We start from the raw sequence: 461,373 nt of genomic DNA on the forward strand, positions 1-461,373 counted from the left end.
ACCCGCTGACCGAGAAGACCTTCGCCTCGATGGTGGGTGACGTCGCGGCCCGCCGCGCCGCGCGCACCGCCGAGGCCGAGCAGACCCCCGCGCAGGAGGCGTGAGCATGACGACGGAGCAGACCCCGGGCACGACGGGGACGGCGGAGATCGGCGTGACCGGTCTGGCGGTGATGGGCCGCAATCTGGCTCGGAATTTCGCCCGGAACGGGTTCACCGTCGCGATCCACAACCGGTCGTTCGCGAAGACGCAGTCGTTGCTGGCCGATCACGGGGACGAGGGCGCGTTCGTCGCGTCGGAGAGCACGGCGGAGTTCGTGGCGTCGTTGGCGCGGCCGCGCAAGATCGTGGTGATGGTCAAGGCCGGTGCGGCCACGGATGCGGTGATCGATGAGCTGGTGCCGTTGCTGGACGAGGGCGACATCGTGGTCGACGCCGGGAACGCGCACTTCCCGGACACGATCCGCCGTGAGCGTGCGCTGCGGGAGAAGGGTCTGCACTTCGTCGGGTCGGGTGTTTCCGGTGGTGAGGAGGGTGCGCTGCTGGGGCCGTCGATCATGCCGGGCGGGACCGCCGAGTCGTATGAGTGGTTGGGTCCGATCCTGGAGAAGATCTCGGCGAAGGTCGACGGGGTGCCGTGCTGCACGTATGTGGGTCCCGATGGTGCGGGGCACTTCGTGAAGATGGTGCACAACGGCATCGAGTACGCCGACATGCAGCTGATCGCCGAGGCGTACGACCTGCTCAAGCAGGGCCTGGGTGCGTCGGCGGCGGAGATCGGGGGCATCTTCGCGGAGTGGAACACCGGGGACTTGGAGTCGTTCCTGATCGAGATCACCGCCGAGGTGCTGCAGCACGTGGACGCCGCCACCGGGTCGGCGTTCGTGGACGTGGTGCTGGACCAGGCCGAGCAGAAGGGCACCGGCCGCTGGACCGTGCAGAACGCCCTGGACCTGGGGGTGCCGATCACCGGGATCGCGGAGGCCACGTTCGCCCGGGCGCTGTCGGGGTCGGTCCCGCAGCGCACCGCCGCGGTGGGCACGCTGCCCGCGCACACGACCCCGTGGGCCGTGCAGGACCGGGAGGCGTTCATCGAGGACGTGCGCCTGGCCCTGTACGCCTCGAAGGTCGTCGCCTACTCCCAGGGGTTCGACCAGATCGCCGCGGCCTCCGCGCAGTTCGGGTGGGACATCGACCGGGGGGCGATGGCGCGGATCTGGCGTGGTGGGTGCATCATCCGGGCGCGGTTCCTGAACCGGATCACCGAGGCCTACGAGCGCGACCGGGACCTGCCGCTGCTGCTGGCCGACGAGTACTTCACCGGCGCCGTGGCCAACGGCGTGCAGGCCTGGCGGCGCGTGGTGTCCGGCGCGGCGCTGCACGGGGTGCCGACCCCGGCGTTCTCCTCCTCGCTGGCCTATTACGACGGGGTCCGCGCCGAGCGGCTGCCCGCGGCGCTGATCCAGGCCCAGCGCGACTTCTTCGGCGCCCACACCTACCGCCGCACCGACAAGGACGGCACCTTCCACACCACCTGGTCGGGCGGTCGCACCGAGGAGGTGGCCTGAGTGACGACCACGGCCACCGTCGCCGACGACCGCCTGTTGCCCGCCGACCCGGGCGTCCGCGCGCTCGCCCGCGAGCTGTACGCGCTCGTCCGCGACCTGCCGATCCTGTCCCCGCACGGGCACGTCCCGGCCGGCCTGCTGCTCGACGACCAGCCGTTCGCCGACCCGACGTCGCTGCTGATCACGCCCGACCACTACGTGACGCGGCTGCTGCACGCGTCGGGCGTCCCGCTCGACGAGCTCGGCGTCGGGCGCGGGCCGCTCGACGAGCGTGCCGCCCGCGCCGCGTGGCGCGCGTTCTGCACGCGGTGGCACGTCTTCCGCGGCACGTCGGTCCGGTACTGGTTCGACTCGACGCTGCGCGACGTGTTCGGGACCGACGTGCGCCCGTCCGCCGACACCGCCGACGCGCTGTACGACCTGCTCGCCGACCGCCTGCGGCAGCCCGAGTACCGGCCGCGCGCGCTGTTCGACCGGTTCCGCATCGACGTCCTCGCGACGACGGACGACCCGGTCGACGACCTCGCGGCGCACGCTGCGCTGCGCGACGACCCGACGTTCGGCGGGCGCGTGCTGCCGACGTTCCGGCCGGACCGCTACCTGGAGGCCGCCGACCCCGGCTGGCGCGACGCGGTCGCGGCGCTGGGCGTCGCCGCCGGGACGGACACGTCGACGTACCGCGGCTGGGTCGCCGCGATGGAGGACCGTCGCGCGCACTTCCGCCGGCACGGCGCCGTCTCCGCCGACCACAGCCACGAGGACGTCGGCACCGAGCCGCTCGACCCCGCGGACGCCGAGCGCCTGTACGCGCGCGGGCTCCTCGGCGCGATCACCACGGACGAGGCCGCCGCGCTGCGCCGCCACATGCTCCTGGAGATGGCGCGCATGTCGACCGAGGACGGCCTCACCATGACGCTCCACCCGGGCGTCCGGCGCGGGCACCACCGCCCGACGCTCGGCCGCTACGGGCCCGACACGGGCCACGACATCCCGCTGGCAGGCTCGTTCACCGACCCGCTGCGCCCGCTGCTGGAGCGGTACGGCACGCACCCGAACCTGCGGCTCGTGCTGTTCACGCTCGACGAGTCGGTGTTCTCGCGCGAGCTCGCACCGCTCGCGGGCTTCTACCCGTCGGTCTACGTCGGGGCACCGTGGTGGTTCCTCGACGCGCCGTCGTCGATCCTGCGCTGGCGCGAGGCGGTCACCGAGATCGCGGGCCTGAGCCGGACCAGCGGGTTCATCGACGACACGCGCGCGCTGCTGTCGATCCCGGCGCGGCACGACATGGCCCGCCGCCTCGACGCGTCGTTCCTCGCGGGGCTCGTCGCGGGCCACCGGCTCGACGAGGACGAGGCGGCCGACGCCGTCGTCGACCTCGTCGTGGGGCGCCCGACGGAGGTCTTCGGCCTCGGGCCCCGCTGAGCCGTCGACCGGGGCGCGTCCCGTGCCGCGCGCCCCGGTCGACGACCTTCGCGAAGAAAGTTGCGTCCGCATGCATCCGAACGTGTCCTGACGACGGAAGAGAGGTCGAGAGTCCCGCCACCGGGCGGGCCGCACGGAAGGACGACCACGATGCGCGCACGACCTCTTGCCGCGACCGGAGCCGCCGGTCTCGCCCTCGCCGCCGTCATGCTGACCTCCGCCCCCGCCGGCGCCGCTCCCGGCGACGCGACCCTGTACGTCCTGCACGGCGTGCCGGGCCTCACGGTGGACGTGTGGGTCAACGGGCAGCGGACGCTCGACGACTTCACGCCCGGCACGCTCGCAGGGCCGCTCGAGCTCGCGCCCGGCACCTACACGGTCGCGATCACGGCCGCGGACGCCGCGGACGCGTCGTCGCCCGCGATCGGCCCGGTCGACCTCCAGCTCGCCGGGAACACGTCGTACACCGCGGTCGCCCACCTCGACGCGTCCGCCAACCCGACGGCCACGCTCTTCACCAACGACACGTCGACCACCGCCGCGGGTCAGGGCCGCCTCACGGTCCGGCACGTGGCCGCCGCACCCGCGGTCGACGTGCTCGCCGGCGGCTCCGCCGTGATCTCGGGGCTGACCAACCCGAACGAGAAGGTCCTGAACCTTCCCGCCGGCACGGTCAGCGCGAGCGTCGTCGCCGCCGGCACGACCGAGCCCGCGCTGCTGGGCCCGGCCGACGTCAACGTCGCCGAGGGCACCAACACCATCGTGTACGCCTGGGGCAACGGGACGGCGACCCCGTCGACGCTCGCGCTCGCGACGCAGGTCATCGACGGCCTGCACGGCACGCCGAGCGGGGTGCCGGCGGGGGAGCTGGGCCTCGCGGCCGACCGTGACGTCCCGGCCGGGACGTGGGCCGTCGCCGGCCTGGTCGTCGCGGGACTCGTCGCGGCGTCCGCCACCGCCGTCCGCCGCCGCGCGGTGACGGTCCGCCGATGAGGACTCCCGACCGCCACGCCTGGCAGCGCCTGGCGTCCCGGGCCGTGGCGCTCGGCGTGGCGGTCGGGGCCGTCGCAGGCTGCACCGCGGGCCCGGGACCCGACCCGGTGCCGACCCTCGGCACCACGGTGGCCGCGTCGCCCTCGGGCGGCGCGGCCACGCCGGCGCCCACCGGCACGCTGCCGCCCGTCCCCGTCCAGGCTGCCGTCGCCCCGCCTCCCGAGGCCGTCGTCGCCCCGGTGCGGCTGCAGGTCCCCGACCTCGCGCTCGACATGCCCGTCGACGCCGTCGGGGTCGCCGCGGACGGGTCGATGGAGGTGCCGCCGGACGCCGACCGGGCGGGCTGGTACCGGTTCGGTCCCGGCCCCGCCTCGACGGAGGGCACGACGCTGCTGGCCGGGCACGTCGACTCGCGCCTCACGGGGATCGGACCCTTCGCCGACCTGCGCCGCCTGACCCCGGGCGCGCAGGTCCAGGTGACGACGAGCGACGGCACCGTGCGCCCCTACGTCGTCGTCGACGTCACGAAGGTCCCCAAGGAGACCGCCCCGCTCGCCGACTGGTTCTCGCGCGACGGAGCGCCCCGCCTCGTCCTCGTGACGTGCGGCGGCGCGTGGCGCGAGGACGTCGGGCACTACACGGACAACGTCGTGGTCACAGCCGAGCCCGGGTGATCCCTATGCTGGTCGCACTGTCGCCGACGACGACACCCCGCCGTGAGGAGCCGCCCGTGAGTGCACGCGAGCCGTCGGTGGCCCGCGCGTCGGGCGACGACACCGAGGCCGTGGACCGGCTGGGACGCGAGTTCGCCGCCGGTGACGAGCGCGCGATCCGGGAGGCCTACGACCGCTGGTCGACGCTCGTGCACACGCTCGCCCTGCGCTCGCTGGGCACGACCGCGGAGGCCGAGGAGGTCACGCAGCAGGTGTTCGTGGACGCGTGGCGCGGCCGGCACCGCTTCGACCCGACGCGGGCGCGCCTGCCCGCGTGGCTCGTCGGGATCACGCGGCACGCGATCGCCGACGCGCACGAGCGCCGCACGCGCGACCGCAAGCTGACCGACGCCGCGACCCCGCCACCCGCGAGCGTCGCGGCCGCCGACGACCGGGTCGTCGACCGTCTGGTGATCGCCGACGAGCTCGACCGGCTGGGCGACCCGCAGCGCACGATCCTGCGGCTCGCCTTCTACGACGACCTCACGCACGACCAGATCGCGACGAGACTGGACCTGCCGCTCGGCACGGTGAAGAGCCACCTGCGGCGCAGCCTGGCACGGCTCCGGACCCGATGGGAGGTGGACGGTGCGCTTCGATGACGAGCACGTGGACGACGACGTGCTGACGCTCCTCGCCCTCGGGGAGGACGGTGCGACCGACGCCGAGCACGCCCACGTCGACGCCTGCGAGCGGTGCGCCGCGGAGGTGCGGACGCTCGCCGACGTCGCGGGCCTCGCCCGGACCGCGGGCGAGCTCGTGCCGCCCACGCCCCGGGTGTGGGACGCGATCGCGACCGAGCTGGGCCTGGGGGCCCGGCCGGACGACGTCGCCGCGCCGCGACCGGTGCTCGCACCGGTCCCTCCGCAGGCCGTGTCGTCGGGCCCCGCTCCGGTCGAGCAGCCGGTCGCGGACGTCGTGCCAATGGCCCGCCGCTCGAGCCGCTGGCAGTGGGTCGCCGCGGCGGCCGCGGTGGGCGTGGTCGCCGGCGCGGGCGTGACGTGGTGGGCGGGCCGTGAGCCGGCGCCGCAGGTCGTCGCGTCCGCGACGCTCGAGCCGCTCCCGGGCTGGGACGCGTCGGGGTCGGCCGAGGTCGAGACGCGTGCGGACGGGTCGCGCCAGCTCGTCGTGGACCTCACGGGCCAGGTCGGCGCCGACGGCTTCCGTGAGGTGTGGCTGCTCAAGCCCGACGTGTCGGGCCTCGTGAGCCTCGGGACGCTCGACGGCCCGACCGGGCGGTTCGACCTGCCCGCGGGCCTCGACCTCGACGAGTTCTCGGTCGTCGACGTCTCCGAGGAGCAGTTCGACGGCGACCCGGCGCACTCGGGCGACTCGATCGTGCGCGGACCGCTGCGCGCCTGAGGCATCCCGAGGCTGGTGCATCCGCAGAGGGCGGTCGGCCGGAAGTACCGGTGACACCCTCTCCGGGGCGTCCGGCCCGCGCGGGCCGACCTCGACGACGCAGGAGTCGACGATGAAGATCCGACGCACCCTCTCCGCCCTGTGCGCTGCCGCTGTCGCGGCGGGCGCCGGCCTCGCGCTCGCACCCGCCGCGAACGCCGCCGGCACGACGTCGCTCGCGAGCGTGCTCGCGTCCGACGGCGACACGTTCGACCGCAACTGGTACGACTTCGACATCGTCGACCAGGCCGTCGCCACGGTCCTGGCGGCCAAGCCCGGGAGCCCGGTGGCGGTCCTCGCCGACGGCACGGTCCCGCTCACCGCGTTCATCCCGAACGACCGCGCGTTCCAGGTGCTCGCGAAGGACCTGACGCACCGGTGGTACGGGAGCGAGCAGGAGGTCCTCACGGCGATCGCCGGGGCGGTCGGCGTCGACGCCGTCGAGCAGGTGCTGCTGTACCACGTCGTGCCCGGCGCGACGATCGACTCGGCGACCGCCCTCGCGTCGAGCGGCGCGAGCCTGACGACCGCGCAGGGCGGCGCGATCAAGGTCAAGGTGTGGTCGAAGCGCTACGCGCTCGTGCAGCTCAAGGACCAGGACCGCAGCGACCTCGACCCGTTCCTGGTCCGGTCGAAGCTCGACCTCAACGCGGGCAACGCCCAGATCGCGCACGGCATCTCGCTCGTCCTGCGTCCGATCGACCTCTGACGCCGCGCCGAGGGACGCCGCGTCCTCGTCACAGCGGATGAGGCAGGAGCCCGGCTCCAGAGGAGGGGCCGGGCTCCTGCGTGCAGCACGGGGGAGGGCCCGTGCGGGTCACGTCACGGCACGGCGACCTCCGCCGGGACGTAGGCGTACGGCAGCTCGCCGACCAGCCGCGACGTCGCGCCGTCGAGCTCGAGCTCGAGCGTCGGGGCGAGCGTCCCGCCGTAGACGACGTCCGAGGGCCCGGGCCCGGTGGGCACGGTGTCGATGAAGCTCTCGACGAGCAGGTTCGGCATCACGTAGTGCGAGTACTGCTGCAGGGGCTGCTCGGGCGGGTTGCCCAGGACGAGCGCGCTGCCGTTCATCGGCCGGTAGTTGCTGCGCAGGCCGGGGCCGACGAAGCCGTAGACGCCGTCCGGTCCGGCCGCGATCTCGCCGGGGTCGGTCAGCCCGGGGGCGAACGTGAACATGTGGCTGATGGTCCACAGGTAGTACTGGCCGTCCTGGACGACGAGGTGCGGTCGTTCGGTCTGCTGGTTGGTGCACTCGGCGGACAGCAGCGGCGGGAGGAGCTTCCACTGCGTGAAGTCGGCGGACCTCAGCTCCATGAGCCCGATGTTGCCGGTGTAGTACCGGGCGTCGGCCGGCGTGACGTGGCCCGGTGGGACGCGCCCGATCTCCGAGCGGTCGCACCTGTGGCTCCCGGCGACGCCGCCGTTGTTGCCCTCGAACAGCGCGTAGATGCGGTGGTCGGTCGGGTCGCGGAACACGAACGGGTCGCGGAACGCGTAGATGATCGGGCCCGCCTGCGACTGCTCGAGCGTCTGGTAGAGCGTCCCGTCGGCCTGAGCGATGATGTGGTGGTTCTCGAACCCGGTGAACCAGACGCCGTCGGCGTCGGTGTGGATCTGGCCCTGGGAGTGCGCGAGGCGCTGGAGCGCGTCGGTCGGGTCGATGCCGCCGTCGTCCCGACCGGACGCGGTGTAGAACGCGTGGACGGTGCCGTCGTCGGCGAGCACCGTCGACCCGGCCCACTCGCGCGAGCCGAGTGACGAGTCTGCGGGGAACAGGTCGCCGCCGTAGGTCCAGTGCTGGGCGTCCTGGGAGTAGAAGAAGCCGATCTTCGCCTGCCAGTGCCGGTCGCCGAAGAAGATGTCCCGCGGCGCGGTGAGCGAGAAGATGATGTTCCAGCCCTCGTACGCGACGGGCTGCATGTTCAGGTCGGTCAGCGGCCAGGTGTCCCAGATCCAGACCTGGTCGGTCATGACCGGGAAGTCGGACGGGATCAGCGGCGCGGTGTTGGTGGCGTCCTGCTCGATCTTCAGCGCGTCGGCGCGCGTCCAGTTGGCGTGGTAGGTCGACCGCGGGCTGAAGACCGCGTCGATGCGCTGACCGCCGCCGATCGACGGGCCGGGGATCCGGTCCGGGTCGGTGGTGGCGGTGGACGGTGTCATGAGCGCGGCGGTCGTCGCGGCCGCGAAGGCGAGCGCGAGCACACCGCGGATGGTGCGGTTCATGGGAGTTCCCCTCGTGCGGGTCCCGTCGGGCGTCGTCGCCCGTCGGGCCGGACGGACCGGCGTCCGAGGTGTCGGACGGTGCCGGTGGTGCGGCGCGGAGTCTGAGGGCGCGCCGGGGACACGGTGCGCCCGTCGTTCGGACGCACCGGTGCGGTGGGTCGTCGGGCGACCGACCGGTGGAGCGGCGTGCGCTGTCCTCACACGCCTGAGCGCTGCGTCGGCGTGCATGGCTGAGGGCACGCCGCAGGTGCGTCGGGCGCACCTGGGGTCCAGGAGGTCACACCTGCGTGACTCCCGTTCATTCCGGCGATGACTGCCGGACCGGACCAAGGGAAGCACGGTCCCGGAGCGGTCGCAAGGGTCCGGGTCGAAGTCGTGCCGAACCCGTCCCCGTGCCCTTGACAACGTTGTCAGGAGCGGGTCAGGCTGGCGCGGACGGCTCGAGGGGGAGCCGCCCGGACTCGACGAGGAGTGCCGCGTGCGCGCACGGACGTTAGCCGCAGTCGCCGGAGGGGTCGTGGTGTCGATGGTCCTGGCGTGCCCTGTGCCCGAGGACCCCGGGGGCGACGACCCGTACCGACCGGTCGCGCACTTCGCGCCCGCCCGGCACTGGGTCAACGACCCCAACGGCCCGGCCTGGTACGAGGGGCGCTACCACCTGTTCTTCCAGCACAACCCCGCCGGTGACGTGTGGGGCTCCATCTCGTGGGGCCACGCCGTGAGCGACGACCTCGTGCACTGGGAGGAGCTGCCCGTCGCGATCCCCGCGACCGAGGACGAGCTCGTCTTCTCCGGCACGGTCGTCGTGGACCACGGCAACACGAGCGGGCTCGGTGTCGACGGACGCGACCCGCTCGTCGCGGTCTACACGAGCTACGACCCGACGACGCACGTGCAGGCCCAGTCGCTCGCGTCGAGCACCGACGGCGGGACGACGTGGACCCGGTACCCGGGCAACCCCGTGCTCGACATCGGCTCACGCGAGTTCCGCGACCCCAAGGTGCTCTGGTACGCCGACGGCGGGTACTGGGTGATGCTCGTCGTTCTTGCGACCGAGCACGTCGTGCAGCTCTACCGCTCCGACGACCTGCGCTCGTGGACCCACCTGAGCGACTTCGGCCCGGCGCACGCGGTCGGCGGCGTGTGGGAGATGCCCGACCTCGTCGAGCTGCCGGTCGACGGCGACCCCGACCGGACGCGCTGGGTCCTCGTCGTGAGCCTCAACCCCGGTTCGCCGACCGGAGGGTCGGGGACGCAGTACTTCGTCGGCGACTTCGACGGCACGACGTTCACGCCCGACGACCTGCGGGACGGCGACGACGTTCCCGCCGGTGACGTCGTCGCGACGTTCGAGGCGCCGACCTACGGCGACGGGTGGGAGACGACGGGCACGGCGTTCGGGTCGGGGTCGGTGGGCGGCGCGCTGCCGGGGCAGAACCCGGTCTCGGGGTACGTCGGCGACCGCGTCGTGAACAGCTTCCTGGGCGGCGACCGGGCCGTGGGCACCCTGACCTCGCCGCCCTTCCGGCTGACGCGCGACCACCTCGCGCTCCTCGTCGGCGGCGGCGACGCCCCCCGCGCTCCGGGGAGCGGTGACGGCACCGCGCCGCCCGGCACGGTGCTGGGTGACTTCGAGGGCGACGGCTTCGCGGGGTGGACCGCGACCGGCACCGCGTTCGGCGGCGGCCCGACGCCCGGCGACGCGCCGTGCCAGGACGGCGTGTCCGGCTACCTCGGCACGGGGCTCGCGAGCTCCTACCGCAACGGCACGGCGGGCGATCCGTGCGTGCCGGTGCCCGACACCGGCACCGGCACGCTCACGTCGCCGCCGTTCACGGTCACGGCCGACCACGTGAGCTTCCTCGTCGGCGGCGGCCCGCACCCCGACACGGCTGTCCGGCTGCTCGTCGACGGGCAGGTCGTCCGGTCGACGTCGGGTCCGCAGAGCGGTGTCCTCGACTGGGCGTCGTGGGACGTGAGCGACCTGCGCGGCCGCGAGGCGCGGGTCGAGGTCGTTGACGGCTCCACCGCGGGCTGGGGGCACGTGCTGGCGGACCACGTCGTGCTGGGCGACGTCCCGGCGCGGCCGCGCGGCGCGGCCACGTCGGTCGACCTGCTCGTGGACGGCGAGGTCGTCCGCAGCGCGACCGGTGCGGACGCGGAGGCGCTCGACTGGGTGTCGTGGGACGTGCGCGACCTCGTCGGCCGCGACGCGCGGCTCCGCGTGGTCGACGCGTCGACCGGCCCGTGGGGGCACGTGCTGGTGGACCACGTCGTCGCGACCGACGCGGCCGTCCCGCGACGCCTCGAGCGGTACGACTGGATGGACCACGGGAGCGACTTCTACGCGCCGCTGACGTTCGCCGAGCACCCCGACGGCGAGGCCGTCGCGATCGGCTGGATGAGCAGCTGGACGTACGCCGCCTCGACGCCGACGACCGGCTGGCGCGGGGTCATGACCCTCCCGCGGCGCCTGTCGCTGCGGACCGTCGACGGCAGGGTGCGGCTCGTCCAGGTGGCCGCCCCCGACGCGTCGGCCCTCGCGAGCGAGCCGCGGTGGACCACGCGCGACGTGCCGCTCGACGACGCGGTCGTGCCGCTCCCGCGCGCGGCGGGGGACGCGCTGCTGCTCACGGCCGAGCTCGACGTCGGCACCGCCGACGAGGTGGGCCTGCACGTGCGCAGCAAGGACGGGCAGCGGACCGTCGTCGGGTACGACGCGCGCACCGGGCGCCTGTTCGTCGACCGGCGGGCGTCGGGTGTGGTCGACCTGCACCCGGCCTTCCCCGCGGTGCACTCGGCGCCCGTCGAGGTCGCGGGCGGGCGCGTACGGCTCACGGTCGTGGTCGACCGGTCGTCGGTCGAGGTGTTCGCGCAGGACGGCCTCGTCACGATCACCGACCTCGTCTTCCCGGACGCCGACGCGCAGGGCGTCGCCGCCTATGCCGAGGGCGGTCGCGCGGTCCTGCGGTCGCTGGAGGTGCGTCGCCTGGGTTGACGCGATGTCGCGCGCACCCGGCCCGCGTCACGCGGGTCGCGCCCGCCGGACCCAGGGCCGGGGGGCTGCACCCACCCGCCCGGTGGGTCGTGCGCTACGCGCCGCCTTGGCGCCGGGGGGCGATCTCGCCCGAGCCGCGCACCACGAGCCGCGTCGCGAGCACGGTGTGCGTCGACGCGAGCGAGCGGTCCTCCAGACGCGCGAACACACGCTCGGCCGCCGCGCGCCCGATGGCGACCGGGTCCTGCGCCACGACCGTGACGGCGGGGTCGAGCAGGTCCGCGAGGGCGAAGTCGTCGAAGCCGACCACGGCGACGTCGTGCTGCATCCCGAGGGACCGCAGCGCGCGGATCGCGCCGATCGTCACGAGGTTCTGGCTCGTGAACAGCGCCGTGGGCGGGTCGTCGGAGCGGAGCAGGCGGAACGTCGCGTCGAACGCGAGCTCGACCGTGTGCAGGTCCTGGACGACGAGCTGGTCGTCCGCGGGGACGCCCGCCTCGGCCGCGGCCTGGCGGAACCCGTCGAGTCGCTGGGCGGCGGTCGCGATCGTCGACAGGTCGCCCAGGTGGGCGATCCGGCGGTGGCCGCGGCGCAGCAGGTGCGCGGTCGCGCCGCGGGCTCCCGCGACGTTGTCGACGACGACGCTGTCGACGTCGATCCCGACGGGGGCCCGGTCGACCGCCACGACGGGCGTGCCGGCGTCCATCTCGGGCCGCAGGTACGACTGGTCGCCCCCGGTCGCCGACAGGATCAGCCCGTCCACGCGTCGCGACACGAAGGTGCCGACGAGTGCGCGCTCGCGCTGGGGGTCCTCGTCGCTGCTCGCCGACAGGACGGACACCCCGCGGGACTCCGCGACGTCCTCGACGGCCCGGTGCATCGCCGCGCAGAACGGGTTGTCGACGCTCGACAGCAGCAGGCCGATGCTCTGCGTCCGTCGCACGCTGCGGCGCAGGTTGCCCGCGAAGGGGTCGGGCTGGAAGTGCAGCTCGCGTGCGGCGCGGTTGACCCGCTCGGCCGTCGCGGCGGCCACCCCGGGCTCGCCGTTGACGACGCGCGAGACGGTCTTGATGCCCACGCCGGCGCGCTCGGCGACGTCGCGCATGGTCGCTCGGGCGCGTCGGGGGGACCCGTTGGTGTCCGCCGGTTGAGACATCGTTGTCACCGGCCAACCGTAGCGTGGCCGCGAACGCTTGACGGTCCTCGGAAGCGCTGTGTAGACAGTCCGATGACAACGGTGTCAGCGGCCAGTCGGCCGCACGGTTGGAGGGGGCTCCATGACCACCACACGCAGACGTCCTTCCTCGGTCCTCGTCCCGGCAGGGCGCCGGACCCGGACCCGTATCGCGCTCGCGACCAGCACGTTCGTCGTCGCGGGGATCCTATCGACCGCCTGCTCGTCCGACTCCGGCTCCGGCTCGGGCGCGACGGAAGGCGGCACGGACGGCGACGACACCGTCGCCGTCTCGCTCATCGTCAAGACCACGACCAACCCGTTCTTCGTCGCCATGCAGGAGGGAGCCCAGGAGGCCGCCGACGCCGAGGGCGTCGACCTCACGCTCGCCGCGGGCCGCGAGGACGGCGACGAGGACACCCAGATCCAGGCGATCGAGAACGCGATCTCGCAGGGCCAGGACGGCATCCTCATCACGCCCAACGGCCCCGCGGTCGTCGACGCCGTCGAGCGGGCGCGCGAGGCCGGCCTGTACGTCATCGCGCTCGACACGCCGCCCGAGCCCGCCGACGCGGTCGACATCACGTTCGCGACCGACAACGTGGACGCGGGCCGCCGCATCGGCGAGTGGACCGCCGCGACGCTCGGGGGCGAGGACGCCGTGATCGCGCTCCTCGACCTGTTCGACGACCGCATCGTCAGCGTCGACCACTCCCGCGACCAGGGCTTCCTCGAGGGCATGGGCATCGACACCGCCGACGACCAGGCGAACGGCGACGAGGCGAAGACCGGCGACTACTCGGGCGGTAGCTACACGATCGTCTGCAACGAGGCGACCGGTGGCGCGGAGGACGGCGGCGCGACCGCGATGGAGAACTGCCTCTCGCAGAACCCCGACGTCAACGTCGTCTACACGATCAACGAGCCCGCCGCGTACGGCGCCTCGCAGGTGCTCGAGAGCGCGGGGAAGTCGCCCGACGACGTGCTCCTCGTCTCGGTCGACGGCGGCTGCGCCGGGGTCGGGTACGTCGAGAACGGCATCCTCGACGCGACCTCGCAGCAGTACCCCGTGCGCATGGCCGAGGAGGGCGTGAAGGCCATCGCGCAGCTCGCGCGCACCGGCGAGAAGCCCGAGACCACCGACGGGCTCGACTTCTTCGACACCGGCGTCGCGCTCGTCACGGACGAGCCCGCCGACGGCGTCGAGAGCATCACGTCCGCCGACGCGAAGGAGATCTGCTGGGGCTGAGCGCCCCGGACGGCGACCGGGCCCCCGCACCCGGTCGCCGTCGCCCGCCGATCCCGCACCCGAGGAGGAGACGTGACCTCACGTACCGTCCCGCCGGCGTCCGCACCCGCGCCCGCCGCGCCCCAGCCGCACGTCGCCGACGAGTTCCTGCGCAAGCAGTCCACCGCCGGCCGCATCCAGTCGGTCCTGCACCGGCACCCCGCCCTGAGCCCGGCCCTCGTGCTCGTGCTCTCCGTCGTCGTCTTCGGGCTGCTCAACGACCGCTTCCTGCGGCCCGAGAACCTCTCGCTCGTCACCCAGCAGGTCGCCGTCGTCGGCGCGCTCGCCGTCGGCCAGACGCTCATCATCCTGACCGCCGGGATCGACCTGTCGGTCGGCGCGATCATGGTCCTGTCCTCGATGGTCATGGCCCAGACCGCCGTCACGAACGGCCTGCCCGGCCCTGTCGCGCTCGCGCTCGGCCTGGCCGTCGGGCTCGTCGCGGGTGCCGTCAACGGCCTGCTCGTGACCCGGCTCAAGCTGCCGCCCTTCATCGTCACGCTCGGCACGCTCAACGTGTTCCTCGCGCTCACGCTGCTCTACTCCAAGGGCGCGACGGTCCGCGGCGGCGAGCTGCCGTCGCTGCTCACCTGGACCGGCGAGGCCTTCACCGTCGGAGGCGTGCGCGTCACGGTCGGCGTGCTCGTCATGCTCGCGATGTACGCGGTCGTCGCGTACGCGCTCGGCCGCACCGCGTGGGGCCGGCACGTGTACGCCGTCGGCGACGACAAGGAGTCCGCCGCGCTCGCGGGCATCCGCGTGCCACGCGTGCTGCTCAGCGTCTACGTCACCGCGGGCGGGCTGTTCGCGCTCGCGGGCTGGATCCTCGTCGGCCGCATCAACGCCGCGAGCCCCAACGCCGCGGCCGAGGCGAACCTCGACTCGATCACCGCGGTCGTCATCGGCGGCACGAGCCTGTTCGGCGGGCGCGGCGCGGTGTGGGGGAGCCTGCTCGGCGCACTCATCGTCGGCGTGTTCCGCAACGGGCTGTCGCTCGCGGGTGTCGACGTGCTCTACCAGACGCTCGCCGTCGGCGTGCTCGTCATCGTCGCGGTCGCGGTCGACCAGTGGATCCGGAAGGAGCGTGCGTGATGACGCAGGACAGCGCACGGACGCCCGTGCTGCAGGCGAAGGGCCTCGTCAAGACGTTCGGGCGGGTCGTCGGCCTCGACGGCGTCGACCTCGAGCTCTACCCGGGCGAGGTGCTCGCGATCATCGGCGACAACGGCGCCGGCAAGTCCACCCTGGTCAAGTGCCTCTCCGGCGCGTACACGCCCGACCAGGGGCAGCTGCTCCTCGAAGGCCGGCCTGTGACGTTCCACGGGCCGCAGGAGGCGCGTGCCGCGGGCATCGAGACCGTCTACCAGAACCTCGCCGTGTCCCCGGCGCTCGACATCGCGAGCAACCTCTACCTGGGGCGTGAGCAGCGGCGCAGCGGCGTGCTCGGCTCGGTGTTCCGGATGCTCGACACCGCCGGGATGCGCGAGAGGTCCGAGCAGCAGCTCAAGGCGCTCGGCATCAGCACGCTCCAGGACGTCACGCAGGCCGTCGAGACGCTGTCCGGCGGGCAGCGTCAGGCGGTCGCCGTGGCACGCGCGGCCGCGTTCGGGTCGAAGGTCGTCATCCTCGACGAGCCCACGGCGGCGCTCGGCGTCCGGGAGTCCGGCCAGGTCCTCCAGCTCGTGCGCGACCTGCGCGAGCGCGGGCTGCCGGTGATCCTCATCAGCCACAACATGCCGCACGTCTTCGAGGTGGCCGACCGCATCCACGTCCAGCGGCTCGGCCGCCGGGCGGCGGTCATCACCCCGCAGACGCACTCGCCGAGCGAAGCCGTCGCCCTCATGACGGGCGCGCTCGCCGCCTGACCCGCCGCCGGGCCCGGCGTGCGCCGTCCGCTCGTGCGTCGGGCCCGCGCGTGCTGCACTGTGGCATGCCGCTGACCGTCGAGCCCTGGGTGCTGCGCGAACCCACCCTCCACGTCGACGACCTGCCGTGGGCGGCCGCGCTGCTCACGGTCGCCAACGGGTACCTGGGCGTGCGGGGCACGCTCGAGGAGCAGCGCCCCGAGGTCCCCGACGGCACGCTGCTCGCACGCGTCTACGAGCGGTACCCGCACGCGTACGCCGAGCGCTCCTACGGGCTGCCCGACGACGACGAGCGCCTCGTGCCGGTCGTCGACGCGTGCGCGGTGGATCTCGAGGTCGACGGCGAGCCGTTCGACGTGCGTGCGGGGACGCTCGAGCACCACGAGCGCCTGCTCGACCTGCGGACCGCGGTGCTGCACCGCGAGGCCGTCTGGACGTCGCCCGCGGGCACGACGGTCGAGGTCCGCACGCGCCGGTGGGTGTCGCTCGTGCGGCCCGAGCTCGTCGTGGCGTCGTACGAGGTCCGCGCCCCGCGCGGCGCGCGTGTCCGCGTGCGTCCGGTCCCGGGCTGCCCGGGACCGTCAGGTGACTGGTCCGGTCCGGGCCTCGTGACCGAGGCGTGCGGGCACGAGGCCGGCGCGACGTGGACCGCCCAGCGCACCGTGCGCTCGGGCGTCGGCGTCGTGCTCGCGACGCGGCACGACGCGGCGTCGTCGTCCGGCGTCGAGCCGCGCTGGCAGGACGGGCCGCACGGGCGTTGGCTCGACGCCGACCTCGACGCCGACGGCTGGGTCCGGGTCACGACGCACGCCGCGTACGTGTGCGGCCGCCGCCCCGTCGAGGAGCTGCTCGCGGACGCCCGGTCCGTGCTCGACGCCGCGGCGGACGTGGGCGACGCGGCGCTCGAGTCCGAGCAGCGCGCGTACCTCGACGAGGTGTGGGAGCGGGGCGACGTGGTCGTCGAGGGCGACGACGAGCTCCAGCAGGCCGTCCGGCTCGCCGTGCTGCACACCGTCCAGGCCGCCGCGTGCATCGAGGGCACGGGCCTGCGCGCGAAAGGGCTGACCGGCACGGGCTACCACGGGCACACGTTCTGGGACGCCGAGGGCTTCGTCATGCCCGTGCTCGACCACCTGGTCCCGTCGGCGGCGGCCGCGCACCTCCGCTGGCGGCACGCGACCCTGCCGGAGGCCCGCGAGCGGGCGCGCGTGCTCGGGCTGCCGGGCGCCGCGTTCCCGTGGCGGACCATCTCGGGCGCCGAGTGCTCGGGGTACTGGCCCGCGAGCACCGCGGCCGTGCACGTCACGGCCGACATCGCGGAGGCCGCCGTGCGGCACGTCGCGGCGACCGGCGACGACGCGCTCGAGCGCGAGGTCGTCGTCGACCTGCTCGTGCACGGCGCACGGTTCTGGATGGCGCGCGGTCACGTCGCCGACGACGGCCGCTTCCACCTGCACGGCGTGACGGGGCCCGACGAGTACACCGCGGTCGTCGACGACAACACGTTCACCAACGTCATGGTCGCGCGCGCGCTCACCGCGGCGGCCCGCGTCACCGGCCGGATGCCCGAGGAGGCGCGCCGGCTGGGCGTCGACGACGACGAGCGCACGCGCTGGTCGGCCGCCGCGGAGTCCGTCGTCATCCCGTACGCCGAGGACCTGGGCGTCACCGAGCAGTCCGCCGGGTTCACGCGCCACCCGCGCTGGGACTGGTCGCGCAGCCCTGACGGGTGGGCGCCGTTCGAGTCGCACGTGCACTACACCGAGCTGTACCGGCACCAGCTCGTCAAGCAGGCCGACCTGGTCGTCGCGCTCGCGGTCGACCACGAGCGGTTCACGCCCGAGCAGAAGCGCCGCGACTTCGCGTACTACGAGCCGCTCACCGTGCGGGACTCGTCGCTGTCCGCGAGCGTCCAGGCGGTCGTCGCCGCCGAGCTGGGGCACCTCACGCTCGCGCACGCCTTCACGCGCGAGTGCGCCCTCATCGACGTGCGCGACCTGCGGCGCGAGACCCAGGAGGGCGTGCACGTCGCGTCGATGGCCGGCGCGTGGAACGCGCTCGTGCACGGCTTCGGCGGCCTGCGGCTCGACCACGACCGCGTCCGTGTCGCACCGCGCCTCCCGCCACACCTGTCCCGGCTGCGGTTCCGCGTCCAGGTCGACGGCTCGCGGCTCGAGGTCGACGCACGACGCGACGAGGTGACCTACCGCCTGGTCGACGGGGCGCGCGTGACGCTGCGGCACGTCACCGGCGACGACGACGAGGAGGTCACGGTCACGGTCGACGCGCCGACCGCGACGCGTCCCCTCGTGCCGGTCGCCGAGCCCACCCCGCCGAGCCAGCCTCCGGGTCGCGAGCCCCAGGTCTGACCGACCGACCCCGGACGACCGGGGACGGACGGCGCGCGGCTCGCCCGTGCCTCGGCGCCCGACGCGTCAGGCGCCGACGTACGTCGCCAGGTGCTGTCCCGTGAGCGTCGACCGGTCCGCGACGAGGTCGGCCGGGGTGCCCTCGAAGACGACCCGCCCGCCGTCGTGGCCCGCGCCGGGCCCGAGGTCGATGATCCAGTCGGCGTGCGCCATCACGGCCTGATGGTGCTCGATCACGATGACGGACTTGCCGGAGTCGACGAGCCGGTCGAGCAGGCCGAGGAGCTGCGCGACGTCCGCGAGGTGCAGGCCGGTCGTCGGCTCGTCGAGCACGTAGATGCCGCCCTTCTCGCCCATCTGGGTCGCGAGCTTGAGCCGCTGCCGCTCGCCGCCCGACAGCGTCGTCAGCGGCTGGCCGAGCGTGAGGTAGCCGAGCCCGACGTCGGTCAGCCGGTCGAGGATCGCGTGCGCGGCGGGCGTGCGCGCGTCGCCGGTACCGAAGAACTCCTCCGCCTCGGTCACGGGCATCGCGAGCACCTCGGCGATGTTCTTGCCGCCCAGCGTGTACTCCAGCACGCTCGCCTGGAACCGGCGGCCCTCGCACTCCTCGCACGTCGACTCGACGGTCGCCATGACCCCGAGGTCGGTGTAGATCACGCCCGCGCCGTTGCACGTCGGGCACGCACCCTCGGAGTTCGAGCTGAACAGCGCGGGCTTGACGCCGTTGGCCTTCGCGAACGCCTTGCGGATCGGGTCGAGCAGGCCGGTGTAGGTCGCGGGGTTGCTGCGCCGCGACCCGCGGATCGCACCCTGGTCGATCACGACGACGCCGTCGCGCTTCGCGACCGAGCCGTGGATGAGCGAGCTCTTGCCGGACCCGGCCACGCCCGTCACGACGCACAGCACGCCGAGCGGCACGTCGACGTCGACGTCGCGGAGGTTGTGCGTCGACGCGCCGCGGATCTCGAGCGCACCGCGCGCCGCACGGACGTCGGCCTTGAGGGTCGCGCGGTCGTCGAGGTGCCGGCCCGTGATCGTGCCGCTCGCGCGCAGGCCCTCGACGGTCCCCTCGTAGCAGAGGGTGCCGCCGCCGGTGCCCGCGCCCGGACCGAGGTCGACGACGTGGTCGGCGATCGCGATGGACTCGGGCTTGTGCTCGACGACGAGCACCGTGTTGCCCTTGTCGCGCAGCTGGAGCAGCAGCTCGTTCATGCGCTGGATGTCGTGCGGGTGCAGGCCGATCGTCGGCTCGTCGAACACGTACGTGACGTCGGTGAGCGACGACCCGAGGTGCCGGATCATCTTGGTGCGCTGCGCCTCGCCGCCCGACAGCGTCCCCGCGGGCCGGTCGAGCGAGAGGTAGCCGAGGCCGATCTCGGTGAACGAGTCGAGCAGGTGCTGCAGGCCGGCGATCAGGGGCGCGACGGTCGGCTCGTCGAGCCCGCGGACCCACTGGGCGAGGTCGCTGATCTGCATCGCGCACACGTCGGCGATGTTCTTGCCCGCGATCCGCGACGAGCGCGCCTCCGCCGCCAGTCGCGTGCCCTCGCACTCCGGGCACGTCTGGAACGTCACGGCCTTCTCGACGAACGCGCGGATGTGCGGCTGCATCGCGTCGACGTCCTTCGACAGGATCGACTTCTGGATCTTGGGGATCAGGCCCTCGTACGTGATGTTGATGCCCTCGACCTTGATCTTGGTCGGCTCCTTGTAGAGCAGGTCGTCGAGCTCGCGCTTGCCGTAGTCCTTGATCGGCTTGTCGGGGTCGAAGAAGCCGCTGCCACGGAAGATGCGTCCGTACCAGCCGTCCATCGTGTAGCCGGGGACGGTGAGCGCGCCCTCGTTGAGCGACTTGGTGTCGTCGTACAGCGCGGTCCGGTCGAAGTCGGTGACCGCGCCCATGCCCTCGCACCGCGGGCACATCCCGCCGAGCATCGAGAACTCGGCCTTCTCCGCCTTGGTGCGGTCGCCGCGCTGCACCGTGATCGCGCCCGCGCCCTTGACGGACGGCACGTTGAACGAGAACGCGTTGGGCGACCCGATGTGCGGCTGCCCGAGGCGGCTGAACAGGATCCGGAGCATCGCGTTCGCGTCGGTCGCGGTGCCGACCGTCGAGCGCGGGTTCGAGCCCATGCGCTCCTGGTCGACGATGATCGCGGTCGTCAGGCCCTCGAGCCGGTCGACCTCCGGGCGCGCGAGCGACGGCATGAAGCCCTGCACGAACGCGCTGTACGTCTCGTTGATCATCCGCTGCGACTCGGCGGCGATCGTCGCGAACACCAGCGACGACTTGCCCGACCCGGACACCCCGGTGAAGACCGTGAGCCGCCGCTTCGGGATCTCGAGGCTGACGTCCTTGAGGTTGTTCTCGCGCGCACCCTGCACGCGGATCAGGTCGTGGCTGTCCGCGACGTGCGACGCGGCCGGTGCGGTGCTCGTGGCGGTGCTCATGCGGGTCTCCCGGGGGACGAGACGGGGGTCGGGACCGATTCAACCAGCCGGGTCCGACGCGCACGGGCGACCCGCTCGCAGGGCCGCTGCGGGCGGGTCGCGGGACGGGCAGGGGAGCGGTGCGGTGCCGGGAGCCGGCGCGTGCGCGCGGTCAGCCGACCTGGTTGAGACGCAGCTGGTTGCCGGCCGGGTCGCGGAACGCGGCGTCGCGGATGCCGTACGGCTGGTCCGTCGGCTCCTGCACGACCTCGGCGCCCGCGGCCTGGAGCTTGTCGAACGTCGCGTCGAGGTCGGCGGTCGCGAAGACGAGCGTCGCGTACGTGCCCTTCGCCATCATCTCGGTGATGGTGCGCTTCTCGTCGTCGGTGACGCCCGGGTCGGCCGCCGGCGGGTAGAGGACGATCGACGTGCCCGGCTGGCCGGCGGGACCGACGGTGATCCACCGCATGTCGCCGTAGCCGACGTCGTTGCGGACCTCGAAGCCCAGCACGTCGCGGTAGAACGCGAGCGCGGCGTCGGGGTCGTCGTGGGGGAGGAACGTGTTGGCGATGGTGATGTCCATGCCGTTCACGCTAGGCGCGGCTCCGAGGGCGTCGCTTCTCGATTCCTGACCGGTCGCGTCACCTGCTTGGCGACGCACGACGGCATGCCCGCGGTGCTGTGCTCGGCGGACCCGCGGTACACGCTCGGCGGCACGCCGACGAGCTCGGTGAACCGCGTCGAGAACGTCCCGAGCGACTGGCAGCCGACCGCGAAGCAGACCTCGGTCACCGTCATGTCGCCGCGCTGGAGCAGCGCCATCGCCCGCTCGATCCGCCGCGTCATGAGGTACGCGTAGACCGACTCGCCGTACGCGGCCTTGAACTGGCGCGACAGGTGTCCCGCCGACATGTGCGCACCCCGCGCGAGCGCCTCGACGTCGAGCGGCTGCGCGTACTCCCGGTCGATCCGGTCGCGCACGCGACGCAGCCGCGCGAGGTCGCTGCGGCGCTGCTCGGCGTCGGCCCTGCTGGTCACGAGGTCGATGCTGCCACGGTCGGGCACCCCGCGTCCGCCCCCGCGCGACGGTCGTGAGCACGACCCGGCGCGGGCACGGGCGCTGCCCAGCGCCTGGACCGCGGGCGACCGCAGCGCCAGTCGGGGCCTATCTTGGCCCGGTGACTGCACCGCTTCCCCCGCGCGACGTGCGTCGCGGCCTCGCCCGGCACGACGTCCCCGAGCCGCTGCGCAACGACGTCCGCGTCCTCGGCGAGTTCCTCGGCCGGGTGCTGCGCGAGTCCGTCGGCCAGGACCTGCTCGACGACGTCGAGCGCCTCCGCGAGCTGGCGATCCGCGCGCACGACGAGCCGGACAGCGACGCGCTCGAGCAGGCCGAGGCCCTCGTCGCCGGCCTGTCCCTCGAACGTGCCGAGCAGGTCGCCCGCGCGTTCACCTGCTACTTCCACCTGGCGAACACGGCCGAGGAGTACCACCGCGTCCGCGTGCTGCGCGAGCGCGAGGCGAGTCTCGAGCCGCACGACCTCACCCCCGACGACTCGCTGCCGGCCGCCGTCGAGCGCGCGCGCGAGGAGCTCGGCGCCGACGAGGTCCGCGCGCTCGTCCAGCGGCTCGAGTTCCGTCCCGTCCTCACGGCCCACCCCACCGAGGCCCGGCGCCGCGCGGTGTCGAACTCGATCCGCCGCATCGCCGAGCTCGTCGGCGAGCGCGACGTCCGCAGCCGCGGCGGCATGTCGATCGCCGAGAACGACCGCCGTCTGCTCGCGGAGATCGAGACGCTGTGGCGCACCGCCCCGCTGCGGCAGGCCAAGCCCACGGTCCTCGACGAGGTCCGCACGGTCCTCAACGTCTTCGACTCGACGCTCGCCGACGTCCTGCCCGCGGTGTACCGCCGGCTCGACGACTGGCTGCTGGGCGACGACGCCGGCACCCAGGCGCCGGAGGTCCGGCCGTTCGCGCGGCTCGGCTCCTGGATCGGCGGCGACCGCGACGGCAACCCGAACGTCACCGCCGAGGTCACGCGCGCGGCCGCGACGCTCGCCTCCGAGCACGCGCTGACGGCCCTGGAGGCGTCCGCGCAGCGCACCGCCGCCGGCCTCACGCTCGGCACCGACATGACCCCGCCGTCGGCCGAGCTCGCCGCGCTGTGGCAGCGGCAGCGGCTGCTGTCCGAGGAGGTCACCGCGCGCGTCGCGGGCGAGGCGCCGAACGAGCCGCACCGCCGCGTCGTGCTCGTCCTCGCCGAGCGGATCGCCGCGACCCGCCGCCGCGACGCCGACCTCGCGTACGGGTCGCCCGAGGAGCTCGAGGCCGACCTGCTCGTCGTCCAGCGCTCGCTCGTCGAGGCCGGCGCGTCGCGCTCGGCGTACGGCGACCTGCAGCGCCTGCTGTGGCAGGTGCAGACGTTCGGCTTCCACCTGGCCGAGCTCGAGGTCCGGCAGCACTCGCAGGTGCACGAGTCCGCGCTCGCGGACATCGAGGCGAACGGCGTCGACGGCACGCTCGAGCCGCGCACGCTCGAGGTGCTCGACACGTTCCGCGCGCTCGGCACGGTCCAGCGCCGGTTCGGCATCGCCGCCGCGCGCCGCTACATCGTGTCGTTCACGCAGTCCGCCGAGCACCTCGGCGCCGTGTACCGCCTCGCGGAGCTCGCCTACGGCGGCCCCGACGACGTGCCGGTCATCGACGCGATCCCGCTGTTCGAGACCTTCGCCGACCTCGAGGCGAGCGTCGACATCCTCGAGGGCGCCCTGCAGATCCCGCAGGTCCAGAAGCGCCTCGCGGAGAACGGGCGCCGCGTCGAGGTCATGCTCGGCTACTCGGACTCCTCGAAGGACGTAGGCCCGGTCTCCGCGACGCTCGCGCTCGACACCGCGCAGCAGCGGATCACCGAGTGGGCGCGCCGGCACGACATCGTGCTCACGCTGTTCCACGGTCGTGGCGGCGCCCTCGGGCGCGGCGGCGGCCCCGCCAACCGTGCCGTCCTGGCCCAGCCCCCGGGCTCGGTCGACGGCCGGTTCAAGCTCACCGAGCAGGGCGAGGTCATCTTCGCCCGCTACGGCGACCCGGTCATCGCCGCGCGGCACATCGAGCAGGTCGTCGCCGCGACGCTGCTCGCGAGCACGCCGTCGGTCGAGCAGCGCAACGCCGCCGCGTCCGAGCGGTTCGCGGACCTCGCGAAGCAGCTCGACGTCGCGTCCCGCACCCGGTTCCACGACCTCGTGCGCGCCGAGGGCTTCCCGCAGTGGTTCGCCGAGGTGACGCCGCTCGAGGAGGTCGGCCTGCTGCCGATCGGCTCGCGCCCGGCGCGTCGCGGGCTGTCGGTGTCGTCGCTCGACGACCTGCGCGCGATCCCGTGGGTGTTCTCGTGGTCGCAGGCGCGGATCAACCTCGCGGGCTGGTACGGGCTCGGCACGGCGCTCGACGCCGTCGGCGACCTGGACGAGCTGCGCGCCGCGTACGCGCAGTGGCCGCTGTTCACGACGATGATCGACAACGTCGAGATGTCGCTCGCCAAGACCGACGAGCGGATCGCCGCCCGCTACCTGGCGCTCGGCGACCGTCCCGACCTGGCGGAGAAGATCCTCGCCGAGATGGCGCTCACGCGCCGGTCGGTCCTCGCGATCACCGACAGCGACGCCGTGCTGTCCCGGCGGCGCATCCTGGGCCGCGCCGTCCAGCTCCGCAGCCCGTACGTCGACGCGCTGTCGCTGCTCCAGCTCCGCGCGCTGCGGGGCCTGCGCACGGGCGACGCGACCGAGCAGGCCGACGACCTGCGCCGCCTGCTGCTGCTCACCGTGAACGGCGTCGCCGCGGGCGTGCAGAACACCGGCTGACGCACCACGTCCGGGCCGGCGCCCGGCTGCGCGACGCCCCGTGGCCCGACGGCCGCGGGGCGTCGCCGCGTCCGGGGATCGCTCAGCCCGGGAGCGACACGACTCGCGGCGGGTCCTCGCCGCGGGCCAGCGCGTCCAGGACGAGCCGCTCGTGCGGGACGACGGGCTCGGGCAGGCCGTCGAGCGGGAACCACCCGAGGTGCTCCGCCTTGTCCTCCTCCCGCCGCACCGGGTCGCCCGTCCACGCGCGCGCCTCGAAGAACACGTCGACGCGCTGCTCGACCGCCGGGCCGCCGCGCTCGAAGCGGTGCAGCGTCGTCAGCGGCCGCAGGTCCTCGACGCGCACGGTGACGCCCGCCTCCTCGGCGGCCTCGCGCACCGCGGCCTCGTGCACCGACTCGCCCGGGTCGACGTGGCCCGCGAGCACGGCCCAGTGCCCGTCGCGGTAGCCCGTCCCTCGGCGCAGCTGCAGCAGCACCTCGTCACCCCGCCGCAGGACGACGTACGCGGCGGCGACCAGCAGCGTGCGGTGCCCGAGGTGGTCGTCGGCGGCGTAGTGCTCGGCCGGGGCCGTCGGCGCCGTCGGGCCGGTCGTCGGTCCGGCGTCCGGCGTCGGGTCCGGGTCGGTGGGGGTGCGCGGCATGCGGGGCAGTCTGGCATCCGGGGGTCGCGGGCTGTCGGTGGTGCTCGCTACCGTCGAGACGTGACGCTGACCACCACCGAGCAGGACTTCGAGACGCTCGTCGAGCCGCTGCGACGCGAGCTCCTGGCGCACTGCTACCGCATGACGGGCTCGCTGCACGACGCGGAGGACGTGCTCCAGGACGCCTACCTGCGGGCCTGGCGGGCGTTCGACCGGTTCGAGGGGCGCTCGTCGGTGCGGACGTGGATGTACCGCATCACGACGAACACCTGCCTCACCCACCTGGAGGGCCGGTCCCGCCGCCCGCTGCCGACCGGGCTCGGCGCACCCGCGGCCGACCCGGCGGTCGAGCCGCGCGAGGAGCACGCCGTGTCGTGGCTGGAGCCGCTGCCGGACTCCGTCGTGTGGTCGACGGCCCCGGACGACCCCGCCGCGGACGTCGTGACGCGTGACAGCGTGCGGCTGGCGTTCGTCGCCGCGCTCCAGCACCTCACCGCGCAGCAGCGGGCGGTGCTCGTGCTGCGGGACGTGCTGCAGTGGAGCGCCGCTGAGGTCGCCGACGCGCTGGACCTGACCGTCGCGGGCGTGAACTCGACGCTCCAGCGCGCACGCGCGCACGTCGCGAAGCTCGACCCGGACGACGCCGGCACGCTCGACGACGAGCGCCGCCGCCGACTGCTCGACGCGTACGTCGAGGCGTTCGAGTCGTACGACATCGGCGGGATCGTCGCGCTCATGACCGAGGACGTGGTGTGGGAGATGCCGCCGTACCCGGAGTGGTACCGCGGCCGGGCCGACGTCGCCGCGCTCATCGGCACGTGGTGCCCCGCGAAGGGCCCGGGGGCGCTGCGGCTCGTGCCCGCGGCGGTCAACGGCCAGCCCGCGTTCGGCGTGTACCTGCTCGACCCCGACGGCGTGCACCGGGCGTTCCAGCTCGCGGTGCTCGACGTCGGTGCGGCGGGTGTGCAGCGCGTCGTCGTGTGGTTCGGCGTCGAGCGTCTCACCGCGTGCGGGCTCCCCGCCGAGCTCCCGCCCGAGTCGGCGCCGGCGTAGCCGCGGTCGGCCCGGGGTCAGGTGCCGGTCGGCCCGAACCGCTCGGTCCGGATGCGCTCCGGGTCGTGCCCGAGGTCGACGAGCAGGTCCGCGACCGTCTCGACGAACGGCGTCGGGCCGCACACGAAGACGTGCGGGCGCTCGTCGGGCGGGAAGCACGCCTGCGCGAGCAGGTCGGCGTCGACGCGCCCGACCCGCCCGGTCCAGCCGTGCGGGCCGCGGCGCGTCCACACGCGCGTGACGTCGACGTCGTCGAACGTGTCGAGCTCGTCGGCGTAGATCGCGTCGAGCGGCGTGCGGACGGACACGAGCAGCCGGAACGGTGAGCGCGACCGCGCCCGGCGCCGGGTCCGCAGCATCGACATGAGCGGCACGAGCCCGGAGCCGCCCGCGACGAGCTGCACCGGGTGCGGGTCGGTCGCGTGCCAGACGAACCAGTTGCCGATCGGCCCGCGCAGCTCGATCTCGTCGCCCACGACGAGGTCCTGCGTGAGGTAGGGCGACACCTCGCCGTCCTCGACGACCTGCACGGTGAGCGCGATGCGCTCGGGGGAGCCGTCGACGTCGGCGCCGGTGGGCAGCCCGAGCGTGCCGGGGGACGCGAGCGAGTACGAGCGCTGCGTCGAGTAACCGTCCTCGGCGGTCAGCCGCACGTCGACGTGCTGACCCGCCATCGCGCCGCGCCAGCCGGGCACGTCGAGCTCGAGGGTCGTCGCGGTGGGCGTCTCACGGCGCGTGGCGACGAGGGTCGCGACGCGCCACGGCAGGCGGTACGGGGCGTCGTCGGGGGAGACCGGGGCGGCCTCGTCGTCCGGCTCGGCGGTCAGTCGCCCCAATACCGCTGCTCCTTCCACGGGTCCCCGTACTGGTGGTAGCCGAGCTTCTCCCAGAAGCCCCACTGGTCGTCGGTCAGCAGGTCGATGCGGCGGACCCACTTCGCGGACTTCCAGAAGTACAGGTGCGGGATCAGCAGGCGCGCGGGGCCGCCGTGCTCGGGCGGCAGCGGCGCACCGTCGTACCGGTACGCGATCCACGCCTGCCCGCCGCGGAGGTCGGCGAGCGGCACGTTGGTCGTGTAGCCGCCGTCGCAGTGCGCGAGCGCGTATTGCTCGTCGTCCGCGACCTCGACCGCGTCGAGGAGGCGGTCGAGCGAGACCCCGCGCCAGGACGTGTCGAGCTTGGTCCACTTGGTGACGCAGTGGATGTCGACGACGACGTCGTCGGCGGGCAGCGCCGTGAGCTCCGCCCAGGACCATGTGGCGCGCGGCCCGGAGGCGCCACCGAGCGAGAAGGTCCACGTCGACAGGTCGGTGCGCGGGGTGGGCCCGGCCGACAGCACCGGGAAGCCGCGTTCGAGGTACTGGCCCGGTGGCAGGCGCGGGTCGGCCTCGCGTCGTCCGCGGAAGCCGCGGGAGACGATCGCCATCAGCGGTCGGTCGCGGCCGTGGCCGCGCAGGTCGGGACGTGCACGGGTGCGGGTGCCATCGTCGCTCCGGTCGGCTCGGGGGGCGTTCGTGGCCATCATGGGCCGCGCCCGGTGCCGTCCGCCAGAGCCGGACGCGACGTGACGGACGTCGCGGTGCGTCGCGCCGACCGAGGTCCGCGCGACGCACCGGTCGGCTCAGCCGCCCGAGGGTGCGCCCGCGGGGCGACCCGCACGGCCGCGGCCACCGCGACGGCCGCGCCGTCCCGCGCCCGCACCGGCGGAGGTGTCGGCCGGGGCGGTCGACGGCGTCGGGCCACCGGAGCTGTACCGCAGGGTGCTGGACGTGCCGCTCGTCGCGGAGCGCGTGCCGCTCGCGCGGCCGCCGCCGGTGGGGCGTCCGCCGTCGACCGGACGACCGGTGCCTCCGGCTCGCGCGCCGCCCGCGGCGCGCGAGCCGCCGCCGCTGCGAGCGCCGTTCGACGGGCCGGAGGTCGAGCCGCCACGGGCCGACGACCCGGCGCCTCGCCCGGCACCGCCGCGCCCACCGGACCCGCGCGAGCCGCCGCCCTGCGACGGGCGCGAGGAGGTGGGCCGCGCGGCCGGAGCAGCGGGGGCGGGTGCGACCGGGGCCGCGACCTCCCCGACGAGCGCGTCGAGGTGCGCGTCGCCGAGGGCGACGGGTCGCGGCTGCGCCGTGATCTTGGCGGCCCGCGTGAGGGCGCGGACGTCGGCGCGCTGCTCGGGGAGCACGAGGGTCACGACGTCGCCGCCGGCGCCGGCGCGGGCCGTGCGGCCGGAGCGGTGCAGGTACGCCTTGTGCTCGGCGGGCGGGTCGACGTGCACGACCAGGCCGACGTCGTCGACGTGGATGCCGCGCGCGGCGATGTCCGTCGCGACGAGGACGCGGACGGCGCCCGTCGAGAACGCCTCGAGGTTGCGCTCGCGCGCGCCCTGGCCGAGGTTGCCGTGCAGGTCGACCGACGGGATGCCGTCGGCGGTGAGCTGCTTGGCGAGCTTCTTCGCCTGGTGCTTGGTGCGCGTGAACAGCACGCGGCGACCGGTACCCGACGCGAGCGCGCGGACGACGGCCTTCTTGGAGTCGGCGTCGGCGACCTCGAGCAGGTGGTGCGTCATCGCGGCGACGGGGGACTGCGCGGTGTCGACGGCGTGCTCGACGGGCGTCGTGAGGTAGCGCTTGACGAGCACGTCCACGCCGTTGTCGAGCGTCGCGGAGAACAGCAGGCGCTGGCCCGTGCGCGGGGTGCGGTCGAGCAGTCGCTTGACGACGGGCAGGAAGCCGAGGTCAGCCATGTGGTCGGCCTCGTCGAGGACGGTGATCGCGACGTCGTCGAGCGACACGAGCCCCTGCCGGAGCAGGTCCTCGAGCCGGCCGGGGCACGCGACGAGGATGTCGGCGCCGCGCTGGAGCGCGGTGACCTGGCGGGACTGCGCGACGCCGCCGAACACGACGGTCGTGCTCAGGCCCGCGGCGGCGGCGAGCGGGGCGATCGTCGCGTCGATCTGGCTCGCGAGCTCGCGGGTCGGCGCGAGGACGAGCGCGCGCGGTCGGGACGGCGCCGTGCGGCGCCCGGCGGCGGCGGTGCGCGCGACGACCGGGATGGCGAACGCGAGCGTCTTGCCGGAGCCGGTGCGGCCGCGGCCGAGGACGTCGGTGCCGGCGAGCGAGTCGCGCAGCGTCGCGGTCTGGATGGGGAACGGGCTGGTGATGCCGTCGTCCGCGAGGGCGCGGACGAGCACGGCGGGCACGCCGAGATCGGCGAAGGTGGTCACAGGTGGGGGCCTCTCGGGGAGGGTCGTCGGAGCCGCCGCAGGTAAGACCGGGGGTCTCCACGACGCGGGGCGCGCGGGTGTCGCGCTGCCCGGGGATGCCACCAGGGTCTCACACCACGCCGCCGGCGTGCCTGTGACGTCCACCGCCGCGCCGGACCGCGGGCGCGGCGCGACCGGGTCGTCACGACCGCGGGCCACCTCCCGGGCGGGCGCGTCCCCGCTGGCTACGCTCGGGGGATGCACACCACGGGGTCCCGCGCGGGGCGGTCGGGCCGATGAGCGACACGGGCTACGGCGACTTCGAGTTCGAGCGGCGGTTCTACGTGGACCGACTGCCCACGGAGCTCCTGGAGGAGACACCGACGCTGATCGTGCAGAGCTACCTGCTCGCGCAGGACGGGTTCGCGGTGCGGGTGCGCGCACAGGCGTCGGGGATCGAGGGCATCGACCCGCACGCGGACGAGCTCGCGGTGCTGGAGGCGCACGTCGACGCGGTCGACTTCTGCGCGATCACGGTGAAGGGGCCCATGATCGAGGGCACCCGGTACGAGGCGGAGCGCGAGCTCGACCCGCTGGTCGCGGTCGAGATCGTCCGCCGGGCTCCGGCGCGCGTCGCGAAGCTGCGGCACTCGGCGTGGCTGGGCACCGACGGCTGGGTGATCGACGTCTTCGCGGGCGGCAACGCGCCGCTCGTCGTGGCCGAGGTCGAGCGGGGCGGGCCGGTCACGGACCTCGTGGTGCCGGAGTTCTGCACGACCGAGGTGACGGTCGACCCGCGCTTCGCGAACGACGGCCTGGCGCGGCGACCGTTCCGGGAGTGGGCGTCGGCGTGGCGCTCGGAGCTGCTCGCGACGGGCCCGCGGTTCCTGTCCGGCCTTGGCCACAACCACCTCCCGGGCGAGCCCGACTGACCCCGCGCGCGACCGTTCACGGGGCTGCTGCGGGAACAAAGTTGAAGGATCAACTATTGTAGGGAGAAGAGCCCACCCAGGAGGTCCACATGTCCACCGCTCCCGTCCCCGGCCAGGGGGCCGCCGTCCGCAGCGTCGCCCGTGCGCCGCACGACTCGATCGCCGCCGGCACCGGCATGGACGCCGTGACGCTCCTCGTCGGCGACCTCGACCGCCAGCTGCGGTTCTACCGCGACGCGATCGGCCTCGACGTGCTGCCCGACCCCGGCGAGCGCTTCGGCGACGCACGCCCCGACGTCGTGACCCTCGGCCGCGGCTCGACGCCCCTCGTGGTCCTGCGGCACACGCCCGACCTCCCGCCCGCGCAGCGCGGCGCGGCTGGCCTGTTCCACACCGCGCTCCTCTTCGACGACCGCGCCGGGCTCGCCGCGACGCTCGCCTCGGTCGCGCAGCGCGCCCCCGAGACCTACGTCGGCTCCGCCGACCACCTCGTGTCGCTCGCGTTCTACCTGACGGACCCCGAGGGCAACGGCGTCGAGCTCTACTGGGACCGCAGCCGCGACCAGTGGCAGCACGACGCCGACGGCCGCGTCGTCATGGACTCCCTGCGGCTCGACCCCAACGGCTTCGTGCGCGACCACCTCGCACAGGACCTCGACCAGCGGCCCGAGGGCGACGCCGTCGTCGGGCACGTCCACCTGCAGGTCGGCGACGTGCCGTCCGCCCGCGCCTTCTACGTCGACGCGCTCGGGTTCGACGTCACGGCCGAGTGGCACGGCGCGCTCTTCGTGTCGGCCGGCGGCTACCACCACCACCTCGCGATGAACACGTGGAACAGCGCGGGCGCCGGCCCGCGCGCGTCCGCCCTGGGCCTCGGCGAGGTGCGCATCGTCGTGCCCAGCGCGGACGACCTCGGCGCGCTCGCGGACCGCGTGGCGTTCACCGGCACGCGTCCCGTCGACGACGGCGCGACGCTGCTGTTCGAGGACCCGTGGCGCAACGTCGTCCGGGTCAGCGCGGCGGCCTGACCCGACCGGCACCGCCGCGGAGGAGCGGCCGCCGCCTCCCGCGGGACGACCGCTCGACCGCGGCGGTTCGCTCAGGCCGTCCAGGCACGGTGCTTCGGGGCGAGGGCGCGACGGACCGCCCGCGCGGCCTCGCGCTCGGCCGACTCCGCGGCCGCCTGCTCGAGCGCGTGCAGCCGCCCGAAGGTGAACGCGTTCTCGCCGTCCAGGTGCGCCTGCACGCCGAGCCGCCGCAGCGTCGCCCGGCGCACGACCGTGTCCTGCTGACGGCCGAGGACGTCCTGCACCGCGTGCGCCCTCGACGCGCTGCGCCGCGCGGGGCGACCGACGACCGGCGCCGCCGTCGTCGCCGCGTACCGCGCCCGGCGGGCGGCCTTGCGCAGCGCGTGCCGTGCGACGTCCCGCGCCTCGCCCGTCGCGTCGTCGGCCTCCCGGGCCCGGCGCTCGAGCCGACGCCACGCGCGCGCCACGCGGCGAGGGAGGACGTCCACGGCGTCGTCGTCCGCGCGCGGACCGCGCGGCAGCGCCGTCGACCACGCGTCGAGCGTCGTGAGCAGCCGCAGGTGCTCGGGCGCGTCGAGCAGCGCGACGGCACGCACGAGGGCCTCGTCGCGGGCCGCCGACCGGTCGTCGACGACCCGGCGCTCGACGGGACCGAGCACGAGCTCCACCGGCTCGGCGGCGAGCCGCTCGAGCAGGGCAGCCTGCTCCACGAACGGGTCCCGCGCGGCGCCCAGCGTGCGTCCGACCTCCCGCAGGTCGTCGCGCACCGGGTCCGTCACGCCGCGGTCCACGACCGGGCGGAAGACGCCCAGCGTCGTGCGGAGCCGGCGCACCGCGACGCGCGCGTCGTGCACGGCCTCGTCGTCGCCGAGTCGCACGCCCGTCTCCGCGGCCAGCAGCCGCTCGACGTCGCGCGCGACCCGCGCACGCACCGCCTCCGCGGCCGTGCCGTCCGCCGGCTCGGGCGACGGCGGCGCCGGGACCGCCGCACCGAGCGCTCGCCGGAGCTTCGACGTCGCCCGCGGCACCCCGCCCGCCGCCGCCAGCGCCGCACCGGCGGCCGCGAGCAGCGCGTCGTCGCCCGCGACGAGCTCGACCTCCCACTCGCGCCAGCGCGCCAGCGCCCCGGCGTCCGCCGACGCCCGCGTGCCGTCGCCGGCCGGAGCATCGCCACCGCCGGGACCGTCGCCACGGCCCGGATCGTCGCCACCGCGCGGACCGCCGTCGCCCGGACCCTCGTCGCCCGGACCCTCGTCGCCGGGACCGTCGCCGCCGGGACCGTCGCCACCGCCCGGACCGCCCTCGCCGTCCGGTCCGGCGTGCCGGGGCGTGCGCGCCTCGACGACGTCGTCGGCGACCTCGGCGAGCACCGCGCCGTCCTCGTCGAGCAGCAGCGTGACCGTGCGGGTCGTCACGAGCTCGACGACCGGCTCGGGCGCCGCGTCGCGCAGCCGTGACCGGACCAGCGCGACGAGCTCGTCGGGCGGCGTCGCGGACGTCAGGTCGGCGCCGTGCTCGGCGCGCCGCCGCCCCTCGTCGCCACCGCCCAGCGGCACCTTGAGGTGCCAGCCCGCGTCGTGGCCGCCCGTGCGCCGCCGCATCGAGACCCCGGCGCGGGCGAGGTCGAGCCGGGGCGAGTCCCAGTACACGGCGACCAGCCGGTCCGGGTCACGGTGCTCGACGCGCGCGACGCCCGGCACGCCCGCGAGGTCGGGCAGCGGGGCGTCCGGCGGGACCTCGAACGCGGTCTCGACCTCGTGGTGCGCCATGCGTCGAGCCTCGCACCCCGCCCGCGGCGCCGCCCGGCGACGGGCGTGCGCGAGCGGCGGCGTCGCGCGGCTCACCCGACCGTCGCCCACGTCTGCAGCACGCCGGCCCGCCACGACGCGAGCAGCACGAGCCCGACGGTCCCGAGCACGACGGCGGCGAGCACCGCGTCGCGGCGGTCCAGGGGCACGGGGTGCGCCACGGTGCGCGGCCCGGTCCCGAGACCCCGCTGCTCGAGCGCGATCGCGAGCCGCTCACCCTGGCGCAGGGACACCACGAGGACGGTGAACGCGGCGCGGGCGAGCGACCCGGGGTCGCGGGGGAGCGGCGCCCCGGGACGACGGCCCGGCTCCCGCACCGCCTGCGCCCGGCGCACCGTCTCCCACCGCTCGGGGAGCTGCTCGAGCACGCGGTAGCCGGCGAGCACCGCGAACGTGACCCGCGGCCCGAGCCGCGCGTGCTGGTGCAGGCTGGTCATGAGGCGTCCCGCGTCGGTCGTGAGCGTGAACGCGACGGAGAGCAGCCCCACCAGCAGCGTGCGCAGCGCGAGCGCGGTCCCGACCGACAGGCCCGTCGTCGTCACCTCGAGAGCGCCGACGCGCGCGAGGACGTCGCCCGGGCGCGTGACCGCGTTGACGGCCAGCACCGAGACGGCGAACGGCGCGAACAGCGCGAGCGCCCGCAGGACGGTCCGCGGGTCGACGCGCCCGCCGATCGCCGCGGCGGGGAGTGCGAGGAGCAGCAGGACGCCCGGCGTCCACGGGTCGACCGGCACGAGCAGCACGAGCGACACGACGGACGACACGGCGAGCTTCACGGTCGGGTTGCGGCGGTGCAGCGGCGAGTCGTGCGGGAGCGCCCGGCCGAGCGCGGGGCCGTTCATCGCGCGACCGCAGCCGTCGACAGGGGCGGGACCGACAGCCGCGGGCCGGCCGGGGCGACCGCCTCGCGCAGCGCGGCGAGCACGGTGCGGACCGGCCGGCCGGTCGTCCGGGCGGCGACGACGACGGGCGGCAGGACGAGCCCCGCGTCCGCGAGCAGGCGGTCGTCCGTGAGGACGTGCTGCGTCGGGCCGCCGCCGAGGACGCGGCCGTCACGCAGGACGACGACGTCGTCGGCGAGCTCCGCGACGAGGCGCAGGTCGTGCGTGACGACGACGACCCCGCGCCCCTCGTCGGCGAGCGCGCGCAACGCGTCCGTGCACGCCTGCGTCGTGCGGCGGTCCTGCCCGAACGTCGGCTCGTCGGCGAGCAGCACGTCGTGCCCGCACGCCGCCGCGGCGGCCAGCGACAGGCGCCGCTGCTGCCCGCCGGACAGCCGGAACGGGTCGTGCTCGGCGAGCCCGTCGAGCGCGTACCGCCCGAGCGCCGCGGCGACCACGGCCGCGACGTCGGCGCGGCGCGCGCGGCGCGGCCCCCACGCGATCTCGTCGTGCACGGTCCGCGCGAGCAGCTGGTGCTCGGGCCGCTGGAACACCGCGCCGACCGTGCCGCCGCGCACCGTGCCCGCGGCGCGCAGCAGCCCGGCGAGCGCGAGCAGCAGCGTGCTCTTGCCCGCCCCGTTGGGACCGACGACGGCGGTCACCCGGCCCGCGCGGACGTCGAGGTCGACCCCGTGCAGGACGTCGCACCCGTCGCGCCGGACGCGTACGTCACGCGCCCGGAGCACGACCGGTGCCGGGCGTCCGCCGTCGCCGTCCGGCCGCCCACCGGCCACGAGCGCGTCGAGCGACCCGACTCCCGCCGCCCGCAGCTCGACGGGCAACGGCAGGGCCAGACCGAGCCCGGCGAGCCGCGCCGCCTGCCCGGCGAGGACGTGCGTCGTCGGCCCGTCCGCCACGACGCGGCCGCCGTCGTCGAGCACGACCGTGCGGCCCGGCAGGTCGGGCAGCTCGCCGAGGCGGTGCTCGACGAGGACGCTCGACCGGTCCGGGGTCCGGGTGGCCGCGACGACCCCGGCCACGGCCCGGGCCGCGACGGGGTCGAGGAGCGCGGTGGGCTCGTCCAGGAGGAGCACGTCGGGCGCGGTCACGAGGGTCGCGGCGATCGCGACGCGCTGGGCCTCGCCGCCCGACAGGTCGGCCGTGCGACGGCCGACGAGGTGCGCGGCGCCGACGGCCCGCAGCACGGCCTCGACGCGCGCGGGGATCTCGCCGGGCGGCACCGCGCGGTTCTCGAGGCCGAACGCGACCTCGTCCCGCACGGTCGGCAGGACGAGCTGGTCGGCGGGGTCCTGCGTGAGGTACCCGGTCGACGGGTCCGCGTCGTCGGCCGGGAGCGACCGCCCGGCGACCTCGACGGTGCCTGTCACGTCGGCGTCGACGACGCGCGGCACGACGCCCGCGAGCACGCGCAGCAGCGTGCTCTTGCCCCCGCCGGACCCGCCGAGCAGCAGGACGTGCTCGCCGGGCCCGACGTCGAGGTCGACGCGGTCGAGGACCGGTCGGGCGGCTCCCGGGTAGCGGACGGTCGTGCCGCGCGTGGAGATCACCGCACGCCCGGGCTCTCGTCGACGCGCTCGTGCGCGGTGCCCGCTCCGGCGGCCGGCGCCGCGGTGGTCACCTCGTCGGCGGGGGAGCCGGTCGGCGCGACGGCCGGCACCGCCGCCGCCCGCCCGCGCCGCTCGCGGCCGAGAGCGGTGTTGTCGAGCACTCCGGTCCGCGCGAGCGCGTCGCCGACGACCCGCGCGAGCAGACCGCACAGCACGAGCCCGCTCAGGACCTGCAGCCCCAGCCGCCACGCGAACCAGTCCTGCGTGAGCCACCCGAACCGCACCGCGCCGAGCGCCGTGCTCGCGAGCCCGGCGAGCACGCCGGACAGCGCGAAGACGCCCCAGCCGTACCGGCGGTACCGGGTGAGCGCGAAGGCCGCCTCGGCACCGGCGCCCTGCACGAGCCCCACGACGAGGAGCATCGGCCCGACGGGCGACGCGAGGAACGCGACCTCGACGAACGCCGCGACGAGCTCCACGACGATCCCGACCCCGGGCTTGCGGACGATGTACGTCGCGAGCGGCGCCGCGACCATCCAGCCGCCGATGAGCACGTGCTGCGCGAGGTCGCCGAACGGCCCCATCGCGAGCTGGAGCGCGCCCCACGCCTGCACGAGCGCCCAGTACAGGAACCCGAAGACGACGGCGAGGACCGCGAGCAGGACGAGCTCCGCGAGCGTGACGCGGGCGCGTGCGGCGCTCACCGGTCGGCCCCGGCGGCGTCGGTCGTCCCGGTCGCGGCGCCGGCGGCGGGGCCGGTCGGGTCGCCGGTCGACGCCCCGGTCGGGACGCCGCTCGTGGCCGGTGTCGACGGCCCGTCGCTCCACGACGGCGAGTGCAGCGTGACCGTCACGTGCGCGACGACGTGCCGCACGTGCCGGGCCGCCGCGAGCCACGCGTCGGCGACGGCCCCGAGGACGTCGGCGAGGTCCCCGTCGAGCCGGGTGACGAAGTGCGACGCGGAGACCGTGGCGCGCGCCCGCGCGACCGCGACCGCCTGCTCGATCGCGCGCATGTGGTCGCCCGGCTGCCCGGGCGTGCCGTCGTCGAGCGGGTACAGGGCCCAGTGCGCGGCGGCCCGCAGGCCCGTGCGCGGCAGCTCGGGCGCCGCGACCGCGGACAGCACGACGTCGTCGGCGACCGTGCACGCGACCTCACCCGGGCAGCCGCGCGAGAGCTGCACGTGCGCCGCGAGGTGCGTGCCGTGCCGGCCTGCGGCGGCGAGGACGTCGTGCACGTAGCGGACGACGTCCGCCTCGGAGCCGCGCACGAGCGTCGACACGTCGTCCGTCGTGACCGTGACGCCGGTGCGGTCGGCGTGCGCGAGGGCGTCGAGGATCAGGCGCACCGCGTCGTCGGACGCGGGGTGCAGGGAGAAGCGGGCGCCGACGCCGAGGTCGGCGGCGGTCGCGGCCGGGCGTGCGGCGGCCGCGGTGAGGGGAGTGCTCATGGTGGTCCTCCGGTGGTGGCGGACCCCCGGCGAGCAGCACGAGGCCGCACGACGGCGCCCACGACCGAGGACCGGCGGGTGGCGCGACGAGGCGTCGCGTCGAGCCCGACGGACGCCGGTCGCCGACGGACGCGTCGGCGACGAGTGCCCTGCTCCCTACGCTGGTGCGAACCAGGTCAGGTTCCACGGGTCTGCGGGTGGGACGTGGTGTCCGGCCGCACTCTCAGCGCTCCTGCGCTCCCCGGGGGCTTCTGTCGCCGCCGACCGTAGCGCCCGACCGGCGTGGTCGGAACCCCGGTCCGCCCGCTGGTCGCCGGCGCGCGGGCACGCGTCCAGGGCCTCGTCCCCGGAGGGCGGGCCGACAGGGTGCCCCCGTACAGTGGGGCGCCGACCGCCGAGGGAGGACCGTGACGATCCGGAACCGCGCGCCGATCCGGCGCACGACGACCGCCGCCGCCGTCGCGGCCGTGTGCCTGGGGCTCGGTGCCGCGTGCACCGCCGACGACGGGCGGCCGGAGCCCACGACGAGCGTCTCGCCCACGCCGAGCCCGTCGGCCACGCCCGTCTCCGCGGAGGCGGTCCAGCTCACGGTGCCGGCGACGGTGCTGCCCGCCGCCACCGCCGAGACCGCGGCGCTCGAGGTCGTCCGGACGCTGGTCGCGAGCGCGCCCGTGGTCGTCCTCGCCGACGCCGCCGACGGGCCCGCGCAGGAGGCCGCGATCCGGGAGGGGGCGCGTCTCGGTGCTCCCGTGCTGCTCGCCGGACCGGGCGTGCCGCCGGACGTGCTGGCCGGTGAGCTCGACCGCCTCGGGACGCGCTGGGCGCTCACGGTCGGCGCCACGGCCCCGGTGCCGGACGGCGTCTCCGTCGTGCCCGGCGAGGCCGGCATCGCGACACCCACGGCGACAGCGGCCCCCGCCCCGACCGCCTCGACCCGCGCGGCGAGCCCGTCGGCGACCCGCTCCGCGCGCCCCGGTGCGTCGCCCGACGCGACCGGCACGGCGACGCTGCCCCGCACGAGCCCACCCGCACCCGTCGAGTCCACCGTCCTCCTGACGGGCGTGACGGCGCCGTACCCCGTCGCGGTCGCCAACGCGGCGCTCCTGGGCGTCGACGCGGTCGACGTGCCCGCGGGCGACCCCCGTGCGCTCGCGGCGACGGTCCAGGCGCTGGGGGAGCGCCGCCCGGCGCACGTCGTCGCGCTCGGGGACGGGTTCGGACCGCCCGAGCGCGTCGCCGCGCGGGTCGCGTCGGCGTCGACGGGCGTCCAGCTGCCCGGCGGGGGCCAGCTCGTCTTCCCCGGCGTGCCGGGGCAGCCCGGCAAGCGGTACGTCGCGCTGTACGGCACGCCCGGCACCGCGGCGCTCGGCGTGCTGGGCGAGCAGGACGTGCCGGCGACGGTGGCGCGCGCGCAGGGGCAGGCCGACGCGTACCGCCCGCTCACGGGTGACACGGTCGTCCCGGCGGTCGAGATCATCGCGTCGATCGCCTCGGCCGGTCCGGGCCCCGACGGGAACTACTCGCAGGAGCGGTCGGTCGACGAGCTGCGGCCGCTGGTCGACGCGGCGGGCGCCGCGGGCCAGCTCGTGATCCTCGACCTGCAGCCGGGCCGGACGGACTTCCTCACCCAGGCGCAGCTCTACACGGACCTGCTGGCGCAGCCGCACGTCGGCCTCGCGCTCGACCCCGAGTGGCGGCTGGCCCCGGACCAGGTGCACCTGCGCCAGATCGGGTCCGTCGGGGTCGACGAGGTGAACGCCGTGAGCGCGTGGCTCGCGGGCCTGACCCGCGAGCGGGCGCTGCCGCAGAAGATGTTCGTCCTGCACCAGTTCAGCCTGCGCATGATCGCCGGGCGCGAGCGTCTCGACACGTCGCACGACGAGCTCGCGACCGTCATCCACGTCGACGGCCAGGGCTCCCAGCCCGCGAAGGCGGGCACGTGGGCGACGCTGCGCAACGGCGCGCCCGCCGTGCGCTGGGGCTGGAAGAACTTCGTCGACGAGGACGTGCCGATGCTCGACCCGGTGCAGACCTACGGCGTGCAGCCCGTGCCGGACCTCGTCACGTACCAGTGACGTCGGTCACCGGGGCCGCGGCGGGGTCGGTGCCCGGGGTGCGCGCGCCGGATCCGGCGAGGTACCGGTCGAGGCCGCGCTCGCCGAGCCGCATGACGCGCGCGTGCGACGCGACGAACGCGGGGGCGAGCAGGGGCGCGCTCGCGTTCATCCACGCCCGCGTCGTGCGCACGTCCCAGACCACGTTGATGCGCGTGAGCGCGGGTCCGAGCGCGGTGAGGACGACGTCGCCGCGCCCCTCGAGGTCGCCCGACGCGCGCACCAGCACTCGCTGCCGGGCCTGCGCGGACTCGACGACGAGACCGACCCGCAGCGCGTAGCCGAGCGGGGTGCGGAACAGGAGCGTCGCCGAGCTGCCGACGAGCCCGTCGATGGGGCGCACGTCGTGCGTGCGCAGGTGCGGCCACCACCGCGGCCAGGTGAGCGCGGGGTCGGCGAGCACGTCCCAGCACCGCGCGAGCGGTGCGCCCACGCGCCAGTCGGACGTCAGGACGTAGCCGCGACGGCGCACGCGGCCGAGTCTAGGCTCGGACGCGATGAGCACCGCACCCGACGAGACGCCGGAGGGCACGGGTGCGCGCGACGACGGCGAGCGCCGCCGCGGGGGACCGTCCCCGCGCACGTGGCGCCGGGTCGCGGTCGTCGTCGCGGGGGTGCTCGTCGCCCTTGTCGTCGGGGTGACGACGGCGTCGGTCGAGCTCAGCCTCGGGCCGCACGAGGCGCGTTACGACGTGACCACCGACGACGCGGTGACCATCGACCTCGGCCCGGTCGGGACGCTGCAGATCGACTCGCCGCTTCCCCTCACGCTCGGCCTGCGCGTCACGGTGCAGGAGATCCCCGCCGCCGTCACGGAGCTCGACCAGGCGACGACGCTCCAGGCGCTCAACGGCGACCTGCGCAGCTACCTCGCGTTCTTCTCGGCCCCGCAGGCGGCCGTCGAGGACGTCGCACGGGCGCTCGTCGCCGACGCGCTCGGGCGGGCGGCGGTCACGTTCGCCCTGCTCACGGCCGCCTGGTGGCTGGGCCGGTGGGTGCTCGGCCCGGCACGCCGCGGCGAGCTCGCGGCGACCCTGCGGCCGCACGGGCGGGCGATCGCGGGCGGGACGGTCGCCGTCGTCGTGCTCGGCACGGTCCTCACCGCCAGCGTGAGCGAGCGGGACCAGCCCGACGCGTCGCGGCCCGCGTCGGCGGTCTTCGACGACACGCCGCTGGAGGGCGCCCGTGTCACGGGGCGGCTCGGCGGCGTCATCGACACGTACGGCGGGTACGTCGTCGACGCCTACCGGGAGAACCAGGCGTTCTACGCGCGGGCGCGGACGGCGCTCGACGACGCGTGGGACGCGACGCAGCCGGTGCTCGACGCACAGGACGCGCGCGCGCCCCTCACGGCGAGCCCGACGCCGTCGGGGGACGCGGACGGGGCCGACGAGGCGGAGGAGCCCGTGGTGCTCGTCGTCGTCTCCGACCTGCACTGCAACGTCGGGATGGCGCCGCTGATCGCGACGGTCGTGGAGCGTTCCGGGGCGGACGTCCTGCTCGACGCGGGCGACACGACCATGAACGGGACGGGGGTCGAGCAGTACTGCGTCACGACGTTCGCGCGCGCGGTCCCGGACGGCGTCGAGCTCGTGACCTCACCCGGCAACCACGACTCTGCGGAGACGTCGGCGGTGTACGCGCGCAGCGGCGCGCGCGTGCTCGACGGCTCGGTGGTCGAGGTCGACGGCGTGCGGATCCTGGGCGACCACGACCCGGCGCAGACACGGGTCGGGACGGGGACGACGGCGGGCGAGGAGTCGGCGCAGGACGTCGCGGAGCGGCTCACGCAGACGGCGTGCGACGACGAGGACGGCGTGGACCTGCTGCTGATCCACACGCCGCGCGTGGGCACCCCGGTGCTGACCAGCGGCTGCGTGCCCGCGCAGGTCTCGGGTCACATGCACCAGCGCATGGGCCCGGCGGTGGTCGGCCAGGGCGTCCAGTACGTGAGCTCGAGCACGGCGGGCGCGACGCTCGGCCAGCCGACGGTCGGACCGCTCAACGGCACGGCGGAGATGACGGTCCTGCGGTGGGACCCGGGCACGCGCCGCGTCGTCGACTACCAGCTCGTGCAGGTCCGGCCCGACGGTTCCGCGTCGGTGAGCCCGTGGTTGCAGTGGCCGACGCCCGCGCCCACGCCGATGCCGCGCGGCGGCGCGAATCACCCTTCACCGATGTGACCGACGTCACTTAGGGTGGGGATCGCGAGTGGGGCCATGGTCGTGGCACACCGCCTCCCCTCGCACCAGCCGAACGTGCGCTGAGGGGGGAAGGCGTGGGAGAGCAGGTGGGTGCCGCACCGGCGCGGACCCGAGGCCGTCGGGCGGCGGCCGTCGTCGCCGCCGTGCTCGCGGTCGTCGCGTCGGTGCTGCTCGGCGCGGTGCCGGCGGACGCCGCGTCCGGCCAGGACAGGCTCCTCGCGGGCGAGACGCTCGAGCCCGGCCACGGGCTCGTGTCGGCCGACGGGACGCAGACGCTCGTGGTCCAGCCCGACGGCGACCTCGGCCTGTACGACGCCGAGGGCGTGCCCCGCTGGACGGCCGGCGCGACGGTGCCGGGCGCGCGGCTGACGGTCACCGCGGAGGGCGACGTCGTCCTCGTGGCACCCGACGGCGCGACCGCGTGGAGCACCGGGACGGCCGGTGCGGCGGGCGCGGCGCTCGTCGTGCGCGACGACGGGGACCTCGTCGTCGAGGCGCCCGACGGCTCCGTCGTCTGGGAGTCCGGCACGGCCGCGCTGCCGTCGATCCTCACGCCCGGCGGCGAGCTCGGACCCGGCGAGGCGCTCACGTCGCCCGACGGCCGGCACACGCTCCAGGTCCTCGACGACGGCGACGTCGTGCTGCTCGGGCCCGACGCGTCGACGCGGTGGTCCGCCGGCACGCACGAGCCGGGCTCGTCGCTCGTGCTGCGCGAGGACGGCAACCTCGTCGTCGCCGACCCGGACGGCCGCCGGTGGTGGCGCAGCCGCACCGCGGGGCACCCGGGCGCGACGCTCGTCGTGCAGGACGACGGCGACGTCGTGCTGTGGGACCCGGACGGCACGCCGCTGTGGTCGTCGCAGACGGCGATCGGGCCGGCGCGGCTCGACGCCGGGGCGCCGCTCGCGACCGGCCAGGACCTCGGGTCGCCGGACGGGCGGCTGCGGCTGCGGCTCGACGAGTCGGCGCTCGCGCTCACCTACGACGGGCGCGTGGTGTGGTCGGCGCCCACGGCGACCGGGCCGGGCGCGCGGCTGCTCGTCCAGGACGACGGGAACCTCGTGCTGTCCGGCGCGGACGGGACGCCGCTGTGGTCGACGGCCACCGCGGGCGGTCCGGGGTCGTCCCTGCGTCTCGAGGACGGGGCGGTCCTGCTGCTCGCGGCGACGGGCCAGGAGCTGTGGCGCGTCGACGTCCCCGCCGAGCTGCTCGTGCGCCGCGCGGAGCTGGCCACCGACTGCACCACGGTCGACGCGCCGGTCGCGGAGACGGACACGGTCGTCACGACGACCGGCGTGCGCGTGCACCCGTGCCTCGCGGCCGCGGTCGACGAGCTGATCCTCGCGGCGCGGGCCGACGGCATCGACCTGCACGCGTGGGGCTGGCGCAGCGGGGAGCAGCAGATCGCGCTGCGGGCGAAGAACTGCGGGGCGTCGGGCGTGTGCTACCCGCCGACCGCGCCGCCGGGGACGTCGCGGCACGAGCGCGGGCTCGCGCTCGACTTCACGGTCGGCGGCGGCGTCGTGCAGCGCGGGTCCGCCGCGCACCTGTGGCTGATCGAGCACGCGCCGGCGGCCGGGCTGGAGAACCTGCCGAGCGAGGCGTGGCACTGGAGCGTCGACGGGTGGTGACGGCGCGGGCGCGCGCGCCGCGCGCCCTACGCTGGTCGCCGTGAGCAGCCAGCCGACGCCCCCGTTGACCGCGGTGACGCAGGACTACCTCAAGGTGGTGTGGTCGGCGCAGGAGTGGTCGACGCAGCCGGTCACGACCAAGATGCTCGCCGCGCGCCTGGGCGTCGGGGCGTCCACCGTGTCGGAGACCGTGCGCCGCCTCGCCGACACGGGGTACCTGACGCACCAGCCCTACGGCGCCGTCGAGCTCACGGCCGAGGGTCGGCGGCACGCGCTCGCGATGGTGCGCCGGCACCGGCTCGTCGAGACGTTCCTCGTCGAGGTGCTGGGCTACGGCTGGGACGAGGTCCACGACGAGGCCGAGGTGCTCGAGCACGCGGTGTCCGACCTGTTCGTCGAGCGCATCGACGCGCAGCTCGGCCACCCGCGCCGCGACCCGCACGGCGACCCGATCCCCGGTCCCGACGGGTCGCTCGACACGCCCGAGGCGCGCGTGCTGTGGGAGGCCGAGCCCGGCCGGTGGGCCGTGGCGCGCATCTCCGACGCCGACCCCGAGCTGTTGCGCTACGTCGAGTCCGTCGGGCTCGTGCTCGACGCGCCCGTCGAGGTCGTCGAGCGGCGGACGGTCGCGGGCGTCGTCTCCGTCCGGGCGGGCGAGGGGCCCGACGCGGGCGGCGTCGACCTCGGGGAGGTCGCGGCCCGGGCGATCTGGCTGGTCGCGCAGTCCTGACCCGCCGGCGGTCCACCGCCGTGGCGCGCGGACGGTGACGCGCCGCACGGGTGTGCGGGCGGCGCCGTCGGCCGGCGGTGACGTAGGCTCGGAGCACATCCCGGAGCTGACGACGGCGTGACTCCGCCCCTGTGTCGAATCGATTCGTTCGGAGGACCGCCGTGGTTCTGACGCCCGCGCGCACCCGCGCCGCGCTGCTCGCGCTCGCGCTCGGCGGCTTCGGCATCGGGACCACCGAGTTCGCGACGATGGGGCTGCTGCCCGAGATCGCCGCGGACCTCGGCGTCTCCATCCCGACCGCGGGCCACGCGATCACCGCCTACGCGCTCGGGGTCGTCGCGGGCGCGCCCGTCCTCGCCGCGCTCGGCGCACGTGCGGACCGGCGCCGCCTGCTGCTCGTCCTCATGGTCGCGTTCACGGTCGGCAACGTGCTGTCCGCGTTCGCGCCGACCGCCGAGACGCTCGTCCTCGCCCGGTTCGTCGCGGGCCTGCCGCACGGCGCGTTCTTCGGCGTCGGCGCCGTGATGGGGACGGCCGTGGTCGGGCCAGAGCGCCGCGGTCGCGCGGTCGCGTCGATGATGGCCGGACTCACCGTCGCGTGCGCGGTCGGCGTCCCGCTGAGCGCGGTCGTCGGCACCGCCGTCGGCTGGCGCTGGGCGTTCGTCGGCGTGGGCGTCCTCGGGATCCTCACGCTCGCGGCGCTGCGGGCCTGGACGCCGACGCTGCCGCCGCTGCCCGGCGCGACCGTCCGCACCGAGCTCGCCGCACTCCGCAACCGGCGGCTCTGGATCGCGTTCGGTGCCGGTGCCGTGGGCTTCGGCGGCATGTTCGCCGTGTACTCCTACGTCAAGCCGCTGCTCACCGAGGTGACGGGTCTCGACGTCGGCGCGGTGCCCCTGGTCCTCGCGCTGTACGGCGTCGGCATGACCGCGGGCACGCTGCTCGGCGGACGGCTCGCCGACCGGTCGGTCCTCGGGACGGTCGTCGGAGGCATGGTCGCGACGATCGTCGTGCTCGTCGCGATCGCGCTCGTCGGCGCGTACCCGGTGCCGGCCGTCGCCGCGATCGTCATGCTCGGTGTCACGTCGCAGGTGCTCGGGCTGTCGCTGCAGACGCGGCTCATGGACGTGTCGCCCGCGGCGCCGTCGCTCGGGGCCGCGCTCTGCCACTCGGCGCTCAACCTCGGCAACGCCGCCGGCGCGTTCTTCGGCGGTCTCGTGATCGCCGCCGGGCTGGGCTACCTCGCGCCCGCGTGGGTGGGCGCAGGGCTCACCGCGCTCGGCCTGCTCGTCGTGCTCACGGTCGGTCGGTCGGCACCCCCGGCCGCGCCCGCCGAGGCCGTCGCCCGCGGGACGTCAGCGCCGGCGGCGCGTGCCGAAGAGGGTGCGCGTGATCTCGCGCCCGAGCTGAGTGCCCGCTGACCGCAGGAACGAGTCGAGCGGGTCCGACGACGACCGCGACGACCGTCTCGGCGCCGGCCGCTCGCGCGCGGCCTCCCGCTCGCGGCGCGCCGCCTCCTTCTCCGCGGCGGCCCGCTCCTTCTCCGCCGCGGCCTGCTCGCGCGCGGCCGCCCGGTCGGCCTCCGCGCGCTCCAGCCGCGCGGTCAGCAGCTCGGCCGCCGACTCCCGGTCGACCGTGACCCCGTACCGGGTCGCCGCGGGAGACGCCGCGACGAGGCTCGCGACCGTCGACCCGGGGGCCGCGTCCATCGACGCGCGCGGTGCGAGCAGCCGCGTCCACGCCACGGGTGTCGGCGCGCCGCGCTCGCCCAGCACGGTGACGACCGCCTCGCCCGTCGCGAGGTCCTGCAGGACGCGCTCCAGGTCGTACGTCGACGTCGGGTAGGTGCGCGCGGCGGCCCGCAACGCCTTCGCGTCGTCCGGGGTGAACGCGCGCAGCGCGTGCTGCACGCGGCTGCCGAGCTGGCCGAGCACGTCGGGCGGGACGTCCTTCGGGCTCTGCGTCACGAAGACGATCCCCACGCCCTTGGACCGGATGAGCCGCACCGTCCGCACGACCTGCGCGAGGAAGTCGTCGGACGCGTCGGCGAACAGCAGGTGCGCCTCGTCGAAGAAGAACACCAGGCGCGGCTTCTCGGGGTCGCCCACCTCCGGCAGCACCTCGAACAGCTCCGCCAGCAGCCACATGAGGAACGTCGAGAATAGCGCCGGGCGGTCCTGCACGCCCGGCAGCTCGAGCGCCGACACCACGCCCCGCCCGTCGGCGGCGGTCCGCAGCAGGTCCTCGACCTCGAACGCGGGCTCGCCGAAGAACGCGTCGGCGCCCTGCCCCTGCAGCGCGACGATCTCCCGCAGGATCACGCCGGCCGTCGCCTTCGACAGCCCGCCGATGCCCTCGAGCTCCGCCTTCCCGTCCTCCGACGTCAGCCACTGCAGCGCGGCGCGCAGGTCCGCCAGGTCGAGCAGCGCGAGCCCCTGCTGGTCCGCCCAGTGGAAGACGAGCCCCAGGCTCGACTCCTGCGTCGCGTTGAGCCCGAGCACCTTCGCCAGCAGCAGCGGCCCGAAGTCCGTCACGGTCGTCCGGACCGGGACCCCCTGCCCGAGGCCGCCCAGCGCGTACAGCTCGACCGGGAACGACGCCGGCGACCAGTCCTGGCCCAGCGCGCGCGTCCGCTCCGTCAGCCGGTCGGACGCCGCGCCCGCGACCGCGAGGCCCGTCAGGTCGCCCTTGACGTCGGCGACGAACGTCGGGACGCCCGCCGACGACAGCTGCTCGGCCATGAGCTGCAGCGTGCGCGTCTTGCCCGTGCCCGTGGCACCCGCGACGAGCGCGTGCCGGTTCAGCAGCCCCAGGGGCACGCCGACGCGCGCCGACGGCACCGGGGTGCCGTTCTCGACGAGCACGCCGAGGTCGAGCGTCGGCCCCGTGAACGTGTAGCCCTCGCGGACCGCGCGCACGCGTTCCGGCTCCGTGTCCGGCTCGACGTCCGGCGGTGCGGCGGGACCGGGACCGGCCGCGGGGGTCGCGTCCGCCGTGTCGACGCCCACCGGTGACGCGTCCGGTGGGCGAGCGTCCGTGGGCGCCGCGGCCGTCGCGGTCGGAGGGGCGGCCGGTGGGGTCGTCGTCGTCCCGGGGCCCTGACCGGCCGCGGCGCGCAGCGCGGCGACCTCGGCCTCCAACGCCTGCGCCTCGGCGCGTGCGGCCGCCGCCTCGAGCCGTGCCGCCTCCGCGGCCGCGCGGGCGGCCTCCGCCTCGACCGCGGCGAGCCGCGCGACGTCCGGGGTGTCGCCCATGGCGCGATCGTAGGAGCGGCACCGTCGCGCCGCAGGCGGAGGAAGGTCGCGGCAGGCGCCCTCGGGGCCGGTCGGCACGCGCCGGGCACCCGGGTGACCGGTGTGTGCGGGGCCGACGGGCGCGTCGGTAAACTCCTCGGGTGACGTCGCAGGACACCTCCGCCCCCGCCCCGACCAGCCCGTCGGGCGAGGTCCCGTTCCGCTACACCGCCGCCCTCGCGCAGGAGATCGAGCTCCGCTGGCAGGACGAGTGGCAGCGCCGCGGGACGTTCTTCGCCGCGAACCCGGTGGGCGAGCTCACCGACGGGGAGGGGCGCCTCGCGCAGGCGGGGAGCCGGCCGTTCTTCGTCATGGACATGTTCCCGTACCCGTCGGGTGCGGGACTGCACGTCGGGCACCCCCTCGGGTACATCGCCACCGACGTCGTCGCGCGCTTCCGTCGCATGCAGGGCGACAACGTCCTGCACGCGCTGGGCTTCGACGCGTTCGGCCTGCCCGCCGAGCAGTACGCCGTCGAGACGGGACAGCACCCCCGCACCACGACCGAGGCGAACATCGAGATCATGCAGCGCCAGCTGCGCCGTCTGGGTCTCGCGCACGACGCGCGCCGCTCGTTCGCGACGATCGACCCGGACTACGTGCGCTGGACGCAGTGGATCTTCCTGCAGATCTTCGAGTCCTGGTACGACGAGGACGCCGTGCGTCCCGACGGCGGCCGCGGCGCGGCCCGTCCGGTCGCGGACCTGGTCGCGGCGTACGAGGCGGGGCGTGCGCTGCCCGAGGGCGTCGACGGCGTCGCCGAGGGTGCGACGTGGGCGGACCTCGACGCCGTGACGCGTCGCCGCGTCGTCGACTCCCAGCGCCTCGCGTACGTCTCCGAGACGCCCGTCAACTGGTGCCCCGGCCTGGGCACGGTGCTCGCGAACGAGGAGGTCACCGCCGACGGGCGCTCCGAGCGCGGCAACTTCCCGGTGTTCCAGCGGAACCTGCGGCAGTGGAACATGCGGATCACCGCGTACGCCGACCGGCTGGCGGACGACCTCGAGCACATCGACTGGCCCGACAAGGTCCGCTCGATGCAGCGCAACTGGATCGGCCGCTCGCAGGGCGCACAGGTCCGGTTCGCCGTCCAGGGCGGCAGCGAGGTCGAGGTCTTCACGACGCGTCCCGACACGCTCTTCGGTGCGACGTTCGTCGTCGTGGCGCCCGAGCACCCGCTGCTCGACGAGGTCCCGTCGACGTGGCCCGACGGCACGCACGCGGCGTGGACCGGCGGGCACCGCACGCCCGTCGACGCCGTCGCGGCGTACCGCGCGGAGTCCGCCGCCAAGACGGCCGTCGAGCGCCAGGCCGACGCGGGCCGCAAGACAGGCGTGTTCACCGGCCACCTGGCCGCGAACCCGGTCAACGGCGAGCTGCTGCCGGTCTTCACCGCCGACTACGTCCTCATGGGCTACGGCACGGGCGCGATCATGGCGGTCCCCGGCGGCGACGAGCGCGACTTCGCGTTCGCGCAGGCGTTCGAGCTGCCGGTCGTCTACACCGTCGACGCCCCCGACGGCACGCCGGAGGGCGCGCGCACGGGGGACGGCTCGATCATCAACTCGTCGAACGACGAGATCTCGCTCGACGGCCTGGCGGTCCCCGAGGCGAAGGCCGCGATCATCGCCTGGCTCGAGCAGCACGGCATCGGCGAGGGCACGGTCACCTACCGCCTGCGCGACTGGCTGTTCAGCCGGCAGCGCTACTGGGGCGAGCCGTTCCCGATCGTCTACGACGAGCACGACCTGCCCGTCGCCCTGCCCGCCGACGCGCTGCCCGTCACGCTGCCCGACGTCCCCGACTACGCGCCCCGCACGTTCGCGCCCGACGACGCGCAGTCGTCGCCCGAGGCGCCGCTGGGCCGCAACGACGAGTGGGTCACGCTCACGCTCGACCTGGGCGACGGCCCGAAGCAGTACCGCCGCGACACCAACACCATGCCCAACTGGGCCGGGTCGTGCTGGTACTACCTGCGCTACCTCGACCCGACGAACGACCAGCAGCTCGTCGACCCCGCGCTCGAGCGGTACTGGATGGGCCCCGGTCACGGCGCGCAGCCGGCGGACTCGGTCGGCGGCGTCGACCTGTACGTCGGCGGTGTCGAGCACGCCGTCCTGCACCTGCTGTACGCCCGCTTCTGGCACAAGGTGCTGTTCGACCTCGGCCACGTGTCGAGCGCCGAGCCGTTCCACCGGCTCTTCAACCAGGGCTACATCCAGGCCGACGCGTTCCGCGACGAGCGGCTCATCCCCGTGCCCGTGGTCGAGGTCGTCGAGGACGCGGCGTCGCCGACGGGGTACACCTGGAACGGCAGCCCCGTCACGCGCGAGTACGGGAAGATGGGCAAGTCCCTGAAGAACGCCGTCACGCCCGACGAGATGTACGCCGAGTACGGCGCCGACACGCTGCGCGTGTACGAGATGTCGATGGGCCCGCTCGACCAGTCCCGCCCGTGGGAGACCCGTGCGGTCGTCGGGTCGCAGCGGTACCTGCAGCGGCTGTGGCGCAACGTCGTCGACGAGACGACCGGTGCGCTCGTCGTGACGGACGACGCGCCGTCGACCGAGACCCTGCGCGTCCTGCACCGCACGATCGCCGACGTCACCGCGGACATGGAGGCCCTGCGCCTCAACACCGCGATCGCCAAGCTCATCGTGCTGAACAACCATCTCACGACGCTCGACGCGGCCCCGCGCGCGGCCGTCGAGGCGCTCGTCCTCATGACCGCGCCCGTCGCGCCGCACGTCGCCGAGGAGCTGTGGCAGCGGCTCGGTCACGACCGGTCCCTCGCGCACGAGCCGTTCCCGGTCGCCGACCCGGCCTACCTCGTCGAGGAGACCGTCACCTGCGTCCTGCAGGTGCAGGGCAAGGTGCGCGGCCGCGTCGAGGTCGGCGTGGACGTGTCCGACGACGAGCTCACCGCGCTCGCGCTCGCCGACCCGGGCGTGCAGCGCGCGCTCGCCGGCCGCGACGTGCGCACCGTCGTCGTGCGCGCCCCGCGCCTCGTCAACGTGGTGCCGGCCTGACCGCGTCCACCGGGCGACGTGCGGGCCCGCGCCCGCACGTCGCCGTGGTCACCGACTCGACGGCGGCCCTGAGCCCCGCGGACGCCGCGGCGTGGGGGATCGAGGTCGTCCCGCTCGACGTCGTGGTCGACGGGGAGCGGCACGCCGAGGGCGTCGACCTCGGCCCTGCCGAGCTCCTCGCCGCCCTCGGTCGCGGCGCCCGCGTGACGACCTCGCAGCCGCCGCCCGCCGCGTTCGCCGCGGCCTACGAGCGCACCGTCGCCGGGGGTGCCCGCGAGATCGTCTCCGTGCACCTCGCGGGCGGCCTGTCCGGGACCGTGCAGGCGGCCCGTGTGGCCGCCGCGACCGTGCCCGTGCCGGTGCACGTCGTGGACTCCGGCACCGCCGGGATGGCCCTCGGCTTCGCGGTGCTGGCCGCCGCCCGCGCTGCGCAAGGTCCGTCCACGTCCGTGACCCCCGCGCCGCGCGGGGTACGTGGCTGGTGGCACGAGCGCTTCGCGCGACCGGCGACCGCCGGCGGCGTGGAGGTCGCCGAGGTCGCCCGAACGGTCGCCGCGTCGAGCCGGGTGTGGTTCCTGGTCGACTCGCTCGACCACCTCCGTCGCGGCGGCCGGCTCGGCGCGACCGCCGCGGCGCTCGGCACCGTCCTCGGTCTGCGCCCGATCCTCACCGTGCGCGACGGGTCCGTCGTCGTCGTCGAGAAGGTCCGCACGCGTCGCGCCGCCCGGGACCGGCTCGAGGCGCTCGCGGTCGCCGACGTCGCCCGCCGCACGTCCGCCCGCGTCGCGGTCCACCACCTCCAGCAGCCGGAGCTCGCCGCCGCGGTGGCGGAGCAGGTCCGCGTCTGGGGCGCGCAGCGTGTCGTCGAGGCCGTCACGTGCGACGCGGGGGCGGTGCTGGCCGCACACGTCGGACCAGGTCTGCTCGCGATCGTGGTCGCCGACGCCTGACGCGTCCCCGGGAGGGCCGCCCCGCACCCGCCGTCGTCCGGCCCGTGCGTGTCCGCTCGCTCCCGTGAGCCGTCCACAGCACGCCCGGACGACCGAGCGTCCACGCGCGCCGCTCGGTACGGCCCGTGCCCCCCACGGGGCTGCCTAGCGTCGCGACGTGCCCCGCCATCCCGAGGATGCACCACGCCGCCGCCTGGACGACCTGACGCGTCGACCCGCCGGCGGCTGGACGCCGACACGTCCGCGGACGTCCCTAGCCCCGCCGCCGGCGGCGACGCCGCCGCGTGACGGCCTCCCGCCGTCGACGCCGCCGCGCGACGGCGTTCCGGCGGTGGTGCCGGCGCGAGACGGCGTGACGGCGCGAAACGGCGTTCCGGCGGTCACGCCGACGCGTGACGGCCTTGCGGCATCACCGCCGCCGCGTGACGACCTCCCGACCGAACGGCTCCCGGCGGACCCGATGGGCGAGGACTGGGCACCGGAAGGTCCGGCGCGCCGCACCGGCGCCACGGACCCGACCCGGCCCGCGGGCGCCGCCTCGTGGGACGTCGGCGACGCGCTCGAGACGGTGCGGGACGGCTACGTCGCGTCGCACGGGCGCCCGCCGCTCGACGCGCTCGGCGACACCGGCACGGACCTCCCCACGGCACGACGCCGCCGCGACACCCCGCGCGTGCGCTGGCTCGTGTCGTGGCGGGTCGCGGCGACCGCGGCCGTCGTCGTCGTGCTCGCTGCGGGGACCGTCGCCGCCCGCACCTCGGGGCACGCGTCCGGGCCGGTCGTCGAGATCCCCGCCCCGGGAGGCGCGTCCGCGCCGACCGGGCGCGACGCGGCGGCAGGGGACGGCGGCAGTCTTCCGAGCGGATCGTCCGCGGGTGTCACGGCCGCGGCTGCCGTGCCCGACCCCGGACCCGTCGTGGTGCACGTCGTCGGTGCGGTCGCCGTCCCGGGAGTCGTGCGTCTTCCCGACGGGGCGCGCGTCGGCGACGCGCTCACCGCGGCGGGCGGGCCGACCGCCGACGCCGACCTGTCGACGGTCAACCTCGCTCGGGTCGTCGTGGACGGCGAGCAGGTCCTCGTGCGGCGCGTGGGGGAACAGGCCGCGCCCGGTGCCTCTGGCCCGCCGTCGACGGGACCGGCCACGGGCGCCGGCACCGACCCCGCGGCTCCCGTCGACCTCAACACGGCCGACGTGGCCGCGCTCGACGCCCTGCCCGGCATCGGCCCCGTGCTCGCGCAGCGGATCGTCGACCACCGGACCGCCCGCCCGTTCGGCACGGTGGACGAGCTCGCCGACGTCCGCGGGATCGGCCCCGCGCTCCTCGAGAACCTCCGGCCGCTGGTGCGCGTGTGAGCCGCGGGCCGGGACGACCACCGCTCGCCGCAGCGGACGGCCGGCACGCCGCCGACCGCGTGACCGACGCGGTCGCGCCACGCCCCGTGCTCGACCTCCGGATGGTCGGCGCGGCGGTCGGCGCATGGCTCACGGCGTGCGTCGTCGTCAGGACCGACCCGACGGCGGCCCACGGCGCGGCCGTCGCGAGCGCGGCCGGGGCGGTGGCGCTGCTCCTCGCCGACCGCCGACGTGGTCCAGGGACTCGCGGGCGCGCGGCTGGCTCGTCGCGCACGGGCTCGATCCAGGCGTCGGTGGCGCTCGTCCTCGCGGTCGTCTCCGCCGTGCTCGTGGCCGGCGCCGCGCACGTCGCGGTGCGCGAGGCGGTGGCCCCGACGGCGGTCGCCCACCCGTCGGCCACGCGGTCGGCGGTCGTCGACCCCTCGGTCGCGCGGTCGGCGGTCGTCGACCCCTCGGCCGGACGCCCGACGCCCACGGCCGGGAGCGACCCCGCGACCGCGGCCACGTCACCGACGACGACGGCTCCGTCTGACAGGCACGAGGCCGCGCGCGTCGCTCCGGGACCCGCGCGCGCGGTCGTGACGGGGACGGTGCAGGGGATCGCGCGACCCCTGCCGCCGCCGTGGCCGGGTGCCCCCGCCCGCGCGCGCGTCGAGCTCCGGGTCGAGCGCGTCGAGCGCGACGGTGCCGTGACCGCGGCCGCAGGCACCGTCGCCGTGCTGGGGCCCACGGGGTGGGGCGCCGCGCAGCCGGGGGAGCGGGTCCGGGTCGTCGGGCGGTGGACCGCGCTCGCGGCGGGCGAGCGCGCGGCGGCGGTCCTCGTCACCGACGACGACCCGGTGGTCGTCGCGTCGGCCCCCGGGGTGCATCGCGCCGCCGCCGCGGTCCGGACGACCGTCGCACGTCAGGCCGACGCTCTGGGGGGCGACGCCGGAGCGCTTCTCCCGGGCGTCACGGTCGGGGACACGAGGGCGGTGCCGGAGGACCTCCGTGACGCCCTGCGCGTCTCGGGCCTGACGCACCTGACGGCGGTCTCGGGCGCGCACTTCTCGCTCGTCGGTGCCCTCGCGATCGCGTGCGTCGGCGCGGTCGGCGCACCACGGGTCCTGCGTGCGGCGGCCGTCGCGCTGGTCGGTGCGGGGCTCGTCGTGCTCGTCGGCCCGTCCCCGAGCGTCCTGAGAGCGGCCGTGATGGCGTGCGTCGCGTGCGCCGGGTTGCTGCTCGGACGACGTTCCGCGTCACCGGCGGCGCTGTCGACGGCCGTCGTCGTGCTGCTCGTCGTCGACCCGTGGCTCGCGACGGAGCTGGGGTTCGCGCTGTCCGTGCTCGCGACCGGAGGGCTCGTGCTGCTCGGTGGACCGCTCGCCGACCGGTGGGCCGCGCACCTGCCCCGGCCGGTCGCGGTCGGACTCGCGGCACCGGTCGCCGCCCAGGTCGCGTGCGGGCCGGTGGTGCTGGCCGTCGCTCCTGCGGTCCCGGTGCTCGCGGTCGTCGCCAACCTGCTCGCCGCGCCGGCGGTCGCCCCCGCGACCGTGCTGGGGCTCGCCGGCGCTCTCGTCGGGACCTGGTGGCCCGCCGGCGGCGACCTGCTCGCCGCGCCGGCGGGAGCGGCGTGCTGGTGGATCGGCGCGGTCGCCCGCGGCGTCGCGGCGACCCCGGGCGCGGCCGTCACCTGGGTCCCGGGCGTCCCCGGCATGGTGCTCCTCGCGGTCGCCGGTGCCGCCGCCGTCCGCCTGTGCTGGCCCCGCGAGCCCGCGCGGTGACCTCCCCGGCACTCCCGTCCCGGTCGGCGTCCGCCGCGGGTCGACACGGCGCGCGGCGCCGCAGACCGGTCATGGTCCGTCCGGCCGGCGGCCCCGGCCCGAGATGTGCGGGAGGCGTCGGTGGTGTCTGGCAGGCTGTGCGCGTGCCTCCCGCCAGCCGCCGCAGCTCCGCCCGTACCGCCGCGCCGGCCGGTCCGACCTGGCAGGACGTCGAGCCGGCGCCGGTCGTGCTGGTGAGCGGTCCGGAGGACCTCCTCGCGGACCGCGCCGTCGACCGCCTCGTCGAGCTGGGACGGGCCACCGACCCCGGTCTCGAGGTGACCCGGCTGGACGCCGCGGACTACACGAGCGGCTCGCTCTCGGTCGTCACGAGCCCGTCGCTCTTCGCGGAGGACAGGCTCGTCGTCGTGTCCGGCCTGGAGCGCGCGGGGGACGACCTCCTCGCCGACGTGACGGCTTACCTCGGCGCCCCGGCGTCCGACGTCGTCGTGGTGCTGCGGCACGCGGGCGGCCAGCGCGGCAAGAAGCTGCTCGACACGCTCAAGGCGCAGCGCGTCCCGATCGTCGCGTGCGACGCCGTCAAGACCGACGGCGACAAGACGGCCTTCGTCAGCGCGGAGCTGCGGCGAGCGGGCCGACGCGCGGACGGGCAGGCGGTCCGGGCGCTCGTCGACGCGGTCGGCAGCGACCTGCGGGAGCTCGCCGCGGCCTGTGCGCAGCTGGTCGCCGACACGACAGGACTCATCGGCGCCGACGTCGTCGAGCGGTACTACGGCGGGCGGATCGAGGCGACGGGCTTCCGGGTCGCCGACGCGGCGGTCGCGGGCGACGCCGGCCAGGCGGTCGCGCTGCTGCGGCACGCGCTCGCGACGGGGGTCGACCCGGTGCCCATCGTGGCGGCGCTCGCCGCGAAGCTCCGGGTGCTCGCGAAGGTGGCGGCCGTGCGCGGCCGTGGCGCCGGCGCCGTCCGGGAGCTCGGCCTCGCGCCCTGGCAGACGGATCGTGCGCTCGCGGACCTGCGGCGCTGGACCCCGGAGGGCCTGGCCGCGGCGATCTCGTCGGTGGCCCAAGCGGACGCCGAGGTGAAGGGCGAGGGCCGCGACCCGCGGTTCGCGGTCGAGCGCGCGGTGCTGCGCGTGGCTGCGGCCTCCGGCACGGTCTGACGTCGGTCAGAGGGTGAGCGTCACGGCCCGTCCGAGCGCGTCGCCCTGCAGGAGGCCGAACCCGAGGTCCAGGCAGCGTGCCCGCAGCGCGCTGCTCGAGACACGTTCGGCGACGAGTCGCGCACCGTGCCGACGGGCGACGGCGACGAGCTCCTCGCCCCCGGCCTCGAGGTCGCGACAGTCGATCTTCACGTAGTCGGCGTACCGGAGCATCGCGCGCTGGTCGCGTGAGGCGACGAAGTCGTCGAGGGCGATGCGGTACCCGGCCGCGCGCAGCCGGCCGAGCCCGTCGAGCACGCGGGGGTCGGCGGCGACGCTCTCGACGACCTCGAGCACGAGGCGCCCGGCCGACGCCGGCAGGGGCAGCTCGCGCACGAGGAACGACCGCGTCACGTTGACGAACGCGAGCGCGTCGCCCGGCGGCTGCCGGTCGTGGAAGAGCGCGGTGAGCACCGCGCTGGTGGCTCCGTCCTGCAGTCGCGCGCTCCACCTGTCCACGCCGGCGGGCAGTCCCGCCGAGGAGCGGTAGAGGTACTCGTGACCGTGCAGTCGTCCGGACGCGGTCCAGATCGGCTGCCGGGCGACCGGCAGGTGCGGCGGTGCGCTGGGTGACGGCGCGGGCATGGTCACGCCTCATGAGAGGGCGGCCTGTCGAGGTCATGACGCGACTTCGCGGACGCTGTGACAAGTCTCACGCCGCCGTCTCACTGCGCGCGGTCGGACGGCCGCGACGTGGGCGGGGCGTGTGGAGGACTGCCGGGTGCGGTGGGCCGCCGCGCAGCGGGCGAGCGCCGCTTTCTCCGAGGGTGACCGGGGGCGGGCAGCGACGGACTCCCGCAGCGCGGGACGCAGGCGTCAGTGGCTGACGGGCCGGGCGCCCGCGCGGTCGAGCACGCCGGCCCGCTCGAGCAGGTTGCCCTGGAACAGCGAGAAGCCGAGGTCGCGCGCGTAGCGCAGCGTGTCGGCGTTCTCGACGTACTCGGCGACGAGCAGCGCGCCGTACGACCGGGCGAGGTCGACGACCGGGTGGCCCTCGACGTCGAGGTCCCGCACGTCGATCTTGACGAAGTCGGCGTGGGGGAGGAGGCGGCGCTGGTCGGCGTTGCTGACGAACCCGGGGACGGCGATCCGGAAACCCTCTTCCCGCAGGCGGCGGACGCCCGCGAGGACGGCGGAGTCGACGTTGACCGTGTCGGTGATCTCGATGACGAGCCGGTCGGGCCGGCGCGGCACGGCGAGGTCGCCGATGAGGTACGCGCGGGGGCAGCGGACGAAGAGCAGGCGCCCGTGGGCGACGTGCTCGAGGTCGGCGCGCCCGAACGTGGCGCCGAGGACGTGGGCCGTCGCGCGCTCGTGCTGGTAGGTGCTCCACGAGTGCGCGGTCTGGGTGTGCTGCCCGGGGGCGCGGTACGACAGCTGGTAGGCGAAGGGGCGACCGTGCGTCGAGAAGATGCCCTGCCGCGCGACCAGGACGGGCTCGCGACCGACCCGCCGCTCCCACTCGTCACGGAGCGAGTCGGGGATCGCAGCCTCGACGGCTGCGGCGAGCCGCGCGATCCGCCCGTCGACGTCGTCCGGTGTCATGGCATCTATGACACCACAACTCCCGGACTGTGAACCGCTCGAACGCGGGTGGATTTCGCCGGAGGTCGGGCGAAGTCGCGCGAACCCGCCGCTCGCGCGGAGAACTTCACCCGCTGTGCTGAATCGAGGTGAACGGGAGACAGCACACCGCCCGGGCCGTCATCATTACGGTGACCACGTCCGTGCATTGCTTGACAGGAGCATCACCATGCCTCGTCCTCTCTCCTCCGCCCTCGCGACCGTCGTCGTGCTGGCCACGCTCGGTTTCGGCACCGGTCCGGCCTTCGCCGAGGACACCGTCATCTCGCCGTTCTCGGGTGGCGCGACCGGCTGCTGCCGGCAGATCGTCTGACCTCTCCCGGTCCCGACGCCTGCCCGGGTGTCGACACCGCGCACCGCGCCCCGGTGACGTGGTGGGACGACACCCGGGCACTCGCGGGGCGGAGGGTGATGCGCTCGGCGGTCGTCACACATACAATGACTTCCCATGACGACCATTGCTGACCGGGTACGCGAGGCCCGGCTCGCCGCTGGGCTCTCGCAGACGGCGCTCGCCGGGTCGGCCTTCTCGCCCAGCTACATCTCGCTGATCGAGGCCGGGCACCGGGAACCGACCGACTCCGCGCTCGCTGTGCTGGCCTCCAGGCTCGGGACGACCCTCGAGTACCTGCGCCACGGCGAGGACGGACCCAACGAGGCGCGGACCCGCCTCGAGATCGACTACGCACGTCTGGACCTCACCCAGGGCGACGCCGCAGGGGCGCTGCGTCGGCTCAAGGCGCTGGACCTCGACGTCGTCACCCCGTCGCTGCGCGTCATGGCGCTCAGCGAGATGGCCCGGGCGCACGAGGCGGTCGGTGAGCTCGAGGAGTCCGTCGCGATCCTCGAGCCGCTCGTCGCCGACGCCCGCGCGCGCCACCACCACGTCGAGGCGGCGACGCTCGCCACGGCGCTCGTGGCGTCGTACCTCGAGGCCGGCGACCTGCACCGCAGCGTCGAGGTCGGCGAGCGCGTGCTCGTGGACCTCGAGGAGGCCGACCTCCTCGGCACCGACGAGCAGCTGCGTCTCGCGTCCACCGTGCTGTGGGCGTACGTCGAGCGCGGCGACCTCCTCTACTCGACGCACCGCGCCGCGGAGCTCATCGCGCTCGCCGAGTCGCAGGGCTCGCCGCGCGGCCGCGGCAGCGTCTACTGGAACGCCGCGCTCGTGGCCGAGCAGCGCCGCGACTACGAACTCGCCCAGCGGTACACGGAGCGCGCGCTCGCGCTGCTCTCCGAGGGGGAGCCCGACCGCGACCTTCCCCGGCTGCGGCTCAACTACGCGTGGCTGCTGCTGCGGTCGGAGCCGGCGCAGCCCCGTGAGGCGCTCGAGCACATCGAGCGGGCCGCACCCGACCTGGCGGTCCTCGGCTCGGAGATCGAGCTCGCGCGTCTCGACGTCGAGCGGTCCCGTGCGCACCTGCTGCTCGGTGACCTCGCGACGGCGGAGACGTTCGTCAAGGCGGCCCTCGACCGGCTGGGCGACCCGCCGCGCATCGAGACGGCCATCGCCCAGCTCTCGTACGGCGACGTGCTCTACGCGCGCGGCGACGACGAGGGCGCCGCGAAGGCGTACCGCTGGGCCGCGGACATGCTCGGCATGATGCAGGCGTCGCGACAGTCCGCGGCGGCCTGGCGTGACCTCGGCGACCGCTTCCTGCGCCAGGGCGACGCCGCGGCGGCCGCCCAGGCGTTCGACCGCGCTCTGCGCGAGGCAGGCTTCCGGCCGTCCGTCCCTCTCAGCAGCTGGGAGACCTGGTCGCTGACCTGACGGAGCCGGAGACAGGTGAAGGCGTCACCCCGCAGGGGGGGTGACGCCTTCACTTTTTGTCACGCGCACGACGCTCCGGCGCCGCCGACAGGCTTGCGCGGGCAGGCTGCGCGACGGGCCGCGCGGACCGGCCGCGCGGCACGCGTGTGACACGACGTCGCAGGCCGTGCCCGGAGACGACGAAGGCGCCACCCGAGGGTGACGCCTGTCGTGGTGCGAGGGCAGGTGCCCCCGCGAGGTGCCTCAGAGCGCGGCGACGGTCTTGGCGAGCGCCGACTTCTTGTTGGCGGCCTGGTTGGCGTGGATGACGCCCTTCGAGACGGCCTTGTCGAGCTTGCGCGACGCGGTCGCGAGCGCGGTCGCTGCGGCCTCCTTGTCGCCACCGGCGACGGCCTCGCGGACGCGACGGACGTGCGTCTTGAGCTCCGACTTGACCGCCTTGTTGCGCAGGCGAGCCTTCTCGTTCGTCTTGATGCGCTTGATCTGGGACTTGATGTTGGCCACGTGAAGTAACTCTCTGGTGTGTTCGCCGAAGCGAGCTGACAGGTCGTAGAGGGCGCGCACAGCTCCGGGACTGGGGCGTGGGGACACCCGCGGAGAGGAGCTGGGCTTGTGCCCGCCGACCCGGGCGGACACGCAACTCACAATGCTAGCAGGTCGGCCGGAAGCCCCCGAGTCGTCGGTGCTGGCCCGACCGGCGGAGGGCGCCCGGCTCGGGGCCCGGGAGGCGGGCCGTCAGCGCCCGCGCCGGACGTCGGCGGCGGCCCGGGTCACCGCGTCGAACACGGCGCGGTCCAGGATCGCACCCTCCCGGCGCACCGCCGACCGCTCCAGCCGGAGCACGCGGTCCAGCCGGACCTCGCTGGGTCGCCGGCGGGAGTCCCACGGGCCGGTCCCGACGTCCATCCAGACGCGGCCCCAGCGCGCCTCGTCGGCCGCGTCGCGGTCGTGGTCCTTGCTCGTCATGGTGAGTGCGAGCAGGGCGGCGCCGTCGCGCCCGATCACGAGCACCGGGCGGTCCTTGCCACGGGACGGGTCGTCCTCGTACGGCACCCAGGCCCACACGACCTCGCCCGGGTCGGGCTCGCCGTCGAGCCGCGGCGCGTACTCGACGCGTGGGCCGGACGGTGCCGGGGACGAGGGGCGGGACGCCGGCCGCGGTGCGGGTCCACCAGTGGCGGGGGCGGCGTCGCGCGACGTGCGCCGGCTCGTCCCGGGCAGGAGCGACCCGAGGCGGCGGAGCACGGATCCCAGGCGTCGGGAGGTCGTCACGCGCCCGACGGTACCGGGTCGGCCGGTCGCCGTCCGGCGAGCCGCGGGCGGACGTGGACCCCGTCGTCGGCGACCCGTCGGAGGGCTCGGCCGGGCCGGTCCGGCCGTAACGCGACGTTGACACGGGAGGGCTACTGTCGCGCCCATGGCGGACCTCTTCGACGACTACCCGACGGGGGCGGCCTGGGACGAGATGATCGACCCGGAGACCGGTGGCTCCCGGGCGGCCTACCGGCACCTGCACGCGGCGCTCGCGCAGCTGTCGGCCGGTGAGCTGCGCGGACGCGCGGACACGCTGGCCCGGTCGTACCTGGCGCAGGGCGTGACGTTCGACTTCGCGGGCGAGGAGCGGCCGTTCCCGCTCGACGTGGTGCCGCGCGTGGTCGCGGGCGAGGAGTGGGAGCACGTCGCGCCGGGCGTCGCGCAGCGCGTGCGGGCGCTCGAGGCGTTCCTGGCGGACGTGTACGGGCCGCAGCGCGCGATCGCCGACGGCGTCGTGCCACGGTCGGTCGTCGTGTCGTCGGAGCACTTCCACCGGGCGGCCCGCGGGATCCAGCCGCCCAACGGCGTGCGGGTGCACGTGTCGGGCATCGACCTGGTCCGCGACGGGCAGGGCGACTGGCGCGTGCTCGAGGACAACGTGCGCGTCCCGAGCGGCGTGAGCTACGTGCTGTCGAACCGGCGCGCGATGGCGCAGACGTTCCCCGAGCTGTTCGCGGCGCTGCGGATCCGGCCGGTCGCGGACTACCCGCGCCGGCTGCTCGCGGCGCTCACGGCGGCGGCCCCGGCGGGCGTCGACGAGCCGACCGTGGTGGTCCTCACGCCCGGCGTCTTCAACTCGGCGTACTTCGAGCACGCGCTGCTCGCGCGGTCGATGGGTGTCGAGCTCGTCGAGGGTCGTGACCTGTTCTGCGCCGCCGGTCGCGTCTGGATGCGCACGACGCAGGGCCGCCGGCGGGTCGACGTCATCTACCGCCGCGTGGACGACGAGTTCCTCGACCCGGTGTCGTTCCGGTCCGACTCGCTGCTCGGCAGCCCGGGCCTCATGACGTGTGCGCGCAACGGCACGGTCACCCTCGCGAACGCGGTCGGCAACGGCGTCGCCGACGACAAGCTCGTCTACACCTACGTGCCCGACCTCATCCGCTACTACCTGGGTGAGGAGCCGGTGCTGCCGAACGTCGACACATGGCGGCTCGAGGACCCGGGGGCGCTGGAGGAGGTGCTGGACCGGCTGGACGAGCTCGTCGTGAAGCCCGTCGCGGGCTCGGGCGGCAAGGGGCTCGTGGTCGGCCCGGCGGCGAGCCGTGCCGAGCTCGCGGAGCTGCGGACGCGGCTCGTCGAGGACCCGCGCGGGTGGATCGCGCAGCCCGTCGTGCAGCTCTCGACGATCCCGACGCTCGTCGACGACGGCCTGCGTCCCCGGCACACCGACCTGCGCCCGTTCGCGGTCAACGACGGTGACGCCGTCTGGGTGCTCCCGGGCGGTCTGACCCGGGTGGCGCTGCCGGAGGGGCAGCTCGTCGTGAACTCGTCGCAGGGCGGCGGGTCGAAGGACACGTGGGTGCTCGGCGGTGCCGTCCCGCGACGTGCGCCGCAGCCGTCGGCGGGCCTTCCCCAGCCCGTGCCGCTGGACGCCGCGGTGCCGATCGAGGCGAACCCGAACGACGTCCGCGTGCAGGTCATGCAGCAGCAGCAGGCGCGGACGGTCGACGGGGGTGCGCCGTGCTGAGCCGCATCGCCGAGTCGCTGTTCTGGATCGGCCGGTACGTCGAGCGGGCCGACGACACCGCGCGCCTGCTCGACGTGCACGTGCAGATCCTGCTGGAGGATCCGTGGGCGGAGGAGGACCTCGCCTGCCGGTCGCTGCTGTCGGTCATGGACCGTCCCGCGCCGCCGCCGCACGTCGAGGTGGGACGTGAGCACGTGCTCGACCAGCTCGCCTACGACCGGTTCGCGCCGTCGGCCATCGCGGGCTCGCTCGTCGCGGCCCGGGAGAACGCGCGCCGCGCCCGCGAGATCATCTCGACCGAGCTGTGGGAGTGCCTCAACACGACCTGGAACCAGCTGCCGTCGCACATGCGGCCCGCGCGCCCGCACGACTACTTCACGTGGGTGCGGGAGCGGGCGGCGATCGTCGCCGGGATCATGGACTCGGCGACGTCACGCGACGAGACGTGGGCGTTCATGGTGCTCGGCCGCTCGATCGAGCGCGCCGACATGACGGCCCGGCTGCTCACGACGCGCGCGCTCGCGGGGTCCGCGGGACCGAGCTGGACGACGCTGCTGCGGTCCTGCGGTGCGCACGAGGCGTTCCTGCGGACGTACCGCGGCACGGCGTCCGACGAGCGCGCCGCGGGCTTCCTGCTGCTCGACCGGCTGTTCCCGCGGTCGATCGTCTTCGCGCTCAACCAGGCGGAGGAGTGCCTCGCGGCGCTCGAGCCCGTGACCGACCGCGCGACGGTCGACGAGGCGCGGCGGCACATCGGGTTCGTCCGCACGAACCTCGAGTACCGGCCGCTGGTCGACGTGCTCGACGCGCTCCCGAAGGAGATGGAGCAGGTGCAGCGGGCGTGCTCCGCCGCGTCCGACGTGATCCGCGGCCGCTACTTCCCGTCGGCGGCCGCGACGACCTGGGTCGGGGAGGCTCTCTAGTGGCGCGGCTCCGGGTGGTCCACACGTCGACGTTCCGGTACGCCGGGCCGGTGGCGGCGTCGTACAACGAGGCACGCATGACGCCGCTGTCGCAGGTGGGGCAGACGGTGCTGGAGTCGCGGGTCGAGGTCAAGCCGCACACGTGGTGGCACGAGTACCGCGACTACTGGGGCAGCGCGGTGACGGCGTTCGAGGTGCTCGCGCCGCACGAGTCGCTCGTCATCACGGCGGAGCACGTGGTCGACGTCGCGGAGCGGGTGCCCGGCCGGGCGCCGGTCGGGTGGGACGTCCTGCGCGGTGCGGACCTGCGGGACCGGCTCGCGGAGTTCCTCGCGGACACGCCCACGACCGAGCCGCCCGAGGAGGTCGTCGCGCTCGCGCGCGAGGCGGCCGACGGGCTCGAGCCGGCGCAGGCCGCCGAGGCGGTGTGCCGCGTGCTGCGCGACCGCGTCGACTACATCCCGGGCGCGACGACGGTGCACACCCCGGCGACGGAGGCGTGGGCCGCGGGCGCGGGCGTGTGCCAGGACATCGCGCACCTCGCGGTCGGGGCGCTGCGCAGCATCGGCATCCCGGCGCGCTACGTGTCCGGGTACCTGCACCCGCGGTTCGACGCGCCCGTGGGCGAGACGGTGAGCGGCGAGTCGCACGCGTGGGTCGAGTGGTGGACGGGCGAGTGGACGGCGTACGACCCGACGAACCGCGTCCCGGTGGGGGAGCACCACGTCGTGCTGGCGCGCGGGCGGTCGTACGACGACGTGCCGCCGCTGCGCGGGATCTACGCGGGCGCGGGGACGCAGGAGCTCGCGGTCGAGGTGCGGATCACGCGCGAGGCGTGACTCGCGGTCCTCGCGAGAGGTCCCGGCGCACGGCCGGGCGTGACCTGCTCGTCCGGCGGGCCTCACGGCGTGAGCCGGCGGGCGAGCGCGTCGTCGAGCGCAGCACGGTCGCCGTCGACCCCGAGCCCGTCGTCGTCGGGCGTCCGACGCCCCCACACGAGCAGCGCGAGGTCCTGCGCGGCCCCGCGGACGGTCACCGCGGGCGCGCCGTCGCCGCCGAGCGACCAGGTCGCGCGCGCGGCCGGGCGCAGGTCCGTCGCGACGAGCGCGACCGGTGCGGGCAGCGGCTCCATGCGGCCGAGGTGCTCCTGGCGCGGCTGCATGACGGTCACGACCTCGTCGACGGTGTCGGCCCAGACGGCGGGGTCGACGTCGAGCGGCAGGCCGCCCGCGGTGCGCAGGTCCCACAGGTGCACGAGGGTCTCGTGGAGCTGGCGGCGGTGCCAGAACGACGCCGGCCCGGGCCCGACGAGGGTGCTCGCGGGCGCGTCGGGGCCGAGCGCCGTGAGGGTGTCCCGCAGCTCGGCCGCGCACGTCGCGTAGAGGTCGACGAGGTCGAACGGCCCGCGGCCGAGCGGCGTCTCGCGGCGACGGCTCGCCTGCCCGGACGCCCAGTGGTGGACCCGTGCGAGGTGCACGACGAGGTCGCGCACACGCCAGCGGCCGCACCACGGCACCCGCGTCGTCGGGTCGACCAGCGGGATCGTCGCGAGGAACTCGTCCTGCAGGGCCCCGAGGAGCCGCAGGTGGTCGAGCGAGGCGGTCACGTCCGTCGTCATGGGACCATGGTGGCGTCGACCGCCCACGCGCCGTCAGGTGCAGGGCCGTCACCGACCGTCCGTCGGGCGCCACGCCGGCGCCCCACCACCGAAACCGGGAGCCGTCCGCGTTGTCCCCGATCCCGAGCGCCGCCGCCACGTCGCGCATCCGCCCCGCGGCCACCGCGCCCGAGCTGCTGCGCAACTTCTGCATCATCGCGCACATCGACCACGGCAAGTCGACGCTGGCCGACCGGATGCTGCAGCTCACGGGCGTCGTCGACGCGCGCGCGATGCGGGCGCAGTACCTGGACCGCATGGACATCGAGCGCGAGCGCGGCATCACGATCAAGTCGCAGGCCGTGCGCATGCCGTGGGGCGTCGGCGACCAGGCGTACGCGCTCAACATGATCGACACGCCGGGGCACGTCGACTTCACGTACGAGGTGTCGCGGTCGCTGGCCGCGTGCGAGGGCGCGGTGCTGCTGGTCGACGCGGCGCAGGGCATCGAGGCGCAGACGCTCGCCAACCTGTACCTGGCGCTCGAGAACGACCTGCAGATCATCCCGGTGCTCAACAAGATCGACCTGCCGGCGGCGCAGCCGGAGAAGTACGCGGAGGAGCTCGCGGGCCTCATCGGCGGCGACCCCGCGGACTGCCTCAAGGTGTCGGGCAAGACGGGCGAGGGCGTCGAGGCGCTGCTCGACCGCATCGTCGAGCTCGTGCCCGCACCCGTGGGCGACGCCGACAAGCCGGCGCGCGCGATGATCTTCGACTCCGTGTACGACACGTACCGCGGCGTCGTCACGTACGTCCGCGTCGTCGACGGCAACCTCAACCCGCGCGAACGCATCGCGATGATGTCGACCAAGGCGACGCACGAGCTCCTGGAGATCGGCGTCATCTCGCCCGAGCCCGTCCCGACGCAGGGCCTGGGCGTCGGCGAGGTCGGCTACCTCATCACGGGCGTGAAGGACGTGCGCCAGTCGAAGGTCGGCGACACCGTCACGAACGCGAGCAAGCCGGCCGCCGAGGCGCTGGGCGGCTACTCCGACCCCAAGCCGATGGTGTTCTCGGGGCTCTACCCGATCGACGGGTCGGACTACCCGGCGCTGCGCGACGCGCTCGACAAGCTCAAGCTCAACGACGCCGCGCTCAACTACGAGCCGGAGACGTCGGTCGCGCTGGGCTTCGGGTTCCGCGTCGGCTTCCTCGGCCTGCTCCACCTGGAGATCGTGCGCGAGCGGCTCGAGCGCGAGTTCGACCTCGACCTCATCTCGACCGCGCCGAACGTCGTCTACGACGTCGACCTGGAGGACCGCACGACGGTCCGCGTGACCAACCCGAGCGAGTTCCCGGGCGGCAAGATCGGCGCGGTGCACGAGCCGATCGTCAAGGCGACGATCCTCGCGCCCAGCGAGTTCATCGGCGCGATCATGGAGCTCTGCCAGGGCAAGCGCGGCGACCTGCAGGGCATGGACTACCTGTCCGAGGACCGCGTCGAGATGCGCTACATCCTCCCCATGGCCGAGATCGTCTTCGACTTCTTCGACCAGCTGAAGTCGCGCACGCGCGGCTACGCGAGTCTCGACTACGAGCCCATCGGCGAGCAGACGGCCGACCTCGTCAAGGTCGACATCCTGCTGCAGGGCGAGACGGTCGACGCGTTCAGCGCGATCGTGCACAAGGACAAGGCCTACGCGTACGGCGTCATGATGGCGACCAAGCTCAAGGACCTCATCCCGCGCCAGCAGTTCGAGGTGCCGATCCAGGCCGCCATCGGCTCGCGGATCATCGCGCGCGAGACGATCCGCGCGATCCGCAAGGACGTCCTCGCGAAGTGCTACGGCGGCGACATCACCCGGAAGCGCAAGCTGCTCGAGAAGCAGAAGGAGGGCAAGAAGCGCATGAAGACCATCGGCCGGGTCGACGTGCCGCAGGAGGCCTTCATCGCCGCGCTGTCGTCCGACGCCGGCGGCGGCAAGGACGCGAAGGACGCGAAGAAGAAGTGACCGACGCCGCCCGTCGTCGCCGCCGGTTCGCCGAGCTGCACGCCGGCCCGGCGACGTTCCTGCTGCCGAACCCGTGGGACGTCGGTTCCGCGCGGCTGCTCGTGCACGAGGGCTTCGAGGCGCTCGCGACGACGAGCAGCGGACTCGCGTGGTCGCTCGGCACCGAGGACCAGCACGTCACGCGCGACCAGCTGCTCGCGCACGTCCGCACGCTGGTCGCGGCCGTGGACGTGCCCGTGCACGTCGACGCCGAGCGGGGCTACGCGGACGATCTCGACGGTGTCGGCGAGACCGTCGCGCTGCTCCACGACGCGGGCGCCGCGGGCTGCTCGATCGAGGACTACGACCCGGTGACCGGTGCGGTCGAGCCGCTCGACGCGGCCGTCGCGCGCGTCGCCGCCGCCGCGGAGGCGGCGCACCGGGACGGGGACCCGCTGCTCCTGACGGCGCGCTGCGAGAACCACCTCTACGGGGTCGACGACCTCGACGACACCGTGACGCGGCTGCGCGCCTACGCCGCGGCGGGGGCCGACTGCGTCTACGCGCCCGGCCTCACGACCGTCGAGCAGATCGCGACCGTCGTGCGCGCGGTCGACGTGCCCGTCAACGTGCTCGCATGGCCCGACGGCCCCACGGTCGCCGAGATCGCCGCCACCGGCGCCCGGCGGGTGTCGACCGGAGGTGCCCTCGCGTCCGCCGCGTACGGCGCGCTCGTGTCCGCCGCGCGCGAGCTGCGCACCGACGGCACGACGACGTTCCGGCGGCGCGGGCTGACGCCCGCCGACCGTGAGGCGTTCCGCTGATGGCCCCCGCGCTGCCCGACGGCGACGCCGCCCCCGACGACGGCGCGCTGCCCGCCTCCGTCGTCGCCGGGGCCGAGGGGCGCGCGTTCGGCGTGTACCTGCACGTGCCGTTCTGCACCGTGCGCTGCGGGTACTGCGACTTCAACACCTACACCGCGACCGAGCTCGGCGGCGGCGCGAGCCAGTCGTCGTACGCGGCGACGGCCCTCGCGGAGATCGCCCTCGCGGGGCGCGTGCTCGACGCGGCCGGCCTGCCCCCACGGCCCGTCTCGACGGTCTTCGTCGGCGGCGGCACGCCGACCGTCCTCCCGGTCGACGACCTCGCCCGCCTGCTGGGCGACGTCCGCGACACGTGGGGCCTTGCCCCGGATGTCGAGGTGACGACCGAGGCCAACCCCGACTCCGTGACACCCGAGTCGCTGGCCGGGCTCGCGGCGGCCGGATTCACGCGCGTGTCGTTCGGCATGCAGTCCGCGGTGCCGCACGTCCTCGCGACGCTCGACCGCACGCACGACCCGCGTCGCATCCCCGACGTCGTGCGGTGGGCGCGCGACGCCGGGCTCGCGGTGTCCCTGGACCTCATCTACGGCACGCCGGGGGAGTCGCTCGACGACTGGCGCACGAGCGTCGAGACCGCGCTCGCGACCGGGGTCGATCACGTCTCGGCGTACGCCCTCGTCGTCGAGGAGGGCACGCGCATGGCCGTGCAGGTCCGCCGCGGCGACCTCCCGCCGACCGACCCGGACGACCAGGCGGCGAAGTACGAGCTCGCCGACGACCTGCTCGCCGCCGCGGGACTGGGCTGGTACGAGGTCAGCAACTGGGCACGCACGCCCGCCGACGCGTGTCGCCACAACCTCGCGTACTGGCGCGGCGACGACTGGTGGGGGATCGGCCCCGGCGCGCACAGCCACGTCGGCGGCGTGCGCTGGTGGAACGTCAAGCACCCCCGCGCCTACGCCGACCGTCTGGCCCGAGGGCTGAGCCCCGCCGCAGGACGCGAGACCGTCGACGGTGAGTCGGCGGCGCTCGAGCGCCTCATGCTCGGCGTCCGCATGGCCGAGGGCCTGCCCATCGCGGAGCTCCCGACCGACGCACGCCGCGAGGTCGCCGGGCTGGTCGCCGACGGGCTCGTCGACGGCCGCGCCGCCCTCGCACGCCCCGCGCCGGGCGACCCGTCACCCGGCGGCCGCCTCGTGCTCACGCGGCGCGGCCGGCTGCTCGCCGACGCCGTGGTCCGCACCCTCGCAGCCTGACCACGACGTCCGGACGCGACGAGGGCGCCACCCGCGGAACGGGTGGCGCCCTCGTCGTGAGGTGCTGCGGTGTCAGCTGACCATGCGGATGTTCAGCGGGTAGCGGTACCACTCCCACCGGCTGGTGGCCACGGCGGCGAGGATGCCGAAGACGACCTGCACGACCCAGACGGCGAGCACGATCAGCAGGCCGATCCCGATGATGCTGAGGATGCCGCCGACGACGTAGGCGATGAGCAGCGTGAGCTGGAAGTTCAGCGACTCCTTGGCGTGGTGCTCGAGGAACGGGCCGCGGCCGCGGAACACGAGCCAGATGACGAGCGGCGCGAGGAAGCCGACGCCCACGATCGGCAGGACGTGCCCCACGATCGCCCACGTCTTCTCGTCGTCGGGGCGCAGCGGCGCGGCGGGCTGCGCGTAGCCGCCGGGTGCGCCGGCGTAGGGCTGCTGGGCGCCGTACTGCGCGCCGTAGGGCTGCTGAGCGTACGGCTGGCCGGCGGGGTCACCCGCGGGCTGGCCGGGGGTGGCGTTCGGGTCGGGCTGCTTGGCGAACGGGTCGGGCTGCGGGGTGGTCATCGCACGAGCTCCAGCGAGAAGGGGTAACGGTACGAGCCGCCCTTGTTGACGGCTACGGCTGCGAGGATCGACAGGACGAGGCTGATGATGCCGATGCCGATGATCGCGATCCAGCCGATCACTCCGATGGCGGGCAGGTTCTCGACGATCTTGGCGACGACGAGACCCACCAGCAGCGTGAGCTGGAAGTTGAGGGCGACGCGGGCCTGCTCGGCCGCCTGGCCGCCGCGCTCGCGGTGCACGAGCCAGATGACGAGCGCCGGCACCCACCCGATGAAGAAGTAGGCCAGGATCCCGCCCAGGTGCGCGAGGGTGGCCCACGTGCGGGCCTGGTCCGCGCCGGACGGGTGGTGGACCGGCTGCTGCTCGTACGACATCGCGCTCCTCGTGCAGGGGCCGGCCGGCGCGGGGCCGGCCGGGACGTGGCGGGCCGTTCGGCCGCGTGCCTCCCCACGTCGGAGCGGGCGAGGCAGCGCGAGCCTACCGACCCGGGGGGACGCGCGCCCAGGGTTCACCCGGAGGTGAGATGTCCGGTCTGCGTGGTTCCTTGACACGCCGTGCGCCGCGCCGATTCGATCCGACTGGGCGACTCGGCCCGCGACAGGAGGCGACGCATGAGCGAGAACCCCGGCGGAGAGCGCCGCGACGACGACCAGCGGCCCGACGTGCCGCTCGACAAGCCCGCCGCAGGCGGCTACCCGCCGCCGCCCGCGGCGCAGGGCTCGTACCCGCCGGTGCCTCCCGGTGGTGCGGGATACGGCCAGACGCCTCCCGCCGGCGGGTACCCGCCGCCGTCGGGCGCTCCGGCACCGGCGGGCTACGGGGCGCCGTCGGCCACCGCGCCGATCGGCGAGTCGCTGCAGTACGGCTGGCAGAAGTTCACGACGAACGGCGGCGTCTTCGTCGCGGCGACGCTGATCTGGCTGGCGATCGCGGCGGTCGTCGTCTTCCTGGTGACCCTGGTGTTCGGTGGGCTGACGGCGCTCGCCGACCCCGACGGCGACGGCGTCCCGAACGGGATGGGGCTGGGCTTCTCGTTCGGCTTCGTCGTCATCTACACCGTCGCGTGGCTGGTGGCGTACCTCGTCCAGGCGGCGTTCGTGCGCGTGTCGCTCAACCTCACGTACGGCCGCCCGGTCACGCTCGGCGACTTCTTCCGCTTCGAGAGCTCGGGTCCGGTGATCCTCACGGCGCTGCTGCTGGCCGCGGTCAACCTCGTCGTGGGCCTCGTCGCGTGGATCCCGCTGATCGGCTGGCTCGTGAGCGTCGCAGCGAACCTGCTCGTGCTGTTCACGCTGTGGTTCGTCATCGACAAGCAGCTCAGCCCGGTCGACGCGCTGCGGTCCAGCGTCCAGCTCGTCACCTCGAACCTCGCGACGACGATCCTGTTCTACCTGGTGGGCGGCGCGATCATCTGGGCGGGCGCGATCCTGTGCGGCGTCGGCCTGCTGGTCGCCGTGCCGGTCGTGCTCGTCGCGACGTCGTACCTGTACCGCCGGCTGCTCGGTGAGCCGATCGCGCCCTGAGGGCGGCCCCGACGGACGACCGACGCCCCGCCCGGGACCGCACCGGGCGGGGGTCAGGCCGTGACGAAGTCGATGAGCTCCTCGACGCGGCCGAGGAGACTCGGCTCCAGGTCGGCGTAGGTGCGGACGCTGCCGAGGATCCGCTTCCAGGCGTGCGCGACGTCGGCCTGGTCGGCGGCGGGCCAGCCGAGCTCGCGCAGGATGCCGTGCTTCCACTCGGTGCCGCGCTCGATCGTCGGCCAGCGGTCGAGACCGAGCCGCTGCGGGCGGACCGCCTGCCACACGTCGACGTAGGGGTGACCGAGCACGAGCACCGTCCCGGCGGGGGCGGAGCGGGTGACCTCGGCGGCGATCCGGCTCTCCTTGGAGCCGGGCACGAGGTGGTCGACGAGCACGCCCAGCCGCCGGCCCGGCCCGGGCGCGAACGTGCGCACCGCGTCGGGCAGGTGGTCGACGCCGTCGAGCAGCTCGACGACGACGCCCTCGAGCCGCAGGTCGTCGCCCCACACCTTCTCGACGAGTTCGGCGTCGTGCTTGCCCTCGACCCAGATGCGGCTGCCGCGCGCGACGCGCGCCTGCGCACCCTGGACCGCGCGCGAGCCGGACGCGGTGCGCGTCGGGGCCGCGGGCGCCGTGGCGCGCACGGGGGCGGTGAGTTCGACCGGCTCGCCGTCGACCCAGAACCCCGGTCCGAGCGGGAACGTCCGCGTGCGGCCGCGCCGGTCCTCCAGCACGACGACGTGCATGCCGCCCGACTTCTCGACGCGGACGACGGCGCCGACCCACCCGGTCGTCACCTCCTCGACGACGAGCCCCGCATCGGCGGCCTGGGGCCGTGACGTGCGGGCCGGGCGGTGGTGGGCGGAGCCGGAGCCCCCGAGCACGTCCGAGCCGTAGCGGTCCTGAGTCACGCGCGGCACTCTAGGGCGCCGGTGCACCGGCCGGTGGAACGTCCGGGGCGCGGCGTAGGATTGGCACTCGGGCACGGCGAGTGCTACCCGCGGCGACCCGGTCGCGGCGGGTCCGGAGGACGTCGGGGAGGCGAGAGTGAGCGAGGACCGTCGGCTGGACGTGCTGCGCGCGATCGTCGAGGACTACGTCGCGACGCGTGAGCCCGTCGGGTCGCGTGCGCTCGTCGAGCGGCACGCGCTCGGGGTGTCGCCCGCGACGATCCGGAACGACATGGCGGCTCTCGAGGACGCCGGGTACATCGCGCAGCCCCACACGTCGGCGGGCCGCGTCCCGACGGACAAGGGCTACCGGCTGTTCGTCGACCGGCTCACGACGGTCAAGCCGATGTCGGCGGCCGAGCGCCGCGCGATCGGCGAGTTCCTCGACCACGCCGTCGACCTCGACGACGTGGTCGACCGTGCCGTGCGGCTCATCGCGCAGCTCACCGGGCAGGTCGCGGTCGTGCAGTACCCGTCGCTGCGCCGCTCGGCTCTGCGGCACGTCGAGCTCGTGACGGTGGGAGCACGCCACCTGCTCGTCGTGCTCATCACGGACACGGGACGCGTCGAGCAGCGCACCCTGGAGCAGGACCGTGACGTCGACGAGTCCGTCGTCGCGCAGCTGCGAGCGCGCCTCAACGTCGCCGCGACCGGCCGGCGGCTGTCGGAGCTGCCGGACGCGTTCCGCGAGCTGCACGACGCGTTCGCGCCCGAGGACGCGCCGCTGGTCCGACAGGTCGTCGCCGTCGTCGAGGAGACGCTCGCGCAGGAGAGCGAGGAGCGGGTCGTGCTGGCCGGCACGGCGAACCTCGCCCGTGGCGGCGGCGTCGACTTCGCGCACTCGATCGGCCCGGTCCTGGAGGCGCTCGAGGAGCAGGTCGTCCTGCTCCGCCTGCTGTCCGAGATGGCCGAGGACCAGGCCGCCGTCAGCGTGCGGATCGGCCGCGAGACGCAGCACGAGGGCCTGCTGGAGACGAGCTTCGTCACGACTGGCTACGGCGACGAGAGCGGCGCGGTCGTCGCGCGCGTCGGCTCGCTCGGCCCGCTGCGCATGGACTACCCCGGGACGATGACCGCCGTGCGCGCCGTCGCCCGCTACCTGACCCGCATCCTCGCCGGATGAGCCCGCTGCGGCGTCCCCGGCCCGTCCCCACCGCCTGCCTGAGCACAGGAAGCGAGCGCACCCGAACGTGACCGACTACTACGAGATCCTCGGCGTCCCGCGAGACGCGTCCCCGGAGCAGATCAAGAAGGCGTACCGCAAGCTCGCGCGCGAGCACCACCCCGACGTCGCCGGCAGCGACTCGGCGTCCGAGGAGCGGTTCAAGGACGTCTCGCGCGCGTACGACGTGCTCTCCAACCCCGAGAAGCGCCGCGCGTACGACCTGGGTGCGGACCCGGCGTCGCCGGGCGGCGGCATGGGCGGGGGCTTCGGCTTCCAGGACATCTTCGAGACGTTCTTCGGCGCGGCCGCGGGTGCGGGCGCGCAGCGTGGGCCGATCCCGCGCGCGCGTCGCGGCCAGGACGCGCTCGTGCGGCTGGACCTCGACCTCACCGAGGTGACGTTCGGCGCCCACAAGGAGGTGCCGGTCGACACGGCCGTGCTGTGCCCGACGTGCGGCGGCTCGTGCTGCCGTCCGGGCACGTCACCCCGCACGTGCGAGGTGTGCCACGGCCGCGGGTCGGTGCAGCGGGTCGCGCGCTCGTTCCTCGGTCAGGTCATGACGACGCAGCCGTGCGCCGCGTGCCACGGCTTCGGCACGGTCATCCCGGAGCCGTGCCCCGAGTGCTCGGGCGAGGGCCGGGTGCGCTCGCGCCGCACGCTCGGCGTGGACGTGCCCGCGGGCGTCGACACCGGCACGCGCATCAAGCTCACGGGCCAGGGCGAGGTCGGCCCGGGCGGCGGCCCTGCCGGCGACGTCTACCTCGAGGTGCACGAGCGCAAGCACGACACGTTCGTGCGCCGCGGCGACGACCTGCACGCGACGCTCCAGGTCCCGATGACCGCGGCCGCGCTCGGGACGACGCTGCAGCTCGACACCCTGGACGGCGAGCGCGAGGTCGACCTGCGCCCGGGCACGCAGCCCGCCCAGGTCGTGACGCTCAAGGGCCTCGGAGTCGGCCACCTGCACACCGGCGGCCGCGGCGACCTGCACGTGCACGTCGAGGTGCAGGTCCCCACGGCGCTCGACGACGAGCAGGTCGAGCTGCTCCGCCGCCTCTCGGTCCTGCGCGGCGAGGAGCGCCCGGAGTCGCGGCTCGCGAGCGCGAGCAGCGGCGTCTTCGCGAAGCTGCGCGACAAGCTCTCGGGCCGCTGACGTGAGCGCACCCGTCTTCCTCGCGGAGCCGGGGACGCTCGCCGGTGTGGCCGCGGGGGGCACGTACCTGCTCGACGGGTCCGAGGGCCGCCACGCCGGTGTCGTGCAGCGGCGCGGGCCGGGGGAGCGGGTCGACGTGGTCGACGGCGCCGGGGTCCGCCTGGTCGGGGTCGTCGAGTCCGTCGGTGGCGAGGGCGTGCACCTGCGCGTCGAGGACGTGGTCGTCGAGCCCGCGCCCGGCGTCGCGCTCGTGCTGGTGCAGGCGCTCGCGAAGGGCGACCGCGACGAGATGGCGATCGAGGCCGCGACCGAGGTCGGCGCCGACGGCGTCCTGCCCTGGCAGGCGGACCGGTCGATCGTCGTGTGGCGCGGTGAGCGGGCCGCGAAGAGCCGCGCACGGTGGCTCGGCACGGTCCGGGCGGCCGCGAAGCAGGCGCGTCGTGCCCGCGTGCCCGACGTCGGCACGGCCGTCGACTCCCGTGCGCTCGCGCAGCGCGTGCGTGCGGCCGTCGACGCCGGGGGAGCCGCGCTCGTGCTGCACGAGGAGGCCACGCTCCCGATCGCGGACGTCCCGCTCCCGGACGCCGCGACGGCCGCGCGCGAGTGCCTGGTCGTCGTCGGTCCCGAGGGCGGCATCGGCGACGACGAGCTCGCCCGCCTCGTCGACGCGGGCGCGGTCGCCGTCCGCCTCGGCCCGCACGTGCTGCGCACGTCGACCGCGGGCCCGGTCGCCCTCGCGATCCTCGCGCAGCGCCTCGGCCGCTGGTTCTAGGCGCTCGTCAGCGCACGTCCACCCCCGCCTCGGCGACCGCCGCGCGGCCCGCCTCGAGGCGGGCGACCGGGACACGGAACGGGGAGCACGAGACGTAGTCGAGGCCCGCGTCGTGGAAGAAGCGGATCGACTCGGGGTCGCCGCCGTGCTCGCCGCACACGCCGAGCGTGAGGTCCGGCTTGGCGGCGCGGCCCTGCTCGACGGCGATCTGGACGAGCCGCCCGACGCCGAGCGCGTCGATCGTCTCGAACGGCGACACGGTGAGGACGCCGTTGTCGGTGTACTGCGCGAAGAACGCGCCCTCGACGTCGTCGCGTGAGAAGCCCCACGTGGTCTGCGTGAGGTCGTTGGTGCCGAACGAGAAGAACGCGGCCTCCTGGGCGATGCGGTCGGCGGTGAGCGCGGCGCGGGGGAGCTCGATCATGACGCCGACGGGCAGGTCGAGGTCGACGCCCCGCTCGGCGCCGACCTCGGCCATGATCGTCTGCGCCTCGTCCTTGACGAGCCGCAGCTCCTGCACCGACCCGACGAGCGGCACCATGATCTCGGCGCGCGGGTCGCCGCCCGCGTTCCGGCGCTCGACGACGGCCTCGCAGATCGCGCGGATCTGGAGTGCGAACAGGCCGGGCACGACGAGGCCGAGCCGGACGCCGCGCAGGCCGAGCATCGGGTTCGCCTCGTGCATGCGGCGCACGGCGGCGAGGAGCCGTTCGTCCGCCTCCGCGGACTCGCCGCGCTCGTGCGCGAGCGCGACGCGCACCGACAGGTCGGTGAGGTCGGGCAGGAACTCGTGCAGCGGCGGGTCGAGCAGGCGGATCGTCGTGGGCAGCCCGTCCATCTCGCGCAGCAGGCCGACGAAGTCCTCGCGCTGGAGGGGCAGCAGGGCGTCGAGGGCGGCCTGCCGTTCGTCGTCGTCGGCGGCGAGGACGACGCGCTCGACGAGCACCCGGCGCTCGCCGAGGAACTGGTGCTCGGTGCGGCACAGCCCGACGCCCTGCGCGCCGAGCCGCCGGGCGCGCGCCGCGTCGGCGGCGGTGTCGGCGTTGGCGTGGACGTGCAGGCGGCGGACCGCGTCGGCGTGCGTGAGGAGCCGGTCGACGGACCGGACGAGCTCGCGCGTGTCGTCGTCGGGCGCGTGGTCGAGCGCCGCGCCGAGGCCCTCCTCGAGGTAGCGGCTCACGGGCGACGGCTCGACGGGCACCTGGCCGAGGAACACCTCGCCCGTGCCGCCGTCGATCGCGACCGTGTCGCCCTCGTGCACGACGTGCCCGTCGACACGGAACGAGCGCGCCACGAGGTCGATGTCGACGGCCTCGGCACCGACCACGCACGTGCGGCCCATGCCGCGCGCGACGACCGCCGCGTGCGACGTCTTGCCGCCGCGCGCGGTGAGCACGCCGACGGCCGCGATCATGCCGCCGAGGTCGTCGGGGTTGGTCTCGCGCCGCACGAGCACGACGTCCTCGCCCGCGGCCGCACGCTGCTGCGCGGTCGCCGAGTCGAAGACCGCCGCGCCGACGGCCGCGCCCGGCGACGCGGCCATCCCGCGCGCGAGCAGCGTCCGGTCGGACGACGCCGCGAACTGCGGGAACAGCAGCTGCGACAGCTGCGCCCCCGAGACGCGCGCGAGGGCCTCGTCGAGCGTGATGAGGTGCTCGTCGACGAGCTGCGTCGCGATCCGGAACGCCGCGGGCGCGGTCCGCTTGCCGACACGGGTCTGGAGCATCCAGAGCTTCCCGCGCTCGATCGTGAACTCGATGTCGCACAGGTCGCGGTAGTGCGTCTCGAGCTGGCGCATCGCCCGGCGGAGCTGCGCGTACGCGTCGGGGTCGCGCTCGGCGAGGTCGTCGAGCGAGAGGGTGTTGCGGATGCCCGCGACGACGTCCTCGCCCTGCGCGTTCGCGAGGTAGTCGCCGTAGTTGCCCGTCTTGCCGGTCGCGGGGTCGCGCGTGAAGGCGACGCCCGTGCCCGACGTCGGGCCGAGGTTGCCGAACACCATCGGCACGACGTTGACGGCCGTGCCGAGGTCGTCGGGGATGCGCTCCTTGCGGCGGTACAGCCGCGCGCGCTCGGTGTTCCACGAGCCGAGCACCGCGACGATCGCGAGGTCGAGCTGCTCGCGCGGGTCCTGCGGGAACGGCTTCCCGGTCTGCGCGCGCACGATCTCCTGGAACGTGCCGACGAGCTCGTGCAGCGCGTCGGCGTCGAGGTCGACGTCCGACGTCACACCGCGCGCGGCCTTCGCCGCGTCGAGCGCGTCGGAGAACAGGGCGCCGTCGATGTCGAGCACCGTGCGGCCGAACATCTGCACGAGCCGGCGGTAGGAGTCCCACGCGAAGCGCTCGTCGCCGCTGAACCGCGCGAGGCCGTGCACCGTCGTGTCGTTGAGGCCGACGTCGAGGACCGTCTCCATCATCCCGGGCATCGAGAACTTGGCCCCCGACCGCACCGACACCAGCAGCGGGTCGTCCGGGTCGCCGAACCGGCGCCCGAGCGTGTCCTCCATCTGCCGCAGCGCCGTCGTCACCTCGACCGCGAGCTCGCGCGGCACGGCGCCCGTGCGCATGTACGCGCGGCACGCCTCGGTGGTGATCGTGAAGCCGGGCGGCACCGGGAGCCCCAGCCGGGTCATCTCGGCGAGGTTCGCGCCCTTGCCGCCCAGGAGGTCCTTCTGGTCCTTGTCGCCCTGCGTGAAGTCCCACACGTACGTCGCCACGGCGCACCTCCGCGTGCGGCCGGGCGCCCTCACCCGGCCTCCCACCGGCCAGTCTGTCCCCGTCCACGGGCTCCGCGCAGTACCAAGGTCCCGGGCGGCTGTCGGGATTGCGCTCGGCAGACGTGTCGGGGGCGTCGGTAGACTGGGACGACCATCGACACGCGTGCGACGCGCCCGACGCGCCCCGCGACCGCCACCGAAGGAGCGCACGGCGCACGCCGACCCATGACGCAGCCCCACACTGATCCCCGCCCGGCCGGTGCGCACGCCCGTGTCGAGCACCGCATCACCGTCCCGGCGGACGTCTCGATGGTCGAGCTGCTGGGCCTGCGCGACGAGGTCCTGCGCGCGATCGAGTCCGGCTTCACCACCGTCGACGTGCACGTGCGCGGCAACGAGGTCACGCTCACCGGTCCCGCGGGTGACGTCGCCCTCGTCGCCCGGCTCGTCGACGAGCTCGTCGAGATGGCCGCCGCCGGCACGCCGCTCACGCCCGACGTCGTCTCGCGGTCGGTGACGATGCTCGCCGCGGGCTCGACGGCCCGGCCCGCCGACGTCCTGACGTTCAACATCCTCACCGCGCGCGGCCGCACCATCCGGCCGAAGACCGCGGGCCAGAAGGAGTACGTCGACGCGATCGACCGGCACACCGTCACGTTCGGGATCGGTCCCGCCGGCACCGGCAAGACGTACCTCGCGATGGCCAAGGCCGTGCAGGCGCTGCAGGCCCGCCAGGTCAACCGGATCGTGCTCACGCGCCCCGCGGTCGAGGCGGGGGAGCGGCTCGGGTTCCTGCCCGGCACGCTGTCCGAGAAGATCGACCCCTACCTGCGCCCGCTGTACGACGCGCTGCACGACATGGTCGACCCCGAGTCGATCCCGCGGCTCATGGAGGCCGGCACGGTCGAGGTCGCGCCGCTCGCCTACATGCGCGGCCGCACCCTCAACGACTCGTTCATCATCCTCGACGAGGCGCAGAACACCTCCGTCGAGCAGATGAAGATGTTCCTCACGCGGCTCGGGTTCGGCTCGCGCGTCGTCGTCACCGGCGACGTCACGCAGGTCGACCTGCCGTCGAACACCACGTCGGGTCTGCGCGTCGTCGAGAACATCCTCGACGGCGTCGACGACGTCGCGTTCTGCCGCCTGTCGTCCGCCGACGTGGTCCGGCACCGGCTCGTGAGCGACATCATCGACGCGTACGCGCGCTGGGACAGGAGCGGCACCCGATGAGCATCGAGGTCAACAACGAGTCCGGCTTCGACGTCGACGAGGCCGAGTTCGCCGCGCTCGCGCGGTTCGTGCTCGACGCGATGCACGTGCACCCCCAGACCGAGATGTCGATCATGCTCGTCGGCACCGACGTCATGACGGACCTGCACGTCAAGTGGATGGACGAGCCCGGCCCGACCGACGTGCTGTCCTTCCCGATGGACGAGCTGCGCCCCGGGCGCGAGGGCGAGCCGACCCCGGCCGGCCTGCTCGGTGACGTCGTGCTGTGCCCCGAGGTCGCCGCGCAGCAGGCGCGCGCCGCGGGCCACTCCACGGCCGAGGAGCTGCTGCTGCTCACGACGCACGGCATCCTCCACCTGCTGGGCTACGACCACGTCGAGCCGGAGGAGGAGAAGGAGATGTTCGCGCTCCAGCGACGCCTCCTGCTCACGTTCCTGGCCGGTCGATGACCGACGTCCCCGTCGGGCTGCTCGTCGCGCTCGCGGTGCTCGGCATCGCGTTCGCGGCGGCGATGTCGGCGGGCGAGGTCGCCGTCACGCGCGTCTCGCGCGCCACGGTGACAGACCTCGTCGCCGAGCAGCACCCCGCCGCCGCCCGCGTCATGCGGCTCGAGGAGCACGCGCTGCGCGTCGCCGCCGCCGCGTCGTTCGTCAGGCTGCTCGCGGAGATGACCGCGACCGTCTGCCTCACGCTCGTCGTGTCGTCGGGCTCGCTGCCGTGGTGGGCCGTCCTGCTGATCACGGTCGGCCTGGTCGCCGTCGTCGCGTTCCTGCTCGTGCGCGTCAGCCCCCGCAGCATCGGCCGCTCGCACCCCGTGCGCACCCTCACCGTCCTGTCCCGCCCGCTGCTCGGCGTCACGACCGCGTTCGGCGGGCTCGGCCGTGCCGCGTCGTACGCGGGGCCCGCGCAGGACGAGGAGGAGCTGCGCGAGATGGTGCAGCGCGTGAGCGAGTCCGAGGCGATCGAGGACGAGGAGCGCGAGATGTTCCGCTCCGTGCTCGAGCTCGGCGACACGCTGACCCGCGAGGTCATGGTCCCGCGCACCGACATGGTGACGACCCACGCGGACACGCCCGTGTTCAAGGTCCTCGCGCTGCTGCGCCGGTCCGGCTACTCGCGCGTGCCCGTCGTCGGCGAGTCGGTGGACGACCTGCGCGGCGTGCTGTACCTCAAGGACGTGGTCCGACGGCTGAGGCTCGCTCCCGGGGTCGACGACCCCGACGCCGACGCGCTCCTCGCCGCGCCCGCGCACTCGCTCGCCCGGCCCGCGGTGTTCGTGCCCGAGTCGAAGCCCGTCGACGAGCTGCTGCGCGAGCTGCAGGACGGCTCGTCGCACATGGCCATGGTCGTCGACGAGTACGGCGGCATCGCCGGGCTCGTCACCATCGAGGACGCGCTCGAGGAGATCGTCGGCGAGCTCACGGACGAGCACGACCCGACCGCGCCCGAGGTCGAGGACCTCGGCGACGGCGTCTACCGGGTGCCCGCACGGCTCGGCCGCGACGAGGTCGGCGAGCTGTTCGGCCTCGACGTCGAGGACGAGGACGTCGACACCGTCGGAGGGCTGCTCGCGAAGGCCCTCGGCAAGGTCCCGCTCCCCGGCTCCACCGGGGACATCCACGGCCTGCACCTCGTCGCCGAGCACGCTCAGGGGAGGCGACGCACGCTCTCCACCGTGCTCGTGAGCCTCGCGACCCCCGACGACCCACCGACGACCACGCCCGCCGAGGGCGTCCCGACCGACCAGCACGGAGCCGCACGATGACCTTCCGCTCAGGATTCGCCTGCTTCGTCGGCCGGCCCAACGCCGGGAAGTCGACGCTCACCAACGCGCTCGTCGGGCAGAAGGTCGCGATCACGTCCGGACGCCCGCAGACCACCCGGCACGCCGTGCGGGGCATCGTGCACCGGCCCGACGCGCAGCTCGTCCTCGTCGACACCCCTGGCCTGCACCGGCCGCGCACGCTGCTCGGCGAGCGGCTCAACGACCTCGTCAAGGACACGCTCACCGAGGTCGACGTCGTCGGCTTCTGCCTGCCCGCGGACCAGCGCGTCGGTCCCGGCGACCGGTTCATCGCCGACCAGCTCGCCGAGCTCGCGCGCGACGGCCGCGGCACGCCCGTCGTCGCGATCGTCACGAAGGCGGACACCGTCGGCAAGGGCCGGCTCGCGGAGCACCTGCTCGCGGTGCAGAACCTCGGCGAGTGGGCCGACATCGTGCCCGTCTCCGCGGTGTCCGGCTACCAGGTGAAGGTCCTCGAGGACGTGCTCGTCGGTCACCTGCACGAGGGGCCGGCGCTCTACCCCGAGGGCGAGCTCACCGACGAGCCCGACAACGTCATGGTCGCCGAGCTCGTCCGCGAGGCCGCGCTCGAGGGCGTGCGCGACGAGCTGCCGCACTCGCTCGCGGTCGTCGTCGACGAGATCGTGCCGCGCGAGACCACGTCGCCCGACGCCACGCCCATGCTCGACGTGCGCGTGCACCTGTTCGTCGAGCGCGACAGCCAGAAGGCCATCGTCATCGGCAAGGGCGGTGCGCGCCTGCGCGACGTCGGCAGCCAGGCACGCCGCGGCATCGAGGCGCTGCTCGGCGCGCGCGTGTTCCTCGACCTGCACGTCAAGGTCGCGAAGGACTGGCAGCGCGACCCCAAGCAGCTCGGGCGGCTGGGGTTCTGATGCTCCGTCCCGGGTTCCGCGACCGGCGCACCCTGCCGCACGAACGGCGGGGCGGGTCGCCGTACCGCGTCGTCGCGAGCACGGCGCTCGGGATCGTCGTGCTCGCGGTGCTCGGCGCCGTCATGGGCCCGCAGTGGGACCCCGTCCCGCTCGCCGACCCGATCGCCGTCGAGACCACCGACACCGCGATCGGCGGTGCGCCCGCGCTGCGGACCTACGACGTCGCGACCAGCACGGTCACCGTGCGGCTCGACGGCGCGGCCGTCCAGGCGCAGATCAGCGTGCCCGTCGGGCTCGACGAGCCCGCGCCCGGCGTGGTGTTCGTGCACGGCGCGGGCACCGGGAAGTTCGCGCGCGCGTTCGTCGAGCAGGCGCACGCGCTCGCGGCGTCCGGCATCGTCGCGATGGTCCCCGACAAGCGGCTCGACACCTACACGACCCGGCACCGCGACTACGTGCAGATGGCGGCCGACTACGACGCGTCGGTCGAGGTGCTGCGGCGGCATGCCGACGTCGACCCCGACCGGGTCGGCGTGTACGCCGAGAGCGAGGGTGGCTGGATCGCCCCGGTCATGGCCGCCGAGGACCCGCGGCTCGCGTTCGTCGTGCTCGTGTCGTCGCCCGTCGTGCCGCCGCGTGAGCAGGCCGCGTTCGCGGTCGACTCCTACCTGCGCAACACCGGCGTGCCGCACGGCGTGTTCCGCGCGATCCCGCGCGCGGTGGGCATGTCCCTGCCCGGCGGCGGCTTCGAGTACGCCGACTTCGACGTCACGCCGTTCCAGCGCCAGATGCGCCAGCCCGTGCTCGTCGTGTACGGCACCGGCGACGCGTCCATGCCCACCGTGCAGGGCGCCGAGCAGATCATCCGCGACACCGCGATCGCCGGGAACGGCGACGTGACGGTCCGGTACTACGAGGGCGCCAACCACGGGATCCGGGTGCACGGCGACGTGTCGCAGCAGTTCCTCGGCGACCTGTCGGGATGGGTGCTCGGGCTGCCCGCGACGGCCAGCAGCGAGCCGCGGATCGCGGGCGCGCAGCCCGTGCAGACGTACGTGGCGGCGCCGGTGCCGGAGCCGTGGTGGCTGCGCGACGGCGACGTCGTGCTCGGCACCGTCGCGGTCGCGGCCGGCCTGATCGTGCTCGCGCCGCTCGCGGTCGGGGGAGCGCGCACCGTCGAGGCCGTCCGTGCGCGCACGCACCGCCGGCGCGCGGTGCCGGCCGACGACGCGCCGCCCGCGGTGGTCCGACGCCCCGCGCGGTTCGGCCCCGGTGTGGCACCGCGGCTCGCGGTGCTCGGCGGCGGGACGGTGCTCACCGTCGTCGCGCTCGTCGTCTACCTCGTGGCGGTCGCACGGCTCGCGCTCGACTACGAGCGCAACGACTGGGTCGTGCAGGGCGGGTGGCTGCTCGTGCGGCTGCTCGGGGTCGGCGTCGTCGTCGCCGCCGTGCTGCTCGCGCGTCGCGTGCACCGGCTCGGCGTCGCGCACGCGCCCGTCGTCGGCGGGGTCGTGCGCGTCGTGGCGGGCTGGGCGGTCGTCGTCGGGTCGGCCGTGCTGCTCGTCGTCCTGGCGTACTGGGGCGTGTTCCAGCTGGGCATCTGACCGCCGGTCGGTCCCCGTTTGTGTGGGACCGGCCCTGGTGAGGCACCATATGCGCGGCGCCCCAAGGCGTCGTCCGGACCGAGGAGGGGGCTGCGTGCGCACGTCCTGGGGATCGGCGACCGACCGAGGCCTCGTCCGCGAGGTCAACGAGGACGCGCTGCTCGCGTACCCGCCCGTGTTCCTCGTCGCCGACGGCATGGGCGGGCACGACGCGGGCGACCTCGCGAGCCGGATCGCGGTCGAGGAGTTCGCGCAGCTCGCGGGCCAGCTCGCCGCGACCGCCGACGACGTGCACGCGTGCTTCACGCGCACGGCGGCCCGCATCCGCGGCGAGTTCACGGGCGGCCGGCGCGGCGGCACGACCGTCGCCGGGGTCGCCGTCACCGAGCACGAGGGCGGGTCGTACTGGCTCGTCTTCAACGTCGGCGACTCGCGCGTCTACCGCTGGTCCGACGGCGTGCTCGAGCAGGTGAGCGTCGACCACTCCGTCGTGCAGGAGCTCATCGACCTCGGCGAGATCACCGTCGCCGACGCGGAGCGCCACCCCGAGCGGCACGTCCTCACGCGCGCGCTCGGCACCGGCGAGCCGCCCGAGCCCGACTACTGGCTGCTCCCCGCGGGACTCACCGACCGCCTGCTCATCTGCACCGACGGCCTCACGCGCGAGCTCCACGACGACGACCTCGCCGCCGTGCTCGCGGCCGTGGGCGACCCGCAGGACGTCGCGACGCAGCTCGTCCAGGCCGCGCTCGACCGCGGCGCGCGCGACAACGTCAGCGCCGTCGTCGTCGACGTCGCGACCGCCGCGGGTGCGCTCGACGACGTCCACATCACCGTGCCGCGCATCGGCGCGGACCTCGCCCCGACCCAGTGGGACGAGATGCTCAACGGGGCGACCGTGCCACGTTCGCCCGCGCGGCCCTCGTCAACCTCCCCCGGGACGTCGGACCATGGAGGCACACTCTCGTCCGAATCCCCGACCGCTCGCGACCAGGAGACCCCGACATGAGCGTGCCCCAGTACAGCGCCGGCGAGTGGACCGCGGTCGTCCGGCCGGGGTTCGTCGCGCTCGTCGGACCGCAGGCCGACGCCGACGTCGCCCGCGCGCTCTGGGACGCCGCGCCGCAGGGCGTGCTCGCCGCGCTCGACGTGCTCGCGCGCGACGGGCTGGCCGCGCTCCCGCCGTTCGCCGTCGCGTCCGTCGACGGCACCCGGGTGCACGTCGCCGTCCGTGGCGACGTCGACGTCGAGGTGACCGCGACCGACGGCGCCGTGCAGGTGCTGCGCGCCGGCGCCGTCCGGACGTGGTCGGAGCAGGTGCTCGATTCCGTGGGCGTGCTCGTCGCGCGCGCGGACGGCGCGCCCGATGCCCCCGCGCTGCCGCTCGTCGAGGGTGTCGCACCCGCCGGGTCCGTGCGCGTGGACGTCGCCGAGGTCGTCGTGCCCGACGTCCCCGCGGTCGAGCCGCAGGCCGAGGAGCCCGCGGAGGCGGTCGAGGTGGCCGACGACGCCGCTGCTGCGACGCCGTCCGTCGCGGACGAGCCCGTGCCGGCGCCCGCGGAGCCGGCCGCCGAGCCCGCCCCGGTTGCGGCGGAGCCCGTCGCCGACGAGGCCGTGGAGCCGGTCGCCGTCGAGCCGTCCGTCGTCGAGCCGGTCGAGGTCGAGCCCGTCGCGGAGCCCGTCGACCTCACCAAGGAGGCCCCGCGGGCGGAGGTCGCCGACGTCGTCGAGGAGCCCGCCACACCCGTCGACGACGCGTGGGAGCACACCGTCCGCGCGCCCGTGTCGGCGTCGTACCCGCTCGAGCCGCCGACGACGGAACCGCGCTACGACGTGGTCGCCGCCGCCGAGCAGTTCCTCGAGCAGCACTCGCAGCGGCCCGGGCTGGTCGACCTCACGCCGGCGCGGCCCCTCGACCAGCCGGCCGTCCCGCCCGCGTCGCCCGACGACCACGACGGCCTGACGATCCTGTCCTCGGACCTCGCCGCGATCCGTGACCAGCTCCCGAGCTGGGCGTCCGACGAGGTGCCCGGGCCGTTCGCCGTGCCCGCGGCCGCGGAGCCCGCGCGGCTCGTGCTGTCGACCGGCCTGGTCGTCACGCTGGACCGCGCGGTGCTGCTCGGGCGCGCGCCGCAGGTCGCGCGCGTCACCAACCGCGAGCTCCCGCGCCTCGTCACGGTGCCGAGCCCGCAGCAGGACATCTCGCGCACGCACGCCGAGGTGCGCGTCGAGGGCGACCACGTCCTCGTCACGGACCTCGACTCCACGAACGGCGTGCACGTCTCCCGGCCGGGCGAGGGCGCGCGCCGCCTGCACCCCGGCGAGCCCAGCGTCGTCGCGACCGACGAGGTCGTCGACCTGGGCGACGGGGTGACGTTCACCGTGGAGCGGGGGTCGTGACCGCACGCCGCGAAGCCTCCGCCCCGCCGCGACTGCCCGGCTACGAGTTCCTCAGGGTCCTCGGGCTGGGCGGTTTCGCGGACGTGTTCCTGTACCAGCAGGAGCTCCCGCGACGTGAGGTCGCGGTCAAGGTGCTGCTCGCGGGCAGCCTCGACGACGAGGTCCGGACCCGGTTCCAGTCCGAGGCCAACCTCATGGCCCAGCTGTCGCACCACCCGTCGATCGTCACGATCTACCAGGCAGCCATCGCCGCCGACGGCCGCCCGTACCTCGTCATGGAGTACTGCTCGCGACCCGGCCTCGCCGAGCGGTACCGGCACGAGCGGATCTCCGTGGCCGAGTCGCTGCGGATCGGCGTCCGCCTCGCGTCGGCCATCGAGACCGCGCACCGCGCGGGCATCCTGCACCGCGACATCAAGCCCGCGAACGTCCTGACGACGGACTTCGGCTGGCCCGCGCTCACCGACTTCGGCATCGCCGCGACGACCGGCCACGGCGCCGGCGCGACGGTCGGCATGTCGATCCCGTGGTCGCCGCCCGAGCTGCTCGGCGAGCACCCGACGGGCGACCAGCGCTCCGACGTGTACTCGCTCGGCGCGACGGTGTACTCGCTGCTCGCGGGCCGGACCCCGTTCGAGATCCCCGGCGGGCAGAACAGCGCGCAGCAGCTCGTCGCGCGCATCGAGCGGTCGCCGCTGCCGCCGACGGGCCGCGACGACGTGCCCGTCGGCCTGCAGCACGTGCTCGAGCGCGCGATGGCGAAGGACCCGGACCGCCGGTTCACGTCCGCGGCCGCGATGGGCCGCGCGCTCCAGGCGGTCGAGTCCGGGCTGCGGCTGCCCGTCACGCCGCTCGACCTGCCCGACGGCGACGAGCCCGCGGAGCCGCCGCTCGTCCTGCCCTCGGCCGAGCCCGAGGACGCGACGCGCGTCCGGTCGGTCGTGACGCTCGACCCGCACGGCGGTCGTGCCGCGCCGGTCACCCCGGTCGCGCCCGACGCCGACGAGCCGACGCGGCTCAGCGGCGTCCACGTCCTGCGCCCGGACGACGCCGCCCCGCGCCCGTCCGCGTTCGTCGTGCCCGACGAGCCCGCGCGCGGGACCGAGGAGGAGCGTCCGACCGCGTCCCGGCGCACGCGCGTGCTGGCGGGCGCCGCGGCCGCCGTCGTGCTGCTCGGCACGGTGTCCGTCGTCGCGTACGCGAACCTCACGGGCGAGCCGCCCCCGCGCACCAGCCCGTCGCAGGACGACCTGACCGGCGACGCCCCTCAGGTGACCGGTCAGGTCGTGCCCGCGCCGCACTCGCTCAAGGGTGTCGCGCAGGCCGACGGCTCCGTGGTGTTCACGTGGGTCAACCCGCTGCCCGCGGAGGGCGACCGCTACCTGTGGGCGGTCCGCACGGCGACGGGCGAGCCGACGCCGCAGCTCGCGGACGCGCCGACCGTGACCGTCCCCGCCGACCAGGCACCGGGCGGGCAGGTCTGCATCGAGGTGTCGATCGTGCGTGCCGACCGGTCGTCGTCGACGCAGCCCGCGCAGGGGTGCACGTCGTGAGCTGGCAGACCGTCCGCAGCCGCGCGACCAAGACGATGGCCGTGGTCACGCTGCCCGCGCTCGTCGCGGTGCTCGCGCTCGTCGACCAGGGCTTCCCGCTCGCGCGCGTCGACCTCAACGACGGCGGCGTGTGGCTGACCAACACGAGCCAGCTCAAGCTCGGCCGGTTCAACGCCCAGGTCGAGGAGCTCGACGCGGGCGTCGTCACCAGCGGCAGCACGTTCGACGTCCAGCAGGACGGCGGCGACGTGCTGCTGCTCGAGCCCTCCGGTTTCTCGGTCGTCGACCCCGCGTCGGTCACGCAGACGACCGCGGTGGCCGCCCCCGGTGCCGACGTGTCGATGGCCGCCGGCACGGTCGCCGTCGCGTCCGGCGGCGACGCGTGGGTGCGTCCCGTCGACCAGCTCGACCGGCTCAACGTCCCGCAGGACCCGGCCGACGTGGAGGTGGGCGAGGGCGGCACGGTCGTCGTGGCGCGCACCGGTGTCGCGCTGGCGGTCGCCGAGGACGGCACCGTCACGCGCGTCGACCTGTCGACGGTCCCCGGCACGACCCCGGCGGGCACGCTGCGCGGCGAGGGCGAGGTCGACGCCGTGACCGCCGTCGGGGACGAGCCCGTCGTCCTGTCGGGGAGCACGGTGCGCACGCTGCACGGGACGGTCGAGCTCGACGGCGAGGACCTCGCGCTGCAGCAGCCCGGCCCGCAGTCGTCGCGCGTGCTGGTGTCCAGCCGCGACGCGCTGCTCGAGGTGCCGCTGGACGGCGGGGACGTCGTCGAGCACCCCACGACGGGCGAGGGCCGGCCGGCCCGGCCGGTCCAGGTCGGGTCGTGTGCGCACGCCGCGTGGGCGACGCCGCTCGGCTCGTACCTCGAGCTCTGCGACGGCGCGAAGCCGCAGGTCCGGGACCTGGAGGACATGTCCGCGCAGGACGTGCTCGTGTTCCGCGTCAACCACGGCATCGTCGTGCTCAACGACACGCTGCGGGGCCGCGTCTGGATGCCTACCCAGGACACCGACCTGCGGACGCCGGACTGGCAGGACGTCGTGCCCGAGGAGGAGCCCGAGGAGTCCGAGGACGAGTCGCAGACCCCGCAGACCACGCAGGAGCTCGTGACCGAGTGCAGCGACTCGTCGGCGTCGCCGGTCGCCGCGGACGACGAGTTCGGCGTGCGACCCGGGCGCACGACGATCCTGCCGGTCGTCGACAACGACTCGTCGTCGGACTGCGGGATCCTCGTCATCTCGTCGGTCGACCCGCTGCCGCCCGAGTTCGGCACGGTCGAGCCGATCTTCGGCGGCCGGTCGCTGCAGGTCGCGGTCGCGCCGGACGCGTCGGGCACCGCCGAGTTCACCTACACCGTCGACGACGGGCGGGGCACGTCGTCGCCCACGACCGCGCGCGTGCGGCTCACCGCGCGCGACGGCTCGCTCGACGACCCGCCGGTGCAGCTGCGGACCGGCTCGCTGCGCGTCGAGGCGGGCGGTGAGGCCGAGCACCAGGTGCTCGCCGACTTCCGCGACCCCGACGGCGACGACCTCGTCCTCGTCGGTGCGACCGCGGACCCGGCGTCGGGCACGGTCCGGTTCCGGCAGGACGGCTCGCTCACGTTCCGGGCCGACGGCGGGCGGCTGGGCCGCACCCCCGTGACGGTGCTGGTGTCGGACGGGAACCACACCGTCGAGGGCACGCTCGAGGTCGACGTGCGGCCCGCCGGGTCGCTCGCGCCGCAGATCGACCCCGTGCACGCCGTGACGTACGTCGGGCAGCCCGTGACGCTGCGGCCGCTCGACGCGGTGCGCAGCTCGTCGCAGGAGGCGCCCCGCCTGGCGAGCGTCGACCAGGTGGTCGGCGCGACCGTCGAGGCCGACCTCACCGCGGGCACGTTCACGTTCTCCGCGCCGCGGGCGCAGACCTACTACGTGCCGTTCGTCGTCACGGCCGCCCCCCAGCAGGCGACCGGGCTCGCCCGCGTCGACGTCCTGGAGTGGCCCGAGCAGGCGCGTCCCCCGGTCGCGGTGCGCGACGTCGCGTACCTGCCCGCGGGCGGCGAGGTGACGGTCGACCCGCTCGAGAACGACTCCGACCCCGCCGGCGGCGTGCTCGTGCTGCAGGACGTCGAGGTGCCCGCGGGGTACGGCCTGCACGCGGCCGTGCTGGAGCACCGGTACGTCCAGATCACCGCGGACCGCACGCTCACCGAGCCGGTGTCGATGCGGTACGTGGTGTCGAACGGCGGCGAGCAGGCCGTCGGCGAGATCGTCGTGCGGCCCGTGGCGGCGACGGGGACGTCGCAGCCACCCGTCGTGCGCAACGTCGAGGCGTCCGTGCGCACCGGGGGTGTGGTGACGATCCCGGTGCTGGACACCGCGTACGACCCCGACGGCGACCGCCTCACGGTCCAGCCGACGTTCGCCGAGCCGCTCGGCGACGGCGAGGGGCTGCTGTTCGTGTCGGGCGACGTCTTGCGGTACCAGGCGCCGTCGTCCCCGATGACGGCGCGCGCGACGTTCGTGGTCCGCGACGAGACGGGCAACGAGACCGCGGCGACGCTCACCGTGCGGGTGCACGCGTCGGACGCCGCCACCAAGGCGCCGCCGCGGCCCCGCGACCTCGAGGCCCGCGTCTTCGCGGGCGACAAGGTCCGCATCGACGTCCCGCTCGTCGGGATCGACGACGACGGCGACGGCGTGACGCTGCTCGGCTTCGCCAAGCCGCCGGAGCGCGGGCGCATCGTCGAGGTCGGCGCGGACTACCTGGTCTACGAGGCCGCGCAGGACGATCTCGGCACGGTGACGTTCAGCTACGCCGTCGAGGACTGGACCGGTCAGCGCGCGGTCGCCGACATCCGCGTCGGCATCGCGAAGCGCCCCACGACCGCGGCCACCGTCGTCGCGCGCGACGACGCCGTGACGGTCGCGCCGGGCCGGACGGTCGAGGTGCGCGTGCTCGCGAACGACGTCGACTCCAGCGGCGGCGACCTGCGGCTGTCGGACGAGCTCGTGACGTCGCCCGCCGACGTCGCCGCCGAGGTCGAGGGGCGGCGCATCATCGTGCGCGCGCCCGAGCGCGACGGGATCCTGCAGATCTCGTACACCGCGACCAACACGCGCGGCGGCAGCGACACCGCCGTGCTCACCGTGACCGTCACGCGCGACGCACCCGTGCTCGCCCCGATCGCCGCGGACGTCGTGGTCCCGCCCGCCGACACGTTCGAGCTGACCGAGGTCGCCGTCAACGTCCTGACCCTCGCGCAGAACCCGAGCGGGCCGCTCAGCGACCTCGAGGTCTCCGTGCCGCGGTCCGTCGCCGACGTCGCGCGCGTCGCCGACGACGGTCGCGTGGTCGTCACCCTCGTCGACCACGCGCAGACGCTCCCGTACCGGCTGACCAACACGACCGACCCCACCGGCCAGGCGGCGTCGTGGGCGTTCATCACCGTGCCGGCCCTCGGGTTCTTCCCGCCGACCCTGCGGCGCGGCGCGCCCGACCTGCGGGTCGCGTCGGGCGAGCTCCTGGAGATCTCCCTCGACGAGCAGATCAAGGTCGCCCCCGGGCGCACCGCTCAGGTCGCCGACCCGCTGGGCGTCACCGCGACCAGGTCCGACGGCAGCGGGCTGGTCAAGGACGAGACGACGCTGCAGTTCCGGTCCGCGCCCGGCTACGCCGGCCCCGCGTCGGTCACGCTCGTCGTCACCGACGCGACGGGTGCGGGCGACTCGTCCGCGCACACCGCGCCGATCACCCTGCTGATCGACGTGTACGCGGTCGACGACCACCCGCCCACGTTCACCCCCTCGATGATCGACGTCGCGCCCGGCGAGGCCGCGTCCGTCGTCGACCTGCGGGCGTTCACGACCGGGCCGTCCGGGCAGGCGGGCACCGCGGAGAAGTACAGCTACCAGCTCACGGGCGCGAGCCCGGTCGGGTTCACCGCGACGGTCGAGAGCGGCATCCTCTACGTCGCCGCGGCCCGCGACACCCCGAAGGGCAAGACCGCGCAGCTGCCGATCCGCATCGGCTACGGCCGGTCGGGCGCGCTCGACCAGACGGTCGACGTGCGCGTGGTCGCGAGCAAGCGTCCGTTCGCGGCGGTGGTCGACCGCACGATCCCCGACGGCAAGGAGGGCGAGGAGCGCCGCGTCGACGTGCTCGACGGCGCGTACAACCCGTTCCCCGGCGAGCCGCTCACTGTGGTCGGCGCGCGCGTCGAGGCGGGCCAGGGGACCGTCGCCGTCGGCGAGGGGTCCGTCGCGCTGCGCCCCGCACAGGGCTTCATCGGCCAGATGGTCGCCGTGGTGCGCGTGCGCGACGCGACCGGTGACCCGGACCGGGAGGTCGAGGGTCGGGTCGTGCTCGTCGTGCGCGGCCGGCCGGCCGTGCCCGTCGCGCCGCGCGTCGGCGAGGTGCGGGACCGGACGGTCGTGCTGTCGTGGGACGCCCCCGACAACCGTGGCGCCGCGATCGAGGAGTACCGCGTCGTCGCCTCCCCGGGCGGGATCACGCGGTCGTGCACGAGCACCACGTGCACGCTCGACAACCTGACGAACGACGTCGAGTACACGTTCACGGTCGCGGCCCGCAACGCCGTCGGCTGGTCCGACCCGAGCGCGCCGTCGGCGCCCGCGCGCCCCGACGCCGTGCCCGACGCGCCGGCCGCGCCGACGCTCGAGTTCGGCGACGGTTCCGTGACGGCCCGGTGGACGCCGCCCGCGTCGCACGGATCACCCGTGTCGAGCTACACCGTGCAGATCTCGCCGTCCCCGCAGAGCGGGCCCGCGAGCGTCTCGACGAGCTCGACGAGCTTCACGTTCGCCGGTCTGCGGAACGGCACCGCGTACACGGTCCAGGTCCGGGCGCACAACCGCGCGCCCGAGCCGGGCCCGTGGTCCCCGTGGTCGACGCCGATGGTGCCCGCGCGCGTCCCGGACGCACCGGTCGTGCAGGCGTTGCCGACGGATACGCGAGCGGGAAGCGTTCTGGACATCTCGTGGACCGCCCCAGCAGACAACGGGGATACGGTCGCGGCCTATGAGGTCACGGTGAAGGGGCCAAACGGCGTGAGCGCGGAGGTCCCCGCTGGGCAACTCCGCTGGACGTTCGACAAGGCGACTACCGGCCATCCATACGAGGTTTCGGTAAGGGCGCGCAACAAGGCCGGATGGGGCGCCGCGGGGTCCACCACTGCCTCCACCTTTGGTCTTCCGAAGGCCCCGGCGTCACTAACCGCGACGTCTCTCGCTGGGCAGGGTGCAGTCCATCTCGCGTGGTCCAGGGCGGACGGCAACGGCGCTCAGATCACCGAGTACGTCGTGATGGTGGATGGCTCCGAGCGCTCGGTCGGAAGTGCCGAGCAGTGGGTCGCCGAAGGGTTGTCGGTCGGAGAGCACTCCTTCCAGGTGCGGGCCGTCAACCAGGCCGGGTCGAGCGGCTGGAGTCCTGGAGCGACGGCGAGAGCAACGACTCCGCCCGGCCAGCCATCCGTGTCCGCGGCTGCGGTCAGCGCGACCGCGGCAGGTGGGCGACCGACGCAACTCACGATCAATTGGAGCGCTGTCTCGGCCAACGGCGGCAGCGAACTTGAGTACCAGTACACGATCGAGGCAGACGGCGGACGTAAGTCCGGAACGGTCACGTCGACAAGCGAGACGATTGACGTCTCCGGGTGGAACTGGCGCTGGCAAGGGAGCCGCGTGACCGTGGCGGTCGTTGCAGTCACGAGGATCGACGGTCGTTCGTTCGCCGGTACGCCGGGTCAGAGCACCACGATCGTCACCTGGGGCGCGGTCCCCGGCAAGGTCGGCGGACTCACGCTCACCCCGAACGACGTCGACGCGCCCACCCAGCTCACCGCGGCGTGGTCGGCGCCCGACTCGGGCGGCCTGTCGGTGACGTACCAGGTCTGCTGGTTCGTCGACGGCAACCCGGTCGGGTGCGACGACGAGAGCGGCACGACCCGCACCCGGCGGATGCGTGACCTCGGCAACCCGCCGAAGGCGGCCGTCGTGGCCGTCGAGGTCACCGCCCGCAACGAGAAGGGCGCCGGCCCGACGTCCAACCGCGTCGAGTACACGGTCCCCTGACCCCTGACCCCCGCACGTCCCTGGAGGAGAACACGATGACCCCCGAGCAGAGCGCCTGGTTCGCCGAGACGTTCGACACGCTCGTGTCCAACGTCGGGCAGGCCCTGCTGGGCAAGGACCGGACGATCCGCCTCGCGCTCACCGCGATGCTGGCCGAGGGCCACCTGCTGCTCGAGGACGCGCCCGGCACGGGCAAGACGTCGCTCGCGAAGGCGCTGGCCGCGACGGTGCAGGGCACGCACCACCGCATCCAGTTCACGCCGGACCTCCTGCCGTCGGACGTCACGGGCGTGACGATCTACGACCAGGGCACGCACAAGTTCGAGTTCCACCAGGGGCCCGTGTTCGCGTCGGTGGTGCTCGCGGACGAGATCAACCGTGCCTCGCCGAAGACGCAGGCCGCGCTGCTCGAGGTCATGGAGGAGGGGCACGTCACGGTCGACGGCGTGACCCACTCGGTCGGCCGTCCGTTCATGGTCATCGCGACGCAGAACCCGATCGAGCAGGCGGGCACGTACCGCCTGCCGGAGGCGCAGCTCGACCGCTTCCTCATCAAGACGTCGCTCGGGTACCCGGACCGCGCGTCGACCATCGAGATCCTCGCGGGCGCGCGCGACCGCACCACCAACCTCGCGCCGCGCATCACGACCCAGGCGGTCGGCACGATGGCGGACCTCGCCCGCACGGTGCACATCGACGACGCGGTGCTCGACTACGTCGCCCGGCTCACCGAGGCGACCCGCGCCGACGCGCAGACCGCGCTCGGGGCGAGCGTCCGCGGCGGCCTCGCGCTCGTGCGCTGCGCCAAGGTGTGGGCCGCGGCCGCGGGCCGTGAGTACGTGCTGCCGGACGACGTGAAGGACCTCGCCCAGCCCGTGCTCACGCACCGGCTCGTGCTCGACACCGAGGCGGAGTTCGCGGGCGTGCGCGCGGACGACGTGCTCGAGCGCATCCTCGAGACGACGGCGCCGCCGGTCCTGCGAGCCGTGTGACGGTGTCGGTGCGCATCTCGCCCCTCGGCTGGGGGACGGCGGTCGTCGCCGTCCTCGGCCTCGTCGTGGGCCGGTGGCTCGGCTGGCTGGAGGCCGCCGCCGTGGGCGCCGCGCTCACGGCCGTGCTCGTCGTCTCCGGGCTCATGGTGCTGGGACGGTCGCGGTTCGGCGTCGTGCTGGACCTCGCGGACCGGCGCGTCCGCGTGGGGGAGCGGGCGGTCGGACGCGTCGAGGTGCGCAACGCCGGGCGGCGCCGGTCGCTGCCCGCGCGGATCGAGCTGCCCGTCGGGACGTCCGTCGCGGAGCTCGCGGTGCCGGGCCTCGCGGCGGGGGCGTCGCACGACGAGCTGTTCGCCGTCCCGACGTCGCGCCGCGCGGTCGTGGTCGTCGGGCCGGTCCGCTCGGTCCGCGGCGACCCGTTCGGGCTCGTCCGCCGCGCCGTCCGGTGGACGTCACCCGTGGAGCTGTTCGTCCACCCGCTGACGGTGGGTCTCACCGGGTCGGGCTCGGGCGTGCTGCGCGACCTCGAGGGGCAGTCGACGCGCGACCTGTCGGACTCCGACCTGTCCTTCCACGCGCTGCGGGACTACGTGGCGGGCGACGACCGCCGGTACATCCACTGGCGCACGACGGCGCGCCGGGGCGCGCTCATGGTCAAGCAGTTCGAGGACACGCGCCGGACGCAGACGGTGATCGCGCTCGCGACGGACCCGCGCGACTACGCGGACGACGACGAGTTCGAGCTCGCGGTGTCGGTCGTCGCGTCGCTCGCCGTCCACACGATCCGCGAGCAGCGGGACATCGCGGTGCTCGCCGGCCCGGGGTCGCTGCGCGTGCAGACGCCCCCGCTGCTGCTCGACGACTGCGCGCGGCTCGCGACGGCGGACGGCGGGGCGGGTGCCGCGCTGCTCGGGCGGCGGGTCGCGCGCGAGACGCCCGACGTGTCCGTGGCGATCCTGGTCACCGGGTCGGAGGTCGACGACGCGACGCTGCGGCTCGGTGCGCGGCACGTGCCCACGGGCACGCGCACCGTCGTGGTGCGCTGCCGCCGCGGCGCGGAGGTCGCTGTCCGCACGCAGGGCACGCTCAGCATGGCGACGGTGGGCGCGTTGTCGGACCTGCCCCGCATGCTGCGGCGGGTGGTCGCGTGAGCGGGCGGCCCGCGATCGGGGTGCGCGGCACGCGGGCGGCGACGGTCGACGTCGCCGTGCTGGTCGCCGCGCTCGCGCTGGTGCTCGTGCCGCTGCTGCCGGTCTACGGCGACCTGGCCGCGCTGCCGGCGATCGCCGGCGGCCTCGTGCTCGGGGCGGGCGTCGCCGTGTGGGCGGCCGCCCGGCGCTGGTCCGCCGCGGTGACCGTCGCCGCCGTCACCCTGACCTACCTCCTCGCGGGCGGGCCGCTGGCCGCGCCGTCGACGACGGTCGCCGGCGTCGTGCCGACGGCGCGGACCGCGGTCGAGCTCGCGCGCGGCGCGGCGTCGACGTGGAAGCAGGTGCTCACCCTGCAGCCGCCGGTCGGCACGAGCGGGTCGCTGCTCGTCGCCGCCTACCTGCTGGCGCTCGTCGGGTCGGCGACCGCCGTGACCCTGGCGCTGCGGGTGCGCCGCCCGGCGGTCGCGGCGCTCGCCGCGGTCGTGCCGCTCGTCGCCATGGTGGCCGTGATCGTGCTCGGCACGCGGGACCCGGTCCCGCCGCCCGCGCTCACCGGGACCGTCGCGGTGCTCGTGCTGCTGCCCTGGGCGGCCGCGCGCACCGGGCTGCTGCGGCCGCGGCGGGTCGTCGCGCTCGGGTCGCTCGCCGCGGTCGCGCTCGGGGCGGGTGTCGTCGGTGCGCCCGCGGTCGTCGGGGACACGTCCCGGTACGTCGTGCGGGACGAGATCGTGCCGCCGTTCGACCCGCGCGACTACCCGAGCCCGCTGTCGGCGTTCCGGCACTTCGTCAAGCTCGGCGAGGACACCACCCTGCTCACGGTGTCGGGCCTGCCCGACGGCGCACGCGTGCGTCTCGCGACGATGGACCGCTACGACGGCGTCGTCTGGAACGTCTCGGGCGACGGCTCGGCCGACGCGTCCGGGGAGTTCCGTCGCGTGGGCGACGTGCTCGAGCCGTCCGACACCGGCGACCGCGCGCGCGTGCAGGTCGAGGTCGGTGCGCTCACGGGCGTCTGGCTGCCGACGGTCGGGATGGCGACGTCGTTCGACCTCGGCGCGTCGTCGGGTGCGCTGCGGTACAACGACGCGACGGGTGCCGCGGTGCTCGTGGGCGGTGTGCGCAGTGGCATGACGTACGACGTGGACGTCGTCGTCCCGCCGGTCCCGGAACCCTCCGACATCGGCGCCGCACCGGTCGCCGCCGTGACGCTGCCGGACGTCGTCGGTGCGCCCGACGTCGTCGCGGTCACCGCGCCCGACGTCGCGCGCGACGCCGGCGACCCGTCCGAGGTCGCGACGGCGCTCACCGCGTGGCTCTCCGAGGAGGGGTACTTCAGCCACGGCGTCGCACCCGAGGACTACCCGTCGCTGTCGGGGCACGGGGCGTACCGCATGACGGAGCTGCTCGGCGGTGACCTCATGGTCGGAGACGGCGAGCAGTACGCGTCGGCGCTCGCTCTGCTGGCGCGCGAGATGGGGCTGCCGGCACGCGTCGTGCTCGGCTTCCAGCCCGAGCCGTCGGGCGGGGAGCCCGTGGACCTCACGGGCGACGACATCCGCGCGTGGGTGGAGATCGCGTTCACCGGGTACGGCTGGGTGCCGTTCGACCCGACGCCCCCGCCGACGCAGACGCCGCAGGAGGACCAGCAGCAGGCGCCCACGCAGCCGGACCCCCAGGTCGTCCAGCCGCCCCCGCCGCCGCCGGACGCGGTGACCCCGCCCGACGAGGACACCGAGCAGCCCACGACCGACGACCCGCAGGACGACACCGACGGGAGCGCCGTGTGGCGTCTGGTCGCGCGGATCGCGGGCGTCGCGGCGATCCCGGTGGTCCTGGTCCTGCTGCCGTTCGTCGTCGTCGGGGTGCTCAAGGCGCGCCGTCGTCGCCGGCGGCGGCGCCGTCCCGACACCGTGGGGCGGATGGCCGGCGGCTGGGAGGAGGTCGTCGACCACGCGCACGACCTGCGCCGCCCCGTCCCCGACCTGGCGACGCGGCAGGAGGGCGCGCGCGCCCTGGCCCGCGCGTTCGCGGACGCGCCCGGCCCGCAGGGGGCGGCGGTCGCGGCGTCGGTGCACGAGCTCGCCGGCCACGCGGACCGCGCGGTGTTCGCCGCGGGGGAGCCGACGGACGCCGACGTCGCCGCGTACTGGCAGCGCGTCGAGGCGGCCGTGCAGGCCATGACCCGTACCGTGGGCTGGCGGCGGCGCGTGCGCGCCCGCCTGTCGACCGCGTCGCTGCGGGCCGGCCGGCGGCGTGCCCGGGCCGTCGGTGCGTCGGTGGCGTCGGGACCGCCGGGCCGCCGCGGACGACGGGGCGCGGGCCCCGGGCCGCGGGCGACCTGACCGCCGCCGAGCAGTCCGCACCGCCGTCCCGCCGCTCGACCGTCCGACCCGAGGAAGTGCCCGTGCAGCCCGTCGCCCCGCCCCACCTGCCGTTCCGGTCCGCGGTGCCCGCCGACGAGCCGCCGGCCGGTCTGGGCCGCCGGTTCCTCGCCGGTGCGGTCGACGTCGCGGTGGCCGTCGCGCTCGGTGGGTGGCTCGTGCTGCCGTGGTGGCTGGCCACGGCCCGTGCGGCCGCGACGGGGGAGCAGCCGCCTGCGGCGGGGGCCGGCGTCGTCGTCGGGATCGCGGTCATGGCGATCGTCGGCGCGGTGCAGTGGGTCGTGCACGGACGGACCGGCGCGACCCTCGGCCGGTACGCGCTCGGCATCCGTACGCTCGACGTCGAGACCCGTCGGCCCATCGGGGTCGGGCGGGTGCTGGTGCGCTCGCTCGTCGTCGCGGCGGGTGCGCTCGTCCTGGGGGTGGGCCAGCTCGTGGTCCTGCTGTCGCCGCTCCTCGACCGGACGGGGCGACGCCGGGGGTGGCACGACCTCGTGGCGCGTGACGAGGTGCTCGTCGTGCGCGGCACGCAGCCCGTGCGCCCGCGCGGGGTGCGTGCGTGGGAGGGGGCGGCGCCCGTGCCGCCGGGACGGCCCGCGGCCGCGGACCTGCCCGAGCCGCCGACGGTCACCGCGCCCGTGCGGGTGCCGCGCTGGGCGGGCGCGCAGGCGGGCGGCACGGAGCAGCTCGCGCAGTGGCTGGACGACGCGCCCTCGCTGGTGCTCGCGCCGCTCACCCCCACCCGCAGCGCCCCCGACCTCGACACGCGCGCGCTCCCGATCCTGCGCGCACCGGCCGCCGGCGCGGTCGCACCGAGCGCGCCCGCGACGGCCGTCGGGGGCCTCGACCCGGAGCTCGAGCTCACCCGCCCGGCCCCGCGCCGGCCCGACGTCCGCGTCGTGACCCCGCACGCGCGTCCCGTCCCGATGGCGGCGGAGTTCGAGCTGAGCGACGGGCGCCGGCTCACGGTCGAGCGGACCGCCCTCGTGGGCCGCAACCCGGCCACCGTCGCCGACGTCCAGCTCGTGCGCGTCGTCGACCCCGCGCGGTCCGTCTCGAAGACGCACCTGCAGGTCGGCGTCGAGCCGGGAGGCGTGTGGGTGGCCGACCGGGGGTCGACGAACGGCACGGTCGTGACGCTGCCCGGCGGGGGTCAGGTCGTGTGCCAGGTCGACCACCAGGTGCGCCTGCGCGTGGGCGCGACGGTCGTGTTCGGCGACTGCTGGATGCGCCTCGTTCGGGCGCCGGGGTCGCCGCCCGTGTCCTAGAGTCGGGCTCATGGCCGGGAGGCGAACGGCTGCACGGATGCAGCTCGTCGAGGTGGACGAGCCGACCGTCGCGTCCCGCCCCACGCGCCACGAGCACAACCCCGCGACCGCGCTCGTCGAGCCGTCGGTCGTGCCTGCCGCGCGGCCGTCGTTCGCGCGGCTCGCGCGGCGGTGGTGGCCCGTCGCGGCCGTCGTCGTGGTCGCGGTCGTCGCGACGGTCCTCGTCGGCGTCGCGCGCGACCGGGCGTTCGTCGACCGCATCGCCGCGGTGCCGGGGCTCGTGCGGCCGCTCGACGGCGTCCCGGAGGTCCGCTGGGACGCGCCCGCGACCCCGCACCCCGGTGCCGTGCTCTCCGCCGGCGGGGCGCTCGTGCTGGTCTCGGCGCAGGACGGCCGGTGGCTCGTCACGGCGCACGACGCGCAGGACGGCACGGCGCTGTGGTCGCAGGACCTCGCCCCGGTGGAGCGGTCCGGCTTCGAGAGCAGCCTCGTCGCGTGCCCGTCGCGCGGTGAGGACGTCGGTGCCCTCGTCGTGTGCCTCGTGACGGAGCCGCGGGTCGTGTACTCCGACGACGCGTCGATCGACGAGCCGGCGCACACCCGCATCGTCGCGCTCGACGCGACCGACGGCGAGGAGCTCGGCACGTGGGAGGTCGACGACGCGATGGTCCGGGCCGGCCGGGTCGGTGACGACCTCGTGCTCGTGACGCTCGACGACGCGGGGCACGCCGTGGCGGAGCGTCGCTCGGCGGTGGACGGGGACGTGCGCTGGACGTACACGACGCCGGACGTGCTGGAGTCCGTCACCCTGAGCCGCGTGGCCGCCGCGAAGATCGCGCGCGACGTGGTCGTGGTCGAGGGCGTCGTCACCACGGTCCTCGACATGGACGACGGCGCCGTCCTCACCGTCGGTGCGCCGTACCGCAACCTCCAGGTCGTCGCGCTGCAGGACGGCTTCGCGACGTGGGCGACCGTCGGCGGCGGCGAGGTGCACGAGGCCGACGGCTCGCAGCGGTTCGAGGTCGACGGCCTGCCGGTGCCGTTCACGCTCGACGACGGTTCCGCCGCGGACACGCTCGTCGTGGACGACGGCTCACGGCTGCGTGGTGTGGACGCGGCGACGGGGCGGGTGCGCTGGTCGACGGACACGATGCTCGACGTCCACGCGCGCGTCTCGGACCGCCTGCTGGTGTCGGGGCTGACGCGGTTCGGGGTCGTGGACGCGACGGACGGCCGGGTCCGGTGGGTGTCCGACGCGGGCGACCCGATGCCGTGGACGCCGCTCACGGACGGTGCGCTGGTGCTCGCGCCGGGCCTGGCGCCGGACGGGTCGGTGCAGCTGCTGGGCCTGGGGCTCGACGACGGGGTCCGGTACTGGGCGCTGGACCTGCCGGAGCGGGTGCAGCGGATCGACGGCTTCGGCGGGGTGCTGGTCGCCCGGACGGCCGACCGGGCGCTCGTCCTGGGCTGACCCCTCCGGCCGCGACCGCGTCTCCCGGCGGGTCGGTGTGCGGGGTTACCGTGAACGCATGGGGGCGGCCGGGCCGAGCCCTGCGCTGCAGCGCGTCCCTCTCGACGAGGTCGACGAGGCCGACGGCGGGACGGGCGCGCGCCCACCGTCGGCGTTCCAGCGGGCGTCCCGCGTGGCTGGCGCGTGGTCGGGATGGCGGGCGCGCCGGCCGTGGCGGGCGATCGGCGTCCTCGTGGGGTCGTTGGGCCTGGCGGTGACGCTCGCGGTGACGACGCCCAGCCTGGTGACGGCGCACGAGCGGAGCACGGTCCTGCGTCCGGGGGCGTTCGCGGGCGCGATCCGCACGTCGTCGCCACCGGCGGCCCGCTGGACCGTGGCCGTCGACGACCGGGTGCTCCCGGTGCTCGTCGGCGACACGGTCGTGGTCGCGACGGGCCCCGGCCCGGACGACCGCGCGCTGGCAGGTCTGGACGTCGTGACCGGTGCCCTGCGCTGGCAGCGACCGCTCGGCGTGGACCCGCGCCCCGCGGAGGTGCGGTGCCTGGAGGTCGAGGCGCGCGTGGCGTGCACGCTCGGGCCGGACCAGGTCGACGAGCGCGTCGCGACGCGGTCGGGCCAGGCGCCCGCGCCGGACGTGGCCGCCCTCGTGCTGCTCGACCCGTCGACGGGCGAGGTCCTGCGCCGCGCGTCGACGCCCGGCCGCGTGGTGTCCGTGGCGACGCACGACGCGCTCGCGGGCGACGTGGTGCTCGCGGCGATCGCCGACGGGGTCCTCACGATCCGCCGGCTCGACCCGGAGACGGGAGCGGTGCGCTGGGTCGCGACCCGGCCGTCGGCATTCCCGGCGGCGTCGACGTCGCGCGTGCACCTGACGGTGGGCGGCGGCCTCGTGGTGGCGACCGCGGAGGGGAGCACGCTCGTCGTGCACGTGGACGACGGCGCGCCCGTGCCGCCGCCGGCCGACGCGACGGGGACGGACGAGACGGCGCTGCTCTCGGACGGCACGCTCGTCCGCACGCGGTACCGGGTGCACGCCGTGGGGGTCGACGTCGTCTCCGAGCTGTCGCAGGGCGACGGCGAGCCGTGGCTGACGACGCGGGGCGTGCCGGTCGAGCCGGGCGTGAGCGACGGGTCGTCGGCGCTGGTGTTCACGTCGAGCGTGCTGGCGGGCGGGCCGATGGGCGGACGCGTGCGCGCGTACGCCCCGGGCCGGTCGGACCCGGCGTGGCACGCGCTGACGCCGGCGCGGGAGATCGCGGTGGACGCGGCCGGGCGCGTGGTGCTCCGGGCCGCCGGGGCGCTGGTCGGGCTGGACGCGGCGACGGGCCGGACGGTGTGGCGGCGCACGTTCGGCCTCGGCATGGGGCCGGTGTTCTCGGACGGCCGTCTGGTGGTCGTGCAGCGCACGTCCCCGGGGGACGGGTCGGCGCTCGTGGCGCTCGACCTGCGCACGGGCGCGCCCGAGTGGGTCGCGCCGCTGCCCGCGGGGGCGCGCACCGTGGTGCAGCTGGGGGCGCACCTGTACGCGGTGTCGGACGACGCGCTGACGGCGCTGCGGTGACGCGTCCGCGGTCCGGGCCCGTTTGCCCGCGGGCCGGGACGTGGGGGTAGTGTGACGACGTGCTCGCACGCACCCTCCTCCTTCGTCGCCGCGGCGAGGCCCTGTAGAGGCCGCACCCTCGTCGCGGTGTTCCCTGTGCGCCGGCCGCCCCAGCCGCACCGCCACGAAGGAGCGTCACCCCCATGAGCTATCTCGAGACGAGCCCCCAGCAGCCGTCGCCGATGCCGGTCCACAAGTACCGGCCGTTCCACGAGCAGATCCGCGTCGACCTGCCCGACCGCACCTGGCCCGGCAAGCGCATGACCCAGGCGCCCCGCTGGTGCGCGGTGGACCTGCGGGACGGCAACCAGGCCCTCATCGAGCCGATGAACGCCGCCCGCAAGCTCGAGATGTTCGAGCTGCTGGTGCAGATGGGCTTCAAGGAGATCGAGGTCGGCTTCCCGTCCGCGTCGCAGACCGACTTCGACTTCGTCCGGATGCTCATCGAGGAGGGGCGGATCCCGGACGACGTCGTCATCCAGGTCCTGACCCAGTCGCGTGAGCACCTGATCGAGCGGACGTACGAGGCGATCGCGGGCGCGAAGCAGGCGATCGTGCACCTGTACAACTCGACGTCGACGCTCCAGCGAGAGGTCGTGTTCCGCTCCGACGAGGACGGCATCGTCGACATCGCCGTCTCCGGGGCGCGGTTCTGCAAGAAGTACGAGGAGCTGATCCCGGACACCGAGGTGTTCTACGAGTACAGCCCGGAGTCGTACACGGGCACGGAGCTCGAGTTCGCGGTGCGGATCTGCAACGCGGTGCTGGAGGAGCTCAAGCCGACGCCTGACAAGAAGGTCATCGTCAACCTGCCGGCGACGGTCGAGATGGCGACGCCGAACGTCTACGCGGACTCGATCGAGTGGATGAGCCGCAACCTGCGGTACCGCGAGAACGTCGTCCTGTCGCTGCACCCGCACAACGACCGCGGCACGGCCGTCGCGGCCGCGGAGCTGGGCTACCTGGCCGGCGCCGACCGCATCGAGGGCTGCCTGTTCGGCAACGGCGAGCGCACCGGCAACGTGTGCCTGGTGACGCTCGGCATGAACCTCTTCAGCCAGGGCATCGACCCGCAGCTCGACTTCTCCGACATCGACCACATCCGCCGGACGGTCGAGCGCTGCAACCAGCTGCCCGTGCCCGAGCGGCACCCGTACGGCGGCGACCTCGTCTTCACGGCGTTCTCCGGCTCGCACCAGGACGCCATCAAGAAGGGCCTCACGGCCATGGAGGCGACCGCCGCGCGCGAGCACAAGACCGTCGACGAGCTCGTCTGGGCGGTGCCGTACCTGCCGATCGACCCGAAGGACGTCGGCCGCTCGTACGAGGCGATCATCCGCGTGAACTCGCAGTCCGGGAAGGGCGGCATCAGCTACCTGATGAAGTCCGAGAAGGACCTCGACCTGCCGCGCCGCCTGCAGATCGAGTTCTCGCAGGTCGTGCAGAGGCACACCGACGAGCACGGCACCGAGGTCACCGCCGACGAGCTGTGGCGGATCTTCGAGGACGAGTACCTGCCGGTCGAGCCGGGCTCGGCGACGCCGCCGTGGGGCCGCCTCAAGCTGCGCGGCACGCGCGCCACGAGCTCCGAGGACGGGCCCGACTCCCTCGTCGTGGACCTCGTCGACCGCGGCGAGGTCCGCACGCACGAGGGCTCCGGCAACGGCCCGGTCGCGGCGTTCGTCGACGTGCTGCGCGGGATCGGGATCGACGTCGCGGTCCTCGACTACGCCGAGCACGCGCTGTCCGCGGGCGGCGACGCGTCGGCCGCGGCCTACGTCGAGTGCGCGATCGGCGACCAGATCCTGTGGGGCGTCGGCATCGACCCGTCGATCACGACGGCGTCGCTCAAGGCGATCATCTCCGCGGTCAACCGGTACGAGCGCTGATCGGCGCTCTGCCGCAGCACGAGCAGCAGGGCCGTCCGGCGCGTCCGGGCGGCCCTGCGCGCGTCGTGTCGGACCCGCGGGGGAGAATGACCCGGTGAGCCTCTACCGCGACGAGGCGATCGTGCTGCGCACCCACAAGCTCGGTGAGGCCGACCGCATCGTGACCCTGCTGACGCGCAGCCACGGCAAGGTGCGCGCCGTCGGCAAGGGCGTGCGCCGCACGTCGTCGCGCTTCGGCTCGCGGCTCGAGCCGTTCATGCACGTCGACGTGCAGCTCTCCACGGGCCGCTCGCTCGACATCGTCACGCAGGCCGAGACGCTCGGCGCGTACGGCCGCCCGGTCTGCGAGGACTACACGCTCTACACGGCCGGGACTGTGATGCTCGAGACCGCCGAGCGGCTCGTCGAGGCCGAGCACGAGCCCGCGCTGCAGCAGTACTGGCTGCTCGTCGGCGCGGTCCGCGCGCTCGCGACCCGTGAGCACACGCCCGGCCTCGTCCTCGACTCCTACCTGCTCCGGGCCCTCGCGGTCGCCGGGTGGGCGCCGTCGTTCACCGACTGCGCGCGCTGCGGCGAGCCCGGCCCGCACCACGCGTTCGCGGTCGCGTCCGGCGGGGCTGTGTGCGGCGCGTGTCGCCCGCCCGGCGCCGCCGCCCCCGCGCCCGAGACGTTCGCGCTGCTCGCCGCGCTGCTCGCGGGGGACTGGTCGGTGGCCGACGCGAGCGCCGAGCGGCACCGCGGCGAGGGCAACGGCCTCGTCGCGGCGTTCTGCCAGTTCCACCTGGAACGCCAGCTCCGCTCCCTGCCTCTGGTCGAGCGCGTCTGACGACCGGGCCGGCCGACGGTTCCGGCACTCCGGCCGACGTGTGCCGGACCTGTGCTCCCGCTGGTCGGGGCCGGTGACGCCGCGTCGACGTGACCCCGGCAGCGGGCAGAATGACCGTCGTGCCGACTCCTGTGCCCCCGTACCCGCACCCGTCCGGGGAGCGTGCCCCGGCGATCCCGAAGCAGTTCGTGCCGAAGCACGTGGCCGTCGTCATGGACGGCAACGGGCGGTGGGCGAACGCGCGCGGGCTGCCGCGGACCGAGGGGCACCGGGCCGGGGAGGCGTCGCTGCTCGACGTCGTCGCGGGCGCGATCGAGATCGGCGTCGAGTACGTGAGCGCGTACGCGTTCTCGACGGAGAACTGGTCGCGCTCGCCCGACGAGGTGCGGTTCCTCATGGGGTTCAACCGCGACGTGCTGCGGCGACGCCGGGACCTCATGAACTCGTGGGGCGTGCGCGTGCGGTGGGCGGGCCGGCGCCCGCGGCTGTGGCGGTCGGTCATCTCCGAGCTCGAGGAGGCCGAGCAGCTCACGAAGGACAACACGACGTGCACGCTCACGATGTGCGTCAACTACGGCGGGCGCGCCGAGATCGCCGACGCCGCGCAGGCGATCGCGCGCGAGGTCGCCGCGGGGCGGCTCAAGCCGGACCGGATCAACGAGAAGACGTTCGCGCGCTACCTCGACGAGCCGGACCTGCCCGACGTGGACCTGTTCCTGCGGTCGTCCGGGGAGCAGCGCACGTCGAACTTCATGCTCTGGCAGGCCGCGTACGCCGAGCTCGTGTTCCTCGACGAGCCGTGGCCCGACGTGGACCGGCGGCACCTGTGGCGCGCGGTCGAGACCTACGCCCGACGCGACCGCCGGTACGGGGGAGCGGTCGACAAGCCCGGGGGCACGCCCGCCTGATCCCGCGGCACCGTCGGCAGCGTGAGGCCTGGGACTGCGCCCGAGACGCCCCTCACCTGCGTCGATGTCGGAGGGAGCCGCTACGGTTCCGGCCATGACGCTGCGACCCGCGATGGTGACCTTCGACACGCTCGACGCGACGACGCTCGCGGACTGGTGGGCCCGGCAGACGGGCGGCACCGTGCGCGACGACAGTGACGGCTGGTACGTCATGGTCATGCCGTCCGCCGCGGGCGGGCCGGTGCTCGCGTTCCAGAAGGTGCCCGACCCGACGCCCGGCAAGAACCGCCTGCACGTCGACCTCGCGGCGGCGGACCGCGACGCCGAGGTCGAGCGGCTGCTCGGCGACGGCGCGACGCTGGTCGGCCGGCACGAGCACGAGGGCTTCCAGTGGGTCGTGCTCGCGGACCCGGACGGTAACCAGTTCTGCGTCTCGCAGGAGCACACGGCGTCCTGACGGCCACGGCCGGGGTCGGGTCAGGCGTCGCTCTCGGCCGCGTGCCGACCGGGGTGGGCGGGGTGCTCGTCGGCGGTCGCGGCGTTGCGCTGGAGGCGGCGGCGGACGACCCACCCGATCGCGACCGCGAGCAGCAGCACGACGGCGACGCCCGCGACGGGTGAGGCGACGAACAGCCGCACGCCCGCCCAGACGGCACCAAAGCCGACGGTCGCCCAGATCATCGCCCAGGCGATCGACCCGGGGATGGACGCGATGGTGAACCGCAGGTAGCGCATGCGGATCAGGCCCGCCGACGCGAACACCGCCGTCTGCAGGCCGACGGTCAGGTAGGCGAGCGTGACCGCGACGGCGCCCCAGCGGCGCACGAGGTCGAGCCCGCGCTGCGCGGCGCGCGTGCTGGTCCAGCGCTCGAGGTGCTGGATCGTCGAGCGCCACCAGGCGAACCCGCGGTCGGACTCGTGCACGTACTGGGCGCCGCGCGTGACGCCACGCCCGGCCCAGTAGGTCGCGTGCGAGCGGGCGAGCACGATGAAGAACAGCAGGACGACGGCGATGCCGACGGGCACGGTCGCGAGCCCGAATGCCGCGATGGGGTCGTCGTCCACGCGCCCGATCCTAGGTCGCGCGGGGTCCGCCGGCCGGGTCGTCGGTCCCGGCGGCGGGCCCGGCGGTGGGCGCGGCGTGCGTCGGCGCGGCGGCCGTCGCAGGTCCGGCGGGCGCCGGGACCGGGTCGTCGCACACGTCGTCGACGATGAGCACGTCGTCGACCATGTCGGGGTGCGGGTCGTCGTCGTGCGGGTGTCGACGCTGGAGCGCGGGTCGCAGTGCCGCGGCGACGGTGTAGACGGCGATGGCGAGGACGACGATCGTCGCGCCCGGCGGGATGTCCTGCCAGTACGTGAGGCCGAGGCCGACGACGCTGACGACCACGCCGATGACGCTCGCGAGCGTCATGGTGCGGCCGAACGACCGCGCGTAGAGCTGGGCGATCGCGACGGGCACGATCATGAGCGCGCTGACCAGCAGCAGGCCGACGACGCGCATCGCGATCGTCACGGTGAGGGCGGCGATCGTCGCGACGAGCATCGACAGGAGCCGCACGGGCATGCCGCTCGCGCGCGCGAACTCCTCGTCGTGGCTCACGGCGAACAGCGCGGTGCGCAGCCCGAGGCCGACGCCGAGCACGAGCGCGGCGAGCGCGACGGTCCACCACAGGTCGGTGGTCGAGACGGTCGAGATCGACCCGAACAGGTAGCTGATGAGGTTGGCGTTGGTGCCGCCGGCGACCTTGATGAGCAGCACGCCGCCCGCGATGCCGCCGTAGAACATGAGCGCGAGCGCGAGGTCGCCGCTGGTGCGGCCCCGCTCGCGCACGAGCTCGATGACGATCGACCCGACGACGGCCGCGACGACGGCTCCCGGGACGGCCAGCGCGTCCTGTGGCACGAGCCCGGCCCACGACCCGACGAGCCAGCCGAGCGCGACACCGGTGAGCGCGACGTGCCCGATGCCGTCGCCCATGAGGGCCATGCGCCGCTGCACGAGGAACGTCCCGACCACGGGTGCGGCGGCGCCGACGAGCACCGCGGCGAGCAGCGCGCGCTGCATGAGCGGCGACGTGAGCATCTCGACGACCAGGTCCCAGGTCACGGGGTCACCTCCACGGTGATCGTGGGGCCGGTCGGCGGCGGCTCGGGGTCGGGGTGCGCGTGCGTGTGGTCGTGATCGGCGTGCGCGTGCTCGGGTCGCGCCGCGGGCGGTGGCCCGTCGTGCGCGACGCGGCCGTGCCGCAGGACGACGGCCCGCTGGATGAGCCCGGCGAACGGCCCGAGCTCGTGGAGGATCACGACGACGGTCGTGCCGGCCGCGTGCAGCCGCGCGACGGTGTCGACGAACGTCGCCTGGGTGGGGATGTCGATGCCGGACGTCGGCTCGTCGAGCACGAGCAGGTCGGGGTCGCGGACGAGCGCGCGGGCGATGAGGACGCGCTGCTGCTGGCCGCCCGACATCTCCTGGACCCGCTGGTGCGCACGGTCGGCGAGCCCGACGGACTCGAGCGCGGCGAGCGCGCGGCGGCGGCCTCCGTGCGCCGGGCGCAGCCGGCGCCCGTGCAGCAGGCCGGACGTGACGACCTCGAGCGCGGTCGCGGGCATGCCGGACGCGGCGGGCATGCGCTGCGGGACGTAGCCGACGCGGTGCCACGGGGCGGACGGGCCGAGCGGTGCGCCGAACAGCCGCACGCTGCCCGCGCTCGTCGGGACGACGCCCAGCAGCGCGCGGACGAGCGTGGACTTGCCGGACCCGTTGGCGCCGAGCAGCGCGAGCACCTGGCCCGGCTCGACCGCGAGGTCGACGCCGGCGAGGATGCGGCGCCCGCCGAGCGTGACGTCGAGGCCCGTCGCCTCGACGGCGAGCGGGGTGGTGGTGCGGGGGGTCACGAGCAGGACAATGCCACGCGCAGCGCCTCGAGGTTGTCCTCGGCGACGGAGAAGTAGTCCGCGTCCTCGTCGGCGAGGCCCTCGATCGGGTCGAGCACGGCGGTGTCGACCCCGAGGTCCGCGGCGAGCGTCTCGGCGACCTTGGGGCTGACGAGCGTCTCGAAGAAGATCGTCGTGACGCCCTCCTGCTCGACGACGTCGGACACCTCGGCCAGGCGCGCGGGCGACGGCTCCGCCTCGGGGTCGATGCCGGAGATCCCGACCTCGTGCAGGTCGTACCGGTCGGCGAGGTAGCCGAACGCGGTGTGCGACGTGACGAACGTGCGGATCGAGCACTCCGCGAGGCCCGCCTGGTACGCCTCGTCGAGCGCGGCGAACCGCTCGGCCAGCGCGGCCGCGTTGGCGGCGAACTCGTCGGCGCCGTCGGGGTCGAGCGCGGTGAGCTGCTCGGCGACCGCGTCGGCGACGGCGGGCATGCGGCTCGGGTCGAGCCAGAAGTGCGGGTCGAGCCCGCCGTGGTCGTGGTCGTCGCCCTCCTCGTGCTCGTGCTCGTGGCCCTCGTCCGAGAGGAGCGGCGTGACGTCGGCGGCGTCGAGCACGTGCTGCGGGGCGGTCTGGGCGACGGCGTCGTCGACCGCGGCCTGGAAGCCGGACAGGTAGACGACCAGGTCGGCGGTGTCGAGGTGCGACACCTGCGCGGGGGAGAGCTCGACGTCGTGCGGCTCGGCGCCGGGAGGGGTGAGCGACTCGACGTTCACGCGGTCGCCGCCGACCTCCTGGGCGACCATCTGCAGCGGGTAGAACGACGCGAGCACCTGGACGGTGTCACCGTCCGCCGCGGCGGTGGACCCGCACCCGGCGAGCAGCGCGGGCAGCGCGAGGGCGGGCACGACGAGGAGGGGGCGCCGGGGGCGGGCGAAGAGCATGACGATCATTCTCAGTTGAACGAGAACCGTTGTCAAAAACGCGGTGCGGCGCGGTGGCCCGGGGCCGGTAGCCTGGGGACTCGCCTGCCGTGGCACCCGCCACGGCCCCCACCGCCCGCGACACCCAGCCGTGGGCGCCTCACGCACTGGAGTGATCGCTCGTGGCCGCACCTTCCCGTCTGGACGCCGTCGTCTCCCTGGCCAAGCGCCGGGGCTTCGTGTTCCCCAGCGGTGAGATCTACGGAGGCACGCGCTCCGCGTGGGACTACGGCCCGCTCGGCGTCGAGCTCAAGGAGAACATCAAGCGCCAGTGGTGGCGTGCGATGGTCACCCGCCGTGACGACATCGTCGGCCTCGACTCGTCCGTGATCCTGCCCCGCCAGGTGTGGGTCGCGTCGGGCCACGTCGGCGTCTTCACCGACCCGCTCACCGAGTGCCTCTCGTGCCACAAGCGGTTCCGCGAGGACCAGATGATCGAGGAGTTCGAGGAGCGCAAGGGCCGCGCGCCCGAGGGTGGCCTCGCCGAGATCGCGTGCCCCAACTGCGGCACCCGCGGCCAGTGGACCGAGCCGCGCGACTTCAACATGATGCTCAAGACCTACCTCGGCCCCGTCGAGGACGAGTCCGGCCTGCACTACCTGCGGCCCGAGACCGCGCAGGGCATCTTCGTGAACTTCCAGAACGTGCTCACCGCGTCGCGCAAGAAGCCGCCGTTCGGCATCGGCCAGATCGGCAAGTCGTTCCGCAACGAGATCACGCCCGGCAACTTCATCTTCCGCACGCGCGAGTTCGAGCAGATGGAGATGGAGTTCTTCGTCGAGCCCGGCACCGACGAGACGTGGCACCAGTACTGGATCGACACGCGCACCGACTGGTACGTCGACCTCGGCATCAGCCGCGACAACCTGCGCCTCTACGAGCACCCCGCCGAGAAGCTCTCGCACTACTCGAAGCGCACGGTCGACATCGAGTACCGGTTCGGCTTCCAGGGCAGCGAGTGGGGCGAGCTCGAGGGCATCGCGAACCGCACCGACTTCGACCTGACGACGCACACGCAGCACTCCGGCCAGGACCTGTCGTACTTCGACCAGGCCAAGAACGAGCGCTACGTGCCGTACGTCATCGAGCCCGCCGCGGGCCTCACGCGCTCGCTCATGGCGTTCCTCGTGGAGTCCTACACGGTCGACCAGGCGCCCAACACCAAGGGCGGCGTCGACGAGCGCGTCGTGCTCAAGCTCGACCACCGCCTCGCGCCCGTCAAGGCGGCGGTCCTGCCGCTGTCCCGCAACGAGCAGCTCTCGCCGAAGGCGCGCGACCTCGCCGCCGAGCTCCGTCAGCACTGGAACGTCGACTTCGACGACGCCCAGGCGATCGGCCGCCGGTACCGCCGCCAGGACGAGATCGGCACGCCGTTCTGCATCACGGTCGACTTCGACACGCTCGAGGACCAGGCCGTGACGATCCGGCACCGCGACGACATGACGCAGGAGCGCGTCGCGCTCGACAAGGTCGCCGGCTACCTCGCGCAGCACCTCATCGGCGCCTGACCCCACGAGCACGGTCGCCGGGGTGGTCGTCGCGAGCCGACGACCACCCCGGCCGCCTGTCAGGCCGGGGTTCGCGCCATCAGCTCCTCGACGTCCGCGAGCTCCGCGTCGCCGATGACGCACTCCCGCGGCGAGTCGGCGCTCGCGCAGCCGACAGCGCCGTCCGCGGCCGCGAAAGCGACGCCGCTCGTCGTGTCGGCGAGTCCAGACCCGCGCAGGTCGGGGATCACCAGCACGTACCAGGAACGGTCGTCGTCCGGCAGACGGAACGTCGGCACCTCGAACGCGTGCGTCCCGCGACCGAACCCGCTCAGGACGGTGTAGAAGACGCGGGCGTCCGCGAATCTCGTGGGCACCGACCCGATCTCGACGAACGCCTCGCCGCCGATGACGCCCGTCGCGCCCGCGACGTCCGGCGCGTCCTCGCGGAGCGCCGTCGGGCCGACGACGACGGCGCCCGAGTCGGCGACGACCTCCGCCCCGTCGGCCGTCGGCCGCAAGGTCAGGTGCACGCCGCGCACGACTCCGAGGTCGAGCGACCCGACCACCGCCTCGCCCGGTGCGCGTCCGGCGACGAGCCCCGGTCCGACGACGTCGGTGTCGCCGGGCTCCGTCGAGGCGGTCGAGCCGCCCTGGTCATGGACGACGGGAGATGTCGGTGACGGGTCGGCGGCGCGGATGCCCGGCGCGATCTCCCGCGTCTGACCGTGCGGGGCGCACGCGGCGAGCAGTGCGACGGCCAGGACGGCGGCGGCGACGCGGCGGCAGACGGAGTGCACGCGCGACACCGTAGCGACGCGTCCTGCCGCAGGTGGGTCGAACGGTCCCCCTACCTGCGGCAGGACGCGAGCGATGTCGGCGTGGGACCGGCCGGTCGGCGCGACATCCGTCACGTCGGGAACGGTGACGGCCGGCCGTGGTCCGCCGACCCGCGCGGCGGAAGACCGACGTCGTCATGACCGCCATCGCCGCCGAGCAGCTCGCGGACGCGATGCTCCGCGTGCACCGTGGCCTGCGCGTGTTCGGCCTCGCCCTCGCGGTCGAGTCGCTCGCGGTGGGCAGCAGCCCGCGACCGGCGTGGGGTCCCGGGCCGGCCGGTGCGACAATGGCCCGATGACCACGACGACACCCGCGGCTCCCGCGCGCCTCCGCGCCGGCGCGGTGCTGCCGCCGCTGCGCATCGGGCCGATCACCGTCGACACCCCCGTGGTGCTGGCCCCGATGGCCGGCGTGACGAACGCCGCGTTCCGGCGGCTGTGCCGCGAGTCCGGCGCGGGCCTGTACGTCGCCGAGATGGTGACGAGCCGCGCGCTGGTCGAGCGCAGTCCGGAGTCGTTCCGGATCATCTCGTTCGAGCCCGACGAGGTGCCGCGGTCCGTGCAGGTCTACGGCGTCGACCCGGCGACCGTCTCCGCGGCGGTCCGGATGCTCGTCGAGGAGGACCTGGCCGACCACGTCGACCTCAACTTCGGCTGCCCCGTGCCCAAGGTGACGCGGCGCGGCGGGGGAGCGGTGCTGCCCTGGAAGCGGGACCTGTTCTCGGCGATCGTGCACGCCGCCGTCGACGCCGCGCGCCCCGCGGGCGTGCCGGTCACGGTGAAGATGCGCAAGGGCATCGACGCCGACCACCTGACCTACGTCGAGGCGGGGCTGACCGCACAGGACGCGGGCGTCGCCGCGGTCTCGCTGCACGGCCGCACCGCCGCCGACTATTACTCCGGCACGGCCGACTGGGACGCGATCGCGACGCTCAAGGCGGCCGTGACCGACATCCCGGTGCTCGGCAACGGCGACATCTGGTCCGCGGAGGACGCGCTCGCGATGGTCGCGCACACCGGCTGCGACGGGGTCGTCGTCGGGCGGGGCTGCCAGGGCCGGCCGTGGCTGTTCGCGGACCTCGCGGCGGCGTTCGCGGGGTCCGACGAGCGCATCCGGCCCGGGCTGGGCCAGGTCGCGCACGTGGTCCGGCGGCACGCGGAGCTCATGGTCGAGCACTTCGGCGACGAGGGCAAGGCGCTGCGCGAGATGCGCAAGCACATGGCCTGGTACTTCAAGGGCTACGTCGTCGGCGGCGAGGCGCGCGCCGGGCTGGGGCTGGTCACGTCGATGGCCGACCTCGACGACAAGCTCGCCGCCCTGGACCTCGACCAGCCGTACCCGGGCGAGGCCGCCGAGGGGCAGCGCGGGCGCGCCGGGTCGCCGAAGCGCCCGATCCTGCCGTACGGGTGGCTCGACTCGCGCGAGCTGTCGGAGGACTTCCGTCGCGACCTGCACGAGGCCGAGCTCAGCGTCTCAGGCGGCTGACCGCGAGGCGCGCGCCGACGCACGAGGTTTCCGTGTGACGTGCCCGCATGCCGCGGAGCACGCTGGGACGCATGGCTCCCTGGACCGTGCACCGGGCGACGGCGCCCGCGACACCCGACGACGCCGCGACGTGGGCGGTGACCGGCGCGTGCCGGGCGCACGCGGCGATGCACCGCGAGCTGTTCGGCCACGCCGACGCCGCCTGGCAGGTGCCCGAGGTCGCGTCGCTGCTGCGCGACCGGCCGTACGAGCGCTCGACGCTGCTGGTCGTCACGGAGGACGGTGCCGCTCCCGAGGCCCCCGCGGTCGTCGGCGCCGCGCTCGTCAGCGTGCCGACGCAGGACAACCCGCACCTCGCGGTCGCCGAGACCTGGGTCCGGCCCGACGCGCGCGGTCGCGGGGTGGGCCGCGCGCTCCTCGACGCGACCGAGGCGGCCGGCCGTGCGGAGGACCGCCGGACGCTGATCGTCATGAGCACGCACCGCGCACCGGCGGGCGACGAGGCGACGGTGGCGGCGCGCAGCGGGACGGGCGCGGTGCCGGCGCTGGACCGAGCGGCGAGGCTCGCGGACGCGCGCGGGTACGCGCTGGAGCAGGTCGAGCGGTTCAGCACGTTCGCGTTCCCGCTGGGCGGTGAGCGCGCGGCGGCCGTCCGGCGGGCGTACGACGACGCGGCGCGCGCCGCCGGTGACGCGTACCGGCTCGTCGCGTGGACGGGTCCGACGCCCGACGAGCACCTCGACGAGATGGCGGTGCTGCGGACGCGGATGAGCACCGACGTGCCGACCGCGGACCTGGCGCTCGACGAGGAGCCGTGGGACGCCGAGCGCGTGCGCGCGCACGACCGCGAGGTCGTCGAGCAGGGGCGGGTCGCGGCCGTCGTCGCGGCGCAGCACGTGCCGACGGGCAAGCTCGTCGCGTTCACCGTCGTCGAGTGGCCGCCGGCGCTCCCCGAGGCGGCCTACCAGCAGGACACGCTCGTGGTCGCGGGGCACCGTGGGCACCGCCTGGGGATGCTCGTGAAGACCGCGCAGCTGTTGCGGCTCGAGGACCTGTGGCCGGAGCTGCGGCGACTGCACACGTGGAACGCGCAGGAGAACGACCACATGCTCGCGATCAACGTCGCGCTCGGCTTCGCCCCGACGGGGGTGCTGGGGATGTGGCAGCGGGACCTCGACGGTGCGCCGCCGGTGTCCGCGCAGGGGTGAGCGCCGGCGCGCGTGGAGCCGACGGTCCGTCGGGGTGGACCCGGACCGGCCGTGCCTCAGCGCGCGCGCACGTCGACGCGTGCGGCCAGCGCCGCGACCGCGTCGGGCGTCGCCGAGGTCGCGCCGACGCCGGGCGACCCGACGGCGAGCGCGCCGCACGCGGACGCGCGCGCGAGGGCGTCGGGGTGCGGCAGGCCGTCGAGAACGCCGTGCAGCAGTCCGGCGAGGAACGCGTCGCCCGCGCCGTCGGTGTCCACGACGCGGTCGACGGGTGCGACGGGCACGTCCCACCACCCGTCGGCGTCGCGCGCCACCGCGCCGCGCGGTCCGGCCGTGCAGACCGCGAGCCGGGCGCCGCCGCGGACGGCCTGGTCGAGGTAGGCGGCGGGGTCGTCGAGGCGGTCGGCACTGACGAGCAGCACGTCGGCCGCGTCGGCGAACGGGCGGGCGTAGCCGGCGGTGCCGTCGTCGTCGTGCACGTCGCACCAGACGGGGACGCCGGCCGCGCGGGCCGCGGCGAGCACCGGCCGGCTGTGGTCGGCGAGGTCGACGACGGCCGCGGCGGCGCCGTCGAGCAGGGCGCGGACGTCGTGGGGGATCGGCTCGACGGGCCGGTCGGGGGACGGCAGCGCGAGGTACACGGACAGGCGTGAGCCGTCGTCGGCGAGGACGTTGACGTGCCGCTCGGTGCGGCCGTCGGCGGCGTGCTCGGCGTGCAGGGTGACGCGCGGGCGGTCGAGCGCGGCGCGGACGCGGGCGGCGTGCTCGTCGTCGCCGAGGACCGTGCGCAGCGAGACGTCGAGGCCGAGCGCGGCGAGCGTGAGCGCCTTGCCGGCCGAGGTCCCGCCGAGCCCGTCGTGGGCGGCCGACGCGAAGACCGTCGCGCTGCGGGGCTCGGGGAGTGCGGGCAGGCGGATCGTGGTGTTCCACGAGGCAGGACCGGTGACGAGGACGCGCGGCACGTGGTCAGCGTAGGTGGTCCGCAACGCTAGGGTGAGCCGTTCCCGAAACTTGCTGCAACGCGTTGCAGCCCGTTCGACGGTGGTGACGATGACGCACCCGACCTCCCGGCGCGCCCGCGCGCTGGCCCTGGTCGCCCTCGCCGCGACCCCGCTCGCCGCGTGCGGCCCGGGCGCCCCGCCGGCCCCCGAGCGCACCGACGTCGGCGTCCAGCTCTTCCAGTGGTCGTGGGACGCGATCGCCGCCGAGTGCACCGACGTGCTCGGCCCCGCCGGGTACGGGTGGGTGCTGACGTCGCCGCCGCAGGAGCACGTCCGCGGGACGCCGTGGTGGACGTCCTACCAGCCCGTGAGCCACCGCATCGACTCCCGGCTCGGCACGCGGGACGAGTTCGCGGCGATGGTCGGCGCGTGCCACGACGCGGGCGTCGAGGTCTGGGCGGACGCCGTCCTCAACCACATGACCGGCCAGGACGAGCCCGGCACGGGCTGGGCGGGCACGCCGTACACGCACGACTCCGCCGGTCCGTTCGGCCCGGCCGACTTCCACCGGTGCGGCCTCACCCCGACCGACGACGTGCAGGACTACCAGGACGTCGCGCAGGTGCAGACGTGCGAGCTCGTCAACCTCGCCGACCTCGACACCGGCTCGCCGCGCGTGCGCGCCCTGCTCACGGCCTACCTCGAGGACCTGCTGTCGCTCGGCGTCGACGGCTTCCGGGTCGACGCCGCCAAGCACATGGCGCCGCAGGACGTCGCCGCGATCCTCGACCCGCTCCCCGACGGGACGGGCGTCGTGCAGGAGGTCATCCGCGGCGCGGGCGAGCCGATCAGCCCCGAGGAGTACCTCGGCAACGGCCCCGTCCTCGAGTTCGCGTACGCCGACGGCCTCGCGGGCGCGCTCGGCGGCGGGTCGCCGTCCGTCGCGCTCGACCTCGGCTCGGGCCCGGGCTTCGTGCCGTCCGCCGACGCGGTCGTCTTCGTCGCCAACCACGACACCGAGCGCAACGGGTCGACGCTCTCGGCGGCCGACGGCGCGCCGTACGCGCTCGCGCACGTGCTCATGCTCGCCGGCGCCTACGGCACGCCCGTCGTGCACTCGGGCTACGCCTTCACCGACCGGGACGCCGGCCCCCTCCAGGACGCCGACGGGCGCGTGCTCGACGCGAGATGCGGTCCCGCGCCCGGTCCGGACGTCACGCGCGTCGACGGCGACTGGGTCTGCCAGCACCGCTGGCCGCAGGTCGAGGCGATGGTCCGGTGGCGCGCCGTCGTCGGCGACGCACCCGTGGTCGACGTCTGGTCGCGCGGCGACGCGGTCGCCGTCGGACGCGGCGACCGCGGGCTCGTCGTCGTCAACGCGGGCGACGAGCCGCTGACGACGGTGCTGGTCACGCGCCTGCCCGACGGCGACTACTGTGACGTGCTGACGGACACCCCCGACGACTGCGCGGCGACGCGTGTCGAGGACGGGCGGGTGTCCGTCGACGTCCCGGCGCAGACCGCGCGGGCCTGGCACGTCGGCCGCACCGGCTGACCGGCCGGACCCCTGCGGTCGGCCGACCGGGCGACACCACCCACCCGTCGGGTGGGCACGCGACGGGCGCTGTAGAGTCACGGCGCCGCCCCCTCGCGCCTCTCGTCGTGCGCGCGTGAACACGTCCCCGATCGGAGCACCCATGCCCGCAGCCGACGCCGCCCGCCTCGCCGCGATCCTCCAGGACCGGCGCTCCGAGATCGGGACGGCCTGGCTCGACCGCGTCGTCACCGAGCTGCAGGGACGCATCACACGCGCCGAGGCCGAGCGCGAGCAGTCGGAGATCTTCGACGCGCTCGTCGACGGCCTGCTCGCGGGCGGCGAGACCATCCAGCACCCGGCGTTCGACTCGCTGCGCAGCGTGCTGAGCGAGCTGTCGGCGGCCCGCGCGCGTCTCGGCTTCACGCCGCGCGAGACGGCGGTCGGCGTGTTCGCCCTCAAGGAGGGGCTCTACGCGGTCGCGGGCACGGGCGACGCCGAGCGCGTCGACGACGTGACCGGCCTGCTGCGCCTCGTCGACGACCTGGGACTGTTCACGTTCGAGTCGTTCGCCGCCGCGCGCGAGGCCATCATCAGCGAGCAGGCCGAGCAGCTCCTCGAGCTGTCGACGCCCGTCGTGAAGCTGTGGGAGGGCATCGTCGCGGTCCCGCTCGTCGGCACGCTGGACTCCGCGCGCACGCAGGTCGTCATGGAGAAGCTGCTCCAGACGCTCGTCGACACCGGCTCGGAGCACGCGATCATCGACATCACCGGCGTTCCCGCGGTCGACACGCAGGTCGCGCAGCACCTCCTCAAGACGGTCGTCGCGGCACGCCTCATGGGCGCGGAGTGCACGATCAGCGGCATCCGCCCGCAGATCGCGCAGACGATCGTCGCGCTCGGCATCGAGTTCGGCGACATCCGCACCAAGGCGACCCTCGCCGACGCGCTCGTCGCCGCGCTCCGTGCGAACGGGGCCGCGCGCACGGCGACCGCCGGGGCGACGGGCGCCTGATGGACAACGTCCCGATCCTCAAGCTCGGTTCGACGCTGCTCGTCTCCATCCAGGTCGACCTGCAGGACCAGTCCGCGCTGCAGCTGCAGGAGGACCTCGCCGAGCGGATCACGCAGACCGGTGCGCGCGGCGTCCTCATCGACATCTCCGGGCTGGAGATCGTCGACAGCTTCATCGGACGGATGCTCTCGTCGATCGCGGGCATCTCGCGCGTGCTGGACGCCACGACGGTCGTCGTGGGCATGCGGCCGGCGGTCGCGATCACGATGGTCGAGCTCGGGCTGTCGTTCGACGGTGTGCGGACCGCGCTCGACGTCGAGAAGGGCCTGCGCCTCCTGCAGCCCGCGGACGAGGACGCCCCCGAGTCGCTGCTCCTCGCGCTCGCGCCCGACGAGCCCGCGTGACAGCCGACCCGGCGACGTCCGAGCGGCTCGCCATCACGTCCGACGGCGACGTCGTGCGCGTGCGGCAGGCCGTGCGCGGGCTCGCCCAGGGGGCGCGGCTGTCGCTCGTCGACCAGACGAAGCTCGTCACCGCGGCGAGCGAGCTCGCGCGCAACACGCTGATCTACGGCGGCGGGGGCGAGGCGCTGCTGTCCGTCGAGACGAACGGCCGTCGCACCGGCGTCCGCGTCGAGTTCCGCGACGACGGCCCCGGCATCCCGGACCTCGACCTCGCGATGACCGACGGCTGGACGAGCGGCAGCGGCCTCGGCCTCGGGCTCTCGGGTGCGCGGCGGCTCGTCGAGCACTTCGAGATCGACACCGCCCCGGGCCGTGGCACGCGCGTGGTGATCGCCTCGTGGTCGCGGTGAGCGCGGACGGCACCGTCGAGGACGTCGCCTGGGTCACCGTCGACCACGTGAGCGCGACGGGGACCGCGCGACGCGCCGCCGCGGCGCTCGCCCGGCGCGTCGGGATGGCCGAGCAGCGTGCCGGCGAGGTCGCGCTCGTCGTCGCGGAGCTGACCGCGAACCAGATCAACCACGCCGGCTCGGGGTCGCTGCTGCTGCGGGTGCGGCACGCCACCGCCGGGCCGGTCGTCGAGGCCGTCGCCGTCGACTCCGGCCCGGGCATGGTGAACGTCGCCGCGTCACTCACCGACGGCGTGTCGTCGACGGGGACGCTCGGCATCGGGCTCGGCACGCTCTCACGGCTCGCGTCGTCGTGGGACATCTGGTCCCGACCGGGCTCGGGGACCGTCATCGCGGCGGCCTTCGCCGACGAGGGCGCCGAGCCGCCCGGCGTGCCCGCGGCCGTCGGGTTGACCCGCCCGATGACCGGCCAGGACGTGTGCGGGGACGCGTACGCCATCCGCAACGACGACGGCGTCCTCACCGTCATGCTCGCCGACGGGCTCGGGCACGGACCGCTCGCGGCCGCCGCGAGCAACGAGGCCGTCCGGGCGTTCCGTGGGGCGGCACCCGGCGGACCGCTCGCACTGCTCACGACCGTGCACCGCGCGCTGTCCGGCACGCGGGGCGCGGCCGTCGCCGTCGCCCGGCTCGACGTCGGCGAGGTCCGGTACGCCGGGGTCGGGAACATCGCCGGGGTCGTCCTCGACGGCGCCGCGCGGCGCGGCATGATCAGCCACCCCGGGATCGCCGGCGCCCAGGCCCGGACGCTCCGGGAGACCGTCTACCCGCTGGCTCCCGGCGCCGTGGTCGTCCTGCACAGCGACGGCGTGACGGACCGCCACGACCTCGGCACGTACCCGGGCCTGCTCGCCCGGTCGTCGCTGGTCACGGCGTCGGTCCTGCTCCGCGACTTCGGCGTGCGACGCGACGACGCGAGCGTGGTGGTCGCGCGCGCCGCCGGGGCGGTGCCCGCGTGACGCCCGGGTCGGCGGTGCGCCGCCTCGGCGCGGTCGACCTGCTCACGGACGGCGACGTCGTCCTGCTCCGCCAGGTCGGCCGGGAGGCCGCGGGACTGCTGGGTCTCGACGGTCAGGACCAGGTACGCCTGGCCACGGCGCTGTCGGAGGTCGGGCGCGAGGTGGCCGGCGGTGCGGACGGGCGTGCGGTGCTGGAGGTCGACGTCGCCGCGGGCGCGCCCGAGCTCGTCGTGCGGGTCCTCGGCCGGCCGGCGCCCGCCGGTGGCGGTCGCGCCGACGTCGCGGGCGTGGCCGCGGCGCAGCGGCTCGTCGACCGGGTGGACGTCGTGACCGAGCCCGACGGCACGCGCGTGGTCGTGCTGCGCAAGGCGCTGGCCGACGCCCGGTCGCTCTCGCCCGCCCGGCTCGACGCGGTCCGCGCGGCGCTGTCCCGTCCGCGGTCCGCGGACGCGCTCGACGAGCTGCGCGTGCAGAACACGGAGCTCGTCCGGGCGCTGGAGGCGCTCGCGGCCCGCGAGCAGGACCTCGTGCGCGCCAACGAGGAGCTCGAGGAGACCAACCGCGGTGTCCTCGCGATGTACACGCAGCTCTCCGACGAGCTCGAGGAGACGAACAGCGGCGTCGTCGCGCTCTACGCGGAGCTCGACGAGCGGGGCCGGCAGCTCGCGGCCGCGAACGACGCGAAGACGCGCTTCCTGCGCAGCGTGAGCCACGAGCTGCGCGCGCCCGTGAACTCGATCCTCGGCCTCGCGTCCCTGCTCGCCGAGGGCGTGCTGGACGCGGACCAGCGCATCCAGGTCGGCTACCTCGACTCGAGCGCGCGGGCCCTGCTCGGCATGGTCAACGAGCTGCTCGACCTCGCGCGGGCCGAGTCCGGACGCCAGCACGTCCGCCGGGTGCGCGTCGACCTGGGGGCGCTGCTCGGCGACCTCGAGGGCACGGTGCGCCCGCTGCTGCGGCCGGGCGTCGCGCTGCGCGTGGACGTCCCGGCGGGTGTCGACCTGCACACGGACGCCGAGCTGCTCGGCCGGGTGCTGCGCAACCTGCTGACCAACGCCGCGAAGTTCACCGACGCCGGCACGGTCGACGTCCGTGTCACGGTGCCCGAGCAGGGCGTCGTCGCGGTCGCCGTGCGGGACACCGGCCTCGGGATCCCCTCGGAGCACCTCGACACGGTGTTCGAGGAGTTCTTCCAGGTGCCGAACCGCCTGCAGCCGTCCGCGAAGGGCACGGGTCTCGGGCTCCCGTACGCGCGGCGGGTCGCCGAGGCGCTGGGCGGGTCGCTGCGCGTCGAGAGCGTGCTGGGGGAGGGCAGCACGTTCACGCTGACGCTCGAGCGGACCGCGCCGCCGTCGCTCGGGCGTGTGCTGGTCGTCGACGACGACGACGCGGCGCGCGCCGTCGTGCGTGGGCTGCTCGCGTCGTCCGCGGCGGAGGTCGTCGAGGCGCGCGACGGCGCCGAGGCGCTCGACGTGCTCGCTGCCGGCTCCGCCGACGTGGTGCTCATGGACGTGCGCATGCCCGGCGTCGACGGGGTCGCCGCGCTGCACGCCATCCGCGCGGACGACCGCTGGTCGGCGCTGCCCGTCGTCCTCATGTCGACGCTCGACGAGCCGCCCGTGACGGGGGTGCCGTTCGTCGCCAAGACCGCGCTCGACGCGGACGGCCTCACGGACGTGCTCCGCGGTGCGACGGGGGAGGCGCCGTGAGCGACGCGACCGCCCGCGTCCTGGTCGTCGACGACACCGAGGCGCACCGCTACGTCATGGCGAGCTGGCTGCGCCGCGCCGGCTACCAGGTGACCGAGGCCGCGACGGGCCGCGACTCGCTCGACGCGGTCGCCGGGCACGACGCGGTCGTGCTCGACGTGAACCTCCCCGACATGTCGGGGTTCGACGTCTGCCAGGTGATCAAGGCCGACACGACCACGGCGGTCCCTGTCGTGCACGTCTCCGCGACCAGCATCGACGCCCGCGCCCGCACCTCCGGCCTGGAGCGCGGCGCCGACGCCTACCTGATCGAGCCGCTGGACCGCGACGAGTTCCTCGCGACCGTGGCCGGCCTGTGCCGGTCGCACGCGGCACGGCGCGGCATCACCGAGCACGCGCGGCGGCTCGCCGACCTCACGGCCGCGGTCGTGCCCCTCGGTGCGGCGCGCTCGCTCGACGACCTCGTGGCCGCAGCGGCGCAGGGTGCGGCGACGGTCTTCGGCGCGGCGGTCGTGGTGGTCGCGTCGGCGTCCGACGGCATGGCGACGCGGGTCGTGAGCCCGGGACCGGGCCGGGCCGTCGTCCGCGGCCGGCTGCTCGCCCCGGCGGCCGAGCCCGAGGCGACGTCGCCCTACACCTGGAGGGTGCAGGACACCCCCGGCGTCTGGCGCGAGATGCTGGACCGCGCCGGCGTCGCGGCGACCGGGTGGCACGTCACGCCCCTGCACGACGCGTCGGGACGGCACCTCGGCGGGTTCGCGGTCGCGACGCCGGACGGGTCGCTCGGGCCGGAGGACGCGGACCTGGCCCAGCAGCTCGGCGAGGCGCTGACCGGCGCGATCGGCACGCTGCGGTCGTACGCGCAGGAGCACCACATCGCCCTGACGCTCCAGCGCTCGATGCTGCCGCACAGCCTCCCGACACCGCCGGGGGTCCGGATGGCGGCGCGGTACAGCGCGTCCGACGCGCAGCTCAGCGTCGGGGGTGACTTCTACGACGCGCTCGAGCTGCCCGACGGCAAGGTCGCGGTCGTGATCGGCGACGTGCAGGGCCACTCGTTGCGTGCCGCGACGGTCATGGCGCAGCTCCGGTTCGCGCTGCACGCGTACCTCGTCGAGGGCCACCCGCCCGCACGCGCGCTCGACCTGCTCAACGAGCTCCTCATCCGCAGCCACCCCGAGCTCGTGACGGTGTGCGTCGCGGTCGTCGACCTGGGCGACGGGAGCCTCGACCTCGTCAACGCGGGACACCTGCCGCCCCTGCTCGTGACCGCCGACGGCGCGCGGTTCGTGACGGGGTCGTCGCCCCTGCTCGGTGTCCGGCTGCCGACCGAGCGCCGGACGACGACGGTGCCGTCGTCCGGTCCGGCGACGCTCGTCCTCGTGACCGACGGCCTGCTGGAGCGCCGCTCGGGCCACATGGCCGACTCGCTCGCGCGCATGGCGGAGGTCGTGACGCAGGCCGGCACCCTCGACCCCGGCGAGCTGTGCGACGTGCTCCTCGGCCAGTTCGACTCCGCCGAGCGCAGCGACGACGTCGCGGTCCTCGCCGTGCACCTCACGGGCGAGCGGAACCCCACGACCGAGGCCTGACGGCCGCCGCCGGACCACCGCCGGGGCGACCGCCCGGCCGCCGCCCGGACGCACGACCGCCCCGGGAGGCGCACCGTGGTCGGCGCGCCGCCCGGGGCGGCGATGGGCTCACGCGGTCGCGCGGGCCCAGACGGTCGTGTCGGACGGGACGAGCACGGCGCCGTCGGCGTCGGTCGCGGTGTCGCCCGACGCCAGCAGCACCTCGGTGCCCGGCGGCAGGACGACGGCCTCGGCGCCCAGGTTCGCGACGACCAGCACCTCGCGGTTGACGAACGCGATCACGTCGTCGCCGAAGCCCGCGACCCAGGCGAGCCCGCCGGAGCCGAGCAGCTCGGTGCGGCGTGTCGCGAGCGCGGCGCGGTACGTCTCGTAGGTCGAGCCGGCCACGCCGCGCTGCGCGTCGAGCGCGTAGGCGGCCCACGACGCGGGCTGGGGCAGCCACGTGACGCCGGTGGGGGAGAAGCCGAAGCCCTCCTCGCCGGCCGCCCACGGCAGCGGCACGCGGCAGCCGTCGCGGCCACGCTCGGCGCCGCGCGTACGGAAGAACGCCGGGTCCTGACGCAGGCCGTCGTCGAGCGCCGTGTGGTCGGGCAGGCCGAGCTCCTCGCCCTGGTACAGGTACGCCGACCCCGGCAGGCCGAGCATGAGCAGCGTCGCCGCGCGCGCCCGGCGCAGGCCGAGCGCCTCGTCGGGCTGCTCGTCGCCGACGCCGATGCCGTTCGGGCGCGAGCCGGGGACCGACAGGCCGAGCCGCGACGCGTGCCGTACGACGTCGTGGTTCGACAGCACCCACGTGGTCGGCGCGCCGACGCCGTCGGACGTGACGTACGACGCCTCGATCACGTCACGCAGCTGCGGCGCGTCCCACGGGGTCGCGAGGAACGCGAAGTTGAACGCCTGCTGCATCTCGTCGGGGCGCACGTACAGCGCGAGTCGCGACAGCGGCTCGACCCACGCCTCGGCGACCAGCGCACGGTCGCCCGTGTACTCGGCGAGGACGCGGTTCCACGCGCGGTAGATCTCGTGCACGCCGTCCTGGTCGAACATCGGGCCGCGGTTGCCCGACCCGGTGACCTCGTCCGCCCGCGACGGGTCGTCCGCCTCGGCCGGCACGGCCTCGTGGCCGTCGACCTCGTCGACGCCCTCGATCATCGACACGTGCCCGTCCCAGTCGGGCAGGCCCGGCTCCTTGACCATGCCGTGCGCGACGTCGATCCGGAAGCCGTCGACGCCCCGGTCGAGCCAGAACCGCAGGACGTCCTCGAACTCGGCGCGGACCTCGGGGTGCTCCCAGTTGAGGTCGGGCTGCCGCGAGTCGAACAGGTGCAGGTACCACTGGCCGGGCGTGCCGTCGGCGTTCGTCGTGCGGGTCCACGCGGGGCCGCCGAAGATCGACTGCCAGTTGTTCGGCGGCTCCTCGCCGTGCTCGCCGCGGCCCTCGCGGAACAGGTAGCGCTCGCGCGCGGCGGAGCCGGGGCCGGCGGCCATGGCCTCGACGAACCACGCGTGCTCGTCGGACGTGTGGTTGGGGACGAGGTCGACGATCACGCGCAGGCCGAGCTCGTGGGCGCGCGACAGCAGCGCGTCGAAGTCGGCGAGCGTGCCGAACAGGGGGTCGACGTCGCGGTAGTCGGCGACGTCGTAGCCCGCGTCGGCCTGCGGGGAGCGGTAGAACGGCGACAGCCAGACCGCGTCGACGCCGAGCTCGGCGAGGTGCGGGAGGCGCGAGGTGATGCCGGGGAGGTCGCCCACGCCGTCGCCCGACGCGTCGGCGAACGACCGCGGGTAGACCTGGTAGATCACCGCGGTGCGCCACCACTCGGCGTCGGGGGTGCCGGGGGCGTGCACGAGGGTGTGCAGGGGCCGGGAGTCGAGCGTCGTCATGCGGGCATGCCTCTTTCGGGTGGTTCTCGGGAGGGGAGGCGTCGTCGCCGGAGGAGCGGTGCGGGTGGATGGCCGGTGGGGCGGGCCAGGCAGGGCTCCGGGTCGGACCAGGGTAGGCAGCGGCTGCCGGGGTGCGGCAAGCCGGCCGGTCAGGCGGGTGCCGGACCGGCCGCCGGGGACCCGTTCGTGGGTGCGGCGCCCGTCGAGCCGCGCACGATGAGCTCGGGGTGGAACATGAGCTCGGTGCGGGACGCGGGGGTTCCGCTGATCTCCGCGACGAGCGCGGACACGGCGGCGTGACCCATGGCCTGGACCGGCTGGCGCACGGTCGTCAGGGGCGGGTCGGTGAAGGCGATGAGCGGCGAGTCGTCGAACCCGACGACGGAGACGTCGCCCGGCACGGAGAGCCCACGTGACCGGGCCGCCCGGATGGCGCCGAGCGCCATGAGGTCGGAGCCGCAGATGATCGCGGTGTGCCCGGAGTCGATGAGGTCGAGCGCCGCGGCCTGGCCGCCCTCGACCGTGAACAGCGTCGACACGACGTGCCCGGTGGGGTCGTCGACGCCGAGGTGGCGCTGCAGGTTGACCGCGAACTCCTCGCGCTTGCGGCGCGCGGGCACGAACCGGTCGGGGCCGATCGCGAGGCCGATGCTGCGGTGGCCGAGCGACGTGAGGTGCCGGAACGCGAGGTCGAGCGCGGCGGCGTCGTCGGTCGACACGGTCGGGGCGTCGACGCCCTCGGCCCAGCCGTTGACGAGCACGACGGGCAGCCCGCGGCTGCGCAGCCGGTGGTACCGGTCCTTGCTCGCGGTCGTGTCGGCGTGCAGGCCCGAGACGAAGACGATCCCGTCGACGCCGTGCTCGAGGAGCATCTCGACGTACTGGTCCTCGGTCGTGCCGCCGGGTGACTGCGTGCACAGCACCGCGGTGTAGCCGCGCTCGGTGAGCATCGTCTCGATGACCTGCGCGAACGCGGGGAAGACGGGGTTGGAGAGCTCGGGGACGACGAGCCCCACGAGGCCGGCGGAGCGGGTGCGCAGCTTCTCGGGTCGCTCGTACCCGAGCACGTCGAGGGCCGCCAGCACGGCCTGTCGCGCCTGGGCCGACACGCCGTGCTTGCCGTTGAGGACCCGTGACACGGTCGCCGTGCTGACTCCGGCCTGCTCGGCCAGGTCCGTCAGACGGGTGCGCACGGGTGGCAGCGTAAGGGACACGGGACCTCCTCGTCCTGGGCTGTTCGTGGTCGAGGCGAGCCCGCTGGGGAAGCCGCTGTAACCGTTGCCTGAAAGTTACCGTAACGACTTGCAACGCGCGTTGCAACGACGTAGTTTTCCGTCGCACCAGGCCAGCGTCGGTGGAGTTCCCGCCGGAGCGGGCACTCCCTCTGCACCCCCTTGGAGAGACACGATGCGACGGAGCATCCCTGTCGTCGCAGCGACCCTCGGCCTCGCGCTGACGCTCGCTGCGTGCTCGGGCTCGTCCGGCGAGACGACGGACGACGCGTCCGAGTCGTCCGCGGCGAACGCGGGCACCCTCACCGTCTGGGTCGACGACACCCGGTCCGGCCCGGTCAAGGAGGTGGCGACCACCTTCGAGAAGGAGAAGGGCGTCACCGTCAAGCTGGTCCAGAAGGACTTCGGCGACATCCGCGACGACTTCATCTCGCAGGCGCCGACCGGCCAGGGCCCCGACGTCATCGTCGGCGCGCACGACTGGCTCGGCAAGCTCGTCCAGAACGGCGTCGTCGCGCCGATCGAGCTCGGCGACAAGGCGGAGGACTTCCTCCCTGTCTCGACGCAGGCCATGAGCTACGAGGGCACGCTGTACGGCCTGCCGTACTCCGTCGAGAACATCGCGCTCGTCAAGAACAAGGACCTCGTCCCCGACGCGACGCCCGCCACGTTCGACGAGCTCGTGACGCAGGCCAAGGCGGCCGGCACGCAGTACTCGGTCCTCATCCAGCAGGACGAGAAGACCGGCGACCCGTACCACATGTACCCGCTGCAGACGTCGTTCGGCGCCCCCGTCTTCGGCACCGACGCGGACGGCGCGTACGACGCGTCGCAGCTCGCGATGGACTCCGACGGCGGCCGCGCGTTCGCCGCGTACGTCGCCAAGCTCGGCGCCGAGGGCGTCCTCAACACGTCGCTCTCCGGTGACGTCGCCAAGGAGGCGTTCATCAACGGCCAGGCGCCGTACATGATCACCGGCCCGTGGAACGTCGGCGACTTCGTCAGCGCCGGCATCAACGTCGGCATCGAGAAGGTGCCGTCCGCCGGTGGCCAGCCGTCGCAGCCGTTCGTCGGCGTGCAGGGCTTCTTCATCTCCGCCAAGTCGAAGAACGCGCTCCTCGCGAACGAGTTCGTCGTCAACTACCTCGGCACCAAGGACGTCCAGCTCGCCATGTACGAGGTGGGCGGCCGCGCCCCGGCGCTGCAGTCGGCGCTCGACGAGATCGGCGACGACCCGATCGTCGGCGGGTTCGCCGAGGTCGGCAAGGACGGCGTCCCGATGCCGTCGATCCCCGCGATGGACACCGTCTGGGCCGACTGGGGCGCCACCGAGGTCGCGCTCGTCAACCAGCAGGGCGACCCGACGGCGCTCTGGAACCAGATGACCGCCTCGATCGCCGGCAAGATCGCCGCGAGCTGAGCACCCGTCCGGCGACCCGGCCCACCGCGGCCGGGTCGCCGGACCCGCGCGCACCAGCGCGCCCCCTGCGCCGCACGCCCCGCGCGCGCTCCCGCCCGGCCCGACCGCGCCGAGCAGCCCCCGCGCGCCGTGCGCGCCGATCACCGCCGATCTCCGGAGCACCCCATGACGGACACGTCGACCCGCCCTGCCCGCACGGACTCACCCGCACCGCCGGCACCGCCGGGGCCGTCGCCGCGGCCCACGGGGAACTGGTGGAGCCGGCAGGACCTGACCCGCGGGTTCTGGGTCAAGACCGTCCTCGTGGCCCTCGTCGACGCGCTCGGCGTCTACGGCATCCTCGCCGCGGGCGCGCTCGGCCAGTGGGGCATCGTCGCGTTCCTCGTCGTCGCGCTCGTCGCGGTGAACGTCGTCTACTTCTCCAAGAAGATGCTCCCGGCGAAGTACCTCGTGCCCGGGCTGATCTTCCTGCTCGTGTACCAGGTGTTCGTCGTCCTCTACACGGGCTTCACGGCCTTCACGAACTACGGCGACGGCCACAACTCGACGCAGGCGGACGCGGTCGAGGCGATCCTCGTGCAGAACGAGGCGCGCCTCCCGGACTCGCCGACCTACCCGCTGACCGTCGTCGTGAACGGCGACGAGCTCGGCTTCGCGGTCGTCGACGGCGAGGGCGACGCGGAGCTCGGCACGGCCGAGGACCCGCTGCACCCCGTCGACGCGACGCTCGAGAACGGGCGCGTCGCGTCGGTCGACGGCTGGGAGACGCTGCAGTTCGACCAGGTGCTCGAGCGGCAGGACGAGATCTTCGCGCTGCGGGTCCCGATCTCCGACGACCCGAACGACGGCAGCGTGCGCACGCCCGACGGTTCCACCGGCTACGTCTACGTCTCGACGATGGAGTGGGACGAGGCCGCGGGCACGATCACGAACACGGCGACCGGCGACGTCTACACCGCCGACGAGGACCAGGGCGCGTTCGTCGCCGAGGACGGCTCGCAGCTCGGCACGGGCTGGAAGGTCTTCGTCGGCTTCGAGAACTTCAGCCGCGTCTTCACGGACTCCAAGCTCGCAGGGCCGTTCGTCGGCGTGCTGCTGTGGACGTTCGCGTTCGCGATTCTGTCGGTCGTCCTGACGTTCGGGCTCGGCCTGTTCATGGCGATCGTGCTCAACCACCCGAAGGTCCGCGGCCGCAAGATCTACCGCTCGCTGCTGATCGTGCCCTACGCCTTCCCGGCGTTCCTCACGGCGCTCGTGTGGCAGGGCATGCTCAACCGTGACTTCGGCTTCGTGAACGCGACGCTGCTGGGCGGCGCGAGCATCCCGTGGCTCACCGACCCGTGGCTCGCGAAGGTCTCGGTCCTCGTCGTCAACCTGTGGCTCGGGTTCCCGTACATGTTCCTCATCTGCACGGGCGCCCTGCAGTCGATCCCGAACGAGATCTACGAGGCCGGGAAGATCGACGGCGCCAAGCCGCTGCGCCTGTTCCGGTCGCTCACCATGCCGCTGCTGCTGGTCTCGACCGCGCCGCTGCTCATCTCGTCGTTCGCGTTCAACTTCAACAACTTCAACGTCGTCTACCTGCTCACCGAGGGCGGGCCCGACGACCTGTCGGCACCGGTCGACGTCGGCGCCACCGACATCCTCATCACGTTCGTCTACCGGCTCGCGTTCGGCGGCGTGAACCGCCAGTACGGGCTCGCGTGCGCGGTGTCGATCCTCATCTTCCTCATCGTCGCCTCGATCTCGGCGGCCACCTTCAGCAAGACCCGCGCCCTGGAGGACCTGAACTGATGGCTGCCACGACGCTCCCCGCCGGCGGGACCACCGACACCGGCCTGCGCCCCGACGGCAACGAGACGACCCCGCGCGGCGCGCGCTGGTGGCGCGAGCTCGGCTGGCGTCACGTCGTCACCTGGGCCGTGCTCGTCTTCTGCTTCATCCCGATCCTGTACGTGCTGTCGTCGTCGCTGAACCCGACCGGCTCGCTCACGGGCTCCAACAAGCTGTTCTCGAGCATCTCGTTCCAGAACTACGTCGACCTGCTGAGCGACCCGGTGCACCCGTACCTGCGCTGGTTCGCGAACACGATCGTCATCGCGACGACCACGTCGATCGGCACGGTCCTGCTCGGTGCGGCGGCCGCGTACGCGTTCTCGCGGTTCCGCTTCCGCGGCCGACGCGGCGGGCTGCTGTCGCTCCTGCTGCTGCAGATGTTCCCGCAGGTGCTCGCGTACGTCGCGATCTTCCTGCTGCTCGTGACGCTGCGCGAGGTCTTCCCGGCGATCGGCCTCGGCTCGCCGCTCGGCCTGATCCTCGTGTACCTCGGCGGCGCGCTCGGCGTGAACACGTACCTCATGTACGGCTTCTTCAACACGGTCCCGAAGGAGCTCGACGAGGCCGCCAAGATCGACGGCGCGAGCCACGCGCAGATCTTCTTCGCGATCATCCTGCGGCTCGTCGCGCCGATCCTCGCGGTCGTCGGCCTGCTGTCGTTCGTCGGGGTGTTCTCCGACTTCCTCATCGCGTCGATCGTGCTGGTCGACCCCGAGTCGCAGACGCTCGCCGTCGGCCTCTACCAGTACGTGAGCCAGCGGTTCTCCGAGTACTGGGGCGTGTTCGCGGCCGGTGCCGTGCTCGCCGCGATCCCCGTCGTGCTCCTGTTCCAGTTCCTCCAGCGCTACATCGTCTCCGGCCTGACCCAGGGCGCGGTGAAGGGATGACCGTGACGCACCTGCTCGACCAGCCCCACCACGACGGCTCCGAGATCTACGTCGCGCAGGGCACCCCCGCCCTCGGCGACGTCGTGCCCGTCCGGTTCCGCGTGCCGGCGTCCGCCACCGAGCGGGCGCTGTGGGTGCGGACCGTGCGCGACGCCGAGCCGCGCATGGTGCAGGCGCGGCTCGACCGCGCCGACGCGCACGAGCGCTGGTACGTCGCGGACGTCCCGGTGCACAACCCGGTGACGACGTACCGCGCGCTGCTCGACGAGCCCGGCGGCTACCGCTGGCTCAACGGGCGCGGGCTGTTCTCCCGCGACGTGCCCGACGCGGCCGACTTCCGGCTCACCGTGCACGAGCCCGCGCCCGCGTGGACGTCGTCGGCGGTCGTCTACCAGATCTTCCCGGACCGGTTCGCGCGGTCGGGCGTCGAGCGGGCGTTCCCCGACTGGGCCGAGCCCGCGGACTGGGACGACGAGCCGATCGGCCGGGGGCCGTCGACGCCCGTGCAGCTGTACGGCGGCGACCTGCTCGGCATCGAGCAGCGGATCGACCACCTGCAGCGGCTCGGCGTCGACACCGTCTACCTGACGCCCGTCTTCCCCTCGCAGTCGAACCACCGGTACGACGCGCGGACGTTCGACCACGTCGACCCGCTGCTCGGCGGTGACGAGGCGCTCGTCTCGCTGCGGCGCGCGCTGCACGGCCGCGGCATGCGTCTGGTGGGCGACTTCACGACGAACCACACGGGCGTCGCGCACGAGTGGTTCGAGCACGCGCTTAGGGACCGGTCCTCGGAGGAGGCCGAGTTCTACTACTGGGACAAGGAGTCCGACCTCGGCTACGTCGCCTGGCTCGACGTCCCGTCGCTGCCCAAGCTCAACTACGGCTCGTCGGCGCTCGCCCGGCGGATGGTCGACGGCCCCGGCTCGGTGATCGGCCGCTGGCTCGGCGAGCCGTTCGCGCTCGACGGCTGGCGCATCGACGTCGCCAACATGACCGGCCGGTACGCGTCCGACGACTTCACGCACCAGGTCGCCCGGACCGTGCGCGCGACCATGACCGAGCTCAACCCCGACGCGGTGCTCGTGAGCGAGCACTTCCACGACGCCGCGGGCGACCTGACCGGCGAGGGCTGGCAGGTCAACATGAACTACTCGGCGTTCACCAAGCCGCTGTGGACGTGGCTCGTCGACCCTGCGACGACGCTCGACTTCCTCGGCGTCCCGACGACGATCCCGCGCCGCGGCGGCGTGTCCGTCGTCGAGACCATGCGCGAGTTCGACGCGACCGTGCCGTGGAAGGTCACCGCGCGGCAGTGGAACATGCTCGGCTCGCACGACACCCCGCGCCTGCGGACGGTCGTCGGCGACCCGCGCCTCGTCGAGGTCGCCGCCGGGCTGCTGTTCACCTACCCGGGCACGCCCGCGCTGTTCGCGGGCGACGAGGGCGGTGCGACCGGCACGAACGGCGAGCACGCGCGCGTGCCGATGCCGTGGGACCAGATCGAGGCCGGCGGCGGTGACCGCTGGGACGCCCGCACGTTCGAGACCTACCGGTCGCTCATCGCGCTGCGGCGCTCGTCTCGCGCGCTGCGCGAGGGCGGCCTGCGCTGGGCCGTCGTCGCCGACGACGCGCTCGCGTACCTGCGGGAGACGGCCGACGAGCGCGTGCTCGTCGTCGCGGCCCGGGCGCCGTGGGCGGGCACCGACCTGCCGCCGCACCTCGTGCCGCCGGGTGCGACCGTCGAGCGGCTGTACGGCGACGGGACGCTCGACGTCGCACCCGACGCGCTGCGCGTCGGCGGGGACGGGCCCGGCGTGTCCGTGTGGCGCCTGGCGTGACCCGCCCGCTCGTCCTGGGCGCCGACCTCGAGCGCGACCTGCGCGCGCTCGGGGTCGAGCCCGGGGGAGTGCTGATCGCGCACGCGTCGCTGTCGCGGCTCGGCGTGGTCGTCGGCGGCGAGCAGGCGGTCGTGCGCGCGCTGCTCGACGCGCTCGGACCGGACGGCACGCTCGTCATGCCCTCGCAGTCCTGGCAGCTCTGCGACCCGGCCTACCTCGGCGACCCGTCGGTGCCGCCGTCGCGGTACGACGAGGTGCGCGCTGCGCTGCCCGTCTACGACCCGGCGTGGACGCCGACCCGCACGATGGGGCTGGTCGTCGAGGCGCTGCGCACCCTGCCGGGGACTCAGCGCTCTGCTCACCCGCACCGCTCGTTCGTCGCGCACGGCCCCCGCGCGACCGAGGTGCTCGCGCGGCACGACCTCGACGACCCCGTGGGCGAGGGCTCGCCGCTCGCCGCGCTGTACGCGCTCGACGCGCAGGTCCTGCTGCTGGGCGTCGGCTACGACAAGTGCACGTCGCTGCACCTTGCCGAGGCCCGCTCCGGCGTCCCGCTGCCGACCGTCCGCAACGGCGCCCCGCTCCTCGTCGACGGCGGTCGGGAGTGGGTGTCGTTCGACGAGCCCGTCGTCGAGGACGCCGACTTCGAGACCGTCGGTGCGGTGTTCGCCGCGACCGGCCACGAGACCGTCGGCACCGTGGGCGCGGCGACCGCGCGCCTCGCCCGCGTCCGCCGCCTCGTCGACCTCGCCGCCGACTGGTTCGCCCGCACCCGCACGTAGCGGCGTCGGAGCGATCCCGATATCATCCCTTCGATATCGGGAGGTGAGGGGTGGAGCAGATCCTCATCCGCAACATGCCGGGCGGCACCAAGGCGAGGCTGGCGGCGCGGGCGGCGGCGCACCGACGGTCGATGGAGGCCGAGGCGCGCGCCATCCTCCAGGACGCCCTGGACCGGGACCCGACGTCGCTCGTCGACCTGCTGGCGATGCCCGAGAGCGCCGAGATCGACTTCGAGCCTGAGCGCCTCGGCTCGACCGCGCGCGTCGCCGACCTCTGATGTACCTGCTCGACACGAACGTCGTCTCGGCGCTGCGGGTGCCCGCACGCAACCCCCGGGTCGCGACGTGGGCCGGCACGGTCGCGCTCGCCGACCAGTTCGTGGCGGCGTTCACGATCGCCGAGATCGAGCGCGGCGTCCTGCGCAAGGAGCGCACCGACCACGCCCAGGGCGACGTGCTCCGACGGTGGTTCCGCGAGCACGTGCTCCCCGCGTTCGCCGATCGGGTGCTTCCCTTCGACCTCGCGGCGGCGCGCATCCTCGCCCGGTACCCCGTGCCCGAGGCCGCGCCGGTGGACGACGCGCAGATCGCCGCGGTCGCGGAGGCGAACGGGCTCACGCTCGTCACGCGCAACGTGCGTCACGTCAGCCCGCTGGGTCTCCGGACGCTGGACCCGTGGCACGCGGACGAGGCGGTCCGGCCGGCCGGCGTCGACTGAGCCGACCGCGGGGATCCCGACGCTGACGCGGTCAGGCCCGGGCGTCGCTCGCGAGGTCGAGGAGCGCGGTCCGCGCGTCGGTCGGCGTGCCCGCGTCGGGCCGGGGGAGCGGGCGGTCGTCGAGGCAGCGGCGGAGCAGGGCCTCGACGAGGGCGGCGTCGCGGACGATCGCGCGCTCGTCGACCGAGCCCGGAAGGATCCGGACCTCGAGCGTGTCCCGCAGCGGGTGCGCCGCGACGACCTGCGTGAGGTTGGCGTCCGCGAACTTCGTCAGTCCCGTCGACCGCGCGTCGACCGCGAGCGTCTCCCACTGCGCCGGCCCGTCGGCGGGCGCGCGCTCGACCAGGTCCAGCAGGTCCGCGGGCAGCGGCCCCAGACGGCGGCACGCGGGATTGGTGCCGAGCGCGGCCCCCAGGTGCTCGCGCCACCACCCGAACAGCCGGACCACGTTCGCGAACGCCGCGGGGCGTCGGAACGGCGCGGCGTCGACGTGCACGTGCACCGCGGCCTCGTGGGGCACGGTGAAGCCCAGCGCACGTGCGGGCGCCAGGAGGCGGCGCAGCGCCTCCTCGTGCCGGGCGACGAGCGGCGGCGTGACGACCTCGCACGGTCGCTCGCGCCCGGGCGGCAGCGGCAGCGCCACCGCGACCGTCGCCCCCGACGCGTCGTTCACCCGCGCCGAGTCGGCACGCACCTCGGCCTCGACGCCGAAGAGCGCCGCCACCGGCGCCAGGACGGACGCGAGGGACGCCGACGGGTCGGTGTGCCGCTCGACGAGCCGCAGCAGACGCCCGTCGTCGCTGAGCACGCGGTACCAGCCGCGGTGCCCCCGGACCGTCGCGCCGGCCAGGTCGGCGCGGATCGTCACGTCGTCGACCAGGCGTGCGACGGTTGCCCCCGACACGTCGCGGACGTCGAACGCGGGGGACAGGTGCCGGAACGTGTCGACACCTGCGACCGGGGACGGCTCGGTGTCGGTGTGGAACGACCGGACGACGTGGCCGCCGTGGTCGGCGGCGATGCGTTCCGCGAGCACCTGACGGTCGGAACCGACCGGGGCGAGGAGCTCGACCTCGAAGCCGGTCCGCCAGGCGAGGCCGGTCGACCCGGTCGCGCCGGCGTCGCGGCCCGTCGTGGCCGTCAGGAGACCGGCGTCCCGCTCGGCGGGATCGGCAGCGCCTGCCCGTCGAGCAGCATCTGCCCGGCGGTCGCCTTCGCGTCGTAGACGTCGACCGACCAGAGCGCCGCGAGCGCCGCGCCGTCCTCCGCGGTGTACCCGGCGTCCCAGAACGCGACCGCGGCGAGCGCCGCGACGGTCGCCGGGTCGGTCATGTCGAGCGAGGAGCCCGGGGCGACCGGCACCGGCTGCCCGTCGAGGAGCATCTGCCCGGCGCGGCCCTTCGCCTCGAGGACCGGGACCTGCCACAGGTCGGCCAGCGCGTTCGCGTCCTCCAGGTGGTACCCCGCCGCCCAGAACGCGTCGGCCCGCTCCTGGGTGTACTCCTCCTCGCCCGGGACGGGTGTCGGCGTGCGGTCGACGACGACCGGCGCGGCCACCTCGTCGGCCTCGACCGGGCCGCCCGCGGACACCACCGCGGTGTCGGGCGCGCCGGCGTTCTGCGCGAGCGCGTACGCGGCCCCGGTCGCGCCGACGGTGAGGGTGGCCGCGACGACGCCGATCGCGGCGGTGCGGCGGGGGGAACGGGTGGTGCTCGCGAGGGGCTTCATCGGACCTCCGGAAGAGCGCGTGGGACGATCGCGCCTGCCCGACGCGACCGACGCCCGGCCGCGTCCGTCCCGCGTGCGACGTGCGTCACCGTCGGGTGGGGCCGCCCTGGCGGTCGATACCCTAGACCCGTGACCGCCCCTGACGTGCTCGAACTCGACGGCTATGTCGACGCCGACCGTGAGCGGTGGGTGCCCGAGGCCCCGAAGTCGCGCGAGCGCACCGCGTTCGAGCGGGACCGTGCGCGGATCGTGCACTCGTCGGCGCTGCGCCGGCTGGGTGCGAAGACGCAGGTGCTCGGGCCGTCCTCGGACGACTTCGTGCGCACGCGGCTGACCCACACGCTCGAGGTCGCGCAGGTCGGCCGGGAGATCGGCAAGGCGCTCGGCTGCGCCCCGGACATCGTCGACACCGCGTGCCTCGCGCACGACCTGGGCCACCCGCCGTTCGGGCACAACGGGGAGCGCGCGCTCGCCGACATCGCGCGCGGGATCGGCGGCTTCGAGGGCAACGCCCAGACGCTGCGCCTGCTGACGCGCCTGGAGCCGAAGGTCGTCGGGCCCGACGGTCGGACGGTCGGCCTCAACCTCACGCGCGCGAGCCTCGACGCGTCGGTCAAGTACCCGTGGCGGTTCGGCCAGGGGCCGGTGAGCGCCGCGAGCGGCCGGCCGACGCACAAGTTCGGCGTGTACGAGGACGACCTGCCGGTGTTCGCGTGGCTGCGCGAGGACGCGCCCGCCGGCCGCAAGTGCCTCGAGGCGCAGGTCATGGACCTGGCGGACGACATCTCCTACTCGGTGCACGACGTCGAGGACGCGGTCGTCGGCGGGCGCCTCGACCTCGGCGTGCTGACCCGCCCGGACGAGCGGGCGCGCGTCGTCGAGGCCGTGCAGACCTGGTACGGCGACGCGGTCGACGAGAACGGCCTGCACGACGCGATGGACCGCCTCGTCGCCGCGCACCTGTGGGCGACGCCCGCGTTCGACGGGTCCCGCGGCGCGCTCGCGATGCTCAAGGACGCCACGAGCCAGCTCATCGGCCGGTTCGCGAAGGCCGCGCAGACCGCGACGCGCGCCGAGTACGGCGACGGTCCGCTGACCCGCTACGCCGCGAACCTCGTGGTGCCGATCGGCACGACGGCCGAGATCCTCGTGCTCAAGGGGCTCGCGGTCGCCTACGTCATGGCGCCGCGTGAGCTCGAGCCGCTCTACCACCGGCAGCGCGAGGTGCTCACCGACCTCGTGCGCGTCATGTCGGACCGCGCGCCGCTGGCCCTGGAGCCGCCGTTCGCGGCCGACTGGGCGCAGGCCCCCGACGACGCCGCACGGCTGCGGGTCGTGGTCGACCAGGTGGCGTCGCTCACGGACGTGTCGGCCGCGGAGATGCACGCGCGGCTCGTCCACCCGCCGCGGCACTGAGCCCGGGCCGCGCGCCCGGGCGAACGGCGTCGCGGGCGGGCCGGACGACCTCGCGCGACGCCTAGACTCACCGGCGTGGCGGGACGCATCCGACGGGAGGACGTGGAGGCGGTCCGCGAGCGTGCGCGCATCGAGGAGATCGTCGGCGCCCACGTCAGCCTGAAGCCCGCGGGCGTCGGGTCGATGAAGGGCCTGTGCCCGTTCCACGACGAGCGCTCGCCGTCGTTCCACGTCCGCCCGCAGGTCGGGCGCTACCACTGCTTCGGCTGCGGCGAGGGCGGCGACGTCATCGCGTTCGTCATGAAGGTCGACGGGCTGGGCTTCGCGGAGGCCGTCGAGTACCTCGCGGGCCGCGTCGGCATCCAGCTCCGGTACGAGGAGGGCGGTGCCCCGCGCCCGGGCGACGAGCCGGGCCGGCGTCGTCGCCTGCTCGACGCGCACCGCGTCGCCGAGGAGTTCTACCGCGAGCAGCTCACGACGCCCGCCGCGGCCGCGGGACGCGCCTTCCTCGCCGAGCGCGGGTTCGACCGCTCGGCCGCCGAGCAGTTCGGCGTCGGGTTCGCGCCGCAGGGTTGGGACGGCCTGCTGCGGCACCTGCGCGGCCGCAGCTTCACCGAGGCGGAGCTTGTGGCGTCAGGGCTGGTCAGCCAGGGGCAGCGCGGCGTCTACGACCGGTTCCGCGGCCGGCTCGTCTGGCCGATCCGCGAGGTCACGGGGGAGACCGTCGGGTTCGGCGCGCGGCGCCTGTTCGACGAGGACCAGGGGCCGAAGTACCTCAACACCCCGGAGACGCCGCTCTACCGCAAGTCGCAGGTGCTGTACGGCATCGACCTGGCGAAGCGCGACATGCAGCGCGACAAGCGGGTCGTGGTCGTCGAGGGCTACACCGACGTCATGGCGATGCACCTGTCGGGCGTCGGCTCGGCGGTCGCGACGTGCGGGACGGCGTTCGGGTCGGACCACGCGCGCATCGTGCGCCGGCTCGTCGGCGACGCCGGCTCGACGGGCGGGGTGCAGCTCGCGTCGGGCACGTCGGTCGGCGGCGAGATCATCTTCACGTTCGACGGCGACGCCGCCGGGCAGAAGGCCGCGCTCCGCGCGTTCGGCGAGGACCAGTCGTTCTCGGCGCAGACGTTCGTGGCCGTCGAGCGGTCGGGCATGGACCCGTGCGAGCTGCGCCAGGCGAAGGGCCCGGACGCCGTGCGCGCGCTCGTCGCCGGGCGCACGCCGCTGTTCGAGTTCGTCATCCGGTCGACGCTCGACTCGCACGACCTGCGCACCGCCGAGGGTCGCGTCGCCGCGCTGCGGGCCGCCGCACCGGTCGTGGCGGGCATCAGGGACGCGGCGCTGCGCCCGGAGTACACGCGCCTGCTCGCGGGGTGGCTCGGCATCGACGACCAGGAGACCGTGCGGCGTGCGGTCGCGGCGGCCGGTCCGGGCCGGGGCGGTGCCGCGCGGTCCGGCGAGCAGCGGCCCGACGAGCGTCGCGCGCGACCCGACGGCGGCCGCGCGGACGGCCGTGGCGGGCGTCCCGAGTGGCGCGGTGGCGACGGTGCGCGCGGGCGCGGCGACGGCGGACGGCGCGACGGGCAGTGGTCGCGGTCGGACGACCGCCGCCCCGGTCCGGACGGACGCGGTCGGCCGGACGACCGGTGGGCCCGTGACGAGCGCGCCGACGGCCCGTTCGCCGAGGCACCCGTCGCGCGGATGCCCGCGCCGGACCGCCGCGACCCGGTCGTGCAGATCGAGCGGACGGCGCTCGAGGTCGTCCTCCAGCAGCCCGAGCACGTGCCCGCGCAGTTCGACGACCTCGGCGCCGACGCGTTCGCGGCCCCCGCCCACCGCGCGGTGCACGAGGCAGTGCGGGCCGCCGGCGGCCTCGCGGCCGCACGCGCGGCGGCCGCGGCGGCGGGCGGGGCGTCGACGGGGTGGGTCGACGCGGTCGTCGAGCAGGCGGCGGAGGCCGTGCGGCCGCTCGTGACCGAGCTGGCCGTCGCACCGTTGCCCGAGGACCGGCCCGAGTCGATGCCCGGCTACGTGCGCGACGTGGTGCTGCGGCTGGTCGAGATCGGCTTCACCCGGAACATCGCGGACCTGCGCGGCCGTCTGCAGCGGATGGACCCCGCGGAGGACGCCGCCGCGTACCAGGCCGCGTTCGCGGAGCTCGTCGCGCTCGAGGGTCGCCGCCGCACGCTGCGCGAGAGCGCCTGACGCGACCGGCACCGGTCCGCTCACCGCGCACGACAGGGCGGCGGGCAGGACAATCGCGTCCGTGACCAACACCGCCGCCACCCCGACCGAGCCGGCCCCGCAGCAGCGCGACGGCGACGAGCCGCTGCGCACCGCGGTGGTCGTCAACCCGAACCGGGTGGAGGGCACGGACGAGCTCCGCAAGGCCATCACCGACCAGCTCGCCGAGGCCGGCTGGCCCGCGCCCGCGTGGCTCGAGACGACGGCCGAGGACCCGGGTACGGGCCAGGCCCGCCAGGCCGTCGAGGACGGCGCCGACGTGGTCCTGGTGTGCGGCGGCGACGGCACCGTCCGCGCGGTCATCGAAGGGCTCGTCGGGACGGAGACCGCGCTCGCGGTGCTGCCGGGCGGCACCGGGAACCTGCTCGCCGCGAACCTCGACGTGCCGACGAACGTGCCCGACGGCGTCGACACCGTGCTGAAGCGTGGGCGCCGGCAGATCGACGTCGGCCGTGCCGACGGGCAGGTGTTCGCCGTCATGGCGGGGATGGGCCTGGACGCCGCGACCATGGACGACGCGCCGACGAAGCTCAAGAACACGGCCGGCTCGATCGCCTACGTCTTCTCCGCGATCAAGCACCTCGCCGACGACGAGATGCACGTCGAGATCGAGGTCGACGGCGGCGCGCCCCGACGTCGCCGCGCGCGCTCCGTGCTCGTCGGCAACGTCGGACGCCTCCAGGGCGGTATCACGCTGCTCCCGGACGCCCAGCCGGACACGGGCACGATGGAGGTGGCCGTCCTCGCGCCCAAGAACGTCGGGCACTGGGTGCAGCTGCTCGTCGGCATCGCGCTGCGCCACAAGCGCGTGCCTGCCCGCGAGATCGTGCGCGGCTCGCACGTCGTGATCCGGTGCGACCGCCCGCAGCCCCGTCAGCTCGACGGCGACGTGCTCGACCCGGGCCGCACGCTCGAGGTGACCGTCGAGCCGCGCAGCCTGTGGGTGTGCGTGCACCAGCCCGACGAGTCGCCCGACCTCGCCGAGGGCGGGCCGCACGACCGGTGACGCCCACCGCGGACCCGCGACGGGACCGCCGAGCAGCCGGCGGGACCTCAGCGCAGCGTGACGAGACCCGTGCCGTCGTCGACGGGGAGCGTGCCGTGCACGGTCGCGGTCACGGTCATCGACCGCAGCGTCAGCGCACCGCCGTAGTACGACATGAACGCGGTGTCGGTCGCGTCGCGGCCCGTCGCGATCCGCACGAACGACTCGCGCGGCGCGAGGCGGGTCGCGTCGACGACGTGCCAGCCGCCGTCGACGTACGCCTCCGCGACCGCGTGGAAGTCCATGGGCTTGAGCCCCGGCGCGTAGACCGACACCAGCCGCGCGGGGACGTCGGTCGCGCGCAGCAGCGCGACGACGAGGTGCGCGAAGTCCCGGCACACGCCCCGTCGCTTGAGCAGCGTGTCGGTCGCGCCGTCCGTCGGCAGGCTCGACCCCGACAGGTAGGTGACGTGTCCCGCGACCCACGCGACCACCGCGTCGAGCAGCTCGGCACCGGCGAGCCCGCGGAACTGGTCGCGCGCGAACGCGAGCAGGCGGTCGGACTCGGCGTACCGGCTGGGCCGGCGGTACTCGACGAGGTCGACGTCCTCGACGGGCGGGGCGTCGGCCTGACCGATGACCGTGGCGCTGTAGTCGACCACCAGCCGACCGGCCGGCGCGAGGACGCGGTGGGTGCGGCCGCCGTGCGGCCCCTTGATCTCGACGACGTCGAGCGGGCCGTCCTCGTGGCGGACGGTGAGCTGTTCGGAGCGGTCGTGGGCGCCGTCCGCGACGGCCACGGCGAGCAGCAGCTCGAGCGGCTGCCGCACGTCGATCGACAGGTGGGAGGTCACGGTGCGCAGCACGACCGCACGGGTCCTTTCCCGGCACTCTGCGGCCGGAACATCGAGGGGGCGACGGCAAGTGTGAGGCTCGCCGGGCGTTCCGTCCAGCGGGCGGAGGAGGGCTCGTGGCGACACGACGGGTGAGCGGCGCACGGGTCGCCGCGTCGAGCACGTGGGTGGACCCCGACGGGGTCCACCGACCGGCCGGCGACGTGCACGCGTGGCTGCCCGGCACCAACCAGACGGTGTGCGGGCTGCCGCTCGCGCGGGCCGACCTCGCGCGGTTCCCGCACGTGTCGTGGGCGGACGCGGACCCCGCCACCGGTGCGCACGCCGACGCGGTCGCGCACCGCTGCCACCGCTGCGCCGCCGGGACCGGCGAACGTCGCGACGAGCGCTCGTGGCGGCGCGTGGACCCGCGACCGTGAGCGTGCCGCGGGGTGAGCGCGTGCGCGTCGTCGCGATGGCCGACACCCACGTGCCGGGCCGCGCGCGGGACCTGCCCGCCGCGCTGTGGGAGGCGGTGGACGATGCCGACCTCGTGGTGCACGCCGGCGACTGGGTGAGCGCGCCGCTCGTCGACGCCCTCGCCGCCCGGTCCCGTCGCCTGCTGGCCTGCCACGGCAACAACGACGGCGCCGACGTGCGGGCGCGCGTTCCCGAGCTGGCCCGCACGACGGTCGCCGGGGTGCGCGTCGGCGTGGTGCACGAGACCGGTGCGGCGGCGGGGCGTGAGCGGCGGTGCGACGACGCGTACCCCGACCTGGACCTGCTCGTGTTCGGCCACTCGCACATCCCGTGGGACACCACGACGCCGGGCGGCCTGCGCCTGCTCAACCCGGGGTCGCCCACGGACCGCCGCCGCCAGCCGGCGTGCACCTACCTGACGTTCACGCTCGCGGACGGCGCCCTGCACGACCTGGCGCTGCACGCGCTGCCGCCACGCGTCCGCTAGGCACCCGCGTGGCGACCGGGGCGCGCGCACGGGCCGCGCCAGACTGTCGCCGTGCTCCAGCTGCGCGTCACGGTCCCGGCCGACGTCACGGACGCCGTGCTCGGCGTGCTCCGGGACGACCCAGCGGTGTCGGCGCTCACGGTCGGCGCGGGCGCGGCGCTGCGCCCGGAGGGCGACGTCGTGACGGCCGACCTCGCACGCGAGGCCGCGGACGACGTCGTCGAGCGGCTCCTCGCGCTCGACGTCCAGCAGGTCGGCACGATCCAGCTCACGCCCGTCGACACGTGGGTGTCGCGCGCGGGCTGGGAGGCGGAGCGGCTCGCTCCCGGCGCGAGCGCCGACTCGGTCGTCTGGCCGCAGGTCGTGCTCCGCGCGTACGACGACACCGAGCTCACCTGGACGTTCCTCAGCTTCATGACCCTCGCGACGCTGCTCGCGAGCGTCGCGATCATCGTCGACTCCCCGGTGATCGTCATCGGTGCGATGGTGCTCGGCCCGGAGTTCGGGGCCGTCGCCGCCCTCGGCGTCGCGCTCGTGCGGCGGCGCTGGCGGCTGCTGCGGCGTGCCGCGCTCGCGCTGCTCGTGGGCTTCGTCGTCGCGATCGGGCTGGCCGCCGCGGCGGCGCTCGTGCTGCGCGGGGTCGGCTGGGTGACGCTCGACGACGTGACCGGCCCGCGTCCCGGGACGGACTTCATCTACCGGCCGGACCGGTGGTCGATCGTGGTCGCCGTGATCGCGGGCGCGGCGGGGGTGCTCTCGCTCACGTCGTCGCGCGTCGGGGGTCTGACCGGCGTGTTCATCTCCGTCACGACGATCCCGGCCGCGGGCAACGTGGCCCTCGGCATCGCGTTCGGGGTCCCGGAGGAGATCACGGGCAGCGTGCTGCAGCTCGTGGTCAACATCACGGGCATGGCCGTCTCCGGGTGGCTCACGCTGGTCGTGCAGCAGACGGTGTGGCGGCGTGCGTCGGTGCGGCGCGCCCGGTTCGCCGCACGCATCGGGCGCGCGGCGACGCACGGCCCGCACGCCGGACCGCTGCGCCCGCCGGACGGTGCGGCGTGAGCCGCGGGTCCCGGCCGGCCGGTGCGCGCGCCTGGGAAGATGGCGTCCCGTGATCGCCGACCTGCCGTACGAGCCGCTGCTCGAGATCCTCGGCGTCTTCGTCGGCGCGATGTCGGGCGCCCTCGCCGCGGTCCGCAAGCAGTTCGACGTGTTCGGCATCCTCGTGCTCGGCTGGGCGGCCGGCCTCGGCGGCGGCATGCTGCGCGACGTGCTCATCGGCGCCGTGCCGCCCGTGGGCATCTCCGACTGGCGCCTCGTCGTCACGGCCGTCGTCGGCGCGTTCACCATGTACTTCTTCCACCCGCGGCTCGAGCGGGCGCGCCGCGTCATCGTCGTGCTCGACGCGGGAGCGCTCGCCGTGTTCACCGTCGTCGGCACGATCAAGGGCCTCGAGCTCGGCACGACGGCGGTCGCGGCGGTCCTGGTGGGGGTGATGACGGGCGTCGGCGGGGGAGTGCTGCGGGACCTGCTCACCGGCGAGGTCCCGGTCGTGCTGCACCACCGGCAGCTCTACGCGGTGCCCGCGCTGCTGGGCGCGGTGCTGACCGTGGTCCTGTGGCGGTGGGAGGCCCTCGACGGCGCGACCATCACGGGCGCGGTGCTCCTGATCTTCGTGCTGCGCGTCCTCGCGCTGCGGTTCCGGCTCACCGTGCCCGGACCGTGGCGCGGCTTCCCGTCGCGCTGACCAGCGGCTGCGCGGTCCGGGTCCCGAGAGGTGTCGCCCGGACGGGTGCGGGGCCGCCGTCCCGGCGTGCGCCTCGTCGAACCGTCGCCTAGCGTCGTTCGACGTGCCACCGTCCGTCCTCGGCAGCGCGCCGACGCCGTCCCGGGGGACCGGCGCGCCCGCTGCTCCCGTGGTCCTCGGGCACCGGTACCGGCTCGACGAGGTGATCGGCCGCGGCGGCGCCGCCGTCGTCCACCGTGCCACGGACGAGCTGCTGCACCGGGTCGTCGCCGTCAAGGTCCTGCCGCCCGTGCCCCGCGCGAGCGACGACCTGCGCCGTCACGAGGCCGAGATCCGCGTCCTCGCAGGACTGCGGCACCCCGGACTGGTGCGGCTGTTCGACGCGGACACGGTCCCCGTCGACGGCGACGAGGTGCAGGCGTACCTCGTCATGGAGCTCGTCCCCGGGCCGACGCTCGCACGCCGTCTCGCCGACGGGCCGCTCAGCGTGCGCCAGACCGCCGCCGTGGGCCGGGCCGCCGCCGAGGCGCTCGCCGTCGTGCACGCGCGCGACGTCATCCACCGCGACGTCAAGCCCGGCAACATCCTGCTCACCACTGACGACTGCCTCGACCTCGACGAGCTGCCCGACCACCCCGTCAAGCTCGTCGACTTCGGCATCGCCCGCCTCGCCGCCGCGACGCGCCTCACGGTGACGGGCATGATCGTCGGCACGGCGTCCTACCTGAGCCCCGAGCAGGCGGTCGGGAGCACGCTGGCCCCGTCGAGCGACGTGTACGCGCTCGGGCTGGTCCTGCTCGAGTGCGTCACCGGGCGGCCGGTGTTCGCCGGCACGATGGCCGAGGTCGCCGCCGCACGCCTCTCGCGCGACCCGGACGTGCCCGACGACGTCGACGGTCACCTCGCCGACCTGATCGTGCGCATGACACGTCGCCGACCCGAGGACCGCCCGACCGCCGACGAGGTCGCGCGCCGCCTCGCGGACGTCCTCGAGGGCCGTGCCGGGGCCCTCCCCGGGCCCGGCGCGACGCTCGTGCTCCCGGCCGCGCGCCCCGCGGGTGCCGAGGCGATCGCCGACCTGCCGACGGCCGCCGCCGACGCGGCCGCCCTCGGTCTGCCCGCCGCCGGCCGCGGGCTCGTCGACGAGCCGACCGTCGCCGCGGACGCCACCGCCCTCGGTCTCGCGCCCGGCGAGGCACGCGCCGGGACCGAGCACGACGCCCCGGCGGACGCGGCCGACGCCGACGACGCGACACGAGCGCCCGCCACCGTGCGCCCGGCACGCGCGCCGCGGTCGTGGGTCCGCGGCACCCGGGACGTCGCGGCGACCGTCGTCGAGCGTGTCGGCGCAGCCGTACGGACGGCCGTCGGCCGGTGGGGTCGCACGCCGGTCGCCGTCGTGGCCGCGGCGGTCGTCGCGGGGATCGCGCTCGCGGTCGTCCTGCTCGCGCAACCGCCGGCGGACGCCACCCCCGACACGCCCCCGCCGGCGTATCCGGTCGTCGAGGGGCCGCTCGGCGACGCGCTCGTGCGGCTGCAGCACGGGGTGGATCCGTGAGCGCGCGGCGGTGGGCGGCGACGGTCGTGCTGGCCGCCGTGCTCGTCGGTGTCGGCGGCTGCGCACGACCGGACCTCGACGCGGGCCGCGCGCGGGCGCTCCAGTCGGACGTGCTCGCGGTGACGCAGGCGTCGGCCGAGGGGCGGTACGACGCCGCGGCCGCGCTGCTCGACCGCCTGCGGGCCGAGGTGGAGGACGGCCGCGCGCACGGCGACCTCTCCGCCGAGCGCTACGCGACGCTGTCCGACGCGCTCGACGACGTCGCGACCGAGCTCGAGGCGTCCGCGTCGGCGCAGGCGGCGGCCGAGGCGGCTGCGCAGGCGGCCGCGGCCGAGGCGGCGGCGGACGCCGCACGCGCCCAGGCGACCGCCGAGGCCGCGGAGCAGGCCGCCGCAGCCCAGGCGGAGGCGGACGCCGCCCTCGCGAAGGCCCAGGCGGAGGCGGCCGCCGCGCGCGCGGAGGCGGAGGCGAACCGGACACCGGGGCCGGGCAAGGGCGAGCCGAAGACGCCGCCGCACGCGAAGAAGCCCGGCAAGGACTGACCGGCACTTCGCCCTCAGCGCAACGCACCCGTGCGCGGAAACATGCGCGCCTGCGTGCTCGTTGAGGTGAGTCGAGAACCGTTCCCGAGAGGAGTGGCATGACCAGGAAGACCCGCGGACGGATCGAGTTCGAGGCCGACGACGGCACTACCATGCGCTACGACCGCCACCCCAACGGCGGCGGGCTCGTGTCGCCCGGCGCCCAGGTGCACGAGGAGGCGACGGTCGCCGACACCGCCTACGTGGAGTCCGGCGCACGCGTCGGGCCCCGGGCGCGCATCGGCACCGCCAGCTGGGTGGACCGCGACGTGCAGGTCGGCCCGGACGTCGTGGTCGGCTCCACCGTCCACCTGCGCCCCGGCACCCGCGTCGGGGCGCGCGCCCGGATCGGCAGCCGCGCCCGCCTCGGTGCGGACGTCGTCGTCGAGTCCGGCGCGCACGTCGAGCAGGACGCGATCGTCCCCGACGGCGCCGTCGTCCCGCGCCACGCCGGCCGGCGCGAGGCCGCCTAGACCGCAGGCCCGCGTCGACCTCGCTCGAGGTCGACGCGGGCCTGTGCACGTCACGGCAGGCCGGACGCGCCGACCGCAGCGTGAGACCGTCCCGTGGCCGGACCGCGCACGGCGCGCGGCAGACGTAGCGTGGCGGGCATGACACGTCGTCTCCGCATCGGAGTCCAGCTCCAGCCCCAGCACGCCGACTACGCCCAGATCCGCGACGCCGTACGCCGCGCCGAGGACCTCGGCGTCGACGTCATCTTCAACTGGGACCACTTCTTCCCGCTGTCGGGCGACCCCGACGGCAAGCACTTCGAGTGCTGGACCATGCTCGGCGCGTGGGCCGAGCAGACGAGCCGCGTCGAGCTCGGCGCGCTCGTGACCTGCAACTCCTACCGCAACCCCGAACTGCTGGCCGACATGGCCCGCACGGTCGACCACATCAGCGGCGGCCGGCTGATCCTCGGCATCGGCGCGGGCTGGTTCGAGAAGGACTACGACCAGTTCGGCTACGAGTTCGGGACCGCGGGGTCGCGGATCGCCGACCTCGCGGACGCCCTGCCGCGCATCAAGGCGCGCTGGTCGAGGTCGAACCCCGTGCCGACCCGCGAGATCCCGGTCCTCATCGGCGGCGGCGGCGAGCGCAAGACGCTGCGAGTCGTCGCGGAGCACGCGGACGCGTGGCACTCGTTCGGCGACGTCGACACCCTCACGCGCAAGAGCGCGATCCTCGACGAGCACGGGCAGGCCGTCGGCCGTGACACCGGGGCGCTCGTCGAGCGCAGCGTCGCCGTCAGCGCCCCGCCCGCCGAGGTCGCGGACGCGCTCGTCGACGCCGGGGTGACGCTGTTCACCGTCGGCACGTCGGGCCCGGACTACGACCTGTCGCTCGCCGAGCAGTGGGTCGCCTGGCGCGACGCGCAGGGCTGAGCCGCCGCACCGCCCGTGCGCCCGGGCGAGGGCGTGCCCCGCTCAGTGCCACAGGACCGACGCGTCCGGCACGGTCGGCCCGCACGTCCCGCCCGGCTCGATCGTCGCCTCGAAGTGCCAGACCTCGTTCGCGAACACCTGGCACAGCCCGAACTCGGCGCCGTGGTCCATCAGCCAGTACGCGCCCGCGGTCGGTCCGACGTCGATCGCGGTGCCCGCCACGTGCGCGGAACCGTCGACGGGCGCGACCCACCGGTGCGCCTCCGCCTCGGAGCCGTAGCGCGCGAGCGCGTCGTCGACGAGCGCCTGCTGCTCGCGTGCGGTCCGGTGACCCGACGTGATGGTGAGGTCCACGCCGTCCTCCGCCGCCGCCGCGCGGGCGTCGTCGAACCGCCGCAGCAGCTCGGGGTCGATCCCGTCGGTGTCCCGCGGCGGCGCGTCGGCCGCGGGCTGGTCGGCCCCCTCCGGCGCCGGCGCCCCCTGCGGCTGCACCGCGTCCTCCGGCTCCGCGGTGGCCGGTGACGCCCCGGGCGGTGCGAGCACCGAGCCGAGGGCGCCGGTCGCGCACGCGGTCGCGCCCGCGGCGGCCACGACGACGATCGTGGCCACCACGAGCGTGGCGGTGGGGCGAGTGGTGCGGCGGGGGCGGGTCGTCCTGCTGGTCATGGTCCCAGCGTCCGCAGGGACACCACGCCGCCGCGTCGGCGCCCCGACCGAACCGTGCGGGCCCGCACGGCGGAAGCGCAGCACGCGGTGTCCGCCCTGGGGCGGACGGGCCCGGTGCGGATCTCCGTCCAGGGGCGGTCGGGCAGCGCACGGTCGCGCGGTTAGCGTCGCCTCGTGCAGGAGACCGCCCGGACCCCGACGGTCGCCCCGACACCGCGGGACGTCGGCGCCCCGTCGCCCGGCGGGGCCGCGCGGGACGCGGCGCTCGGCGGCCTCGTCGGGCTCGCGTGGTGCGCGGCCGTCGAGGTCCTGCGCTCCTCGGACTGGTGGAACCCCCGCTGGGTCTCGGCGTGGTGGTCGTGCGGCCTGGCCCTGGCGGTCGTCGTCGCCGCGTGGCGACGGCACCCCCGCGCGACGTTCTGGGGGGTCGTCGTCGGTTACCCGCTCGTCTACCGGACCGGTCTGCAGTCCGAGCTGCACCTCGTCCCGCTGCTCGCCGCGGCGTTCGTCGGGGCGCGCGCAGGCGCCGTCGGGCCGGTTCTCGGGGCGGCCGCGACCGTCGGCGGGACGTTCGCGCTGCTGGTCCCCGGCGGTCCGGCCCTGACGCGCGACCTCGAGGTCTGGCGGCTGCCGTGGCTCCCGCTCGTCGACCTCTCGTACTCCGTCGCGCTCGCCGCGCTCGCGTGCGCGGCCGTGGTGCTCGGCGCCGTCGTGCACCGGCTCGAGCGCACCAGCGCGGACCTCGCCGCACGCAACGCCGAGCTGCGCCGGATGCAGGCCGAGCGCACCGAGCGCGCCGTGCTCGCCGAGCGCAACCGGATCGCCCGCGAGCTGCACGACGTCGTCGCGCACCACGTGAGCGCGATCGTCGTGCGGGCGCAGGCCGCGAACCGCGTCGCCGGTCGTCGCCCCGAGGCCACCGCCGAGGCGACCGCGTGGATCGCGGGGGCCGGCAAGGAGGCGCTCGCGGCGATGCGCGGCCTCGTGCACGTGCTGCGGACGGACGCGCCCGCCGGGGCGCCCGCGGCGCTGGCGCCGACGCCCGGCGTCGACGAGGTCGCCCGCGCAGCAGCGCGTCTGCGCGACGCCGGCGTCGCCGTCGACCTCACGCTGCCCGACGGCCCCGACCTCCCGGCCGACGTCGCGCTCGCGGTCGCGCGCATCGCCCAGGAGGCGCTGACGAACGTGCTGCTGCACTCGCACGCCACCCGGGCCGAGGTCCGCGTCGAGCGCGTGGGCGCGTCGCTGCACCTCGCCGTGCGCGACCCCGGCCCGTCCCGCGGCGGCCACGCGTCCGGCGGTCACGGGCTCGTCCACATGCGGGAACGGGCGCGTGCGTGCGGCGCGCACCTGGAGACCGGGCCGACGGGCGACGGCGGGTGGGAGGTCCGGGCGTCGTTCCCGGTCCCGCCGGAGGTGGCACGGTGACGGTGCGCGTCGTGGTGGTCGACGACCAGCCCACGATCCGCCTCGGCCTGCGCATGATCCTCGAGCACGAGGACGACGTGTCCGTGGTCGGCGAGGCCGGCACGGGTGCGGGGGCCGTGGACGTGGTGCGCGAGGTCCGGCCCGACGTCGTCCTCATGGACATCCGCATGCCCGACGGCAACGGCATCGACGCGGTCGCGGCGCTCGTCGCGGAGCCGACGCTCGCCGCGACGCGCACGATCGTGCTCACGACGTTCCACGACGAGGAGTACGTGGTCGCGGCGCTGCGCGCCGGGGCCGACGGGTTCCTCCTCAAGGACGCGGACCCGGCCGACCTCGTCGCCGCCGTCCGGCGGGTGCACGCGGGCGACCAGCTGCTCGACCCGTCGGTGACGCGCCACGTCGTGGACCGGTACGTGCGGCTCGCGGAGGCCGCCGACGCGACGCGGTCGCGCACCGCCACGCCCGCCGCGCGGCACGTGCTCGAGCGCCTCACGCCCCGCGAGCGCGACGTCCTCGTCCGGCTCGCGACCGGGGCGACGAACGCCGAGGTGGCGGCGGCGCTCGCGCTCACGGAGGCGACCGTGAAGAGCCACGTCAGCTCGATGCTGACGCGGCTCGGCCTCACGTCACGCGTGCAGCTCGTCGTCGCGGCGTTCGACGCGGGCCTCGTCCGTCCGGCGGGGGAGCGGCCGACCGGCGAGCCGGACGCGTCGACCTGCGGCTGACGCCGGAGGCGGCAGCGGCACCGCTCACCTACGGTCGTGCGGTGAGCGACCTGCGCCGCGTCCTGACCGACCGCCTCCGCCTCGATGCCGTGCGCGTGGAGGACGCCGAGCCGCTGTTCGCGCTCGACGCGGACCCGCGGCTGTGGCAGCACCTCCCCTCGGGCCGGCACACCGAGGTCGGCGAGACCCGCGCCCGGATCGAGCGGTACGCCGCCGCGTGGGACGACGACGGCCTCGGCTACTGGACGGCGCGTGACCGCGAGGACGACCGGGTGCTCGGCATCGGCGCGATGCTGCGTGCGGGCACCGTGTGGAACGTCTACTACCGGTTCGCGGTCGAGGCGCAGGGCCGCGGGCTCGCGCACGAGCTGGCGCGCGCGGCGCTCGCGGCCGCCCGCGAGGTCCGGCCGGACGTGCCCGTCGTCGCGTACCTGCTCGAGCACAACACGCCGTCGCGGCGCCTCGCGGAGCGCCTCGGGCTCACGGTCGTGTGGCGCGGTCCCGACGTCGGCAACCCCGACCCCGAGGCGGTCCGGCTCGTGCTCGCGGACCGTCCGCTCGGCGCGGACGCCCTCGCGGTGACGACGACCGGCCCGTGACGCCCCGGGGCGTGCCGTGCCGGCCCGGTCCTCACACGACGAGCGACTGCCCGCCGTCGACGAACACCTCGGTGCCGGTCACGTGGCTCGCCGCGTCGGACACGAGGAACGCGACGGCGTCGGCGACCTGCGACGCCCGCCCGGGCTCCTCACCCGTGAGCGGGATCTGCCCGTCGGGGTACTCGGTCCGCACGCCCAGGCGCTCGGTGTGCCGCTGCTCGGTGTTGTCGCCGATCTCCGTGTCGATCGCGCCCGGGCACACGACGTTGACCCGCACGCCGCGCGGCGCGAGCTCGACGGCCAGCATCCGCGCGAGCGCGACCTGACCGGCCTTGCTCGTCGCGTACGCCGACGCGCCGGAGTTGCTGAACGTGCGCGTCCCGTTGATCGACGACACGACCACGACGGCGCCACCCTGCCGCACCAGCAGCGGCACGGTGTACCGCAGCGTGAGGAACGTCCCCGTGAGGTTCGTGCCGATGGTCGCGTCCCACTCGTCGGGCTCGATCTCGTCGACCGGCGCCCACACGCCGTTGACGCCCGCGTTCGCGACGACCACGTCGAGCCGCCCCAGCTCGTCCTCGACGCGCCGCACGACGTCCCGCACCGCCTGCGCGTCGGCGACGTCCGCCGCGACGGGCAGCGCCGTGCCGCCCGCGTCGCGGATCTCCGCGGCGACCTCGTCGGCGCTCTCCTGCCGGTGCCCCAGCACGACGACCGTCATGCCGTCCGCCGCGAGCCGCACCGCCGACGCCCGCCCGATGCCCGAGCCGGCACCCGTGACGAGCGCGACCTTGTCCGTGGACGTCATCGTCCGCCCTCTTTCCTCACCGACCACGGGTCCGCGCCGCCGTCCGGACACCCCCGCGTGGCTCGACGGTAACCGCCGACCCGCCCGCGCGCCCGGCGCGGCCCCCGACGGCACCGTGGGGGCGCCGTCGCGGCCGGTCACCAGCGGACGGTGAACCAGACGACCTTCCCCGCACCCCGGGTCGGGCGCCATCCCCAGCCCGACGTGACGGCGTCGAGGATGTGCAGGCCGTGCCCGCCCGGCAGGCCCTCGCGGCCGGTCCGCCGGCGGGGGGCCATCGACGTGCCGTCGTGCACCTCGAACGTCACCTCCCGCTCCCGCTGGACCGCGCGCACGTCGATCGTCTGCGACCCGGGGGCGTGCCGCACCGCGTTGGTGAACGCCTCGCTCATCGCGAGCTGGACGGCGTCGACGACCCGCTTCGGGGCGCCCGCGTCACGCGCACGCTCCATCGACCAGGCGCGCGCCCGCGCGAGAGAGCCGACGGACGACGCGAACGAGCGTTCGTTGCCGTCGACCTCCGCGTGCACCCGCCGACCGTACCCGCCCGCACGTGTCCGCGCGCACCGTCGTCGGCGCGTCCGCGCACGCTCGCACCCGGTCGGGGGACACGGGTGCGACGGCCCGCGCACGGAGTCGCCATACTGGGCGGGTGACATCACTGTCGCGCCCGGACGGCGCCGCTGCTCAGCCCGACGGCCTGCGGATCGACCCCGACCGTCCGCACGTGCTGCGCGTCGACGGTGAGGCCGACGTGGCGTCCGTCCTCGACCTCGCGGACGAGCTCGGCGTCGCACGGGGCGAGCTCGGCCCGACGCTCGTGGCCGCGGGCGTGCGCGAGGTCGACCTGAGCCGCGCCACGTTCATCGACTCCTCGGTCATCGCCGTGCTCGTGACGATCGCGGCCGGCCACGCCGGACGCGTGCCGCTGCGTGGCGCGACGGGCAGCCCGCTCATGACCCTCGAGGCCTCGGGCGTCGTCGCGATGTTCGACGTCGACGGCGGTCCGTCCGAGACATGACCCGGTGGCGCCGGTGGGACACCCGGCGCCCTCACGAGAGGCACGAAGGCCCCCGGGTCCGCAGGAGTGCGGGCCGGGGGCCTTCGGTGTCTGCTCCCTCGACTGGACTCGAACCAGTAACCGTCCGATTAACAGTCGGATGCTCTGCCAATTGAGCTACGAGGGATCGCGCGGGAAGAAACTCTAGCAGCCGCCGGAGGGTGCTCCGGACCACCCGTCGCGGTCGACCGGGGAGGTGTCGTCAGCGGGGGAGACCGACCGCGTCGCGCGCCTCCGCCTCGGCGACGTCGAGGGCCGCGGACACGGCGGGGTCGTCCACGTCGACGTCCGCGTCGCCCAGCACCTGCGTGAAGATCTCGCCGTCCTCGTCGCGGCGCAGCGCGAGCCGTACCTTCGCGCCACCGGGGACGGTGACGGGCACGACGTGCACGACGGACTGCTGCACACGCTCGCGGAACGTCTGGGTGAAGCTCACGGACGCGGAGTCCTGCGCGAACGGGAGTCGCGACGTGCCGCCCCACACCCACGTGACGGTGAGGACCCGCGTGGCCGGGTCGAGCGAGCCGCGGTCGACGTCGCTCCACGGGACGCGCGCGACCTTGCCGTCCTCGAGCAGGTGCAGCGCGCGGCGGGAGGCGACCGCCCAGCGACCGTCGGTCAGGTGCGCGTCGACCAGGACGCGGTCGCCGGGGCGCAGGTCGAGCAGCGCGTGGTCGGCCGCGGGGAGCCGACGTCGACGGGAGAGGGCCACCGGGCAACGGTACCCGCGTGCGACGGGCGACCCGAGCACGGCGGCCGGCCGGGGTGCGGCGGCGTCGGCTGGTGCTGTCGGGTGGGGCAGGTGGGGCTTGAACCCACGACCCACGGATTATGAGTCCGCTGCTCTGACCGGCTGAGCTACTGCCCCGAGGCGAAGCCCAGGCTACGGCAGTCCGCTCCGGTCGCGGGCGGCCGGGTTCGCTGCCACGATCCGACGCGACGGAACACGGGGGACGGCGGGGGGAGAGCGGGTGGTGAGGCGCAGATGAGCGGGACGACGACGCACGCCGAGCACGGCTGGGAGCTGGCCGCGCGTGCCGGGTACGCGGTGAGCGGGGTGCTGCACGTGCTCATCGGCGTGCTGGCGCTCCAGGTGGCGTTCGGAGGCGGGGGCCAGCAGGCCGACCAGTCGGGTGCGCTCGGCACGGTCGCGTCGACGCCGTTCGGCGGCGCCGCGCTGTGGTTCTTCGTGGTCGCGTTCGCGGCGCTGGGAGCGTGGGAGGTCGCGAAGGCGGTCCGGGGTGCGCCGCCCACGTCGGGCGGCGGTGCCCAGGGGGCGCGGACGAACGGGTGGCGAGCCAAGGCGGCCGGCCGCGCGCTCGTCTACCTGGCGCTCGCGTTCGCGTCGTTCGCCTTCGCGCGCGGCGGTGGCGCGTCGAGCGAGCAGCAGACCGCGGACCTCACGGCGCGGCTCATGTCGGCACCCGGGGGGCGGATCCTCGTCGCCGTCGTCGGCCTGGCGATCGTGGGCGTGGGCGTCTACCACGTGGTCAAGGGCTGGAAGAAGAAGTTCCTGGCCGACCTGCACCGGCTTCCGTCGGGGACAGCGGGGCGGGTCGTCGAGCGGCTGGGCGTATGGGGCTACGTGCTCAAGGGCGTGGCGCTCGGCGTCGTCGGCGTGCTGTTCGTGGTCGCGGCCGTCAAGGCGGACCCGCAGGCCGCGGGTGGCCTCGACCAGGCACTTCACACGCTGCGGGACCAGCCGGGCGGGCCGTTCCTGCTGGGCGTGGTCGCGCTGGGCCTCGTCGCGTACGGCGGGTATGCGTTTGCCCGGGCCAGATACGGGCGCCTCTGAAGTTCACCCGTTTGCCGCACGCAACCGACGCGGCGTTTCTTGACTAACTGTCCAGAAACGGTCATAGTTCTTCTTGTCAGCGACAACGGCAAACCCGCCGCAAGGTGGGGACGCAAAGCCACGGGACCCACGAGGTCAGCCGAGCTACCGAACGACAGGAGATGATCATGGCTGTGACCACCGACGCCCCCCTCACGCAGGGTGCCCTTCTCACGCCGGGCGAGGTCGCGGTCCTGTTCCGCGTGGACCCCAAGACGGTGACGCGCTGGGCGCAGGCCGGCAAGCTCTCGGCGGTCCGCACGCTGGGCGGCCACCGCCGCTTCCACGAGGCCGAGGTGCGTCAGCTCCTCCAGGGCGTCCCCACGCAGCGCGCGAGCGAGTGACCTTCCGCGGCTCCGGCCGCGACCTGCACGACCCCGGGACGCCGGCGGTGACACCAGTCGCCGCCGGCGTCCTGCTGTGTCCGGCCGGCTGAGCCGCGCTCAGCGGACGGTCGCGAGCACCGCCGTCCGCACGTCGTCGAGCGAGCGCCCGGGCTGGAACACCAGCCACTCGAGCCCCGCCACGACCGTCGCGCCGAACAGTGCCGCGGCCGTGAGCGTCGGGTCGCGCTCGGGCCACGCCGTCCTCACAGCGGCCGCGAACACCCCCATCGCGTCGTCGCGGAGCGCCCGGATCGAGTCCTGCCAGAGCCGGCCGGTCCGGAACACCTCGGCCACCATGACCTTCGCGAAGTCGGGGTGGTCGTGCACCTGCGTGAGCAGCTCTGTCACGAGCGCGTCGACCGCGTCGGTCCCGTCGAGCCCGTCCGCGGCCGCCCGCAGCGCCGTGGTCAGCCGGGCGACACCCTCGGCGATGATCGCCTCGAACAGCTCGGCCTTCGAGCCGAAGTTGTAGAACACCGACCCCTTCGCGACGCCGGCGGCCGCCGCGATGTCGTCGACCGCGGTCGCCGTGTAGCCGCGCTCCGCGACGAGCGCGAGGGCCGCGTCGACGATGTGCCGGCGGGTGTCGGTGCTCCGCATGCGTGCAGCCTCCCAGAACGTGCGGGCGCCGGTCAGATCGTGAGCGCCGGGTGCAGCCGCGACAGCGTCCACGTGCGCATCCGGCCCGCCCGCCACGACGTGACCACGAGCGACGCGACGAGCACCGCGACGAGGTACGCGACCGCGGTCCAGAGCCGGCCGTCGGGGTTGCCCGTGAGCAGGGCCCGCAGACCGTCGACGCCGTAGCTCATCGGCAGCCACGGGTGGATCGCGCGGAAGAACGCGGGCGACGTCTCGACCGGGTACGTGCCGCCGGCCGACGCGAGCTGCAGGACGAGCAGCGCGAGCGTCGCGACCCGGCCCGCCGCGGTCCCGAGCAGCGCGAGCAGCATCTGCTGCAGCGCGAGGAACGCCGCGACCACGAGGACGGTGAACGCGAGCGCGCCGACGGGGTGCGTCGGTGTCAGTCCCAACCCGACGCGCAGCACCGTGAGCAGCACGACGACCTGGACGACGCCCACGAGCAGCGCGGGCGCGTACCCGGCGAGCGCCGCGCGGACGCCGCGGGCGGGCGTGGTGAGCGCGCGCGGCGGGACGGGCCGCAGGACCATCCACGTCACGACGCCGCCGAGGAACAGCGCGAGCGGCAGGAAGAACGGTGCGATGCCCTCACCGAACCCGGCGGCCGTCGCACGGTCCGTCGCGTCGAGCGTCACCGGGTCGGCGATCGCGGCGGCCCTCGACGCACGCGTCCCGTCGCTGTCCGCCGGCACCTGGGACGCGCCGTCGGCGAGCGCGCCCGCGAGCGTCGCGCTGCCGTCGTCGAGCTGCCCGGTCCCGTCCGCCAGTCGGGTCGCGCCGTCGGCGACCCGCTGCGCGCCGGAGGCGACCTGCGCGGTGCCGTCGGCGAGGCGGCGCGTCCCGTCGCGCAACGACGCCGCGCCGGCCGCGACCTGCGCGGTGCCGTCGTGCAGCGCGGCGGCGCCGTCGGCGACCTGGCGCGCGCCCGTGTCGAGGGCGTCGAGCTGCTGCGCTGCTGCCGCCAGCGCGGCCGCGTCGGGCAGCCGTCCGGCGGTCGACGCGAGACGCGTGAGCAGCTGCGCGGCGTCGGCGTCGCCCGCCTGGGCGCGCGCCGTCAGGTAGGCCGTGAGCGTCTGGAGGTCGGCCGGGAGACCGGACACGCCCGCGACCAGGCCGTCGACCTGGGTCACCGCCGCGTGGACGCCGTCGGCGACCTGCGCGCTCCCGGCGGCGAGCCGACCGGCCGCGGCGTCGGCCTGCGCGGACCCGTCCGCGAGCCGTGCCGCTCCGTCGCGGACGTCGGCGGCGCCGTCCGCGCTCCGTGCCGACCCGTCCGCGAGCGTCGCCGCACCGTCGGCGAGCGTGCGGGCTCCCGCGCCGAGCTCGTCGGCGGCGTCACGGAGCCGCACGGCGCCGTCCGCGGCCTCGGCGAGCCCGTCGTGGGCCCGCGACAGCCCGACGAGCACGCCGTCGACGGCCTGCTCACCTGCGGTCGCGGACACGGCCGCCGTGATCCGCTCCATGGCGGTGCGGCCGAGCGACGTGACGAGGAACGAGTTCGCGTCGTCGTAGGCGACGTCGATGCGCGCCGAGCGCGGCGAGTCGCCGCCCGCGGACACGAGGTCCGACGAGAAGTCGGCGGGCACGGTCACGCTGAAGTAGTAGCGGCCGGAGTCCACGCCGTCGGCCGCGTCCGCCGCGTCGGTCACGACCCAGTCGAGACGGTGCTCGTCCACGAGCCGGTCGACGAGGTCCGCGCCCGCGTGCACGGGCTCGCCGTCACGCGACGCGCCGGTGTCGGCGTCGACGAGCGCGACCGGGATGCGGTCGAGGTGACCGGTCGGGTTCCAGAACGCCCACAGGTACAGGACGCCGTACAGCAGCGGCACGACGATCATCGCGACGACGGCCAGGCGGGGCAGCGTGCCGCGGCGGAAGCGGCGCAGCTCGGTGCCGGCGGTGAGGGAGAGCATGGCGGTCCTCGGGGTGCGGGAGGGGCGGGGGTCAGAGGGGGAGAACGACGACGGCCGGCGGCGCGGACCAGCGGGTGCGGGTGACCTCGTCGGCGCTCGCGCACGCGGCGACGACGGTGACGCCGCCCGCGGCGAGCTGCTCGAGCCGGGTCCAGACGACCTGACGGCGCGCGTCGTCGAGGACCTGGTCGACGTCGTCGACGACCAGCAGCCGCGGGCGCTGGAGGAGCGCGAGCCCGATCCGCAGCAGCATCGCGTCGACCTCGTCGAGGTCCCACGCGACCGTGCCGGGCGCGGGCACGGGCCGGTCGCCGAACGCGGGTGCGAGGACGGCGTCGAGCGTGCGCTGCGTCGGGCGAGGCTGGCGCCGGTACCACGGGCCGAGCCAGGCGAGGCGCTCGCGGACGAGCGCGCCGACCGTGACGGACTGGTCGAGGTCGTCGATGCCGCCGAAGCCCGCGACGGCCGCGAGCCGCTGGACGGCCCGTCGCTCGCGCGGCAGGTGGTGACCGAGGACGCGCAGGTCGGCGTCCGCGTCGGGCACCATCCGACCGGCGAGGGTCAGCAGCAGGCTCGTGCGGCCGGACCCCTGAGCGCCCTGGACGACGACGAGCGTGCCGGGGGAGATGTCGAGGTCGACGGGACCGTAGACGCGTCCGCGAGGCCCGTGCAGGGCGAGGCCGCGCGCGCGGACGACGGGCGGGGCTGCGGCAAGGCTCGTGGGAGCGTCGGCGGCGGGGGTGGGGGAGGCGGTCATGCGTCGGATCCCTTCTGACTGACCGGTCAGTACAAAGATACGTCCGGTTCGTCGCCCCGTAGGCCGCCGGCGGGTGTCTGCCTGCTCACACGCGGCCGCCGGACGACCGTGGTCGGACGCCCGGGCATGAAAGGATCACCGCATGGCCATGCGAGAGATCCGCACCGTCGGAGACCCCGTCCTGCGCACCCCGTGCGACCCGATCACGACGGTCGACGACCGCGTCCGCTCGCTCGTCGAGGACCTGCTCGAGACGGTGGACCACGAGGGACGAGCCGGGCTCGCGGCCAACCAGATCGGCGTCGGCCTGCGCGCCTTCTCGTGGAACATCGACGACGAGATCGGCTACGTGCTCAACCCCGTGATCGTCGAGCTGTCCGAGGACGAGTACCAGGACGGCGACGAGGGCTGCCTCTCGGTCCCGGGCCTGTGGTACCCGACGCGCCGTGCCTGGTACGCGCGCGTCGTGGGCACCGACCTCGACGGCAAGGAGGTCGTCGTCGAGGGCACCGAGCTCATGGCGCGCTGCCTCCAGCACGAGGTCGACCACCTCGACGGGATGCTCTACCTCGACCGGCTCGAGCGGTCGGTGCGCAAGAAGGCGATGCGGGCGATCCGCGAGCAGCTCTGACGCTCGCCCGCGCGGGTGCTTGGCGGCGACGCCGCACGTCGGGCATAGTGTGCACAGCACGCCGCGAGACCGTGAGTGCTCCTGAGCAGGACCCGAGGACGTTGGGGAAGGCGAACCTCGAGCCGACCAGGAGGCCGACATGGCAGGTGCGATCACCCGCGGTGTTCTTTTCGTGCACTCTGCGCCCCGTGCGCTGTGCCCCCACATCGAGTGGGCTGCCGGGAACGTCCTGAACGCACGGGTGACCTTCGACTGGACCCCGCAGCCGGCCGGACCCGGCTTCTACCGGGCCGAGCACTCGTGGCAGGGTCCGCAGGGCACCGGTGCACGGCTCGCGTCCGCGCTGCGCGGCTGGGCGCACCTGCGGTACGAGATCACCGAGGAGGCCAGCCACGGCGTGGACGGCTCCCGCTGGAGCCACACGCCCGAGCTCGGCATCTTCCACGCCGCGACCGACGTGCACGGCAACGTCGTGGTCCCCGAGGACCGCATCCGCGCGGCGCTGGAGCACGCGGACGACCCGGCGCGGCTCCGGTCGGAGCTCGACCTGGCGCTCGGCCAGGCATGGGACGACGAGCTCGAGCCCTTCCGTTACGCGGGCGCGGGTGCGCCCGTGCGGTGGCTCCACCGCGTGGGCTGACCTGCCGGACCCTGACGGGCCCCTCCGGACCGCCCGGTGTGCCCGGGCGGTGGCGATGTGCCAGGACGTGTCACGACGTCCCCGGGCCGCCACGCGCCGCGATCGGGCTCCCGCAGACGCCGAGGGCGCGCCACCCGGGCAGGGGTGGCGCGCCCTCGCTCCGCCCGCGGGGGCGTCGCGTCGTGGCGGGTCGGTCAGACCGACGTGACGACGAGCGCCACGTTGTGGCCGCCAAAGCCGAAGGAGTTGTTGATCGCGGCGATCTGCCCCTCGGGCAGCGCGCGCGGCTTGTCGCGAACCAGGTCGAGCACGAGCTCCGGGTCGGGCTCCTCGACGTTGATCGTCGGCGGCGCCTGGCGGTCGCGCAGCGCGAGGATCGTGAACACCGACTCCAGCGCACCCGCGCCGCCGAGCAGGTGGCCCGTCATCGACTTGGTCGCCGACAGCGCGACGTGGTCGGCGTCGTCGCCGAGGACGCCGCGGATGCTGCGCGCCTCGATGAGGTCGCCGACGACCGTGGACGTCGCGTGCGCGTTGACGTGCACGACGTCGCGGTGCGACACGCCGGCCTCCTGGAGCGCGGCGCGCATCGCGCGGATCTGCCCGTCGCCCGAGGGCTCGGGGGACGTGATGTGATAGCCGTCGGCCGACAGGCCGACACCCGCGATGCGCGCGTACACGCGGGCACCGCGCGCGGCGGCGTGCTCCGCGCTCTCCAGCACGACGACTCCGGCGCCCTCGCCGACGACGAAGCCGTCGCGGGACACGTCGTACGGGCGCGAGGCTCGCTGCGGGTCGTCGTTGCGCTGCGAGAGCGTGCGCGACGCGGCGAACGCGCCGATCGGCATGGGGTGGATCGGGGCCTCGGTGCCGCCCGCGACGACCACGTCGGCGCGACCGGAGCGGATCATCTCGACGCCGTACCCGATCGCCTCGGCACCCGACGCGCACGCCGACACCAGCGCGTGCGCACCGGCCCGGGCGCCCAGGTCGAGCGACACGAACGCCACGGGGGAGTTCGGCATGAGCATGGGCACCGTCATCGGCAGCATGCGCCGGGCGCCCTTCTCACGGAGCGTGTCCCAGCCGTCGAGCATCGTCCAGATGCCGCCGATGCCGGACGACACGACGGCCCCGAGCCGCTCGCCGTCGACCTCGGGGGAGCCCGCGTCGGCCCACGCCTCGCGCGCCGCGATCACGGCGTACTGCGCGGTGGGGTCCATCTTCTTGAGCTCGGGACGCGGCAGCACGTCCGCGGGAGCGACCTTGATGGTCGCGGCGAACGAGACGGGGATGCCGTAGGTCTCGGCCCAGTCGTTGTCGAGGGTGCGGGCCCCGGACTCACCGGCGAGGGCGGCGGCCCACGTCGAGGGCACGTCCCCGCCGAGCGGCGTGGTGGCGCCGAGTCCGGTGACGACGACGTCGGTTGCGTGGCTCATCGGTGCTCCTGGTGGCGATGGGGGTGGCCCGTCCCGGCGCCGGCGGCGGTGCGGCCGCGGCGGCGCCGGGACGGTGCCCGGGTCACAGCAGGCTCAGGACTGCGCGCCCGCGATGAACGAGACGGCGTCGCCCACGGTCGTGAGGTTCTTGACCTCGTCGTCGGGGATGCGCACGTCGAACTTCTCCTCGGCGAGCGTGACGATCGTCATCATCGACAGCGAGTCGATGTCGAGGTCGTCGGTGAAGGACTTCTCCGGCAGGACCGAGTCGGCGGGCAGGCCCGTCTCCTCGCTCACGATCTCGGCCAGACCGGCCAGGATCTCCTGCTCGCTGTACGCCATGGTGTCTCCTCTGGTGACTGCTGGAAGGGTCGGACGAACGGTACAACCCGCGGGTGGACCGGCCTCCGGGGGGCGGGGCGGGTCCGGCGGGTGCCGGACCCCGGTGAGGTCAGGGCAGGACGACGACCTGCGCGGCGTACACGAGCCCCGCGCCGAAGCCGATCTGGAGCGCGAGCGCACCGCTGGACACCTGGCCCTCGCGCAGCAGGCGCTCGGTCGCGAGCGGGATCGACGCGGCGGACGTGTTGCCCGTGTCGGCGATGTCGCGACCGACGACGACCGACTCGGGGAGCTTCAGCTGCTTGATCATCTGGTCGATGATCCGCATGTTCGCCTGGTGGGGGATGAACGCCTCGATGTCGTCGGCCGTCACGCCCGCGGCGTCGAGCGCCTTCTGCGCGACCGGCGCCATCTGCCACACGGCCCACTTGAAGACCGACTGGCCCTCCTGTCGCAGCGTCGGCCAGCCCGCGCCCTCGTCGCGCGTCGCGAGCCACGAGTGCGTCTGGCGGATGGCCTGCGCCTGGCCGCCGTCCGAGCCCCAGATCGTCGGGCCGATGCCCGGCGTGTCGGACGGGCCGATCACGACCGCGCCCGCGCCGTCGCCCAGCAGGAAGGAGATGGTGCGGTCCGTCGGGTCGACGAACTCGCTCATCTTCTCGGCGCCGATGACGAGCACGTGCCGTGCCGTGCCGGCGCGGACGAGCGCGTCCGCCTGGCCGATGCCGTAGCAGTAGCCGGCGCACGCGGCGGAGATGTCGAACGCGGCGGCGGGCGTCGCCCCGATGCGGTCGGCGATGATCGCCGCACCGGCGGGCGTCTGGTGGAAGTAGGTGACCGTCGACAGGATCACCGCGTCGATGTCGGCGCCCGTCAGGCCCGCGTTCTCGAGCGCGGCGCGCGCGGCGCCCTCGGCGAGGTCGAGCACGTCGGTGCCGTCGCCCGCGCGGCGGCGCGTGACGATGCCGGTGCGCTGCCGGATCCACTCGTCCGAGGAGTCGATGGGGCCGACGAGGTCGTCGTTCGGGACGACGCGCTCGCCGCGCATCCCCCCGATGCCGAGGATCCGGGTGTGGGCCGGTCCGGTGGCCTGCGTCAGGGTGGGTCGGGTCACGACGGCTGCTCCTGGGTGTTCGCGGTGGTGCCCTCGGGCGTGGACGCGGACGACGCGCCGCCGTGCCGGCGTACGAGGTCGCGTGCGGCGTCGAGGTCGGCCGGCGTCTTGACGGCGACCGTCTCGACCCCCGGCAGCGTACGCCGGGCGAGACCCGTGAGGACCCCGCCGGGGGCGACCTCCAGCAGGCCAGTGACGCCGAGCGCGAGCAGGGTCTCCTGGCACAGGTCCCAGCGGACCGGGTTCGCGACCTGCGCGACGATCAGCGCGAGCGCGCGGGCGCCGTCCGGGACCACCGTGCCGTCGGAGTTGGTCAGCAGGGGGACGACGGGGTCGGCCGGCGTCACGCCGTCGGCCGCGGCGCGCAGCTCGTCGACCGCGGGCTCCATGACCTGCGTGTGGAACGCGCCCGCGACCTGCAGCGGCACGACGCGCGCCCGGGCGGGCGGGGCGGCGGCGAACGCGGCCAGGGCGTCGAGCGGGCCGGCCGCGACGACCTGGCCGCCGCCGTTGACGTTGGCGGGCACGAGCCCGTGCGACGCGAGCGCCGCGAGCACCTCGTCCGGGTCGCCGCCGAGCACCGCGTTCATGCCGGTCGGCGTGCCCGCGGCGGCGCGGGCCATCGCGGCACCGCGCACCGCGACGAGCGCGAGGGCCTCGTCGTCGGTCAGCACGCCCGCGACGGCCGCGGCGGCGAGCTCACCCACCGAGTGGCCGGCGGTCGCGCCGACGACACCCGCCGCGGCGGTGCCGAGAGCGGTGCCCGCGTCGACGTCGAGGACCGCGCGCAGGCTCGCGAGCGCGGACGCGACGAGCAGCGGCTGGGCGACCGCGGTGTCGCGGATCGTGTCCGCGTCCGAGGTCGTGCCGTGCGCGCGCAGGTCCAGGCCCGCGGTCCGCGACGAGCGGTCGACCGACTCCGCGACGACGGGCAGCTCGAGCCAGGGGGCGAGCATGCCGGGGGACTGGGCACCCTGTCCGGGGCAGACGACGACGAGCACCTGACCACCTTGCCGTGCCCCCGGTCCCGTCCGGGCTCGTGACGCACACCAACGTTCACCGACGGTGTTGTGCGGACCCTACAAACGGTGCGGACCGGTCAGGGACGCTCGACGATCGAGGTCACGCCGGCGGCGTCGAGCCGACCCAGGGCCAGCGCGGTCTGCAGGACGTACGACTCGCGCGCGTCGAGCGGGTCCCAGCCCGTGACGTCGGCGACGCGCCGGAGCCGGTACCGCACGGTGTTGGGGTGCACGTACAGCGTGCGCGCCGCCGCCTCCAGCGACCGGCCGGTGCCCAGGTACGCCGACAGCGTCTCGAGCAGCGACCCCTGGCTCGCGGCCAGCGGCTCGAACGCGCGGTGCACGAGCGCGCGACGCGCGGTGACGTCGCCGACCAGCACCCGCTCGGGCAGCAGGTCGTCGGCCTGCACCGGTCGCGGCGCCTGCGCCCACGCGGCCGCCGCCGCGAGCCCGGCGAGCGCCGCGCGGGCCGCCCGCGCGCAGTCCGCGAGGTCCTGCGCCTCGGGTCCGACGACGACGGGACCGGGCCCGAAACGGGGGAGCAGCGCCGTGACGGCCCCCCGCAGGTCGCCCTCGCCCCCGACCAGCACGACCAGCCGGTCGCCGTGGATGCCCACGAGCGCGTCGTCGGCCGCACGCCGGGTCGCGCGGCGCAGGTCGGCGGCCCGCACGTCGTCCAGCGGCGACGCGGTCGTGCCGACGATGACCAGCGTGGAGCCCCGACCGCTCCACCCGAGCGCGGCGACGCGCGACCTCAGGGCGTCGTCGACGTCCCCGCGGACGATCGCGTCGACGACCAGCGCCTCCAGCCGGGCGTCCCACGCGCCGCGCACCTCGGCGGCGCGGGCGTAGACCTCGGCGGCGGAGAACGCGACCTCGCGCGAGTAGCGGAGGACGGCCTCCCGCAGCGAGCGCTCGTCGCCCGGCGCGGCGAGGCGGTCGCTGTTCGACTCGACGACGTCCACGACGACCCGCACGAGCTGCAGCGTGTGCTGCAGCGAGATCGACCGGGTCAGCTCGGGCGGGGCGGTCGCGAAGATGTCGCCCACCCCGTGCGGCGGGCGCGTCGGGTCCATGAACCACGTGACGAACGCGGTGATGCCGGCCTGCGCGACGAGCCCCACCCAGGACCGGTCCTCGGCCGGGAGCGCGCGGTACCAGTCCAGGTCGTCGTCGAGCCGCCGCATCGCCGCGGCGGACAGCAGTCCCGCTCCCTCGCGCACGCGCCGCTGCGTCTCGGCGTTCGCCGCGGTCTCGGCGGCGTCCGCGGGGTCGGCCGCACGCGTGCGCGGCGGGTCGGCGTCGGCGGGCCGCACGGCCTGCGCGCCGGTCGGCGGGCGTCCGCCGTGCGAAGGTCCGGGCATAGGGGGAGCATAGGAGGCGCGCTTGTGGGAAGTCGACAAAGGCGCGCGCCGAGGTCGACGAGCGGTCCGGAACGGGGCCGGGTGTCGTGCCCGGTCAACGGCTAAGGTCACGACATGGCTCTCCTGCCCCGACTGCGACAGCTGATGCGCCGCCCGAGCTCCGCCTCGCGCGTCGGAGCCCGACGACCCACCACCGCCGCACGGCGGGGGGACACCCTGCACGAGGACGCCCTGCGGTCGATGCTCAGCGACGACCCCAACAACGAGCGCGCCTTCCGCGCGCTGGCCGAGATCGTGCGCCGCCGCGCCGCGGAGTCCGGGTCCGAGGAGGACCCGCTGACGGCCCCGGGCAACGAGACCGAGCGCGAGCGGGCCGCCGACCTGGCGGTCTGGGCGCTCGGCGAGGAGCTCGCCGGCAACCCCCGCGCGTGGTACCCCCTCATCGAGGTCGCCCGGCTCTCCGTGCGCGACGACCACGAGGGGACGGTGCGCCGCCTCACCACGGCGTCGGAGCGTGACCCGTCCGGCCGCGCGCTGGTCGAGTCGCTCGCGCTCCTGCGCAGCGCGGGGCAGCCCGTCGACGCTCTCGGTCTCGGTATCGGCCACTGGCGGCCGCGCGAGCACGACCCCGAGGTCGCCCGGCACCTGGTGCTCGCGGCGATCGAGGCCGACCGCCCGCTCGAGGCCAAGCAGCACCTCGCGTCCCTCGACCTCTACCCGGACCAGGCGGCCGTGGCCGACCTGCGCAACGAGCTCGCGCGGGCGGTCGCGCACGCCGAGCAGACGATCCCCGGTACCTGACGCCGCACCTACGCCATCCCTGCACGGCGCGGACGACGCGACGACCTCAGGACGCCGGAGAACACGAGGGCCCGCGGCGGGTGATCCGCCGCGGGCCCTCGTCCGTCAGGTAGGGCCGACCGTCAGGAGTCGCCGCCCGTGTTGCCGGACGTGCCGGCGGTGACGTCGTGCAGGCGGTACTGCTCGATCGCCCGCGCGGGCGCGTCCGCCGGGACCGCACCGGTGCGGGCGAGCTGCTGGAGCACGCGCACGGCCGTCGACGGGCCGTCGATCTTGAAGTGCCGGCGGGCGGCCGCGCGGGTGTCGGAGAAGCCGAAGCCGTCCGCACCGAGCGTGGCGTACGTGCCGGGCACCCACGCGCGCACCTGGTCGGCCACGAGGTGGTCGTAGTCCGTCGTCGCGACGAACGGACCCTCCGCACCCTGCAGCTTCTGCGTGAGGTACGCCTGCCGCGGCTCCTCGCCGGGGTGCAGGTAGTCGTGCTGGTCCGCGGCCAGGCCGTCGCGGCGCAGCTCGTTCCAGCTCGTCACCGACCAGACCGCGGCGCGCACGCCGAAGTCCTCCGCGAGCAGCTTCTGCGCCTCGAGCGCCCACGGCACCGCGACGCCCGACGCGAGGATCTGGGCGCGCGGCCCGTCACCCTCGGCCGGCGAGAGCAGGTAGATGCCCTTGAGCACGCCCTCGACGTCCAGGTTCTCCGGCTCGGCCGGCTGGACCATCGGCTCGTTGTAGACGGTGAGGTAGTAGATGACGTCCTTGTCGCGGCCGTCACCCTCCCCGTACATGCGCTCGATGCCGTCCTTGACGATGTGGCGCAGCTCGTAGCCGTACGCCGCGTCGTAGTGCACGACGTGCGACATCGTGCCCGCGAGCAGCGGCGAGTGGCCGTCGGCGTGCTGCAGGCCCTCGCCCGTCAGCGTCGTGCGACCGGCCGTCGCGCCGATGAGGAACCCGCGGGCCATCTGGTCGCCGGCCGCCCAGAACTGGTCGCCCGTCCGCTGGAACCCGAACATCGAGTAGTAGAAGTAGAACGGCACGAGCGGCTCGCCGTGCGTCGCGTACGACGTGCCGACGGCCTGGAACGCGGCCGCGGACCCGGCCTCGTTGATGCCCGTGTGCATGATCTGCCCGGACTCGGACTCCTTGTACGAGAGCATGAGCTCCCGGTCGACGGCCATGTAGTTCTGGCCGTTCGTGTTGAAGATCTTCGCGCTCGGGAAGATCGAGTCCAGGCCGAACGTGCGGGCCTCGTCCGGGATGATCGGCACCAGGCGGTGACCGAACTCCTTGTCCTTCACGAGGTCCTTGAACAGGCGCACGAGCGCCATGGTCGAGGCGACCTCCTGGTGCCCCGAGCCCTTCGCGAGCCCCTCGTACACCTTGGCCTCGGGCAGCGTGATCGCCTTGTGCGTCGACCGGCGCTCGGGCACGAACCCGCCGAGCTGACGGCGGCGCTCCAGCATGTACCGGATGCCCTCGTCGTCGGGGCCTGGGTGGAAGTACGGCGGCACGTACGGGTTGGCGTCGATCTGCTCGTCCGTGATCGGGATGTGCAGCGAGTCGCGCAGCGTCTTGAGGTCGTCCGCCTTGAGCTTCTTCATCTGGTGCGTGGCGTTGCGGCCCGCGAAGCCCGAGCCCAGGCCGTAGCCCTTGATGGTGTGCGCGAGGATCACCGTCGGCTGACCCGTGTGCTCGCGGGCGGCCTTGTAGGCGGCGTAGATCTTGCGGTAGTCGTGGCCGCCGCGCTTGAGCGCCCAGATCTCGTCGTCCGTCATCTTCTCGACGAGCTGCTTGGTGCGCGGGTCGCGACCGAAGAAGTGCTCGCGGATGAACGCGCCGTTCTCCGCGCGGTACGTCTGGAAGTCGCCGTCGGGCGTCGTGTTCATGAGGTGCACGAGCGCGCGGTCCTTGTCGGCGTTGAGCAGGGTGTCCCACTCGCGGCCCCAGATGACCTTGATGACGTTCCAGCCGGCGCCGCGGAACTGCGCCTCGAGCTCCTGGATGATCTTGCCGTTGCCGCGGACCGGGCCGTCGAGGCGCTGCAGGTTGCAGTTCACGACGAACGTCAGGTTGTCGAGCCCCTGCTGCGCCGCGTGCTGGAGCATGCCGCGCGACTCGGGCTCGTCCATCTCGCCGTCGCCGAGGAACGCCCAGACGTCCTGCTGGCTCGTGTCCTTGATGCCGCGCAGGTGCAGGTACTTGTTGGTCCACGCCTGGTAGATCGCGGACGCCGGGCCGAGGCCCATCGACACCGTCGGGAACTCCCACAGGTCCGGCGCGAGGCGCGGGTGCGGGTACGACGGCAGGCCGCCGCCCGGGTGCGACAGCTCCTGACGGAACCCGTCGAGCTGGTGCTCGGACAGGCGGCCCTCGAGGAACCCGCGGGCGTACACGCCGGGGGAGGCGTGGCCCTGGAAGTAGACCTGGTCACCGCCGCCCGGGTGGTCCTTGCCGCGGAAGAAGTGGTTGAGGCCGACCTCGGTCAGCGTCGCGACCGACGCGTACGACGAGATGTGCCCGCCGACCGCGATGCCCGGACGCTGCGCGCGCGTCACCATGACGGCGGCGTTCCAGCGGATCCACGAGCGGTAGCGCCGCTCCATGACCTCGTCGCCGGGGAAGTACGGCTCGTCGTGCACCGCGATCGTGTTGACGTACGGCGTGTTCAGCGAGGCCGGGATGGCCACGTTCCGCTGCCGCGCGTGGCGCAGCATGCTCAGCAGCACGTAGCGGGCGCGCGGACCACCCTTGTCGTCGATGAGCCCGTCGAGCGACTCGAGCCACTCGCCGGTCTCGGCGGGGTCGATGTCGGGGACCTGGCTGAGCAGGCCGCCGATGAGCGGGCCCGTCTCGTCGATGGAAGCCACCGGTGCTCCTTCTGCCTTCTCGTCCGCACGCACAGGCCTCGTGGCCCCGGCGCGCATCTCGGCCCGACCCTGGTCCGAGCACGTGGGGCGCGCTGCGGCAGGTGCGGGTAGTCGGCCCATTGTCGGCCCCACCCGGGCCCAAAGTCACACCGTCCCGGCACTCGGGCCACGTGACGTCCGCGACAGTCATAGGACGACTCGGGTCACGGGCGCCCCCGCGCGCCGCCGGACACGCCCGTCCGTGCGCGGTGTCTTGCCAGGGCCCGTCCGCGTGCGGTGGGCTACGGTGTGCGGACATCAGCAGGTCGCCCCGCCCGGGGCGACGCGACGAAGGGATCGGTCGGGACGTGTCATCCAGCACGGACGACGCCGCCTCGCAGGTGGCAGCGCGTCTGGGGTTCACCGCAGGACAGGTGATCCAGGAGTTCGGGTACGACGACGACGTCGACGAGGAGCTGCGTGACGCCCTCCAGGCCGTCACCGGCACCGAGCTGGTCGACGAGGACTACGACGACGTCACCGACGGCGCCCTCATCTGGTTCCGCGACGACGACGGCGACCTCACCGACTTCCTCGTCGACGCGATGACCGTGCTCGAGGACAACAGCCCCATCTGGGTGCTCACCCCGAAGTCCGGCCGGTCGGGCCACGTGTCGCACAGCGACATCGAGGAGGCGGCCACCACGTCCGGCCTGCACGCGATGACGACGTTCGCCATCGCCGCCGACTGGTCCGCCACGCGGCTCGGCACGCGCGGCCGCGGCAAGTGACCGCGACGCCGGTCCTCGGCGAGCTCGCCCCCGACTTCACGCTCGTCGACACCCACGGCACGCCCGTGACGCTCTCGGCGCTGCGCGGCACCCCGGTCGTCGTGGTGTTCGTCCCGTTCGCCTTCTCCGGCACGTGCCGCGGCGAGCTCTGCGAGATCCGGGACAACATCGCCGCCTTCGACCAGGCCGGCGTGCGCGTGCTCGTCGTCTCGTGCGACTCGATGTTCACGCTACGCGCGTGGCAGGAGCAGGAGGGCTACGGCTTCGACCTGCTCTCCGACTTCTGGCCGCACGGCGACGTCGCGCGGGCCTACGAGGTCTTCGACGAGAAGGCCGGCCGCCCGCTGCGCGGCTCGTTCCTCGTCGACGCCGACGGCGTGCTGCGCTGGTCCGTCGTCAACCCCGCGGGCCAGGCCCGTGACCTCGCCGCCTACCGCGCGGCGATCGCCGACCTCGCCGCCTGACGACTGCCGCCTCCGACCCACACGGGCCCACTCCGGCGCCGTCGTGCGCACCGGTAGGCTGTGCGCCCGTCGCACGCCCGCGCGCGTGCCGACGAGGGGCCTGTAGCTCAGCTGGTCAGAGCGCCGCGCTTACACCGCGGAGGTCGCCGGTTCGAAACCGGCCGGGCCCACCGCACCGCCCCGCACCGACGGCACGTGGCGGCGTCACGCCGCTCGCGGACATACTGGTCTCACCGTTCGTCCGACGGTGGGGGCGCCATGGAGGCGAGGCCGGAAGCAGCAGGCGACGACGCCACGGAGGCGGCTGACCAGGGCGCTGCGCCCGCCGTGCGGGCGGCCCAGGCGCGAGCCCGGTGGGTCCTTCCGGCCGCGTGGAGCTGTCTCGGCGCCCTCGTCGTCGCCCTGGTCGCCCTCGCGGTGTTCCTGCTGTTCAGGATGGACCTCTTAGCGGACGAACCGCTCACGGACGAGAAGATCAAGAGCCTGTGGGCGTTCCTCGGCGTCGCGCTCGGTGCCGCTGCCACCGTCATCGGCGCGCTCCTCACCGACCAGAACAGCAGGCGGTCGGCGACCCTCGCGAAGGAGGCGGAGGAGCGGGCGAAGCGTGCGCTCGACCAGCAGATCGCCCAGGACCACGAGACCGCGACCCGTCTGACGCTGGACACCCGGGCGCGAGTCCTCGAGCTCATCACGTACGAGGGCGACTACGCCCCGAAGGCGCGGGTCGCGGGGGCGCTCGCCACGCTGATGGAGCTGCGTGGAGGGCCGGTCGCCTGCAGGATCCTCGACGAGCTGTGGCGGCGGGACAAGATCGGGACGTCGTCCGCGGTCTGGATCGTCGAGCGCGTGAGTCGCCGGACTCGACGCCCGCCGACAAGGAGGCGGCGGCGGGGATCCTGGCACTCAACGCGACGACGCTGTTCCCGGCCCGGGACAGCGAGAACCAGGACTGGAACGACTGGCCGGACATCGTCCGCGACAGGTGGCCGACGACGCTCCCGCCGGGTGCGCGAGACGGCCTGATGAACATGGCGATCAAGGCGCTCCAGGGTCGCGGGCCGGACTACTGGATGCAGGTGGGCGTCGTCCTCCCCGTCGAGATGCTGCGATGCGTCGTGCGCGACGACGAGGACTTCAGAGCCCCCGCCGCCCATGCGCTGACGCGGATCTACGACGTCCCCGGCTTCCTCACGTACGCGAACGCCGAGGAGGAGGCGTACCTGCGCGCGCAGGCGGACGAGCGTGACACCGCGGGGTGGTTCGAGAAGCTCGTCGACCAGTTCGGTGACTGGCCACCGGAAGCGCACCCGGCCGACCGCAGCGTCGGGTCGGAACCCTCCACGACCGGGAGATGGGGCAACGACGTCCCCGTGCTGCCCTCGGCGCCGAGCGACGGCGGCCCGGCGGTCGCCGTACCCGAGGCGCAGCCGCGCTGATCGTCGGGACGGTCGGCACCCGTCGCGTCATCCCCAGCCGCACGCCAGGTGCACGCCGTGCACGACCGCGGCCACGGGCGACCCCCACAGCTCGGCGAACAGGTCCGCGTCCTGCGGCTCGCGGACGTAGACGGGGGCGCCCCACGCGTCGTCCCACGACTCCGCAGCGACCCCGGCGGGGGCGGGCGGCACGCAGATCACCGGCGTCGCCGGTGCGCCGTAGCCGAGCGACTCGGCGCGTTCTCGTGCCTCGTCGAGGGTCGGGTCGTCGTCGGCGGGTGCGATCGCGAGCCACACGATCGAGGAGGGCTCGGTGGCGGCCATCGCCTCGTCCTCGGGCAGCGCCGTCGGCCACGGCGTGGACGCGGTCGGCGTCGCGGCGCCTCCGGGTGTGTCCGCGGTCGTCGGGGCACCCTCCGTCGCGGCGGTCGGCGCGACCGCGTCGCTGGGAGCGGGCGTCGTGCAGCCGGCGAGCACGAGCGTGACCAGGGCGAACGTCAGCGGCGTCGTGCGGCGCCGGCGGATCGCGCGAGGGGGCATGGGCCGAGGATGGCGCACCGCCTCGCCGGCGAGCGCGCGTGTGCCGCACCGGGACCCGATCGTGACGCGGCCGCGTGCGGGCCGGACGCGAGGCGCACTTGCTACCGTCCGCGGGTGGCCACCACCCGCGTCTCGTCGCTGCACGTCTTCCCCGTGAAGTCGCTGCGCGGCGTCGGCGTCCCGGTGGCAGACGTCGACCCGTGGGGCGTCCGGGGTGACCGGCGGTGGATGGTCGTGACCGCCGACGGCACCGTGCTGACGGCTCGCGAGCACCCGGCGATGCTCGGGGTCCGCGCGACGCCGGACGGCGCGTCGTTGCGGCTCACCGCGGCCGGGGCCGGCGACCTCGTCGTCACCGAGCCCGTGGACGCGGAGCCCGACGTCGTCGTCGGGCTGTCACGCCTCGACCGGGCGACCGCGGCCGGGGCGGAGGCCGACGCGTGGTTGTCCGACGTGCTCGGACGCTCCGTGCGGCTGGTCTGGCTCGACGACCCGCGGCGGCGGTCGGTGAGCGTCCACCACGGGGGGCGCCCCGGCGATGCGCTCAACCTCGCGGACGCCGGTCCGTTGCTGGTCACCACCGAGGCGTCGATGGCGGCGCTGAACGGGTGGATCGCGGACCGGGTGCTGGAGACGGCGGACCCGACGGGGTCGCCGCAGCCGCCCGCGCCCCTGCCGATGGAGCGGTTCCGGCCGAACCTCGTCGTCGGCGGGGACCTGGAGCCGTTCGAGGAGGACCGGTGGGCGGGGCTGCGGGTCGGTCACGTCGAGCTGCGGTTCGCGGAGCGGTGCGACCGGTGCAGCCTCACCACGATCGACCTGGACGCGCTCGTCACGACGAAGGAGCCGATCCGGACGCTCGCGCGGCACCGGCGTGAGGACGGGAAGACGTGGTTCGGCGTGCGGATGGTGCCCGTGCGGACGGGCCGCGTGACGGTCGGCGACCTGGTCACGCCGCTGCGCTGAGGCGGCCCCCGGTGCGCGCACGTGGGCGGCGGCCGCCCGCGTGGCGGGTAGCGTGCGTGACGTGACCGCCCCGCGCCTGGCCGACGTCGTCCGCACGCTCGAGCGCCGCTACCCGCCGGCGACGGCCGAGTCGTGGGACGCGGTCGGGCTGGTCGCGGGCGACCCGGCGCAGGAGGTCCGGCGGGTGCTGCTCGCCGTCGACCCGGTCGCGGACGTCGTCGAGGAGGCCGTCGCCTGGGGCGCGGACCTCGTCGTCACGCACCACCCGCTCCTGCTGCGGCCGGTGCACTCGGTCGCGGCCACGACGTTCAAGGGTGCGCTGCTGCACCGGCTCGTGCGGTCGGGCGTCGCGCTCTACACCGCGCACACCAACGCGGACGCCGCGGTCGGGGGCGTCGCGGACGCGCTGGCCGACGCGCTCGGGCTCGTCGATCGGACGCCGCTGCAGGCCGCGACGGCGGAGCCGCTCGACAAGGTCGTCGCGATGGTGCCCGTCGGCGACGCGGAGGCGCTCGTCGACGCCCTGGCGGCCGCCGGCGCGGGCGCGATCGGCCGGTACGCGCGCTGCGCGTGGACCACGACGGGCGAGGGCACGTTCACCCCGCTCGACGGTGCGGACCCGGCGATCGGCGCGGTCGGCGAGGTCGAGCGGGTCGTCGAGGCACGCGTCGAGATGGTCGCGCCGCGGCGGCTGCGGTCCGCGGTCGTCGCCGCGCTGCGCGCCGCGCACCCGTACGAGGAGCCGGCGTTCGACGTCCTCGAGCTCGCGTCGTGGCCGGGATCGACCGGGATCGGCCGGGTGGGCCGGCTCGCGCGACCGACCACGCTCGCCGCGTTCGCCGCCGACGTCGCCGCCGCGGTCCCGGCCACCGCGCAGGGCGTCCGGTACGCGGGCGACGCCGACGGGCGGGTCGAGCGGGTGGCCGTCGTCGGGGGCTCGGGGGACTCGCTGGTCGACGCCGTCCGTGCCGCGGGCGTCGACGCGTACGTGACCGCGGACCTGCGCCACCACCCGGCGTCCGAGCTGCGCGAGCGGGCCGCGTTCGAGGCGCGCGACGGGCATGCACCGCCGTACCTCGTCGACCTCGCGCACTTCGCGTCCGAGTGGCCGTGGCTCGCGCGCGCGGCCCGTGACCTGGAGACCGACCTGGCCGCCGCGGGCACTACGGTGGAGACCCGGGTCAGCACCCTCAGCACCGACCCCTGGACGGGCCGCGTCGCCGCGCCCGCCCCCCTCCCGCCGGAAGGACACCCGTGACGACTGCCCCCGCGGCGGACCAGCGCCGCCTGCTCGACGTCCAGGAGCTCGACACGCGGCTCGACCAGCTCGCGCACAAGCGCCGGACGCTGCCCGAGCTCGCGCGGCTGCTGGAGCTCGACGCGCAGCTCGCCGACCTGCACACCGCGCTCGTCACGTCGCGCACCGCGGTCGAGGACCTGCGTCGTGAGCTCGCCAAGGCGGAGGCCGACGTCGAGCAGGTGCGCTCGCGCGCGCGGCGCGACCAGCAGCGCCTCGACTCGGGACAGGGCAGCGCGAAGGACCTGCAGGCGCTCACGAGCGAGATCGCGTCGCTCGCCCGACGTCAGGGCGACCTCGAGGAGGTCGAGCTCGAGGTCATGGAGCGGCTGGAGGCGCACGAGGGCGCGCTGACCGAGGTGACGAAGGCGTACGACGCGCTCGTCGCGCAGAAGGAGGCGGTCGAGGCCGACCGCGACGCCGCGTTCCGGACGATCGACGCGGACGCCGAGCGGGTCCGCGGCGAGCGCGCGACGGCGGCCGAGGGCCTCGACGCCGGGCTCGTCACGCTGTACGAGCGGCTGCGGGGCCAGCTCGGCGGGCTGGGCGCCGCGCCGCTGCGCGGTCGTCGCTGCGAGGGGTGCCGGCTCGAGCTCAACCCGCTCGACCTCGACGCGATCCGCTCGAAGGGCGAGGACCAGGTCGTGCGCTGCGAGGAGTGCGGGCGCATCCTCGTGCGCCTGCCCGAGCCGGCCGCCGCGGTCTGATGACCCGTCGGCTCGTCGTCGAGGCCGACGGCGGCTCGCGGGGCAACCCCGGGCCCGCCGGGTACGGCGCCGTCGTGCGGGACGCGGGCACGGGGAAGGTGCTCGCCGAGCGGGCGGACTTCCTCGGGGTCGCGTCGAACAACGTCGCCGAGTACTCCGGCCTGGTCGCCGGGCTGCGGGCGGCGCTCGCGATCGACCCGTCCGCACGGATCGAGGTGCGGATGGACTCGCAGCTCGTCATCGAGCAGATGCGCGGCACGTGGAAGATCAAGCACGCCGACATGCGCCGGCTCGCCGACGAGGTGCACGCGCTCGTCGACCCCGCGGACGTCACCTGGACGTGGGTGCCGCGCGCGCAGAACGGCGCCGCCGACCGGCTGGCGAACCTCGCGATGGACCGTGAGAGTGGGCTGGTGACCGACGACGCCAGCACCGGCCCGCTCACCCCGCCGAGCACCGACCCGGCCGGTTCCGGCACGCAGTCGGCGACCGGCGCGGGGGACCCGGGGTCCGGCCGCGCGCCGCGCCCGTCGGGTGCGGGCGTGCGGTTCGACGAGGAGAAGCCCGTCACCGTCGTGCTCGTGCGGCACGGTCAGACCGCGATGACGGTCTCCCGCGGGTACTCCGGCTCGTCGGAGCCCGGGCCGCCGCTCGACGAGCACGGGCAGCAGCAGGCCCGGGCCGCCGCGGTGCTTGTCGACCGGATCGGGCACGACCTGTGGGGCGACATCGAGTACCCGTCGGAGATCATCGCGTCCCCGATGGTGCGCACGCAGGAGACCGCCGCGATCATCGCGGAGCGGCTGAAGCTCCCCGTCGAGACCGTCGACCTCGTCAAGGAGGCCGACTTCGGCGAGTGGCAGGGCCTCACCGCGGAGCAGATCGAGGAGCGCTGGCCGGGCGAGCTCGAGCCGTGGCACACGCGGGGCGACGTGCGGCCGCCCGGCGGCGAGTCGATCGCCGACGTGGGCGTGCGACTGCAGCAGGTGTTCGACGACCTGCTCGCCGACGGGCGCGGCCGGACCGTCGTCGTCGTGAGCCACGCGGTCGCGATCCGCGCGGCGCTGGGTGTGGCGATGGGTGCGCAGCCCGGGTCGTGGAGCCAGCTGCGTGTGGCACCGGCGTCGGTCAGCATCGTGCGGCTGTTCGCGGACAAGCGGCACGAGATCGCCGTCGTCGGGGTGCCGAGCGAGGGCTGGTAGGCCCGGTCCCGTCGCCGCGGCGCGACGCGTCCGGCGTCAGTGCGTCGCGGCGAGCGCGAGGACCGCGAGGACGACGACCGGGGGAGCGAGCAGCGCGCCCTGCGTCACGATCGTGCGCACGGGGACGTCGAGCATGACCTGACGGCACCGGTGCCACCACAGCACCGTCGCGAGCGATCCCCACGGGGTCAGGAGCGGGCCCGCGCCGGTGCCGATGAGCAGCGCCGCCAGCCGCAGCGGGTCACCGGTCGCGGCGGGCTCGAGCGCCAGGTACGCGGGCAGGTTGTTGACGCCGTTCGACGCGAGCGCGGCGACGCCCCCGACGCGCAGCAGCTCGACGGCCCCGTTGCCGTCGCCCGCGAGGTCGCTCAGCAGCGCGCCGAGGCCGTGCGCGTGCGCCGTCTCGACGGCGACGAACAGCCCGAGCACCACGACGAGCGTCCGCCACGGTACGAGCTGCGAGGGCGGGACGGGCCACGGCCGTCGTCGCACGCGCGTCGCGACGAGCAGGACGACCGCGACGCCGAGTGCGAGCGGGGCCGGAGGAAGCCCGACGACGAAGCCCACGGCCATCAGACCCGTGACACCGGCGGCGAGCAGCAGCAGCGGCCGGTCGGGGGCCGGTGAAGGCTCCTGCGGCTCGTACGTGCCGCCGAGGTGCCGCCGGTCGCGCACCGCCAGGATCGCGACGGTCACGACGATCGCGACCAGCGCGGGCGCCCACATGAGCGGCAGGAACGCAGCGCCAGCGCGCCGGATCGCGTGGTCGGCCAGCAGGTTCGTGAGGTTCGAGACGGGCAGCACGAGCGACGCGGTGTTCGCCAGCGCGAGCACGGCCAGCGCGAACGGCAGGGGAGACGTGCGGGTGTGCCGCGCGAGCGCGATCACGACGGGCGTCAGCAGCACCGCGGTCGTGTCGAGCGACAGCACCGCGGTCGACAGCGTCGCGAGCACGACGACGAGCAGCCACAGCACGACGCGCCGGCCTCCCGCCACGCGAGCGGCGAGCCGCGCGGCCGCGTCGAACAGGCCCGCACCCGCGCCCGTCTCCGCGACGACCGTCAGCGCCGCGAGGAACAGCAGGATCGGCAGCACCCGCTCGGCGAGCGTCCGTGCGTCGTCGGCGGGCAACAACCCCGTCGCCGGCAGCAGCACCACGACCGCGGTGGCCACCGCCCACCACGGGAAGCCCCGGCGGGCGGGTCCGGTCACGCGACGACGAGCGACAGCATGCGCGCACCGCGCGCGGGCGGACCGAGCTCGACCGCGAGCAGCGCGTCGCCCACCAGCTCGGACGCCGCTGCCGCCAGGGCCTCCGCGTCGCGCGGCGGGCGCGCGCGGCGGGTCAGCAGGTGCCGCGTCAGGACGCCCCGCGTGTGCTTCGCGTGGTGCGACACGACCGACCGCACCCCGTCGACCTCGCGCAGGACGCGCACCGCGACCCAGTCCGCCGACCGCGGCGGGTGCCACGCGGCCAGGTACGCCGCCGACCGGCAGTCGACGACGAGCTCGCCGGCGGCGCGTGCGTCCAGCTCCACACCGAGCGGTCCGCGCCACGCCGCCGCAAGGGGTCCGATGCCCGGCAGGTCCGTGCCCATCGAGAGCCGGTACGCGGGGATCGGGTCCTCGGGCGTGACCGCACCCCACAGCCCGGACACCACGCGCACCGACTCGTGCGCGCGCCGACGCGCGGCGGGCGTGAGCGAGTGCAGCCCGGCGGCGCCGTAGAGCACACCCGTGTACACCTGGCGCGCGGCGGCCGTCGGCGCGTCGCGCAGCGCCGTGTTGCGCGCGACCTCGTCCGCGAGGCTCGCGCCCACGCCGAGCACGGCCGCCGCGTCGGGACGCGCGCTCACCTCGGCGAGCGCGTCGAGCACCTTCTCCCGCACCGGCGTGAGCCCCGGCGACGACAGGGCGCCGAGGTCGAGCGCCGGCCCCCGGGCAGGCGACGTCTTGGCCTCCGAGGGCGGCAGCAGCACGAGCACGCCCCGACTGTAGGCTCCGCGAGCCGACCCGGCCGCATCAGCGCCGGGCGTGTGCCGGAGGGGGTCGGGCGATGGCGCAGGTCAAGGTGTACGGGCGGCGCGACGTGTGGTCCACGCGACGTCACGAGGTGTCCGACGCGATCCACGCCGCGCTCGTCGGCGCCTGGGGCCTCCCCGAGGACAAGCGGTTCCACCGCTTCCTGCTCCTCGACGCCGACGACCTCGTCGCACCCCGCTCGCCCGCCTACCTCGTCGTCGAGATCGTCTGCTTCACCGGCCGCAGCCGCGCCGCTCGCCGCGCGCTGATCGCCGCGTTCTTCGACTCGGTCGGGCCCGCACTGGGCCTCGACCCCGACGACCTCGAGGTCGTCATCGTCGAGAGCCCGCCCGAGAACTGGGGCATCCGCGGCCGCAGCGGCGACGAGCTCGACCTGCCCTACCGCGTGGACGTCTGACCCCGGCTCGCGGCTTCGGCGGTGTGACCAGCGGGTAGACTCGGCCGCGCGGATGAGTCAGTCAGGCGGCCGCGTCAGGCCCTCGGGCCTGCCGAGGAACGTCCGGGCTCCGCAGGGCAGGGTGGTGGGTAACGCCCACCCGGGGTGACCCGCGGGACAGTGCCACAGAGAACAGACCGCCGGCACCGCGTCGTGGAGATACGGCGCGGGCGCCGGTCAGGGTGAAACGGTGGTGTAAGAGACCACCAGCGCACCGGGTGACCGGTGCGGCTCGGTAAACCCCACCCGGAGCAAGGTCAGACAGGGAGCGTTCGAGGGCGGCCCGCCCGAGCTCCCGGGTAGACCGCTGGAGGCGTGCGGCAACGTACGTCGTAGAGGGATGGTCGCCACCCGTGCCGGGGCAACCGGGCACGGGGACAGAACCCGGCGTATCGACTGACTCATCCGCATCCCGGTCGCTGGCCGCAGGATGCTCGGCGCGGGGGCGACAGGCTCGCTCGGCCCCGGCCTGGCCTGTCTTCCGGAGCGGTGCCCAAGTCCCTGGGCTCGGTCAGCGCGAACGCCTCTGGCATCCGCCGGAGCGGACGGCCCTTCCCGAGCCCGTCGCGCTGAGAGCGTACCGAGGCCGCGGGAGACGCCGCGACGAGGGCGGGTGGCCGACTCGTCGAGGGTGCGGCGTGCGGACCGGACCACCTACGTCAGCCTGGCACCGGGCGGCGTGGAGACGTCCTCGTGCGTTCAGCCCGGGCGGTCGCGTCGCAGACCGTCGAACGAGCGGGCCCGACGTCTCGGCTCGGCTCCAGCATCACTGACCGTGCGCATCCGGCACCGTGGCGGATGCCCGGTGCTGTCAGCAGGTCGCGAACTGGGCGCTGTTCCGGTCGCGGGTTGCCGCGGGTGATCGGAGGATGAGCACCAGACCTCTCCGGAGAAGTCGGAGCGGTCGCGCACGCCCGTCACCTGGACGGCAGAGTCGCCGAGGGGGACCACATGGCCACGATCCACGTCTCACCCGATCCCGCACCGAGCGCGCCGGTCGTCTCGGCGTCGGTGCTCCGAGACGTCTCGGAGACATTCCCGACCGCCGACGCGGTCACACAAGCGGTCCGTCTGCATGACGAGGCGTGCGAGGTGCACGAGCGTGCGGCCATCTTCTTCGACGAGCTCGCCGCGGCGGGCACCGAGCGTCGCGACTACTACCTCGGCCGTGCTGCCCGTCATCGGGTCCTCGCCGCGCAGGAGCAGGAGGCCGCCGCGCGGCAGAAGAGCAGGTCGCCGCTCGCCTTCTAGGTCACCGCTCGCAGGTCACCCCCTCCCGCCGCGCGGGAAGGTTCGGCTCGTGGCCGAGCTGGCGGCCGCCTCGATCGCGGGGTCGGGGTGACGACCGGAGGTCCGCCCGTCGACCTCGCGGGACGGTGGATGAACGTGTCGGCGCGATGTCCGTTTCGGCTAACTTCGCCCCCATGTCGAACCGCGCATGGGGGCACGGCCGCGCCACGACGGTCGTCGCGGCACTCGCCGCCGTACTGACCTCGATCACGCTGAGCGCGTGCTCTCAGGACCCTCCGTCCGACGACGGCCGCACTGGCGCCCAGGAGACGCCGACGCCGACCTCGGCGCCGAGCCCGACGCCGACGATGACGCCGGTCCCGCCCGGCACGATCGCGGCGCTGCCGGACGGGGTGAAGCCGACTCGCCCGGCCGAACTCGACGGGCCCCCGTCGCTCGACGCCGCGAAGGCCATCGCGCCGTACTACCTGCAACTCATGGCGTACGCCGAGAACACCAACGACATCGCCGAGCTCGAGTCCTTGAGTCACCCGGACTGCGTCTTCTGTGCGTCCACGATCGACGGCGTACGGGAGCTGTCGTCGATCGGAGGCCACGGGGTCGGCGGGGGCGTGTCGATCAGAGATGTCAGCGGGACCGCGGTCGACCCGCGCAACTGGTTCTCGCTCGACCTCGTCCTCCATCAGGGCCCGGCCCAGAACGTCGACAAGAACGGTGTCGTCATCAAGGACTACCCCGGCTCCGCGGACTACGACGTCGAGATCATCGTGGTCCATCAAGAGGGACGTTGGCTGATCCGCGGGGTCTCCTACGAGCGGCGGGGCGCATGATCGCAGTTGTCGGAGCGCTCGCGGTGCTGAGCACGCTGACGTTCAGTGTGGACGACGGTGCAACCCAGGATCGCCGGCAAGTTCCAGGACGACAACGCGGTGCTCGACGCTGCGGCCGGAGAGTCGCGGTACCAAGAATCGGTCGTCGAGGATCCGCGCATGCAGTTGGTGCGGTACATGCGGGCGCCGATGTGCAACGTGCCCACCGGTGGGCATCCCGAGCCCGGTCGTCCCGCGGACGGTGCACCTGAGAACGCGGGACAGTTGCGGGAGTGCGGTGCCTCGAACCAGACGGCGCCGATCCCGACGTGTGTCGACGGTCCGGCGCTGCTGCCGTTGTGGTCGCAGACCCGTCAGGCGCCGACCCAGTCGTGGCTTGGCATCCCGTGGGAGTTTGCGCTCGGGTACACCTGCCCGGAAGACGCGGTGCCGACGTTGACCGAGGCGGACTTCCGGCGGCTGCCGATCGCGCCGCCGGTTCTGCGGCTGCAGCCCGACCGGGGGTGGGTGCTGGTCAACAAGGAGACGATCGTGATGACGGACCGGCCGAGCAGACGTTCCGTACCGAGCTGCTCGGGCGGGGGATCGACGTCGTCGCAGCACCCGCCTCCTATCGGTACGACTTCGGCGACGGGTCACGAGACCTCGTCACGACCAGCCCGGGGCACGAGTGGCCGGACCACGACACGTACCACCTCTACGACATGGTCGGCACGGTGCAGGTCACGCTCACCACGACCTGGAAGGGCAAGTACCGGGTCGACGGTACGACGGTCTGGCGCGACGTCGTCGGCACTGCGGCAACCTCGACCACGAGCGCACCGTTCGTCGTCGAGGAACGTCGCTCCCGCCTCGTCGACGACCTGTGCACCGACATTCCCACGCCCGACGACTGCTGAAGCGAGGGCGAAGGCGTGCCCACCGGTGACGACCGCACGAGGGTCGCTCTTCGACACCTCGCGTCGTCGTCAAGGCGCAGGTCGGTCGAGCGGACCGTCGCCAGGTCGCCCCGGTCACCGGTGCGCACCGGGTGGCACCCGCCTGTTGGCAGGTCTGGGCGGTGTCAGGCGTCAGAGCCTGCCGCCTCAGCCGCCGCGAGCTGGCTCGGGGTGCTGCGCAGGAGGCAGAACTCGTTGCCCTCGGGGTCGGCGAGGACGTGCCACGGGACGTCGCCCTGGCCGACGTCGACGGGCGTCGCGCCCAGTGCGAGCAGGCGGGCGAGCTCGGTGGCCTGGTCCGAGCCGTCGGGCGGGCGCACGTCCGGGTGGAGCCGGTTCTTGACGGTCTTGCCCTCGGGGACCTCGATGAAGAGCCAGTTCGTCGCAGACCCGTCGGAGGGGGCGATCTCGATCTCGACCGGGCCGTCGTCGTCCTCGGGTTCGTCGAGCACGTCCCAGCCGAGCGCGTCGGCCCACCAGCGGGCGAGCGCGACGGGGTCGTGGCAGTCGATCGTGAGCTGGGACACGTGGAGGGGCACACCGCGACGGTAGGGGGATCGGGTCGGGGTCGCGCGTCGAGGAGCGGCCGGGGGTCGCGAGCAGCGTCAGATCGTGCGGCCGGGGTCGATGCGGACGACGCCCGCGTCGAGGTCGACGGGCGGTGCCGCATCCTCCGCGTGCTGGATGTCGAGGCGCTGCCGGTCCTGCTCCTGTGTCAGGTACTCGCGGTTGGGCTGGAAGACGTCGACGAGGCCGCCGAACATCCCGGACGCGGCGGACCCGGACGGGACGCGGGTGCGGGGACGGCGACGGTCGAAGACGCCGCGCGCGACGAGGCGGTCGACCACGACGAGCACGCCGACCACGCCCGCGACGGCCCACAGCCACTCCATCGGGCCATGGTCGCACGCGCCTCAGCGGTGCAGGGCGGCGAGCTGCGCGGCGTGGGCGTCGGCGACCCACGGGTCCGCGAGGCGCGGGTCGTCGGACCGGCCCGTGACCAGGTCGTCGAGGTAGGTGCGGTCGGCGTCGAGTCGCCGGTCGAGCTCGTCGCGGTCGCCGGGGGAGCCGTGCCCGGGGACGACGACGGAGACGCCGAACTGCTCGACGGCCGCGGCGAGCAGTTCGAGACCGTCGCGGTAGTCGCCCACGGGGTCGGCCGACGCGTCGTCGAGGAGCGGCACCTCGCGGTCGGACAGCATGTCGCCGCAGAGCAGGACGCCCGCGTGGACGACGACGAGCGCGCCGTGGTCCGGTGCGTGCGCGGCGTGCGGCACGACGGCGACCTCCGGTCCGGGCCAGTCCAGCCGGTCGGTGCCGGGCGCGTGCGGGAACGGCACGGGCGGCACCGGGACGACGTCGGCCGGGGCGTCCTGCGGGTGGGCGGCGAGCACGGCCGCGAGGGCGGCGTCGTCGTCCCGCTCGCGCGACCGTTCCTCGACCCAGCGCGACTCGTGCGCCACCGGGCCGCCGGCCCGCCACCGCGGCAGGCCGCGCACGCCGTGGCCGTCGAGCACGTGGTCCCAGTGCCCGTGCGTCGACCAGACGGCGACGGGCCGCCACCCGCGGCGCACGACGGCAGCACCGAGGCCGGCGACCTCGCCCGCGGTGACGCCGGGGTCGACGACGAGCGTCGTGCCGTCGTCACCCACGACGAGGCTCGACGTCGTCGCGTACACCGCGCTCGTCGCCACGTGGACGCCGGCGGCGACCTCGACGAGCGGGCGCGGGCGCGTCGTCAGTGCGCCTTCGCCGCGAGGGCAGCGGCGCCCACGATGCCCGCCGCGTTGCGCAGCTCGGCGGGGATGATCCGGGTGCGGATGTCCAGCAGCGGCAGGAACTGCTCGTGGTGCTTGCTGACACCACCGCCGACGACGATGAGGTCGGGCCAGAACAGGTTCTCGACGACCGTGAAGTACCGCTGGAGCCGCTGCGACCAGGAGGCCCAGTCGAGGTTCTCGCGGTCGCGCGCGGAGTCGGCGGCGCGGGACTCGGCGTCGAACCCGTCGATCTCGAGGTGCCCGAGCTCGGTGTTCGGGACGAGGCGGCCGTCGACGATGAGCGCGGACCCGATGCCGGTGCCGAGCGTGACGACGAGCACGACGCCGTCGACGTCCTTCGCGGCGCCGTACTTGACCTCGGCGAACCCGGCGGCGTCGGCGTCGTTCACGGCGACGACCTTCCGGCCGGTCGCGGCCCCCACGGCGGTCTCGACGTTGGTGCCGATCCACGACTTGTCGACGTTCGCGGCGGACTGCGCGACGCCGTGCAGGATCACCGCGGGGAACGTGACCCCGATCGGGACGTCCTTGTCGAGGTCGAACTTCGCGACGACCTCCGCGACGGTCTGCGACACCGCGTCGGGCGTCGCGGGCAGCGGCGTCGGGATGCGCACGCGATCCGCGGCGAACTCGCCCGCGTGCAGGTCGACGGGCGCGCCCTTGATGCCGCTGCCGCCGATGTCGATGCCGAACGCGACGTCGTGCTTCTTCTTGTGCTTGTCGTGGCTCATGGCAGTGTCAGGATCTCCGCTCCGGTGTCGGTGACCAGCAGGGTGTGCTCGAACTGCGCGCTGCGGCGGCCGTCGGCCGTCACGACGGTCCAGTCGTCGTCCCACAGGACCCAGTCGGGCGTCCCGAGGTTGAGCATCGGCTCGATCGTGAAGACCATGCCCGGCTCGATGACGGTGTCGTACAGCGGCGCGGCGTCGTAGTGCGGGATGACGAGGCCGGTGTGGAACGCGGGGCCGACGCCGTGGCCGGTGTAGTCGCGCACGACGCCGTACCCGAACCGTGCGGCGTACTTCTCGATGACGCGGCCGATGACGTTGACCTCGCGGCCCGGCTTCACGGCCTTGATCGCCCGCTCGAGCGACTCGCGCGTGCGCTCGACCAGGAGGCGCGACTCCTCGTCGACGTCGCCCGCGAGGAACGTCGCGTTGTTGTCGCCGTGCACGCCACCGATGTAGGCGGTGACGTCGACGTTCACGAGGTCGCCGTCCTCGACGACCGTGGAGTCGGGGATGCCGTGGCAGATGACCTCGTTGACGGACGTGCAGAGCGACTTCGGGAAGCCGCGGTAGCCCAGCGTCGAGGGGTAGGCGCCGTGGTCGAGCAGGAACTCGTGCCCGATCGCGTCGAGCGCGTCGGTCGTGACGCCGGGCTCGACGTGCCGACCGACCTCCGCGAGAGCCTGCGCGGCGAGACGCGCCGCGACGCGGACCCGCTCGACGGTCTCGTCGTCGAGGACGTTGCTCCCACGCCACGGCGCGGGGCCCGGCTTGCCGACGTACTCGGGGCGGGCGATGGTCGAGGGAACGGCGCGGCGAGGGCTCACCGTGCCCGGGACCAGGGCGGATCGTGGCGCGTGCACGGGCGGCATACCTGGCAGTCTACGGACAGCACGAGGGGGCGGCCCGGCCGGGACAGGTCGTGGGCGGCGACGCGGAGGGAGCGGACGATGGCGACGGAGTACTGGTACAACACCGAGACCCACGCGGTCGAGGAGGGGCGCCAGAGCGACTGGAGCAGGCTCATGGGCCCGTACGCGACGCGCGAGGAGGCCGAGCACGCGCTCGAGCGGGCGCGCGAGCGGACCGAGAGCTGGGACGAGGAGGACCGGCGGAGCCGCTGACGCGGACGCCGGAGACCGTGCTCGGCGCAAGCCGCCGCGGCCCCGTGCGGTCCGGCGCGACGACGTGCGTCAGCGTGGCGCGAGCCGGGCCACGACCGGGCGGTGGTCGCTGCCTCCGGTCGCGGGCAGCACCTCAAAGCTCGTCACGCGCCAGCGGTGACCGTCGACCAGCACGTGGTCGATGGGCGCGGCGAGCAGCGTCGGCGCGGCGGCCGGCCACGTCCCGCGGGCTCCCGCCCCGGCGGCGCGGGCGGCGTCGACGCACGGACCGAGCGACCGTAGCCCGGGGTGGTCGAGGGTCGCGTTGAGGTCGCCCGCGACGATCGCGCCCGGCGTCCCCGCGCACGTCCGGGCGACGAGGGCGGTCTCGTCGCGCCACGTCGGCATGGCCGACCGCGCGATCGGTGCGAGGGGGTGCGCGGCCACGAGCACCGGACCGTCGCCCGCGGGGTCGGCGCGCAACGAGCCGAGCCGGGTCGGCAGCGGCTCCGCGGCGGCGTAGCGGCCGACGTCGGGGGAGACGAGCAGCGCGGTCCCGGCGATCGTGCTCACGTGGCCGGGGACGGCGAGCGCCTGGTAGGGGCGGCCACGGTCGGCGAGCAGGGCGGCGACCTCGCGCGCGGTCGTCTCCGACGTCTCCGGGAGGACGACGACGTCGGCGTCGTGCCGGTCGACGAGGTCCGCCAGCGCGGGGGCCCGGACGACGTCGAGCGTGTTGAACGACAGCACCACGACGGCGTCGTCGGACCCCGCAGTCGGCGCCGCGGCGGACGTGGCAGCGGCGGGGAGCGGGACCGAGCGCCACGCGAGCACGCCCAGCTGTCCCGCGGCGCCCACGGCCAGCACCACGACGACGGGCAGCAGCCGGCGGCGCGTCCAGGGCACGGCCACGAGCAGGACCGCACCGGCGAGCGTCGCGAGGCCGACGACCGCCCGGAACGCGACGAGCTGGGCGATGCCGAACAGCCCGCCGCCCACGGGCACGACGAGGACGCCGAGCACGACGGCCGCGAGTCCGGCGAGCACCCAGGCGGCGACCCGCGCGGGCGTCACGCGTCGAACTGGTGCGCCGCGTCGGGGAACGTGCCGCCGCGGACCTCGTCGATGTACGACGTCGCGGCTGCCTTGAGCGCCGCCCCGACCTCGCCGAACCGCTTGGCGAACCGCGGCGACCACTCCGTCATGCCGGCCATGTCGACCCACACGAGCACCTGGCCGTCGCACTGCGGGCCCGCGCCGATACCGATGGTCGGGACGGGCACGATCTCGGTGATGCGCGCCGCGAGCGGCGCGGGCACCATCTCCAGCACCAGTGCGACGACGCCCGCCTCGGCGATCGCGACGGCGTCCTCGGACAGCCTCTCGGCGGCGACGTCGCCGCGGCCCTGCACGCGCGGTCCGCCGAGCAGGTTCTCCGACTGCGGCGTGTACCCGAGGTGCCCGACGACGGGGATGCCCGCGTCGGTCAGCGCCCGGATCTGCGGCACGACGCGCTTGCCGCCCTCGAGCTTGACCGCGTCGACGCCGGTCTCCTTCATGAGCCGCACGCCCGTGGCGAGCGCCTGCTCCGGACCGGCCTCGTAGGAGCCGAACGGGAAGTCGACGACGACGAACGCGCGCTGCGCAGCCCGCGCGACGGCCCGTGCCGGCGGGATCAGGTCGTCCACGGTGACGGGGAGCGTCGTCGCGTGCCCGTGCATCGTGTTCCCGATCGAGTCGCCGACGAGCAGCATGTCGACGCCCGCGTCGTCGAAGATCGCCGCGGTGACCGCGTCGTAGGCGGTCAGCATCGACAGCCGCTCGCCGCGCTCCTTCGCCTGGCGCAGGTGGTGCACGCGCACGCGCTTCACGTTCTGGGTCATGAGGATGTGCTCCTGGGGTGCGATCGGGTCACGAGGGTCACGAGGGTCGCGGTGGGGTGAGGCCTCAGGGCTCGCGCCACCGCGACGTCACGGGCAGGCGGCGGTCGCGCCCGAACGCGAGCGCCGTCACCTTGGGGCCGAGGGGGTACTGCCGGCGCTTCCACTCGGCGCGGTCGACGAGCGTGACGACCTTGTCGACGACGGCCGGGTCGAACCCGCGGGCCAGCAGCTCGGCACGGCCCTCGGCGTGCTCGACGTACGCGTCGAGCACCTCGTCGAGCAGGTCGTACGGCGGCAGCGAGTCCTGGTCGAGCTGGCCCGGGCGCAGCTCGGCGGACGGCGGCTTGGTGATCGACGACTCCGGGATCGGGGGCGTCTCGCCGCGCGCGACGGCGTAGGCGTTGCGCCAGCGGGCCAGCGCCCACACGCGGGACTTGTCGACGTCCTTGAGCGGCGCGAACCCGCCGATGCTGCCCGCGTCGTAGATCGTCGCGTAGCCCGTCGCGAGCTCCGACTTGTTGCCGGGCGCGATGACGAGGTGGCCCTCGCGGTTCGAGATCGCCATGAGCAGCACGCCGCGCACGCGCGCCTGCAGGTTCTCCTCCGCGACGCCGGTGAGCGCGAGGTGCTCCTGGAACGCCTCGACGACCGACGCGATGGGCTGCACGCGGTAGTCGGCACCGATCCGTCGGGCGAGGTCGGCCGCGTCGTCCTTGCTGTGGTCCGAGGAGAACGCCGACGGCATGGACACGCCGACGACGTGCTCGCCCCCGATCGCGTCGGCCGCGATCGCCGCGGTCAGCGCCGAGTCGATCCCGCCCGACACGCCGAGGAGCACCGACCGGAACCCGTTCTTGCGGACGTACCCCGCGAGCCCGGTGACGATCGCCCGGTAGACCTCCTCGTCGGGCTCCAGCGGCGCGGCGAGCTCGCCGGCCTCCGGGGCGGCGCCGGGCTCGGGAAGGTCCCAGACCAGCAGGTGCTCGACGAACTGCGGCGCGCTCGCGAGCACGGTCCCGTCGACGCCGACCACGAACGAGCCCCCGTCGAACACGAGGTCGTCCTGACCCCCGACGAGGTTGACGTACGCGACGGGCGCGTCGACCTCGCGCGCGCGCCGGGCGGCGAGCTCGACGCGGACGTGCCCCTTGCCCTCCTCGTACGGCGAGCCGTTCAGCACGACGAGCAGGTCGACGTCGTTCTCGTCCATCTGCGCGACCGGGCCGCCGTCCTGCCAGATGTCCTCGCAGATGACGACGCCGACGCGCGCGTCCGCGACGTCGACCACGCACGTCTCGTCACCGGGGGCGAAGATGCGGAACTCGTCGAACACGCCGTAGTTCGGCAGGTGGTGCTTGTCGTACCGCGTCTGCACCTTGCCGTGCCGCAGCAGCACCGCCTGGTTGGTGGGGAGCCCGCGGTCGTCCGGGGCGGCCGCGTCGCCCGCGCCGTGCTCGCCGACCGTGCCCACGAGCACCGCGAGCTCGCCGAGCCCCGCGCCGACGAGGTCCGCGGCGGTCCGCTCGAGCGCGGCCTCGGCACCGCGCCGGAACGACGCGCGCAGCGCGAGGTCCTCGATCGGGTAGCCGGTGAGGGTCATCTCGGGGAACACGACGAGGTCCGCACCCGCGTCCGCGGCCTTGCGCGCCCACGTGACGACGGCGGCGGCGTTGCCGTCGACGTCCCCGACGCACGTGTCGATCTGGGCCAGGGCGATACGCGGCCTCGTCATGGCATCGAGCCTAGTCACCGCCACGACGACCGCCCGCCACGTCGCACGGTCGATGGCGGCCGGACGGGCCCGGCATCGGGCAGGATGTACGCCATGGACAGGCAGCAGGAGTTCGTGCTCCGCACGGTCGAGGAGCGGGACATCCGCTTCATCCGCCTCTGGTTCACCGACGTGCTCGGGATCCTCAAGTCCGTCGCGGTCGCGCCGGCCGAGCTCGAGAACGCGTTCTCCGAGGGGATCGGCTTCGACGGCAGCGCGATCGAGGGCCTCACGCGCGTGTACGAGGCCGACATGATCGCGCGCCCCGACCCGTCGACGTTCCAGGTGCTGCCCTGGCGCGGTGAGCGGCACGGCACCGCCCGCATGTTCTGCGACCTGCTGACGCCCGACGGCGCCCCGTCGCTCGCGGACTCCCGCCACGTCCTCAAGCGCGCGCTGTCCCGCGCGAGCGACCAGGGGTTCACCTTCTACACGCACCCCGAGGTCGAGTTCTACCTGTTCGAGGCCCCGGCGGACCCGGCGCAGGCGCTCGTCCCCGTGGACCAGGGCGGCTACTTCGACCACGTGCCGCGCGGTACCGCGCACGACTTCCGCCGCGCCGCGATCACGATGCTCGAGTCCATGGGCATCTCGGTCGAGTTCTCGCACCACGAGGCCGGCCCGGGCCAGAACGAGATCGACCTGCGCTACGCCGACGCGCTGACGACGGCCGACAACATCATGACGTTCCGCACGGTCGTCAAGGAGGTCGCGCTCGAGCAGGGCGTCTTCGCGTCGTTCATGCCCAAGCCGCTCGCCGACCAGCCGGGCTCGGGCATGCACACGCACCTGTCGCTGTTCGAGGGCGACCGCAACGCGTTCCACGAGCCGGGCGGCCACCTCGAGCTGTCGAAGACCGCGCGCTCGTTCATCGCGGGCCTGCTCACGCACGCCGCCGAGATCACCGCCGTGACGAACCAGTTCGTCAACTCCTACAAGCGCCTGTGGGGCGGTGCCGAGGCGCCGAGCTACGTGTGCTGGGGCCACAACAACCGCTCCGCGCTCGTGCGCGTCCCGCTCTACAAGCCGGGCAAGGGCAACTCGAGCCGCATCGAGTACCGCTCGGTCGACTCCGCGACCAACCCCTACCTGGCGTTCGCGGTCATCCTCGCCGCGGGCCTCAAGGGCATCGAGCAGGGCTACGAGCTGCCCGAGGGCGCCGAGGACGACGTGTGGGAGCTCACGGACGCCGAGCGTCGCGCGCTCGGCATCGACCCGCTGCCGCAGTCGCTCGACGCCGCGATCGCCGTGATGGAGAAGTCCGAGCTCGTCGCCGAGACGCTCGGCGAGCACGTCTTCGACTACTTCCTGCGCAACAAGCGCCAGGAGTGGGAGGAGTACCGGGCACAGGTCACGCCGTACGAGCTGCGGCGGTTCCTGCCGGTCCTGTGACGGGGCGCGTGGACGTGCGCGCCGACGCGAGGCGGTCGTCGTGACGGTCGACGGGCGGGGCGGCAGCCTCGCGGGACGGCTCACGCGCGCGGGCGTCGGCGACGTGGCGCGCGCGCAGCGGCTGCTCGAGGACGCCGCGCTGCAGGAGGTCGTGCCCGGTGCGGCGGACGTCCTCGCGGGCGAGCTGCGCGAGCTCGCCGACCCCGACCAGGCCCTGCTGACCCTCGCGAAGCTCGCCGGGGCCGTCCGCGGCGACGCCGTGCTCGGCGGTCTCCTGCGGGACGTCGTGCTCGACGGCGGGACGCCCCGCGACCGGCTCCTCGGGGTCGCGGGCGCGTCGGTGGCGCTCGGGGACACGCTCGTCGCGCACCCCGAGAACCTCCGGGTGCTGGTCGACGACGAGCCCGCGCTGGGCGTGCCCGTCGGCGACGTGCGCGCCGAGCTGCTGCGCGCGGTCGGCGCGGACCCGGACGCCGCGGTGCCCGTCGCGGGCGCGTCCGGCGGCACCGACGCCCTGCGCCGCGCGTACCGGACCCGGCTGCTGCGCATCGCCGCCGCCGACGTGACCGCGACCGACCCGCTGTCGCGGCTTCCGGGCGTCGCCGCCGCGCTCGCGGACCTCGCGGCCGCCGCGCTGGAGGGTGCGCTCGCGGTGGCGCGCGCCGACCTCGACGACCACGGCGCGGGCGTGCGGCTCGCCGTCATCGGCATGGGCAAGACGGGCGGGCGCGAGCTCAACTACGTGAGCGACGTCGACGTCATCTACGTGGCCGAGCCCGTCGAGGGCGTGGACGAGTCCGAGGCGCTCGCCACGGGCGCACGGCTGGCCGCCGGGCTCGCGCGCGTCTGCTCGGTCCCGTCGGGGGAGCCCGCGCTGTGGCCGGTCGACGCGGCGCTGCGGCCCGAGGGCAAGGACGGCCCGCTCGTGCGCACGCTCGCGAGCCACCGCACGTACTACGAGCGGTGGGCCAAGACGTGGGAGTTCCAGGCGCTGCTCAAGGCGCGGCCGCTCGCGGGCGACGCGGCGCTGGGCCGCGAGTACGCCGCGATGGTGCAGCCGTTCGTGTGGGCCGCCGTGCAGCGGGAGAACTTCGTCGAGGACGCGCAGGCGATGCGCCGCCGCGTCGAGCAGCACGTGCCCGCGGCCGAGGCGGACCGCCAGCTCAAGCTCGGCGTCGGCGGGCTGCGCGACGTGGAGTTCACGGTGCAGCTCCTGCAGCTCGTGCACGGCCGAGCCGACGACTCGATCCGCAGCCCCAGCACGCTCACGGCGCTCGCGGCGCTCGCCGCGGGCGGGTACGTCGGCCGCGAGCACGCGGCGCGCCTCGCGGTCTGCTACCGGTGGCTGCGGCTGGTCGAGCACCGGATCCAGATGCACCGGCTGAGCCGCACGCACCTGCTGCCGACCTCCGACCCCGACCTCCAGCGGCTCGCGCGGTCCGTGGGTCTGCGGGTCGAGGGTGCGCAGGGTCTGCTGGAGCGCTGGCGGTCGGTGCGCCGCGACGTGCGCCACCTGCACGAGGAGCTCTTCTACCGGCCGCTGCTGCCCGCGACGGCGCAGCTCTCCACGGAGGAGGCGAGCCTCGCCCCCGACGCGGCCCGTGCGCGTCTCGCGGCGATCGGGTACCGCGACCCGGCCGGCGCGCTGCGTCACATCGGCGCGCTCACGGAGGGCGTCTCGCGGCGGGCCGCGATCCAGCGGCAGCTCCTGCCGGTCATGCTCGGCTGGTTCGCGGACGGCGCCGACCCGGACGGCGGCCTGCTCGCGTTCCGCCGGCTGTCCGACGAGCTCGGCACGACGCACTGGTACCTCAAGGCCTGCTGCGGGACTCGGGCACGGTGGCGCAGCGGCTCGCGCACGTCCTGTCGACGTCGCGGTACGTCGCGGACGCGCTGTCCCGTTCCCCGGAGTCGGTGACGTGGCTCGCCGACGACGTCGAGCTCGAGCCCCGCACGGCCGAACGGCTCGCGGCCGAGGCGGACGCGGTCCTGACCCGCGCGCACGAACCGGTGCCCGCGGTCCTCGCCCTGCGCGGGCTGCGCCGGCGCGAGCTCGCGCGCACGGCCGCGGCCGACGTGCTCGACGTGGTCACGAGCGTGCGGGCGTCACGCAGCCTGACCCTGGCGGCCGACGTCGTGCTGTCCGGGACGCTCCGCGTCGCGGAGTGGGAGGCGCGGGTCGCGCTCGGCCTGGACGAGAACCCGACCCGGATGCTGGTCGTCGCGATGGGCCGGCTCGGCGGCGCCGAGATGGGCTACTCGTCGGACGCGGACGTGCTGTTCGTGCACGACCCGCTGCCCGGCGCGGACCCGACCGTGGCGCAGGAGTTCGCGCTGTCGGTCGCCACGCAGGTCCGGTCGCTGCTCGGCTCGGTGGGGCCCGAGCCGACGCTCGCGGTCGACGCCGACCTGCGACCCGAGGGCCGCAACGGACCGCTCGTGCGGTCGTTCGACGCCTACGCCGAGTACTACGGCCGGTGGTCGTCGCCGTGGGAGAGCCAGGCGCTGCTGCGCGCGCGGCCGGTTGCGGGCGACACGGAGCTCGGCGAGCGCTTCGTCGCGCTCATCGCGCCGCTGCGCTACCCGGCGGGAGGACTCGACGCCGCGACCGTGCGGGAGGTGCGGCGGATCAAGGCGCGCGTGGAGGCCGAGAGGCTCCCGCGCGGCGTCGACCCGGCCCGGCACCTCAAGCTCGGCCGCGGCGGGATCGCCGACGTCGAGTGGACCGCCCAGCTCCTGCAGCTGCAGCACGCGCACGAGGTGCCGGGGCTGCGCACGACGTCGACACTGGACGCGCTCGCGGCCGCCCGGGAGGCCGGCCTGCTCACCGAGGACGACACGCGCGTGCTGGTCGACGCGTGGGAGCTCGCGTCACGGCTGCGCGACGCGAACGTGCTGTGGACCGGTCGTGCCGAGGGCGCGCACGCCGACGTCCTGCCGCACGACCGGCGCGCGCTCGGCGGCGTCGCCCGCGTCGCGGGGTACCCGGCCGGCGGCGGCGCGGACCTGGAGGAGGACTACCTGCGGACCGCGCGTCGTGCGCGTGCGGTCGTCGAGCGCGTGTTCTACGGCTGACGGACCTCGACCCCGTCCGCGTCGGCGTCGCCGTCGGGCGGGGCGACGGGCGGCGTGACGGACGACGGCGACTCCTCGTCGACGTCGTGCCAGCCCCGCGCGCGCAGCGCCTGCGCGTCCTCCTCGAGGATCGCGCTGTCGACGAGCTCGTGCCGGCGGATGTACGTCGACGACACCGCCTGGATCGTGGCCGCGACGGGCAGCGCGAGGAACGCCCCGATGGGGCCGAACACGGCGCCGAACGCGATGACGGCGAGGAACGACACGGCGGGGTTGAGCTCGAGCGACCGGGCGGAGACCTTGGGGGAGAAGATCAGGTTCTCCACCTGCTGGTACGCGATGATGAATGCGAGCACCGCGACGCCCTTGATCGGGTCGACGGCGAGCGCGACGGCCACGGGGAGCGCACCGCCGATGTACGTGCCGACGGTCGGCACGAACTGCGAGACGACGCCCGTGAACGCGGCGAGCGGCAGCGAGTACGGGATGCCGAGGATCACCAGGAAGATCCAGGTGAACGCCGTGCAGAGCGCCGCGAGGACGATCCGCGAGTTGATGAAGTCGGCGACCTTCTCCTGCGAGACCTCCCACAGCCGCTGCACCTCGCGCTGGCGGTTCGGCGCGAACAGCCGCAGCACGGCGGCGCGGAACTTCGGCCCCGCGCTCGCCATGTAGTAGACGACGAGGAGGATCGACGTGAGCGTGAACAGGCCGCCGACGATGGACGCGCCGACGCCGATGATGCCCGGTGCGAGGGACTGCCAGTTGTCGCCGACGTTGGCGATGACCTCGTCGGACTCGGGCAGCTCGACGCCGAACGACGTGTCGAGCCAGGTCTTCAGCTGCTCGTAGTAGGTCGGCAGGGACTCGACGAGCTCGACCACCTGCGCGACGAACAGGCCGCCGAACAGCGCTGTGATGACGAGGATGACGAGGATGCCGCCGACCATCACGATGCCGGTCGCGCGGGTCCGCCGGATCCGGTGCGCGACGAGCCAGCGGATCAGCGGCTCCATCGCGAGGGACACGAACCACGAGATCACGACGATCGTGATGACCGAACCCAGCAGCGACAGCGCGCGCCAGGTGAGCAGCCCGAGGAAGACGGCGACCCCGGCCATGAGGAGCGCGCGCGGGAGCCAGGCCGGCGGCTTGCGGGGGTCGCGGGCGACCGCGTCGTGAGCGGGGACGGGCGGTCTGGGCATCGGTCCCTCCAGGGACGACGAGCACGTGGCGTGCGGCCGACGATCGCGCGTGGAGCGCTCGGGGGGCACCGTACCGCGCCAGGGGTCGCGCGCTGACCTGCGACGCTGCCATGCTCAGCCTAGCGGGACGATTCGGGCATGTCGGGGAGGGGCGATGGCCGGTCAGGATGCGCCGCGCGAGGTCGCGGACGGCAACGGCACGGACGAGCTGACGGCGCTCCGGGCCCGTCTCGCGGCGCTCGAGGAGGAGAACGCGCGCCTCCGGGCGGCCCCGCCGTCGTACCCGCCGGACGTCCCGGTCGCACCGGTCGCCACGCCGCGGCGGCGTCGGCCGGGACGCGTCACGGCGGCGGTCGTGCTCGTCGTGGTCGCCGCCCTGCTCGCTCCCGTGGCCGTCGTCGCCACGTGGGCACGCGGCCTCGTGACCGACACGGACCGCTACCTCGCGACGGTCGCGCCGTTGGTCGACGAGCCGCAGATCCAGCAGGCGGTCACCAACCGGGTGACGGGCGCGATCGTCGACGCGATCGACCTCGAGCAGCTCGCCGCCGACGCGACGGCGGCGGTCGCCGAGCTCGGCCTCCCGCCACGGCTCGCGACGGCGGTCGACTCGCTGCAGGGCCCGCTGGTGAACGCGGCGACGAACTTCGTGCACCAGGCCGTCGAGCGGCTCGTGACGTCCGACGCGTTCGACGCGGCGTGGACGGAGGCGAACCGCACCGCGCACGAGCAGCTGGTCGGCGTCATGCAGGGCGACCCGGACGCGATCGCGTCGATCGACGCGCAGGGCACGCTGACGGTCGACCTCACGACGGTGATCGAGGCGGTGACGTCGGCGTTGTCCGCGCGCGGGTTCACGATCGTCGACCGGCTGCCGACCATCAACGCGAGCTTCCCGCTGGTGCAGAGCGCGGACCTGGTGCGGCTGCAGAACGCGTACGGCTGGCTCGACCTGCTGGGCACGTGGCTGCCCTGGATCGTCGTGCTGCTGCTCGCGGGCGGCGTGCTGCTGGCGCGGAACCGGTCGCGCGCGCTCGTCGTCGCGGGGCTCACGCTGGCGGGCGCGATGCTGCTGCTCGGGGTCGCGCTGACGATCGGGCGGTCGGTGTACGCGAACGCGCTGCCACCGTCGGTGCAGCGGCCCGACGCGGCCGTCGTGGTGTACGACCAGGTGGTGTCGCTGCTGCGCGTCGCGCTGCGGTCGGGGCTCGTGCTGGGCCTCGTGGTGGCCGTCGTGGCGTTCGTGTCGGGGCGCAGCGCGGCGGCCGTGGGCCTGCGCTCGTCGTGGACCCGCTCGGTCGCGTGGCTGCGGGGGGCGGGGGAGCGACGTGGCGTGACGACGGGCCCGGTCGGCGTCTGGCTCGACGAGCAGCGCACGTTCGTCCGGGTGGTCATCGCGTCGGGTGCGGCGCTCGCGATCGCGCTGGGCATGCCGCTGACGCCGGGGTACGTCGTGGGTGTCGCCATCGCGGCGGTCGTGCTGCTCGCGCTGACCACGGTGCTGGCGCGACCGGCTGCCGCGGAGGGGCGCGCACCGGCCGAGGTGTGACGAGCGCGACGTCCGGGTCGTCCGCTGCGAGTCTTTCGTCCCATGAATCCGGCAAGCGCTGTCCCTAGGATGGAAGCGTTCCCATGCACGGAAGGACCCGCCATGAACCTCACCTTCCTCGCCGCCGTCGGCGCCGGTCTCACCGGCCACCCGACCGCGGGCCTCGTCGCCCTCCAGGCCGCCACCGAGGGCGAGCTGCTCACCGAGCGGTCCGCCCGCGCGTCGCGTCGCGGCCTGCGCCTGCGCCGCCGCCCGACCGTCGACACACCGGCCGCCACGACCGTCATCACGCTCGCCCCGCTGCCCACGGCCGCACGCAACCGCGCGGTGCGCGAGAACCAGACCGTCCCCGCGACCGTCGTCGCGTCCGCCGGAGCCGGCACGCGCTGACGTCGGGGGGTCGCCCGCCCGGCCGGAGGGCGCGAACCCGGTGTCCCGGCCCTGCTCGCCGCGCGGTCGGCCGCCGGAGCCGGTAGGAACGGTCACCATGACCGTCGTCGGCTTCCACCACTCGCACGAGCAGATCCACCCGCGCGCGCTCCTCGAGGCCGCCCGGCACGCCCAGGACGTGGGCTTCGACGCGGGGATGTGCTCCGACCACTGGGCGCCGTGGAGCGCCACGCAGGGGCACTCCGGGTTCGCCTGGACGTGGCTCGGCGCCGCGCTCGCGACCACCGACCTCCCGTTCGGCGTCGTCAACGCGCCCGGGCAGCGGTACCACCCCGCGGTGATCGCGCAGGCGGCCGCGACGCTCGGCGCGATGTACCCGGGCCGGTTCTGGGTCGCGCTCGGGTCGGGCGAGAACGTCAACGAGCACATCACCGGCGACCGGTGGCCGTCCAAGGCCGAGCGCGACGCGCGCCTGCGCGAGTGCGTCGACGTGATCCGCGCGCTGCTCGACGGCGAGGAGGTCACGCACGACGGCCTCGTGCGCGTCGACCGGGCGCGGCTCTGGACCCTGCCCGCCGAGAAGCCGCTGCTGATCGGCCCGGCGGTCACCCCCGCGACCGCGGCCCGGCACGCCGACTGGGCGGACGGCCTCGTCACCGTCAACCAGGACCCGGCCGTCCTGCGCGACGTCGTCGAGTCGTACCGGTCCGCCGGGGGCCGCGGCACGCTCGCGCTCCAGGTCCACGTCGCGTGGGCACCCGACGAGGACGCCGCGTTCGCGCTCGCGCGTGAGCAGTGGACCGCGAACGTCGTGGGGCCGCCCGTCGCGTGGGACCTCGACACCCCCGAGTCCTTCGACGCGCTCGTCCCGAACCTCACCGACGACCTCGTGCGCCGCTCGGTGCTCGTCGAGCACGACCCCGCGCGGTTGCGGGACCGGATCGCCGCGCTCGTGGAGATCGGCTTCGACGCCGTCTACCTGCACCAGGTCGCGACGGACGAGACGGCCGGTCACGACAAGCACCCCGTCGCCGAGCCGACCGCCACGCCCGCGGACCGGAACCTGCGCGCGTTCCTCGACATGGCGGGCGAGCACCTCGTCCCGCAGCTGCGGGAGGTGACGGCATGAGGATCCGCGACACCGGCGACCTGTGGTGGAAGAACGCGGTCGTGTACTGCCTCGACGTCGAGACGTACATGGACTGGAACGACGACGGCGTCGGCGACCTGCCGGGGCTCGTCCAGCGCATCGACCACCTCGCCGACCTCGGCGTGACGTGCCTGTGGCTCATGCCGTTCTACCCGACGGCCGACCGCGACGACGGCTACGACATCATCGACTTCTACGGCGTCGACCCGCGGCTCGGCGACGCCGGCGACCTGGTCGAGCTCATCCGCACCGCGCGAGACCGGGGGATCCGCGTCATCGCGGACCTCGTCGTCAACCACACGAGCGACCGGCACCCGTGGTTCCGCTCGGCACGCAGCAGCGTCGACTCGCCGTTCCGCGACTTCTACGTGTGGAGCGCGACGAAGCCGCCGGACACGTCGGACCAGGTCGTCTTCCCCGACCAGGAGACGGGCATCTGGACGCTCGACGAGAAGACGGGCGAGTACTACCGGCACCGCTTCTACCGCCACCAGCCCGACCTCAACACGGCCAACCCGCGCGTCCGCGACGCGATCGCCAAGGTCGTCGGCTACTGGGCGGAGGTCGGCCTCTCGGGGTTCCGCGTCGACGCCGTGCCGTTCTTCCTGGCCGACGCGGCCAAGGGCAAGGGCGACGAGATCGAGCGCCCGCACGACTACCTCAAGTCGCTGCGCGCGTTCCTCACCCGACGCACGGGCGACGCGATCCTCATGGGCGAGGTCAACCTGCCGTACGAGGAGCAGCGGCTGTTCTTCGGCGACGACGACGGCGACGGCACCGCCGACGGCGACGAGCTGACGCTGCAGTTCGACTTCGTCCTCATGCAGCAGCTCTACCTCGCGCTCGCACGCCGCGACGCTGGGCCGGTCGCGACGACGCTGGCGGCACGGCCGCCGATCCCGCGCGACGCGCAGTGGGCGACGTTCGTGCGCAACCACGACGAGCTGACCCTCGACAAGCTGAGCGACGACGAGCGCGCCGAGGTGTTCGCGGCGTTCGGCCCCGACCCCGACATGCAGCTGTACGGACGCGGCCTGCGCCGGCGGCTGCCCACGATGCTCGACGGCGACCCGCGGCGCGTGCGGATGGTCTACTCGCTGCTCTTCTCGCTGCCCGGCACGCCCGTGCTGTTCTACGGCGAGGAGATCGGCATGGGGGAGAACCTCGCCGCCGAGGGACGCATGGCGGTGCGCACGCCGATGCAGTGGACCTCCGAACGCAACGGCGGGTTCTCGCGGGCGCGCGCGTCCCGGCTCAGCGGGCCGGTCGTCGAGGGCGGGTACGGGCCCGAGCACGTGAACGTCGCGGACCAGCGCCGCGACCCCGGTTCGCTGCTCACGTTCGTGCAGACGCTCGTGCGCCGCTACCGCGAGAGCCCCGAGCTCGGCTGGGCCACCGACGTCGAGATCCTCGACCAGCCGCACGCGGCCGTCCTCGCGCACCGCAGCACGTGGCAGGACGGCTCCACGGTCGCCCTGCACAACCTCGGCGACGAGGCCGTCGAGGTCCCGCTCGACCTGCCCGACGCGGTGCCCGACGACGACGGCGGCCCTGCGGTGCGGCTCGTCGACCTGCTGCACGCGCAGGAGTGGACCTGCGACGAGCGAGGCCGGGCGACGGTCCCGCTCGACGCGTACGGGTACCGGTGGCTGCGCGTCGTGCGCGCGGACAGCCGTCGCCTGCTGTGAGGCGACGCGGACGTCAGCCCTCGACGCCCGTCGCGTCGTGCGACGCGCCCACCGGCTTCGACTCGGGCGAGCCGCGCTCGCGCAGGTAGATCGACAGCACGACCATCGACAGCACCGCGAGGAACTCGGACTGCCAGTTCTGCAGGGTCCGGTTCCAGAAGTCCGGCAGCGTCAGGTACTCCGACCACGACACGGGGTCCAGGTGGTCGCGCAGCTGCTCCTCGGAGTACGCGACGCTGCCGGCGAGCGACTGGGCGTACCAGCTGAGCAGGAAGATCGAGCCCATGACGAGCCCGAGCGAGTGCGAGTAGACCGACAGCCGCCACCCGCGCACGCGCGCCCAGGCCGGGGAGTCCTCGGTCGCGTGCTCGGCGACGCGCTGGTCCTCGTCGCTCTCGCGGCCCACCTCCTCGGGCTTCTTCGACTCGGGCGAGCCGACCTGCACGAGCCACACGGTCGCGAGGATGTAGAGCAGGAACTGCAGGAACTCCGACTGCCAGTTCTCCGTGATGTCCACGGCGAACTGCGACGACGTGAGGTACCGCGCGACCGTGATCGGGTCGAGGCCGTCCGCGCGCTGCTCCTCGTTGTAGAGCGCGACCCCGCTGAGCGCCTGCCCGACGACCGCCGCGACGAAGATCAGCGCGAAGAACACGCTGAGCGAGCTGTCCCGCAACGTCCGGCGGGCGCTCACCGGTTCACCATCGCGAGCACGACGCAGTAGGCCAGCCCGGCGTAGATGCCGGCCAGGGTCACGACGAACACCACCCGGCGCGACATCACGCCTCCAGCGCGCAGTCGTAGGGGCGCGGGGGTCGCGGGTCGCACGCCGCGGCCGTCACCACCCAGCCGTCACTCGACGCCGCGAGGAAGAGCGTGTCCTGCGGCGTGCGCGCCTGCGCCTGGCCGCCCGCGCGCCGCACGGTGACCTCGCCGCCCGCGACGCGCGACTCGAGCTCCGCGCCCAGGTCGCCCGACGTCAGCGCCTGCGCGCACGGCTCGCCCTCGTCGTCCTCGACCGCGTCGACGACGGCGGGCGCGAGCAGTGCGCAGGCCGCCTCACCGTCGCCCGCGTCGACCGCCGCGGAGAACTGCCGGACCACGTCGGCGACGTCGTCGCGCACCTGCGCGGGTGACGAGCAGGCCGCCGAGGCGACGAGGACGAGCGTGAGCGCCGCACCGGCCGGAGCGTGTCGGGTGAGCATGCACCGATGCTGGACCGGGTCGCGCGAGTCGGCACGTCAGGAGCGTCGGCCCGTCACCACCGCACGTCGACGCCGTCGCACGACGTGGGCGGCCACGACGTCGGCGCCGCGATGGTGCCGACCACCTCGGCGGCCCGCGCGCGACCCAGGTTCCAGCCGAAGCCGTCCTCCGCCTCGCGCACGGTCATCCCGTCGAGCACGCACGAGCGCAGCGGCTCGTCGAGCGCGTCCACCGCCGGGACCGCGTCCGCCGACAGGCCCTGCAGGTAGCGCACGTCGAGCGGGACGTCGAGGTCGGCGGTGGTGTTGTGCCGCACGATGAGCGCGTCCGGGTCGGCCGCCGCGAGCGCGAGCACCGACACGCCGAGGACGACGACGACCGCCGACGGCAACCACCCCGCACGCCACCGGGCCCCGGCCACGAGCACGAGCACGAGCACGACTCCCATGACGGCCTCGGCGAGCGCGACCCATAGGCGCAGCCGCGTCAGCCCGAACGCCTCGACGTACAGGTCCATCCGCAGCAGCGCCGACGCCACGACACCGAGCGTCCCGACGCACAGCACGCCGAGCCCGGCACCGACGACGGCCCGCTCACGCGCCGTCGCCCGCGGTGCGTGGCGCGCGGCCACCGCGACGACCACGAGCGTGAGCGCGGTCGCGACGACCAGCTGCGCGAAGCCCTGCCGCGCGTACTGCGCGTAGGTGAGGCCCGCCGTCTCCAGCACGTGCCGGTGCCCGCCGGCCAGCGCCGTCGCCTGCACCGCGACGAAGGCGACCACCACCAGGTCGAGTGCGACGACCGGGATCGCCCACTCGACGAGCGCCGCGGGCCGCCCGCGCCCCGCGCGGAGCGTCGACCAGCCGGGCGGGTACGTCGCGAGCTGCGCGTTCGTCGCCGCCACGACCGCCACGATCAGGGCGACGACGACCTGGGCGGGCAGGTCACCCAGGTCGAAGCGGGGCACGAGGCTCGCGAACACGCGGTCCGCGCTCGCGAACAGCGCACCGAAGACGAGGACGACGACCGCCGCGAGAGCCACCGCGCGGCCGACGCGCAGCACCTGCCGGCGCCGGCTCCCGACCGCGTCGCCCGCACCGTGCCGCAGCCACGGCAGCGCGCGCAGCGCGCCCGCCGCCCAGCTCAGCGGCGCCGCGAGCACCGCCGGCGTCGACCGGGCGCCCGTGAGCGCGACCGTCGCCGCCCACAGCGCCGTGAGCAGGCACAGCGCCACGACCCACGCCGCGTCGCGCACCGCGACCGCCCCGACGAGCGCGACCGCGAGGGCCGCCGCCGCGGCGTCGAGCGTCGAGCGACGCCGCAGCAGCGCGGGCACCGCGGCGGCCCACACCACGAGCCCTGCCAGCGCGACACCCAGCCCGGGCGCGTGGCCGACGACCATCACGGCGGTCACGACGCCGGTACCGGCGACCAGCCCGAGCGTCGGCAGCGGCGCCGCACCACGGCCGTCCCAGCGGAACGCGGCGAACGCCCGCCCGAACGGCCCCGGGGGCGGGGGAGGACCCAGCAGGGGGCCGAGGCCCGGGTGGACGCGCGGCGCGAGCGGAGCGGCGGGAGGCTGGGAGGCGGCTGTGCCGGTCATGTGCGTCACGCTAGGACCCCAGGTCGCAGGCGCGGACGGGTTCCCGGCGGAGGCACCGTGCACGTCCCGTGCCCGATCGTGGAGGTTCCTGACCAGCGCCTTCACGACCCACCCACGCGCCTGCGTGTCGGTCCTCGGTCAGCCTGCCGCCCGTCCCGGCGCGCGGAGCCCGCCCAGCCGCACTACCCTCGTCCGGGTAGGACGGGCGGCAGACCGTCCGCCGGATCGGGTTGGGAAGTCAGCTCGGAGCACTTGTCGGCGGCCGCTGCGGCCGCGTGGAGGCGCCGTGCACAGCCAGGCAGAGGCTCAGGTCGGCCAGTACCGGTTCACCTCCGGCGACGACCGGTGGCGCTGGTCCGACGAGATGTTCGAGATCCACGGCATGGAGGCCGGCGAGGTCGTGCCGACGCGCGACCTTTTCCTGCGCCACGTCCGTGCCGACCACCGCGACCGCGTCGCCGCCGCCCTCGAGGCGTGCGAGCGCGACGGGACCCCGGTCGGCGAGCACTACGTCCTCGTCGACCTCGCCGGCGACGAGCGGGCGGTCACCCTCAGCGGTGGACGCGACCAGGGCGCCGACGGGGCCGTCGTCAGCGGCTTCCTCGTGGACGTGAGCGTCAGCCAGCGCGCCACCGTCGCCGACGCCGTCAACGTGCAGCTGCACCAGGCGCTCGAGTCGCACGCCGTCATCGACCAGGCCAAGGGCGTCCTGATGCTCGTCTACGGCATCGACGGCGACGCGGCGTTCGAGCTGCTGCGGTGGAGCTCGCAGCAGCGCAACGTGCGCCTGCTCGCGCTCGCGGAGCGCCTCGTCGGGGCCGTCGAGAGCGCCGGCGGCCTCGCGCCGACCTCGCGCGCGAAGCTCGACGAGCTGTTCTTCCAGTCGCTCGGCGAGGAGGCCGCGCCCGCGTCGGGCGGGGCGCCCACCCATGGCCTGACCGTGTCCTCCCGGGTCGTCGGCGGCGTGCCCGTCGTCGCCGCGCGCGGGCCCGTCGACCTCGCCACCGCGGGCGTCCTGTCCGCGGCGATCGCCGCGGCATCGGGTGCCGCCCGGCAGTCGGGACGCCTCGTCGTCGACCTGCGCGAGGCCACGCACGTCGGCTCGGCGGGCGTCTCCGTGCTCGCCTCGCTCGACCGGCGCGCCCGCACCCACGGCACCACGCTGCGCGTGCTCGTCGCACCCGACAGCTCGCTGCTGCTCGCCGCAGGTCACGGCCTCGAGGTCGCGGTCGTCGACCCGGCCGGCGCGGTCGGTGCGTTGAGCTGATCGGTGCCACGCTGGGTCCATGACGGACCCGTCGCGGCCCCCGCTCGCCGTCGAGGCCACCCTCCAGGCGTTCGACGGCCTCCCCGTCGCGGTCGCCGCGATCCGGCAGGACGGCGTCGTCGTGACCGCCAACCGCGCCGCTCAGCAGCTGGGCATCGGCCAGGTGGTCGGGCGGCAGGCGGCCGACACGCTCACGGACGTCGTCGGCCGGCGGATGATGCCGCGGCTCGAGGAGGCGCTGCGGACCCGTCGCGGCCTCGCGCCCGAGGAGGTGCTGCTCGAGGTCGGCGACGAGCACCGGGACGTCTGGGTACGCCTGTCCCTCGCCCCGTGGCTGGACGACGCCGACGAGTACCAGGGCATGATCGTCACGGCCGAGGACGTCACGGCGGCCGTCGAGCAGCGGCTCGCCGAGGAGGCGCGCGTCGCGGGCGTCGAGGAGAGCTACGAGGTCGCCCGGGACGTCATCATCGCCCTGCAGGGCGCGCTGCTCCCGTCGTCGGTCCCGATCCTGCCGCTCGTCGACGTCGCGGCCACCTACCTCGTCGCGGGCCGCGAGCAGGCGGCGGGCGGTGACTGGTTCGACGCCGCCGTCACGCCCGACGGGCGGATCTCGCTCACCGTCGGCGACGTGGTCGGGCACGGCGTCGCGGCGTCCGCGGCCATGAGCCAGATGCGCGCGATCCTCGCGTCCCGGCTGCTCGACGGTGCGCCCGTCGGGGACGCCCTCGCCTCGCTCGACCGGTACGCCCGGGTGGCGACCGACGCGTTCGCGACCTCCGTCTGCGTCGTCGTCCTCGACCCCGAGACGGGCGCGCTGGACTACGCGACCCGCGGGCACCCCGCGCCGCTCGTCGTCGGTCCCACCTGCTCGCGCTGGCTGCCGTCGACCGGCGGCGGACCGCTGGGGATCGAGGACGGCAGCGAGGTGGGCCACGACCGCCTCGCCGAGGACGAGGCCCTCCTGCTGTTCACGGACGGCCTGGTCGAGGTCGTCGGACGTCGGCTCGACGACCGCATGCGGCAGGTGGTCGACGCCGCCGAGCACGCCGTGCGTGGCGCCGTCATCGGCCGCTACGCGGGCCGGACGGTCGGCGAGCGGCTCTGCCTGCACGTCCCGTGGGCGCTCGACGAGGGGTTCGTCGACGACGTCACCGTCCTCGCCGCGGCGCGTCGCACCGCGCCGCCCGACCTGGACCTGGAGGTGCCGGCCGACGCCGGGCGGCTCGCCGACGTGCGTGCGGAGGTCGACGCGTGGGCCAGGACCGTCGGGCTCGAGGCGCGCGAGCGGGCCGCGCTCGTCCTGGCCGCGAGCGAGGCCGCGACGAACAGCATCGAGCACGCGTACGCGGGCGCGGACCCCGGGCGGATCCGCGTCGAGGGACGGCTGCGCCGCACGACCGTCACGCTCGCGGTCGCCGACGACGGAGCGTGGCGTCCGCCCGCGCCCGACCCCGGCGACCGGGGCCGCGGCCTGAGCATGGTCGCGTCGAGCGGCGCGCGCCTGTCCGTCGACGCGGGGGAGACGGGCACCCGGGTCGAGTTCGAGATCGACGCCCGCAGGCGCGCGCCCGTCGGGTCCCCCGTCGTCGGGCCCACGGCCGTGCTGACCGGGGGGCCCGAGGTGACGGTCGGCGACGACGGCGTCATCCGCATCGGGGGTGTGCTCGACACCGAGTCCGCCGCGGCCCTCGTCGATGCCGAGGTCCGGTCCCGCTCGCGCGGCGGCATCGTGCCGGTGACCGTCGAGATCGCGCCGACCGCGTTCCTCGGCAGCGCCGCCGTCCGCGCGATCGAGCGCTACGTCCGGGGCGCCGACCCCGCGGCGCGGCGCGTCGAGGTGGTCGTGCAGGGCGGCAGCCCTGCGGCGCAGACGCTCGCCGTCGTCGGGACGCCCGTCGTCACCCGGTGAGGACCGGCGTCAGTCGTTCAGCCAGCGGATGACGACCTGGCCGAACGTCGACACGATCGCGAGCTGGGAGCGTCCGTGGCAGCTCTCGCACGTGACGGTGTGGTTGGTCCACGAGACGTTCGGGTCCGTGTCCGTCGAGGTGACGGCGATCGACGGTGAGCTGCAGCGCGGGCAGCGCAGGCGCGCCTGCTCGTCGATCACAGGGGTCGCTCCCGGCATCGTCGCCGGTGATGAGTGGCTCACGGGTCCTCCGGTGGTGCGGTCTATCGGGGCGTGCACGATCCCAGTGCACCACGACTCCCTCCCCTTCGCGCCAATCGTCCGATCCGCGGCACGTGCTCAGCGGTCCCCGGCGGCCACGAACGGGAGCCGGAACGTGAGCCGGCCGCCGCCGTCGGGGTTCGACCCGAGCGCGAGCGAGCCGCCGCGGTTCTCGATGCGCTCGCGGTGCCGGGACAGGCCGTGCAGCGGGGGGTCGGGCCGCGCCGGGCCGGTCCCGTCGTCGTCGACGACCGCCGTGAACACCCACTGCGCCGGGTCGTCCGTCGGCTCGGCATCGGCGCGCACGCGGACCGCGCGGGCATGGCCGTGCTTGAGGGCGTTGGTCACCGCCTCCTCGACCGTGTAGATCGCGACGAGCCGCTCGGCCACCGGCATCGGCGTCGCACCGCCCTCCGCGAGCCGCCGGTACACCGGTCCGAGCTCGATCGACGTCTCCACCTGCGGCGGCAGCCGCTGCAGCAGGAGCTGGATCGCCTCCTCGGTCCCGAGGTCCGCGCCGGACGGGAAGACGGCGTGGCTCAGCGACCGCACGTCCTGCTCGCGGATCTCCTCGAGCACCTCGGCCCACCCGCGGAGGTCCGCCGCGCGCGCCCGCGCACCCTCGGCGTCCAGCTGCTCCGTGAGCCTGTCGAGCCCGGCCGTCACGGAGACGAGGTGGTACTGCAGCGTGCCGTGCAGCTGGTCGAACACGAGGCGTCGGACGCGCAGCTCCTCGTCCTGGAGCGCCTCCACCGCGCGTCTCGCCCGGCCCGCCTCGACCTCCCGGCGGCGCGTCTCCGTCCGGGCCCGCTCGACGAGCGTCGCCGCGAACAGCGCCGCGAGCATCCCGACGACGCCCGAGAAGAACCCGAGCAACCCGATCCCGAGCACGTAGCTCGTCGACACGGGCGTGCTGCTCACGGCGACGAGCGCCGTCATCCGCGGGAGCGACGCGACGGCCGCCACGCCCGCGCTCACGAGCACCCGTGCCGCCCACCCCCGTCGCACCACGCCGAGCGCGAGCGTCCCGGCGAGCACCGCGGCGCCGTACGCGAGGTTGATCACGAGGATGCCGAGGCCGTCGGCGATCACGCCGATCGTGCTGCGCTCGTGGTCGACGGCCTCCTGCAGCCCGCCCCACGCGGCCCACGCGCCGAGCGCCATCAGCGCGTACAACGTGAAGTTCGTCGCCGCCACGACGATCGTGATGCGCCGGCGGTCCCGGTCGGCAGGCTCGAGACCCGCGTCGCCCGATCTCGTCACGTGCGCCACGACCACCCCGTCCGCTGCACGGCGGCGGCGACGTCGGCCCCTGCGGTGGGCGTCGCCCTGGGCCCGATCGTAGGTCCCCGCCAGGCGTCGCGCGCCTGCTCGGAGGCCGGCCGCGGGCCGGGGGCAGGTGGCGCCGCGGTCTCGACGCCTTCCCCGGCGGTGCGCGCCGCGAATCGATTCGCGGCGAGATGTGAGCGATAACATCCCGTCGTCGCGCGGGGCGAGGATGCCCTGACCCGGACATCCCGGTGCGCGACGAGGGCGTCGACCGCGAGCCGGGAACCCGGCGGGGACCGGCCTCCGCCCGAGGACCGACCGCACGCCCGTGGCGCACCTCGTCCACGCGAGCCACCGGCCGGCGACGGACGCAGCGACGCCGACCGGCGCCGGTCCGACAGCCCACCGCTCGTGACACCCGAGGAGCCACGGTGAACCAGCCATCAGCACACCCGCACAGGAGGCGGCTCCGGGCGGCCATCGCGTTGCTCGCCGCGGCGGTCTGCGCCGTCACCGTGCTCCCTGCCCCGGCGCAGGCGGACAACCCGATCGTCCAGCACCTCTACACCGCCGACCCCGCACCCCTGGTGCACGACGGCCGCGTCTATCTCTACACGGGGCACGACGAGGACGGCTCGACGTACTTCACGATGCGCGACTGGCGCGTCTTCTCCTCGACGGACATGGTCAACTGGACGGACCACGGCTCGCCGATGTCGCTCGCGACGTTCGCCTGGGCCGACGCCGACGCGTGGGCGGGCCAGGTGGTCGCGCGGAACGGGAAGTTCTACTGGTACGTCCCGGTCCGGCAGCGCTCGACGGGGCAGCGCGTCATCGGGGTCGGCGTCGCCGACAGCCCGACGGGGCCGTTCCGCGACGCGCTCGGCCGCCCGCTCGTCGGCAACGGCGAGATCGACCCGACCGTGCTGATCGACGACGACGGCCAGGCGTACCTGTACTGGGGCAACCCCCGCCTCTGGTACGTCCGGCTCAACGCGGACATGATCTCGTACGCGGGCAGCCCGACCCAGATCCCGCTCACGACCGCAGGTTTCGGCACCCGCACGGGCGACCCCAACCGGCCGACCCTGTACGAGGAGGGGCCCTGGGTCTACAAGCGCGGCGGGACCTACTACAACGTGTTCGCGGCCCGCTGCTGCTCCGAGTTCATCGGCTACTCGACCGCGCCCGGGCCGACCGGGCCGTGGACCTACCGCGGCACCGTCATGCCGACGCAGGGCAGCAGCTTCACGAACCACCCTGGCATCGTCGACTTCAACGGCGGCTCGTACTTCTTCTACCACAACGGCGCACTGCCGGGCGGTGGCGGCTACACCCGCTCGGTCGCGGTCGAGAAGTTCTCCTACAACGCCGACGGCAGCATCCCGACGATCACCATGACGAGCACGGGTGCACCCCAGATAGGCACGCTCGACCCGTACGTCCGGCAGGAGGCCGAGACGATCGCCTGGGGGTCCGGGATCGAGACGGAACCGTCGAGCGAGGGCGGGATGAACGTCGGCTGGATCGAGAACGGCGACTACGTGAAGGTGAAGGGCGTCGCGTTCGGCACCGGCGCGACCTCCTTCTCCGCGCGCGTCGCGTCCGCCACGAGCGGCGGGCGCATCGAGGTGCGGCTGGACGGCACGGGTGGACCGCTCGTCGCGACCTGCACCGTCGGTGGCACCGGCGGGTGGCAGAGCTGGACGACCACCACCTGCCCGGTCACCGGCGCGACCGGGACGCACGACCTGTACCTGCGGTTCGCCGGCGGCAGCGGCAACCTGTTCAACGTCGACTGGTGGCAGTTCGCCCGAGGCACGACGAACCCGACGGCGTACCGGGTGACGAACCGGAACAGCGGGCAGGTGGTCGACGTGCAGCAGGGCAGCCTCGCCGACCTCGCGGTCGTCGGCCAGTGGCCCAGCACGGGCTCGGCGTGGCAGCAGTGGCGCTTCGTCGACGCCGGCAGCGGGAACGTGCGCCTCCAGAGCGTCCACAGCGGCAAGTGCCTCGACGTCAACGGTGCGTCGACGGCCGACGGCGCGGCGGTCATCCAGTACACGTGCCACGACCGGGACAACCAGGTCTTCACCTGGCACTCGACCGGTGACGGCTACAGCCAGCTCGTGAACGTGAACAGCGGCAAGTGCCTGAACGTGGTCAACGGCTCGACGACCGCGGGCGCCGCGCTGGAGCAGCGCACGTGCGGCTCCGCGACGAGCATGCAGTGGTCACGCTCCTGAGCCACTCGCGCGACGGGGCCCGGGAGGCGGCGGTCCGGATCGCCGACTCCCGGGCTGTCGCATCCGTGGTCGGGTCGGCTCCCTCCGGCGTCGACGGCGGCGACCGGCCAGGTGCCGGTGGTGCCCAGGACTCGTCGCGGCCCTGTTCCCGAGCCTTCAGGCGCGAGTAGCGTCCTGCACATCGGCTCCGGGGGAAGGGGGCGGACATGTCCGAGGACGGGCGCCCGGACGCCGCGCAGACGCGGCAGGTCGTCGAGCGGTATCTCGACTCCGACCACGGCGACACCAGCGCGATGTCGCCCGACGTGGTCTTCCGGCTGATGGCGACGGGGGACGAGTACCGGACGCCGCAGGGCGTCCAGGGTCTGCTCGACTTCTTCTACCACCAGGCGTTCGACGCCACCGCCGAGCGGACCCGGTTCGTCGTCGACGGCGGAACGGCCGTCTTCGAGGGATTCGTCGTCGGCCGGCACACCGGCGAGTTCGCGGGCGTGGCGGCGACCGGCAAGCAGGTGCGGATCCCGCTCGCCGTCGTGTACGACGTCCGGGACGGGGCGATCGTCGAGGGCCGCGTCTACGTCGAGATCCCCGCGTTCCTCGCCCAGGTGGGTGCCGGCGCCCAGGTCGAGCCGCCGCCGTCGAGCGGCGGCCGCAGCGTGGTCAGGTGACGGGTCAGCCGCTCGACGTGCTCGGCGGAACCATCTCGTCGGTGGTGACGAGGACGGCGGTGCTGTAGTCGTCGGACAGGAAGACCAGGCCGGGCATCTCCAGTGGGTAGGTGGTGTCGGTCGCGCGGGTGACGCCGTCGGTCGGCATGGCGAACTCGAGCGCGGCGTTCTCGGGTGGGACGGTCACGGTCTGGCCCGCGGGCACGGTGACCGAAGTCCAGGTCGTTCCCAGCGTGGTCGTTCCGTCGATCGTCGCGCAGGCGGCCGGCATCGCGGTACGAGTGTCGTCCTCGGCGTGCCATTCCGTCGGCCGCGCGACCAGGGCGGCGGCCTTCTGCCCGCTCGCGTTGACGACGACGTACGGACCGGCCTGCATGTCTCGGGTGCCGTCGGCGTTGTCGACGGAGCTGCGGTCACACGCCCACGAGAACGTCTGGTCGGTGCCGGTGGTGTTGGTCAGGGTAGCGAGCTCGAGGTGGAGGATGAGCAGCTCATCGCTGTGCCAGGTGAGCTGGGTGGCGGCGGTGTCGAGGGTGGCGGTGACGGACGTGGTGTCGGTCTGATGGCCGGCTGGTCCCCAGGCGGCGACGTGCGCGAGATCGGCCACTCGGGCGTCGACGGTGGGCGTGGGTGAGTGCTGGGCGTCGTCGGTGAGCGTGGCGGCCCTGTCCGCGATCGTGGCCCAGGTGACTCCGGGAACGAGCTGAAGCTGGACGACCACGGCCGCGACGGCGACCACGAGGGCCAGTGCGACGGCGGACCGGCGGCCCGTGCGCCTGGCGTGAGGCGGCTGGGCTCGCGGCTTCGTCGGTGGCGTCGAGCTGGCCGGGGGGCCCGCCGTCGGGGGTGCGGCCGGTGGGGTGGTTGTCGTGCGTGGCGTCTGAGCCTGCGGTGTGCCGGCCTGCTGCGCGGCCGGTCGGACTGCCGCCGCGCCGGCGGGACGGTCGTGCACGGTGTGCCGTGCGCCCTGGCCGGCCTTGGCGGGGACCTTGTGGACGGGTGTGGGCGCGGCGGGTTCGGCCACCGTCGCCGTCGGCGTCGTGGGGGACCTCTCGGTCGGGCCGGCGGCCCTCTCCTCGACAGTCGGGCCCGGTCGGGGTGCGAGGACGGTCGGGGCGATGCTCTCGGCCGAGGGCGTCGAGGGTGCGACGGCTGCGGCCTCGGGCTCGCGCGCGGAGGTCGTGAGCCACTCCTGGAGGCCGTCGATCGCGTCGGACAGCTTCATGCGTGCGGACGGCTCGGGATCGCACAGCCCTTCGGCGACGCGTCGCACGGCGTGGGGCAGGCCGTCGAGGTGGATGCTCCAGCGCTGTGCTTGTTCGGGGTCGGCGTACGGGGACAGGCTGCCGGTCGCGGTGTACACCAGGAGCCGGCCGAGGAACCACGCGTCGGTGTACTTGCCGGTCAGCGGGCTGGGCCCCAGGTACTCGGGGGGCGTGAGGTAGGCGCGTCCCTTGTGGACGATGTAGGTGCTGGTGGCTTCTGCGCCGGGCTGAACGTCCTTGGCGACGCCCCAGTCGGCGACGTGCAGGCGCCGGTTGTTGATGACGTAGGTGTTCCCTTCGTCCAGGTCTCGGTGGAGGGTGCCGTCGACGTGCGCCAGGGCGATGACCTCCATGACGGGCAGCAGCAGGCGGACGGCGTCCTGGACGGGCAGCGCGCCGCCGTTGCGGGTGACATGGTCACGTAGCGTCGTGCCCCACTGGAGCAGGTCGACCCACAGGGGCAGTGCCCGTCCGAGCTCGAGGTTCAGCTCGGGGGCGTGCAGGTCCCACAGGAACGTGGCACGCACGGGTATCAGGGCACGCCATCGCGGGTCGCCGTTGCGGGACCGCTCCGCCATGGCGTCGATCGTGATGCGGCGTTGCTGGGAGCGGTGGTCGTGGCTCACGGGTTCGAGCCGCAGCGCGTAGGCGCGGTGTGCCCAGTCGGACGGTTCCACGACGCGGACCTTGGCGACCGCTGCCTGCCCGCCGGGCTTGGCGACGACGTCGGTCACGCGCACGACCCATCGCTCCTCGACGAGTCGGGGCTTGCCGTCGACACGTTCGACGACCTGGTCGAACGTGAACTCCTTGCCGATCTGCCCACGCAGCCATCCGATGAGCCGGTACAGGATGCTCTGGGTCTCCTCGTTCACCATGTCGTGTCCTGGGCGGGTGGTGGTGGGACGTAGGCGTGGGCGGCGACGATCGTGGAGTCGTCAGCTCCGACGCGTCGGGTCGTCAGGGCGGTGGTGACCAGGTCGGTCAGGCTGGTGGTGGGCAGGGCGTCGGCGTTGATGCCGTCGGAGGCGACGGCGACGGTCGTGCTCGTCGCGGTCGGCCATGAGCCCAGCCATGGGTCGGTGGTGTATCCCGATCCGAGCCACGCCCGCAGTGGTCCTGGCGGGGCGGTCGGGGTGACCTGGCGTAGGGGTGCGCCGTTCGTGGCGACGAGGATGGGCGAGTCGCCGATGGCGGCCGCGATCACGTGGGTCGCCGTGATCGTCGCGATCGACAAGGTGGTGCCCCCTTCACGGCCGCCGGCGTACCAGGGTCGGACGGCCCGTCCGGCGAGCAGGACGGCGCCTAGGATGGCGCTCTCGGACAGGTCGGTCCCGGCGAGCGCTGCGGCTGCGACGGCGGCCGCTGCTTCTGCGGCGTATGCGCCTCCGGTGCCGCCGCTGATGCCGTCGGCGACGATGAGCCAGCACCCGGACGCGTTCTGGCCGGTGGCCCACCGGTCCTGCCACGGGGTGCCCCGGGTGTTCTCCAGGCCGCCGGCTGCGGTGGTGAAGGTCGCCGGGCGCTCGGCCGCAGGGGCCGGGTCGACTGGTGGTGCCGGCGAGGACGTCGGCACGACGGGTGCGGGCACGACAGGAACGGGGGCGGTGTCAGCCCAGGGCGTGGGTACCGGTGCGTGGCTGTCGGGCCGCGGGTCGAGGTCGTCAGCCACGGCGGTCTCCGGAGTGCTCGAGTCGGGCGGTCGGCGGCAGCGTGGGGCCGCCCGCGGGCGTGCGCTGGGTGACGAACGTGAGCACCGGGCCGCCGGACCCGAACCGGATCGCGTTGGACGGCAGGAGGGCCTGGGTGTCACCGGGGCGTACGAGCGCTCCGACGACCCAGGTGCCGTTCGTCGAGCCGGTGTCGGTGACGACCCACCCGTGTGCTGTGCGCGACACGTGGGCGTGCTCGCGGGACACGAGCGGGTCGTCGATGCGCACGGTGCACGTCGGCCCACGTCCGATGGTCGTGCCGGTCGCGCTCAGCTCGTGGTGGTTGCCGCGTGCGTCGACCAGCCACGCCGTCTCATCGATCGCGGGGGCCTCCTTGGTGGTGGCGGTCGCGGTTGCCCGCTCGGTCGGGCCCGGCGCGGGAGCGAAGGCCAGCGGGAAGGCGTGGGTGTCCTCCAGCGACGTGTGGGTGTGCGGGGCGCGCGCTTGGGCGGCCGGGATCCATCCGGTGTGGAGCGCGGGGTCGGGTTCGAGGTGGACACCGATGCCGGCGTCTGGCAGCTGCCAGCGCTCGCGGGCCGCTCGGGTGCGGAGGACGCCGGCGAGGTCGAGCTCGAGGGCGTACACGGGGACGGTGGCGACCAGGCGGTCGTAGTCCTCGACGGCGAGGCGGATGGTGATGTTGGACGGCACGTAGGTCTTGTTCGACGGCATGTGGACCGCGGTGGCCAGGACACGCCGCACGAGGGTGCGCCGCAGGCTGGCGGTCGTACGCGGCGGGCCGGGCAGGAGGCGGGCGAAGAGCTCGAAGACGACCTGCCGGAGCGACTCGGCCTGCCAGCGTGCCCGCAACCACCACAGGGTGGCGAGCACCGCGGCTGCGGGGATCGCGAGGATGAGGACGTCGCGCATCGGTTCCTCCTTGTGTCGGGCTGACACTCCAGAGGGTTCCGAACGGCCGGGGCCGGCGGAACGCCACAGGGAACGCGTTCCCCCGGGGGAAGGCGTTCCCTGTACGCGGGACACCCGGGTGCAGGTCAATGTACATATGGGGCATGGCCTACGTGCTGGTGTTTGTGGGTGGGAATCCCGAACGTCGGGAGCTGCTCGCGCGCACCGTCGTGCGGGTGGGACGCGCACCGGGGTGCGACGTCGTGGTGAACGAGCCGGGCATCTCCGGGCTCGCACTCAGGTTCATGCTCGACGACACCGGGCACGTGCTCGGCGAGTCCTTGCAGTCGGTCGGGTCGGTCGAGGTGTTCCGTGAGGATGGGACGCGCCTGGCTGCTCCCCGCCGCGGTGAGCGGTTCAACCTGGGCCCAGGTGTGCACGAGGTGCGGGTGCACAACGGTCATGTCCTGGTGGTGCGGGTGGTGAACCCGGACGTGTCAGCGGGCCGGCCAGGTCGGGCTCGAGGTGTGACGATCACTGCTGGTCGCTGGACCCGGAATCAAGTGCTGCAGCCGACCCCTGAAGGGGAGTGGCGCAAGGTTGCTGCGCTGTGCGCGCTGCGGACGGGGGCGTTGCCTGGCCCGGCGCAGAGCGCTTCGGGTGCCAGGGCCCGGGTTCTGGAGGACGTGCAGGCGCTGAAGCTGCCACCGCAGGGCGCCAATGCCAGCAAGTGGTTGCAGCGTCGCCTGGAGCGCGCGCGCAGTGAGCTGGGGTTGGTGAACCCGACGGACGAGTGGCACGTGCCCGTGATCGGCGACTGGGTGGTCAGGTCGCAGGTGATCGACGAGGCGACGTACGTCGAGCTGCAGAGAGCCCGCGATGCCGCCAGGGCGCAGGCGGCCAAGGAGGAGGGCGCCCAGGTCGAGGAGGAGGTCACGTGAGGCGGCCGTGGTGGACGGTGGCGCTGACGGGTGCGCTTGCGCTGGCTGGGTGTACCGGGCCGGCTGACGCGGACCCGACGCCGACGCGGGTGAACCTGCCGTTGGAGAACGGGGTGACGACAACCTCGGCGCCGCCCCCGCCCGCCGCGACGTCGCCTGCACCGGCTGACGGTGGTGCCGTGGGGGTGCAGGAGGTCGGGTTCCCGGTGGACCTGTCGGTGGTTGCCTGGTGCGCGTGCGGCGGGCCGGACGGTCAGCTGCAGGTGAAGGTCAAGCCGTCGCTGACCCACCGCAGCGGTGGTGATGCGTCGATCGGGGTCGGGAACTTCAGGCTCGTGGTCGCAGGCGCTGACGTCGCCGGCTGGTCGGGTCTCACGGCGGCCGGGCAGGCGCCGTTCGTGCTTCCCGATGACACGCTCGGTGAGGTGGCGTACATCCCGGCGAACAAGGACGGGTGGTCGCAGCGGCTGGGGGACGCCTGGACGTTCGCGACCCACTGGGACGCCTCGACGCTGCCGGCTGGTGGTCGGTACCTCGACGAGGGCGTCAAGCGTGGGGACCTGGTGTTCTACGTACCGACCGGGTCGGATGAGGTGGTGGTCCTGGCTGGTCTGGCGTTGATGAGCGAGGACGGGTCGACCGCGATCGGGTGGGCGCCGCGGGAGAGCTGGGGCGCCGAGGGTGACCCGAACGCATTCTGAGCCGACTCCCGGTCCGGGAGCGGCCCACGCAGCGACACCCCCGCCGCCACGAGGGCGACGGGGGTGTCGGTCACTGCGAGTCACCGGCCCCTGGGAGCAGCCAGGGGCCGGGACGATCACACGTCGAAGTAGAGCTCGAACTCGTGCGGGTGCGGCCGCAGACGGATCGGGTCCACCTCGGCGGAGCGCTTGTAGTCGATCCACGTCGAGATGAGGTCCGGCGTGAAGACGTTGCCGGCGGTCAGCCAGTCGTGGTCGGCCTCGAGGTTGTCGAGCACCTCGCCGAGCGAGCCCGGGACCTGCTGGATGAGGGCGTGCTCCTCGGGGGGCAGCTCGTAGAGGTCCTTGTCGACCGGCTCCGGCGGCTCGATGCGGTTCTGGATGCCGTCGAGGCCGGCCATGAGCATGGCCGCGAACGCGAGGTACGGGTTCGACGACGGGTCCGGCACGCGGAACTCGATGCGCTTGGCCTTCGGGTTCGAACCGGTGACCGGGATGCGGATGCACGCGGAGCGGTTGCGGGCCGAGTAGACCAGGTTGACCGGCGCCTCGAAGCCCGGAACCAGGCGGTGGTAGGAGTTCACCGTCGGGTTCGTGAAGGCGAGCAGCGCGGGCGCGTGCTTGAGCAGGCCGCCGATGTACCAGCGGGCGGTGTCGGACAGGCCGCCGTAGCCCTTCTCGTCGAAGAACAGCGGCTGGCCGTCCTTCCAGAGCGACTGGTGCACGTGCATGCCCGACCCGTTGTCGCCGAAGAGGGGCTTCGGCATGAAGGTCGCGGTCTTGCCGGCCTCGTGCGCGACGTTCTTCACGACGTACTTGAACAGCTGCACCTTGTCGGCCGACTTGGCGAGCGTGTCGAAGCGGTAGTTGATCTCGGCCTGGCCGGCGGTGCCGACCTCGTGGTGGGCACGCTCGACCTGCAGGCCGAGGGCGTCGAGCTGGAGCGAGATCTTGTCGCGCAGGTCGGCGAAGTGGTCGACCGGCGGGACGGGGAAGTAGCCGCCCTTGTAGGGCGTCTTGTGGCCGAGGTTGCCGCCCTCCTCCTTGCGGCCCGTGTTCCAGGCGCCCTCGATCGAGTCGATGTAGTAGAACGACGCGTCCTGGCGGGTCTGGAACCGCACGTCGTCGAAGACGTAGAACTCGGCCTCGGGGGCGAAGAAGGCGGTGTCGGCGATGCCGGTCGACCGGAGGTACGCCTCGGCCTTCGCGGCGACCTGGCGCGGGTCGCGGCTGTAGGGCTCGTCGGTGTACGGGTCGACGATGTGGAAGTTGATGTTCAGCGTCTTCTCGACCCGGAAGGGGTCGATGTAGGCGGTCGTGACGTCGGGGATGAGCTTCATGTCCGACTCGTGGATCGCCTGGAAGCCGCGGATCGAGGACCCGTCGAACATCTGGCCGTCCGTGAAGAAGGCGCTGTCGACCGACGCGGCGGGCACGTTGAAGTGCTGCATGACGCCGGGCAGGTCGCAGAACCGGACGTCGATGAACTTGACGTCCTCGCTCTTGATGAACGCCAGTACTTCCTCTGGCTTGCTGAACATCCGCTGCTCCTCGGTTGTGTGTCCACCCTGGGGTCGGGCTCCGCCGAGGTTATGGCGGGGGAGTTTCTCTGGGGTGTAGCGGTTGTTTCCACCGTGTTACGTCGACGTCCCGGGTGTAACGATCAGTCGAACTCCTGGGCGGACGTCCGGGACGAGCGACGGCCGAGGGGACGCGGTCCGGCCGCCTACCCTTGTCGCGTGACCTCACGCGACGACATGGGTTCCTGGCTCGAGGGTGGCTCCCCGGCGGGGACGTCCGCCCGCGGCGCGCGGCTCGGCCTGCCGCCCGAGGGCTCGGGCGCGCTCGCTCCGCTCGGCCGGCGCGTCCTCGCGCTCGCCGTCGACTGGACGGTGTGCTTGCTCATCGCGGCCACGTTCTTCCCGGTCGAGCGCTCGGGCTTCTACCTGACCCGGGGTGCGCCGACGGCGACGCTCGCGATCTTCCTGCTGGAGAACGTCCTGCTGGTCGGGACCGTCGGCTTCACGCTCGGGCACCGGCTGCTGGGGCTGCGGGTGCGGCGTGCCGCGGTGCCGCCTGCGGGTGCGGCGCCGCTGACCGACACCGGCCGCCCGCCCGGCCTTCTGTCGGGGCTCGTTCGCGGGCTGCTCCTGTGCCTGGTGGTCCCGGCCGTGGTGTGGGACTCGGACGGCCGCGGGCTGCACGACCGTGCCGCGGGCACGGCGATCGTCCGCCGCTGACGCCCAGCGCGGGTCGCGATCGCCTAGGCGGGCGGCCGTCGTGCCGCGTCGTCAGGCGGGCGCCTGCCAGGTGAGGCTGTACCGCCAGTACAGGTGCCGGCGCCAGCGCACGCCCGGCAGCACGTCGCGCGCCGCGTCCCGGACCTCGCCGTAGCCCTCCCGCGGGTCGGTCACGGGTGCGCCGTGGTCCCAGACGCCGCGCGCGCGGTCGACGACCGCTGCGACGGGCACGGCCGCGGCGCTCAGCGCCAGGTCGGCGGGGGTGCGGACGCCCGCGAGCCCGACGACGACGAGCCGTCCGCCGGGAGCCGTGCGCGCCGCGAGGCGTCGCAACCCGTCGCGCAGGGGCAGGTGGTGCAGCGTCGCGTAGCACGTGACGAGGTCGAACCGCTCGCCGTCGAGCACCTCGAGCGCGTCGCCGACGACGTACGTGACGCCGTCGTCGCCCGCCGACGCCGCGCGCGCGAGGTCGACCTGGGCCGCGTCGAGGTCGACGCCCGTGACGCGGGGCACGCCCGCGGCGCGCAGCCGGCGCACGAGCAGACCTTCGCCGCAGCCCACGTCCAGCGCGCTGCGCGCGTGCGGGGCGTGCCGCAGCGCGAGCGGGTGGTAGTGCGTGTTGTGGTTCCAGCGGTCGTCGCGCACGGACGGACCGTAGCGGATCAGCGCCCGCGCATGCCCTTGCGGTCGGGGCGCGCGCGCATCGGGTCGACACCCTTCGGCACCGGCAGGCGGACGGCACCGAGCGCGGTGAGCCGCTTGCCCACCTCGGCGACCTCCTGCTTGGTCAGCGAGGGCCGCAGGCGCTGGATGTGGCGCGGCAGCTTGCGCAGCGGGACCTGGCCCTCGTCGTCGCCGACCTGGACCAGCGTGATCGGGGCGCCGGAGATGACGCGTGCCGTGCGCTTGCGCTCCGCCTCGAGCAGGCGTGCCAGTCGCGGTGCGGGACCGCCCTCGGCGATGAGGACGACGCCGGGGCGACCGAGCCCGCGGAACACCATGTCCTTGGTGCGCGGGTCGACGTTGACGGGCTCCTCGGTGAACGTCCAGCCGCGGCGGATCGTGCCGAGCGCGGCACGCGACGCCCCGGGCTGGCCGGCGATCCGGGTGTAGGCCGCGGTCTCCGCGCGCCGGGCCAGCACGAACATCGCACCGAGCAGCGCGAACGGGATGCTCAGGAGCAGCACGTAGACGATCGAGTCGAGCAGCAGGCCGATGACCAGGCCGACCGCGACGATCCCGACGAACACCGCGAGCAGCAGCCACGTCACCGCCGGGTCGCTCTGGCGGGTCATCTGGTACGCCTGCCACAGCTGGTGGTACCAGCGGGTCTTGCGGACCTTCCCGGCGGCCGGGGGAGTGGCGTTCGTGTCGCGGGCCATGGTGTCGGAGTCTACCGATCGCGGCGTGCGGACCGGACACCGGACGGGTGCCCGGGCGACGTCACCGCGCGAGCAGGCTCGCGGCCTCCTGACGGGCGGTCGTCGGCTCGCCGAGGTGCGCGAGCGCCGCGGGGATCTCGATGCCGCGGTGACGCATGGCCTGGCCCCACAGGCGGCCCGCGCGGTACGACGAGCGCACGAGCGGACCCGACATGACGCCGAGGAACCCGAGCTCCTGCGCGTGCTCCGAGAGCTCGACGAACTCCTCGGGCCGGACCCACCGGTCGACCGGGTGGTGCCGCAGCGACGGGCGCAGGTACTGCGTGATCGTCACGATGTCGCAGCCCGCGTCGACCAGGTCCTTGAGCGCCGTCTTGACCTCGTCGGTCGTCTCGCCCATGCCGAGGATCAGGTTCGACTTGGTGACGAGACCGGCCTCGCGCGCGCGGGTCAGGACCGACAGCGAGCGGTCGTACCGGAACGCCGGGCGGATCTGCTTGAAGATGCGCGGCACGGTCTCGACGTTGTGCGCGAGCACCTCGGGCCGGGACTCGTTGACCTCGTCGAGCAGCGCGGGCACCGCGTTGAAGTCGGGGATGAGCAGCTCGACGCCCGTCCCGGGGTTGACGGCGTGGATCTGGCGGACCGTCTCCGCGTAGAGCCACGCGCCGCCGTCGGGCAGGTCGTCGCGTGCGACACCGGTGACCGTCGCGTACTTGAGACCCATGGCCTGCACCGACGCGGCCACGCGGCGAGGCTCGTCGGCGTCGAAGTCCGCGGGCTTGCCCGTGTCGATCTGGCAGAAGTCGCACCGCCGGGTGCACTGGTCGCCGCCGATGAGGAACGTCGCCTCGCGGTCCTCCCAGCACTCGAAGATGTTGGGGCAGCCCGCCTCCTCGCAGACCGTGTGCAGCCCCTCGCGCTTCACGAGGCCCTTGAGCTCGCTGTACTCGGGGCCCATCGTCGCGCGGGTCCGGATCCACTCCGGCTTCTTCTCGATCGGCGTCGCGGCGTTGCGCGCCTCGACGCGGAGCATGCGGCGGCCCTCGGGAGCGATCGTCACAGCGGTCAGACTAACCCCGCTCGCGCGCGGCGCGTGGTGGGGGAGTCGCACGTCACAACCGGTCGGGACCTCGGTCCCGTGCGGCGGCGGTCGCGGCGGCGCGACGCTGAGGGCGTCGGCGACGCACGCCCGGGTGACCGGGACCGGTGGGGACCCCCGCGCGGTCGCCGGCGCGACGAGGGAGGGACGATGAAGATCCTCATGACGGTCGCGTCGCGGCACGGTGCGACGCGCGAGATCGGCGCGGTGGTGGCCGAGGTGCTGCGCGAGGCGGGGCACGAGGTCGACGAGGTGGCGCCCGACGAGGTCGAGCACGTCACCGCCTACGACGCCGCGGTGCTGGGGTCGGCGGTCTACGTCGGCCGGCTCGCCGCCTCCCTCCGGGACCTCGTCGAACGGCAGGGCGCGCACCTGCGCTCGATGCCCGTGTGGCTGTTCTGGTCGGGCCCGGTGGGCGACCCGCCGCTGCCGCCGACGCCGCCGGACGACGTCGACGTGGTGGCACGCCACACCGGTGCGCGCGAGCCGCGCTGCTTCGTCGGGCGGATCGAGCGCGCGGAGCTCAACCTCAACGAGCGGGCGCTCGTCGCGCTGACCCGCGCCGAGACCGGGGACTTCCGGGACTTCGACGACGTGCGGTCGTGGGCGGCCGAGGTCGTCGCGGAGCTCGCGGCGGTGCGCGCGGGCTGAGCCGCCGCGCCGGTCGACCGGGGGAAGCGGTCGGCCGGCCGGGGGCGGCGTCGGCGGGGTGCTCGGCGCGCTACCCGGCGGCGGGCGCGTGCGCGTCGAGCGTGGCCGCGAGCAGGGGCGTGAGCGTCGCGACGAGGTGCCCGCGCACGAGCGGGGTGATCTCGTCGATCGTGACGCGCCGGCCCGTCTCGGCGGACAGCGACGTCACGTCGGCGTCGTCGATGCCGCACGGCACGATCCGGTCGAACGCGTGCAGGTCCGGCTCGCAGTTGAGCGCGAAGCCGTGCATGGTGACGCCGCGCGCGACGCGCACGCCGATCGCGGCGACCTTGCGCTCGCGGCGCGCGGGCCGGGCGTCGTCGCCGGGGTCGGCCGCGAACCACACGCCGCTGCGGCCCTCGACGCGCACCGCGTGCAGGCCGAGGTCGGCGCACGTGCGGATGAGGGCCTCCTCGAGCGCGCGGACGTAGCGCACGACGTCGATCGGCTGTGCGAGGCGGACGATCGGGTAGCCGACGAGCTGGCCGGGTCCGTGCCAGGTGATGCGTCCGCCGCGGTCGACGTCCACGACGGGGGTGCCGTCGGTCGGGCGGTCCCAGCGCGCGGTGCGCCGGCCCGCGGTGTAGACGTCCTCGTGCTCGCAGAGCAGCACGGTGTCCTCGCGCTCCCCGGCCGAGACGGCGGCGTGCACCTCGCGCTGCAGCGCCCACGTGGGCTCGTAGGGGAGCAGGCGGGTGCCGAGGTCGAGCGCGTCGAACCGCATGCCGGTCAGGCTAACCCCGGCGTGCCTCACCGGCCGCCGGCGTCCCGCCGCCGGGGGCGTCGTCGGGCCGGGCGACGAGCACGAGCAGCGCACGCAGCTGCTCGACCTGCGCCGGTGTCAGGCCGCGCGTCACGACCTCCTCGGCGCGGCGCCGGTCCGCCGCGGCGTCGAGCGCCGCGAGGCCCTCGGGTGTCGCGGTGATGACGTGGCGACGACGGTCGTCCTGGTGCGGGGAGCGTCGGACGTACCCCGTGCGCTCCATGCGGGCGAGGACGCGGCTCATGGTCTGCTCGGTCACGCCGCAGGCGGCCGCGAGCTCGCGCTGCGACCGGGGGGAGCGGGCGAGGTGGACGAGGACCGGGAGGCTCGCGTGGTTGAGGTCCCAGCCGCCGAGGTGGGCGTTCCACTCGCGCTCGACGCGCCGCGCGGCGGCGGACAGCAGTCGGCCGACGGGCCAGTGGGCGGGGTCGCTCGACGCGGGGTCGAACGTCTCGCCGGCACCCGGGTCGGGGTCGTCCAGGCCGTCGCGCACCCTTGCTGGTCCCTCCGTTTGCCGTCCGGCGCTTCGCCACCCATGATACTCAGCATGCTGAGCAATCGTCGGGCGACCGTGGTCCGTGCCCTCCTCGTCGCCGTCGCGCTCGTCGTCTGGCTCGCCGTCGGAGCTGTCGGGGGCATGGCCCAGGGCAAGCTCGGACAGGTCCAGGAGAACGACGCGGCTGCGTTCCTGCCGTCGTCCGCCGAGTCCACGCGGGCCGCCGAGGCGAGCCGCGCGTTCGTGGACACGCCGACCCTACCCGCGCTGGTCGTGATGGAGCCCGACGGCGGCGGCGACGTCACCCCGGAGCAGCTGCAGGCGGCATCCGCCTGGGCGACGGGCGTCCCCGACCGCGACGTCCCCGAGGGCGACGGCGCGACGTGGGCCGACTACCTCGTCGGCGACCCCGTCGTCGTCCCGTCCGAGGACGGACTCGCGCTGCTCGCGATCTTCTCGGTCGACGCCGACGCCTCGGACGAGCAGATCGGCGAGGACTCCGTCACCGAGGTGCTCGTGACCGACCTGCGCGCCTCGCTCGAGCAGGACCTCGGCGCGACCGCGACCGAGGCCGGCGACGTCGGGCTGCTCGCGTGGGTCACCGGGCCCGCCGGTTTCGTCGCCGACCTCGTCACGGCGTTCGGCGGCATCGACGGCGTGCTCCTGCTCGTCGCGCTCGGCGCCGTGCTCGTCATCCTGGTGATCGTCTACCGCTCGCCGTTCCTGCCGTTCGTCGTCATCCTCACGGCCGTGTTCGCGCTGTCCCTCGCGGGCCTCGTCGTCTACCAGCTCGCGGCGAACGACGTGCTGATCCTCAACGGGCAGTCGCAGGGCATCCTCTCGATCCTCGTCGTCGGCGCGAGCGTCGACTACGCGCTGCTCCTCGTCGCCCGCTACCGCGAGGAGCTGCGGCACGCCGAGCACCCGGCGACCGCGATGCGCCGCGCGCTGCGCGCGTGCCTCGAGCCGATCGGCGCGTCCGCCGGGACCGTCGCCGCGGGCGTCCTGTGCCTCCTGCTGTCCGACCTCGGGTCCAACCGCTCGCTCGGTCCGGTCGCCGCCATCGGCATCGCGTCGTCGTTCCTCGCCGCCACCACGCTCCTGCCCGCGTTCCTCCTCGTCCTCGGCCGCTGGTCGCGGGCCCTGTTCTGGCCGCGCGTGCCCCGCCCGACCGCACCCGTCGCGGTCGCGCACGGCCACCACGCGGCACCGACCGACGACCCGGCCGACGCGCCCGGCGCCTGGGGCCGCCTCGCGCGCTGGGTCGCGCGACGCGCCCGCCCCGTGTGGGTCGTGACCGCGCTCGTGCTCGCCCTCGGTGCCGCGTTCCTGCCGACGTTCCGCGCCGGTGGCACCGACCAGGCCGACGTGTTCCTCACCGAGGTCGACGCCGTCGCCGGGCAGGAGGTGCTCGTCGAGCACTTCCCGGCCGGCGCGGTCCAGCCCGTCACCGTCATCACCGCGCAGGACACCGCCGACGACGTGGCCGCCGCGATCGAGGACGTCGACGGCGTCGAGAGCGTCGCGCCGTACACCGGCGTGGCCGCAGGAGCACCGGCCGGGACCGGCGACCCCGTGGTCGTCGACGGTGACGTCCGGCTCGACGTGGTGACGACCGCGTCGTCGGACTCCCAGGAGGCCGTCGCGGTCGCCGCCGACGTGCGGACCGCCGCGCACGCCGTCGACCCCGACGCGCTGGTCGGCGGCGCCGCGGCCGAGACGCTCGACGCCCAGGACGCCGCCCGGCACGACCTGCGGGTCATCGTGCCCGTCGTGCTCCTCGTGATCGGGCTGATCCTCACGCTCCTGCTGCGGTCCGTCGTCGCGGCCGGTCTGCTGCTCGGTGCCAACGTCCTGTCGTTCGCCGCGACGCTCGGGGTCTCCGCGATCCTGTTCAACCACGTGCTGGACCTGCCGCCCGCCGACCCGGCCGTGCCGCTCTACGGGTTCGTGTTCCTCGTCGCCCTCGGCGTCGACTACTCGATCTTCCTCATGACCCGCGTGCGGGAGGAGTCGGCGCGCGTGGGCACGCGGCCGGGCGTGGTGCGCGGGCTCGCCGTCACCGGCGGTGTCATCACGTCGGCCGGCGTCGTGCTCGCCGTGACGTTCGCGGCCCTCGGCGTCATCCCGCTGCTGTTCCTCGCGCAGCTCGCGGTGATCGTCGCGCTCGGCGTGCTGCTCGACACGACCGTCGTGCGGTCCCTGCTCGTGCCCGCGCTCGTGCACGACCTCGGCGACCGCACGTGGTGGCCGTCGAGGCTGTCGCGCCCGCACGCCGGCGGGACGCACGGCGCCGGCGGCCCGGAGCCCGTCGCCGCGGTCGGGGCCTCCGGGGCCGCGGAGCCGCCGCGACCGTAGAGTGGCGCGCATGGAGTCGCTGCGCGTGGGTCTGGTCGGCTACGGGGGAGCGGGGCGGGGTATCCACGCGCGGCTGCTGCGCGAGGCGCACCAGCGGGTGACGCACGTCGTCACGCGCCACCGCGCCGCCCAGGTGCGGGAGGACTGGCCCCGGGCGGTCGTCGTCCCCGACGTCCCGGCGTTGCTCGAGCACGTCGGCGAGCTCGACCTCGTCGTCGTCGCGAGCCCCACCGGCGACCACGTCGAGCACGTGCTCGCCGCGCTCGGCACGGGCGTGCACGTGCTCGTCGACAAGCCGCTCGCGACGACCACCGCCGAGGCCGAGCGTCTCGTCGACGCGTCGCTGCACGCGGGCGGGCGGCTGACCGTCTTCCAGAACCGACGCTGGGACTCCGAGCAGCTCGCGCTGCGATCCCTGCTCGAGGCGGGGACCCTCGGACGCGTGCACCGCTTCGAGCGGCGCTGGGAGAGGTTCCGGCCCGTGCCGCAGGACCGGTGGAAGGAGAACGACCGCGACGCCGGCGGGCTGCTGCTCGACCTCGGCGCGCACCTCGTGGACTCCGCCGTCCAGCTGTTCGGCCCGGTGCGCTCCGTCTACGCCGAGCTCGCCGCCCGGTCGACGCCCGCGATCGACGACGTCTTCCTCGCGCTCGTGCACGACGAGCACGGCGGCGGGCCGGGCGTCGTCAGCCACCTGCAGGCCGGGTCGGTCGTCGGTGCCCCCGGCCCGCGGACGCGCGTGCTCGGTGACGCGGCCGCGTACCTCGTGACGTCGTTCGAGGGTGAGCCGACGCCGTTCGCGGTGCTCGACGACGCCTACGAGGAGGGTCGCCGCCCCGGCGAGCCCGAGCACGAGGGGTGGCTGGTGCGGGGGTCCGAACGCTCGCCCGTCCCGATGCCGCCGGGCGGTCACGTCGACCTCTACCGCGAGGCCGTGCGCTGGGTCGTCGACGGCGGACCGCCGCCCGTCGACCCGGCGGACGCCGTGCGCACCGCACGCGTGCTCGACGCCGCGCGCACCTCCGCGGCCGAGGGCGTCGTCGTCCGGCTCTGACGTCGACGCGACCCGCGGGGCGCGCTGCCGTGTCCCGTGCCGACGCGGTCGCGCCCGTCGCCTGTGGACGGGGCGCGCCGGCGCCGGTCCGTGCACGGTTCGATGCCGCGCATGGAGACGTTCCTCGTGCCCGCCGACGTCCGCGCGCTGCTCGACGGCGGTGCGTTCCGGGTCGCCGGTGCGGCCGGGCCCGACGGCACCGGGTGGCTGGCGTCGGCGACCGACGGCTCCGGCCGCCGGATCGAGGTGCACGTCGTGGCGACCGTGCTCGACGACGTCACGGCAGCGCGTGCCGAACGGCTCCGACGGCTCCGCCACGAGCACCTCCCCGTCGTGCACGACGTCGTCGAGATCGGCCCGGGCCGCACCGCCCTGGTCGTCGAGCACGTCCCCGGGCCGACGCTGGCCGAGCTGCGGTCGCAGCGCGCGCCGCTGTCCGACGGCGAGGCGGCGACGGTCGCGATCCCCGTCGCGACCGCGCTCGGCGCGCTGCACGACGCCGGTCTCGCGCACGGCGGCGTGAGCCCGGCGACCGTCGTCGTGCGGCCCGACGGGCGGCCGGCGCTCGTGGACGTGCGCGGCGCGCTCACCGGCACCGGCACACCCGACGGCGACGTGCGCAGGCTCGTGGCCTCCGTGCTCGCGCAGGTCCCCGACGCGGACGTGCACCTCCTCGCCGGCCCGCACGACGGCTCGCTGCGCGACACGCTCGAGGCGCTCGTCACCGCGGGCGACGTGACCGCCGGACAGCTCGTCGACCGGTGCTTCGCCGTCGTCGTCCCCGAACCCGTGCGCCTCCCCGACGCGGGTGCCCGCGCCGCCCTCGACCTCGCGCGCACCGGCGCCTCGGCCGCCGCCGACCTGCGGCGCCCGCGCCGTCCGGCCCGCCGGGTGCCGCGCGCCGTGACCGTGGCGGGTGCCGCCGCCGGGACGCTCGTCGCGGTCGTGCTCGTCCTCGGGCTCGCCGGGCTGCTCCCGCCGACCGGCGGGGACGGGCCGGCCGCGGCGTCACCCGCCGGGGGCGCGACCTCGTCGTCGCTCCCGACGACCGGGACCGCCGCCGGGGCGGGTGAGGCGTCGCTCACGAGCGACGTCGCGGCAGCCGCCGCGGACCTGACCCGGCTGCGCGCGGAGCTCGTCGCCTCCGGCGACGCGACGAGGCTGCGGGAGGTCGAGGTCGTCGACGGGCCCGCACACCGCGCGGACCTGGCCCTGGTCGACGCGCTCGCGGGTGCGCGGATCGAGGGCCTGGGAGTCGTGGTGCAGGACGTCACCGTGGTCGGGTCCACGGGCACGCCCGGCCCGTCCGCGCCCGACCCGTCCGCGCCCGACCCCTCCGCGCCCGGTGCGGAGGTCGCGGTGCGCGTGACCTCGGCGATGTCCGGCTACACGCGGGTCGAGGCGGCAGGCACCACCACGGCGGTGCCCGCAGCCGACCCGCGGACGGTCGTCCTCACGCTGCGCCGGACCGACGACGGCTGGCGCGTGTGGGACGTCGCGGACGCGTGAGCGTCAGCCCGCCGCCACCCACGCCGCGGCGGTCGCGAGGTCCGCGTGCACGGGCCGGAACCCGCTCGCCGCGAGCGCGGCCGGTGTGGCGCGGATCGACCCGAGCACCTCGGACGAGAAGTCCTGCAGCGCCAGCCGCAGTGCCCACGCGGGCACCGGGACGACCGCGGGGCGGTGCACGGCGGCCGCGAGGGCCTTGACGACGTCGACGTTGCGGTCGGCCGCCGCGACGAGGTTCACCGGCCCGCGCACGTCGGTGGTCAGCAGGTGGGCGATCGACCGCACCTCGTCGACGAGCGTGATCCACGGCCAGAACTGCGTCCCGGACCCGAGCCGCCCCCCGACACCGAGCCGGACGAGCGGCAGGAGCCGGCCCAGCGCGCCTCCGTGGGGCGCGAGCACGATCCCGGTGCGGAGCAGCGCGACGCGCACTCCCGCCTCCTGCGCCGGTGCGGTCGCGGCCTCCCACTGCCGCACGACGCCGGCGAAGAACGTCGTGCCGAGCGGCTCGTGCTCGTCGAGCACCTCGTCGCCGCGGTCACCGTAGGCGCCGATGCCCGACGCCTGGAGCAGGACCCGCGGGCCGTCGTCGTGCGCGGCGAGCGTGCGGGCGAGGATGCCTGCGGTGTCGACGCGCGACTGCACGACCGCCCTCTTGCGTGCGGGTGTCAGCGGTCGCGAGCCCGCGTTGACGCCGGCGAGGTCGACGACCGCGTCCGCACCCTCGAGGTCGTGCGGGTCCAGCCGGCCGGCGGCCGGGTCCCAGGGGATCTCGTCCGGCCCGCTCGCGTCGCGGCGGACCAGCACGCGCACGCGGTGCCCGTCGGCCCGCAGCGCGGGCACGAGTGCGCTGCCGATGAACCCGCTGGCACCTGCGACGACCACGTCCATGCCGGTCACCCTAGGCGCAGGGGCGGCACCCGGCCGGGCGAGCGACGCGCGCGCCCGGGGACGACGACGGCCCGGGTCCGCGGGGACCCGGGCCGTCGTCACGTGACGAGCGTCAGAGACCGACCTCGGCCTCGAACGCGCCCTCCTCGATGCGGGCCTTGACCGCGGAGAGGTACCGCGACGCGTCCGCGCCGTCGACCAGGCGGTGGTCGTACGACAGGCACAGGTAGCACATCGACCGGATCGCGATGACCTCCTCGCCGTCCGCGTCCTTGACGACGACCGGCCGCTTGACGATCGCGCCGGTGCCGAGGATCGCCGAGGTGCCGGTCGGCACGATCGGGGTGTCGATGAGCGCACCGCCCGAGCCCGTGTTGGTCACGGTGAAGGTCGCACCCGACAGCTCGTCGGGCGTGACCTTGTTGGCGCGCGTGCGGGCCGCGAGGTCGGCGATCTTGCGCGCGATGCCGGCGAGGTTGAGGTCGCCCGCGTCGCGGATCACCGGCGTGAGCAGGCCACGCTCGGTGTCGACGGCGATCGCCACGTTCTCCTGCCCGTGGTACGTGATCTGGTTGCCCTCGAGCACCCCGTTGATCTTCGGGAACGCCTTGAGCGACTCGACCGCGGCCTGCACGAAGAACGGCAGGAACGTGAGGTTGACGCCCTCGCGCGCCTTGAAGTCGTCCTTGGCGCGCGCACGCAGGCGGGCGACCTTGGTGACGTCGACCTCGACGACCGTGGTGAGCTGCGCCTGCGTGTGCAGGGCCTCCACCATGCGCTCGGCGATGATCTGGCGCAGGCGGCTGGCCTTCTCCGTGGTGCCGCGCAGCGGCGACACCGACGGGACGGTCGGCGCCTTGGGGGCGGCAGCCGCTGCCGGAGCGGCGGCAGCAGGGGCGGCCTGCGCCGCCTTCGCCGCCTCCGCCTTGGCGGCCGCCTCGAGGACGTCCTCCTTGCGGATGCGGCCACCGACGCCCGTGCCGGTCAGGGTCGCGACGTCGACGCCCTTCTCGGCCGCGAGCTTGCGGACGAGCGGGGTCAGGTAGGACCCGCCGGCGCTCGCCGCGGCGGACGCCGTCGGCTGCTGGGCGGCGGCCTGCTCGGCGGCGGGAGCCGCACCGGTCGTCTGCGTCGACTCGGCCTCGGGCGCGGGCGCCTCGTAGCCACCGCCCTGCGGGGCTGCGGGGGCGGGCGCCTGCTCCTGCGGAGCGGGGGCCGACGCCGGGACCGGAGCGGGCTGCGCCTGCTCGGCAGGGGCGGCCTCGGGTGCGGGAGCAGCGGCGGGAGCCGGGGCCGCGGCGGCGCCGCTGCCCACGATCGCCAGGACGGCGCCGACCTCGACGGTCTCGTCCTCCTGGACGCGGATCTCCTGGACCGTGCCCGCGACGGGCGACGGGATCTCGGTGTCGACCTTGTCGGTCGAGATCTCGAGCAGCGGCTCGTCGACCTCGACGCTGTCGCCGACCTGCTTGAGCCAGCGCGTGACGGTGCCCTCGGTGACGGACTCGCCGAGCGCGGGGAGCGTGACCTCCTGGCCACCGCCACCGCCCTGGCCGCCCGAGGACTGCTCCTGCGCGGCGGGCGCCTGCTGCGCGGGGGCCTCGGCGGGCTCCTCGTGCTCCTCGACGGACTCCTGCACGGGCTGCGCCTCGGCGGCGGGCTGCTCGGCGGGCGCCTGCTGCGCGGGCGTCTCCTGGGCCGGGGCCTCCTCGGCGGGCGCGGACGCACCGCCGCCCTCGCCGGTGCCGATGACGGCCAGCGTCGCGCCGACCTCGACGGTCTCGTCCTCCTGGACGAGGATCTGCTCGAGCACGCCGGCGAACGGCGACGGGATCTCGGTGTCGACCTTGTCGGTCGAGATCTCGAGCAGGGGCTCGTCGACCTCCACGCGGTCGCCCACGTTCTTCAGCCAGCGGGTGACGGTGCCCTCGGTGACGGACTCACCGAGAGCGGGAAGCTGCACGTTGTCGGACATGACCGCTCGTGTCTCCTTCGATCGTGGGGGTCAGTTGTGGGCGTGCAGCGGCTTGCCGGCGAGCGCCAGGTGGGCCTCGCCGAGCGCCTCGTTCTGCGTCGGGTGGGCGTGGATGAGCGAGGCGACGTCCTCGGGGTACGCCTCCCAGTTCACGATGAGCTGGCCCTCGCCGATGAGCTCCCCGACGCGGTCGCCGATCATGTGCACGCCGACGACGGGCCCGTCCTTGCGGCGCACGAGCTTGATGAAGCCCTGGGTGTCGAGGATCTTGCTCTTGCCGTTGCCCGCGAGGTTGTACTCGAGGATCTCGACGGCGTCCTCGCCGTGGACCTCCTTGGCGGCGGCCTCGGTGAGACCGACCGAGGCGACCTCGGGGTGCGAGTAGGTGACGCGGGGGATGCCCGACTCGACGATCGGCTGCGGGTTGAGCCCGGCGATCTGCTCCGCGACGAAGATGCCCTGCGCGAAGCCGCGGTGCGCGAGCTGCAGGCCGGGGACGATGTCGCCGACGGCCCAGATGTTGCCGACGCCGGTGTGCAGCTTCTCGTCGGTGATGACGAAGCCGCGGTCGAGCGTGATGCCCTGCTCCTCGTAGCCGACGCCCGACGTGCGCGGGCCGCGGCCGACGGCGACGAGCAGGAGGTCCGCGTCGAAGGACTTGCCGTCCTCGAGCGTGACGTGCACGCCGTTGTCGTTCTGCGTGACGCCCTGGAAGCGGACGCCGAGGTTGAACGCGATGCCGCGCTTGCGGAACGCGCGCTCGAACGCCTTGGAGAGCGCGACGTCCTCGTTGGGGACCAGGTGGGGGAGCGCCTCGATGATCGTGACGTCCGCGCCGAACGACTTCCAGACGCTCGCGAACTCGGAGCCGATGACACCGCCGCCGAGGATGATCGCGGACTTCGGCACGAAGTCGAGCGTGAGGGCCTGGTCGGACGTGATGACCCGGCCGCCGATCTCGAGGCCCGGAAGCGAGCGCGCGTAGGAGCCGGTCGCGAGGATGACGTGCTCGCCCGTGTAGGTCGTGTCGCCGACCTGGACGGCGTTCTGGCCGACGAGCTTGCCGTGGCCCTCGATCACGGTGATCTTGCGGGACTTGATGAGCCCCTGCAGGCCCTTGTAGAGGCCGCCGATCACGGTGTCCTTGTACTGGTTCACGCCGCCCATGTCGATGCGGTCGAGCGTGCTGTGCACGCCGAAGTGCGCACCCTCGCGCGCGTTGTCCGCGAGCTCGGCGGCGTGCAGCAGGGCCTTGGTGGGGATGCAGCCGTTGTGCAGGCAGGTGCCACCCACCTTGTCGGCCTCGATGAGGGCGACGTTCTTGCCCAGCTGGGCGGCGCGCAGAGCCGCGGCGTAGCCGCCGCTCCCCGCTCCCAGGACGACGATGTCGAAAGCGGTGCCGTTCGTGTCGGCCACGTGCAGACTCCTATGCGCAGGCGTGTGGGTCTCGAAGCTCGCCGACCATCTTGTCATCCCGTCAAGGTCCGAACGACCTCGGCGAGCAGCCGTGGCGTGTGATGCTCGGAACAGTCGTCCCATGACTGCCCCGGTGCGTCGCTCGGCGGAGTCCCAGCGAACGTCCAGGGTGCGTCGTTACGCTCGCGGGATGGGCTGGTTCTCGCGACGCCGCCACCGCACCCCCGACGCGGTGCCGTCGGACCGCGCCGCGCGCGAGGCGACGCTCGCGCACCTGCGGGAGTTCGTGACGACACGGGTCGGCGTCGAGGCGTACGTCGAGCCGCCGACCAACGTGACGCAGACGACGATGATGCTGGTCGCGACGGACGGCGAGTGGACCCGTCGTCGCGTCCCCGACCCGAAGGTCGGCTGGGACCTCGCGCGCGAGCTCGGCATCCCCGTGTACGACGTGCAGCGCACCGGCTACCCGCAGCGCGTCCGCGACTGGAACGCGCGCCAGCGCATCGAGCGCGAGCGGCGTCGCCGCGTCCTGTAGCGAGGCGCGGCGACGCGTGACCGGTCGGGTCAGGCGGTCGCGCGCCCCTCGACGAGCGCGAGGAGCGTCCGCACGCCGACGCCGGTGCCGCCGACGGGCGTGTAGCCGTGCGCGGCCTTCTCGTTGAACGCGGGGCCCGCGATGTCCAGGTGCGCCCACGGCGTCGAGCCGACGAACTCCTGCAGGAAGATGCCGGCGGTCAGCATGCCGCCGAACCGGTCGCCGATGTTCGCGAGGTCGGCGACCTTCGAGCGCAGCCCGGCCTTCAGGTCGGCCGGCAACGGCATGGGCCAGAACTGCTCGCCCGCGGTCCCGGCGGCCGCGACGACCTCGCCGCGCACGTCGTCCGTGCCCATGACGGCGGACACGCGGTGGCCGAGCGCGACCATCTGCGCGCCCGTGAGCGTCGCGATGTCGAGCACGACGTCGGGCTTCTCCTCGACCGCCGCGACGAGGCCGTCGGCCATGACGAGCCGCCCCTCGGCGTCGGTGTTGAGCACCTCGACGGTCTTGCCACCGCGGATCGTGATGACGTCCGACGGCCGCTGCGCGGTCCCCGACGGCATGTTCTCCGCGAGGCACAGCCAGCCCGTGACGGCGACGGGCAGGCCCAGGCGGGCCGCGGCGATCACGGTGTGCAGCACGGCGGCGGCACCCGCCATGTCGGACTTCATGGCCTCCATGCCGGCGGCCGGCTTGATCGAGATGCCGCCCGAGTCGAACGTGATGCCCTTGCCGACGAGCGCGACGGTCGCCTTGGGCCGCGACGGGGAGTACGCGACGCGCACCAGGCGCGGGCCGCGGACCGAGCCCTGACCGACACCCACGAGACCGCCGTACCCGCCGGACACGAGCGCCTTCTCGTCGAGCACGGACACCTTGAGACCCTTGGCGCCGGCCTCCTTGACGGCCGCCTTGGCGGCGTCGGCGAACGCCTCGGGGTACAGGTCGTTGGGCGCGGTGTTCACGAGGTCGCGCGTCCCGTGCACCGCTGCGGCGACGACCTCGGCCCGCGCGACGGCGTCCTTGGCGGCCTTCGAGCGGCCGAGCGACGTGACGACGTGCACGTCGGCGACCGCGGCCTTCGACGACGCGTCGGACGCGCGGTACCGGTGGAACGCGTACGCGCCGAGCAGCGCGCCCTCGGTGACGGCGGCGAGCCGCTCCTCGTCCTCGGCGGGCAGCGTGAGGGCGACGGAGGCCGTGCCCGCGAGCTCGCGCGTCGCCGCACCGGCCGCGCGCCGCAGCGCCTCCGGGGTGAGCGCGTCGGCGTCGCCCACGCCCACCAGCACGACCACGGGGGCCTTCGTGCCGATGCCGGGCACGCGCCGCACCTCGTCGGCCGCACCCGTCACGCCCAGCGCGACGGCGTCCCGGCTGAGCGCCGTCCGCAGGTCCTTCGGCAACCAGGCGGCGCCGAGCAGCGACGGCTCGCCGTCCTTGCGGGCGACGCCGACGACGACGGCGTCGACGGCGAGACGGGCGGGGTCAGCGGAGGTGAGGGTGACGGTCACGCGCTCGATCGTAGTTCGTCGGTCCGGGCGTCCCGCGCGACCGGCGCGCGGTCGCGGTCGGGGACGAGGCCGGTCGCCGGTACGGTGGGGCACCGTGATCGTGCCCCTCGCCCTGCTCGTCGTCGGGCTCTGCGTCGCCCTCGCCGGATGGGCCGGGTGGTTCGTCGCCCGCGACCGCGCCGTCGTCCTGCGCCAGCTCTGGGGCGCGACCGTCGTCGAGGGGCTCCTCGTCCTCCAGGCCGTCGTGGCCGGTGTGCTCGCCGTGACCGGAGCGCCCGACATCGACGCGGCCCTCTTCTGGGGCTACGTCGTGACGCAGGCGATCGTCCTGCCCCTCGCGGCCGCGTGGGCGTTCGCCGAGCGGACGCGGTGGAGCTCGGTCGTCCTGCTCGTCGCCGCGCTCACGGTCGCGTTCCTCGAGCTCCGCCTGCTGCAGATCTGGGGGTCCGTGTGACCGACCGCCCCGCCGACGCCGCCCGTCCGCGTGCGGCCGCCGGCCCCCGTCCGACCGGCGCCGGGCCCGGCCGCCTCGTCGTCGCCGTCTACGGGGTGCTCGCGCTCGCCGCGACGGCGCGCGGTGTCTACCAGGTCGCGACCAAGCTCGACGAGGCTCCCGTCGCGTACCTGCTGTCGCTCGCGGCGGGCGTCGTCTACGTCGTCGCGACGTTCGCGCTCGCGACCGGCCGGCGCACGCTCGCGTGGGTGACCGTGAGCGTCGAGCTCGCCGGCGTCCTGACGGTCGGCGTGCTGTCGCTCGTCGACGTCGGCGACTTCCCGGACGAGACCGTGTGGTCGGGCTTCGGCCAGGGCTACGGGTACGTGCCGCTCGTCCTGCCGCTGCTGGGCCTGTGGTGGCTGTGGCGGACCGGGCGTCCGGTGGACGGGCCCGGTGAGGCCGCCCGCCAGCCCCTAGGGTGATGTCGTGTACCGCCTCCTGTTCGACCTCGTGCTGCGCCGGCTCGACCCGGAGCGTGCGCACGAGCTCGCGTTCCGCCTGATCCGCGTCGTCGCCGCGGTCCCCGTGCTGCGTGACGTCGTGTGCGGCGTGTTCGCGCCGCCCGCGTCCGGCGCGGTCCGCGTGTGGGGCCGGAGCTTCCCGTCGGCGTTCGGCCTCGCGGCCGGGTTCGACAAGAACGCCGTCGGCGTCCCGGGCATGACGATGCTCGGCTTCGGCTTCGTCGAGGTCGGCACCGTGACGGCCCAGGGGCAGCCCGGCAACGAGCGTCCCCGGCTGTGGCGCGTGCTGGACCAGCGCGCGCTGCGGAACCGGATGGGCTTCAACAACGAGGGGTCCGCCGCCGTCGCCGCACGTCTGCGCCGTCTGCGCGCGACGCCCGCCGGCCGCCGGTACGTCGTCGGCGTCAACATCGGCAAGACCAAGCTGACGCCCGCCGAGCAGGCACCGGTCGACTACGCCACGAGCGCCGCCCGGCTCGCGCCCTACGCCGACTACCTCGTCGTCAACGTCTCCTCGCCGAACACGCCCGGCCTGCGCGACCTCCAGGCCGTCGAGTCGTTGCGGCCCATCCTCGAGGCGACGCGGGTCGCGGCCGACGAGGCCACCGCCCGGGCCGGCCGTCGTCCGGTCCCGCTGCTCGTCAAGATCGCCCCGGACCTGTCCGACGACGACGTGGACGCGGTCGCGGAGCTCGTCGCCGAGCTCGGGCTGGACGGCGTCGTCGCCGTGAACACGACGATCGGGCACGACCTCGGCCCCGGCGGCCTGTCCGGCCCGCCCGTGCTGGCCCGGGGTCTCGACGTCGTGGCCCGGCTGCGCGACCGTCTCGGCGACGAGGTCGTCATCATCGGCGTCGGCGGCATCACGTCGCCCGCGGACGCGCGCGAGTACCTCGCCGTCGGCGCGACCCTCGTCCAGGGCTACACGGGCCTCATCTACCAGGGGCCGGGCTGGGCGGCGCGGATCGGCCGGGCGCTCGCGGCGGACGCGGGTCGCCGCGGCTCCCGGACGGCGACGGCGGCGTGATGGTCGTGCGGCCTCAGTGGGAGTGGCGGTTCGACGGCGCGGACGGCGCACCGGTCGACCGTCCCGTCAGCCCCGTCTTCACGACCCAGTTCGACGCCGAGCAGTGGCTGGGCGAGACGTGGCGCGTGCTCGCGTCGCAGGGTGTGCACGCCGCGCGCCTGGTGCACGAGGGCGTGCAGGCGACGCCGACGTTGTCGATCCCGGCGGCCTGACCGGCCCCGGCAGGACCGTCCCGGACCGCGCGTCCGCGCGTCCGCTCAGACGACGGCGCGGATCGGCGCGACCGGCTCCCAGGTGACCGAACCGAGGTCGCCCCACGCCGCCGCGAGCCCCTCGACGCCCCGCCGCAGCACGTCCGGCGCCTCCGCGAACGGCACGCGCACGTGGTCCTCGAGGCCGCCGTCGACGCCGAACGCGGGACCCGGGACCAGGCGGACGCCGTGCCGCAGGGCCGACGCGGCGAGCGCGGACGACACGGGCGCCCCGAGGTCGACCCAGAGCGACAGCCCGCCGGACGGGACGGGCACGTCCCACGTCGGCAGGTGCTCGCGCAGCAGCCCGACGAGCAGGTCGCGCCGCTCCCGGAGCACCGCACGCCGGGACGCGAGGACGTCGGCGGCGCACGCGAGGAGCTCGGCGACCACCAGCTGCTCGAGCGGCGGCGTGCCGATGTCGACGTGCGCCCGCACGGACGCGAGCCGGGCGACGAGGTCCGGGTGCGCGCGGACCCAGCCGACGCGCAGCCCGCCCCAGAACGACTTCGAGGCCGACCCGATCGCGACGACGACGTGCGACGCGGTGCCGTCGCCGGGGAACGACGCGGGCGCGTCGCCGTCGATCGTCAGCTCGGTGAGCACCTCGTCGCCGACGACCGTCGTGCGGTGCCGTCGCGCGACGGCCCGGACGGCCGCCCGCTGGTCGGGGTCGAGGCTCGTGCCGGTGGGGTTGCGGTGGTCCGGGATGAGGTAGACGAGTCGGGGCGCGACCTGCCGGACGGTCGACTCCAGCAGGTCGACGTCGAGCCCGTCCGCGCCGGACGGGACGGGCACGGGCCGGGCGCCGGCGGCGCGCACGACGTCGACCGCGTGCGGGTACGTGGGCTGCTCGACGACGACCCGGTCGCCGGGCCCGGCGTGCGCGGCGACGAGCAGGTGGATCGCCTGCTGCGCGCCGGTGGTGACGAGGATCTGGTCGGGCGACGTGGGCGTGCCGCGCTCGCAGTACCAGCGGGCGACCGCCTCGCGCAGCACGGGCAGCCCGAGCGGTGCGTAGCCGCTGCCGGCGAGGTGGCGGGGGAGCGCGTCGAGGGCCGCGAGGTACGCACCGTGCAGCGCCGACGGGGCGGACGGTGCGGCGATGGAGAGGTCGGTGAGCGAGTCGTCGCCGCCCAGGACCGGCATGGGGCGCCGCGCGCCGGGGCCGGACGGGAGCGTCGTGACGGTGCCGCTGCCGCGGCGGCTGACGACGTACCCCTCGTCGCGCAGCAGGCCATAGGCGGCCGTGGCGGTGGTCCGCGAGACGCCGAGCGCGTCCGCCAGCTCGCGCTCGCCGGGCAGGCGGGTGCTGAGCGGCAGGGTGCCGGAGAGGATCGCGGCGCGCAGCGCGTCGGCGAGCGCCGCGTACGCGGGGCCACCCTGCTGCCACGAGCCGAGCAGGCGCGCGACCCGGGCGCCGGAGACGCGGCGGTCGGTCGGGAGGTCGGAGACCGTCATGAAGCCACTTTCGCACAAGTGGCTATGGTCCCGATAGCCACTGACTCGGGAGGATGAGGCCATGTCGAACGTGCTCGGCCTCGCCCTCGTGTGGGGTCTCGTCGGTCTCGGTCTCCTCGCCGCCCTCGTCGTCGCGCTCGCCCGCGTGGTCCGCGGCGACGGCCACGGGCACCGCCCGCCGCCGGCCAGCCGGGCCGACTGGGCGGCCGGCAGCATGCGCGAGGTCCGGTCGAGCGTGCGGACCGGCCTGTGACGGCCCTGCGGCGCGACCTCGCGCAGCGGCCCGTCCGTCGACTCGCCCAGCTGCTCGCCGGTGTCGTGCTGTACGCGGTGTCCATCGCGCTCGTCGTGCACGCCGGGCAGGGGAGCATGCCGTGGGACGTCCTCACGCAAGGGCTGGCGCACCGCACGGGCCTCTCGTTCGGCACGATCACGCTGCTCACCAGCGTCGTGGTGCTGCTGTGCTGGTGGCCGCTGCGGCAACGCCCCGGGATCGGCACCGTGGCGAACGTCCTCGTCATCGGCCTGCTCGTCGACCCCGTGCTCGCGCTGCTCGACCGCCTGTCGGACCCGCTGCCGCTCCCCGCCGCCATCGCCACCGCCGCGCTGGGCATCGTGCTCAACGGCGTGGCGACCGGCCTCTACGTCGGGGCACGGCTGGGCCCGGGACCGCGCGACGGCCTCATGACCGGGCTCGTCGCGCGCACCGGCCGGTCCGTCCGCCTCGTGCGCACGACCATCGAGGTCGCCGTCGTGTCCGTCGGCTGGCTGCTGGGCGGCACCGTCGGCTGGGCCACGCTCGCCTACGCCCTGGGCGTCGGACCGCTCGCGCAGGTCTTCCTGCGGCTGTTCACCGTCCCGCTCGACGACCCCGCGCCCGAGCCCGAGCCCACCGCGGAGCCGGTCGCGGCCTGACACGACGGTGCCCCGCCCCGCCCGGCGGTCGGGCAGGACGGGGCACCGTGACGCGCGGGCGCCGTCGCCGTCAGCGCGACGCGGGCGAGGACTTCGCGGTCTCGGCCGGGTCGGTGACGACCGAGTCGCCCAGCACCTCGTCGATCCGCGCCATCAGCTCGGCGGGGATCTCGACGCCCGACGCCTTGACGTTCTCCGCGACCTGCTCGGGACGCGACGCGCCGATGATCGCCGACGCGACGTTCGGGTTCTGCAGCACCCACGCGACGGCGAGCTGCGCCATCGTCAGACCGAGCTCGTCGGCGACGGGCCGCAGCTCCTGCACACGCGCGAGCGTCTGCTCCTGCTCGAGGAAGCGGCCGATCATGCGCGCGCCGCCCTTCTCGTCGGTCGCGCGCGACCCGGCGGGCGCCGGCTGACCGGGCTTGTACTTGCCGGTGAGCACGCCCTGCGCGACCGGCGACCAGACGATCTGCGACAGCCCGAGCTCCTCGGACGTCGGGACGACCTCGGCCTCGATGACCCGCCACAGCGCGGAGTACTGCGGCTGGTTCGACACGAGCCGGAACCCGAGGTCCTGCGCGAGCGCCTGTCCCGCGCGGATCTGGTCGGCGGTCCACTCGCTCACGCCGACGTAGAGCGCCTTGCCCTGGCGGACGACGTGCGCGAACGCCTCCATCGTCTCCTCGAGCGGCGTCTCGTGGTCGTACCGGTGCGCCTGGTAGAGGTCGACGTAGTCGGTCTGGAGGCGCTGCAGCGACCCGTCGATCGACTCCAGGATGTGCTTGCGGGAGAGGCCGGAGTCGTTCGCGCCGCGCGGACCCGTCGGCCAGTAGACCTTCGTGAGCACCTCCAAACTGGCACGCCGTTCGCCCTTCAAGGCCTTGCCGAGTACGGTCTCAGCGGCCGTGTTGGCATACACGTCCGCCGTGTCGAAAGTCGTGATGCCAGCGTCAAGTGCGGCTCGAACGCACGCCGTCGCGGTTTCGTTCTCGACCTGCGAGCCGTGTGTGAGCCAGTTGCCGTACGTAATCTCGGAGACCTTTAGTCCGGATCGGCCCAAGTGGCGGTAGTTGACCATGCGGCAACCCTACGTCGTGGCGCCGGAGAAGCCCCGCGCGAACGGTCGGCGACCGGGTAGCCTCCTGGTACCCATTTGCGCGCAGTTGGAGGACGTATGGCAGAGCACGCCGACGAGCAGGAGCGCAGAGCCCTCGTGCAGCGTCAGCGCTCGGGTCTGGTCGCAGGGGAACTCATTGCTGAAGGACTTCAGCCTGTCTCCGACGGGCCGCAACCGTCGCCCGAGGAGATCAATCAGAAATACGACCGCGGCGAAATACGTATTGTCACCGAGCAGGGACGCTATCCGCTCGCGTCAATCACGGACATGCTCGGCGGAGGCAACTACAAACTCGATCCCGATTACCAGCGCCGACACCGCTGGGACCTCGGGCAACGGAGCCGCCTCATCGAATCGTTCATCATGAACGTTCCGGTGCCGCCGATCTTTTTGTATGAATGGGACTACAACCAATACGAAGTAATGGACGGCCTACAGCGAATGACGGCTGTCCGAGAGTTCTACTCAAATGGCTTCGCGCTCACCGGGCTCGAGTACTGGACTGAGCTCGAAGGTATGCGGTACGACACCTTGCCTTCGCGAATAAGGGCAGGCATCGACCGCCGCTATATCTCGTCCATCATCCTTCTGAAGGAGACATCGCACGGCGGCGAAGACCCCGATCTACTCAAGCGTTTTGTGTTCGGGCGTATCAATACGGGCGGCGTACAACTCGCGCCCCAAGAGCTTCGCAATGCTTTATATGACGGCCCGATGAATCAATTGTGCAAGGAACTGGCAGGGCTTGACGCACTCCGTCGGTTGTGGGGGATACCCCTAAACGTCGAGGCGCTCGTGGATCACCGTGCCGAGACGGAAGACGGGCAGGGAGAATTCGACCTCGACCTGGACGTGCCTGACCCGGTAATCCCATTGGCATGGCGCAAGATGGTTGATGTCGAACTGGTACTGCGATTCTTCGCCAATCGCCAACGCATGATCTATTACCGAGACAATCTGCGGGACTACTTGGACGACTATCTCCGAGCGGCGAATGGATACGAGAACGCAACCATCGAAGAGCTTCGGCGCGTATTCCAAGATACGCTCGCGCTTGCCGAAGATCTGTTCGGGGATAAAGCGTTTCGCCGAGCGCGTCGAGGAAACTGGGGAAATGTTCCCAGCGTGTCGATTTACGATGCGCTGATGAACGTGCTCTCTAGGCTGCTTGACTCCGGCGCTGAGCTGAGGCGGCACAACTCGGAGATCTTGGAGGGCATGGCGGGGTTCTATGAAGAGAACGCGCGGATTTTTAACCTTCGTGGACAGACGCGCGCCGACCTAATGACCCGCGAGATTCTCTTGGAGGATTACCTTCGAGGATTCATCGGATAAGCAGATGGCGCAATCGGTGCTGTGGACGAGCTGGCTCGACTCGCGTTCAAGATACGAGAGCCTCAAATTCTTCGTCAAGGCATCCGATGGGAATCGTGTCTTCCCGACAGATGTCACCTACGCGATGCACCTCTACTCCAGTTGGGTGCTGCTTGCTTATGCTGCGACCGAGGCGGCCGTCGTCGACTTCGGCCGCGCGATTATCGAGTGCCTAGGAGAAGCGGCGGCAGACCCGAGCATGTTGCCTGCGCCGGTCCGGGTTGAGCACTACACCCGCATGTTGCGAGACCTTGGCCTGCGCGCCAAGGACGAAGGTGCGGACGCTTCGTTTTCCGATCTCTTGCGTTCCGTGGACGGTGAGTCGTGGGCCGACACCACGATCTTAATGCGTCTCGAACGGAATGTATGGCCCGAGACGATAAAAGAGTGGCTAGGGCGAATCGGCTTGGCGGGCGAAAAGCTCCGCTGGATGTCACAGCCAATAGGCGCAAGCGCGGAGACTGCTGCATCTCGGCTTACAAAGCTCGTCGAGGAGAGAAACGACATTGCGCACGGTGCGCTGCCGACTCAAATTCTCACGGCCGACCTGATGTGCGACTGGATCGATGAGATAGCAGCCATCGTGGGTGAGATCGCGGCATCCCTGCAGCGGCATCTGGCGAGTGAGTATCCGAACCTGCTCGTCGCGCCGATCGGACAACTGGATCCAAATCCTCCGAGGCTCTCGGACGAGACGATTGCGATGCTGGAGGTGGGAGTCACCTTGAAGAGCGGCAGCGCCCTGCTACTGAGATCGAGCGAAGGTGCCGTGCACTTCGTCACGGTCAAGTCACTGCAGATCGACGGAGTAGCGATGGAAGAGGTTGCGGCCAAGAGCAATCGAGTTGCCGTGACAGTGAGTCGTGACGCTCGGGGGTGCGTGCCTTATTCGTTGATCTAGACAGCGCGGTCAGCCACGTCTCAGACCTTCGTGAAGATCTCCAGGCTCTGGCGGCGCTCGCCCTTCAGCGCCTCGCCGAGGACGGACTCCGCGACCGTGTTCGCGTAGACGTCGGCGGTGTCGAACGTGGTGATGCCTGCGTCGAGCGCGGCGCGCACGCACGCGGTCGCCGTGTCGTTCTCGACCTGCGAGCCGTCGGTGAGCCAGTTGCCGTAGGTGATCTCGGTGATCTTGAGGCCGGATCGGCCCAGGTGGCGGTAGTTGACCATGCGATCAACCCTACGTCCGCGCGCGGACGGGCCGGTGCGGCGGGGACGCCGCCGCCCGAGGCGTCAGGCGGGCTTCTGCCCGTGCTTGACCTGCGGCTTCGGCATGCGCGACGGGCGGATCTGGAACGCGCGCAGGACCGCGTACATCGCGGTGCCGCGGATCACGGCGTTCGCGCCGAACTTGGCGGTCAGCCGCTTCTTGAGGCCGCGCCACAGCAGCCACCCGTCGACGATCGCCGCGAGGACGTACACGTAGAGCGCGACGATGACGTAGAACGCGAACACGGGTGCCGTCTGCGCGAGCGCGAACTGCGCGACGAGCGCGACGGCGGCGACCGGGAGGAACAGCTCGCCGAGGCTCCAGCGCGCGTCGACCCAGTCGCGCACGAAGCGTCGGACGGGGCCGCGGTCCTTGGCGGGCATGAAGCGCTCGTCGCCCGTCTGCATCGCCTGGTACTCGCGGTCGCGCTGCTCACGCTGCGCGGCGCGGGCCGCCCTCGACGCGGCCTTGCGGTCCTGCGGCACCAGCGGGCGCTTGTTGGCGGCCTCCGCCTCCTTGCGCTTGGGCGTCGGACGCCCCTTGCCGCCGGGGAGGTCGGGGGTCGGAGCCGACTCCACGAGGCCGGGGATCTCGTTCACGGGCTCCTTGCTGCGTCCGAACACCCCCTCAGGGTAGTCGAGTACGGTGGCGGACCGTGACCGACCAGCGCGCCGCCGAGACACCGACCGACCCGACCGCCCGCCCGGACGAGCTGCGTGCGCGCACCGCGTCCGCGTTCGCGGGGATCCGCGCGGACCTCGAAGCCCTGGTCCGCATCCCGAGCGTCTCGAACGCGGCGTTCGACCAGGCGCACGTGCGGGCGAGCGCCGATGCCGTCGCCGACCTGCTGCGTGGCGCGGGGCTCGACGAGGTCGACGTCCTCACCGTCACCACGGCCGACGGTCGCACCGGCGCCCCGGCGGTCGTCGCGCGCCGCCCGGCCCCGGCCGGCGCGCCCACCGTCCTGCTCTACGCCCACCACGACGTCCAGCCGCCCGGCGACGCCGCCGCGTGGCACACCGAGCCGTTCGAGCCCACCGAGCGCGACGGTCGCCTGTTCGGGCGCGGCGCCGCGGACGACAAGGCGGGCGTCGTCGCGCACGTCGGTGCGCTGCGCGTCCTGGGCGACGAGCTCGGCGTCGGCGTCACGGTCTTCGTCGAGGGCGAGGAGGAGATCGGCTCGCCGACGTTCGCCGACTTCCTGCACGCGCACCGCGACCGGCTGGCCGCCGACGTGATCGTCGTCGCCGACTCGTCGAACTGGTCGGTCGGCGTGCCCGGGCTGACCACCTCCCTGCGGGGGCTCGTCGACTGCACGGTCGAGGTCGAGGTGCTCACGCACGCGGTCCACTCGGGCATGTTCGGCGGTCCGGTCCTCGACGCCGTGACGCTGCTGGCGCGCCTCGTCGCGACGCTGCACGACGACGCGGGCGACGTGGCCGTCGCCGGGCTGGTGCACGCGCCCGACCCCGCGGTCGAGCTCGACGAGGAGCAGCTGCGCGCCGACGCCGGTGTGCTGGGCGGCGTCCGCCTCGCGGGGACCGGCCCGATCACCGCGCGGATGTGGACCCGCCCCGCGATCTCCGTCATCGGCGTCGACGCCCCGGCGGTCGCGACCGCCTCGAACACGATCACCCCGCGCGCGGCCGCCAAGCTCTCGATGCGCATCGCGCCCGGGCAGGACCCCGTCGCCGCGATGGCCGCGCTGCGCGCGCACCTGGAGGAGCACGCGCCGTTCGGTGCGCGCGTCACCGTGACCGACGGCGAGAAGGGCCGCCCGTTCCTCGCCCCCGCCGACTCGCCCGGGATGCGCGCCGCCCGGCGGGCCTTCGCGGAGTCGTGGGGCACCGAGCCGGTCGACATCGGCATCGGCGGGTCGATCCCGTTCATCGCCGACCTGCTCGAGGTCTACCCCGACGCGCAGATCCTCGTCACGGGCGTCGAGGACCCGGACAGCCGCGCGCACGGCGCGAACGAGTCCGTGCACCTCGGCGAGCTCGAGAAGGTCGTCCTCGCGGAGGCGCTGCTCCTCGACCACCTGTCCCGCGACGCGTCCTGAGAGGCCCGGCCGCCAGCCCGGCGACGTCCCGTCGAGGGTGTCACCGGGGCGCGGTGTCGCCGCAGCGGCGGCTCAGGCGCGGTGCGCGACGTCGACCGCGGCGGCCCAGGTGGCGACGTCCTCGGGCAGCTCCGGTGCGTCGACGTGCGTGCCCGCGAGCAGCTCGACCACGTCGGGGGCGGGGATGCGCCGGCCGTCACGCGCGAGGAAACGGCCTGCCACGACGCCGCGGGCGATGTGCTGGTCGCCGCGCGCGAACGCCTGCTCGAGGTAGCAGACGCGCTCGTCCCAGCCGAGGACGCGCGTGGTGATCGTGAACCGCTCGCCGAGCGTGAGGGACCGGCGGTACTTGACCGTGGACGCCGCGACGACGGGGTACCAGCCGTGCTCCGCGAGCAGGCGGTAGCCGCCGAGGTCGGCGATGAAGTTGGCGCGCGCGACGTCCATCATCTGCAGGTAGACACCGTTGTTCACGTGCCGGTAGAGGTCGAGGTCGCCGGGGTGCACCCGCATCGTCGTCACCGACGGGGAGAAGAGCGTCTGCCCCGCGATCGCGGGCCGGGGGCGGAACGTGGCGTAGGCGAGCTGGAGCGTCCGGGTCACCGGGCGATGTTACTCACGGGTAGCAAACCGCCGCGAGCGTCGCACGGCGTGCTCAGACCGGGGGAGCGGGGTCGTACTGGATCCCTCGGCGGACCCCGCGCGCGGCCTCCGTCGAGTCGAGCCGGGCCACCAGGTGCAGCGCCATGTCGATGCCCGCGGACACGCCCGCCGACGTCACGACGTCCCCGTCGTCGACGAACCGTGCCTCGGTGTCGGCCAGCACGCTCGGGTCCAGGGCGGCGAGCTCGTCGAACGCGGCCCAGTGCGTCGTCGCCGGACGGCCCGCCAGCAGCCCCGCCGCCGCGAGCACCAGCGCGCCCGTGCACACGCTCGCCACCAGCGGCGTCGTCGAGCGCACGTCGCGCAGCCACTCGAGGTGCGCCGAGTCGGCGGCGAGGGCACGCGTCCCCGCGCCGCCGGGGTACACGAGCACGTGCAGCGGGCCGACCTCGTCGGCCGAGGTGTCGGGGACCAGGCACAGGCCCTTCGCGCACCGCACGCCCGCGCCGTCCGCGGAGAACGTCAGCACCTCGGGCCGCAGCGGCGAGTGCGCGGCCCACGACGACAGCACGTCGTACGGCCCCACGACGTCGAGCTCCTCGGCCCCGTCGAAGACGAAGATGCCGACCCGCAGGTGGTGACCGGTGTTCACGGGACTCAGTAGCCCGGCAGCGCCAGCATCTGGTCGAGGGCCACGCGGGCCCAGTGCGCGTCGTTCGCGTCGACCACGATCCGGTTCGGCACGCGGCCCGCGGCGAGCGACTCCATCGCCCACACGAGGTGCGGCAGGTCGATGCGGTTCATCGTCGAGCAGAAGCACACCGTCGAGTCGAGGTAGTGCACCTGCTTGTCGGGGTGGGCGTTGGCGAGGCGGCGGACCAGGTTGAGCTCCGTGCCGATCGCCCACGACGTCCCCGGCTCGGCCGCGTCGAGCGCCTTGATGATGTACTCCGTCGAGCCGACCATGTCGGCCGCGGTCACGACCTCGTGCTTGCACTCGGGGTGCACGAGCACGGTGACGTCCGGGACGGCCGCGCGGACGTCCTCGACGTTGCGCGCCGAGAAGCGGCCGTGCACCGAGCAGTGCCCGCGCCACAGGATCATGCGCGCGTCCTTGAGCTGCTGCGTCGTGAGGCCGCCGTTCGGCTTGCGCGGGTCGAACACCACGCAGTCGTCGAGCGAGAGACCGAGCTGCAGCACGGCGGTGTTCCGCCCGAGGTGCTGGTCCGGCATGAACAGGACCTTGCCGGTGCCGTCGACGCCGCCGACCTTGTCGAACGCCCAGCGCAGCGCGACGTGCGCGTTCGACGACGTGCACACCGTGCCGCCGTGGCGGCCCGTGAACGCCTTGATGGCCGCCGTCGAGTTCATGTACGTGACGGGGACGGTGTCCTCGGCGACGCCCGCGTCGACCAGCACGTCCCACGCGTCCTCGACCTGGTCGATCGCGGCCATGTCGGCCATCGAGCAGCCCGCCGCGAGGTCCGGGAGCACGACCTGCTGGCTGTCGGACGTGAGGATGTCGGCGGACTCCGCCATGAAGTGCACGCCGCAGAAGATGACGAACTCGGCGTCGGGCCGGGCCGCGGCCTCGCGCGCGAGCTTGAACGAGTCGCCCGTCACGTCGGCGAACGCGATCACCTCGTCGCGCTGGTAGTGGTGCCCCAGCACGAACGCGCGGTCGCCCAGCGCCGCTCGCGCCGCACGTGCGCGCTCGACCAGGTCCGGGTCGCTCGGTGCGGGCAGGTCCCCGACGCACTCGACCCCGCGCTCCGAGGCGAGGTCGACGCCACGGCCGAGCAGCAGCAGGGCCGAGGGCGCGGGCTCCGTGAAGGCGGCGGAGGTCGTCAGCGTCACGGGACCGATCCTCGCACACGGGCGTGCGCGCGACCCCGGGACGTCCGGCGGGCCGCGCGCTCGCCGGACGTGCACGCCGGCCGTGCCACGATGCACCGCGTGCGCGTCCTCGTCGCCCCCGACACCTTCGGCTCCGTCCTCACCGCCCGTGAGGTCGCGGCCACGATCGCCGACGGCTGGCGCCGGGCCGCGCCGCACGACGACGTCGAGCAGTGCCCGCTCGCCGACGGCGGTCCCGGCTTCGTCGACACGCTGCACGCCGCGCTCGGCGGCGAGACCGTGCCCGTCACGGTGACCGGACCGCTCGGCGAGCCAGCGCCCGCGGTGCTGCTGGTCGTCGACGGGCCCCGCGGGCGCACGGCGTACGTCGAGTCCGCGCACGCGGTCGGCCTGCCGCTGGTGCCGCCCGACCGGCGCGACCCCACGCGGACGACGACGCGCGGCGTGGGTGACCTGCTGGTCGCCGCGCGCGACGCCGGGGCGCGGCGGGTCGTCGTCGGCCTCGGCGGCTCGGCCACCAACGACGGCGGCGCGGGCATGCTCCTCGGCGCGGGCCTCGACGGCGCTCGCGAGCGCCTCGGTGCCGGCGGGGGCGCGCTCGCCGGGATCGTTCCCGCCGACCTCGCGGGCCTGCGCACGCTGCGCGCCGCGTGGGCCGGCGTCGAGCTCGTCGTCGCGACGGACGTCGACGTGCCGCTGCTCGGTCTCCAGGGCGCGAGCGCGGGCTTCGCCCCCCAGAAGGGTGCCTCGCCCGAGCAGGCGCAGGCGCTCGAGCGCGCGCTCGCCGACCTCGCGCACGCCGCCACGACCGTCCTGGCGGACGACCTGCGGCCCGACCTGCTCGCGGGCGCGCGGCCGTCGTCCGCCGCCGCGCGGCTCACCGCGGCGCCCGGTGCGGGCGCCGCGGGCGGGCTCGGGTTCGGCCTCGCGCTGCTCGGCGCGCGGCTCGTCCCGGGCGCCGCGTTCGTCGCGGAGCACGTCGGCCTCGACGACCGGCTCGCCGCGAGCGACCTCGTCGTCACCGGCGAGGGCCGGTTCGACTGGCAGAGCCTGCACGGCAAGGTCGCCTCCGAGGTCGCCGAGCGCGCGCTGCGGCACGGGATCCCGACCGTGGTCCTGGCCGGTGACGTGCAGGTCGGGCGGCGCGAGCTGTCCGCCGCGGGGATCACCGCCGCGTACGCCGTGGGGGAGACGCCCGACGAGGTCCGCGCCGCGCTCGCCGACCCCGTCACGACGCTGCGCGCACGCGCCGAGCGGGTGGCCCGCACCTGGTCGCGCTGACGCCGGTGGCGCGCGGGCGGGCCGCGTACGACGGCACCCCCGCGGAGTCGTACCCTGGTCGGGAACAACGCGGCGCGCAACGGTGTTGCCGACCGTTGACGCGAGTTCCCCGGCACCAGGAGAGACGATGAGCGAGACCACGCAGACCCAGACGCACGGCGTCCTGCTCACGGACGTGGCGGCGGACAAGGTCCGCAGCCTGCTCGAGCAGGAGGGCCGCGACGACCTGCGTCTGCGCGTCGCCGTCCAGCCCGGCGGCTGCTCGGGCCTCATCTACCAGCTGTACTTCGACGAGCGCCTGCTCGACGGCGACGTGACGCGCGACTACGACGGCGTCGAGGTCGTGGTCGACCGCATGAGCGTCCCCTACCTCGAGGGCGCGACGATCGACTTCGCCGACACGATCGAGAAGCAGGGCTTCACGATCGACAACCCGAACGCGGGCTCGGCCTGCGCGTGCGGCGGCTCGTTCAGCTGACCCACCCAGCCTGACGAGGGCCCGGCACCGGATCTCGGTGCCGGGCTCTCGTGCGTCACGGCGCGGGTGTCGGCGCGAGCCGCACGGTCAGGCGCAGGACGCCCTCCTCCTCGGTGCTGGACACCATCGCGTGACCGCGCATCCGCGCCCATGCGGGCACGTCGTGGCGCGCGGCCGGGTCGGTCGCGAGCACGGTGAGCTCGGTCCCGGGCGCCGCGGTGCGCGCGGCCTTCGCGAGCGCGATCACAGGTGCCGGGCAGCGCAGACCGCGCGCGTCGACGACGGGGGCGGGGCCGGGGTCGCTCACAGCCCGTCCACCCCGCCGGCTGCGCGGACCCGGGCGACCACGCCGGGCAGCGCGTCGAGGAAGCGGTCGACGTCGTCGCCCCGCGTGCCGCGGGGGAGCGCGAGTCGCACGTTGCCGTGCGTGAGCACGCCCATCGCGGCGAGCACGTGGCTGGGCTCGAGCGAGCTCGACGTGCACGCCGAGCCGGACGCGACCGCGAAGCCGAGCGCGTCGAGCGCCGTCACGAGCGCCTCGCCGTCGACGTAGAGGAACGAGAACGTCACGACGTGCGGCAGGCGGTCGTCCGGGTCCCCGACCACCTCGACGTCCGGGACCTCCGCGGCCACGCGGTGGCGGACGCGGTCGACGAGCGCGCGCCGCTCGGCGTCCGCGGCGTCCCGGTCGGCGACGGCCACCTGCAGTGCCACGGCCGCCGCGAGCGCCGGGGGGACGCTCACGCCCCCGGGGAACCAGCGGTCCTCGTCCTCGGGCGCGACGGGGGAGCGGCGCACGCCCGGACGCGTCACCAGCACGCCGATGCCCGACGGGCCGCCCCAGTCGCCCGCGTCGGCGGCCAGCACGTCCCAGGCGCCGCCGACGTCGACGTGGCCGAGGCTCGCCCCGGCGTCGACGAGCAGCGGGACGCCCGCACGACGGGCCGCGTCGTGGACCTCGGCGACCGGCTGCCGCGTGCCGACCTCGCCGTTGGCGTGCTGGAGGGCAGCGAGCGCGACGCCGGGGGCGGTGACCGCGTCGACCATCCGCTCGACGTCGACACGGCCGTGCCGGTCGACCGGCACCTCGACCCGTCGGCCGCCGGACGACGCGACCGCCGTGTCCGCGGCGTGCAGCACCGCCGCGCGCTCGACCGCCGGCACGACGACGTCGCTCCCGGCCCGCCGCCGGCCGCGCGCGACCGTGAGCACCGCCGTGTGCAGCGCCGTCGTGTGCGACGGCGCGAGGTCGACGTCGTCCGTGCGCGCGCCGACGACCGCCGCGATCGCCTCGCGTGCGCCGTCGAGCAGGAGGCGTGCCCGGCGGCCCTCGGCGTGCAGCCGGCGGGGGTCGGCCCAGCCCTGGTCGAGCGCCTCGACGAACGCCGCGCGTGCCTGCGGGAGCAGCGGTGCCCGCCCGCCCGCGTCGAGCACCACGCGGCGCACGGACGCGGCAGTGGTGTGCGTCACACCGGCGTCGGCGGGGTGCGCGGCTGCCGGGACGTCGTCGCGGGGTCTCACCGGTGCACCGTAGCCCTGACCGGCGCGGTCGTCCGCGGTCGACGGTCCCCGCGCACGTGGGGGACCTGCGGAGGCGACGTGGTGTGACGGTGCTGACACCGTGTCGTCATCCGGTGTCGCGAGGACGAAACGTCGTGGTCGGCGCGCTAGGCTGCACGGGTCGAGGACGAAGGTCCCGGGTGACGACCGCCAGCAGCGGGGTCGAGCGCTGACGGGACGCGAGTGAGAGGTCCCCCGTGCACCCGGAACACCCCCGCCGGACGCGCCGCCCGGCCCTGCTGACGGCAGGCCTCGCGGCCGTCGTCGTGGTCGCCCTGAGCGGTTGCTCCGATGAGGTCCAACGCGGCTGGCTGCCCGGCTCGTCGGACGCCGAGATCACCGACCAGACCGCCCGGATCGTCAGCCTGTGGCGTGGCTCCTGGATCGCCGCACTCATCGTCGGCCTCATCACCTGGGGCCTGATCCTGTGGTGCGTCGCGGTCTACCGGAAGCGCAAGAACGACGACGTGCTGCCCGTGCAGCTGCGCTACCACGTCCCGCTCGAGGTCATGTACGTGATCCTGCCGATCTTCATGGTCGGCGTGCTCTTCTACTACACGAACCGCGACATGTCGGCGATCAACGACACCTCCGCCGAGGCCGACCTGCACGTGCAGGCGATCGGCAAGCAGTGGAGCTGGGACTTCAACTACCTCGACGACGGCGCGTACGAGACCGGCGAGCACGCGCAGGACGTCGGCAGCACCGGGGCCCTCGAGGACCAGGTCACGCTGTACCTGCCGGTCGACGAGCGCGTCGAGTTCACGCTCGACTCGCGCGACGTCATCCACTCGTTCTGGATCCCGTCGTTCCTCTACAAGATGGACATGATCCCGGGGAAGACCAACACGTTCCAGGTGACCCCCACCGAGGAGGGCACCTACCTCGGCAAGTGCGCCGAGCTCTGCGGCGAGTACCACTCGTCGATGCTGTTCAACGTGAAGGTCGTCTCCCGCGAGGAGTACGACGCGCACATCCAGGAGCTCAAGGACAAGGGCCAGGAGGGCTCGCTGGGGCTCGAGTACAGCCGGCTGCAGGACGTGGACAGCGTCAGCAGCAGCACCACGCAGGAAGAGAGCGACCGCTGATGGCCACCGCCGTGGAGAAGATCCCCGGACTGGCGCCCTCGCGCCAGACCCTCGGGCGCACGGTGATCAAGTGGATCACCTCGACCGACCACAAGACGATCGGGTACATGTACCTGATCACGTCGTTCGTGTGGTTCGCGATCGGCGGCATCCTCGCCCTGCTCATCCGCGCCGAGCTGTTCACGCCGGGCATGGAGGTGTTCTCCTCCAAGGAGCAGTACAACCAGGCGTTCACGATGCACGGCACGATCATGCTGCTGCTGTTCGCGACGCCGCTGTTCGCCGGCTTCGCCAACGTGATCATGCCGCTGCAGATCGGCGCGCCCGACGTGGCGTTCCCGCGGCTCAACATGTTCGCGTACTGGCTGTTCTTCTTCGGCGGCCTCATCGCCGCCGCCGGCTTCCTCACGCCGCAGGGGGCCGCGTCGTTCGGCTGGTTCGCCTACGCGCCTCTGTCGAACACCGTGTACTCACCCGGTGTCGGCGGTGACCTGTGGGTCTTCGGCCTCGCGCTCGGTGGTTTCGGCACGATCCTCGGTGCCGTGAACTTCATCACCACGATCGTCACCATGCGCGCGCCCGGCATGACGATGTTCCGGATGCCGATCTTCACCTGGAACACCCTGGTGACGTCGCTCCTGGTGCTCATGGCGTTCCCGCCGCTGGCCGCCGCGCTGTTCGCGCTCGGTGCCGACCGCCGCCTCGGCGCGCAGGTCTTCAACCCGGAGAACGGCGGTGCGATCCTCTGGCAGCACCTGTTCTGGTTCTTCGGGCACCCGGAGGTCTACATCATCGCGCTGCCGTTCTTCGGCATCGTGACCGAGATCCTCCCGGTCTTCAGCCGCAAGCCGATCTTCGGCTACAAGGGCCTCGTCTACGCGACCATCGCGATCGCCGCCCTGTCCGTGACGGTGTGGGCGCACCACATGTACGTCACCGGCTCGGTCCTGCTGCCGTTCTTCGCGTTCATGACGATGCTCATCGCGGTGCCGACCGGCGTGAAGTTCTTCAACTGGATCGGCACGATGTGGCGCGGCAAGCTCACGTTCGAGACGCCGATGCTGTGGACGATCGGCTTCCTCGTCACGTTCCTGTTCGGCGGCCTGACGGGCATCATCCTGTCCAGCCCCGCGCTCGACTTCCAGCTCTCCGACTCGTACTTCGTCGTGGCGCACTTCCACTACGTCGTGTTCGGCACCGTCGTGTTCGCGATGTTCGCGGGCTTCTACTTCTGGTGGCCCAAGATGACGGGCCGGATGCTCGACGAGCGCCTCGGCAAGATCCACTTCTGGCTGCTGTTCATCGGCTTCCACACGACGTTCCTCGTGCAGCACTGGCTCGGCGTCATCGGCATGCCCCGCCGGTACGCGGACTACTCGCCCGACGACGGCTTCACGTGGATGAACCAGCTCTCGACGGTCGGTGCGGCCGTGCTCGCGGCCTCGACGCTGCCGTTCCTGTGGAACGTCTACATCACGTGGCGCAACGCCCCGAAGGTGACCGTCGACGACCCGTGGGGCTACGGCGCCTCGCTCGAGTGGGCCACCTCCTGCCCGCCGCCGCGGCACAACTTCACGTCGCTCCCGCGCATCCGCTCCGAGCGTCCCGCGTTCGACCTGCACCACCCCGAGGTCGCCGCCATGGACTACGTCGAGCCGAACCCCGGTCCGCTCGACTGGGAGGCGGACCGCCGCGGCGAGACCGAGGTCGCGGTCGACCGTGTCGTCGAGGGCAAGGGCGAGCCCGAGCAGTCGTCCACCACGATCGTCGAGGACCGTCCGCAGGACCGTCCCGGCACCGACAAGGAGGGTGACCGGTGAGGCTCGAGGCCAAGCTCTTCCTCTACGGGCTGCTGTTCTTCGTCCCGGTCGGGCTGATCTACGCGCTCTGGAGCGACGGTGAGCCCGTCGGCACCGTCGGCATCCCGCTCGTCGGCGGCCTCGTCGGCATGATCGGTGCGTACTTCGCGCTCCTCGCGCGGCGCATCGACCCGCGCCCCGAGGACGACGAGTACGGCGAGATCGAGCAGGGCGCCGGCGACCAGGGCGTGTTCAGCCCGTGGAGCTGGTGGCCGCTGGTCATCGGTGCCGCGGCCGCGGTGATGTTCCTCGGCCTCGCGATCGGCTTCTGGGTGGCGATCATCGGCGCGATCCTCGGCGTCATCGGTCTCGTCGGCTGGGTGTTCGAGTTCTCCCGGGGGCAGCACGCCCACTGATGGGTTCCCTCGCCCGCGCGGCGCACCCTCCTGCGGGTCGCGGCGCGGCCGGGGACCCGCCGAGCTGCTGCGCCGCCGGCTCTCCCGAGCCGCGTAGGCCCACGGGGTCGTCCTCGTGCACGGTGGCCGGACCGCGTGCACGCCGTGCACGGGGTCGACGGGCTCGGCACGGACGTCGGCCCGACGGAGCAGCCGATTCACAGGTCGGCTTCGACCCCGGGGCCGGGTGAGATCTGGCAGGGTGTCCGAGGTGACCGCAGACGAGCGAGGGCTCGACCTGTATGGCGAGTCGACCGTCGTGGTCGAGGGCGCCGTCGAGGCGCGAGGTTGCCGCGTGCGCGTCAGGCGGTCGGGGGGCGCCCTGTGCACGGTCGTCGACGCAGGGCGGACGGCGGAGCGGACGAGCACCGGACCGTTGACGCGCGACCTGCTCATGGGGTTGCTCCCGTCAGGTCCGGGCCTGACCGAGGTGCGGGCAGCGGCTGCCGCGCAGGATCTGGAACCGCCGGTCGTCCCCGAGGTCGTCGAGGCGTGGGTCGCGGGGACCGCAGCCGTGCTGGGTGCCGTCGGGCGGGGCGCGGACGGACGGCGCGACGGCGAGCTCCGCGTCACGACGCTCGTGGGCGTGCGCCGGGCACTCGCGTGGTCGAGCCAGGGACGTGTCTTCAGGACGGTCGCCACGCCGTTCTGCCGGGTCCGCGTCACGGTCCACGGGGGCGGCGTGAGCGGAGTCGAGTCCTGGAGCGGAGACGTGCTCCCCGACGTCGCGACCGCGGAGAGCCTCGGGGCCGCGGCGGTCGCGCGACGTTCGGACCTCGCCCACGCGGTGCCGGTGCCGACGACCCGCGCCGACGTGGTGCTGTCCGGGCGCGCCGCGGGCTACCTGGTGCACGAGGCGATCGGGCACGCGCTCGAAGGGACCCGGGCGAGCGCCGGCCACGCCGTACGGCGGGCCGGCGGTCGCCGTCTCGACCCGATGCTCACGGTGGTGGAGGACGCGCGCTCTCCGCAGGCATGGGTTCCCGCGCGGTACGACGACGAGGGGACCTCCACGGGGCCCGTGGTCCTCGTCGCCGAGGGCGCGGTCGTCGACACGCTGACGGTGTCGCGCGAACGCTCCTTGAGTGGCGCGCACCGCGGTGGCAACGCCCGGCGTTCGGGCCTGTCGGGAGCCCGTCCGCGGATGCGCCACACCATCCTGGCGCCGGGTGCCGACGACGCGGATCAGGTGATGGCGTCCGTCCGTACCGGGATCTACGTCGACGAGGTGGACTACGCGTCGGCGGACCCGCGCGACGGAGACTTCAGTCTTCGTGTCGAGCGCGCGCGGCTCATCGACCGGGGCGTGCTCGGTCCGCCGCTGCGGACGCACTTCCTGCGTGGTTCCGTCGCGGCCCTCGAGCACGTCGAGGCGCTCGGGTCGGACGTCTCCGTGGACCGCGGGATGTGCGGTCGGGGCGGCCAGTGGGTCCCTGTGTCCTACAGCGCCCCGACCCTGCGGCTGGGAGCGCTCTCGGTGGTGGGTGAGGCGGATGCCTGACGGACTCCTCGCCTGGCCCCCCGCCCTCGACACGCTCGACGGCCTCGTCGCCGACGCCCGGCTCGGCGAGGTGATCGAGGCGTTCGCACGCGTCGTGGCGATGCACGTCGTGGTGCGGACGGGGCAGGGGGCACTCTCGACCCAGGAGCTCGTCACGGCGAGCGTCGACGTCGTGAGCCATGCCGAGGGACGTGCGGGGGCCGCTTCGACGGACGGCCTGGACCACGGAACGCTCCGGGAGGCGCTCGGCGATGCCCGACGTGCGCGGACGGCGTGCGACCTGCCCGCTCCGCCGCCCTCACCGACCGTGGCGGCCCCCGGCTTCGTCTCGGTCACCGACGCGCCCAGCGAGCTCGAGCGCCTCGACGCGCTCGCACGCGAGCTCGCCGCCGACGACGTGCGCGTCACGGTGGGCGAGACGTCGCGCCACGTGCGCCGCACCCTGTCGGTGCAGGGCGGCGCGTCGTACGCCACGCGGGAGGTCCAGACGCATCTCGTGGTGACGTCGGGGGCCGCCGCCGGTGCGCAGACCGCGACCGTGACGAGGTCGCTCGCCGAGGTCGACGTCGCGGCCCTGCGTCACGCGCTCGACGACGCCCGGCGCCGGCGCACCGCCGGTGGCGCCGCGCCGGCCGGGTCCGGGGGATCGACGTCCGCGGACCCGGGGGCGGCGGTCGAGTGGGTGCTCCTCGCCCCCCGTGCGGCGGCGCGGTTGCTCTCGTGGGTGGTCCCCGTCCTCGCGACGCTCGAGGTCGCCGGGGTCGCGCCCGGGACCCGTGTCGGCGAGCTGGGTCTGGCGATCGTCGACGACCAGAGCAGCGACCACCCGAACGGGCACGCGTTCGACGACCTCGGCATCCCCGGACGAGTGGTGGAGCTCGTGTCCGGCGGCGTGTTCCGCACCGGGCTCCGCGCGTCGCCGGTCGGCGAGGAGTCGACGTCGAGCGCCGTGCGGGGGGAGAACCTGACGGCGGCTCCGGCGTTCTGCCGGCTGTCGCCGACGACGGAGCGGCTCGTCGTCCCGCGTGGTCGAGGACTCGTCGTCGACGACCTGTCGGTGCTGCACGGGGTGGCCGACGTCGCGGCCGACGCCGCGATGTTCGAGCTGAGAGGCACGACGACCGGTGCGGACTGTGCCGAGGCGCCGGCGCGCTACCTGTGGTCCGCGACCGTTCTCGACGTCCTGGCAGCCGTGCGTGAGGTGGAGAAAGAATCACGCACGTACCGGTATCGCGGCCTCTATGGTGGTGCACGGACCATTCTCCGGCCCGATCCCGGACGTCTGAAGCCGTATGTGACCGGGTCGCGACGACCGGCCGGAGAATAGCCGCCGGAAATCAGGGCGTGCGGAGCCGAAAAAAGGGGGCAGGGTGCAGGGCGAGAATGCGGACCAGGCGATACCGGCCATTGAGGTCGTCGATCTGACACGTGACTTCACGGTCGCGGGCGGGACGGTGCGTGCGCTCGACCACGTGTCGTTCTCGGTGCCCGCGGGCCAGTGCGTCGCCGTGCTCGGGGTCAACGGTGCGGGCAAGACGACGCTCGCCAAGATCCTGTCGACACTGCTCCTCCCGACGTCCGGCACGGCGCGCGTGCACGGGCACGACGTCGTCGCCCGCACCGCCGAGGCGCGCGGGCTGGTGTCCGTCGTGCTCGGCGGTGACCGCGGGCTCTACTCGATGCTCACGGGCGCGGAGAATCTTGCGTACTGCGGGATGCTCGCCGGCGTCCGCCGGCAGGAGCGGCGGTCACGGGTCCGCGCGCTCCTGCGTCAGGTCGGGCTGAGCGAGGCGGCGGACCGCCGGGTCGAGACGTACTCGAAGGGCATGAAGCAGCGTCTGCACATCGCGGCGGGCCTCATCGCCGAGCCGCGCGTCCTGCTGCTCGACGAGCCGACGGTCGGTCTCGATCCCAACGAGGCTGCCCGCCTGCGCGAGCAGATCGCCGCGCTGCGGGTCGACGGCGTCACCATCCTCCTCACCAGCCACTACCTCGTGGACGTCGAGCGGCTCGCCGAGCGCGTCCTCATGGTGCGCGCGGGACGCGTCACGCATGACATGGGGGTGCGCGAGTTCGCCGAGTCGGTCGGCTACGCGGCGACGGTGCGCATGACGGTCGCGGGCGACCTGCCGACGTCGCTCGTCGACGCCGTCTCGGCCGTGCCCGGGGTCAAGGCGGCGTCCGGGGAGCCGTCCTCCGGCGGCCGGGAGACGGTGCTGACCGCGCTCGTCGAGCGCTGGGACCCGTTCGTGCTCACCGCGCTGGGTGCGGCACTGGGCCGCGCTGAGCTCGTGGACATGACGGTGCGGGAGGCGAGCCTGGACGAGGCGTTCGCGGCGATGAGCGAGGTCACAGGGTGAGCGGCACCGCTCTCGACAGTGGCGCGCAGCTCGTGCCGAGGAGGCCGTCGGCGCCGGACGCCGTCGTCGCGTCGGCTGTCATGCAGGTCCGGCAGAACCTGGTCCACCCGATGACGTTCGCCGCGGGCGTGCTGAACCCGCTCATGTTCCTCGCGATCGTGGTCGTCCCGCGCGAGGAGCGTCTGTCCGGCGCCGACGTGACGGCCGTGCTCTCCGGGGTGACGCTGGCCACGTTCTGGGCCGCGTGCGTCTGGGGCGGTGTCGGGATCCTGCGCCGCGAGCGCTGGAGCGGGACGTTCTACCGCTCGGTGACCGCGGTGCAGGACGCGCGCTGGGTGCTGCTCGGGAAGGTCGCCGGCGCGACCGCCCTCAACCTCGTCGTGGTCCTCGCGAGCCTCACCGCAGGAAGCCTGGTGCTCGGCCTCCGCCCCGAGGTGGAGCACCCGGCTGCCCTCCTGCTCGGCTTCGCGGCCACGGTGGTCTCGGGCACCGCGGCCGCGCAGCTCGTCGGCTCCCTGCTCGTGGTGACGCGGTACGGCGTCGCGCTCTCGAACGCCATCAGCACGCCCGTGATGCTGCTGGGCGGCACGATCCTGCCCCTGACGTTCCTCGTGCCGCCGGCCCGGTGGCTCTCCCGGACCATCAGCCTGTCGTGGCTGCAGGACTTCCTCGCCTCGGCGGCGACGGGGCCCGTGGCCTGGTGGGCGTTGGGCGGGGCCGCCGTCACGACCACGGTGTACGCGGTCCTCGGCTGGAGGCTGCTCACGACGATGGTCGACCGCGCACGGAGGGAGGCGACCCTTGACCTCTTCTGACCGGCGCTCGGCAGTCGCGGACCCCGTCGCGGGGGTCGCCGGCCCGGCAGGTGACCGGCGTGCACCCGCTGCGGACTGGCTCGGAGCCACGCTGCAGGTGGGATGGCTCCTGTTCAGGCGTGAGAACCCCTGGCGACCGGTGGTGCTGACGAGCCAGTTCCGCATCGTGGCGGAGTGCCTGCTGTTCACGCTCCTCGGCGTCGTGGCGGGCGGACGGGCGGGCGGCGACTACTCCTTCGTCGGCGCGGTGTTCCTCGCGAGCACCTACTACACCGTGTCCATGATCTCCGACGTCCCGATGCGTGACCGGATGGAGGGCACGTATCCGCAGCTCTCGCGTGCGGGTCGCGCGCCGTACCTGACGTTCGTGGTGCGGAGCCTGCCCGTGGTCGGTGCCGGTGCGGTCGCCGCGGTGGTGGCGGGCGTCGTGGTCGGCGCGGTCACCGGCCGCCTGGACATCCTCGTGGCGATGGCGCCCGGCATCCCGCTGCTGGTCGCGGCGTGCGTGAGCGGTGGCGCGGTCGGGCTGTTCGTCATCGCCCCGGCGATCGGCACCCGGTACGACGCGCTCACCTACAACACGATGACCGCGCTGATCGTGGTCTTCTCGGGGGCGCTCATCCCGACCGGCCGCCACGGCGTCCTCGACGCCCTGGGGGGCGTCCTGCCGCTCCACCACGCGATCGCCGGGAGCCGGGCGGCGATGGACGGGCAGCCATGGGGTGCCTCCCTGCTCGCGGAGCTCGCCGTGGCGGCGGGGTGGGCGCTGGTCGCCGCGTTCACCTACCACGCCATGGACCGACGGGGCCGGACGACCGGCCGCGGTGCCTTCTCCTCGTGACCGCGACGGAGCGGTCCGCTCCTGACCCTTGCGCGCCACGAACGCCGTTTGCTATAGCGCCGCCCCTGATGTCATCGAAATCACTCAAACTGTCGCAGAAGGGTTGACTCGTCGAGGGCGACGGTTCTAGGTTCGGGGTGCTTCCAAATCAGGCGAAATCCGACCTGGACGATCTTTGTCCTGGTCCGCGGAAGCGGCGCTCTTCTCACGATTTTCTCATGCACTTTCCCCTCACAATGCAAAGGTGCGTCTCCATGGGTGATCCGATCGTCGAGCACATCAACAACGACAAGTTCGGCACGCCGGACGCCGAGAAGTACTGGTGGCACCACGCCTTCATCTTCAGGTGCTCGAGCACGATCCACCCCGTGCTCCACCTCACGACCCTCACCACGCCCGACGGCAAGATGACGGTCTGCCCGGTGAGCGGTGACGAGGACGGACCCAATCTCGAGCAGGCGATCGCGGTCGCGAAGCGGCTCGCGTTCGAGGGTGCGAACAAGATCGACCTCTGCTCGGGCTTCAACGCGAAGCTCGCGAAGGCGATCCAGGAAGCGGTGGGCGACAGCTCGAAGGTCGCGGTGTCCATCCGCGCCAACGAGTTGTGACCGACGACGCACACGTACATCTCGAGGCGTCCCTCCGGCTCCAGCGCGAGCGGACGGGCAGCGACGTCGGTGAGCAGGTGCTGCAGTCGCTGCTGACGGACCTGCTCACCGAGTCGGCTCGGAGTGGCGCCGACCGGGTCGGACTCCGGTACAACCCCAGCCGCTGGGCGTCGCGTGGTGTGGACCGCGACGCCCAGCTCGCTGTGCTCCGCCGCGCAGCGGACGAGGCAGTGCGGGATCACGGCGTCCGGCTCGACGTGTACGCGACGCTCAAGCGCGAGTCCGGGGAACGCGAGCTGCGGGAGAACGTCGAGACGGCTCTCGCCGGCGCGGCGGTCACGTTCCGGGGGATCGACGTCTCGCGGTCGTACGACGTGACGGACTCGAACTCGCGGCCGGTACCCGCACCGCTGACGGGCGGGCTCCTCGGGCTCGTGCGCGAGGCGACCGATCGTGGGCTGGAGGCCGCGGCCCACCTCGGCTGGTACGACGACGCGGACGACCTCGGTCCTCTCCTGGCAGCCGGTGTCCGTCGCATCGGTCACGGGTCGCCCCTGATCGACCGCGCCGAGTGGGACGCCCGGCTGGCGGACGCGCGCGCGACGGTGGAGGTCTGCCCCACCGCCTTCGTGCGACGGTCCGGGCGCCCGGTCCGTGATCTCCCCGTCGGACGGTGGCTCGACGCCGGGATCCGCATCGACGTCGGCACGGACCATCCGCTGGCTCTGCGCACGGACCTCGCCGAGGAGGTGCGGCGCATGACGCTGGCGCACCCCGCGTGGGTGCCGGTGCCCGCCGGGCCGCGCACGAGTCCGGCGGCCTCCGCGTGACCGCGGTCGTCCCGGACGGGACGTCGCTCGGGCCCGGGGCACGTCGACCTGGACGACGCCTGGACCTGCTACTTCGAGAAGATGGGTCACGACGATGAGGATCGGTCTGCCGAAGGGGCGCTTCGAGGCCCTCAGCCGACGTCTCATGGCGAACCTCGGCGTCAGCGGCGACGACTCCTCGCCGCTGCGGTTCCGGGCAGCCGGGTGCGACGTCCTGCTGCTCAAGGCGCGCGACATCCCCCCGCTGGTGGCGTCGGGACGACTCACGGCAGGAGTCGCACCGTCGGAGCTGACCCGGGAGACGGGGGCAGGTTGCCGCGCGGTGGCGACGGTCTCCGGCTACTCGGCGCGCGTGAGCCTCCTCGTGCCCGCCGGTGCCGGGCTGGACCTGGCCGGTGGGACCGTCGACCGGTTGTGCGTCGCCACGGAGTTCCCCCGGATCGCCGAGGAGTACCTGCGGCCCCTGGTCGACGACCTCACGATCCTGCACGTCTACGGCTCGGCCGAGGCGTTCGCGCCCAGCCTCGCCGACGCCGTCGTGGACTGCGTCGAGACGGGGAGCACGGCGCAGGCCCATCAGCTCGACGAGGTCCGGGTCCTGCACGACTGCTCGCTGGAGGTGATCGTCGGCGCCCGCTGGTCGGAGGGCACGGCTGACCTGTCCGCGTTGCTGCGTGCGTGCGCCGCGATGTCCGACGAGGCGGCGCCGTCCCCGGACGATCGCTGCTCCGAGCAGGAGCACGGCTCTGCGCCGTCGGCGACGATCGGCCTGCACAGCCAACCTCCGTACCTGCGCGCCGCGTGCCTCCCGCTCCTGCGGGACGGCACGCCGACCGAGTTCGAGGGGCTGGGCGTCGTCGCGCCGGTCGAGCCCCGCGTGGCCGTCCCTCCCTACCTCGTGATGTGGGACCGCACGACCCGTCTGCGCGTCCCGCAGGGCGTGGGCGTCGGTGGTGTGACGACGGCGTTCGAGGCGTGGCTGCAGGCCGGCCACCTGCGCACCCAGGCCCCCGACCTCTTCGCGCTCCTGTGCCTGATGAGCGTGTGGGACGACCTCGTCCGCGAGACAGGGCTGATGACCGGACGCGTGTACTTCGCGTCCGAGACGGCCGTCGCGCGCCTGCACGTGCACGCCGGGCTCGACGAGCCGTCGGCGGAGCACCTGGACCGGCTGCTCCTGGAGGCGCAGTCGCTCGAGCTCATCTACCGGTTCCCCGTCGCGTTCAAGTTCCGCGGTACCTACGGAGGCGAGCACCAGTGCCGCCTCAACGGATGGGGTCGCCGGCTCGTGCAGCGCGCGCTGGTGGACCCGGTCAGCGCGGCCACCGCTGCGGAGTGGTCACGCGCCCTGCGGACCCACCTCGACGACCATCGGGACGTGTACCAGTCGCACATCGACTACGTCGGCTCCCAGGGACTCGCGTTCGCGCCCGTCGACTCGTGGGAGCGTTCGGGTGCGCTCCCGGTCCCGCTGCTTCTCTAGCCAGGAGGTACATCGTGAGAACACTCGGAGCGCACGGGCCGACGATCTCGCCGGTCGGGCTCGGCGGCTGGCAGGCCGGAGGCGGTCGCACGTGGGGGCCGAACTCGAGCGACCGCGAGGTGGTCTCGGCGCTGCGGACCGGCTTCGACGCAGGCGCCGACTGGATCGACACGGCGGAGGTGTACGCCCAGGGCCGGTCGGAGGAGATCGTCGGTCGCGCCGTCGCGCCGTACCCGGACGTGCGCGTCTTCACGAAGGTCGGTCCGCAGCCGGACGGCACCGGCGTCCGGGCAGCCGAGGTGGTGCGTGCCGCCGAGGGGAGCCTGCGCCGGCTGGGACGCGACGTCCTCGACCTCTACCAGGTCCACTGGCGCGACCACGAGGTGCCCATCGAGGAGACGTGGACGGCCATGCTCGGCCTCGTCGACCGTGGGCTCGCCCGGTGGGTCGGCCTGTCGAACGTCACCCGTGAGGACCTCGACGCCTGCGCACGGATCGGGCACGTCGACTCGCTCCAGATCCAGGGTTCGCTGCTGCACCGCTCGGAGCTCGACTGGGCGCTCCCGCGGTGCGCGGAGCTGGGCACGGGCGTGATCTGCTACGGACCGCTGGCGTACGGGCTCCTCGGGGGCCACCGCGACGGGGGGTACACGGACTGGCGCTCCGGGGGATACGGCATGGACGACTTCTTCGTGGAGGAGAACTTCCACCGGTTCTTCGCCGACGACGTCACCGCCGAGGTCGGCCTCGCCGTGTCCCGGGTCGAGGCCGGAGCGGCCGAGCTCGGGCTGACGGCCGCGCAGGCGAGCCTGGCCTGGCTGCTCGCCCAGCCCGGGGTGACGGGTGTCATCGCCGGCTCGCGCAATCCCGCGCACATCCTCGAGAACGTCTCCGCGGGGTCCGTGACGCTGACGCCCGAGCAGCTGGTGGCGCTCGAGCAGGGGAGCGTGGTCGCGCGATGACGCCCGACACCGCCGCGCTCACGCTCGAGGGAGCCGGCGTCAGCCGGTCACGTGCGGACGAGCTGCTCTCCCGGGTCATGCCCCTGCTGGCCTCGACCGACACCGAGCACCGTGTGGTCGACGCGCCGCCCTTCGCGGCCGCCGTGAGCATCGGGGACCGCGTGATCGTGGCCACGACCGACGGGGTCGGCACCAAACGCAGCCTCATGCGGGGCCGCATGCGCGACCTGGGCCGCGACCTCGTCGCGAACAACGTCAACGACGTCGCCGCCCTGGGTGCGCGGCCCCTGGCCTTCCTCGACTACCTGTCGTGCGGGGCGCTCGGGCTCGAGTGGGCCCAGGACCTGCTGGAGGGCATGGTCACGGCGTGCCTCGACGCGCGCTGCATCCTCCTCGGAGGAGAGACCGCGGAGCACCCCGGGATCCAGTCGCCCTCGGAGATCGACCTCGCCGGGTTCGCGTTCGGGATCACGACGCGCGACCGGCTCGTCACGGGGCACCGGTGCCTGCCGGGGGACGTCCTCGTCGGCATCGGCTCGGCGGGACCGCACGCGAGCGGCTTCTCGCTCATCAGGCACGCGCACGCGCGAGCCGGCGCCGTCGTGCCGGACGACTTCCTGGCGCCCACGACGATCTACAGCACGGCCGTCGCCGACCTGTGCGAGGAGGGCGTGGTCGGGGCCCTGGCCAACATCTGTGACGGCGGCCTCACCGAGAACGTCGTGCGCGGCTTGCCCGCGCACCTCGGTGTCCGGATCGACACCGCAGGATGGCCCGTACCCGACTGGGTGTCGCGCCTGCAGCACCTCGGCTGTGCCCTTCCGGAGCTGCGCCGGAGCGTCAACATGGGCATCGGCTACGTCGTCGTCGTGAGGTCCTCCGACGTGGAGGGGGTCGTCCGGGCGCTCCACGGCCACGGTCTGGCGGCGTGGCGCATCGGAGAGGTGACGCCCGTGGAGGCGTCGGGGCGGGTCGTCTATGCGTGAGACCGTGGTGCCGCCGACCCTCGGCCTGCTCCGCCAGGCGGACGACGTGGCTCGGCGCGAGCTCACGGCACGTCGTGGCGAGCTGACGGTCGGCCTGTCGAGCAACGACGACCGCGTCGTCGACTGGCCGGTGTCGTACCTGGCTCCCGCGTGCACGTTCGAGGAGGGCGTGAGCCGGGCGGCGACAGGCGTCGTCTGCGTCGTGGACCACGACCTGCACGGGCGGCTCCGCAGCGTCCTGGCCGGACTCCCGGGGACGACCGCCTCGACCTACGAGGGTCGTCGCGTGTGGCGCACGGATCTCGGCCCGGCGCACGTCGCGCTCGCCTATGTCGACGGCCCGGGCGTCTGTGCCGTCGACCTCGCCCGCCGACGCGTGCGCTACGTGACGCCGGACGTCTCCGACGCGAGGTTCGAGGCCGCGCGCCTCGTCCGTGAGGTGCTGCGCCGCCAGGGTGAGCACCGCGGCGAGGTGACCATCCACGCCGGAGCGGTGCGCCTCGACGGGCGGGTCTGGGTCATCCCGGGCGCGAAGGGCGCCGGCAAGACCACGACCGTGTGCGCGATGCTCGAGCACGCCGGGGCGGACTTCGTCGCGAACGACCGGGTCCACGTCTCGGCGCGGGACGGCGGGTACGTGGTCACGGCGTGGCCCATGACGACACGGATCGGGCTCGGGACCTGCCACGACTCCGCGCGGCTCAGGCCGTGGCTGCGCCCCACGACGCAGCCGGTGTACCCGCAGACCGGGTGGGACCCCGTGACCGGCCTCACCGACGCGGACCTCGCCGCGATGATCCCGGCGCGCGACGGCCCCAAGGTCGAGCTCACCACCGCGGAGCTCGTCGCCACGATGGGCTGCGGGGCCGCCGCGGGGGGGCCCGTCGCCGGGATCCTGATGCCGAGGCGTGACGGTCGGGCGACCGGCGTGTCGGCGCGGCGAGCGGACCTGGGCCGGACCGTCGACCTCCTGCTCGAGCAGGCCTTCACCCCGGACGACGACGCGTACCCGGACTGGCTCGGGCTGCGGACCCGGTCCGTCACCGACCTCGCGCGAGGTGCGGCGACGACGCTCGCGCGTCTCGCCGGGGACGTCCCGCGTGTCGAGGTGGAGTTCGCCGACGCCCGCTCGCTGGGGGCGCGCCTGCCCGACGTCCTGCGCACAGCGGAGTCCGGCCGAGAGGTGACGCACGGCGCCTGACGGCGTGACGTCGGGGCATGGTCGCTGCCGGGGGCGCGACGTCGCCGCGAGCGTGCCCGGGGGAGCGTCGGCTCCGCCCGGGCACGCCGCGGGCTCAGGTCAGCACTTCTCCATCGCCATCTCGTCGTCGACCTGGATCTCGAGGTCCATCCCCATCACCTCCTCTCCTCGAGCAGCGAGCAGGGGTCCACGGTGAGCGCCTGGATGGAACGCAGGTGCTCCACCGCAGCGTGGAAGTCGGCCTGCGGCATGGACGCGAACGCCTCGTCCTCGGCGCCGAGGCGGGCGAGGACGGCGTCCGCGGGCGATCCGTCGAAGGCTGACCAGATGCGGACGACGGGGCCGGAGACACGGAAGCCGCGATCGGGTCCCGCCAGACCCCACCCGTTGGAGAAGCGGATGGGACAGAACCAGGGGCTGGTGACGAGCGTCCCCGGCTCGGGCTCCCCGTCGGTCGTCGTGCCGCCGAGCGTCGACGACGACGGCTCGTCGAACCCGCTGAGGATCCCGTCCGCCATGAGGAGCGTCGCGGCCCGCAGTCGCGTGACCACTAGGCGCGTGACGTCCTCGGGCGAGGTGGGCAGGTCGCCGCGCGCGAGGAGGTCCCACATCGCTGCCACGCCCGTGCCGACCCCGGGTGTGCGTGCCAGGCGACGGTAGAGGAACTTCGGTCCGACGTAGAGGTCGTCGTGCGCCGTCAGGTACGCCTCGATGCCGTGCTCCAGCGCGAGCTCCGAGGAGCGCAGCGCCGTCCACGGGTCCCGGGAGGTGAGCGCACCGAGGACGTCCTCGGCGTACGAGCCGACCATCAGGGCGTGCCGGCCCAGCAGGAGCCGGCGGACCGCGGTCCGGCGCTCCTGGACGGGAGGCACCACGCCGTCGGCGTCGTGGAGGATCTCGGCGATCGCGAGGCGCACCGCGACACGCACGGCGTCCTCGGTCTGCTCGAGCTGCGTGCGGTCGTCGGACCGCGCGACGAACCCGGTGCAGGTGCTCACCGCGGCCGCGGCCGCGGCGGGCGTCATCAGGTTGATCTGGACCGTGTGCGGACCTCGACGGTACGCGCGGCTCTCGATGTCTCCGGCGTCGTCGACGACGTACACGTCGACGTCCGACCACGCGTGGCCCAGCCCTGCGGCGAGCGAGCCGCTGACGAAGACCAGACGTGGCCAGCGCTCGCCGAAGACGGAGTCGAGCACCGCACGCGCCGCGTCCAGGTGTTCCGCACCCAGGCCGACGTCCGGCGGGGCGGTCGGCTCGAGGCTCGGGAGCGTGGAGTTCGGTGACATGACGGCCTTCCTGTCGGGCGGCGAGCGGCTCGGACGGGACGAGGTGGGTCGGTGGCGCGGTCCGCGGCACCGAGGGACGGCCCGGTCCGGGGCGGGCAACCACCCCGTTCCCGCCGGCGACCTGCGACGCAGGCAGGCCCACGTGTGCGGATCGGCCGGGGGAAGTCACGGGTCGCGTCAGCTCCTCGGCGGCGCGGGGAAGGCCGGCGGGCACGACGGGGCGGTGGCAGGCGGCTGCGCAGTCGGCGGCGTCGGCGCACGCCCGTCGACGATGCGGGCGAGCGACGGGCGACCAGCAGCACGACGGTGAGCAGCGTCCCGGTCGGCTCGGCGCTCGTGCCTCACAGTCGGACCTCCCGTCGATCAGCGCGGGGGGCGTCAGCGCCCGCCTCGCGGCTCGTTCGGTGCACGGAGCGTCAGGCGACCCGGTGGGAGCGATCCCGACACGAGCCTTGCAGCCTGCCAGCAGGCGACATACCCGCGCAAGACGGTCGCGGCTTCCAGTGACGAACGGTGTTTACTCTCCCGAACCGTCCATTGACCGCACCTTCCGGAGGCGGCATCATCGAGCGCGGTCGCCGGGGGCGGCTGTCCGATCACCAGCATCCGCAGGCCACGGTCGACCGACGGAGCCCGACTGTCGCCTTCGCTGAACGGGAGACGACTGTGCGCCATCGCGACGGGGGCAGGCCGACCGAACCGGGGCTCGGGTGACGGCGGCCACGAGCCGCGCCACCGTGGAGCGCGGTGCGGCGCCTGCCGCGACCGGCCTCCTCTCGCGCTCCGCGTTCGCGCTGTTCTCGCCTCTGTGCGTCGCGAGCGGCCGGGTGCCGCGTGCCCTCGCCTGGCTCGAGGAGCGCGGCTTCGAGGTGGCGTGCACGCAGACGCTGCAGCTCGGTCGTGCGCACGTCGACGGTCTCTGGGAACGCCTCATCCCGACCGTCGCCCCGAGGCGCGTGCAGGTCGTCGCCGATGCCATGATGGCGGGGCCGTCGCTCCTCGTGGCGTTCCGTCACCCGGGCGCGGCGACGGCCGCCACCGCCCGCCTCCGCGCGCTCAAGGGGTCGGCCGACCCCGCGGCGCGTCCGGAGCACAGCCTGCGGACGCACCTCGGCGCACCGAACCTGCTGACGAGCCTCGTGCACACGCCCGACACGCCCGAGGACCTGGTCCGTGAGCTGGAGGTGCTCGTCCCCGGCGTCGACGAGCGCGAGGAGGTCTGGCGGGCCCTGGGTGACGGCGCGTCCGGCGGCCGCTCGATGCGGCCCGTCGTCCCGGGTGAGGTCCCGCCTCCACCGGTCGCGGCGTTCGTCGTCGGCGTCCGTCTCCGTGCGCGGCTGCTCGACCGGCTGCTCGACCGCTCGGCGCAGGGAGCGCTCCCAGCCCTCGGCGGCCTGGTCGAGGACATGGCCCGTGAGGTCGACCGTGAACGCGAGGCGGCCGAGCGGTCGGACCCGTTCGCCCCGCTGGCCGCCTTGGCTCGCCATCGGGAGACGCTCTCCCCACAGCGGCACCGGCTGGAGCACGCCCTGGGACCCGAGGGTCCGGCGAGCGCCGTCGACGAGCAGTGCCGACTCCTGAGCCGCGCGTACGCCGAGCTCGAGGCGATGGAGGAGGGCGAGCCGTTCGACCTCCCCCTGCTCACCGCGTGCCTCGACCGGACGGGGATTCCTCTCACCACGTGGGAACGCGTGGTGCTGGGATCGGAGTCGCTGACTCCCAGTCCGGCTCGTGCATGAGTTCACCGAGCGCCCTGGCGCTCGTCTCCCGCGGCAGTCCGGCGGACAGGTCTGCCGAGCTGCCGCGGGTGGGTCCGACAGCCGGGTGCCGGCTTCCGCACAGCAGACGGAGGATCATGCAGTCAACGTCAGAGCAGCTCCGCACGTCGAGGACGAGTGACGAGAGCGAGCCGGTCGTCCTCGTCGTCGGCGGGAGCCAAGGGATCGGTCGAAGCATCGGCCTGGCCTACGCCCGGCGTGGGGCCCGTGTGGTCGCGGTCGCCCGCACGGCCTCGGTCCTCGCGTCGCTGGCGGAGGACGCCGCGGCCGCAGGGCTGACCATGGGCACCCTCGCCGCCGACATCAGCGAGGACGGGGCGCCCGAGCAGGTCGTCGACGCCGTGGTCGACACCCATGGCCGCCTCGACAACGTCGTCTACGCCGCGGCGACGACGCGACGCAAGCCGAGCCTCACGGTGCCCCCCTCGGACTTCGTCGACGGCCTGCACGTCAACGCGACCGCCGCCTTCCTCACCGCGCAGGCCGCCGCTCGCCGCATGGTCGACACGGGCGGCGGGAGCATCGTGACCATCGGCTCGCTCAACGGCATGCGGGGGATGGCGGGCACGGCGATGTACAGCGCCGCCAAGGGGGCGCTCGTCTCGATGGCCCGGTGCCTGGCGGTCGAGTGGGCGCCGCTGGGCGTCCGTGTGAACGTGATCGTGCCCGGCTTCATCGAGACGGAGGCGCCCGGCAAGGCCTTCCGTGACCCGACCATCCGGGCCGAGATGCTCGCGCGGATCCCCATGGGCTCGTTCGGGACCCCGGACGACATCGCCGAGGCCGCGTACTTCCTGGGATCGCCGAGCGCGCGCTACGTCACCGGCCAGACGCTCGTGATCGACGGGGGAGCGGCCGCATGACCGGCCGGACCTCGGCCGTCGAGGCAGGCGTGGACGACCGCGCGACGTGGACCCCGGTCGACGACCTGGAGGCTCGCGCCGCCCAGCTCCGCACGCTCGTCCTCGAGATGGTGTGGTGCGCAGGGAGCGGACACCCGGGAGCGTCGTTCTCGGCCGCCGACATCGTCGCCGCCCTGTACTTCGACGTGCTCCGGCACCGGCCGGACGATCCTCGGTGGGCGGGCCGCGACCGGTTCCTGCTGAGCAAGGGCCACGCCGTTCCCGTCGTCTACGCCGCGCTGGCGGCGTCGGGCTACTTCCCGCTCGACGAGCTCCGCACGCTGAGGCGTCCGGGCAGCCGGCTCCCCGGACACCCGGACGTCTCCCGGCGCACTCCCGGCATCGAGATGTCGTCGGGATCCCTGGGGCAGGGGGTGTCGTTCGGGATCGGCGTCGCGCAGGCCGCCCGCATCCGGGGGCTCGACCATCGCACGTTCGTGCTCGTCGGCGACGGGGAGTGCAACGAGGGGCAGGTCTGGGAAGCGGCGCTCCTCGCCCCGCACTGGGGTCTCGACAGGCTCACGGTCGTCGTCGACAGGAACGACGCAGCGGTCGAGGGGCCGCGAGGCCCCATCTCCCCGCTCGGTGACCTGGCCGCGAAGTGGCGGTCGTTCGGCTGGGCCGTGGAGCAGATCGACGGCCACCGCATGCCCGAGGTCCAGGAGGCCCTGAGGTCGGCGGGCACCAGACGCGACGGGAAGCCGACCGCCATCATCGCGACCACGAGGAAGGGACACGGGTTGTCCATCATCGAGCAGAGCCCGACATATCACGCCGACCCCCTGCCCGACGAGGCGCTCCGGCAGGCGATCGCGACGCTGAGCCCCACCGGCTCGAGCTATCTGGACGTGCCGTGACGAGGTCGACGCGGGACGCGTTCGGCGAGGCGCTCGTGGCCCTCGCCGACGACGGTCTGGACTTCGTCGTTGTGGACGGTGGCGTCTCCGGAGCCGCCCGGACGGCTCCCTTCGAGGCCGCGTACCCCGACAGGTTCCTGAACTGCGGCATCTCGGAGCAGAACATGGTGAGCGTCGCGGCAGGGCTCGCGTGGTCCGGTGTGCCGGTGGTCGCCGCCTCCTTCGCCGCCTTCCTCATCAACCGGGCCTTCGACCAGATCCGGCTGCAGGTGGCGCAGCCGGGGCTGCGCGTGACTCTCGTCGGCTCGCACGCGGGCATCACGGCCGGGCCCGACGGGATCTCGGCGCACGCCATCGAGGACCTCGCCCTGGTCAGCGCACTGCCCGGGTTCTCGGTCGGTGTGCCCGTGGACGGCGCCGAGACGGCGTCGATGCTCCGCACGATGGTCACCGGCGACGGTCCGTCCTACCTGAGGGTCAGCAAGCACAAGACCCCGGTCGCCGTCAGCGAGCGGCCCTGCGCGGCCCCCGGTTCGCTGCGGGTGCTGCGCCCGGGGTCGGACGTCACGATCGTGAGCCACGGCGTCATGGTCCCGGTCGTCCTGGAGGCCGCCGAGCGGCTCGAGGCCGACAGTGTCTCCGTCGAGGTCGTCAACGCGCCGTGGGTGTCACCGTTCGACGAGGCGGCGCTCGCCGCCTCGGCCCGTCGCACCGGCTGCGTCCTGGTGGTCACCGAGCACCTGGGCGCGGGCGGGCTCGTCGGTGCCGTCACCGCCGCGCTGGCCCGACGGGCACCCGTGCCCGCCGACTGGGTGGCCGTGCCGGGCTACGCCGGATCCGCACCCGCGGGTGACCTCCTGAGGTCGACCGGGCTGACCGTCGACGACGTCGTGGACGCCGCGAGGTCGCTCCTCGCGCGCGCGTCCGGCGCGCCGGCGGCCCCCGCACACCACGAGCTCGAGCTCTCCGCTCTCGGCGGGGGCACCGCACCGGAGAGGACGTCATGACAGCCGTCGATCACGGGAAGGTGCGCTTCGGTCTCGTCGGCACCGGTCGGGGCACCAAGTTCGCGCGCATCGTCGGCCGAGTGCCGGGGGTCGAGCTCGTGTCCGTCCTCGATCCGGACCCGGAGAGCCGCGCGATCTTCCTCGAGGAGTTCCCCGACACGCGCACGGTCGAGCACTTCGAGGACCTGCTGGACGGGAGCGTCGACGCGGTCTTCCTGGCCTCGCCGCAGCAGTACCACGGTCCGCAGGCGGTCGCCGCGCTCGGCGCCGGCGTGCACGTGCTCAGCGAGATCCCCCCGGTCGTCAGCGTGGAGCAGGCGCGAGAGCTGGTCGGTGCGGTCCGCGGGAGCTCGGCGACGTTCATGGTCGCGGAGAACCACTGCTACATCCCCTCCAACCTCGTCGTCACCGAGATGGTGCGCGCGGGACTGTTCGGGGACATCCACTTCGCCGAGGGGGAGTATCTGTACGAGGTGCGCGACATGCAGCTCGACGGGCACGGCCGACCGAACTGGCGATCGTTCTGGCACGTCGGCAAGAACGGCATCACCTATCCGACGCACTCCCTGGGGCCGCTCCTCCAGTGGCTCGACACCCGGCTCGACTCGGTGATGACCGTGGGTGCCGGGCACTCCACGTCGCACGAGATGGACGACACGCTCCTCCTGGTCGGGAAGACGGTGAAGGACGCCGTCGTCACCATGCGCCTGGACCTCCTGTCGTACCGTCCCGCGGAGACGGCGTTCGTGGCGTTCCAGGGCAGTGCCGGTGCCTACGACTCCGGACGGGGTCCCTCGGACGCACCCCGCGTGTACCTCCACGGCCGCACCCCCGGCCGGGTGTGGGAGCCGCTCGACCAGTACGTGGACGAGTTCCGTCCGCGGCGCTACGCCGCGTTGTTCGAGGAGGCCAAGCTGTGGAAGTCGCCCTACGGACCGCTGCTCGACTTCGTCGACGCGATCACCCGGGGGACCACGCCCTCCTTCGACGTGTACCGCGGCCTGGACATGATGCTGCCCGGTGTCGTCTCGGAGACCGCCCGCGCGCAGGGGACGTGGACCTCCGTCCCGAACCCGCGCTTCTTCACCGACGGGATCGGTGTGGCGGCCGGGCGCGACTGGCCGTTGGCATGACCGCCGCACGGGGCGCCGCCCGTGTGGCGGTCGCGTCTTCGAGCGGTCGCGCTGCGGGCGTCGCGGCGGTCGCCCGATGAGGCCGACCGCGACCATCGAGGCGTGCCGTGCGAGCCATCGGCTCCTGCTCGACGCTCTCGCGCCGCTCACCGACGACGAGTTCCGTGCGCCCAGCCTGCTCCCGCGGTTCACACGGGGCCACGTGGTCACGCACGTCGCGAACAAGGCCCGCGCGCACGTGCTGATCCTCGAGGGCGCCGCGCTCGGCGAGGTCCGCCGGGTCCATCCCGACGGGTACGACCCCGACGAGGCGGCGGACGCGGGCGCGGGTCGCCCCGCCGGCGTCCTCCGCGCCGACCTGGCCGACTCCCTCCTGCGCCTGGAGGCCGCGTGGGCCGCTCTGGACGACGCGCACTGGGACCGGCAGGGGATCATGGTCGCCGGACCACGGACGATGGTGGAGATCATCGGTCACCACCTGCGCAACGTCGAGGTCCACCACGTGGACCTGGACATCGGCCACCACCCGTCCGACTGGCCCGCGATCCTCGTCGAGAACGAGCTGCCCAAACGCCTCCAGGCGCTGCCCGACCGAGCCCCGCACGCGGCGCTGCTCGCGTGGCTCATCGGCCGAGGGCCCGCACCCGAGCTGGTCGGCCCCTGGTGAGTGCACGGTCCAGGCGCGGACCCGTCCGGTGCGGGGCGAGCGATCGCGGCCAGCACGACGCCGGCTCGCCGTACGACGAGGGCCGCTCGCTCCCCGGAACGGGAGCGGGCGGCCCTGCGACGGACGTGAGTGCAGCCGTCAGACGGGGACGATCAGCCCGGCCGTCTGGGTGCGGGCGCGCTCGAAGCGCGCGGCCGCGTCGGCCCAGCTGACGATGTTCCACCACGCCTTGACGTAGTCGGCCTTGACGTTGACGTAGTCGAGGTAGAACGCGTGCTCCCACATGTCGAGCACGACCACCGGGACCAGGCCGAGGGCGATGTTGCTCTGCTGGTCGTAGAGCTGGACGATCACGAGCTTCTCGCCGATCGAGTCCCACGCGAGGATCGACCAGCCGGATCCCTGGATGCCGATCGCGTTCGCGGCGAAGTGCTTCTGGAACGCCTCGAACGAGCCGAAGAACTCGTCGATCGCGGCGGCCAGCTCACCGGTCGGCTTGTCGCCGCCCTCGGGGGAGAGGTTCTGCCAGAAGACGGAGTGGTTGACGTGACCGCCGAGGTTGAACGCGAGGTTCTTCTCGTGCAGGTTCACCGCGGCGAGGTCGTCCGCCTCCCGGGCAGCGGCGAGCTTCTCGAGGGCCGTGTTGGCGCCGGTCACGTAGGCCGCGTGGTGCTTGTCGTGGTGCAGCTCCATGATCCGGCCGGAGATGTGCGGCTCGAGGGCCGCGTAGTCGTACGGCAGGTCCGGAAGCGAGTAGTCAGCCATGCGTGAGTACCTCTCCTGCGTCGGTGCACGGCCGTTCTGGTACGGCCGGGCGGGGTACGAACGGAACGGGCGGCCCGCCGCTACGGCGAGCCGCCCGACTCCACGGTCAACTCTGGCGCTGGATCAGCGATTCCGCGTCTCGGGAGACGTCTCGTCCTGCGGATCGACGAGGTGCTGCCCGCCGCCGGTCCGGCCGGACGCCCCGGCGAGCTCGGGCGTGCCGTGCGCCTCCGGTGCCGCCTCGACCTCGCCGTGGTGCCCGTGAGCCGCGTGCGCGGCCTCGAGCTCGGCGGGGGTCACGGGCTCGACGCGGTCCTCGTAGAAGACCTGCGAGAGCCGCTGGCGCATCGTGTCGAGGCGGTAGCCCTTGCGACGCACACCGCGCGAGTCCTCGGCGGGCTCGATCTCGAGCGGCCGGATCGCCTCGTGCTGCACGCGGAGCCAGCGCTCGTGCGCGTCGAGGGGCTTGTGCACCTCGATGTACTCGCCGCTCGCGAACCGCACGATGCGACCCGTCTCGTGGCCGTGCAGCACCAGCTCGCGGTCCTTGCGCTGCAGGCCGAGGCAGATGCGCTTGGTGATCCAGAACGCGAACCACGGGCCGACGAACAGCAGCACGCGGAACGTCCACGTGATGTCGTTGATCGACAGGTGGAAGTGCGTCGCGATGAGGTCGTTCGAGCCGGCGAGCACCAGGATGAAGAACGCCACGAGGAGCGACACGCCGAACGCGGTGCGGAACGGGCGGTTGCGCGGGCGGTCGAGCACGTGGTGCTCGCGCTTGTCGCCGGTCGCGAACGCCTCGGCGAAGGGGTACAGCGCCAGCAGCGTGAACAGGATCCCCGGCACGATCATCGCCGGGATGATCACGTTGAGGCTGACCGTGTACTGCCCGATCACGAACTCCGTCTGCCCCGGCATGAGTCGGAGCGACCCTTCGAGGAACAGCATGTACCAGTCGGGCTGGGCTCCCGCGGACACCGGTGACGGGTCGTAGGGGCCGTAGTTCCAGACGGGGTTGATCGACATCGTCGCGCCCATGAGGGCGATGACGCCGAACACGACGAACAGGTTGAAGAGCAGCTTGCCGGCGTACACCGGGAGCGCCGGGTAGCCGACGACGTTGTTGTTCGTGCGGCCCGACCCCGGGTACTGCGTGTGCTTGTGCATGACCATCAGCACGAGGTGCAGGCCGATGAGCGCGAGGATCAGCGCGGGCACCAGCAGCACGTGCACGGTGAACAGGCGCGGGATCAGGTCGGTCCCCGGGAACTCGCCGCCGAACACGAAGTACGACATGTAGCTGCCGATGATCGGGATCGCCTTGATGACGCCGTCCGTGATGCGCAGGCCGTTGCCCGACAGGACGTCGTCGGGGAGCGAGTAGCCCGAGAAGCCGGCCGCGAGGCCGAGGATCAGCAGGACGAACCCGACGACCCAGTTGATCTCGCGCGGCTTGCGGAACGCGCCCGTGAAGAACACGCGCATCATGTGGGTGACGATCGCGGCCATGAAGATCAGCGCCGCCCAGTGGTGGATCTGCCGCATGAGCAGACCGCCGCGCACCTCGAACGACAGGCGCAGCGTCGAGGCGAACGCCTCGGACATCTCCACGCCGTTCATCGACGCCCACGGACCCTCGTAGTGCGTCTCGCCCATGCTCGGGACGAAGAACAGCGTGAGGAAGACGCCCGAGATCAGCAGCGTCACGAAGCTGTAGAGCGCGATCTCGCCGAGGAAGAACGACCAGTGGTCGGGGAAGACCTTGCGGGCGAAGAACTTCACCGCGTGGCCGACGCCGGTCCGCTGGTCCAGGTAGTCGGCGGTCGCGCCGGCGGCGCGGACACCGGCCGACGGACGGGTGGTGGCCTTGGAGGGGGTCGTGGTCGTCACGTCAGGCGCTCCCAGAAGCTCGGACCGACGGGCTCGTGGAAGTCGCTCTGAGCGATCAGGTAGCCCTCGTCGTCCACGGTGATCGGCAGCTGCGGCAGGGGTCGCTTCGCGGGACCGAAGACGACCTTCGCGCTGTCAGCGACGTCGAACGTCGACTGGTGGCACGGGCACAGCAGGTGGTGGGTCTGCTGCTCGTAGAGAGCGACGGGGCAGCCCACGTGGGTGCAGATCTTCGAGTAGGCGACGATGCCGTCGTACGACCAGCCCTCGCCCTGCTCGGACACGATGTCCCGCGGGTCGAGCCGGATCGCGAGGACGACGGCCTTCGCCTTCTCGTCGAGCGGGTGCTCGGCCTCGTGGAGGTCGGCCGGCTGGACGTGCGCGACCGAGCCGATGGTGAGGTCCGAGGCCTTGATGGGGCGACCGGTCGGGTCGTACGCGAGCCGCGTGCCCTTGCGCCACATCGTGTGCTTGAACTTCTTGACGTTCCAGTCCTCGCCGACGTTGCCGATGATCGGCACGACCAGGGCGAGCGGGAAGAGGGCCAGCGCGGTGAGGCCGGCGCCGACGATGGCGCCACGGCGCGTGACGCCCGCGTCCTCCGCGCCCTCCTTGAGCATCTCGACCGCGATCTCGCGCGTCGCGTCGTCGGAACGCTGCGGGTGGCGCTCCTCGACGTGCTCCTTGTTGCTCATCAGCACCTTGATGTAGTGGTTCCCACCGATGCCGATGCCGAGGAGGCAGACCGCCAGGCCGAGGCCGAGCGCGATGTTGGACGTCCGCATGGACTCCGGGGTCTCGCCCGGGGGCAGCGCGAAGTACGCCCAGATGAAGCCGATGGTGCCGAGGATCGACAGCGTGAAGAGCAGGAGGACCTGACGCTCGACGCGCTTGGCGACCTTCGGGTCGATGTCGGCCTGCCGGTGCGCGTGCTCGTGGACGCCGGGGTCCGCGAACCTCTCCGGCGTGCCCCCGTCGTCGTGCAGGGCCAGCTCGCTGTGCGGGTCGTGCGTGCTCACGAGGACTTGGCTCCGATCCAGACCGAGATACCGATGAGGAGGCCGAGACCGACCACCCAGGCCCACAGACCCTCGCTGACGGGGCCGAGCGAGCCGAGGTCGAGCCCACCGGGGGACACGTCGCCCTGCTCGTCGATGAAGGCGATGATGTCGCGCTTCTCCTCGGGCGTGATGGTGGCGTCGTTGAAGACGGGCATCGACTGCGGACCCGTCTGCATGGCCTCGTAGAGGTGACGCGGCGAGGTCTCCCAGAGGTTCGGGGCGAACTTGCCCTGCGAGAGCGCACCGCCCGCGCCGACCGCGTTGTGGCACATGGCGCAGTTCGTGCGGAACAGGGCCATGCCGTTCGCGACGTCGCCCTTCGCCGGGTCGACCATGTCGTCCGTGGGGATCGCGGGTCCGGCGCCCAGCGACGCGACGTACGCCGCGAGCTGCGCGATCTGCTCGTCGTCGAACTGCACCGGCTTGGCCTGCGCCTGCGGGCCGTTCATCTGCATGGGCATCCGGCCCGTGCCGACCTGGAAGTCGACCGCCGCGGCGCCCACGCCGATGAGCGAGGGCGCGTCCTCGGTGCCGCCCGCCGAGGGACCGTGGCACGTGGCGCAGTTGGCCTGGAACAGCTTCTCACCGGTCGCGATGTCGTCGGTCGTGGCCGTCTTGGGCGCGGCGTCCGCGGACGTCGGTGCCAGGACGGCGTACAGCCCGCCGGTGAGCAGCAGCGCCAGCAGGAGCAGCACGACCGGCGCGCGCCGGTCGTGCCTGCGGGCTGCGAGTGCCTTCACGGATCGATCCTCGTCTCGCACGTGGGGGATGGGGGACTGGGTGGCGGGGCGAGCCGCCGGTCGTCAGCGGATCAGGTAGATGACCGCGAACAGAGCGATCCACACGACGTCGACGAAGTGCCAGTAGTACGACGTCACGATCGCGGTCGTCGCCTCGTGGTGACCGAAGCGCTTCGCGGAGAACGACCGGCCCAGCAGGAAGAGGAAGGCGATGAGGCCGCCCACGACGTGCAGGCCGTGGAAGCCGGTCGTCAGGTAGAAGACGGAGCCGTAGGGGCTCGACGAGATGGTGAGGCCCTCGTGGACGAGCTCGGCGTACTCGTAGACCTGGCCGCCGATGAAGAAGGCGCCCATGAGGTACGTGAGCACCATCCACTCGTTCATGCCCCAGCGGTTCACCTGGAGCAGCGAGCCCGTGCGCACCGGCTGGAACCGCTCGGCGGCCCACACGCCCATCTGGCACGTCACGGACGAGAGCACCAGGACCGACGTGTTGATGAACGCGAAGGTCAGGTTCAGCTTCTCGGTCTGCGTCGCCCACTCCTCGGGCACCGCTGCCCGGAGGGTGAAGTACATCGCGAAGAGGCCGGCGAAGAACATGAGCTCGCTGGCCAGCCACACGATCGTCCCCACCGACACCGGGTTGGGTCGGTTGACGCTCACGTGAGGGGCGGTGCGAGGGGCAGCCATGGCGGTCGACACGTCGTCATTATGGCTGATCGGCGCTGCGCATGGGTCATTGGGCCTACCTGTGGCGCGCGGTATATGTCACACCGTCACGATCCCGCGGGCGTCACAGGTGGTCAGGAGACGGTGGTTCGCGCGTCAACATGCGGAACTCGTCGCGGCGCGGGCCCCGCCGGGACGGCGTGCGCGCCGCTCGCGGGGTGTCGCGCCGCGCCGCGCGGGCCTCGGCTCATGCTATTGCCGCGTCCCGGCACGAGTCGCGCGGTGGCCCGGCGGCAGCCCTGGTCGTGCCAAGATTCCCCTCGGACGCACGTCGACGACGAGTGAGGGACGACCATGAGCACGGCCCAGCCCGACCACGCACAGCCCGCTGCCGAGACGGGCCCGCGGATCCTCCTCTACAGCGACGACGTCGACACGCGCGCCGACGTGCGGCTCGCGGTCGGTCGTCGGCTCGGTCGCGGCGAGCCGGACATCGACTGGGTCGAGGTCGCGACGGCCGACGCCGTCATCTCCACCACCGAGGCCGGCGGGGTCGACCTGCTCGTGCTCGACGGCGAGGCCGACAAGGTCGGCGGCATGGGCCTCGGACGCCAGCTCAAGGACGAGATCTACCGGTGCCCCCCGGTCCTGCTCCTCACCGGCCGCCCGCAGGACGCGTGGCTCGCCTCGTGGTCGCACGCGGACGCGGTCGTCAGCCGCCCGCTCGACCCCGAGCAGCTGCACGACGCCGTCGCGGCGCTCGTCGGCGGCCGGACGCTCGCCGGATGACCGCCGCGCGCACCTGGTCCGACCTGCTGACGACGCTCGTGCGTCGCGACGACCTGACCCTCGAGCAGGCGTCGTGGGCGATGGACCAGATCATGAGCGGCGAGGCGGAGCCGGCGCGGGTCGCCGGCTTCCTGGTCGCGTTGCGCGCGAAGGGTGAGACGGTCGACGAGCTGCGCGGGCTCGCCGACCAGATGCTGCAGCACGCGATCCGGATCGAGGTCCCCGGACGCACGGTCGACATCGTCGGCACGGGAGGCGACCGCGCGCACACGGTCAACATCTCCACCATGTCGGCCCTCGTCGTCGCCGGCACGGGGCTCCGCGTCGTCAAGCACGGCAACCGGGCCGCGTCGTCGTCGTCGGGCTCCGCCGACGTCCTCGAGGCGCTCGGTATCCGTCTCGACCACGAGCCCGAGCGCGTCGCCGCGATCGCCTCCGAGGCCGGCATCACGTTCTGCTTCGCGGGCCGCTTCCACCCCGCGATGCGGCACGCCGCCGTCGCCCGCAGCGCGCTCGGCATCGGCACCGTCTTCAACTTCCTCGGCCCGCTGTCGAACCCCGCGCAGCCCGCGGCGTCGGCGATCGGCGTCGCCGACGAGCGCATGGCGCCGCTGATCGCGGGCGTCTTCGCCGACCGTGGGAAGGACGCCGTGGTGTTCCGCGGCGAGGACGGCCTCGACGAGATCGCCGCCACCGGCACGACGCGCGTCTGGGAGGTCCGCGGCGGGCGCATCGACGAGCACGTCGTCGACTGGGCCCGGGACCTCGGCCAGGTGCACGTCGACCTCGAGGACCTGCGCGGTGCCGACGCCGCCCACAACGCCGACGTGGCCCGCCGGCTCCTCGCCGGCGAGACCGGCGCGGTGCGCGACACCGTCGTGCTCAACAGCGCCGCCGCGCTGGTCGCCGACGGCACCCTGCCCGGCATCGGCGACGGCACGCTGCTCGAGCGGCTGGACCGCGCCACGGCGATCGCGCGCGAGTCCATCGACAGCGGCGCGGCGGCCGCGGCGCTCGAGCGGTGGCGCGCGGCGAGCGCCTGACGCGGCGTGCGGCCGCCCCGGCGGTCAGTCCTCGAGACCGAGGGCGAACGCGGTCTCGAGGTCGTGCTGCGAGTACGTGCGGAAGGCGATGTAGGTCTGCGTGCGGACGACGCCGTCGACCTTGCCCACCTTGTCCGCGATGACGTCGGCGAGCGCCTCGTGCTCCCGGACGCGCACGACCGCGATGAGGTCCACGTCGCCGGTGACGGAGTAGACCTCGCTGACGCCGCGCAGGTCGGCGATGGCCGCCGCGACCTCGGGGACCTTCGCGGCGTCGGTGTCGATGAGGACGATGGCGGTCAACATGTCGCCCATCATGCCGTGCTGGGCGCGGGCACGACGAGCGCCAGGTGGGGGCGGTGCGCCGTGCCACCCTGCTGGTCACCGGCCAGGTCGGGGTGGGCGCGTCGGGCGGCGTCGGCCACTGCGGCGGCGGGGTCGACGACCGCGACGGCGCTCCGCGTCGGCATCGACCAGCCGCCGGCCACCTCGACCAGCCGCACGCCGGGCTTCTCGAGCCACGTCAGCAGCAGGTCGGTCTCCTCGGGGTGGGCGGCCGGGGCCGGCGCGGGCGGGGCGGCGACGTGCTCACCACTGGCCTGGAGCGCGGTCACGACGGGGCGGGGGTCGGTGCGGCGGTCGACGCGTGCCGTGCCCGCGAGGCGCCCGTGCCGGACGAGCACGAGCTCCCAGCCGCCGTCGTCCGTGCGTCGGGCGGCGACGAGCTCGGGACAGCGGGACAGCGGCGCGATCCGCTGCGTGCGCGCGGCACCTCGCAGGTAGGCGGCGAGGCGGTCGCGCACGGTCGCGGCCTCCTCGAACCGCTCCTGCCGGACGAGCCAGCCGATCCGTTCGGCGTGGGCGGCGACCACGTCGGCGGGATCCGAGGACATCGCGGTCCGGACGCGGTCCACGACGGCGGCGTACTCGTCGACCGTCTGGTGCCCGAGGCAGGGGGCGCCGCACCGGCCGAGCTCGGCCAGCACGCACGCCGTCGCGCCCGCGGGTGCCACGAGGGGGAGCCGGCGGGTGCACTGGCGGACGGGGAACGACTCGTGCAGCGCGTCGAGGGCGAGCTGTGCGGACGCGGTCGACGAGAACGGTCCGAGGTAGGCCGCCCCCTCCTCGTCGCGGACGTCCCGCACGACCGACAGCCGCGGGTACGGCTCGCTCGTGAGGCGCACCCACGGCATGCGCTCGGGGAACCGCGAGCGGCGGTTGTAGCGCGGTGAGTGCTCGGCGATGAGCCGGAGCTCGCGGACCCGGGCCTCGAGCGGGGTCGCGCACACGACGGGGTCGACGCGGTGCGCGATCCGGACCATCTCGGTGATGCGCCGGCGCTTCTCGGCGGACGTGAAGTAGCTGCGGACGCGCGTGCGCAGCGACGTGGTCGACGTGCCGACGTACAGCACCTCGTCGTTAGGGCCGCGGAACAGGTAGACACCGGGCGCGTCGGGCAGGCCGTCCGCGAGGGTGCGCTTGCGTCGCACGTCGGCCGGGACGGGGTCCGTCGCGGTCGCGAGGTCCTCCAGGTGCGTGACGCCGAGCGGACCCAGGCGGCCGAGCAGCGCGTGCAGGACGTCGACCGTCGCGCGCGCGTCGGACAGCGCGCGGTGGTTGGGCGTCACGCTCGCGCCGAAGAGCGCGGCGAGCGACGACAGCTTGTGGTTGGGCACCTCGTCGCGCGTGACGGCGCGTCGCGCGAGGCGCACGGTGTCGACGACCGTGTTCCCGGGCCAGGGGTGGCCCGTGCGTGCGGCCGCCGCCTTGAGGAAGCCGACGTCGAACGGAGCGTTGTGCGCGACGAGCACGCTGTCCCGCGCGAACTCGAGGAAGCTCGGCAGCACGGTCTCGATCCGCGGTGCACCCACGAGCATCGCGGTCGTGATCCCGGTGAGCACCTGGATGTACGGCGGCACGGGACCGCCGGGGTCGACGAGCGTCTGGAACTCGCCGATCACCTCGCCGCCGCGGACCTTGACCGCGCCGATCTCGGTGATCTCGCAGTCCGCGGGCGTGCCGCCGGTCGTCTCGAGATCGACGACGACGAACGTCACGTCGGACAGCGGCGTCCCGACGTCGTCGAGCGTGAGCTGGACCGGCGCGGCGCCGGGCGCCGGGGACGCGTCCGCCCAGACGGGGCGCAGACGGCGGTCGGGCGACATGCGACGGACCGTACCCAGCCCCTCCGACACCAGGACGCACCCCGTGGTGGGTGCGGCGCGTCGGACGTCGGGCGGTCGAGGCGGCGCCGGCCGGGACCTAGGGTGCTGCCATGAGCGACGCCGGGGCACCCGAGGAGCCGGCGACCCCCGCAGCCGACGGCGGCACGGCGGAGGTGCCGCCGGACCTACGGGCGGCGATCGTCCACGTCGCGGCCGGCGTGCTGGGCACGCTCGACCCGCCGGAGGTGCCCGCGAGCCTGCGCGCTGTCCGGCAGTTCGCGCCGCGGCGCCGGGCGTCCGCGGGGGCGGGTCCCGTGTGGGCCGCGCTGCAGGACGACGGCTTCCGGGCGCGCGTGGCGCGGGCGTGGGCCACGGACCACCCCGACCTCGCACGTGCGCTCGGCGGGGACGCGGGCACGACGCCCGAGGCGGGCACGTCGTCGGCCGTGGGCGCGTGGCTGCTCGGCCACGACTGGGCCGCGCTGGTCCCGCCCGCGGAGCCGCGCCCGTCGCGGGAGGCGGCCCGGCTCGCGGAGCGCCTCGCGCGCAGCGAGGCCGACGTCGAGCGCCTGCGCGACGACCTGTCGGCCGCACGCTCCGAGGCCGCCGACGCCCGGGACGCCTTGGCGTCCCTGCAGCGCGAGCTGCGCCGGCTGCGCTCGGACGCGGACCGGGCGCGCAGCGAGGGGCGACGCCAGGCGGAGCAGGCGGCGGCCGCGCTCGCGCAGGCCGAGGAGGCGCGGCGGGCGGCCGCCGAGGACGCACGGGCCGCGGCCGACGACCTGCGCGCGGCGCAGGCCGAGCGCACCGCCGCGCGTGCCGAGCTGCGGTCGGCCCGCAAGCTCGCCGACGCGCGCGTGCGGCTGCTGCTGGACACGATCGTGGACAGCGCGAGCGGTCTGCGGCACGAGCTCGCGCTGCCGCCCGCGACCGACCTGCCTGCGGACCTCGTCGCGCCCGACCAGACGCGCCCTGCGTCGCGGTCCGGCTCGCGCGGCCGGTCCACCGACGACCCGGCGCTGCTCGACGAGCTCCTGCGGCAGCCTTGGGCGCACCTGCTGGTCGACGGCTACAACGTCACCAAGGCGGGGTTCGGCGAGCTCACGCTCGTCGAGCAGCGTCGCCGGCTCGTGGACGGTCTCGCGCGCGTCGCGGCCGGCACGGGGGCGGAGGTGACGTGCTGCTTCGACGGTCAGCCCGGCCAGGCGCCGCCCGCGGTGCCCGCGCGCGGCGTGCGCGTGCTGTTCTCGGTGGGGGAGATCGCCGACGACCTCATCCGGCGGCTCGTCGCCGCCGAGCCGCCCGGGCGCGTGCTCGTCGTCGTCACGAGCGACCAGGCGGTCGCCCGTGACGTGGAGGCCCGGGGGGCGTGGGTCGTCCCGTCGGCGACCCTGCTGGCGCGCCTGCAGCACCTCTGAGCCCTCGCCGGGAGGTTCCCGGCTGCGGGGCCTCCTCGGGTCCGGACGACCGACGCTGCGGTCGTCCGGACCCGAGGGACCGGAGCTCAGTCCCGCTCGTCGGCGTACAGCGCCTCGACGTCGGCCGCGAAGTCCTTCATCACGACGGCGCGGCGGATGCTGAGCTTCGGCGTCAGGTAGCCGTCGGCCAGCGTCAGGTCGCGGTCGAGGATGCGGTACTTGCGGATCGACTCGGCACGCGAGACCGCGCGGTTCGTCTTGGCGACGGCCTTGTCGAGCGACGCGAGGACGTCCGGGTCGGTGCGGGCCTCCTCGAGGCTCATCGCGGGCTTGCCGTGCGCGGCGAGCCAGCCGGGGACACCCTCGGGGTCGAGCGTGACAAGCGCCCCGATGAACGGCCGCTGGTCGCCGACGACGACGACCTGGCTGATGAGCGGGTGCGCCCGCAGGCGGTCCTCGAGGATCGTCGGCGCGACGTTCTTGCCGCCCGCCGTGACGATGATCTCCTTCTTGCGGCCGGTGATCGTGAGGAACCCGTCGTCGTCGAGCGCGCCCAGGTCGCCGGTCCGGAACCAGCCGTCGGCGAGCGACTCCTGCGTCGCCTGCTCGTTGGCGTGGTAGCCCGTGAAGACCTGGATGCCCTTGATCTCGACCTCGCCGTCGGCAGCGATGCGGATCGCCGTGCCGGGCAGCGGGAGCCCGACGGTGCCGATCTTGGTCTTGCCGGGGCGGTTGACGGTCGCGGGCGCGGTCGTCTCGGTGAGGCCGTAGCCCTCGAGCACCTTGAGCCCGACACCGCGGTAGAAGTGCCCGAGGCGCTCGCCGAGCGGCGCGCCGCCGGAGATCGCCCACTCGGCCTGCCCGCCGAGCGCCGCCCGCAGCTTGTGCAGCACGAGCACGTCGGCGACCTTGTGCTGCAGCTTGAGCCACAGGCTCGGCCCCTTGGGGTCGTCGAGCGCGCGCGAGTAGACGATGGCCGTCTTGGCGGCCCGCTGGAAGATCGGGCCCTTGCCGCCGGCGGCGGCCTTCTGCTCGGCCGAGTTGTAGACCTTCTCGAACACGCGCGGCACGGACAGGATGAACGTCGGCCGGAACGAGCCGAGGTCCGCGACGAGCGTCTTGGTGTCCGGCGTGTGGCCGAGCACCGCACCGGCGGGGATGCAGAGCACCTCGATGAAGCGCGCGAACACGTGCGCGAGCGGCATGAAGAGCAGCGTGCGGGCCCCGTCGCCCGCGACCACCTCCTGGAGCCCGGCGACGGTGTTCACCGTGAGCTCGTAGAAGTTGCCGTGCGTCAGCTCGACGCCCTTCGGGCGGCCCGTCGTGCCCGACGTGTAGATGATCGTCGCGACGTCCCCCAACGACGCGAGCGACCGGCGGCGGGCGATCTCCTCGTCCGGCACGTCCGCACCGGCGGCGACGAGGTCGTCGACGGCACCGTCGTCGAGGACGAGCACGTCGCGCAGCGAGGTGGCGGGGCGGACCTCGTCGACCACCGCGAGGTGGTCGCGCGTCTCGACGACCAGGAGCGTCACGTCGGAGTCGGTGAGGATCCACTCGACCTGCTCGGCCGACGACGTCTCGTACAGCGGGACGGGGACGGCGCCCGCGCGCCAGACCGCCCAGTCGACGAGCGACCACTCGTACCGCGTGCGCGACATGATCCCGACCCGGTCGCCCGGCTGGACGCCGCGTGCGACGAGCCCCTTCGCGACGGCGACCACCTCCGCGTCGAACTCGCGAGCGGTCAGCGGGATCCACGGGCCGTCGGCCTGTGACTTGTGCTCGACGACGACGCGGTCGGGCGTGTCGCGGACGCGCGCGGCGAAGAGGTCGTTGAGGTTGTGCGCCGGGTCGACGTCGACGAGCAGGGGAGTGTGGAACTCGTCCATTCTGGCTCCAGTGGCAGTGGCGAAGTGTGCGACGAGGATACGTGACGTGACAAGGGCCACATCGTCGCCCGAACGTGTCGCCTGCGGCGGGACCTCCAGGACGATCGGCGCACGTGTCCCGTCCGCGGCCCGCTAGCGTGGACCCCGCTGACCTCTCGGTCGCGGACCCCAGGCACTGACGCGTAGGAGCACTCACGGACATGCACGCCATCGGTGTGGACATCGGCGGGACGAAGATCGCGGCGGGCGTGGTCGACGAGGAGGGCGTGATCCTCGCGCAGACGCGGGTCGAGACCTCCCCGGACGACGTCGCCGGGATCGACCGCGCGATCGCCCAGGTCTACCGCGAGCTCTCGGCGTCGTACGAGGTCGGTGCCATGGGTCTCGCGGCGGCGGGCTTCGTCGCCGCCGACCGCTCGGGCGTGCTGTTCGCGCCGAACATCGCGTGGCGCGACTACCCGCTGCGGGACAAGGTCAAGGCGCTGGTCGACGACGACATCACCATCGTCGTCGAGAACGACGCGAACGCCGCCGGCTGGGCCGAGTTCCGGTTCGGCGCGGCGCGGGACGTCGACGACATGCTGCTGCTGACGGTCGGCACCGGGCTCGGCGGCGCGATCGTGTCGAACGGCGAGCTCGTGCGCGGCGCGTGGGGCGTGGCGTCCGAGGTCGGCCACATGCGCGTCGTGCCGGGCGGCCACTACTGCGGCTGCGGGCACGAGGGCTGCTGGGAGCAGTACGCGTCCGGCAGCGCGCTCGTGCGGGACGCCCAGGCGGCCGTCCTGCGCGAGCCGGAGCGCACACAGCGCCTGCTGGAGCTCGCGGGTGACGCGGAGAAGATCGTCGGGCCGCAGATCACGCAGGCCGCCGAGGAGGGCGACCCGCTCTCGATCGAGCTGCTCGCGGAGCTGGGCCGCTGGCTGGGCGAGGGCGCGGCATCGGCGACGGCGCTGCTGGACCCGGCACTGATCGTCGTCGGCGGCGGGGTCGTGGCGGCGGGCGAGCTGCTGCTCGGCCCGGCGCGCCGTGGCTTCGGCGAGCAGCTCTCCGCACGCGGCCACCGCCCCGAGGCGAAGTTCGTCGCCGCGGCGATGGGCAACGACGCGGGCATGGTCGGCGCCGCGGACCTCGCGCGCCTCTGACGGACCGGGCGGACGGGCGTCGTCAGACGACGGCGCCCGTGTCGTCGTCCTCCGGGTCGCGCCGGTGCGGCATGCGCCACACGAGGACGGCGACGCCGATGACGAAGACGGCGGCGGCGGCCTGCACGATCGCGCTGGGGGCGTCACGCCACGCGAGCACGACCACGAGCAGGAAGAGCGGCATGCCCGCGGCGGCGATCCACGCCATCGTCAGCAGCGGGTCGCCGCCGAGCACCGGGCCGGGGTCCGGCGGGACGAAGTGCTCCTCGGCGTCGACCGCCTGCTCGGCGTCGTCGTACTGGTCGGTGCCGGACCAGTCGCGGCCGGCCGGGTCCCGCGCGGGCCGCACGACGCGGGGGTCGGCCGTCCAGGCGGTCACGTCCGGCGTCGGGTCGGTCGCGGCGTCCGCTCGTCCGGACGGGTCGTCGTCGTCCTCGTCCTCGCCGGTGTAGCCGGCGAGGTCCCCCAGCTGTGCGACGATCGCGTCCCAGCGTTCGTCGTCGGTCTCGGCGTGCGCGTCGTCGGCCGGTCCCGGCGCGTCGGACCCCGGAGGGGGGACCGCGTCGTCGGGGTCGTCGGGGCGTGCAGCCATGAGAGCACTCTAGAGTCGGACGCAGCGGTCGGGGACGCCCGGCGCCGGTCGATCGGCCACGGGCGTCGACCCGTGCCGCGCGGGCCGGACCGTCGGGAGCCCGTGGTCGGGCTCGAACGCGCCGGTGTGTCGGCTGAGAGGTGGGCTGTTGTTCTACTGGTTGATGAAGCGGGTGTTCGTGGGCCCGCTGCTGCACCTCGTGTACCGCCCGTGGGTGCGGGGTGCGCAGCACGTCCCCGCCCGTGGCGCCGCGATCCTCGCGAGCAACCACCTCGCGGTGATCGACTCGTTCTTCCTGCCGCTCGTGCTCGACCGTGAGCTCGTGTTCATCGGCAAGCAGGAGTACTTCACGGGTCGCGGCATCAAGGGCCGGATGACCGCGGGGTTCATGCGCGGCGTCGGCACGATCCCGGTGGACCGCGGCGGCGGCAAGGCGAGCGAGGCGGCCCTCAACACGGGCCTGCGCCGCCTGCGGGAGGGCGACCTGTTCGGCATCTACCCCGAGGGCACGCGCAGCCCCGACGGGCGCCTCTACCGCGGCAAGACGGGCGTGGCGCGGCTCGCGCTCGAGTCCGGCGCGCCGGTCATCCCGGTCGCGATGGTCGGCACGGAGATCGCGCAGCCGCTCGGCCGCAAGATCCCGAAGGTCATGCGGATCGGTGTCGTCATCGGCGAGCCGCTCGACTTCAGCCGCTACCGGGGCATGGAGAACGACCGCTTCATCCTGCGGTCCGTCACCGACGAGATCATGTACGCGATCATGAGCCTGTCCGGCCAGGAGTACGTCGACGTGTACGCGGCGACGCAGAAGGCGCGCATCGCCACAGGTCACCCGGCCGCGACGGGCGACGCGGGGGGGCACCTGCCGTCCGCACCGGGCGGTCGTCCGGTCCCGGAGGTCCAGGTTCCGGTCCCACCCGAGGACGGGTCCGAGCGTCAGTAGGATGAGCGGGTCGGTGTCGACCGACCGTGCACGGCCCGAGGTCCCCCTTCCGGAGACCGGGTCCGGCACGTCAGGGCGGGAACGCCGCAGCGCGTCCGCCGTGCTCTTCTACGAGAGGTGTGTCTCATGTCGGTTCGTCGCGTCGCCCTCCTGACCGCAGGTGGCTTCGCTCCGTGCCTGTCGTCCGCCGTCGGTGGCCTCATCGAGCGCTACACCGAGATCGCTCCGGACGTCGAGATCATCGCCTACGAGCACGGGTACTACGGCCTGCTGCGCGGCGACAAGATCGTCGTGGACGCGGAGACCCGCAAGAAGGCCGGGATCCTGCACCGCTTCGGCGGCTCGCCGATCGGCAACTCGCGCGTCAAGCTCACGAACGCCAAGGACTGCGTGAAGCGCGGCCTGGTGCAGGAGGGGCAGGACCCGCTGCAGGTCGCGGCCGAGCAGCTCAAGTCCGACGGCGTCGACGTGCTGCACACGATCGGCGGCGACGACACCAACACGACCGCCGCCGACCTCGCCGCGTACCTCGCGGAGAACGACTACGGCCTCACGGTCGTCGGTCTGCCCAAGACGATCGACAACGACGTCGTGCCGATCCGCCAGTCGCTCGGCGCGTGGACCGCAGCGGAGGAGGCCGCCGGCTTCGCGGCGAACGTCATCGGCGAGCACCGCTCGGGCCCGCGCATGCTCATCGTGCACGAGGTCATGGGCCGGCACTGCGGGTGGCTGACGGCCGCCGCCGCCGCCGAGTACCGCAAGTGGCTCGACCAGCAGGAGTGGGTCCCGGGCATCGGCCTCACGCGCGAGCGCTGGGACATCCACGCCGTATTCGTGCCCGAGCTCGCGCTCGACATCGACGCCGAGGCCGAGCGCCTCAAGAAGGTCATGGACACGCAGGGCAACGTCAACATCTTCCTGTCCGAGGGGGCGGGCATGCACGAGATCGTCGAGCAGCTCGAGGCGGCGGGCACGCCCCCGGAGCGCGACCCGTTCGGTCACGTCAAGCTCGACACCATCAACCCGGGCCAGTGGTTCGCGAAGCAGTTCGCGGAGAAGCTGGGCGCCGAGAAGACGATGGTCCAGAAGTCCGGCTACTACTCGCGTGCCGCGGCCGCGAACGCCGAGGACCTGCGCCTCATCAAGTCGATGACGGACCTGGCCGTGGAGTGCGCGCTGCGCGGCGAGTCCGGCGTCATCGGCCACGACGAGGAGCGCGGCGACGTGCTGCGCGCCATCGAGTTCCCGCGCATCGCGGGCGGCAAGGCGTTCGACGTCTCGCAGCCCTGGTTCGGCGAGCTGCTGGCGGACATCGGCCAGCCGCTCGTCGCGGCGAGCCACTCATGAGCGTCGAGCCGGACCCGCAGGTGCTCGCCGGGCTCGACGCCTGGCGGGACCTGCCGGCGGGCCAGCAGCCGCAGTGGCCGGACCGGGGTGCGCTCGAGCACGTGTCGTCGCGGCTCGCCGCGCTGCCGCCGCTCGTGTTCGCCGGCGAGGCCGACGCGCTGCGCAGCCAGCTCGCGGCCGCGGGCCGGGGCGAGGCCTTCCTGCTCCAGGGCGGGGACTGCGCCGAGACGTTCGCCGAGGCGACCGCCGACAACATCCGGAACAAGATCAAGACGATCCTCCAGATGGCCGTCGTCCTGACCTACGGCGCGAGCCTGCCCGTCATCAAGATGGGCCGGATGGCGGGCCAGTACGCCAAGCCGCGCAGCTCGGACTCCGAGACGCGCGACGGCGTGACGCTGCCCGCGTTCCGGGGCGACATCATCAACGGCTTCGACTTCACGTCGCAGGCCCGCGTCCCCGACCCGCAGCGGCTGCTCGAGGCGTACCACACGTCCGCGTCGACGCTGAACCTGATCCGCGCGTTCACGACGGGCGGCTTCGCGTCGCTGCTGCGCGTGCACGAGTGGAACCGGGGCTTCACGACCAACCCGGCGTACTCGCGCTACGAGGAGATCGCCGCCGAGATCGACCGGGCCATCCGGTTCATGGCGGCGTGCGGCGCGGACTTCGACGCGCTGCGCACGGTCGACTTCTTCTCGTCCCACGAGGGGCTGCTGCTCGACTACGAGCGGCCGCTCACGCGCATCGACTCGCGGACCGGACTGCCGTACGACTGCTCGGCGCACTTCCTGTGGATCGGGGAGCGCACGCGTCAGCTCGACGGCGCGCACGTCGACTACTTCTCGCGCGTGCAGAACCCGATCGGCATCAAGCTCGGGCCGACCTCGACGGGTGACGACGCGCTCGCGCTCATCGACCGGCTCAACCCGAGCGGCGAGCCCGGCCGGATCACGTTCATCACGCGCATGGGCGCCGGGAAGGTCCGCGACCTGCTGCCCGCGCTCGTCGAGAAGGTGACCGCCGACGGCCGGCCCGTCACGTGGGTCTGCGACCCGATGCACGGCAACGGCATCACGTCGGCCACGGGGTACAAGACGCGCCGCTTCTCCGACGTGATGGACGAGGTCGCGGGCTTCTTCGAGGTGCACCGTGCGCTGGGCACCGTGCCGGGCGGCCTGCACATCGAGCTCACCGGAGGTGACGTCACCGAGGTGCTCGGCGGCTCGGAGGAGATCGACGACGAGGGTCTCGCGCTGCGCTACGAGACGCTCGTCGACCCGCGCCTCAACCACCAGCAGTCGCTCGAGATGGCGTTCCAGGTCGTGGAGCTGCTCCGCAAGGCCTGACCCGCCCGACACGACGAAGGGCCCCGCCGGCTGCGACCGGCGGGGCCCTTCGTGTCGTCCGGGTCAGAAGACGTTGATCGTGACGGTGCTGCCCTTCGGGGCCGTCTTGCCGTCGCCGCCGGCGGGGTTCTGCGAGTAGACCATGTTGAGCGGGGAGATCCCCTGCGGGTGCGCGACCTTCACGACGAAGCCCGCGTCCTCGAGCGCCTTCGTCGCGGCCTTGACGTTGGTGCCGTAGACGTTCGGGACGGGCAACAGCTCGGGCCCCTTGGACACGGTGAGCGTCACGGTGTCGCCGCGGAACAGCTGCGTCTTGTCCGGCGGGTTCTGCGAGATGACGTGCCCCGCCTCGACGGTGTCGCTGAACGCCTCCTCGGTCGCCACCTTGAGGCCGAGACCGTCGAGCGTCGCCGTCGCGGCGTCGAGCGGCTCGTTCACCACGCTCACGACCGTCACCGGCGCCGGGCCCTTCGACACGAGCAGTGCGACCTCGGTCCCGCGGGTGCTGCGCACTCCCGGCTCCGCGGCGGTGCCGTCGGGCAGCGTCGCGGAGATGACGACGCCGTTCGGCACCGTGTCGTGGTACTCGGCGGGCGGGTACGTCGCCTTCAGGCCGGCTTCCGTCAGCGCGCGCTCGGCGTCCGCCTGGAGCTCGTTGACGACACCCTGCGGGACGTTGACGTAGTCGGGACCCTTCGAGATCGTCAGCTCGACCGTGCCGTCCTTGCGCACCCGCTCGCCGACCGCGGGGTCGGTCGCGACCACGGTGCCCGGCGGTGCCGTGGGGTCGAACGCCTGGACCGCGCTCGCGTCGAGCCCGACGTCGTCGAGGGCCGTGCGGGCGGCGTCCTCCGTGACCTGCAGGACGTCCGGGACCGTGGTCCACGCGCCGGGACCGACGCGCAGGTACCACCACGTCCCCAGACCGCCGAGCGCGAGGAGCAGCACGAGGACCATCGCGAGGACGCGCACGCGCCGGCGACGTGGCCGGACCGGGGCCTCGACGACCGCGACCGGCATCGACGGCGGGGCGGCGCCGAGCCCGATCGGCAGCGCGACCGTCGCGCCGCTCGGGCGGGGCACCGGGAGGCGCGTGGTCTCGTCGCTCACCGGCTCGTCCGCGTCCTCCGCGGCGCCGTCGAGGTCCGTCTCGTCCGGGTCGGTCGCCGCGGGGAGCGCGATGGACGGCTCGACGTCGGCGCGCCGGTCGAGCGTCTCCGTGTCGAGCGAGCCGCGGGTGCGCCGCACGAGCGCGAGCGCGGCGGCGGCGTCGAGCGGGCGGTCCTCGGGGGAGCGCGCCGCGAGCGCGCCGACGAGCTCGTCGATCTCGGCCGGGAGCCACGTGACGGCGTCGGACGGCGCCGGGATGTCGTTGTTGACGTGCTGGAACGCGACCTGGATCGGTGTCTCGCCGGTGAACGGCTGGGCGCCGACGAGCATCTCGTACAGCAGGATGCCGCAGGCGTACACGTCGGTCCGGGCGTCGCTCGCGCCCCGGACGACGAGCTCGGGGGCCAGGTAGGCGACGGTGCCGAGCACCGTCCCCGTGGTCGTCGACGTCACCTCGGTGACCGCGCGGGCCAGACCGAAGTCGGCGAGCTTCACGCGGTCGTCCGTGGAGAGCAGGACGTTCTCGGGCTTGATGTCGCGGTGCACGAGCCCGACGCGGTGCGCGGCTGCCAGGGCGTCGAGCACGGACTCGGTGACGCGCAGCGCCTCGCCGACCGTCAGCGCACCCTGCTCGGCGATGCGGCGACGCAGGTTCGAGCCGTCGACGTACTCCATCGTGAGGTAGCTGGTCTCGCCGTCGAGACCCTGGTCGAAGACCCCCACGAGCCCGGGGTGCGTGAGCCGTGCGGCGGTCCGCGCCTCGCGACGGAACCGGGCGACGAAGTCCGCACCCGAGGTGCCCTCCGCGAGGTGCGGGTGCATCACCTTGAGCGCGACGTCGCGGTCGAGGCGACGGTCGACGGCCAGGTAGACGGTCGCCATGCCCCCGCGCGCGATGCGGGACACGATCTCGTACCGGCCGTCGACCAGGCGGCCGACGAGCGGATCGGTGACGGTGGCTCCCACGCCCAGGAGTCTACGGTCGGCCACGCCCGGATCGTCGCAGGCAGGGCCCTCAGGCGAAGCGCGTCATGTGCGACTGGACGTTGGCGACGTACTGCTTCGTGTCCGAGAACATGCCGTTGCGCTTCACGGACGAGGCGCCCTGGTAGTAGCCGGCGATCGCGGTCGGCAGGTCGGGGGCGTTGCGGACGAGCGAGCGCAGGATCGCGACCCCGGCGATGACGTTGTCGTCCGGGTTGAGCAGGTCGAGCGGCCGGCCGACGAGGTCGGACGCCCACCGGCCGGAGGACGGGATGACCTGCATCGTCCCGATCGCGTTGGCGGGGGAGACGACCGCGTGGTTGAAGCCCGACTCCTGGTAGGCGACGGCCAGGGCGAGCGCGGGGTCGACCCCGTACGCGCGGGCCGTCGCGACGATCTTGGCCTTCATGTCCGCCTTGGACGGCACCGCGGACGCGCGCAGCGCCGCGAGGTTGGCGTTGGCCGCGGAGACGGTCGCCGCCGGGTAGGTGCGCCCGGCGAACGTCGAGCCGACGCTCGTGGCCGCGGCGGGCGCGACGCCCGGGACGGTGAGCGTCTGGCCGATCCTGATGAAGGCACGCGAGTCGAGCCCGTTGGCGGCGACGATCGCGGCGACCGTCGTGCCGTACCGCGACGCGATCGCCGAGACGGTCTCCCCGCGGGCGACGGTGTGGGTGGCGGACGCGGGTGCGGCGGCGACGGCGGGCGTCGCGGCGACCGCGGTGCCCCCGCCTGCGCCGGGGATGGTGAGCGTCTGGCCGGCGCGGATGAACGCGCGCGAGTCGAGCCCGTTGGCGGCGACGATCGCGGCGACGGTCGTGCCGTGCCGGCTCGCGATGCGGCTCACGGTGTCGCCGGTGCGCACCGTGTAGGTGGCGGCGGCCGGGACCGGCGCGGTCGTCGCGGCCGGGGCGACGCGGACGCCGGACGAGCCGGTCGGGACGGTGAGGACCTGGCCGACGCGGATGAACGCCCGGGCGTCGAGGCCGTTGGCCTGGCGGACGGCGGCGACCGTCGACCCGTGGCGGGCGGCGATGTGGCTGACGGTGTCGCCCGAGCGGACGGTGACCTGCTCGTCGGCGTGCGCGACGGTGCCGGTGGCGGTCACGGCGACGGCCGCGAGCGCGAGCGTGGCACCGGTGCCGGTCGCGGCACGGCGCAGCCCGTCGGTGCGGGTCGTGGCGAGCGACGTCATGGCGGCCCCCTCGGGTGGGTCAGGAGTGACCCGTGTTGCTGGTGTGAAACAAGTGACAGAATGTGAACGTAGTCGAGGGTTTCCGCGAACGAAAGGCGGCTGGGCGAATTGCGCGGCTGTCATTCGGCGATGCGTACTCTTGACGGGTGAACGATGCCTCCGACGCCCTCGACCGACTCGTCGACGAGTGGCTCACCGTCCCCGACGTGGCCGAGCGCACCGGCCTCGACGCCGGCAAGGTGCGACGTCTGCTGCAGGAGCGCCGCCTCGTCGGCGTCCGCCGCGGCGAGCCGCGCGTGCTGTCGATCCCCGCGGCGTTCCTCGTGCCCGGGCACCTCGCGAACCCCGCGCAGCCCACGACCCCGCGTGCCGACGACGCCTGGACGGTCCTGGCGTCGCTCCAGGGCACGTTGACGCTGCTGTCCGACGCCGGGTTCTCGGACGAGGACGCCGTCGCGTGGCTGTTCACGCCCGACGACTCGCTGCCCGGCACGCCCGTGGACGCGCTGCGCGCCGGGCGCAAGACCGAGGTGCGGCGGCGGGCGCAGGCCGAGCTCTGACGCGCTCGGCGGTCCTGCCGCCGTCAGGCGCGGCGGTCGACCGCCGCGTGCGCGACGTCCGCGAGGTGTGACGCGGCCGGCTCCGGCCAGCTGCGCGCCGCCATGATCGCGAACGCGCGTCCCGCGAGCTCCTCTATGGTGCGCTCGACCTCCTCGACCGCGCCGGTCGACTCGATCGCGCTCGCGAGCCGTGCGACGACCTCGTCGGGCATCGTCCGGTCGCCCAGGTGGTCGCGCAGCAGGGCGACGGTCGCCTCGTCACCGCGTGCGCGGGCCAGCCGGAGGGCGCGCGCGACCAGCACGGTGCGCTTGCCCTCGCGCAGGTCGTCACCGGCGGGCTTGCCGGTCGTGGACGGGTCGCCGAAGACGCCGAGGAGGTCGTCGCGCAGCTGGAACGCCTCGCCCAGCGGGAGGCCGAGCTCCCGGCACGCGTCGAGCGCGGGCGCGTCGGCGTCGGCGAGCGCGGCACCCAGCACGACGGGGTGCTCCACGCTGTAGCGTGCGGCCTTCGCGCGGATGACGCGGCGTGCGCGCGCCTCGTCGGCGTCCGGGTCGTCGCCCCACGGCATCGCCTGGGCGAGCACGTCGAGGTACTGGCCGACGGTCACCTCGGTCCGCATGAGGTCGAACACCTGCCGGGCGGTCGTCGCGCGCGACACGGGTGCGTCGGCGAGCGCTCCGGCGAACTCCTGCTCGCTCGCGACGAGCGCGAGGTCGCCGAGCAGGATCGCGGCGGACGCGCCGAACCGCTCCGCGTCGCCGACGAGCGCACGCTCCGCGTGCAGCCGCTCGAACGCGCGGTGCGCCGAGGGCATGCCGCGCCGTGTGTCGGAGTCGTCCATGACGTCGTCGTGGAACAGCGCCGCCGCCTGGAACAGCTCGAGTGCGGCGCCGACCCGCAGCACCGCCGCCGCCTCGCGCGTGCCGGGCTCGCCGCCGTGCGCGCGCCAGGACCACCAGCAGAACGCCGCCCGCAGACGCTTCCCGCCGGAGAGCATGCGTGCGACCGCCTCGACGAGGGGAGCGGTGTCGGCACCGAGCGTGCCGAGCTCCGCGCCGAGTCGCGTGACGTGCCCCGCGAGCAGCGCGTCGACCTGCGGGCGGACGTCCTCGAGGTCGACGAGTGCGGGGGAGGGGGTCATGCCCGCAGCCTAGGCGGTCGTCGGGCGCACCTGTCCGCCGAGGGTGAGGGTCCGGACGCCGTCGCGGTCGAGGATCCCGACGACGAGCAGCTCGCTGCCGTCGCCGCGGGAGAAGGTCGACTGCGCGGCCAGGCCGCCCTCGGGCGCCGCGGGTGCCGACTCGGTGAACCCGGCCGCGACGAGGGGTCCGCGGACCGTGTCGAGAAGTCCGGCGGCGTCCTGCTCGGTCCGCAGGTTGAGGCTCACGTCGACGAGGTCGGACCCCTCGACGGGGTGCGCGGAGGAGACGAGGACCTCCGCCCCCGCCGGTACGGGCAGGAGGTCGGACGGGAAGCCGTCGGCCAGGTCGCCGACCGTGGACCCGGTGGCGTCCGCGTCGGGCAGGAGGGTCTCCGTGGGCTCGGGCTCCTGGGTCAGCACGTGGCTGGGCGAACCGGTCGGGGCGACCGTTGCGGGAGCGCTCGTCGAGCACGCCGGGGCCGCGCACGCGACGGCGACGGCGAGGAGGGCGACTCTCCAGGGGCGGCGGGGCACCGCGCCAGGGTAGTCGGCACCCAGCCGTCCACATCCCCGTCCGGCGACGGCCTGCCCACAGGTGCGGCCCGCGTCGTGCCGCGGACCGGCGGCACCGCGGTGTGCTGACGCCATGGAGACCACCACACTGCGCGTCAGCGAACCGCGGGAGCTGCTCGCCCTCATCCCGCACCGGCTCGGGTTCCGCCCCCGCGACAGCGCCGTCGCGGTGAGCCTGCGACCGCCGCGCGGGCAGGTCGGCCTGGTGGTCCGCGTCGACCTCGAGCAGCTCGCCGACCTCGACGACGGCGGACGGTGCGCGCGGGCGCTCGTCGGGCTGCTCGACGAGGACGGTGCGCGCCGGGCGGTCCTCGTCGTCTACACCGACGAGGACCCGCGCGGGTGCACCGACGCGGACCCGCGCGACGGTTACACCAGGGTGGCGCGTGCGGTCGCCGCGTTCCGCGAGGCGGCCGCCGTCCCACTCGGCGACGTGCCCGCGTGGGCGGTGACCGGGTCGGGCTACCTCGCGGTCGACTGCACCGACGACTGCTGCCCGCCGGGCGGGCGACCGCTGCGCGAGCTCGACAGCACCCAGACGAGCGCGCGGATGGTCCTCGCGGGATCGACCGTGGCCGGATCGCGCGTCGACCTCGGGCGCGTGCCGCGGGCCGACGAGGGCGCCCGTCGCGGCGCCGCACGGACGCGACGGCGGTGGGAGCGTCGCCGGGAGGCGGCCGTCGCCCAGGGGCCGCAGGCGGTGGCGGCGTGGCGGCTGGACTGCCTGCGTGCCTGGCGGTCGGCGGTCGCCGGCGAGCGTGTCGAGGTGACGGACGACGCACCCGCGTCGACCGCGGACCCGGCCCGCCCTGCTCCCTGGGGGCGCGTCGAGGCCGGGCTCGCCGACCGGCGGGTCCGGGACGCCGTGCTCGTCGGCATGCTGCCGGGCACGGGCGACCTCGCCGAGCGCAGCGTCGCGTGCGAGACGCCCGCCCCCGGCGTGGACGCCGCCGTCGGAGCGGCCGTCGCGACGATCGTCGACCCGGCACGTGCGGTCCGCCCACCGGTCGACGTCGCCGTGCACGAGCGGGTGCTCGAGGGGGTCGTCGCGCACGGCCGGGCGGGCCACCAGGCACCTGCGCTCACGCTGCTCGCGATGCTCGCGTGGTGGTGCGGGGACGGTGCGCGGGCCGCGGTGCTGCTCGAGCGCGCGCTCGCGGACGACCGCGAGCACCGGCTCGCGGTGCTGCTCGCCGACGTGCTCGCCGCCGCGGTCCCGCCGGGCTGGGCGCGACGCGCGTGCTGACCGTCCCGAGCGGCGAACCGGCAGGTCCCGCGCGCGTGCCCTCGAACGTCGGCCCCACCTCGGGTAGCGTCACGGCCACGGCGCGACGGTTGTGGACGAGGAGGACCGATGGGCGGCATCGTGGTCGGTTACCTGGCGACCCCCGAGGGCCGGGCGGCTCTCGAGGCGGCGGTCGAGGAGGCACGCCGGCACGACTCGAAGGTCGTCGTGGTGGTCAGCGCGCGACCGGACGAGGCGCCCGAGCAGCGCTCCGCGGTCGAGGAGGCGCTCGCGCAGGTCGAGTCGGAGCTCGCGGCGGACGGGATCCCGCACGAGGTGCGGCTCCTCGACGGCGGTGACGTCGCCGACGACCTCATCGGCTCCGCGGAGGAGGTCGACGCCGAGCTCGTCGTCATCGGCCTGCGGCGGCGCAGCCCCGTGGGCAAGCTGATCCTCGGCGCGAACGCGCAACGTGTGCTGTTCGACGCCCCGTGCCCCGTGCTGACCGTGAAGCCGGCCGCGACCTGAGCGTCGCCGCGCGGTGCCGTGAGGCGCCGCGCGCGGGAATGCGCGGGGATGCTCGACCGTTGGACTGACGTCAGCCCGTGTGCAAGCGCCTACGACGGCGCCACACCTGCCGGCGCAGCCGCCGCGTGCGGTGTCCGCCGGTACAATATGGGTCTACCTCCCGGCTCCCGCTCCGGGTGTCTCGCTGCCGAAAGGTAATTCGTGTCGTCCCAGACCCCGCATCCCGCGCTTCCGCGCGAGTTCGAGCACCCCGCCCTCCAGGAGCTGGTCCTCCGGGGACGGACCCATGGCACCGTCAGCGCCGAGGAGCTGCGTACGGCCTGCGAGCAGGCGGATGTCCAGGACCCGAAGCGTCTGAAGGCCGTCATGCGCGGCCTCGGCACGGCGGGTATCGGCGTGCAGGAGCCCGCCGCCGCACCGGCCCCCGCGCGGGCGGTCGCGGCCACCAGCGCCAAGGCGCGCACGTCGACCAAGGCCGTCGTCGCCCGCGACGAGGCCGAGGGTGAGCCCGCGGCGCGCCCGGCGGCGAAGAAGACGACGGCCAAGGCTGCCGCCGGCACCACCAAGGCGGCCGCGAAGCCCGCCGCGAAGTCCACCGGCCCCAAGGCCGCGGGCAAGGCCTCCGCGGCCAAGGCCGCGACGCCGGGCAAGACCGACGACGAGGACGTCGAGGAGGTCGAGGACCTCGAGGACGTCGAGATCGACGAGTCCGAGACGCTCGAGGACGTCGACGTCGCGGCCGAGGAGACCGAGGAGTCGACGGACGCCGAGGAGGGCGACGACGACGAGACGGCCAAGGCGAAGCCCGCGGCCGGCACCGAGGAGGAGTCGGAGGACAGCGCCGGCTTCGTGTACTCCGACGCCGACGACGACGACGCGCCCGTCCAGCAGGTCGTCACCGCGGGCGCGACCGCCGACCCCGTCAAGGACTACCTCAAGCAGATCGGCAAGGTCGCGCTGCTGAACGCCGAGCAGGAGGTCGAGCTCGCCAAGCGCATCGAGGCCGGCCTGTTCGCCGAGGAGCGCCTCAACGCGGGCGTCGCGATGGAGCCGAAGCTGCGCCGCGAGCTCGAGTGGATCGCCGGCGACGGCCGTCGCGCCAAGAACCACCTGCTCGAGGCCAACCTGCGCCTCGTCGTCTCGCTCGCCAAGCGCTACACCGGCCGCGGCATGCTCTTCCTGGACCTGATCCAGGAGGGCAACCTCGGTCTGATCCGCGCGGTCGAGAAGTTCGACTACACCAAGGGCTACAAGTTCTCGACGTACGCCACGTGGTGGATCCGGCAGGCGATCACCCGCGCGATGGCCGACCAGGCGCGCACCATCCGCATCCCGGTGCACATGGTCGAGGTCATCAACAAGCTCGCCCGCGTCCAGCGCCAGATGCTCCAGGACCTGGGCCGCGAGCCCACGCCGGAGGAGCTGGCCAAGGAGCTCGACATGACGCCCGAGAAGGTCGTCGAGGTCCAGAAGTACGGCCGCGAGCCGATCTCGCTGCACACCCCGCTCGGCGAGGACGGCGACAGCGAGTTCGGTGACCTGATCGAGGACTCCGAGGCGGTCGTCCCGGCCGACGCGGTGAGCTTCACGCTCCTGCAGGAGCAGCTGCACCAGGTGCTCGACACGCTCTCGGAGCGCGAGGCGGGCGTCGTGTCGATGCGGTTCGGCCTGACCGACGGTCAGCCCAAGACGCTCGACGAGATCGGCAAGGTCTACGGCGTGACGCGTGAGCGCATCCGCCAGATCGAGTCGAAGACGATGTCGAAGCTGCGGCACCCGTCGCGCTCGCAGGTCCTGCGCGACTACCTGGACTGAGCGTCGCCCGTCGGACGAGCCCGCCCCGCGTCTGCGGAGGCGGGCTCGTCCGCGTCCGGGCGGTCCGGGACGGGCGACGCCCGCGGGAGATGCGACGAGGCCCGGACCGCGAACGGTCCGGGCCTCGTCGTGCGAGTGTCGTGCGGTGCCTCAGCGGGCGGCGCCGGTGCCGGCGCCGTGCTCGGCGAGCAGGCGGTCGGTCTCGTCGTGGACGTGCGTCGCGACGTCCGCGAACTTCGGCGCGTGCTCACGCGCGTGGTGCGCGCAGAAGAGCAGCTCGCCCACGGGGAGCACCACGCGGACGTAGGCCTGGGCACCGCAGCGGTCGCAACGGTCGGCTGCGGTCAACGGCTCGGTCATGGTCCCTGTCACGTCTCCATACAACCATCCCCGACGCGGATCCATCTCACCGGTAGCGGGTGGTTCGCTCCCGGCGTACCGGGTTTCCCCCGGTCGGGGCGAGATCGTGTCCGGACCGTGTCCGAGCCGTGTCCCGTGCGTGTCCCGTGCGGCGAGGTGCCGCGATGCTGTCAGGCCGCCCGGCTACCATCCCCCCCGTGACGACGACTTCCCCGCAGTCCGGCTACACGGCCCGGCACCTGTCGGTGCTCGAGGGCCTGGAGGCCGTCCGCAAGCGCCCCGGCATGTACATCGGCACGACCGACAGCCGCGGGCTCATGCACTGCCTCTGGGAGATCATCGACAACTCCGTCGACGAGGCGCTCGCAGGCCACGGCGACCGGATCGAGATCGTGCTGCACGCCGACAGCTCGGTCGAGGTCCGGGACAACGGTCGCGGCATCCCGGTCGACGTCGAGCCGAAGACCGGCCTGACGGGCGTCGAGGTCGTGTTCACCAAGCTGCACGCGGGCGGCAAGTTCGGCGGCGGCTCGTACGGTGCGTCGGGCGGTCTGCACGGCGTCGGCGCGTCGGTCGTCAACGCGCTGTCGGCCCGCCTCGACGTGGAGGTCGACCGCGGCGGCCGCACGCACCGCATGACGTTCCACCGGGGCGAGCCGGGCGTGTTCGACGACCGCCAGGGCGTGAGCCCGGAGTCGCCGTTCGAGCCGTTCGTCTCCGGGTCGGAGCTCGCGGTCGTCGGCAAGACGGCCCGCGCCCGCACGGGGACGCGCGTGCGCTACTGGGCGGACCGGCAGATCTTCCCCAAGACGGCGGTCTTCTCCTACGACGAGCTCGTGACGCGCGCCCGGCAGACCAGCTTCCTCGTGCCGGGTCTCACGCTGACGGTGCGCGACGAGCGCGGCATCTCGGGCACCCCGGGGGCGGACGGCCCGCACGAGGAGACGTTCTTCCACAGCGGCGGCGTCGTCGACTTCGTCGACCACCTGTCGCCGGACCCGGCGGTCACGGACACCTGGCACCTGACGGGCACGGGCACGTTCACCGAGACCGTCCCGGTCCTCGACGACCGCGGCCACATGACGCCGCAGGAGGTCAGCCGCACGTGCGACGTCGACGTCGCGCTGCGCTGGGGCACGGGCTACGAGACCGAGGTCCGCTCGTTCGTCAACATCATCGCGACGCCCAAGGGCGGCACGCACCTCGCGGGCTTCGAGACGGGCCTGCTGCGCACGGTCCGCAAGGCCGTCGAGGCGAACGCGCGCCGGCTCAAGATCAGCGCGAAGGACGCGGCGACCGAGCGCATCGAGAAGGAGGACGTGCTCGCGGGCCTCACGGCCGTCGTCACCGTCCGGCTCGCGGAGCCGCAGTTCGAGGGGCAGACGAAGGAGGTCCTCGGCACCGCGCCGGTGCGGGCGATCGTCGCGAAGGTCCTCGACACCGAGCTCGGCGGCATCTTCACCTCGCCCAAGCGTGACCACAAGGCGCAGTCGTCGCTGCTGCTCGACAAGGTCGTGGGGGAGATGCGGGCGCGCCTGTCGGCCCGCAAGCAGAAGGAGATCTCGCGGCGCAAGAACGCGCTCGAGTCGTCGTCGCTGCCCGCGAAGCTCGCGGACTGCCGGATCGACGACGTCGACCGCAGCGAGCTGTTCATCGTCGAGGGTGACAGCGCGCTCGGGACGGCCAAGCTCGCGCGCAGCTCGGACTTCCAGGCGCTGCTGCCGATCCGCGGCAAGATCCTCAACGTCCAGAAGGCGTCCGTCACGGACATGCTGAAGAACGCCGAGTGCGCCTCGATCATCCAGGTCATCGGCGCGGGGTCCGGCCGGACGTTCGACCTCGACGCCGCGCGCTACGGCAAGGTCGTGATGATGACGGACGCCGACGTCGACGGCGCCCACATCCGCACGCTGCTGCTCACGCTGTTCTTCCGGTACATGCGCCCGCTGGTCGAGGCGGGGCGCGTCTACGCCGCCGTCCCGCCGCTGCACCGGATCGAGCTCCTGGGCGGCAGCCGCAAGGCCGACCCCGACGACCGGTACATCTACACGTACTCGGAGGCCGAGCTGACCGCGACGCTCAAGCGGCTGGACCGCAGCGGCAGGCGGTACAAGGACGACATCCAGCGGTACAAGGGCCTCGGTGAGATGGACGCCGACCAGCTCGCGGAGACGACGATGGACCCGCGCCACCGCACGCTCCGCCGGGTGACGGTCGAGGCGGCGGCCCGTTCCGAGCAGATCTTCGAGCTGCTCATGGGCTCGGACGTGGCGCCCCGCAAGGACTTCATCGTCGCGGGGGCCCAGGCGCTCGACCGGTCGCGCATCGACGCCTGACGGCTCCGCCGTCCCGACCGGACGGTCGGGATTCCGGTTGCCCGCGCCGCGGTCGCGCGGCGAGGGTGGTGCCCGTGACCACCACCGACCTGCCGCCCATCGCCGTGCGCGCCGCCGCGCCGGCCCACGTCCCGCTGCCCGACGCGTCCCTCGGCCTCACATGGCGACCGGTGGCACGGGACGACGTCGCAGCGCTGTCGGCGCTCGTGACCCGCACTGAGGTCGCGGACGGGCTGCCGTACCGGACGTCGCCCGAGGAGGTCGAGGAGAAGCTCGACGGCGACTGGAAGGACATCGCGCGCGACACCCTCCTCGGTGTCGACGTCGACGGCGTGCCCCGCGCCTGGGCGGAGGTCGACCAGCCACCGGGCGACACGCGCGTCGTGCGGGCGTTCGTCGGGGGTGGCGTCGACCCGGACTGGCGCGGCAGGGGCGTCGGGCGCGCGCTCGTCGCGTGGTCGCACGCGCGGGCACGTCAGGTCCTCGCCGCGACCGGCAAGGAGCTGCCCGCGCGCATCGCGGGCTTCGTCCCCGACCAGGCGCAGGACACCGCCCGACTGCTGACGCGCGCGGGCATGGCACCCGTCCGGTACTACGCGGAGATGCGTCGACCGCTCGACGTGCCGCTGCCCGACGCGCCGGTCCCGGAGGGCGTCCGCATCGTGCCGTGGTCGCCCGAGCACGACGAGGGCGCGCGTCTCGCGCACAACGCGGCGTTCGCCGACCACTGGGGGAGCGAGCCGCGGACGCCCGAGCAGTGGACGCACGGGCGCAGCATGTTCGCCCCGACGTGGAGCCTCGTCGCGCTCGACGCGGACGACCGCGTCGTCGGGTACCTGCTGTCGGGCCGGTACGAGGCGGACTGGGAGGTCGCGGGCCACACGTCGGGCTACACCGAGCTGCTCGGCGTGGTGCGCGAGTGGCGGGGGCGCGGGCTCGCGTCGGCGCTGCTGGCGACCGTGATGGACCGGTACCGGGCGGACGGCATCGAGTACGCCGAGCTCGGCGTCGACACCGCGAACCGCTCCGGTGCGCACCGCCTGTACACGAGCCTCGGGTACGAGGTGTTCGACAGCTCCACGATGTACGCGATCGAGCTCTGACCCCGACGGGGGACCCGGGCCGGGAGGTGGCCCGCGCGGTCGTGCGGGCCGGTTAGCATCGGCGACGGCCGGACGACGAGGTCCGGCCGCGTGCCGTCCCGGACGCGTGCCGTCCGGTCCCTGGAGGTCGCCGTGCTCCGCTCCCTGCCCGTCGCCGCCCGCGTCTGGTCGGTCCTCTACGTCGTCGACGCGGTCGTGCTGCTCGCGTGCCGCGCGGCCGGTGCGGACGTGCCGGCCGAGGTCGCGCAGTGGCTCGCGATGCCGCTGCTCGCCGCGGCGGTCGCGACGGCGACGCGGTGGCCGCGCGGACGGTTGGTGACGTGGACGCTCGTCGCGCTCGGCTGCTCGTGGCTGGGTGACACCCTGCCCGCCACGTCCGACGGGGACACCGCGTTCCTGCTGATGGTGGGCGGGTTCCTGCTCGCACAGGTCGCCTACGTCGTCGCGTTCGCCCCCGACGCACGCCGGTCGGTCGCGTACCGGCGGCCCGTGGGGCTCGTGCCGTACGGCGTGGTGCTCGTCGTCCTCGTCGGGGCGTGCGCCCCGCACGCGGGCGCGCTGCTCGTGCCCGTCGCGGTGTACGGCGGGGTGCTCGTCGCGATGGCGGTCCTCGCGACCGGCGTGAGCCGGCTCGCGGGCGTCGCCGGTGCCGTGTTCGTGGTCTCCGACGGGCTCATCGCGCTCGACGCGTTCGTGCCGGCGTGGCACCTGCCCGGCCAGGACGTCTGGGTCATGGTGACCTACCTGGCGGCGCAGGGGATGCTCGCGGTGGCGGTCGTCGGACGCAACCACGCCGCACGTCGTGCGCGGTCCGTGCCGGCGCCCGTGGTCCGCGCGCCGTCGCCGAAGCACGACAACGTGGTCGCGCTCGTCGGCTGACGCGTCGCGACCGACCGCGCCGTCGCCGACCGGGTCGGGACCGCGGGGCCGTCAGCCGATCGCGTGCACCGGCACGGTGAGCGGGGTGCCGGACCCGTCACGGCGGTGGTCGGGCGCGGGGAGCTCGAGCGGCTGGCCCGCCGAGCCGGCCGCCCACGCCGGACCCGCACCGACCCACGCGGCGATGAGCGTGTCCTCGCCCTTGAGGAACCGGTGCGAGCGGACGCCGCCCGTCGCGCGGCCCTTGCCCGGGTAGGCGTCGAACGGGGTCACCTTCGCGCTGCCCGCCTGCGTGCCGGGCAGCGCGCTCGACGAGCCGGACACCGTGACGACGAGCGCGTCGGCGACCTCGTCGGGCCGCACCGCGCCGAACGCGACGACCCGCTGGCCGGCGGCGAGCTTGATGCCCGCCATACCGCCTGCGGCACGGCCCTGCGGGCGCACCGCCGAGGCGGGGAAGTGCAGCAGCGACGAGTCGGAGCTCAGCAGGACGAGCTCGTCGTCGTCCGCGACGGCGTGCGCACCGACGACCTCGTCGTCGTCGCGCAGCGCGACGACGACCCACTCGTCCTTGTTGCCCGGCACGTCGCCCTGCGCGACCCGCTTGACGGTGCCCTGCGCGGTCGCGAGCGCGAGCGTCGGGGCGTCGGCGGCGAGGGAGGCGAGGCCGACGACGCGCTCGCCCGCGGGCAGCGTGACGAGCTCGGCGAGCGGGACGCCGCCCGACAGCGACGGGGGACCGTCGGTCGGGGGCAGCGCGGGCAGGTCGAGCACCGACAGGCGCAGCACGCGGCCGCGCGACGTCACGACGCCCACGTCCGCCCGCGCCGTGGTCGGCACCCCCGCGGCCACCACGTCGTGCTTCGCGCGCCGGGCGTCGGCCGGGCGGACGGGTGCGTCGGCCCCGGCGGTGCGGGCGAGCAGGCCCGTGCCGGACAGCAGCGCCCAGCAGGGCGAGTCCTCGATCTCGAGCGGCGTGGCCGACGCGCGCGCGGCGGGCGCACCCGACACGGACGTGCCGCCGGCGGACTCCAGGAGGATCGTGCGGCGCGGCGTGCCGTAGGTCGCGGCGACCTCGGCCATCTCGTCGGACACGAGCACGCGCAGCCGCTGCTCGTCGCGCAGGATCGCCTCGAGCTCGGCGATCTCGGCGAGCAGCTGCTCCTTCTCGCGCTCGAGCTCGAGCCGGGAGAACTTCGTCAGGCGGCGCAGACGCAGCTCGAGGATGTACTCGGCCTGCGGCTCGGACAGGTCGAACACCGTCTGGAGGCGCGTGCGGGCGGCGTCGGCGTCGTCGGACGAGCGGATGACCTGGATGACCTCGTCGATGTCGAGGATCGCGATCAGCAGGCCCTCGACGAGGTGCAGCCGCTCCTGCCGCTTCGTCAGCCGGAACTGCGAGCGGCGGCGGACCACGGAGATCCGGTGGTCGACCCACACCTGGAGCAGCTCGCGCAGGCCGAGCGTGCGCGGCTGGCCGTCGACGAGCGCGACGTTGTTGATCGAGAACGAGTCCTCGAGCGGCGTGAACCGGTAGAGCTGCTCGAGCACGGCCTCGGGGTGGAAGCCCGTCTTGACCTCGATGACCAGGCGCAGGCCGTGCTGCCGGTCCGTGAGGTCGACCGCGTCGGAGATGCCGGAGAGCTTCTTGCTCTGCACGCCCTCCTTGATCTTCTCGATGACCTTCTCCGGGCCGACCATGTACGGCAGCTCGGTGATGACGATGCCCTTGCGCTTGGGCGTGACGTTCTCGACGACCGCGGTCGCGCGCGTCTTGAAGGCGCCGCGACCCGTCCGGTACGCGTCGCGCACCCCGTCGAGGCCGATGATCTTGCCGCCCGTCGGCAGGTCCGGGCCGGGCACGAAGCGCATGAGCTCGTCGAGCGTCGCGTCCGGGTGCATGACCAGGTGCCGCGCCGCCGCGACGACCTCGACGAGGTTGTGCGGCGCCATGTTCGTCGCCATGCCGACCGCGATGCCCGCCGCGCCGTTGACCAGCAGGTTCGGGATCGCCGACGGCAGGACCTCGGGCTGCGTGAGCTTGTTGTCGTAGTTGGGTACGAAGTCGACGACGTCCTCGTCGAGACCCGTCGTCATCGCCGTCGCCGACGGCGCGAGCCGCGCCTCCGTGTACCGCGGTGCGGCGGGGCCGTCGTCGAGCGAGCCGAAGTTGCCGTGCCCGTCGACGAGCGGCAGCCGCAGCGCGAACGCCTGCGCGAGGCGGACCATCGCGTCGTAGATCGGCGCGTCGCCGTGCGGGTGGAGCTTGCCCATGACCTCGCCGACGACGCGCGCCGACTTCACGTACGGGCGGTCGGGGCGCAGGCCCATGTCGGCCATCTGGAACAGGATGCGCCGCTGCACCGGCTTGAGGCCGTCCCGGGCGTCGGGGAGCGCGCGCGAGTAGATCACCGAGTACGCGTACTCGAGGAACGACCCCTCCATCTCGGAGGCGACGTCGATGTCGACGATGCGCTCGACGAGGTCCTCGGGAGGGAGGTTCGGGGTCGCGGGGCGACGCGCCATGCGGGAGTGCTCCTCGGTCCGGTGCGGGATGTGCGCCGCCCATTGTCGCCCGTCCGGGGCGTGCGGCGGGCACGGCACGCGGACGTGCACGACGCGACGCCCCTCCCGGATAGCCTGGCGTGCATGGCAGACGTCGACGAGGACGCGGCGCCCGCCCGCTATCCCGCCGCGTGGGAGGCGGACGTCGTGCTGGCCGACGGGTCGACGACGCACGTGCGACCCATCCGGCCGGACGACGCCGACGCGCTGCAGGCGTTCCACGTCGCGCAGTCCGAGCGGTCCACCTACCTGCGGTTCTTCGCGCACCTCGAGCGGCTGCCCGACCGCGACCTGCACCGACTGGTCACCGTCGACCACGTCGACCGGGTCGCGCTCGTCGCCGTCGCGACCGACGCCGACGACGTCGAGCGCATCATCGGCGTCGCACGCTACGACCGGCTCGTCGGCGAGGCGCCCGAGGAGGCCGAGGTCGCGTTCAACGTGTCCGACGCCCACCAGGGCCGCGGCATCGGGTCGGTCCTGCTCGAGCACCTCGCGGCGGCCGCCCGGGAGCGCGGCGTGCGCCGGTTCGTCGCCGACGTGCTGCCGCAGAACGGCCGGATGATCGCCGTCTTCCGCGAGGCGGGCTACGCGGTGACGCAGCAGACGGAGGACGGCGTCGTGTCGGTCGGGTTCGACATCGACCCCACGGACCGGTCGCTCGCCGTCATCGCCGACCGCGAGCACCGGGCGGAGGCGCGCTCCGTCCGCGAGCTGCTCGAGGCCGGCAGCGTCGTGGTCGTCGGCCCCGGCCCGGGCGACGCGCGCACGCTCGCGGGACGACAGGCCGCGCGCGCCGCGGCCAACCTCGTCGCCGGCGGGGCCGCGACGGTCCACACGGTGGGCGTCGAGCCGGCCGTGCCCGGCGCACAGGCGTACGCCGCGCTCGCGGACGTGCCCGGCCCGGTCCCGCTCGCGGTGGTCGCCGTGCCGTCCGAGCGTGCGACCGACGTCGTGCGCGCCCTGGTGCCGCTCGGCGTGCGCGGTGTCGTGCTGCTCTCGACCGGGTTCGCCGAGACCGGCGCGGGCGGGCTCGCGCGGCAGCGGACCCTCCTGCGCGTCGCGCACGCCGCGGGCATCCGCGTGGTCGGTCCCGCCTCCTACGGCGTGCTGGCGGCCGGGCCCGACGGGCTGCTCAACGCCTCGCTCGACGACGACCCGCCGCCGCCCGGGCGCGTCGGTCTGTTCTGCCAGTCCGCGCCGCTCGCCGTCGCGCTGCTGCGGGCCGTGCAGCGTCGCGGCCTCGGGCTGTCGGAGTTCGTGTCCGCAGGGCACCGCGCCGACGTGTCCGGCAACGACCTCATGCAGTTCTGGGCCGACGACGACGGCACGGACGTGGTCGGCCTCTACCTCGAGTCGATCGGCAACCCACGCAAGTTCTCCCGCGTCGCGCGCCGGCTGTCGTCGGTCAAGCCGGTCGTCGTCGTCACCGCGGGTCGGTCCGGCCACGTCGTCCCGCCCGGGCACGCGGTGCGGCCCACGTACGCGCCGCCCCGCACCCTCGCCGAGGTCATGCGGCAGTCCGGCGTCATCCGGGTCGACAACACCCACCAGATGCTCGACGTCGCGCAGCTGCTCGCGCACCAGCCGCTGCCGCGCGGGCGCCGGGTGGCGGTCATCGCGTCCTCGGCGTCCGTTGCGGCGCTCGTCGCGGAGGCCGCGTCGGCGGGCGGCCTCGTGCTGTCCGGGCACGTCGCGCTGCTCGCGGAGGACGCGACGGACGAGGAGATCCGCACGACGGTCGCCGCCGTCTACGACGACCCGGGTACCGACGTCGTGGTGGTCGTGCGGATCCCCACGCTCGGCCCGGTCGGGGACGCGCTGCCGCGCGAGGTCACCGCCGCGGCGGCTCGCACCGGGCGCACCACGGTCGCGTCCGTCCTGGGGCTGCACGGCGTGACTCCCGAGCTCACGGCGCACGACGCCGACGGCCGCGCGTGGACCGTGCCCGCGTACAGCACGCCCGAGGACGCGGCCCTCGCGCTCGGGCACGCCTCGCGCTACGCGCGCTGGCGGGCCGCCGACCGCGGCCGCCCGCTGCACCCCGACGGCGTCGACACACGGGCCGCGCGCCGCCTCGTGGCCGGCTGGCTCGCCGGGTCCACGTCCGGGATCTCCGACGACCTGGACGCCGCACGCTGGCCGCCCGGTGCCGCGCCCGAGGGGACGGTGGACCTCGACGTCGCCCGCACGTCCGCGCTGCTCGCGACCGTCGGCGTGCACGTGCTGCCCTCGTTCCCCGTGCACGACGCCGACGAGGCGGTCGCGGTCGCCGAGCGGATCGGCTGGCCCGTCGCGCTCAAGACGACCGTCCCCGCCCTGCGGCACCGTGCCGACCTGGGCGGTGTCCGGCTCGACGTCGCCGACGAGGCCGAGCTGCGCTCCGACGTGGCCCAGGTCCTCGAGCTCGGGGCCGCGCACCGTGCGCACGGCGACGGGCCGCCGCTCGAGGTCCAGGCGATGGCACCGCACGGCTCGGCGTGCGTCGTGCGGTCCACCGAGGACCCGCTGTTCGGCCCGATCATCAGCTTCGGCCTGTCCGGCGACGCGTCCGACCTGCTGGGCGACGTGTCGTACGGCGTGCCGCCCCTGACCGACGTCGACGTCGCCGAGCTCGTGCGCTCCGCGCGCGCCGCGCCGCGGCTGTTCGGGTACCGCGGGCTGCCGCCGGTCGACGTCGCGGCGCTCGAGGACGTCATCGCGCGCGTCTCCGTGCTCGCCGACGACCTGCCCGGCCTGCGCTCGCTCGAGCTCAACCCGGTGGTGGTCTCCGAGCGCGGCGCGGTCGTGCTCGGCGCGCGGGCGACGCTCGCGCCCGCGGACCGTGCCGACTCCACCCGACGGCTGTCCCGTGCGTGACCGCGGCACGCACCCCCGCGGCGGTGGGAGGATGGGCGCCGTGCCAGCAGTATCTGACGACCTGCGCGACGACCTGCACCGCGCCGGCTACTACCCGGAGCTCGTGGCCGACGTCCTCGACGTGGCGCTCGCGGACGAGCCCGTGGTCGCCCACCTCGTCCACCCCGAGACGACGTTCGACGCGTCCGAGGTGCGCCGCCACGTGACGGTCCTCGCGCTCACGCCGACGCGGCTCGTCGTCGCGCACGTCGACGACCAGGCGGCCGACTCCGAGAACCCCTCGCCGAGCGCGTCCGCGACGACCGAGGCCGTCCCGCTCGCGGAGCTGCGGTCGGTCGCGCTCACGCACGTCGTGCCCCGCCCGGAGCGGCACGCGGCGGGGACCCCGCCGACCGAGCTCACGCTCGCCATCGGGTGGGGTGCGGTGTCGCGCGTGGACCTCGAGCCCGCGACCTGCGGCGACCCGGCCTGCGAGGCGGACCACGGCCTGACCGGCACGCTCACGCCCGACGACGTCGTCGTGCGCGTGAGCGCGGCCGCCGAGGGCGTCGACTCGGTGCGCGCCGCCGCAGCGTTCGCGCGCCGGCTGTCGGCCGCCAGCGCCCGCGGTCGATGACGCACCCGCCGCAGTCGCCGACGCGGACCGTCGGGCTGCCCGTCGACGCCGACCTCGTGGAGCCCGGCGTCGACCGACCCACGCTGTCGTCCTTGCTCCCGGCCCTGTCCGGGTCGCTGGGCCAGGACTGGCCCGACGGGTGCGCCGAGCGGCTCGGCCTGCCGCGGGCCGACCGCGTGTGCCTCGTCCTCGTCGACGGCCTCGGCCACGTGAACCTGAGCGAGCGCGCGGGGCACGCACCGTTCCTGCGCGGCCTCGTGCGGACCTCGGAGCCGCTCACGAGCACCTTCCCGTCGACCACCGCGACCGCGCTCGGGAGCCTCGGCGTCGGCGCTGGGCCCGGGGCCACCGCGATGCTCGGGTACACCGTCCGCGACCCCGCGACGGGACGGCTCGGCAACCTCGTCTCCTGGACCGACCTGCCGCCCGCGCGCGAGTGGCAGCCCGAGCCGACGGTCTTCGAGCGCCTGGTCGCCGCGGGCGTCGGCGTCACGAGCGTCGGACCCGCCCGGTTCGCGGGCTCGGGGCTCACGGAGGCGGCGCTGCGCGGCGCGACCTACCGCGTCGCCGAGTCGCTCGCCGACCGCGTCGACGCGACGCTCGACGCGCTGCGGCGCCCCGGCCTCGCGTACCTGTACTGGGGCGACGTCGACAAGGCGGGGCACCACCACGGGTGGGGCTCGTGGCAGTGGGGGGACGCGCTCGCCGACCTCGACGCGGAGCTGGGCCGCCTGGCGCGCAGCCTGCCGCGCGGCACGCTCCTGGTCGTGACGGCCGACCACGGCATGGTCGACGTCGACCGCCGTGCGCGCTGGGACGTCGCGACGGACCCGGTGCTGTCCGCCGACGTCGCGCTCGTCGCGGGGGAGCCGCGCGCGTCCCACCTGCACCTGCGCCCCGGCGCGGACGCCGACGCGGTCGCCGAGCGGTGGCGCGGCCGGCTGGGCGACGCGGCCGTCGTCGTCACGCGGGACGACGCCGTCGACGCCGGCTGGTTCGGGCCCGTGGGCGAGCGTGCGCGGCAGGTCCTCGGCGACGTCGTCGTCGCGATGACGGGCCGCGCGACCGTGGTCGACTCGGCGACCCAGACGCCCGCGTCGCTCGATCTCGTCGGCGTGCACGGGTCGCTCACCCGGCACGAGATGCTCGTCCCGTTCCTCGTCGTCCAGAAAGGCTCCTGACCGTGGCGGAGCTCGTCTTCTTCTCGGGCACCATGGACTGCGGCAAGTCCACGCTCGCGCTGCAGATGCACCACAACCACGCGGCCCGCGGGCGTGACGGGGTGCTGTTCACGCGCCACGACCGCGCGGGCGCCGCGACGATCTCCTCACGCCTGGGCCTGGTGGTGGACGCCGCGGAGGTCGAGGACGCCACCGACTTCTGGTCGGAGGTCATCGAGCGGCGCACGCAGGGGCAGCCGGTCGACTACCTCATCGCCGACGAGGCGCAGTTCTACACCGCCGCGCAGGTCGAGCAGCTCGCGCGTGTCGTCGACGAGCTCGAGGTCGACGTCTACACGTTCGGGATCTCGACGGACTTCCGCGCGCGGCTGTTCCCGGGGTCGGCGCGCCTCGTCGAGCTCGCCGACCGTGTCGAGGTGCTCCAGGTCAAGGCGTTGTGCTGGTGCGGGGCGCGCGCGACGCACAACGCGCGCACGGTCGACGGCGTCATGGTCGTCGAGGGCGCGCAGGTCGTCGTCGGTGACGTCGCGGCCGGCAGCGGCGAGGTCGCGTACGAGGTGCTGTGCCGTCGGCACCACATGCGGCGCATGACGGCGGCGACCGCGCGCGCCGCGTCACCGTCCGTCGCGACGCTGTCGTCGGCGCAGGGGACGCTCGGCGTCGGCGCCTGACGCGCTGCTCCGCCTCCGGGGTGCTCCCTGCGGGGACCGCGCCTCGGTCCGCGCCGGTCGCCGCCCTTGGCGGGGGCTACTCGGGCTTCGCGCCGAAGACGATCTCGTCCCAGCTCGGCACCTTCGCACGGCCCTTGCGGGTCCGCGGGCGCTCGGTCGCCGGCTCGGCGGGCGACTCGTCCTCGACGGGCGGCGCCGGCTCGAGGTCGGGCTCGGGCGCCGGCCGGCGCAGGACGACGGCCTCCGCGAGCGGGTCGGCGTCGACCGGGTGCGCCCCCGGGACGTCGGCGTCGTCGCGGCCGAAGTCGAACGCGTGCTGCGGCCCGAAACCCTCGAACTCCTCGTCGTCGACGTCGAGGTCGAGGTTCTGACGGACGCCGCGCCGCGTGCGCAGCTCGTCCAGGAGGTCGTGCGTCTCCTGCTGCGGGTCGGGCTCGGGCTCGGGCGGCGGCGCGACGGCGTCGGCACCCGCGATCGAGCCGTCGTCACGGAAGTCGAACACCACGTCGCGGACCGCGGCGAGGTGACGGCGCGCGACCGGCTCGTCGGGCAGCTCGGTCTCGGACAGCCAGCGGGCCTCGTCGTCGTCGGCCACGACCGTGCGACGCGCCGCGTCGAAGGTCCACCGGGCCTCGTGCGCCGTGTCGCCGACCCGGAAGCGGGCGAGCACCGTCCACGGGCCCGAGGGCTCGCGGGCGGAGTCCCACGCGAGGGACGCGAGGTCGACGCCGCGCGCGGCGAGCCGGTCCGTCACCAGGTCGCCGAGCGTCGGTGCGCCGGCGTCCCGGCCGACGCGCGTCCCGCGCGCCTGCTCCGCGACGTACTCGCGCTCGGCGAGCACCGGCCCCTCGTAGCGGCGGACGTGCTCGACGGCCAGGCCGGACGCGTCGGCGACCTCCTGCGTCGTCGCGCCTGCACGGATCCGCGCCTGGATCTCCCGCGGGCTCAGCGTGCCCGCGCTCTCGGCGCGCAGCTGTTCGAGCTGCGGCCGGTCCCTGCGCACGGCCGCCCGCAGCGGCTCGTCGATGCGCAGACGGAACCGTTCGCCCCCGGGGCCGACGAGGACGAGATGCTCGCCGTCCTCGTGCAGACCCTCCAGCTCGAGCTCACCCATTCGACCTCCCGGTACCTCGGGAAGAGCCTGCCACCTCCGGGCGCCCGGCGGGTGGATCCGGAGCGGTGAGCCGCGCCTCGCCTCACGGACGTCCGGTGCACGCGACCCCGCCGACCCGGCAGGATGGCGAGGTGGACGCCCGCCGTGACCTGCCCCTGACCCCCGACGTCGTCGCCGAGCTCATGACGGTCGCGGAACGGGTCGCCCGCGAGGCGGGCCGCCTGATCCACCAGGGCCGGCCCGAGCGTGTCGCGGTCGCGGCGACGAAGACGAGCCCCGAGGACGTCGTGACGGCGATGGACCTCGCGTCGGAGGAGCTGCTGCGCCGGCGGCTGGCCGAGCTGCGACCGCACGACGGGGTCCTCGGCGAGGAGCAGGGCTACGTGCTCGGCACGTCGGGCGTCACGTGGGTGGTCGACCCGATCGACGGCACCGTCAACTACCTCTACGGGCTGCCCGCGTACGCGGTGTCGGTCGCCGCGGTCGTGGGTCCGCCCGGGGACGACGGCCGCGCGCCCGGCCCGGCGACGTGGACGGTAGTGGCGGCGTGCGTGCACGCACCGACGGACGGGCGCACGTTCCGCGCGGGCCTCGGGCTGGGCGCGACGCTCGACGGCCGGACCCTGCGGGCCGAGGAGCCGCCGCCGCTCGCGGGGTGCCTCCTGGGGACCGGCTTCGGATACCTCGCGACGCGGCGACGCGCGCAGGCGCGCGTCCTCGCGGAGCTGTTGCCCCGAGTACGTGATATCCGTCGCATCGGGTCGGCCGCGCTGGACATCTGCAATCTCGCGGCAGGGCACCTCGACCTGTACTACGAGCGGGGGCTCGCGCCCTGGGACCTCGCGGCGGCGTCGCTCGTCGCGCAGGAGGCGGGTCTGCAGGTCACGGGACTGCGCGGGCGTCCTGCCGGCACCGACATGACGGTCGCCGGCGGGGCCGCGCGGGTGGCGGAGCTCCGGTCGATCCTGGAGTCGCTGGACGCCGACACCGACGGGTGAAAACGCTCCCGCAATGTCTCACGCGAATGTGGTCGCGCGTCCGTGTTCGCACTCGGGTCAGATGTGGTGCACAATCCTCCGCGCGTGGGAACAAATCCCGTCACCGGTGCATTGATCCCGCGTACGAGAATCCTTCTGACGACGGAGTGTGACGCCACTCATGGCTACCGACTACGACGCCCCGCGCAAGACCGAGGAGGACCTGAGCGAGGACTCGCTCCAGGAGCTCCAGGCCCGGCGCTCGGACAAGAACTCGGGCGTGGTGGACGAGGACGAGACCGAAGCCGCCGAAGGCTTCGAGCTGCCGGGTGCGGACCTGTCGGGCGAGGAGCTCTCGGTCCGCGTCCTTCCCCGGCAGGCGGACGAGTTCACCTGCTCGAGCTGCTTCCTGGTGCACCACCGCAGCCAGCTCGCCTACGAGCGCAACGGGGCACCGGTGTGCTCCGAGTGCGCCGCGTGAGCCTGGCCTGAACCGTTCGGCCGGCCGCCCCGCACCGCGGGTGGCCGGCCGGCACGCCCTGCCCGCCGCCGAGGGGGAGGCGCGCAGGGACGACCGTCGAGGGGGCGGTCGACGACCGGGGGGTCGGGGGAGCGGTCAGCGCGCCTGCGCGCCCACCGCGAGCGCCCGCGCGAGCTCCTCGGGGCGTCGCGACGACACCAGCCAGTAGGGCGTCGGGTCGTCCGGGTCCGTGAGCTCGACGCGGACACCGCTGCGCACCCACGCCCGCAGGCACACGTGCGCGCGCGCGTCGAGGCGCGGTCCGAGCTCCGCCCGGAGGGCGTCGGCGTCGAGCACCGTCACCTCGCCCAGCAGCGCGACCGGGATGTGCGCACGGCCCGCACGCAGCACGCCGCCGGCCACCGACACCGTCGGGGTGAGCAGCACGGCGGCGGTGAGGCCGCCGACGAGGGCCACCAGTCCCACCACGACCGCCAGCACCGCGTCGACGGGCAGCAGCACCACACCGAGCATCAGGGTGAAGGCCACGAGCAGCGTCCAGCCCCACGGACCGGGCCACAGCCGCTCCGACCACACCTGCCCCGGGACGGGCGCGGACGACGGACGCGGAGCGGTGCCAGGCATGCCCCCAGCATCCCATCCCGGCGAGGTAGGGTCGGGCCCCGTGACCGCCGAACCGCCCGTCGAGGTGCTGCTCCTCCGGCTCGACCCGGACCTTCCCGCACCCTCTTACGCCCACCCGGGCGACGCGGGCGCCGACCTGGTGACGCGCGTCGACGTGGTCGTGCCGCCGCAGGGACGCGTGACGGTGCCCACCGGTGTCGCGATCGCGCTCCCCGACGGCTACGCGGCGTTCGTGCACCCGCGGTCGGGCCTCGCGGCCAAGCACGGGCTGACGATCGTCAACGCGCCCGGCACGGTCGACGCGGGCTACCGCGGCGAGATCTCCGTGACGCTGCTCAACACCGACGTCGAGCACGCGGTCGAGCTCCACCGCGGCGACCGGGTCGCGCAGCTCGTCGTGCAGCGCGTGGAGCACGCGCGGTTCGTCGAGGTCGAGCACCTGCCGGGGTCGCACCGCGGCGACGGCGGCTTCGGGTCGAGCGGGGGCTGGAAGGCCGCCCGCACCGGCTGAGGCGTGCCGGGACGCCGCCGGGACCGACTAGGTCGCGGTCCGGCGCAGGACTACTGTCGAGAGTGACGGCGCGCACGGGTGCGCCGGGAGGAGAGTGTCGTGGGTCTGTTCCGACGCGGCGGCAAGGACAGCGCCGCCGACGAGGTCGTCGAGACCGAGTCCGTCCCGCTCGACGAGCAGGAGGACGCGGAGCCGGCGGCCCCCGCCCGCACGACGGGGCCGTGGGACGCGAACGAGGTCGCCGACGACATCCCGCGCGTCGACCTCGGTGCGATCCGGCTGCCCGGCCTGCCCGGCATGGAGCTGCGGATGGAGATCGACAAGGCCACGAACGTCGTGTCGGCCGCGTCCGTGCTGCTCGACGGGTCCTCGCTGCAGGTCCAGGCGTTCGCCGCGCCGCGGTCCGAGGGGATCTGGGACGAGATCCGCGAGGAGATCGCCGAGTCGGTGACCTCCCAGGGCGGGTCGGTCGACGACATCCCCGGCCCGTTCGGCCGCGAGCTGCTCGCACGGCTCCCCGTGAAGACCCCGGAGGGCCGCACCGGTCACCGCCCCGCGCGCTTCATCGGCGCCGACGGTCCGCGCTGGTTCCTGCGGGGCGTCATCACCGGCAAGGGCGCCGTCGAGCCCGCAGCCGCCGAGGCGCTCGAGCAGCTGTTCGCACGCATCGTCGTCGTCCGCGGCACGGAGGCGCGCCCGCCGCGCGACCTGCTCGCGCTGCGCCTGCCCGGTCCGACCCCAGCTCCGGCCGAGGCGGCGACCGAGAAGCCGACGTTCGACCCGCTCACCCGCGGACCGGAGATCACGGAGATCCGATGACGCTCAGGGAGCGCATGCGCAAGGTCGTCGCGTCGCAGGCCGAGATCGAGGCCGACGAGGAGCGCGCGGACGCCCTGCGGTCGGTCGGTTGCACGCCCGTCGAGAAGCTCGCCGACCGCACGCGCGCGAGCGTGTCGGGCGTGATCCGCTCGGTCGTGCTGCGACCGCGCGAGGGCGTGCCCGCGCTCGAGGCCGAGCTCTACGACGGCAGCGGCACGCTCGACCTCGTCTGGCTGGGTCGCCGCGAGATCGCCGGCGTCGCGCCCGGTCGCCGCCTGCGGATCGAGGGCCTGGTCTGCCAGGTCGACGGCCGTCGCACGGTGTTCAACCCGAAGTACGAGCTGCGTCCGCGGCCGGGGGAGTGACGTGACCGAGGAGCCGCGGCACGCCGCCGACCCGGCCGCCGCGGAGCGGCCCCTCGACGTCGTCGACGACGTCGTCCAGCCCGAGGAGGGCGGGACGGCGCGTGGCCTGCGGGCCGTCACCGCCGACGAGTTCTCCGCGCTCGACGCGATGGGCGGCGTCCGGGGGATCGTCGAGTCGGTCGCGCCCGGGCTGCTGTTCGTGATCGTCTACCTGGTGTCGGGTCAGCAGATGAGGCCGGCGCTGGTCGCAGCCGGTGGCGCCGCGCTCGTCGCGGTCGTCGCCCGCCTCGTGCAGCGCACGCCCGTCACGCAGGCGTTCGCCGGGGTCGTCGGTGTGGGCATCGGCGTCTTCTGGGCCGTCCGGACGGGGCAGGCCGAGGACTACTTCGCGTACGGCCTGTGGACCAACGTCGCGTACCTCGTCGGGACGCTCGTCTCGGTGCTGGTCGGGTGGCCGCTCGTCGGGATCGTCGCCGGGCTGTTCGCGAAGGACGGACCCGTCGCGGGCGGTTCGTGGTCGGCGGCCGTCGCGTGGCGGCAGGACCGCGCGCTGCGGCGGCGCTACACGCTCGCGACCTGGCCCATCATCATCGTCTTCGCGCTGCGCCTCGGCGTGCAGGTGCCGCTCTACCTGTCGGCCGAGGTCGCGTGGCTGGGCACCGCGAAGCTGCTCATGGGCGTCCCGCTGTTCGCGCTCGCCCTCTGGTTCAGGCCTGGCTCCTGGTCCGCGGGTCAGGAGCAGGTCGAGCGCCTTCTCGTCCGCGTCACGACCCGTGACGAACAGCAGCTCGTCACGCCCCTCGAGGGTGTCGTCCGGGCTGGGGGCGATCGGTCGCGCGTCGCGCACGATGCACGCGAGGACCGTGTCGGCGGGCCAGTCGATCTGACCGACGCGCAGGCCCGCGAGCGGCGAGTCGTCGGGCAGCGTGATCTCGAGGATGTCCGCACGCGACTGGTGGAACGTGAAGATCCGCACCAGGTCGCCGACCGTGACGGCCTCCTCGACCATCGCCGTCATGATGCGCGGCGTCGACACGGCGACGTCGACGCCCCACGCCTCGTCGAACATCCACTCGTTCTTCGGGTTGTTGACGCGCGCGACGGTGCGCGGCACGCCGAACTCCGTCTTCGCGAGCAGCGAGATGACGAGGTTGGCCTTGTCGTCGCCCGTCGCGGCCACGACGACGTCGCACTCGTCCGCGCGGACCTCGCGCAGCGTCGGCAGCTCGCACGCGTCGGCGAGCAGCCAGTCCGCGTCGGCGACCTGCGCGACGCGCATCGCGGACGGCTGCCGGTCGATGAGCGTGACCTCGTGGTCGTGACCGAGCAGCTCGCGCGCGATCGAGCGGCCGACCGAGCCCGCGCCGGCGATGACGACCCTCACTCGGTCACCGCCGGGGCGTGCGTGAGGGTCCGCTCGACGAAGGCCGCGTCGTCGGCCCGGAACAGCGCGTGCACGATGTCGTTCTCCTGCAGGACGGTGTCCGGCGCCGGCAGCACGCCGTCGCCGTAGCGGGTGAGGTAGGCGACGCGGACGCCGGCGGCGTCCTCGAGCGTGCGCAGCGGGCGCCCGATCCAGCCCTCGTGCACGTCGACCTGCGCGAGCTGGATCTGGCCCGACGGGTCGCGGTACTCGTCCGTCGCGCCCATCGGCAGCAGCCGGCGCAGCACCTGGTGCGCGGTCCAGCGGACCGTCGCGACCGTCGGGATGCCGAGCCGCTGGTAGATCTCGGCACGGTGCGGGTCGTAGATGCGGGCGACGACGTTGTCGATCCCGAACGTCTCGCGCACGACGCGCGCCGCCAGGATGTTCGAGTTGTCGCCGTCGGACACCGCGGCGAACCCGAACGCGTCCTCGATGCCCGCCTGCGTGAGCGTGTCGCGGTCGAAGCCCATGCCGGTGACCTTGTTGCCGCCGAAGTCGGCGTCGAGGCGCCGGAAGGCGTCGGGGTTCTGGTCGACGACGGCCACCGAGTGGCCGTTCTCCTCGAGCGACTGCGCGAGCGACGCGCCGACGCGGCCGCAGCCCATGATCACGAAGTGCACAGGGCGTCACGCTATACCTGCTGGGCCGTCCCGGTGCGCCGAGGACCTGCGGGACCACCGGATGGTGCTGCGGGGTCACGGCGGGCCTAGCATCAGACATCGTGTCGGACCTCGCGGATGCCGCCAAGCGACTCGTCCTCGGACGCCCCGTCCGGAGCGACCGGCTCGGCCACACGCTCCTGCCGAAGCGGATCGCCCTGCCGGTGTTCGCCTCGGACGCGCTGTCGTCGGTCGCGTACGCGCCCGACGAGATCCTGCTGACCCTGTCGCTGGCCGGGCTGTCGGCGCTCGTCATCTCACCGTGGGTCGGCCTCGCGGTCGTCGTCGTGATGATCACGGTGGTGGCGTCCTACCGGCAGAACGTCCACGCGTACCCGTCGGGCGGCGGCGACTACGAGGTCGCGAACACGAACCTCGGTCCCAGCGCCGGCGTGACCGTCGCGAGCGCGCTGCTGGTCGACTACGTCCTCACCGTCGCGGTGTCGATCTCGTCCGGCGCGCAGTACGCGGCGACGGCGTTCCCGCCGCTGCGCGGGCACGAGGCGGCGTTCGCGATCGGGCTGGTCGTGCTGCTGACGATCGCGAACCTGCGCGGCGTCAAGGAGTCGGGGCGCGCGTTCGCGGTCCCGGTGTACCTGTTCATGTTCGCGATCGGCTCGCTCGCGCTGTTCGGTGCGATCCGCTACTTCACGGGGTCGCTGCCGCTCGCGGAGAGCGCCGGTCTCGACGTCGCGCCCGAGGCGGGCTTCGACCAGGGCCTCGCGGGCCTCGCGGGCTTCTTCCTCATCCTGCGCGCGTTCGCGTCGGGCTGTGCGGCGCTCACGGGTGTCGAGGCGATCAGCAACGGCGTCCCGGCGTTCAAGAAGCCAAAGTCGAAGAACGCGGCGACGACGCTCGCGCTGCTCGGTGGTCTCTCGATCGTCATGATCATGTCGATCCTCCTGCTCGCGCAGGCGACCCAGGTGCGGTTCGCCGAGGACCCGGCGATCCAGCTGCTCGAGGACGGGGTGCCGGTCGGCGACGAGTACGTGCAGCACCCGGTCATCAGCCAGCTCGCGGACTCGGTGTTCCAGGGCATCCCGGTGATGTTCGTGCTGGTCTCCGTGGTGACGGGCCTGATCCTGGTGCTCGCCGCGAACACCGCCTTCAACGGCTTCCCGGTGCTCGGCTCGATCCTGGCGCGCGACGGGTACCTGCCGCGCCAGCTGCACACGCGCGGCGACCGGCTGGCGTTCTCCAACGGCATCGTCACGCTCGCGGCCGCGGCGATCGCGCTGATCTGGGCGTTCGACGCCGAGGTCACGCGCCTCATCCAGCTCTACATCGTCGGCGTCTTCGTGTCCTTCACCATCAGCCAGACGGGCATGGTGCGGCACTGGACGCGCGCGCTGCGCACCGAGCCGAACCCGTCGGTCCGCAGCCGGATGAAGCGCTCGCGGGTCATCAACACGATCGGCCTCGCGATGACGGGCACCGTCCTCGTCATCGTGCTGGTCACGAAGTTCACGCACGGCGCGTGGATCGCGATCCTCGCGATGATCGTCGTGTTCGTGCTCATGAAGGGCATCAACAAGCACTACCAGCACGTGCGGGCCGAGCTCGCGCTGGGCACGGACGCCGACGCGCACCGCGCGCTGCCGAGCCGGGTGCACGCGATCGTCCTCGTCTCGCACCTGCACCGGCCGACGATGCGGGCGCTGGCCTACGCGCGCGCGTCGCGCCCGCAGCTCCTGGAGGCCGTGACGGTGGGCGTGGACCCGGAGGACGTCGACGCGCTGCGCGCGCAGTGGGAGTCGATGAACCTGCCGGTGCCGCTGCGCGTGCTCGACTCGCCGTTCCGGGAGATCACGCGGCCGGTGCTCACGTACGTGCGGTCGATCCGCCGCGAGAGCCCGCGCGACCTCGTCGTCGTGTACATCCCCGAGTACGTCGTCGGGCACTGGTGGGAGCAGCTGCTGCACAACCAGAGCGCGCTGCGCCTCAAGGGGCGCCTGCTGTTCACCCCGGGCGTGGTGGTGGCGTCGGTGCCGTGGCAGCTCGCCTCGACGGAGGGGCAGACAGGTCTCGAGGACCCGGTGCGGGGTACGGTGCCGCGTGGTTACTGAGACGACGGAGGCCGTGGGCGCGGTCGTGGAGCTCGAGGTCGGGCCGGTCGCGCACGGCGGGCACTGCGTCGCGCGGCACCAGGGGCGCGTCGTGTTCGTGCGGCACACGCTGCCCGGCGAGCGCGTGCGTGCGCGGCTGACGGACGCGGGGGAGACCGCGAAGTTCTGGCGTGCCGACGCGGTCGAGGTGCTCGACGCGTCGGCCGACCGGGTCGCGTCCGCGTGGCCGCAGGCCGGTGCGGGCGGCGTGGGCGGTGGCGAGCTGGCGCACGTCGCGCTGCCCGCGCAGCGTGCGTGGAAGCAGGCGGTGCTCGAGGAGCAGCTGCGACGGCTCGCACGCGACGAGCGGTCCGTCCCGATGCACGCGGCACCCGGGGACGACGAGCGCGGCGGGCTGCACTGGCGCACGCGCATCGACCTCGTCGCCGACGCCGAGGGCCGCGCCGGCATGCGCGGGCACCGGTCGCACGAGGTGCACGCGCTGACCGCGATGCCGCTCGCGACCGAGCGGATCGAGGCGCTCGGGCTGTTCGACCGGCGGTGGACGGCCGGTGCACGGATCGAGGCGGTCGCTCCGGCCGGCGGCGACACGCCCGTGGTCCTGCTCGACGGGGCGCCGTTCGACCTGTCCCGCGGTCGCGTCGACCCGCGCCCGAACGCCCGTGCGGCGGTGCGCGAGGAGGTGCGTCGCGGCGACGTCGGGTACGCGTACCGCGTCGCGGCCGCCGGCTTCTGGCAGGTGCACCGTCAGGCTCCGGGCGTCCTGGTCGACGCCGTGCTGACCGGCCTGGGCGACGTGACCGGGGCGACCGTGCTGGACCTGTACGCGGGCGCGGGCCTGTTCACGCTACCGCTCGCGGACGCGGTCGCGGACGGTGAGGTGGTGTCCGTCGAGGGCGACGCGCGCGCGGTGCGCGACGCGCGACGCAACGTGCACGACCGACCGAACGTCGAGCTGCACGCGGGCGACGTCGCGCGTGTCCTCGTGGGCACGCAGGACGCCGACTCGGACGTGGTGCACGCCGACGCGGTCGTGCTCGACCCGCCGCGCACGGGCGCGGGTCGACGGGTCGTCGACGCGATCACCGCGCTGCGTCCCGAGCGCGTCGTCTACGTGGCGTGCGACCCGGCCGCGCTCGCGCGCGACGTCGCGCTGTTCGGGGGCGCGGGGTACGGGCTCGTCGACCTCCAGGGCTACGACCTGTTCCCGATGACGCACCACGTCGAGGCCGTCGCCGTCCTGTCCCGCTGACGCCGCTCGTCACCGCGACGGCCGCGCTGACCAGCGCTAGCGTGGGCGGGAGCCGGACCGCGGCGGCCCGGCGGAGGGAGGCACCCCGTGACCGAGAAGGACGCGGCGCACCGCCTGGCGGAAGCGAGCCGGCTGGCGACGCAGGAGCTCCACAAGCAGGGCACGCCCGACTACGACCCGCGCGCGCACGAGCGGGCCGTGGAGGCGGAGCGCAAGGCGCTCGACGCCCTCGAGGCCGAGAAGAAGGCGTCCGGGACGACCTGACCGGCCGCGCGCGGCCCGTCGGCCCCCGTCGTGGTCCGGCTCGTCGCCGGGCGGGCGACGGGGGCCGCGGCGTGCCGGTCCTCCGCGACGCGCCCGGAGCGTGGACGGAGGTGCGCCGAGCCGTTCCGAGCATGTATCTTGACGTCGAGATAATTCGCGACCCGAGCCGCCGTAGGCTGGGAGGTCGCACCGTCCTGCCGCCTGGGTGACCCCCATCCCCGGGCAGACTCGCCCAGCGAAGGAGCACCACGTGAGCAGCGTCGACAGCTTCGGATCGAAGGGAACGCTCGAGGTCGGTGACGCCTCGTACGAGGTGTACCGCCTCGCGGCCGTCCCCGGGCTGGATCGCCTGCCGTTCAGCCTCAAGATCCTCGCGGAGAACCTGCTCCGCACCGAGGACGGCGCGAACATCACCGCCGACCACGTGCGCGCGCTCGCCGGGTGGGACCCGAACGCCCAGCCCGACACCGAGATCCAGTTCACGCCCGCCCGCGTGATCATGCAGGACTTCACCGGCGTGCCCTGCGTCGTCGACCTCGCCACGATGCGCGAGGCCGTCGCGGAGCTCGGCGGTGACCCGTCCCGCATCAACCCGCTCGCGCCCGCCGAGATGGTCATCGACCACTCCGTGCAGATCGACGTCGCGGGACGCCCCGACGCGTTCGAGCGGAACGTCGAGCTCGAGTACCAGCGCAACCGTGAGCGCTACCAGTTCCTGCGCTGGGGCCAGACGGCGTTCGACGACTTCAAGGTCGTCCCGCCGGGCACCGGCATCGTGCACCAGGTCAACATCGAGTACCTCGCGCGCGGCGTCATGGTCCGTGACGGTCGTGCCTACCCCGACACGTGCGTCGGCACCGACTCGCACACGACGATGGTCAACGGCCTCGGCGTCCTGGGCTGGGGCGTCGGCGGCATCGAGGCCGAGGCGGCCATGCTCGGCCAGCCGGTGTCGATGCTCATCCCGCGCGTCGTCGGGTTCAAGCTCACGGGCCAGATCCCGTCGGGCGTGACCGCGACCGACGTCGTGCTCACCATCACGCAGCAGCTGCGCCAGCACGGTGTCGTCGGCAAGTTCGTCGAGTTCTACGGCGACGGCGTCGCCGCGGTGCCGCTCGCGAACCGCGCCACGATCGGCAACATGAGCCCCGAGTTCGGCTCGACGGTGGCGATCTTCCCGATCGACGGCGTGACCATCGAGTACCTGCGCCTCACCGGCCGCTCGCAGGAGCAGCTGGCGCTCGTCGAGGCGTACGCCAAGGAGCAGGGCCTCTGGCACGACCCGTCGGCCGAGGGCTACACGGAGCCGGTCTTCTCCGAGTACCTCGAGCTCGACCTGTCGACGGTCGTCCCGTCGATCGCCGGCCCGAAGCGCCCGCAGGACCGCATCGAGCTGTCCGAGGCCAAGGAGTCGTTCGCGGCGTCGATCCTCGACTACGTCGACCCGCACGAGGCCGCCGCGTTCACCGGTCTCGACGAGTCCGTCGAGGAGACCTTCCCGGCGTCCGACCCGATCGCGGCCAGCGCGCACACCGACTCGTCCGACGCACCCGCGGGCGCGCTGCACGGCGACTCGGCCCACCGCCCGCACAAGCGCGTCCCCGTGACGCTCGCGGACGGCACCCGGACCGAGCTGGACCACGGGCACGTCGTCATCGCGTCGATCACGTCGTGCACCAACACGTCGAACCCGTCGGTCATGCTGGCGGCGGCGCTGCTCGCGCGGAACGCGGTCGAGAAGGGCCTGACGGCCAAGCCGTGGGTCAAGACGTCGATGGCGCCCGGCTCGCAGGTCGTCACGAACTACTACGAGAAGGCCGGCCTGTGGCCGTCGCTCGAGAAGCTCGGCTTCCACCTGGTCGGCTACGGCTGCGCCACGTGCATCGGCAACTCGGGCCCGCTGCCCGACGAGGTGTCGGCGACCGTCAACGAGCACGACCTGTCGGTCGTCTCGGTGCTGTCGGGCAACCGCAACTTCGAGGGGCGCATCAACCCCGACGTGAAGATGAACTACCTCGCGTCGCCGCCGCTGGTCATCGCGTACGCGCTGGCCGGGACGATGGACTTCGACTTCGAGAACGAGCCGCTCGGCACGACCGAGTCCGGCGAGCCGGTGTTCCTCCGCGACATCTGGCCGTCGCCGCAGGACGTGCAGGCGACGATCGACGCGTCGATCGACCGTCAGATGTTCACCGAGGACTACGCCGACGTGTTCACCGGCGACGAGCGGTGGCGCTCGCTGCCGACGCCCGAGGGCAACACGTTCGAGTGGGACGCCGAGTCGACCTACGTCCGCAAGCCCCCGTACTTCGAGGGCATGGGCGCGACGCCGGAGCCCGTCACCGACATCACCGGCGCGCGCGTGCTCGCGAAGCTCGGCGACTCGGTCACCACCGACCACATCAGCCCCGCGGGCTCGATCAAGGCGGACAGCCCCGCGGGCGTCTACCTGGCCGAGCACGGCGTGGAGCGTCGCGACTTCAACTCCTACGGCTCGCGCCGCGGGAACCACGAGGTCATGATCCGCGGCACGTTCGCGAACATCCGCCTGCGCAACCAGCTCGTGCCCGGCACCGAGGGCGGGTTCACGAAGAACCTGCTCACGGGCGAGGACACGACGATCTACGACGCGTCGGTCGCCTACCAGGAGGCGGGCGTCCCGCTCGTCGTCCTCGGCGGCAAGGAGTACGGCTCGGGCTCGTCGCGCGACTGGGCGGCCAAGGGCACGCGACTGCTCGGCGTCCGCGCGGTCATCACCGAGTCGTTCGAGCGCATCCACCGCTCGAACCTCATCGGGATGGGCGTCCTGCCGCTGCAGTTCCCCGAGGGCGAGAACGCCGACTCGCTCGGCCTGGACGGCACGGAGACGTTCGACATCGCGGGCGTCACCGAGCTCAACGAGGGCCGCACGCCCCGCACGGTGCACGTGACCGCCACGAAGACCGACGGCGGCGTCGTCGAGTTCGACGCGGTCGTCCGCATCGACACGCCCGGCGAGGCGGACTACTACCGCAACGGCGGCATCCTGCAGTACGTGCTGCGGTCGCTCGTGAGCTGATCGCGGCGGGCGCCTCGCGCCTGACCGACGGGCCGTCTCCCCTGGGAGGCGGCCCGTCGTCGTCCGAGGACGCGCCTACACCTGCCCGAAGCCGGGCGCGGTCGTGACGGCCCACGAGCGGCGCAGGAGCTCCTCGAGGACCGTCAGGTCGACCTCGTCGAGGTCCTTGAGGTAGAGGCAGCTCACGCTCGTGGTGTGCGGGCCCAGGCGCGCCAGCAGGTCCGCGTGCGCGTCGAAGCCGTCGGCGAGGTAGACGGTCGTCGACGAGCGGCGCGGCGAGAACCCGGCGGCGCTCGCGTCACCCTCGCGACCCGACGCGTACCGGTAGTGGTACCGGCCGTAGCCGACGATCGACGGGCCCCACATGCGGGGTTCCTCGCCCGTCACGCGGCCGTACAGCGCGAGCAGCCGCTCGGCGTCGCGGCGTCGTACGGGGTGCTCGACGGCGTCGACGAACGCCCGGACGTCGGCGTCGGTGGGGACGGTCTTCGGCTGGTCGGCCATCGGCCCAGTATCGCCGCGCGTCGCGGTCGGGTCACGGGTCGACGGCGAACGCGCCGGCGACCAGGGCGACGAGCGCGCGCAGGTGCGTGCCCGCCTCGTCGTCGCGGTCGGGGTTGGCCTCGACGACCACGAGGCCCGCGAAGCCGTCGGCGCGGACGAGCGCCGCGAGCAGCCGGGCCAGGACCGGCGGGGTGAGGCCGCGGCCGTACGTCGGGACGTCGGCCACGGGGAGCGCGAAGAAGTCCAGCACGTCGACGTCGAGGTGCACGAGGAAGCCGTCCGGCCCCGACACGTGCGTGGCCGCGGCCGCAACCGCCTCCGGAGCTGCCACGACGCGGGAGGCGGGCAGACGCGTCGCGGGGACGAGCCCGTGCACGTCCTCCTCCTCGTCGGCGTACCCGACGAACGCGAGCCGGTCCGCGGCCAGCAGCGGGCGACGCGGGCCCAGGCCGGCGAGCGCGTCGTGCGCGCCCGGCAGGTCGAGCGCGTGCGCCACGCCCATGGAGTCGGCGATCGGCTCGTCGGCATGGTCGGTCGGCAGGTGCAGGTCCTGGCCGCCGTCCACGTACACCAGCCCGAGGTCGCGGCCCGCGTCGGCCGCGGCCGCCAGCACCGCGAGGGTCACGGTGCACTCACCGCCGACGACGAGCGGCGCGTGGCCCGCGGCGAGCACCCCCAGCACGGCCGCGCGCGCCTCCTGCAGCCCTGCGGCGACGCGGTCGACGTCGTGCGGCACGGTGGTCGTCGGCGGGTCGTGCCGCCACCGGGCCACCGGGGTGTCGCCGTGGTCGACGACGTCGCGCCCGGCGGCCGAGAGCGCGGCGACGAGCCCGGCGGCCCGCAGCGCTGCGGGTGCGCGCTCGAGTCCCGGCGCGTGGGCGGCGGCGCTGGACGGCACACCGAGGAGTCCGAGCGGCACGGGCGTCATGCCCGCCACCGTACGGACGGGGCCCGACACGGACCCGTCAGACGGCGAGGGCCTCCTCCAGCGCACGGCGTCCGACCTGCGCCAGGTGCGGGTGGTCGACCGGGTGCTGCAGCAGGATCACCGCGAAGTGCAACGCCCACGCGTGCGCCCGCCGCCACATGGCGTCGTCCCAGCCGCACGCGGCGTCGAGACGGTCGCGGAACGCGCCCCGGCCGTCGGCGTCGAACGTGAGCCACGCGGTCGCGAGGTCCGAGGCCGGATCACCCGAGGTGACGTCGCCGAAGTCGATGAGCGCGTGCAGCCGGCCGTCTCGCACGAGCAGGTTCGCGGGGTGCGGGTCGCCGTGCAGCCACAGCGCGGGCCCGTCCCACGCCGGCGCCGCCGCGAGCTCGGCACGCCGCTCGAGCACGCGGTCGGCCTCGGGGAGCGCGATCCGGTCCAGCCGGTCGCGCAGCACCGTCGCGTCGGGGGACAGCGGTACGCCGCGGAACGGGTTGACGGGCGCGTCGGCAGGGGCCGGCCGGTGCAGCGCCACGAACACGTCCGCGAGGTCCGCGACCCACGCCGTGCGGTCGGCGACGGGCGCGCGCCACGCCGGCTCCGCGTGGAACCACGGCACGACGCTCCACGCCCACGGGTAACCGTCGCCGGGCACACCGACGCGCACCGGCACGGGCGTCGCGACGGGCAGCCGCGGTGCGAGGACCGGCAGCCACCGCTGCTCGTGCGCCACGAGCGGCGCGGAGACGGACCGGACGGGGAAGCGCAGCGCGAGGTCGTCGCCGAGACGCCACAGGACGTTGTCCCAGCCGGTCCCGGCGGGCGTGAGCGGGAGGTCGGCGAGGTCGGGATGCTGCGCGCGCAGCAGGCCGCGCACCAGCGTCTCGTCGACGTCGATCTCGGGCACGGGGTGGGTCACGGTGCTCCTCTCGCGCTGGGCCGCTCGTCCGGGCCGGTGGTACCGCGAACGCCCGCGCGGCGACGGTCCGCCAGGCTACGGTGCGGACGACGGACGCGTCGGGGCGTCCCGGGCCGGCGGGAGGATGCGGGTGCGGACGGGCGAGGCGCGGACCGGGGCCGTGCGGACCGGGGCCGTGCGGACCGGGGCCGTGCGGACCGGGGCCGTGCGGACCGGGGCCGTGCGGACCGGCGTCGTGCGGACCGCCGGGACCGCGGTGGTGGTCCTCGTCGTCGCCGCGTGCGGAGCCGACAGCCAGGCCGGCTTCGGGATGCCGACGCAGACGGCCGTCGGGGGCGTCCCGGGCGAGCGGACCGAGGTCGAGGGCGTCCTGCGGGTCGAGGTGAACGGCTGCTTCACGCTCGAGCTCGACGACGGCTCACGTCGCTGGGTCGTCTGGCCGGACGGCTTCGAGCACGACGGCGAGGGCGTGGTGCTCGCCCGCTCGTTCCGGGCGCTCGACGGCGACCGCCTCGTGGGCGAGGGCCTCCTGGTCGACGCCGCCGCACTGCCGGACTGGGAGAACCCCGACTCGTACGCCCACGCGTTCGGGACGTTCTGCGAGGCCGGCGACCTCGGCGTCGTCGCGTTCGACGAGGTCGCGACGGCCTGACCGGGCCGACGCCGGGCGCGAACCCGCCGGACGGGCGTCAGTGCGGCCGGACCTCGCGCCGCACGTCCCACGGCACGGCCCAGCCGAGCGCGTCGAACATGCGGCTCAGCACGATGCCCGTGAAGCCCCACACGACGAGGTCGTCGACGACGAACGCGGGCGTGCGCACGCGGGCCCCGAAGCGCTCGTGCACGACGCTCGCGCGGTGCGTCGGGTCGAGCAGGTCCGCGACCGGCACGCGGAAGACGTCGACCGTCTCGCCGTGGTCGACGGCAGCCACCTCCGACGGCCGCGTCCACCAGGCCGGCACGGGCGTCACCACGTGGTTGCTCACGGGAACGGCGAGCGGCGGCAGCTCGCCGAGCACCTCGACGCCGGTCGGGTCGAGCCCGGTCTCCTCGACGGCCTCGCGGACCGCGGCTGCGGCGGGGGAGTCGTCGTCGGGCTCGGTCCGACCACCCGGGAACGCGACCTGGCCGGCGTGATGGCCCAGGGTCGCGGCCCGACGCTGCAGCAGCACGTCGAGGTCGCCCGCGACGGCCGGCCGGTCCGCGTCGGCGGTCGCGGCGTCGAGCACGCCGAACAGCACGAGCACCGCCGCGGGGCGGGCGGCCGACACGTCGCGCAGCACGCGCGTCGGGTCGACCCGCCAGTCCAGCCCGCGTGCGCACAGGTCCAGCAGCTCGGCCCGGGCGCCGGCGGGGGTCGCGGGGGCCGACGTCATCCGCGCGTCCGGACGAGCTCCCCGAACGCGGCGAACGCCTTCTCGGCGGCGGGCACGAGCGTCGGCAGGTGCCGGGCACCGCCCGCGCGGACCGCGTCGACCTCGTCCGGGTCGAGCGCCGCCGTCATGTCGGGCGTGCCGAGCCACAGGTCGAGCATCGACGCGGTGACCTCGGGGTGGAACTGCAGCCCGAGCGCGCTGCCCGCGCGGAACGCCTGCACCGGGGTGGTCGGCGTCGACGCGAGCAGCGTCGCGCCCGCGGGCAGGTCGACGGCGTCGGAGTGCCAGTGCAGCACGGTCGGCCGGTCGCCGAGCGCGCCCAGCACGAGGTCCTCGGCGACGACGTCGACGGGGGCGAACCCGATCTCCGTGCCGTGCCGCAGGTGCAGCCGTGACCCGAGGGCGAGCGCGAGGACCTGCATGCCGAGGCACACGCCGAGCACGGGCACGTCGGCGTCCACCGCGTCGGCGAGCAGGCGCCGCTCGACGACCAGGCCAGGGAAGCGCTCGTCGTCGGCGTCCATCGGCCCGCCCATGACGACGACGCCGGACACCTCGTCGAGCGCGGGCAGCCGCGGCTCGGCGTCGTGCAGCACGGTGCGGATCCGCAACGGTCCGTCGATCCCGGCCGCGATCAGCCCCGGACCCTCGTGCGGGACGTGCGTGAGGACCAGGACGGGGCGCACGCCGGTCACCAGCCGTCGGGCAGCGGGCGGCCCTCCTCGTAGCCCGCCGCGGACTGGATGCCGACCGTCGCGCGGTCGAAGAGCTCCTCGAGCGAGGTCGCGCCGACGTACGTCGCGGCTGAGCGGACGCCCGCGGTGACGTGGTCGAGCAGGTCCTCCACACCGGGACGGCGCGGGTCGAGGTACATGCGCGAGGACGAGATGCCCTCCTCGTAGAGCGCCTTGCGGGCCCGCTCGAACGCCGAACCGCCCCGCGTGCGTGCGGCGACGGCACGCGCCGACGCCATGCCGAAGCTCTCCTTGTACAGGCGGCCCTCGCCGTCCTCGTGCAGGTCGCCGGGCGACTCGTGCGTCCCGGCGAACCAGGAGCCGATCATGACCTGCGACGCACCGGCTGCCAGCGCGAGCGCGACGTCGCGCGGGTGCCGCACGCCGCCGTCCGCCCACACGTGCCGGCCGAGCCGGCGGGCCTCGGCGGCGCACTCCAGCACGGCCGAGAACTGCGGGCGGCCGACCGCGGTCATCATGCGCGTCGTGCACATGGCGCCCGGCCCGACGCCGACCTTGACGATGTCGGCGCCGGCCTCGATCAGGTCGCGCGTGCCCTGGGCGGTCACGACGTTGCCCGCGACGACCGGCACCTGCGGGTCGAGCGAGCGCACGGCGCCGAGCGCCTCGAGCATCTTGCGCTGGTGGCCGTGCGCGGTGTCGACGACGAGCACGTCGACGCCCGCCTCGAGCAGCTCGGCCGTCTTCGCCTTGACGTCGCCGTTGATGCCGACGGCGGCGCCGACGCGCAGACGCCCCTCGGCGTCGGTCGCGGGCGCGTAGATCGACGAGCGCAGCGCGCCGACCTGCGTGAGCACACCGACGAGGACGCCGTCGCGGACGACGGGGGAGAAGCGGCGGCGCGAGCCGTGCAGCTGCTCGAACGCGGCCTCCAGGCCGCGCGTGCCGCCCTGCTCGACGACGGACAGGTCGACCGTCGTCGGGTGCGGGGACATGACGTCCTCGACCTGCGTGAACCGGTCGACGCCCTGGCAGTCGGCCTCGGTCACGACGCCGACCGGGCGGCCGTCCCGCACGACGACCGCCGCGCCGTGCGACCGCTTGCCGATGAGCGTGAGGGCGGTGTGCACGGTGTCGTGCGGCGAGACGACGACCGCGCTCTCGACGACTGTGTGCCGCGCCTTCACCGAGGACACGACGTCCGCGACCACGTCGGTCGGGATGTCCTGCGGGATGACCGCGATGCCGCCGCGGCGGGCGACCGTCTCGGCCATCCGGCGGCCCGCGACGGCCGTCATGTTGGCGACGACGACGGGGACGGTGGTGCCGGTGCCGTCGACGGGCGTGAGGTCGACGTCGAAGCGGGAGATGACCTCGGAACGCGACGGGACGAGGAAGACGTCGCCGTAGGTGAGGTCGGAGGCCGGAGTCTGGCCGGGCAGGAAGCGCATGGGAGTTCCCCTTTCCGATCGATGGTACCGGGTGGGGTGCGCGCGGCCTCGGCGGGACCGTGGGGCGGGCCGGGACCTGCGGCGTCGTCGCGCGGGATCTTCACCGCGCCTCCACGGTACCGACCACGCCCCTGACCGGCCCGGACGGCGGGGACCACCCCGCGGGACCTAGAGTGTGCAGGCGAAGCCTTCGGCGTCCGCAGCGTGCGGCATCGTCGCCGCACCGGGAGGAGAGGCTGCCTCATGGCACTGCTGGAGTCGATCACGTCACCCGCGGACGTGCGCCGCCTGACCCGCACGCAGGTCGCGCGGCTCGCGGACGAGATCCGCACGTTCCTCGTCGAGTCGGTGTCGCGGACGGGCGGCCACCTGGGCCCGAACCTCGGCGTCGTCGAGCTGACCATCGCGCTGCACCGCGTCTTCGACTCGCCGCGCGACACGATGGTGTTCGACACCGGTCACCAGGCGTACGTGCACAAGCTGCTGACGGGCCGCACGGACTTCTCGCAGCTGCGCCGTCGTGGTGGGCTCTCGGGCTACCCGAGCCGCACGGAGTCGGAGCACGACGTCGTCGAGAACTCGCACGCGTCGACCGCGCTGTCGTGGGCCGACGGGATCGCCAAGGCCAACCAGCTCCAGGGCCGCGGGCAGCGGCACGTCGTCGCGGTCATCGGCGACGGCGCGCTCACCGGCGGCATGGCCTGGGAGGCGCTCAACAACATCGCCGCCGGCCAGGACCGTCGCCTCGTGGTCGTCGTCAACGACAACGGCCGGTCCTACGCGCCGACGATCGGCGGCCTCGCCCGTCACCTCGACACGCTGCGCACGACACAGGGCTACGAGAACGTCCTGTCGTGGGGCAAGCAGACGCTCCGCCGGTCCGGCCCGCCCGGGCGGTTCGCGTACGACGCGCTGCACGGCCTGAAGAAGGGCATCAAGGACGTCGTCGCGCCGCAGGGGATGTTCGAGGACCTCGGGCTCAAGTACGTCGGGCCGGTCGACGGGCACGACGAGCAGGCCGTCGAGCACGCGCTGCGCCGCGCCAAGGCGTTCGGCGGGCCCGTGATCGTGCACGTCATCACCGAGAAGGGCCGCGGGTACACGCCGGCCGAGCAGGACGTCGCCGACCGGTTCCACGCGGTCGGCCAGATCCACCCGGAGACGGGTCTGCCGCTCGCTCCGTCGCGGTTCGGCTGGACGAGCGTGTTCGCCGACGAGATCGTGCGCATCGGCCGCCGCCGCAAGGACGTCGTGGCGATCACCGCGGCGATGCTCCAGCCGGTCGGGCTCGCGCCGTTCGCCGCGGAGTTCCCCGACCGCGTGTTCGACGTGGGCATCGCCGAGCAGCACGCGGCGACGTCGGCCGCCGGGATGGCCTACGGCGGGCTGCACCCGGTCGTCGCGGTCTACGCGACGTTCCTCAACCGCGCGTTCGACCAGGTGCTCATGGACGTCGCGCTGCACAAGGCCGGCGTGACGTTCGTGCTCGACCGGGCGGGCCTGACGGGCGACGACGGCGCGAGCCACAACGGCATGTGGGACATGGCGATGCTCGGCATCGTGCCCGGCCTGCGCCTCGCGGCTCCGCGCGACGAGCCCACGCTGCGCGACGCGCTGCGCACGGCCGTCGACGTCGACGACGCCCCCACGGTCGTCCGCTACCCCAAGGGTGCGATGGGCGACCCGCTGCCCGCGGTCGACGACGTCGACGGGATCGACGTGCTCGCGCGCCACGACGGTGCGGACGCCGAGGCGCGGTCCGTGCTCGTCGTCGGCGTCGGGGCGATGGCGGCGACCGCCGTCGCGACGGGCGAGCTGCTCGCGGCGCACGGCCTGCGCGTGACCGTCGTCGACCCGCGCTGGGTGCTGCCGGTGCCGACCGCGCTGACCAAGCTCGCGGGCGAGCACGACCACGTCGTGACGGTCGAGGACGGGCTCGTGGACGGTGGGATCGGCGCGCTGCTCGGGCAGCGCTGCACCGACGTCGGCGTGCACACGCCCGTGCAGGCGGTCGGCATCCCGCGCCGGTTCCTCGACCACGCGTCGCGCGACCAGCTCGTCGGCGAGCTGCGGCTGGGGCCGAACGACGTCGCGCGGGACGTGCTCACGGCCCTCGGCCGGGTGCCCGGACCGGGGCAGTAGCGCACGTCACAGCGGCCCTCGCGGGGGCCGGGGCGAAGGTCCCAAGACATCCCATCACTTGCTCCATAGGTTCGAGTTATCGACCCGCACGGAGGAGCGAAGATGTCCACCACCGCAGTCCCCGCCACCGCCCACGACGAGGCCACCACCCCGGCCGCGTGGACCGGCTTCGTCATCGGCCCCTGGGCCGACCATGTCGACGTGCGGGACTTCATCCAGCGCAACTACACGCCCTACGAGGGTGACAGCGCGTTCCTCGCGGGCCCGACCGCCCGCACGACGCGCATCTGGGACCGCCTGAGCGCGATGTTCCCGGCCGAGCGCGAGAAGGGCGTCTACGACGTCGACGCGAAGACCCCGTCCACGATCACGTCGCACGCCCCCGGCTACATCGCGAAGGACGACGAGATCATCGTCGGCCTCCAGACCGACGCCCCGCTCAAGCGCGCGATCATGCCCAACGGCGGCTACCGGATGGTCGAGAAGTCGCTCGAGACCTACGGCTACGAGCCCGACCCGATCGTCTCCGAGATCTTCAGCAAGTACCGCAAGACGCACAACGACGGCGTCTTCGACGTCTACCCGCCGGCCGTGCGCGCCGCGCGCTCGTCCCACATCATCACGGGCCTGCCCGACGCCTACGGCCGCGGCCGGATCATCGGCGACTACCGCCGCGTCGCCCTGTACGGCGTCGACGCGCTCATCGCCGCCAAGAAGCTCGAGCGTGCCGAGCTCGACATGGAGCGCTCCGTCGAGGACGTCATCCGCGACCGCGAGGAGAACGCGGAGCAGATCCGCGCGCTCAACGAGCTCAAGCAGATGGCCGCGTCCTACGGGTACGACATCTCCGGCCCGGCGACGACCGGCCGCGAGGCCGTGCAGTGGCTGTACTTCGCGTACCTCGCCGCCGTGAAGGAGCAGAACGGCGCCGCGATGTCGCTCGGCCGGACGTCGACCTTCCTCGACATCTACCTGCAGCGCGACCTCGAGGCCGGCATCCTCACGGAGGAGCAGGCGCAGGAGATCATCGACGACTTCGTCGTGAAGCTGCGGATCGTGCGCTTCCTGCGCACCCCCGAGTACGACGCGCTCTTCTCGGGCGACCCCACCTGGGTGACCGAGTCGATCGGCGGCATGGGCGAGGACGGGCGCACGCTCGTCACGAAGACGTCGTTCCGCTACCTGCAGACGCTCTACAACCTGGGCCCGGCGCCCGAGCCGAACATGACCGTGTTCTGGAGCGACAGCCTCCCGGCCGGGTTCAAGGCGTACTGCGCGCAGGTGTCGATCGACACGAGCGCCGTGCAGTACGAGTCCGACGAGCTCATCCGCAACGACTGGGGCGACGACGCGGCCATCGCGTGCTGCGTGTCCCCGATGCGCGTCGGCAAGCAGATGCAGTTCTTTGGTGCTCGCGTGAACCTCGCGAAGGCGCTGCTCTACGCGATCAACGGCGGCCGCGACGAGGTCTCCGGCAAGCAGGTCGCGCCGGTCACCGCGCCCGTCGAGGGCGACGTGCTCGACTACGACGACGTCATGGCGAAGTTCGACAAGACGATGGACTGGCTGGCCCAGACCTACGTCGACGCGCTCAACTGCGTGCACTACATGCACGACAAGTACGCGTACGAGCGCATCGAGATGGCGCTGCACGACCGCGAGATCCTGCGGACCCTGGCCTGCGGCATCGCCGGCCTGTCGGTCGTCGCCGACTCGCTGTCCGCGATCAAGTACGCCAAGGTCACGGCGCTGCGCACGACGGACGGCCTCGTCACCGAGTACGCGATCGACGGCGACTTCCCGACGTACGGCAACGACGACGACCGCGCCGACGACATCGCGGTGTGGATCGTCAACACGTTCATGGAGAAGATCCGGCAGTACCCGACGTACCGGAAGGCGCTGCACACGCAGTCCGTCCTGACGATCACGTCGAACGTCGTCTACGGCAAGGCCACCGGCTCGACCCCCGACGGCCGCCGCGCGGGCGAGCCGTTCGCCCCGGGTGCCAACCCGATGAACGGGCGCGACTCGCACGGCATGCTCGCCTCGGCGCTGTCCGTCGCGAAGCTGCCCTACTCGCAGTCGCAGGACGGCATCTCGCTCACGTCGTCGGTCGTGCCCTCGGGCCTCGGCCGCACGCGTGAGGAGCAGGTGACGAACCTGGTCGGTCTGCTCGACGCGTACACGCTGTCGAACGGCTACCACATGAACGTCAACGTCCTGAACCGCGAGACCTTGCTCGACGCGATGGAGCACCCGGAGAACTACCCGCAGCTCACCATCCGCGTCTCGGGCTACGCCGTGAACTTCGTGCGGCTGACCCGCGAGCAGCAGCTCGACGTCCTGTCCCGGACGTTCCACGGCGCGGTCTGACCGACGCCGCACCCGCACGCACCCGTAGCAGTCCCGGCACCGAGGAGCACGACGATGACGACCCAGACCGAGCAGCGGAGCACCGGCGCCCCCGTGGTGGCGCTCGGCGCGCCGCTGGTCGGCGGGTCGCACGAGCGGGCCCACGGTGCCGGGACCGCCGGTCTCACCGAGGTCGAGGCCGAGCGGTCCGCGCGGCTCGCCGCGGTGCGGGCCGGTGACGTCGGGTCCGTGCACTCGTGGGAGCTCGTCACGGCGGTCGACGGTCCCGGGACGCGCCTCACGGTCTTCCTCGCCGGGTGCCCGCTGCGGTGCCTGTACTGCCACAACCCCGACACGATGGAGATGCGCCGCGGCACCGACGTCGCCGCCGACGACCTGCTCAAGCGCGTGCAGCGCTACCGCGGCGTCATGAAGGCGACCGGCGGCGGCCTCACGATCTCGGGCGGTGAGCCGCTCATGCAGCCCGCGTTCGTGCGCCGCCTGCTGCGCGGCGCGAAGGCGATGGACGTGCACACCGCGATCGACACGTCCGGCTTCCTCGGCACGCACCTGTCGGACGCGATGCTGAACGACGTCGACCTCGTCCTGCTCGACGTGAAGTCGGGCATCCCCGAGACCTACCGCAAGGTCACCGGTCAGGACCTGGCTCCGACCCTGGCGTTCGGCCGCCGGCTCGCCGACCGTGGCACCCGGACCTGGATCCGGTTCGTCCTCGTCCCGGGCCTCACCGACGCGGTCGAGAACGTCGACGCCGTCGCCGACTACGTCGCGTCGCTGGGCGAGTGCGTCGAGCGCGTCGAGGTCCTGCCGTTCCACCAGATGGGCCGCGACAAGTGGGCCGAGCTCGGCATGAGGTACGAGCTCGACGACGTCGAGCCGCCGTCGCCCGAGCTCGTCGAGCGCGTGCGCGACCAGTTCCGCGCCCGCGGTCTCACCACCTTCTGACCGGGGCGGCCCCGGGCGGGCTCTGGCAGGCTGGCGGGACCACTCCCGAGCCGTGAGGAGACCCCCGTGCGCAGCGCGATGTTCGGCACCAGCCTCGAGGCCGCGACCACCGACCGGTTCGCGCTCCAGAACGACAAGATGCTGCGCGTGCACCTCGACGGCGAGGTGTTCGCACGGCAGGGGTCGATGGTCGCCTACCAGGGCGACATGAGCTTCGCCCACCAGGGGTCCGGTGGCGTGCAGAAGTTCCTCAAGAAGGCCTTCACGGGCGAGGGTGTCCCGCTCATGAAGGTGACCGGGCGCGGCGACCTGTTCCTCGCCGACGACGCGTCCGAGGTGCACGTCGTCACGCTGGAGGGCGACTCGATCACCGTCAGCGGGCGCAACGTGCTCGCGTTCGACACCTCGTTGCAGTGGGACATCCGCCGTGTCGAGGGTGCCTCGATGATGGCCGGTGGGCTGTTCAACACCGTGTTCACCGGGGTCGGCCAGCTCGCGATCACGTCGTTCGGCCCGCCCGTGATCCTGAACGTCGACCAGCCCACCTTCGCCGACGCGCAGTCCGCGATCGCGTGGTCGTCCACCCTGCAGACCGCGGCGAAGTCGTCGATGTCGGCGGGAGCGCTCGTGGGACGCGGGTCGGGCGAGGCGCTGCAGATCGCGTTCTCCGGGCAGGGGTTCGTCATCGTGCAGGCCAGCGAGGGCCCGCGGATCGTGCAGCAGAACGGCTGACGCCCCGCCGGGGCGCGGCGGGGCGTCAGAACGCCGCGATCGTGCCGGGCGCGCGCTGCGGGCGGGACAGCGTCCGGACCAGTGCGTCCTGGCCGTGCCGGCGCAGCGCGAGGTCGGACAGCAGGCGCACGACGGGCACGACCGTCGCGGCGTCGAACTGCGGCGTCGGCAGCCCGACGCTGGACGCCAGGTCGTCGCTGTGCACGACGATCTCCATGAGCCGCGTGACGAGGAAGTCGTCGGTCGCGAGCGCGGCACCCGTCCAGGGCAGCAGGACGACCTCGGGCGCGGCCGCGAGGACGCCGTCGAGGCGTCCCAGGATCTCCCCGGCCTCGGTGGACAGCGCCTCGGGGCCGACCGCCGCCTCCTCCTCGGAGCGCGTGCGCACGCCGACGTTCGCCGGCCCGTCGAGGTCCTGCTGGATCCACGCGGCGCGCGCGTAGTGCTCGTCGACGGTGATCGGCTCGACGTCCGCCGCCGGGCCGGTGAGCACCTCGACCACCCGCAGCGGCTGGACGACGAGGTGCCGCGCGAGCGCGCCGACGCTCATGCCGGCGCACGACGACTCGTCGTCCCACGCGGCGGCGACCTCGGGCCGCGCGACGAGGTCCACGAGCAGGCGGGTCGCGGGAACGAGGGCGGTCCGGTCGAGGTCACCGGCGAAGGTCAGGGGCGGCAGCGTGATCGGCACGTCGCCCACCCTCGCGCACGCCGCCGACCTGGTGCAACGCGCGTCCCGGTCCGGGCACGACGGAGGCCCGCGACCGGCTGTCGGGGACGAGCAGCCGGTCGCGGGCCTCGGGGACGTCAGCGCGTCGGGACGTTCGCCACGCCGTCGGGCAGGAGCCGGCGGCCGAGGACCTTCTCGCTGTAGCCGGTGCGGTCCAGGTACGGCGTGATGCCGCCGAGGTGGAACCCCCAGCCGGCGCCGAGGATCATGCACAGGTCGATCTGCTGCGGCGTGGCCACGACGCCCTCGTCGAGCATGTGCCCGACCTCGACGGTGAGCGCCGTGAGGACGGCGTCGAGCACGCCGATCTCGTCGAGCGGCGACGCGGCCGGCTCGATCTCGCGCGCCTCGTCGAAGACCGCCTGGATCGCCGGGTTCACGGGCTTCGGGAGGCCCTTGGCCGGTGCGTCGAGCACGACGCGCGTGCCGTCCGCGACGAGCTTCTCGAGGCCCGGCGAGCGCGGGAACCGGTCGCCCAGGTCCTCGCGCAGCGACGTCAGCACGTGCAGGCCGACCGCCGGCCCGACGAGGTCGAACAGCTCGAACGGCGGCATCGGCAGGCCGAGCGGCCGCAGCGCGCGGTCGGCGACCTCGACGGGCGTACCGTGCTCGACCGCGTCGACGATCACGCCGAGCAGCAGCACGAGCAGTCGGTTGACGACGAAGCCGGGCCGGTCGGCGACGAGCACCGCGGTCTTGCGGAGCTTCGTGACGACCGCGAACCCGGTGGCGAGCGCCTCGGCGGACGTGTGCTCGGCCTGCACGACCTCGACCAGCGGCATCGCGGCCACGGGGTTGAAGAAGTGCAGCCCGACCACCCGCTCGGGGTGCTGCAGGTCGGCCGCCATGGCGCTCACGGACAGCGCCGACGTGTTGGTCGCGAGGATCGTCGTCGGTGCGACGACGCCCTCGAGCTCGGCGAACACCCGCTTCTTGAGGTCGAGGATCTCGGTGACCGCCTCGATCACGAGGTCGCACGACGCGAGGTCGTGCAGGTCGGTCGTGCCGGTGATCGCACCGAGGGCGCGCGCACCCGCCGACTCGCTCATCCGCCCGGTCGACACGAGACGCTCGACGGTGCTGCGGACGGCCGCGAGACCCTTCTCGACGCGCTCGTCGTCCAGGTCGCGCATGACGACCGGCACGCCGAGCCGCTGCGAGAACAGCAGCGCGATCTGCGCGGCCATGAGCCCCGCGCCGACGATGCCGACGCGCGTGACGGGCTGCGCGAGCGACGCGTCGGGTGCGCCGACGGGCTTCTTGCCGCCCGAGACCAGGCCGAACGCGTACACGCACGCCCGCATCTCGTCGCTCATGATGAGGTCGGCGAGCGCGTCGTCCTCGGCGGCGAACGCCTCCTCGCGGCTGGCCGTCCGCGCGGCGGCGACGAGGTCGAGCGCGCGGTACGGCGCGGGCCGCGAGCCGTGCACGACGGCGTCGAGCCGCTGGCGGGCCGCCGCGACGACGCCGTCCCACAGCGGCTCGGGGTCGAGCGGGCGACGCTCGACGACGACCTCGCCCGACAGCACGCGCGCCGCCCACCGGACCGACTCCTCGAGGAAGTCGGCCGGGTCGAGCACGACGTCGACGAGCCCGATCTGCGCCGCCTCACCGGCCGCGAACGGCTTGTTGGCAGCGGGTCGCGTGAGGATGACGTCGAGCGCCTTCTCGACGCCGACCAGGCGGGGCACGATGTACGCCCCGCCCCAGCCGGGGACGAGCCCGAGGCCCGTCTCGGGAAGCGCGAGCGCGCGCACGTCGGACGCCACCGTGCGGTAGTCGCAGTTCAGCGCGAGCTCGAGGCCGCCACCGAGCGCGACGCCGTTGACGAACGCGAACGTCGGGACGCCCATGTCGTGCAGCAGCCCGTACGCGGCATGACCGCCCCGGCCGAGCTCGAGCGCCGTGTCGCGGTCGGTCACGGTCGTGACCTGCGTGAGGTCGGCGCCGGCCGCCAGGAAGTACGGCTTGCCCGTGACGGCGACGGCCTGCACCTCGCCCGCACGGACGCGCTCGCGGACGGTCGTGAGGGCCGCGGTCAGCTCGGCGATGCCGAGCGGGCCGAGCGTCGTCGGCTTGGTGTGGTCGAGGCCGTTGTCGATCGTGACGAGCGCGAGCGTGCCGGCACCGCCGGGCAGGCTCACGTCCCGGACGAGGGCGTGCGAGACGCGCTCGGCGCGGGGCTGCGGGGCGTCGGGGGTCGTGCTCACTGCTGGCCTCCGTCGGTCGCGACGTACTCGGGGTGGTGGGGGTTCTCCCAGACGACGGTGCCGCCCTGGCCGAGGCCGACGCACATCGTCGTGAGGCCGTACCGGACCTCGGGGTGCTCCTCGAACTGGCGCGCGAGCTGCGTCATGAGCCGCACGCCCGACGACGCGAGCGGGTGGCCGACGGCGATCGCGCCGCCGTACGGGTTGACGCGCGGGTCGTCGTCGGCGATCCCGAACGCGTCGAGGAACGCGAGCACCTGCACCGCGAACGCCTCGTTGATCTCGAACAGGCCGATGTCGTCGATCGTGAGGCCCGCCCGGTCGAGCGCCTTGCGCGTGGCCGGCACCGGACCGACGCCCATGATCTCGGGCTCGACGCCCGCGTACGCGAACGAGACGAGCCGCATGCGCGGGGTGAGGCCGAGGTCGGCGGCGGTGTCCTCCGCGGCGAGCAGGCACGACGCGGCACCGTCGGTGAGGGGTGCGGACGTGCCGGCGGTGACGCGGCCGCCCGGGCGGAACGGCGTCGGCAGCGCGGCGATGCCCTCGACGGTCGTGCCGGGTCGCGGCGGCTCGTCGGCGGTCGCCAGGCCCCAGCCGCGCTCGGGGTCGCGCAGCGCGACGGGCACGAGGTCCGGGTCGATCTGCCCGGCGGCGAGCGCGGCGGCGTACTTGGCCTGGCTCGCGGCGCCGTACGCGTCGGCGCGGTCGCGCGTGAGCTGCGGGAACCGGTCGTGCAGGTTCTCGGCGGTCACGCCCATGTTGAGGGCGTCGGGCGCGACGAGCTTCTCGGACAGGAACCGCGGGTTGGGGTCGGCGTCGAAGCCCATGGGGTGGTGGCCCATGTGCTCGACGCCGCCGGCGATCGCGACGTCCTGCGCCCCGATGCCGATGGTCGCGGCGACGTTGGTCACGGCGGTCATCGCGCCCGCGCACATGCGGTCGACCGCGTAGCCGGGCACGGTGCGGGGGAGTCCGGCGAGGACGCCGACGGTGCGGCCCAGGGTCAGGCCCTGGTCGCCCTGCTGGGTGGTCGCGGCGATCGCGACCTCGTCGACGCGCTCGGCCGGCAGCTCGGGGTGGCGGCGCAGGAGCTCGCGCACGGTCTTGACGACGAGGTCGTCGGCGCGGGTGTGGGCGTAGAGCCCGTCCTTGCGCGCGCGGCCGAACGGGGTGCGGACCCCGTCGACGAAGACGACGCGGCGGGCGACGGGCGGTCGGGCGGATGCGGTCGGCATCGGGCCTCCAGGCGTGGACGACGGTGTCCGGTCACGGGTGCGGGTCCCGCCGGGACGGGACCGCTGGGGCCGACGCTACCGGGACCTAGGTCCTACGTCAGCCGAAGTTACCGAAGAGTAACACCGCGCCTGGTGGCGGTCCTCAGTCCGTCGGCAGCGCCGCGAACGCCGCGGCGAGCCGGTCCGCCAGCAGCTCGACCTGCCAGGCCCGGGCGCCACCGGCCGTGAGCGCCTCCGCGATCGACGCCGCCTCGAGCGACCGCGGCGGCGCCCAGCACAGGCGGCGCAGCAGGTCGGGCTGCAGCAGGTTCTCGGCCGGCACGGCGTGCGTCGCGGACAGGTCCGCCACGACGTCACGCGCCGCGGCGAGCCGTGCGGCGGCCGCGGGGTCCTTGTCCGCCCAGGCGCGCGGCGGCGGAGGAGCGTCGCTCTTCGGGCCCCGGACCGAGGGCAGCTCGGAGTCGGGGAGCGCGAGACCGCGGTCGATCGCCTGCTGCCACAGCGTCGCGCGGCGCCGGGTGCCCTTGCCCGAGAACGCGGGCAGCGCCGTGAGCTGCGGCACCGAGCGCGGCAGCGCCTGCGCGGCCGCGACGATCGCGGCGTCCGGCAGCACCCTCCCGGGGGAGATGTCGCGCTGGCGGGCGTTCTGGTCGCGCGTCTGCCACAGCTCCCGGACGACGGCCAGCCGGCGCGCGTCGCGGATCTGGTGCAGGCCCGACACACGGCGCCACGGCTCGACGCGCGGGGGCGGCGGCGGGGCGGTGCGGACGGCCTCGAACTCCTGTGCGGCCCACTCGGCCTTGCCGGCGACGGCGAGCCGCTCGGCCAGCACGGTGCGCAGCTCGACGAGGACCTCGACGTCGAGCGCGGCGTACCGCAGCCACTCGGGGGGCAGCGGCCGTGTCGACCAGTCGACCGCCGAGTGCTCCTTCGCGAGCCCCAGCCCGAGCGCGTCCGCGACGACCGCGGCCAGCCCCACGCGTTCCATGCCCAGCAGGCGAGCGCCGAGCTCGGTGTCGAAGATGCGCGTCGGACGCATCCCCTGCTCGACGAGCCCCGGAAGGTCCTGCGACGCGGCGTGCAGCACCCACTCGACACCCACCAGGGCGTCGGACAGTGCCGACAGGTCGGGCAGGGCGATCGGGTCGATCAGCGCGGTGCCCGCACCCTCGCGGCGGAGCTGGACGAGGTAGGTCCGCTGTCCGTAGCGGTAGCCCGACGCGCGTTCGGCGTCGACCGCGACCGGACCGGTGCCGGCCCCGAACGCCGCGACGACGCGCGCGAGCTCCTCGGGGGTCTCGACCACGTGCGGGACGCCGTCGGCGGGCTCGGTGAGCGGGACGACCGTCGGCTCGACGACGACGACGTCGTCGGTGGCGGTCGGGGCGGGCAGGTCGCCGTGCGGGTGGGCGGTGTCGCCCCCCGTGGTGGGGAGGTCGTCGGACACCTCGGAGTGCATGTGGTCCACCGTATGCGACGGCGCAGGCGCGTCCGCGCAGGCGGGCCGTGGTGCGCCGCACGTCACTCGCGCGCCCGCGCCGGGCCGGCGGCGGGGGGAGTGCGCCGGACCCGTGCGGGGGTCAGTCGAGGACGCCGCCGCGGATCGAGATCGCGACGAGCTCCGCGCGGTCACCCGTGCCGAGCTTGCGGGAGATGCGCGCCAGGTGGCTCTTCACGGTGAGCGCGGACAGGCCGAGCTCCTCACCGATGAGGCGGTTCGAGCGACCGTCCGCGACCAGGCGCAGGACGCTGACCTCGCGTGCCGTGAGCTCGGGCAGCGTCGGGGGCGCCGGAGCCGGCGCCGGCTGGCGCGGCACGCTCGACGCGGTCTGCCCCGCGACCGCTCCGCGCAGGCCGCCCTGCAGCAGCACCGAGAGCTCCGTGCGGCTCGCACGACGCGTGAGGACCACGACCCGCGGGGCTCCGCGGCGGCGCAGGTTCTGCACGAGCGCCACACCGTCGCCGTCGGCGATCTCCGACACGACGACGCACATCTGCTGCGGCGGCGTCGCCGGGCGTCGGGTCGTCGGCACGGTCGTCCGGACGGCGACCCGGCGGAGCGGGGCGACGTCGCGGCGGAGGGGCTCGATGCTCACGTCCCTCTCATCGGACGCGCCAGGGGTCCACTTGAGTGAACGCGGGGCACGGATCCGCGACAGGTTCGCCGTGGGCACGGTAGGGAGCGGGCGCGCGCCTCGGCTCGTGGACGCCCCTGTCCACGCCCTGGGGGTGCAGCGGTGTGCCGGCCGGCGCGCGGCCCAGCGGTACGTCAGCGGGCGGTCAGCGGCCCGTCGCAGGTGCGTCGAGGTGCGTCAGCGGCGCGGGCCGAGGGGGACGACGCCCTCGGGGAGCGGGGGCAGGCCTGCGGCCGTGCACAGCAGGGTCGCCCACGCCCGCAGGTGCGGCCCCAGGTCCTCGCCCGCCGCGGTCCAGGACGCGCGGATCTCGAGCTCGGTCTGCTCCGCGCGGCGCTCGAGCGCGCCGAAGCTCTGCGACAGCACGCGGGTCACGGTGCCGCCCGCGGCGTGCGGCTCGAGGCCGGCCGACTCGAGCGCGTCGGTGAACCAGGTCCACGCGACCTCGGCGAGCAGCGGGTCGGTCCCGACCTCCGACTCGAGCGTGGCCCGCACGAGCGTCACCAGGCGGAACGAGCCCTCCCACGCCTCCTGGCCCTCGGGGTCGTAGAGCACGACGAACCGGCCCGACGCGAGCTCGGCGGCGGCGACCGAGCGGCGCGCGCTGCGCACCTCGGCCGTGAGCGCGGCGGAGAACGGGGCGATCCGGGCGGGACCAGGGACCTCGTCGAGCACGACCTCGGACCGGACCGTCACGTTGCGCAGCGATCGGAGCGCACGGACGAACTCGGCGGGGACGTCCTCGGGACCTGCGGGAGTCACGCTCGGAGCGTACGGGCGAGGTCGCCGTCTTGACGTCCGGCACGCCGCTCCCGTCGAACCGCTACGCCGCTAGGCTGACGGCGCACTCCCACCGGACGTCGCCGCACCCGTCTCGCGCCCTGCGCACGGGTCTGCCCGCGCGATCCGGCCGTCGACGACAAGGAGCACCTCACGCATGGCCGCGAACACCACGGCACCCGGCACGGCCGAGATCGGCGTCACCGGTCTGGCGGTGATGGGCCGCAACCTGGCCCGCAACTTCGCCCGGAACGGGTTCACCGTCGCGATCCACAACCGGTCGTTTGCGAAGACGCAGTCGTTGCTGGCCGATCACGGGGATGAGGGGACGTTCGTCGCTTCTGAGAGCACGGCGGACTTCGTGGCGTCGTTGGCGCGGCCGCGCAAGATCGTGGTGATGGTCAAGGCCGGTGCGGCGACCGATGCGGTGATCGATGAGCTGGTGCCGTTGCTGGACGAGGGCGACATCGTGGTCGACGCCGGGAACGCGCACTTCCCGGACACGATCCGCCGTGAGCGTGCGTTGCGGGAGAAGGGTCTGCACTTCGTGGGCTCGGGTGTCTCCGGTGGTGAGGAGGGTGCGCTGCTGGGCCCGTCGATCATGCCCGGCGGGACCGCCGAGTCGTATGAGTGGTTGGGTCCGATCCTGGAGAAGATCTCGGCGAAGGTCGACGGGGTGCCGTGCTGCACCTACGTCGGGCCGGATGGTGCGGGGCACTTCGTGAAGATGGTGCACAACGGCATCGAGTACGCCGACATGCAGCTGATCGCCGAGGCGTACGACCTGCTCAAGCAGGGCCTGGGCGCCAGCGCGGCGGAGATCGGGCAGATCTTCGCGGACTGGAACACCGGGGACCTGGAGTCGTTCCTGATCGAGATCACCGCCGACGTGCTGCAGCACGTGGACGCCGCCACCGGGTCGGCGTTCGTGGACGTGGTGCTGGACCAGGCCGAGCAGAAGGGCACCGGCCGCTGGACGGTGCAGAACGCCCTGGACCTGGGGGTGCCGATCACCGGCATCGCCGAGGCGACGTTCGCGCGGGCGCTGTCGGGGTCGGTCCCGCAGCGCGAGGCTGCGCGTGGTGTGCTGCCCGCGCACACGACCCCGTGGGCGGTCGAGGACCGGGAGGCGTTCATCGAGGACGTGCGCCTGGCCCTGTACGCCTCGAAGGTCGTCGCCTACTCCCAGGGGTTCGACCAGATCGCGGCGGCGTCGGCGCAGTTCGGGTGGGACATCGACCGGGGGGCGATGGCGCGGATCTGGCGCGGGGGGTGCATCATCCGGGCCCGGTTCCTCAACCGGATCACCGAGGCCTACGAGCGCGACGTCAACCTGCCGCTGCTGCTGGCCGACGAGTACTTCACCGGCGCCGTGGCCAACGGCGTGCAGGCCTGGCGGCGCGTGGTGTCCGGCGCGGCCCTGCACGGGGTGCCGACCCCGGCGTTCTCCTCCTCCCTGGCCTATTACGACGGGGTCCGCGCCGAGCGGCTGCCCGCGGCGCTGATCCAGGCCCAGCGCGACTTCTTCGGCGCCCACACCTACCGCCGCACCGACAAGGACGGCACCTTCCACACCACGTGGTCCGCCGACCGCACCGAGCAGGACGCGTGAGCGAGCCCGTCCCGACCACCGCCGCCCCGAGCACGACCCGGGGCGGCGGCGGTCCGCTCCAGCCCGTGATCCTCGGCGCCGACATCGGCGTCTACGCGATGGCCCGGTCGTTCCACGAGGCGTACGGCGTCCGCTCGGTCGTCGTCGCCGGTGCCGCCCTCGGGCCGGTCGCGCACTCGCGGATCGTCGACCACGAGATCGTCGCCGACGGGCACGACCCCCGGCAGCTCGTCGACCGGCTGCTCGAGGTCGCCCGGCGGATGTCCGACCGGCGCCTGCTGCTCATGGCGAACTCCGACTGGCTCGTGCGGGTCGTCGTCCAGCACCGCGCCGAGCTCGAGCCGTACTACGTCGTGCCGTTCCTGTCCGAGGACCTGCTCGACCAGATCTCCGACAAGGCGACCTTCGCGGAGATCTGCGACCGGCTCGACATCTCCGTGCCGCGCACGATCGTCCAGGACTTCACGTCGGCCGACGAGGCCGGCTGGGCGCCCGCGCCGGTCGACCTCGACTACCCGCTCATCGCCAAGGCGGCGAGCAGCGCGGACTACCAGGACGTCGAGTTCGAGGGCAAGAAGAAGGTCTTCGAGATCGCGACGCCCGACGAGCTGGTCTGGCTGTGGGGTGCGCTGCGCGGCGCCGGGTTCCGCGGGCGGTTCGTCGTGCAGGAGCTCGTGCCCGGCGACGACACGCAGATGCGGTCCATCACCGCGTACGTCGACAGCCGGGGAGAGATCACGCTGCTGTGCTGCGCCCACGTGCTGCTCGAGGAGCACACGCCGTCCGGGCTGGGGAACCCCGCCGCGATGATCACCTACCGCGACGACGCGATGCTGGAGCAGGCGCGACGGTTCCTCACGTCGACCGGCTACCGCGGCTTCGCGAACTTCGACGTCAAGGTGGACCCGCGCACGGGCCTCTTCCGGTTCTTCGAGGTCAACCCGCGGATCGGTCGGAACAACTACTACGTGACGGCCGCGGGGGCGAACCCGATGCGGTTCGTCGTCGAGGACCACGTCGAGGGCCGGGCCGTCGAGCCGGTCGTCGTCGAGCGCGAGGTCCTCTACTCGATCGTGCCGCACCGCCTGCTGCTCCGGTACGTGCGCGACCCGCAGCTCGCGGCGCGCGTCCGCCGGCTCGTGCGGTCCCGCGCCACGGCGCACCCCCTCGCCTACGGCAAGGACCTGTCGCCGCGGCGTCGGGCGTACGTGTGGGCCGCGAAGATCAACCAGGTGCGCAAGTTCCGGCGGTACTACCCGGAGGTCACCGACACCGGTTTCTGAGCCGGCTCGTCGGTCCCGCGACGCGCGACCGACGCGACGCCACGACGGCCCGTCCGCGAACGTCTCGCGGACGGGCCGTCGCGTGTCAGGGCAGCGGGGTCCCGTCGGCCCGCGCCCGCGCGAGTCAGCCGAGCTCGCTGGTACCCGCGTAGAGGTGCAGCACCGGGACCTGCAGGTCCTCGCGCGCACGGGACGCCCAGTCGCGGTGGAACGTGTCCTCGAGTGCGTGCGGATAGGTGACGACCGCGACCTCGCGGACGCCGCCCGCGGCGACGGCGGCGCGCACCGCCGGGATCGGATCGTCCTCGGTGATCTCGCCCGTCGCGGTGCGGCCGGCGGCGGTGAACGCGGCGACGCTGCCCGCGAGCTGCTCCGCGGCGGTCGCGCGGGCCTCGCGGACGCTGGGCTCCTTGCCACGTGCACGGTCGAACGCCTCGCGGAGCTCGCCCAGGCTGAGGTTGTCGATGATCGTCGAGAGCAGCGGGCGGTCGCTGTCGGCGGGGACGAGCACGCGGTACTCGAGCTCCTCGCCGTCGTGCAGCGACAGCAGGTGCTCGACGTCGGACGCGGTCAGGGTGTCCTCGACCAGGACCAGGATCGTGTCGGTCACGCGCCGAGCCTAACGACCTGCCACCGTCCGAGCAGCACACCGTCCGCGTGCAGGAGGTGCAACGGACGCAGGTGCCGGGCCGGGTCGAACCACTCGCCGTGGCGCACGATGCGCGGTGCGGGGCCGCCGACGAGCAGCGGGCTCGTCGTCGCGCAGAGCTCGTCCACCAGGTCCGCCTCGATCAGCTCGCCCAGCAGCGTGGGACCGCCCTCCGCGAGGACGTGGGACAGTCCCCGCGCGCCGAGGGCGGCGAGCGCGACGCGCAGGTCGACGACCCCGGGGGCATCCGACTCGGTCACGATGACCCGGTCCTGCCCGATCCGGTCGCGCAGCGCGTCGAGGCGGGGGCTCGCGCTCGTCGTGACGACGATCGGCGGGCGCGTCCCCTCCAGCAGCTCGGGCGGCAGGTCGGCGCTCGCGCTCACGACGGCGAGCTCGACCTCGGGTGAGCGGCCGAACGCCCGCCGCGTCTCGGCCAGGCCCTCGGGCACGGCGAGCGCCCGGTAGCGCTCCGCGCGGGCGGTCTGCGCACCGACCAGCACGACGTCGGCGAGGGCCCGCAGCGCGCGGAACACCCGGAAGTCCGCGAGGCCGTTGATCGTGCCGCTGCGCTGGTCGGCGCCGGTGGCGGCACCGTCGACGGTGCTGATCATGTTGGCCCGCACGTGCACGCCGCGCGGGGGGTCCACGGGCATGCGGTCGGTCAGCAGCGCGAGCAGCTCGGCCTCGTCGGTCCGCGGCTCGAGGCGCTCACCGGCGCGTTCGAGGGGCAGCAGGATGTCGAGCGGGGGCAGTTCGTCGGTCACCGGCACGCGTTCACGCTAGGCCAGGTCGGCGGTCCGGGACAGTCGGGGCCGTGTGGTGAGCGGCACGTCGCCGCACGTCAGGGCCGGTCAGCCCGGCAGGCGACCGGTCGCGGGGTCGTGCGGGCCGAGCACGTCGGCGAGCGCCGCGACCTCGCCCACGACGACGACCGCGGGGTTGCCGACGCCGCGCTCGGCGGCGCGCTGCGCGATGTCCGCGAGCGTGCCGACGGTCGTGCGCTGGCCGGGCAGCGTGCCGTTCTCGACGACCGCGACCGGGGTGGCGGGGTCCTTGCCGTGCGCGACGAGCGTCGCGGCGTGCTCCGCGAGCCGGCCGACGCCCATGAGCAGGACGAGCGTGCCGTCGAGCGCCGCGATGGACGGCCAGTCGGGGGCGCTGTCGTGCGCCGACAGGATCGTCACCTGCCGCGAGACGCCCCGGTGCGTGACGGGAACCCCGGCGACGCCGGGCACGGCGATCGCGCTCGTGACGCCGGGGACGACCTCGACCGGGACACCGGCGACCAGGCACGCCTGGACCTCCTCGCCGCCGCGGCCCAGCACGAACGGGTCGCCGCCCTTGAGCCGCACGACGCGCAGCCCGCGCAGCGCACGCTCGACGAGCACCTCGTTGATCTGCTCCTGCGTGAGGGTGTGCGCGTGCGGGGACTTGCCGGCCTCGACGACCTCGACGTCGGGGTCGAGCGTGTCGAGCAGCGCGCGCGGCGCGAGCCGGTCCACGACGACGACGTCGGCCTCCGCCACGGCGCGCCGCCCGCGCGTCGTGACCAGCCCTGGGTCCCCGGGACCGCCACCGACGAGCGTCACGGTGCCGACGGGACCGCGGCGGTGCCGACGCAGGGGCAGCTCGCCGGTCTCCAGCAGCAGCTGCACGGCCGAGCGCAGGGCGGCCGCGCGACGCGGGTCGCGGCCCGCGGTGACGGCGACCGTCACGTCGTCGACCCGGGCGACGGACGGTGTCCAGGCGGTCGAGCGGGTCGCGTCGTCGGCCCGGACGCACCACGTGCGCGACGCCTCGGCGTCGGCGGCGACCGCGTCGTCCACGGCCGGGTCGCCCGTCGCGGTGTGCACGAGCCAGGCACCGTCGAGGTCGCCGGTCGCGTACGCGCGACCGGCCCAGCGGACGGCGTCGCGCGCGACGAGGTCGGCGAGGTCCTCGCACAGCCGCGGCGCGACGACGAGGACGTCGGCGCCGTCGTCCACCAGCCGCGTGACACGGCGCGCGGCGACCGGCCCGCCTCCGACGACGACCACGCGCCGCCCGGCGACGTCCAGCAGGAGGGGATGACGAGGCATGTCGTCCAGTCTGCCGGTCGCGGGCGGCGCGTCCGTCATATGCCGGCCCCGGCGAGCCAGTCGTCGTCCGCCGCGCTCGGGGGCGGTGTCGGGGTGAGGCGGTCGAGCAGCGTGGGGCCCACCATCCCGGCGGCGAGCGTCGTGCCGTCGGCGGGGTCGACGACCAGGAAGCCGCCCGTGCTGCGGTGCGTCGCGTAGTCGTCGAGGACGACCGGCTCGGCGAGCCGCAGCCGCACGCGGCCGATCGCGTTGAGCGTGAGCGCGCGCGGCGCGGTGTCGGACGACGTGTCGGTCGCGTCGACCGTGTACTGGGTGTCGACGCCGTCCCACACCTCGACGGTCTGGGTGTCGATGTCGAGCCGCGCGTTGACCTCGCGCAGCAGCGCCCGGACGGTCCGCGTGCCGACGCGCACGAGCACGCGCGCACCGAGGACGCTGCGTCGCTCGGCCAGCCAGCAGACGGTGCCCTCCAGATCGGCGCCGACCGTGACGGTCTCGCCCGTGGGGACGAGCACGTCGCCGCGGGCCACGTCGACGTCGTCGGCGAGGCGCAGCGTGACGGACTGCGGCGCGTGCGCCTCGTCGAGCGGGCCGTCGAACGTGTCGATCCCGGTGACGGTGCTCGTCTTGCCCGACGGCAGGACGGTGACGTCGTCGCCGACGCGCACGACGCCCGACGCGACGCGTCCTGCGTACCCGCGGTAGTCGGGGTGCTCGGCGGTGCGCGGCCGGATGACGACCTGCACGGGGAACCGGAACGCCTCGGCGTGCGCGTCGCGCCCGACCGGGACGGACTCGAGGTGCTCGAGCAGCGTCGGGCCGTCGTACCAGGGCGTGCGGTCGGAGCGGTCGACGACGTTGTCGCCGGCGAGGGCCGACAGCGGCACGGCGTGCACGTCGGTCAGGCCGATCGCGTCGGCGTACCGCGTGAACTCGTCGGCGATCGCGCGGAACGTCGCCTCGTCGAAGTCGACGAGGTCCATCTTGTTGACGGCGAGCACGACGTGCGGGACGCCCAGCAGCGCGGTGATGGTCGCGTGCCGCCGGGTCTGCTCCAGGACGCCCTTGCGCGCGTCGACGAGCACGATCGCGAGCTCCGCGGTCGACGCGCCGGTGACCATGTTGCGCGTGTACTGCACGTGGCCGGGGGTGTCGGCGAGCACGAACGCGCGCCGGGCCGTCGAGAAGTACCGGTACGCGACGTCGATCGTGATGCCCTGCTCACGCTCGGCGCGCAGGCCGTCGGTGAGCAGCGCGAGGTCGACCGCTCCGGCCTCGGACCCGCCGCGGGCGGCGGTCGCGCGCTCGACGGCGCTGAGCTGGTCGGCGAGGACGGACTTCGTGTCGTAGAGCAGGCGCCCGATGAGCGTGCTCTTGCCGTCGTCGACGGATCCGGCGGTGGCCAGGCGCAGCAGGTCGCGCTGCGCGTGCACGGTCGGGTCCGCAGGAGCGAGGTCGGTGGTCGTCGTCATCAGAAGTAGCCCTCGCGCTTGCGGTCCTCCATGGCGGCCTCCGAGGCCCGGTCGTCGGCGCGGGTCGCCCCGCGCTCGGTGAGGCGGCTCACGGCCACCTCCTCGATGACGTCGGCGACGGTCGCGGCCGTCGACTCGACGGCACCGGTGCAGCTCATGTCGCCGACGGTCCGGTAGCGGACCGTGCGGGTCTCGAGCGTCTCGCCGGCGCGCGGGCCGCCCCACTCGCCGGGCGCGAGCCACATGCCGTCGCGGAGGAACACCTCGCGCTCGTGCGCGTAGTAGATCGACGGCAGCTCGATGCGCTCGCGCTCGATGTACCGCCACACGTCGAGCTCGGTCCAGTTCGACAGCGGGAAGACGCGCACGTGCTCACCGGGCTTGTGCCGGCCGTTGTACAGGTCCCACAGCTCGGGACGCTGCCGGCGCGGGTCCCACTGCCCGAACTCGTCGCGCAGCGAGAACATCCGCTCCTTGGCGCGCGCCTTCTCCTCGTCGCGGCGGCCGCCGCCGAACACCGCGTCGAAGCGGTGCGCGGTGATGCCGTCGAGCAGCGGGACGGTCTGCAGCGGGTTGCGCGAGCCGTCGGGACGCTCGACGACCCGGCCGTCGTCGATGGCGTCCTGCACGCTCGCCACGACCAGCCGCAGGCCGTACTGCTCGACCGTCGCGTCGCGGTAGTCGATGACCTCGGGGAAGTTGTGCCCGGTGTCGACGTGCATGACCGCGAACGGCACGGGCGCCGGCCAGAACGCCTTGCGCGCCAGGTGCAGCATGACGATTGAGTCCTTGCCGCCCGAGAACAGCAGCACGGGTCGCTCGAACTCGCCGGCGACCTCGCGCATGACGTGGATCGCCTCGGACTCGAGCGTGTCGAGCTGGGTCAGCCGTGGGGTGGGTGCCGCCGCGGTGGGGGGAGCCGTGGCCTCAGTCGTCATGTGTGCAGACCGCATTCCGTCTTGGAGGTACCGGACCAGCGTCCGGCCCGCGGGTCCTCGCCCGGGGCCGTCGCACGCGTGCAGGGGGCGCAGCCGATCGACGTGTAGCCGGCCTGCCGCAGCGGGTTGAGCACGACGTGGTGCTCGGCGACGTACGCGTCGACGTCGGCCTGGCTCCACGCCGCGATCGGGTTGAGCTTCACCTTGGCGCGCTTCGCGTCCCAGCCGACGATCGTGATGTCGGTGCGGGTCGGGGCGTCCTCGCGGCGCATCCCGGTGACCCACGCGGTGTACGGCGCGAGGCCCCGCTCGAGCGGCTCGACCTTGCGCAGCGCGCAGCACAGGTTCGGGTCACGGTCGTGCAGGCGCGGACCGTGCTCGGCGTCCTGCTCCGCGACGGTGCGCAGCGGCAGGATCGTGCGGAGCCGGATGTCCGTGAAGTCGGCGTAGTAGTCGCGCGTGCCGATCGTCTCGGCGAAGTGGTAGCCGGTGTCGAGGAAGATGACGTTCGCGCCGGGGATCGCCTTCGCGACGAGGTCGACGAGCACCTCGTCGCCCATCGACGACGCGACGACGAGGTCGTCGCCGAACGTCCGGCCCGCCCACGCGAGGATCTCGCTCGGGTGCGCGCCCTCAAGGTCGCGGCCCGCCTGCTCGGCGAACGCGCGCAGCTCGTCCGGTGTGAGGTCGGCGACCGCGGGGGTCGCGGTGCTCATCGGTCCCCTCCCGCCGGCCGGGCGGGGGTGGCCGTCGCGGCCGACGCCAGCCCGACGAACCGCAGCGCGAACGCGCGGGCGCACGAGCGGCACTCCCACTGCCCGTGCGTCTCGCCCGCGGGCCACAGGTCCTCGCTCGCGCAGAACGGGCAGTAGTAGGGGACCGCCCGCTGTCCGGAGTCGCTCATCGCAGGTCCTCCTCGGCCGCGCGCTGCACCCACTCGGCGAACAGCTCGCCCTCGAGGCGCTGCTCGTCGAACTTCCGCGTGACCCGCTCCAGGTAGTCCGGCAGCTCCGACGACGGCACGCGCAGGCCGCGCAGCGTCTTGCCGAGGCCGCTCGTGAGGCCGAGGCCGCCGCCGAGGTGGACCTGGTAGCCCTCCTCGCCGCCCGCGAGTGCGCCCTTGAGGCCGATGTCGGCGGTCTGGATGCGTGCGCACGAGTTGGGGCAGCCATTGACGTTGATCGTGATGGGCTGGTCGAACGTCGGCAGGCGCTGCTCGAGCTCGCCGATGATGAGCGCCGCGCGCGCCTTGGTCTCGACGATCGCGAGCTTGCAGAACTCGATGCCCGTGCACGCGATGGTCCCGCGTCGGAACGTGGACGCGTGGCGCACCTGTAGCCCGAGCGCCTCCAGGCCCTCGACGAGCGCGTCGACGCGGTCGGCGGCGACGTCGAGGACGACGAGCTTCTGCTCGGTGGTGAGCTGCACGCGGTCCGAGCCGGCGGCCTCGACGAGGTCGGCGACGGCATCGAGCAGCGGGCCCGACACGCGCCCGACCGTCGGGGCGGCGCCGACGTAGAAGCGGCCGTCCTTCTGGGGGTGCACGCCGACGTGGTCGCGGCGGCCCGTGGGCGGCGGGGGAGGCGCGGGCCCGTCGGCCATCGTCCAGCCGAGGTACTCCTCCTCCAGCACCTGCCGGAACAGCTCGGGGCCCCAGTCGGCGAGCAGGAACTTGAGGCGGGCGCGCGTCCGCAGCCGCCGGTAGCCGTAGTCGCGGAAGATGCTCGTGACGCCGACCCACACGTCGGGGATCTGGTCGAGCGTGACGAACGCGCCGAGCCGCTTGCCGAGCATCGGGTTGGTCGACAGCGCGCCGCCGACCCACACGTCGAAGCCGGGGCCGAGCTCGGGGTGCACGACGCCGACGAACGCGACGTCGTTGATCTCGTGCGCGACGTCCTGGTGCGGCGAGCCGCTGATCGCGGTCTTGAACTTGCGCGGCAGGTTCGAGAACGCCGGGTCGCCGATGTAGCGGCGGTGGATCTCCTCGATCGCCGGGGTGCCGTCGACGATCTCGTCGGCCGCGACGCCCGCGACGGGCGAGCCGATGATGACGCGCGGGACGTCGCCGCACGCCTCCTGCGTGGTCAGCCCGACGGACTCCAGGCGGCGCCAGATCTCCGGGACGTCCTCGATGCGCACCCAGTGCAGCTGGATGTTCTGCCGGTCGGTGATGTCCGCGGTGCCGCGGCCGAACTCGCGCGAGATGCCGGCGACCGTGCGGAGCTGGTCGAGCGTCAGCGTCCCGCCGTCGCAGCGGACGCGGAGCATGAAGTACGAGTCCTCGAGCTCGTGCGGCTCGAGCGTGGCGGTCTTGCCGCCGTCGATCCCGGGCTTGCGCTGGGTGTACAGGCCCCACCAGCGCATCCGGCCGCGCAGGTCGTCACCGGGGATCGAGTCGAAGCCCTGCTGGGCGTAGATCGTCTCGATGCGGTGGCGGACGTTGAGGCCGTCGTCCTCCTGCTTGAGCTTCTCGTTGCCGTTGAGCGGCTCGCGCTGCTCGTCGAACGCCCACTGGCCCTCGTGGCGGGCTGCGGGCGGGGCGATCCTGGTCTGCGCCATCGGGCGCTACCTCCGGGGGATCGTGGACGTGCGTGCTGCACCCACCGCCGGGGGACGGGGCTCGGGGCGCAGACCGCGCGCCCGGGCGTTGGGGGACGTGGGGCGGGGTCAGTCTCTCCGCGGACAGCAGCACATCGACATGGCCGGGCCCGCGGCGGCGCAGCAGCACCGACACATGGCGGGGGACCCGGTCGCGATCACCCGACGAGGCTGTCAGACGAACGAGTGACACGGGAGAAGGCTTCCGTATGGTGAGACGAGCGCACCGGTATGTGGGACAGGTGTCCAGTCCCGGTGTAGAGGCCGCTCCGCGCCCGCGCGCGTCGCGTCCTGGAGTGATGCCGCTCACCCCGGGACGTACGTCCCGGATGCCGGACGTAGGCTTGTCCGTCGTGACAGCCGTCGACCCCGCCGCCCGCCCCGGCGGCGCGCACCCGGGACCGGCCTCGCTCACCGCGCGCACGCCCGTCGTCCCGCCCGAGCGGCTGCTCGCCGAGCTCGTCCCGCCCCGCCACTTCGCGGGCGAGTCGTTCGACACCTACGTGCCCGACGCCGCGCACCCGTCGCAGCGCGAGGCCGTCGACAGGCTCCGCGCCGTGGCGCGCACGATCACCGACGGCTCCGGTCGCGGGGGCGGTCTGTTCCGCCGCGCGTCCCGCCGCACCCCGCCGGCCGTCTACCTCGACGGCGGCTTCGGCGTCGGCAAGACCCACCTGCTCGCGTCGCTCGCGCACGCCGTCGGCACGCACGACGCCGCGTTCGGCACGTTCGTCGAGTACACCAACCTCGTCGGCGCGCTCGGCTTCCTGCCGACCGTCGAGGCGCTCGCCGCCACGAAGCTCGTGTGCATCGACGAGTTCGAGCTCGACGACCCCGGCGACACCGTCCTCATGTCCCGCCTGCTGCGCGAGCTCGCCGACCGCGGCGTCGCGCTCGCGGCCACGTCGAACACGCTGCCCGAGTCGCTCGGCGAGGGCCGCTTCGCCGCCGACGACTTCCTGCGCGAGATCCAGGCGCTCGCCGCCCGGTTCGAGGTGCTGCGCGTCGACGGGCAGGACTACCGGCACCGGTCCGTCGTGACCGACGCCGACGGGCTCGCCGACGACGCCGTGCGCCGGGCGGTCACCGGTGTGCCCGGCGCGACGCTCGACGCGTTCCCCGCGCTGCTCGACCACCTCGCGCGCGTCCACCCGAGCCGGTACGGCGCACTGCTCGACGGCGTCGAGCTCGTCGGCCTCACCGGCGTCGCGCCCGTGCCGACGCAGGACGTCGCGCTGCGCCTCGTCGTGCTCGTCGACCGCCTGTACGACCGCGACGTGCCCGTGCTGCTCGGCGGCGGGGGAGAGCACGACCTGTTCTCCGCCGAGATGCTGCGCGGCGGCTACCGCAAGAAGTACTACCGCGCGCTGTCCCGCCTCGGCGCGCTCGCGGCCGACGGCGCGGCCCGCGTCACCGCCTGACCGTCCCGCGTCGGGTCGCGTCAGTCCGCGCGGGCGGGGACGAGCACGGCGACCGAGAGGGCCGGGACGACGACGTGCGGCTCGGCGCCGGACCTGAGCGCGCACGGCTCCCACGCGGCGGCGACGTCGAGCGGAGCGTCCGCGGGGAGCGGGACACGGGCCTCGTCGTCGGTGAGGTTGACGACCACGCGCGCGGCGCCGCGGTGCAGGACGAGCACGCCCCGCCACGGACCGTCAGAGGAGTCCGGGCCGTCCCACGTGAGGTCGGTCGCGGCGAGGTCGCCCGACGCGAGCTCGGGGACGGAGCGGCGCAGCGCGACGAGCTCGCGGTACCAGTCGAGCAGCCGGTCGTGCGGCGGCCGGGAGCGCTCAGCGCGGTCGAGCACCGACCGGTGGAAGGTCGCCTCGTCCTGCGGGTCGGGCACCTCGACGGCGCCGCCGTACAGGTCCGCCCAGCCGTGGCCGCCGAACTCGGACCGGCGTCCCTCGCTCACGAGCCGGCCGAGCTCGGGGTCGGGGAACGACGTGAAGAACTGGAACGGGGTGCGGGTGCCCCACTCCTCGCCCTGGAACAGCATGGGCGTGAACGGCGAGAGCAGGAGCAGCGCGGCGGACCCGGCGAGCGTGCCCGCGTCGAGCCGGTCGGCGGGGCGATCACCGACGGCGCGGTTGCCGACCTGGTCGTGCGTCTGCGTGCTCACGACGAACCGGTGGCCGTCGGTCCCGCTCGGGACGGGTCGGCCCCACTCCCGGTCGCGGAACGTCGAGAAGCCGCCGTCGTGCACGAACACGCGCGTCATCGCGTGCCGGAGCGTCGCGGGCGTGCCGAAGTCGACGTAGTAGCCGTGCCGCTCGCCCGTCAGCAGCGCGTGCAGGGCGTGGTGCACGTCGTCGGCCCACTGCGCGGTCATGCCCCAGCCGCCGGCTGCGGTCGGGGCGACGCTCACGACGTCGTTGAGGTCCGTCTCGGCGATCAGTGACAGGGGCCGGCCGACGCGCTCGGACAGCGCGGTGACCTCGTCGGACAGCTGCGCGAGCAGGTGCTGCTCGGAGTCGTCGCGCAGCTCGTGGACCGCGTCGAGGCGCAGCGCGTCGACGTGGAAGTCGCGCAGCCAGCGCAGCGCGCTGTCGACGATCCACCGGCGCACGACGTGCGATCCCGGCTGGTCGAGGTTGATGGCCGAGCCCCACGGCGTGTGGTGCGCGTCCGTCGCGTACGGGCCGAACAGTCCCGTGTAGTTGCCGGACGGGCCGAGGTGGTTGTGCACGACGTCGAGGCACACCGCGAGGCCGAGGCCGTGCGCGGCGTCGACGAACCGCTGCAGCGCCTCCGGACCGCCGTACGCCTCGTGCACGGCGTAGAGGCCGACACCGTCGTAGCCCCAGCCGCGCGGGCCGTCGAACGGGGCGACCGGCATGAGCTCGACGAGGTCGACCCCGAGCGAGACGAGCTCAGGCAGCGCGTCCGCGGCGCTGTCGAGGGTCCCTCCGGGCGTGAAGGTCCCGACGTGCAGCTCGTAGACGACCCGGCCGCGCACGTCGAGCCCGCTCCACCCGTCGTCGGTCCACGTGAACCGGCCCGCGTGGAAGACACGGCTCGGCCCGTGCACCCCGTCGGGCTGCCACGCGCTGCGCGGGTCGGGCAGCGGGTCGCCGCCGTCGAGCGCGTACGCGTAGTCGGTGCCGTGGGACAGGTCGCGCTTGACCGTCCACCAGCCGTCCCCGTCCGGCGTCAGGCCGACCCGCTCGCGCGTCGCGGGCAGCACGAGGTCGACGCTGCGGGCGTCCGGGGCCCACACGTGCGGGCGCACGGCGTCAGCCCTCCGTCCGGACGAGCAGCGCGACGGGGAGGCGGTCGAGGAGCGGGCCGACCTCGCACACGCCGCCCGTCACCGGGCGGTCGGTGAGCACGTCGTGCCACTCGCCCTCCGGCAGCGCGACGGTGTGCTCGCCCCAGCCGCCGAGGCGGTCGACGGACGCCTGCAGCCGGGTCGCGACGACCGCGACGCGCGGCTCGCCCGCCACGGTCCGGGCGTAGGTGAGGCTGTGACCGGACGAGTGCGCGAGCGGCACGTAGCCGGCCTCGGGGCCGACGAACGCCTCGGGCAGGTCCCGGCGCAGGCGCAGCGCGCGCGACGTGACGAGGAGCTTCTCGTCCGCGAGGTCGCGCGGTCCGGCGCCGTCGTCGAGGCGCGCGAGCCGGGCGGCGAGCGCGTCGTGGTCGACGGGTCGCCGGTTGTCGGGGTCGACGAGGGTCGGCTCGGGGACCTCGGTGCCCTGGTAGACGTCGGGCACGCCGGGCAGCGTGAGCTGCACGAGCTTGGTGCCGAGCGTCGCGGAGCGCACCGCGGGGCGGGTGCGCGCCTCCCACGCGGTCAGGAGGTCGTGCACGGTCGGGTCGGCGAGCGCGGCGCGAGCGGTGTCGAGCACCGCGCGCTCGTACGCCTCGTCGGGTGCCGTCCACGTCGTGCGGGACTTGGCCTCGCGGATCGCCTTCGTGAGGTACTCGGTGAGCCGGTCGGCCGCGATCGGGCCGTCCTGCGTCCACGTCCCGGCGAGCGTCTGCCACAGCAGGTACTCGGTGCGTCCGTCGAGCAGCGTGCCGCGGAAGGGGGCGGACGCCGCGCGCAGCGCGTCGACGAGAGCCGACCACTCCAGCGGCAGCTCGGACAGCACGCCGAGCCGCGCGCGAGTGTCCTCGCCGCGCTTGGTGTCGTGCGTCGAGAGCGTCGTCATGCCGAGCGGCGACGACACCTGCAGGTCCGCGGCCCACGCCGCGAGGTCGGTGGGCGTGAGCGCGAACCGCTCGGGCTCGCCGCCGACCTCGCACAGCCCCACCAGGTGCGTCCAGCGGTAGAACGCCGTGTCCTCGACGCCCTTCGCCGTGACCGCGCCGCACGTCTGCTGGAACCGCACGACCAGCTCGTCGCGACGCCGGCCCCGCGTCAGGCCCGCGCTGCCGACCTCGCGCCCGAGCAGCAGGTCGACGAGCACGTCCATCGTCTCGCCACGCTCGGGGGACAGGCGCGCGCGGGCCTCGCGGGCCGCTGCCTCGACGACCTCGACGGACTCCGCCGGCACGTGCTCACCCGGCACGACGTATGCGCGGTAGCGGTCGAACGCGACGAGCAGCTCGACGAGGCACTCTTCGAGCGCGCGCCACGTGTGGTCCCGCAGCCGCAGGTCCTCGGTGCAGATGTCGGCCGCGAGCGCTGTCAGCCGGTGCACCTCCGCGTACAGCGGCCCGTCGACGATCTCGCGCTTGGCCTGCGCCGCGATCTCCGGGAACGCGTCCGACGTGTCGCCCGTGAGCCGGTGCATCGTGCCGCCCAGGATCGCCGCACCGCCGGGGTCGACGAACGTCTGCTGGATCCGCCACAGCGCGTCGTAGCCGGTCGTGCCCGCGGTGTCCCAGTCACCGGGCAGCCGCTCGTCGCCCTGCAGGATCTTCTCGACGACGACCCACGCCTCGCCGCTCGCCTCGCGCAGCCGCGCGAGGTAGCCCGCCGGGTCGGCGAGGCCGTCCGGATGGTCGATGCGCAGGCCGTCGAGCGTGCCGTCGGCGATCAGGTCGAGCACGAGCCGGTGCGTCGCGTCGAACACCGCGGGGTCCTCGACGCGGATCGCGACGAGCGTCCCGACGTCGAAGAAGCGCCGGTAGTTGAGCTCCTCGTCCGCCACCCGCCAGTACGCGAGCCGGTAGTGCTGGCGTTCGAGCAGCTCGGCGAGCGGCAGCGCCTCGGTGCCGGCCCGGACGGGGAAGACGTGGTCGTAGTAGCGCAGCACCGGTCGCACGCCCTCGTCCGGGATGTCGGCCTCGTCGAGCCGGATCTCGCCGCGCGCGAGCACCGCACCGATCCGGTCGCCGAGCACGGGCATGAGCACGTCGCCGCCGCCCGCGGACCAGTCGACGTCGAACCACGGCGCGAACGGGGAGTCCGCGCCCTTGTCGAGCACCGACCACAGCGGACGGTTGTGCCACACCGGGGTCGGTACGGCCATGTGGTTCGGCACGATGTCGAGCACCAGCCCGAGGCCCGCCTCGTGCGCGACCGCGGACAGCCGGCGCAGCGCTGCGAGCCCGCCGAGGACGGGCGACACCTCGTCGTGCGCGACCACGTCGTAGCCGTGCGTCGAGCCCGGCGCGGCGGTCAGGACGGGCGACAGGTAGACGTGCGTCACCCCCAGCGACGCCAGGTACGGCACGCGGGCCGCGACGTCGTCGAGCGTGAGGTCGGCGCCGAGCTGCACCCGGTAGGTGGACACCGGCACCGGCCGGCCCGGACCCGTGAGCCGCCGTGCGGGCGTCGGCCGGGAGCCGGCGGTGCGCTGCTCGGTCACGCGCCCGGCGTCTTCCGCGAGCGGCGGCGCGGCTCGTCGCTGCCCGCGGCCCGACCGCCCGCGCCCTGCCGGCGCATGCGGGACGCCTCGTGCGCCACGTCCGCGACCACGCCGATGCCCGACGGGGACGGCTTGGTCTGCAGCGGCGGGCGCGTCAGGACGACGACCGAGTGGTGCGCGAGCGCGACGTCCTCGCCCGCGTCGAGAGACGCACCCGGTGCGACCTGCGAGTCCGTGTCGAACACGACGGTCCACGAGTCGCCGTACCGGTGCGACGGCACGACGAACGTCTCCGCCTCGGGCTCGCCGTTGAACAGCACGAGGAACGAGTCGTCGACGATCTCCTCGCCGCGCATGTCCGGCTCGGCGATCGCGTCGCCGTTGAGGAACACCATGACCGCGCGTGCGAGGTCGCTGTTCCAGGTCTCCGGGCTCATGTGCTCCCCGTTTGGGGCGAGCCACTCGATGTCCTTGAGGTCCGACGGGTCGGCCTCGTCGGGCTTGCCCGCGAAGAACCGGCGGCGGCGGAACACCGGGTGGTCCTGCCGCAGGCGCACGACGCGCCGCGTGAACTCCAGCAGGTTCGTCTGCCGCTCGTCGAGGTCCCAGTCGACCCACGAGATCGGGCCGTCCTGGCAGTACACGTTGTTGTTGCCCTGCTGCGTCCGGCCCAGCTCGTCGCCGTGCAGGATCATCGGGATGCCCTGCGACAGCAGGAGCGTCGCGAGGAAGTTGCGCCGCTGGCGGTCGCGCAGGTTGAGGACGTGCTCGTCGTCCGTCGGGCCCTCGGCGCCGCAGTTCCACGACCGGTTGTGGCTCTCGCCGTCGGCGTTGCCCTCGCCGTTCGCCTCGTTGTGCTTCTCGTTGTACGACGTCAGGTCGGCCAGCGTGAAGCCGTCGTGCGCGGTCACGAAGTTGACCGACGCGATCGGCCGGCGGCCCGTGTGCTCGTAGAGGTCGGACGACCCCGAGATGCGGCTCGCGAACTCGCCGAGCGTCGACGGCTCCGAGCGCCAGAAGTCGCGCACCGTGTCGCGGTACTTGCCGTTCCACTCCGACCACAGCGGGGGGAACCCGCCGACCTGGTAGCCGCCCTCGCCGACGTCCCACGGCTCGGCGATGAGCTTGACCTGCGAGATCACCGGGTCCTGGTGGACCAGGTCGAAGAACGCCGACAGTCGGTCGACCTCGTGGAACTGCCGGGCCAGGGTCGCCGCGAGGTCGAACCGGAAGCCGTCCACGTGCATCTCGGTCACCCAGTAGCGCAGCGAGTCCATGATGAGCTGCAGCACGTTGGGCGACCGCATGAGCAGCGAGTTGCCCGTGCCCGTGGTGTCGAAGTAGTGCGCGGGGTCGTCGTCGACGAGCCGGTAGTAGTTCGCGTTGTCGATGCCGCGGAAGCTCAGCGTCGGGCCCAGGTGGTTGCCCTCGGCCGTGTGGTTGTAGACGACGTCGAGGATGACCTCGATGTCGGCCTCGTGCAGGGCCTTGACCATGGCCTTGAACTCCTGCACCTGCTGACCCGTCCCGCCGTACGCCGAGTACTCGTTGTGCGGCGCGAAGAACCCGATCGTGTTGTAGCCCCAGTAGTTCGACAGGCCCTTGTCCTGCAGCACCGGGTCGTTGACGAACTGGTGCACCGGCATGAGCTCGACCGCCGTCACCCCGAGCGACGACAGGTGCTCGATCACCGCCGGGTGCGCGAGGCCCGAGTACGTGCCGCGCAGCTCCTCCGGCACCGCGGGGTGCTGCTGCGTGAGGCCGCGCACGTGCGCCTCGTAGATCACGGACTCGTGGTACTGGTGCTGCGGCGGGCGGTCGTGGCCCCAGTCGAAGTACGGGTTCACCACGACGGACTTCATCGTGTGCGGCGCGGAGTCGTCGTCGTTCGTCGCCGTCGGGTCGTCGAACCGGTACGTGTAGAGCGACGGGTCGTTGTCGACCTGCCCGTCGATCGCCTTCGCGTACGGGTCGAGCAGCAGCTTCGACGGGTGGCAGCGCAGTCCGCGCGCCGGGTCGTACGGCCCGTGCACGCGGTAGCCGTACCGCTGGCCCGGTCCGACCGCGGGCAGGTAGCCGTGCCAGACGAACGCGTCCACCTCCGTCAGGTCGACGCGCGTCTCCGAACCGTCGGCGTCGAACAGGCACAGCTCGACCCGTTCGGCGACCTCGGAGAACAGCGCGAAGTTGGTCCCGGTCCCGTCGTAGGTGGCGCCCAGGGGATAGGGGCGTCCCGGCCACATCAGCATCCGCCCAATGTGCCAGCCGCGCGCCGATCCGGCGCGGGGGAGCAGGGTGGAGTTCGGCACACCGTGAGCCGTTGCGGGAACGCTCCTGACCTGCTGCGCTGGGCTGGGTGCCCGCTCCGCCGGCGCCGCCCGCTCGTCCTTGCAGGAGGTCGTCGTGTCCGGTCGGGTCGTCGTGGTGGGAGCCGGCCTCGCCGGCGCCAAGACCGTCGAGGCGCTGCGGGAGGGCGGCTTCGACGGGGACGTCGTGCTCCTGGGGGCCGAGACCGACCGGCCCTACGAGCGACCGCCCCTGTCCAAGGGGTACCTCCTCGGGAACGACGCGCGCGACGCCGCGTTCGTGCACGACGCCGGCTGGTACGCGGCGCACGACGTCGACCTGCGCACCGGGACGACCGTCACCGCGCTCGACCTCGGTGCGCGCGACGTCGTCGACGAGTCGGGCGGTCGCACCGCCTTCGACCACCTCGTCCTCGCGACCGGTTCCGAGCCGCGACGGCTCGACGTCCCCGGGGCCGGCCTCGACGGTGTCGTGTACCTGCGCACCCTCGGCGACAGCGACCGCCTGCGCGCCGCGCTCACGGCGGACCGGCGCGTGGTCGTCGTGGGCGGCGGGTGGATCGGGCTCGAGGTCGCCGCCGCCGGCCGCGCCGCCGGCGCGCACGTCACCGTGCTGGTCCGCGACGTGCTCCCGCTCGTCGGCGTCCTCGGCCCCGAGCTCGCGGCGCTGTTCGCCGACCTGCACCGCGAGCACGGCGTCGACCTGCGCACGCGCGCGGACGTGGTCGAGATCGTCGCCGCCGGGGACGGCACGTCGGTCGGCGGCGTGGCGCTCGAGGACGGCACGGTCGTCCCCGCGGACCTCGTCGTGGTCGGCATCGGGGCGGCGCCGCGGACGGCACTCGCGGAGCACGCGCGGCTGCACGTCGAGGACGGCGTCGTCGTCGACCAGCACCTGCGCTCGTCGCACCCGCGCGTGCTGGCGGTCGGCGACATCGCGCGCGCCGCGCACCCGCTGCTCGGCACGCACGTGCGCGTCGAGCACTGGGCCAACGCCCTGAACCAGCCCGCGACGGCGGCCGCGACGATCCTCGGTCGCGACGAGCCGTACGACCGGCTGCCCTACTTCTTCACCGACCAGTACGACCTCGGCATGGAGTACGTCGGGCACACCGGGGGTGGGTACGACGAGGTCGTCGTCCGCGGGGACCTCGTCGCGCGCGAGCTGGTCGCGTTCTGGCGGCGCGACGGACGGGTCGTCGCCGGCATGAACGTCAACGTCTGGGACGTGGTCGACGACGTGCAGGCGCTCATCCGGTCGGGCGCGGTCGTCGACCGTGAACGGCTCGCCGACCCGGACGTGCCGCTCGGCTCGCTCACCGGCGCGTGACCGCCGGCGTCGGAGGCGGCGGCTAGCCTGACCCCTGCCCGACGCCCCCCACCGAAGGAGACGACCGTGGTGCTCATCGGCGCCCACGTCCGCGACGCCGACCCGGTGGCCGCCGCCGCCGAGGTCGACGCCCAGGCCGTCCAGATCTTCCTGGCCGACCCGCAGGGGTGGAAGAAGCCCGTGCCTCGCGACGACGCCGACGCGCTCGTCGCGAGCGGCCTCGGCCTCTACGCGCACGCGCCCTACCTGGTGAACGTCGCGTCGACCAACAACCGCATCCGGATCCCGAGCCGGAACATGATCGCCCAGCACGCGGCGGCCGCCGCCGGGCTCGGCGCGCGCGGGCTGGTCGTGCACGGCGGGCACGTCGGGGACGGTGACGACGTCGCGGTCGGCATCGACAACTGGCGCAAGACGTTCGAGCGCGCGACCTACCCCGTGCGCGTCCTCGTGGAGAACACCGCGGGCGGCGAGAACGCGTGCGCCCGGACGCTCGACCGGTGGGCGATGCTCTGGGACGCGATCGGCGGCTACGACGTCGGCGTGTGCCTCGACACGTGCCACGCGTGGGCCGCGGGCGAGGACCTGGAGACGATCGTCGACCGGCTGCGTGCCATCACGGGCCGCATCGACCTCGTGCACGCCAACAGCTCGCGCGACGAGGCCGGGTCCAGCCGCGACCGGCACGCGAGCTTCGCGACGGGCACCATCCCGCCCGAGCTCATCGCGCACGTCGTGCGCGAGGCCGGCTGCGACGCCGTCGTCGAGACGCCCGCCGAGCGTCAGGCGGAGGACATCGCGTTCCTGCGGGCCGCGCTCGCGGGCTGACCTCGCCGGGCGCGCGGACGCCCGCCGGGACCGCACCCCGTCCCCGACGGGCGTCCGTGCGCTCGCGCTGCGGGCGGCGTCGTCACACCGGCGACGCGTCGGCCGTGACGTCCGGCACGGCCGCCTCGGTCGCGAACGCCACCGTCCGCACGCGTTCCGCGAGCCCGTCGACCGCGCGCACCTGGTCGTCCGCCTGGCGGCGGAGCCCGGCGAGGCGCTCGCGGTCCAGGCGCAACGTCTCCGACCAGACCTCCAGCGTCGCCCACAGCGACCGCTTCCCGGCGATGCCCGAGCGCAGCGCCTCGAGCTCGAGGTGCAGCGACAGCGGCGACCGCTGCACGAGCCGGCCGTTCGGCTTGAGCCGGCCCGCGTGCTCGGCCGCGACCGCGGCCGCCGGTTTCCACGACGACAGACGGACGCCCAGGTGGTCCGCGAGCCCCCGCACGACGCGCCGCTCCTGGCGCAGCTCGTCGAGGAGCCGCTGGAGGACCGGCTCGGCTGACGTGCCCGCGTACCGCTCGACCATCCACCCGACGCGCGAGATGACGCCGGACGCCCCCGTGAGGTGGTCGCTCAGGTATGTCCGCACCAGGCGGAGGTCGACCGGCGGTGTGGTGCTCGGCCCCACGTCAGCGCAACCGCGACGCGAGGAGCTGCTTGCCCTGCTCGGCGCCCTTGCGGCTCTCGCCCTGCGCGCGGCGGAAGAACTCGGCGAGCTCGGTGTCGCCGTCGCGCTCGGCGTCCTGCGCGTAGGTCTCCAGGCGCAGCACGTTGTCGAGGCACGCCTGGGTGAACCACAGGATGTTGTAGTCCTTGTCCTTGGTGCCGGTCAGGTGGCCGGACTCCTGCTCGAAGCTCATCGTCAGCACCTCCGCGGCCCCGGCGCGCCGGGGCGTCCGTGGGTGGGCGGCCGGACCGCCCGCGGGCGCATGCTTCACCCGGTGTCCATCGTCGGCCCGGGCACGGCGGGCCGCGACCGGGGGAGCGCCGGGCGGCGGTGCCGGGCGGGTCGGTCGCGCCCCGGACAGCCCGGGGCGTGCGGGTGCGCGACGTCGTGCGCGGTGTCACGGTGAGGCGATGAGCGAGAACCTGCCCGACAGCTTCGACCCGCAGCAGCCCGACCTGCCCACGCTGGGCGCGGACCCCGACCCGCTGCCGCCGGGTCACGAGAGCCAGGCGCCGACGACCGAGCCGCTGACGGACGACGCGAGCGAGCCCGCGGACGACGACGCGCGCGGCACCCCGGGCTGACCGGCGCGGCGGACCGACCGCCGTCAGCCGAGCGTGACCTCCGCGGCGCGGCGCACGACCGCGTCGTCGTCGGCGCCCTCGGCTCGCCAGGCGAGCTGCTGGACCGCGCCGTTCCCGCGGCGCAGGACGTCGGCGACGCGGGCCTGCACCCAGTCGAGCTCGCCCGACTCGACCAGCGCGTCGTGCACGTGGTCGACGAGCTCGGCGACGACGTCGGCCGCCGGACGCGGCTCGCCGGTCGACGGGCTGACGAGCTCGCCGGTCGTGCCGGAGCGCGCCGCGCGCCACGTCCAGGACCGGAGGATCTCCGCGCGCACAGGCGCCGGGTCGGGGTCGGTGCGGACCGCGGTCTCCGCGAGCGCGCGGACGAGCACGGCCTGCAGCACGGCGTCCTGCGGGTCGAGGCACACGTCGGCGACCCGGACCTCGACCGTCGGGTACCGGGCGGACAGGCGGGCGTCGAAGTAGATCATCCCGTCGTCGAGCGCGGTCCCCGAGCGCAGCAGCTCGGCGATGACCGCGCGGTACGTGGCGGCGTCGCCGAACGGCGCCGTCGCGCCGGCCGTGGGCCAGCGCCCCCACACCTGCGAGCGGTAGCTCGCGTACCCGGTGGCCGCGCCGAGCCACGACGGGCTGTTGGCGCTGAGCGCGAGGAGCACCGCGTTCCAGGCGCGCAGGTGGTCGATGACGTGCACGCCCTCGTCGTCGTCGGCGACCGCGACGTGCACGTGGCACCCGCACGTGAGCTGCTCGCGCGCCGTCTGCCCGAACCGCGCGCGGATCTCGTGGGCGCGGCGGTCGGGGATGACGGTGGACTCGACGACGTGCGGCGCGGTCCCGAGCGCGGCGATCCGTGCGCCGGCGCGCCGTGCGAGCGTGTCCGTGCGGGCGCGGCCGTCGCGCACCTGCGCGAGCAGGTCGTCGAGGTCGGTGCAGGGGTGCGTCGACACCTCGACCTGCTCCTGCTTGAACTCCTTCTCCAGGTCCCCGCCGGGGCGCGGGTCCGACGGCTCGTCGGCCGCGAGCCGCAGCACCGTCGGCGCCACCGCGTACGGCACGCCCTCGGGCGTGACCAGCAGGAACTCCTCCTCGACACCCATGGTTCGCACGCCGCAAGTGTGGGGGAGCGGCCCGCGCGGCGCGCGGCGAGCGGCCGCTCAGGCCCGGTCCTCGTCGGTGTCCACCTGCCGCCGGTACGAGGCGACGAGCCGCGCGACCAGCGTCGCGAGGAAGATCTGGGCCATGAGCGCCTCGAAGGTCGCGACGCCTCGGCCGGCGAAGCTCGCGGCCGTGTAGTCGCCGTACCCGACGGTCGTGAGCGTCGTGAACGAGAAGTACTGGAGCGACTGCTGGTCCGCGGTCTGCCCGTCGGCGAAGAACGGCTCGGGCAGGAGCCACGCGAGGACGCCGAACAGGTTGGCGAAGAACAGGCCGATGATGAGGTAGGCGCTCACGGCGCCGGCGATCATGCTGAGCGTGACCGCGCGGCGCGTGAGGATCCGGCCCAGGACGGTCACGAGCGTCAGTCCGAGCAGGGCGCAGAAGACGCCGTTGACCACGCCGACCGCGGTGTCCTCGGGCAGCAGCGCGAGCGCGGCGACCGTCCCGCCCGCCGCGACCGCGAGCGTCACGCGGACCACGCGTCGCAGCCGCGGACCAGGGCGCGACGTCCGGACCGCGAAGAACAGCGCACCGAGGTAGCCGAGCACGACGAACCAGTTGGTCCACGGCTCCGCGGTGAGCACGAAGACCAGGTAGACGACGCACAGCAGCGCGAGCACGACCCCGAAGTCGTCCGGGGGCGCAGCCGCGGGCCGCACCACGCGTCGGGTGCGGCCCGCGGGCCCGCCGGGCGACGGGCCCCTCCCGTCCATCGCTCGGCGGGTCAGGCGAGCGCCTTGGCCTTCAGCTGCGCGAACTCGTCGGCGTCGATGACGCCCTGGTCGTGCAGCTTCTTCGCCTCGGCGATCGCGCTCGCCGGTGATGCCTGTGCGGTCTTCCGGATGTACTCGTCGGTCGCGGCCTGCGTCTCCTGGAGCTGCGCCATCTGACGCTCCGCCATGCCGCGGCCGCGGGCGATGATGTAGATGAGCGCCGTCAGGAACGGCAGGAAGATCAGGCCGATGACCCACAGCGCCTTGCCCCAGCCGCCCATCGACCGGTCGCGGAACAGGTCACCGATGATCTGGAACAGCAGCACCAGGTACATGAAGAAGACGAACCACCACACGAGCAGCCAGAACCAGTCCCAGAACGTGTCCATCGCGTGCCTCCTCGGTCCTCACCGGCGGGCTCCCCGGCTAGGTCCACGATGTCGCCACCCGTGGTGCAGTTTCCTCACCCGTCGTGGGTGATCGTCGCTGGTCAGGGCACTCGTCCCGGGTGAGCGGCTCGCCGTGCGGGCGGCGTCGCGGCGTGTGAGGCTGGTCGTGCTCGACGGCTTCGGAGGCGTGGCCGTGCTCCCGCCACCCCGGAGACCCGATGAAGTCGCCCCAGCCCCGCGGCCCTCTCGGTGCCGTCGTCCTCGACGCGCTCGCGTCGGCGGCCCCTCGCGCGGACGCGCCGCCGGACGACCGGCTCGGGCACGCCGCCCGGCGGGCCGTCGAGCAGGGCACCGACCTGCTGACCGACGAGGACGTGCAGCTCACGCTGTTCGTCCTGTACGAGCTGCACTACGCGGGGGTCGAGGGTGTCGACGACGCGTGGGAGTGGGCGCCCGACCTGCTGCGCGCGCGGGCCGTGCTCGAGGAGGCGTTCGAGCGCGAGCTCCGCGCCCGGGTCACGGTCCCGGAGGGTGTGCCCGCGGACCGGCGGGCCGTCGCGGACACGCTGTTCGCGCTGACGGCCCCGACACCCGGCCCGAGCCTGTCGCGCTACGTCGGCCGGCACGCGACCGACGAGCAGCTGCACGAGCTGCTCGTGCACCGGTCCGTCTACCAGCTCAAGGAGGCCGACCCGCACACGTGGGCAGTGCCGCGGCTGGGCGGCGCCGCGAAGGCCGCGCTCGTCGAGATCCAGGCCGACGAGTACGGCGGGGGAGCGCCCGACCGCATGCACAGCGCGCTCTTCGCGCGCACGATGCAGGGCGTCGGGCTCGAGACGGCGTTCGGTCGGTACGTCGAGGACGTGCCCGCCGTGACGCTGGCCGCGGTCAACGCGATGTCGCTGCTCGGCCTGCACCGCCGGCTGCGCGGCGCGGTCGCCGGCCACCTCGCGGCGTTCGAGATGACGTCGTCCCTGCCCAACCGGCTGTACGGCGACGGCTTCCGACGGCACGGCTACGGCGCGGACGTCACCGAGTACTTCGACGAGCACGTCGAGGCCGATGCGGTGCACGAGCAGATCGCGGGCCGTGACCTCGCCGGCGGGCTCGCCGAGCAGGAGCCCGAGCTCGTCGACGACATCCTGTTCGGTGCGTGCGCGTGCCTGTTCCTCGACGACCTCGTCGCCGCCCACCTCGTCGGGGCGTGGGAGCGCGGCGTGTCGTCCCTGCGGGGCGCCGCGTGAGCGCCGCCGACGAGCGCACCCCGGCGCCCGTGCGCGGCTCGATCGTCGCGTGCCCCGACGGGCCCCTGCTCGTGCGCGGCGACGTGCCGGTCGTCGACGACCGCGGCGAACCCGTCGCCAAGCACCGCGCGACGGTCGCGCTGTGCCGGTGCGGGGCGTCGGCGATCAAGCCGTGGTGCGACGGGAGCCACAAGGCGATCGGCTTCGAGGCGCCCTGAGACCCTCCGCGGGTCCGGGTCAGCCGCGCGGCACCTGGAGCACGCGCGACTCGCCCGGCTCGTCCGGGTCGTCGACGATCGGCACACCGTCGAGCCAGGACCCGACGACGTGCGACAGCTCGCCCGGGTGGCTGAAGTTCATCGCGTGCGCGGCGCCGACGATCACCGCGAGCGTCACGTGGTCCGGCGCGAGCCGCGCGACCTCGAGCACGCGCCACGGCGGCGGCATCATCGGGTCGCGGCTGCCGATGACCGCGAGCGCCGGGACGCCGAGGCGCAGCATCCGCTCCTGCGAGGGGAACCGGACCAGCTCGTCGAACAGCCGCAGCGTGTTGACCGGGCCGAACCGCAGGTAGTCGGGCACGGCGGTGCGGGCCATCGCCGGGCTCTCGCGCGTCGCGTCCTTGACCAGCTGCCACAGCCCGCGGACGAACGGCTGGTTGTACATGCCGCCCGCGGGCGACGCGAGCACGACGCGGTGCACCCGCTCGGGCGCCTCGTGCGCGACCTCCAGCACGACCGGGCAGCCCATCGAGTTGCCGACCAGCACGACCTGCTCGAGGGCGAGCGCGTCGAGGATCTCCAGGACGGCCTCGGCGAGCGCGGGGATGCCGAGCGTCGCCGGCGGGCTCTCGCTGCGCCCGTAGCCCGGCAGGTCCGGCACGACGTTCCACGCGCGCTGCGCGAGCCGTGCGGCGGTCGGCATGAGGGACGTCCCGGAGATCGCGAACCCGTGCACGTGCAGGATCGGCACCGCGCCCTCGACGTGCGGCCCGCACCGCACGAGCACGCGGCGCCCGTCCACGCGGACCGTGCGCTCCGTCCACCCCGCAGCCAGGTCGACCACGGCCCGATCCTGGCAGGTCACGTCTGTCCGCGCCCGCTGTCCCGGCCCGGCGGCCCGAGGACCACCCGTCACGGGTGACGCCGCGCCCGGCACCGCGGCGGGACGCTGCGAGGGTCCGGACGTCCCGACGACGGGAGGGCGAACCATGAGCGCAGCACCGGGTCCTGCGGCCGCGCCGCTCGACCGCCGGCTCGCGGTCCTGCTCGCGATGGCGATGTTCGTCCTCGTGGTCGACACGTCCCTGATGAACGTGTCGATCTCCGCGGTCGTGCGCGACCTCGACACCACCGTGAGCGGCGTGCAGTCCGCGATCGCGCTCGAGGCGCTCGTGTCCGCGGCGTTCATCCTCATCGGGAGCAAGGTCGGCGACCTCGTCGGGCGCAAGCGCGCGTACGTGCTGGGCCTGCTCGGCTACGCGACCGGCGCGGTCGCGATGACGCTCGCGCAGGGGCTCACCGCGATCATCGTGTTCTGGGCGGTCGTCGGCGGGCTCGGTGCGTCGCTGCTGCTGCCGTCGATGCAGTCGCTCATCCACGGCAACTTCAGCGGGCCCGCGCAGAAGAAGGTGTACGCGCTCGTCGGCGCGTCCGCCTCGATCGCCGCCGCGGTCGGCCCGCTGCTCGGCGGGTTCATCACGACCTACCTGTCGTGGCGCGTCGCGTTCGCGCTCGAGGCCGTCGTCATCGCCGTCGTCCTCTCGGGCATCCGGCTCGTCAAGGACGTCCCGTACACGGGCGACCGTTCCGTCGACGTCGTCGGCGCCGTGCTGTCCGCGCTCGCGATGGGCGGCATCGTGCTCGGCGTGCTCGTCTGGCAGGAGGGCGGCGAGGCCGTCGGCGCGCTCATCGGCGTCGGCGCCGTCGCGCTCGTCGTGCTGGTCCGGTGGCTGCTGCGCCGCAAGCGCGCGGGTCGCCCCGTCCTGCTCGACCCGGACCTGTTCCGGTCACCGCTGTTCCGCGTCGGGGTGTCGCAGCAGATGCTCCAGCAGATCGCGCTCGGCGGGCTCATGATCTCGCTGCCGATCTTCCTGCAGATGGTGCTCGAGTACGACGCGATGGCTGCGGGCCTGTCGCTCGCGCCGCTGTCGCTGAGCATGTTCGCGGTCGCGCTGCTCGCCGGGAAGCGTGCGGGCGCGCGGCGCCCCGCCGACCTGGTGCTGGCGGGGTTCGGGCTCGGGGTCGTGGGGGTCGGCGCGCTGATCCCCGTCGTCCCGCGCGCCTCCACCGGCTGGTGGTTGGTCGTGCCGCTCCTCGTCGTCGGGTCGGGCCTCGGCCTGCTCGTGTCGCAGCTCAACAACTACACGCTGTCGCCGATCTCCGAGGAGCGCGTGAGCGAGGCCGCGGGCGTGAACTCCGCCGCGGGGTCGTTCGGCCTGTCGTTCGGCCTCGCGTTCGCGGGCGCGCTCATGCTGGGTGCGCTGGCGGTCGGCTTCACCGCGCAGTCCGACGCGAGCACCGTCCTCGACAGCGCGCAGCAGGAGCAGGTCGCGCGCGCGCTCGACGAGGACGCGCAGCTCATGAGCACGACGCAGCTGACCGAGCTCCTCGCCGACGAGCCGCAGGCCGTGCAGGACGAGATCGTCCGCATCAACGACGAGGTGCGTCCGCGCGCGCTGCAGGTCGCGCTGCTGCTGCCGCTCGCCGCCGGGCTGCTCGGGTTCGTCAACGCGCTGCGGATGCGTCGCCTGCCGGACCCCGCCCCGAACAGCGCCGTCGAGGGCGCCGCGTTCGGCTGACCGCCGCTCGCGGCTCATCGCCCCGGCGCCGTCGCCCGAGGCACGCACGACCGCCCGGGGCACGCACGACGGAGCCCCCGGCACCGTCGCCGGGGGCTCCGCCTGACCGTCAGGAGGCGAGGATCTGCGCCTTCTGCGCCTCGAACTCGGCCGGGGTCAGGACGCCCTGGTCGCGCAGCTCGGCCAGCTGCTTGAGGTGGGCGATCTTGGTGTCCATGTCCGGGCTCTCGGTCTCGGGCGTGGGCGCCGGCGCCGCGACGTACACGGGCTGCGCGTACGTCGGCTGCGCGTAGGCCTGCGGCTCGGCGTAGGCCTGGGGCTGGGCCTGGTCGGCCCAGCGCTGCTGCTGGCGGTGGTGCACGCGTCCGGACACGGCGCTCGCCGTGCCCGCGACGACGGCCGTGCGGGCCACCCCGCGGATCAGTCCTGGCATGGTCTTCCTCCTCCGGGTCGTTCGCCGTGGGTCCGTCAGGCGGCGTCGAGGTCGTCGAGCGCCGCGAGGATCGCCTGCACCGGGATGCGGCCGCTCGCGACGAGCTGCCCGCCGCCGCGCCGCAGCGCCGCCGCGAACGGCGCCGCCCACCGGTTCTCGAAGACGAGGATCCCCGCCGCCGAGCCGTTCTGGAGGGCCTGCGCGGCCTCGGCGACGTCGTCGTCGCCGATGAGGCCCGACGCGGCGCCCTCGAAGAACGACAGGTCGACCTCGCCGGACGCGGCCTCGTGCAGCTCGAGCGCGTGCACCTCGCCGTCCTCGTCCTTCTCCACGAAGACGAGGTCGAGCACGCGGATGATCCCGCGGTCGACCAGGTCCACCAGCAGCGGGAACGCCGTCCCGTCGAGCTTGTTCCTCGGGAACTCGACGACCAGGTAGTCGATCGGCCCGAGCTCCTCGGTCGTGTCCTCCACGTCGCTCACGTCGTCCTCCTCGTGTCGTGCCCGCTGCGCGCGTGCCCGTGGACGCCTCGACGGGTCCCGGGTTCGTCACTCTCGTCGGGCGCCCACGCGCGCACATCACCCGCTGCGGGTGGTAGGGCTGTGGCGGGCGGTCGTCAGTGGTGGAGCGAGAGCTTGAGCGCGACCATCGCGAGGCCCAGGAAGGCGGTGAGGAGGCTCGCGAGGAACCGCCGCCAGCCCGTGATGCCGCCGGCGCCGGCCATGTTCCAGCCGACGAACCCGAGCAGCGCGACGTTGATGACGAGCGCGATCTCCACGCCGCGCGACGTCTCCACCCCGATCACGGCCTCCACGAGCAGCACCACGACGGGCACGAGGCACGCCGCGACGAGCGGGAGACCGTCCTGGACGACCTCGGTGCGCTCGTGCCCGTGCAGCGGCCGGCCGAGCAGCGACCGGAGCGCGACCCAGTGCGCGTACGTCTCCGCGGCCCAGTACACGAGCAGCGTGCCGACGAGGGCGATCGCCAGGCGCGCGAGCCCGAACTCGTCGGGCGCGGCCGCGAGGACGGAGCCCGTGATCACGAGGCCGTACAGGTGCGACGCGCGTCGCCGGTGCTGCTGCGCGTGCGACAGCGCGCGGACGGCCTGCTCGGGTCGGGTGCTGTCGGTCGTCACAGGGGCAGTCTGCACCCGGCGTCCGGAGGCGTCCCGGTGGCGCGGCCTCACCTGCGACGAGTGAGGCGACGGACCCGCACCTCGTCCTAGCGTCGGCCGGAAGGACGAGGCACCGCGGGCCCGGTTCGCGCCGGGTCGACCGAGGGAGGGTGGTCGTGACCCAGTCGACTCAGGCGCCGGCAGCGCCCGGTACGTCCGGCAACGACACGCGCTGGTGGGCGCTCAGCGCGGACGAGGTCGCGCGCGCGCTCGGCACCGACCCGCGCACAGGCCTGTCCGGCGGCGAGGTCGGGATGCGCCAGCGGCAGTACGGCCCGAACACGCTGACCGCGCAGGCGCCGCCATCGGTCTGGTCCGTGCTGCTGGGGCAGCTGCGCGACCCGATGAACCTCATGCTCGTCGCCGTCGCGGTCGTCAGCCTGGTGATCGGGCAGTTCTCGACCGCCGCGATCGTCGGGTTCCTCGTGCTCCTCAACGTCGTCATCGGGACGCGCCAGGAGATGCAGGCGCGCAAGAGCGTCGACGCGCTCGCGACGATGCAGGAGCCGATGTCGAAGGTGCGCCGCGAGGGCGCGGTCGCGCTCGTGCCGGCGCACGAGCTCGTGCCGGGCGACGTCGTCGAGCTCGAGGCGGGCGACATCGTGCCCGCCGACGGGCGGCTGGTCCGCACCGCGACGATGGAGACGCAGGAGGCGGCGCTCACCGGGGAGAGCGCCCCGATCGGCAAGGCGACGGACCCGCTCGCGGACGAGGACGTACCGCTCGGCGACCGCGCCAACATGGCGTTCCAGAACACCGCGGTCACGCGCGGCACGGGCACCCTGCTGGTCACCGCGACCGGCATGACGACGCAGATCGGCCACATCGCGACGCTGCTGTCGTCGGTCGAGAAGACCAAGTCGCCGCTGCAGCGCGAGCTCGACGCGCTCACCAAGGTGCTCGGCGCGATCGCGTGGTCCGCCGTCGCGCTCATCGTCGTCATCGGCGTGCTGCGCGGCGACCCGATCGGCGACCTGCTGTTCCTCGCGACCGCGGTCGCCATCTCCGCGATCCCGACCGGCCTGCCCACGTTCGTGCAGGCGATGCTCGCGTACGGTGCGAAGCAGCTCGCGGCCGCGAAGGCGATCGTCGCGAACCTCGCGGACGTCGAGACGCTCGGCGCGACGAGCGCGATCAACTCCGACAAGACGGGGACGCTCACGCTCAACGAGATGACCGTGACGGCGCTGTGGCTCGGCGGCCGGCACTACACCGTCGAAGGGGCCGGGTACGCGAAGACCGGTCGCATCCTGTCGCCCGCGGGCGCCGAGGTCCCCGACCTGACGCCGCTCGCCTACGGGCTGTGCCTCGCGAGCGACGCGCTCGTGTCCGACGCGGGGGACGTCGTCGGCGACCCCACCGAGGCCGCGCTCGTCGTGCTCGCCGCGAAGCTCGGGGTCGACGCCGAGGAGAGCCGCCGCACCTACCCGCGCGTCGCCGAGGTGCCGTTCGACTCCGCCTACAAGTTCATGGCCACCGCGCACTGGATGCCGTGGCGCGACCAGCCACGCGTGCTGATCGAGGTCGTCAAGGGCGGGCCGGACGTCGTGCTGCAGCGATGCACGCACGCGCTCGCGGCCCCCGGACGGTTCGTCGACATCGCCGAGCTGCGGCCCGCGATCGACGCCGAGCAGGACCGGCTCGCGCAGTCCGGGCTGCGCACGCTCGCGTTCGCCGTCCGCATCCTCACGCCCGCCGACGAGGCCGGCCTCGTGGCCGACCCGATGGCGTACGTGCAGCAGCTCGTGTTCGTCGGGATGGTCGGGATCATGGACCCGCTGCGGCCGTCGGCGAAGGTGTCCGTCGAGATCGCGCACCGCGCGGGCATCGACGTCCGCATGATCACCGGCGACCACGCCGTCACCGCATCCGCGATCGGCTCCGACCTGGGGCTGCCTCCCGGCGCGATCAGCGGCGCCGAGCTCGCCCGGATGACCGACGACGAGCTGCTCGCCCGGCTGCCCGACCTGCACGTCTTCGGCCGCGTCACCCCCGAGGACAAGCTCCGGCTCGTGCAGCTCATGCAGCGCCAGGGGCTCGTCGTCGCGATGACCGGAGACGCCGTCAACGACGCCGCCGCGATCAAGCAGGCCGACATCGGCGTCGCGATGGGATCCGGCAGCGAGGTCACCAAGCAGGCCGCGCGCCTCGTCCTCACCGACGACAACTTCTCCACCCTCGTGCACGCCGTCGAGCTCGGCCGCAGCATCTACCAGAAGATCACCGCGTACATCCGGTTCCAGATGAGCCAGCTCATCGGGCTGGTCCTGCTGTTCCTGCTCGCGACGATCGCCGACGTCAACGGCGGCGTCGCGCTCACGCCGATGATGGTGCTGTTCCTCAACTTCTTCGTCTGCGTCGCGCCGGTCATCGCGATCATGCTGGACCCCGTCGGGCCGGAGATCATGAGCCGCCCGCCGCGGGACCCGAAGCAGGGCATCGGCAACCGGCACGCGATCAGCCGCTGGGTGCTCTACGGCGTCGTCCTGTGCCTCGCGACGGCCGTGCCGCTCGTCGCCGGCCCGGACGAGCTGTCGACGGACGCGCCGAGCGCGTCGATGACCATGGCGTTCGTCGTCATGGGCCTCGGGTCCACCCTGTCCGGCCTGATCCTGCGGCGCGAGCCCGAGTCCGGCCTGCTGCCGCCCGTGCTGTCCGCGGTCAAGGTGCTGACCGTGCCCGTGCTGCTCGTGGTCCTCGCGACCGAGCTGGACTTCCTGCAGGGCTGGCTGACCACGCAGTCGCTCACGAGCCCCCAGTGGTTCGCCGCGATCGGTCTCGCGCTCCTGCTGCCCGTGGTCGCGGAGGTCGACAAGGCGTTCATGCGGCGCCGCCGTGCGACGCCCGCACCGCTGACGCCCCAGGAGGCGGTCAGCCCGGTGCGGGCGCGCACGACGGACGTGGCCTGACCCGGGTCAGCCGCCCGTCGGCGGGACCGGCCCGTACAGCGGCTGCACCTCGGCCATCTCGAGGTCCGCGGTCGCCTGGATGAGCGCGAGCAGCTCCGGGTCGAGACCGGGCGCGAACTCCTCGAACCGCTCCTCGGCGATCGTCGACGGGACGCCCGCGGGCGCCTGCTCGCTCGCGTCGAGCGTCGTGCCGTCCTTCGACGGCGACATGCCCTGGAAGATGCGGCCCGCCTCCGAGGCGGCGGTCAGGTCGAACGAGTACTGCTTGCTCTGGAGGCCCAGGTCGAGCAGCTTCTTGACCTCGGGGAACCTCTCCGCGTTCGTCTTCGGGATCGGCAGCACCTTCGCCCAGTCGACGCCGAGCGTCTCGAGCGCACGCGCGTACGCGTTCTCGTGCGCCTGGTCGCGCACGATGAGGTACGCGATCGTCGAGCGCGCGGTCTTGTTCGCCGTCATCTCGTAGATCCGGCACTTCTGCAGCCGGCCCGTCGACTCGAGCATGAGGTTGTAGAGCAGGTCGAGCACGAGGTTGCCCGAGTTGTAGACGTAGGACCCGCTCCACGGGTTGCCCGCGGCGTCGACGGGCAGCGCACCCTGCGCCGCGACGAGGTAGTGGTGGATGTTGCTCTCGTCGAGCGCGAGCCGCAGCGGGATGTCGCCACCGCTGCCCGGCGTGTCGAGCGGGTCGGTCTTCTTGCCGTTGTACCGGGGAGAGCCGTCGAGCAGCCGGGCGATCGTCGTGCCGATGAGCTCGACGTGGCTGATCTCCTCCGTCCCGATGCCCTGCAGGAGGTCGCGGTAGGGCTTCCCGGCGGGACCACGGAAGTTGATGCTCTGGAACAGGTACTGCATCATCGTCCGCATCTCGCCGAACTGACCGCCCAGACCCTCCTGGAGCGCGTTCGCGGCGGCCGGGTCGGGCTCGTCGGCCTCGATCTCGTTGATGAGCCTCTGGACGTGCAGGTACACGGTCGACCTCCCTCGTCGGCGCGGACCGGTCCCGGCCCACGGGCGTTGCTCAGCTCGGCCCACCCGGCGATCGGCGCCGGGCCGGCGACGGGCGGCGGGGCCGGGGGAGCACCCGCCGCCCGCGTCCGTCAGACGCCGGAACCGGGCGTCGGCGACCCCTCGGCGTGCGCGCCGCGCACCTCGTCGGTCGCACCGCCGGCCTGGGACCTCAGGTCCGCCGCCGCGTCCTGGCCGTCCTGCCGCAGCGTCTGGCCGGCCTCGGCCGCACGGTCCTTGACCGCGGTCGCGGCCTCCTGCGCGGTCTCCTTGAGGTTGCCCGCGACGTCCTGCGCGACGCCCTTGGCACCCTCGACGAGCGGGGCGGCCTGCTCCTTGGCGGCGCTGGCGAGCTCCTGCTCCTTGCGGCTCGCGGGCATCAGGGACGAGACGAGCCACCCGATGCCGAAGGCGACCAGGCCCGCGGCGAGCGGGTTGCCCTGCGCCTTCTCCTTCGCGGCCTGGGGGAGGTGGCTCGCGGTGTCGCCGACCGACGAGACCACGCCCGACGCGCGGTCCTTCACGTCGTGCGCGGTCTGGCTCGCCGAGCCGGCCGCGTCGGAGGCGGAGCCCATGACGCGGTCCTTCACGCCGCCGACCGCCGAACGGACCTTCTCGGTCTGCCGGTGGACGACCTGGCTCGGGCTCACCTTGTCGGTCAGCGCGTCGACGTCGGAGCTCAGCTCCGCACGCGTGCGCTCGATGTCCTCACGGATCTGCTCCGGGTCGGTGCTCATGCGTTCTTCTCCTCCTGGCCTCGCAAAGCGTTCGGGATCTTGCTGACGGTGTCGGCCGTGCGCGGCATGCCCTCGACGCGCCTCGACTCCGCACGTGCGCGTGCGAAGAGCACGGCACCGACGATCGCCCACAGGACGGCGACGACGACCGCGGACCAGCCGTGGCCGATCGCGTCGCCCAGCGCCCACCAGAGCGCGATCGACAGGAACAGCAGCACGAAGTGCCCGGCGACGCCGGCACCGGCGAACATCGACCCGCTCTTGGCGGCGTGCTGCACGGCCTGACGGGCCTCGGCCTTCGCGAGCTCGACCTCCTGCCGCATCAGCGTCGACAGGTCACGCGAGATCTCGCCGACGAGCTCGCCGACCGACGGCTGCGGGGGAGCGGCGCCGGTCTCGCTCATCGCAGCTCACCCGTCAGCGGGCTCGGCGTCGTGCTCGTGGTCGCCGTCGTGGGCGGTGTCGTCACCACCGTCGGGGTGTCGTAGGCGACCGCCGTGGGCGGCTCGGTACGCGCGCTCACCCGGGTCGGGTACGTGCCGGACGGGCGCGCCGACGCCTGCGACGCGTCGTCGGACGACGCGTCCTTGAGCCCGCGCGTCAGGCGGCCGAGGACGATCCCCGCGCCCGCGGCGACGAGCAGGAACGTGCCGGGACGGCGCCGCGCGAAGCGTCGGACCTCGTCGAGCAGCTCGTCGGGGCCGTGCCCGTCGAGCCAGTCGCCGATGTCCCCGAGCCGCTCGCCGACGTTGCGGACGACGTCGGTCGCGAGGGACTGCTCCTGCGACGACGACGCCATGTCGGAGAGCTGACGGCCGGTCGTGGACAGCCCGCCCGCGAGGCGGCGCTGCTGCGTGCTGGCCTGGTCGGCGACCTCGCCGCGCGCCTGCGACCACAGGTCGCCGAGCTGGCGGCGCGCCTCCTGCCCGACGGCGCGGGCCTCGTCCTTCGCCTCGCCGAGCAGCTGTCCGCCGGCCTCGGTCGCGGACTCCTTGAGGTGCTGCGCCTGCTCGCGCGCGGTGTCGGCGGTGCTCGAGCCGGAGCCGCCCGTCGTGCCGGAGGTCGTCCCGCCGGTCGCGCCGGTCGTGCCGGACGTGCCGGACGTGAATCCCCCGGTCGTGCCGGAGGTCGTGCCCGACGTCGTGCCGCTCGGGTAGGCGGGCGAGCCGCCGGTCGCGGCGGTGCCGGACGTCGTGCTCCCGCCGGTGGGGACGGTGCTCCCGCCCGGGGTGGTGCTGGTGTACGGGTCAGCCATGATGCGCCTCGTCTCGGGATCGGTGGGTGCGACCTCGACGCGGGCGCTGTGGCGCGCACCGGTGTCGAGGAGTCGACGGAGTGCGAACCTTCTTGCCGCGGGTCGACCGCCGACGGGCACGGGGAGGCCGGCGCTGGAGGCGTCGACGAGGGGGTCCGTGCCGCGGCCCGGGCGCGTGTCCTGCCCCGGGGCGACGGTCTGCCGGGCGGTCTGCTCCGCCCGACGGTTCGACGCTAGGCCAGCCTGGGGAGCCTCGCCATTCGGGCGACGGGACGACCGCACCGCGCGCGGACGACGGACGCTCAGAGCGTGCAGCGACGCCGCAGCGCACGCGTGCTCGACGCGGCCCGCACGAGCCGGCGGCCGCGGTACGGCACGCCGCCCGTGGCCCGTCGGGCGAGCGCGACCCACGTGCACACCGCACGCTCGAGCACCCAGACGGGCGCGAGGACGGCCGACGTCGCCGGGAAGACGGCGGCGCCGCCGGACCGCGCGCGCCCGCGCCAGGCGACCAGCACGGCGGCGACGCCGAGAGCGACGACCGGCGCGGGCCGTCCACGCACGACGGACCACGCGAGCACGGGCAGCACGGCCGCCTCGGCGACGAGCCGCGGGGGCTGCGCGAGGCTGTCGTACGCCTGCCGGACCCGCTGCGACCAGAAGTACCGGGCCGACGGCGGGCGGCGCGCGACGAACAGGCCGGACGCGCACCGCTCGGTCCCGCCGGTCGCGCGGATCGTCCGCAGCAGCTCGAGGTTCTCGAACAGGACGTCGCCCGCGTACCCGCCGGCGCGCAGCAGGGTCGAGCGGCGCACGACGAGCGTGCCCGGGAAGTCCTCGCCGAGCCCGCGGTTCACGAGGCTGCGGGCGGTGTCCCAGCGGGCGTGCCAGGACATCGGGCGGAAGACGTTCTGCACGCGCACGACGTCGGCGTCGCCGAGCAGGGCGAGCGCCGTCCGCAGCTGCCCGGGCGTCCACCGCACGTCGTCGTCGGCGAGCACGACCGCGTCGGTGCGGGCGGCGCGCACACCGGTCATCACGCCGGCGACCTTCCCGTTCGCCCCCCACCACGGCTCCGGCCGCAGGTGGCGGACGGTCGCGCCCCAGGCGGCGGCGTGCGCCGCGAACCGTGCGGGCGGCGACCCGTCGACGACGGTCACCGGCACGTGCCGGGCGAGGTCGCGCAGGTAGGTGGTGAGGTCCGCGAGGTCGTCGTCGTGCTCCCAGCGCAGCGGGAGCACGTACTCGGCGTCGAGCAGGACGCCGTCGTGCGGGTCGGGGACAGTCGAGCGGCCGCCCGGGTTCCCCCGCGGTCCGGTCCGCGTCGTCGAGTCGTCCGCACGCTCAGCCATCGGTCCTGCCCCCGTACCGCCGTCGTGCGGCACCGGTGCTGGACCCGGCCCCAGCCTAGGAGCGTCACGCGGGTCGCGCGTCCCGACCGTCGTGCCGTCGCGCGGCCGTGGCGTCAGGCTGGGGACTGCGGGTGGAGCCGGACCGCGACGAGGGCCACGTCGTCCTCGCCGACGCCGGCGGGGAGCTCGGTCACGAGCGCGTCGACCAGCGGGTCGAGGTCGAGGCCGCCGGTCTGCTCGAGCATCCGGCGGAGCGCCGCGAGGCCGTCGGGCAGGTCGCGGTCACGGCGCTCGACGAGGCCGTCCGTGTAGAGCAGGAGCGTCGAGCCGCGCTCGAGCGTCGTGACGCTCTCGGCGCGCGGAGCATCGGCGAGGATGCCCAGCAGCGGCCCGTGCCGGTGACCTCCGAGCGTCACGACGTCGCCCGCGGGCGTGACGACCATCGGCGGGAGGTGGCCGGCGCAGGACCACCGGACGCGTGTGACGCCACGCTCCCGTTCCGCGGGCGTCTGCTCGAGCCGCGCGACGGCGGCCGTCGCCGGGGTGCCGATCCGGAGCGTGCGCATGGCCGCGTCGAGCTTCCCCAGCACGTCGGCGGGTCCCTCGCCGGTCGTGACGGCGATCGCCCGCAGCATCGAGCGCAGCTGCCCCATGACGGACGCGGCCTCGATGTCGTGCCCGGCGACATCGCCGATGACGACCATCGTCGCCCCGTCGGGCTGGAGGAACGCGTCGTACCAGTCGCCGCCCACCTGCGTGGACTCGCCGGCGGGCCGGTACCGGACGACGACCTCGAGGTCGTCGGGCTGAACGGGTCCCGTGAGGAGGGCGCGCTGCAGCGCCTCGGCCACGTCGCGCTGCTGCCGGTACCGCCGTGCGTTGTCGAGGGCGAGCGCCGCAGCGTCCGTGACCTGGCGCAGCGTGGTGAGCTCGTCCCGGGTCAGTGCGCGCCGCGCGGCACCGAACAGCGACAGCGCGCCGATCGTGCGGCCGGCGCGGACCAGGGGCAGGACCGCGAGCCACGTCGGCGCGAGCGCGTCGACGAGGTCGTGCACCGGTCCGGGCCGCAGCACGCCCTTGAGCGCGTCCGCGGCGTCGGCGCGGACCTCGACCAGGTCGCCGTGCTCGATCGAGCGCGAGAGGAAGGACCGGTCGGACAGTGCGGCGATGCGCTCGGACGCGTACGCGGCGACGACCGGGCGCAGCGCGGGGTCGGTGTGCCAGCTCGAGATGTCGCGGAGGTGCCGACGGCCCGGCCGGGGCTCGTCGTCGTCGACGAGCGTGACGACGCACCAGTCCGCGAGCGCGGGGACGAGCAGGTGCGCGAGCCGCTCGGCGGCGACCTCGGCGACCATCGTCGACGCGAGCTCGGCGGTGACCCGGGCGAGCAGCGGTGCGAGCCCGACGGGCTCGGCCGCGGCGACCGGCGCGCCGTCCGTGACCTCGTCGCCCTGGGCGGACCGGTACGCGTTCACCGGGCTCACGGTACGTCACACCGGGTCAGGGGCCTGCGTCGCCGTGCAGCCCGTGCGCGACGCTCGCGAGGAGCGCGTGCGCCGCCGACTTCTCGGGGACGTCCAGCCGGAGCGCGCAGTCACCGGCGGTGACCGTGACGGAGGCGACGTCGCGGTAGTCCGGGTGCGGTGGCGCGGTGAGCGCGTCGATCGCCGCGAGCGCGATCGCGAGCCGGGACGCGGAGTGCTCGGGCGCCCGCCCGCGGACGAGGGACGCGCGTCGCCCGACGACCTCGAGCACGCGGTCGTCACCGGCGAGGACGGCGCCGTGCAGCGTCATCGGGGAGAAGGCGTGCGTCGCGTGGTGCAGCGCGGCCCGGGCACCGTCGCCGTGCCGTCGGACGACCCGACGGTCGTGCCACGCCCACGCCCGCAGGTCGGCGTGCGCGCGGCTCACCGCGAGGACGTCGGCGCGCAGCGCGAGGTCGTCGTTGCCGAGGTGCACGGCCGACGGGGGAGCGGCCGACGGGTGCGCGGCCTCCCGCAGCGCCCGCCCGAGGGTCCCGGACGACGGGTCGGCGAACGTCCCGCGCAGCGCCTCGACCAGCCGGTCGACGGTCTGGCGCGACGAGCCGTTGTACCGGACGGCGAGGGGGGCACCGTGCCGGGGGTGGATCGTGAGCCGGCCGTCGAGCAGGCTGACCGCGTCGTGCACCGCCGCGACGTCGTCGACGGCGACCACGCGCACGTCGTAGGGCGCGCGCGGCGTCGGTGCCGCGCGGCCGTCCGGCGTCCCGGTGCGGCTCAGCACCGTGAGCCGCTCGGCGTCCAGCACGAGCAGGTGGTCGTAGAGGTCCATGTCGGGACGTGCATCCCGGCGCGCGATGTTGCGGGGAACCTTGAGGACGAGCGTCGCCGCGGCGAGGTCGAGCGGGTGGTCCCGGTAGAGGCGCGGCACGTCGTCGGGTGTGGTCACCTCGTCGACCCACGGGCCGAAGCGAGCGTACTCGGCGGTCTCCGTCGTCATCCCCGTCCCGTCCCGTCGGTCCTGGACGCAACGTACGTCACCGGAGCGGGCGCAGGCGGGACGTCCGGCCCGGTCGTGACGTCTGGTCGGGCGTGGCCGCCCGGCGTAGCGTCGCGGAGGTCAGCGGCACACGACGCGAAGGGCGGGCGGACGATGAGCATGATGGCGGACATGATGAGGTCGATGCCGGCGACGGCGGGCATGGACATGACGGCGATGCAGCCGTGCATCGAGGCGTGCGCCGCGGCGGCCATGGCCGCGACGATGTGCGCCGACGCGGACGCCGGCGAGGGCATGGGGCGATGTGCCTCGATGTGCACCAGCACGTGCGACGTCGCGACCACCACGATGCGCATGATGATGCGCCCCGCGGGCTACGACGCGGGTGCGATGACGGCGATGATGGCCGCCTGCGTCGCCATGGGGGAGGCGTGCGCCGCCGAGTGCGACATGCACGCCGAGATGTCGGAGCACTGCCGCATCTGCGCGGCGGCGTGCCGCGCCATGGTCGACGCGTGCCGGACCGTGATGACGTCGACGAGCGCGTGATGACGTCGACGAGCGCCTGACGACGAGGCCGGCCGGCGGCCCCGTCAGGAGCGGTGGTCGCGCGCCGGCCGGGCCGCGAACCACACGCCGCCGACGGCGAGCAGCTCGGCGACCGGGTGCACGGCGACCGGCTCACCCGGGTCAGGCGTCGCGCGCGTCGTGACCGTGCGGGTGTCGCCGTCGAGCAGGGCGACCGTCACGAGCGCGTCGCCCTGCGCGACGACGATGCCGTCGCGCCAGGCGGTCGGGGAGGCGGTGGCGACGACCTCCTGGATGGGCAGGACGTCGACGCGGGTGGGCTGAGGCACGGAAGGCTCCGGGTGTCCGGTGGGGCGGTGTGTCGGCGCGCTCCCGCGGGCGGGCGTCGAGCCCGGGCGGCGGGGCGCGTGCGTCGGTCGACGCGAGGGTCCTGAGCCTGCGAACCAGGCGTGACGCCTGCGGGGCGGGGCGGACCGGCTGACTACGGGGTCGTCAGCGACACATTCGACACAGACACCGGATCGTCGGCTGCACGTCGGAGGCACCCGCGAGGCGCGGGTTCTCGGACAGGGGCAGGACGACGGACATGGTTCGAGTGTGAGAAGGGTGTCCGCATGCTGTCAAGCGTGCTCGCATGCCGGACAGCCGCGTCTCCCGACGGCCGGCGGCTGCCGGGTGACCCGAGCCGCGGCGACTACGGCTTCGCGATCTTCGCGCCGAACGCCGCCTTCACCTTCGCCTCCACCCGGAACGCGTCGACCTCGCCCTCCAGGCTGTTGTAGGCGGCGAGCACCGCGTCCCGGACGGCCCCCGCCTTCGTGCGCACCGCCGCCTGGTCCGCCGTGCTCGGGCGCTTGGCGCGGGCGACCTTCGCCCACGCCGCGGCCAGCCCGGTGATCGCGGTGCCGACGGTCGTCAGCCGCTCACGCAGCGCCTTCTCGACCGCGCTCGGGTTCCTCGCCGCCGCCATCCGCGTGAGCTTCGGCTGGAGGACGTTCCGCTGCCAGGTCGTGAACACCGCGACGTGCGGTGCGCCGTCCGCGAGCACGGAGTCCGGCTGGGCGAGCTCGTCGAGCCCGCCGAACGCGGCCGAGCTCTGCATGAGCAGCTGGAGGAGCTCCCGATGCGCGCCGTACATCACGTCGAACATGCGGCCGGCGTGCGCCACCTGGTCGGGATCGAGCGGCGTCGGGTAGGTGGTGGCCTTCACGGCCTCGACGACCGTGAGCGGCATCTTCGTGGTCGCGTGGATCTGCGCCGGGCTCTGCCGCTGGTCGAGGAGCGACCGGATGATCACGACGTCCTGGTCCGCGTGCCGCGACTCGTGGTACAGCGTCCCGACGACCTCGGTGACCTGCTGCGGCGTGAGGTCGCCCAGCACGGTCGGCGGCACGTCGCCCTCCCGGAACTTCGCGGTGTTGACCAGCACCTTCCAGTGCTCCGAGTCGAACGCGCCGGCAGCACCGTCGCCCGACACCAGCGCCCACGCGAAGTGCGGCACCCCCGCGGCCTTGAGCTCGCCGGCGATCGTCGTCATGACGGCTTTCACGAAGTCGTCGATCGGCATCCGCTTGTTCGACCGGTACAGCCGCGCGGCCTGGTCGACGTACCTGTCCTGGCTCGGCTGCAGGTCCAGGCCGTAGGCGGCGCGCTGCACGACGGGCCGCGCCGGGTGGGTGGACCCCCGGCCCTGCACCGCCTGGCGGGCCGCGCGGTTGCCCGCCGTGCGTTGCAGGGCGACGAGCGCGTCGGGCGACCCGAGCCCCGGTGCGGGCGCAACCGCCTCCCGACGACGCGGTGCGTGCGGTGCGCGCACCCGGTCGTCCCTCGGCGTCGCGGCGCCGTGGGCTCGCACGGTCGCCTCCCTCCGGACGGCACCCTCCCGGCACTGTACCGAGGAGCGCGGCCGTGGGGGCGGGCGGGTGCGGTCACGCACGGCGCGCGACCGCACCCGCCGGGGTCACGGCGTGACGGTGAGCGGCTCGCCGGCGTAGGTGAGCCGCCAGTCGGGGTTGGTCGCGGTGAACGTCGCCGGGTCGATGACCTGCTGCTCGGTGACCCAGTCGATGAGCAGCTGGCGGATCTCCACCTGCCGGTTCACGAGCACCGGGGCGGTCGTCACGCCGGGGAAGCTGCCGCCGCCGGACTGCCGGTAGTTGTTGATCGCGATCACGAACTGCTGGGTGTCCGCGACGGGCGCGCCGTCGTACGCGAGATCGGTGATCCGGCTGCCGACGGGCTGCCCGAGGTCGATGTCGTACGTGAGCGGCGCGTCGAGCCCGCGCATCACGTCGTAGTTGTAGTCGGGCGTGCCGTTGGGGGCGGTCGCCGTCGGGGCGTTCGTCAGGGCGGTCGACGGGTAGGTGCCCGCGGCGGTCACGGGCTTGAAGTACTCCGCCGACTTCTCCAGGTAGGCCTTGACCTGTGCGCCCGTCAGCCTGATGCCCAGCAGCGTGTTGTCGTAGATGTACAGCCCCGCGACGTCGCGCACCGACACGTCACCGGCCGGGATCGCGGCCTCGCGGTTGAACGGCGCGGCGATCGACAGCACGGGGAGGTCGGCGTCGGCGCCGGTGAGCTCGGCCCGCACCGCCTGCGCCTGCACGTGGTTGATGAAGTCGAGGGCCGCGGTGTCCTCGTACCGGGCGGTCGCGGCGGACATCGCCTCGGTCGACGAGCCGATCACGCTGTTGACGTAGTCGACGACCGTCGCGTGCTCGTCCGCGAGCAGGTTGACGATCTCCGGGTCCTCGGGGACCGCGTTCGCGTTCAGCACCTGCGCGTCGACGCCGTCGACGCCCCACTTCCCGCGGTGGAGGGTGAGGTCCACGTCGAAGACCGACAGGCGCATGCCCCAGCGCAGCGGCTCGGACAGCACGACGGGCCTGCCGGTGGCGGTGTTGGTGACGACGCGCTCCGGGATCTCCTGGTGCGCGTGCCCGACGAGGATCGCGTCGATGCCCGGCACCTGCTGGGCGACCAGCGTCGCCGCGTTCTCGGGGAACGGCAGCGTGTCGCCGTACGACGACGACGTGTCCGCGCCGGAGTGCGCGGAGACGATGACGACGTCGGCACCCTTGCGGCGCATCTCCGGCACGTAGCGCCGCGCGGCCTCGACGAGCCCGCCGAACTGCATCTGCCCCTCGACGTTCGCCTTGTCCCAGATCGCGATGCCCGGGTTCGTGAGCCCGAGGATCCCGACACGCACCGGCTTCGCGCCGCGCGGGTGCAGGGTCTCGATGACGTACGGCGCGAACGCCGGCTTCCCGGTGCGTGCCGACGTCGCGTTGGCGCCCAGCAGCGGGAAGTCGAGCTGGCGCTGGAACGTGCGCAGCAGCGGGATGCCGTAGTTGAACTCGTGGTTGCCGAGCGCGGCGGCGTCGTAGCCGATCGCGTTCATCGCGGCGGCCATCGGATGCTCGCCGCCTGACGTGATGGGCTCGACCTTGGCGTAGTAGTAGGCGAGCGACGTGCCCTGGATCGTGTCGCCCGCGTCGACGAGCAGGGTGTTCCGGGCGCCGCGGTCGGCGCGCACCTGGTCGACCAGCGTCGAGATCTTCGCCAGGCCCACGTCGTTGTGCGCGCTGTCGTCGTACTCGGCGTCCTTGAAGTAGTCCCAGTTGAGGACGTTGCCGTGCAGGTCGCTCGTGCCCATGACGGTGAACGAGTACGTGCGGTCGCCGCGGCCGTGGTCGGGGGAGTCGCCCGCGGTGGCGGGCGTGGCGGGCGTGGTGAGCGCGAGGGCGAGCGCGGCGGTCGCGGTGGCGACGCCGAGGCGACGGCGGGTGCGTCGTGGGGTGGGGGAACGCATGCCGGAGACCTCCTGGGGTGTGGCGGTACGCACCGGTCGGTGCCGCGGCGCACCGTACTCCGACCGGGTGACGGTCACACGTCGGGCGGGCCACAACGCGACGACGCGACCGCGCCGCCACGCGACGCACGGGGTGCGCGCTCAGGCGCGCCAGGACCGTCCCGTCTGCTCGAGGAACGCCAGGACGGCGGCGACGCGTCGGTTGTGCCCGTCGCCGCTGATCCCGAGGCGCTGGTAGATCGCCTTGAGGTGGCTCTCGACCGACCGCTCGTTGATGCCGAGCCGCTCGCCCGCGGCCTGGTTCGACAGGCCCTCGGCGACGAGCCGCAGGACGCCGAACTGCGCGGGCGTGAGCTCGGAGACGGCCGACCCGGCCCGCGGCGTCGAGCGCTGCACCAGGTACGGGTCGAGCACGACCTGGCCCTGCGCGGTCGCGACGACCGCGCGCACGAGCACGTCGCGCGCGAAGCTCGACCGCTTCGACAGGTAGCTCCACGGCCGCGCGGCCTCGTCCTGGACCGTCGTGAACAGGCCCATAACGTCCTCGCTCGACAGCAGCATGACCGCGAGCCCGGGATCGACCCGCTGGAGCGCGAGCCCGAGCGCGACCCCGTTGCCGTCGGGCAGGTTGACGTCGAGCAGCGCGACGTCGCACGAGCCCGGCGTGAACACGAGGCGCGCCTCGGTCACGCCGGGCACGGAGTGCACGAGATCGCCATCGTCTGCGCGAGGACGTCGTGCAGCTCGACGACGTCGACGCCGCGGGCGGTGAGCTCGGCCGTGAACGCCGCGTGGTCCTCGATGGCCCGGTCGACCCACAGGACGTCGTCGAACAGGAGCTCGTCGGAGTTGGACGGCGTGAGCCGGTGGTGCGCGAGCCCCGGGCGGCACACCAGGACCTTGCGCAGGCGCCCGACCTCCGAGTGCACGCCGTAGGCCGCGGACGGCAGCGGCGCGGGGTTCGACGGGTGCAGCGCCCGGGCGTCGGGGCCGTGGTGGCGGGTCGCGGTGCGGGGACGGGTCGTGGTGGTCGACATGGTGGCTCCTTCGAGGGTGGACGGGCAGGGCGTGGGACGGAGGTCGGGCACGCCGGCGGGCCCGGTGCGCCCGGGGCGGGCGTCGACGGGGGTCACAGCCGGACCGTCCCGGTGGCGAGCAGGACCGCCCCGACGACGGCGGCCGCGGCCACCGCGAGGAACGTGACGAGGCCGGAGCGCGTGAACGTCGGGGCGCCGCGCTCGCGCCGTGCCCGGACGTACAGGACGGTCGCGGGGGCGAGGAGCAGGCACGCGAGGAGCGCGAACACGTAGCCGGCGGCCCAGAGCAGGAAGAGCGTGTAGGCGGTCGAGACCGCGGCGACCGCGACCTCGACGTTCCGGGTCCGGCGCGGGACGCCCGCGTAGCCGTCGCGGCGCAGCGCGATCCGCAGCGCGTAGGCGCTCGCGAGGGCGAGCGGGGCCAGCGCGAGCGCGGCGGTGAGGTCGAGGCTGAAGTCGAGCGCGTCGTCGACGAACTGCACCGCGAAGAGGATCGCGGTGACCATGACCGAGGTCGCGAGCACGGCGGTCGTCGGGACGCCGTGACGGTTCGTCCGCGCCAGCGCGCGCGGCAGGTCGCGGTCCTTCGCGGCCGCGTAGAGCACGTCGGCCGCGAGCAGCTGCCACGCGAGGTAGGCGCCGAGCACCGAGACGATGAGGGCGAGCCGGATGAACGTGCCGCCCCAGGGCCCGACGGCCGCCTCGAGGACGCCGCCGATCGACGGCTGCGCGAGCGCCGCGATCTCGGCGCGCGGGAGGATGCCGTAGGCGAGGATCGAGATGCTCGCGAACAGCGCCAGCACCGACGAGAAGCCGAGCACGGTCGCGCGCCCCACGTGCGAGCGCTTCGCCGCGTAGCGCGAGTAGACGCTCGCGCCCTCGATACCGAGGAACACGAAGACGGTGATGAGCATCGTCCCCTGCACCTGGGCGAAGAGCGTCGCACCACCGGGCACGTCGTAGCCGCCGGTGAGGTTGCCGGCGAACACGCCCGCGTCGAAGAAGAACACCGCGAGCACGACGAACAGCGCGAGCGGCACGATCTTCGCGACGGTGACGACCGCGTTGATGCCGGCCGCCTGCTGCACGCCGCGGCGGATGAGCAGGAAGAAGCCCCAGATCGCGGCCGTCGACAGGCCGAACGCGAGCCAGGCGTTCCCCTCGCCCAGGTACGGCGCGAGCCCCGGGAACAGCTGGGACAGCGTCGTCATGATGAGCACCCAGTAGAAGGCGTTCCCGGCGCACGCGGACGCCCAGAAGCCGAACCCGGACAGGAAGCCCGGGTACGCGCCGAACCCCTCGCGGGCGTACACGTAGACGCCGTTGTCCAGGCGCGGCTTGCGGACGGCGAGCTTCTGGAAGACGAACGCGAGCGACAGCATGCCGAGGCCCGCGATGGTCCACGCGACGAGCGCGCCCAGCACCCCGGTCTGCGCGGCGAACCGTGCGGGCAGCTGGAAGACGCCGGCGCCGACCATCGACCCGACCACCATCGCGGTGAGGGCGGGCAGGCTCAGCGTCGCGGTCCGGGACGGGGAGGGGCCGGTGTCCGGGGCCGGCGGCGCCGTCTCCGGTCGCGTGGCGGTCGTGGTCATGGGTGGTCTCCGCAGGTCGGTCGGGGGCTTCGGGCGGCACCGCTCGTGACGGCGTCCCCGCGTCCGCCGGCGGGTCCGGGGCGGACGCGACCCATCCGACCGCCCCCGGGGAGCTCGGCCGGACCGGCGTGCGTGGTAGCACGCACGGGCGCGCCGGGGGACCCGCACGCCCCGGGTGCGACGACCGCCCGCCGCGCGCCGCGGCGGGCGGCGACGTAGCGTCGGGGGCTCCGGACCGCTGACGCACGAGGGGGACGTCCATGGCTCCGTTCGGTCGCCGATCGCGGGAGCAGACCGGCTCCCGCGACCCCGTCCGGGATGACGAGCCGCCGCGACGCCCCCTGCGCGGGGCGTCGGCGCTGTGGGCCGACGGCTTCGGTCGCGCGGGGACCCGGTCGCTCCAGCTGCTCGCGGTGCTCGCGCTCGTGGCCGTGCTGGTCTTCGCGGTGACGCAGCTGACGCTCGTCGTGATCCCGGTGCTCATCGCGCTCGTGCTCGCGGCGGCGATCTCGCCGCTCGTCGGGTTCCTGCGGCGCAAGGGGCTGCCGTCGCTCGCGGCGACGTGGATCGCGCTGGTCGCGCTCGTGGCGCTGCTGGCGCTCGTCCTGTGGCTCGTCGTGCGCGCCGTCGTCCGCCAGTGGGACGAGCTGCGCGACCAGGCGCTCGAGGGCTTCGACGAGCTCCAGGCCTACGTCGAGGGCCTGCCGTTCGACATCACCGAGGAGCAGGTCCGGTCGGTGCGCGAGTCGCTCTCGGGACTGCTGCAGTCCGACGCGTTCGGCGCGGGCGCGATCGCGGGCGTCTCGCAGACCGTCGACTTCGTGGCGGGCTTCTTCATCATGGTCGTCGTGCTGTTCTTCTTCCTGAAGGACGGCCCGCAGATCTGGGAGTTCCTGCTGCGCCCGTTCGACGGCCACCGCTACGCACGTGGCCGGCGCGTCGGCGTCACGACGATCGCGACGCTCGGCGGCTACGTGCGGGGGACCGCTATCGTCGCGGCGGTCGACGCCGTCGCGATCGGTATCGGCCTCGCGATCGTCGGCGTCCCGCTCGTCGTCCCGCTGTCGGTGCTCGTGTTCCTGCTCGCGTTCATCCCGCTCGTCGGTGCGACGCTCGCGGGCATCCTGTCCGCGCTCGTGGCTCTCGTCGCGGTGGGGCCGGTCGAGGCGCTGGTCGTCGTCGCGATCGTCGTGGTCGTCAACCAGGTCGAGGGCGACTTCCTCCAGCCGATCGTCATGGGCCGCACGCTGCAGCTGCACCCGCTCGTCATCCTGTTCGCCCTGACCGCGGGCACGGTGCTCGCGGGCCTCACGGGCGCTGTCCTGGCCGTCCCGATCGCGGCCTCGATCTGGCGGGCGGTGCAGGTGTGGGACGGTCCGGAGCTGCCCGCGCGCTTCGCGCGGCCGAAGACGCGCGACGCGCTCGCGGCGGGCGGCGCGGGTCCGGTCGTCGAGCCCGCGTCGCGCGTGTGACGCCGCCCGACGCACCGCCGACGACGACGCAGGCGGGTGGGACGAGGATCCGTCCCACCCGCCTGCGCGGTCTCGTGCGTGCCGGTCAGCGGGCCCGGCGGCGGTAGACGCGGACCGAGAACGCGTACGCGACGACGAGGATGCCGACGAGCCATGCGAGCGCGACCCAGATGTCGGTGCCGACCGGCTCCTGCGCGAACAGGGCCCGGAGGGTGTCGACGATCGCCGTGACCGGCTGGTTCTCGGCGAACCAGGCGACCGGCGCGGGCATGGTGTCCGTCGGCACGAACGCCGAGCTGATGAACGGCAGGAAGATCAGCGGGTAGCTGAACGCGCTCGCACCGTCCACGGTCTTGGCCGACAGGCCCGCGATGACCGCGACCCACGTGAGCGCGAGCGTGAACAGCACGAGGATGCCGACGACCGCGAGCCACGCCGCGACGGACGCCCCCGTGCGGAACCCCATGAGGAGCGCGACCCCCACGACGATCGCGACCGACGCGAGGTTCGCCGCGAGCGACGTCAGCACGTGCGCCCACAGGACGCTCGACCGCGCGATCGGCATCGACTGGAACCGCTCGACGATCCCGCCCTGCATGTCCTGGAACAGTCGGTACGCGGTGTAGGCGATGCCGGACGCGACCGTGATGAGCAGGATGCCCGGCAGCATGTAGTCGATGTACGACTCGGGTCCGCCGAGGTCGATCGCGCCGCCGAACACGTAGGTGAACAGCAGCATCAGCGCGACCGGCGTCACCGCGGTCGTGATGATCGTGTCGGGGCTGCGCAGGATGTGGCGCAGCGACCGGTCGGTGAGTGTGACGGTGTCGCCGACGACGTGCGTGGTGCTCATGTCAGCTCCTCCCTGCGGGTGTCGTGCCGGCGTCGGCGGTGGGCTCGGTGGGTCCCGCGCCGACGAGCGCGAGGAAGACGTCCTCCAGCGAGGGCTGCTTCTCGACGTACTCGACGGTCGCGGGCGGGAGCAGGCGCTTGAGCTCGGCGAGGGTGCCGTCCTGGATGATCGTGCCCTCGTGGAGGATCGCGATCCGGTCGGCGAGCTGCTCGGCCTCGTCGAGGTACTGCGTGGTGAGCAGCACGGTCGTGCCGCCCGTGGCGAGCTCCTTGACGGTCGCCCACACCTCGAGGCGCGCCTGCGGGTCCAGGCCCGTCGTCGGCTCGTCGAGGAAGATCACGGGCGGGTCGCCGATGAGGCTCATCGCGATGTCCAGCCGGCGGCGCATGCCGCCGGAGTAGGTGCCGGCCCGTCGACCGCCCGCGTCGGTGAGCGAGAACCGCGCGAGCAGGTCGTCGGCGACGGCACCGGGGTCCGTCAGGTGCCGGAGCTTCGCGACCAGCACGAGGTTCTCGCGTCCGGTGAGGATCTCGTCGACCGCCGCGAACTGGCCCGTGAGGCTGATCGACTCGCGGACGTCGCCGGCCTGCGTGACGACGTCGAAGCCGTGGACGGTGACGGTGCCGGCGTCGGGTGCGAGCAGCGTCGACAGGATCCGGACGAGCGTCGTCTTGCCGGCGCCGTTGGACCCCAGCAGCGCGTGGATCGTGCCGGGTGCGACGTCGAGGTCGACGCCGCGGAGCACGTGCAGGTCGCCGAACGACTTCTCGACGCCTCGCACGCGGATGGCGGGTTGCGTGGTCACTTCTCCTCCTGGTGCTCGGCGTCGTCGATGGCCTTGGCGAGCCGCGCGCGCTCCTTGTCGATCCACTTCTCGCCCGTGTAGGCCTGCGCGAAGGTCTCGGCGAACTCGACGGGGTCGTCGCCGACGATGTCGCGCACTGGGGTGCCGTCGGTCGCGGCGCGCTCCCACAGGTCGGCGAGGTCGGTGAACATGGTGGTGAGCGTGTCGCCGTCGGTGATGCCGCCCGAGTACATGAGGTAGCGGTGCACGGCCTTGGCGGCCGTCCGGTGCGGCTCCGGGAGCCCGTTGATGCGGGCCATGTCCTGCTTGTACTGCTTCTTCTGCTCGAGCGAGCCGGTGAGGGTCTCGATCCACTTGGCGGCCATGTCAGTTCTCCCCGTCCACGGGCTGGTCTGCGGTGCGCGGCGTCCCGCCGTGCTGGGTGCGGAGCTGTTCGATGCGCCCGGCGAGGAAGGACCACGTCCTCCAGAACTCGTCGAGCTGTGCTCGCCCGTCGTCGTTGAGCGAGTAGACCTTGCGGGGCGGGCCCTTCTCCGAGGGGACCTTCTCGACGTCCACGAACCCCCGCTGCTCGACGCGGACGAGGAGCGCGTAGACCGTGCCCTCGACGAGGTCGGAGAACCCCATGTCCCGCAGCTGCGTCGTGATCTCGTAGCCGTACGCCGGCCGGTCCGCGAGGACGGTCAGCACGATCCCCTCGAGGGTGCCCTTGAGCATCTCGGTCATCTGGTTGCCCATGTCGGCCACCTCCGTCGTCCGTGTACTCAGCGTCACTGGGTACTGGAAGACAGTAACGCTAGGTACCGGTACTTGGCAACAGTGAGTACCGCAAGGGTCCCCGAGGGGCCCGTGCGGTCGTGAAGGGGAGCGGGCGACGCGTCAGGCGGTGGGGGAGCCGACGGTGGCGGCCGGGCGGGCGGCGGGTGCCGCGATCGCGCGCGCGTGCGCGACGGCGTCGTCGAGACCCGCGAAGAGGTGGTCGTCTCCCAGCGCCTCGAGCGCCCCCACGCGACGGGCCAGCCCGAGGTGGTCGGGCTGGATGCCCTTGATGAGCACGGCGATCCCGCGGCGGTGCAGCCCGGTCACGAGCTCGCCGAGCACCTGGGCGCCGGTGGCGTCCAGGATCTGCACCTGCGACAGGCGGAGCACCACGACGCTCACGCCCTCGATCGAGGCCACCCGGTCCAGCACGCGCTCGGCGGCGGCGAAGAACAGCGCGCCCTCCACGCGGAACAGCGCGATCCGCTCGTCCCCGGCGGCGCGCGGCCCGGGCAGCTCCTCCCGGTGCACGCCCGCGGCGCGGACCATCGTGCGCAGGCTGAGCGCGGCGGCGACCGCGATGCCGATGCCCACGGCGTACACCAGGTCGACGGAGATCGTGATCAGCGCCGTGAGCGTGAACAGGGCCGCCGCCGCGCGCGTCGACCGGACGACGAGCCGGACGCCGCGCACCGAGACCATGCGCACCGCCGTGACCATGAGGACGCCGGCGAGCCCGGCGAGCGGCACGTGCGCGACGACGCCGCCCAGGCTGCCCACCACCACGAGCAGGACGCACGCGTGCACGACGGCCGCGACGCGCGTGCGGGCACCGGAGCTGACGTTGACCGCCGTCCGGGCGATCGCGCCGGTCGCGGGCATGCCGCCGAACAGCCCCGACGCGACCGAGGCGAGCCCCTGGCCGACGAGCTCGCGGTCGGCGTCGTACGGGCCGGTGTCCGAGTGCGACGCGGCGACACGCGCCGACAGCAGCGACTCGATCGCCGCGAGCGCGGCGACCGTCACCGCCGGGCCCCCGAGCTGCGCGAGCGTCGTCAGGTCCACGTCGGGCCAGGCCGGCGCCGGGAGCCCGGCGGGGAGCGCGCCGATCGTGGCGACGGGCAGGTGCGCCACGGCGGTGACCACCGTGACGAGCGCGATCGCGACGAGCGACCCGGGCACCGCGCGGTGCACCCGGGGGGCGAGCAGCATCACGGCGACGACGACCGCGACGACCCCGACGGACCACAGGGCGTCGCGCGCGGTCGTCTCCCCGAGCGCCTGGACGGCCGCGACCGCGGCGTTCGCGTCGTGGCCCGCTGCGGGGACGCCGACCGCGGCCGGGACCTGCTGCAGCAGGATGATGACCGCGATGCCGAGCGTGAACCCCTCGATGACCGGCCACGGGACCATCCCGACCAGGCGCCCGAGGCGGAGCACGCCCGCCGCGACGACGAGCGCGCCCGCCAGCAGGCACACGACCGCGACCGCGGGGGTCCCGTGCGTCGCCACGATCGGCGCGAGGACGACCACCATCGCGCCGGTGGGCCCGGACACCTGGACGTGCGACCCGCCGAGCACCGCGGCCACGACGCCCGCGACGATGGCCGTGACGAGCCCCGCGGCCGCTCCGGCGCCGGAGCTCACGCCGAACGCGAGCGCGAGCGGCAGCGCGACGACGCCGACCGTGACGCCCGCGAGCAGGTCGGTCCGCCACGAGGTGCGCAGGGCGGCGTAGTCGTCCCGGCCGGGCAGCAGCCCCCGCAGGGCGGAGCCGGGCCTCACCGCGCGACCGTGGTCGGCGCCGGCTCGTCGGCCGCCGCCGCGAGCTGGTCGTGCGTCGCACGCAGGATCTCGCCGAGCAGGTCCCGGGCGACCCGCAGCAGCTCGGCGACGTGGACGGACGCGAGGCGGTAGTACACCGCGCTGCCCCGCCGGGAGGACTCGACGAGGTGGTACCGGCGCAGGACCGCGAGGTGCTGCGAGAGGTGCGACGCCTCGAGCCCGGTCTCGGCGATGAGCGTCGAGACGGGGACGTCGGTGCCGGGAGCGAGGAGCTCGAGCACCCGGATGCGGACGGGATGGGCCAGGCCCTTGAAGAGGTTCGCCTTGACCTCGTTGAGCGGCGGCGAGGAAGGCACGGGCGTCCCGTCTCTTGACGATCTGATGAATCCATCATATCGCGCACCGCGGGGTGCCTGAGCACCGCGCCCGCGGGGCGCTCCGCCCGGCCCACGTCGTGACCAAGGTCCGGGGCCCGTCGGCGGGTCCGCCGCCTAGCGTGGAAGAAGGCCCGGCGACGGTGCCGGGCTCTCGCACCTGGGAGGGCGTCATGCGCACGATCGTCGTCACCGGGTCCGCCTCGGGCATCGGGCGGGCGGCCGCCGACCTGCTGGAGCAGCGCGGGGAGCGGGTGGTCGGCGTCGACCTCCGTGACGCCGACGTCGCCGTCGACCTGGCCGGGCCCGCCGGTCGGCTCGCGCTCGTCGAGCACGTGCGCGCCCTCACCGACGGCCGCCTCGACGCGGTCGTCGCCAACGCCGGGCTCGCCACGCAGTCTCCCGCGGACGTCGCCGTCAACTACTTCGGCACCGTCGCCACCCTCGAGGGCCTGCGGCCCCTGCTCGCCGGCTCGGCCGCACCGCGCGCCGTCGCGACCGCCTCGATGGCGAGCCTCATGGCGACCGACGCCGAGCTCGTCGACCTCTGCCTGACGGGCGACGAGCCCGGCGCGCTCGCGCGCGCGGCGAAGCTCGTCGAGGCCGAGCTCTCCCACCTCGTCTACGCCAGCACGAAGGCCGCGCTGTGCCGCTGGCTGCGCCGCAACGCCCCGCTCACGCCGTGGGCCGGCGCCGCGATCCCGCTCAACGCGATCGCGCCGGGAGTCGTCGAGACGCCCATGGTCGCGCCGTTCCTCGCGACCGACGAGCAGCGTGCCGCGCTCGCGGCCCAGGTCCCGATGCCCCTCAACGGCTTCATGGACGCCGACGTCCCGGCGCGTCTGATCGCGTGGCTCGTGAGCGAGGAGAACACCCACCTGTGCGGGCAGGTCGTGTTCGTCGACGGCGGCTCCGACGCGGTGATCCGCGGCGACGCCACCTGGTGACGCACGACGGCACCTCCTCGACGCGCTCCGGCGCGACTACCGCTCGAGCAGCGGCGCCGGGTTCACCGTCGACCCGTTGCGGTACACCTCGAAGTGCAGGTGGCACGCGCCGGACAGACCGGTGTTGCCCGCATAGCCGACGAGATCGCCCCGCTGCACGCGCTGCCCTGCGGAGACCGTGTCGCGCGTCAGGTGGTTCAGGCTGCTCATGAGCGACTGCCCGTCGACCGACCCGTGGTCGAGCATCACCTGGTTGCCGAACCCGTTGCGCCACTGCGCCCAGCGCACGACCGCGTCGCGCGGCGCGTACAGCGGCGTGTTGCAGTACGTGCGCAGGTCGATCCCCGCGTGCAGGCGCGTGTAGCCGAGGATCGGGTGCAGACGCATGCCGTAGCTCGACGTCACGTACATCGGCGTGATCGACGTGGGGTTCGAGAACACCGGGCCCGACGAGCCCGATGCCGGCGGCGGGGCGGGCTGCGCGGGCGGCGGCGCCGGCGGAGGCGGCTGCTGGCCGGCCTTCGCCGCCTCCTCGGCCCGCGCCCGCTCCTGCTCGGCGCGGATCCGCTCCTGCTCGACCCGGGCGCGCTCCTGCTCGGCGGCGACCCGCTGCTGCTCGGCGATGATCCCCGCGAGCTCCGCCTCGATCGCGGCGCGCTCGCGGTCCGCCGCGGCGGCCTCGGCCTCGGCCTGCGCCTTCATGTCGCCCAGGCGCTGCCGCGTGGCCTCCTGCGCGGCGAGCAGCCGGGTGATCTCCGCCTCGCGGGCCGCCGCGTCCGCGCGGGCCTGGTCCGCGCGCACGACCTCCGCGTCGGCCTCGGCCCGCAGCTCACCGATGCGGTCCGCGACGGCGGCGAGCCGCGCCTCGTGGTTGCGGGTGGCGGCCGCGAGCGCGGTCAGCTCCTCGAGCAGCCGGTCCTGGCTGCGCTGCGCCGTCTCCAGCGCCTGCATGCGGGCGCTGAACTCGTCGAGGTCCTCGGCGTCGAGCACGACCGCGAGGCCCGACGCCCCGGCGCCGCCGCGCTGCGCCTGCCGGGCGAGCTGCCCGATCGCCGCACGCACCTCGTCGTCGCGGGCGCTGGTGCGTGCGAGGCCGTCGCGCAGCGTCGCCTGCTGGTCACGCGCGTCGACCAGCCGTGCCGCCAGGATCTCCGCGCGACGTTCCGCGCCGTCGAGCGTCGCCTGCGCCGCACGCAGCTGCTCCTGCGCGACGGGCAGCCGTGACTCCGTCTCGGCGAGCTCCGCGACGGCCTGCGCGAGGTCGGCCGACAGCCCCTCGACCGACGCGCGGAGGTCGTCGGTCCGCTGCCGCGCCCCCTCGGCCTGCTCCTGGGCGGAGCGCCGCCGGTCGTCCAGGTCGTCCGCCGCGCCCACCGAGGCGGGCAGCGGGAGCAGCAGCGCGGCCGCGACGAGCACCGCGACGCCGCGGCGCGCGTGGGGCGGTCGGCGCCGGTCGACGGACGGCGCCGCGGTCGGAGGGAGCACCGGGCGACGGTAGGTGGCGTCGGACGCTCCGCGGCGGCGGCGCGCCCGGGGACCCCCGAACCTCATCCGGTCGGCCCGGACACCGCGACCGCCTCCGACGGCCCGGCGCGAGCTTCGCCCGTCGGAGCCCTCATCCGTGCGGCACGTCGGCCGATCGGATCGGGGAGAAGGAGGTCCATGGACGGGATCGTGGGCATCGCCCAGCGCATGGCGGAGATCCGCAGCAGCCTGCAGGCCGTCGCGCCCGCACCGGCGACGCCGCGCAGCTCCGGGCCCACCTCGGCGACGGCGGCGACGTTCGCGGCCGCGCTCGAGACCGCGGTGACCGAGACGCGCGGCACGTCGACCGCGCGCGACGCGTCCGGCGTCCCCGTGGACCTCGCGCGGTACGGCAACGGCCGCATCCCGCCCCACGCGCTCGCGCCCGTCGGCACGACCGGGCACCGCCTGTGGGCCCCTGCCGCGCAGGCGTTCGGCGACCTGACCGCCGCGGCCGCCCGTGACGGCGTGCGGATCGGCGTCACCGACTCCTACCGCTCCTACGACGCGCAGGTCGACGTCGCCGCACGCAAGGGCCTCTACTCGCAGGGCGGCCTCGCCGCCGAGCCCGGGACCAGTCCGCACGGCTGGGGGCTCGCGCTCGACCTCGACCTCGACGCCCGCGCGCAGGCGTGGATGCGCGCGAACGCCGGCACCTACGGCTTCGTCGAGGACACCCCGCGCGAGCCGTGGCACTGGGTCTACTCGCGCTGAGTCCCGTGCGGCCGCCGCGGCGACCGGCCGACGCGGAGGCCACCCGGTCGCCGGGCCCCCGCGTCCCGCGGCGCGGAGACGACGCGAACGGGGGACCGCCCGACGCGGCCCCTCCTGGTGTCGGCGTCGACGGCTAGTCTCGCCGCGTCGTCGACGGTGAGGAGCGTGCGCGTGGCCCTGTTCGGATGGGTGCGGCGGGAGCAGGGTGGCGGGCCGGGCCGGGAGTGGGTCGCCGCGCTGCGCACGGCCGTCCAGCACGTCGGCGGTGACGAGGGCGTCGTCGACCACGTGCTGACCGGCCGGGACCCGGCGGTGCTCGCACGGGTCCCCGTGCAGAGCTGGTACAGCGTGAGCACGCGCGAGCTGCACCCGAAGGCCGCGGCCCTGCGCACGCTCTACGCCGGTGCCCGCGACGTCGACGCCGCGGTGCTGCGCCGCTGGGGGCACGTCCTCGACCGGGTGCACGGCGCCGCCTCGTGGGGGCTCGTGCTGGGCCCCGTCGCCGGGTGCCGCTGGCCCGAGCTCATGATCGGGCAGGCGGGCGCGTCGACGCGCGCGAGCGAGCCGTTGCCGCTCACGTTCGACGACCTCGCACGCGTCGCCGCCGTGGACGGTGCGACGCCCGCGGACCTGCTGACCGCGGTGTTCACCGTCCAGGGCTACCAGGGGCACGTGCACGGCGGGTCCCGCGCGGCGCTCGTGCGGATGCCGGGTCTCGCGGACGCGCTGACGGCACACCGCGACCTCGTCACGGCGGCGCTCACCGTGCGCGACGTCGACGGGCGCCTGGCCGCGCTGGACGTCGTGGGCCTGACCCTCACCGACGACGCCCTGGTCGACTTCGTCGAGCCGCTCGCGGTCGGGGCGACGGCGTCGAGCGCGCAGGTGCGCGGCGCCGCGCAGGCGGTGCTCGACCGGACCGGACCCGCCGCCGTGCCGCCGCTGCGCGCGCTCGCCGTGAGCGGACGGCCGGACGCGCGCGCACGCGCCCTGGACCTCCTCGCCGAGCGCCCGGACGAGTACGACTGGGCGGTCGCGACGGCCGGGGCCGACCGTGCCGAGAGCGTCCGGTCGATGCCCGCGCGCTGGGAGGCGGAACGCGCCGCGGAGGCGGCGCACGTCCCCGAGGCCCTGCCCGACGCCCCGCCACCGACCCGGTGGGGCCTGCCGCGCGCGGACGCCGAGGCCGTCGCCCGGGCGGTCGTCGGGGCGCTCGCCACCGACGTGGCGGAGGCGAACCGGCGCCGCGCGGCGTACGCACGCGCGCAGGGCGGCTCCCCGCGTCAGGAGCCCGTCCCGGGCGCGACCGAGGTCGCGGCACTGACGAAGGTGCTGGCGTCCACGCGCCCGCCGGTCCCGGGGAGCGCACGGGCGCGCCCGGACGACCGGTGGGCGCTCGCGCGGGCGCTCACGACGGCGGCGTCGCGCGGGGACGTCGACGCGACCAGCGCCGTCGCGCTGCTCGTCGCGGCGGGCCTCGCGGACCAGCAGTCGGCGCTCGTCATGGTCCTGCAGGCCGTGCACGCGCGGTCCGGCGAGCCGGACCTCCTCGGGCTGCAGCAGATGCTCGACGAGGCGGGTCTCGACGGCCGGACGCTCGTCTGGACCGCGTGCGTCACCGGCTGGATCAGCGGTCTCGCGCGCGGCTGGCCCGACGAGCACGTGTGGCCCTTCGTCGCGCGCAACCTCGGCTGGGTGCTCGAGCAGGGCCGCAGGGACGGGTGGTACGTGCAGACGACGACGTACTTCCGCATGCTCGCGACGCTGCCGACGCCCCCGGCGCGCCTCGTCGAGCACCTGTACGACCTGGCGCTGCGGGGCCGCAAGACCGACCGGGAGCCCGCGCAGCGCGCGCTCGCCGGGGACCCGCAGCGCGCGCAGCGGGCGGCGGCGGCGCTCCTCGACGGTCGCTCCGAGTCGCGACTGGTCGCGGCGCAGTGGCTCGTCGAGATCGCGGACCCGGCCGCTGTTCCCGCGCTGCGGGCGGCGTGGGACAAGGAGAAGCAGGACGTCGTGCGCGGTGCGCTCCTCGACGCGCTCCTCGCCGCCGGGGAGGACGCCGAGACCTACCTCGACCCCGCCGCCACGACCGCGACCGCCGAGGCGTACGTCGCGAAGGGCCTGCCCGCACCGCTCGCCTGGGTGGCGTGGGACACCGTGCCCGAGGTGCGGTGGGCGTCGTCGGGGGAGAGCGTCCCGCGGGCGGTCGTGCAGTGGCTGTGCGGCACGGCGGTGAAGGCGCGGTCGCCCGAGCCGAACGCGATCCTCCGGCACTACGCCGTCGCGTTCGAGCCCGAGAGCCGACGGAGGCTCGCGCACCACCTGCTCCAGACCTGGCTGACCGAGGACGTGCGGCCCGTCCCGGCCGACGAGGCGGAACGGTCGGCCCGGCAGACCGCCGCGGGGAGCCACCGCTGGCTCACCGCACCCGGCAGCCAGTACGAGGGACTGTCGGTCGACGAGCTCTACGCACGCCTCCTGCCCGCCGCCCTGCGCGCGCCGGCGGGGTCGGCGATCGCGAGCAAGGGGCTGCTCGCGGTGGTCGCCGCGTGCGGCGGACGGGAGGTCGTCGCCCCCACGGAGCGCTTCCTGCGCGAGTGGTTCGGGCAGCGGGCCGCGCAGGGCAAGGCGCTCATCGCGATGCTCGCGTGGGTGGACGACCCCGCGGCGGTGCAGCTCGTGCTCTCCGTCGGGTCGCGGTTCCGGACCAAGAGCTTCCAGGAGGAGGCGGTCCGGCAGGCGCAGGCGCTCGCGGACCGCAAGGGGTGGACCGTCGACGAGCTCGCCGACCGGACCGTGCCCACCGCGGGGTTCGGCGACGACGGCGTCCTCACCCTGTCGTACGGGCCGCGCACGTTCACCGCCCGGCTGCTGCCCGACCTCACGGTGGAGCTGCGGGACCCGGACGGCACGGTGGTCAAGGCGCTGCCGGCACCGCGCCGCACGGACGACGCCGACCTCGCCGCGGACGCGAAGAAGGCGTTCGCGGCGGCCCGCAAGGACGTCAAGGCGATCGCGACGCTCCAGCAGCGGCGGCTGTACGAGGCGCTGTGCACCGAGCGGTCGTGGTCCGCGGACGACTGGGACCGGTACCTGCTGCGGCACCCGGTCCTCGGGCTCGCCGTCCGGCGGCTCGTGTGGGTCGCGACGGTCGACGACCAGGAGCCGGTGGTGTTCCGCCCGCTCGACGACGGGAGCCTCACCGACGTCGACGACGAGCCCGTCGAGCTGCCCGAGGGCGCCCGTGTCCGCCTCGCCCACGACAGCGTGCTGGACCCGGCCGCGGTCGCCCGCTGGGTCGAGCACCTCGCGGACTACGAGGTGACGCCGCTGTTCCCGCAGCTCGGACGCGGCGTGCACGCGCTGCCGGCGGACACCGCAGGCCGGCGGGAGCTGGACGACTTCACCGGGCACGTGCTGGAGGCGTTCGCGCTGCGCGGGCGTGCGCTGCGCCTCGGGTGGACGCGCGGCGAGACGGTCGACGGCGGGTGGTTCCTCACGTACGACAAGAGGTTCCCGACGCTCGGCGTCGTCGCGCGCATCGAGTTCACCGGGAACTCGCTCCCGGAGGAGAACCGGACCGTGGCGCTGCGCACGCTGTCCTTCCACCGGAGCGGCCCCGACGGGCAGGGTGAGGTGGGGCTCACCGTCGGCGAGGTGCCCGCGGTGCTCGTGTCCGAGTGCTGGCACGACCTGCGGGCGATCGCGGCGGAGGGCACGGGGTTCGACCCCGACTGGGAGAAGCGGACGGCGGGGTACTGACGATGACGGACGTGACCGGCGAGATCCTGCGCGCACCCGCGGAGGTGGCCTACGCTGACGAGCTCGCCGCGCTCGCGGCGGCGGACGGCGGCGACCGGCCGGCGGGGTGGCGCCTCACGCCCCGCGCCGTGCGGGCGTTCGTCGTCGGCGACCCGCGGCTCGGCGTCACACGCAAGTTCTACGGCGACGACGCGCTCGTCGACCGGTGCGTCGTGACCCTCATGAGCAACCGCGGGCTGCTGCTCGTGGGGGAGCCCGGCACGGCGAAGTCGATGCTCTCGGAGCTGCTCGCCGCGGCGGTGTCGGGCGACTCGACGTGCACGGTCCAGGGCAGCTCCGGCACGACCGACGACCAGATCACCTACTCGTGGAACTACGCGCTGCTCCTCGCGGAGGGGCCGACCCCGCGCGCGCTCGTCCGCGGGCCGCTGCACCGGGCGCTCGCCCACGGCACGGTGTGCCGCTTCGAGGAGGTCACCCGCGTCCAGCCCGAGATCCAGGACGTGCTCATCGGGATCATGTCGGACAAGGTGCTGCACGTCCCCGAGCTCGACGGTCCGGACGGCGTCGTGTTCGCGGCGCGCGGCTTCAACGTGGTCGCGACCGCGAACCTGCGCGACCGCGGCGTGCACGAGATGTCGAGCGCCTTGAAGCGCCGGTTCAATTTCGAGACCGTCCGCCCGATCCGCGACCGCGACCTCGAGCGGCGGCTCATCGTCGAGCAGACGACCGGTCTGCTGGAGCGGGCCGACGTGAGCACCCGCCTCGACCCGGACGTCGTCGACCTGCTGGTCACGGCGTTCCACGACCTGCGCGACGGCGTGACGCAGGACGGTGTCGTCGTCGAGCGCCCGTCGGCCGTCATGAGCTCCGCCGAGGCCGTCGCCGTGGGGTACGCGGCGGCCCTCGACGCGCACTACTTCGGCGACGGGCGCGTCGGGGGCGAGCACGTCGCGCGGCAGCTCATCGGGACGGTGCTGAAGGACAACCCCGAGGACGGCACGAAGCTGCGGCACTACTACGACGTCGTCGTCGGGCCGCGCGCCCGGCGCGACCGGCGGTGGAAGGCGGTGCTGGAGACGCGCGCCGAGCTGGACCGGTGACGGCAGCGCTCCCCACGACCGGCGACGTCCGGGACCTCGCGGCCCGGCTCGTGTCGGACGAGCTCGTGGTCGTCCCGGTGCGGCACCACAGCCCGGCGTGTGCGCGCGCGGTCGCGGACGCGTTCGCGCGGCACCGTCCCTCGCGCGTCCTCATCGAGGGTCCGCGCAGCTTCACCGACCTCGTCGACCTCCTGTGCCACCCCGACGCGCAGATGCCGCTCGCGGTGTACGCGTGGTCGCGTCCCACGGGGAGCGGTGCGGGCACCGACGGGCGGCACGGCGGCTACTACCCGTTCTGCGACTACTCGCCCGAGCTCGTCGCGGCGCGCCTCGGCCGGGCAGCGGGTCTGCCCGTCGCGTTCTGCGACCTCGAGGTCGCGGAGCAGGCCGCCGCCGCGGAAGGCACGGTCCTGCCGGGCGACGGGTCGCTGCTGCGGGAGGACGCGTACCGCCACAGCCGCGCGCTCGCCGCGCTCGTCGAACGGCTCGGCTGTCGGGACGAGGAGGATCTGTGGGAGCTGCTCGTCGAGGCGGACCCCGACGCGGGCGGGCCCGACGAGCACCTCGCGCGGCTGACGGCCTACTGCCTCCTCGCCCGCGCGGACCACACCGACGCCGACCTCGACGCGGACGCGACCCGGGCGCGCGAGGCCGAGATGGTGTGGCACGTGCGCGAGGCCCTCGCGGCCCGGGCGCCGGGCGACGGACCCGTGCTGCTGGTCCTGGGCGGGTTCCACGCGGTCGTCGTGCCCGACCTGCTGATTGCGCCGCCTCCGCGGCCGCAGGTCGACACGCGCCACGTCGAGCAGGGGTCCGCGCTCGTGCGGTACGGGTTCGACCGGCTCGACCGGCTCTCGGGGTACGCGAGCGGCATGACGTCGCCCGCCTGGCACCAGCGCATCTGGGACGCCCGCGGCCGCGGCGAGCCGGCGGTCGACGCCCGCGCGTCCGCCGTCCTCACGGTGCTGCTGGACGTCGCCGACGAGCTGCGGACCCGCCACCACGCACCCGTCGCGACCCCGACGCTCGCCGCGGCGCACCGCCAGGCCCTGCTCCTCGCCGACCTGCGGGACCGCCCGGCGCCCTTGCGCAGCGACCTGCTCGACGCGGTGACGAGCTGCCTCGTGCAGGGGGACGCGGACGCCGACGGACAGCTCGTGCGCCGGGTCACGCGCGGCGTCCTCACGGGGCACGCCGTGGGGCGGGTCCCTCCGGGCGCGGGCACGCCGCCGCTCGTGCGCGACACGCTCGAACGCCTCCGTGCCCTGCGCCTCGACGTCGACGGGATCGAGCCGCGGACCGTCTCGCTCGACCTGTACCGCAACCCCGCGCACCGGCGCACGAGCCGCGCGCTGCACGGCCTGCGCCTGCTCGCCGTGCCGTTCGCGGAGCACGTCGCCGGGCCGGACTTCGTGCGGGGCACCGGGCTCGCACGCCTGCAGGAGCGCTGGACGACCCTCTGGACCCCCGCGACCGAAGGGCTCCTCGCCGAGCAGTCCATGCTCGGGTCGACCCTGCCCGAGGCCGTCGACGTGCGGTTCGGCCGGCTCCTCGACTCGGCGACGGCCGACGGTCGCGTCCCGACGAGCGTCGAGGCGGCGGCGCTGCTCGCGCAGGCCGCCGTCGTCGGGCTGCACGACCGCGCGGTGCACGTGTCGGCGGTCGTGCAGGCCGCGCTCGCCGCGGAGACGTCGTTCGCAGCGGCCGTCGAGGCGGCCGGTGCCCTCGCGCTCCTCGAGGGCGGGCGGGAGCCGTTGGAGGCGGCACGTCTGACGGCTCTCCCGACGCTCGTCGCGACCGCGTACGCGCGCGCACTGTTCCTGGGCGCCGGGCTGCGGGGCGCGGAGGAGCCGGGGGAGGCCGTCGCGACCGCGCTGACCCGGCTGCGCGAGCTGGTCGCGTCGCCGGCGGGTGCGGCGCTCGACGAGGAACCGTTCTGGGGGCTCGTCGACGGGCTGCGGCGCGAGCACGAGCACGCCCTGGTGCGCGGCGCGAGCGCGGGGATCGCGGCGACCGTCGGCCGGCTCGGTGTCGACGACCTCGCGCGGGACGTCGTCGGGCACCTCGACGGCTCGGTCCCGGTCGCCGAGTCGGTCGCGTTCGTCCGCGGGCTGCTCGCGACGTCCCGCGAGTCGACGTGGCAGGAGTCGGGGCTCGTCGCCGGGCTGGACGCACGCCTGTCCGCGTGGGACGACGCGACGTTTCTCGCCGCGCTGCCCGACCTGCGGCTCGCGTTCACCGACCTCACGCCGCGTGAGACCGACCGGGTCGCAGGGATCGTCGCGGGGCTGCACGGTGGGGCCCGACCCGACCTGACGGTGCGGCGCGACGTCGACGCCGCGACCGTGCAGCGTCACGCGGAGGTGTCCGCGCTGCTCGCGACCGCGCTCGTGGACGACGGCCTCGGCGCCTGGGTCGACGCGGGAGGGGCCGCGTGACGACGTCCGACCGCTGGCGGCTCGTGCTCGGCCGGTACGCCGACCGGCACCTGCCCGCCCCGACCGATGCGGCGGCGCTGCGCGCGGAGGCCGCGCTCGACTACCTCTACGGGCGCGAGTACGCCGGTCGCGGCGGGCGGCCGGACGGCGACGGGTCCGGGGCCGGGGGACCGGGGACTCTCGACCCGTCCGCACCGTCCGTCGTCGACTGGCTCGGCGAGGTCCGCGAGCTCTTCCCGCGCGAGACGGTCGAGGTGGTGCAGCGGCACGCGCTCGACCGGTACGGGCTGACCGAGCTCGTGAGCGACCCCGAGGTGCTGGCCCGGATCGAGCCCGACGAGCACCTGCTGCGCACGCTGCTGCTGCTCAAGGGCCACCTCGACCCGCGGGTCATGGCCGAGGTGCGGCGGATCGTGCGCGTCGTCGTCGACGACCTGCGCCGTCGGCTGGAGAGCGAGGTCCGTGCGGCGTTCACCGGGCGGACGAACCGGCACCGGCACAGCCCGCTCGCGCGCGGGACGAGCTTCGACGCGCGCGGCACGGTCCGCGCGAACCTGCGGCACTGGGACGCGGACGGCCGGCGGCTCGTCGTGGAGCGGCCGCTGTTCTTCGAGCGGAACACGCGCCGCATCCCCTGGGAGGTCGTGCTGCTCGTCGACCAGAGCGGCTCGATGGTCGGGTCGGTGATCCACAGCGCGGTCATGGCGGGGATCCTCGCGGGCCTGCCCGCGTACCGGTTGCGCCTCGTCGCGTTCGACACGAGCGTCGTCGACCTCACCGAGGTGGCGGGCGATCCCGTCGAGCTGCTGATGTCGGTCCAGCTGGGCGGCGGGACCGACATCGCCCAGGCCGTCACCTACGCGGGGCAGCTCGTGGAGAACCCGTCACGCGCCGTCGTGGTCCTGGTGAGCGACTTCTGCGAGGGCGGTCCGCCGTCGGCGCTCGTCGCGGCCGTGCGGCGCCTCGTGGAGGCCCGGGTCAGGACGCTCGGGCTCGCGTCGCTCGACGGCGAGGCGCACCCGTTCTACGACCGGCGCATGGCCGAGCAGCTCGCGGACGTCGGCATGCCCGTGGCCGCGCTGACACCCGCCCGGCTCGCGGAGTGGCTCGCCGAGGTGACGGCCCGATGACGCTCGACGACCTCGTCGCGCTGCTGGCGCGGTACGACGACGACGCGTGGGTCGCGATCGCCAACCGCGGGCTGCTGCGCCGGGCGCGCAAGGACCTCGAGACCGTGCATCCGGTGGTCGTCGGTCCTGCCGACGCGGGCGCCACAGTCGACGCGGTCGAGGTCGCCGTCGGGGACCGCGTCGTGCGGTTCGGCGCGACCGGGCCGGCCGACGCGACGTGCACGTGCTCGAGCCCTGTGACGTGCCAGCACGTCGTCGCCGCGGGGCTCTGGCTCGCGACGGGCGGCGGTGCCGGCGGGGACGCGCTGCCCGCGGTCGACCGCCCGTCGGTGGAGCGGTCGCCACGCGCACCCGACGAGCCGGCCCGGGTGGCCGCGCCAGCAGACGGCGCAGGGAGCGCGCACCCCACCGACCCCGCCGACCCGCTGCACGACGAGCTGATGGCGTGGGACGCCGCCACCCTCACCGCGCACGCCGGGCTCGCCGGCTACCGCTGGGCGCACCACCACCTCGACGACGCCGACCAGCCCCCCGAGCTGACGCGCGGCTCGTACCTCGCGGTGACGTTCCCGCAGGGCGTCACGGTGCGCTACCTCGGCGGTGGCCCGGCGGGTCTCGTCGTCGACCAGCGCGTGCCGGCCGTCGAGCGCTACCAGGTCGCCGCGGTGCTCGCCTGGCAGCGCGCGCACGGCCGGGTGCTCCCGCCACCGCCCCCGCGCGCGACGGAGCGTCCCGTGACGGAGTCGTCGCTGTCCCAGCACGAGTCACGGGCGCGGCTGCGCGCCGCCGCGGCGACCCTGCTGCGGGACGCGGTCGCGGTCGGGGTGTCCCACCTGTCCCCGGCGCTGCACGACCGGCTCGTGACGGCCGGGGTCTGGGCGCAGGGCGTCGAGTACCACCGGCTCGCACGCGTGCTGCGGCGCCTGGCCGACCAGGTCGACCTGCTCCTCGTCCGGTCGGCGCACGCCGACGACCTCGCCCTGCTCGACGAGCTCGCCCGGGCGTACGCCCTGGTGCGCGCGCTCGACGCGGCCGCGGCCGCCGGGAAGGAACCCGTCGGCCTGGTCGGGCGCGCACGCTCGACGTACGACCTCGCGCGCACGCTCGACGTCGTCGGGCTGGGCGGGGTGCCGTGGCGCACCGGCTCCGGCTACCACGGCCTCACGTCGGTGTTCTGGTGCCCGTCCCGCGCCCGCATGCTCACCTGGACCGACGCGCGTCCCGACACGCTCGCCGGGTTCGACCCGCGGGCGCGCTGGCGCCAGCCCGCGCCGTGGCCGGGCCTGCCGACGCCCGCGGCCGCGGCCGGTGCCCGGCTCACCCTCACCCACCCGCAGCTCAGCGCCGACGGCCGGCTCTCGGGCGTCGAGTCGTGCACCGCCGCCGTCACGCGCCTCGACGGGCCGTCGCTACGCGCGCTGCTGCCCGTGACCACGTCGTGGCGCGACGTGGCCCCCCTCCGTCCGCTGTCGCTCACCGACCCCGCCGATCCGGCGACCTGGGTGGTCCTCGCGCCCGCCGGCGCAGCGCCGGTGGCGTGGGACCCGACCGCGCAGACGCTGCGCTGGCCGCTGCTCGACGCGTCCGGCGACGTCGTCGCGCTCGAGGTGCCGTGGTCGCGGCTGCACGCGCACGCGATCGGTCGCCTCGAAGGCCTGACCCAGCCGCCGGCACCCGGCACCCTCGTGGTGGCACGCGTCCGCCGGCGCCACGGCGCGCTCGTCGGCGAACCCGTCGCCCTGGTGCCCCCGGACACCGACGGGCGGGCAGTCGACTGCCTGCACTTCGACGACCCCTCCGGCGCCGGTCGACCGTCCACCCTCGTGCGGTCGCTGCTCGCCGCCGGCGCCGACGACGCGGACGGCCCTGTGGACGACCACGACTCTCCCGTGGCGCTGCCGGCACCGATCGTCGCGCTGCGTTCGCTCGTCGAGCGACAGGCCCAGCGCGGCTGCTCGGGCGTGCCCGGCGACGACGTGCGGCGGGCGCTCGGCGCGGCACACGCGTCGTTGCGGGGCGTCGGCCTCACGGTGTTCGTCGAGCCCGACCGGGACGAGGACGTCGCCGTCCTGCTCCTGCGCTCGCTCTACCTGACGCAGCAGGTGGAGCATTTGCTCGGCGGCGAGCCCGCGGCGGTCGGCTGACGCGACCGTCCTCTCAGGAGCGGCCCGCGGACCCTCGGTCGGAGGTGGCGACGCCCTCCGGCACGGTCGGGTCGTGGGCCGGCGCCGAGGTCGGAGCCCCGTCGGTCAGAGCGGCGCGAAGCGCGTCGACCCCGGCGGGCGTGGCGAAGTAGCCGAAGTGGTTGCAGGCGACCGGGACCACCTGGACGGCGGGCACGCGCCCCGGCGGGACGTGCGCCCCGCTCGTCGTCGCGACGGCGATGTCGTGTTCCTGCCCGAGGAAGGCGAGGTCGACGGCGTGCCCGAGCAGGTCCTTCAGCCTGGCGACGACGACCGCGGCCCACCCGTCCGGCTGTGCTCGCGCGATCAAGGACGTGTTGCCGACGAGCGCGGTGCAGGGCACGTGCGGGTCGCCCGCGGTGAAGAGCGCGTCCAGCACGTCGGAGCCGGGCTTCATCTGGTCCAGGGCCGTGTCGGCCTTCTCGAGCGCGCCGACGAGCAGCGACAGGACCTGCGCCGGCCAGAAAGCAGGACCCACCCGGTTCAGTGCGAAGGTGATGCCGACGATGGCGAGATCCTCGATCGTCGACCACGGCGAACCGCCCGCGGGTGCGCCGGCCGTGACGAGCCGGTGCACGGCGACGGTGGGCTCGCCCGCGGGCGTCGTCGGCCCGAGGACCTCGACCATCCACCGGGAGACCAGCCCACCCATCGAGTGCGCGACCACGGTGATCGCGTGGGTGCCGGTGCCCAGCCCGACGTCGAGCAGCGCGCCGCGGAGCGCGGCCGCCGTCTCGGGGATCGGGGTGTCGAGGTTCTCGTAGTCGAACGTCAGCACGACGTCGTACGCGGGCTCGCGCATGCTCCTGCCGCCGGGTGGTCGGAGGAACGCCTCGGCCATCCCGCGGGTGTCGCCGATGATGCCGTGCACGAGGACGAGCACGTCCCCGTCGGGACGCGCCGCGAGCGCTCTGCGGATCTCGCCCCGGTCGTCGGTGCGCGGGATGCGGTCGCCGTCGGTCGTCGCGAGCGCGAGCCGGACGACGGTCGCGGACCGACGCGTCGCCCGACGCACGATGCGGGTCACGAGCAGCCGGATCGCGCTCCCCAGGCTCCGGACGGGTTCCTCGGGCGGAAGGTGCGAGACGACCAACCGGTTGCCCTGCCCCCAGCCCACGGGTAGGTAGACGTCTCCGAACATCCCGACGACCAGGAGGCTGTCCTCCCGGGGCGGGCCGTCGAGCGTGAGCAGCAGCGGTTGCTCGGGCGAGACGGACTCGGGACGGACCACGTTCGTCAGCGTCAGCACGTCGACGGGCTCCGCGCCGTCCCGGTCGGTCACGAAGGAGAACGGCCGGACCGACTCGGGGTCGTCGCGCAGCCCGGGTGGCGTGACGCTGCGGTCGCCGTCCCGGGTGGCGAAGCCTTGCGAGCTCAGACTGGCGTCCGCGCGGAGCAGCGGATGCGGCTCGACGAGCACGCCCGGCGCCAGCTCGGCGGCTACGGGGCCGACGGTGCGCCCGGCGAGCGGACGCTCGGCGACCAGCGCGAACCGCAGTACGGCCCAGTCCGCGACGGGAGCGTGCGTCGGGCGGCCCCACTCGCGATCCCGGACGGTCGAGACGAGCCCGTGGAACGCCTCGCCGTGCGCGGCGTCCGCGAGCCGCTCCGCGTCGGTGCGCGTGCTCGAGAAGTCCAGCGGGGGCTGGGTCAGGGAGGCGAGGTCGAACGGCGCGGTGCTGAGCAGCACGACCACGTCGTCCGACCGTCGGGAGTGGCCGGCGTGCCAGAGCTCGTCGGGGACGATCTCCGGCACCGGCTGCCCGCCGAAGCTGGCGAGGGTCCGGCCCGGGTCGATCGCGGTCGCGACGTGCCCGGGCGTCGGGGAGCCGTCGACGGCGTAGCTCTCCGTGAGACCGAGTATCGCGCCGTAGAGGCGTGACGGCGTCCCGTTCGTCACCCGGAGGACGAACTCCTGCGGCTGGTCGCCGACGTACGGCATCAGGACCTCGCCGCGGGCGGGGACCTGTCGCTCGTCGTGCGGTCCGCGGACGGTGAGCTCCAGGCGCACCGAACCGACGTCGATCCGCGTGCCCGGGTTGTCCAGCGAGCGCAGCCGGTGCCAGCGCGACATGTGGGTCGCGAGGTCGACGGCTCGTGTGACGGACGCGGCCGGTGCTGTAGTCGTGCGGCTCAGGTCGGTGACCCGGTACCCGGTGTCGTGCCGTTCGATCGTCAGCTGCGCCGGCTCTCCGACCACGAGGTCCAGCGAGCCCGCGAGCCCCTCGGTGACGTCGGTGGCGTCGGACGTCCGCACCAGTGTGCGGGGCGCCGGCCAGGCGGTGACGATCGCCGGGTAGCTCCGCGACTCGTCCAGGGTCGGCTCGAGCGACACGATGCTCGACGCCGGGCCGACCGAGACGACGCGAGCGACCGCGACCGGGGCCGTCGTCCCGGGGTCGGTGCCCGGGGGGAAGACGTCGAGGACGGTGGTCCCGGCCGTCGTCGGGACGGGGACCTGGTGGATCAGCCCGGCGTCCAGCGTCCAGCCGGCAGCCTCGTGGGTCACGAGGTGGTGCCGCGGGCGGTCGTCGAGCGCTCCCGAGAGCACCCGTGCCCGCGCGTCGCGGTCGTCGGTCACCTCGAGCTGGGGGTCTTGCTGCTCGGCCCAGTCGCGGACGGTCGCCGCGGCGGAGCGGACGAGGTCGTCGTAGGTGACGCCCTCCCGTGCCGTGCTCAGCGCCAGCTCGAGAGCGGCCGTGAACACGCCACGGCGGCTGCCGGCGACAGTGCGCTCTTTGGCGGTCTGGTCGGCTCGGCAGGCAGCGAGAAGCACGTGGCGGCCGCGCGGCGCGTGCCAGCCGCTGCCTGTCGACGCGCTCGAACCGTCGGGGTGAGGTGCGGACGGCGACGCGAGGTGTGTCCCGTCCAGGCCGACCGGGGGAGCGTCCTCGCGGGGCTGTGCCTGGCGCACGCCTGCGGCCTCGTCGAGGTCGCGGGTGCCGCTGCCGGAGTGGCAGCAGTCCAGGACGACGGCGACGTGGGCGCCGCCGTGCGCGACCTCGGCGACGAGGGCGCCCAGCTCCGTGTCGACCAGGTCCCGACCACCCGGCGTCCGGCTGTCGACGAGGACCAGGGTCTCGTCCTTGCCGTCGATCTCGCCCGGGTCGGCGCTCGGTTGCCGCGAGCCGTGGCCGCAGTACCAGAACACTGCCACGTCGTCGGGACCCGCGGCGCCCAGGTGCTCGCGGAAGGCGTCGACGACGGCCTGGCGCGTCGCCTCCTCGTCGCGCAGGACACGGACCGACTCCGACGTCGTCGTCCCCGACGCGGTGAGGAGTCGCTCGACCGCATCGACGTCGGCGACGCAGCCGTGGAGCGACGCGGTGCCCACCGGGTAGGTGTCGATCCCGACCAGCAGTGCCCGCAGCATCCGGCTCACCTCACGTCCGGGGCGCGCCCGGTGCACGGGGATGGACAACTCAGGTCGGACATACTATGACAGAAGGGTCACCAGCAGAAAGGGTGCCCCATGGACGAGTACCAGGGCCCCGCGCTCGGCGACCTTCCGGTGTCGAGGCTCGCGATGCGTTGCGTGCTCCCGAGCTTTCCGATCCTCGCCTGGGGCGACGGCCACGAGCTCCCCGGGGAGGAGGCTGACGGCTCCGACCCGGCGCCCGAGCGTGTCGCGGCGGTCGTCGCGCTGCCGGGCGTCGAGCCTGACCTCCTCGCCCGCTTCCGCGACGCCGTCATCGCGGGAGAGCCGGGGGCCAGGCGCGCGTGGACCGCCGTGACGGCCTCGGTGCGGAGCATCCTCCCCGACGTCGACGCGGACCTGCGGTCCAGCCTGCAATCGAGGTCATACGGCGATGCCGCACGCGACGCCCCTGTGGTCGTCGCCCTGGCCACGATGGTCGGAGACCACGAGACCGTCGTCACGGCACGGGTCGTGGCCGCACGCGCCGCGTTCGCGATGCGCGACCTCGACTCCACGATCGCCCACTACGAGCTGGCCCTCGGTGTCGAGGACGCGTCGCGGTCCGTGCGGTGCGCCGTCCACGACAACCTCGCGCTCGCCCTGACCCAACGGGGCGGGGACGACGACCTCGACCGGGCGGTCGAGCACTTCACCCTCGCGCTCGCTCTCGCCGACACCCCGGCCGACCGGACCGCGGTGCGGTCGAACCGCGCGGACGCGCTCACCGCCCTGGGGTACTTCGACCTCGCGGTCGCCGAGCGGGAGGCCGTCGTGCGCGTCTGGCGCGACCTCGGCATGCCTCCGGTCAGGATCGCCGTCGCGCTCGACAACTGGGCGCTCGCCCTGCAGAGCGCGGGGGAGCTGGAGCGCGCGCTGGCGCCGCTCGTCGAGGCCGCGGGCATCTTCCCGCACGACGAGCTGGCGCACCGGAGCACCAACGCGATGGCCCGGCAGCAGGTGCTGAGCCAGCTCGGCCGGACCGACGAGGCGGCGGCCGCATTCGTCGAGGCGTTCGACCTGGCCCGTGAGGCCGCGCGGGCGGAGCTCGAACCGGCGCACTTCCGCGCGGGACTGCGGCAGGCGCTCCACACCTGCCCGCAGCCGCACCCGGACAGCGTGGCGTGGTTCGTCGCGGCCCTGGGCGCCCGCGCCGAGGAGCGCAGGCAGGACGCCGAGGCCGCGTTCTCGCGGGCCGCTGCGATCGCGCAGGACGTCGGTGACAGCCTCATGTTCCTGCGCTGCGCCGCGAACGTCGCGGCGATGTACGCCGACTTCGGCGAAGCCGGGGCCGCCACGGCCCTGTGCCGCCAGGTCCGCGGTGACGCCCTCAGCCGCGGGCTCGCGGCACCGGCGGCCATGGTCACCGGGACGATGGCGGTGCTGCGTTCGGGTGCCTCGGAGGGCGACATCGCGCCCGTGCGGCTGTTCGCGGAGTCGGAGCGGCTCGACCAGGTGAACCGCGCGGTGATGGACGAGGTCGGCGTCCCGCCCGACCACTTCGAGCGGCACGCCGCCCACTCCGTCGGCAAGCTCGAGATGGCCATCGCCTCGATCGCCCACGACGCGGGAGCGGACCGCCTGGCCGAGACGTACCTCCGCGCCGCGCTCGCGGCGCTCGACGGTCTCGACGCGCCCTTCGAGCGGCTCAATCGCACGGCCGGTCTGCTCGACGTCATCCGGGGCGACGTCTCCCGCCGCTCGGAGGCGGAGGCCGTGGCGGCCGATCTTCTGCGGCTGCTCTCCGCCTCCGGTCTGCCCGACCAGGGTCGGCTGGTCGGTCACCGGGCTCTCGCTGCGTTCCTCGGTCCGGGTGACGCCGCCTCGCTCCCGCACCTGCGGGCCGCCGCCGACGCGCACGAGAGGTTGCGGCGCGGGCAGCAGGACCCGGACCGGCGCGAGGGACTGGAGCGGTCGCACCAGGTCATCCCCGCGCTCGTCTCGGCGCTCGTGGCCCAGGACGCTCCCGCCGACCAGATCCTCACCGCGCTCCAGCGCGGTCGCGCGCGTCGGCTGCTGGACGTGCTCGGCGAGCGCTCGGGCGGGTCCGCCGAGCCGCCGGACGCCGAGACCGTTCGCCGCCTCGTCGCCCGACTGGGTGCGGACCAGGCGCTCGTCGAGATCACGGCCGTGCACGACGGCCTGCTCGCGCTCGTCGTCACCGCCGACGCGGTCCACCCGGTGCACGTGACCGGCAGCCTCGACGCGCTAGCCGTCGCGCAGTGGGGCGACGCCGAGGTGCGCGCTGCCGACGTGGCCGGCGTCGTCCGCGGCTCGCCGCTCCTGGCGGACCTCGTGGCCGGTGTCGAGACCGTCCTGCCTCGGGGCGCCGGCGTGCTGGTCGTGACCGACAACGCCATGGCGAACCTTCCGCTCCACCTCGTCCCGGTGGACGGGAGCACGTGGGGCCGTCGTCGCTCGTACGGCCGGGTCGCCGCCGCGGGTGTGCTGGCGCACTCGCCGGCACCGCGCGTGTGGCAGGGCGTCTCCCTCGTTGCCGGCGACTCCCGGGGCGACCTGCCCGGCGCCGCGGCGGAGTGCGCCGAGATCGCCGCCCTGCTCGGCACCGAGCCGGTGGTCGGCCCCGCGTGCTCGCTCGACCGGCTCAGCCGACGACTGCAGCGGGACCTCGACGTCGTGCACCTGGCCGTCCACGGACGCGCCGACGTGCGCCGCGGCGGCCGGGGCAGCCTCTTGCTCGCCGACGGCGACGAGCATGTCGCCTGGACGCCTTTCGACGAGCTGGCGCGCCTGCCGTGGCGAGCGCAGGTGATCGTCCTGTCCGGGTGCAGCACGGCGGTCGGCGGGCCGCGCGACGGCGTCGGTCTCTACGGCGTCGCGCAGGCCGCCGCAGAGGCGGGAGCGACGACGGTGCTGGCGAGCCTCTGGCCGGTCGCCGACGACGCCGCGTCCGCCGTGATGACGGCGCTCCACCGTGAGCTGGCCGGGCGCAGGGCGGCAGGCGACGCCTCGGTCGACCTGCGAGACCTCCTGCGCACGGCCGTCGTCGCGGTGTCCGGCACGTCGACCGCGGACCACGCCCCGGTGCGCGGGGGCCGGGAGTTCGGCGCGCCGGCCGGCGTCGCCGCACCACCGGTCCCGCACGTTCCCGACACGCTGCGCGACGCGCTGCGGTGGGACGGGTTCGTCGTGCTCGGTGACCCTGTCGTCCATCTCCAGCGTGCGCACGTCTGAGGCGCCGCCGCCCGGGACGGCGCCCCTGCTGCGTCCGGGCGTGTCCCGCGCGTGCGTGGACGACCGAGGGCCGCCCCGGTTACCCGGTGACGGCCCTCTGACGTGCTGTGATGCTGGTGGGCGATACTGGGATCGAACCAGTGACCTCTTCCGTGTCAGGGAAGCGCGCTACCGCTGCGCCAATCGCCCGTGGGGGACATGCTGCGAGGTGGAGATGGGATTCGAACCCACGTATACGGCTTTGCAGGCCGCTGCCTCGCCTCTCGGCCACTCCACCCTGAGACCGCAGTCCTCAGCGACTGAGGAACAGTCGATCAGGAGTGTCTGCCTCCGAGCGGACGACGGGATTCGAACCCGCGACCCTCACCTTGGCAAGGTGATGCTCTACCACTGAGCCACGTCCGCACTGCACGTCCCCCGGTTCTCACCGGCGTTCCGTGTGCGTCCCAGACTCTAACCGAGTCTTCCGGCAAGAGTCCAACTGGCTCCCCGAGGCCGATGATCACGCGGATCTGCGAGGTCGGACGGGTGCGTCGCTACCGTGTGCGGGTGCACGAGCAGCCCTCCGTGAGCCCTGGGACCGCGTGGTTCGGCGACGTCGAGGCGTCGGGTGTCGTGGAGTGCGTCGACGTGCGTGACCAGCCCGGACGCCTGCGCGAGCCCGGCTGGTGGGCGGTCGTGGGCGAGTTCGAGGGCCCGGTGCGCGCGTGGCGGTTCGCGGAGGTGGCTCGCCGTCGTCCGCGGGGTGACGCGTCGGCGTGGCGTGGGCCACAGGCGTCCGACTGGGTGTCGTCGACGGGGGAGGACGCGTACCGCGCGGCGGTGGAGCGGGTCCGTGCGGCGGTGGCGGAGGGGGAGGTCTACCAGGCGAACCTCTGCCGGGTGCTGTCGGCGCCGCTGCCGGCCGACGGCGACGGTCACGAGCCGGACGCGCGTGCGCTGGCCGCCGTCCTGGCCGCGGGCAACCCGGCGCCCTTCGCGGGCGGCGTGCACGTGCCGCACGGCGGCGTCGTCGATCCCGTGTGGGTCGTCAGCGCCTCGCCCGAGCTGTTCCTCCGCGTCGAGGGCGGGGTCGTGACGTCCGCCCCCATCAAGGGGACCGCGGTGACGGTCGACGGCCTCACCGCGAAGGACCGCGCCGAGAACGTCATGATCACGGACCTGGTGCGCAACGACCTGCAGCGCGTGTGCCTGCCCGGCACGGTCGAGGTGACGACGCTGCTGGGCGAGGAGCAGCACCCCGGCCTGGTGCACCTCGTCTCGACGGTCCAGGGCACGCTCGACCCGGTCGTCGCCGGCGCGCCCGACCTGTGGGCGCGCGTGCTCGACGCGACCTACCCGCCGGGCTCCGTGTCGGGCGCGCCGAAGCTCGCGGCGCTCGACCTCATCGCCGCGCTCGAGACGGCACCGCGCGGCCCGTACTGCGGCGCGGTCGGCTGGGTGGAGGTCGCGCAGGACGGGTCGGTGCGGGCCGAGCTCGCGGTCGGCATCCGGACCTTCTGGTGGCGTGACGGCGCGCTCCGGTTCGGCACGGGCGCCGGGATCACGTGGGGGAGCGACCCCGACGCGGAGTGGGCGGAGACGGCGCTCAAGGCCGAGCGGCTCGTGGGGCTCGCGTCCGCGCCGGCTGCGCGCCCGTGACGTGTCCGGGTGGGAGACTGGCGCGATGAGTGTCGTGATCTGGTCCGACGGCGCGCTGCGCGAGCCCACCGACCCGCTCGTCACCGGCGTCGACCACGGCCTGACGGTCGGCGACGGCGTCTTCGAGACGTGCGCCGTGTACGAGGGTCAGGCGTTCGCGCTGACCCGGCACCTGCGCAGGCTGCGCCGTTCCGCGCTCGGCCTGGGTCTGGGCGAGCCGGACCTGGACGAGGTCCGGACGGCGGTCGAGAAGGTGCTTGCGGCCGCGGGCGACGCGGGCCGGCTGCGCATCACGCTGACCGGCGGCCCCGGCCCGCTCGGCTCGCACCGCTTCGAGCCGGAGGCGCAGCGGCAGACGCTCGTCGTGCTCGCCGGTCCGGCCGCGCGGGCGCAGGACTCCCGCGTCGTGCGCGTCCCGTGGGTCCGCAACGAGCGGTCGGCGGTCGCGGGGCTCAAGACGACGTCGTACGCGGAGAACGTCGTCGCGCTGGCCGAGGCTTACCGGCAGGGTGCCGACGAGGCGGTCCTCGCGAACACCGTCGGCGAGCTCTGCGAGGGCACCGGGTCGAACGTGTTCGTCGAGCGCGGCGGCGAGCTCGTGACGCCGCCGCTGTCGAGCGGCTGCCTCGCGGGCATCACGCGCGAGCTGCTCCTGGAGTGGGGGGCGGCCGACGGCCTGCCCGTCCGCGAGGCGGAGCCGGGCGAGCTGTCCTACGACGTGCTGGACGAGGTCGTCGCGGGGGAGTCGCACCTGCTGCTGAGCGGGTCGATCCGCAACGTCGCGCCCACCGTGCGGGTCGACGCCACCGACGTCGTGGCCGGGCCGCTGTCGCTCGCCGCGCAGCGGCTGTTCCAGGAGCACGTGGGGCACGACCTGGACCCGTGACGCTCCGTGCGGGGGTCCCGGGACGCCGGCGCGTCCCGGGCGCGGCCGTCGACGCACGCGACGCGCGCCGACCCCGGACACACGACGACCGGCCCCGCCCGTGGAGGCGGAACCGGCCGGTGGGTGCTGCGATCAGGCCGTGAGCAGCGCGGCGATCAGGGCCGTGATCTCGCTCTCCATGCGGGCGCTCTCGGCTCCCAGCGGGACGAGCGCCTCGGTCTCGGCGAGGAAACGCGTGATCGGCTCGGTCGGCGCGGCGAGCAGCGCGCTGCCCTCGACGCCGTTGAGCGACACGAGCGTGTAGTCCGGGTCTTCGTCGCGCCACACCTGCACGTCACCGGTCCCGGCAGGCGCGTCGGCGGAGGCGAGCATCCCTAGGGACAGCAGCTCGCGGCCGAGGAGCCACGTCGACATGGTGTGAGGTCCCGTGAAGACCGCGCGCACCGTGTACGGGTCCGACGTGCGGAAGGAGAGCTCGGCGCTGACCGGGATCACGCTCGCGTCGGAGCCGATCAGCTGCATGGCGACGACCTCGACGACGTCGTACGACGACTGCGTCATCGGGTCCTCCTGTCTCGTGTCTCGCTAGGGCTGGAGGTCCCATCATGGCAGGACGCATGCCCGATTGGACCGGTCCTCCGCGCGAGTTCACCCGGAGGGACCTGTGCCATCACCCTCGACGGCGAGACCGGCCGGTCGACCCTCCCGCGTCGATAACGGTATCGGGCGCGGGGCCGTCGGCGGTACCGGTCCCGGTTCGGAATCTGGCCGCAGGTTGGGTAGCATCCTCTTCGACGTCGCCCCCGGGTGGCCGTCGCGGGCGATTGGCTCAGTGGTAGAGCGCCTCGTTCACACCGAGGAGGTCACTGGTTCGAACCCAGTATCGCCCACCATCGAAGGCCCTGACCGGCGAACCTGCCGGTCAGGGCCTTCGTCGTGCAAGGACGCCGCCCGGCGTGCCCGTCCTCGCCGCGGGCCCGTGAGGTTCACCCGTTCGGCCCACCCGCCGGGGGGTCGCGCGGACCGTGGCGGGGCGCCGGCCCCGGTCCCTGCCCTGGGGAATCACGGCCGGTCGCGTCGCCGCTCGCCGGTAGCATCGAGGGGCCCGCCGCCCGGCCGGCACCCACCCAAGGAGGCAGCACCCGTGCCCGAGCTCATCCACCTCACCGTCGACGGCACCGCCACGACCGCCGAGCCGGGGACCACGGGCACGCAGCTCTTCGCCGACCGCCGCGACGTCCTCGTCGCCCGGGTCGACGGCGAACTCCGCGACCTGCACCTCCCGGTGCCCGACGGCGCGGTCGTCGAGGGCGTCACCGCGGCCGACCCCGAGGGCCTCGCGGTCCTGCGGCACTCGGCGGCGCACGTCCTCGCGCAGGCGGTCCAGGAGATCAACCCGAAGGCGAAGCTCGGCATCGGCCCGCCCGTGACCGACGGCTTCTACTACGACTTCGACGTCGACACCCCGTTCACCCCCGAGGACCTGCGCGCGATCGAGAAGGTCATGGGGCGCATCGTCAAGGAGGGCCAGACCTTCCGCCGGTGGGACGTCACGGAGGCTCAGGCGCGCGAGGAGCTGAAGGACGAGCCGTACAAGCTCGAGCTCATCGGCCTCAAGGGCGACCCGGCCGCGGCCGACGGCGCGTCGGTCGAGGTCGGCCTCGGCGGCCTGAGCATCTACCAGAACGTGCGCGGCGCCGGCCGCGAGAGCGAGCAGGTCGTCTGGCAGGACCTCTGCCGCGGCCCGCACGTGCCGTCGACGCGCGCGCTCGGCAACGGCTTCCAGCTCACCCGGTCCGCGGCCGCGTACTGGCGCGGCAGCGAGAAGAACCCGCAGCTGCAGCGCGTGTACGGCACCGCGTGGCCGACCAAGGACGAGCTCAAGGCGTACCTGGACCGTGTCGCCGAGGCGGAGCGCCGCGACCACCGCCGGCTCGGCAACGAGCTCGACCTGTTCTCCTTCCCGGACGAGATCGGGTCGGGCCTCGCGGTGTTCCACCCCAAGGGTGGGCTCATCCGCATGGAGATGGAGGCGTACTCGCGCAAGCGGCACGTCGAGTCGGGGTACTCCTTCGTCAACACCCCGCACATCACCAAGGAGCGGCTGTTCCAGCTCTCCGGGCACCTCGACTGGTACTCCGACGGCATGTACCCCCCGATGCACCTCGACGAGGAGCTCGACGACGAGGGCAACGTCAAGCGGCAGGGGCAGAACTACTACCTCAAGCCGATGAACTGCCCGATGCACAACCTCGTCTACCGCTCGCGCGGTCGCTCGTACCGCGAGCTGCCGCTGCGGCTCTTCGAGTTCGGCACCGTCTACCGGTACGAGAAGTCCGGGGTCATCCACGGCATGACCCGGGCGCGCGGGTTCACGCAGGACGACGCCCACATCTACTGCACCAAGGAGCAGATGAAGGACGAGCTGACGAGCCTGCTCACCTTCGTGCTCGACCTGCTCAAGGACTACGGCCTCGACGACTTCTACCTCGAGCTGTCGACCAAGAACCCCGACAAGTTCGTGGGTTCGGACGACGTCTGGGAGGAGGCGACCGAGACGCTGCGCCAGGTCGCCGAGGCGTCCGGCCTCGACCTCGTGCCCGACCCGGGCGGAGCCGCGTTCTACGGCCCGAAGATCTCCGTGCAGGCCAAGGACGCCATCGGGCGCACCTGGCAGATGTCGACGATCCAGCTCGACTTCAACCTGCCCGAGCTGTTCGAGCTCGAGTACACCGCGCCGGACGGCTCGCGCCAGCGGCCCGTCATGATCCACCGCGCGCTGTTCGGGTCGATCGAGCGGTTCTTCGCGGTCCTCACCGAGCACTACGCGGGCGCCTTCCCGGCCTGGCTCGCGCCCGTCCAGGTCCTCGCCGTCCCCGTCGCCGAGCCGTTCGAGCCCTACCTCGAGGACGTCGTCGCGCAGCTCCGGGCGCAGGGCATCCGTGCCGAGCTCGACCGGTCCGACGACCGGTTCGGCAAGAAGATCCGCAACGCCTCGACGCAGAAGATCCCGTTCGTGCTCATCGCCGGTGGCGAGGACGCGGATGCCGGTGCGGTGTCGTTCCGGTACCGCGACGGCCGCCAGGACAACGGGGTGCCCGTCGCCGAGGCGGTCGAGCGCATCGTCACGGCCGTGCGCGAGCGCGCGCAGGTCTGACCCGTGAGCACCACCGACCCCGGCGCCGGGGCCGCGCACGACGACGTCGTGCCGCGCCCCGGCTCCGGGGCGACCGACCGGCCGGACGACCTCGCGGGCGTGCCGGACGCCTTCGAGCGGCTCTGGACGCCGCACCGCATGGCGTACATCGGCGGGCAGGACAAGCCGACCGACGCGGACGCGGGCCCCGGCTGCCCCTTCTGCCGCATCCCGTCGCTGTCGGACGAGGACGGTCTCGTCGTCGCGCGCGGCGAGACCGCCTACGTCGTCATGAACCTCTACCCCTACAACTCGGGGCACGTCCTGGTCTGCCCGTACCGGCACGTCGCCGACTACACCGACCTGACGGACGACGAGGTCGCCGACGTCGCGACGCTCACGCAGACCGCCATGCGCGTGCTGCGGGCCGTGTCCGGGCCGCACGGCTTCAACCTCGGGATGAACCAGGGCGACGTCGCAGGCGCGGGGATCGCGGCGCACCTGCACCAGCACGTCGTCCCGCGCTGGGGCGGCGACTCGAACTTCCTCCCGATCGTCGGGCGCAGCCGTGCGCTGCCCGAGCTGCTCGGCGACACCCGGGCGCGCCTCGCGGCGGCGTGGCCCGGGTCCGGCGCGGCCGGGACCGACGACGACGCCGACGTGAAGGGATGACGGGCACGTGCTGAACCGACTGCGGGGCGCGATGCAGCGCGTCCTCACGCCGCTCGCCTCGGCGCTGCTCCGCCTGGGGGTGTCGCCCGACGCGGTGACGATCGCGGGCACGCTCGTCGTGGTCGTGACCGCGCTGTGGGCCTTCCCGACGGGTCACCTGTTCCTCGGGGCGCTCGTCATCGGGCTGTTCGCGCTCACCGACTCGCTCGACGGCGTCATGGCCCGGCAGTCCGGGCGGTCCGGGCCGTGGGGCGCGTTCCTCGACTCGACCCTGGACCGGTTCGGCGACGGCGCGATCTTCGGCGGGCTCGTCCTGTGGTTCTTCGGGCGGGGCGACGACGACGTGGCCGCCGTCCTTGCGCTCGCGTGCCTCGTCCTCGGGTCCGTGGTGCCGTACGCCCGCGCCCGCGCCGAGGGGCTCGGCATGACGGCGTCGGGTGGCATCGCGGAGCGCGCTGACCGACTCGTGGTCGTGCTCGTCGCGACCGGTGCCGTCGGCCTCGGTGCGCCGCCCGTCGTGCTCACCGTCGTCCTCGGCCTGCTGGCCGTGGCGTCGGCGGTGACCGTCATGCAGCGGATGGCCAAGGTCCACCGCCAGGCCGTCGGGGTGACCGAGTGAACCTCGACGTCGCCCGTCTCTACCGGCTCGCGTGGCGGTACGCCGGCAAGCTGCCCGGCCCCGTCCTGCGGGGCGCCGCACGGCTCGCCGCCGACGTGACCTGGCTGCGCCGCGGCGGCGGGGTCCGGCGTCTCGAGAAGAACCTCGGCCGGGCGCGGCCCGACCTCGACGCGCGTGCCCTGCGGCGCCTGAGCCGTGCCGGCATGCGCTCCTACATGCGATATTTCACCGAGGCGTTCGCGCTGGTCGGCGTCTCGCAGGAGCAGGTCGACGCCCGGGTGCGCGCCGTGCACCGCGAGCGCGCGCAGCCGTACCTCGACGCCGACGGCCCGATCCTCATGGCGCTCGGTCACGTCGGGAACTGGGACCTCGCGGGCGCGTGGGCGACCCGACACCTCGCACCCGTCACGACGGTGGCCGAGCGCCTCGAGCCCGAGGAGCTGTTCCAGGAGTTCGTCGCGTTCCGCGAGAGCATCGGGCTGCGGATCATCCCGCTGTCCGGAGGCGGCGACGTGTTCCGCGACCTCATCCGCGCCGCACGCGGCAGCGCCGCCGTGATCCCGCTGCTGGCGGACCGCGACCTCACCGCGAAGGGCGTCGAGGTCGACCTGTTCGGACACCGCGCGCGCGTCGCGGCGGGGCCGGCGGCGCTCGCGGTGTCGACCGGCGCACCGCTGTTCCCCGTGCTGGTCCGCTACGAGCGGCTGCGCGGCGCCCGCCGCCGGGCCGCAGGCTCGCCGTGGGGCGTCACGATCGAGTTCAGCCCGGTGGTGCCCGTGCCGGAAGGGCTGCCGCGCGCCGAGCAGATCCGCGTCATGACGCAGGCGTGGGTCGACGCCCTGGCCGACGGCATCCGGCAGTACCCGCAGGACTGGCACATGCTGCAGCGGGTGTTCGTCGACGACCTCGACCCGGCCCGGTACGCGGCGACCGTCGAGGCCGCGAGGAGCGAGCCGTGAGGCTCGGACGGGCGCGCGGCGACGGACGCCGGCTGCGCGTCGGGATCGTCTGCCCGTACTCGTTCGACGTGCCCGGTGGCGTGCAGTTCCACGTGCGCGACCTCGCCGAGGCGCTCCTCGCGCGCGGCCACGAGGTCTCGGTGCTCGCGCCCGCCGATGACGACACGCCCGTCCCGCCGTACCTCACGGCCGCCGGCAAGGCCGTGCCGGTGCGCTACAACGGCTCGGTCGCACGCCTGACGTTCGGGCCGATGACGGCCGCGCGCGTGCGCAAGTGGTTGGCCGCGGGGCAGTTCGACGTGCTGCACCTGCACGAGCCCGTGACGCCGAGCCTCAGCATGCTCGCGCTGTGGATCGCCGACGGGCCCGTCGTCGCGACGTTCCACACGTCGCAGGTGCGGTCGCGCTCGATGCAGGTCGCGTACCCGCTGGTCCGGCAGTCGCTCGAGAAGATCTCCGCGCGCATCGCGGTGTCCGAGGACGCGCGGCGCACGCTCGTCGAGCACCTCGGCGGTGACGCGGTCGTGATCCCGAACGGGGTCTACGTCGACGCGTTCGCGCAGGCGCGCCCCGACGCGCGCTGGACGGGGACGCCGTCCGCGCCCACGGTCGCGTTCCTGGGCCGGCTCGACGAGTCGCGCAAGGGGCTGCCCGTGCTGCTCGGCGCCGTGGGACGCGTGCTCGACGAGGTGCCCGGCGCCCGGTTCCTCGTCGCCGGTCGCGGCGAGACGGGGGCCGACCAGGCCCGCGAGGTCCTCGGCGACCGGGCGGGCGCCGTCGAGTTCCTCGGCGGGGTCTCGGACGAGGACAAAGCGCGTCTGCTCGCGTCGGTCGACGTCTACTGCGCGCCCCAGACCGGGGGCGAGAGCTTCGGCATCGTGCTCGTCGAGGCGATGAGCGCGGGCACGGCAGTGGTCGCGAGCGACCTCGGTGCGTTCTCGCGCGTGCTCGACGACGGCGCCGCGGGCGTCCTGTTCCGCACGGGCGACAGCGAGGACCTCGCACGCACGCTCGTGCGCGTGCTGCGGGACGCGGACCTGCGCGCCCGCGTCGTCGAGACGGCGAGCACGTCGGTGCGGCGGTACGACTGGTCGGTCGTGACCGACCAGGTGCACGCGGTGTACGAGATGGTGGTCGCCGGACGGGACGCGCCGGTCGGCGAGGACCCGTCGTCGGTGCGGGGCGCGCGGCTGCTCGAGCTGCGCCGGTCGTGGGGTGAGCGGTGAGCTGGTCCGAGGTCACGGTCGTCGTCGTCCTGGTCGTGGCGCTCGGTCTGTGGTGGGCGTGGGTCGCCGCGTCGCGCCTCGACCGGCTGCACCGCAAGGTCGCGGCGTCCCGGGCGGTCGTCGAGGCGCAGCTCCTGCGGCGCGCGACGGTCGCGGCCGGGCTCGCGACGTCGGGACAGCTCGACCCGGTGAGCTCGGTGCTGGTCGCAGAGGCCGCGTGGGCGTCGCTCTCGACGGGCACCTCGACGTCGGACGTCGCCGCGCTGCCCCCGGGGATGCGCGAGATGCTCTCGGAGGAGCCGACGCCGTCGCGGAACGACGCGGACGCCCGCGGTCGCGTCGAGAGCGAGCTGTCGGCGACCCTGCGCGAGGCGCTCGGTGACCCGGACGACGTCGCCGCGCTGCGGGCCGACCCGGACGGTGACGAGCTCCTCGGCAGCCTCGGCTCGGCCTGGTACCGCGTGCAGCTCGCCCGACGGTTCCACAACGAGGCCGTCGCGCAGACGCTGCGCGCCCGTCGCGGACCGCTCGTACGCCTCTTCCGCCTGGCGGGGCACGCGCCGGCCCCGCGCACGCTCGAGCTCGACGACGAGTGGCCCGGTGCGCTCGGACGCCCGGGCGCACGGGCGTCGGACGGGCCGGTCGGCGGGGTGTCGGGGTCGGCCGTGGACGGGACCGCGGGAACCGTCTGAGACGTGCGCCACGCCCCGGTTCGGGGCGTGGACGCGCGCCGAGAGCCGCACGGTCGAGCGACTACGATGGCCGGACGGGCGACGCCCGGCCCTCCACCCGCACCACATCATGTGAGGCTCGACGTGACCAGCGAGAACACCCAGCCGACCACCACGACGCAGGAGCCGGCCGTCGGCACCGCGCGCGTCAAGCGCGGCATGGCGGAGATGCTCAAGGGCGGCGTGATCATGGACGTCGTCACCGCGGAGCAGGCGAAGATCGCCGAGGACGCGGGCGCCGTGGCCGTCATGGCCCTCGAGCGCGTGCCGGCCGACATCCGTGCGCAGGGCGGCGTCGCGCGCATGAGCGACCCCGACCTGATCGACGGCATCATCGAGGCCGTCTCCATCCCGGTCATGGCGAAGGCCCGTATCGGCCACTTCGTCGAGGCGCAGGTGCTCCAGTCGCTCGGTGTCGACTACGTCGACGAGTCCGAGGTGCTGACCCCCGCCGACTACGCGCACCACATCGACAAGTGGGCGTTCACCGTGCCGTTCGTCTGCGGCGCGACCAACCTGGGCGAGGCGCTGCGCCGCATCACCGAGGGTGCGGCGATGATCCGCTCCAAGGGCGAGGCGGGCACGGGTGACGTCTCGAACGCGACGACGCACATGCGCACGCTGCGCGACGAGATCCGCCGCCTGACGTCGCTGCCCGAGGACGAGCTGTACCTCGCCGCCAAGGAGCTGCAGGCGCCGTTCGACCTCGTCAAGGAGGTCGCGACCGCCGGCAAGCTGCCCGTCGTCCTGTTCACCGCGGGCGGCATCGCGACCCCGGCCGACGCCGCGATGATGATGCAGCTCGGTGCCGAGGGCGTGTTCGTGGGCTCCGGCATCTTCAAGTCCGGCAACCCGGCCGAGCGCGCCGCCGCGATCGTCAAGGCGACGACCTTCTTCGACGACCCGGACGTCGTCGCGAAGGTCTCCCGCGGCCTCGGCGAGGCCATGGTCGGCATCAACGTCGACGACGTGCCGGTGCCGCACCGTCTCGCCGAGCGGGGCTGGTGACCTCCGACCTGCACGGTCCCGGGGCCGCGGACGGCACGAGGTCGTCCGCGGCCCTCGGCCTGCCCGGAGAGCCCGGGCCGGGACTCACGGCGGCCGGTGAGAGCACCGTCGCCGCCCGCGGGCACGCCGACGGCGGGGGACCGGTGCACGGTCTGGGCCCGGAGTGGCGTCCTGGACCGGACGGTCTGCTGTTCCGCCGCGCGGCGCGGGTGATCCTGCTCGACGAGGACGACCGCCTGCTGCTCATGCGCGGGCACGACGTCGACCAGCCCGAGCGCAGCTGGTGGTTCACCGTCGGCGGCGGCATCGACGACGGCGAGGACTCCCGGACGGCGGCGCTGCGCGAGCTCCGCGAGGAGACGGGGATCGTCCTCGACCCGGACGCGCTGCAGGGTCCCGTGCTCACCCGGTCCGCGATCTTCGACTTCTTCGCGCAGCACTGCCGCCAGGACGAGGACCTCTACCTGGCACGCGTGCACTCGACGCGGGTCGGCGAGCTGAGCCGCGCGGGCTGGACGGAGCTCGAGGCGGGCGTGCTCGACGAGCTGCGCTGGTGGCCGCTCGACGAGCTCGCCGCGGTGGAGATCGAGGTCTTCCCCGTCGGCCTGGCCGACCTCGTGCGCGACCTCGTGCGGGGGTGGGACGGCACGGTGCGGCACCTGGGGCTCGCGCACGAGCACTGAGCCGCACGACGGCGGCAGGGGCCGACCGACGGTTCAGGCGCCCGGGGGTACTGACCAGTAACGTCGACTGTGTACGGTCGAGTGCATGCCCACCCTGGCCCCCACGTCCCCCACGCTGCACATCCCCCGCAGCGGCATCCGCACCCTGATGGAGCTCGCGCACCGCGACCCGGAGGCGCTCCACCTCGAGATCGGCGAGCCCGACACGGCGCCGCCCGCGCACGCCGTCGAGGCCGCAGCCCGGGCCGCGCACGACGGGCGCGCGGGCTACACCGCCAGCACGGGCCTCGCCGAGCTGCGCGAGGTCGCCGCCGAGCGCGTCACGCGCGTGAGCGGCCGGGCGACGTCCGCCGACCACGTGGTCGTCACGCACGGCGCGATGCACGGGCTGACCATGACGATGGCCGCGCTGCTCGGCCCGGGCGACGAGATCCTGCTGCCCGACCCGATGTTCCCGAACTGGGCGATGGCCGCGATCTCGGTCGGCGCCGTCGTGCGGACCTACCCGACGTCCGCCGCGAACGGGTTCGTCCCCGACCTCGCCGACGTGGACGCGGCCGTGACCCCCCGCACGCGGGCGATCGTCGTGTGCAGCCCGAACAACCCGACCGGCGCCGTGTACCCGGCGGACGTCGTCGCGGGGCTCGTCGGCGTCGCGCGGCGGCACGACCTGTGGGTGCTGTCCGACGAGTGCTACGAGGCCGTGACGTTCGGGGCGCCGCACGTCAGCCCGGCCGCGTTCGACACCGACGGCCGTGTCGTCGTGCAGCACAGCCTGTCGAAGACGTACGCGATGACGGGGTGGCGCACCGGCTTCCTCGCGACGCCGCGGCACGACCTGGTCGAGACGATCGGGCACGTCGCCGAGGCGACGATCGCGTGCCCGTCGGCGCCCGGGCAGCACGCCGCACTGGCCGCGCTCACCGGCCCGCAGGACGTCGTCACGGACGCCGTCGCGCAGTACCGGGTGCGCCGCGACGCCGCGGTCGCGATCCTGGACGCCGCCGGCCTGGGGTACGTGCGGCCCGAAGGCGCGTTCTACCTCATGGTCGACGTCGGCACCGCGGACACCGACGCGTTCGCGCTCCGCCTGCTCGCCGAGCGGCACGTCGCCGTCGCACCGGGTTCGACGTTCGGGCCGTCCGCGCACGGTCAGGTGCGCATCAGCCTCGCGGCGGCGCCCGAGGTCCTGCACGCGGGCCTCGCGCACCTCGTCGCCGCCGTCGCGGAGGACGCGGCGCAGGACGCGACCGGCAGCCGGGCGTCGTCGGGACGGTTCGCGGCCGCGAACTAGGATCGCCCGTCGTGACCGTGACCGTCGGAGTCCTCGCCCTGCAGGGCGACGTGCGCGAGCACGTCGCCGCCCTCACGACCGAGGGCGCGCACGCCGTGCCCGTCCGTCGTGAGCGCGAGCTCGACGCGGTGGACGCGCTCGTGATCCCGGGCGGGGAGTCGACGACGATCGACAAGCTGCTGCGTGCGTTCGACCTCTTCGAGCCGGTGCAGCGCCGCCTGCGCGACGGGATGCCCGCCTACGGGTCGTGCGCGGGGATGATCCTGCTCGCCGACCGGGTCCTCGGCGGCATCGAGGGGCAGCGGACGCTCGGCGGCGTCGACGTCACGGTGCGCCGCAACGCGTTCGGCCGGCAGGTCGACTCGTTCGAGACCGACCTCACGATCGACGGCGTCGAGGACGGCCCGCTGCACGCGGTGTTCATCCGCGCACCGTGGGTCGAGGAGGTCGGCCCGGCCGCCCAGGTCGTCGGGCGCGTCGAGTCGGGTCCCGCCGCCGGTAGGATCGTCGCGGTCCGCCAGGGGCCTGTCCTCGTCACCTCCTTCCACCCGGAGGTCACGGGCGACACCCGGGTGCACCGTCTGTTCGTCGAGATCGTCCGCGAGAGCCAGGGGTAGGCAGAGCCGATGTCGGGTCATTCCAAGTGGGCCACCACCAAGCACAAGAAGGCCGTCGTCGACGCGAAGCGCGGCAAGCTCTTCGCGAAGCTGGTCAAGAACATCGAGGTGGCCGCCCGCACGGGCGGTGGTGACCCCGCGGGCAACCCGACGCTGTTCGACGCCATCCAGAAGGCGAAGAAGTCGTCGGTCCCGAACGACAACATCGACCGCGCGCTCAAGCGCGGGTCCGGCCAGGAGGCCGGCGGTGCCGACTACCAGACGATCATGTACGAGGGCTACGGCCCCGGCGGCATCGCGGTGCTGGTCGAGTGCCTCACCGACAACCGCAACCGTGCCGCGTCCGACGTGCGCGTCGCGTTCACCCGCAACGGCGGCCAGATGGCCGACCCGGGCTCGGTGTCGTACATCTTCAGCCGCAAGGGCGTCGTCATCGTCCCCAAGGAGGGCACCGACGAGGACGCCGTCATGGAGGCGGTCCTCGACGCGGGCGGCGAGGAGGTCAACGACCTCGGCGAGTCCTTCGAGGTGCTGAGCGAGGCGACCGACCTGGTGCCCGTCCGCACGTCCCTGCAGGACGCCGGCATCGAGTACGACTCCGCCGACGTGGTGTTCTGGCCGTCGACCCAGATCGAGGTGGACGCCGAGGGCGCCCGCAAGATCCTGCGCCTCATCGACGCGCTCGAGGACTCCGACGACGTGCAGAACGTCTACGCGAACTTCGACGCCTCCGACGAGGTCATGGCGGAGCTCGAGGACGACTGACGACAGGCGCGCGGCCTCCCGGGGATCGACCCGGGAGGCTGCGACCATACGAGCGTGCGCGTCCTCGGAGTCGATCCCGGCCTGACCCGGTGCGGTCTCGGCGTCGTCGACGGCCTCCCCGGCCGGCGCGCACGGCTGGTCGCCGTGGGCGTCGCGACGTCGCCCGTCGACCACGAGGTCGACCAGCGGCTGCTGGCCATCGAGGCGCGCATCGAGGAGTGGCTCGAGGAGCACGCGCCCGACGCGGTCGCCGTGGAGCGCGTGTTCGCGCAGCACAACGTGCGCACCGTGATGGGCACGGCCCAGGTCGCCGGGATCGCCATGGTCGCCGCCGCCCGCCGGCGCATCCCCGTCGCGCTGCACACGCCCAGCGAGGTCAAGGCCGCGGTCACGGGCAACGGGCGTGCCGACAAGCCGCAGGTCCAGACGATGGTCGCGCGGCTGCTCAGCCTCGACGAGATCCCGAAGCCCGCCGACGCGGCGGACGCGCTCGCGCTCGCGATCTGCCACCTGTGGCGACCGGCCGGAGCGCTCGGCTCACCGCAGCGGGCGCCCGGGTCCATGACGGCGGCGCAGCGCGCGTGGGCGGCGGCGGAGCAGGCAGCCAAGCGGCGCGCGTGACGCGCGTGTCCTGTCGTACAGGTGTTCGGTCGATGTGCGAGAGTAGCGCCGTGACGACGACGGAGAGGACGCCGCGGTGATCGCGTCGGTGCGGGGGACGGTCCTGGCGGTGCGGCTCGACGCGGCGGTGGTCGAGGTCGGCGGCGTCGGGATGCTCGTGCAGGCCACGCCCGCGACGCTCGCTGGGCTCCGGGTCGGCGCGCAGGCCACGCTGTCGACGTCGCTCGTCGTCCGCGAGGACTCGCTCACGCTGTTCGGGTTCGCCGACGCCGACGAGCGCGAGGTCTTCGAGGTGCTCCAGACCGTGTCCGGCGTCGGCCCGCGGCTGGCCCTCGCGATGCTCGCCGTGCACACGCCCGACGGTCTGCGCCGTGCGGTCGCGGGGGAGGACCTCGCCGCTCTCATGCGCGTCCCGGGCATCGGGCGCAAGGGTGCGCAGCGGATCGTCCTGGAGCTCGGCGACCGTCTCGGCGCCCCCGTGCCCGCCGCGGGAGGTGCCCCGGCGGCCGCGTCGGCGTCCGACGACCGGCGCGACCAGGTGGTCGAGGCGCTCGTGGGGCTCGGTTGGAACGCGCGGACGGCGGGCGACGCGGTCGAGCGCGTGCTCGCGGATGCCCCCGGGCCGGTCGCCGCCGACGAGGTCGCGGGCGTGCTGCGCGCCGCGCTGCGGACGCTCGGCGGCGGGCATGGCTGACGACGAGGAGCTCGCGACCGAACGGCTGCCCGCCGAGTCGCTGGTCCGGTCCGGTGCCGACGACCTCGAACGTGCCGCCGAGGCCGCGCTGCGCCCCCGCTCGCTCGACGAGTTCGTCGGTCAGCGTGTCGTGCGCGACCAGCTGTCGCTCGTCCTGCAGGCCGCGCGTCGCCGCGGCCGCGCACCCGACCACGTGCTGCTGTCCGGCCCGCCCGGCCTGGGCAAGACGACGCTCGCCATGATCATCGCGGCCGAGCTCGGCACGTCGCTGCGCGTCACCAGCGGTCCTGCGATCCAGCACGCGGGGGACCTCGCGGCCGTCCTGTCCTCCCTCGAGGAGGGCGAGGTGCTGTTCCTCGACGAGATCCACCGCCTCGCGCGGCCCGCCGAGGAGCTGCTGTACGTGGCGATGGAGGACTTCCGGGTCGACGTCGTCGTCGGCAAGGGTGCGGGCGCGAGCGCGATCCCACTGGCCCTGCCGCCGTTCACGGTCGTGGGCGCGACGACCCGCGCGGGCCTCCTGCCCGCCCCGCTGCGCGACCGGTTCGGCTTCACCGGCCACCTCGACTTCTACGAGACCCACGAGCTCGAGCGCGTGCTGCTGCGCTCGGCCGGCCTGCTCGGCGCCCCGCTGGCCGCGGACGCCGCCGCGGAGATCGCGTCGCGATCGCGCGGCACCCCGCGCATCGCCAACCGCCTGCTGCGCCGCGTGCGCGACTGGGCGGAGGTGCGCGGCGACGGCTCGCTGGACCTCGGCGCCGCGCGCGCCGCGCTCGAGGTGTACGAGGTCGACGAGCGCGGTCTCGACCGCCTGGACCGCGCCGTGCTGTCGGCGCTGTGCACCCGGTTCGGCGGGGGACCGGTCGGCCTGACGACGCTCGCGGTGGCGGTCGGCGAGGAGCCGGAGACGGTCGAGACGGTCGCCGAGCCGTTCCTCGTGCGCGAGGGGTTGATCGGCCGGACCCCGCGCGGACGGGTCGCCCTGCCCGGCGCCTGGGAGCACCTCGGGCTGTCGCCCCAACAGCGCACACTTCCGATCTGACACGAGACGCAGGGCCATGTTCGAGCTGCGCTTCAGCCAGAGGGAGACGTGTTGAGCGAAGGCTCGGCGGCGGATCGATCGACGGTCGATAGCTGCCCGAACAGCGAGGAGTGGAGACGCGGCGGGGCCGTACGCGGACCAGAAAGAATGCGGACGGCTCCGCCGCTCGTCACGGTCGTTGGTGTGCCGTCTCGCGTCGCACCAACGACCGTGGCTCAAGAGCTCCAGTAACCGGTGAATCCGAGCAGCGGCGCCAGCGACTTCGCTCGGGCCTTCGGATTACCCAGGACGTTCCCCCAGGGGACGAATCCAGATCCGGACGTGCCGCATGAGAGCGAATACCAGGTGGGTGTCCCGTTACTGAAGCCTCTTCCCTGGACGCAGCCGGACGTGTCAGCCCATTGAGCCTTACCCCAGGTGTAGTACCGGGAATACCCGTTGGAGCCAAAGACGGCGACGCCGCAGATCGACTCTGGGCCCCACGCGTTTCCCGGAAGCCCAGAAACCTGCTTGTCCATGCACGCGTAGGCGCTCGCCAGCAAGAGCACGTCAGTGCCGGTGGGGGCATCAGAGGCGTGAATCGCCGCGATCGCCTGTTCAGATTGTCCGGGGACTGGTGTGCCATCGGGATACGTGATTGGGGATCCCGGTCTAAACGTAGGATCGATGGTAACGCGTGACTGCTTCACCACGTCGGGTAGGAATGCGATCACGGCGGCAGGCACAGCGGGGTTAGCTTCAGCGATCGGAGATGTAGCCCGCGGGTCCCGCGCCCCGGGGCTCTTCTCAGCGGCCACCGGCGTCGCCAGTGCCCCCACTGTCAGAGTTGCAGCCAGCCCAACTGCGATGGCCTTGACTAGTGGATTCAATTGCGATATGAGCGGTGTCTTCATGATCAGAGTGCCCCCTTCGGCCCTGCGCGATGCTGACGGGAGACTTCTATCACACGCGGTAGTCGAAGGACACGACCGGGGTGCGCACCTTCGGACTAGCGGGCCCGTGACAATAGGAAAAAGGAGCGAGCGGGGGGCCCGGCCGACGAGGTCGATTACCTTCGCGTCGCCGCCTCTGTGACTTTCAGGTTAGGCGGCCTGAGCTAGCCCGACCGCGTACGCCTGGACGCGCCGAGATGGCCATCGCGCCGACGGCTCGCGAGCGTCCGTCCCGTCTCCGACCCGAGGGCAGGGTGCTGTGATGGACCCTGATCCCCGCTGTTGCTGCTCGAAGCAAGCCACCCGAGCCGTGGGGTGCCCATTGCGGCGCCACGCACCGGCTGGGTGGCCCGGCCCGGTGCGGGTCGAGCGACCAGGTATGCGACGGCTTAGGCTTCACGCCACGGCCTGAACCGCGCCGAGCGCCAGTCGGCGTGCGTGTTCCGACCATTCGGCCCGTCGACCCGGTGCCACGGACGACTGGTGCGCTGCCCGGTGCTTCCGGACGCAACGAGCTCTTCACGCCAGCACAGCCACCACTCTGGTGCGGCTGTTGCTGGCGGCCGCGCGGTCAGATGCTCGAGCGTCATCTCGGCGAGGAGCATCACTCCGGGCCTCGCCTGCTGGGGCGGCGGAGTGCACGACGCGAAGGGTCGCGCGGAGCAAAGAACTGTCGCGCCCGTCGGCTCGTTCCGCGCGCCGTGATGAGGTGCTGGCGATGGAGGCGTGAAATGCAGGAGGCTTACCCCTCCTTGGAACTGGGGGGTGGCACGGGACGTTGGAGCGGCGGGCCGCTGCGCCTAGACTGCCGCAGTCACACCACTCGATCGGAGCCGTACTCGTGCCGGACCTCAGCTTCCTCCTCTTCGTCGCCGTCGCCTTCGGCCTGCTCTGGCTCATGACGAGCCGCAGCCGCAAGCAGCAGCGCACGGCGCAGGAGTTCCGGAACAACCTCGCCCCCGGGGACGAGATCATGACCGGCTCCGGCCTGTTCGGCACCGTGGTGGAGGTCGACGGCGACGTCATCACCGTCGAGTCGACCCCGGGCAACCGCACGCGCTGGATCCGCGCCGCGATCGCCAAGAAGGTCGACCCGCCCGTGGAGGAGGACGAGTACACGGACGAGGCCGACGACGAGACGACCGACGACGAGGCCGTGACCGATGCCGACCGCATCGCGCGCGCCAACGACGAGGTCATCGACGTCCCCGACGACCTGTCGACGCTGCCGCCCGTCCTGCGCAAGAAGGACGACGAGCCGGACACCAAGTAACCGCACGGCCCGGGTGACGACGCCCGGGCCTGGACCCCACCGGTCACCTGCGTGACCGGTGCGCGCACGAGAGAAGACTCCGTTGGCCCCTCCTACCCGCCGTCACCGGCCGGTCCGCACGCTCCTGTGGCTCGGGCTCCTGATCGTCGCCATCTTCGGCACGATCTTCGCCGGCACCAAGACGTCCGACGCCACGTGGACGCCCAACCTCGCGCTCGACCTCGAGGGTGGCACGCAGATCATCCTCACGCCGGTCGCCGAGGACGCGAGCGACATCACACCCGAGACGATCAACCAGGCGATCGCGGTCATCCGTCAGCGCGTGGACTCCTCGGGAGTGGCGGAGGCGGAGATCACGAGCCAGGGCAACAACATCGTGGTCGCGCTGCCAGGCACGCCGAGCGAGGAGACGCTCGAGCTCGTCCGGACGTCGGCGCAGATGGAGCTCCGTCCCGTCCTCGTCGCCGGGGCGCCCACGCCCACCACGACGGACGAGGCCGCGACCCCCGCGCCGACCGAGTCGGCGGCCGCCCAGGCGGGCGAGGAGGGCGACGCCGCTGCCGGTGACGCGTCCGCGGACGCCGCAGCGACGCCCGAGCCGACGCCCGCCGCGTCGGAGGCGCCGTCGGACACGCCGTCCAAGGCGTCGCCGGACAATGCGAGCGACATCGCCTACTACGTGACGCCCGCGGTCCAGGCGGAGTACGAGGCGCTCGACTGCACGGACCCGAAGAACCTCACGGGTGGCGCCTCGGGTGACCCGGACGAGGCGCTCGTGACCTGCGACCCGGAGGGTCAGGGGAAGTTCATCCTGGGTCCGGTCGAGATCGAGGGCAAGGAGATCGACAGCGCGAGCTCGGGCCTGCGGACCACGCAGTCCGGCGCGACCACGGGTGAGTGGGTCGTCAACCTCGAGTTCAGCCCCAAGGGCACGACGACGTTCACGGAGGTCACGACGCGTCTGCAGGGCCTGTCGGCGCCGCAGAACCAGTTCGCCTTCGTGCTCGACGGGCTCGTCATCTCGGCGCCGAGCCTCTCGCCCGGCACGATCATCTCCAACGGCAAGCCCGAGATCTCGGGGAGCTTCACGCAGGAGTCGGCCGCGACGCTGGCGAACCAGCTGAACTTCGGGTCGCTGCCGCTGACCTTCGAGGTCATGAGCGAGGAGCAGATCTCCGCGACGCTCGGGTCGGAGCAGCTCCAGAAGGGCCTCATCGCCGGCCTCATCGGACTGATCCTCGTCGTCATCTACTCGCTCTTCCAGTACCGCGCCCTCGGCCTCCTCACGGTGGCGTCCCTGATCGTGGCCGCGGTCCTCACCTACGGCGTCATCACGCTGCTGTCGTGGACGCAGGGCTACCGCCTGTCGCTGCCCGGCGTCGCGGGTCTGATCGTCGCGATCGGTATCACCGCGGACTCGTTCATCGTGTACTTCGAGCGCATCCGTGACGAGCTGCGCGAGGGCCGGACGCTCCAGGCCGCCGTCGAGCGCGGCTGGGAACGGGCGCGTCGCACGATCCTGGCGTCCGACGCGGTCAACTTCATCGCGGCGATCGTGCTCTACGCGCTGACCGTCGGCGGCGTCCGCGGCTTCGCCTTCACCCTGGGACTCACGACGATCATCGACGTGATCGTGGTGTTCCTCTTCACGCACCCGATGATGACGCTGATCGCCCGCACCAAGTTCTTCGGCGACGGTCACCCGGCGTCCGGCCTCGACCCGCGCCGCCTCGGCGTCGACACGGTGCGCTACGCCGGTCGGGGTCGCGTCGTCTCCCCGTCCACCACCGGCAAGTCGGCGAAGAAGGACGGCGACCGCGTCCCGGTCGGCGTCGGCACGAGCAGCGCCGCCGCCACGTCCGGCCCGACCATCGCGGAGCGCCGCGCGGCGGCCCGCGCGGCTGCCGGCGACGGGTCGGCACCGCCGCCCGAGGCGCCCGAACCGACGCCTGACGCAGCCGCGCAGGACGAGCCCCGGACCGGGCGCACCGAGGGGAGCGAGCACTGATGGCCCAGGGATTCGCCCAGTGGGGCAACGACCTCTACACGGGGCGCCGGTCGTACGACATCGTCGGCCGCCGTCGCGTCTGGTACACGATCTCCGCGATCCTCGTGGCGGTCTCCGCGGTGCTGCTCATCAAGCCCGGCCTGAACCCGGGCATCGAGTTCCGCGGCGGCTCCGAGTTCGTCGTCTCGAACGTCGAGAGCCTCGACCAGCAGCTCGCGATCGACACCGTGCAGGGCGTCGCACCCGGTGAGTCGCCGAAGGTGACGACCGTCGGTGGGCAGAGCCTGCGCATCCAGACGGCCGAGCTGAGCAACGCGGACGTCGAGGAGGTCCAGGGCGCGCTCGCCGAGGCGTTCGACGTCCCCAAGGAGCAGGTGACGACGTCGTTCATCGGCCCCTCGTGGGGCGCCGACATCTCGCGCAAGGCGATCACCGGCATCCTCGTCTTCCTGCTGTTCGTGACGATCGTGATGACGATCTACTTCCGCAACTGGCGGATGGCGATCGCCGCGCTCGTCGCGCTGTTCCACGACCTGATCATCACCGCGGGCGTGTACGCCGGGGTCGGCTGGGAGGTCACGCCGGCGACGGTCATCGGCTTCCTCACGATCCTCGGGTACTCGATCTACGACACCGTGGTCGTGTTCGACAAGGTGCGCGAGAACACGGCCGACACGCTCGACCAGACCCGTTTCACCTACGCGGAGAAGGCGAACCTCGCGGTCAACCAGACGCTCGTGCGGTCGATCAACACCTCGGTCGTGGCGCTCCTGCCCGTCGCGTCGATCCTGTTCGTCGGCGCGTTCGTCCTGGGTGCGGGCACGCTGCGCGACATCGCGCTCGCGCTGTTCGTCGGCATGCTCGTCGGCACGTTCTCGTCGATCTTCCTCGCCACCCCGGTCGAGGTGTCGCTGCGCGAGCGTGAGCCCGCGATCCGCGAGCACACGCGCAAGGTGCTCGCGGCACGCGCGCAGCGGCGCACGGGCGGGTCGGACGACGAGGACCCCGAGGCGCTTGCGGCTGCGACGATCCACTCGGCGGGCCAGCTCCGACCGGGCGCGCACCAGGGTGTCGCCGCGCAGCCGAAGCGGCGCCGGTGATGACCTCCATCGACGGATCGACCGCGGGGGCGCTCTCGGGCGGCGCCCCCGCGGGCCGTGCGGCGCTGCTCGCGCGCGTCGACGAGCTCGTCCGGCGGGTGCCCGACTACCCGCAGCCCGGCGTGCTGTTCCGCGACATCACCCCGCTCCTGGCCGACGGCCCCGCGTTCGCGGGCGTGGTCGACGCGATCGCGGCCGACGCCCCCGCGGGCGTGGACCTCGTCGCCGGGATGGAGGCCCGCGGGTTCCTGCTCGCGGCCCCCGTCGCGACGGCGCTCGGCGCCGGTGTGCTGCCGGTCCGCAAGGCGGGCAAGCTGCCGGGACCGACCGCGATCGAGCACTACGAGCTCGAGTACGGCCACGCATCGGTCGAGATCCACCCGTTCACGGTGCCCGCGGGCGCGCGCGTGCTCGTGATCGACGACGTGCTGGCCACGGGAGGGACCGCCGCCGCGACCGTCGCGCTGCTGCAGCGGTGCGGTGCCGACGTCGTCGGCCTGTCGTTCCTCGTCGAGCTGCTCGGCCTCGACGGCCGCGCGCGGCTCGGCGACCTGCCCGTCGACGCGCTCGTGCAGGTGCCCTGACCTCGTCCGACGCGGTGACGCGGGCGGACGCGTGTCGGTGGTGGCCTGCGCGCGGACGTAGACTGCTGCGATCCGGTCCCCGCGGGTCGGGCGTCCCGCCACAGGCCGCCGTGACGTCCCCGGGGGCGACGACCGCGGGAGGGGTGGCATGAGCGACGACGTCCGAGCGCCCGAGACCGCCGTCCCGGACGTCGCGACCGACAACGGCGCGAGCGCGTCCAGCCGCGTCCGGTCCCGCCTCCAGCGGTTCGGCCAGCGGTCGGGTCCGGCCTTCCCGGCCCTCGAGCCCGTGCTGCAGGCGGCGCGCACCAACCACCCGAAGGCCGACCTGACCGTGGTCGAGCAGGCGTACGTCGTCGCGGAGAAGGCGCACCGCGGGCAGCTGCGCAAGAGCGGCGACCCGTACATCACGCACCCCGTCGCCGTCGCGACGATCCTCGCCGAGCTCGGCATGACGCCGTCCACGCTCGCCGCCGCGCTCCTGCACGACACGGTCGAGGACACCGAGTACTCGCTCGACCAGCTGCGCCGCGAGTTCGGGCCCGAGGTCGCGATGCTCGTCGACGGCGTCACGAAGCTCGACAAGGTCACGTACGGCGACGCGGCGCAGGCCGAGACGGTCCGCAAGATGGTCGTCGCGATGTCGCGCGACATCCGCGTGCTCGTCATCAAGCTCGCCGACCGGCTGCACAACGCGCGCACGTGGAAGTTCGTCGCGTCGTCGTCGGCGGAGAAGAAGGCGCGCGAGACGCTCGAGATCTACGCGCCGCTGGCCCACCGCCTCGGCATGAACACGATCAAGTGGGAGCTCGAGGACCTGTCGTTCGCGACGCTGTACCCGAAGCTCTACGACGAGATCGTGCACCTCGTGGCGGAGCGCGCGCCGGCGCGCGAGGAGTACCTGGCCGTGGTCCGCGAGCAGGTCGGCGCCGACCTGCGGTCCGCGAAGATCAAGGCCACGGTCACGGGCCGGCCGAAGCACTACTACTCGATCTACCAGAAGATGATCGTGCGCGGCCGCGACTTCGCCGACATCTACGACCTGGTCGGCGTGCGCGTCCTGGTCGACACGGTGCGGGACTGCTACGCGGCGCTCGGCGCCCTGCACGCGCGGTGGAACCCGGTCCCGGGCCGGTTCAAGGACTACATCGCGATGCCGAAGTTCAACCTCTACCAGTCGTTGCACACGACCGTGATCGGGCCCGGTGGCAAGCCGGTCGAGATCCAGATCCGCACGCACGACATGCACCGGCGCGCGGAGTACGGCGTCGCGGCGCACTGGAAGTACAAGGAGACCGCGAAGAACGCGGCGAACGGCCAGACGGACGCCGCCGGCAACGACATGGTCTGGCTGCGCCAGCTCGTCGACTGGCAGAAGGAGACCGCCGACCCCACCGAGTTCCTCGACTCGCTGCGGTTCGAGATCGCCGGGTCCGAGGTCTACGTCTTCACGCCCAAGGGCGACGTCATCGCGCTGCCCTCCGGCTCGACCCCCGTGGACTTCGCGTACGCGGTGCACACCGAGGTCGGCCACCGGACCATGGGCGCGCGCGTCAACGGTCGGCTCGTGCCGCTCGACTCGGCGCTCGAGAACGGTGACGTGGTCGACGTCTTCACGTCCAAGTCCGAGACGGCGGGCCCGTCGCGCGACTGGCTCGGCTTCGTCAAGAGCCCGCGCGCCCGCAACAAGATCCGCCAGTGGTTCTCGAAGGAGCGCCGCGAGGAGGCGATCGAGCACGGCAAGGACGCGATCGCGAAGGCGATGCGCAAGCAGAACCTGCCGATTCAGCGGCTGCTGTCGCACGAGTCCCTCGTCGCGCTCGCGAACGAGATGCGCTACCAGGACGTGTCGGCGCTGTACGCGGCGATCGGCGAGGGCCAGGTGTCCGCGGCGACCGTCGTGCAGCGGCTCGTCCACTCGCTCGGCGGGGAGCCCGCGGCGGAGGAGGACCTCGCCGAGACGGCGCGTCCCGGCCCGACGGCCCGGCGGGTCCGGACCGGCGACACCGGCGTCGTGGTCAAGGGCGTCGACGACATCTGGGTCAAGCTCGCCAAGTGCTGCACGCCCGTCCCGGGCGACGACATCGTCGGCTTCGTCACGCGCGGCGCCGGCGTCAGCGTGCACCGCTCCGACTGCGTGAACGTCGACGCCCTGCGGTCGCAGCCCGAGCGTATGGTCGACGTCGAGTGGAGCCACACGAGCTCCACGCTGTTCCTCGTGCAGATCCAGGTCGAGGCGCTCGACCGCAGCCGCCTGCTGTCCGACGTCACGCGCGTCCTGTCGGACCACCACGTCAACATCCTGTCGGCGTCCGTCTCGACGTCACGCGACCGGGTCGCGCTGTCGCGCTTCGTGTTCGAGATGGCCGAGCCGTCGCACCTCGCGTCCGTGCTGGCCGCCGTGCGCAAGGTCGAGGGCGTCTTCGACGTGTACCGGATCACCGGCGCCAAGGCCGCGGGGGAGCCCGTCATCCGCGCCTGACGGCATGCGGAGGCTGCGCAGCACGTCGCGTGCCTGCCGGACGCCCCGCTGGCCGCGCAGGTCGTCGAGCGCGCGCAGCGCGGCGGACGGGTCGAACCCCGCGGCCATCAGGTCGAGGAGCAGCCGGCGGGCGCGCACGGGCGGCAGGAACCGCGCCACGTCCGTGCCCGTGCGGTGCACCGTCGTGACCCGCAGCCGGCCGACGAGCTGCACGTCGGACGCCGACAGCGACGCCTCCGCGGATGTCCGCCACGCACTCGGCGCGACGGGGTGCCGGCCGCTGCCGACGAGCACCTCGACCCGGTCGGGCGCCGCGCCGCCCGTGTGCACCCACGCCGCGCTGCTCCGCCCGACGACGCCGCCGCGCGGCACCTCGTCGAGCAGCGCCGCGCCGCGGAGCTCGGGCGACGAGGGGAGGTCGGCGACGACCGCGACGTCGCCCCACACGCGCCGCAGCACGCCGTCGCGGACGAGCGCGAAGAACGCCGCGTCCCCCACGTCGCGTCGGCGCACCACCGTCGGGAGCACGGGGGTGCGCGGCCGCAGCTCGTCGAGGTTCGTCACGCGCGCCAGCATGACGGAGCCGGGCACACCCGTGGGGTGGCCCGGCTCCGGCTGTGGACGACGGCGCGTCGTGCCGATCAGCCGCGTGCGTCCTCCGCGGCGCGCTGCACCTGCTCCAGCCACGACCGGCGGGCGTCGAGCGCGGCCTGCGCGTCGGCGATCCTGCGGGCGTCACCCGCCGACTTCGCACGCTCCAGGTCCGCCTCGAGACCGGCGATCGCCTGCTCGAGCTGCGCGGCCGCCCCCTCGGCGCGGGCGCGCGTCTCCGGGTTGGTCCGGCGCCACTGCGCCTGCTCCGCGTCGCGGATCGCCGACTCGACCGCCCGCAGGCGGCCCTCGACCCGCTGGATGTCGGCGCGCGGCACCTTGCCCGCCGCCTCCCACCGGTCCTGGATCGAGCGGATGGCCTGCTTCGCCGCGTTGAGGTCGCGCACCGGGAGCAGCGCCTCCGCCTCCGTGAGCAGCGCCTCCTTGACCTCGAGGTTGGCGCGGAACTCCGTGTCCGTCGCGGCCGAGTGCGCGTCACGCGCCGCGAAGAACGCGTCCTGCGCGGCCCGGAACCTGGCCCACAGCGCGTCGTCGTCCGCGCGGCTCGCGCGGCCCGCAGCCTTCCACCGCGTCATGAGGTCGCGGAACGCACCCGCCGTCGGGCCCCAGTCCGAGCTGTCCTGCAGGCGCTCGGCCTCGGCGACCAGCTCCTCCTTCGCGGCCTTGGCGCCCGCGTTGCGCGCCTCCAGCTCGGCGAAGAAGTGCCGCCGCTCACGGTCGAACGTCGTCCGGGCGTGGCTGAACCGCTTCCACAGCGACTCCTCCGTCGGCCGGTCCAGGCGCGGCCCGCTGCGCTGCGCGGTCTTCCACTCCTCGAGCAGCGTGCGCAGCTGCTCGCCCGCCGGACGCCACTGGATCCGCGCGGGGTCGGTCGCCGCGATCTTCTCGGCCTGCTCGACGATCGCCGTGCGCGCCTCGAGCGCGACCTGCCGCGCCGCCTGCCGCTCCGCCTCCGCGGCGGCGCGACGCTCGGCCGCGACCGAGCGCAGCGACTCCAGCCGCTCGCGCAGCGCGTCGAGGTCACCGACCGCCGCGGGCTCCTTGAGCTCCTCCGTCAGGCGCGTCAGCGTCTGGTCGATCTCCTTGACCGAGAGGTCCGTCGCCTGCAGGCGGGCCTCGAAGAGCGTGACCTTCGCCTGGAGGTCGAGGAAGCGGCGGACGTACAGCGCCAGCGCCTCCTCGCTCGACGCGCCCGGGAACTGCCCGACGACGCGCTCGCCCGCGGCCTCGCGCACCGACACCGTGCCGTCGGCGTCGACCGAGCCGAACGTCGCGGCGTGCGCGGCCTCCGCGCTGTCGTCAGGGGCGGGGACCGGTGCGGCCGCGGGCGTCGGGGCGGCCGCTGCCGCCGCGGTGGGCGGATGCGGGATCGGACGCGGCCGCGGACCCGGGCGCGCCGACGCGGGCGTCGGGCGCGGGGTCGGGACCGCGGGGGCCTCGGACGTCGGCTCGTCGCCCGCCTGGGTCGTCGGCTCGTCGCCCGCCTCGGACGCCGCGTCGTCGGTCGACGGCGTCGGCGTCTCGTCGGTCTCGGCCGTCGGCTCGGGCACCGTCTCGGCCACAGCCGTGTCGTCGGCGGCGGTGGTCTCGGTCGCCGACGTGTCGTCGGCGGGTGCCGCCTCGTCGGCAGTCGCGTCGGTGGGTGCCGTCGCGTCGGTGGGGGCGACCTCGTCGGCGGGTCCGGACTCGTCGGCCGGTGCCGTCTCGGTGTCCGCGGACGTCTCGGCAGCGGCGACGTCGGCAGCCGGTGCCTCGTCGGCGGCGTGAGCCGTCTCGTCCGGCGTCACGGCGTCGGCCGGCGCGATCGTCCCGTCCGCTGCGGAGTCGTCGGTCGTCGTGTCGTCGTCGGTGGCCTCGGGCGTCTGCGGCTCGACCGGGGCGGCCGTCGGGGCGGAGGGCGGGGGAGTGGGCGTCGGGTCCTGCGGCGAGGACGTCGATGCGGGGGTCTCGGTCACTGGGTCTCCACTCCCTCGATGGTGACGGTGGACACCGGGGTCTCGGACCCCTCCACGGTGCCCGCGTCAGCGATGGCCTGCAGCACGTCCAACCCGGACGTGATGCGGCCGAACACGGTGTAACCACCCGCCGAGTCCGACGGGATCTGCGAATCCTCGTACACGAGGAAGAACTGGCTGCCCATGGACTCGCCGTTGCCGCCCTGGCGGGCCATGGCGATCGTGCCCGCGGGGTAGACGTCGTCGGAGGGCGCGTTCTCGATCGGCCCCCACGAGTAGCCCGGGCCGCCCGTGCCGGTGGCCGTCGGGTCCCCGCACTGCAGGACGTAGATGCCCTGGGTCGTGAGGCGGTGGCAGTCGGTGCCGTCGAAGTAGCCCTCGCCCGCGAGCGTGACGAAGTTCGCGACAGCCTGCGGCGCGGCGGAGCCGTCGAGCTCGAAGCCGATAGTGCCCTGGGTCAGGGCGAGCTCACCGTTCCACGTGCGCCCCTCGGCCGCTGCCGGGTCGGGCACGACGCCGCCGTTGCCCGTGCGCGCCGTCGCGCCCGGGTCCGGCGTCGCGGCCGGCGGGGTCGTGGCGTCGGCGGCGGGCGGCGCGTCGTCGCGGGTCAGGGCGACCGCGGCACCGATGCCGAGGCCGAGGACGAGCACCCCCACGACGGAACCCGCGATCACGCGCTGGCGACGATGGCGCGCCCGCGCCTGCACCTGACGCTCCTGCCACTTCTCGTACCGGCGGCGCTCGTACTCGCGCTCGCGCTTGCTGGACACGCACACTCCTCGCGTCGACGGTGCGGCACCGCAGGCGTCGACCTGCCGCACCGCACGAAGGAACCCCGGACAGTCTAGGCAGCCCGCGCCCTGGTCGAGGCAACGACCGACGCGCGGACGCCCAGCGGGCCCTGCGGGCTACCGTGCGGGGCATGGATCTGCTGACGTTCCTCGCCCCCGTGTTCGCGGCCCGGTGCACCGTCGTCGTGGCCGCGGACGGCGCGTGCGTCGTCGTCGACCCGGGTGCGGGCGTCGCGGCCACGGTCGCCGGGGAGATCGCCGCGCGTGGCCTGCGGCCCGTGGCCGTGCTCGTCACGCACGGCCACGCCGATCACACCTGGGACGCGGGTGCCCTCGCGGACGCGCTCGACGTGCCCGTGCGGGTGCACGCCGCGGACGCGTACCGGCTGGAGGACCCGTTCGGCACGCTCGGCCCCCTGGGCGGCGCCGCGCACGACCCGTCCGGCCCGCTCGGGCAGGCGCTCACGGCCGCGGGCGTCGACCTCCACGGCCACCACCGCCCGGCGCGCGTCGAGACCTTCGGCGACGAGGCCGGCGACGGCCGCAGCGCCGACGTGACGTGGCAGGTCGGCGACGTGTCGGTGGTGGCGCGGCACGCGCCGGGGCACACGGAGGGCTCGACGCTGTACCTGCTCGACGACGGCGACGGGCGGCCGGTCGTGCTGACGGGCGACGTGCTGTTCGCGGGGACGATCGGACGGACCGACCTGCCCGGCGGGGACGGTCCGACGATGGCCCGGACGCTGCGCGAGGTCGTCGCCCGGCTCGACCCCCGCGCGGTCGTCGTGCCCGGGCACGGTCCGGCGAGCGACGTCGCGACGGAGCTCGCGACCAACCCGTTCCTGGCGCCCCGCTGACCCGGCTGCCCGCGTCCGGGCGGAACGCGGGCGCGTCCCGGTCGGAGGGTCTGGAAGACTTCCGCACCATGGCGCGACCCACACCCCTGTCCGGATTCCCCGAGTGGCTGCCCGACGGGCGCATCGTCGAGCAGCACGTGCTCGACGTCCTGCGCCGCACGTTCGAGCTGCACGGGTTCGCGGGCATCGAGACGCGCGCGGTCGAGCCGCTCGACCAGCTGCTGCGCAAGGGGGAGACCTCGAAGGAGGTCTACGTCCTGTCGCGGCTCCAGGAGGACCCCGAGAGCCCGGACCGTGGGGGCCGGCTCGGGCTGCACTTCGACCTCACGGTGCCGTTCGCGCGGTACGTGCTGGAGAACGCCGGGCACCTCGCGTTCCCGTTCCGCCGCTACCAGATCCAGAAGGTGTGGCGCGGCGAGCGCCCTCAGGACGGCCGGTTCCGCGAGTTCGTCCAGGCGGACATCGACGTCGTCGCGGCGGGTGAGCTGCCGTACCACTACGAGGTCGAGCTGCCGCTCGTGATGGCGGACGCGCTCGCGGCGCTGCGTGAGGTCGGACTGCCGCCGGTGCGCATCCTCGTGAACAACCGCAAGGTCGCGGAGGGTTTCTACCGCGGGCTCGGGCTCGACGACGTCGAGGCGGTGCTGCGCGGCATCGACAAGCTCGACAAGATCGGCGGACCGGCCGTCGCGGAGCTGCTCGTCGCGGAGGCGGGCGCGACCCCGGAGCAGGCGCAGGCCTGCCTGGAGCTCGCGGGCGTCCAGGGCGAGGACGAGTCGGTCGTCGACGCGGTGCGGGCGGTCGCCGCCCGGCACGGTGCGGAGCACCCGCTGCTCGACGAGGGCCTCGCCGAGCTCGGCGCGCTGGTGCGGGCGGCCGCGCAGCGGGCACCCGGCGTCGTCGTCGCCGACCTCAAGATCGCGCGCGGCCTCGACTACTACACGGGTTCCGTCTACGAGACGGTCCTCGTCGGCCACGAGCAGCTCGGTTCGATCTGCTCGGGCGGCCGGTACGACACGCTCGCGTCCGACGGGTCGACGACGTACCCGGGAGTCGGCCTCTCGATCGGCGTGTCGCGGCTCGTCTCGCGCCTGCTCGGTGGCGGCCTCGTCCGTGCGACCCGGTCGGTGCCGTCGGCGGTCTTGGTCGCCGTGACGGACGAGGCGGACCGGTCGCGGTCCGACGCCGTCGCCGCCGCGCTCCGCTCGCGGGGCATCCCGGTCGAGGTGGCACCGTCGGCGGCGAAGTTCGGCAAGCAGATCCGGCACGCCGACCGCCGCGGCATCCCGTTCGTGTGGTTCCTCGGGCAGCCCGGTGGTGACGAGGGGGACCAGGTCAAGGACATCCGCTCGGGCGAGCAGGTGCCCGCCGACGCCGCGTCGTGGGCGCCGCCGACGGACGACCTGTGGCCCCGCGTGGTGCCGGCCGAGGCCTGACGCGCCCGGCGCGGTCCGCGCGTCGTCGTGGCGCACGGACCGCGCCGGGGTGGGCACGGACCGCGGCGTCGTCGTGCGCGGCGGCCCGTCCTCGTCACCAGACGCGCTCGACCGCGTAGGCGAGCGTGTCGTCGCGGAACGTCACCTCGTAGACCGCGGGGCCCTGCGACATGGGCGTGCGCGGGCCAGCGGGCTCGGCCGTCCCGTCGCCGCCCGCGTCGCCGAACGTGACGGTGCCCGTGCCGTCGGTGTCGAACAGCAGCGCCTCGTCGGGGTGCGCGCCGAACGGCATGGTGAGCCGCCACGTGTGGTCGGCGACCAGCACCATCGGCACGGGGGCCCACCCGGTGCTCGTGCCGCGCAACGTCATCGTCGGGTAGGTGCTCGCGTAGGCGCCGCCGACGACCGTGCCGAGCTCGACGCGCACGACCGCACCCGCGGGCCCGACCGACTCCGTCCGGACGGACACCCCGGCGGCGGCGTCCGTGAACGTCCGGCCGACCTGGAGCGCTGCGTCGTCGTGCCCGTCGCCGGGCGTCGTGTCGACGAGCGAGGTGCCGGCGTCGGTGGCCCGGCGGATCTCGACGCCGTTCATGAGCGCCGGGTAGCGGCTGACCTTGGCGTCCCAGGCCTCGCCGTACGGCTGCCGCAGGTCGAGGTCGTAGTACTCGCCGGACGGCAGCGGGACGCGCAGGTCCTGCGCCTGGTCCGTCGGCGTCTCGGACGGCGCGAGCGTGTACGTCCCGGACGCGGTGACGGTCGTGACGCGCGACGGGGGGATCCAGCCGAGGCGGGCCTTGTAGTTGGCGGAGAACTGCATCTGGTTCCAGGTGTCGCCCATGGCGTCGAACGGGTCGCCGTACTCCTGCACCGCGCACGAGCCGCCGGGCTCCTCGACGGGTGTCGGACGGCCGTCGGCGGCGGTGCAGACGAGCGCGTTCGCGTGGTTGAGCCCGAGGTTGTGGCCGAGCTCGTGCTGCGCGACCGCGCGCGTCCCGCTGTCGCCCGCCCAGAGGTTCACCGACGCCTGCCCACCGATGGAGGCCCACCCGCCGTACCAGCAGCCGCGGTCGGGGGAGTCGAGCACGAACGCGACATGGTCGTAGCCGGTCAGGTCGAGGCCGGCCGCCTGCGCCGCGTCCGTCCCGGCCGACGCCTCGCCCCAGCAGCCGGTGTCGGCGGGGATCTCGAGGTAGCCGAAGACGTCGCCGTCGGGGCGGTCGCGGCCGCGCAGCTCGAGCTGCGACCACGAGCTCTCGCGGAAGTACGCCGCGACCGAGTCCGGCGCGGTGAAGAAGGCGTGGCGGGCGTCGTCGGCGGTCACGGGCTCCGTGCCGGTGGGCCCGAGGCGGAGCAGGACCACGGCGACCGTGCGGGGGGCGTCGGCGGCCGTGGCGGGTGCGGCGGAGAGCGTGCGCACGGCCGTGCCCTCGAAGGTCGCGCTCGCCTCGCCGACGTCGGGTGCGTCCGCCGACGGCGTTCCGGTCACGCGCACGCGCTGGCCTGGTGCGACGCCGTCGAAGAGGCCCGCGTCGCCGTCGACCTGCACGCCGGTGCCGTCGGCGAGCCGGACGAGGTCGTGGGTGTCGTCGGGCACGCCCGCTCCCGTCGCGGCGCCGGACGCGGCGCGGTCGGCGGGTGGGGTCGCCGCGCCCGCGGGCCCGGCGAGAGCCGGGTCGACGGGTGAGGGCAGCGGCGGGTCGGCGTGCAGGCGTTCGTAGGTGCCGGTGAGACGTCCGTCGTCCGTCGTGGCGGCCGTGGCGGGCGGGGCGACGGGGGCGACGACGAGGAACGCGAGGATGCCCGCTGACGCGAGAGCGGTGCGGAGGCGTGCCGCGTCACGACGGCGGCCTGACGGTCGTCCGGTGCGGAGGGTGGCGCTGGCCCGGTGCTGGCGCATGGGAGTGCTTCCGTTTCTCGAGACGTCACGGGCATGGCGTGGGCGGCGGTGGCGGCGCGACGGGACGCCGGAGCCGACCGCGTCGACGGGTGCGCCGCGCGGACGGCTTCGGTGCCGGGAGGCAGGTTGCGAGCGGACAAGGGGCGGTGACTCGTGTCACCGTCCCGGCCGGCACGCGTCGACGTACCGGCTCTCGGTCAGCACGGTGCTCGGGAGCGACAGTGATCTGAGAGCGCTTCCACGGCGCCCCGCGGGAAGTCTTCCGACGAGCCGTGCGCCCGGTCAAGGGGCAGACCAGGCTTTTCCGGTACAGACACGACGTGGCGCGAGCCCGACGTCCAGACGTGCGCCGGCAGGCGTGCGGGCGATCCTCGTCGGACGCCGCGCGCCGCGCGGATCGCTCGCGCCGGGGCGCGCCGGTTGACGCGGCCTCGAACACGTGTTCGACTGGCGTCGTGCGATGGGACGGGCAGCGGGTGGCGCCGGGGGAGGACACGTCCACCCTGCCCGGCCTCGCGCTCGCCAACCTCGTCCGCACCGTCCGTACTCCGGAGTTCGCGGGCGTGACGTTCCACGAGGTCCACTGCCGCAGCGCGCTCAACAAGGTGCCGGCCGCGTCGCAGATGCCGTTCCGCTGGACCGTCAACGCGGTGCGCGGGTGCCTGCACGCGTGCACGTACTGCTTCGCCCGCCCGACGCACGAGTACCTCGAGCTCGGCGCGGGCCGCGACTTCGAGACGCAGATCGTCGTCAAGACGAACGTCGTCGACGTGCTCCGCGCCGAGCTCGCGCGCCCGTCGTGGCGGCGCGAGCACGTCGCGATGGGCACCAACACCGACCCGTACCAGCGCGTCGAGGGCCGCTACCGGTTCATGCCCGGCATCGTCGACGCGCTCGTCCACCACGGCACGCCGCTCTCGGTGCTCACCAAGGGCACGCTGCTGCGGCGCGACCTGCCGCTGCTCGCCGACGCCGCGCGCCACGTGCAGGTGGGGATCGGTGTCTCGCTCGCGGTCCTCGACGAGCAGCTCCAGGCCGAGCTCGAACCGGGCACCCCGACGCCGCGGGCCCGCCTCGAGCTGATCCGCGCGGTCCGCGACGCCGGCCTGCCCTGCGGGGTCATGGTCGCCCCGGTCCTGCCCTGGCTCACCGACTCGACCGAGCACCTCGACGCGCTCCTGGCGGCGCTCGCGGACGCCGGCGCGTCGGGAGTCACGATCCTGCCGCTGCACCTGCGCGGCTCCGTCAAGCCGCTCTTCATGGCCTGGCTCGGCCGGTACCGCCCGGAGCTCGTCCGGCGGTACGACGAGCTCTACGGCGCGGGCGCCTACACGCCCGACGGGTACGGCCAGTGGCTACGCGACCGCGTGGCGCCGCTGCTCGTGCGGCACGGCTTCGGGGACCCGTCGGGTCACCGCGCGGGACGCGCCGCGATGCGCGACGGCGCGTACCCGGTGGGCTCCCTGCCCCGCGTGACGCCCGAGGTCGCCGTCCCCGGGGTCGCCCAGCCGACGCTCTTCTGACCGCGACGGTGCGCTCGTCCCGGCAGAGCGGGCGTCCTCGTCGTCGCCTCCCGGCCGGTGCGGCGGTCGCGGGCGCCGGGAATGCCGGAGCCGCGGGACGTGCCGCGCCCACTAGGATCGAGCGGGCGCCCGTCCGGCGCTCCCACCCGTCGTCGAGCGAAGGAACACCCGTGCTCCGCACCCACCAGGCCGGCTCGCTGCGAGCCGAGCACGTCGGCACCACCGTCACCCTCACGGGCTGGGTGGACCGGCGCCGGGATCACGGCGGCGTGGCGTTCGTCGACCTGCGGGACGCGTCGGGCATCGCCCAGGTCGTCATCCGTGACGAGGCGGTCGCGCACGGCCTGCGCGCCGAGTACGTGCTCCAGGTGACGGGCGAGGTCGGTCGCCGGCCCGAGGGCAACGAGAACCCGCACCTCGCGACCGGCGACATCGAGCTGGTCGCGCACGACGTGGTCGTCCTCAACGAGGCCGCGCCGCTGCCGTTCCAGGTCTCGTCGTCGCTCGACGAGACCGTCGGCGAGGAGGCGCGCCTCAAGCACCGCTACCTCGACCTGCGCCGCCCGGCGCCGTCGCGGGCGATCCGCCTGCGCGCCAAGGTCAACCAGGCCGCCCGTGCGGTCCTCGACGCGCAGGACTTCGTCGAGGTCGAGACCCCGACCCTCACGCGCTCCACCCCTGAAGGTGCCCGCGACTTCCTCGTGCCCGCGCGCCTCGCGCCCGGCTCCTGGTACGCCCTGCCGCAGTCGCCGCAGCTCTTCAAGCAGCTGCTCATGGTCGCGGGCCTCGAGCGCTACTACCAGATCGCCCGCTGCTACCGCGACGAGGACTTCCGCGCCGACCGGCAGCCGGAGTTCACGCAGCTCGACGTCGAGATGAGCTTCGTCGAGCAGGACGACGTCATCGCGCTCGCGGAGCAGATCCTCGTCGCGCTGTGGCGCCTCATCGACGTCGAGCTGCCCACGCCGATCCGCCGCATGACGTTCGCGGACGCGATGGCCCGGTACGGCTCCGACAAGCCGGACCTGCGGTTCGGCCTCGAGCTCGTCGAGCTCACCGAGTACTTCGCGAGCACCCCGTTCCGCGTCTTCCAGGCGCCCTACGTCGGCGCCGTCGTGCAGCCCGGCGGGGCCGCCACGCCCCGGCGCGGCTTCGACGCGTGGCAGGAGTGGGCCAAGCAGCGCGGCGCCAAGGGTCTCGCGTACGTCACGGTCGGCGAGGATGGCGAGCTCGGCGGCCCGGTCGCCAAGAACATCACCGACGACGAGCGTGCCGGGCTGGTCGCGGCGACCGGCGCGTCGCCCGGCGACGCGATCTTCTTCGCCGCGGGCAAGCCGTCCGAGGCGCGCGCCCTGCTCGGCGCCGCCCGGCTCGAGATCGGTCGCCGCGGCGGCCTGATCGACGAGAAGGCGTGGGAGCTCGTCTGGGTCGTCGACGCGCCCTTGTTCAAGCCCACGGGCGAGGACGACGACGTCGCGGTCGGCGGCGGCGCGTGGACGGCCGTGCACCACGCCTTCACCTCTCCCACGCCCGAGTGGCTGGACCGGTTCGAGCAGGACCCGGGCAACGCGCTCGCGTACGCGTACGACATCGTCTGCAACGGCAACGAGATCGGCGGCGGCTCGATCCGTATCCACCGCCGCGACGTGCAGGAGCGCGTGTTCGAGGTCATGGGCATCGGGCAGGAGGAGGCGCAGGAGAAGTTCGGCTTCCTGCTCGACGCCTTCCAGTTCGGTGCGCCGCCGCACGGCGGGATCGCGTTCGGCTGGGACCGGATCGTCGCGCTGCTCACCGGCAGCGAGTCGATCCGCGAGGTCATCGCGTTCCCGAAGTCCGGCGGGGGCTACGACCCGCTCACGGCCGCGCCCGCGCCGATCACGCCCGAGCAGCGGCGTGAGGCCGGCGTGGACGCGCAGCCGAAGGCCAAGCCCGACCAGCCGGAGGCGTGAGCGCGCTGCTCGCGCGGCTGCCCGCCCGGTGGCGCGCGCACCGCGCGCTGCTGGGCGGCGACGGCCGCTGGGACGAGGCGCACGTCGTCGGTGACGACGAGGCTGTGCTGCTCGCGACGCCGTCGGGCACGGGCCCGAGCCTGTTCGGGCTCGGCGAGGCCGGGCGTGTCGGCGCCCTGCTCACGCGCGAGGTCGTCGCCCTCGGGTCCGGGTCGCTGCTGGACCGTGCGGGGCTCGTCGAGCGCGCACGCTGGCTGACCGTCCCGCGGGGGACCACGATCCCGCCCGACGCGCTCGCGGTGCTGCGCCTCGCACCCTTCTCGACGTGGGACTGGCTCGCGGCCGACGCCGCGCCCGCCAGCGCGGCCGTGGACCCGCGCGTGGTCCGCCTGGACCCGACCGGTGACGCGGACGCGATCCGCGCGTGCCTGGCGACGGCGAACCCCGCCACGTCCGCGGACCCGACTCGCCCTGGCGAGGCCGGCTGGTGGGGTGTGACCGGACCGGAGGGTCTCCTCGGAGTCGTCGGCGCGTCCGCCCGCGGCGGGGACGGCGGACGACCGGCGTCGTGGCACCTGCACGGGCTCGGGGTCCTGCCGGACGCACGCGGCGCCGGGATCGGGACCGCGCTCGCGGCGGCGGTCCTCGTGGAGGGCCTGGCGGCCGGGTGCGCGTTCGTGTCGCTCGGCATGTACGCCGACAACGTGCGGGCGCGGCGGGTGTACGAGCGGCTCGGGTTCCGCACCGAGCTCGAGTGCGCGTCGTACGGGCCGCACGGCGCGGACCGTCCCGCGCCCTGAGCCGGGGTTCCGGCCACCGACCCCGGCCGCCGACCGTCGGGCGCCACGGGGTACGCACCACCGGGCGGTGCGCCCGGGCGACGGTTCAGTGGTGCAGCGGCAGCCGCTCGTGCACCCGGCGCAGGAAGCGCGGCGCCCACCAGTTGGCGCGGCCGAGGATCGTCATGGTCGCCGGCACCAGGAAGAGGCGGACGAGCGTCGCGTCGACGAGCACGGCGACCGCGAGCGCGAAGCCGACCTCCTTGATGACGAGCAGCTTGCCCGCGACGAAGCCGGCGAACACGACGATGACGATCGCCGCCGCGGACGTGATGATCCGCCCGGACCGCTGCAGGCCGACCCGCACGGCCTCGTCGTTGGGGCGGCCCTCGTCGACGAGCTCCTTGATCCGGGACAGCAGGAAGACCTCGTAGTCCATCGCGAGGCCGAACGCGAACGCGACGACGAGCGCGACGACGTACGTCTCGATCCCGCCGGTCGGCACGAAGTCGAGCACGCCGGTGAGGTGCCCGTCCTGGAACACCCACACGAGCACGCCGAGGGACGCGGCGAGCGACAGCGTGTTGGTGAGCAGCGCCTTGACCGGGACGACGACCGACCCGGTCATGAGGAAGAGCAGGAGCAGCGTCGCGACCGCGACGACGCCCGCGGCGACGAGCGCACGCTCCGCGACGGCGGCGGTGAAGTCGATCTGCCCGGCGGCCTGGCCTGTGACCCAGGTCGGGAAGCCGGGGTCGAGGTCGCGGATCTCCTCGACCGCCTGGCGCGCGGTCGCGTCACCCGGGTCGTCGGTGTCCGGACGGACCCCGACGACGACGTAGGAGCCGACGGTCGTGGGCGGGTCGACGCTCGCGACGCCGTCGACGTCGGCGAGCTCCTGCGCCCAGGCGGTCGCGTCCTCGAGCGTCGTCTCCGCGACGACCGTGATGCCCGGCGTCGTCGCGGCGGGGTAGCTCTCGCGGAGCGTCTCGACGTACTCGCGCTGCGCGGACCCGATGGGCAGCAGCTCGGTCGTGGAGTTGCGGAGCTCGATGTGCGCGAGGGGGAGGGCGAGCAGGCCGAGCACGGCGAGCGAGCCGAGCATGACCCACCACGGGTGCCGCTGGACGCGTGCTGCGAGCCGCGAGAAGGCGCCGTCCTCGGTCTCGACGTCGGCGGTGCGCCGCAGGATGCCGCGCAGCCCCGGGATCCGGGACAGGATGCTGGGGCGCACGATCCGGCGGCCGAGCAGCGTGAGCAGCGCGGGCACGAGCGTGAGCGCCGTGAGCACCGAGATGAGGACGACGGTCACGCCGGCCGCGCCGAACGCGCGCAGGATCGGCGGCCGGAACACCAGCAGCCCGGAGATCGCGATCGCGACGATGAGCGCCGAGAACGTCACGGTCCGCCCGGCGGTCGACATCGTGCGCTCGACCGCCGCGAGGACGGCGCCGTCGCCGCGCCGCCGCCGGCTGCCCGCACCGTCGTCCACGTCGACGAGGTGGTGCAGCTCCTCCCGGAAGCGCGACACCATGAGCAGGCCGTAGTCGATCGAGAGGCCCAGCCCGAGCACGGTGACGACGTTGACGACCGACGAGTCCAGGTCGAGCACGTAGGAGAACGCGAGCAGCGACGCGAGCGCGCCCGCGATCGACGCGACCGCCCCGGCCATCGGCAACCCGGCGGCGAGGAACCCGCCGAACACGAGCACCATGACGAGCAGCGCGACCGGCAGCGCGATCGCCTCGCCCGTGCGCAGGTCCGTCTCGACCTGGTCCGTGATCGCGCGCACGATGAGCGTCGTCCCGCCGACCATGCCGCTCGCGTCGGGCGCGACGTCGGCGAGCTCGCCGGGCACGGCGCGCAGCGCGTCGACGGCTTCGTCGTGCGCCGCCCGCTCCTGCTCGCCCGTGAGGTCGGGCGCGAGCTCCACCACGACGAGGAACCCGTCGCCGTCGCGCGCGACCAGCGGCGCCGCCGCCGGGTTCTGCACGCCGCCCGGCAGCGCGAGCGGGTCGATCACGCTCGCGACGCCGTCGATCCCGGCCAGGTCCTCGCGCAGCGGCGCGAACGCCTCGGCGACCGCGGGGTCCGCCGGGTCGACGCCGCTCACCGCGAGCGTCACCGACGGGCCCGTCGTCGACGCCTCGTCGAGGATGTCCTGCGCCGCGACGCTCTCCGACCCCGGCACACTCGGCGCACCCGTCGACAGCCGGTCGAAGAGGTTCTCCCCGTGGACGCCCAGCACCGCGAGCGCGTACCCGGCGATCGCGAGGACCAGCCAGACGACGACGGTCAGGCGCGGGTGGTGGGCGACGGCGCGGCCGAGACGGGCGAACACGCGGGTCATCGTCGCAGGTGCACCCGGGCTCGCGCACGCACGGTTCGGGTGACGTCGGCGCGCGTGCGTACCCTGCCCGCATGGACCTGTTCGACACCGCGACGGCGACCACGGCGGGCGTGCCCGCCGTCGCCCCGGGCGCGCCCCTCGCCGTGCGGATGCGCCCGCGCACGCTCGACGAGGTCGCGGGCCAGGAGCACCTGCTCGTCGCGGGGTCGCCGCTGCGGCGGCTCGTCGAGCCGGCCAACGACGCCGCCCGGCGCGCCGCGCCGTCGTCGGTCGTGCTGTGGGGTCCCCCCGGCACCGGCAAGACGACGCTCGCGTACCTCGTCGCCACCACGTCCGGCCGTCGGTTCGTCGAGCTGTCCGCCGTGACCGCGGGCGTCAAGGACGTGCGCGCCGTCATCGACGACGCCCGCCGCCGCCTCGCGACCGACGGCGGCGAGACCGTCCTGTTCATCGACGAGGTCCACCGCTTCACCAAGGCCCAGCAGGACGCGCTGCTGCCCAGCGTCGAGAACCGCTGGGTCACGCTCGTCGCCGCCACGACCGAGAACCCGTCGTTCTCCGTCAACTCCCCGCTGCTGTCCCGCTCGCTGCTGCTCACGCTGCAGCCGCTGAGCACCGAGGACGTGCGCCGGCTCGTCCGCCGGGCCGTCGAGGACGAGCGCGGCCTCGACGCCGCGGTGCTCCTCGTCGAGGACGCCGAGGAGCACCTGCTGCGCCTCGCCGGCGGCGACGCGCGCAAGGCCCTCACGATCCTCGAGGCCGCCGCCGGCGCCGCGCTGTCCGGGACCGTCCCGGACGAGGACGACGGCCCCGCGCTCGTCGACCTCGCGACCGTCGAGCGCGCCATCGACACCGCCGCCGTCCGGTACGACCGCGACGGCGACCAGCACTACGACGTCATCTCCGCGTTCATCAAGTCGATGCGCGGCTCCGACGTCGACGCCGCCCTGCACTACCTCGCGCGCATGGTCGCCGCGGGGGAGGACCCCCGGTTCATCGCCCGGCGCATCGTCATCGCCGCCGCCGAGGACGTCGGCATGGCCGACCCCAGCGCCCTGCAGACCGCGGTCGCCGCCGCGCAGGCCGTCCAGATGATCGGCATGCCCGAGGGGCGCATCGTGCTCGCCGAGGCCGTCGTGCACGTCGCGACCGCGCCCAAGTCGAACGCGTCCTACAACGGCATCAACGCGGCGCTCGCGGACGTGCGCGCGGGGCGCATCGGGTCGGTGCCGCCGCACCTGCGCGACGCGCACTACGCGGGTGCGAAGGGTCTCGGGCACGGCAAGGGGTACGTGTACTCGCACGACGAGCCGCACGGCGTCGCGGCGCAGCGGTACCTGCCCGAGGAGCTCGAGGGGTCGCGCTACTACCGCCCGACGGACCGCGGCTTCGAGCGGCAGGTGACCGAGCGCCTCGACCGCATCCGCGCGATCCTCGACGAGGCGTGACGCCGCTCGTCCGCCGGCGGGGATTTGGGGCGACGCGCGCGGGCCGGTAGTCTTGTCAGGCTCGTCACCGGGCAGTGCTGACGCGGACCTGGTCCGCGTCATCCGGACGGTGACCATCCTGGGGCCTCAGCCGCCGGTCACCTCGCGTGACCACCACAGGTCGGCCCCACCCCGCCGGAAGACCTTCCGCTCGCGGGTGTGATCGAGACGACGACAGGAAGTAACTCTGTGAGCAGTGTGACCCGTTCGCGCCGCCAGGTCCGCCTGAGCCGCGCCCTCGGCCTGGCCCTCACGCCGAAGGCCGTCAAGCACTTCGAGAAGCGCCCCTACCCGCCCGGTGAGCACGGCCGCGCGCGTCGCCGCACCGAGTCGGACTACGCGGTGCGTCTGCGCGAGAAGCAGCGTCTGCGCGCCCAGTACGCGCTGCGCGAGAAGCAGCTCGCCCGCGCCTACGAGGACGCCCGCAAGGCCCCGGGCCTGACCGGTGAGGCCCTCGTCGAGAACCTCGAGACGCGTCTCGACGCGCTCGTCCTGCGCTCGGGCTTCGCGCGCACGATCCTCCAGGCCCGCCAGGTCGTGGTGCACCGCCACATCCTCGTGGACGGCAAGATCGTCGACCGCCCGTCCTTCCGCGTGAAGCCCGGCCAGACCCTCCAGGTCAAGCCGAAGAGCCAGGCCACGACGCCGTTCCAGGTCGCCGCCGCCGGTGCGCACCGCGACGTCCTGCCGGCCGTCCCGGGCTACCTCGACGTCCAGCTCGAGAAGCTGAGCGCCGTCCTCGTCCGCGCCCCCAAGCGCGCCGAGGTCCCGGTGACCTGCGAGGTCCAGCTCGTCGTCGAGTACTACGCGCGCTGACCCACGCCACGCCGAACGCCCCGCTGCGCCCACCGCGCACGCGGGGCGTTCGCGTCTCCGGGCCCGGGGCGTCGAGCCTGCGGTCGCGGCGCGTCCCGGTGCGGGTGCGGGGCGCGTTCGTGGGTAGGGTTTCCGCGGGGTCCGTCCGGGCCCCGGACTGGGAGGGGTGGCATGTCGGCTGGTGACGTCGCGGGGCTCATCGCGGCCGCCGCGTTCGTGGGGCTCGTCGCGTTCCTGGCGGTGCCGCTCGTCAAGCTCGGGCGGACGTTCGACAGCGCGACGGAGTCGATCAAGGAGCTGACGGACCACACGGTTCCGGTGCTGGACGAGACGGCCACGCTGGTCGCGTCGTCGAACGTGCAGCTCGAGCACATCGACACCGTGACGACCGCCGCCGCGCAGGTCTCCGAGAACGTCTCCGCCCTCACGTCGCTGTTCGCCGCGACCGTCGGCGGGCCGATGATCAAGGCTGCGGCCTTCTCCTACGGCGTCCGACGCGCGCTCGCGGGGCTGTCCGCGGGCGCCCGCAAGGGCCGCTGATGCGCCGGCTGGTCTGGGTCGGCGTCGGCGTCGTCGTGACCGTCGTCGTGCTCCGGCAGGGCAAGCGGCTCGTCGACGCGTACGTGCCCGCGGGCGCGACCGAGGTCGTCGACGGCGTGAGCCGGGTCCGGGGGGCGTGGGCGACGGCTCGACGCGAGTTCGCGGCCGGCCTCGCCGAGCGCGAGGAGCAGCTGCGTCAGGACCTCGTCGGGGACGTCGACGTCGAGCGGTTGCGCGCCGAGCGTCCGGAGCGCGTCGAGGCTCTGCGCGAGGCGTGGTCGTCGCGCGGCACCGCGGCACGCGACGCGGCGTCGCAGGAGGCCGTGCGCAAGCGCTGGGCCGAGGGTCCGACCGAGGACCCGGACGACGACGACGGCTACGCCTTCTTCTGACGCACACTGGTTCCCGGCAGCGGGAACACGCGCGGCGCCCCGGGCGCTGCACCCACCACTCCGTCCCGTCCGGGACGGGCACGACGCGACTCACGAGGACACCATGCGCACCGCCGAGATCCGCCAGCGTTGGCTCGACTACTTCGAGGGCCGAGGTCACGCCGTGGTGCCGTCCGCACCCCTGATCTCGCCCGACCCGTCGACGCTGTTCGTCATCGCGGGCATGGTGCCGTTCATCCCATACATGCTGGGCGAGCAGACGCCGCCGTGGCCGCGCGCGACGAGCGTCCAGAAGTGCGTGCGGACCCTCGACATCGAGGAGGTCGGCAAGACCACCCGGCACGGCACGTTCTTCCAGATGAACGGCAACTTCTCCTTCGGCGACTACTTCAAGGAGGGGGCGATCACCTACGCGTGGGAGCTCGTCACCGGGTCGCAGGCGGACGGCGGGTACGGGTTCGACCCCGACAAGATCTGGGTCACGGTCTTCCACGACGACGACGAGGCGGCCGCGCTCTGGAAGAAGATCGCGGGGCTGCCCGACGAGCGCATCCAGCGTCGCGGCATGAAGGACAACTTCTGGTCGACGGGTGCGCGCGGCCCGGCGGGTCCGTGCTCCGAGATCTACGTCGACCGCGGCCCCGAGTTCGGCGCCGAGGGCGGTCCGGTCGTCGACGAGGACCGGTACGTCGAGATCTGGAACCTCGTGTTCATGCAGTACGAGCGCGGCGACGGGGGCGGCAAGGAGGACTTCCCGATCCTCGGCGACCTCAAGCAGAAGAACATCGACACCGGCATGGGCCTGGAGCGGGTCGCGTACCTGCTGCAGGGCGTCGGCAACATGTACGAGATCGACGAGGTGCGCCCCGTCATCGACGGCGCGGTCGAGATGTCGGGCCGCCGCTACGGCGCGAACCACGACGACGACGTGCGCATGCGCGTCGTGGCCGACCACGTCCGATCCGGTCTCATGCTCGTGGGCGACGGCGTGACGCCGTCGAACGAGGGCCGCGGCTACGTGCTGCGCCGTCTGCTGCGCCGCTCGATCCGCGCGATGCGCCTGCTCGGCGTCGACGACCCCGCGCTGCCCGTGCTGCTGCCGATGAGCCGCGACGCGATGAGCGCGTCCTACCCCGAGCTCGCGCGCGACTTCGACCGCATCGCGCAGGTCGCGTACGCGGAGGAGGAGACGTTCCGGCGCACGCTCGCGGCGGGAACGACGATCCTCGACACCGCGGTGCAGGCCGCGAAGGGGTCCGGCGCGACCGTCCTGTCGGGCGACCAGGCGTTCCAGCTGCACGACACGTACGGCTTCCCGATCGACCTCACGCTCGAGATGGCGGCGGAGCAGGGCGTCGCGGTCGACGAGACGGCGTTCCGCACCCTCATGCAGGCGCAGCGCGAGCGTGCGCGTGCCGACGCGCTCGCCAAGCGCGCGGGACGTGCGGACACCGCGGCGTACCAGGAGCTGCACTCCACGCTGAGCGAGACCGCCGCCAAGCCCGTGCAGTTCGTCGGCTACACCGACGCCGAGGCGCGCGCGAAGGTCGTCGGGCTGCTCGTCGACGGTGTGCCCGCGCCCGCGGCGACCGCGCCCGCGGACGTCGAGGTCGTGCTCGACGTGACGCCGTTCTACGCCGAGGCGGGCGGTCAGCAGGCCGACACGGGCGTCATCCAGCTCGACGGCGGCGCGCGCATCGAGGTCGACGACGTGCAGGCGCCCGTGAAGGGCCTGTCGGTGCACCACGGCCGGCTCGTCGACGGCACGGTCGCGTTCGGCGAGACGGGGACGGCGCGCATCGACCTGGCGCGCCGCCGCGCGATCGCGCGCGCCCACACGGCGACGCACCTCGTGCACAAGGCGCTGCACGAGTCGATCGGCGAGGGCGCCACGCAGGCGGGCTCGCTCAACGCGCCGAGCCGGCTGCGGTTCGACTTCCGCTCGCCGTCCGCGACCCCGTCCGAGGTGGTCGCCGAGGTCGAGGCGCGCGTCAACGAGCGCCTCCAGGACGACCTCGAGGTCACCGACTCGGTGATGGCGATCGACGAGGCGCGCGGCCGCGGCGCGATGGCGCTGTTCGGCGAGAAGTACGGCAACGAGGTGCGCGTCGTCGACATCGGCGACGGCTGGTCCCTCGAGCTGTGCGCCGGCACGCACGTCAAGCGGTCCGGCGAGCTCGGCCTCGTCACGCTGCTGTCCGAGTCGGCGATCGGCTCGGGCGTACGGCGCGTCGACGCGCTCGTCGGCGCCGGGGCGTACGGGTACCAGGCCAAGGAGCGCGCGCTCGTCGGGCAGCTCTCGGGCCTGCTCGGCGCGCGTCCCGACGAGCTGACCGAGCGCGTCTCGGCGCTGCTCGGCAAGCTCAAGGACTCCGAGAAGGAGCTCGCGACGCTGCGCCAGGCGCAGGTCCTCGCGGCCGCCGGGTCGATCGCGGACGGCGCGCAGACGGTCGACGGCACGCGGGTCGTGACGTACGACGCCGGCGAGGCGTCGGCCGACGACGTGCGCACGCTCGTGCTCGACGTGCGGTCGCGGCTCGGCGAGTCGGCGCCCGCGGTCGTCGCGGTCGGCGCGGTCGCCAAGGGCCGTCCCGTCGTGGTCGTCGCGACCAACGCGGCGGCGCGCGCGGCCGGTGTGCGGGCCGGTGCGCTCGTGCGGACCGCGTCGGGCGTGCTCGGCGGCGGCGGTGGCGGCAAGGACGACCTCGCGCAGGGTGGCGGCACCGACGCGGCGCGCCTCGGCGACGCCCTGGCGTCGGTCGTCGACGGGCTGCGGGCCTGACGTGGGCCCCGACACCGGCGTCCCCCGCGGGCCC

Annotated in this window: 404 protein-coding genes, 7 tRNA genes, 1 other RNA gene, 5 pseudogenes and 2 riboswitches (2 of these 419 running past the window's edge); of the genes and pseudogenes, 246 read left to right on the forward strand and 171 right to left on the reverse strand. The window is 74.3% G+C overall.

All coding sequences use genetic code 11. The annotated features are described in order from the left end of the window. The 8 genes from uidB to OOT42_RS07655 all read left to right on the forward strand — a co-directional run. Positions 1-104, forward strand: partial view of a glucuronide transporter gene (uidB, locus tag OOT42_RS07620; protein ID WP_273654272.1) — the 3' end only. 1,360 nt of this gene lie to the left of the window's left edge; 104 of the gene's 1,464 nt are visible here — the last part of the coding sequence; its start codon lies beyond the left edge, outside the window; its stop codon occupies positions 102-104. 2 nt (positions 105-106) lie between these two features. Continuing rightward, positions 107-1,567, forward strand: a complete 1,461-nt coding sequence (gene gndA, locus OOT42_RS07625) for an NADP-dependent phosphogluconate dehydrogenase (RefSeq protein ID WP_273654273.1) — start codon at positions 107-109, stop codon at positions 1,565-1,567. Then, the gene (uxaC, locus tag OOT42_RS07630; RefSeq protein ID WP_273654274.1) at positions 1,568-2,989 is read left to right on the forward strand and encodes a glucuronate isomerase; all 1,422 of its coding nucleotides are present in this window, start codon (positions 1,568-1,570) and stop codon (positions 2,987-2,989) included. Between the two features lie 150 nt (positions 2,990-3,139). Beyond that, the gene (locus OOT42_RS07635) at positions 3,140-3,982 is read left to right on the forward strand and encodes a DUF4397 domain-containing protein (RefSeq protein WP_273654275.1); all 843 of its coding nucleotides are present in this window, start codon (positions 3,140-3,142) and stop codon (positions 3,980-3,982) included. Continuing rightward, positions 3,979-4,656 carry a class F sortase gene (locus OOT42_RS07640; RefSeq protein ID WP_273654276.1) on the forward strand — a complete coding sequence of 226 codons (678 nt, stop codon included), beginning with the start codon at positions 3,979-3,981 and terminating at the stop codon, positions 4,654-4,656. The genes OOT42_RS07635 and OOT42_RS07640 overlap by 4 nt, the downstream gene beginning before the upstream one ends. A 5-nt stretch (positions 4,657-4,661) precedes the next feature. Then, complete coding sequence (locus OOT42_RS07645) at positions 4,662-5,297, forward strand: RNA polymerase sigma factor (protein ID WP_423775975.1); 636 nt, start codon at positions 4,662-4,664, stop codon at positions 5,295-5,297. Beyond that, complete coding sequence (locus OOT42_RS07650) at positions 5,284-6,057, forward strand: anti-sigma factor (protein WP_273654278.1); 774 nt, start codon at positions 5,284-5,286, stop codon at positions 6,055-6,057. Before OOT42_RS07645 ends, OOT42_RS07650 begins: the two co-directional genes overlap by 14 nt. Before the next feature lie 112 nt (positions 6,058-6,169). Next, positions 6,170-6,805: a fasciclin domain-containing protein gene (locus tag OOT42_RS07655; RefSeq protein ID WP_273654279.1), complete on the forward strand. Its 636-nt coding sequence runs from the start codon at positions 6,170-6,172 to the stop codon at positions 6,803-6,805. A 113-nt stretch (positions 6,806-6,918) separates the two neighbouring features. Here OOT42_RS07655 and OOT42_RS07660 read toward each other — a convergent pair whose 3' ends face one another. Next, positions 6,919-8,319, reverse strand: a complete 1,401-nt coding sequence (locus tag OOT42_RS07660) for a glycoside hydrolase family 68 protein (protein WP_273654280.1) — start codon at positions 8,317-8,319, stop codon at positions 6,919-6,921. Positions 8,320-8,845: 526 nt separating this feature from the next. Between OOT42_RS07660 and OOT42_RS07665 the strand changes: the two genes are divergently transcribed. Further along, on the forward strand, positions 8,846-11,317 hold the full coding sequence (locus OOT42_RS07665) for a GH32 C-terminal domain-containing protein (protein WP_273654802.1): 2,472 nt from the start codon (positions 8,846-8,848) through the stop codon (positions 11,315-11,317). 94 nt (positions 11,318-11,411) lie between these two features. On the opposite strand, the gene OOT42_RS07670 is transcribed toward OOT42_RS07665, so the two are convergent. Beyond that, complete coding sequence (locus OOT42_RS07670) at positions 11,412-12,422, reverse strand: LacI family DNA-binding transcriptional regulator (protein WP_273654281.1); 1,011 nt, start codon at positions 12,420-12,422, stop codon at positions 11,412-11,414. 172 nt (positions 12,423-12,594) lie between these two features. Between OOT42_RS07670 and OOT42_RS07675 the strand changes: the two genes are divergently transcribed. The 4 genes from OOT42_RS07675 to OOT42_RS07690 all read left to right on the forward strand — a co-directional run bounded on the left by OOT42_RS07675 (position 12,595) and on the right by OOT42_RS07690 (position 18,013). Then, positions 12,595-13,740, forward strand: coding sequence for a substrate-binding domain-containing protein (locus OOT42_RS07675; protein WP_273654282.1), 1,146 nt, complete (start codon positions 12,595-12,597; stop codon positions 13,738-13,740). Between the two features lie 72 nt (positions 13,741-13,812). Beyond that, positions 13,813-14,871 carry an ABC transporter permease gene (locus OOT42_RS07680; RefSeq protein ID WP_423775976.1) on the forward strand — a complete coding sequence of 353 codons (1,059 nt, stop codon included), beginning with the start codon at positions 13,813-13,815 and terminating at the stop codon, positions 14,869-14,871. Continuing rightward, complete coding sequence (locus OOT42_RS07685; protein ID WP_273654283.1) at positions 14,871-15,644, forward strand: ATP-binding cassette domain-containing protein; 774 nt, start codon at positions 14,871-14,873, stop codon at positions 15,642-15,644. Before OOT42_RS07680 ends, OOT42_RS07685 begins: the two co-directional genes overlap by 1 nt. A gap of 65 nt (positions 15,645-15,709) precedes the next feature. Then, complete coding sequence (locus tag OOT42_RS07690) at positions 15,710-18,013, forward strand: glycoside hydrolase family 65 protein (protein WP_273654284.1); 2,304 nt, start codon at positions 15,710-15,712, stop codon at positions 18,011-18,013. Positions 18,014-18,079: 66 nt separating this feature from the next. Here OOT42_RS07690 and OOT42_RS07695 read toward each other — a convergent pair whose 3' ends face one another. From OOT42_RS07695 to OOT42_RS07705, 3 genes are all read right to left on the reverse strand, one after another. Continuing rightward, the gene (locus tag OOT42_RS07695) at positions 18,080-20,464 is read right to left on the reverse strand and encodes an excinuclease ABC subunit UvrA (protein WP_273654285.1); all 2,385 of its coding nucleotides are present in this window, start codon (positions 20,462-20,464) and stop codon (positions 18,080-18,082) included. Positions 20,465-20,615: 151 nt separating this feature from the next. Then, positions 20,616-21,026 (reverse strand): VOC family protein, encoded by a 411-nt coding sequence (locus OOT42_RS07700; protein WP_273654286.1) that lies wholly within the window; start codon positions 21,024-21,026, stop codon positions 20,616-20,618. A gap of 5 nt (positions 21,027-21,031) precedes the next feature. After that, entirely contained in the window at positions 21,032-21,481 is a 450-nt protein-coding gene (locus tag OOT42_RS07705; RefSeq protein ID WP_273654287.1) for a helix-turn-helix transcriptional regulator, read from the reverse strand. 140 nt (positions 21,482-21,621) lie between these two features. Between OOT42_RS07705 and OOT42_RS07710 the strand changes: the two genes are divergently transcribed. Further along, the gene (locus OOT42_RS07710; protein WP_273654288.1) at positions 21,622-24,297 is read left to right on the forward strand and encodes a phosphoenolpyruvate carboxylase; all 2,676 of its coding nucleotides are present in this window, start codon (positions 21,622-21,624) and stop codon (positions 24,295-24,297) included. A gap of 82 nt (positions 24,298-24,379) precedes the next feature. Here OOT42_RS07710 and OOT42_RS07715 read toward each other — a convergent pair whose 3' ends face one another. Beyond that, positions 24,380-24,940, reverse strand: coding sequence for an NUDIX domain-containing protein (locus OOT42_RS07715; RefSeq protein ID WP_273654289.1), 561 nt, complete (start codon positions 24,938-24,940; stop codon positions 24,380-24,382). Positions 24,941-25,000: 60 nt separating this feature from the next. Between OOT42_RS07715 and OOT42_RS07720 the strand changes: the two genes are divergently transcribed. Then, the gene (locus OOT42_RS07720) at positions 25,001-25,993 is read left to right on the forward strand and encodes a sigma-70 family RNA polymerase sigma factor (RefSeq protein ID WP_273654290.1); all 993 of its coding nucleotides are present in this window, start codon (positions 25,001-25,003) and stop codon (positions 25,991-25,993) included. A gap of 17 nt (positions 25,994-26,010) precedes the next feature. On the opposite strand, the gene OOT42_RS07725 is transcribed toward OOT42_RS07720, so the two are convergent. From OOT42_RS07725 to OOT42_RS07735, 3 genes are all read right to left on the reverse strand, one after another. Next, positions 26,011-26,829: a ferredoxin reductase gene (locus tag OOT42_RS07725; RefSeq protein WP_273654291.1), complete on the reverse strand. Its 819-nt coding sequence runs from the start codon at positions 26,827-26,829 to the stop codon at positions 26,011-26,013. Next, positions 26,817-27,419, reverse strand: a complete 603-nt coding sequence (locus tag OOT42_RS07730; protein WP_273654292.1) for a sulfite oxidase-like oxidoreductase — start codon at positions 27,417-27,419, stop codon at positions 26,817-26,819. The genes OOT42_RS07725 and OOT42_RS07730 overlap by 13 nt, the downstream gene beginning before the upstream one ends. A gap of 195 nt (positions 27,420-27,614) precedes the next feature. Further along, positions 27,615-29,210 carry a DEAD/DEAH box helicase gene (locus OOT42_RS07735; protein ID WP_273654293.1) on the reverse strand — a complete coding sequence of 532 codons (1,596 nt, stop codon included), beginning with the start codon at positions 29,208-29,210 and terminating at the stop codon, positions 27,615-27,617. Positions 29,211-29,485: 275 nt separating this feature from the next. Between OOT42_RS07735 and OOT42_RS07740 the strand changes: the two genes are divergently transcribed. Beyond that, positions 29,486-30,121 carry a hypothetical protein gene (locus tag OOT42_RS07740; protein WP_273654294.1) on the forward strand — a complete coding sequence of 212 codons (636 nt, stop codon included), beginning with the start codon at positions 29,486-29,488 and terminating at the stop codon, positions 30,119-30,121. Between the two features lie 89 nt (positions 30,122-30,210). Beyond that, the gene (locus tag OOT42_RS07745; RefSeq protein ID WP_273654295.1) at positions 30,211-31,149 is read left to right on the forward strand and encodes a VOC family protein; all 939 of its coding nucleotides are present in this window, start codon (positions 30,211-30,213) and stop codon (positions 31,147-31,149) included. Positions 31,150-31,220: 71 nt separating this feature from the next. Here the strand turns inward: OOT42_RS07745 and OOT42_RS07750 are convergent, their stop codons facing one another. The 5 genes from OOT42_RS07750 to OOT42_RS07770 form a co-directional block, all read right to left on the reverse strand. Then, the gene (locus tag OOT42_RS07750; protein ID WP_273654296.1) at positions 31,221-32,918 is read right to left on the reverse strand and encodes a CYTH and CHAD domain-containing protein; all 1,698 of its coding nucleotides are present in this window, start codon (positions 32,916-32,918) and stop codon (positions 31,221-31,223) included. 71 nt (positions 32,919-32,989) lie between these two features. Next, positions 32,990-33,799 carry an energy-coupling factor transporter transmembrane component T family protein gene (locus OOT42_RS07755; RefSeq protein ID WP_273654297.1) on the reverse strand — a complete coding sequence of 270 codons (810 nt, stop codon included), beginning with the start codon at positions 33,797-33,799 and terminating at the stop codon, positions 32,990-32,992. Then, on the reverse strand, positions 33,796-35,406 hold the full coding sequence (locus OOT42_RS07760; RefSeq protein ID WP_273654298.1) for an ABC transporter ATP-binding protein: 1,611 nt from the start codon (positions 35,404-35,406) through the stop codon (positions 33,796-33,798). Before OOT42_RS07760 ends, OOT42_RS07755 begins: the two co-directional genes overlap by 4 nt. Beyond that, complete coding sequence (locus OOT42_RS07765) at positions 35,403-36,110, reverse strand: ECF transporter S component (protein ID WP_273654299.1); 708 nt, start codon at positions 36,108-36,110, stop codon at positions 35,403-35,405. Before OOT42_RS07765 ends, OOT42_RS07760 begins: the two co-directional genes overlap by 4 nt. Continuing rightward, entirely contained in the window at positions 36,107-36,856 is a 750-nt protein-coding gene (locus tag OOT42_RS07770) for a YkoF family thiamine/hydroxymethylpyrimidine-binding protein (RefSeq protein WP_273654300.1), read from the reverse strand. The genes OOT42_RS07765 and OOT42_RS07770 overlap by 4 nt, the downstream gene beginning before the upstream one ends. 134 nt (positions 36,857-36,990) lie before the next feature. After that, positions 36,991-37,110: riboswitch (TPP riboswitch) on the reverse strand. Positions 37,111-37,263: 153 nt separating this feature from the next. On the opposite strand from OOT42_RS07770, the gene OOT42_RS07775 reads away from it, so the two are divergent. Continuing rightward, entirely contained in the window at positions 37,264-38,931 is a 1,668-nt protein-coding gene (locus OOT42_RS07775; RefSeq protein WP_273654301.1) for a hypothetical protein, read from the forward strand. Here OOT42_RS07775 and OOT42_RS07780 read toward each other — a convergent pair. Then, the gene (locus OOT42_RS07780; protein ID WP_273654302.1) at positions 38,918-39,442 is read right to left on the reverse strand and encodes a hypothetical protein; all 525 of its coding nucleotides are present in this window, start codon (positions 39,440-39,442) and stop codon (positions 38,918-38,920) included. The two genes, OOT42_RS07775 and OOT42_RS07780, sit on opposite strands and share 14 nt — an antisense overlap. A gap of 25 nt (positions 39,443-39,467) precedes the next feature. On the opposite strand from OOT42_RS07780, the gene OOT42_RS07785 reads away from it, so the two are divergent. From OOT42_RS07785 to OOT42_RS07800, 4 genes are all read left to right on the forward strand, one after another. Next, entirely contained in the window at positions 39,468-41,153 is a 1,686-nt protein-coding gene (locus tag OOT42_RS07785) for a metallophosphoesterase family protein (protein WP_273654303.1), read from the forward strand. Positions 41,154-41,248: 95 nt separating this feature from the next. Then, positions 41,249-42,805, forward strand: a complete 1,557-nt coding sequence (locus OOT42_RS07790) for a D-alanyl-D-alanine carboxypeptidase family protein (protein WP_273654304.1) — start codon at positions 41,249-41,251, stop codon at positions 42,803-42,805. Between the two features lie 40 nt (positions 42,806-42,845). Continuing rightward, a complete protein-coding gene (locus OOT42_RS07795; RefSeq protein WP_273654305.1) occupies positions 42,846-43,535 on the forward strand; it encodes a metal-dependent transcriptional regulator in 690 nt (229 codons plus the stop codon). Between the two features lie 161 nt (positions 43,536-43,696). Beyond that, positions 43,697-44,956 (forward strand): MFS transporter, encoded by a 1,260-nt coding sequence (locus tag OOT42_RS07800; RefSeq protein WP_273654306.1) that lies wholly within the window; start codon positions 43,697-43,699, stop codon positions 44,954-44,956. Here OOT42_RS07800 and OOT42_RS07805 read toward each other — a convergent pair. After that, complete coding sequence (locus OOT42_RS07805) at positions 44,891-46,789, reverse strand: helicase HerA-like domain-containing protein (RefSeq protein WP_273654307.1); 1,899 nt, start codon at positions 46,787-46,789, stop codon at positions 44,891-44,893. The two genes, OOT42_RS07800 and OOT42_RS07805, sit on opposite strands and share 66 nt — an antisense overlap. 140 nt (positions 46,790-46,929) lie before the next feature. Between OOT42_RS07805 and leuS the strand changes: the two genes are divergently transcribed. From leuS to holA, 5 genes are all read left to right on the forward strand, one after another. Beyond that, complete coding sequence (gene leuS, locus OOT42_RS07810) at positions 46,930-49,857, forward strand: leucine--tRNA ligase (RefSeq protein ID WP_273654308.1); 2,928 nt, start codon at positions 46,930-46,932, stop codon at positions 49,855-49,857. Positions 49,858-49,901: 44 nt separating this feature from the next. After that, the gene (locus tag OOT42_RS07815) at positions 49,902-50,807 is read left to right on the forward strand and encodes a DegV family protein (protein WP_273654309.1); all 906 of its coding nucleotides are present in this window, start codon (positions 49,902-49,904) and stop codon (positions 50,805-50,807) included. A gap of 460 nt (positions 50,808-51,267) precedes the next feature. After that, a complete protein-coding gene (locus tag OOT42_RS07820) occupies positions 51,268-52,161 on the forward strand; it encodes a ComEA family DNA-binding protein (RefSeq protein ID WP_273654310.1) in 894 nt (297 codons plus the stop codon). Further along, positions 52,158-53,924, forward strand: coding sequence for a ComEC/Rec2 family competence protein (locus tag OOT42_RS07825; RefSeq protein WP_273654311.1), 1,767 nt, complete (start codon positions 52,158-52,160; stop codon positions 53,922-53,924). Before OOT42_RS07820 ends, OOT42_RS07825 begins: the two co-directional genes overlap by 4 nt. A gap of 143 nt (positions 53,925-54,067) precedes the next feature. Beyond that, a complete protein-coding gene (gene holA, locus OOT42_RS07830; protein WP_273654312.1) occupies positions 54,068-55,087 on the forward strand; it encodes a DNA polymerase III subunit delta in 1,020 nt (339 codons plus the stop codon). A gap of 6 nt (positions 55,088-55,093) precedes the next feature. On the opposite strand, the gene OOT42_RS07835 is transcribed toward holA, so the two are convergent. Further along, a complete protein-coding gene (locus OOT42_RS07835; protein ID WP_273654313.1) occupies positions 55,094-55,711 on the reverse strand; it encodes an EAL domain-containing protein in 618 nt (205 codons plus the stop codon). A gap of 231 nt (positions 55,712-55,942) precedes the next feature. After that, the gene (locus OOT42_RS07840) at positions 55,943-56,671 is read right to left on the reverse strand and encodes an EAL domain-containing protein (protein WP_124343139.1); all 729 of its coding nucleotides are present in this window, start codon (positions 56,669-56,671) and stop codon (positions 55,943-55,945) included. A 208-nt stretch (positions 56,672-56,879) separates the two neighbouring features. On the opposite strand from OOT42_RS07840, the gene OOT42_RS07845 reads away from it, so the two are divergent. Both OOT42_RS07845 and OOT42_RS07850 read left to right on the forward strand, forming a co-directional pair. After that, the gene (locus OOT42_RS07845; protein WP_273654314.1) at positions 56,880-57,023 is read left to right on the forward strand and encodes a hypothetical protein; all 144 of its coding nucleotides are present in this window, start codon (positions 56,880-56,882) and stop codon (positions 57,021-57,023) included. Positions 57,024-57,158: 135 nt separating this feature from the next. After that, positions 57,159-58,481, forward strand: a complete 1,323-nt coding sequence (locus tag OOT42_RS07850) for a helix-turn-helix domain-containing protein (protein WP_273654315.1) — start codon at positions 57,159-57,161, stop codon at positions 58,479-58,481. A gap of 243 nt (positions 58,482-58,724) precedes the next feature. Here the strand turns inward: OOT42_RS07850 and rpsT are convergent, their stop codons facing one another. Together rpsT and OOT42_RS07860 are read right to left on the reverse strand one after the other, a co-directional pair. Next, the gene (rpsT, locus tag OOT42_RS07855; RefSeq protein ID WP_273654316.1) at positions 58,725-58,985 is read right to left on the reverse strand and encodes a 30S ribosomal protein S20; all 261 of its coding nucleotides are present in this window, start codon (positions 58,983-58,985) and stop codon (positions 58,725-58,727) included. 231 nt (positions 58,986-59,216) lie between these two features. Continuing rightward, complete coding sequence (locus OOT42_RS07860) at positions 59,217-59,753, reverse strand: type II toxin-antitoxin system PemK/MazF family toxin (RefSeq protein WP_273654317.1); 537 nt, start codon at positions 59,751-59,753, stop codon at positions 59,217-59,219. Between the two features lie 145 nt (positions 59,754-59,898). On the opposite strand from OOT42_RS07860, the gene OOT42_RS07865 reads away from it, so the two are divergent. Genes OOT42_RS07865 through OOT42_RS07875 form a run of 3 tightly spaced genes read left to right on the forward strand, consistent with a single transcriptional unit; the run spans position 59,899 to position 63,247 of the window. Next, positions 59,899-61,485 carry a circularly permuted type 2 ATP-grasp protein gene (locus tag OOT42_RS07865; protein WP_273654318.1) on the forward strand — a complete coding sequence of 529 codons (1,587 nt, stop codon included), beginning with the start codon at positions 59,899-59,901 and terminating at the stop codon, positions 61,483-61,485. Next, positions 61,479-62,408, forward strand: coding sequence for an alpha-E domain-containing protein (locus tag OOT42_RS07870; protein ID WP_273654319.1), 930 nt, complete (start codon positions 61,479-61,481; stop codon positions 62,406-62,408). Before OOT42_RS07865 ends, OOT42_RS07870 begins: the two co-directional genes overlap by 7 nt. Next, positions 62,408-63,247 carry a transglutaminase family protein gene (locus tag OOT42_RS07875; RefSeq protein WP_273654320.1) on the forward strand — a complete coding sequence of 280 codons (840 nt, stop codon included), beginning with the start codon at positions 62,408-62,410 and terminating at the stop codon, positions 63,245-63,247. Before OOT42_RS07870 ends, OOT42_RS07875 begins: the two co-directional genes overlap by 1 nt. A 62-nt stretch (positions 63,248-63,309) precedes the next feature. Here the strand turns inward: OOT42_RS07875 and OOT42_RS07880 are convergent, their stop codons facing one another. After that, a complete protein-coding gene (locus OOT42_RS07880; protein WP_273654321.1) occupies positions 63,310-64,026 on the reverse strand; it encodes a maleylpyruvate isomerase family mycothiol-dependent enzyme in 717 nt (238 codons plus the stop codon). Between the two features lie 110 nt (positions 64,027-64,136). Between OOT42_RS07880 and lepA the strand changes: the two genes are divergently transcribed. The 3 genes from lepA to hemW are packed head-to-tail and all read left to right on the forward strand — an operon-like array spanning position 64,137 to position 68,076. Then, positions 64,137-66,017 carry a translation elongation factor 4 gene (gene lepA, locus OOT42_RS07885; RefSeq protein ID WP_273654322.1) on the forward strand — a complete coding sequence of 627 codons (1,881 nt, stop codon included), beginning with the start codon at positions 64,137-64,139 and terminating at the stop codon, positions 66,015-66,017. Continuing rightward, positions 66,014-66,820 carry an isocitrate lyase/PEP mutase family protein gene (locus tag OOT42_RS07890; protein WP_273654323.1) on the forward strand — a complete coding sequence of 269 codons (807 nt, stop codon included), beginning with the start codon at positions 66,014-66,016 and terminating at the stop codon, positions 66,818-66,820. The genes lepA and OOT42_RS07890 overlap by 4 nt, the downstream gene beginning before the upstream one ends. Then, positions 66,820-68,076, forward strand: a complete 1,257-nt coding sequence (hemW, locus tag OOT42_RS07895; protein ID WP_273654324.1) for a radical SAM family heme chaperone HemW — start codon at positions 66,820-66,822, stop codon at positions 68,074-68,076. The genes OOT42_RS07890 and hemW overlap by 1 nt, the downstream gene beginning before the upstream one ends. Positions 68,077-68,148: 72 nt before the next feature. Here hemW and OOT42_RS07900 read toward each other — a convergent pair whose 3' ends face one another. Together OOT42_RS07900 and OOT42_RS07905 are read right to left on the reverse strand one after the other, a co-directional pair. After that, the gene (locus OOT42_RS07900) at positions 68,149-68,652 is read right to left on the reverse strand and encodes a DUF4870 domain-containing protein (RefSeq protein WP_273654325.1); all 504 of its coding nucleotides are present in this window, start codon (positions 68,650-68,652) and stop codon (positions 68,149-68,151) included. Continuing rightward, positions 68,649-69,029, reverse strand: coding sequence for a DUF4870 domain-containing protein (locus OOT42_RS07905; protein WP_273654326.1), 381 nt, complete (start codon positions 69,027-69,029; stop codon positions 68,649-68,651). Before OOT42_RS07905 ends, OOT42_RS07900 begins: the two co-directional genes overlap by 4 nt. 237 nt (positions 69,030-69,266) lie before the next feature. Between OOT42_RS07905 and OOT42_RS07910 the strand changes: the two genes are divergently transcribed. Next, a complete protein-coding gene (locus OOT42_RS07910; protein ID WP_273654327.1) occupies positions 69,267-70,178 on the forward strand; it encodes a hypothetical protein in 912 nt (303 codons plus the stop codon). Between the two features lie 53 nt (positions 70,179-70,231). On the opposite strand, the gene OOT42_RS07915 is transcribed toward OOT42_RS07910, so the two are convergent. Next, positions 70,232-71,089 (reverse strand): DUF3097 domain-containing protein, encoded by an 858-nt coding sequence (locus OOT42_RS07915; RefSeq protein ID WP_273654328.1) that lies wholly within the window; start codon positions 71,087-71,089, stop codon positions 70,232-70,234. A 136-nt stretch (positions 71,090-71,225) separates the two neighbouring features. Between OOT42_RS07915 and hrcA the strand changes: the two genes are divergently transcribed. The 3 genes from hrcA to OOT42_RS07930 all read left to right on the forward strand — a co-directional run bounded on the left by hrcA (position 71,226) and on the right by OOT42_RS07930 (position 74,218). Continuing rightward, entirely contained in the window at positions 71,226-72,251 is a 1,026-nt protein-coding gene (gene hrcA, locus OOT42_RS07920; protein WP_273654329.1) for a heat-inducible transcriptional repressor HrcA, read from the forward strand. 67 nt (positions 72,252-72,318) lie between these two features. After that, positions 72,319-73,446: a molecular chaperone DnaJ gene (gene dnaJ, locus OOT42_RS07925; protein ID WP_273654330.1), complete on the forward strand. Its 1,128-nt coding sequence runs from the start codon at positions 72,319-72,321 to the stop codon at positions 73,444-73,446. A 1-nt stretch (position 73,447) separates the two neighbouring features. Continuing rightward, positions 73,448-74,218, forward strand: a complete 771-nt coding sequence (locus tag OOT42_RS07930) for a 16S rRNA (uracil(1498)-N(3))-methyltransferase (RefSeq protein ID WP_273654331.1) — start codon at positions 73,448-73,450, stop codon at positions 74,216-74,218. Positions 74,219-74,225: 7 nt separating this feature from the next. On the opposite strand, the gene ppdK is transcribed toward OOT42_RS07930, so the two are convergent. Next, positions 74,226-76,934: a pyruvate, phosphate dikinase gene (gene ppdK / locus OOT42_RS07935; RefSeq protein ID WP_273654332.1), complete on the reverse strand. Its 2,709-nt coding sequence runs from the start codon at positions 76,932-76,934 to the stop codon at positions 74,226-74,228. 225 nt (positions 76,935-77,159) lie between these two features. Here ppdK and OOT42_RS07940 point away from each other — a divergent pair, with 225 nt between their 5' ends. The 19 genes from OOT42_RS07940 (at position 77,160) to OOT42_RS08030 (ending at position 105,426) form a co-directional block, all read left to right on the forward strand. Beyond that, a complete protein-coding gene (locus OOT42_RS07940; protein ID WP_273654333.1) occupies positions 77,160-78,167 on the forward strand; it encodes a PhoH family protein in 1,008 nt (335 codons plus the stop codon). After that, a complete protein-coding gene (gene ybeY / locus OOT42_RS07945; RefSeq protein ID WP_124341789.1) occupies positions 78,164-78,616 on the forward strand; it encodes an rRNA maturation RNase YbeY in 453 nt (150 codons plus the stop codon). Before OOT42_RS07940 ends, ybeY begins: the two co-directional genes overlap by 4 nt. After that, positions 78,613-79,932 carry a hemolysin family protein gene (locus OOT42_RS07950; RefSeq protein WP_273654334.1) on the forward strand — a complete coding sequence of 440 codons (1,320 nt, stop codon included), beginning with the start codon at positions 78,613-78,615 and terminating at the stop codon, positions 79,930-79,932. The genes ybeY and OOT42_RS07950 overlap by 4 nt, the downstream gene beginning before the upstream one ends. Then, positions 79,929-80,843 (forward strand): GTPase Era, encoded by a 915-nt coding sequence (gene era / locus OOT42_RS07955; protein WP_273654335.1) that lies wholly within the window; start codon positions 79,929-79,931, stop codon positions 80,841-80,843. Before OOT42_RS07950 ends, era begins: the two co-directional genes overlap by 4 nt. After that, the gene (locus OOT42_RS07960) at positions 80,843-82,447 is read left to right on the forward strand and encodes an alpha/beta hydrolase family protein (protein ID WP_273654336.1); all 1,605 of its coding nucleotides are present in this window, start codon (positions 80,843-80,845) and stop codon (positions 82,445-82,447) included. Before era ends, OOT42_RS07960 begins: the two co-directional genes overlap by 1 nt. 94 nt (positions 82,448-82,541) lie before the next feature. After that, positions 82,542-83,456: a PP2C family protein-serine/threonine phosphatase gene (locus OOT42_RS07965; RefSeq protein ID WP_273654337.1), complete on the forward strand. Its 915-nt coding sequence runs from the start codon at positions 82,542-82,544 to the stop codon at positions 83,454-83,456. After that, positions 83,453-84,847, forward strand: coding sequence for an FHA domain-containing protein (locus OOT42_RS07970; RefSeq protein ID WP_273654338.1), 1,395 nt, complete (start codon positions 83,453-83,455; stop codon positions 84,845-84,847). The genes OOT42_RS07965 and OOT42_RS07970 overlap by 4 nt, the downstream gene beginning before the upstream one ends. Continuing rightward, positions 84,844-86,400: a serine/threonine-protein kinase gene (locus OOT42_RS07975; RefSeq protein ID WP_273654339.1), complete on the forward strand. Its 1,557-nt coding sequence runs from the start codon at positions 84,844-84,846 to the stop codon at positions 86,398-86,400. The genes OOT42_RS07970 and OOT42_RS07975 overlap by 4 nt, the downstream gene beginning before the upstream one ends. Beyond that, positions 86,397-92,483 (forward strand): Ig-like domain-containing protein, encoded by a 6,087-nt coding sequence (locus tag OOT42_RS07980; protein WP_273654340.1) that lies wholly within the window; start codon positions 86,397-86,399, stop codon positions 92,481-92,483. Before OOT42_RS07975 ends, OOT42_RS07980 begins: the two co-directional genes overlap by 4 nt. Positions 92,484-92,518: 35 nt before the next feature. Next, a complete protein-coding gene (locus tag OOT42_RS07985) occupies positions 92,519-93,475 on the forward strand; it encodes an AAA family ATPase (protein ID WP_273654341.1) in 957 nt (318 codons plus the stop codon). An 8-nt stretch (positions 93,476-93,483) separates the two neighbouring features. After that, on the forward strand, positions 93,484-94,626 hold the full coding sequence (locus OOT42_RS07990) for a DUF58 domain-containing protein (protein ID WP_273654342.1): 1,143 nt from the start codon (positions 93,484-93,486) through the stop codon (positions 94,624-94,626). Then, on the forward strand, positions 94,623-96,968 hold the full coding sequence (locus OOT42_RS07995; RefSeq protein WP_273654343.1) for a transglutaminase-like domain-containing protein: 2,346 nt from the start codon (positions 94,623-94,625) through the stop codon (positions 96,966-96,968). The genes OOT42_RS07990 and OOT42_RS07995 overlap by 4 nt, the downstream gene beginning before the upstream one ends. Positions 96,969-97,030: 62 nt before the next feature. Next, the gene (locus tag OOT42_RS08000; RefSeq protein ID WP_273654344.1) at positions 97,031-98,275 is read left to right on the forward strand and encodes an RDD family protein; all 1,245 of its coding nucleotides are present in this window, start codon (positions 97,031-97,033) and stop codon (positions 98,273-98,275) included. A 10-nt stretch (positions 98,276-98,285) separates the two neighbouring features. Beyond that, entirely contained in the window at positions 98,286-99,746 is a 1,461-nt protein-coding gene (locus OOT42_RS08005) for a PQQ-binding-like beta-propeller repeat protein (RefSeq protein ID WP_273654345.1), read from the forward strand. Between the two features lie 58 nt (positions 99,747-99,804). Then, positions 99,805-101,307 (forward strand): PQQ-binding-like beta-propeller repeat protein, encoded by a 1,503-nt coding sequence (locus OOT42_RS08010; protein WP_273654346.1) that lies wholly within the window; start codon positions 99,805-99,807, stop codon positions 101,305-101,307. Between the two features lie 182 nt (positions 101,308-101,489). Next, positions 101,490-103,235 (forward strand): 2-isopropylmalate synthase, encoded by a 1,746-nt coding sequence (gene leuA / locus OOT42_RS08015; RefSeq protein ID WP_273654347.1) that lies wholly within the window; start codon positions 101,490-101,492, stop codon positions 103,233-103,235. A gap of 94 nt (positions 103,236-103,329) precedes the next feature. Beyond that, positions 103,330-104,061, forward strand: a complete 732-nt coding sequence (gene recO, locus OOT42_RS08020; RefSeq protein WP_273654348.1) for a DNA repair protein RecO — start codon at positions 103,330-103,332, stop codon at positions 104,059-104,061. A 110-nt stretch (positions 104,062-104,171) separates the two neighbouring features. After that, on the forward strand, positions 104,172-104,969 hold the full coding sequence (locus tag OOT42_RS08025; RefSeq protein ID WP_273654349.1) for an isoprenyl transferase: 798 nt from the start codon (positions 104,172-104,174) through the stop codon (positions 104,967-104,969). A gap of 94 nt (positions 104,970-105,063) precedes the next feature. Further along, on the forward strand, positions 105,064-105,426 hold the full coding sequence (locus tag OOT42_RS08030; protein ID WP_273654350.1) for a VOC family protein: 363 nt from the start codon (positions 105,064-105,066) through the stop codon (positions 105,424-105,426). A 20-nt stretch (positions 105,427-105,446) separates the two neighbouring features. Here OOT42_RS08030 and OOT42_RS08035 read toward each other — a convergent pair whose 3' ends face one another. Genes OOT42_RS08035 through OOT42_RS08050 form a run of 4 tightly spaced genes read right to left on the reverse strand, consistent with a single transcriptional unit; the run spans position 105,447 to position 108,793 of the window. Beyond that, entirely contained in the window at positions 105,447-106,034 is a 588-nt protein-coding gene (locus OOT42_RS08035; RefSeq protein WP_273654351.1) for a DedA family protein, read from the reverse strand. A gap of 10 nt (positions 106,035-106,044) precedes the next feature. Continuing rightward, positions 106,045-107,055, reverse strand: a complete 1,011-nt coding sequence (locus OOT42_RS08040) for a metal ABC transporter permease (RefSeq protein WP_273654804.1) — start codon at positions 107,053-107,055, stop codon at positions 106,045-106,047. 20 nt (positions 107,056-107,075) lie between these two features. Next, the gene (locus OOT42_RS08045; protein WP_273654352.1) at positions 107,076-107,867 is read right to left on the reverse strand and encodes a metal ABC transporter ATP-binding protein; all 792 of its coding nucleotides are present in this window, start codon (positions 107,865-107,867) and stop codon (positions 107,076-107,078) included. Continuing rightward, complete coding sequence (locus OOT42_RS08050; RefSeq protein ID WP_273654353.1) at positions 107,864-108,793, reverse strand: metal ABC transporter substrate-binding protein; 930 nt, start codon at positions 108,791-108,793, stop codon at positions 107,864-107,866. The genes OOT42_RS08045 and OOT42_RS08050 overlap by 4 nt, the downstream gene beginning before the upstream one ends. A 161-nt stretch (positions 108,794-108,954) precedes the next feature. Here OOT42_RS08050 and OOT42_RS08055 point away from each other — a divergent pair, with 161 nt between their 5' ends. Next, entirely contained in the window at positions 108,955-110,340 is a 1,386-nt protein-coding gene (locus OOT42_RS08055) for a glycine--tRNA ligase (RefSeq protein ID WP_273654354.1), read from the forward strand. A gap of 59 nt (positions 110,341-110,399) precedes the next feature. Here OOT42_RS08055 and OOT42_RS08060 read toward each other — a convergent pair whose 3' ends face one another. Then, complete coding sequence (locus tag OOT42_RS08060) at positions 110,400-111,119, reverse strand: hypothetical protein (protein ID WP_273654355.1); 720 nt, start codon at positions 111,117-111,119, stop codon at positions 110,400-110,402. 176 nt (positions 111,120-111,295) lie between these two features. On the opposite strand from OOT42_RS08060, the gene OOT42_RS20300 reads away from it, so the two are divergent. The 3 genes from OOT42_RS20300 to OOT42_RS08075 all read left to right on the forward strand — a co-directional run bounded on the left by OOT42_RS20300 (position 111,296) and on the right by OOT42_RS08075 (position 113,852). After that, complete coding sequence (locus tag OOT42_RS20300) at positions 111,296-111,457, forward strand: hypothetical protein (protein WP_423775977.1); 162 nt, start codon at positions 111,296-111,298, stop codon at positions 111,455-111,457. Beyond that, positions 111,454-112,644: a tRNA dihydrouridine synthase DusB gene (dusB, locus tag OOT42_RS08070; protein ID WP_273654356.1), complete on the forward strand. Its 1,191-nt coding sequence runs from the start codon at positions 111,454-111,456 to the stop codon at positions 112,642-112,644. Before OOT42_RS20300 ends, dusB begins: the two co-directional genes overlap by 4 nt. Positions 112,645-112,715: 71 nt before the next feature. Continuing rightward, positions 112,716-113,852, forward strand: coding sequence for a GNAT family N-acetyltransferase (locus OOT42_RS08075; RefSeq protein WP_273654357.1), 1,137 nt, complete (start codon positions 112,716-112,718; stop codon positions 113,850-113,852). 56 nt (positions 113,853-113,908) lie between these two features. Here OOT42_RS08075 and OOT42_RS08080 read toward each other — a convergent pair whose 3' ends face one another. Beyond that, positions 113,909-114,814, reverse strand: coding sequence for a carbohydrate kinase family protein (locus OOT42_RS08080; RefSeq protein ID WP_273654358.1), 906 nt, complete (start codon positions 114,812-114,814; stop codon positions 113,909-113,911). An 88-nt stretch (positions 114,815-114,902) separates the two neighbouring features. On the opposite strand from OOT42_RS08080, the gene OOT42_RS08085 reads away from it, so the two are divergent. The 7 genes from OOT42_RS08085 (at position 114,903) to OOT42_RS08115 (ending at position 122,476) form a co-directional block, all read left to right on the forward strand. Beyond that, the gene (locus tag OOT42_RS08085) at positions 114,903-116,348 is read left to right on the forward strand and encodes an alpha-amylase (protein ID WP_273654359.1); all 1,446 of its coding nucleotides are present in this window, start codon (positions 114,903-114,905) and stop codon (positions 116,346-116,348) included. Between the two features lie 142 nt (positions 116,349-116,490). Further along, positions 116,491-117,342, forward strand: a complete 852-nt coding sequence (locus tag OOT42_RS08090) for an STAS domain-containing protein (RefSeq protein WP_273654360.1) — start codon at positions 116,491-116,493, stop codon at positions 117,340-117,342. Then, positions 117,342-117,746: an STAS domain-containing protein gene (locus OOT42_RS08095; protein ID WP_273654361.1), complete on the forward strand. Its 405-nt coding sequence runs from the start codon at positions 117,342-117,344 to the stop codon at positions 117,744-117,746. Before OOT42_RS08090 ends, OOT42_RS08095 begins: the two co-directional genes overlap by 1 nt. After that, complete coding sequence (locus OOT42_RS08100; protein ID WP_273654362.1) at positions 117,743-118,156, forward strand: ATP-binding protein; 414 nt, start codon at positions 117,743-117,745, stop codon at positions 118,154-118,156. Before OOT42_RS08095 ends, OOT42_RS08100 begins: the two co-directional genes overlap by 4 nt. Beyond that, positions 118,144-119,175, forward strand: coding sequence for an ATP-binding protein (locus OOT42_RS08105; protein WP_273654363.1), 1,032 nt, complete (start codon positions 118,144-118,146; stop codon positions 119,173-119,175). The genes OOT42_RS08100 and OOT42_RS08105 overlap by 13 nt, the downstream gene beginning before the upstream one ends. Next, positions 119,172-120,884, forward strand: a complete 1,713-nt coding sequence (locus OOT42_RS08110; RefSeq protein WP_273654364.1) for an ATP-binding protein — start codon at positions 119,172-119,174, stop codon at positions 120,882-120,884. The genes OOT42_RS08105 and OOT42_RS08110 overlap by 4 nt, the downstream gene beginning before the upstream one ends. Then, on the forward strand, positions 120,881-122,476 hold the full coding sequence (locus OOT42_RS08115; protein WP_273654365.1) for a SpoIIE family protein phosphatase: 1,596 nt from the start codon (positions 120,881-120,883) through the stop codon (positions 122,474-122,476). Before OOT42_RS08110 ends, OOT42_RS08115 begins: the two co-directional genes overlap by 4 nt. Before the next feature lie 108 nt (positions 122,477-122,584). Here the strand turns inward: OOT42_RS08115 and OOT42_RS08120 are convergent, their stop codons facing one another. Next, the gene (locus OOT42_RS08120; RefSeq protein WP_273654366.1) at positions 122,585-124,360 is read right to left on the reverse strand and encodes a glycoside hydrolase family 13 protein; all 1,776 of its coding nucleotides are present in this window, start codon (positions 124,358-124,360) and stop codon (positions 122,585-122,587) included. Positions 124,361-124,509: 149 nt separating this feature from the next. After that, a complete protein-coding gene (locus OOT42_RS08125) occupies positions 124,510-125,553 on the reverse strand; it encodes a LacI family DNA-binding transcriptional regulator (RefSeq protein ID WP_273654367.1) in 1,044 nt (347 codons plus the stop codon). A gap of 214 nt (positions 125,554-125,767) precedes the next feature. On the opposite strand from OOT42_RS08125, the gene OOT42_RS08130 reads away from it, so the two are divergent. The 7 genes from OOT42_RS08130 to OOT42_RS08160 all read left to right on the forward strand — a co-directional run bounded on the left by OOT42_RS08130 (position 125,768) and on the right by OOT42_RS08160 (position 133,076). After that, positions 125,768-127,012 carry a sugar ABC transporter substrate-binding protein gene (locus tag OOT42_RS08130; RefSeq protein ID WP_273654368.1) on the forward strand — a complete coding sequence of 415 codons (1,245 nt, stop codon included), beginning with the start codon at positions 125,768-125,770 and terminating at the stop codon, positions 127,010-127,012. Positions 127,013-127,177: 165 nt separating this feature from the next. Continuing rightward, positions 127,178-128,806 carry an ABC transporter permease subunit gene (locus OOT42_RS08135; RefSeq protein ID WP_273654369.1) on the forward strand — a complete coding sequence of 543 codons (1,629 nt, stop codon included), beginning with the start codon at positions 127,178-127,180 and terminating at the stop codon, positions 128,804-128,806. Beyond that, a complete protein-coding gene (locus OOT42_RS08140; RefSeq protein WP_273654370.1) occupies positions 128,806-129,735 on the forward strand; it encodes a sugar ABC transporter permease in 930 nt (309 codons plus the stop codon). Before OOT42_RS08135 ends, OOT42_RS08140 begins: the two co-directional genes overlap by 1 nt. Then, a complete protein-coding gene (locus OOT42_RS08145) occupies positions 129,732-131,576 on the forward strand; it encodes a glycoside hydrolase family 13 protein (protein WP_273654371.1) in 1,845 nt (614 codons plus the stop codon). Before OOT42_RS08140 ends, OOT42_RS08145 begins: the two co-directional genes overlap by 4 nt. After that, positions 131,573-132,358, forward strand: coding sequence for an aminoglycoside N(3)-acetyltransferase (locus OOT42_RS08150; protein ID WP_273654372.1), 786 nt, complete (start codon positions 131,573-131,575; stop codon positions 132,356-132,358). The genes OOT42_RS08145 and OOT42_RS08150 overlap by 4 nt, the downstream gene beginning before the upstream one ends. Positions 132,359-132,408: 50 nt before the next feature. After that, positions 132,409-132,636: a FitA-like ribbon-helix-helix domain-containing protein gene (locus OOT42_RS08155; protein ID WP_273654373.1), complete on the forward strand. Its 228-nt coding sequence runs from the start codon at positions 132,409-132,411 to the stop codon at positions 132,634-132,636. Next, on the forward strand, positions 132,636-133,076 hold the full coding sequence (locus OOT42_RS08160) for a type II toxin-antitoxin system VapC family toxin (protein ID WP_273654374.1): 441 nt from the start codon (positions 132,636-132,638) through the stop codon (positions 133,074-133,076). Before OOT42_RS08155 ends, OOT42_RS08160 begins: the two co-directional genes overlap by 1 nt. A gap of 31 nt (positions 133,077-133,107) precedes the next feature. On the opposite strand, the gene OOT42_RS08165 is transcribed toward OOT42_RS08160, so the two are convergent. Next, positions 133,108-134,112 (reverse strand): amidoligase family protein, encoded by a 1,005-nt coding sequence (locus OOT42_RS08165; protein WP_423775978.1) that lies wholly within the window; start codon positions 134,110-134,112, stop codon positions 133,108-133,110. Positions 134,113-134,216: 104 nt separating this feature from the next. Then, positions 134,217-134,804: a hypothetical protein gene (locus OOT42_RS08170; RefSeq protein ID WP_273654375.1), complete on the reverse strand. Its 588-nt coding sequence runs from the start codon at positions 134,802-134,804 to the stop codon at positions 134,217-134,219. A 129-nt stretch (positions 134,805-134,933) separates the two neighbouring features. Between OOT42_RS08170 and OOT42_RS08175 the strand changes: the two genes are divergently transcribed. From OOT42_RS08175 to OOT42_RS08185, 3 genes are all read left to right on the forward strand, one after another. Continuing rightward, positions 134,934-136,220, forward strand: coding sequence for a deoxyguanosinetriphosphate triphosphohydrolase (locus OOT42_RS08175; RefSeq protein WP_273654376.1), 1,287 nt, complete (start codon positions 134,934-134,936; stop codon positions 136,218-136,220). 75 nt (positions 136,221-136,295) lie between these two features. Beyond that, entirely contained in the window at positions 136,296-138,431 is a 2,136-nt protein-coding gene (gene dnaG / locus OOT42_RS08180) for a DNA primase (protein WP_273654377.1), read from the forward strand. Between the two features lie 61 nt (positions 138,432-138,492). Continuing rightward, complete coding sequence (locus tag OOT42_RS08185) at positions 138,493-139,476, forward strand: diacylglycerol/lipid kinase family protein (RefSeq protein WP_273654378.1); 984 nt, start codon at positions 138,493-138,495, stop codon at positions 139,474-139,476. Positions 139,477-139,523: 47 nt separating this feature from the next. On the opposite strand, the gene OOT42_RS08190 is transcribed toward OOT42_RS08185, so the two are convergent. After that, complete coding sequence (locus OOT42_RS08190) at positions 139,524-140,321, reverse strand: transglutaminase-like domain-containing protein (RefSeq protein WP_273654379.1); 798 nt, start codon at positions 140,319-140,321, stop codon at positions 139,524-139,526. Between the two features lie 104 nt (positions 140,322-140,425). Here OOT42_RS08190 and OOT42_RS08195 point away from each other — a divergent pair, with 104 nt between their 5' ends. The 8 genes from OOT42_RS08195 (at position 140,426) to OOT42_RS08230 (ending at position 146,529) form a co-directional block, all read left to right on the forward strand. Further along, positions 140,426-140,728: a hypothetical protein gene (locus OOT42_RS08195; RefSeq protein WP_273654380.1), complete on the forward strand. Its 303-nt coding sequence runs from the start codon at positions 140,426-140,428 to the stop codon at positions 140,726-140,728. A 35-nt stretch (positions 140,729-140,763) separates the two neighbouring features. Continuing rightward, positions 140,764-141,255, forward strand: coding sequence for a metallophosphoesterase family protein (locus tag OOT42_RS08200; RefSeq protein ID WP_273654806.1), 492 nt, complete (start codon positions 140,764-140,766; stop codon positions 141,253-141,255). A 51-nt stretch (positions 141,256-141,306) separates the two neighbouring features. After that, a complete protein-coding gene (locus OOT42_RS08205) occupies positions 141,307-142,317 on the forward strand; it encodes a DUF389 domain-containing protein (RefSeq protein ID WP_273654381.1) in 1,011 nt (336 codons plus the stop codon). A gap of 49 nt (positions 142,318-142,366) precedes the next feature. Further along, complete coding sequence (locus OOT42_RS08210; protein ID WP_273654382.1) at positions 142,367-143,002, forward strand: trimeric intracellular cation channel family protein; 636 nt, start codon at positions 142,367-142,369, stop codon at positions 143,000-143,002. 103 nt (positions 143,003-143,105) lie between these two features. Next, positions 143,106-144,560 (forward strand): serine/threonine-protein kinase, encoded by a 1,455-nt coding sequence (locus OOT42_RS08215; protein ID WP_273654383.1) that lies wholly within the window; start codon positions 143,106-143,108, stop codon positions 144,558-144,560. Further along, positions 144,557-145,102 carry a hypothetical protein gene (locus tag OOT42_RS08220; protein ID WP_273654384.1) on the forward strand — a complete coding sequence of 182 codons (546 nt, stop codon included), beginning with the start codon at positions 144,557-144,559 and terminating at the stop codon, positions 145,100-145,102. Before OOT42_RS08215 ends, OOT42_RS08220 begins: the two co-directional genes overlap by 4 nt. 98 nt (positions 145,103-145,200) lie before the next feature. Then, the gene (locus OOT42_RS08225) at positions 145,201-145,614 is read left to right on the forward strand and encodes a transferase (RefSeq protein ID WP_273654385.1); all 414 of its coding nucleotides are present in this window, start codon (positions 145,201-145,203) and stop codon (positions 145,612-145,614) included. Between the two features lie 138 nt (positions 145,615-145,752). Next, positions 145,753-146,529: an LLM class F420-dependent oxidoreductase gene (locus tag OOT42_RS08230; protein ID WP_273654386.1), complete on the forward strand. Its 777-nt coding sequence runs from the start codon at positions 145,753-145,755 to the stop codon at positions 146,527-146,529. Positions 146,530-146,571: 42 nt separating this feature from the next. Here OOT42_RS08230 and OOT42_RS08235 read toward each other — a convergent pair whose 3' ends face one another. Next, positions 146,572-147,195 carry a M15 family metallopeptidase gene (locus OOT42_RS08235; RefSeq protein ID WP_273654387.1) on the reverse strand — a complete coding sequence of 208 codons (624 nt, stop codon included), beginning with the start codon at positions 147,193-147,195 and terminating at the stop codon, positions 146,572-146,574. A gap of 174 nt (positions 147,196-147,369) precedes the next feature. Between OOT42_RS08235 and OOT42_RS08240 the strand changes: the two genes are divergently transcribed. From OOT42_RS08240 to OOT42_RS08250, 3 genes are read left to right on the forward strand one after another with little or no spacing between them, the layout of a single operon-like run. Further along, on the forward strand, positions 147,370-148,623 hold the full coding sequence (locus tag OOT42_RS08240; protein ID WP_273654388.1) for a sensor histidine kinase: 1,254 nt from the start codon (positions 147,370-147,372) through the stop codon (positions 148,621-148,623). Beyond that, a complete protein-coding gene (locus tag OOT42_RS08245; RefSeq protein ID WP_273654389.1) occupies positions 148,620-149,351 on the forward strand; it encodes a response regulator in 732 nt (243 codons plus the stop codon). The genes OOT42_RS08240 and OOT42_RS08245 overlap by 4 nt, the downstream gene beginning before the upstream one ends. 41 nt (positions 149,352-149,392) lie before the next feature. After that, entirely contained in the window at positions 149,393-149,950 is a 558-nt protein-coding gene (locus tag OOT42_RS08250; RefSeq protein ID WP_273654390.1) for a GNAT family N-acetyltransferase, read from the forward strand. Between the two features lie 31 nt (positions 149,951-149,981). On the opposite strand, the gene OOT42_RS08255 is transcribed toward OOT42_RS08250, so the two are convergent. Together OOT42_RS08255 and OOT42_RS08260 are read right to left on the reverse strand one after the other, a co-directional pair. After that, entirely contained in the window at positions 149,982-150,761 is a 780-nt protein-coding gene (locus OOT42_RS08255; protein WP_273654391.1) for an SDR family oxidoreductase, read from the reverse strand. Positions 150,762-150,898: 137 nt separating this feature from the next. Further along, a complete protein-coding gene (locus OOT42_RS08260) occupies positions 150,899-151,291 on the reverse strand; it encodes an ATP-binding protein (RefSeq protein ID WP_273654392.1) in 393 nt (130 codons plus the stop codon). A gap of 122 nt (positions 151,292-151,413) precedes the next feature. Here OOT42_RS08260 and OOT42_RS08265 point away from each other — a divergent pair, with 122 nt between their 5' ends. Then, a complete protein-coding gene (locus tag OOT42_RS08265) occupies positions 151,414-151,782 on the forward strand; it encodes an STAS domain-containing protein (protein WP_273654393.1) in 369 nt (122 codons plus the stop codon). Positions 151,783-151,875: 93 nt separating this feature from the next. On the opposite strand, the gene OOT42_RS08270 is transcribed toward OOT42_RS08265, so the two are convergent. The 3 genes from OOT42_RS08270 to OOT42_RS08280 all read right to left on the reverse strand — a co-directional run bounded on the left by OOT42_RS08270 (position 151,876) and on the right by OOT42_RS08280 (position 152,689). Next, positions 151,876-151,948: transfer RNA gene (locus tag OOT42_RS08270), tRNA-Asn, on the reverse strand. A 75-nt stretch (positions 151,949-152,023) separates the two neighbouring features. After that, positions 152,024-152,533: a hypothetical protein gene (locus OOT42_RS08275; protein ID WP_273654394.1), complete on the reverse strand. Its 510-nt coding sequence runs from the start codon at positions 152,531-152,533 to the stop codon at positions 152,024-152,026. Between the two features lie 82 nt (positions 152,534-152,615). After that, positions 152,616-152,689, reverse strand: a tRNA-Ile gene (locus OOT42_RS08280). Positions 152,690-152,806: 117 nt separating this feature from the next. Between OOT42_RS08280 and OOT42_RS08285 the strand changes: the two genes are divergently transcribed. Both OOT42_RS08285 and OOT42_RS08290 read left to right on the forward strand, forming a co-directional pair. Beyond that, on the forward strand, positions 152,807-153,616 hold the full coding sequence (locus OOT42_RS08285) for a DUF1206 domain-containing protein (protein ID WP_273654395.1): 810 nt from the start codon (positions 152,807-152,809) through the stop codon (positions 153,614-153,616). A 77-nt stretch (positions 153,617-153,693) separates the two neighbouring features. Continuing rightward, positions 153,694-153,768: riboswitch (cyclic di-GMP riboswitch) on the forward strand. A 15-nt stretch (positions 153,769-153,783) separates the two neighbouring features. Then, positions 153,784-153,999: a BldC family transcriptional regulator gene (locus OOT42_RS08290; RefSeq protein WP_273654396.1), complete on the forward strand. Its 216-nt coding sequence runs from the start codon at positions 153,784-153,786 to the stop codon at positions 153,997-153,999. A 99-nt stretch (positions 154,000-154,098) separates the two neighbouring features. On the opposite strand, the gene OOT42_RS08295 is transcribed toward OOT42_RS08290, so the two are convergent. Genes OOT42_RS08295 through OOT42_RS08305 form a run of 3 tightly spaced genes read right to left on the reverse strand, consistent with a single transcriptional unit; the run spans position 154,099 to position 157,353 of the window. After that, on the reverse strand, positions 154,099-154,641 hold the full coding sequence (locus OOT42_RS08295; RefSeq protein WP_273654397.1) for a TetR/AcrR family transcriptional regulator: 543 nt from the start codon (positions 154,639-154,641) through the stop codon (positions 154,099-154,101). Between the two features lie 32 nt (positions 154,642-154,673). Then, positions 154,674-156,596, reverse strand: coding sequence for a YhgE/Pip domain-containing protein (locus OOT42_RS08300; protein ID WP_273654398.1), 1,923 nt, complete (start codon positions 156,594-156,596; stop codon positions 154,674-154,676). 31 nt (positions 156,597-156,627) lie between these two features. Further along, a complete protein-coding gene (locus tag OOT42_RS08305) occupies positions 156,628-157,353 on the reverse strand; it encodes an ATP-binding cassette domain-containing protein (RefSeq protein WP_273654399.1) in 726 nt (241 codons plus the stop codon). Between the two features lie 142 nt (positions 157,354-157,495). Between OOT42_RS08305 and def the strand changes: the two genes are divergently transcribed. Beyond that, complete coding sequence (def, locus tag OOT42_RS08310) at positions 157,496-157,984, forward strand: peptide deformylase (protein ID WP_130780739.1); 489 nt, start codon at positions 157,496-157,498, stop codon at positions 157,982-157,984. A 139-nt stretch (positions 157,985-158,123) separates the two neighbouring features. Then, positions 158,124-158,624 carry a DUF3145 domain-containing protein gene (locus tag OOT42_RS08315; RefSeq protein ID WP_273654400.1) on the forward strand — a complete coding sequence of 167 codons (501 nt, stop codon included), beginning with the start codon at positions 158,124-158,126 and terminating at the stop codon, positions 158,622-158,624. A gap of 194 nt (positions 158,625-158,818) precedes the next feature. On the opposite strand, the gene OOT42_RS08320 is transcribed toward OOT42_RS08315, so the two are convergent. The 5 genes from OOT42_RS08320 to OOT42_RS08340 form a co-directional block, all read right to left on the reverse strand. Continuing rightward, complete coding sequence (locus OOT42_RS08320) at positions 158,819-160,063, reverse strand: beta-ketoacyl-[acyl-carrier-protein] synthase family protein (protein ID WP_273654401.1); 1,245 nt, start codon at positions 160,061-160,063, stop codon at positions 158,819-158,821. A 93-nt stretch (positions 160,064-160,156) separates the two neighbouring features. After that, on the reverse strand, positions 160,157-160,405 hold the full coding sequence (locus OOT42_RS08325; RefSeq protein WP_124341502.1) for an acyl carrier protein: 249 nt from the start codon (positions 160,403-160,405) through the stop codon (positions 160,157-160,159). 109 nt (positions 160,406-160,514) lie between these two features. Next, entirely contained in the window at positions 160,515-161,519 is a 1,005-nt protein-coding gene (locus tag OOT42_RS08330; protein WP_273654402.1) for a beta-ketoacyl-ACP synthase III, read from the reverse strand. Beyond that, positions 161,516-162,520: an ACP S-malonyltransferase gene (locus OOT42_RS08335; protein WP_273654403.1), complete on the reverse strand. Its 1,005-nt coding sequence runs from the start codon at positions 162,518-162,520 to the stop codon at positions 161,516-161,518. The genes OOT42_RS08330 and OOT42_RS08335 overlap by 4 nt, the downstream gene beginning before the upstream one ends. Before the next feature lie 98 nt (positions 162,521-162,618). Continuing rightward, entirely contained in the window at positions 162,619-163,905 is a 1,287-nt protein-coding gene (locus OOT42_RS08340; RefSeq protein WP_273654404.1) for a PucR family transcriptional regulator, read from the reverse strand. Between the two features lie 114 nt (positions 163,906-164,019). Between OOT42_RS08340 and OOT42_RS08345 the strand changes: the two genes are divergently transcribed. Beyond that, on the forward strand, positions 164,020-164,706 hold the full coding sequence (locus tag OOT42_RS08345; protein ID WP_273654405.1) for a hypothetical protein: 687 nt from the start codon (positions 164,020-164,022) through the stop codon (positions 164,704-164,706). 122 nt (positions 164,707-164,828) lie between these two features. On the opposite strand, the gene aceE is transcribed toward OOT42_RS08345, so the two are convergent. Beyond that, positions 164,829-167,573, reverse strand: a complete 2,745-nt coding sequence (gene aceE, locus OOT42_RS08350) for a pyruvate dehydrogenase (acetyl-transferring), homodimeric type (protein WP_273654406.1) — start codon at positions 167,571-167,573, stop codon at positions 164,829-164,831. Positions 167,574-167,920: 347 nt separating this feature from the next. Here aceE and OOT42_RS08355 point away from each other — a divergent pair, with 347 nt between their 5' ends. From OOT42_RS08355 to OOT42_RS08375, 5 genes are all read left to right on the forward strand, one after another. Then, positions 167,921-168,343, forward strand: coding sequence for a DUF3052 domain-containing protein (locus OOT42_RS08355; protein WP_273654407.1), 423 nt, complete (start codon positions 167,921-167,923; stop codon positions 168,341-168,343). Beyond that, positions 168,340-168,807, forward strand: coding sequence for a redoxin domain-containing protein (locus OOT42_RS08360; RefSeq protein WP_273654408.1), 468 nt, complete (start codon positions 168,340-168,342; stop codon positions 168,805-168,807). Before OOT42_RS08355 ends, OOT42_RS08360 begins: the two co-directional genes overlap by 4 nt. Before the next feature lie 96 nt (positions 168,808-168,903). After that, a tRNA-Val gene (locus OOT42_RS08365) sits at positions 168,904-168,977 on the forward strand. Positions 168,978-169,224: 247 nt separating this feature from the next. Continuing rightward, the gene (locus OOT42_RS08370) at positions 169,225-169,830 is read left to right on the forward strand and encodes a hypothetical protein (RefSeq protein WP_273654409.1); all 606 of its coding nucleotides are present in this window, start codon (positions 169,225-169,227) and stop codon (positions 169,828-169,830) included. Beyond that, positions 169,830-170,243, forward strand: coding sequence for a hypothetical protein (locus OOT42_RS08375; protein ID WP_273654410.1), 414 nt, complete (start codon positions 169,830-169,832; stop codon positions 170,241-170,243). Before OOT42_RS08370 ends, OOT42_RS08375 begins: the two co-directional genes overlap by 1 nt. Positions 170,244-170,270: 27 nt before the next feature. On the opposite strand, the gene OOT42_RS08380 is transcribed toward OOT42_RS08375, so the two are convergent. Then, on the reverse strand, positions 170,271-170,783 hold the full coding sequence (locus OOT42_RS08380; protein WP_273654411.1) for a hypothetical protein: 513 nt from the start codon (positions 170,781-170,783) through the stop codon (positions 170,271-170,273). A gap of 114 nt (positions 170,784-170,897) precedes the next feature. Between OOT42_RS08380 and OOT42_RS08385 the strand changes: the two genes are divergently transcribed. The 4 genes from OOT42_RS08385 (at position 170,898) to OOT42_RS08400 (ending at position 174,955) form a co-directional block, all read left to right on the forward strand. After that, on the forward strand, positions 170,898-171,749 hold the full coding sequence (locus tag OOT42_RS08385) for an MOSC domain-containing protein (RefSeq protein WP_273654412.1): 852 nt from the start codon (positions 170,898-170,900) through the stop codon (positions 171,747-171,749). Positions 171,750-171,810: 61 nt separating this feature from the next. Beyond that, complete coding sequence (locus OOT42_RS08390; protein ID WP_273654413.1) at positions 171,811-173,007, forward strand: Nif3-like dinuclear metal center hexameric protein; 1,197 nt, start codon at positions 171,811-171,813, stop codon at positions 173,005-173,007. Beyond that, the gene (locus OOT42_RS08395; RefSeq protein ID WP_273654414.1) at positions 173,004-173,753 is read left to right on the forward strand and encodes a zinc ribbon domain-containing protein; all 750 of its coding nucleotides are present in this window, start codon (positions 173,004-173,006) and stop codon (positions 173,751-173,753) included. Before OOT42_RS08390 ends, OOT42_RS08395 begins: the two co-directional genes overlap by 4 nt. Further along, positions 173,753-174,955 carry a bifunctional RNase H/acid phosphatase gene (locus OOT42_RS08400; RefSeq protein WP_273654415.1) on the forward strand — a complete coding sequence of 401 codons (1,203 nt, stop codon included), beginning with the start codon at positions 173,753-173,755 and terminating at the stop codon, positions 174,953-174,955. Before OOT42_RS08395 ends, OOT42_RS08400 begins: the two co-directional genes overlap by 1 nt. 36 nt (positions 174,956-174,991) lie before the next feature. Here the strand turns inward: OOT42_RS08400 and OOT42_RS08405 are convergent, their stop codons facing one another. Then, positions 174,992-176,167: an SLC13 family permease gene (locus OOT42_RS08405; protein WP_273654416.1), complete on the reverse strand. Its 1,176-nt coding sequence runs from the start codon at positions 176,165-176,167 to the stop codon at positions 174,992-174,994. Further along, positions 176,164-176,940 carry a YaaA family protein gene (locus tag OOT42_RS08410; RefSeq protein WP_273654417.1) on the reverse strand — a complete coding sequence of 259 codons (777 nt, stop codon included), beginning with the start codon at positions 176,938-176,940 and terminating at the stop codon, positions 176,164-176,166. Before OOT42_RS08410 ends, OOT42_RS08405 begins: the two co-directional genes overlap by 4 nt. 71 nt (positions 176,941-177,011) lie before the next feature. Between OOT42_RS08410 and OOT42_RS08415 the strand changes: the two genes are divergently transcribed. From OOT42_RS08415 to OOT42_RS08435, 5 genes are all read left to right on the forward strand, one after another. Continuing rightward, positions 177,012-177,395, forward strand: a complete 384-nt coding sequence (locus OOT42_RS08415; protein WP_273654418.1) for a tautomerase family protein — start codon at positions 177,012-177,014, stop codon at positions 177,393-177,395. Between the two features lie 53 nt (positions 177,396-177,448). Continuing rightward, an RNA gene (rnpB, locus tag OOT42_RS08420) (RNase P RNA component class A) lies at positions 177,449-177,842 on the forward strand. 543 nt (positions 177,843-178,385) lie between these two features. Beyond that, positions 178,386-178,685, forward strand: coding sequence for a hypothetical protein (locus tag OOT42_RS08425; RefSeq protein WP_273654419.1), 300 nt, complete (start codon positions 178,386-178,388; stop codon positions 178,683-178,685). A gap of 173 nt (positions 178,686-178,858) precedes the next feature. Beyond that, entirely contained in the window at positions 178,859-179,515 is a 657-nt protein-coding gene (locus OOT42_RS08430; protein ID WP_273654420.1) for a DUF6318 family protein, read from the forward strand. Positions 179,516-180,018: 503 nt separating this feature from the next. Continuing rightward, positions 180,019-180,414 (forward strand): hypothetical protein, encoded by a 396-nt coding sequence (locus OOT42_RS08435; protein ID WP_273654421.1) that lies wholly within the window; start codon positions 180,019-180,021, stop codon positions 180,412-180,414. A gap of 164 nt (positions 180,415-180,578) precedes the next feature. Here OOT42_RS08435 and OOT42_RS08440 read toward each other — a convergent pair whose 3' ends face one another. The 5 genes from OOT42_RS08440 to map all read right to left on the reverse strand — a co-directional run bounded on the left by OOT42_RS08440 (position 180,579) and on the right by map (position 183,834). Next, positions 180,579-180,992 (reverse strand): VOC family protein, encoded by a 414-nt coding sequence (locus OOT42_RS08440; RefSeq protein ID WP_273654422.1) that lies wholly within the window; start codon positions 180,990-180,992, stop codon positions 180,579-180,581. Positions 180,993-181,058: 66 nt separating this feature from the next. Continuing rightward, complete coding sequence (locus OOT42_RS08445; protein ID WP_273654423.1) at positions 181,059-181,346, reverse strand: DUF6191 domain-containing protein; 288 nt, start codon at positions 181,344-181,346, stop codon at positions 181,059-181,061. A 21-nt stretch (positions 181,347-181,367) separates the two neighbouring features. Next, complete coding sequence (locus tag OOT42_RS08450) at positions 181,368-182,147, reverse strand: MBL fold metallo-hydrolase (RefSeq protein ID WP_273654424.1); 780 nt, start codon at positions 182,145-182,147, stop codon at positions 181,368-181,370. Positions 182,148-182,191: 44 nt separating this feature from the next. Beyond that, positions 182,192-182,965: a polyphosphate--glucose phosphotransferase gene (ppgK, locus tag OOT42_RS08455; protein WP_273654425.1), complete on the reverse strand. Its 774-nt coding sequence runs from the start codon at positions 182,963-182,965 to the stop codon at positions 182,192-182,194. Next, on the reverse strand, positions 182,962-183,834 hold the full coding sequence (gene map, locus OOT42_RS08460; protein ID WP_273654426.1) for a type I methionyl aminopeptidase: 873 nt from the start codon (positions 183,832-183,834) through the stop codon (positions 182,962-182,964). The genes ppgK and map overlap by 4 nt, the downstream gene beginning before the upstream one ends. Before the next feature lie 78 nt (positions 183,835-183,912). On the opposite strand from map, the gene OOT42_RS08465 reads away from it, so the two are divergent. Next, entirely contained in the window at positions 183,913-184,086 is a 174-nt protein-coding gene (locus tag OOT42_RS08465) for an SPOR domain-containing protein (protein ID WP_273654427.1), read from the forward strand. Between the two features lie 69 nt (positions 184,087-184,155). Here OOT42_RS08465 and OOT42_RS08470 read toward each other — a convergent pair whose 3' ends face one another. From OOT42_RS08470 to OOT42_RS08480, 3 genes are all read right to left on the reverse strand, one after another. After that, positions 184,156-185,139 (reverse strand): endonuclease/exonuclease/phosphatase family protein, encoded by a 984-nt coding sequence (locus OOT42_RS08470; RefSeq protein WP_273654428.1) that lies wholly within the window; start codon positions 185,137-185,139, stop codon positions 184,156-184,158. Then, positions 185,136-185,948 (reverse strand): 3-methyl-2-oxobutanoate hydroxymethyltransferase, encoded by an 813-nt coding sequence (gene panB / locus OOT42_RS08475; RefSeq protein ID WP_273654429.1) that lies wholly within the window; start codon positions 185,946-185,948, stop codon positions 185,136-185,138. The genes OOT42_RS08470 and panB overlap by 4 nt, the downstream gene beginning before the upstream one ends. Before the next feature lie 64 nt (positions 185,949-186,012). Beyond that, a complete protein-coding gene (locus OOT42_RS08480; protein WP_273654430.1) occupies positions 186,013-187,680 on the reverse strand; it encodes an NAD+ synthase in 1,668 nt (555 codons plus the stop codon). A 93-nt stretch (positions 187,681-187,773) separates the two neighbouring features. Between OOT42_RS08480 and OOT42_RS08485 the strand changes: the two genes are divergently transcribed. Together OOT42_RS08485 and OOT42_RS08490 are read left to right on the forward strand one after the other, a co-directional pair. Then, positions 187,774-189,111: a glutamine synthetase family protein gene (locus OOT42_RS08485; RefSeq protein WP_273654431.1), complete on the forward strand. Its 1,338-nt coding sequence runs from the start codon at positions 187,774-187,776 to the stop codon at positions 189,109-189,111. A 40-nt stretch (positions 189,112-189,151) separates the two neighbouring features. Further along, a pseudogene (locus tag OOT42_RS08490) lies at positions 189,152-192,186 on the forward strand (bifunctional [glutamine synthetase] adenylyltransferase/[glutamine synthetase]-adenylyl-L-tyrosine phosphorylase). Here the strand turns inward: OOT42_RS08490 and OOT42_RS08495 are convergent. After that, the gene (locus OOT42_RS08495) at positions 192,177-193,391 is read right to left on the reverse strand and encodes an AI-2E family transporter (RefSeq protein ID WP_273654432.1); all 1,215 of its coding nucleotides are present in this window, start codon (positions 193,389-193,391) and stop codon (positions 192,177-192,179) included. The pseudogene OOT42_RS08490 and the gene OOT42_RS08495 sit on opposite strands and share 10 nt — an antisense overlap. A 154-nt stretch (positions 193,392-193,545) precedes the next feature. Here OOT42_RS08495 and OOT42_RS08500 point away from each other — a divergent pair, with 154 nt between their 5' ends. The 4 genes from OOT42_RS08500 to OOT42_RS08515 all read left to right on the forward strand — a co-directional run bounded on the left by OOT42_RS08500 (position 193,546) and on the right by OOT42_RS08515 (position 198,168). Further along, positions 193,546-194,940: a hypothetical protein gene (locus OOT42_RS08500; RefSeq protein ID WP_273654433.1), complete on the forward strand. Its 1,395-nt coding sequence runs from the start codon at positions 193,546-193,548 to the stop codon at positions 194,938-194,940. 102 nt (positions 194,941-195,042) lie between these two features. After that, positions 195,043-195,330, forward strand: a complete 288-nt coding sequence (locus OOT42_RS08505; protein WP_273654434.1) for a hypothetical protein — start codon at positions 195,043-195,045, stop codon at positions 195,328-195,330. 97 nt (positions 195,331-195,427) lie between these two features. Further along, positions 195,428-196,459, forward strand: coding sequence for a TIGR03885 family FMN-dependent LLM class oxidoreductase (locus OOT42_RS08510; protein WP_273654435.1), 1,032 nt, complete (start codon positions 195,428-195,430; stop codon positions 196,457-196,459). Continuing rightward, on the forward strand, positions 196,456-198,168 hold the full coding sequence (locus OOT42_RS08515) for an alpha-amylase family protein (protein WP_273654436.1): 1,713 nt from the start codon (positions 196,456-196,458) through the stop codon (positions 198,166-198,168). Before OOT42_RS08510 ends, OOT42_RS08515 begins: the two co-directional genes overlap by 4 nt. A gap of 13 nt (positions 198,169-198,181) precedes the next feature. Here OOT42_RS08515 and OOT42_RS08520 read toward each other — a convergent pair whose 3' ends face one another. From OOT42_RS08520 to OOT42_RS08530, 3 genes are all read right to left on the reverse strand, one after another. Further along, positions 198,182-198,862, reverse strand: coding sequence for a DUF6766 family protein (locus tag OOT42_RS08520; protein ID WP_273654437.1), 681 nt, complete (start codon positions 198,860-198,862; stop codon positions 198,182-198,184). Positions 198,863-198,947: 85 nt separating this feature from the next. Continuing rightward, the gene (locus tag OOT42_RS08525; RefSeq protein WP_273654438.1) at positions 198,948-199,373 is read right to left on the reverse strand and encodes a hypothetical protein; all 426 of its coding nucleotides are present in this window, start codon (positions 199,371-199,373) and stop codon (positions 198,948-198,950) included. A gap of 53 nt (positions 199,374-199,426) precedes the next feature. Beyond that, the gene (locus tag OOT42_RS08530; RefSeq protein WP_273654439.1) at positions 199,427-200,977 is read right to left on the reverse strand and encodes a DUF4153 domain-containing protein; all 1,551 of its coding nucleotides are present in this window, start codon (positions 200,975-200,977) and stop codon (positions 199,427-199,429) included. Between the two features lie 286 nt (positions 200,978-201,263). Between OOT42_RS08530 and OOT42_RS08535 the strand changes: the two genes are divergently transcribed. Together OOT42_RS08535 and OOT42_RS08540 are read left to right on the forward strand one after the other, a co-directional pair. Continuing rightward, complete coding sequence (locus tag OOT42_RS08535) at positions 201,264-202,244, forward strand: ANTAR domain-containing protein (RefSeq protein WP_273654440.1); 981 nt, start codon at positions 201,264-201,266, stop codon at positions 202,242-202,244. A gap of 19 nt (positions 202,245-202,263) precedes the next feature. Then, the gene (locus OOT42_RS08540; RefSeq protein ID WP_273654441.1) at positions 202,264-204,156 is read left to right on the forward strand and encodes an ATP-binding SpoIIE family protein phosphatase; all 1,893 of its coding nucleotides are present in this window, start codon (positions 202,264-202,266) and stop codon (positions 204,154-204,156) included. A gap of 9 nt (positions 204,157-204,165) precedes the next feature. Here OOT42_RS08540 and OOT42_RS08545 read toward each other — a convergent pair whose 3' ends face one another. Both OOT42_RS08545 and OOT42_RS08550 read right to left on the reverse strand, forming a co-directional pair. Further along, a complete protein-coding gene (locus tag OOT42_RS08545) occupies positions 204,166-204,399 on the reverse strand; it encodes a hypothetical protein (RefSeq protein WP_273654442.1) in 234 nt (77 codons plus the stop codon). A gap of 96 nt (positions 204,400-204,495) precedes the next feature. Beyond that, the gene (locus tag OOT42_RS08550) at positions 204,496-205,680 is read right to left on the reverse strand and encodes a sensor histidine kinase (RefSeq protein ID WP_273654443.1); all 1,185 of its coding nucleotides are present in this window, start codon (positions 205,678-205,680) and stop codon (positions 204,496-204,498) included. Positions 205,681-206,117: 437 nt separating this feature from the next. On the opposite strand from OOT42_RS08550, the gene OOT42_RS08555 reads away from it, so the two are divergent. After that, positions 206,118-207,932 carry a family 43 glycosylhydrolase gene (locus tag OOT42_RS08555; RefSeq protein ID WP_273654444.1) on the forward strand — a complete coding sequence of 605 codons (1,815 nt, stop codon included), beginning with the start codon at positions 206,118-206,120 and terminating at the stop codon, positions 207,930-207,932. Between the two features lie 206 nt (positions 207,933-208,138). Beyond that, entirely contained in the window at positions 208,139-208,600 is a 462-nt protein-coding gene (locus OOT42_RS08560) for an ester cyclase (protein WP_273654445.1), read from the forward strand. Between the two features lie 4 nt (positions 208,601-208,604). On the opposite strand, the gene OOT42_RS08565 is transcribed toward OOT42_RS08560, so the two are convergent. From OOT42_RS08565 to OOT42_RS08575, 3 genes are read right to left on the reverse strand one after another with little or no spacing between them, the layout of a single operon-like run. After that, a complete protein-coding gene (locus OOT42_RS08565; RefSeq protein WP_273654446.1) occupies positions 208,605-210,743 on the reverse strand; it encodes a protein kinase domain-containing protein in 2,139 nt (712 codons plus the stop codon). Then, entirely contained in the window at positions 210,737-211,537 is an 801-nt protein-coding gene (locus OOT42_RS08570) for a protein phosphatase 2C domain-containing protein (RefSeq protein ID WP_273654447.1), read from the reverse strand. Before OOT42_RS08570 ends, OOT42_RS08565 begins: the two co-directional genes overlap by 7 nt. Beyond that, positions 211,530-212,447 (reverse strand): FhaA domain-containing protein, encoded by a 918-nt coding sequence (locus tag OOT42_RS08575; protein ID WP_273654448.1) that lies wholly within the window; start codon positions 212,445-212,447, stop codon positions 211,530-211,532. Before OOT42_RS08575 ends, OOT42_RS08570 begins: the two co-directional genes overlap by 8 nt. A 143-nt stretch (positions 212,448-212,590) precedes the next feature. Here OOT42_RS08575 and OOT42_RS08580 point away from each other — a divergent pair, with 143 nt between their 5' ends. Next, a complete protein-coding gene (locus OOT42_RS08580; RefSeq protein ID WP_273654449.1) occupies positions 212,591-213,367 on the forward strand; it encodes an FHA domain-containing protein in 777 nt (258 codons plus the stop codon). Continuing rightward, positions 213,364-214,068, forward strand: coding sequence for a hypothetical protein (locus OOT42_RS08585; RefSeq protein ID WP_273654450.1), 705 nt, complete (start codon positions 213,364-213,366; stop codon positions 214,066-214,068). Before OOT42_RS08580 ends, OOT42_RS08585 begins: the two co-directional genes overlap by 4 nt. Positions 214,069-214,184: 116 nt before the next feature. On the opposite strand, the gene glnA is transcribed toward OOT42_RS08585, so the two are convergent. Further along, complete coding sequence (gene glnA, locus OOT42_RS08590; protein WP_273654451.1) at positions 214,185-215,609, reverse strand: type I glutamate--ammonia ligase; 1,425 nt, start codon at positions 215,607-215,609, stop codon at positions 214,185-214,187. A 198-nt stretch (positions 215,610-215,807) separates the two neighbouring features. On the opposite strand from glnA, the gene OOT42_RS08595 reads away from it, so the two are divergent. After that, entirely contained in the window at positions 215,808-216,308 is a 501-nt protein-coding gene (locus tag OOT42_RS08595; protein WP_273654452.1) for an RDD family protein, read from the forward strand. A 51-nt stretch (positions 216,309-216,359) separates the two neighbouring features. Here OOT42_RS08595 and OOT42_RS08600 read toward each other — a convergent pair whose 3' ends face one another. The 3 genes from OOT42_RS08600 to lipA form a co-directional block, all read right to left on the reverse strand. Further along, entirely contained in the window at positions 216,360-216,953 is a 594-nt protein-coding gene (locus tag OOT42_RS08600; RefSeq protein ID WP_273654453.1) for a class I SAM-dependent methyltransferase, read from the reverse strand. A gap of 17 nt (positions 216,954-216,970) precedes the next feature. Continuing rightward, on the reverse strand, positions 216,971-217,690 hold the full coding sequence (locus OOT42_RS08605) for a DUF4191 domain-containing protein (protein WP_273654454.1): 720 nt from the start codon (positions 217,688-217,690) through the stop codon (positions 216,971-216,973). Between the two features lie 61 nt (positions 217,691-217,751). Continuing rightward, on the reverse strand, positions 217,752-218,753 hold the full coding sequence (gene lipA, locus OOT42_RS08610) for a lipoyl synthase (RefSeq protein WP_273654455.1): 1,002 nt from the start codon (positions 218,751-218,753) through the stop codon (positions 217,752-217,754). A gap of 189 nt (positions 218,754-218,942) precedes the next feature. Between lipA and OOT42_RS08615 the strand changes: the two genes are divergently transcribed. Beyond that, positions 218,943-219,443, forward strand: coding sequence for a flavodoxin domain-containing protein (locus tag OOT42_RS08615; protein WP_273654456.1), 501 nt, complete (start codon positions 218,943-218,945; stop codon positions 219,441-219,443). Between the two features lie 70 nt (positions 219,444-219,513). On the opposite strand, the gene lipB is transcribed toward OOT42_RS08615, so the two are convergent. Beyond that, positions 219,514-220,206, reverse strand: a complete 693-nt coding sequence (lipB, locus tag OOT42_RS08620; RefSeq protein ID WP_273654457.1) for a lipoyl(octanoyl) transferase LipB — start codon at positions 220,204-220,206, stop codon at positions 219,514-219,516. A 10-nt stretch (positions 220,207-220,216) separates the two neighbouring features. After that, positions 220,217-220,738, reverse strand: a complete 522-nt coding sequence (locus tag OOT42_RS08625) for a MarR family winged helix-turn-helix transcriptional regulator (protein WP_273654458.1) — start codon at positions 220,736-220,738, stop codon at positions 220,217-220,219. Positions 220,739-220,792: 54 nt separating this feature from the next. On the opposite strand from OOT42_RS08625, the gene OOT42_RS08630 reads away from it, so the two are divergent. The 3 genes from OOT42_RS08630 (at position 220,793) to OOT42_RS08640 (ending at position 225,662) form a co-directional block, all read left to right on the forward strand. Continuing rightward, positions 220,793-223,099 carry an MMPL family transporter gene (locus tag OOT42_RS08630; protein ID WP_273654459.1) on the forward strand — a complete coding sequence of 769 codons (2,307 nt, stop codon included), beginning with the start codon at positions 220,793-220,795 and terminating at the stop codon, positions 223,097-223,099. Between the two features lie 10 nt (positions 223,100-223,109). Then, positions 223,110-224,153 carry a Gfo/Idh/MocA family protein gene (locus OOT42_RS08635; RefSeq protein ID WP_273654460.1) on the forward strand — a complete coding sequence of 348 codons (1,044 nt, stop codon included), beginning with the start codon at positions 223,110-223,112 and terminating at the stop codon, positions 224,151-224,153. A gap of 111 nt (positions 224,154-224,264) precedes the next feature. Continuing rightward, positions 224,265-225,662, forward strand: a complete 1,398-nt coding sequence (locus OOT42_RS08640) for a hypothetical protein (protein WP_273654461.1) — start codon at positions 224,265-224,267, stop codon at positions 225,660-225,662. Positions 225,663-225,665: 3 nt separating this feature from the next. Here the strand turns inward: OOT42_RS08640 and OOT42_RS08645 are convergent, their stop codons facing one another. From OOT42_RS08645 to lpdA, 3 genes are all read right to left on the reverse strand, one after another. Next, positions 225,666-226,553 (reverse strand): TIGR01777 family oxidoreductase, encoded by an 888-nt coding sequence (locus OOT42_RS08645; RefSeq protein ID WP_273654462.1) that lies wholly within the window; start codon positions 226,551-226,553, stop codon positions 225,666-225,668. Between the two features lie 112 nt (positions 226,554-226,665). Then, positions 226,666-228,528, reverse strand: coding sequence for a 2-oxoglutarate dehydrogenase, E2 component, dihydrolipoamide succinyltransferase (sucB, locus tag OOT42_RS08650; protein WP_273654463.1), 1,863 nt, complete (start codon positions 228,526-228,528; stop codon positions 226,666-226,668). Positions 228,529-228,558: 30 nt separating this feature from the next. After that, entirely contained in the window at positions 228,559-229,944 is a 1,386-nt protein-coding gene (lpdA, locus tag OOT42_RS08655; RefSeq protein WP_273654464.1) for a dihydrolipoyl dehydrogenase, read from the reverse strand. A gap of 190 nt (positions 229,945-230,134) precedes the next feature. Between lpdA and OOT42_RS08660 the strand changes: the two genes are divergently transcribed. Beyond that, positions 230,135-230,482 (forward strand): oxidoreductase, encoded by a 348-nt coding sequence (locus OOT42_RS08660; RefSeq protein WP_273654465.1) that lies wholly within the window; start codon positions 230,135-230,137, stop codon positions 230,480-230,482. Between the two features lie 29 nt (positions 230,483-230,511). Here the strand turns inward: OOT42_RS08660 and OOT42_RS08665 are convergent, their stop codons facing one another. Continuing rightward, entirely contained in the window at positions 230,512-231,996 is a 1,485-nt protein-coding gene (locus tag OOT42_RS08665; protein ID WP_273654466.1) for a leucyl aminopeptidase, read from the reverse strand. A gap of 94 nt (positions 231,997-232,090) precedes the next feature. On the opposite strand from OOT42_RS08665, the gene OOT42_RS08670 reads away from it, so the two are divergent. Genes OOT42_RS08670 through OOT42_RS08685 form a run of 4 tightly spaced genes read left to right on the forward strand, consistent with a single transcriptional unit; the run spans position 232,091 to position 234,192 of the window. Continuing rightward, positions 232,091-232,450 (forward strand): hypothetical protein, encoded by a 360-nt coding sequence (locus OOT42_RS08670; protein WP_273654467.1) that lies wholly within the window; start codon positions 232,091-232,093, stop codon positions 232,448-232,450. Further along, positions 232,447-232,914, forward strand: coding sequence for a hypothetical protein (locus tag OOT42_RS08675; RefSeq protein WP_273654468.1), 468 nt, complete (start codon positions 232,447-232,449; stop codon positions 232,912-232,914). The genes OOT42_RS08670 and OOT42_RS08675 overlap by 4 nt, the downstream gene beginning before the upstream one ends. 4 nt (positions 232,915-232,918) lie before the next feature. Continuing rightward, the gene (locus OOT42_RS08680; protein ID WP_273654469.1) at positions 232,919-233,980 is read left to right on the forward strand and encodes a quinone-dependent dihydroorotate dehydrogenase; all 1,062 of its coding nucleotides are present in this window, start codon (positions 232,919-232,921) and stop codon (positions 233,978-233,980) included. Then, complete coding sequence (locus tag OOT42_RS08685) at positions 233,980-234,192, forward strand: hypothetical protein (protein WP_273654470.1); 213 nt, start codon at positions 233,980-233,982, stop codon at positions 234,190-234,192. Before OOT42_RS08680 ends, OOT42_RS08685 begins: the two co-directional genes overlap by 1 nt. Positions 234,193-234,237: 45 nt before the next feature. Here OOT42_RS08685 and OOT42_RS08690 read toward each other — a convergent pair whose 3' ends face one another. Then, positions 234,238-235,692 carry a PLP-dependent aminotransferase family protein gene (locus OOT42_RS08690; RefSeq protein ID WP_273654471.1) on the reverse strand — a complete coding sequence of 485 codons (1,455 nt, stop codon included), beginning with the start codon at positions 235,690-235,692 and terminating at the stop codon, positions 234,238-234,240. Between the two features lie 61 nt (positions 235,693-235,753). On the opposite strand from OOT42_RS08690, the gene OOT42_RS08695 reads away from it, so the two are divergent. Both OOT42_RS08695 and OOT42_RS08700 read left to right on the forward strand, forming a co-directional pair. Continuing rightward, positions 235,754-235,945, forward strand: a complete 192-nt coding sequence (locus tag OOT42_RS08695) for a hypothetical protein (protein WP_273654472.1) — start codon at positions 235,754-235,756, stop codon at positions 235,943-235,945. Beyond that, positions 235,942-236,607 carry a YczE/YyaS/YitT family protein gene (locus OOT42_RS08700; protein ID WP_273654473.1) on the forward strand — a complete coding sequence of 222 codons (666 nt, stop codon included), beginning with the start codon at positions 235,942-235,944 and terminating at the stop codon, positions 236,605-236,607. The genes OOT42_RS08695 and OOT42_RS08700 overlap by 4 nt, the downstream gene beginning before the upstream one ends. 70 nt (positions 236,608-236,677) lie before the next feature. Here the strand turns inward: OOT42_RS08700 and OOT42_RS08705 are convergent, their stop codons facing one another. Beyond that, positions 236,678-237,688, reverse strand: coding sequence for an aldo/keto reductase family protein (locus tag OOT42_RS08705; RefSeq protein WP_273654474.1), 1,011 nt, complete (start codon positions 237,686-237,688; stop codon positions 236,678-236,680). A 96-nt stretch (positions 237,689-237,784) separates the two neighbouring features. Between OOT42_RS08705 and OOT42_RS08710 the strand changes: the two genes are divergently transcribed. Both OOT42_RS08710 and OOT42_RS08715 read left to right on the forward strand, forming a co-directional pair. Further along, positions 237,785-239,062 (forward strand): DUF262 domain-containing protein, encoded by a 1,278-nt coding sequence (locus OOT42_RS08710; RefSeq protein ID WP_273654475.1) that lies wholly within the window; start codon positions 237,785-237,787, stop codon positions 239,060-239,062. Between the two features lie 4 nt (positions 239,063-239,066). Then, positions 239,067-240,002 carry an MAE_28990/MAE_18760 family HEPN-like nuclease gene (locus OOT42_RS08715; protein WP_273654476.1) on the forward strand — a complete coding sequence of 312 codons (936 nt, stop codon included), beginning with the start codon at positions 239,067-239,069 and terminating at the stop codon, positions 240,000-240,002. A 23-nt stretch (positions 240,003-240,025) separates the two neighbouring features. Here the strand turns inward: OOT42_RS08715 and OOT42_RS08720 are convergent. Further along, positions 240,026-240,271, reverse strand: a pseudogene (locus OOT42_RS08720) (aldo/keto reductase); the annotation flags it as partial. A gap of 63 nt (positions 240,272-240,334) precedes the next feature. Then, positions 240,335-240,934, reverse strand: coding sequence for a DUF3043 domain-containing protein (locus tag OOT42_RS08725; RefSeq protein WP_273654477.1), 600 nt, complete (start codon positions 240,932-240,934; stop codon positions 240,335-240,337). Between the two features lie 32 nt (positions 240,935-240,966). Between OOT42_RS08725 and OOT42_RS08730 the strand changes: the two genes are divergently transcribed. Further along, positions 240,967-242,370: a dipeptidase gene (locus OOT42_RS08730; protein ID WP_273654478.1), complete on the forward strand. Its 1,404-nt coding sequence runs from the start codon at positions 240,967-240,969 to the stop codon at positions 242,368-242,370. A gap of 72 nt (positions 242,371-242,442) precedes the next feature. On the opposite strand, the gene OOT42_RS08735 is transcribed toward OOT42_RS08730, so the two are convergent. The 3 genes from OOT42_RS08735 to nadA are packed head-to-tail and all read right to left on the reverse strand — an operon-like array spanning position 242,443 to position 244,830. Next, on the reverse strand, positions 242,443-242,973 hold the full coding sequence (locus OOT42_RS08735; RefSeq protein ID WP_273654479.1) for an acyl-CoA thioesterase: 531 nt from the start codon (positions 242,971-242,973) through the stop codon (positions 242,443-242,445). Positions 242,974-243,025: 52 nt separating this feature from the next. Next, positions 243,026-243,625, reverse strand: coding sequence for a DJ-1/PfpI family protein (locus OOT42_RS08740; protein ID WP_273654480.1), 600 nt, complete (start codon positions 243,623-243,625; stop codon positions 243,026-243,028). A gap of 5 nt (positions 243,626-243,630) precedes the next feature. Continuing rightward, positions 243,631-244,830, reverse strand: coding sequence for a quinolinate synthase NadA (nadA, locus tag OOT42_RS08745; protein ID WP_273654481.1), 1,200 nt, complete (start codon positions 244,828-244,830; stop codon positions 243,631-243,633). 90 nt (positions 244,831-244,920) lie between these two features. Between nadA and OOT42_RS08750 the strand changes: the two genes are divergently transcribed. Together OOT42_RS08750 and erpA are read left to right on the forward strand one after the other, a co-directional pair. After that, positions 244,921-246,111: a glycerate kinase gene (locus OOT42_RS08750; RefSeq protein ID WP_273654482.1), complete on the forward strand. Its 1,191-nt coding sequence runs from the start codon at positions 244,921-244,923 to the stop codon at positions 246,109-246,111. 127 nt (positions 246,112-246,238) lie between these two features. Beyond that, the gene (gene erpA, locus OOT42_RS08755) at positions 246,239-246,589 is read left to right on the forward strand and encodes an iron-sulfur cluster insertion protein ErpA (protein ID WP_124342487.1); all 351 of its coding nucleotides are present in this window, start codon (positions 246,239-246,241) and stop codon (positions 246,587-246,589) included. 55 nt (positions 246,590-246,644) lie between these two features. Here erpA and OOT42_RS08760 read toward each other — a convergent pair whose 3' ends face one another. Together OOT42_RS08760 and OOT42_RS08765 are read right to left on the reverse strand one after the other, a co-directional pair. Next, a complete protein-coding gene (locus OOT42_RS08760; RefSeq protein ID WP_273654483.1) occupies positions 246,645-246,896 on the reverse strand; it encodes a sulfurtransferase TusA family protein in 252 nt (83 codons plus the stop codon). Continuing rightward, a complete protein-coding gene (locus OOT42_RS08765) occupies positions 246,893-248,023 on the reverse strand; it encodes a cysteine desulfurase family protein (protein WP_423776006.1) in 1,131 nt (376 codons plus the stop codon). The genes OOT42_RS08760 and OOT42_RS08765 overlap by 4 nt, the downstream gene beginning before the upstream one ends. A gap of 323 nt (positions 248,024-248,346) precedes the next feature. Between OOT42_RS08765 and coxB the strand changes: the two genes are divergently transcribed. The 14 genes from coxB to OOT42_RS08835 all read left to right on the forward strand — a co-directional run bounded on the left by coxB (position 248,347) and on the right by OOT42_RS08835 (position 263,078). Then, positions 248,347-249,237, forward strand: a complete 891-nt coding sequence (coxB, locus tag OOT42_RS08770; RefSeq protein WP_273654484.1) for a cytochrome c oxidase subunit II — start codon at positions 248,347-248,349, stop codon at positions 249,235-249,237. Further along, positions 249,237-251,057 (forward strand): cytochrome c oxidase subunit I, encoded by a 1,821-nt coding sequence (ctaD, locus tag OOT42_RS08775; RefSeq protein WP_273654485.1) that lies wholly within the window; start codon positions 249,237-249,239, stop codon positions 251,055-251,057. The genes coxB and ctaD overlap by 1 nt, the downstream gene beginning before the upstream one ends. Beyond that, positions 251,054-251,452: a cytochrome c oxidase subunit 4 gene (locus tag OOT42_RS08780; protein ID WP_273654486.1), complete on the forward strand. Its 399-nt coding sequence runs from the start codon at positions 251,054-251,056 to the stop codon at positions 251,450-251,452. Before ctaD ends, OOT42_RS08780 begins: the two co-directional genes overlap by 4 nt. A 415-nt stretch (positions 251,453-251,867) precedes the next feature. After that, a complete protein-coding gene (locus OOT42_RS08785; protein ID WP_273654487.1) occupies positions 251,868-252,992 on the forward strand; it encodes a TldD/PmbA family protein in 1,125 nt (374 codons plus the stop codon). Then, on the forward strand, positions 252,985-254,319 hold the full coding sequence (locus OOT42_RS08790) for a metallopeptidase TldD-related protein (protein ID WP_273654488.1): 1,335 nt from the start codon (positions 252,985-252,987) through the stop codon (positions 254,317-254,319). Before OOT42_RS08785 ends, OOT42_RS08790 begins: the two co-directional genes overlap by 8 nt. A gap of 127 nt (positions 254,320-254,446) precedes the next feature. Beyond that, positions 254,447-255,352 (forward strand): ABC transporter ATP-binding protein, encoded by a 906-nt coding sequence (locus tag OOT42_RS08795; RefSeq protein ID WP_273654489.1) that lies wholly within the window; start codon positions 254,447-254,449, stop codon positions 255,350-255,352. Next, positions 255,349-256,167 (forward strand): ABC transporter permease, encoded by an 819-nt coding sequence (locus tag OOT42_RS08800; RefSeq protein WP_273654490.1) that lies wholly within the window; start codon positions 255,349-255,351, stop codon positions 256,165-256,167. Before OOT42_RS08795 ends, OOT42_RS08800 begins: the two co-directional genes overlap by 4 nt. 97 nt (positions 256,168-256,264) lie before the next feature. Continuing rightward, entirely contained in the window at positions 256,265-257,008 is a 744-nt protein-coding gene (locus OOT42_RS08805) for a hypothetical protein (protein WP_273654491.1), read from the forward strand. 254 nt (positions 257,009-257,262) lie between these two features. Continuing rightward, positions 257,263-257,616: a DUF6506 family protein gene (locus OOT42_RS08810; protein WP_272728874.1), complete on the forward strand. Its 354-nt coding sequence runs from the start codon at positions 257,263-257,265 to the stop codon at positions 257,614-257,616. Continuing rightward, positions 257,613-258,446: a hypothetical protein gene (locus OOT42_RS08815; RefSeq protein WP_273654492.1), complete on the forward strand. Its 834-nt coding sequence runs from the start codon at positions 257,613-257,615 to the stop codon at positions 258,444-258,446. Before OOT42_RS08810 ends, OOT42_RS08815 begins: the two co-directional genes overlap by 4 nt. Before the next feature lie 94 nt (positions 258,447-258,540). Continuing rightward, the gene (gene hisG, locus OOT42_RS08820; protein ID WP_273654493.1) at positions 258,541-259,929 is read left to right on the forward strand and encodes an ATP phosphoribosyltransferase; all 1,389 of its coding nucleotides are present in this window, start codon (positions 258,541-258,543) and stop codon (positions 259,927-259,929) included. A gap of 14 nt (positions 259,930-259,943) precedes the next feature. Continuing rightward, positions 259,944-260,891, forward strand: a complete 948-nt coding sequence (locus OOT42_RS08825) for an aldo/keto reductase (protein WP_273654494.1) — start codon at positions 259,944-259,946, stop codon at positions 260,889-260,891. Further along, positions 260,888-261,877 (forward strand): phosphoribosylformylglycinamidine cyclo-ligase, encoded by a 990-nt coding sequence (gene purM / locus OOT42_RS08830; RefSeq protein WP_273654495.1) that lies wholly within the window; start codon positions 260,888-260,890, stop codon positions 261,875-261,877. The genes OOT42_RS08825 and purM overlap by 4 nt, the downstream gene beginning before the upstream one ends. After that, positions 261,870-263,078: a hypothetical protein gene (locus OOT42_RS08835; RefSeq protein ID WP_273654496.1), complete on the forward strand. Its 1,209-nt coding sequence runs from the start codon at positions 261,870-261,872 to the stop codon at positions 263,076-263,078. Before purM ends, OOT42_RS08835 begins: the two co-directional genes overlap by 8 nt. A 155-nt stretch (positions 263,079-263,233) precedes the next feature. Here OOT42_RS08835 and OOT42_RS08840 read toward each other — a convergent pair whose 3' ends face one another. Then, a complete protein-coding gene (locus OOT42_RS08840; protein ID WP_273654497.1) occupies positions 263,234-264,367 on the reverse strand; it encodes a hypothetical protein in 1,134 nt (377 codons plus the stop codon). A gap of 710 nt (positions 264,368-265,077) precedes the next feature. Here OOT42_RS08840 and OOT42_RS08845 point away from each other — a divergent pair. The 6 genes from OOT42_RS08845 (at position 265,078) to OOT42_RS08870 (ending at position 270,711) form a co-directional block, all read left to right on the forward strand. After that, on the forward strand, positions 265,078-266,106 hold the full coding sequence (locus OOT42_RS08845) for a nucleoside-diphosphate kinase (RefSeq protein ID WP_273654498.1): 1,029 nt from the start codon (positions 265,078-265,080) through the stop codon (positions 266,104-266,106). Between the two features lie 116 nt (positions 266,107-266,222). Continuing rightward, positions 266,223-267,008, forward strand: coding sequence for an SDR family NAD(P)-dependent oxidoreductase (locus OOT42_RS08850; RefSeq protein ID WP_273654499.1), 786 nt, complete (start codon positions 266,223-266,225; stop codon positions 267,006-267,008). Then, positions 267,005-267,904 carry a transketolase gene (locus OOT42_RS08855; RefSeq protein ID WP_273654500.1) on the forward strand — a complete coding sequence of 300 codons (900 nt, stop codon included), beginning with the start codon at positions 267,005-267,007 and terminating at the stop codon, positions 267,902-267,904. The genes OOT42_RS08850 and OOT42_RS08855 overlap by 4 nt, the downstream gene beginning before the upstream one ends. Beyond that, positions 267,901-268,911, forward strand: a complete 1,011-nt coding sequence (locus OOT42_RS08860) for a transketolase family protein (RefSeq protein ID WP_273654501.1) — start codon at positions 267,901-267,903, stop codon at positions 268,909-268,911. Before OOT42_RS08855 ends, OOT42_RS08860 begins: the two co-directional genes overlap by 4 nt. After that, complete coding sequence (locus tag OOT42_RS08865) at positions 268,908-270,044, forward strand: Gfo/Idh/MocA family protein (RefSeq protein ID WP_273654502.1); 1,137 nt, start codon at positions 268,908-268,910, stop codon at positions 270,042-270,044. The genes OOT42_RS08860 and OOT42_RS08865 overlap by 4 nt, the downstream gene beginning before the upstream one ends. Positions 270,045-270,120: 76 nt before the next feature. Beyond that, entirely contained in the window at positions 270,121-270,711 is a 591-nt protein-coding gene (locus tag OOT42_RS08870) for a maleylpyruvate isomerase N-terminal domain-containing protein (RefSeq protein ID WP_273654503.1), read from the forward strand. Between the two features lie 138 nt (positions 270,712-270,849). Here OOT42_RS08870 and OOT42_RS08875 read toward each other — a convergent pair whose 3' ends face one another. From OOT42_RS08875 to OOT42_RS08895, 5 genes are all read right to left on the reverse strand, one after another. Beyond that, positions 270,850-271,476: a superoxide dismutase gene (locus OOT42_RS08875; protein WP_273654504.1), complete on the reverse strand. Its 627-nt coding sequence runs from the start codon at positions 271,474-271,476 to the stop codon at positions 270,850-270,852. Between the two features lie 123 nt (positions 271,477-271,599). Then, positions 271,600-273,369 carry a cytochrome b gene (locus OOT42_RS08880; RefSeq protein WP_273654505.1) on the reverse strand — a complete coding sequence of 590 codons (1,770 nt, stop codon included), beginning with the start codon at positions 273,367-273,369 and terminating at the stop codon, positions 271,600-271,602. Beyond that, positions 273,366-274,388 carry a ubiquinol-cytochrome c reductase iron-sulfur subunit gene (locus OOT42_RS08885; RefSeq protein ID WP_273654506.1) on the reverse strand — a complete coding sequence of 341 codons (1,023 nt, stop codon included), beginning with the start codon at positions 274,386-274,388 and terminating at the stop codon, positions 273,366-273,368. Before OOT42_RS08885 ends, OOT42_RS08880 begins: the two co-directional genes overlap by 4 nt. Then, positions 274,385-275,170, reverse strand: coding sequence for a c-type cytochrome (locus tag OOT42_RS08890; RefSeq protein ID WP_273654507.1), 786 nt, complete (start codon positions 275,168-275,170; stop codon positions 274,385-274,387). Before OOT42_RS08890 ends, OOT42_RS08885 begins: the two co-directional genes overlap by 4 nt. A gap of 63 nt (positions 275,171-275,233) precedes the next feature. Continuing rightward, complete coding sequence (locus OOT42_RS08895) at positions 275,234-275,860, reverse strand: cytochrome c oxidase subunit 3 (RefSeq protein ID WP_273654808.1); 627 nt, start codon at positions 275,858-275,860, stop codon at positions 275,234-275,236. A gap of 333 nt (positions 275,861-276,193) precedes the next feature. Between OOT42_RS08895 and OOT42_RS08900 the strand changes: the two genes are divergently transcribed. Together OOT42_RS08900 and trpD are read left to right on the forward strand one after the other, a co-directional pair. Further along, positions 276,194-276,628: a hypothetical protein gene (locus tag OOT42_RS08900; protein ID WP_273654508.1), complete on the forward strand. Its 435-nt coding sequence runs from the start codon at positions 276,194-276,196 to the stop codon at positions 276,626-276,628. Next, positions 276,625-277,671 carry an anthranilate phosphoribosyltransferase gene (gene trpD / locus OOT42_RS08905; RefSeq protein WP_273654509.1) on the forward strand — a complete coding sequence of 349 codons (1,047 nt, stop codon included), beginning with the start codon at positions 276,625-276,627 and terminating at the stop codon, positions 277,669-277,671. The genes OOT42_RS08900 and trpD overlap by 4 nt, the downstream gene beginning before the upstream one ends. A gap of 24 nt (positions 277,672-277,695) precedes the next feature. Here the strand turns inward: trpD and OOT42_RS08910 are convergent, their stop codons facing one another. Together OOT42_RS08910 and OOT42_RS08915 are read right to left on the reverse strand one after the other, a co-directional pair. Next, positions 277,696-277,977, reverse strand: a complete 282-nt coding sequence (locus tag OOT42_RS08910; RefSeq protein WP_273654510.1) for an Lrp/AsnC family transcriptional regulator — start codon at positions 277,975-277,977, stop codon at positions 277,696-277,698. A gap of 8 nt (positions 277,978-277,985) precedes the next feature. Then, on the reverse strand, positions 277,986-279,836 hold the full coding sequence (locus OOT42_RS08915; RefSeq protein ID WP_273654511.1) for a DEDD exonuclease domain-containing protein: 1,851 nt from the start codon (positions 279,834-279,836) through the stop codon (positions 277,986-277,988). 110 nt (positions 279,837-279,946) lie between these two features. On the opposite strand from OOT42_RS08915, the gene OOT42_RS08920 reads away from it, so the two are divergent. Next, positions 279,947-281,254 (forward strand): NYN domain-containing protein, encoded by a 1,308-nt coding sequence (locus OOT42_RS08920; protein ID WP_273654512.1) that lies wholly within the window; start codon positions 279,947-279,949, stop codon positions 281,252-281,254. Between the two features lie 86 nt (positions 281,255-281,340). On the opposite strand, the gene OOT42_RS08925 is transcribed toward OOT42_RS08920, so the two are convergent. Next, positions 281,341-283,146, reverse strand: a complete 1,806-nt coding sequence (locus OOT42_RS08925; RefSeq protein WP_273654513.1) for an AMP-dependent synthetase/ligase — start codon at positions 283,144-283,146, stop codon at positions 281,341-281,343. A gap of 200 nt (positions 283,147-283,346) precedes the next feature. On the opposite strand from OOT42_RS08925, the gene OOT42_RS08930 reads away from it, so the two are divergent. Then, on the forward strand, positions 283,347-284,288 hold the full coding sequence (locus tag OOT42_RS08930; protein WP_273654514.1) for an ROK family glucokinase: 942 nt from the start codon (positions 283,347-283,349) through the stop codon (positions 284,286-284,288). A 22-nt stretch (positions 284,289-284,310) separates the two neighbouring features. Here the strand turns inward: OOT42_RS08930 and OOT42_RS08935 are convergent, their stop codons facing one another. Continuing rightward, entirely contained in the window at positions 284,311-284,880 is a 570-nt protein-coding gene (locus OOT42_RS08935) for a hypothetical protein (protein WP_273654515.1), read from the reverse strand. Positions 284,881-285,028: 148 nt separating this feature from the next. Between OOT42_RS08935 and OOT42_RS08940 the strand changes: the two genes are divergently transcribed. The 3 genes from OOT42_RS08940 to OOT42_RS08950 all read left to right on the forward strand — a co-directional run bounded on the left by OOT42_RS08940 (position 285,029) and on the right by OOT42_RS08950 (position 288,519). Continuing rightward, entirely contained in the window at positions 285,029-285,823 is a 795-nt protein-coding gene (locus OOT42_RS08940) for a lysophospholipid acyltransferase family protein (protein ID WP_273654516.1), read from the forward strand. A gap of 126 nt (positions 285,824-285,949) precedes the next feature. Beyond that, positions 285,950-287,170, forward strand: coding sequence for a pyrophosphate--fructose-6-phosphate 1-phosphotransferase (locus tag OOT42_RS08945; protein WP_273654517.1), 1,221 nt, complete (start codon positions 285,950-285,952; stop codon positions 287,168-287,170). Continuing rightward, positions 287,167-288,519 (forward strand): class II 3-deoxy-7-phosphoheptulonate synthase, encoded by a 1,353-nt coding sequence (locus OOT42_RS08950; RefSeq protein WP_273654518.1) that lies wholly within the window; start codon positions 287,167-287,169, stop codon positions 288,517-288,519. The genes OOT42_RS08945 and OOT42_RS08950 overlap by 4 nt, the downstream gene beginning before the upstream one ends. A gap of 63 nt (positions 288,520-288,582) precedes the next feature. Here OOT42_RS08950 and pknB read toward each other — a convergent pair whose 3' ends face one another. Beyond that, positions 288,583-290,595: a Stk1 family PASTA domain-containing Ser/Thr kinase gene (gene pknB, locus OOT42_RS08955; RefSeq protein ID WP_273654519.1), complete on the reverse strand. Its 2,013-nt coding sequence runs from the start codon at positions 290,593-290,595 to the stop codon at positions 288,583-288,585. A gap of 49 nt (positions 290,596-290,644) precedes the next feature. Further along, entirely contained in the window at positions 290,645-291,808 is a 1,164-nt protein-coding gene (locus OOT42_RS08960; RefSeq protein ID WP_273654520.1) for a LysM peptidoglycan-binding domain-containing protein, read from the reverse strand. 146 nt (positions 291,809-291,954) lie between these two features. Between OOT42_RS08960 and OOT42_RS08965 the strand changes: the two genes are divergently transcribed. Beyond that, positions 291,955-292,368 (forward strand): Rv2175c family DNA-binding protein, encoded by a 414-nt coding sequence (locus OOT42_RS08965; RefSeq protein WP_273654521.1) that lies wholly within the window; start codon positions 291,955-291,957, stop codon positions 292,366-292,368. A gap of 23 nt (positions 292,369-292,391) precedes the next feature. On the opposite strand, the gene OOT42_RS08970 is transcribed toward OOT42_RS08965, so the two are convergent. Both OOT42_RS08970 and OOT42_RS08975 read right to left on the reverse strand, forming a co-directional pair. Continuing rightward, the gene (locus OOT42_RS08970; protein ID WP_273654522.1) at positions 292,392-293,510 is read right to left on the reverse strand and encodes a polyprenyl synthetase family protein; all 1,119 of its coding nucleotides are present in this window, start codon (positions 293,508-293,510) and stop codon (positions 292,392-292,394) included. A 9-nt stretch (positions 293,511-293,519) separates the two neighbouring features. After that, positions 293,520-294,044 carry a hypothetical protein gene (locus OOT42_RS08975; RefSeq protein ID WP_273654523.1) on the reverse strand — a complete coding sequence of 175 codons (525 nt, stop codon included), beginning with the start codon at positions 294,042-294,044 and terminating at the stop codon, positions 293,520-293,522. A 112-nt stretch (positions 294,045-294,156) separates the two neighbouring features. On the opposite strand from OOT42_RS08975, the gene OOT42_RS08980 reads away from it, so the two are divergent. The 3 genes from OOT42_RS08980 (at position 294,157) to OOT42_RS08990 (ending at position 297,651) form a co-directional block, all read left to right on the forward strand. Then, on the forward strand, positions 294,157-295,329 hold the full coding sequence (locus tag OOT42_RS08980) for a DUF4192 domain-containing protein (protein ID WP_273654524.1): 1,173 nt from the start codon (positions 294,157-294,159) through the stop codon (positions 295,327-295,329). 108 nt (positions 295,330-295,437) lie between these two features. Next, complete coding sequence (locus OOT42_RS08985; protein ID WP_273654525.1) at positions 295,438-295,836, forward strand: universal stress protein; 399 nt, start codon at positions 295,438-295,440, stop codon at positions 295,834-295,836. 201 nt (positions 295,837-296,037) lie between these two features. Beyond that, positions 296,038-297,651, forward strand: coding sequence for an RNA polymerase sigma factor (locus tag OOT42_RS08990; RefSeq protein WP_273654526.1), 1,614 nt, complete (start codon positions 296,038-296,040; stop codon positions 297,649-297,651). A 150-nt stretch (positions 297,652-297,801) separates the two neighbouring features. On the opposite strand, the gene OOT42_RS08995 is transcribed toward OOT42_RS08990, so the two are convergent. Beyond that, complete coding sequence (locus tag OOT42_RS08995) at positions 297,802-298,011, reverse strand: DUF7455 domain-containing protein (RefSeq protein WP_225916503.1); 210 nt, start codon at positions 298,009-298,011, stop codon at positions 297,802-297,804. A 197-nt stretch (positions 298,012-298,208) separates the two neighbouring features. Here OOT42_RS08995 and OOT42_RS09000 point away from each other — a divergent pair, with 197 nt between their 5' ends. The 3 genes from OOT42_RS09000 (at position 298,209) to OOT42_RS09010 (ending at position 302,329) form a co-directional block, all read left to right on the forward strand. Then, positions 298,209-300,347 (forward strand): DNA gyrase/topoisomerase IV subunit B, encoded by a 2,139-nt coding sequence (locus tag OOT42_RS09000; protein WP_273654527.1) that lies wholly within the window; start codon positions 298,209-298,211, stop codon positions 300,345-300,347. A 74-nt stretch (positions 300,348-300,421) separates the two neighbouring features. Continuing rightward, entirely contained in the window at positions 300,422-301,450 is a 1,029-nt protein-coding gene (locus tag OOT42_RS09005) for a GNAT family N-acetyltransferase (protein WP_273654528.1), read from the forward strand. Between the two features lie 132 nt (positions 301,451-301,582). After that, the gene (locus OOT42_RS09010) at positions 301,583-302,329 is read left to right on the forward strand and encodes a lysoplasmalogenase (protein WP_273654529.1); all 747 of its coding nucleotides are present in this window, start codon (positions 301,583-301,585) and stop codon (positions 302,327-302,329) included. 51 nt (positions 302,330-302,380) lie between these two features. On the opposite strand, the gene OOT42_RS09015 is transcribed toward OOT42_RS09010, so the two are convergent. Then, entirely contained in the window at positions 302,381-304,855 is a 2,475-nt protein-coding gene (locus OOT42_RS09015) for a DNA gyrase/topoisomerase IV subunit A (RefSeq protein WP_273654530.1), read from the reverse strand. Between the two features lie 123 nt (positions 304,856-304,978). On the opposite strand from OOT42_RS09015, the gene OOT42_RS09020 reads away from it, so the two are divergent. The 4 genes from OOT42_RS09020 to OOT42_RS09035 are packed head-to-tail and all read left to right on the forward strand — an operon-like array spanning position 304,979 to position 310,221. Beyond that, a complete protein-coding gene (locus OOT42_RS09020) occupies positions 304,979-307,753 on the forward strand; it encodes a GNAT family N-acetyltransferase (protein WP_273654531.1) in 2,775 nt (924 codons plus the stop codon). Positions 307,754-307,784: 31 nt separating this feature from the next. Next, positions 307,785-308,369 (forward strand): DUF5998 family protein, encoded by a 585-nt coding sequence (locus OOT42_RS09025; protein WP_273654532.1) that lies wholly within the window; start codon positions 307,785-307,787, stop codon positions 308,367-308,369. Beyond that, a complete protein-coding gene (locus tag OOT42_RS09030; protein WP_273654533.1) occupies positions 308,366-309,550 on the forward strand; it encodes an alkaline phosphatase family protein in 1,185 nt (394 codons plus the stop codon). Before OOT42_RS09025 ends, OOT42_RS09030 begins: the two co-directional genes overlap by 4 nt. Positions 309,551-309,552: 2 nt before the next feature. Further along, a complete protein-coding gene (locus OOT42_RS09035; protein ID WP_273654534.1) occupies positions 309,553-310,221 on the forward strand; it encodes a thymidine kinase in 669 nt (222 codons plus the stop codon). 76 nt (positions 310,222-310,297) lie between these two features. On the opposite strand, the gene sepH is transcribed toward OOT42_RS09035, so the two are convergent. Continuing rightward, a complete protein-coding gene (gene sepH / locus OOT42_RS09040; RefSeq protein WP_273654535.1) occupies positions 310,298-311,335 on the reverse strand; it encodes a septation protein SepH in 1,038 nt (345 codons plus the stop codon). 182 nt (positions 311,336-311,517) lie between these two features. Between sepH and OOT42_RS09045 the strand changes: the two genes are divergently transcribed. Together OOT42_RS09045 and OOT42_RS09050 are read left to right on the forward strand one after the other, a co-directional pair. Then, entirely contained in the window at positions 311,518-312,333 is an 816-nt protein-coding gene (locus tag OOT42_RS09045) for an inositol monophosphatase family protein (protein WP_273654809.1), read from the forward strand. A gap of 160 nt (positions 312,334-312,493) precedes the next feature. Continuing rightward, the gene (locus OOT42_RS09050) at positions 312,494-312,793 is read left to right on the forward strand and encodes a DUF4193 domain-containing protein (protein WP_124343249.1); all 300 of its coding nucleotides are present in this window, start codon (positions 312,494-312,496) and stop codon (positions 312,791-312,793) included. A 135-nt stretch (positions 312,794-312,928) separates the two neighbouring features. Here OOT42_RS09050 and OOT42_RS09055 read toward each other — a convergent pair whose 3' ends face one another. Further along, positions 312,929-313,417, reverse strand: a complete 489-nt coding sequence (locus OOT42_RS09055; protein ID WP_273654536.1) for a DUF3093 domain-containing protein — start codon at positions 313,415-313,417, stop codon at positions 312,929-312,931. On the opposite strand from OOT42_RS09055, the gene dut reads away from it, so the two are divergent. The 4 genes and pseudogenes from dut to OOT42_RS09075 form a co-directional block, all read left to right on the forward strand. After that, a complete protein-coding gene (dut, locus tag OOT42_RS09060) occupies positions 313,416-313,928 on the forward strand; it encodes a dUTP diphosphatase (protein ID WP_423775987.1) in 513 nt (170 codons plus the stop codon). The two genes, OOT42_RS09055 and dut, sit on opposite strands and share 2 nt — an antisense overlap. Positions 313,929-314,027: 99 nt before the next feature. Beyond that, on the forward strand, positions 314,028-314,747 hold the full coding sequence (locus OOT42_RS09065) for a DUF3710 domain-containing protein (RefSeq protein WP_273654538.1): 720 nt from the start codon (positions 314,028-314,030) through the stop codon (positions 314,745-314,747). After that, the gene (locus OOT42_RS09070; RefSeq protein ID WP_273654539.1) at positions 314,744-315,112 is read left to right on the forward strand and encodes an OB-fold nucleic acid binding domain-containing protein; all 369 of its coding nucleotides are present in this window, start codon (positions 314,744-314,746) and stop codon (positions 315,110-315,112) included. Before OOT42_RS09065 ends, OOT42_RS09070 begins: the two co-directional genes overlap by 4 nt. A 148-nt stretch (positions 315,113-315,260) precedes the next feature. Continuing rightward, a pseudogene (locus OOT42_RS09075) lies at positions 315,261-315,761 on the forward strand (DUF3159 domain-containing protein); the annotation flags it as partial. A gap of 66 nt (positions 315,762-315,827) precedes the next feature. Here OOT42_RS09075 and OOT42_RS09080 read toward each other — a convergent pair. Both OOT42_RS09080 and OOT42_RS09085 read right to left on the reverse strand, forming a co-directional pair. Continuing rightward, positions 315,828-316,496 (reverse strand): annotated as a pseudogene (locus tag OOT42_RS09080) (potassium channel family protein); the annotation flags it as partial. Beyond that, on the reverse strand, positions 316,493-317,143 hold the full coding sequence (locus OOT42_RS09085) for a potassium channel family protein (protein ID WP_273654810.1): 651 nt from the start codon (positions 317,141-317,143) through the stop codon (positions 316,493-316,495). The pseudogene OOT42_RS09080 and the gene OOT42_RS09085, both read right to left, overlap by 4 nt. 116 nt (positions 317,144-317,259) lie before the next feature. Here OOT42_RS09085 and OOT42_RS09090 point away from each other — a divergent pair, with 116 nt between their 5' ends. From OOT42_RS09090 to OOT42_RS09105, 4 genes are all read left to right on the forward strand, one after another. After that, on the forward strand, positions 317,260-319,263 hold the full coding sequence (locus OOT42_RS09090; RefSeq protein ID WP_273654540.1) for an APC family permease: 2,004 nt from the start codon (positions 317,260-317,262) through the stop codon (positions 319,261-319,263). Beyond that, entirely contained in the window at positions 319,253-320,515 is a 1,263-nt protein-coding gene (locus OOT42_RS09095) for a class I SAM-dependent RNA methyltransferase (RefSeq protein WP_273654541.1), read from the forward strand. Before OOT42_RS09090 ends, OOT42_RS09095 begins: the two co-directional genes overlap by 11 nt. Positions 320,516-320,602: 87 nt before the next feature. Beyond that, positions 320,603-320,779, forward strand: a complete 177-nt coding sequence (locus OOT42_RS09100; RefSeq protein WP_124343900.1) for a translation initiation factor 2 — start codon at positions 320,603-320,605, stop codon at positions 320,777-320,779. Between the two features lie 250 nt (positions 320,780-321,029). Further along, on the forward strand, positions 321,030-323,837 hold the full coding sequence (locus OOT42_RS09105; RefSeq protein WP_273654542.1) for an aconitate hydratase: 2,808 nt from the start codon (positions 321,030-321,032) through the stop codon (positions 323,835-323,837). Between the two features lie 75 nt (positions 323,838-323,912). On the opposite strand, the gene OOT42_RS09110 is transcribed toward OOT42_RS09105, so the two are convergent. The 3 genes from OOT42_RS09110 to OOT42_RS09120 are packed head-to-tail and all read right to left on the reverse strand — an operon-like array spanning position 323,913 to position 326,188. After that, on the reverse strand, positions 323,913-324,341 hold the full coding sequence (locus tag OOT42_RS09110) for a DUF1801 domain-containing protein (protein WP_273654543.1): 429 nt from the start codon (positions 324,339-324,341) through the stop codon (positions 323,913-323,915). 31 nt (positions 324,342-324,372) lie between these two features. Beyond that, positions 324,373-325,269 carry an arginase family protein gene (locus OOT42_RS09115; protein ID WP_273654544.1) on the reverse strand — a complete coding sequence of 299 codons (897 nt, stop codon included), beginning with the start codon at positions 325,267-325,269 and terminating at the stop codon, positions 324,373-324,375. A gap of 37 nt (positions 325,270-325,306) precedes the next feature. Next, positions 325,307-326,188 (reverse strand): aminoglycoside phosphotransferase family protein, encoded by an 882-nt coding sequence (locus OOT42_RS09120; protein ID WP_273654545.1) that lies wholly within the window; start codon positions 326,186-326,188, stop codon positions 325,307-325,309. 205 nt (positions 326,189-326,393) lie between these two features. Here OOT42_RS09120 and OOT42_RS09125 point away from each other — a divergent pair, with 205 nt between their 5' ends. Further along, positions 326,394-326,840: a hypothetical protein gene (locus tag OOT42_RS09125; RefSeq protein WP_273654546.1), complete on the forward strand. Its 447-nt coding sequence runs from the start codon at positions 326,394-326,396 to the stop codon at positions 326,838-326,840. 37 nt (positions 326,841-326,877) lie between these two features. Here OOT42_RS09125 and OOT42_RS09130 read toward each other — a convergent pair whose 3' ends face one another. The 3 genes from OOT42_RS09130 to OOT42_RS09140 are packed head-to-tail and all read right to left on the reverse strand — an operon-like array spanning position 326,878 to position 329,710. Further along, the gene (locus OOT42_RS09130; RefSeq protein ID WP_273654547.1) at positions 326,878-327,564 is read right to left on the reverse strand and encodes an NUDIX hydrolase; all 687 of its coding nucleotides are present in this window, start codon (positions 327,562-327,564) and stop codon (positions 326,878-326,880) included. Beyond that, positions 327,561-328,250: a type 1 glutamine amidotransferase gene (locus tag OOT42_RS09135; RefSeq protein WP_273654548.1), complete on the reverse strand. Its 690-nt coding sequence runs from the start codon at positions 328,248-328,250 to the stop codon at positions 327,561-327,563. The genes OOT42_RS09130 and OOT42_RS09135 overlap by 4 nt, the downstream gene beginning before the upstream one ends. Positions 328,251-328,255: 5 nt before the next feature. Beyond that, a complete protein-coding gene (locus OOT42_RS09140) occupies positions 328,256-329,710 on the reverse strand; it encodes a GuaB1 family IMP dehydrogenase-related protein (protein WP_273654549.1) in 1,455 nt (484 codons plus the stop codon). A gap of 243 nt (positions 329,711-329,953) precedes the next feature. On the opposite strand from OOT42_RS09140, the gene dxs reads away from it, so the two are divergent. The 4 genes from dxs (at position 329,954) to OOT42_RS09160 (ending at position 335,905) form a co-directional block, all read left to right on the forward strand. Beyond that, the gene (gene dxs, locus OOT42_RS09145; protein ID WP_273654550.1) at positions 329,954-331,852 is read left to right on the forward strand and encodes a 1-deoxy-D-xylulose-5-phosphate synthase; all 1,899 of its coding nucleotides are present in this window, start codon (positions 329,954-329,956) and stop codon (positions 331,850-331,852) included. A 102-nt stretch (positions 331,853-331,954) separates the two neighbouring features. After that, a complete protein-coding gene (gene pflB, locus OOT42_RS09150) occupies positions 331,955-334,228 on the forward strand; it encodes a formate C-acetyltransferase (RefSeq protein WP_273654551.1) in 2,274 nt (757 codons plus the stop codon). 54 nt (positions 334,229-334,282) lie between these two features. Beyond that, complete coding sequence (gene pflA / locus OOT42_RS09155) at positions 334,283-335,173, forward strand: pyruvate formate-lyase-activating protein (protein WP_273654552.1); 891 nt, start codon at positions 334,283-334,285, stop codon at positions 335,171-335,173. A gap of 66 nt (positions 335,174-335,239) precedes the next feature. Beyond that, positions 335,240-335,905 carry an AIM24 family protein gene (locus tag OOT42_RS09160; protein WP_273654553.1) on the forward strand — a complete coding sequence of 222 codons (666 nt, stop codon included), beginning with the start codon at positions 335,240-335,242 and terminating at the stop codon, positions 335,903-335,905. Between the two features lie 25 nt (positions 335,906-335,930). Here the strand turns inward: OOT42_RS09160 and OOT42_RS09165 are convergent, their stop codons facing one another. The 6 genes from OOT42_RS09165 to OOT42_RS09190 all read right to left on the reverse strand — a co-directional run bounded on the left by OOT42_RS09165 (position 335,931) and on the right by OOT42_RS09190 (position 342,980). Next, complete coding sequence (locus tag OOT42_RS09165) at positions 335,931-336,596, reverse strand: maleylpyruvate isomerase N-terminal domain-containing protein (RefSeq protein WP_273654554.1); 666 nt, start codon at positions 336,594-336,596, stop codon at positions 335,931-335,933. A 116-nt stretch (positions 336,597-336,712) separates the two neighbouring features. Further along, positions 336,713-338,845 (reverse strand): 3-hydroxyacyl-CoA dehydrogenase NAD-binding domain-containing protein, encoded by a 2,133-nt coding sequence (locus OOT42_RS09170; protein WP_273654555.1) that lies wholly within the window; start codon positions 338,843-338,845, stop codon positions 336,713-336,715. Beyond that, positions 338,842-340,083 (reverse strand): thiolase family protein, encoded by a 1,242-nt coding sequence (locus OOT42_RS09175; RefSeq protein ID WP_273654556.1) that lies wholly within the window; start codon positions 340,081-340,083, stop codon positions 338,842-338,844. Before OOT42_RS09175 ends, OOT42_RS09170 begins: the two co-directional genes overlap by 4 nt. 142 nt (positions 340,084-340,225) lie before the next feature. After that, positions 340,226-341,542 carry a ribonuclease D gene (locus OOT42_RS09180; protein WP_273654557.1) on the reverse strand — a complete coding sequence of 439 codons (1,317 nt, stop codon included), beginning with the start codon at positions 341,540-341,542 and terminating at the stop codon, positions 340,226-340,228. 121 nt (positions 341,543-341,663) lie between these two features. Continuing rightward, positions 341,664-342,179, reverse strand: coding sequence for a LuxR C-terminal-related transcriptional regulator (locus OOT42_RS09185; protein WP_273654558.1), 516 nt, complete (start codon positions 342,177-342,179; stop codon positions 341,664-341,666). Between the two features lie 216 nt (positions 342,180-342,395). Beyond that, positions 342,396-342,980, reverse strand: coding sequence for a DUF3000 domain-containing protein (locus OOT42_RS09190; RefSeq protein WP_272727891.1), 585 nt, complete (start codon positions 342,978-342,980; stop codon positions 342,396-342,398). A gap of 175 nt (positions 342,981-343,155) precedes the next feature. On the opposite strand from OOT42_RS09190, the gene gndA (OOT42_RS09195) reads away from it, so the two are divergent. After that, positions 343,156-344,610: an NADP-dependent phosphogluconate dehydrogenase gene (gene gndA, locus OOT42_RS09195; protein ID WP_273654559.1), complete on the forward strand. Its 1,455-nt coding sequence runs from the start codon at positions 343,156-343,158 to the stop codon at positions 344,608-344,610. Beyond that, positions 344,607-345,893: a hypothetical protein gene (locus tag OOT42_RS09200; protein WP_273654560.1), complete on the forward strand. Its 1,287-nt coding sequence runs from the start codon at positions 344,607-344,609 to the stop codon at positions 345,891-345,893. Before gndA (OOT42_RS09195) ends, OOT42_RS09200 begins: the two co-directional genes overlap by 4 nt. 124 nt (positions 345,894-346,017) lie before the next feature. On the opposite strand, the gene OOT42_RS09205 is transcribed toward OOT42_RS09200, so the two are convergent. The 8 genes from OOT42_RS09205 to OOT42_RS09240 form a co-directional block, all read right to left on the reverse strand. Next, positions 346,018-346,503: a hypothetical protein gene (locus tag OOT42_RS09205; RefSeq protein ID WP_272727894.1), complete on the reverse strand. Its 486-nt coding sequence runs from the start codon at positions 346,501-346,503 to the stop codon at positions 346,018-346,020. Next, positions 346,500-347,315: a dihydrofolate reductase family protein gene (locus OOT42_RS09210; protein WP_273654561.1), complete on the reverse strand. Its 816-nt coding sequence runs from the start codon at positions 347,313-347,315 to the stop codon at positions 346,500-346,502. Before OOT42_RS09210 ends, OOT42_RS09205 begins: the two co-directional genes overlap by 4 nt. Before the next feature lie 81 nt (positions 347,316-347,396). Then, positions 347,397-348,623, reverse strand: a complete 1,227-nt coding sequence (gene cobA / locus OOT42_RS09215) for a uroporphyrinogen-III C-methyltransferase (protein ID WP_273654562.1) — start codon at positions 348,621-348,623, stop codon at positions 347,397-347,399. A 35-nt stretch (positions 348,624-348,658) separates the two neighbouring features. Continuing rightward, on the reverse strand, positions 348,659-350,095 hold the full coding sequence (locus tag OOT42_RS09220) for a sulfate adenylyltransferase subunit 1 (RefSeq protein ID WP_273654563.1): 1,437 nt from the start codon (positions 350,093-350,095) through the stop codon (positions 348,659-348,661). After that, positions 350,095-351,033 (reverse strand): sulfate adenylyltransferase subunit CysD, encoded by a 939-nt coding sequence (cysD, locus tag OOT42_RS09225; protein ID WP_273654564.1) that lies wholly within the window; start codon positions 351,031-351,033, stop codon positions 350,095-350,097. The genes OOT42_RS09220 and cysD overlap by 1 nt, the downstream gene beginning before the upstream one ends. After that, entirely contained in the window at positions 351,030-351,749 is a 720-nt protein-coding gene (locus OOT42_RS09230) for a phosphoadenylyl-sulfate reductase (protein ID WP_273654565.1), read from the reverse strand. The genes cysD and OOT42_RS09230 overlap by 4 nt, the downstream gene beginning before the upstream one ends. Continuing rightward, a complete protein-coding gene (locus OOT42_RS09235) occupies positions 351,746-351,937 on the reverse strand; it encodes a hypothetical protein (protein WP_273654566.1) in 192 nt (63 codons plus the stop codon). The genes OOT42_RS09230 and OOT42_RS09235 overlap by 4 nt, the downstream gene beginning before the upstream one ends. Then, a complete protein-coding gene (locus OOT42_RS09240) occupies positions 351,934-353,595 on the reverse strand; it encodes a nitrite/sulfite reductase (protein WP_273654567.1) in 1,662 nt (553 codons plus the stop codon). Before OOT42_RS09240 ends, OOT42_RS09235 begins: the two co-directional genes overlap by 4 nt. Positions 353,596-353,987: 392 nt before the next feature. Here OOT42_RS09240 and zapE point away from each other — a divergent pair, with 392 nt between their 5' ends. Continuing rightward, entirely contained in the window at positions 353,988-355,055 is a 1,068-nt protein-coding gene (gene zapE / locus OOT42_RS09245) for a cell division protein ZapE (RefSeq protein ID WP_273654568.1), read from the forward strand. 20 nt (positions 355,056-355,075) lie between these two features. Here zapE and treZ read toward each other — a convergent pair whose 3' ends face one another. From treZ to glgX, 3 genes are read right to left on the reverse strand one after another with little or no spacing between them, the layout of a single operon-like run. Further along, entirely contained in the window at positions 355,076-356,866 is a 1,791-nt protein-coding gene (gene treZ, locus OOT42_RS09250) for a malto-oligosyltrehalose trehalohydrolase (RefSeq protein ID WP_273654569.1), read from the reverse strand. Between the two features lie 4 nt (positions 356,867-356,870). Beyond that, the gene (gene treY / locus OOT42_RS09255; RefSeq protein WP_273654570.1) at positions 356,871-359,396 is read right to left on the reverse strand and encodes a malto-oligosyltrehalose synthase; all 2,526 of its coding nucleotides are present in this window, start codon (positions 359,394-359,396) and stop codon (positions 356,871-356,873) included. Further along, positions 359,393-361,645, reverse strand: coding sequence for a glycogen debranching protein GlgX (gene glgX, locus OOT42_RS09260; RefSeq protein WP_273654571.1), 2,253 nt, complete (start codon positions 361,643-361,645; stop codon positions 359,393-359,395). Before glgX ends, treY begins: the two co-directional genes overlap by 4 nt. A gap of 154 nt (positions 361,646-361,799) precedes the next feature. On the opposite strand from glgX, the gene OOT42_RS09265 reads away from it, so the two are divergent. Next, positions 361,800-363,032, forward strand: a complete 1,233-nt coding sequence (locus tag OOT42_RS09265) for an NAD(P)/FAD-dependent oxidoreductase (protein ID WP_273654572.1) — start codon at positions 361,800-361,802, stop codon at positions 363,030-363,032. A 66-nt stretch (positions 363,033-363,098) separates the two neighbouring features. Then, complete coding sequence (locus OOT42_RS09270) at positions 363,099-363,860, forward strand: deoxyribonuclease IV (protein WP_273654573.1); 762 nt, start codon at positions 363,099-363,101, stop codon at positions 363,858-363,860. An 82-nt stretch (positions 363,861-363,942) separates the two neighbouring features. Here the strand turns inward: OOT42_RS09270 and OOT42_RS09275 are convergent, their stop codons facing one another. Together OOT42_RS09275 and OOT42_RS09280 are read right to left on the reverse strand one after the other, a co-directional pair. Continuing rightward, positions 363,943-364,449 (reverse strand): hypothetical protein, encoded by a 507-nt coding sequence (locus OOT42_RS09275; RefSeq protein ID WP_273654574.1) that lies wholly within the window; start codon positions 364,447-364,449, stop codon positions 363,943-363,945. Positions 364,450-364,489: 40 nt separating this feature from the next. Beyond that, entirely contained in the window at positions 364,490-364,720 is a 231-nt protein-coding gene (locus OOT42_RS09280) for a hypothetical protein (protein ID WP_273654575.1), read from the reverse strand. A 217-nt stretch (positions 364,721-364,937) separates the two neighbouring features. On the opposite strand from OOT42_RS09280, the gene OOT42_RS09285 reads away from it, so the two are divergent. Then, on the forward strand, positions 364,938-365,111 hold the full coding sequence (locus OOT42_RS09285; RefSeq protein ID WP_273654576.1) for a chromosome partitioning protein: 174 nt from the start codon (positions 364,938-364,940) through the stop codon (positions 365,109-365,111). A gap of 23 nt (positions 365,112-365,134) precedes the next feature. On the opposite strand, the gene OOT42_RS09290 is transcribed toward OOT42_RS09285, so the two are convergent. The 3 genes from OOT42_RS09290 to OOT42_RS09300 are packed head-to-tail and all read right to left on the reverse strand — an operon-like array spanning position 365,135 to position 367,374. Continuing rightward, positions 365,135-366,211, reverse strand: coding sequence for a carboxylate-amine ligase (locus tag OOT42_RS09290; RefSeq protein WP_273654811.1), 1,077 nt, complete (start codon positions 366,209-366,211; stop codon positions 365,135-365,137). Positions 366,212-366,268: 57 nt separating this feature from the next. After that, positions 366,269-366,985, reverse strand: coding sequence for a potassium channel family protein (locus OOT42_RS09295; protein WP_273654577.1), 717 nt, complete (start codon positions 366,983-366,985; stop codon positions 366,269-366,271). A gap of 11 nt (positions 366,986-366,996) precedes the next feature. After that, positions 366,997-367,374, reverse strand: coding sequence for an SHOCT domain-containing protein (locus OOT42_RS09300; protein WP_273654578.1), 378 nt, complete (start codon positions 367,372-367,374; stop codon positions 366,997-366,999). Between the two features lie 218 nt (positions 367,375-367,592). Here OOT42_RS09300 and OOT42_RS09305 point away from each other — a divergent pair, with 218 nt between their 5' ends. Beyond that, positions 367,593-368,618 (forward strand): iron-containing redox enzyme family protein, encoded by a 1,026-nt coding sequence (locus OOT42_RS09305; protein ID WP_273654579.1) that lies wholly within the window; start codon positions 367,593-367,595, stop codon positions 368,616-368,618. Further along, positions 368,615-368,836 (forward strand): CDGSH iron-sulfur domain-containing protein, encoded by a 222-nt coding sequence (locus OOT42_RS09310; protein ID WP_273654580.1) that lies wholly within the window; start codon positions 368,615-368,617, stop codon positions 368,834-368,836. Before OOT42_RS09305 ends, OOT42_RS09310 begins: the two co-directional genes overlap by 4 nt. Before the next feature lie 19 nt (positions 368,837-368,855). On the opposite strand, the gene OOT42_RS09315 is transcribed toward OOT42_RS09310, so the two are convergent. Beyond that, positions 368,856-369,683, reverse strand: a complete 828-nt coding sequence (locus OOT42_RS09315) for an alpha/beta fold hydrolase (RefSeq protein WP_273654581.1) — start codon at positions 369,681-369,683, stop codon at positions 368,856-368,858. A gap of 145 nt (positions 369,684-369,828) precedes the next feature. Between OOT42_RS09315 and OOT42_RS09320 the strand changes: the two genes are divergently transcribed. Then, positions 369,829-371,418: an MFS transporter gene (locus OOT42_RS09320; protein ID WP_273654582.1), complete on the forward strand. Its 1,590-nt coding sequence runs from the start codon at positions 369,829-369,831 to the stop codon at positions 371,416-371,418. Between the two features lie 109 nt (positions 371,419-371,527). Here OOT42_RS09320 and OOT42_RS09325 read toward each other — a convergent pair whose 3' ends face one another. The 3 genes from OOT42_RS09325 to OOT42_RS09335 all read right to left on the reverse strand — a co-directional run bounded on the left by OOT42_RS09325 (position 371,528) and on the right by OOT42_RS09335 (position 372,989). Continuing rightward, the gene (locus OOT42_RS09325) at positions 371,528-371,851 is read right to left on the reverse strand and encodes an SHOCT domain-containing protein (protein WP_273654583.1); all 324 of its coding nucleotides are present in this window, start codon (positions 371,849-371,851) and stop codon (positions 371,528-371,530) included. A 35-nt stretch (positions 371,852-371,886) separates the two neighbouring features. Then, positions 371,887-372,333: a DUF6325 family protein gene (locus tag OOT42_RS09330; RefSeq protein ID WP_272726968.1), complete on the reverse strand. Its 447-nt coding sequence runs from the start codon at positions 372,331-372,333 to the stop codon at positions 371,887-371,889. A 134-nt stretch (positions 372,334-372,467) separates the two neighbouring features. Then, positions 372,468-372,989 carry a hypothetical protein gene (locus OOT42_RS09335; protein ID WP_273654584.1) on the reverse strand — a complete coding sequence of 174 codons (522 nt, stop codon included), beginning with the start codon at positions 372,987-372,989 and terminating at the stop codon, positions 372,468-372,470. Between the two features lie 155 nt (positions 372,990-373,144). Here OOT42_RS09335 and OOT42_RS09340 point away from each other — a divergent pair, with 155 nt between their 5' ends. Further along, positions 373,145-375,937, forward strand: coding sequence for a cation-translocating P-type ATPase (locus tag OOT42_RS09340; protein ID WP_273654585.1), 2,793 nt, complete (start codon positions 373,145-373,147; stop codon positions 375,935-375,937). 6 nt (positions 375,938-375,943) lie between these two features. On the opposite strand, the gene OOT42_RS09345 is transcribed toward OOT42_RS09340, so the two are convergent. From OOT42_RS09345 to OOT42_RS09375, 7 genes are all read right to left on the reverse strand, one after another. Beyond that, positions 375,944-376,906 carry a manganese catalase family protein gene (locus OOT42_RS09345; protein ID WP_273654586.1) on the reverse strand — a complete coding sequence of 321 codons (963 nt, stop codon included), beginning with the start codon at positions 376,904-376,906 and terminating at the stop codon, positions 375,944-375,946. Between the two features lie 128 nt (positions 376,907-377,034). After that, positions 377,035-377,679 carry a DUF3618 domain-containing protein gene (locus OOT42_RS09350; protein WP_273654587.1) on the reverse strand — a complete coding sequence of 215 codons (645 nt, stop codon included), beginning with the start codon at positions 377,677-377,679 and terminating at the stop codon, positions 377,035-377,037. After that, positions 377,676-378,083 carry a phage holin family protein gene (locus OOT42_RS09355; RefSeq protein ID WP_273654588.1) on the reverse strand — a complete coding sequence of 136 codons (408 nt, stop codon included), beginning with the start codon at positions 378,081-378,083 and terminating at the stop codon, positions 377,676-377,678. Before OOT42_RS09355 ends, OOT42_RS09350 begins: the two co-directional genes overlap by 4 nt. Beyond that, entirely contained in the window at positions 378,080-378,934 is an 855-nt protein-coding gene (locus OOT42_RS09360) for a hypothetical protein (protein WP_273654589.1), read from the reverse strand. The genes OOT42_RS09355 and OOT42_RS09360 overlap by 4 nt, the downstream gene beginning before the upstream one ends. A gap of 302 nt (positions 378,935-379,236) precedes the next feature. After that, on the reverse strand, positions 379,237-380,286 hold the full coding sequence (locus tag OOT42_RS09365; protein ID WP_273654590.1) for a glycosyltransferase: 1,050 nt from the start codon (positions 380,284-380,286) through the stop codon (positions 379,237-379,239). A 113-nt stretch (positions 380,287-380,399) separates the two neighbouring features. After that, positions 380,400-381,761 (reverse strand): PP2C family protein-serine/threonine phosphatase, encoded by a 1,362-nt coding sequence (locus tag OOT42_RS09370; RefSeq protein WP_273654591.1) that lies wholly within the window; start codon positions 381,759-381,761, stop codon positions 380,400-380,402. A gap of 25 nt (positions 381,762-381,786) precedes the next feature. Then, the gene (locus OOT42_RS09375) at positions 381,787-382,767 is read right to left on the reverse strand and encodes a hypothetical protein (protein ID WP_273654592.1); all 981 of its coding nucleotides are present in this window, start codon (positions 382,765-382,767) and stop codon (positions 381,787-381,789) included. 171 nt (positions 382,768-382,938) lie between these two features. Between OOT42_RS09375 and OOT42_RS09380 the strand changes: the two genes are divergently transcribed. After that, positions 382,939-383,316 carry an aldehyde dehydrogenase gene (locus OOT42_RS09380; RefSeq protein WP_273654593.1) on the forward strand — a complete coding sequence of 126 codons (378 nt, stop codon included), beginning with the start codon at positions 382,939-382,941 and terminating at the stop codon, positions 383,314-383,316. 44 nt (positions 383,317-383,360) lie between these two features. Here OOT42_RS09380 and OOT42_RS09385 read toward each other — a convergent pair whose 3' ends face one another. The 6 genes and pseudogenes from OOT42_RS09385 to OOT42_RS09410 form a co-directional block, all read right to left on the reverse strand. After that, the gene (locus OOT42_RS09385) at positions 383,361-383,624 is read right to left on the reverse strand and encodes a nuclease (RefSeq protein WP_273654594.1); all 264 of its coding nucleotides are present in this window, start codon (positions 383,622-383,624) and stop codon (positions 383,361-383,363) included. 365 nt (positions 383,625-383,989) lie between these two features. After that, a complete protein-coding gene (locus OOT42_RS09390) occupies positions 383,990-385,111 on the reverse strand; it encodes a hypothetical protein (RefSeq protein WP_273654595.1) in 1,122 nt (373 codons plus the stop codon). A 144-nt stretch (positions 385,112-385,255) separates the two neighbouring features. Next, positions 385,256-387,106 (reverse strand): bifunctional metallophosphatase/5'-nucleotidase, encoded by a 1,851-nt coding sequence (locus tag OOT42_RS09395; RefSeq protein WP_273654596.1) that lies wholly within the window; start codon positions 387,104-387,106, stop codon positions 385,256-385,258. Positions 387,107-387,247: 141 nt separating this feature from the next. Next, complete coding sequence (locus tag OOT42_RS09400) at positions 387,248-387,796, reverse strand: response regulator transcription factor (RefSeq protein ID WP_273654597.1); 549 nt, start codon at positions 387,794-387,796, stop codon at positions 387,248-387,250. Positions 387,797-387,816: 20 nt separating this feature from the next. Further along, positions 387,817-388,080, reverse strand: a pseudogene (locus OOT42_RS09405) (arginine deiminase family protein); the annotation flags it as partial. 155 nt (positions 388,081-388,235) lie between these two features. Further along, entirely contained in the window at positions 388,236-389,738 is a 1,503-nt protein-coding gene (locus OOT42_RS09410; RefSeq protein WP_273654598.1) for a basic amino acid/polyamine antiporter, read from the reverse strand. 260 nt (positions 389,739-389,998) lie between these two features. Between OOT42_RS09410 and OOT42_RS09415 the strand changes: the two genes are divergently transcribed. After that, a complete protein-coding gene (locus tag OOT42_RS09415) occupies positions 389,999-391,210 on the forward strand; it encodes an AI-2E family transporter (RefSeq protein WP_273654599.1) in 1,212 nt (403 codons plus the stop codon). An 85-nt stretch (positions 391,211-391,295) separates the two neighbouring features. On the opposite strand, the gene OOT42_RS09420 is transcribed toward OOT42_RS09415, so the two are convergent. The 6 genes from OOT42_RS09420 to OOT42_RS09445 form a co-directional block, all read right to left on the reverse strand. Beyond that, positions 391,296-392,063, reverse strand: a complete 768-nt coding sequence (locus OOT42_RS09420; RefSeq protein WP_273654600.1) for an ABC transporter permease — start codon at positions 392,061-392,063, stop codon at positions 391,296-391,298. 1 nt (position 392,064) lies between these two features. Further along, complete coding sequence (locus OOT42_RS09425; protein WP_273654601.1) at positions 392,065-392,868, reverse strand: ABC transporter ATP-binding protein; 804 nt, start codon at positions 392,866-392,868, stop codon at positions 392,065-392,067. Continuing rightward, entirely contained in the window at positions 392,865-393,233 is a 369-nt protein-coding gene (locus tag OOT42_RS09430) for a DUF1048 domain-containing protein (protein WP_273654602.1), read from the reverse strand. Before OOT42_RS09430 ends, OOT42_RS09425 begins: the two co-directional genes overlap by 4 nt. A 1-nt stretch (position 393,234) precedes the next feature. Next, entirely contained in the window at positions 393,235-393,606 is a 372-nt protein-coding gene (locus OOT42_RS09435) for a PadR family transcriptional regulator (protein ID WP_273654603.1), read from the reverse strand. A 141-nt stretch (positions 393,607-393,747) separates the two neighbouring features. Beyond that, positions 393,748-395,412 (reverse strand): SulP family inorganic anion transporter, encoded by a 1,665-nt coding sequence (locus OOT42_RS09440; RefSeq protein WP_273654604.1) that lies wholly within the window; start codon positions 395,410-395,412, stop codon positions 393,748-393,750. Beyond that, positions 395,409-395,768 carry an ArsR/SmtB family transcription factor gene (locus OOT42_RS09445; RefSeq protein WP_273654605.1) on the reverse strand — a complete coding sequence of 120 codons (360 nt, stop codon included), beginning with the start codon at positions 395,766-395,768 and terminating at the stop codon, positions 395,409-395,411. Before OOT42_RS09445 ends, OOT42_RS09440 begins: the two co-directional genes overlap by 4 nt. A gap of 191 nt (positions 395,769-395,959) precedes the next feature. Between OOT42_RS09445 and OOT42_RS09450 the strand changes: the two genes are divergently transcribed. After that, entirely contained in the window at positions 395,960-396,733 is a 774-nt protein-coding gene (locus OOT42_RS09450) for an SDR family oxidoreductase (RefSeq protein WP_273654606.1), read from the forward strand. A 36-nt stretch (positions 396,734-396,769) separates the two neighbouring features. Here the strand turns inward: OOT42_RS09450 and OOT42_RS09455 are convergent, their stop codons facing one another. Further along, positions 396,770-398,218, reverse strand: coding sequence for a M23 family metallopeptidase (locus OOT42_RS09455; protein WP_273654607.1), 1,449 nt, complete (start codon positions 398,216-398,218; stop codon positions 396,770-396,772). Positions 398,219-398,395: 177 nt separating this feature from the next. Here OOT42_RS09455 and OOT42_RS09460 point away from each other — a divergent pair, with 177 nt between their 5' ends. The 6 genes from OOT42_RS09460 to OOT42_RS09485 all read left to right on the forward strand — a co-directional run bounded on the left by OOT42_RS09460 (position 398,396) and on the right by OOT42_RS09485 (position 409,548). Continuing rightward, on the forward strand, positions 398,396-398,971 hold the full coding sequence (locus OOT42_RS09460; RefSeq protein WP_273654608.1) for a M15 family metallopeptidase: 576 nt from the start codon (positions 398,396-398,398) through the stop codon (positions 398,969-398,971). A gap of 171 nt (positions 398,972-399,142) precedes the next feature. Next, the gene (locus tag OOT42_RS09465) at positions 399,143-402,733 is read left to right on the forward strand and encodes a DUF4132 domain-containing protein (protein WP_273654609.1); all 3,591 of its coding nucleotides are present in this window, start codon (positions 399,143-399,145) and stop codon (positions 402,731-402,733) included. 2 nt (positions 402,734-402,735) lie between these two features. Then, positions 402,736-403,836, forward strand: coding sequence for an ATP-binding protein (locus OOT42_RS09470; RefSeq protein ID WP_423775988.1), 1,101 nt, complete (start codon positions 402,736-402,738; stop codon positions 403,834-403,836). Further along, complete coding sequence (locus tag OOT42_RS09475) at positions 403,833-406,274, forward strand: DUF5682 family protein (RefSeq protein WP_273654611.1); 2,442 nt, start codon at positions 403,833-403,835, stop codon at positions 406,272-406,274. The genes OOT42_RS09470 and OOT42_RS09475 overlap by 4 nt, the downstream gene beginning before the upstream one ends. After that, positions 406,271-407,404 (forward strand): VWA domain-containing protein, encoded by a 1,134-nt coding sequence (locus tag OOT42_RS09480; RefSeq protein ID WP_273654612.1) that lies wholly within the window; start codon positions 406,271-406,273, stop codon positions 407,402-407,404. The genes OOT42_RS09475 and OOT42_RS09480 overlap by 4 nt, the downstream gene beginning before the upstream one ends. Next, the gene (locus tag OOT42_RS09485) at positions 407,401-409,548 is read left to right on the forward strand and encodes a hypothetical protein (RefSeq protein WP_273654613.1); all 2,148 of its coding nucleotides are present in this window, start codon (positions 407,401-407,403) and stop codon (positions 409,546-409,548) included. Before OOT42_RS09480 ends, OOT42_RS09485 begins: the two co-directional genes overlap by 4 nt. A gap of 13 nt (positions 409,549-409,561) precedes the next feature. On the opposite strand, the gene OOT42_RS09490 is transcribed toward OOT42_RS09485, so the two are convergent. Continuing rightward, positions 409,562-412,960, reverse strand: a complete 3,399-nt coding sequence (locus OOT42_RS09490) for a caspase family protein (protein WP_273654614.1) — start codon at positions 412,958-412,960, stop codon at positions 409,562-409,564. Positions 412,961-413,059: 99 nt separating this feature from the next. On the opposite strand from OOT42_RS09490, the gene OOT42_RS09495 reads away from it, so the two are divergent. Continuing rightward, positions 413,060-416,197 (forward strand): CHAT domain-containing protein, encoded by a 3,138-nt coding sequence (locus OOT42_RS09495; RefSeq protein ID WP_273654615.1) that lies wholly within the window; start codon positions 413,060-413,062, stop codon positions 416,195-416,197. 114 nt (positions 416,198-416,311) lie between these two features. Here OOT42_RS09495 and OOT42_RS09500 read toward each other — a convergent pair. The 3 genes from OOT42_RS09500 to OOT42_RS09510 form a co-directional block, all read right to left on the reverse strand. Further along, positions 416,312-416,386 (reverse strand) — tRNA-Val (locus tag OOT42_RS09500). A gap of 17 nt (positions 416,387-416,403) precedes the next feature. Further along, a tRNA-Cys gene (locus OOT42_RS09505) sits at positions 416,404-416,474 on the reverse strand. Between the two features lie 56 nt (positions 416,475-416,530). Then, positions 416,531-416,602, reverse strand: a tRNA-Gly gene (locus OOT42_RS09510). A gap of 144 nt (positions 416,603-416,746) precedes the next feature. On the opposite strand from OOT42_RS09510, the gene OOT42_RS09515 reads away from it, so the two are divergent. Both OOT42_RS09515 and OOT42_RS09520 read left to right on the forward strand, forming a co-directional pair. Then, a complete protein-coding gene (locus tag OOT42_RS09515) occupies positions 416,747-417,838 on the forward strand; it encodes a chorismate-binding protein (RefSeq protein WP_273654616.1) in 1,092 nt (363 codons plus the stop codon). Between the two features lie 25 nt (positions 417,839-417,863). Next, positions 417,864-418,724, forward strand: a complete 861-nt coding sequence (locus OOT42_RS09520) for an aminotransferase class IV (RefSeq protein WP_273654617.1) — start codon at positions 417,864-417,866, stop codon at positions 418,722-418,724. 132 nt (positions 418,725-418,856) lie between these two features. Here OOT42_RS09520 and OOT42_RS09525 read toward each other — a convergent pair whose 3' ends face one another. Beyond that, positions 418,857-419,285, reverse strand: a complete 429-nt coding sequence (locus OOT42_RS09525) for an SsgA family sporulation/cell division regulator (RefSeq protein ID WP_273654618.1) — start codon at positions 419,283-419,285, stop codon at positions 418,857-418,859. A gap of 257 nt (positions 419,286-419,542) precedes the next feature. On the opposite strand from OOT42_RS09525, the gene OOT42_RS09530 reads away from it, so the two are divergent. The 20 genes from OOT42_RS09530 (at position 419,543) to OOT42_RS09625 (ending at position 441,170) form a co-directional block, all read left to right on the forward strand. Beyond that, positions 419,543-419,617: transfer RNA gene (locus tag OOT42_RS09530), tRNA-Val, on the forward strand. Positions 419,618-419,868: 251 nt separating this feature from the next. Continuing rightward, positions 419,869-421,881: a threonine--tRNA ligase gene (gene thrS, locus OOT42_RS09535; protein WP_273654619.1), complete on the forward strand. Its 2,013-nt coding sequence runs from the start codon at positions 419,869-419,871 to the stop codon at positions 421,879-421,881. 48 nt (positions 421,882-421,929) lie between these two features. Then, entirely contained in the window at positions 421,930-422,532 is a 603-nt protein-coding gene (locus OOT42_RS09540) for an HIT family protein (RefSeq protein ID WP_273654812.1), read from the forward strand. Positions 422,533-422,539: 7 nt separating this feature from the next. After that, positions 422,540-423,151 (forward strand): phosphatidylinositol phosphate synthase, encoded by a 612-nt coding sequence (gene pgsA / locus OOT42_RS09545; RefSeq protein ID WP_273654620.1) that lies wholly within the window; start codon positions 422,540-422,542, stop codon positions 423,149-423,151. Beyond that, complete coding sequence (locus tag OOT42_RS09550; RefSeq protein WP_273654621.1) at positions 423,148-424,110, forward strand: phosphatidylinositol mannoside acyltransferase; 963 nt, start codon at positions 423,148-423,150, stop codon at positions 424,108-424,110. The genes pgsA and OOT42_RS09550 overlap by 4 nt, the downstream gene beginning before the upstream one ends. Before the next feature lie 32 nt (positions 424,111-424,142). Next, positions 424,143-425,336 carry a glycosyltransferase family 4 protein gene (locus OOT42_RS09555; RefSeq protein WP_273654813.1) on the forward strand — a complete coding sequence of 398 codons (1,194 nt, stop codon included), beginning with the start codon at positions 424,143-424,145 and terminating at the stop codon, positions 425,334-425,336. Further along, on the forward strand, positions 425,333-426,028 hold the full coding sequence (locus OOT42_RS09560; protein ID WP_273654622.1) for a hypothetical protein: 696 nt from the start codon (positions 425,333-425,335) through the stop codon (positions 426,026-426,028). Before OOT42_RS09555 ends, OOT42_RS09560 begins: the two co-directional genes overlap by 4 nt. A gap of 123 nt (positions 426,029-426,151) precedes the next feature. Beyond that, complete coding sequence (gene pdxS, locus OOT42_RS09565; protein WP_273654623.1) at positions 426,152-427,075, forward strand: pyridoxal 5'-phosphate synthase lyase subunit PdxS; 924 nt, start codon at positions 426,152-426,154, stop codon at positions 427,073-427,075. Further along, on the forward strand, positions 427,072-427,758 hold the full coding sequence (locus tag OOT42_RS09570) for an NUDIX hydrolase (protein WP_273654624.1): 687 nt from the start codon (positions 427,072-427,074) through the stop codon (positions 427,756-427,758). Before pdxS ends, OOT42_RS09570 begins: the two co-directional genes overlap by 4 nt. An 85-nt stretch (positions 427,759-427,843) precedes the next feature. Then, the gene (locus OOT42_RS09575; protein WP_273654625.1) at positions 427,844-429,052 is read left to right on the forward strand and encodes a pyridoxal phosphate-dependent aminotransferase; all 1,209 of its coding nucleotides are present in this window, start codon (positions 427,844-427,846) and stop codon (positions 429,050-429,052) included. An 11-nt stretch (positions 429,053-429,063) separates the two neighbouring features. Next, positions 429,064-429,669, forward strand: coding sequence for a pyridoxal 5'-phosphate synthase glutaminase subunit PdxT (gene pdxT, locus OOT42_RS09580; RefSeq protein WP_273654626.1), 606 nt, complete (start codon positions 429,064-429,066; stop codon positions 429,667-429,669). A gap of 9 nt (positions 429,670-429,678) precedes the next feature. Next, positions 429,679-430,434 (forward strand): YebC/PmpR family DNA-binding transcriptional regulator, encoded by a 756-nt coding sequence (locus OOT42_RS09585; protein WP_162352087.1) that lies wholly within the window; start codon positions 429,679-429,681, stop codon positions 430,432-430,434. A gap of 54 nt (positions 430,435-430,488) precedes the next feature. Continuing rightward, the gene (gene ruvC / locus OOT42_RS09590) at positions 430,489-431,055 is read left to right on the forward strand and encodes a crossover junction endodeoxyribonuclease RuvC (protein WP_273654627.1); all 567 of its coding nucleotides are present in this window, start codon (positions 430,489-430,491) and stop codon (positions 431,053-431,055) included. Between the two features lie 76 nt (positions 431,056-431,131). Next, positions 431,132-431,749 (forward strand): Holliday junction branch migration protein RuvA, encoded by a 618-nt coding sequence (gene ruvA, locus OOT42_RS09595; RefSeq protein ID WP_273654628.1) that lies wholly within the window; start codon positions 431,132-431,134, stop codon positions 431,747-431,749. Beyond that, positions 431,742-432,791: a Holliday junction branch migration DNA helicase RuvB gene (gene ruvB / locus OOT42_RS09600; protein ID WP_273654629.1), complete on the forward strand. Its 1,050-nt coding sequence runs from the start codon at positions 431,742-431,744 to the stop codon at positions 432,789-432,791. The genes ruvA and ruvB overlap by 8 nt, the downstream gene beginning before the upstream one ends. 1,773 nt (positions 432,792-434,564) lie before the next feature. Further along, positions 434,565-434,996 carry a preprotein translocase subunit YajC gene (yajC, locus tag OOT42_RS09605; RefSeq protein WP_273654630.1) on the forward strand — a complete coding sequence of 144 codons (432 nt, stop codon included), beginning with the start codon at positions 434,565-434,567 and terminating at the stop codon, positions 434,994-434,996. Positions 434,997-435,078: 82 nt separating this feature from the next. Then, on the forward strand, positions 435,079-437,004 hold the full coding sequence (gene secD / locus OOT42_RS09610) for a protein translocase subunit SecD (RefSeq protein ID WP_273654631.1): 1,926 nt from the start codon (positions 435,079-435,081) through the stop codon (positions 437,002-437,004). Beyond that, positions 437,004-438,104 carry a protein translocase subunit SecF gene (secF, locus tag OOT42_RS09615; RefSeq protein WP_273654632.1) on the forward strand — a complete coding sequence of 367 codons (1,101 nt, stop codon included), beginning with the start codon at positions 437,004-437,006 and terminating at the stop codon, positions 438,102-438,104. Before secD ends, secF begins: the two co-directional genes overlap by 1 nt. Then, a complete protein-coding gene (locus OOT42_RS09620) occupies positions 438,104-438,688 on the forward strand; it encodes an adenine phosphoribosyltransferase (protein ID WP_273654633.1) in 585 nt (194 codons plus the stop codon). Before secF ends, OOT42_RS09620 begins: the two co-directional genes overlap by 1 nt. A 148-nt stretch (positions 438,689-438,836) precedes the next feature. Continuing rightward, positions 438,837-441,170: a RelA/SpoT family protein gene (locus tag OOT42_RS09625; RefSeq protein ID WP_273654634.1), complete on the forward strand. Its 2,334-nt coding sequence runs from the start codon at positions 438,837-438,839 to the stop codon at positions 441,168-441,170. Between the two features lie 641 nt (positions 441,171-441,811). Here OOT42_RS09625 and OOT42_RS09630 read toward each other — a convergent pair. Beyond that, positions 441,812-443,737 (reverse strand): DUF349 domain-containing protein, encoded by a 1,926-nt coding sequence (locus tag OOT42_RS09630; protein WP_273654635.1) that lies wholly within the window; start codon positions 443,735-443,737, stop codon positions 441,812-441,814. Then, entirely contained in the window at positions 443,734-444,507 is a 774-nt protein-coding gene (locus OOT42_RS09635) for a peptidylprolyl isomerase (protein WP_273654636.1), read from the reverse strand. The genes OOT42_RS09630 and OOT42_RS09635 overlap by 4 nt, the downstream gene beginning before the upstream one ends. Positions 444,508-444,659: 152 nt before the next feature. Between OOT42_RS09635 and OOT42_RS09640 the strand changes: the two genes are divergently transcribed. Both OOT42_RS09640 and hisS read left to right on the forward strand, forming a co-directional pair. Next, complete coding sequence (locus OOT42_RS09640; protein WP_273654637.1) at positions 444,660-445,385, forward strand: MBL fold metallo-hydrolase; 726 nt, start codon at positions 444,660-444,662, stop codon at positions 445,383-445,385. Positions 445,386-445,453: 68 nt separating this feature from the next. Further along, the gene (gene hisS / locus OOT42_RS09645; protein ID WP_273654638.1) at positions 445,454-446,821 is read left to right on the forward strand and encodes a histidine--tRNA ligase; all 1,368 of its coding nucleotides are present in this window, start codon (positions 445,454-445,456) and stop codon (positions 446,819-446,821) included. 94 nt (positions 446,822-446,915) lie between these two features. On the opposite strand, the gene OOT42_RS09650 is transcribed toward hisS, so the two are convergent. Next, positions 446,916-448,721: a hypothetical protein gene (locus tag OOT42_RS09650; protein WP_273654639.1), complete on the reverse strand. Its 1,806-nt coding sequence runs from the start codon at positions 448,719-448,721 to the stop codon at positions 446,916-446,918. A gap of 455 nt (positions 448,722-449,176) precedes the next feature. Between OOT42_RS09650 and OOT42_RS09655 the strand changes: the two genes are divergently transcribed. From OOT42_RS09655 to OOT42_RS09665, 3 genes are all read left to right on the forward strand, one after another. Continuing rightward, positions 449,177-450,244 (forward strand): Rv2578c family radical SAM protein, encoded by a 1,068-nt coding sequence (locus tag OOT42_RS09655; RefSeq protein WP_273654640.1) that lies wholly within the window; start codon positions 449,177-449,179, stop codon positions 450,242-450,244. 170 nt (positions 450,245-450,414) lie between these two features. After that, positions 450,415-452,193 (forward strand): aspartate--tRNA ligase, encoded by a 1,779-nt coding sequence (gene aspS / locus OOT42_RS09660; RefSeq protein ID WP_273654641.1) that lies wholly within the window; start codon positions 450,415-450,417, stop codon positions 452,191-452,193. After that, positions 452,190-452,993, forward strand: coding sequence for a GNAT family N-acetyltransferase (locus OOT42_RS09665; protein ID WP_273654642.1), 804 nt, complete (start codon positions 452,190-452,192; stop codon positions 452,991-452,993). Before aspS ends, OOT42_RS09665 begins: the two co-directional genes overlap by 4 nt. Positions 452,994-453,078: 85 nt before the next feature. On the opposite strand, the gene OOT42_RS09670 is transcribed toward OOT42_RS09665, so the two are convergent. Continuing rightward, positions 453,079-455,322, reverse strand: coding sequence for an MMPL family transporter (locus OOT42_RS09670; RefSeq protein WP_273654643.1), 2,244 nt, complete (start codon positions 455,320-455,322; stop codon positions 453,079-453,081). 71 nt (positions 455,323-455,393) lie between these two features. Between OOT42_RS09670 and OOT42_RS09675 the strand changes: the two genes are divergently transcribed. The 6 genes from OOT42_RS09675 to ruvX all read left to right on the forward strand — a co-directional run. Further along, positions 455,394-456,770 carry a replication-associated recombination protein A gene (locus OOT42_RS09675; protein ID WP_273654644.1) on the forward strand — a complete coding sequence of 459 codons (1,377 nt, stop codon included), beginning with the start codon at positions 455,394-455,396 and terminating at the stop codon, positions 456,768-456,770. Positions 456,771-456,998: 228 nt separating this feature from the next. Next, the gene (gene rpsD, locus OOT42_RS09680) at positions 456,999-457,625 is read left to right on the forward strand and encodes a 30S ribosomal protein S4 (protein WP_013771170.1); all 627 of its coding nucleotides are present in this window, start codon (positions 456,999-457,001) and stop codon (positions 457,623-457,625) included. A gap of 171 nt (positions 457,626-457,796) precedes the next feature. After that, a complete protein-coding gene (locus OOT42_RS09685) occupies positions 457,797-458,165 on the forward strand; it encodes a DUF948 domain-containing protein (protein ID WP_273654645.1) in 369 nt (122 codons plus the stop codon). Next, positions 458,165-458,557, forward strand: a complete 393-nt coding sequence (locus OOT42_RS09690; protein WP_273654646.1) for a hypothetical protein — start codon at positions 458,165-458,167, stop codon at positions 458,555-458,557. Before OOT42_RS09685 ends, OOT42_RS09690 begins: the two co-directional genes overlap by 1 nt. A gap of 103 nt (positions 458,558-458,660) precedes the next feature. Then, entirely contained in the window at positions 458,661-461,339 is a 2,679-nt protein-coding gene (gene alaS, locus OOT42_RS09695) for an alanine--tRNA ligase (protein ID WP_273654647.1), read from the forward strand. Between the two features lies 1 nt (position 461,340). Continuing rightward, a protein-coding gene (gene ruvX, locus OOT42_RS09700) for a Holliday junction resolvase RuvX (RefSeq protein WP_273654648.1) crosses the window boundary here: on the forward strand, positions 461,341-461,373 show its start. 531 nt of this gene lie beyond the right edge of the window; 33 of the gene's 564 nt are visible here — the first part of the coding sequence; it begins with the start codon at positions 461,341-461,343; the stop codon falls past the right edge of the window.

Source organism: Cellulomonas fimi (assembly GCF_028583725.1).
GTDB classification, from domain to species: domain Bacteria; phylum Actinomycetota; class Actinomycetes; order Actinomycetales; family Cellulomonadaceae; genus Cellulomonas; species Cellulomonas fimi_B.

Coding starts and splice junctions, on each gene's coding strand:
- gndA (WP_273654559.1), top strand. CDS start 343,156: ATGGCCGCGAACACCACGGCACCCGGCACGGCCGAGATCGGCGTCACC.
- OOT42_RS08030 (WP_273654350.1), top strand. CDS start 105,064: ATGACGCTGCGACCCGCGATGGTGACCTTCGACACGCTCGACGCGACG.
- OOT42_RS08445 (WP_273654423.1), bottom strand. CDS start 181,346: ATGGAGTGGCTGTGGGCCGTCGCGGGCGTGGTCGGCGTGCTCGTCGTG.
- OOT42_RS08870 (WP_273654503.1), top strand. CDS start 270,121: ATGAGGCCGACCGCGACCATCGAGGCGTGCCGTGCGAGCCATCGGCTC.
- OOT42_RS09650 (WP_273654639.1), bottom strand. CDS start 448,721: ATGCGCCAGCACCGGGCCAGCGCCACCCTCCGCACCGGACGACCGTCA.
- pflA (WP_273654552.1), top strand. CDS start 334,283: ATGACGACCCAGACCGAGCAGCGGAGCACCGGCGCCCCCGTGGTGGCG.
- pflB (WP_273654551.1), top strand. CDS start 331,955: ATGTCCACCACCGCAGTCCCCGCCACCGCCCACGACGAGGCCACCACC.
- OOT42_RS09490 (WP_273654614.1), bottom strand. CDS start 412,960: ATGCTGCGGGCACTGCTGGTCGGGATCGACACCTACCCGGTGGGCACC.
- OOT42_RS08560 (WP_273654445.1), top strand. CDS start 208,139: ATGTCCGAGGACGGGCGCCCGGACGCCGCGCAGACGCGGCAGGTCGTC.
- OOT42_RS08300 (WP_273654398.1), bottom strand. CDS start 156,596: ATGCTCTCCCTCACCGCCGGCACCGAGCTGCGCCGCTTCCGCCGCGGC.
- OOT42_RS08985 (WP_273654525.1), top strand. CDS start 295,438: ATGGGCGGCATCGTGGTCGGTTACCTGGCGACCCCCGAGGGCCGGGCG.
- OOT42_RS07900 (WP_273654325.1), bottom strand. CDS start 68,652: ATGACCACCCCGCAGCCCGACCCGTTCGCCAAGCAGCCCGACCCGAAC.
- OOT42_RS08285 (WP_273654395.1), top strand. CDS start 152,807: ATGAGCGGGACGACGACGCACGCCGAGCACGGCTGGGAGCTGGCCGCG.
- OOT42_RS09030 (WP_273654533.1), top strand. CDS start 308,366: ATGACGCACCCGCCGCAGTCGCCGACGCGGACCGTCGGGCTGCCCGTC.
- OOT42_RS08315 (WP_273654400.1), top strand. CDS start 158,124: ATGGCAGGTGCGATCACCCGCGGTGTTCTTTTCGTGCACTCTGCGCCC.
- OOT42_RS08090 (WP_273654360.1), top strand. CDS start 116,491: ATGCCCGCAGCCGACGCCGCCCGCCTCGCCGCGATCCTCCAGGACCGG.
- era (WP_273654335.1), top strand. CDS start 79,929: ATGACCTTCCGCTCAGGATTCGCCTGCTTCGTCGGCCGGCCCAACGCC.
- OOT42_RS09020 (WP_273654531.1), top strand. CDS start 304,979: ATGGCAGACGTCGACGAGGACGCGGCGCCCGCCCGCTATCCCGCCGCG.
- OOT42_RS08690 (WP_273654471.1), bottom strand. CDS start 235,692: ATGACGGTCTCCGACCTCCCGACCGACCGCCGCGTCTCCGGCGCCCGG.
- OOT42_RS09055 (WP_273654536.1), bottom strand. CDS start 313,417: ATGCCTGGCACCGCTCCGCGTCCGTCGTCCGCGCCCGTCCCGGGGCAG.
- glgX (WP_273654571.1), bottom strand. CDS start 361,645: ATGCTGATGTGGCCGGGACGCCCCTATCCCCTGGGCGCCACCTACGAC.
- OOT42_RS08530 (WP_273654439.1), bottom strand. CDS start 200,977: ATGACCGGCACAGCCGCCTCCCAGCCTCCCGCCGCTCCGCTCGCGCCG.
- OOT42_RS07905 (WP_273654326.1), bottom strand. CDS start 69,029: ATGTCGTACGAGCAGCAGCCGGTCCACCACCCGTCCGGCGCGGACCAG.
- OOT42_RS07970 (WP_273654338.1), top strand. CDS start 83,453: ATGAGCGTGCCCCAGTACAGCGCCGGCGAGTGGACCGCGGTCGTCCGG.
- OOT42_RS08430 (WP_273654420.1), top strand. CDS start 178,859: ATGTCGAACCGCGCATGGGGGCACGGCCGCGCCACGACGGTCGTCGCG.
- OOT42_RS09435 (WP_273654603.1), bottom strand. CDS start 393,606: ATGGGCAACCAGATGACCGAGATGCTCAAGGGCACCCTCGAGGGGATC.
- OOT42_RS08225 (WP_273654385.1), top strand. CDS start 145,201: ATGACCAGGAAGACCCGCGGACGGATCGAGTTCGAGGCCGACGACGGC.
- OOT42_RS09365 (WP_273654590.1), bottom strand. CDS start 380,286: ATGGCTGAGCGTGCGGACGACTCGACGACGCGGACCGGACCGCGGGGG.
- dxs (WP_273654550.1), top strand. CDS start 329,954: ATGGCACTGCTGGAGTCGATCACGTCACCCGCGGACGTGCGCCGCCTG.
- OOT42_RS08485 (WP_273654431.1), top strand. CDS start 187,774: ATGGACAGGCAGCAGGAGTTCGTGCTCCGCACGGTCGAGGAGCGGGAC.
- OOT42_RS08025 (WP_273654349.1), top strand. CDS start 104,172: ATGACCGTCGTGCCGACTCCTGTGCCCCCGTACCCGCACCCGTCCGGG.
- OOT42_RS07840 (WP_124343139.1), bottom strand. CDS start 56,671: ATGACACCGGACGACGTCGACGGGCGGATCGCGCGGCTCGCCGCAGCC.
- ruvB (WP_273654629.1), top strand. CDS start 431,742: ATGGCTGACGACGAGGAGCTCGCGACCGAACGGCTGCCCGCCGAGTCG.
- OOT42_RS07785 (WP_273654303.1), top strand. CDS start 39,468: ATGAGCACCGCACCCGACGAGACGCCGGAGGGCACGGGTGCGCGCGAC.
- glnA (WP_273654451.1), bottom strand. CDS start 215,609: ATGTTCAGCAAGCCAGAGGAAGTACTGGCGTTCATCAAGAGCGAGGAC.
- lipB (WP_273654457.1), bottom strand. CDS start 220,206: ATGCGGTTCGACGCGCTCGACCTCGGCACCCGCCTGCTCCCCTACGAG.
- OOT42_RS08135 (WP_273654369.1), top strand. CDS start 127,178: ATGACGGACACGTCGACCCGCCCTGCCCGCACGGACTCACCCGCACCG.
- OOT42_RS08145 (WP_273654371.1), top strand. CDS start 129,732: ATGACCGTGACGCACCTGCTCGACCAGCCCCACCACGACGGCTCCGAG.
- OOT42_RS08605 (WP_273654454.1), bottom strand. CDS start 217,690: ATGGCCCGCGACACGAACGCCACTCCCCCGGCCGCCGGGAAGGTCCGC.
- OOT42_RS08980 (WP_273654524.1), top strand. CDS start 294,157: ATGGAGACCACCACACTGCGCGTCAGCGAACCGCGGGAGCTGCTCGCC.
- OOT42_RS09290 (WP_273654811.1), bottom strand. CDS start 366,211: ATGGGTGTCGAGGAGGAGTTCCTGCTGGTCACGCCCGAGGGCGTGCCG.
- OOT42_RS08290 (WP_273654396.1), top strand. CDS start 153,784: ATGGCTGTGACCACCGACGCCCCCCTCACGCAGGGTGCCCTTCTCACG.
- OOT42_RS07755 (WP_273654297.1), bottom strand. CDS start 33,799: ATGAACGGCCCCGCGCTCGGCCGGGCGCTCCCGCACGACTCGCCGCTG.
- OOT42_RS08160 (WP_273654374.1), top strand. CDS start 132,636: ATGTACCTGCTCGACACGAACGTCGTCTCGGCGCTGCGGGTGCCCGCA.
- OOT42_RS09495 (WP_273654615.1), top strand. CDS start 413,060: ATGGACGAGTACCAGGGCCCCGCGCTCGGCGACCTTCCGGTGTCGAGG.
- OOT42_RS08715 (WP_273654476.1), top strand. CDS start 239,067: ATGGCGCAATCGGTGCTGTGGACGAGCTGGCTCGACTCGCGTTCAAGA.
- OOT42_RS09360 (WP_273654589.1), bottom strand. CDS start 378,934: ATGGCTGACCCGTACACCAGCACCACCCCGGGCGGGAGCACCGTCCCC.
- OOT42_RS09285 (WP_273654576.1), top strand. CDS start 364,938: ATGAGCGAGAACCTGCCCGACAGCTTCGACCCGCAGCAGCCCGACCTG.
- cobA (WP_273654562.1), bottom strand. CDS start 348,623: ATGCCTCGTCATCCCCTCCTGCTGGACGTCGCCGGGCGGCGCGTGGTC.
- OOT42_RS08640 (WP_273654461.1), top strand. CDS start 224,265: ATGGAGACGTTCCTCGTGCCCGCCGACGTCCGCGCGCTGCTCGACGGC.
- OOT42_RS08875 (WP_273654504.1), bottom strand. CDS start 271,476: ATGGCTGACTACTCGCTTCCGGACCTGCCGTACGACTACGCGGCCCTC.
- OOT42_RS09085 (WP_273654810.1), bottom strand. CDS start 317,143: ATGGGCTGCGGCCGCGTCGGCGCGTCGCTCGCGCAGTCGCTCGAGGAG.
- OOT42_RS09175 (WP_273654556.1), bottom strand. CDS start 340,083: ATGCCGACCGCATCCGCCCGACCGCCCGTCGCCCGCCGCGTCGTCTTC.
- panB (WP_273654429.1), bottom strand. CDS start 185,948: ATGACCCAGAACGTGAAGCGCGTGCGCGTGCACCACCTGCGCCAGGCG.
- OOT42_RS09015 (WP_273654530.1), bottom strand. CDS start 304,855: ATGGCGCGTCGCCCCGCGACCCCGAACCTCCCTCCCGAGGACCTCGTC.
- OOT42_RS09070 (WP_273654539.1), top strand. CDS start 314,744: ATGACGCTCAGGGAGCGCATGCGCAAGGTCGTCGCGTCGCAGGCCGAG.
- OOT42_RS08325 (WP_124341502.1), bottom strand. CDS start 160,405: ATGGCGTACAGCGAGCAGGAGATCCTGGCCGGTCTGGCCGAGATCGTG.
- OOT42_RS08305 (WP_273654399.1), bottom strand. CDS start 157,353: ATGACCGCCTCCCCCACCCCCGCCGCCGACGCTCCCACGAGCCTTGCC.
- OOT42_RS08580 (WP_273654449.1), top strand. CDS start 212,591: ATGGCCTACGTGCTGGTGTTTGTGGGTGGGAATCCCGAACGTCGGGAG.
- OOT42_RS08855 (WP_273654500.1), top strand. CDS start 267,005: ATGACCGGCCGGACCTCGGCCGTCGAGGCAGGCGTGGACGACCGCGCG.
- OOT42_RS09350 (WP_273654587.1), bottom strand. CDS start 377,679: ATGAGCACCGACCCGGAGCAGATCCGTGAGGACATCGAGCGCACGCGT.
- OOT42_RS07805 (WP_273654307.1), bottom strand. CDS start 46,789: ATGGGCGACACCCCGGACGTCGCGCGGCTCGCCGCGGTCGAGGCGGAG.
- OOT42_RS09675 (WP_273654644.1), top strand. CDS start 455,394: ATGGACCTGTTCGACACCGCGACGGCGACCACGGCGGGCGTGCCCGCC.
- OOT42_RS08230 (WP_273654386.1), top strand. CDS start 145,753: ATGACACGTCGTCTCCGCATCGGAGTCCAGCTCCAGCCCCAGCACGCC.
- OOT42_RS08345 (WP_273654405.1), top strand. CDS start 164,020: ATGGCTCTCCTGCCCCGACTGCGACAGCTGATGCGCCGCCCGAGCTCC.
- OOT42_RS07835 (WP_273654313.1), bottom strand. CDS start 55,711: ATGCCCGCGCCGTCACCCAGCGCACCGCCGCACCTGCCGGTCGCCCGG.
- OOT42_RS07690 (WP_273654284.1), top strand. CDS start 15,710: ATGCCGCTGACCGTCGAGCCCTGGGTGCTGCGCGAACCCACCCTCCAC.
- OOT42_RS07910 (WP_273654327.1), top strand. CDS start 69,267: ATGAGCGAGAACCCCGGCGGAGAGCGCCGCGACGACGACCAGCGGCCC.
- OOT42_RS07740 (WP_273654294.1), top strand. CDS start 29,486: ATGAGCGACACGGGCTACGGCGACTTCGAGTTCGAGCGGCGGTTCTAC.
- gndA (WP_273654273.1), top strand. CDS start 107: ATGACGACGGAGCAGACCCCGGGCACGACGGGGACGGCGGAGATCGGC.
- OOT42_RS09280 (WP_273654575.1), bottom strand. CDS start 364,720: ATGAGCTTCGAGCAGGAGTCCGGCCACCTGACCGGCACCAAGGACAAG.
- OOT42_RS08930 (WP_273654514.1), top strand. CDS start 283,347: ATGCACGCCATCGGTGTGGACATCGGCGGGACGAAGATCGCGGCGGGC.
- map (WP_273654426.1), bottom strand. CDS start 183,834: ATGCCGCCCGTGCACGCGCCACGATCCGCCCTGGTCCCGGGCACGGTG.
- OOT42_RS08895 (WP_273654808.1), bottom strand. CDS start 275,860: ATGGCTGCCCCTCGCACCGCCCCTCACGTGAGCGTCAACCGACCCAAC.
- hemW (WP_273654324.1), top strand. CDS start 66,820: ATGGCCCCCGCGCTGCCCGACGGCGACGCCGCCCCCGACGACGGCGCG.
- OOT42_RS08130 (WP_273654368.1), top strand. CDS start 125,768: ATGCGACGGAGCATCCCTGTCGTCGCAGCGACCCTCGGCCTCGCGCTG.
- OOT42_RS07985 (WP_273654341.1), top strand. CDS start 92,519: ATGACCCCCGAGCAGAGCGCCTGGTTCGCCGAGACGTTCGACACGCTC.
- cysD (WP_273654564.1), bottom strand. CDS start 351,033: ATGACGACTGAGGCCACGGCTCCCCCCACCGCGGCGGCACCCACCCCA.
- ppgK (WP_273654425.1), bottom strand. CDS start 182,965: ATGAGCCACGACAAGCACAAGAAGAAGCACGACGTCGCGTTCGGCATC.
- OOT42_RS09045 (WP_273654809.1), top strand. CDS start 311,518: ATGACGGTCGCGGAACGGGTCGCCCGCGAGGCGGGCCGCCTGATCCAC.
- OOT42_RS07665 (WP_273654802.1), top strand. CDS start 8,846: ATGGTCCTGGCGTGCCCTGTGCCCGAGGACCCCGGGGGCGACGACCCG.
- OOT42_RS07865 (WP_273654318.1), top strand. CDS start 59,899: ATGGCGGACCTCTTCGACGACTACCCGACGGGGGCGGCCTGGGACGAG.
- alaS (WP_273654647.1), top strand. CDS start 458,661: ATGCGCACCGCCGAGATCCGCCAGCGTTGGCTCGACTACTTCGAGGGC.
- OOT42_RS09130 (WP_273654547.1), bottom strand. CDS start 327,564: ATGACGTCGGCCCCCGCGACCCCCGCCGGCGCCCGGGCCGAGCTGCTG.
- OOT42_RS09525 (WP_273654618.1), bottom strand. CDS start 419,285: ATGACGCAGTCGTCGTACGACGTCGTCGAGGTCGTCGCCATGCAGCTG.
- OOT42_RS08510 (WP_273654435.1), top strand. CDS start 195,428: ATGACCGTCGTCGGCTTCCACCACTCGCACGAGCAGATCCACCCGCGC.
- OOT42_RS09140 (WP_273654549.1), bottom strand. CDS start 329,710: ATGCGCTTCCTGCCCGGCCAGACTCCGGCCTCCGACCTCACCTACGGC.
- OOT42_RS08790 (WP_273654488.1), top strand. CDS start 252,985: ATGCCTGACGGACTCCTCGCCTGGCCCCCCGCCCTCGACACGCTCGAC.
- OOT42_RS08995 (WP_225916503.1), bottom strand. CDS start 298,011: ATGACCGAGCCGTTGACCGCAGCCGACCGTTGCGACCGCTGCGGTGCC.
- OOT42_RS07950 (WP_273654334.1), top strand. CDS start 78,613: ATGACCGACGTCCCCGTCGGGCTGCTCGTCGCGCTCGCGGTGCTCGGC.
- leuA (WP_273654347.1), top strand. CDS start 101,490: ATGAGCTATCTCGAGACGAGCCCCCAGCAGCCGTCGCCGATGCCGGTC.
- OOT42_RS08575 (WP_273654448.1), bottom strand. CDS start 212,447: ATGCGCGACGTCCTCATCCTCGCGATCCCCGCAGCCGCGGTGCTCGCC.
- OOT42_RS08480 (WP_273654430.1), bottom strand. CDS start 187,680: ATGACGAGGCCGCGTATCGCCCTGGCCCAGATCGACACGTGCGTCGGG.
- OOT42_RS07695 (WP_273654285.1), bottom strand. CDS start 20,464: ATGAGCACCGCCACGAGCACCGCACCGGCCGCGTCGCACGTCGCGGAC.
- OOT42_RS09520 (WP_273654617.1), top strand. CDS start 417,864: ATGAGTGTCGTGATCTGGTCCGACGGCGCGCTGCGCGAGCCCACCGAC.
- OOT42_RS08200 (WP_273654806.1), top strand. CDS start 140,764: ATGGCCGACACCCACGTGCCGGGCCGCGCGCGGGACCTGCCCGCCGCG.
- OOT42_RS07640 (WP_273654276.1), top strand. CDS start 3,979: ATGAGGACTCCCGACCGCCACGCCTGGCAGCGCCTGGCGTCCCGGGCC.
- OOT42_RS09305 (WP_273654579.1), top strand. CDS start 367,593: ATGAAGTCGCCCCAGCCCCGCGGCCCTCTCGGTGCCGTCGTCCTCGAC.
- dusB (WP_273654356.1), top strand. CDS start 111,454: ATGACCACGACGACACCCGCGGCTCCCGCGCGCCTCCGCGCCGGCGCG.
- OOT42_RS08075 (WP_273654357.1), top strand. CDS start 112,716: ATGGCTCCCTGGACCGTGCACCGGGCGACGGCGCCCGCGACACCCGAC.
- OOT42_RS08085 (WP_273654359.1), top strand. CDS start 114,903: ATGACGCACCCGACCTCCCGGCGCGCCCGCGCGCTGGCCCTGGTCGCC.
- OOT42_RS08235 (WP_273654387.1), bottom strand. CDS start 147,195: ATGACCAGCAGGACGACCCGCCCCCGCCGCACCACTCGCCCCACCGCC.
- OOT42_RS20300 (WP_423775977.1), top strand. CDS start 111,296: ATGACCGCCATCGCCGCCGAGCAGCTCGCGGACGCGATGCTCCGCGTG.
- hisS (WP_273654638.1), top strand. CDS start 445,454: ATGGCGCGACCCACACCCCTGTCCGGATTCCCCGAGTGGCTGCCCGAC.
- OOT42_RS09295 (WP_273654577.1), bottom strand. CDS start 366,985: ATGGACGGGAGGGGCCCGTCGCCCGGCGGGCCCGCGGGCCGCACCCGA.
- OOT42_RS08425 (WP_273654419.1), top strand. CDS start 178,386: ATGGCCACGATCCACGTCTCACCCGATCCCGCACCGAGCGCGCCGGTC.
- OOT42_RS08295 (WP_273654397.1), bottom strand. CDS start 154,641: ATGCGGAGCACCGACACCCGCCGGCACATCGTCGACGCGGCCCTCGCG.
- OOT42_RS09430 (WP_273654602.1), bottom strand. CDS start 393,233: ATGGCCGCCAAGTGGATCGAGACCCTCACCGGCTCGCTCGAGCAGAAG.
- OOT42_RS08630 (WP_273654459.1), top strand. CDS start 220,793: ATGCTGAGCAATCGTCGGGCGACCGTGGTCCGTGCCCTCCTCGTCGCC.
- dut (WP_423775987.1), top strand. CDS start 313,416: ATGCCCCCAGCATCCCATCCCGGCGAGGTAGGGTCGGGCCCCGTGACC.
- OOT42_RS09625 (WP_273654634.1), top strand. CDS start 438,837: ATGAGCGACGACGTCCGAGCGCCCGAGACCGCCGTCCCGGACGTCGCG.
- OOT42_RS09180 (WP_273654557.1), bottom strand. CDS start 341,542: ATGCACTCCGAGGTGTCCGACGACCTCCCCACCACGGGGGGCGACACC.
- OOT42_RS07940 (WP_273654333.1), top strand. CDS start 77,160: ATGACGCAGCCCCACACTGATCCCCGCCCGGCCGGTGCGCACGCCCGT.
- OOT42_RS09420 (WP_273654600.1), bottom strand. CDS start 392,063: ATGAGCACCACGCACGTCGTCGGCGACACCGTCACACTCACCGACCGG.
- OOT42_RS09220 (WP_273654563.1), bottom strand. CDS start 350,095: ATGACGACGACCACCGACCTCGCTCCTGCGGACCCGACCGTGCACGCG.
- OOT42_RS08400 (WP_273654415.1), top strand. CDS start 173,753: ATGACCCGTCGGCTCGTCGTCGAGGCCGACGGCGGCTCGCGGGGCAAC.
- OOT42_RS08495 (WP_273654432.1), bottom strand. CDS start 193,391: ATGCCCAGACCGCCCGTCCCCGCTCACGACGCGGTCGCCCGCGACCCC.
- OOT42_RS09240 (WP_273654567.1), bottom strand. CDS start 353,595: ATGGCGCAGACCAGGATCGCCCCGCCCGCAGCCCGCCACGAGGGCCAG.
- ctaD (WP_273654485.1), top strand. CDS start 249,237: ATGGCCACCGCCGTGGAGAAGATCCCCGGACTGGCGCCCTCGCGCCAG.
- secF (WP_273654632.1), top strand. CDS start 437,004: ATGGCCCAGGGATTCGCCCAGTGGGGCAACGACCTCTACACGGGGCGC.
- OOT42_RS08850 (WP_273654499.1), top strand. CDS start 266,223: ATGCAGTCAACGTCAGAGCAGCTCCGCACGTCGAGGACGAGTGACGAG.
- OOT42_RS08950 (WP_273654518.1), top strand. CDS start 287,167: ATGAGCGTCGAGCCGGACCCGCAGGTGCTCGCCGGGCTCGACGCCTGG.
- OOT42_RS08525 (WP_273654438.1), bottom strand. CDS start 199,373: ATGCTCACCCGACACGCTCCGGCCGGTGCGGCGCTCACGCTCGTCCTC.
- OOT42_RS09640 (WP_273654637.1), top strand. CDS start 444,660: ATGGATCTGCTGACGTTCCTCGCCCCCGTGTTCGCGGCCCGGTGCACC.
- OOT42_RS07645 (WP_423775975.1), top strand. CDS start 4,662: ATGCTGGTCGCACTGTCGCCGACGACGACACCCCGCCGTGAGGAGCCG.
- OOT42_RS08935 (WP_273654515.1), bottom strand. CDS start 284,880: ATGGCTGCACGCCCCGACGACCCCGACGACGCGGTCCCCCCTCCGGGG.
- OOT42_RS09575 (WP_273654625.1), top strand. CDS start 427,844: ATGCCCACCCTGGCCCCCACGTCCCCCACGCTGCACATCCCCCGCAGC.
- OOT42_RS07850 (WP_273654315.1), top strand. CDS start 57,159: ATGACGACCATTGCTGACCGGGTACGCGAGGCCCGGCTCGCCGCTGGG.
- OOT42_RS09410 (WP_273654598.1), bottom strand. CDS start 389,738: ATGACCACGACCGCCACGCGACCGGAGACGGCGCCGCCGGCCCCGGAC.
- OOT42_RS09585 (WP_162352087.1), top strand. CDS start 429,679: ATGTCGGGTCATTCCAAGTGGGCCACCACCAAGCACAAGAAGGCCGTC.
- OOT42_RS08380 (WP_273654411.1), bottom strand. CDS start 170,783: ATGCCCCCTCGCGCGATCCGCCGGCGCCGCACGACGCCGCTGACGTTC.
- OOT42_RS08635 (WP_273654460.1), top strand. CDS start 223,110: ATGGAGTCGCTGCGCGTGGGTCTGGTCGGCTACGGGGGAGCGGGGCGG.
- OOT42_RS08645 (WP_273654462.1), bottom strand. CDS start 226,553: ATGGACGTGGTCGTCGCAGGTGCCAGCGGGTTCATCGGCAGCGCACTC.
- OOT42_RS07745 (WP_273654295.1), top strand. CDS start 30,211: ATGTCCACCGCTCCCGTCCCCGGCCAGGGGGCCGCCGTCCGCAGCGTC.
- OOT42_RS08660 (WP_273654465.1), top strand. CDS start 230,135: ATGGGCTGGTTCTCGCGACGCCGCCACCGCACCCCCGACGCGGTGCCG.
- OOT42_RS09670 (WP_273654643.1), bottom strand. CDS start 455,322: ATGACCCGCGTGTTCGCCCGTCTCGGCCGCGCCGTCGCCCACCACCCG.
- erpA (WP_124342487.1), top strand. CDS start 246,239: ATGAGCGAGACCACGCAGACCCAGACGCACGGCGTCCTGCTCACGGAC.
- OOT42_RS08840 (WP_273654497.1), bottom strand. CDS start 264,367: ATGTCACCGAACTCCACGCTCCCGAGCCTCGAGCCGACCGCCCCGCCG.
- OOT42_RS08970 (WP_273654522.1), bottom strand. CDS start 293,510: ATGACCCCCTCCCCCGCACTCGTCGACCTCGAGGACGTCCGCCCGCAG.
- OOT42_RS08005 (WP_273654345.1), top strand. CDS start 98,286: ATGGCCGGGAGGCGAACGGCTGCACGGATGCAGCTCGTCGAGGTGGAC.
- OOT42_RS08465 (WP_273654427.1), top strand. CDS start 183,913: ATGGCGACGGAGTACTGGTACAACACCGAGACCCACGCGGTCGAGGAG.
- OOT42_RS08750 (WP_273654482.1), top strand. CDS start 244,921: ATGCACCGCGTGCGCGTCCTCGTCGCCCCCGACACCTTCGGCTCCGTC.
- OOT42_RS09375 (WP_273654592.1), bottom strand. CDS start 382,767: ATGACGACGGAGACCGCCGAGTACGCTCGCTTCGGCCCGTGGGTCGAC.
- OOT42_RS09485 (WP_273654613.1), top strand. CDS start 407,401: ATGACGCTCGACGACCTCGTCGCGCTGCTGGCGCGGTACGACGACGAC.
- OOT42_RS07880 (WP_273654321.1), bottom strand. CDS start 64,026: ATGACGACGGACGTGACCGCCTCGCTCGACCACCTGCGGCTCCTCGGG.
- OOT42_RS08515 (WP_273654436.1), top strand. CDS start 196,456: ATGAGGATCCGCGACACCGGCGACCTGTGGTGGAAGAACGCGGTCGTG.
- OOT42_RS09620 (WP_273654633.1), top strand. CDS start 438,104: ATGACCTCCATCGACGGATCGACCGCGGGGGCGCTCTCGGGCGGCGCC.
- OOT42_RS07635 (WP_273654275.1), top strand. CDS start 3,140: ATGCGCGCACGACCTCTTGCCGCGACCGGAGCCGCCGGTCTCGCCCTC.
- OOT42_RS08500 (WP_273654433.1), top strand. CDS start 193,546: ATGGCCGGTCAGGATGCGCCGCGCGAGGTCGCGGACGGCAACGGCACG.
- OOT42_RS07675 (WP_273654282.1), top strand. CDS start 12,595: ATGACCACCACACGCAGACGTCCTTCCTCGGTCCTCGTCCCGGCAGGG.
- OOT42_RS09235 (WP_273654566.1), bottom strand. CDS start 351,937: ATGAGCGACTCCGGACAGCGGGCGGTCCCCTACTACTGCCCGTTCTGC.
- OOT42_RS09110 (WP_273654543.1), bottom strand. CDS start 324,341: ATGGCCGACCAGCCGAAGACCGTCCCCACCGACGCCGACGTCCGGGCG.
- OOT42_RS08615 (WP_273654456.1), top strand. CDS start 218,943: ATGAAGATCCTCATGACGGTCGCGTCGCGGCACGGTGCGACGCGCGAG.
- OOT42_RS08170 (WP_273654375.1), bottom strand. CDS start 134,804: ATGAAGCCCCTCGCGAGCACCACCCGTTCCCCCCGCCGCACCGCCGCG.
- OOT42_RS08140 (WP_273654370.1), top strand. CDS start 128,806: ATGGCTGCCACGACGCTCCCCGCCGGCGGGACCACCGACACCGGCCTG.
- OOT42_RS09025 (WP_273654532.1), top strand. CDS start 307,785: ATGGGCGCCGTGCCAGCAGTATCTGACGACCTGCGCGACGACCTGCAC.
- OOT42_RS08865 (WP_273654502.1), top strand. CDS start 268,908: ATGACAGCCGTCGATCACGGGAAGGTGCGCTTCGGTCTCGTCGGCACC.
- sucB (WP_273654463.1), bottom strand. CDS start 228,528: ATGTCCGACAACGTGCAGCTTCCCGCTCTCGGTGAGTCCGTCACCGAG.
- OOT42_RS09450 (WP_273654606.1), top strand. CDS start 395,960: ATGCGCACGATCGTCGTCACCGGGTCCGCCTCGGGCATCGGGCGGGCG.
- OOT42_RS08910 (WP_273654510.1), bottom strand. CDS start 277,977: ATGTTGACCGCCATCGTCCTCATCGACACCGACGCCGCGAAGGTCCCC.
- OOT42_RS09690 (WP_273654646.1), top strand. CDS start 458,165: ATGCGCCGGCTGGTCTGGGTCGGCGTCGGCGTCGTCGTGACCGTCGTC.
- purM (WP_273654495.1), top strand. CDS start 260,888: ATGACGCCCGACACCGCCGCGCTCACGCTCGAGGGAGCCGGCGTCAGC.
- OOT42_RS08960 (WP_273654520.1), bottom strand. CDS start 291,808: ATGACGTCGCTCGCCACGACCCGCACCGACGGGCTGCGCCGTGCCGCG.
- OOT42_RS08375 (WP_273654410.1), top strand. CDS start 169,830: ATGAACATGGCGATCAAGGCGCTCCAGGGTCGCGGGCCGGACTACTGG.
- OOT42_RS09460 (WP_273654608.1), top strand. CDS start 398,396: ATGGACGGGATCGTGGGCATCGCCCAGCGCATGGCGGAGATCCGCAGC.
- OOT42_RS07660 (WP_273654280.1), bottom strand. CDS start 8,319: ATGAACCGCACCATCCGCGGTGTGCTCGCGCTCGCCTTCGCGGCCGCG.
- OOT42_RS08565 (WP_273654446.1), bottom strand. CDS start 210,743: ATGGTGAACGAGGAGACCCAGAGCATCCTGTACCGGCTCATCGGATGG.
- OOT42_RS07700 (WP_273654286.1), bottom strand. CDS start 21,026: ATGGACATCACCATCGCCAACACGTTCCTCCCCCACGACGACCCCGAC.
- OOT42_RS08900 (WP_273654508.1), top strand. CDS start 276,194: ATGAGCACGGCCCAGCCCGACCACGCACAGCCCGCTGCCGAGACGGGC.
- OOT42_RS08810 (WP_272728874.1), top strand. CDS start 257,263: ATGGGTGATCCGATCGTCGAGCACATCAACAACGACAAGTTCGGCACG.
- OOT42_RS09470 (WP_423775988.1), top strand. CDS start 402,736: ATGACGGACGTGACCGGCGAGATCCTGCGCGCACCCGCGGAGGTGGCC.
- OOT42_RS08095 (WP_273654361.1), top strand. CDS start 117,342: ATGGACAACGTCCCGATCCTCAAGCTCGGTTCGACGCTGCTCGTCTCC.
- OOT42_RS08040 (WP_273654804.1), bottom strand. CDS start 107,055: ATGCTCACGTCGCCGCTCATGCAGCGCGCGCTGCTCGCCGCGGTGCTC.
- OOT42_RS09300 (WP_273654578.1), bottom strand. CDS start 367,374: ATGGACACGTTCTGGGACTGGTTCTGGCTGCTCGTGTGGTGGTTCGTC.
- OOT42_RS09380 (WP_273654593.1), top strand. CDS start 382,939: ATGATGAGGTCGATGCCGGCGACGGCGGGCATGGACATGACGGCGATG.
- OOT42_RS08320 (WP_273654401.1), bottom strand. CDS start 160,063: ATGAGCCACGCAACCGACGTCGTCGTCACCGGACTCGGCGCCACCACG.
- OOT42_RS09115 (WP_273654544.1), bottom strand. CDS start 325,269: ATGACGCCCGTGCCGCTCGGACTCCTCGGTGTGCCGTCCAGCGCCGCC.
- OOT42_RS08255 (WP_273654391.1), bottom strand. CDS start 150,761: ATGACGTCCACGGACAAGGTCGCGCTCGTCACGGGTGCCGGCTCGGGC.
- OOT42_RS07960 (WP_273654336.1), top strand. CDS start 80,843: ATGCTCCGTCCCGGGTTCCGCGACCGGCGCACCCTGCCGCACGAACGG.
- OOT42_RS08505 (WP_273654434.1), top strand. CDS start 195,043: ATGAACCTCACCTTCCTCGCCGCCGTCGGCGCCGGTCTCACCGGCCAC.
- OOT42_RS07685 (WP_273654283.1), top strand. CDS start 14,871: ATGACGCAGGACAGCGCACGGACGCCCGTGCTGCAGGCGAAGGGCCTC.
- OOT42_RS08925 (WP_273654513.1), bottom strand. CDS start 283,146: ATGGACGAGTTCCACACTCCCCTGCTCGTCGACGTCGACCCGGCGCAC.
- OOT42_RS07730 (WP_273654292.1), bottom strand. CDS start 27,419: ATGGCGATCGTCTCCCGCGGCTTCCGCGGACGACGCGAGGCCGACCCG.
- OOT42_RS08340 (WP_273654404.1), bottom strand. CDS start 163,905: ATGCCCGGACCTTCGCACGGCGGACGCCCGCCGACCGGCGCGCAGGCC.
- OOT42_RS09325 (WP_273654583.1), bottom strand. CDS start 371,851: ATGCCAGGACTGATCCGCGGGGTGGCCCGCACGGCCGTCGTCGCGGGC.
- ybeY (WP_124341789.1), top strand. CDS start 78,164: ATGAGCATCGAGGTCAACAACGAGTCCGGCTTCGACGTCGACGAGGCC.
- OOT42_RS08010 (WP_273654346.1), top strand. CDS start 99,805: ATGGGGGCGGCCGGGCCGAGCCCTGCGCTGCAGCGCGTCCCTCTCGAC.
- sepH (WP_273654535.1), bottom strand. CDS start 311,335: ATGGGTGAGCTCGAGCTGGAGGGTCTGCACGAGGACGGCGAGCATCTC.
- OOT42_RS08120 (WP_273654366.1), bottom strand. CDS start 124,360: ATGACGACGCTCGACTCCCGGCCCCTGCACACCCTCGTGCACGCCCCC.
- OOT42_RS09230 (WP_273654565.1), bottom strand. CDS start 351,749: ATGAGCACCGCGACCCCCGCGGTCGCCGACCTCACACCGGACGAGCTG.
- OOT42_RS08540 (WP_273654441.1), top strand. CDS start 202,264: ATGACGGACCCGTCGCGGCCCCCGCTCGCCGTCGAGGCCACCCTCCAG.
- OOT42_RS07845 (WP_273654314.1), top strand. CDS start 56,880: ATGCCTCGTCCTCTCTCCTCCGCCCTCGCGACCGTCGTCGTGCTGGCC.
- OOT42_RS08835 (WP_273654496.1), top strand. CDS start 261,870: ATGCGTGAGACCGTGGTGCCGCCGACCCTCGGCCTGCTCCGCCAGGCG.
- OOT42_RS09415 (WP_273654599.1), top strand. CDS start 389,999: ATGGCTCCGTTCGGTCGCCGATCGCGGGAGCAGACCGGCTCCCGCGAC.
- OOT42_RS07820 (WP_273654310.1), top strand. CDS start 51,268: ATGGGCGAGGACTGGGCACCGGAAGGTCCGGCGCGCCGCACCGGCGCC.
- OOT42_RS08945 (WP_273654517.1), top strand. CDS start 285,950: ATGTCGGTTCGTCGCGTCGCCCTCCTGACCGCAGGTGGCTTCGCTCCG.
- OOT42_RS08705 (WP_273654474.1), bottom strand. CDS start 237,688: ATGGTCAACTACCGCCACTTGGGCCGATCCGGACTAAAGGTCTCCGAG.
- OOT42_RS09685 (WP_273654645.1), top strand. CDS start 457,797: ATGTCGGCTGGTGACGTCGCGGGGCTCATCGCGGCCGCCGCGTTCGTG.
- OOT42_RS09050 (WP_124343249.1), top strand. CDS start 312,494: ATGGCTACCGACTACGACGCCCCGCGCAAGACCGAGGAGGACCTGAGC.
- OOT42_RS07670 (WP_273654281.1), bottom strand. CDS start 12,422: ATGCGCGACGTCGCCGAGCGCGCCGGCGTGGGCATCAAGACCGTCTCG.
- OOT42_RS09320 (WP_273654582.1), top strand. CDS start 369,829: ATGAGCGCAGCACCGGGTCCTGCGGCCGCGCCGCTCGACCGCCGGCTC.
- def (WP_130780739.1), top strand. CDS start 157,496: ATGGCCATGCGAGAGATCCGCACCGTCGGAGACCCCGTCCTGCGCACC.
- OOT42_RS07655 (WP_273654279.1), top strand. CDS start 6,170: ATGAAGATCCGACGCACCCTCTCCGCCCTGTGCGCTGCCGCTGTCGCG.
- OOT42_RS08920 (WP_273654512.1), top strand. CDS start 279,947: ATGAGCGACGCCGGGGCACCCGAGGAGCCGGCGACCCCCGCAGCCGAC.
- OOT42_RS08915 (WP_273654511.1), bottom strand. CDS start 279,836: ATGTCGCCCGACCGCCGTCTGCGCCCCGTCTGGGCGGACGCGTCCCCG.
- hisG (WP_273654493.1), top strand. CDS start 258,541: ATGAGGATCGGTCTGCCGAAGGGGCGCTTCGAGGCCCTCAGCCGACGT.
- OOT42_RS07715 (WP_273654289.1), bottom strand. CDS start 24,940: ATGCCGCGCACCCCCACCGACCCGGACCCGACGCCGGACGCCGGACCG.
- OOT42_RS07770 (WP_273654300.1), bottom strand. CDS start 36,856: ATGAGCACTCCCCTCACCGCGGCCGCCGCACGCCCGGCCGCGACCGCC.
- OOT42_RS08695 (WP_273654472.1), top strand. CDS start 235,754: ATGTCGAACGTGCTCGGCCTCGCCCTCGTGTGGGGTCTCGTCGGTCTC.
- OOT42_RS09355 (WP_273654588.1), bottom strand. CDS start 378,083: ATGAGCGAGACCGGCGCCGCTCCCCCGCAGCCGTCGGTCGGCGAGCTC.
- OOT42_RS08710 (WP_273654475.1), top strand. CDS start 237,785: ATGGCAGAGCACGCCGACGAGCAGGAGCGCAGAGCCCTCGTGCAGCGT.
- trpD (WP_273654509.1), top strand. CDS start 276,625: ATGACCGCCGCGCGCACCTGGTCCGACCTGCTGACGACGCTCGTGCGT.
- OOT42_RS08050 (WP_273654353.1), bottom strand. CDS start 108,793: ATGCTCTTCGCCCGCCCCCGGCGCCCCCTCCTCGTCGTGCCCGCCCTC.
- OOT42_RS08415 (WP_273654418.1), top strand. CDS start 177,012: ATGGCGCAGGTCAAGGTGTACGGGCGGCGCGACGTGTGGTCCACGCGA.
- OOT42_RS08685 (WP_273654470.1), top strand. CDS start 233,980: ATGGTCGTGCGGCCTCAGTGGGAGTGGCGGTTCGACGGCGCGGACGGC.
- OOT42_RS07750 (WP_273654296.1), bottom strand. CDS start 32,918: ATGGCGCACCACGAGGTCGAGACCGCGTTCGAGGTCCCGCCGGACGCC.
- OOT42_RS09395 (WP_273654596.1), bottom strand. CDS start 387,106: ATGCGTTCCCCCACCCCACGACGCACCCGCCGTCGCCTCGGCGTCGCC.